At 43.9% G+C, this 432769-nt stretch carries 300 protein-coding genes, 3 tRNA genes, 1 pseudogene and 1 CRISPR repeat array; of the genes and pseudogenes, 151 read left to right on the plus strand and 153 right to left on the minus strand.

The features are described 5' to 3' along the window. Nucleotides 1-141 precede the first annotated feature (141 nt). The 13 genes from F597_RS0102190 to F597_RS21455 all read left to right on the plus strand — a co-directional run bounded on the left by F597_RS0102190 (nt 142) and on the right by F597_RS21455 (nt 16726). Nucleotides 142-822, plus strand: a complete 681-nt coding sequence (locus F597_RS0102190) for a hypothetical protein (RefSeq protein WP_019538069.1) — start codon at nt 142-144, stop codon at nt 820-822. An 82-nt stretch (nt 823-904) separates the two neighbouring features. Then, complete coding sequence (locus F597_RS0102195; RefSeq protein WP_026327031.1) at nt 905-1582, plus strand: hypothetical protein; 678 nt, start codon at nt 905-907, stop codon at nt 1580-1582. 95 nt (nt 1583-1677) lie between these two features. Then, a complete protein-coding gene (locus F597_RS19975; protein WP_019538071.1) occupies nt 1678-2388 on the plus strand; it encodes a glycosyltransferase family 32 protein in 711 nt (236 codons plus the stop codon). 8 nt (nt 2389-2396) lie between these two features. After that, nucleotides 2397-4256: a glycosyltransferase family 2 protein gene (locus tag F597_RS0102205; protein WP_139224238.1), complete on the plus strand. Its 1860-nt coding sequence runs from the start codon at nt 2397-2399 to the stop codon at nt 4254-4256. Continuing rightward, nucleotides 4253-5176 carry a lanthionine synthetase LanC family protein gene (locus F597_RS21445; protein ID WP_019538073.1) on the plus strand — a complete coding sequence of 308 codons (924 nt, stop codon included), beginning with the start codon at nt 4253-4255 and terminating at the stop codon, nt 5174-5176. Before F597_RS0102205 ends, F597_RS21445 begins: the two co-directional genes overlap by 4 nt. Before the next feature lie 84 nt (nt 5177-5260). Continuing rightward, the gene (locus F597_RS0102215) at nt 5261-5992 is read left to right on the plus strand and encodes a glycosyltransferase family 32 protein (RefSeq protein WP_019538074.1); all 732 of its coding nucleotides are present in this window, start codon (nt 5261-5263) and stop codon (nt 5990-5992) included. A gap of 346 nt (nt 5993-6338) precedes the next feature. Further along, nucleotides 6339-7292 (plus strand): glycoside hydrolase family 43 protein, encoded by a 954-nt coding sequence (locus F597_RS0102220; protein ID WP_425413887.1) that lies wholly within the window; start codon nt 6339-6341, stop codon nt 7290-7292. Nucleotides 7293-7436: 144 nt separating this feature from the next. Beyond that, the gene (locus F597_RS0102225) at nt 7437-10529 is read left to right on the plus strand and encodes a SusC/RagA family TonB-linked outer membrane protein (RefSeq protein ID WP_019538076.1); all 3093 of its coding nucleotides are present in this window, start codon (nt 7437-7439) and stop codon (nt 10527-10529) included. Nucleotides 10530-10545: 16 nt separating this feature from the next. Then, entirely contained in the window at nt 10546-12054 is a 1509-nt protein-coding gene (locus tag F597_RS0102230) for a SusD/RagB family nutrient-binding outer membrane lipoprotein (RefSeq protein WP_019538077.1), read from the plus strand. 26 nt (nt 12055-12080) lie between these two features. Beyond that, a complete protein-coding gene (locus F597_RS0102235; RefSeq protein ID WP_019538078.1) occupies nt 12081-13703 on the plus strand; it encodes a glycoside hydrolase family 5 protein in 1623 nt (540 codons plus the stop codon). Between the two features lie 90 nt (nt 13704-13793). Then, on the plus strand, nt 13794-14648 hold the full coding sequence (locus F597_RS21450) for a LytR/AlgR family response regulator transcription factor (RefSeq protein WP_157278913.1): 855 nt from the start codon (nt 13794-13796) through the stop codon (nt 14646-14648). 120 nt (nt 14649-14768) lie between these two features. Next, a complete protein-coding gene (locus tag F597_RS0102245; protein ID WP_081624308.1) occupies nt 14769-15458 on the plus strand; it encodes a BACON domain-containing protein in 690 nt (229 codons plus the stop codon). A 449-nt stretch (nt 15459-15907) separates the two neighbouring features. Continuing rightward, entirely contained in the window at nt 15908-16726 is an 819-nt protein-coding gene (locus F597_RS21455) for an ecotin family protein (protein WP_019538081.1), read from the plus strand. 173 nt (nt 16727-16899) lie between these two features. On the opposite strand, the gene F597_RS0102255 is transcribed toward F597_RS21455, so the two are convergent. The 3 genes from F597_RS0102255 to F597_RS0102265 form a co-directional block, all read right to left on the minus strand. Next, nucleotides 16900-17679, minus strand: coding sequence for a glycoside hydrolase family 16 protein (locus F597_RS0102255; protein ID WP_019538082.1), 780 nt, complete (start codon nt 17677-17679; stop codon nt 16900-16902). 6 nt (nt 17680-17685) lie between these two features. Then, complete coding sequence (locus tag F597_RS0102260) at nt 17686-19461, minus strand: DUF4091 domain-containing protein (protein ID WP_044059985.1); 1776 nt, start codon at nt 19459-19461, stop codon at nt 17686-17688. 91 nt (nt 19462-19552) lie between these two features. Then, nucleotides 19553-21094, minus strand: coding sequence for a family 43 glycosylhydrolase (locus tag F597_RS0102265; RefSeq protein WP_019538084.1), 1542 nt, complete (start codon nt 21092-21094; stop codon nt 19553-19555). Between the two features lie 622 nt (nt 21095-21716). Between F597_RS0102265 and thrA the strand changes: the two genes are divergently transcribed. The 4 genes from thrA to F597_RS22690 all read left to right on the plus strand — a co-directional run bounded on the left by thrA (nt 21717) and on the right by F597_RS22690 (nt 29914). Further along, nucleotides 21717-24161, plus strand: coding sequence for a bifunctional aspartate kinase/homoserine dehydrogenase I (thrA, locus tag F597_RS0102270; protein WP_019538085.1), 2445 nt, complete (start codon nt 21717-21719; stop codon nt 24159-24161). 105 nt (nt 24162-24266) lie between these two features. After that, the gene (locus F597_RS0102275; protein WP_019538086.1) at nt 24267-25490 is read left to right on the plus strand and encodes a cofactor-independent phosphoglycerate mutase; all 1224 of its coding nucleotides are present in this window, start codon (nt 24267-24269) and stop codon (nt 25488-25490) included. Between the two features lie 179 nt (nt 25491-25669). Next, on the plus strand, nt 25670-26971 hold the full coding sequence (gene thrC, locus F597_RS0102280) for a threonine synthase (protein ID WP_019538087.1): 1302 nt from the start codon (nt 25670-25672) through the stop codon (nt 26969-26971). An 84-nt stretch (nt 26972-27055) separates the two neighbouring features. Beyond that, nucleotides 27056-29914, plus strand: a complete 2859-nt coding sequence (locus F597_RS22690) for a putative LPS assembly protein LptD (protein ID WP_019538088.1) — start codon at nt 27056-27058, stop codon at nt 29912-29914. 76 nt (nt 29915-29990) lie between these two features. Here the strand turns inward: F597_RS22690 and F597_RS0102290 are convergent, their stop codons facing one another. Beyond that, nucleotides 29991-31259, minus strand: a complete 1269-nt coding sequence (locus tag F597_RS0102290; RefSeq protein ID WP_019538089.1) for a replication-associated recombination protein A — start codon at nt 31257-31259, stop codon at nt 29991-29993. Between the two features lie 84 nt (nt 31260-31343). On the opposite strand from F597_RS0102290, the gene F597_RS0102295 reads away from it, so the two are divergent. Then, entirely contained in the window at nt 31344-32309 is a 966-nt protein-coding gene (locus F597_RS0102295) for a bile acid:sodium symporter family protein (protein ID WP_019538090.1), read from the plus strand. Nucleotides 32310-32353: 44 nt separating this feature from the next. After that, complete coding sequence (locus F597_RS0102300; protein WP_019538091.1) at nt 32354-33664, plus strand: LpxL/LpxP family acyltransferase; 1311 nt, start codon at nt 32354-32356, stop codon at nt 33662-33664. 58 nt (nt 33665-33722) lie between these two features. Here F597_RS0102300 and alaS read toward each other — a convergent pair whose 3' ends face one another. The 12 genes from alaS to F597_RS0102365 form a co-directional block, all read right to left on the minus strand. Then, the gene (gene alaS / locus F597_RS0102305) at nt 33723-36341 is read right to left on the minus strand and encodes an alanine--tRNA ligase (protein WP_019538092.1); all 2619 of its coding nucleotides are present in this window, start codon (nt 36339-36341) and stop codon (nt 33723-33725) included. 187 nt (nt 36342-36528) lie between these two features. Then, the gene (locus F597_RS0102310; RefSeq protein ID WP_019538093.1) at nt 36529-37029 is read right to left on the minus strand and encodes an aldo/keto reductase; all 501 of its coding nucleotides are present in this window, start codon (nt 37027-37029) and stop codon (nt 36529-36531) included. A 637-nt stretch (nt 37030-37666) separates the two neighbouring features. Continuing rightward, nucleotides 37667-38911: a glycoside hydrolase family 88 protein gene (locus tag F597_RS0102320; RefSeq protein ID WP_019538095.1), complete on the minus strand. Its 1245-nt coding sequence runs from the start codon at nt 38909-38911 to the stop codon at nt 37667-37669. Between the two features lie 22 nt (nt 38912-38933). Continuing rightward, nucleotides 38934-41087 carry a polysaccharide lyase family 8 super-sandwich domain-containing protein gene (locus tag F597_RS0102325; RefSeq protein ID WP_019538096.1) on the minus strand — a complete coding sequence of 718 codons (2154 nt, stop codon included), beginning with the start codon at nt 41085-41087 and terminating at the stop codon, nt 38934-38936. A gap of 20 nt (nt 41088-41107) precedes the next feature. Then, nucleotides 41108-43036 carry a heparinase II/III domain-containing protein gene (locus F597_RS0102330; RefSeq protein ID WP_019538097.1) on the minus strand — a complete coding sequence of 643 codons (1929 nt, stop codon included), beginning with the start codon at nt 43034-43036 and terminating at the stop codon, nt 41108-41110. A 216-nt stretch (nt 43037-43252) separates the two neighbouring features. Further along, the gene (locus F597_RS0102335; RefSeq protein ID WP_169337961.1) at nt 43253-44449 is read right to left on the minus strand and encodes a glycoside hydrolase family 88 protein; all 1197 of its coding nucleotides are present in this window, start codon (nt 44447-44449) and stop codon (nt 43253-43255) included. 59 nt (nt 44450-44508) lie between these two features. Continuing rightward, nucleotides 44509-46401, minus strand: coding sequence for a heparinase II/III domain-containing protein (locus F597_RS0102340; RefSeq protein WP_019538099.1), 1893 nt, complete (start codon nt 46399-46401; stop codon nt 44509-44511). A gap of 87 nt (nt 46402-46488) precedes the next feature. Continuing rightward, nucleotides 46489-47502 carry a DUF5627 domain-containing protein gene (locus F597_RS0102345; protein WP_026327038.1) on the minus strand — a complete coding sequence of 338 codons (1014 nt, stop codon included), beginning with the start codon at nt 47500-47502 and terminating at the stop codon, nt 46489-46491. A gap of 25 nt (nt 47503-47527) precedes the next feature. Beyond that, nucleotides 47528-49276 (minus strand): RagB/SusD family nutrient uptake outer membrane protein, encoded by a 1749-nt coding sequence (locus F597_RS0102350; protein WP_026327039.1) that lies wholly within the window; start codon nt 49274-49276, stop codon nt 47528-47530. A gap of 10 nt (nt 49277-49286) precedes the next feature. Continuing rightward, nucleotides 49287-52142 carry a SusC/RagA family TonB-linked outer membrane protein gene (locus F597_RS19995; protein WP_019538102.1) on the minus strand — a complete coding sequence of 952 codons (2856 nt, stop codon included), beginning with the start codon at nt 52140-52142 and terminating at the stop codon, nt 49287-49289. Nucleotides 52143-52170: 28 nt separating this feature from the next. Next, on the minus strand, nt 52171-53973 hold the full coding sequence (locus F597_RS0102360; RefSeq protein ID WP_019538103.1) for a RagB/SusD family nutrient uptake outer membrane protein: 1803 nt from the start codon (nt 53971-53973) through the stop codon (nt 52171-52173). Between the two features lie 5 nt (nt 53974-53978). Then, nucleotides 53979-57185, minus strand: a complete 3207-nt coding sequence (locus F597_RS0102365) for a SusC/RagA family TonB-linked outer membrane protein (protein ID WP_019538104.1) — start codon at nt 57183-57185, stop codon at nt 53979-53981. A gap of 772 nt (nt 57186-57957) precedes the next feature. Between F597_RS0102365 and F597_RS21460 the strand changes: the two genes are divergently transcribed. Next, nucleotides 57958-58647 carry a helix-turn-helix domain-containing protein gene (locus F597_RS21460; RefSeq protein WP_019538105.1) on the plus strand — a complete coding sequence of 230 codons (690 nt, stop codon included), beginning with the start codon at nt 57958-57960 and terminating at the stop codon, nt 58645-58647. Between the two features lie 130 nt (nt 58648-58777). Here F597_RS21460 and F597_RS0102375 read toward each other — a convergent pair whose 3' ends face one another. From F597_RS0102375 to F597_RS0102405, 7 genes are all read right to left on the minus strand, one after another. Next, nucleotides 58778-59722 carry a sugar phosphate isomerase/epimerase family protein gene (locus F597_RS0102375; RefSeq protein ID WP_019538106.1) on the minus strand — a complete coding sequence of 315 codons (945 nt, stop codon included), beginning with the start codon at nt 59720-59722 and terminating at the stop codon, nt 58778-58780. Nucleotides 59723-59730: 8 nt separating this feature from the next. Beyond that, nucleotides 59731-61053, minus strand: a complete 1323-nt coding sequence (locus F597_RS0102380) for a Gfo/Idh/MocA family protein (protein WP_019538107.1) — start codon at nt 61051-61053, stop codon at nt 59731-59733. 331 nt (nt 61054-61384) lie between these two features. Further along, nucleotides 61385-62428: a DUF4973 domain-containing protein gene (locus tag F597_RS0102385; protein ID WP_019538108.1), complete on the minus strand. Its 1044-nt coding sequence runs from the start codon at nt 62426-62428 to the stop codon at nt 61385-61387. Between the two features lie 49 nt (nt 62429-62477). Then, nucleotides 62478-64505, minus strand: coding sequence for a RagB/SusD family nutrient uptake outer membrane protein (locus F597_RS0102390; RefSeq protein ID WP_019538109.1), 2028 nt, complete (start codon nt 64503-64505; stop codon nt 62478-62480). Between the two features lie 27 nt (nt 64506-64532). Continuing rightward, nucleotides 64533-67655: a SusC/RagA family TonB-linked outer membrane protein gene (locus F597_RS0102395; RefSeq protein ID WP_026327041.1), complete on the minus strand. Its 3123-nt coding sequence runs from the start codon at nt 67653-67655 to the stop codon at nt 64533-64535. A 34-nt stretch (nt 67656-67689) separates the two neighbouring features. Further along, nucleotides 67690-69144, minus strand: a complete 1455-nt coding sequence (locus F597_RS20005) for an IPT/TIG domain-containing protein (RefSeq protein WP_019538111.1) — start codon at nt 69142-69144, stop codon at nt 67690-67692. 221 nt (nt 69145-69365) lie between these two features. Continuing rightward, complete coding sequence (locus F597_RS0102405; RefSeq protein WP_019538112.1) at nt 69366-69551, minus strand: cyclin family protein; 186 nt, start codon at nt 69549-69551, stop codon at nt 69366-69368. Nucleotides 69552-69665: 114 nt separating this feature from the next. On the opposite strand from F597_RS0102405, the gene F597_RS0102410 reads away from it, so the two are divergent. The 4 genes from F597_RS0102410 (at nt 69666) to F597_RS0102425 (ending at nt 73436) form a co-directional block, all read left to right on the plus strand. Beyond that, nucleotides 69666-70403 (plus strand): helix-turn-helix domain-containing protein, encoded by a 738-nt coding sequence (locus F597_RS0102410; RefSeq protein ID WP_019538113.1) that lies wholly within the window; start codon nt 69666-69668, stop codon nt 70401-70403. A gap of 352 nt (nt 70404-70755) precedes the next feature. Further along, complete coding sequence (locus tag F597_RS0102415; RefSeq protein ID WP_157278916.1) at nt 70756-71616, plus strand: class I SAM-dependent methyltransferase; 861 nt, start codon at nt 70756-70758, stop codon at nt 71614-71616. 122 nt (nt 71617-71738) lie between these two features. Then, nucleotides 71739-72131: a MerR family transcriptional regulator gene (locus tag F597_RS0102420; RefSeq protein ID WP_019538115.1), complete on the plus strand. Its 393-nt coding sequence runs from the start codon at nt 71739-71741 to the stop codon at nt 72129-72131. 138 nt (nt 72132-72269) lie between these two features. After that, entirely contained in the window at nt 72270-73436 is a 1167-nt protein-coding gene (locus F597_RS0102425; RefSeq protein ID WP_019538116.1) for an exo-beta-N-acetylmuramidase NamZ family protein, read from the plus strand. Between the two features lie 72 nt (nt 73437-73508). Here the strand turns inward: F597_RS0102425 and F597_RS0102430 are convergent, their stop codons facing one another. Together F597_RS0102430 and F597_RS0102435 are read right to left on the minus strand one after the other, a co-directional pair. Next, nucleotides 73509-73796, minus strand: coding sequence for a GNAT family N-acetyltransferase (locus tag F597_RS0102430; RefSeq protein ID WP_019538117.1), 288 nt, complete (start codon nt 73794-73796; stop codon nt 73509-73511). Continuing rightward, nucleotides 73780-74022: a (4Fe-4S)-binding protein gene (locus tag F597_RS0102435; RefSeq protein ID WP_019538118.1), complete on the minus strand. Its 243-nt coding sequence runs from the start codon at nt 74020-74022 to the stop codon at nt 73780-73782. The genes F597_RS0102430 and F597_RS0102435 overlap by 17 nt, the downstream gene beginning before the upstream one ends. A gap of 403 nt (nt 74023-74425) precedes the next feature. Between F597_RS0102435 and F597_RS0102440 the strand changes: the two genes are divergently transcribed. The 3 genes from F597_RS0102440 to F597_RS0102455 all read left to right on the plus strand — a co-directional run bounded on the left by F597_RS0102440 (nt 74426) and on the right by F597_RS0102455 (nt 79095). Beyond that, nucleotides 74426-77050 carry a valine--tRNA ligase gene (locus F597_RS0102440; protein ID WP_019538119.1) on the plus strand — a complete coding sequence of 875 codons (2625 nt, stop codon included), beginning with the start codon at nt 74426-74428 and terminating at the stop codon, nt 77048-77050. Nucleotides 77051-77133: 83 nt separating this feature from the next. Continuing rightward, nucleotides 77134-78003, plus strand: coding sequence for a fructosamine kinase family protein (locus F597_RS0102445; RefSeq protein WP_019538120.1), 870 nt, complete (start codon nt 77134-77136; stop codon nt 78001-78003). Nucleotides 78004-78444: 441 nt separating this feature from the next. Further along, nucleotides 78445-79095: an ATP-binding cassette domain-containing protein gene (locus tag F597_RS0102455; protein ID WP_019538122.1), complete on the plus strand. Its 651-nt coding sequence runs from the start codon at nt 78445-78447 to the stop codon at nt 79093-79095. On the opposite strand, the gene F597_RS0102460 is transcribed toward F597_RS0102455, so the two are convergent. Beyond that, nucleotides 79078-79986 (minus strand): DMT family transporter, encoded by a 909-nt coding sequence (locus tag F597_RS0102460; protein ID WP_019538123.1) that lies wholly within the window; start codon nt 79984-79986, stop codon nt 79078-79080. The genes F597_RS0102455 and F597_RS0102460 overlap by 18 nt on opposite strands. Nucleotides 79987-80406: 420 nt before the next feature. On the opposite strand from F597_RS0102460, the gene F597_RS0102465 reads away from it, so the two are divergent. Both F597_RS0102465 and F597_RS0102470 read left to right on the plus strand, forming a co-directional pair. Then, a complete protein-coding gene (locus F597_RS0102465; protein WP_019538124.1) occupies nt 80407-80697 on the plus strand; it encodes a type II toxin-antitoxin system TacA family antitoxin in 291 nt (96 codons plus the stop codon). Between the two features lie 2 nt (nt 80698-80699). After that, a complete protein-coding gene (locus tag F597_RS0102470) occupies nt 80700-81191 on the plus strand; it encodes a GNAT family N-acetyltransferase (protein ID WP_019538125.1) in 492 nt (163 codons plus the stop codon). A gap of 76 nt (nt 81192-81267) precedes the next feature. Here F597_RS0102470 and F597_RS23020 read toward each other — a convergent pair. Further along, nucleotides 81268-81607, minus strand: a pseudogene (locus F597_RS23020) (DMT family transporter); the annotation flags it as partial. Between the two features lie 447 nt (nt 81608-82054). Between F597_RS23020 and F597_RS0102480 the strand changes: the two are divergent. Beyond that, nucleotides 82055-82372: a hypothetical protein gene (locus tag F597_RS0102480; RefSeq protein WP_019538127.1), complete on the plus strand. Its 318-nt coding sequence runs from the start codon at nt 82055-82057 to the stop codon at nt 82370-82372. Between the two features lie 415 nt (nt 82373-82787). Further along, nucleotides 82788-83885, plus strand: a complete 1098-nt coding sequence (locus tag F597_RS0102485; RefSeq protein ID WP_245541987.1) for a TlpA family protein disulfide reductase — start codon at nt 82788-82790, stop codon at nt 83883-83885. Nucleotides 83886-83895: 10 nt separating this feature from the next. Here the strand turns inward: F597_RS0102485 and pbpC are convergent, their stop codons facing one another. The 3 genes from pbpC to F597_RS21465 all read right to left on the minus strand — a co-directional run bounded on the left by pbpC (nt 83896) and on the right by F597_RS21465 (nt 92978). Further along, nucleotides 83896-86256: a penicillin-binding protein 1C gene (gene pbpC, locus F597_RS0102490; protein WP_044060013.1), complete on the minus strand. Its 2361-nt coding sequence runs from the start codon at nt 86254-86256 to the stop codon at nt 83896-83898. A 267-nt stretch (nt 86257-86523) separates the two neighbouring features. After that, nucleotides 86524-92097: an alpha-2-macroglobulin family protein gene (locus F597_RS0102495; protein ID WP_019538130.1), complete on the minus strand. Its 5574-nt coding sequence runs from the start codon at nt 92095-92097 to the stop codon at nt 86524-86526. 86 nt (nt 92098-92183) lie between these two features. Beyond that, nucleotides 92184-92978 (minus strand): ComEA family DNA-binding protein, encoded by a 795-nt coding sequence (locus tag F597_RS21465; RefSeq protein ID WP_019538131.1) that lies wholly within the window; start codon nt 92976-92978, stop codon nt 92184-92186. A 225-nt stretch (nt 92979-93203) separates the two neighbouring features. Here F597_RS21465 and F597_RS0102505 point away from each other — a divergent pair, with 225 nt between their 5' ends. Beyond that, nucleotides 93204-94436, plus strand: coding sequence for a nucleoside recognition domain-containing protein (locus F597_RS0102505; RefSeq protein ID WP_019538132.1), 1233 nt, complete (start codon nt 93204-93206; stop codon nt 94434-94436). A 38-nt stretch (nt 94437-94474) separates the two neighbouring features. After that, complete coding sequence (ybeY, locus tag F597_RS0102510) at nt 94475-94903, plus strand: rRNA maturation RNase YbeY (protein WP_019538133.1); 429 nt, start codon at nt 94475-94477, stop codon at nt 94901-94903. 45 nt (nt 94904-94948) lie between these two features. On the opposite strand, the gene F597_RS0102515 is transcribed toward ybeY, so the two are convergent. After that, nucleotides 94949-95716 (minus strand): hypothetical protein, encoded by a 768-nt coding sequence (locus F597_RS0102515; protein WP_019538134.1) that lies wholly within the window; start codon nt 95714-95716, stop codon nt 94949-94951. A gap of 281 nt (nt 95717-95997) precedes the next feature. Between F597_RS0102515 and mnmG the strand changes: the two genes are divergently transcribed. From mnmG to F597_RS0102560, 9 genes are all read left to right on the plus strand, one after another. Next, nucleotides 95998-97872: a tRNA uridine-5-carboxymethylaminomethyl(34) synthesis enzyme MnmG gene (mnmG, locus tag F597_RS0102520; RefSeq protein WP_019538135.1), complete on the plus strand. Its 1875-nt coding sequence runs from the start codon at nt 95998-96000 to the stop codon at nt 97870-97872. Between the two features lie 233 nt (nt 97873-98105). Then, the gene (locus F597_RS0102525; RefSeq protein WP_019538136.1) at nt 98106-98630 is read left to right on the plus strand and encodes an adenine phosphoribosyltransferase; all 525 of its coding nucleotides are present in this window, start codon (nt 98106-98108) and stop codon (nt 98628-98630) included. A gap of 90 nt (nt 98631-98720) precedes the next feature. Further along, nucleotides 98721-100526, plus strand: coding sequence for an excinuclease ABC subunit UvrC (gene uvrC / locus F597_RS0102530; protein ID WP_019538137.1), 1806 nt, complete (start codon nt 98721-98723; stop codon nt 100524-100526). Beyond that, complete coding sequence (gene dtd, locus F597_RS0102535) at nt 100523-100975, plus strand: D-aminoacyl-tRNA deacylase (protein WP_019538138.1); 453 nt, start codon at nt 100523-100525, stop codon at nt 100973-100975. Before uvrC ends, dtd begins: the two co-directional genes overlap by 4 nt. 106 nt (nt 100976-101081) lie before the next feature. After that, nucleotides 101082-101423, plus strand: coding sequence for a nucleotide pyrophosphohydrolase (locus tag F597_RS0102540; protein ID WP_019538139.1), 342 nt, complete (start codon nt 101082-101084; stop codon nt 101421-101423). Between the two features lie 26 nt (nt 101424-101449). Then, nucleotides 101450-102319: a deoxyribose-phosphate aldolase gene (gene deoC / locus F597_RS0102545; RefSeq protein ID WP_019538140.1), complete on the plus strand. Its 870-nt coding sequence runs from the start codon at nt 101450-101452 to the stop codon at nt 102317-102319. A gap of 104 nt (nt 102320-102423) precedes the next feature. Next, nucleotides 102424-105822 (plus strand): glycoside hydrolase family 2 TIM barrel-domain containing protein, encoded by a 3399-nt coding sequence (locus F597_RS0102550; RefSeq protein ID WP_026327044.1) that lies wholly within the window; start codon nt 102424-102426, stop codon nt 105820-105822. Nucleotides 105823-106098: 276 nt separating this feature from the next. Further along, nucleotides 106099-107667, plus strand: coding sequence for a calcineurin-like phosphoesterase C-terminal domain-containing protein (locus F597_RS0102555; protein ID WP_019538142.1), 1569 nt, complete (start codon nt 106099-106101; stop codon nt 107665-107667). Between the two features lie 367 nt (nt 107668-108034). Continuing rightward, nucleotides 108035-108460, plus strand: coding sequence for an Hsp20/alpha crystallin family protein (locus F597_RS0102560; RefSeq protein ID WP_019538143.1), 426 nt, complete (start codon nt 108035-108037; stop codon nt 108458-108460). Between the two features lie 55 nt (nt 108461-108515). Here the strand turns inward: F597_RS0102560 and F597_RS0102565 are convergent, their stop codons facing one another. After that, nucleotides 108516-109490: a polyprenyl synthetase family protein gene (locus tag F597_RS0102565; protein WP_019538144.1), complete on the minus strand. Its 975-nt coding sequence runs from the start codon at nt 109488-109490 to the stop codon at nt 108516-108518. Nucleotides 109491-109695: 205 nt separating this feature from the next. Between F597_RS0102565 and polA the strand changes: the two genes are divergently transcribed. From polA to F597_RS0102600, 7 genes are all read left to right on the plus strand, one after another. Further along, complete coding sequence (gene polA / locus F597_RS0102570; protein WP_019538145.1) at nt 109696-112494, plus strand: DNA polymerase I; 2799 nt, start codon at nt 109696-109698, stop codon at nt 112492-112494. Between the two features lie 43 nt (nt 112495-112537). Next, the gene (locus tag F597_RS0102575; protein WP_019538146.1) at nt 112538-112990 is read left to right on the plus strand and encodes a YqaA family protein; all 453 of its coding nucleotides are present in this window, start codon (nt 112538-112540) and stop codon (nt 112988-112990) included. A 69-nt stretch (nt 112991-113059) separates the two neighbouring features. Beyond that, nucleotides 113060-113839 (plus strand): radical SAM protein, encoded by a 780-nt coding sequence (locus F597_RS0102580; protein WP_019538147.1) that lies wholly within the window; start codon nt 113060-113062, stop codon nt 113837-113839. A 27-nt stretch (nt 113840-113866) separates the two neighbouring features. Beyond that, nucleotides 113867-115312: an ATP-binding cassette domain-containing protein gene (locus F597_RS0102585; RefSeq protein ID WP_019538148.1), complete on the plus strand. Its 1446-nt coding sequence runs from the start codon at nt 113867-113869 to the stop codon at nt 115310-115312. A 69-nt stretch (nt 115313-115381) separates the two neighbouring features. After that, nucleotides 115382-117616, plus strand: coding sequence for a glycosyltransferase family 4 protein (locus F597_RS0102590; RefSeq protein ID WP_019538149.1), 2235 nt, complete (start codon nt 115382-115384; stop codon nt 117614-117616). 11 nt (nt 117617-117627) lie between these two features. Beyond that, a complete protein-coding gene (locus tag F597_RS0102595; protein ID WP_019538150.1) occupies nt 117628-118644 on the plus strand; it encodes a glycosyltransferase family 4 protein in 1017 nt (338 codons plus the stop codon). Nucleotides 118645-118679: 35 nt separating this feature from the next. Further along, complete coding sequence (locus tag F597_RS0102600; protein ID WP_019538151.1) at nt 118680-120134, plus strand: glycoside hydrolase family 130 protein; 1455 nt, start codon at nt 118680-118682, stop codon at nt 120132-120134. Between the two features lies 1 nt (nt 120135). On the opposite strand, the gene F597_RS0102605 is transcribed toward F597_RS0102600, so the two are convergent. From F597_RS0102605 to nadA, 34 genes are all read right to left on the minus strand, one after another. Further along, nucleotides 120136-121434, minus strand: a complete 1299-nt coding sequence (locus F597_RS0102605) for an MFS transporter (RefSeq protein WP_139224076.1) — start codon at nt 121432-121434, stop codon at nt 120136-120138. Between the two features lie 94 nt (nt 121435-121528). Continuing rightward, on the minus strand, nt 121529-122581 hold the full coding sequence (locus F597_RS0102610; RefSeq protein WP_019538153.1) for a sialidase family protein: 1053 nt from the start codon (nt 122579-122581) through the stop codon (nt 121529-121531). 67 nt (nt 122582-122648) lie between these two features. Further along, entirely contained in the window at nt 122649-123746 is a 1098-nt protein-coding gene (locus tag F597_RS0102615; protein WP_019538154.1) for an alkaline phosphatase, read from the minus strand. Between the two features lie 125 nt (nt 123747-123871). Further along, nucleotides 123872-124720 (minus strand): sugar phosphate isomerase/epimerase family protein, encoded by an 849-nt coding sequence (locus F597_RS0102620; protein ID WP_019538155.1) that lies wholly within the window; start codon nt 124718-124720, stop codon nt 123872-123874. 112 nt (nt 124721-124832) lie between these two features. Continuing rightward, complete coding sequence (locus tag F597_RS0102625) at nt 124833-126191, minus strand: Gfo/Idh/MocA family protein (RefSeq protein ID WP_019538156.1); 1359 nt, start codon at nt 126189-126191, stop codon at nt 124833-124835. A 58-nt stretch (nt 126192-126249) separates the two neighbouring features. Continuing rightward, on the minus strand, nt 126250-128607 hold the full coding sequence (locus tag F597_RS0102630) for a hypothetical protein (RefSeq protein ID WP_019538157.1): 2358 nt from the start codon (nt 128605-128607) through the stop codon (nt 126250-126252). A 13-nt stretch (nt 128608-128620) separates the two neighbouring features. Then, nucleotides 128621-131281 (minus strand): glycoside hydrolase family 2 protein, encoded by a 2661-nt coding sequence (locus tag F597_RS0102635; RefSeq protein ID WP_044060017.1) that lies wholly within the window; start codon nt 131279-131281, stop codon nt 128621-128623. A gap of 19 nt (nt 131282-131300) precedes the next feature. Further along, nucleotides 131301-132539: a purple acid phosphatase family protein gene (locus F597_RS20015; protein WP_019538159.1), complete on the minus strand. Its 1239-nt coding sequence runs from the start codon at nt 132537-132539 to the stop codon at nt 131301-131303. A 15-nt stretch (nt 132540-132554) separates the two neighbouring features. Beyond that, on the minus strand, nt 132555-135821 hold the full coding sequence (locus F597_RS21875; protein WP_019538160.1) for a metallophosphoesterase: 3267 nt from the start codon (nt 135819-135821) through the stop codon (nt 132555-132557). Nucleotides 135822-135919: 98 nt separating this feature from the next. Further along, entirely contained in the window at nt 135920-136837 is a 918-nt protein-coding gene (locus F597_RS0102655) for a carbohydrate deacetylase (protein WP_019538161.1), read from the minus strand. Nucleotides 136838-136873: 36 nt separating this feature from the next. Then, nucleotides 136874-138229, minus strand: coding sequence for a PhoPQ-activated pathogenicity-related family protein (locus F597_RS0102660; RefSeq protein WP_019538162.1), 1356 nt, complete (start codon nt 138227-138229; stop codon nt 136874-136876). A 72-nt stretch (nt 138230-138301) separates the two neighbouring features. Next, the gene (locus tag F597_RS0102665; protein ID WP_019538163.1) at nt 138302-140482 is read right to left on the minus strand and encodes a ligand-binding sensor domain-containing protein; all 2181 of its coding nucleotides are present in this window, start codon (nt 140480-140482) and stop codon (nt 138302-138304) included. A 265-nt stretch (nt 140483-140747) separates the two neighbouring features. After that, nucleotides 140748-142415, minus strand: a complete 1668-nt coding sequence (locus F597_RS0102670) for a SusD/RagB family nutrient-binding outer membrane lipoprotein (protein ID WP_019538164.1) — start codon at nt 142413-142415, stop codon at nt 140748-140750. Between the two features lie 13 nt (nt 142416-142428). Further along, entirely contained in the window at nt 142429-145842 is a 3414-nt protein-coding gene (locus F597_RS0102675; protein WP_019538165.1) for a SusC/RagA family TonB-linked outer membrane protein, read from the minus strand. A gap of 44 nt (nt 145843-145886) precedes the next feature. Continuing rightward, nucleotides 145887-146897 (minus strand): PKD domain-containing protein, encoded by a 1011-nt coding sequence (locus F597_RS0102680; RefSeq protein ID WP_019538166.1) that lies wholly within the window; start codon nt 146895-146897, stop codon nt 145887-145889. 164 nt (nt 146898-147061) lie between these two features. Then, nucleotides 147062-147994 (minus strand): dihydrodipicolinate synthase family protein, encoded by a 933-nt coding sequence (locus F597_RS0102685; protein ID WP_019538167.1) that lies wholly within the window; start codon nt 147992-147994, stop codon nt 147062-147064. 153 nt (nt 147995-148147) lie between these two features. After that, complete coding sequence (locus tag F597_RS0102690; protein ID WP_019538168.1) at nt 148148-149164, minus strand: LacI family DNA-binding transcriptional regulator; 1017 nt, start codon at nt 149162-149164, stop codon at nt 148148-148150. A gap of 355 nt (nt 149165-149519) precedes the next feature. After that, a complete protein-coding gene (locus F597_RS0102695; protein ID WP_019538169.1) occupies nt 149520-151148 on the minus strand; it encodes a ribulokinase in 1629 nt (542 codons plus the stop codon). Beyond that, nucleotides 151149-152597 carry an L-fucose:H+ symporter permease gene (gene fucP, locus F597_RS0102700; protein WP_019538170.1) on the minus strand — a complete coding sequence of 483 codons (1449 nt, stop codon included), beginning with the start codon at nt 152595-152597 and terminating at the stop codon, nt 151149-151151. A gap of 75 nt (nt 152598-152672) precedes the next feature. Then, a complete protein-coding gene (locus F597_RS0102705; RefSeq protein ID WP_044060020.1) occupies nt 152673-153926 on the minus strand; it encodes a DUF6786 family protein in 1254 nt (417 codons plus the stop codon). A gap of 100 nt (nt 153927-154026) precedes the next feature. After that, nucleotides 154027-156129 carry a glycoside hydrolase family protein gene (locus F597_RS0102710; RefSeq protein ID WP_245541979.1) on the minus strand — a complete coding sequence of 701 codons (2103 nt, stop codon included), beginning with the start codon at nt 156127-156129 and terminating at the stop codon, nt 154027-154029. Between the two features lie 190 nt (nt 156130-156319). Further along, nucleotides 156320-158266, minus strand: a complete 1947-nt coding sequence (locus tag F597_RS0102715) for a glycoside hydrolase family 172 protein (protein WP_019538173.1) — start codon at nt 158264-158266, stop codon at nt 156320-156322. Nucleotides 158267-158321: 55 nt separating this feature from the next. Then, a complete protein-coding gene (locus tag F597_RS0102720) occupies nt 158322-159488 on the minus strand; it encodes a glycoside hydrolase family 172 protein (protein WP_019538174.1) in 1167 nt (388 codons plus the stop codon). A 64-nt stretch (nt 159489-159552) separates the two neighbouring features. Then, entirely contained in the window at nt 159553-162591 is a 3039-nt protein-coding gene (locus tag F597_RS0102725; protein ID WP_019538175.1) for a GH116 family glycosyl hydrolase, read from the minus strand. 9 nt (nt 162592-162600) lie between these two features. Continuing rightward, entirely contained in the window at nt 162601-163653 is a 1053-nt protein-coding gene (locus tag F597_RS0102730; protein WP_081624325.1) for a hypothetical protein, read from the minus strand. 44 nt (nt 163654-163697) lie between these two features. Continuing rightward, entirely contained in the window at nt 163698-165128 is a 1431-nt protein-coding gene (locus F597_RS0102735) for a glycoside hydrolase family 183 protein (protein ID WP_019538177.1), read from the minus strand. 133 nt (nt 165129-165261) lie between these two features. After that, a complete protein-coding gene (locus F597_RS0102740) occupies nt 165262-165672 on the minus strand; it encodes a DUF4945 domain-containing protein (protein ID WP_245541980.1) in 411 nt (136 codons plus the stop codon). A gap of 23 nt (nt 165673-165695) precedes the next feature. Continuing rightward, nucleotides 165696-167504, minus strand: a complete 1809-nt coding sequence (locus F597_RS0102745; protein ID WP_026327050.1) for a RagB/SusD family nutrient uptake outer membrane protein — start codon at nt 167502-167504, stop codon at nt 165696-165698. Nucleotides 167505-167515: 11 nt separating this feature from the next. Beyond that, nucleotides 167516-170659, minus strand: coding sequence for a SusC/RagA family TonB-linked outer membrane protein (locus tag F597_RS0102750; RefSeq protein ID WP_019538180.1), 3144 nt, complete (start codon nt 170657-170659; stop codon nt 167516-167518). Nucleotides 170660-170680: 21 nt separating this feature from the next. Beyond that, on the minus strand, nt 170681-171880 hold the full coding sequence (locus F597_RS0102755; RefSeq protein WP_019538181.1) for a glycoside hydrolase family 172 protein: 1200 nt from the start codon (nt 171878-171880) through the stop codon (nt 170681-170683). Nucleotides 171881-171985: 105 nt separating this feature from the next. Further along, nucleotides 171986-173761 (minus strand): L-fucose isomerase, encoded by a 1776-nt coding sequence (locus tag F597_RS0102760; RefSeq protein WP_019538182.1) that lies wholly within the window; start codon nt 173759-173761, stop codon nt 171986-171988. 147 nt (nt 173762-173908) lie between these two features. Then, nucleotides 173909-174904, minus strand: a complete 996-nt coding sequence (locus tag F597_RS0102765) for a LacI family DNA-binding transcriptional regulator (RefSeq protein ID WP_019538183.1) — start codon at nt 174902-174904, stop codon at nt 173909-173911. Nucleotides 174905-175144: 240 nt separating this feature from the next. Further along, complete coding sequence (gene ychF / locus F597_RS0102770) at nt 175145-176248, minus strand: redox-regulated ATPase YchF (protein ID WP_019538184.1); 1104 nt, start codon at nt 176246-176248, stop codon at nt 175145-175147. A gap of 143 nt (nt 176249-176391) precedes the next feature. Further along, the gene (gene nadA / locus F597_RS0102775; RefSeq protein WP_019538185.1) at nt 176392-177336 is read right to left on the minus strand and encodes a quinolinate synthase NadA; all 945 of its coding nucleotides are present in this window, start codon (nt 177334-177336) and stop codon (nt 176392-176394) included. A gap of 798 nt (nt 177337-178134) precedes the next feature. Here nadA and F597_RS0102785 point away from each other — a divergent pair. The 6 genes from F597_RS0102785 (at nt 178135) to F597_RS0102810 (ending at nt 188228) form a co-directional block, all read left to right on the plus strand. Next, on the plus strand, nt 178135-179142 hold the full coding sequence (locus F597_RS0102785; protein WP_157278925.1) for a tyrosine-protein phosphatase: 1008 nt from the start codon (nt 178135-178137) through the stop codon (nt 179140-179142). Between the two features lie 199 nt (nt 179143-179341). Then, a complete protein-coding gene (locus F597_RS20030) occupies nt 179342-181072 on the plus strand; it encodes a DEAD/DEAH box helicase (protein ID WP_019538188.1) in 1731 nt (576 codons plus the stop codon). 187 nt (nt 181073-181259) lie between these two features. Continuing rightward, nucleotides 181260-183968 carry a TonB-dependent receptor gene (locus F597_RS0102795; protein ID WP_019538189.1) on the plus strand — a complete coding sequence of 903 codons (2709 nt, stop codon included), beginning with the start codon at nt 181260-181262 and terminating at the stop codon, nt 183966-183968. Between the two features lie 47 nt (nt 183969-184015). Continuing rightward, nucleotides 184016-185176 carry a hypothetical protein gene (locus F597_RS0102800; protein ID WP_026327052.1) on the plus strand — a complete coding sequence of 387 codons (1161 nt, stop codon included), beginning with the start codon at nt 184016-184018 and terminating at the stop codon, nt 185174-185176. A gap of 126 nt (nt 185177-185302) precedes the next feature. After that, nucleotides 185303-185788: a toxin-antitoxin system YwqK family antitoxin gene (locus tag F597_RS0102805; protein WP_019538191.1), complete on the plus strand. Its 486-nt coding sequence runs from the start codon at nt 185303-185305 to the stop codon at nt 185786-185788. Between the two features lie 160 nt (nt 185789-185948). Then, entirely contained in the window at nt 185949-188228 is a 2280-nt protein-coding gene (locus F597_RS0102810) for an inorganic phosphate transporter (protein ID WP_019538192.1), read from the plus strand. A gap of 114 nt (nt 188229-188342) precedes the next feature. On the opposite strand, the gene F597_RS0102815 is transcribed toward F597_RS0102810, so the two are convergent. Further along, complete coding sequence (locus tag F597_RS0102815) at nt 188343-188705, minus strand: carboxypeptidase-like regulatory domain-containing protein (RefSeq protein WP_019538193.1); 363 nt, start codon at nt 188703-188705, stop codon at nt 188343-188345. Nucleotides 188706-188835: 130 nt separating this feature from the next. Continuing rightward, nucleotides 188836-190677: a glutamine--fructose-6-phosphate transaminase (isomerizing) gene (gene glmS, locus F597_RS0102820; protein ID WP_019538194.1), complete on the minus strand. Its 1842-nt coding sequence runs from the start codon at nt 190675-190677 to the stop codon at nt 188836-188838. A 369-nt stretch (nt 190678-191046) separates the two neighbouring features. Between glmS and F597_RS22530 the strand changes: the two genes are divergently transcribed. Both F597_RS22530 and F597_RS0102830 read left to right on the plus strand, forming a co-directional pair. Beyond that, on the plus strand, nt 191047-191217 hold the full coding sequence (locus F597_RS22530; RefSeq protein ID WP_019538195.1) for a hypothetical protein: 171 nt from the start codon (nt 191047-191049) through the stop codon (nt 191215-191217). A gap of 240 nt (nt 191218-191457) precedes the next feature. Further along, a complete protein-coding gene (locus tag F597_RS0102830; protein WP_019538196.1) occupies nt 191458-192792 on the plus strand; it encodes an NADP-specific glutamate dehydrogenase in 1335 nt (444 codons plus the stop codon). 108 nt (nt 192793-192900) lie between these two features. Here the strand turns inward: F597_RS0102830 and F597_RS0102835 are convergent, their stop codons facing one another. Together F597_RS0102835 and F597_RS0102840 are read right to left on the minus strand one after the other, a co-directional pair. After that, the gene (locus tag F597_RS0102835) at nt 192901-194256 is read right to left on the minus strand and encodes a GntT/GntP/DsdX family permease (protein WP_019538197.1); all 1356 of its coding nucleotides are present in this window, start codon (nt 194254-194256) and stop codon (nt 192901-192903) included. A gap of 45 nt (nt 194257-194301) precedes the next feature. After that, nucleotides 194302-195588 carry a Gfo/Idh/MocA family protein gene (locus F597_RS0102840; protein WP_019538198.1) on the minus strand — a complete coding sequence of 429 codons (1287 nt, stop codon included), beginning with the start codon at nt 195586-195588 and terminating at the stop codon, nt 194302-194304. A gap of 251 nt (nt 195589-195839) precedes the next feature. On the opposite strand from F597_RS0102840, the gene F597_RS0102845 reads away from it, so the two are divergent. After that, nucleotides 195840-195913 (plus strand) — tRNA-Arg (locus F597_RS0102845). 225 nt (nt 195914-196138) lie between these two features. Here F597_RS0102845 and F597_RS0102850 read toward each other — a convergent pair. From F597_RS0102850 to F597_RS0102865, 3 genes are all read right to left on the minus strand, one after another. Beyond that, nucleotides 196139-197431, minus strand: coding sequence for a hypothetical protein (locus F597_RS0102850; RefSeq protein WP_139224069.1), 1293 nt, complete (start codon nt 197429-197431; stop codon nt 196139-196141). A gap of 573 nt (nt 197432-198004) precedes the next feature. Next, complete coding sequence (locus F597_RS0102860; protein WP_019538201.1) at nt 198005-198733, minus strand: nitroreductase family protein; 729 nt, start codon at nt 198731-198733, stop codon at nt 198005-198007. A 199-nt stretch (nt 198734-198932) separates the two neighbouring features. Continuing rightward, entirely contained in the window at nt 198933-199253 is a 321-nt protein-coding gene (locus F597_RS0102865) for a MerR family transcriptional regulator (RefSeq protein WP_019538202.1), read from the minus strand. Between the two features lie 150 nt (nt 199254-199403). Here F597_RS0102865 and F597_RS0102870 point away from each other — a divergent pair, with 150 nt between their 5' ends. Continuing rightward, nucleotides 199404-200009 carry a hypothetical protein gene (locus F597_RS0102870; protein ID WP_221406087.1) on the plus strand — a complete coding sequence of 202 codons (606 nt, stop codon included), beginning with the start codon at nt 199404-199406 and terminating at the stop codon, nt 200007-200009. A 161-nt stretch (nt 200010-200170) separates the two neighbouring features. On the opposite strand, the gene F597_RS0102875 is transcribed toward F597_RS0102870, so the two are convergent. The 4 genes from F597_RS0102875 to F597_RS0102890 all read right to left on the minus strand — a co-directional run bounded on the left by F597_RS0102875 (nt 200171) and on the right by F597_RS0102890 (nt 203734). Next, complete coding sequence (locus tag F597_RS0102875; protein ID WP_019538204.1) at nt 200171-200674, minus strand: SRPBCC family protein; 504 nt, start codon at nt 200672-200674, stop codon at nt 200171-200173. Continuing rightward, nucleotides 200671-200997 (minus strand): ArsR/SmtB family transcription factor, encoded by a 327-nt coding sequence (locus F597_RS0102880; RefSeq protein ID WP_019538205.1) that lies wholly within the window; start codon nt 200995-200997, stop codon nt 200671-200673. Before F597_RS0102880 ends, F597_RS0102875 begins: the two co-directional genes overlap by 4 nt. A 157-nt stretch (nt 200998-201154) precedes the next feature. Then, entirely contained in the window at nt 201155-202474 is a 1320-nt protein-coding gene (locus F597_RS0102885) for a serine hydrolase domain-containing protein (RefSeq protein WP_019538206.1), read from the minus strand. Between the two features lie 81 nt (nt 202475-202555). Continuing rightward, nucleotides 202556-203734 carry a ferric reductase-like transmembrane domain-containing protein gene (locus F597_RS0102890; protein WP_019538207.1) on the minus strand — a complete coding sequence of 393 codons (1179 nt, stop codon included), beginning with the start codon at nt 203732-203734 and terminating at the stop codon, nt 202556-202558. 250 nt (nt 203735-203984) lie between these two features. On the opposite strand from F597_RS0102890, the gene F597_RS0102895 reads away from it, so the two are divergent. From F597_RS0102895 to F597_RS0102930, 8 genes are all read left to right on the plus strand, one after another. Further along, nucleotides 203985-205892 carry a carbohydrate-binding domain-containing protein gene (locus F597_RS0102895; protein WP_019538208.1) on the plus strand — a complete coding sequence of 636 codons (1908 nt, stop codon included), beginning with the start codon at nt 203985-203987 and terminating at the stop codon, nt 205890-205892. Between the two features lie 100 nt (nt 205893-205992). After that, nucleotides 205993-207198 carry a sensor histidine kinase gene (locus F597_RS0102900; RefSeq protein WP_019538209.1) on the plus strand — a complete coding sequence of 402 codons (1206 nt, stop codon included), beginning with the start codon at nt 205993-205995 and terminating at the stop codon, nt 207196-207198. Then, entirely contained in the window at nt 207195-207914 is a 720-nt protein-coding gene (locus tag F597_RS0102905) for a LytR/AlgR family response regulator transcription factor (RefSeq protein WP_019538210.1), read from the plus strand. Before F597_RS0102900 ends, F597_RS0102905 begins: the two co-directional genes overlap by 4 nt. Nucleotides 207915-208140: 226 nt before the next feature. Then, nucleotides 208141-208488 carry a hypothetical protein gene (locus F597_RS21470; RefSeq protein ID WP_019538211.1) on the plus strand — a complete coding sequence of 116 codons (348 nt, stop codon included), beginning with the start codon at nt 208141-208143 and terminating at the stop codon, nt 208486-208488. A 157-nt stretch (nt 208489-208645) separates the two neighbouring features. After that, nucleotides 208646-209746, plus strand: a complete 1101-nt coding sequence (locus tag F597_RS0102915; protein ID WP_026327056.1) for an efflux RND transporter periplasmic adaptor subunit — start codon at nt 208646-208648, stop codon at nt 209744-209746. 4 nt (nt 209747-209750) lie between these two features. Beyond that, nucleotides 209751-212834: an efflux RND transporter permease subunit gene (locus tag F597_RS0102920; protein ID WP_026327057.1), complete on the plus strand. Its 3084-nt coding sequence runs from the start codon at nt 209751-209753 to the stop codon at nt 212832-212834. After that, the gene (locus F597_RS0102925; protein WP_019538214.1) at nt 212831-214129 is read left to right on the plus strand and encodes a TolC family protein; all 1299 of its coding nucleotides are present in this window, start codon (nt 212831-212833) and stop codon (nt 214127-214129) included. Before F597_RS0102920 ends, F597_RS0102925 begins: the two co-directional genes overlap by 4 nt. An 86-nt stretch (nt 214130-214215) precedes the next feature. Continuing rightward, nucleotides 214216-215262: a linear amide C-N hydrolase gene (locus tag F597_RS0102930; protein WP_019538215.1), complete on the plus strand. Its 1047-nt coding sequence runs from the start codon at nt 214216-214218 to the stop codon at nt 215260-215262. A 17-nt stretch (nt 215263-215279) separates the two neighbouring features. On the opposite strand, the gene F597_RS0102935 is transcribed toward F597_RS0102930, so the two are convergent. The 4 genes from F597_RS0102935 to F597_RS22275 form a co-directional block, all read right to left on the minus strand. Then, entirely contained in the window at nt 215280-217928 is a 2649-nt protein-coding gene (locus tag F597_RS0102935) for an outer membrane beta-barrel protein (RefSeq protein ID WP_019538216.1), read from the minus strand. A 68-nt stretch (nt 217929-217996) separates the two neighbouring features. After that, entirely contained in the window at nt 217997-219070 is a 1074-nt protein-coding gene (locus tag F597_RS0102940; RefSeq protein ID WP_019538217.1) for a FecR family protein, read from the minus strand. 69 nt (nt 219071-219139) lie between these two features. After that, complete coding sequence (locus F597_RS0102945; protein ID WP_026327059.1) at nt 219140-219742, minus strand: RNA polymerase sigma-70 factor; 603 nt, start codon at nt 219740-219742, stop codon at nt 219140-219142. 25 nt (nt 219743-219767) lie between these two features. Next, nucleotides 219768-219929, minus strand: a complete 162-nt coding sequence (locus F597_RS22275; protein WP_157278928.1) for a hypothetical protein — start codon at nt 219927-219929, stop codon at nt 219768-219770. Nucleotides 219930-220078: 149 nt separating this feature from the next. On the opposite strand from F597_RS22275, the gene F597_RS0102950 reads away from it, so the two are divergent. Beyond that, nucleotides 220079-220555, plus strand: coding sequence for a CYTH domain-containing protein (locus F597_RS0102950; RefSeq protein WP_019538219.1), 477 nt, complete (start codon nt 220079-220081; stop codon nt 220553-220555). Between the two features lies 1 nt (nt 220556). Here F597_RS0102950 and F597_RS0102955 read toward each other — a convergent pair whose 3' ends face one another. Next, entirely contained in the window at nt 220557-221576 is a 1020-nt protein-coding gene (locus F597_RS0102955) for a branched-chain amino acid aminotransferase (protein ID WP_019538220.1), read from the minus strand. Between the two features lie 112 nt (nt 221577-221688). Here F597_RS0102955 and dnaG point away from each other — a divergent pair, with 112 nt between their 5' ends. The 5 genes from dnaG to F597_RS0102985 all read left to right on the plus strand — a co-directional run bounded on the left by dnaG (nt 221689) and on the right by F597_RS0102985 (nt 228656). After that, nucleotides 221689-223716: a DNA primase gene (gene dnaG / locus F597_RS0102960; protein ID WP_019538221.1), complete on the plus strand. Its 2028-nt coding sequence runs from the start codon at nt 221689-221691 to the stop codon at nt 223714-223716. Nucleotides 223717-223882: 166 nt separating this feature from the next. After that, a complete protein-coding gene (locus F597_RS0102965; RefSeq protein WP_019538222.1) occupies nt 223883-224782 on the plus strand; it encodes an ABC transporter ATP-binding protein in 900 nt (299 codons plus the stop codon). Nucleotides 224783-224853: 71 nt separating this feature from the next. Beyond that, nucleotides 224854-226164 carry an ABC transporter permease gene (locus F597_RS0102970; protein WP_019538223.1) on the plus strand — a complete coding sequence of 437 codons (1311 nt, stop codon included), beginning with the start codon at nt 224854-224856 and terminating at the stop codon, nt 226162-226164. 315 nt (nt 226165-226479) lie between these two features. Continuing rightward, nucleotides 226480-227304, plus strand: coding sequence for a diaminopimelate epimerase (gene dapF / locus F597_RS0102980; RefSeq protein WP_026327060.1), 825 nt, complete (start codon nt 226480-226482; stop codon nt 227302-227304). A 143-nt stretch (nt 227305-227447) separates the two neighbouring features. After that, complete coding sequence (locus tag F597_RS0102985) at nt 227448-228656, plus strand: LL-diaminopimelate aminotransferase (RefSeq protein WP_026327061.1); 1209 nt, start codon at nt 227448-227450, stop codon at nt 228654-228656. 33 nt (nt 228657-228689) lie between these two features. Here F597_RS0102985 and F597_RS0102990 read toward each other — a convergent pair whose 3' ends face one another. The 8 genes from F597_RS0102990 to F597_RS0103030 form a co-directional block, all read right to left on the minus strand. Continuing rightward, a complete protein-coding gene (locus tag F597_RS0102990) occupies nt 228690-229796 on the minus strand; it encodes a DUF4185 domain-containing protein (protein WP_081624315.1) in 1107 nt (368 codons plus the stop codon). Nucleotides 229797-229854: 58 nt separating this feature from the next. Further along, a complete protein-coding gene (locus F597_RS0103000; protein ID WP_019538229.1) occupies nt 229855-231357 on the minus strand; it encodes a RagB/SusD family nutrient uptake outer membrane protein in 1503 nt (500 codons plus the stop codon). A gap of 11 nt (nt 231358-231368) precedes the next feature. Then, nucleotides 231369-234461, minus strand: coding sequence for a SusC/RagA family TonB-linked outer membrane protein (locus tag F597_RS0103005; protein ID WP_019538230.1), 3093 nt, complete (start codon nt 234459-234461; stop codon nt 231369-231371). Nucleotides 234462-234495: 34 nt separating this feature from the next. After that, nucleotides 234496-237243, minus strand: coding sequence for a GH92 family glycosyl hydrolase (locus F597_RS0103010; protein WP_019538231.1), 2748 nt, complete (start codon nt 237241-237243; stop codon nt 234496-234498). A 13-nt stretch (nt 237244-237256) separates the two neighbouring features. After that, nucleotides 237257-238114 carry a hypothetical protein gene (locus tag F597_RS0103015; protein ID WP_154671055.1) on the minus strand — a complete coding sequence of 286 codons (858 nt, stop codon included), beginning with the start codon at nt 238112-238114 and terminating at the stop codon, nt 237257-237259. Nucleotides 238115-238222: 108 nt separating this feature from the next. Beyond that, nucleotides 238223-239314 carry an ROK family protein gene (locus F597_RS0103020; RefSeq protein ID WP_019538233.1) on the minus strand — a complete coding sequence of 364 codons (1092 nt, stop codon included), beginning with the start codon at nt 239312-239314 and terminating at the stop codon, nt 238223-238225. 61 nt (nt 239315-239375) lie between these two features. Continuing rightward, complete coding sequence (locus F597_RS0103025) at nt 239376-240536, minus strand: MFS transporter (RefSeq protein WP_044059992.1); 1161 nt, start codon at nt 240534-240536, stop codon at nt 239376-239378. 11 nt (nt 240537-240547) lie between these two features. Further along, entirely contained in the window at nt 240548-242287 is a 1740-nt protein-coding gene (locus F597_RS0103030) for a class I mannose-6-phosphate isomerase (protein WP_044060030.1), read from the minus strand. Between the two features lie 118 nt (nt 242288-242405). Between F597_RS0103030 and F597_RS0103035 the strand changes: the two genes are divergently transcribed. From F597_RS0103035 to F597_RS0103090, 11 genes are all read left to right on the plus strand, one after another. Then, nucleotides 242406-243128, plus strand: a complete 723-nt coding sequence (locus tag F597_RS0103035) for a GntR family transcriptional regulator (protein WP_019538236.1) — start codon at nt 242406-242408, stop codon at nt 243126-243128. Between the two features lie 294 nt (nt 243129-243422). Then, nucleotides 243423-244364, plus strand: coding sequence for an ABC transporter permease (locus F597_RS0103045; RefSeq protein WP_019538238.1), 942 nt, complete (start codon nt 243423-243425; stop codon nt 244362-244364). After that, nucleotides 244361-245311, plus strand: a complete 951-nt coding sequence (locus F597_RS0103050) for an iron chelate uptake ABC transporter family permease subunit (protein WP_019538239.1) — start codon at nt 244361-244363, stop codon at nt 245309-245311. The genes F597_RS0103045 and F597_RS0103050 overlap by 4 nt, the downstream gene beginning before the upstream one ends. Beyond that, nucleotides 245308-246066 (plus strand): iron ABC transporter ATP-binding protein, encoded by a 759-nt coding sequence (locus F597_RS0103055; protein ID WP_019538240.1) that lies wholly within the window; start codon nt 245308-245310, stop codon nt 246064-246066. Before F597_RS0103050 ends, F597_RS0103055 begins: the two co-directional genes overlap by 4 nt. A 150-nt stretch (nt 246067-246216) precedes the next feature. Then, a complete protein-coding gene (locus F597_RS0103060; RefSeq protein ID WP_019538241.1) occupies nt 246217-247146 on the plus strand; it encodes a siderophore ABC transporter substrate-binding protein in 930 nt (309 codons plus the stop codon). A gap of 10 nt (nt 247147-247156) precedes the next feature. Next, nucleotides 247157-247573, plus strand: coding sequence for an EamA family transporter (locus F597_RS0103065; RefSeq protein WP_019538242.1), 417 nt, complete (start codon nt 247157-247159; stop codon nt 247571-247573). A gap of 113 nt (nt 247574-247686) precedes the next feature. Further along, nucleotides 247687-249777 carry an alpha-L-fucosidase gene (locus F597_RS0103070; protein WP_026327064.1) on the plus strand — a complete coding sequence of 697 codons (2091 nt, stop codon included), beginning with the start codon at nt 247687-247689 and terminating at the stop codon, nt 249775-249777. Nucleotides 249778-250056: 279 nt separating this feature from the next. After that, the gene (locus tag F597_RS0103075; protein ID WP_019538245.1) at nt 250057-250413 is read left to right on the plus strand and encodes an arsenate reductase family protein; all 357 of its coding nucleotides are present in this window, start codon (nt 250057-250059) and stop codon (nt 250411-250413) included. Next, nucleotides 250410-251450 carry a tRNA dihydrouridine synthase DusB gene (gene dusB / locus F597_RS20040; protein ID WP_019538246.1) on the plus strand — a complete coding sequence of 347 codons (1041 nt, stop codon included), beginning with the start codon at nt 250410-250412 and terminating at the stop codon, nt 251448-251450. The genes F597_RS0103075 and dusB overlap by 4 nt, the downstream gene beginning before the upstream one ends. Nucleotides 251451-251603: 153 nt before the next feature. Then, nucleotides 251604-252386: a class I SAM-dependent methyltransferase gene (locus F597_RS0103085; protein ID WP_019538247.1), complete on the plus strand. Its 783-nt coding sequence runs from the start codon at nt 251604-251606 to the stop codon at nt 252384-252386. Nucleotides 252387-252544: 158 nt separating this feature from the next. Next, nucleotides 252545-252904, plus strand: a complete 360-nt coding sequence (locus F597_RS0103090; RefSeq protein ID WP_019538248.1) for a hypothetical protein — start codon at nt 252545-252547, stop codon at nt 252902-252904. 65 nt (nt 252905-252969) lie between these two features. Here F597_RS0103090 and F597_RS0103095 read toward each other — a convergent pair whose 3' ends face one another. From F597_RS0103095 to F597_RS0103110, 4 genes are all read right to left on the minus strand, one after another. Next, nucleotides 252970-254721 carry a S41 family peptidase gene (locus F597_RS0103095; RefSeq protein ID WP_019538249.1) on the minus strand — a complete coding sequence of 584 codons (1752 nt, stop codon included), beginning with the start codon at nt 254719-254721 and terminating at the stop codon, nt 252970-252972. A gap of 77 nt (nt 254722-254798) precedes the next feature. Continuing rightward, a complete protein-coding gene (locus F597_RS0103100) occupies nt 254799-255407 on the minus strand; it encodes an L-threonylcarbamoyladenylate synthase (RefSeq protein ID WP_026327065.1) in 609 nt (202 codons plus the stop codon). A 214-nt stretch (nt 255408-255621) separates the two neighbouring features. Continuing rightward, nucleotides 255622-256479 carry an enoyl-ACP reductase FabI gene (locus F597_RS0103105; RefSeq protein WP_019538251.1) on the minus strand — a complete coding sequence of 286 codons (858 nt, stop codon included), beginning with the start codon at nt 256477-256479 and terminating at the stop codon, nt 255622-255624. 382 nt (nt 256480-256861) lie between these two features. Beyond that, the gene (locus tag F597_RS0103110) at nt 256862-257548 is read right to left on the minus strand and encodes an MIP family channel protein (protein WP_019538252.1); all 687 of its coding nucleotides are present in this window, start codon (nt 257546-257548) and stop codon (nt 256862-256864) included. 261 nt (nt 257549-257809) lie between these two features. On the opposite strand from F597_RS0103110, the gene F597_RS0103115 reads away from it, so the two are divergent. From F597_RS0103115 to F597_RS0103130, 4 genes are all read left to right on the plus strand, one after another. Then, on the plus strand, nt 257810-258592 hold the full coding sequence (locus tag F597_RS0103115) for an MBL fold metallo-hydrolase (RefSeq protein WP_245541981.1): 783 nt from the start codon (nt 257810-257812) through the stop codon (nt 258590-258592). 28 nt (nt 258593-258620) lie between these two features. Further along, nucleotides 258621-259001 (plus strand): VOC family protein, encoded by a 381-nt coding sequence (locus tag F597_RS0103120; protein ID WP_019538254.1) that lies wholly within the window; start codon nt 258621-258623, stop codon nt 258999-259001. A 10-nt stretch (nt 259002-259011) separates the two neighbouring features. Next, on the plus strand, nt 259012-260865 hold the full coding sequence (locus F597_RS0103125; RefSeq protein ID WP_019538255.1) for a 4-hydroxy-3-methylbut-2-en-1-yl diphosphate synthase: 1854 nt from the start codon (nt 259012-259014) through the stop codon (nt 260863-260865). A 297-nt stretch (nt 260866-261162) separates the two neighbouring features. After that, nucleotides 261163-261236, plus strand: a tRNA-Ile gene (locus tag F597_RS0103130). Between the two features lie 95 nt (nt 261237-261331). Here the strand turns inward: F597_RS0103130 and F597_RS0103135 are convergent. From F597_RS0103135 to F597_RS0103200, 14 genes are all read right to left on the minus strand, one after another. Continuing rightward, entirely contained in the window at nt 261332-262702 is a 1371-nt protein-coding gene (locus F597_RS0103135) for an alpha-L-fucosidase (protein WP_019538256.1), read from the minus strand. A 187-nt stretch (nt 262703-262889) separates the two neighbouring features. Then, a complete protein-coding gene (locus tag F597_RS0103140; RefSeq protein WP_157278930.1) occupies nt 262890-264356 on the minus strand; it encodes an MFS transporter in 1467 nt (488 codons plus the stop codon). Nucleotides 264357-264420: 64 nt separating this feature from the next. After that, nucleotides 264421-265089, minus strand: coding sequence for a bifunctional 4-hydroxy-2-oxoglutarate aldolase/2-dehydro-3-deoxy-phosphogluconate aldolase (locus F597_RS0103145; protein ID WP_019538258.1), 669 nt, complete (start codon nt 265087-265089; stop codon nt 264421-264423). A 205-nt stretch (nt 265090-265294) separates the two neighbouring features. Beyond that, entirely contained in the window at nt 265295-266332 is a 1038-nt protein-coding gene (locus F597_RS0103150; protein WP_019538259.1) for a sugar kinase, read from the minus strand. A 1-nt stretch (nt 266333) separates the two neighbouring features. After that, entirely contained in the window at nt 266334-267473 is a 1140-nt protein-coding gene (locus F597_RS0103155; RefSeq protein ID WP_044059995.1) for a DUF4861 family protein, read from the minus strand. 188 nt (nt 267474-267661) lie between these two features. Continuing rightward, the gene (locus F597_RS0103160; RefSeq protein ID WP_019538261.1) at nt 267662-268453 is read right to left on the minus strand and encodes a gluconate 5-dehydrogenase; all 792 of its coding nucleotides are present in this window, start codon (nt 268451-268453) and stop codon (nt 267662-267664) included. Between the two features lie 74 nt (nt 268454-268527). Then, nucleotides 268528-269370, minus strand: a complete 843-nt coding sequence (kduI, locus tag F597_RS0103165) for a 5-dehydro-4-deoxy-D-glucuronate isomerase (RefSeq protein WP_026327068.1) — start codon at nt 269368-269370, stop codon at nt 268528-268530. Nucleotides 269371-269574: 204 nt separating this feature from the next. Continuing rightward, a complete protein-coding gene (locus F597_RS21880; protein ID WP_245541982.1) occupies nt 269575-269913 on the minus strand; it encodes a pectinesterase family protein in 339 nt (112 codons plus the stop codon). Next, complete coding sequence (locus F597_RS22795) at nt 269798-271492, minus strand: pectate lyase family protein (RefSeq protein ID WP_019538264.1); 1695 nt, start codon at nt 271490-271492, stop codon at nt 269798-269800. Before F597_RS22795 ends, F597_RS21880 begins: the two co-directional genes overlap by 116 nt. Before the next feature lie 21 nt (nt 271493-271513). Further along, entirely contained in the window at nt 271514-272701 is a 1188-nt protein-coding gene (locus F597_RS0103180; protein ID WP_019538265.1) for a glycoside hydrolase family 88/105 protein, read from the minus strand. A gap of 75 nt (nt 272702-272776) precedes the next feature. Next, the gene (locus F597_RS0103185) at nt 272777-274453 is read right to left on the minus strand and encodes a glycoside hydrolase family 28 protein (protein ID WP_019538266.1); all 1677 of its coding nucleotides are present in this window, start codon (nt 274451-274453) and stop codon (nt 272777-272779) included. A 136-nt stretch (nt 274454-274589) separates the two neighbouring features. After that, nucleotides 274590-276137 carry a DUF4957 domain-containing protein gene (locus tag F597_RS0103190; protein WP_019538267.1) on the minus strand — a complete coding sequence of 516 codons (1548 nt, stop codon included), beginning with the start codon at nt 276135-276137 and terminating at the stop codon, nt 274590-274592. A 14-nt stretch (nt 276138-276151) separates the two neighbouring features. Next, the gene (locus F597_RS0103195) at nt 276152-277915 is read right to left on the minus strand and encodes a RagB/SusD family nutrient uptake outer membrane protein (RefSeq protein ID WP_019538268.1); all 1764 of its coding nucleotides are present in this window, start codon (nt 277913-277915) and stop codon (nt 276152-276154) included. 12 nt (nt 277916-277927) lie between these two features. Beyond that, on the minus strand, nt 277928-281134 hold the full coding sequence (locus F597_RS0103200) for a SusC/RagA family TonB-linked outer membrane protein (RefSeq protein ID WP_019538269.1): 3207 nt from the start codon (nt 281132-281134) through the stop codon (nt 277928-277930). A 443-nt stretch (nt 281135-281577) separates the two neighbouring features. On the opposite strand from F597_RS0103200, the gene F597_RS0103205 reads away from it, so the two are divergent. The 9 genes from F597_RS0103205 (at nt 281578) to F597_RS0103245 (ending at nt 297138) form a co-directional block, all read left to right on the plus strand. Next, nucleotides 281578-286020: a hybrid sensor histidine kinase/response regulator transcription factor gene (locus tag F597_RS0103205; protein WP_019538270.1), complete on the plus strand. Its 4443-nt coding sequence runs from the start codon at nt 281578-281580 to the stop codon at nt 286018-286020. Nucleotides 286021-286241: 221 nt separating this feature from the next. Next, on the plus strand, nt 286242-287648 hold the full coding sequence (uxaC, locus tag F597_RS0103210; protein ID WP_019538271.1) for a glucuronate isomerase: 1407 nt from the start codon (nt 286242-286244) through the stop codon (nt 287646-287648). Nucleotides 287649-287658: 10 nt separating this feature from the next. Further along, a complete protein-coding gene (locus tag F597_RS0103215; RefSeq protein WP_044060034.1) occupies nt 287659-288918 on the plus strand; it encodes a tagaturonate epimerase family protein in 1260 nt (419 codons plus the stop codon). Nucleotides 288919-289097: 179 nt separating this feature from the next. Beyond that, nucleotides 289098-289910, plus strand: coding sequence for an SDR family oxidoreductase (locus F597_RS0103220; protein WP_019538274.1), 813 nt, complete (start codon nt 289098-289100; stop codon nt 289908-289910). A 118-nt stretch (nt 289911-290028) separates the two neighbouring features. Then, nucleotides 290029-291108, plus strand: coding sequence for a sugar kinase (locus F597_RS0103225; protein ID WP_019538275.1), 1080 nt, complete (start codon nt 290029-290031; stop codon nt 291106-291108). Between the two features lie 174 nt (nt 291109-291282). Continuing rightward, nucleotides 291283-292737: a decarboxylating NADP(+)-dependent phosphogluconate dehydrogenase gene (gene gnd, locus F597_RS0103230; protein WP_026327070.1), complete on the plus strand. Its 1455-nt coding sequence runs from the start codon at nt 291283-291285 to the stop codon at nt 292735-292737. Nucleotides 292738-292884: 147 nt separating this feature from the next. Continuing rightward, nucleotides 292885-294168: a nickel-dependent putative hexonate epimerase gene (locus F597_RS0103235; RefSeq protein ID WP_019538277.1), complete on the plus strand. Its 1284-nt coding sequence runs from the start codon at nt 292885-292887 to the stop codon at nt 294166-294168. 26 nt (nt 294169-294194) lie between these two features. Continuing rightward, nucleotides 294195-295616 carry a Gfo/Idh/MocA family oxidoreductase gene (locus tag F597_RS0103240; RefSeq protein ID WP_019538278.1) on the plus strand — a complete coding sequence of 474 codons (1422 nt, stop codon included), beginning with the start codon at nt 294195-294197 and terminating at the stop codon, nt 295614-295616. 163 nt (nt 295617-295779) lie between these two features. Next, the gene (locus F597_RS0103245) at nt 295780-297138 is read left to right on the plus strand and encodes a 3-keto-disaccharide hydrolase (RefSeq protein ID WP_019538279.1); all 1359 of its coding nucleotides are present in this window, start codon (nt 295780-295782) and stop codon (nt 297136-297138) included. A gap of 222 nt (nt 297139-297360) precedes the next feature. Here F597_RS0103245 and F597_RS0103250 read toward each other — a convergent pair whose 3' ends face one another. Beyond that, nucleotides 297361-298809: a tetratricopeptide repeat protein gene (locus F597_RS0103250; RefSeq protein ID WP_019538280.1), complete on the minus strand. Its 1449-nt coding sequence runs from the start codon at nt 298807-298809 to the stop codon at nt 297361-297363. An 816-nt stretch (nt 298810-299625) separates the two neighbouring features. Here F597_RS0103250 and F597_RS0103260 point away from each other — a divergent pair. The 10 genes from F597_RS0103260 (at nt 299626) to F597_RS0103310 (ending at nt 316817) form a co-directional block, all read left to right on the plus strand. Then, nucleotides 299626-300201, plus strand: a complete 576-nt coding sequence (locus F597_RS0103260) for a DUF3575 domain-containing protein (RefSeq protein WP_044059997.1) — start codon at nt 299626-299628, stop codon at nt 300199-300201. Between the two features lie 12 nt (nt 300202-300213). Continuing rightward, a complete protein-coding gene (locus F597_RS20050; protein WP_019538283.1) occupies nt 300214-301536 on the plus strand; it encodes a DUF3868 domain-containing protein in 1323 nt (440 codons plus the stop codon). Next, nucleotides 301533-302429 carry a hypothetical protein gene (locus tag F597_RS0103270; protein ID WP_026327073.1) on the plus strand — a complete coding sequence of 299 codons (897 nt, stop codon included), beginning with the start codon at nt 301533-301535 and terminating at the stop codon, nt 302427-302429. The genes F597_RS20050 and F597_RS0103270 overlap by 4 nt, the downstream gene beginning before the upstream one ends. A gap of 50 nt (nt 302430-302479) precedes the next feature. Next, nucleotides 302480-305683, plus strand: a complete 3204-nt coding sequence (locus F597_RS0103275) for a fimbrillin family protein (protein ID WP_019538285.1) — start codon at nt 302480-302482, stop codon at nt 305681-305683. A gap of 104 nt (nt 305684-305787) precedes the next feature. Next, nucleotides 305788-308964, plus strand: a complete 3177-nt coding sequence (locus F597_RS0103285; protein ID WP_019538287.1) for a fimbrillin family protein — start codon at nt 305788-305790, stop codon at nt 308962-308964. 22 nt (nt 308965-308986) lie between these two features. Beyond that, nucleotides 308987-310096 (plus strand): fimbrillin family protein, encoded by a 1110-nt coding sequence (locus tag F597_RS0103290; protein ID WP_019538288.1) that lies wholly within the window; start codon nt 308987-308989, stop codon nt 310094-310096. 17 nt (nt 310097-310113) lie between these two features. Beyond that, the gene (locus F597_RS0103295) at nt 310114-312288 is read left to right on the plus strand and encodes a fimbrillin family protein (RefSeq protein WP_019538289.1); all 2175 of its coding nucleotides are present in this window, start codon (nt 310114-310116) and stop codon (nt 312286-312288) included. Between the two features lie 18 nt (nt 312289-312306). After that, entirely contained in the window at nt 312307-314304 is a 1998-nt protein-coding gene (locus F597_RS0103300) for a fimbrillin family protein (RefSeq protein ID WP_076931867.1), read from the plus strand. A 13-nt stretch (nt 314305-314317) separates the two neighbouring features. Continuing rightward, nucleotides 314318-315517, plus strand: coding sequence for a fimbrillin family protein (locus F597_RS0103305; protein ID WP_019538291.1), 1200 nt, complete (start codon nt 314318-314320; stop codon nt 315515-315517). 31 nt (nt 315518-315548) lie between these two features. Then, complete coding sequence (locus tag F597_RS0103310) at nt 315549-316817, plus strand: hypothetical protein (RefSeq protein ID WP_019538292.1); 1269 nt, start codon at nt 315549-315551, stop codon at nt 316815-316817. A 222-nt stretch (nt 316818-317039) separates the two neighbouring features. Here the strand turns inward: F597_RS0103310 and F597_RS0103315 are convergent, their stop codons facing one another. Further along, the gene (locus F597_RS0103315) at nt 317040-318020 is read right to left on the minus strand and encodes a hypothetical protein (RefSeq protein ID WP_019538293.1); all 981 of its coding nucleotides are present in this window, start codon (nt 318018-318020) and stop codon (nt 317040-317042) included. A 224-nt stretch (nt 318021-318244) separates the two neighbouring features. After that, the gene (locus F597_RS0103320) at nt 318245-318745 is read right to left on the minus strand and encodes a flavodoxin (RefSeq protein ID WP_019538294.1); all 501 of its coding nucleotides are present in this window, start codon (nt 318743-318745) and stop codon (nt 318245-318247) included. Nucleotides 318746-318886: 141 nt separating this feature from the next. Between F597_RS0103320 and F597_RS0103330 the strand changes: the two genes are divergently transcribed. Then, nucleotides 318887-318958: transfer RNA gene (locus F597_RS0103330), tRNA-Arg, on the plus strand. Between the two features lie 128 nt (nt 318959-319086). On the opposite strand, the gene F597_RS0103335 is transcribed toward F597_RS0103330, so the two are convergent. Then, nucleotides 319087-319527, minus strand: a complete 441-nt coding sequence (locus tag F597_RS0103335; protein ID WP_026327075.1) for a bactofilin family protein — start codon at nt 319525-319527, stop codon at nt 319087-319089. Next, a complete protein-coding gene (locus F597_RS0103340; RefSeq protein ID WP_026327076.1) occupies nt 319520-320359 on the minus strand; it encodes a M23 family metallopeptidase in 840 nt (279 codons plus the stop codon). The genes F597_RS0103335 and F597_RS0103340 overlap by 8 nt, the downstream gene beginning before the upstream one ends. Before the next feature lie 776 nt (nt 320360-321135). On the opposite strand from F597_RS0103340, the gene F597_RS0103350 reads away from it, so the two are divergent. After that, nucleotides 321136-321699 carry a DUF4256 domain-containing protein gene (locus F597_RS0103350; protein WP_221406088.1) on the plus strand — a complete coding sequence of 188 codons (564 nt, stop codon included), beginning with the start codon at nt 321136-321138 and terminating at the stop codon, nt 321697-321699. Nucleotides 321700-321862: 163 nt separating this feature from the next. Continuing rightward, nucleotides 321863-322657 carry a 3-keto-disaccharide hydrolase gene (locus F597_RS0103355; RefSeq protein WP_019538299.1) on the plus strand — a complete coding sequence of 265 codons (795 nt, stop codon included), beginning with the start codon at nt 321863-321865 and terminating at the stop codon, nt 322655-322657. Nucleotides 322658-322801: 144 nt separating this feature from the next. Here the strand turns inward: F597_RS0103355 and pckA are convergent, their stop codons facing one another. After that, nucleotides 322802-324394, minus strand: a complete 1593-nt coding sequence (gene pckA, locus F597_RS0103365; protein ID WP_019538301.1) for a phosphoenolpyruvate carboxykinase (ATP) — start codon at nt 324392-324394, stop codon at nt 322802-322804. 447 nt (nt 324395-324841) lie between these two features. Between pckA and upp the strand changes: the two genes are divergently transcribed. Further along, entirely contained in the window at nt 324842-325501 is a 660-nt protein-coding gene (upp, locus tag F597_RS0103370; protein ID WP_019538302.1) for a uracil phosphoribosyltransferase, read from the plus strand. On the opposite strand, the gene F597_RS0103375 is transcribed toward upp, so the two are convergent. Next, nucleotides 325498-326487: a glycosyltransferase family 2 protein gene (locus tag F597_RS0103375; RefSeq protein WP_019538303.1), complete on the minus strand. Its 990-nt coding sequence runs from the start codon at nt 326485-326487 to the stop codon at nt 325498-325500. The two genes, upp and F597_RS0103375, sit on opposite strands and share 4 nt — an antisense overlap. A gap of 381 nt (nt 326488-326868) precedes the next feature. Here F597_RS0103375 and F597_RS0103380 point away from each other — a divergent pair, with 381 nt between their 5' ends. The 3 genes from F597_RS0103380 to F597_RS23070 are packed head-to-tail and all read left to right on the plus strand — an operon-like array spanning nt 326869 to nt 329691. Continuing rightward, entirely contained in the window at nt 326869-327912 is a 1044-nt protein-coding gene (locus tag F597_RS0103380; protein WP_019538304.1) for a TlpA family protein disulfide reductase, read from the plus strand. Nucleotides 327913-327934: 22 nt separating this feature from the next. After that, nucleotides 327935-329473: a YifB family Mg chelatase-like AAA ATPase gene (locus tag F597_RS0103385; RefSeq protein ID WP_019538305.1), complete on the plus strand. Its 1539-nt coding sequence runs from the start codon at nt 327935-327937 to the stop codon at nt 329471-329473. Beyond that, nucleotides 329461-329691, plus strand: coding sequence for a four helix bundle protein (locus tag F597_RS23070; RefSeq protein ID WP_019538306.1), 231 nt, complete (start codon nt 329461-329463; stop codon nt 329689-329691). The genes F597_RS0103385 and F597_RS23070 overlap by 13 nt, the downstream gene beginning before the upstream one ends. Before the next feature lie 31 nt (nt 329692-329722). Here F597_RS23070 and F597_RS0103395 read toward each other — a convergent pair whose 3' ends face one another. Further along, the gene (locus tag F597_RS0103395; protein WP_019538307.1) at nt 329723-330454 is read right to left on the minus strand and encodes a M15 family metallopeptidase; all 732 of its coding nucleotides are present in this window, start codon (nt 330452-330454) and stop codon (nt 329723-329725) included. Nucleotides 330455-330522: 68 nt separating this feature from the next. Then, nucleotides 330523-332355: a DNA polymerase III subunit gamma/tau gene (locus F597_RS0103400; RefSeq protein WP_019538308.1), complete on the minus strand. Its 1833-nt coding sequence runs from the start codon at nt 332353-332355 to the stop codon at nt 330523-330525. 334 nt (nt 332356-332689) lie between these two features. Between F597_RS0103400 and F597_RS0103405 the strand changes: the two genes are divergently transcribed. Then, nucleotides 332690-333661 (plus strand): DUF5106 domain-containing protein, encoded by a 972-nt coding sequence (locus tag F597_RS0103405; RefSeq protein WP_026327077.1) that lies wholly within the window; start codon nt 332690-332692, stop codon nt 333659-333661. 259 nt (nt 333662-333920) lie between these two features. Beyond that, nucleotides 333921-334412 carry a TlpA family protein disulfide reductase gene (locus tag F597_RS0103410; RefSeq protein ID WP_019538310.1) on the plus strand — a complete coding sequence of 164 codons (492 nt, stop codon included), beginning with the start codon at nt 333921-333923 and terminating at the stop codon, nt 334410-334412. A 143-nt stretch (nt 334413-334555) separates the two neighbouring features. Here F597_RS0103410 and gpmA read toward each other — a convergent pair whose 3' ends face one another. The 3 genes from gpmA to F597_RS0103425 form a co-directional block, all read right to left on the minus strand. Beyond that, nucleotides 334556-335302, minus strand: a complete 747-nt coding sequence (gene gpmA, locus F597_RS0103415; protein WP_019538311.1) for a 2,3-diphosphoglycerate-dependent phosphoglycerate mutase — start codon at nt 335300-335302, stop codon at nt 334556-334558. Nucleotides 335303-335503: 201 nt separating this feature from the next. After that, entirely contained in the window at nt 335504-336886 is a 1383-nt protein-coding gene (locus F597_RS0103420) for an MATE family efflux transporter (protein WP_019538312.1), read from the minus strand. 42 nt (nt 336887-336928) lie between these two features. Continuing rightward, the gene (locus F597_RS0103425) at nt 336929-338215 is read right to left on the minus strand and encodes an L-cysteine desulfidase family protein (protein ID WP_026327078.1); all 1287 of its coding nucleotides are present in this window, start codon (nt 338213-338215) and stop codon (nt 336929-336931) included. A 217-nt stretch (nt 338216-338432) separates the two neighbouring features. On the opposite strand from F597_RS0103425, the gene F597_RS0103435 reads away from it, so the two are divergent. The 10 genes from F597_RS0103435 to F597_RS0103480 all read left to right on the plus strand — a co-directional run bounded on the left by F597_RS0103435 (nt 338433) and on the right by F597_RS0103480 (nt 347754). Continuing rightward, nucleotides 338433-339803: a DUF2851 family protein gene (locus tag F597_RS0103435; RefSeq protein WP_019538315.1), complete on the plus strand. Its 1371-nt coding sequence runs from the start codon at nt 338433-338435 to the stop codon at nt 339801-339803. 71 nt (nt 339804-339874) lie between these two features. Continuing rightward, complete coding sequence (locus tag F597_RS20060; protein WP_019538316.1) at nt 339875-341818, plus strand: Ig-like domain-containing protein; 1944 nt, start codon at nt 339875-339877, stop codon at nt 341816-341818. 55 nt (nt 341819-341873) lie between these two features. Continuing rightward, entirely contained in the window at nt 341874-342680 is an 807-nt protein-coding gene (locus F597_RS0103445) for a DUF3108 domain-containing protein (RefSeq protein WP_019538317.1), read from the plus strand. Between the two features lie 410 nt (nt 342681-343090). Next, a complete protein-coding gene (locus tag F597_RS0103450) occupies nt 343091-343726 on the plus strand; it encodes a redox-sensing transcriptional repressor Rex (protein WP_019538318.1) in 636 nt (211 codons plus the stop codon). 10 nt (nt 343727-343736) lie between these two features. Beyond that, a complete protein-coding gene (locus F597_RS0103455) occupies nt 343737-344351 on the plus strand; it encodes a fumarylacetoacetate hydrolase family protein (RefSeq protein ID WP_019538319.1) in 615 nt (204 codons plus the stop codon). Between the two features lie 29 nt (nt 344352-344380). Further along, on the plus strand, nt 344381-345541 hold the full coding sequence (porV, locus tag F597_RS0103460; protein WP_019538320.1) for a type IX secretion system outer membrane channel protein PorV: 1161 nt from the start codon (nt 344381-344383) through the stop codon (nt 345539-345541). A 4-nt stretch (nt 345542-345545) separates the two neighbouring features. Further along, on the plus strand, nt 345546-346025 hold the full coding sequence (gene ispF, locus F597_RS0103465) for a 2-C-methyl-D-erythritol 2,4-cyclodiphosphate synthase (RefSeq protein WP_019538321.1): 480 nt from the start codon (nt 345546-345548) through the stop codon (nt 346023-346025). Nucleotides 346026-346035: 10 nt separating this feature from the next. Beyond that, nucleotides 346036-346731, plus strand: coding sequence for an O-methyltransferase (locus F597_RS0103470; RefSeq protein WP_019538322.1), 696 nt, complete (start codon nt 346036-346038; stop codon nt 346729-346731). 183 nt (nt 346732-346914) lie between these two features. Then, nucleotides 346915-347475, plus strand: a complete 561-nt coding sequence (locus tag F597_RS0103475; protein WP_019538323.1) for a cob(I)yrinic acid a,c-diamide adenosyltransferase — start codon at nt 346915-346917, stop codon at nt 347473-347475. 57 nt (nt 347476-347532) lie between these two features. Beyond that, nucleotides 347533-347754, plus strand: a complete 222-nt coding sequence (locus F597_RS0103480; protein ID WP_019538324.1) for a DUF2795 domain-containing protein — start codon at nt 347533-347535, stop codon at nt 347752-347754. 146 nt (nt 347755-347900) lie between these two features. Here the strand turns inward: F597_RS0103480 and F597_RS0103485 are convergent, their stop codons facing one another. Together F597_RS0103485 and F597_RS0103490 are read right to left on the minus strand one after the other, a co-directional pair. Continuing rightward, nucleotides 347901-348350 carry a YybH family protein gene (locus F597_RS0103485; protein WP_245541983.1) on the minus strand — a complete coding sequence of 150 codons (450 nt, stop codon included), beginning with the start codon at nt 348348-348350 and terminating at the stop codon, nt 347901-347903. A gap of 79 nt (nt 348351-348429) precedes the next feature. Next, entirely contained in the window at nt 348430-349293 is an 864-nt protein-coding gene (locus F597_RS0103490) for a helix-turn-helix domain-containing protein (RefSeq protein ID WP_019538326.1), read from the minus strand. Between the two features lie 491 nt (nt 349294-349784). Between F597_RS0103490 and F597_RS0103495 the strand changes: the two genes are divergently transcribed. Further along, complete coding sequence (locus F597_RS0103495; protein ID WP_019538327.1) at nt 349785-351512, plus strand: family 43 glycosylhydrolase; 1728 nt, start codon at nt 349785-349787, stop codon at nt 351510-351512. Between the two features lie 39 nt (nt 351513-351551). On the opposite strand, the gene F597_RS0103500 is transcribed toward F597_RS0103495, so the two are convergent. From F597_RS0103500 to F597_RS0103590, 18 genes are all read right to left on the minus strand, one after another. Then, on the minus strand, nt 351552-353255 hold the full coding sequence (locus F597_RS0103500) for a cellulase family glycosylhydrolase (protein ID WP_019538328.1): 1704 nt from the start codon (nt 353253-353255) through the stop codon (nt 351552-351554). A gap of 101 nt (nt 353256-353356) precedes the next feature. After that, entirely contained in the window at nt 353357-355318 is a 1962-nt protein-coding gene (locus F597_RS0103505; protein ID WP_019538329.1) for a hypothetical protein, read from the minus strand. Between the two features lie 208 nt (nt 355319-355526). Continuing rightward, on the minus strand, nt 355527-357200 hold the full coding sequence (locus F597_RS0103510; protein WP_026327081.1) for a RagB/SusD family nutrient uptake outer membrane protein: 1674 nt from the start codon (nt 357198-357200) through the stop codon (nt 355527-355529). Nucleotides 357201-357219: 19 nt separating this feature from the next. Beyond that, entirely contained in the window at nt 357220-360393 is a 3174-nt protein-coding gene (locus F597_RS0103515) for a SusC/RagA family TonB-linked outer membrane protein (RefSeq protein WP_044059998.1), read from the minus strand. A gap of 120 nt (nt 360394-360513) precedes the next feature. Next, complete coding sequence (locus F597_RS0103520) at nt 360514-363033, minus strand: glycoside hydrolase family 2 TIM barrel-domain containing protein (protein WP_019538332.1); 2520 nt, start codon at nt 363031-363033, stop codon at nt 360514-360516. Next, nucleotides 363030-365894: a TIM-barrel domain-containing protein gene (locus F597_RS0103525; RefSeq protein WP_019538333.1), complete on the minus strand. Its 2865-nt coding sequence runs from the start codon at nt 365892-365894 to the stop codon at nt 363030-363032. Before F597_RS0103525 ends, F597_RS0103520 begins: the two co-directional genes overlap by 4 nt. Before the next feature lie 125 nt (nt 365895-366019). Further along, nucleotides 366020-370183, minus strand: coding sequence for a hybrid sensor histidine kinase/response regulator transcription factor (locus tag F597_RS20065; RefSeq protein WP_044059999.1), 4164 nt, complete (start codon nt 370181-370183; stop codon nt 366020-366022). 179 nt (nt 370184-370362) lie between these two features. Beyond that, the gene (trxA, locus tag F597_RS0103535; protein ID WP_019538335.1) at nt 370363-370677 is read right to left on the minus strand and encodes a thioredoxin; all 315 of its coding nucleotides are present in this window, start codon (nt 370675-370677) and stop codon (nt 370363-370365) included. A gap of 25 nt (nt 370678-370702) precedes the next feature. After that, nucleotides 370703-374446 (minus strand): DNA polymerase III subunit alpha, encoded by a 3744-nt coding sequence (gene dnaE / locus F597_RS0103540; protein ID WP_019538336.1) that lies wholly within the window; start codon nt 374444-374446, stop codon nt 370703-370705. An 839-nt stretch (nt 374447-375285) separates the two neighbouring features. After that, nucleotides 375286-375969 carry a hypothetical protein gene (locus F597_RS0103550; RefSeq protein WP_139224108.1) on the minus strand — a complete coding sequence of 228 codons (684 nt, stop codon included), beginning with the start codon at nt 375967-375969 and terminating at the stop codon, nt 375286-375288. A gap of 24 nt (nt 375970-375993) precedes the next feature. Continuing rightward, nucleotides 375994-376626, minus strand: coding sequence for an outer membrane beta-barrel protein (locus tag F597_RS0103555; protein WP_019538339.1), 633 nt, complete (start codon nt 376624-376626; stop codon nt 375994-375996). A 257-nt stretch (nt 376627-376883) separates the two neighbouring features. After that, on the minus strand, nt 376884-379271 hold the full coding sequence (locus F597_RS0103560) for an ABC transporter permease (protein ID WP_019538340.1): 2388 nt from the start codon (nt 379269-379271) through the stop codon (nt 376884-376886). 242 nt (nt 379272-379513) lie between these two features. Further along, the gene (locus F597_RS0103565; RefSeq protein WP_019538341.1) at nt 379514-381838 is read right to left on the minus strand and encodes an ABC transporter permease; all 2325 of its coding nucleotides are present in this window, start codon (nt 381836-381838) and stop codon (nt 379514-379516) included. 93 nt (nt 381839-381931) lie between these two features. Continuing rightward, nucleotides 381932-382606: an ABC transporter ATP-binding protein gene (locus F597_RS0103570; protein ID WP_019538342.1), complete on the minus strand. Its 675-nt coding sequence runs from the start codon at nt 382604-382606 to the stop codon at nt 381932-381934. A 158-nt stretch (nt 382607-382764) separates the two neighbouring features. Next, nucleotides 382765-385143 carry an ABC transporter permease gene (locus tag F597_RS0103575; RefSeq protein WP_019538343.1) on the minus strand — a complete coding sequence of 793 codons (2379 nt, stop codon included), beginning with the start codon at nt 385141-385143 and terminating at the stop codon, nt 382765-382767. Between the two features lie 51 nt (nt 385144-385194). Then, complete coding sequence (locus tag F597_RS0103580) at nt 385195-387543, minus strand: ABC transporter permease (RefSeq protein WP_019538344.1); 2349 nt, start codon at nt 387541-387543, stop codon at nt 385195-385197. A 13-nt stretch (nt 387544-387556) separates the two neighbouring features. Continuing rightward, nucleotides 387557-388810, minus strand: coding sequence for an efflux RND transporter periplasmic adaptor subunit (locus tag F597_RS0103585; RefSeq protein WP_019538345.1), 1254 nt, complete (start codon nt 388808-388810; stop codon nt 387557-387559). Between the two features lie 73 nt (nt 388811-388883). Further along, nucleotides 388884-390227 (minus strand): TolC family protein, encoded by a 1344-nt coding sequence (locus tag F597_RS0103590; RefSeq protein WP_044060037.1) that lies wholly within the window; start codon nt 390225-390227, stop codon nt 388884-388886. A gap of 407 nt (nt 390228-390634) precedes the next feature. Between F597_RS0103590 and F597_RS0103595 the strand changes: the two genes are divergently transcribed. Next, nucleotides 390635-392005, plus strand: a complete 1371-nt coding sequence (locus F597_RS0103595) for a sigma-54-dependent transcriptional regulator (RefSeq protein WP_019538347.1) — start codon at nt 390635-390637, stop codon at nt 392003-392005. A gap of 11 nt (nt 392006-392016) precedes the next feature. Next, nucleotides 392017-393354, plus strand: a complete 1338-nt coding sequence (locus F597_RS0103600; protein ID WP_019538348.1) for a sensor histidine kinase — start codon at nt 392017-392019, stop codon at nt 393352-393354. A gap of 54 nt (nt 393355-393408) precedes the next feature. Here the strand turns inward: F597_RS0103600 and F597_RS0103605 are convergent, their stop codons facing one another. After that, on the minus strand, nt 393409-394944 hold the full coding sequence (locus tag F597_RS0103605) for a peptide MFS transporter (RefSeq protein ID WP_019538349.1): 1536 nt from the start codon (nt 394942-394944) through the stop codon (nt 393409-393411). A 584-nt stretch (nt 394945-395528) separates the two neighbouring features. Here F597_RS0103605 and F597_RS0103610 point away from each other — a divergent pair. From F597_RS0103610 to F597_RS0103630, 4 genes are all read left to right on the plus strand, one after another. After that, nucleotides 395529-396380, plus strand: coding sequence for a prephenate dehydratase (locus tag F597_RS0103610; RefSeq protein ID WP_019538350.1), 852 nt, complete (start codon nt 395529-395531; stop codon nt 396378-396380). Nucleotides 396381-396499: 119 nt separating this feature from the next. Next, complete coding sequence (locus tag F597_RS0103620; protein ID WP_019538351.1) at nt 396500-397672, plus strand: pyridoxal phosphate-dependent aminotransferase; 1173 nt, start codon at nt 396500-396502, stop codon at nt 397670-397672. Nucleotides 397673-397755: 83 nt separating this feature from the next. Continuing rightward, nucleotides 397756-398832, plus strand: a complete 1077-nt coding sequence (locus F597_RS0103625; RefSeq protein ID WP_019538352.1) for a bifunctional 3-deoxy-7-phosphoheptulonate synthase/chorismate mutase type II — start codon at nt 397756-397758, stop codon at nt 398830-398832. 278 nt (nt 398833-399110) lie between these two features. After that, a complete protein-coding gene (locus tag F597_RS0103630; protein ID WP_019538353.1) occupies nt 399111-399884 on the plus strand; it encodes a prephenate dehydrogenase/arogenate dehydrogenase family protein in 774 nt (257 codons plus the stop codon). 74 nt (nt 399885-399958) lie between these two features. On the opposite strand, the gene F597_RS0103635 is transcribed toward F597_RS0103630, so the two are convergent. The 3 genes from F597_RS0103635 to tgt form a co-directional block, all read right to left on the minus strand. After that, nucleotides 399959-400768 carry a peptidylprolyl isomerase gene (locus F597_RS0103635; protein ID WP_019538354.1) on the minus strand — a complete coding sequence of 270 codons (810 nt, stop codon included), beginning with the start codon at nt 400766-400768 and terminating at the stop codon, nt 399959-399961. Nucleotides 400769-400855: 87 nt separating this feature from the next. Beyond that, nucleotides 400856-401959, minus strand: a complete 1104-nt coding sequence (locus F597_RS0103640; RefSeq protein ID WP_019538355.1) for an LptF/LptG family permease — start codon at nt 401957-401959, stop codon at nt 400856-400858. Continuing rightward, on the minus strand, nt 401956-403086 hold the full coding sequence (tgt, locus tag F597_RS0103645; RefSeq protein ID WP_019538356.1) for a tRNA guanosine(34) transglycosylase Tgt: 1131 nt from the start codon (nt 403084-403086) through the stop codon (nt 401956-401958). Before tgt ends, F597_RS0103640 begins: the two co-directional genes overlap by 4 nt. Nucleotides 403087-403366: 280 nt before the next feature. On the opposite strand from tgt, the gene lipA reads away from it, so the two are divergent. The 13 genes from lipA (at nt 403367) to F597_RS0103710 (ending at nt 416462) form a co-directional block, all read left to right on the plus strand. Beyond that, nucleotides 403367-404230: a lipoyl synthase gene (lipA, locus tag F597_RS0103650; protein WP_019538357.1), complete on the plus strand. Its 864-nt coding sequence runs from the start codon at nt 403367-403369 to the stop codon at nt 404228-404230. 90 nt (nt 404231-404320) lie between these two features. Continuing rightward, the gene (gene lipB / locus F597_RS20070; protein WP_019538358.1) at nt 404321-405022 is read left to right on the plus strand and encodes a lipoyl(octanoyl) transferase LipB; all 702 of its coding nucleotides are present in this window, start codon (nt 404321-404323) and stop codon (nt 405020-405022) included. 80 nt (nt 405023-405102) lie between these two features. Next, a complete protein-coding gene (locus tag F597_RS0103660) occupies nt 405103-406098 on the plus strand; it encodes an AAA family ATPase (protein WP_019538359.1) in 996 nt (331 codons plus the stop codon). 24 nt (nt 406099-406122) lie between these two features. Further along, complete coding sequence (locus F597_RS0103665; protein WP_019538360.1) at nt 406123-406992, plus strand: DUF58 domain-containing protein; 870 nt, start codon at nt 406123-406125, stop codon at nt 406990-406992. A gap of 2 nt (nt 406993-406994) precedes the next feature. Further along, complete coding sequence (locus tag F597_RS0103670; RefSeq protein ID WP_019538361.1) at nt 406995-408083, plus strand: hypothetical protein; 1089 nt, start codon at nt 406995-406997, stop codon at nt 408081-408083. 2 nt (nt 408084-408085) lie between these two features. Beyond that, nucleotides 408086-409069, plus strand: a complete 984-nt coding sequence (locus F597_RS0103675) for a vWA domain-containing protein (protein WP_019538362.1) — start codon at nt 408086-408088, stop codon at nt 409067-409069. A 15-nt stretch (nt 409070-409084) separates the two neighbouring features. Further along, nucleotides 409085-410107, plus strand: coding sequence for a VWA domain-containing protein (locus tag F597_RS0103680; protein WP_019538363.1), 1023 nt, complete (start codon nt 409085-409087; stop codon nt 410105-410107). Between the two features lie 137 nt (nt 410108-410244). Then, nucleotides 410245-410976 carry a tetratricopeptide repeat protein gene (locus F597_RS0103685; protein ID WP_019538364.1) on the plus strand — a complete coding sequence of 244 codons (732 nt, stop codon included), beginning with the start codon at nt 410245-410247 and terminating at the stop codon, nt 410974-410976. 134 nt (nt 410977-411110) lie between these two features. Beyond that, nucleotides 411111-412952: a BatD family protein gene (locus F597_RS0103690; RefSeq protein WP_019538365.1), complete on the plus strand. Its 1842-nt coding sequence runs from the start codon at nt 411111-411113 to the stop codon at nt 412950-412952. A 253-nt stretch (nt 412953-413205) separates the two neighbouring features. Then, nucleotides 413206-414027, plus strand: a complete 822-nt coding sequence (locus F597_RS20075; protein ID WP_019538366.1) for an SH3 domain-containing protein — start codon at nt 413206-413208, stop codon at nt 414025-414027. Nucleotides 414028-414135: 108 nt separating this feature from the next. After that, complete coding sequence (locus F597_RS0103700; protein ID WP_019538367.1) at nt 414136-414834, plus strand: phosphatase PAP2 family protein; 699 nt, start codon at nt 414136-414138, stop codon at nt 414832-414834. 136 nt (nt 414835-414970) lie between these two features. After that, on the plus strand, nt 414971-415258 hold the full coding sequence (locus F597_RS0103705) for a hypothetical protein (RefSeq protein WP_019538368.1): 288 nt from the start codon (nt 414971-414973) through the stop codon (nt 415256-415258). A gap of 58 nt (nt 415259-415316) precedes the next feature. Then, nucleotides 415317-416462 (plus strand): universal stress protein, encoded by a 1146-nt coding sequence (locus F597_RS0103710; protein ID WP_019538369.1) that lies wholly within the window; start codon nt 415317-415319, stop codon nt 416460-416462. Nucleotides 416463-416582: 120 nt separating this feature from the next. On the opposite strand, the gene F597_RS0103715 is transcribed toward F597_RS0103710, so the two are convergent. The 9 genes from F597_RS0103715 to ribD all read right to left on the minus strand — a co-directional run bounded on the left by F597_RS0103715 (nt 416583) and on the right by ribD (nt 426724). Continuing rightward, nucleotides 416583-417938: a M64 family metallopeptidase gene (locus F597_RS0103715; RefSeq protein ID WP_026327088.1), complete on the minus strand. Its 1356-nt coding sequence runs from the start codon at nt 417936-417938 to the stop codon at nt 416583-416585. A gap of 140 nt (nt 417939-418078) precedes the next feature. Further along, nucleotides 418079-418360: a hypothetical protein gene (locus F597_RS22280; RefSeq protein WP_139224110.1), complete on the minus strand. Its 282-nt coding sequence runs from the start codon at nt 418358-418360 to the stop codon at nt 418079-418081. A gap of 180 nt (nt 418361-418540) precedes the next feature. Next, nucleotides 418541-419047 carry an OmpH/Skp family outer membrane protein gene (locus tag F597_RS0103725; RefSeq protein WP_019538372.1) on the minus strand — a complete coding sequence of 169 codons (507 nt, stop codon included), beginning with the start codon at nt 419045-419047 and terminating at the stop codon, nt 418541-418543. A gap of 67 nt (nt 419048-419114) precedes the next feature. Beyond that, nucleotides 419115-419630, minus strand: coding sequence for an OmpH/Skp family outer membrane protein (locus F597_RS0103730; RefSeq protein ID WP_019538373.1), 516 nt, complete (start codon nt 419628-419630; stop codon nt 419115-419117). A gap of 312 nt (nt 419631-419942) precedes the next feature. Beyond that, nucleotides 419943-422603 (minus strand): BamA/OMP85 family outer membrane protein, encoded by a 2661-nt coding sequence (locus tag F597_RS0103735; protein WP_019538374.1) that lies wholly within the window; start codon nt 422601-422603, stop codon nt 419943-419945. Between the two features lie 46 nt (nt 422604-422649). After that, the gene (locus tag F597_RS0103740) at nt 422650-423399 is read right to left on the minus strand and encodes an undecaprenyl pyrophosphate synthase (RefSeq protein WP_019538375.1); all 750 of its coding nucleotides are present in this window, start codon (nt 423397-423399) and stop codon (nt 422650-422652) included. A 19-nt stretch (nt 423400-423418) separates the two neighbouring features. Beyond that, a complete protein-coding gene (gene porG / locus F597_RS0103745; RefSeq protein WP_019538376.1) occupies nt 423419-424126 on the minus strand; it encodes a type IX secretion system protein PorG in 708 nt (235 codons plus the stop codon). Between the two features lie 94 nt (nt 424127-424220). Beyond that, a complete protein-coding gene (locus F597_RS0103750) occupies nt 424221-425567 on the minus strand; it encodes a DUF6242 domain-containing protein (RefSeq protein WP_019538377.1) in 1347 nt (448 codons plus the stop codon). Nucleotides 425568-425653: 86 nt separating this feature from the next. Continuing rightward, nucleotides 425654-426724, minus strand: coding sequence for a bifunctional diaminohydroxyphosphoribosylaminopyrimidine deaminase/5-amino-6-(5-phosphoribosylamino)uracil reductase RibD (gene ribD / locus F597_RS0103755; protein WP_019538378.1), 1071 nt, complete (start codon nt 426722-426724; stop codon nt 425654-425656). 25 nt (nt 426725-426749) lie between these two features. On the opposite strand from ribD, the gene prmC reads away from it, so the two are divergent. From prmC to F597_RS0103780, 5 genes are all read left to right on the plus strand, one after another. After that, nucleotides 426750-427601: a peptide chain release factor N(5)-glutamine methyltransferase gene (gene prmC, locus F597_RS0103760; RefSeq protein WP_026327089.1), complete on the plus strand. Its 852-nt coding sequence runs from the start codon at nt 426750-426752 to the stop codon at nt 427599-427601. Further along, complete coding sequence (locus F597_RS0103765; protein ID WP_019538380.1) at nt 427594-428094, plus strand: regulatory protein RecX; 501 nt, start codon at nt 427594-427596, stop codon at nt 428092-428094. The genes prmC and F597_RS0103765 overlap by 8 nt, the downstream gene beginning before the upstream one ends. After that, nucleotides 428081-428776, plus strand: a complete 696-nt coding sequence (locus F597_RS0103770) for a ComF family protein (protein ID WP_019538381.1) — start codon at nt 428081-428083, stop codon at nt 428774-428776. Before F597_RS0103765 ends, F597_RS0103770 begins: the two co-directional genes overlap by 14 nt. Nucleotides 428777-428871: 95 nt before the next feature. Beyond that, nucleotides 428872-429525, plus strand: a complete 654-nt coding sequence (gene pyrE, locus F597_RS0103775) for an orotate phosphoribosyltransferase (protein WP_019538382.1) — start codon at nt 428872-428874, stop codon at nt 429523-429525. Beyond that, the gene (locus F597_RS0103780) at nt 429522-429941 is read left to right on the plus strand and encodes an SRPBCC family protein (protein ID WP_019538383.1); all 420 of its coding nucleotides are present in this window, start codon (nt 429522-429524) and stop codon (nt 429939-429941) included. The genes pyrE and F597_RS0103780 overlap by 4 nt, the downstream gene beginning before the upstream one ends. Before the next feature lie 40 nt (nt 429942-429981). Next, a CRISPR array of direct repeats spans nt 429982-432765; the repeat unit is 30 nt; unit sequence ATTTCAATTCCACTATGGTGCAATTTTGGG. The last annotated feature ends 4 nt before the right edge of the window (nt 432766-432769 follow it).

Consider the following 432769-nt stretch of genomic DNA (forward strand, 5'->3'; position numbering starts at 1 on the left):
CAATAAAGGGAAACTGGTTTCCACGGAAGTTATGGCAAATAATACATGGATAGAAACATTGGTATACCCCAGGGGGGCAAAAGAGGAATAGATTGGCCATAACCCTCTTTTTTTATATCCAATACTTTGAAATAAAAAGCAATGAAAAAATTAACGAAAAAAAATCTGCAACAACTGTGTGAGACAATGGTAATACTCAGTGAGGTTGAACAGCGAAATTATGTAGGGGCCGCGTTTTATTATTCTCCTGATGGTGAATTATTAGGACATTTGGGTAATAGTTATGAAATTAGAGTTGTTGATTCGGGTATTTTTTATTCTTTACAAGACAATAATGATGATGCCTGTTTATTTGGGAACAGTACATCATTGTACTATTCAGGTAGCGGAACACAAGTAAATATTATTAATTATATGGCCAGTGAGTTAGGCTTAAATAATATTTACGTTGGCGCACTTTACGATGGTTCGGGGAATGTCCTATACACATCAGGGGGAAGAACCACTCATAGTGTAACACAATATACATATCCGGATGGTTCTGTGTATTATGATCACCATTATAGCTATATCACCATAAACAACGTTTCCGATGTGTTTAAGGGAGGTAATTTTTATGATATGATGTGTGCTCTTATCCATGAACAGGATCATTACGACAATTATAATCCATACACGCATAATGAGATTGCTTCCGAGTTTTTTGCGTTTGGTTCCACGATTTACAATGAATATTTTGAATATGCTTCGCCTGAATTCAGGGAAAGCATTTACAGCCAGTACCGTTACTATGAAAGCTTGTATTATAATTTGTATTATTAAAAATCCAGACGCTATGTATAAAAGAATATTTTTACTCCTGTGTTTTTTTCTTTCATTTCAATTGTTTGCTCAAACAACTGAAATGAAAGCAGAGGTATTGTACGATGAATTTACACATAACCTTTTAAAAACATTTGATGTTTTGTATATTGCTGATAATCCCGATAAATACTTGATGAACAAGTCGCCTTTATCCCATTTCAATGGATACCGGAGAATTTACAGTGATACGGTAATTATCCATGGTAACTCTTTTAAGTTGTCATTTAATGCAGAGGGAGATGGTAAGAAGAAATATGAGGTCACACGAGTAATTGATCGTAGTGATACTTTTTTGCCATTTGGTTTACCATTTGGTTCCGCGGGGAATAGCGAGAAAGAGTATATGGCGACTTGGTTATTACTAAATACGCAATTATATTTATGTAGGGTACATTTTCCTTTTGAAGGAAAAAGAGATGATAAAATTGTGTATCCCCCGATGGAGAAATTTACCGGTAAACATTTTAACAGAAAAAATATCCCGGATATCGAGATCGGGGAATGGATTTATGGCCTTATGCCGGCCACCTGGTTTACCGACACGCTCTATGTGAAAAAAGCTAACTCTGAAAAAGAGCCTCTGTACCGTGAAGTTTGGCAAAGGAAACATTACCTAAGGATGATATTCAATAAAGGGAAACTGGTTTCCACGGAAGTTGTGGCAAATAAAACATGGATAGAAACATTAACATGGCCCCGTTCAGGAAAAGAAGAGTAGATGTGTGGCCATTTATTATATACCTGAATAGGGGGGGGAGAGAAAATATGAGAGAAGCTGGACATCTGATTAATAATAAGAATTAAAATACACACATGGTAATACCTAAAATAATTCACCAGACCTGGTCTGGGTTAGATGGATCCCTGCCTAAGTATTTGGAGACATTGGGTAAAACCTGGAAATATGACTACCCTGACTGGAAATATGAACTCTGGGATAACGATCGAATGAATAAATTTGTTGTAGATAACTATCCAGAATATTGGTTGAAGTACAACCAATTTAAATATAATATTCAGCGATGGGATATTATTAGATATTTAATCCTAAATAAAATTGGTGGAATGTATGTTGATTTTGACTACGAATCAGTAAAATCTCTGGATGAACTATTATATGATAAAACCTGTTTTTTTTCTCAAGAACCTGTTTCTCATTATAAGAATAGAGAAAATAAAATATTTACCTTTAATAATGCTTTAATGGGCTCTCTTCCCAATCACTTTTTCATGACTCGAACAATAAAAAGAATATTTTCCGATAATAATATTGAAAAACAATGTGAGAACAAAGCACAGACAGTATTTGAGACAACCGGACCTTATATATTGAATCAACTGTATGAAGAATTAACTGACAAAGAAAAAATAGAGATTTATTTAATTCCTCCTGAATTTGTAAGCCCTTTTAATTATCGTCAATCTTATAATTATAGAAAAGGTCTTATAGATTTAGCTTTGGAAGCTAGTTTTAAAGAAGCATATGCAATACATTATTTTTTAGGAACATGGCTTCCCAAATAAATTTAATTATGGATACCACCACAACAGGGATTTCGGTAATAATGCCAACTTATAATCAAGGAACTTTTATAAGAAGGGCTATATTAAGCTTGATTTATCAAACTTATAGGGATTGGGAACTGATTATTATTAATGATGGATGTACGGATAACACCACCTTATATCTTGAAGAGTTTTTAACAAATACTCAAATAAAATATATTGAAAATAAAAAGAATAAAGGCTTGGGATATGCTTTAAATCAAGGACTTGATAATGCTAAATATGAATACATTGCATATTTACCTTCTGATGACTATTATTTGAAAGATCATCTACAAATAATGATAAACAAAATAAAAGAAAATAGCAGTACAATTTTAGTATATAGCGGATTTTCTTTTCAGTCCCCTGATACAATGGTAAATTCATTTTATAAAGATACTGAATACACTCGAAAAGGTTATTGTTTGCAATTGGTGCAGACGGTGCATAAAAAAACAGAAGACAGATGGTTAGAGCGTAGTGAATGGGTGACGGAAGATTTGTTTGCTATGTTTTGGTCTAAATTATCAATGAAAGGAGCTTTTCTGCCAAGTAAAAAAATCTCTTGCTTTTGGACAGATCATCCAAGGCAAAGACATAAAATAATAAGTGAGAGTCATGGGGGAGGACTAAATTACTACAGGAGCTATTATTCTGTTGAGTCTCCTATCAGACTGAGAGTTTCAAGAGAAAAATTTATAGACGAGGAAAGTTTATATAAGGATTATAGATATACACCTAAAGTTAGTTCAGATAATGCACTCAAAATATTGTTAGTAGGAGAATTGGCTTATAACCCTGAAAGGATTTATGCTTTGGAAGAGGCTGGACACAAACTATATGGCTTATGGGTACAAAGGCCCAATTATAGTTTTAATACAGTCGGCCCCATTCCTTTTGGAAATATTGAAAATGTGCCTTTTGAAAATTGGGAAAAAAGAATTCATGAAATTAAGCCAGATATAATATATGCCCTTCTTAATTTCACCGCAGTTCCTTTAGCTTATGAGGTATTAAAGAAAACAAATGGAATCCCTTTTATTTGGCACTTTAAAGAAGGACCTTCTGTATGTTTAAAAAATGGGATATGGGAAGAACTGCTGTATCTATATACATTTGCTGATGGTAAAATATATATAAATGAGACGGCGCAGCAATGGTATGAACAGTTTATACCCATATCTCATCGGGGATTATCTTTTATTCTTGATGGAGATTTGCCGAAAAAAGAATGCTTCAAGGATCTGACCTCTCCTAAACTATCTGATTCAGACGGCAACATTCATACCTTAATTGCAGGAAGGGTTGTCGGGATTCATCCTGATATCTGGAAGACCTTTATAGAAAGAAGAATACATATACATGTTTATAATGAGAATTATTTGTCTGTTAGGCAGGCTTTTTTTACAGAAATGAAGAAACTTGCACCGAATAACTTTCATTTACATCCCCACTGTCCTCCGGACAATTGGATTTTAGAGTTCTCTAAATACGACGCTGCATGGTTACACTGTCTGAGTAGTTCAAATCAAAAGAACATACTACAAGCCTCATGGGATGATCTAAATATTCCGGCAAGAATGAATACATACGCTGCAGCAGGACTTCCTATGATTCTCCGAAATAATTCAGGACACACTATGGGTATTCAGAAAAAAGTTACAGAATTGAATATAGGGGTGTTTTATGAGAATTATGAAGATCTGGCGAATCAGTTATTAGATAAAGAGAAGATGAGAGATTTGCAACAAAATGTATGGAAAAACAGGGAATTATTTTGTTTCGACTATTATGTTCCTCAATTAATCTCTTTTTTCAGAAAGGTTATAAATAACAAAAAATGAAAACAATATTACAAAATATAGCGAATATATTAATGCTAAACGTCCACAATATTGACAGTCCTGGTATTCTTGAGGGGAAAATGGGGATAGTTATCTTTTTTTACCATTATGGAAGATATTCCCAAAATAATATATATTCGGAAATTGCTGATGAGTTATTGGACTCAGTTCTTGATAATGTACATAGACTTCCCGATCTAAGTTTTGATCAAGGGGCTATTGGGATTGCATGGGGAGTCAGGTATTTGATAAGAAATGAATTTATAGAAGGAAATCCTAAAGAGATATTATCAGATGTTGAGGACTTACTCCTCAAGAACTATAGGAATGATCTTCAGTCAAAGATTCCAATATCTGCGGTTGGATTATATATCCAATCGATGATTCAAGATGGATCAAATATTGATGAATATGAAAGATTTATAAACTGGGGGCTGAAGAAATATGAGCTTTATTTTCTCTGCCTATCTAACAATTCTAAATCAATATCATATATAAATTCATCTTTATTATTGTTGTCAACACTTGAAAAACATGCTAAGTATGAGACATGGGCTAAAAAGATTATCTTTAAGATTATATTGTATATTTCAAATATTGAATCATTCAATAATTTAGATGTTTATGACTTAACAATATTATACAAAATACTTGTCTCGTTACGTTCGTCTTCTGAAGAACAGAAAACAATTATCAATACACTAGAAACCTTTTGTTGCATAGAATGCAAAAATATTCCTATAGAACATTTATGGCAAAATATTTTATTTTTTCCTGCCGAGAAAATGTTTCTAAACCTGGATGATATCAATAAGTGTCTTGTTGATAATTATTCGTTTACCCCTGACTTGCAATCATTATCTCTTTATAAAGGATTAGCTGGTATAGGTTTAGCTTTAATGAAAAGTAACCATATATGAAATTTAAATACATTTGTGCTAATTTTTATAATAAAACCTCAATTGGATTTAATAGAAAAAGTTTTCTTACTTACTTTAATATAGATGTTTAATAATAAGCCTCCTAAAATAATTCATCAGATTTGGTCTGAAACTTATCGACCTTTGCCTCTAAAGTTCAAATTACTAAGTAAAACGTGGAAGTATCATTATCCTGATTGGGAATATATATTTTGGGATAATGAAAAAATGGATCACTTTATAAGTGAAAATTTCACACAGTATATGGATATGTATAAGCGATTTCCCTTTGATGTACAAAGATGGGATTCTATAAGATATTTGATATTATACAAAATGGGGGGAATGTATGTTGATTTCGATTATGAGTCTATTCGTCCTATGACTGAATTAATTTATCAAAAATCCTGCTGTTTCGCTCAAGAGCCTCAGATTCACTGCAAAATATTTAAAAAGAATATCATGTTTACGAATGCTCTGATGGTATGTATACCTGAACATCCTTTTATGAAAAAAATAATAGATAGTGTTTTTTCAGAAGAGACGATTAATCATAATGCTTCAATAAAAGAACTTTGTGTACTTAATACTACCGGACCTTGGAAATTAATTGATTTGTATGAATCTTTAAGCAAGAGCGAAAAAAAAGAAATTTATTTAATACCAGACCAATATGTTTCTCCATTTAATGGAGCACAAGCTAATCAGTTCCGTATCGGACAAATCAATGCAGAATTAGAAAAGTGTATTGATGAAGCTTATGCAATTCATTATTTCTTGGGAGAATGGGGAGAAAGGAAGGTTTTGAATCCATGAAGCATTAATGGAGAAGAAAGGACAGTATTACAATTTGATTTCTACGCAGATGCAGGCATAAATTCAATAAAACCTACAGGGAAGTTAGTGACTATTTAGTCCTTAATGAATTTTTAATCTGTAAATAGGGAGAGGATTAGGGCAAATATTTATATTTTTGCTTTTTATTTACTGCTAACAGTCCTTTCCGTCCATAATAGAGATAGGACGTTTCCGGTAAGTCACACAAGTAGCAGGGTAGATTTCCCTGTGAATACTTCACCAGGTAAAATCCTTATATAATAAAAATATAATTTGATTATTGATGATACAAATGAAGAAAATCCTTTTTATGTTGGCGGGAGCCATGTTATTATCCGCATGCGTGAATAACAAAGAGAAAAACGATATAGTACACTATTCCGGAAACCCGATCTTTGAAGGGTGGTATGCCGATCCCGAGGCGATTGTATATGACGACCAGTACTGGATCTTTCCAACCTATTCCGACTTGTATGAGAAACAGGTATTTTTCGACTGTTTCTCCTCTCCCGATCTGGTGAACTGGACAAAACATGAGAATATCCTCGACACGGCAGAGGTAAAATGGGCGAAGATAGCCATGTGGGCACCGGGAGTGATCGAGAAAGACGGGAAATATTATTTCTTCTTCGCAGCCAACGATATTCAGAAAGAGGACGAAACAGGAGGTATCGGCGTAGCGGTAAGCGACAGGCCGGAAGGTCCTTACAAAGACCTGCTCGGCAAACCCCTTATCAATAAGATCGTGAATGGTGCACAACCGATCGACCAGTTCGTTTACAAAGAAAACGACAGTACTTATTATATGTTTTACGGTGGCTGGAGGCATTGCAACGTGGTACTGCTCAATAATGATTTCACCGGGATCAGGCCATTCCCCGACGGAGAACTCTATAAGGAGGTAACTCCTCTGGATTATGTTGAGGGCCCCTTTATGTTCAAGAAAAACGGTAAATATTATTTTATGTGGTCGGAAGGAGGTTGGGGTGGCCCCGATTACAAGGTAGCCTATGCTATAGCCGATCATCCGTTAGGACCTTTTGAACGGATCGGCACCATCCTAGAGCAGGATCCTGAAATAGCTACAGGCGCAGGGCACCACTCTATAATCCATAACCCTAAAAGTGACGACTGGTATATCGTATACCACCGCCGACCAGAGCCGAATATTCATCGCGACCATCGGGTGACCTGTATTGACAAGATGGAGTTTGATGAAAACGGGTATATCAAACCGGTAGAGATGACTTTTGAAGGAGTGGCTGCCAACCCGCTCTGACCTGTTTTACCTGCCGGTTCACCCAAAATCAGGCTAACCCGTACCATTCGTACCCGATTAGTTGTGTTCGTCCCTGAGGCGTTGCATACTGGTCGGGTACGATTTATATTTGCAGATAATCATTATACTAAAAACACCTGCATTATGATTTATCTGCATCGTACATTCATTTTTTTATTTCTGTTGTTCTCTTCACTTTTTGTAGAGGCACAACAGATCACGGTCACGGGATCGGTCACCGATGAGCATGGGGAACCGCTTGTGGGCGTAACCGTACAAATAAAGGGCAGTACATCCGGTACGGTGACCGGCGCTGATGGGGATTTTTCACTGGCAGCTCCTGCCGACGGGGTAATACAATTCTCTTATATAGGATTTACTTCAGTAGAAAAGCCGGTGAGCAGAGAGTTCATGCAGGTGATGCTGAAAGAAGACCTTATCATGATGGATGAGGTGGTGGTCACCGCGCTGGGCATGAGGAAAGAAAAGAAAGCGTTGGCTTACTCCGTCACCGAATTGAAAGAAGATGCCTTCCTGGTAAAAAGCCCTGGTCTGGCGGACGGACTGGCGGGGAAAGTAGCCGGTATCAACGTGGTGAAACCCACTACCGGCGCTATGGGCTCGACCCGTATCGTCATCCGGGGTAATGGTTCATTCGGCAACAACCAACCGCTCTATATTGTAGACGGTATGCCGATCGACAACAGCAACTACGGACAACCCGGACTATGGGGTGGCGTGGACGGAGGCGATGGCATCTCGTCTCTTAACAGTGACGATATAGAAAGCATGACCGTGCTGAAAGGCGGTACGGCTGCGGCTCTTTACGGTTCCCGCGCTGCCAACGGGGCCATTGTCATCACGACTAAAAAGGGAAAGAAAGGGAGAACCTCCGTCGAGTTAACCAGTTCCTATACTTTAGATACTCCCATCGTCAGCTATTCCGACTTTCAGCAGGAATATGGCCATGGGCTGTCGGGTACCGTTCCCACAAGCGTCGAAATGGCGAAACTTAGCGGTCCCAGCAGTTGGGGCGGTCGCCTGGACGGCTCCAGCGTGATTCAGTTCGATGGGGTGGAGCGTCCCTATACCAATGTAGGGAAAAATAATATCCGCAATTTCTACAACAATGCCTGGGCACTGAATAATACCCTCTCCATATCGGGCGGCAGTGAAAATATCCAATACCGCGTTGCTTTCGGCGATCAGCGGTATAACGATCTTTATCCAAATTCAAAACTGGAACGTAACAACGGTTCCATCAACTTATCGGCACAATTAAGCCCCAGGATCACGATGCAGGCACATATGATGTATATGCGCGAACGGGTGCTGAACCGCCAGAATGTGAACGACTACTCAAGTAACGGTAATGTGCTACTCTGGACCCTGCCGCCAAGTATCGACGTACGTACACTTTCGCCGGCAGTGGATGCAAACGGCAACGAACTGCTTTTATCGGATATCTATGTTTATTTCGCCAATCCCTATTTCGTAGCTTACCACCGTCGCCAGCAAGATGCGAAAGACCGTCTCTTCGGCACCTTTTCGTTACAATACGACATCAACGACCAATGGTACCTGCGCGGACGGGCAGGAGGCGATATGATCTATCGTCGCCATGAATCGGTAACACCCAAAGGAACCGGCTACGATAAGGACGGATATATGGGTGCAGGTTCTTCATTCGGAGGCGAGATGAATATCGAAGGATTACTGGGATTCAATAATAATTTTAATGAAGAGTGGTCGTTACATGCTTTTGCGGGGTGGAACAGTATGATCACCTGGAACGAATCGGTAAGCGCCAGCGGAAGCCGATTCATTCAGCCCGATTTTCATGTGCTGGGCAATACACAAACAACCAGCGGAGGACAATGGCGCTCCGAAAACTATATCAATTCATTGTTTGGGCAAGCCGAGTTGTCGTACCGGAATATGCTGTACCTTACCCTTTCCGGAAGGAACGACTGGTTCTCCGCCCTCTCACTGAAAGGTAAAACCACGCCCAACAATATCTTTTACCCCTCGACCGGTTTGGGATTTATTGCCAGTGAGGCTTTCAATTTACCCTCTTTCATCTCGTTCTGGAAACTCAGGGGAGCCTGGTCGCAATCGGGTGGTGCAGTAGGTCCTTATAATCTTGCCCTCACTTATGGCTATGGCGAATCGATCAACGGTTATCCGACCGGACATGTAAACAGTTCAACTATTCCCAATCTCAACCTGAAACCGCTGACCTCGATATCCTATGAAGCGGGAACCGATATCCGCTTCTTTGACAACCGTATCGGACTCGATGCCACCTATTATATCAGGAATACCCGTGACGATATTGTTTCAGCACAGATCTCATCCGGTTCGGGATATAACAATGTGCTTATCAATGCAGGGAAGATAGAGAACAAGGGAGTTGAACTGTTACTGACGGGCACACCGGTCAGAACCAAAACATTCAGTTGGGATGCATCGCTCAATTTCTCGTATAACAAAAGTAAGATCGTGCATATCACCGATAATGTGAACAGCTTTATCGTGGCTACCAGCCGTACCGGAGCAGCAGGAGACGAAGGAAGTCCCGCCTTTATTTACCAGGAGGTGGGTGAACCCTACGGTATTATCAAAGGATATTCATTCCAACGGGATGAAAACGGCGAGATCATTTTCGACCGGAATGGTTATCCCCGCAAAGGAGAAATCAAAAAGTTGGGGGTTGGTGTTCATCCTTACACTGCAGGATTCAACAATTCCTTCACTTATCGGAACTTTCACCTCAACATGTTGATCGACGGTAAATTCGGTGGCAGCATGTTTTCCGGAACCAACGATATGGCCTATTTCCTGGGAACACACAAAGGCACTCTTCCGGGGAGAGAGGAAGGCGTTGTCGGCAAAGGTGTCAAATCGGACGGATCGCCTAATGACAAGAGCGTGCCGGCGATGGAATACTATATGTATCTTGCCAACAATATCTCGGAAGCTTTTGTATATGATGCCTCGTTCGTTAAATTAAGGGAAGTGTCGCTGGGATATTCGTTCCCCGAAACGATAAGCAGCAAACTCGGACTTTCGCAGCTCACCCTGTCGATTGTCGGACGAAATCTGGCTACACTTTACGACAAGATCCCGATGGTCGATCCCGAATCGGGATATTCGAGCGGAAATGCGCAAGGGTTAGAGCAATGGGGACTACCCGCTACCCGCAGTTGGGGATTTAACCTGAATGTGAAATTTTAATTAAGGGAAACAAATTATGAAACTATACAGAACTCTTTTCATTGCATTATCGTCTCTGTTTCTTCTCTCCTGCGACTTCGAAGAGAAGAACATCAATCCCAACAACAGCAGCACGATTGAACCGGGACCATTGCTGACTTACAGTCAATTTTACACCAGTAACGAAGGGCTTGCCAAAAGAACCCAGATCGGTTACTGCATGATGATGGTGCAACAGACCGCTTCGTTGGAGCGAGATGAAATGGCCGGAGATAAATATCTTGAAACGGAGATGCTGGGCGTATTCTTTACCGAGGTTTTCGCATCAAGCATCAAAAACGTCCAGGAACTGATCAACAGGACACAAGACGATGAGTCGTTGGTAAATACGTATGCTGTCGGTTTGATCTGGAAATCATACCTCTTTCACCGTATCACCGATCTGTACGGGGATATTCCCTATTCCGAAGCAGGGAACGGATATGTTACCCAAAATTTTTATCCCGGATATGACCCGCAAAAAGATATCTATACCGGTCTGGTTGCCGAAATTGAGAAAGGAATTTCTTTGCTGGATCATCAGAAACCCGGTATACAGGGCGATATTATTTATCAGGGAGATATCGACAAATGGAAACGGTTTGGCAACTCATTGTTGTTACGACTGGGGATGCGGATGGAAAAGGGTAATCCCGATTTGACCCGTTCAGTAGTCACGAAAGCGGTTCAGAATGGCGTGATGCAGGAAACCGGTGATATATGTATGGTACAACACTCGACAGCAAAACCGGCAACAGAAAACCCGGTAGGATCCGTATTCAAAAGCCATGGATTGGTAAACAGCGGGGCAGTAAAGATCAGCAGAACATTCATGAACCATCTACAGAAGACCAACGATCCCCGTATCAGGGTATATTGTGCGCTGCCTGATGGGAATAACGATCCTGCCGACCAGAAAGGGTTACCCAATGGTTATGACATTTTGAGCATATATGAAGGTGAACCGGGTTATACCTCACTCGCCGACTATTCAACGCTTAATCCGGCAACTCTTCTTCAACTTGACGCCCCGGCGATCCACATGACCTATGCCGAAGTGGAACTGCTGAAAGCGGAAGCGATCCTGAAAGGATGGATAAGCGGGAATGCCGGAGAGAGTTACCAAAAGGCCGTCCGCTCATCAATGGAACAACAGGCCTACTACGGGGCACAGGGAATTATAGAAGAAACGGAGATAGAGGAATACCTCAATCAGGATCTCTTTGGCAAAGCACCTACACTTGAGTCCAGGCTCAATGTATTGGGCAGTGAATTCTGGGTAGCCACTTTCCTGAATGGCTATGAAAGCTATGCCAACTGGCGGCGTACGGGATACCCGGTACTGTTTCCGGTTTCTTTCAGCGGAAGTCCCAACCAGGGCCGTATCCCACGTCGTTTCACCTATCCTACCGAAGAGTACAGCGTGAATCCCCAAAATGTGCAGGAAGCTGTTGAACGACAGGGAGCCGATGCTCTTTCCACACGTATATGGTGGGATAAGGAATAGCTACCGCTGAATACCGGAGAAAAGGTATGTCACACCGGAATAAGGATCAGGGAAAATCAAAAACACGAAATTTCAGACAAACAGATATGTATTCATCATCATTCAAATCCATCGTTATATTTACCATAGTAATAAGCTTTATCGGCTGCAGGCAAAACAGCTCCATTGACGGTTATCTCTCCATCGACAACGGGCGTTTTGTGGACAGCAAGGGACGTACCGTCATATTAAATGGCATCAATTACGTCACCAAACATCCGGAGCAATATTTTAAAAATGACAATGATGATGAGATCTTTCGTCAATTTCGCAACCAGGGGTTCAACTGTGTCCGCTTCGGCATGTCGTGGCGCGGCATAGAGCCGGAACCTGGGAAAATAAACGAAGCCTATCTGAAAGAGATCGACAAAAGGGTCAAACTGGCCGAAGAAAACGGTATATGGCTGATCCTCGATATGCATCAGGATCTCTATGGAGGCAAATACGGAAACGGCGCCCCCGACTGGGCAACCATAGACGATGGACTTCCGCACGACAGAGGTGATGTATGGAGTGATGCCTACCTGGTAAGCCCTGCCATTCACCGGGTATTCGATAACTTCTGGAAAAACACGCCGGCACCGGACGGTATAGGCATTCAGGATCACTATATCTTTGTCTGGAAAACCCTTGCCAAGCGTTATGCCAACTCACCTGCCGTGGCTGGATTCGATATTATGAACGAACCCTTTACAGGGTCGGAAAGCAGTGCCATCCTTGAAAAGTTACTGGGTACCTACGGTGAGATCGTGGCTGAGCAAACCGGGGAACCAGTCAAGTTGAATGATATGCTGGATATGTGGGGAGATGAACAATCGAGGACTGAAGCGCTCAAAACATTCGACAATAAAGCTCATTACCGCAGGATCACGGAAAGTGCTTATGAAGACCTGAAATCATTTGAACAAGGTGCTTTAAGCCAATTCTATCAGCGGGTGCGCGATGCTATCCGCGAGGTAAACAAACAGCATATCATTTTTCTTGAACATTCTTACTTCTCCAATCTGGGAGTGAAAAGCAGCTTCCTGGTGCCGACCGACAAGCAGGGAAATCCCGATCCTCTTATCGCTTATGCTCCGCATGGTTACGATCTTGTCACCGATACCGATGCGGCTGACTCACCCGGTTACCAACGCGTGGAGCACATCTTTGAGCAAATTTTCGAAGCAGGAAAAGAAAAACAGATACCGGTAGTTGTAGGCGAATGGGGGGCCTTCTACATGGGAAGAGACTACCGCCAACCGGCCGAACATCTGATCGGTATCTTCGAACAGGCACAGGCAGGGCAAACCTACTGGGCTTACTGGGACAATATCGATACACAGGATTATTTTCCTACTCTCTCCCGTCACTACCCGATGCGCGTAAACGGGCAATTACTTCATTACAGGAACCACTTCCACGAAAACCTCTTCGAATGTGAATGGCAGGAAGAGGATGAATCTAAAATACCGACCCGTATTTTTATTCCGGATCTGGAAAAAGTGAAAGAGCAAATCAAACTCCACCCCGTTTCAGACATTACCTTCCACCCGTTAGAAGGAAGTCCCGCAGGATATATGGATATCGAGGTAACGGGAGAAACCAGAAAACTGGTTATTGCTTACTGATCCCGTTCCCCTCCATACTTCACTATACTTAATTTCGTTTTTCAAAAAAAATGCTTATTTTTGTGAGAAAAGAAAAACGGAAATGATCACGTGAAAGCACTTCGTCATATAGCAAAACAGGCATGTCAACCTTTTCGATTGCTTGCAACACTCAAACAACGCATGGTGTTCGCAAGCGGCATGTTTGTCTTTAGCCTTCTTTTTCTATTGTTATTTATTCCGTTTAATATAACCGAATGGATCGTCTACACCTCTCCCTTTAAAGTGTTGCAACTACCGGGATTAGGGGTTATTGTCGGCATTCTTATTTATATCTCCCAGCTTCTCCAATATTTCTTATTCCGAAACAAACAACTCAAAGTATATCATATACTTATAGGATTCTTTATCGATACTGTTATGATAAGTATCCCCTTAAGTATATTGTATTCCATACCGGCAAACAGTTTTTGGATCGAATTCAGGCAAACAATGGCTATTGTTGTGCCACTGGCATTATTATGGTACATACTGGGAATCAGCCTGATGACTTTGTGGAATAATTATTACAACAAAGAAATTTCCATATCCCGACAGGAAGACCTAAAACCAACCATACAAGTCGACCGTATCAATATCAAAGATGGAAACGGTCAGTTGCGATTATCGCTGCGTCCCGAAGATCTGATCTATTTTGAATCCGCCGACAATTATGTAATTGTCTTTTTCCGGAAAAATCAACGTATCAGCCGGGAAGTAGTAAGGAATTCGTTGAAGAATATAGAAACCGACCTGAACGCATACAATTGTGTAAGATGTCATCGCTCTTTTATTGTGAACATAGCCAATGTGACAGCAATCAAGAAAAAAGGGCGTTCCTACATCATTGAACTGGATGGTATTGATAGCCCCATTCCTATTTCGAGAGGCTATGTAAAGATCGTCAATGACCTCCTTAACCCCTGACCGTTTACCCATTCGTCTCATTTATCCCCGTATAAGTCTTTATACCCCTGAAAACAGTTTTTATCCATAGCTATCCTTAATTTTGCTCCAAGCGAATATATTATTTAAATTTTAAGATCTATGAAGAAATTACTGTTTTCAATGTCGCTGCTTGTTATCCTGGCAGCTTGTGGTAAGGAAGAGCCGCCTATACCGGCACTTCAGGTATCTCCCGGTCAGATAGAGATGGAATCCGCGGGTGGAGATAAAGATGTAACCGTTACGGCCAATATCAACTGGACGGCATCGTCCGGAGCGAGTGACTGGTGTACCGTGAGTCCGGCATCGGGATCGAATAACGGCAGCTTTAAAGTGACAGTAAAACCGAATACTACACTTAGCGCCCGTGAAACCGAGATTACCGTGAAAGGTGAAAACCTCGAGAAAAAGATCACGGTTACCCAGGATGCTGCCTCAAAAGAAGAATTGCTTTCGGGCTCCACATGGGAGATGACAAGACAGGGAAGCGGCATTTCCGATTATGACGATCTGGTGGGTACGACTATCGAGTTTAAAGCCGATAAAAAAGCGGTTGCCACCCTTCATCTTGATCTTGGAGATCTTGGAACGATAGAGAAAATTGAAGGAACCTGGAGATTGGACGGTGAAACCTTTATTATTGAAGGAGATATTATTCCTGGGCTATCTGCAAAACTCACCTTTGAAATCAAACAGATGACGGAATTGGTGATGGAATGCCAGATGAATACTCCCGATCTGCCGGGGATGCTTCCTACCGACGGAATCCCTGTGGTATTTAAAAAGAAATAACCGGATAATGAATATCCGGATATCAATTTGTCAATAAGAAACGGATGATGACCCGGGGTGTGGATGAATTCCGCACTCCGGTTTTTTGTAATGTAATACCCTAAAATAGATTATCCCGTTCATTAAAAAATTCCAGCCAGGATGCTCCCGGATTGTGACCGTCCTCTCCTTCCGGTTTATCTAAAACTCTGTTAACCTAAGGAATAAACAGATTTTTAAGGCCTTTTAAACCTTTTATGCCTTTATTTGTTCTAATGGCAAACCAAAGCCGATTAAACAATAAAGCATCTCCTCCACGATGAGGTTTTGCTCAATGAGTTCATCGACTTTCAATATCAAATTAAACCAAAATTATAATTATGAAGGTTACTTTTTTAACAAAACAGCTACCTGTTTTATTATTCATTGTACTCTTTTCTGCTGCCTGCGGAAGTAAAAAAACAGGATCTATGAGCAATGTAGCACCAGCACAGACATTAGACGGATATCAGGCACATGCATTGTCCGTCGTCTCCCCGAAACAGGGATCCTTTGACCAGCCGGTAAAGATTGAGATCGTTCCCGGAAAAACAATGGAAGTAGATTGTAATCACCACTCTCTGATGGGTGAATTTACAGAAAAATCATTAAGTGATGGCAATAGTTACTATGTTTTTGAGTCGAACGGACAAGCAACATCTACCTTGATGGCTTGCCCTGATAATACCAAACGTATGGAATTCGTGCAGGGACAGAGTATCTTTATTGACAACATCAATGCTATTCCACCCGTCGTATTTACTTCGGAGGGAATAGAGATAAAACAACGGAATTGGAATTCCTCCACTCCTTATGCAATAGAAAAGGAGTTCAACCATACCGTTGAAACGGAAGCGACCAGCGCACTCAAGGCATATCCCGAATCATTGGAAGGATACGACCGTTATGTGCTGTTCCTGCCTGAAATAAAAAATTCGCAGAAAGAGCGTAAGGTGGAAATTATTCCCGGTGTAACAACAGAGGTCGACTGCAATAAGCACGGATTGACCGGAACTTTCGTTGAAAAAAATGTCGATGGATGGGGTTACAGTTACCTTATCTTTAATTCGGATGGAGGTGTAGTTTCCACACTGATGGCCTGTCCCGATGATACCCGCCGCACAGAACTGGTTACCGGAGCTACTCACCTGATGAACTACAACAGCCGCCTGCCAGTAGTGGTATTCATCCCGAAAAAAGATAATTTCTCCGTACAGTACAGAGTCTGGGAAGCTGGTGAACTGAAATAATCACAATAGATCTGCCACAAAAAATTTCCCCGGGGAGTTGTTCAAAGTGATGAACAATTCTTCGGGGATTTTTTACAATCATAGTCATATTAAAATACTATCGATACCAACTCTACACTCACGGCCTATCCCGACCGGTCTACAAGGTCAAACAAAGCCAAAATGAAAGGATATCACTTCTGATAAAAACGGATCCAGTCTATGTATATATCGACGGGGAGTTGTTCGATATCATATGTTCCAACCCAGCTTCCTCCTACCTGATTACTGATCAGGATATAAAAATCATCCTTAAAAGGAAACTGTTCCTCACCGAGTTCTTCTACCCTGGGATAACATAAAGTCAGCTCATCGTTAATGAAGAATCGCAGACTGTCGGGGTAGAGTTCCACCGCATAGACATTGTAATCATTCCGGCGAACAGGGTGCGTAACAGTGCGCTGAGGCCCCTCATTCCCCGCCAGGGTAAAGGGTGTGTGGATAGTCTGATAGGCAATAGAATCGAAATTCAGGTGTTCTACCACGTCTATCTCACCGCCTTCGGGCCATGGCCTACCCTCCGGCATCATCCAGATGGCCGGCCATGCACCTTGTGCTTCTTCAAACTTAGCACGGAACTCCACTCTCCCGTCCCGGAAAGCTTTCTTTCCTTTTGTCCAGACACCTCCGGTGAGCACTTTTGCCGTATCGTCGGGTAGTATAGTATTCGGGATTCCCCTCAATACAAGGTTACCGTCCTGAAATGCAAAGCAGGAATCGGAATCGGACATAAACTTATTCCAGTCGGAACCTCCTCTCGGAATTTTGGACCACCACAGGTCAGCCTCGGAAAGATCTCCGTAGTCGAAGTTCTCCTCCCAGACTAACCGCCACTCTTTCTTCGCCCCATTACAGGAACAGAGAAAAAAGAGAGCAGAGATCAAAGAGATAAAAAAGAATACTTTCTTCATCATGACTGTTTAATTCAGCATTTTCTTGGCATCGTTCAACTTTTCCTGCCAGTCGGAAGACGGCTCCAGTGTATTAAAATACTCGATAGCCTCTTCCAGGTGATTCAATTTTGCCAGTGATTCAGGCGTATTCTCTTCGGTGTATTTTTTGCGCAACACCCGGATCTTTTCCGCATCCTGAATTCCTTCCACCAGGCGTTCGAAACGGATAGAGCTACGGGCATCGGGATAAACCATATAGGTATCTCCGGCCGGCCATGTCCTGAAACGCGAATCGGTGAGCGGATTTTCAACCCATGAGTTGTAGGCCCAACGCAGGAAACCATCGAAATCGGCAGCTACGGCATGCCATGCAGCATAGACAGATTCTGCCGGAGCGGAGAAGGTAAACATATTGGGAAACTTATCGGAACAGCATACATAATAGGTGGTGATCAGCCCTTTGGCTCTTCGTGCGGCAATCTCTTCTTTGGTTACCTTGTTACCGGCCCCAACACAAATATCCTTTATCCACGGGTAGTCCCTGTAGCTCTTATGATTGTCGGCCAAAGAAACGCCCAGTTCGGGAGCCGCGCTCTCTAAGACCCTCAACGCCGCCTGCATATCTGCCGGTGCACGCTCATCCATGGCTATATTGGTTATCTCCAACCATCCTTTTTCGCGTAAGTGACGGGTAAAATCTTTCAGAAAGACAGTCCACATCTCCACATATTCTTTCGACTGGGCTTTTAACTCTACGGTAACCACTTCCCCTTTCTCCTCATCGTTATAATGGAGTTGATTATTCCAGGTGAGCAAAGAGTAGCAATTGATCATCTTGTCGATACCCAGGCCCATCATATACTCTACCCATTTATCGAAGATGGTATAGTCGAAAGTCCAGCTCCGGTCTTTATTTTTCGTCCAGACGATCATGTCGGCATATGCATCATAACACTGATTATTCCACGGATCCATATTCAGGGTAGCAGTGATCACTTTTTGTCCCGCATCGGCCAGCATCTTCATCAATGGTTTCATTTTCTCGAAATGGGCATCGCTCCACACTTCCAGGTTATGCACCCTTGCCACGGCCGAAGGATGTTGCCACAGGTCAAGATGATAGAGCCACTCCGACGGTTCGGGCAGCACCTGATCCACCACATTCAATGCTATTTCAAAATCCTCCACCTTACTTCCTCCTGCATACAGGTTCAGGTTACTCTTATAGTCTCCGGCAACAGCGTCGGTGGGAATAGCGAAAGTCAGCCAGACCGGCCTGACACTCTTTGCTTCTACATTAAAGCACTCCAGGTTATCCAACATATCAGCAACCAGTGACGACGGAAAATCTTCAGGCTTGCGGTATCCGCAACCGGGGCCGAACTCATCGGTCATCACGTAACGGACAAACCTTGCCTGTGCGACAGATGCCGGCAATTTATTGCCCTGCCCCTCAAAGTCGGTGAATTCCAGTTCTACCTGATCAACATCGGCAGCAGACCATAAAAGAAGTTGAGCCGACAGCTTTTCTCCTTTCCAACCGGTAACAGCTACACTCTTATTGAGGGATACCTGAGGGGTTACCGATTTGGGCAGTTTATCATCGATCGAGATAAATGAGGCCTGTAAACCTCCAGCCACATTCGTCCAGTCGGATAAGGTATCGTTTGTAGGATCCTGCATCTCTTCAAAAGTGAGACACTCTTTTTTAGGTCGTTTGCTTTCGCATGAGATAAGAGTCAAAACAGGGAATCCTATCAGTATGCATAAAGTTAACCTTACAATGGTTGATAAAATGTTCATATATAATAAGATAATAGATATGTTATATATTTTAATATATTAATATATCATCCCTTAATCCGGATTAATAATTAAGGTTGGTTAGACTATTTCACTCTTTTTCGTTCTCCAACACAAAAAAATCAATCACCGCAGGCGCTTCGGTTTCACCTATATGGATCAGTCCGGGGCGGGCGACTCTGTCCCATCGCACCAGAAATGCAACATCGAGAGGGGCATCATTCACCTGTACCCAGGACTTACCATCTTCGCTGTAGGAGAATGTAAGGAAACATCCTCTCTCTACATCGATCTTTAAATGAGGAGTTGCTTTATCAGAGAGAGTCCGGAAAAGAACAGACGGGTCACCATCTCTCACCGATCTCACCTCGATACTATTAGCTGCAATACCAATGGTTACCAGATTCTTATCATCGCCATACATAGTTAACCCTTTAAAACTATCATTGATATTATTGATCTTTGTCTGGTAGCTATAGTACGTTGTTTGCGGGCGCAGACAAAGCACTGTTCCATATTCATTCCCGGCTATCTGACTTCCCGTCAGTAACAGTTCTCCGTCTTTCAGCCTCACATCTATGTCTGCGAAAGGATAGTTCCATGTCCAGTCGACTCTCAGTGCTTTCCCTGAAAAATTATCCTTAAAATCGGACACCTTTTTCTGCACGGAACCTTCAAACGGAACAGGCTGTCTATTCACGGCCTGCTTTCCGGTTTTAAAGCGAACCCAACCGTCATCTGTCATTTTCAACTCATGCAAAACAGGTTGTCTCCCTAAGAAAAATGCATCGCCCGTCTGGTATCCGTGACTCAGATAGAAATACCGCCCATCGGGTGTAGCCACCGCAGTTCCATGTCCAACGGAAATATAATCTCCTTCCCCTCCCGAGAGAATAGGATTCCCCTCGTACTTTTCATAAGGCCCTCTAAAGTGTTTGGAACGGGCAATCCGCACGTCATAATCGCTCGAAGGGCCGCAACAACTCTTCGCCGAATAGAGGATGTAATAGTAATCACCCTGTTTAAAGTGATGTTGTCCTTCCATGCCAATCCCTTCATCATCCTTTAGCAGTGAAAACGGTTCCCCCTCCAGTCGTAATCCGTCAGTAGACAACCGGCTTCCCAGCAACTCTATGGGGCGCTGGTCAAGACCGTACGCCTTCCATGTGAGATATAGTTGTCCATTATCATTGAATACAAATGCATCGATAGCTTCGGTACCCAATTCCACGATAGGTCCATGATCCCTGAACCGGAGAGAAGTACCTTCTGCCGAGGCCACACCGATATAGGTGACATTGTCTGATTTTCGCCGGGCAGAATAATAACAATACATAATCCCATTATGATAATACAGCTCCGGAGCCCAAAACGAATGGGAAGTCCATTCCGGCTTCTCATCAAAAATGTGCCCGGTCTGTTCCCAATTGATCAAATCCGTCGATGTAAATACCGGGTAAAAGGGAGCCCATTCAGATGATGTTGCCACCGCGTAATAGATATCTCCTACCCTGATAATGGAAGGATCGGCCATATCGCCGCGAATAACGGGATTGTCAAAAAAAGAACTTTCCTGAGGAATTGAATGGAATGTTACGAGAAAGAAAAGGACGAAAAGAATTGTTTGTTTCATTATGACTTTTTTTCTACCGGTAGCTGACATATCGGGGTGGATAAGATCATCATGCCGACACATGCAATTACAGCAGGCAAAAATAATCATTATTTCCGTAGCAAAAAATTAAAGACAACAGCTATATTCTGCATTTTTATTGCATTTTATCAATTATTCCACTATCTTTGCAATAAATTCAAATGTTAGCAATGCAGAGATTGTATTCAACATACCTCCACACTACCACTACTATGACCATGACCCCTTAGGGGGTTATGTAAATTCTTCGCACCCGGACTCGTCCGTTATTTGACGAGAAACAACGTTCGACGACCGAAGGGAGTCAAATTATTAAAAACGACCGAAGGGAGTCAAATTATTAAAAACGACCGAAGGGGAGTCAAATAATATTTAACGGCCGAAGGGGAGTCAAATTTTCAAATTCCATACATCCATTAAATAGAATAAAGAGTTATCTGATGAGTTAATTCACTAATGTGTTGATTTGCTGATTAAATTATCACTACTCGTCCCGTCTTCCCCAAAAATCGGGACAAGTTGTCGCGATCAACAAATTAGTCTATTAATTCCAATTCTAAAAAATGTTTCATATAACCTCAGGGTTAAAAATATAATCAATATGAAGGTGATGAAATTCGGGGGAACATCCGTAGGTGATCCCGATAGTTTACAACGAGTCAAGAAGATCATAGAAAGAGAGAGAGAGCCTGTCATTGTGATAGTTTCGGCGCTGGGCGGTGTAACAGACCGCCTGTTACTGTCTGCCGATTTCGCGTTGAACGGCAACCCCGGCTATAAGCCACTGATCGACGAAATAATTCTGCGCCATGAGGAATTGATCGAAAAGATGATCTCTTCTTCTGAAGACAAAGAAGAACTAAAACAAAAGACGGGGCAGTTATTCGAAGAGTTACGCAATATTTTACAAGGGGTATTCCTTATTGGCGATCTGTCACAGAAGACCTCCGACAAGATCGTCAGCTACGGCGAACGCCTCTCCTCACTGATTATCAGCAAGGTAATTGATATGGCACAGCTATACGATGCCACAAATTTCATCAAAACCGATAAACAATTCCGTAATCATATCCCCGATCTGGCACGATCAAATGAATTGATCCGAAAAACATTTTCCGAAATGCCGCCGCCTCGTGTAGCAATCGTGCCCGGATTTATCTCTTCGAGCAACGACAATAATGATATTACGAACCTGGGACGGGGTGGGTCGGACTATACGGCCGCTATCATCGCGGCAGCGATGGATGCTTCGGTGCTGGAGATATGGACGGATGTGGACGGGTTTATGACAGCCGATCCTAAAATTATCAATTCAGCCTATGTCATTGAAGAGTTGTCGTTTACCGAAGCGATAGAGTTATCCAATTTCGGAGCAAAGGTTATCTATCCCCCCACCATTTTCCCTGTTTATCATAAGAATATCCCCATACGAGTCAAAAACACGTTTCATCCGGAAACGGAAGGTACGCTAATTCGAAATATTCAACCTACGCGGAACGGAAAAATCATCAAAGGTATCTCATCGATCAACGATACTGCCCTGATCACTATTCAGGGATTAGGTATGGTAGGCGTGATCGGTGTAAACAAACGCATCTTCTCTGCACTGGCCGATAACGGCATCAGCGTCTTTATCGTTTCACAGGCATCATCGGAGAACAGTTCCTCCATTGGAGTACGATCACAGGATGCACTCCTTTCACAACAAGTGCTCAGAAAAGAATTTGCCCATGAGATAGGAATGGGAAGCATCAACGATATCATAGTGGAATATGATCTGGCGACGATTGCCATTGTCGGGCAAAACATGAAGCATGTACCCGGTATTGCAGGGAAATTTTTCGGCGCTTTGGGACGGAATGGTATCAGTATTGTAGCGCTGGCCCAGGGAGGAGGTGAGACCAATATCTCCTGTGTAATTGCCAAGTCAGACCTGAAGAAGTCGCTCAACGTGATTCACGACTCCTTCTTCCTGTCACCATACCAGGAGTTGAACCTGTTTATCGTCGGTACCGGTACCGTGGGTGGCAACCTGCTGGAACAAATCAAACAGCAGCAAAACACACTCAAGGAGCAAAACAAATTACGGATCAATATAGTAGGTATCGCCAACGGCCGTAGGGCATTGTTCACCAGAGAGGGTATCCCGTTGGACGGATACTTTGATAACCTGATGAAAAACGGCGTACAAAGTTCGCCGGAGCGAATCCGTGATGAGATCATCAAAATGAATATCTTTAACTCCGTATTTGTCGATTGCACGGCAAGTCCGGACATTGCAAAGCTGTATGGCGAGCTGATGGCAAAAAATATTTCGGTGGTCACCGCCAACAAGATTGCAGCCTCGTCCGACTATGAGAGTTATCGGCATCTGAAAGAAACTGCCCGTAAAGCGGGCGTGAAATTCCTGTTCGAAACGAATGTAGGAGCGGGACTTCCTATCATCAACACAATGAACTCCCTGACCAACTCGGGTGATAAGATCGTGAAACTGGAAGCAGTGCTCTCCGGTACATTGAATTTTATCTTCAACACATTGAGTGAAGATATTCCGTTCAGTAAAGCAATACGGATGGCAGTGGAGGCACAGTTCGCCGAGCCTGACCCACGTATAGACCTGAGTGGACTGGATGTAACACGGAAGTTAGTAATTCTCTCCCGCGAGGCAGGTGCCAGTGTAAATCAATCGGATGTAAAGAAAAACCTCTTTGTGCCCCAGAAATATTTTGACGGATCGCTTGAAGAATTTTGGCAGACCATCCCCGAGATGGACACATCATTCGAGGCACGCCGGCAAGAACTGGCGAAAGAAGGAAAAAGGCTCCGGTTCGTAGCATCGTATGATAACGGCAATTGTGAAGTAGGCTTGCGGGAGGTGGAGCAGGGACATCCTTTCTACGACCTGGAAGGCAGCAACAACATCATCATGATCACTACCGAGCGGTACAATGAATACCCCATGGTGATCAAAGGATATGGCGCCGGAGCCGGCGTAACAGCCGCAGGCGTATTTTCAGATATAATTTCAATTGCAAATATTAGATGATGTTCGCTGCGTTCGTAAATTAGAACTCAGATTTTAATTATGAGTTATAAGTTATGAATTATCTCCGAAGGCATTCTCAATTTTCAATTCTCAATTTTCAATTAAATGAAATATATTATAATCCTTGGCGACGGCATGGCCGACGAACCCATTGCCTCATTGGGAAACAAGACAACCATACAGGCTGCCGCCACACCTTACATGGATCTATTGGCACGAAAAGGCAGAAACGGACTGTTACACACTGTCCCTGAAGGGTTTGCCCCGGGTAGTGAGATCGCCAACCTCTCGGTCATGGGATACGATGTCGCTTCCGTATACGAGGGTCGCGGCGTACTGGAAGCAGCCAGCATGGGTGTGGATATCCTGCCGGGAGAGATGGGGATGCGCTGCAACCTGATCTGTCTCGACGGCGACCTGTTGAAAAATCATTCAGCGGGACATATCTCTACTCCCGAAGCAGCCGAACTGATCCGGTTCCTCGACGACAAATTGGGAAACGACGTATTTAGTTTCTACCCTGGCGTTTCCTATCGTCATCTGTTGAAAATGAAAGGCGGGGACAAGCGACTCCGCTGCACTCCTCCCCACGATATTCCGGAACAACCGTTCCGGCCGCACCTGATCCAACCTGATAGCGATGAGGCAAGACCGACCGCCGAAGCTTTGAACAGGTTGATCTTTACTTCCCAGGAGATACTGGCAGATCATCCCATCAACAAAAAAAGGATAGCGGAAGGAAAAGCCCCGGCCAACAGTATCTGGCCCTGGTCGCCCGGATTTCGTCCTAAGATGAGGCCGCTCAATGAGATGTTCCTGATCCAAAGCGGCGCCGTAATCTCGGCAGTAGACCTGATCAGGGGGATCGGTGTCTATGCCGGCCTGGAAGTGATCATGGTGGAAGGAGCTACAGGTCTTTACGACACCAATTACGAAGGGAAAGCAGAGGCAGCTCTTAAAGCACTGAAGGAAAAAGACTTTGTATATCTACATATTGAAGCCAGCGACGAGGCAGGACATGAAGGAGATGCACCGTTGAAAGTGAAAACCATCGAGTATTTGGATGCACGCATAGTAAAGACCATTTATGAAGAGACTTTACAATGGGATGAACCAGTCACTATCGCCATCCTGCCCGACCATCCTACCCCCTGTGACATACGGACGCATACACGAGAACCTATTCCTTTCCTGATCTATCACCGGGATATTGAACCCGATAGCGTACAGGTATACGATGAGTTTGCCGCAAAAGAAGGAAGTTACGGATTGCTCTACGGCGATCAGTTTATGAAAGCCGTCGTCGGTGCTGCGCACGATAAAAGATAGTGTGCTACGCACGGTAGTGGCTTCATCGATATTCGCTTCGAGCGATAAAAGGATGATGGAGAATTGACAATGGATAATTGATAGTTGACAATGAAAATTAGCAATTGATAATTTTTCACTTTTTATTTTAGTTTAAAAAGTCCTGGTTCTAAAAATCTTTATTCTTTACTCTTTATTCTATGAAATATTACAGTACAAATAAAAAAGTACCGGTAGTTTCCCTTCAGGAAGCGGTGGTAAAAGGGTTGGCTCCGGACAGGGGGCTTTATATGCCCGAAAGGATTGCACAGCTTTCTGAAACCTTTTTCGCTGAGATTGGAAATTCCGGGTTGCAGGAAATCTCCAAAATTGTTGCGGAGGCATTTTTCGGGGAGGATATTCCAAAAGATAAGCTGGATGCCATTGTCGACGGCACATTGAATTTTGAGATACCACTCAAAAAAGTGGAAGAGGGGATTTATGTGCTGGAACTGTTTCATGGTCCCACTTTCGCTTTCAAAGATGTGGGTGCCCGCTTTATGGCGCGGATGCTCTCCCATTTCGTTCAGGAACGGCAGGAAGAGGTGAATGTTCTCGTGGCTACTTCGGGAGATACCGGCAGCGCCGTTGCCAATGGTTTTCTGGGTGTGGAAGGGATCAACGTCTTTGTATTGTACCCCTCCGGAAAGGTAAGCAATATGCAGGAAGCCCAGTTCACTACACTGGGACAAAATATTGTCGCACTGGAGGTAGAAGGCACATTCGACGACTGCCAAGCTCTGGTGAAGTCGGCATTTATGGATGAGGAGTTGAACAGCCTGTTAAACCTAACCTCTGCCAATTCAATTAATGTGGCCCGGTTCCTGCCGCAATCATTTTATTACTTCTGGGCCTACGCACAATTAGTACGGCAGACACAGTTCACAAAGACAGTGATCTCCGTTCCGAGTGGAAATCTGGGGAATCTCACCGCAGGACTTTTCGCCAAACGGATGGGATTGCCGGTCGACCGGTTTATCGCCGCCAACAACAGGAATGATGTTTTCCGGGAATATATCCAAACCGGGCAGTATAACCCAAAAGCATCGGTACAGACCATTGCCAATGCTATGGATGTGGGAGCTCCCAGTAATTTCGATCGGATCCTCGACCTCTACGGACATTCGCACGCAGCGATCACTGACGATATTTCAGCATATCGATATAATGACGAAGAGATCAGAGCAACCATCAATAAAGTTAATCGTCAGTCAGGATACCTTCTTGATCCGCACGGAGCATGTGCTTATATGGCACTGAAAGAAGGGAAAAAAGAGGACGAAACGGGGATATTCCTCGCCACTGCACACCCGGCTAAATTTGGTGAGACGGTTGAAGCATGCACCGGAATTCCCGTACAAATACCAGATGCTCTGGCCATGTTTATGCAGCACACAAAACAATCACTTCCTTTACCCAATGACTTCAATATGTTTAAAAAGAAGCTAATCGGCCAGTCTTAAGTTTCTTTTTATTATTTTTGCTGCGAATTAATCCATTAATGTGTAGTTTTGCGTTCAAAACCATACGCTAACTGCTGATTCCGCATGAGGCAACTATTACGATATATATTTTTATATTTTATACTGGCCATCTTTTTGCAAGGTTTCTTTGTCCGCAAAGCAGCTGCAGCAACAGATCCGACAGTATGGAATGCCGCATCGGGATCAATCCTGTCAGAGAAGATAAAACAGATGACTTCTATCAGGAAGGAGATCCTCGCCGATACGATAGGAAGAGGGAATGCCGGACAATCGGCACTCTCTGCCGACTCTGCAGCCATCACCCAACCGCAGGATTCCCTCCCGGCAAATCCCGACACTGTCTCCACAAAACAGGTATTGGAAACTGCAGTATTTTATACCGCCAAAGATTCCATGGTATTTACCGGTACCAATATGGGCTACCTTTATGGGGATGCTGATGTCAAATATGGAAATTTAGCCATCAAAGGTGAGTATATCACTATGGATCTGGACAGTAGTATTATTTCATCTACTTTCGGACTCGATTCGGCAGGAAAAGAGTTTGGCTACCCTGTTTTCTCGGAAGGGGGAATGGAGTATGAGATGAAGAAAGTACGCTACAATTTCGATACCCGCAAAGCATTCATCAACAATGTTGTCACACAGCAGGGAGAGGGGCATATCGTGGCCAATGAGGCGAAGATGAATCCCGACAACTCTTTCTATATGCGGAATGCGAAATATACCACATGTGACCGGCACGACCATCCGCACTTCTACCTTAACCTGTCGAAAGCAAAAGTGCGTCCCGAGAAGGATGTCGTTACCGGACCAGCATGGTTGGTAGTAGCCGATGTACCGCTATTTCCCATCGTACTGCCTTTTGCTTTCTTCCCCTTTACTAAAACCTATTCGTCGGGTATTATCATGCCGAGTTACGGTGATGAGATGACACGGGGATTCTATCTTCAGAACGGCGGATATTATTTTGCATTGAGCGATTATATCGATCTGGCTGTCACGGGAGAGCTCTACACAAAAGGTTCATGGGGTATCGGCGCACGCTCCAACTATCGTAAACGATATAAATTCTCCGGGAATTTCAATGTATACTACCTCAACACCGTCACCGGGGAGAAAGAACTCAAAGATGTAGTACCCGAGGCCTATTCTGTAGCGCAAGACCTCCGCATCAACTGGACTCACTCGCAGGATCCGAAAGCCAACATGTATCGTACCCTCTCGGCAAGTGTGAACTTTTCCACCAGCAGGAATAACCACAGGGATCTCAGCCGCCTCTACCAGCGGGAAGCCTCCCAAAACACCAAAAGTTCGAGTGTAAACATCACGCAACGTTTCCCTGATTCACCATGGAGCCTCTCGGCCACCATGAGCATCAACCAGGTGTCACGCGACTCTACCATTGCCGCCACATTGCCCAATCTCTCCCTCAACATGAGTCGAATCTACCCTTTTAAGAGGAAAAATGCAATAGGCAGTGAACGATGGTACGAAAAAATATCGATGAGCTACTCCGGAGAGTTCCGTAACTCTATCACGACAAAAGAAGACCGATTTCTGAAATCGAATCTTATACACGACTGGACAAACGGTATGCGTCATAACATTCCCGTAAGCGCGACCTTCACCCTGTTCGATTTCATTCAGGTATCACCGTCATTCAATTACACAGAGCGCTGGTATACCGGTGCACATAAGCAAGCCTGGGATCCTGTCGCCGAGAGGCATGTTCCCGTAGATACCATACACGGATTGAAGCGTGTATATAATTACAGTACTTCGATCAGTGCACAGACAAAAGTGTATGGGATGTACACTCCCTGGAAAGTTTTCGGAGACAAGGTTCAGGCAATCCGGCATGTATTTTCTCCCAGCATCAGCCTGAGTTACCAACCGGACTTCGGTGATCCGAGATACAATTTTTATGAAACATACACTTACAGGAACGAGTATGGCGAAGATGTGGAATACACCTATTCGCCCTATTCTAGCATGATGTTCGGAACTGCTCCCCGAGGCGAAAGCGGAAGTATCGGCTTCGATTTCAAGAACAACGTTGAAATGAAAGTCCTGAGCGATAAAGATTCTACCGGAGTACGAAAGATAAGTTTGATCGACGACCTGGGGATTAACTTCAGTTACAACATGATGGCCGATTCCATGAAGTGGAGCAACATCAATACAAATATCCGCCTGAAGTTATCAAAATCATACACCCTCAGCCTGAATGCTACCTGGGATCCCTATCTGTATGAGTTGGATCATAACAACACCCCCCGCAGGGTAGACAAACTCAGGGTACTGAACGGCAAAGGATTCGGTAAACTGATGAATACCGGTACATCTTTCTCCTACTCTCTGAATCAGGATACTTTTAAAAAATGGTTCGGCCGCGACAATGGAAGTTCCGGGGAGAATGAAAACGAACCGGATCCGAATTTACCGGATGACGGTACAATAGGAGCAAACCCATATGAAGAAGCTGAAAGAAGAGGTGCATTCGATCAACCCGACAGCTCTATGGGTGAATTCGACAGCGACGGTTATCTGAAGAATTCAGTGAATTGGAACCTCTCGTTTAATTATTCGTTACGGTACGGATACGGGGACTTTAATACCGATCGTATGGAGTATGAGGGAAGACTCACTCATAATTTCGGTCTGAGCGGTTCTATCCAGCCCACCAAGAACTGGAATTTCACTTTCAATACCGATTACAATTTCGATCAGAAGAAATTCACCAATATCAACTGTACACTCACACGGAATTTGCATTGCTGGAGCATGTCCGCCAGTTTTATCCCTATAGGTCCCTATAAATCCTATAATTTCACCATCCGTGCCAACTCCTCACTACTGCAGGATTTGAAGTGGGACGAACGTAGTTCTCCGTATGACAGGGGCGTGAGTTGGTACTAATAACGTGGAAGGGTGGAAAGGTGGAAAGGTGGAAAGATGATTAGGTACGAAGGTAGCTTTCCCGGCTGTAACCGGATTATTTCTTATCTCCCCAGAGTTTTCTCATAAGTTCATTCATTTTCGATTCGGCGGGATTGGGCTGAGGGTCCCAAAAACGACTATTCTTTAACTCTTTGGGTAAATACTCCTGCTTCACAAAATTATTTTCATAATCGTGTGCGTACTTGTATTCCTTCCCGTAATCAAGTTCCTTCATCAGCGAAGTGGGAGCATTGCGCAAATGTAACGGTACGGGCAGGTTACCGGTCTTCTCCACTTTCGCCATAGCACTGTCAATAGCCAGGTAGGCTGAATTGCTTTTAGGAGATGCAGCCAGATAGATGGTAGTTTCTGCCAATACGATGCGCCCTTCCGGCCAACCGATCTTCTGTAATGTATCGAAACAAGCATTCGCCAGCAACAACGCATTGGGATTTGCCAGGCCGATATCCTCAGCTGCCGAGATAACCAGCCTCCGGGCAATGAACTTAGGATCTTCCCCACCCGCTACCATCCGGGCCAGCCAGTAGATCGCCGCATCAGGATCACTCCCCCTTATCGATTTGATAAAAGCGGAAATGATATCATAATGCATCTCACCGCCTTTATCATAAGCAGCCGGATTCTCCTGCAAACGCTCGGTCACCATCTTGTCAGTAACCACGATTGCTTCATCACTGTCGGAAGCCACCGTCAGATCCAGTATATTGAGTAGTTTCCGGGCATCCCCGCCTGAGAAACGGAACAACGCATCGGTTTCTTTAATTTCTATTTCCTTCTCTTTCAGGATCATATCTTCCGTGAGAGCACGGTTCAGTAATTGTTCCAGTTCCTTTTTCTCTAACGGTTTCAACACATATACCTGACAACGGGAGAGCAATGGACGAATCACCTCGAAAGAAGGATTCTCGGTGGTAGCACCGATCAGTGTAACAATACCCGTCTCTACGGCATTCAACAGGGAATCCTGCTGTGACTTGCTAAAACGGTGGATCTCGTCGATAAAAAGGATGGGTGCCGAGGATTCAAAAAAGCGGTTGTTTCTGGCCTTTTCAATCACTTCACGCACATCCTTCACGCCGGAGTTGATTGCACTCAACTTATAAAAAGGGGCATTCAGCGTGTTGGCGATGATATTTGCAAGCGTGGTCTTACCCACACCGGGAGGACCCCAGAGAATGATAGAAGGTATTCTTCCCGAGTCAATCATCCGACGCAATACCGCTCCCTTACCGATCAGATGCGATTGTCCGATCAGTTCATCAAGGTGTTGCGGCCGGAGCCGTTCGGCAAGAGGTGTACTCATAGAAATTCTGTTTAGATGTTTTACAAAGTTAGTATTTCTTACAGGAAATGCTAACTTTGCAACTTAAAATCAATCGGTCATCCAATGCAATTGACTCCATTACTATCTCTTTTCGGGAATCTTGAACAGCTCGACACAATCCGGCTGAACTTTAACCAGGAAAGTGTCAACCTGATGAATATCGCCATTGCCTTTATTATGTTCGGCGTGGCACTAAGCATCAAGCCCCAACATTTTAAAACACTGATATTCAACCCAAAGCCAGTATTACTGGGTGTAATTGCACAATATATACTTCTTCCGGCACTTACTTTTGTACTGGTGATCCTGCTGCGTCCCAGTACCGCCGTGGCTATGGGGATGATATTGGTAGCAGCCTGCCCCGGCGGCAACGTATCAAATCTGATCTCCTCCATATCGAAATCGAATATCACCCTTTCAGTAAGTCTCACGGCTATCACAACTGTAATGAGCCTCTTTATGACACCGTTCAATTTTGCCTTCTGGGGTGGACTCTATGCGAAGCATTCACCCTTGCTGGTTCCTATCACAATTGATCCGGTAGAGATGTTCCGGACTGTCTTCCTGATCCTGGGTATCCCCGTGATTCTGGGAATGTTCGTGGGGATAAAATTCCCGGTATTCGCAAGAAAAATCGACAGAAGTGTACAGGCCGCTTCTATCATCTTTTTCGTGGGTTTCATCGTGGCAGCCCTGGCAGGAAATTTTGACCTCTTCCTACGCTATATCCATTTGATATTCTTTCTGGTACTTATCCATAACGGATTGGCATTTTTAAGCGGATATTTCTTACCGAAAACATTTAAAGTAAGCGAAATCAACAGCAGAACCATTTCCATAGAGACCGGTATCCAGAACTCGGGACTGGGACTTGCACTGATCTTTAATCCAAGGATATTCCCACCCGAATTACATCTGGGAGGGATGGCCTTTATCGCCGCATGGTGGGGAATATGGCATATCGTTGCCGGGCTCTTGTTGGCTTTTTACTGGAGAAGACGTGTGATTACTCCCGCAGTAATGCCTTAAACCAATCCTGTTTCCCTGATATTATTGATCAAAACATCCAAGATATGATATACCGTTACGATTTTCGTTATGCATTGGCCAAGATACCGGTGAATACCGCCCTGAGATTAAACTTCAGGAAACTGGTATTTGTCGGGATGAAGGAAAATGTATCCAAAAAAAGAGCGATCATCTTCGCTCCTAACCACCGCAATGCACTGATAGACGCACTGATACTGGTCTTCGCCAGCTATCACCGTAAACAGATTGTATTTCTGGCGCGTGCCGATATTTTTAAAAAGAGCTTTATGGCATGGCTGCTGAGAGGAATGCGTATTATGCCGGTCTTCCGCATCCGCGACGGCAAGGATAACCTGGACAAAAATAATGAGATCTTCAACAATGCCGCCCGTATCCTGCGAAAAAATAATCCTATCGCGCTCTTTCCCGAAGCAAAACATAACCCTAAGCAATCGCTTTTACCTATACAAAAAGCTGTCCCCCGCATCGTATTACCCACCGAAGCATCCGTCGACTTTCAACTGCGGAGCCAGATTGTTCCCGTATCTATCTATTACAGGGATATGTTCGGTTTTCTGTCGGACGTTTATGTTACTTTCGGTACACCCATCGAAGTCTCCGGTTACAAGGATATGTATAATGAGAATTCCGTCCTGGCGATCAATCAGTTGAGGCAGGAGCTGGAAAACCGGCTCAAATCGATGGTGGTCAATATATGGAATGATGAGTTTTATAATGAATACTCTCACGCCATTGACTGGAATGGCGACCGGATTGCAAGGGAAAAATTCTCCGGGAGGAAAGACGATTTTCTCCAGGCTGCGCTTTATATAGTGAAAAAACTGGATGAGCTATACGAAAACAATCGCGTGGCGTTCGATCAAAAGACGGCCGGTTTCCGTGAAGCCTGTATCCTATTGAAAAAGCATGGATTTACATCAAAAGACCGGTTAGGGAATCCTTCTTCCGTATGGAACCTTTTCACCCGTTTTACCGCTCTTATCCTCAGTGCTCCTATAGCCTTTTTCGGATTCCTGAACGGCATCTTCCCCATCCTTATCAATAAAAAATTATCAAGCCTGTTCAAAGACAAGCAGTTTATCCCTTCTGCAAGATATGCGTCGGGGCTCTTTTTTGTACCCATATTCGACCTTATCCAGTCTCTTATTGTCGGGGCTGTTACAAAGAACTGGCTCCTGGCACTCGGTTATTTTATCCTGATGCCGTTAACTTTCTATTTCGCCCTTTACTGGCGCAAATGGTTCAAAACAGGACGACGGGATTGTAAAGTACGCCGATTCGCAAAACAGCACCCGAATACATGGAAACGGGTGCTGGAACTTATCCGATTGTAATTTAATTACCAATTACTAATTACCAATCAACACATCAGTAAATCATCACATTATCAAATCAATAATCATTCAATTTCTGGACAATTGAGTCTACAGCCGCAATCAACCCATCGGCGTTCCTGCCGCCAGCGGTAGCGAAATGTGGTTGTCCGCCTCCACCGCCCTGAATATGTTTGGCCGCTTCACGTATCATATTTCCGGCGTGCAACCCTCCGGCCACCAGATCATCCGTCAGCATAACGGTAAGGCTGGGTTTTCCGTCAGTAGAAGTTCCACCCACAAACATCATCTTCTCCGGGAACTGTCCTTTCAGTTGATAAGCGATATCTTTCACTACGTCAACCGGTCCCATCGGCATAATCAGCTTAAAGAGGGTTATACCATGGATATCCTGTTTTTTATCAATAATCCGCTGCTTCAACTGTTCGGTCTTCTCTTTCACATACTCCCGGATCTCTTTTTCCATCTCTTCATTGTCGGCAAGCAACCGGCGGACCCCCTGCATTACATCAGGCACATTATGCAATAGATTCTTTATCTCGACTAATGCATCTTCTTTAGCATAAAGATAATTTTCACACACTTTTGCTGTTACCGCCTCGATACGGCGTACACCGGCCGAAATGGCACTCTCGGTAATGATACGGAATGTGCCGATACGTCCCGTAGATGAGATATGCGTACCACCGCACAATTCAATAGAAGAACCGAAACGGACAGTACGTACGTCATCGCCGTATTTCTCACCGAACAATGCCATTGCTCCCTGGGCTTTTGCCTCTTCTATAGGCACGTGGCGATGCTCTTCAATAGGATAATTACTCCGTATTTTTGCAGTCACCCGTCTTTCCACTTCACGAATCTCTTCGGGTGTCATCTTCCCGAAATGGGAGAAGTCGAACCGCAGCAGTTCAGGGGATACATACGACCCTTTCTGTTCCACATGCATGCCTAACACCTCACGAAGCGCTTCGTGCATCAGGTGGGTAGCAGTATGGTTACATTCGGTAGCCGTCCGCTTTTCTGTATTGATCCGGGCAGTAAAGGTTCCTTCTATATTTGCCGGTAATTTCCACGTAAAATGCACTGCCAGATTATTCTCCCGCTTGGTATCAAAAATATCGATCTTCTCGCCTTCTTCAGGAATCAGCCAGCCGGTATCACCCACCTGTCCCCCCATTTCAGCATAGAAGGGAGAGCGTGAAAGCACAATCTGAAAGAATTCCCTGTTCTTTTGTTTTACAGCACGATAACGCAGTATACGGGTTTCGGTTTCGGTTTCGTCATATCCTGTAAACTCCGGTTCACCATCACGCACTTTAGTCCAATCGCCGGTCTCTACCGCAGCGGCATTACGGGCACGTTGTTTCTGCTTCTCCATTTCAGTACTGAAGCCGGCTACGTCGACCGTCATGCCGTGTTCACGCAGGATCAGTTCCGTTAAATCCAGCGGGAAACCAAAAGTATCATAAAGCTGGAAAGCCACTTCGCCGCTCAACACCCCACCCTCCTGTTCGGGCAGGTTTTTCTCCAGGAGACGGATACCGGTTTCCAGCGTTCGCAGGAACGATTCTTCCTCCTCTTTCATTACCTTCTCAATAAGCATCTGCTGTGCTGCCAGTTCGGGATAAGCATCACCCATCACTTCAATAAGCGTAGGGATAAGTCTGTACATAAACGATTCGTGCATTTCCAGGAAAGTATAACCGTAACGTACCGCACGTCGCAGGATACGGCGGATCACATAACCCGCTTTGGCATTCGAGGGGAGTTGTCCGTCGGTAATGGAGAAAGCGATGGTACGCAGATGGTCGGCAACGACGCGCATTGCTACATCTTTCGCAGTATCTTCGCCATAAAGCGCGTTACTTATCTCTCCTATTTTTCGGATTATAGGCTGAAAAAGGTCGGTATCGTAATTCGACAGTTTACCCTGTACCGCCATACAGAGCCGTTCAAATCCCATTCCGGTATCAATCACTTTAGCGGGAAGCGGCTCCAACGAACCGTCTGCTTTACGGTTATACTGCATAAACACCAGGTTCCATATCTCAATCACCTGGGGGTGACCCTGATTCACGAGCGACAATCCGTCTATTTTAGTCCGTTCTTCTTCTGGACGAATATCGATATGAATTTCGGAACAGGGGCCGCAGGGCCCCGTATCGCCCATCTCCCAGAAATTATCATGTTTATTGCCGTTGATAATCCGTTCTTTGGGCAGATATTCTTCCCAGTAAGCAGCCGCCTCGTCGTCCCGTTCGAGATTTTCTTCAGCAGCCCCTTCAAAAACGGTGACGTACAACCGTTCTTTATCTAATCCAAGCACCTCCGTCAGATATTCCCATGCCCATGCAATGGCCTCTTTCTTGAAATAGTCGCCGAACGACCAGTTGCCCAGCATCTCGAACATGGTATGGTGGTAAGTATCATGTCCCACCTCCTCCAGATCGTTATGTTTTCCGCTCACGCGCAGGCATTTCTGCGAATCGGCTACGCGCGGATATTTCACCGGCGCATTTCCCAGAATAATATCCTTAAACTGATTCATACCTGCATTGGTAAACATCAGTGTAGGGTCATCTTTTATCACCATGGGAGCTGAAGGCACGATCCGGTGCTCTTTCGATTGGAAAAAATCTTTAAACGACTGTCTAATCTCTTTGGAAGTCATCATACGGGTTATATGTTATACATTTACTGTTCAGGGCTAAGAATAACCGGTTCCGGATTACCTGCTTCGGAATTTTCCGTTTTCTCCGATTTTCTCCCTGCCTTTTGCTCTTTATTTAAACAGAACGCAAAATTACATGAAAAACTTCATATCCCCAAGTGAGTAAATGAAAACCACTTCCGAAGTTTCTTCAGTCTCCCACCGGTGCATTCTCCTCGATAAGTTTCCCGGCTTTCAGCTCTCTCCAAAGGTCTGCGGGAATTTTTTCCGCAAAGGATTCCACATTAGCTTTGGCCTGTTCCGGCAGGCTTGCTCCCGGTATAACGGATCCTACAGCAGGATGCAAGGCCGAAAACTGCAAAGCGACAGTACGCAGGTCGACCCCGTAAAAAGGGGAGGTATCATAATACCTCACACCTGCATCCCATGCCGTCTGCAGAGTATGGGTAATCTGTTCGTTCGTGTTCACGTGAAAACCGTTGCCGATTGCTACACCTCCAATCCCGAATTTGGACGGGAACCTGGCGGCGTTCCAGAGTTTCTCCTTCGAATTCGCCATTGAACCCAACGGTACCTGTAAAGGACCATTTTTTCTATTGCCGGTCTCTCTGCCGAATGAAGCCAGCGGAGCGGCAGCAACAGCCGCGGACGCCACTGCTGCTTTGGTGATAAAATTTCTGCGTGTTCCCATAATTTTTTATGTTATCCTGTTTTGTTCAAAACTGTTGAAATTGTGCCCCGGCTGGGGCCGAATGTAACCACGGGAATCAGTTCCTCGCTATAATAATCATTTTGAGCCTTTACCATACCTGTAATAAGTGATATCATTACAATAACCAATAAAAAAGATCTGTTCATAATTCCCATTCTACTTTTAAGTACTGAACACTCAATAATTTTAATTATTTTAAACCTCAAAAGATTGAAAATCAATTATGATACGTGAAATGAATAATATAACCTAATTTCAATCTCGTGTTTACATCTTATTAGAAAACAGTTTTTCGGCGTTAAAGTTTGGCATTCTCAGAATAAGATATTTTTCAGGCCAAGGAAGTATTTGTATTCTTGAAGGATGAAACAAGCATGAGAATCATTCACTAAAGTTAGTCATTGTCTTTCAGGCTATTTTTGTGTGTGGTGTTGGCGAAACAATCCGTATTTCACAAAAGAAAGGGAGAGAAATTAGTCATTCAATGATGAACAGATGCAGGGATATTTTGTCAGAGAGGTTCAAATAAAAAAGAGCCGGAGAAGATGAAAAAGTTATACTTATCTGTTCTCTGGCCTTAGTTTCCTGACATTTAGTAACGCCACCTAATATTTTATCAAAACAAAGACTGTTTGTTTTCGATCTTTGATTTTCTCAACAGCGCTTCAAGGAAATAATAATCGGCATATACGAGAGGCACATCAATTTCCGAATTCAACGACTTCGCTCCTGTACTGTGCAGCAGCAGGAATCCTGCGTCAGAATGTAAAGTGGCTCTGTAGTTATTCGTGAGGTTTTCTATAATTGTATCGGCCCATTTTTTATATTCATCGGCCTTTTCCCCTCCGTAAAGACTTAATTCATATAATGCCGAGGCTGTAACCGTTGCAGCGGAAACATCGCGCGGTTCATTGGGAATTTCAGGAGCATTATAATCCCAATAAGGGATCAAATCTTCAGGAAGATTGGGATGGGAAAAAATGAAATCAGCAATATTTTGTGCATGAGTAAGATAAGTTTCATCTTTTGTCTCACGATAAGTCATGGTATACCCGTATAATGCCCATGCCTCCCCGCGCGACCAGGTGGATTCATCGGCATATCCCTGGTGGGTATTACGATGAAGTACTTCCCCGGTTATAGTGTCATAATCAATTACATGCCATGTACCGTAATCATTCCTGAAATGATTTTCCATTGTAGTATTTGCATGGTTTACCGCGATTGTATAGAAAGTAGAGTCGCCACTCTCTTTAAAGGCCCGGAACAGCAATTCAAGGTTCATCATATTGTCAATGATTACAGGACATTGCCATTTATCACGGTTATGATCCCATGAGCGGATAACCTTTGCTCCGGGTTTATACCTTGAAGCCAATGAACGGGCGGCATCCATGATGATTTCACTGTAATTTGTTTTCTGCGACAGACGAAGGCCGTTACCGAAGCTGTTATATATCATAAATCCGAGGTCGTGAGTGCCTTTATTCAGTTTCTGGCTCTCCAGGGGAGAAGTAAACCGAACGGCAAGCTCTTCCCATTTCGGATCTTTGGTATATTCATACATAAACCAAAGTTCTCCGGGGAAAAAACCACTTGTCCAATCGCGGGCAGGAACCATTACAAGAGAACCGTCCTCTCCCATTGTCCGGGGACTCACCAGTGGCCTGTTAGCTTTCGCCAGCGAATCCCTTGTATCGTTTTTGATGGCTTCATCCGTTAAATCTACGGCATAAAGCAATTGTTGTTCCGCGAAATCGAAGTTTTCTGCGATTATATCCTTCGGCTTTTCAGAGGTGCATGAAATTAATAAAACAAAAACAGTAAGTAAAAATGTTGAAATAAAGAATTTTGTTCTCATATGATTAAAATATTTATTTTCACTAAAGACGAATAACTTTGCTTTCTCCGGCATATATACCGGCAGGAAGTTTTACCGTCAGACGGCTTACTCTTTTCTCCTCATCCCACTCGGATGACATATCCGGCCTATTCTGAACTTTAGCAGATAAAGAAAAAGAGAGCGACTCCAGATATCTATTAGGATCGGATACGGTTATCTTTACCGGTACATCCTTGTCGTATTCTAACATTATTATACAGGGATTTTCAGTGGAGAGTGATAACTTATCCGTGATTTTTAACGTACCGGGTTGGTAAAATACAGCCTGAACAATATTTAATTTCTTATGCCTTACCGCCTGTATCTCGTTGGAATTTTTTATAGTTTCTACCTGAATATTCTTCACTCTTTTATCCAATGAACGGGTTGGCACTCCAGGAATTACGACATACTCATATGTCTCATTCTGAGGATGAGTACCATGATTGATCCATAGCTTGAAAATCTCCCTACTGACTTCTTGCGTTGATATCCCGGCTTGCCTGTTAATCCCCGACCAACTTCCCCTTTGAGGCTGATTACCCAAATCGACTGTTGCTGGTTTCGGAAAAAAATAAGCTATTCCGTTATGATATATCCACTGTACCGAACTTAATCTTCTTTCTCCTTGCTCCGGAATAGTTTTTTTGTCATTCTCATTCACGACCACATCGCCCTTTAGATGAGTCTGATTAAGAGTAGTAACCACCGGATAATTTTCATCTGAACTGATTCCACTCCCTAAACAAACATATTCATCATCAAAGAAAAACCACGATTTCTTTGCTTTTGTTTTATCATGAGGACTTACAAAATCGAAAGCGGAGACATTGTATCTACCATCAGCAGCAGAACCGACAAAAGTTGTCAATCCCCATTTTTGTATATCCTTCTCAGGAATTAACTCCGGTTTTTGTAAAATTGTCGTACCTGGAATTTTTTGCCAATCAAATACGGGGAAAATATCGTAATATTCTGTTCCATCAACATATACATAATTGGCTCCATCCCCCAAATAATGATTCAATAATCCTTCGCCATTATAGGGTACTTCCATATTACAATTTCTCTTTGAATACATTCTTACGGAAGAGAAATAAGCAGGTCTTTGATGACTTGAATACTCGGACAAACAGAAGAATTTAGAGTATATCCCCGTTGATTTTGCATTTTCAGACCGGACTGAGATAATCTCCTGCAATTCTTTGCTTCTATAATCTGTCACTTTTAGCAATTTTTCGGGAGTAGATGTTCCCATAGCACGCAATGCACCGGAACGGCTTATACTTCTGTTTTTAGCTCCCAAATCGGGATATTTACCAAAAGCCATCATTTTACAGATACCATCAAGATAATAATCGACCAGTATCTGTATTTTTTCCTCGGAAAAAGAATAACCGGTATTGGCCACATAATCTGCCCAAACAGCAAAAACATCTGCAAACTGGAGACCGTATGATAATGTATTGTTCACCCTATCATCCCTATGATGAAAGCTGTAGTCATGCTGCATTCCCCTGCCTGTTTCAAATTTAATTTCGTTTTCAATGACTTTCACCACCTCTCCAAATCGCTTTTCATCTTCAAAGAACAGCAAATTCCGCGCATAGATATCCGCAATTTTTATCCTGTCACCGCTTGGGCGTGCTCCATCGGCTTCAAGATGTGCCCTGCCTACTATTGGCCGGGTTTTATGAACCAGATCTTTTGGTAATTCATCCCCCACAAGGAGCAACGTATTGGCTAAATCGTTTGGAGTACCAATTTCGTTGTTCCACCAATTCTCACAAATAAAATCATTTTTAACCCAGAAAGCCAGTGCTGCTTCAATCTTTTCCAATAATTCCTTATTTTTATAAAATGACGATGCAGGATTACGCCATGCCCGGGATAACATAACCAGACGTGAAGTATGTTTCGAATTTTCAAAAGCTGTCCTTGAAAGATCTTCATAATTGATTTCAGACCAGCATCCTTCACTATTCAACCCTCTCATTAACTCCTTTATATGATGATCATTTACACCTGAACCTAAAAGTCCATCGGTAATTCTATCTCTGATCACTCCCATATCAGGATTGGAGGAAATTGATGTCCTTGAAAATAATGTAAAGGACAGGCTTAAAAATATGACGATACAAGATAGTCTGTTCATAGCTTTCTACTGTGGTTAGATCATTTTTTGGCTACTGTTATACTATTTTCTCCTCCGGTATTTGGTGTCTTTAGCGTGAAAACGATCCTTGTAACTCCATTGGGCCAATAACGCTTTAATCCACCATCGGTTACCTCTATAAATTCAATTTCCGGGGCCAGAGCTTTCGAATCATACTTCATCTCCAATATAAAATTCTCGCCCTGAAGTAGTAAGCTCCCGGGGCTATTTTGTGAAATTTTACAGTAAGTAATAAAGTTCAGCGTGGTGGTATTATCAGGGGTCTTATTGAATTGATACACATCTTTTATAACAAACTGCTTTCCTCTATCCAACCGATAACTCCTTTCCCATTTTTTTATTCCTGCCTCTTTGGGGTATGCATCGCTTATATCAGTTGAGAAAATAACCTGTTTGCTGTCAGACTTAAAACCGGTATTTTTTGCTTTATACTCTCTGCCTGCCAACTGGTCAGAACCATTGATCTTTGGTATGTTATGATACTGAGATTGCATGGTCCATATTTCATAACGCCGGCTACTAAAAGTATGTGCAGTATATGTCTCCCGTCCCAGATCAATCAGGCAGGGTTTACCATTGAAATATAAAACACAGGAACCTAAATCATTATGATTATGGCTCTCCGCATTATGGCCACCTTTAGCAGCAAAGAAAAAACCTTCGGAGGTATCGGCTTTATCCCTGCCTCCTCCTACCTGAATATCGGGCAACCAAAAATCACTTATCAGCGCATTTTTAGCTGTTGCTTTACCGATTTCATCAAGATACATCAACTGCATAATTTGCTCATCAATTTTCTCTCCTGGTTTTCTGATTCCCCAATTTTGCTTTTCTGCTAAAAAAGCGCCAAATTGTTGCATCACGGGGTCCTGAATATCTTTTCCATAATTATAAATGATCGCAGGGCGCCCTCCGGTTGTGGCATCCGCATCAGCGAAGTTAATAAAATAGGGATAGTCTATATAAGCTTTATAGATGTAGGTTCCCATATTTTTAATAAGCTGGTTGTCATATACATTGAATTTACCCTTGGTTGCCCTTGCAAGTAAATCCAGGCATTGGTAAAGAGAGGCACCGGCTCTCCCCCAGTAGGATGGTCCTTCGTCGCACCCTCCATCATCAGGATATGAGTTTACAAAAGCATCCAACGAACGGATTACTTTCTCCACATTCTCGATCTTTCTTTGATGATCATCTTCCAGAATAAGAATAGCGGTAAGCATATTATGATTTGTCCATGGATTCCAGTTATTGACCGATCTGGAGTCAAATCCCATCCACCAGAAATCATTGCGTTCATAATACGGGATCACGGCTTTATTCATGATTTCCTGTTTCAACCTTTGTGAAATAAGGGGATGTATTTTATCAAACTCATCTTTGAAAAGAAACCAGGTCCATGAAAGCACATTGGCAATTTCACCTACTCCCAGATCGATGATCGGTTCATTCACATCGGGCAGACCATGTTTTGCTTTTTGGGACGATAAATGGGCCGACCAGCCCCACCAGGTCTGTTCACTATAATACCACACACCATTCACTATCTGGTCGGTAAACCGCCCTTTACCTTCGGCCAGCTCACCCATTACCAGCGATTGTAACGCATTGCTCGGTGCAGCATAGGCTCCCTGCCTTCTGTCTCCTGAACGGATAATCTCCAGATAGTCGGTCGCTCTTACTACAGGCCAGTTGTAATCTAAATATTTCTCTGCCCCTTCAATGTATTGCTTCCTGATCGTATCGGGAAGATTATTCCAGAAGTTCCGGTTTTTATAATCAGGAAACCCTAATTCAGAGAAGTCTTTTACCAGTACTTCCGATAGTCCGGTCATTTGAGATTCTTTCTGAAGAATATCCCTCTTTTCATAGGAAAAAGCATCAATCGAAATAACAATTATCAATGCTAAAAACAGTATTCTTTTCATATGATTAAAATTATTTATTTTCAATAGTGTCATATGACAATTGAGCGAAGCGAAATCGCCGACTTCCTTTAAAAGTATTAGCCGGAGGCAACTCGCTTTTAGTCATGTTCTTGTGTGAGAACATTTGCGTTAAGCTAAATGAGCAAAGACAAACTGGTTTGATCTTTGCCATAGCGAACAAATGACTAATTTTAGTGAATAGTTCTCATGCTCATTTCATTTCTCCAGATCTTTTTTACGTTTTAAAGCTTCCAGAAAATAATAATCGGCATAATTCAACGGGACATCTACCTCTGAATTATGCGGCAAACTTCCTACCGAATGCATCAGAATAAAATTTCCATTTTCACCTAACGAAGCCCTAAAATCGGGACCGGAAAGTGTATTCATAATTCTATCTGCCCATTCTTTATAGTTTCGTTTAGTTGAATACGCGGACAATTCATATAAAGCGGAAGCAAGAATGGATCCTGCTGAAGCATCACGATAGGTATCCGGGATATCCGGCGCATCATAATCCCAATAAGGAACTCCATCCTCAGGATAATTTGGATGATTCGCGATAAACTGAAGCGCGTTCTCAGCCTGTGCCAGATACTTTGGGTCTTTTGTTTTCCTGTAGCATAATACATACCCATAAATACCCCATGACTGGCCTCTGGACCAGGCGCTTTCATCGGCATATCCCTGATGAGTGTTTCTATGCCTTACTGAGCCATCTTTTTTACTGTAATCAATCACATGCCAGGTACTGTAATCCGGCCTGTAATGATTTTTGATGGTGTTGTCGGCATGGGTCACTGCAATATTATAAAATGTGGAATCTCCCGAAAATTCAGTCGCATCAAAGAGCAGCTCCAGATTCATCATATTATCGATAATCACAGGATATTCCCAATCTCTTGACGGACTGGCGTTCCACGATTGGATCAATCCTACAGCAGGGTCATAACGTGTGGATAACGATTTGGCCGCTTGTACAATTACATCTTTGTAATCTTCATTTCCAGCCAGCCTATATCCGTTCCCATAACTACAGCCTATCATAAAACCCACGTCGTGATTACCTGTATAATACTGAATCGTATCCAACATCTCGGTATATTTTATGGCTGTACTCTTCCAGTCTTCATTGCCGGTTAATTCATATATATACCATAAGCTACCCGGAAAAAAACCGGATGTCCATTCCTGTGGTGGTATAAATTTTATTTTCCCATCGATAAACGATTTCGGATTCAGTAATTTTTCCGGATTTTCTATACTTTCTAATAATAATCCGTACTGATCTGCAGCAAAGGCAACATTTTCATCAATAATATCTACTTTATCCGCCTCTTTATGCTGACAGGATTTTACACAAAAAACAGTAAAAACTAAACAAAACAGGAGTGAAGACTTTTTCATTTGCATCAACTTTAATTTTATACAACCAATGAATATTATAATTTCCCAAAAGTTCATATATTATTTTATTCACCTGACAATCTGATTTTTATTCTATCTTTTTTATTTTGGATCATCCACGCTGGGATTCTTAACTCTAATCGTTTCAGTCCCTTCATTTGTCGGTCAAGTTTCAACGGGGCAGGATGAAGAGATACAATCGAAAACAATAATTGGGGATGTGATAAATTTTCAACTTTAAGTCTTTTTCCTTCCTGCACCAAATTTACTCCATAATTTGTATATTCAATATCAGCTTGAGTAATTAATTGCCATGTAATTAATTTTGTAGAATCCAGTAACTCGATATCATCTTCAATGACCAGAGATGTATGCGTATCTTTAGCGAACGTTCTTTCTGCTTTTGCTAACCGGTTTTTAAAGGCAGGCGTTATATCTATTGTCGCTTCCGGATTACTTCCACCCTTGAATTCTTTTATTGTAGCCAATCCATCCACCACATGTAATTGATCATCTACCGTTAATGTGCTATGTCCATAATTATTTTTGGTCAGTAAAGTCCATCGCTCACAATCCTGACAGCTTCCCCAAAGATTAAATCCGGTTTTTTCCAGTTCATGATAATCCTGATTTCCCGGATCAATAACCCAACGGATTCCATTCAACTCGAAAATAAAAGAGCCGCCATCCATGTTTCCATGATTCACTGTCCCCCTGCCACCTTTTCCTCCAAAATAATATTGATGTGGATCATTTTCCCCACCTGTAAATATCACAATGGGATTCGGTCCGTCTCCTTTCCATGCGGTAGGAATTTTCATCTCCGATCTTTCCCTATACTGCGAAATCCAGACCAATGCGGCTCCACCTAACCGGTCTAACCTTCTCATCTGTTCAACCGGCATTAGAAATCTTTCCTCTTCAAAAAAAGCTTTATTTCCGGTTTTTGTCGCGAACCAAGCCAGTATGGCATCCCCATTCACACCTCTCTTGTCACCACAGTCGGCAAAATTATAATACCAGCCCGATGGAGCATTACAAAGGACTCTAAACAGGGCGCTTTCTTTAAACCCGGGATAATTGCCATATCCAAAATCATTTCCAAAAGCGCTTTCCAACATCGCGATCGTCACCACAGAAAAACTTGTTCCATACCCCCAATAAGTTGACCCTTCGGGATACACCCCATCCGGCATATAGGATGCAAGAGAGCGGGGTAATCCGTCAAGCGCCCTATGGATAGTTTTCGCAGCAAGTTCGGGATCCTTCTCTGCAATTGCAATAGAAGCCGCGATCATTCCTCCGTTACAAACCTGATTCCAATTATTATTTCCATATGCCCATCCGGGATTTTTCCCGTCTTCTGGCCAACTGGGTTGAATGCCTTTCTCAATCAAGGCTTTTTCGGCCAACCCGATGGTAGACTTTGGAAGATCACCCGCTGTCCAGTCAAGTCCGATAGCTACCGCCATCGCCATCTCTGCAACATCAAGAAAGTGGGACGGATTCCAGTCCCGGAAGTGACAAACGGCTACCAACTCATCGTTGATTCGCTCCAATATTTTTGGATCTTTATCGATACGGTATATCATTCCCAGCATGTTCATGCGGTAAAGCATTTCACGGGAAACCGACAACAGTCGCCGACCAATTTGAATCCGCTCCAACAAAGGCTCTTCCAGGATCTTTTCTGAATTCAGTTGAATAGCTTTATACATGTTCTGCGTTACCGGGTCTGTTTTTAATTTTTGCCTGAGAATCTGTTCGGCAGACCTGTTCAACACAAGCCGTGGTTGAGATTTACTCAGATTCTTCTTCAGGTATTGTGTTGTCATCGGATTGTTAAGCTTAGGGATATCATCCCGGTCTGAAGCTTGCACCATGCCCCTGGTCGACATGGATGAGAACATTATGATACACGACAATAAACCGATAAAATAAGTATGTTTTGTTTTCATATGACTAAAACTTTGTTCTTGGGTGAGAGCGATTACCATGCTCGTTTCATGTTAATATAAATTACATCCTCTTAAAAATAGAATAGATCAAAGAAGAACAGGTGAGTATACTTCCATTACAACATTCCTGTCCCTTATTACTAATGTTTCCTCTGCCTCATACACATGGGTACCGTCCGATACGGTATATTTTAATACGATACCATCTCTTTCTTTGTTGCCCCAATTGTATTTCTTTGATTGAAATTCCCCTGTCCCGGTAATTGTGTAGGGAGAATTATCAGGGGCAGCAACAGTACAGTTATTTCCATTGAAAGTAAGTATCATATTTAATGTACCTTCCATTATCTCTGACTGAAAAAATGCACTTAAAGAAACCTGATACCTTCCGGTTGTCGTTAATTTTACTGTCGGATTCTTTTCAACGTATTGCTGGCTGTAACTGTTACTTTCTACAACATTTCCCGACAGGTCTTTTATATTATTACTTCCATAATGAAAATATGTTCCGTGAAATTCATTGATATATTTTACCGCAAACATAGTAAAATTTTTCGGAGCAACATTCCATTGTGACACAATACGCGGATCTGCATTCGGATTAGGGGACTGACCGACCAGAATAGTATCCACATCATTAGAACTAATTAACCGTACAGGAACGACATATCTGTTTTTTGTCGCATCAGGATCACTGAAAAAGGCATCTGTCAACTGCACTTCTACTCCTCCATTTATTTTCCCTTTTGGTACGATGATCTGATTAGCGGCCAACTGGTAATAATTCGATGGCAGCGCTTTAATTTGGCTCCCACCGGCAGTAAACAGAATATTATCACATAGACTGTTGTCAACCTGTATATTAAAGATCCTATCCTTTTCATTGCTATAAACACCGCCAATCCCCACGGAAATAAGAAATTTATGAGCATTGTCATTAGAGTTATCATAGATATAATCTCCCAACACCAGCGTCCTTACAGGGAACTGATAGGGAAAGTAACCAGCCGTGTATTCATAATCGGGGTGTTCTATATCAAAGTTCCGACAAGAAGTAAAATATACTATTAAGAGGATCGATAAGAATATTATTTTTTTCATCTTCGTAAGTATTATTGTTTTAGTTTTACCATCCGGCATTTTGGGATATTCCGAATTTAACAACATCATTATTGGGTATAGGGCCATAGTGCATATAATCATTGTTATAGGCCCGTTGCTCGACTGTGAAATAAGAATAGACATTACCTTGAATAGTAACCCCTTTTACCGGTTCTGTCAAATCCTTCTTCCATCTGCGCAAATCCCAAAAACGGAACCCTTCAAAACATAATTCCAATCTTCTTTCATTCTGAATCAAAGCCCGCATTGCCTCTTTGTCCGTTACAGCAGCAAGATAAGCATCCGGTTGCTGGATACCGGCTCTTTGACGAATTGCAGATACTACATCCTTGGCGGAATATCCATGTGTGCCGCTACCAGTGGGACCCCACGCTTCATTCGCAGCTTCCGCATAATTCAAAAACAACTCTGTATACCGGATATGTGTGTTAAAATGTTTTTGATTGGCGGCAGATGCCGGATTGGCATTCACATCTTCCCGTAAAAGCTTTTTCAGATAATATCCGGTCCGTGTAGAGTTCGTGACGGAGTCCACGGCATTCACACCTCCTCCAACAGCTGTCCGGATAGTCGTATTCTTATATCTGCTTCCATCACGGATAATATAGAGATCCAATCTGGGATCCCTGTTTGTATAAGGATCGGAAGCATTGTAACCCGATTCCGGATGAGTGATCGGATAACCATTCACCATGGGAAAAGCATCCACCAGATTTTGAGAAGGATTTACCTGTCCCCTGCCAAACAAAGAGGGAGGAAAGTTATTCTCCTCTTTTACCCTATCTGTATAGATAGGTCTTCTCCATAGAATTTCAGGTATGTCCATTCTGTCGCCACTATTCAAGTCGGCAGCATCAATTTGTTCCTTCAGATAGAAGATATGTCCTTTGGGATCCACACCTCCTACACCATTAATCTCATCCAGTAATTCGGCATGATAATCAGCCGCCTTTGCCCACAGGCTTTGATCATTTGCCGGGTTAAAAGCAGGACTCGCTACTAAAAGGGCGAGGCGGGCTTTTATTGCTTTCGCATGCCTTCCGCTCATCCTCTGCTGGCTATAATTACCAAAAACGGTATTGTATTTATCCATAGGGATTCCGCTAAATCCGGAAGGAAGAGTCGACCTATCGCCATAATCCAGGGGAAGGTATTTCAGCGCCTCATCCAGATCCGCGTAAATATTTTTGACATATTCATCAAACCCTGCCCTGGATTTTGCAAAATCATCCTGGGCAACAGGATAAGTATCCAGGATCTGTAAACCCAACAGTTGTCCTCCCGGATCCAAGCCACCGTGATTCCTCAGCATAAAATATTTAAACAGGCCTCTTAAAGCATACGATTCTCCTGTCAATCTACGAACGTACAGGTCATTCAACTCCTCATCCGTCCATTTCCAGGGGACATCATTTACAACGGTCAGAAACTCATTGATATAGGTGATTGCCCTGTTAGAATTTGTCCAAAGATCCTGAGGATTATACAGGGATGACCATTCACCGGTCGCCATTCTCATATATGAACTGAACTTGTCATTTGTAACAGCATCGTCAGTGGCCACTTCATCAAACCGATAATCGTTGGTGGGAATAAAAGTATATGCCCTTATCAGCAATCCTTCGGCAAAATTCGGATCCTTTAATACTCTGTCAAACGTACTATGATTATCATCCTCCGGTTCCAACATGGTACATGCAGAAAACAGGAAAAGCAACCCTATAAACAGAGAAAATATCTTTTTTAATTTCATAATCATCTAATTAAAATTTTGTTCTTAATCCTATTGAGAATGTGCGGCTATAAGGATTCCCCCCTACGTTGGTCTCCCTGATTTTCTTATTCTTTGCAAACTGGTAGAGATTCGAAGCATCTATAAAAAGATCAAAATCATTCATTTTCATTGCTTTTATAAATGATTCAGGCATTTTATAAGTCAACTGCACTTTCCTGATCTGGAAATAATCATTGTTGTATAACCAGAATGTCGATCTCCGGAAATTATTATTATTGGAAACAGAACTTAACCTTGGGAAGGTCGCTGTACTTGCCGTTTCAGGAGTCCAGCTATTGAGCACTATCTCCGAATATTTATCATTTCCATCCACCCAATAGTAATCCCCCTCCATAAAAGTATCGGCACCTGAACGACCTTCACCCAGCGCGAAAAGAGTCAGGTTTTTATAGGAAATCTTCAAATGCATACCACCGGAAAATGGAGCTTGCCAGCGTCTCAGATAAACTTCATCATTTCCATCGATAACACCATCCCCATTTTGGTCTTTGTATTTTATATCACCCGGGCGAACGGCGCCAAATGATTGCCAGGGGCTATTATCTATATCTGCCTGATCTTTGAATAGACCGAGTGCCTCCAGCCCAAAAGTCGCATCTTTTGGATATCCTTTCCTGTATCTGTATTCATCGGCATATACTTCATCCACGATAAGCCTTTCCGAAGTTACATACAAGGCATTTACACCGAGTTGTAGATTCCAGTCACCAAAGGATTTATTGAAATTAACACCAGCCTCCAAACCGGTATAAGAATCTTTCTCAAAGTTTGAATAAGAAATAAAATCGTTATAAAATCCCGCATATTTACTGGAAGGACGAACGACCAAATCACTATAGATATCATAGAAAAAGTTGGCATTTAATCCAATCATTTTATCGAAAAACAACCCTTCAACACCAATATTTACCTCTTTACGTTTAGCAAATCCTAAATTTAGATTTTCCCCCCAGTTAGACATGACACCGCTTCTACTTCTTGTTCCTTCATACCAGTTATAGCTTCCTGAAGTGCCGTATCTATTATCATAATAAAAAAAATCAGCAATGGGTAAATCTGAATTCAGGATACCACCTGAAAGCCTAAACTTTAATAAATCGATATTGCTTGCCGAGGATAAGAACTCTTCCGAGCTCATGACCCATGCTAAACCAAGAGAAGGTGAAAAAGCACGTCGGTTATTGGGAGCCAATTTTACCGAATTGACATAGGCATTGCTGAAATCAACCATATATCTGTTATCATAGGTATATGCCAGACGCAGTCCTAAATGCGCATGTTTCACTCCCTGAAAGTCCAGAGTCTCTTTAAACTGGCTCCCATAGCCTATAAGAGAACCTGATACATTATGTATATCGTCGAAAGTCCTATCATAATTCAACAATCCGTAAAAACCGATCCTCCTCCTGAAAAGTGCACCTCCCACTGTTTGCGTACCCGGGCGGGCATCCTTTCCATATTGTTTCAGATCGATTATCTTATCTTCATTATCATCCCAAACCGCCTCATAAACAGAATATTGATTATCCACAGTTTGGTTATATACTGTATAATAATCGAAACTTAAATTGGTATGAAAAGAGAGCCCCTCCGTCAACATACCCAAATCGAAATTGATCCTGTTGTTAAATGAGAAGTTCCGGTAGATGTTTTCGCTGACTCCCCCGGCATACCCATTTCCAAAAGGCGTTGTTTGCTGGTTTATATTTCCTCCCAATAAATATTGTCCATTCACGTCATTCTTTCTTCCCAATAGCAATGTATTCTGGGGATCAATAAGATCAATGGGAATCAACGGTGTGTATTCATGCGGCTTCAGGGTGGCGGCATTGCCAAAATAATTGCCCCGTGCTCCTTTGCTCGTTCCAAAAAGAGCAGTAGCATCTATGGATGTGTTGATCCAGTCAATAATCTTTAAATCAACATTTCCTCTCACATTAAAAACGTTATTCCTTGCATTGGCCCCTTCTCCGAAATTCAGCCATGACCCTACAGAATTCATTCCTAAATTCAGGTAATATTTTGCCATCTCGTTCCCGCCTGAAAACTCACTTGCCACATCGACATAAGGTCTGAATGACCTTACATACTCGCTTGAATAATAATCGACATCAGGATACCTGTATTTATTACCGCTCCTGTAATTCTGTATCATCTCGTCGCTATATTGAGGTTCTAATCCATCATTGATCCGCGCCCGGTTATGATACGTCATATAATCTGCAGAATTTAAAAATTCAGGTAACTCTAATGGCGTGGATATACCATAGTTCACAGAGATATTTCTCCTGCTTTCACCTGTTTTTCCCCGTTTGGTCGTAATTAAAACAACACCGTTAATGGCCGCGCTTCCGTACAAAATTGCAGCATTCACATCTTTCAACACGGTTATATTTTCAATTTCCGACATTCTCAATCCACCGATATCCCGCGGTAGTCCATCCACAATAAATAATGCATTTCCTGAGAAAGTTCCACTTCCCGTCAGGTCTGCCACATCGATACTGATCCCTATACCCCGGATATTCGTATTTCCGAGCATCCCCATAGTTCTCCCTGCAAAAACTTCGCTAACCCAAATTGTATTGTCCTCTTCATTAATTGCCGGAGCATTCAAAGCGCTTACCGCCCCGACAATATTACCTGTCGTAATCCTTTTGAATGCTATATTTACCGTATCCTTCTTTTCCTCCCCGTTATCCAGTAATTCGTTTATTCCTGAGGAATCATTATTACCATGCCAGAAAAAGCCACTTGCAATAGTTGGAATATAATTTGAAAGGAAAAAGAGTATTGAAATAATTAAAATATACTTTTTCATCATTTGTGAAATTTTGTATTAATAATCTGAATTACCATCCCGGATTTTGAGGGAATCCTTCATATTGCTTCGTGAATTTAACCTGTATAGGTAACCAGTTGTGTTTTTTCTCCACTGTCCTGGTAACAATAACCCGTTCTTTGAGATTGACCGGTTTTCCGTCAGATCCCCTGTCAAAATCAATAGCGGTCTTATCCAAATATCTCGGGTCTCCATTTCTATTCCACCTTCGCAAATCACAGAAACGGGCTCCTTCAAAAGCAAGTTCTACAGCTCTTTCTCTAACTATTTCCTCAAAGAAAAGATTGTTGCTCGCCGTATATTTTGTATCCAGATCGGGTAATTGTGCCCTATTCCGAACCATATTCAATGCTTTTTCTGCCGTCATGGTATAATTCCCTGATGTTGCTTTGGGATTGCCATTGGGACTAAATAACACCGCTTCGGCATACATCAGATAGATATCCGATAACCTCAGATAAGGAACATATGCCTGTAATCCGTCAGCAATGGCGGTTGTGAAAGTAGGCCCTATCGGAGCATAACGTTTTGCATAATATCCTGTCACACTGGGAGGATTAATCTGAGATCTGTGACGTCCTCCATTGTATAACTGGGCAAACTTATCGTCTGCTAAAGATTGATGTATCTGGTCGCCATCAACAACAATATCTTTATAAAAACGGGGTTCTCTTCCCGTCCATGGATCATCAGGATCAAACCCTGATGCCGGGTCGTCAATCGGCAACCCATTAGCCATACCGTAGTTTTTGATATAATTGTGTGTAGGCACATCGGCATCGGAACCACTGTTCAACCCAAAAGAAGAAGGTACCTTAGCGCCAAGCGCCGACCATCTTACACGCGACCTGTCATAGATAACAGGCATCATAATACATTCCGTGCCACCCGGCCGCTGGTTATTCAGACGCCAAAAACAATCGGTCCATGTGTTCCATGGCTGCAACTTGTAGATTCCTGTTTTATCGGCCAGATCCAACAATTCACCGAAAGCTTGTGCTGCTTGCTGGGATAATGCAGGATCAAAAGAGTTATTCCCTGTCGCCTCCTCATTGATCATCGGACTGGCTGCATACAATAACGCCTTACCCAGATACCCCAAAGCATGGAATTTATTGATCCTGTCCATATTATGCCCCACTGTAGCCTGTCCCGGACCTGACGTATCCCAATGGTTGGGAAGCAAGTCTGCTGCAGCCCTGAAATCCTGTGCCATCAATTTCGCTGTTTCCTGAAAATTGAGTCTCTTAAATTCTTCTGTAATCAAACTTTCGGTCGGATCAAGCACCCTATTGATATAAGGCATACCTCCCCAATAACGGCAAATTTCGAAATAGAACCAACCCCGAAAGAATAAAGCCTGTCCTTTTATATGGTTTTTTTCTTCCGCAGTGCCTTCAAATAGTCCTTCCTGATCAATTCTATCCAGAGCCAGGTTTGCCACTCTTATCCCATACCATGCATATTCCCAGACACGCCTGTCACGGGAATTATCGCTTGTTACGTTTGCATTGACACCAAAGAAATAGGTTTCATTCCCCCAATAGTTTCCGTAATCGAAGTTATACGGTTTATTATTTAAGGTTTCATCTGCAAACAGATACTTGTTCCAGGCTCCTCCCTTATCGGGATCCATGATACATTTGTACATCTGCTCTACAAAACCCTGGAAACTGGTAAAGTTTCCAAATACGTCCTTTTCAGTAATATCCGCTTCAGGCGACTTATTCAGGTAGTCTTCACAAGAGAGCGAAAACAGCAATATCGCCACCATCAATATGCTACCGGTAATATATTTTTCAATTTTCTTCATAATTATTAAAAGCTTAAATCGATCCCTAAATTTATTCTGCGCATAGTAGGATAGGCACCTTCAGTGGCACTACCACCCGAATATGTATTTTCCCTATCGTCCGGTAAACGGGACCAATAGAAGAGGTTGTTCCCATTGACAAATATTCTGAAATTCGATATCCCTGCATTATTGAGCCATTTCATTCCGGTAAGCGTATAGGATATTTCTGCCGTTCTGAGCCTGAAAGAAGAAGCATCATATAAATAATAATCACCGATATTCTGGGCTTGCGTTTTCCAGCGGGGTAGAAAAGAAGTAGCATCCTGGTTGTCCTTGGACCAATAATCCCGCACATGCCCGAATAAGATATCGGTATCTGCAAAATAATTGTTTGCAGCCACCGATCTATTCACATTGTTCACTCCATATAATTGTACAAAGGCGCTGATTCTCTTATAGGAAAATCCCACAGTCAGATTAGCCGTATTCTGGGGGATATTGGAATAACCTATCGGCGGCGTATCTTCACTGTTCTTAATAATACCATCGGCATTAAAATCTATCAGGTTATAATACCCCGGAAGTTTATACAGGTCATTCGTTTCGGTAGGGACACTTGCATATACTTCATCCCAGTTGTTATAAAAGTCTCCACGTAACAAACTCCTGTTCTGCCCTATGGGATAGCCTGCATTCTTAAGATAATCATACTGCAATGGAGCATCATCCCTGAAAATCACGGTATTCTCATTATGGGTAATAGCAAGACTTGCCCAGGCTGTTACATCTTTATTGAATTTTTTATTAAAGCCCAGTTCAATCTCAAACCCGTTAGACTTTACCTGCCCCAAATTGGCGCCCGGAGGAGTAACTCCAAAAAATGGCGGTATATTTCTGCTACCTCCTGCCATCAGGATGTTGGTCCTGTCTTCCGTATAATAATCAAAATTCAATGAGAAAAGGCTCCTCAACATACTGAATTCAAGACCGAAATTCTTTTTCAAGGCTGTTTCCCACTGGATATTCGGATTACCCACAACAGACTCCCTATAAAAATAATAAGGACTCCAACCATCACTTGCCTGATTTAACCTGGCCCGACTGCCATAAGCATATTGGGAAGAATACAACCAGCGTCCTCCACTTACCTGATCATCACCTACTTTTCCCCAGCTATATCTTAATTTAAGATTATCTACCCAATCCAGTTTATGAAAAAAATTTTCATTGGAGATAATCCAGCCCAATGCTACTGAAGGGAAAAAATCGAATCGGTAACCCGGCCCAAACTGCTCGGAACCGTTATATGCGCCGTTTGCTTCGAATAAATACCTGGAATCATAATCATACGTCGTTCTGAATACCCAGTCTTCACGATAGTTTTTGAACATGCTGCCCCGTGCATATTCTTCACGTTTAAAAACACCCATGGCAGTCACATTATGCATATCAAATCTCCTTGCATAATTCAACTGTGCCTGATACATCATCCTTCTGTAAACAGGTAAATATCCGGCCCAGTTGCGATCCAGGATTTCCTCCTGCCGAATGGTCCAGGGTCGGACTATCCAATCATATTCTTCGGAAGAGACAGGAAGTAAAACGGTATATTCGCTCGGATCCTGATCAGGCCCTTTATACCTGTCCGGATAGATCTGCTTAAAAGGAACATTTGTTGACGCTTCATTAGGACGGATGCTATTTGCATTATCATAAATTCCACCCTCAGAGCGGATACTGTTATCATAAAACAAAGAAGCTTTTGCCTTTAATCCCTCCGTTATAAACTTCAGGTCCTGTTCCAGACTCAGGTCAAAATTCAACTGGGTCGTTCTGGTCTGCCTTATACCAATATTATAAACCGCAGCCAACGGGTTTACCGTATTATTCCCGCCTTCCTGATACGCACCCCATCTTCCGTCTTCATGCATCGGGATAAACAGGTTAGGAGCTAGCCGATAAGCGGCAGCCCACATCCATGCATCTGCCCGGCTTGTACTTCCTTCATTATTAAAGTTCGTATTTTTTAAGCTGTAAAAGCCCGAAATATCCAGCCTGAGTTGTGTAGTATTTGTCAGGCTGGCGTCTATATTACTCCTGAAGTTAAACCTGTCGAAATTATAATTCGGGGAGTACCCTTTTCTATTATCATAATCTTCGAACATATCGCCTTCATGCAAATAGGCCAATGAACCAAAAAACTGGATCGCTTTACTGCCCCCTCTAATACCCAATGTTGCCTTGTGCGAAAAACCCAGATCCTTAAACATGGCATCAGCCCAATCTACATTCGGATAAATGACTGCATACTCTGCCAATTGAGGCCTTCTATAACGCTGTACTATTTCATAAGGCACATAAGCACCCCATGAAGGCTCATTCAATACGACTTCTCTTTCGATCATTTCATTCTTTGCCATCATGGCTTCGAATGAATCGAGCTTGTCGGGAAGCTTGGAAACCATCTGCCCCATAGTCGTATAATTAAAGTCCAGTGTCGTCTTTCCAGCCTGCCCTCTTTTTGTGGTGATAAGAATAACGCCATTGGCTCCTTTTACCCCGTATACAGCTGTAGCAGAAGCATCTTTCAATACGGAAATACTTGCAACTTCATTGACATCGACATTATTCATGCTTCTTTCCACACCATCGACCAGTACAAGCGGCTGTCCACCGTTCCATGTATTCTGTCCACGGATGAAAACGTTGGTGGAACTCTCACCCGTAAGGATACCTCCGGGCTCCCCGGAAGAAGTCAGCGACACGATACCGGGTAATTGGCCGGAAAGAGCCTGGGAAATATCAGTGACAGTACCTATTTTTTTCAGGTCTTCCTCATTGGCAATAGAAACAGATCCAACGACCGTTTCTTTTTTCTGAACTCCATATCCAACCACCACAACCTCTTCCAACAACTCGGCATCTTCCTCCAGTACAATACTTATAAAGGTCCTTCCTTTCACAGCAATAGTCTGTACCCGCATACCCACATACGACACCTCTAATATAGCATCGGGAGAGATATTTAAAAGGTTAAAATTACCGTCTATATCAGTAATTGTACCGGTAGTTGCACCTTGTACCCGGACAGTTACGCCGATCAGGGGTTCTCCCCCTATATCAGTAACAGTTCCTTTTACAGCAAAGGTCTGCGCATGGACACCCAGGGAAGATGTCCAAAGCAACATGAACATCATTCCTTTCAATAGATTCAAAATTTTTCTTTTCATTTCATTTTCTCATTTGTTTAGATTAAAAAACTGTTTGGCTTAACACCAAAAATCCCTAGCATTATTTAAATGATTGTTGAGTAAGACTCTAACATACCTCTTCCCGCCGTGTACGAACACATTATTTCAGGCCAGACTTCAAGAGATTAAATGTTATCATATTTCATAATACATGATACTGGAAAATTTCAACATAAATCAAAAACTTGCTCCAAACAAGAGTATCTCCCATGTTGTGCTTGTTCATTGCATACTTCCGGTCAAAGAGACCAGGAAAAACTTCTCACTTAATACCCGTTATATAAAAATGTTTCTCTTTTAATTCATATTAATAAAAAGAAATTTCACACCCGGATGTCTTATTATTCGTAAACATGTTCACAGATGGAAAATCCGGACTCAAAAACACTACTTTTTTATGTCAATCTGCCAAGGTCTCTTTGAATGTGAACAAGGGGAATTGTTTAACCGAAATATGCATCCATAAGTACTGAATAGTAAGTAGTTTTAATTTTTAACTTCAAAAGATTGAAAATCAATTGTGATAAACAAAATGAATAATACAGGAAACCATTTCAATCTTGTACTTGCGAATAATTATTGTAATTCTGTTTACTTCATCCTAAAGTATACCGGTAATTCGTTATATTTGTCGATAACTTTGCATTGGCAAACTTCAAATGAATGTCCGGCCCTGCAAACATAAGCATTTTATTAGCATTATGCTTATAAAATACAATAATTTATAGTTAAATATTATTAAACTGCTTGTATGGTTGATTTTAAGGCATTTTTAAAAGCTAATAATTTCACTCAAACAGAAGCCGCGAAATACTTCAACGTCACACAGCCATTTATATCTCAAATAGTAAATGGCATACGTCCAATTCCCGATGAATTTATAGATAAGTTAAAAGACGACGTTGATATCAAAGGCATTGAGTTCATATTGGATGAAAGACAGCCCGATACGGGTATTTTTTCTAAAGATTTGGGTCATGAAAGAAAGCTTATACCGTTTTACGACGATGTTGCCTCAATAAACGATGTAATAGCAGATATCGAAGTGCCTGACGGACAAATGATAGATTTTGTTGACGCGGGTGATTGGTTTAGGGATGCCACGGCTGCCACCCGCTACTACGGGGAAAGCATGCCTGAATATCCAACAGGGTGTATATTAGCGCTAAAAGAAGTATTAGACCGGGAATTAGTTGTACCCGGTCGCGATTATACCATTGAAACAAGTGAATACCGGGTTACAAAAAGACTTCAGAAAGGTAAATCATCTGAATATATTTCGGCCTATAGTACAAACAAAGAAACGTATCCGGACGGGCGAATGGTACACGAACCTTTTGATATTCCATGGAGGTCCGTACAGCGTATTTATTTGGTGATCGGATATGTCGTTAGGAAAAACGGCGGTACAATAGTGTACCGCAATCAGGGTGAAAAATAAAATTTTCCATCTATGGGGTCATGTATAGTATCAGGAAAGGAGTATACCATGGAACTATTAAAAGTGCACATAATTTTATAGGAAAGACAACTTTAATTACAAAATTGTCTTTCCTATCCAGTATAACATATTACAGATAGCCAATAATTTCATCCATCTGTACTGAGATCTTTTTTAAATGATCCCTGTTTCCGCCGGGCACCTCTGCCGTAAGCCATCCACCTGTATGACCGATCCTGCGCACAGCCTGCATCACTACCGGCCAGTTGTTATCTCCCTTCAGCAGATCGACTTTGAACCCTTCCCACAATCCTTTCGAATTCATCAGTTCACGGCTGAATTCCTTGATATGGAGCTTCATGATGCGTCTGTTCAATGTCTGGATCCAGTGCTCCGGCCAACCGTATCGCAATACATTGCCGATATCGAAATACCATCCCACCAGCGGATGATTGATCTCATCCACATAACGTTTGGCTTCCACCGGGCTGATAAGAAAATTATTCCAGACATTCTCCAGGGCAATCTGCATCCCGGTCTCCTCAGCATAAGGTATCAGTTCACGGATAGAGTTCTGGGAGTTGATATATGCCTGTTCATATGACACCTTTTCGTTAACGACTCCCGGTACCACCAGCACGGTATCACCACCCAGTTCCTTTACTTCGCGCAGCGAAGCGGCTACCGACTGAATGCACTTCTTTCTCACTGCCGGATCGGGATCAGAAAGCGGTGAACTCCAGTGATCCTTATTGACCACCGAGGGGAGTTCGATTCCCGACTTTTCTTTTGCGTTAAGGATTTCTGCTATAGGAAAGTCTACCGGACTATTGAGTTCCACTCCATGAAAGCCCAGATCCCTGGCTAGTTTGAATTTGTCGGTTAACGACAAATCTTCATCGATCATTCCAAACCCTAAACTCTTTTTTAAGGTTACATTCCTTCCTTGCTCTCCGGATCTGCCTTGCGGAACAGAAGCTGAGACTGAAGAAGGGATAACAGCCGAAGAGAGGGGGGTAACTGCCGTGGCTCCTGCAATAACGGCAGCAGATTTGATAAATTCCCGTTTGTTCATATGCGTTATTATTTGAATTCTGTGATACCGGGTATTGCTATCTCTACATCATACTGAGTTTCCCACGACAGGTCTGCCGGAAACAGAACTTCTTCTGAAGAAAGCGCCTGTTCCAACGAAATTGTCTGTCCTGTATAACCCGCCATCCGTCCCGCTAAAGCGACCAGATTGGAACGTGTCATCCATTCTCCGTCGTTTATCGGCTTATTATCACGGATAGATGCGAAAAGTTCATCATGCTCCTGCTGATACATGCTTCTGGTTTGTGATTTTTTATAGGCATTCTCATCTGTAAACTTTGTTTCATCATCATATTTCCAGGGTTTCTTACCGGTTATTTCATGTTTTCCGGTACGGCAATCCACAATACACCGACCTTCATCTCCGGCCAGTTCGACAGCATAAGAGGGGGCGGTATTGTTTTGCTGACGACAGAAGAAATAGGCTTTTACTCCTCCTTCATATTCATAGGTCAAAGCAAAATGATCGAATACATTACCGTATTTGGGATCTATTCGCTTTTGGCGTCCTCCGCTACCTGTTACACGCAAAGGAGTTACATCTCCCATTGCCCATTGAAGCATGTCAACACTATGGATGGCTTGTTCAACAATATGATCTCCGGAAAGCCAATTATAATAAAGCCAGTTACGGAGCTTATACTCCATATCCGACCATCCCTTCTGGCGCTCCTTATACCATAGTTCACCAGTATTGTAAGTAGCTTCCGCAGTTAGTATTCCTCCGATCTGTCCGTTCAGCACTTTACCGAATGTTTCTCTCTTGGGAAGATGATAACGCCAGCAAAATCCGGAAACCAACGACAACTGCTTTTCTTTTGCTTTTTGAGCAGCAGCCATAACCCTTCGCAACCCGGGAGCATCTACGGCAAAAGGTTTCTCACAGAAAACATGTTTCCCGGCGTTTACCGCAGCTTCGAGATGATCGGGACGAAAAGCGGTGGGAGCGGCCAGCAGTACCACATCCACATCAGACTCGATAAGCCTTTGATAGGCATCGAGACCTACAAATTTACTCTTTTCCGTTACCTGTACTTTGCGAGGCTCTTTTTCTTTCAATGTCTTTAAAGAGGCCTCCAAACTATCGGCAAATGCGTCAGCCATTGCAGAGAGCACTACATTATTATCAGCGTTTAGCGCTTCCTGAGCTGCGGCCGACCCCCGGCCGCCACAACCTATTAATCCGACCTTCAACGTATCACTGTTGGATGTCCATGGTGTATTTGTCGCCCATGTCAAATGAGGAATAACCACGGAACCGGCGGTAGCAATTCCTGCCTTTTTAATAAATTCTCTTCTTGAATACTGCATAATGTTTATTTGTTATGTAAATGACCAATAACCGGGATTCTGCTTAAGTTGAGGAGCTTTATTAATATCTGGTCCTGGTATAGGTAACCATATTGTCTGTCATGTCTCCTTCTGGTATCTGCGTATTTTTATCGTCGCCTCTTACATCGAGAGCGATAAAGATAAATTATTATGATTTATTAAACAAGAAAAACAAATCTTTTCGACAGCTATTATATTAAATTTGGTTAAGACAAATAAACAAATTAATGTCTCCAGAATGTCATTCTTCGGATTCACCCGTAATAACACTTTGGAGACACTTGTCATTATTTGAAGAAATACCTATTGCTTACCAGAATACAGCCTGGTCTTCATCCGGGATCAATGTACTTACATTACGCTGCATAAGCATGGTACCCTTACATCTATAAGGAAAATCAATATTCTCACTGGAGGCAGTGTCTTTATATTTGTACTCCATCGTCAACGTAAAAAAACGTTTAATGATATGTGGGCGATCAATATCCAACTCTTCTTTGATCTCATAAGTGGGCTCTCCCACCACTTCAAATTCCAAAGCCGGATTTTCAACGCTTAATATCAGTTTTCCTCTTTTCAGATAAAGAGAGGTACCGTCCTCTGCATGCGTATCCTCTATTTCTGACACTTCATCAGGCTCCAGAAATTCACACTTCACTTTAAAATCGCCCCTGTTTTCAGCCAATTCTTCGGTAATGCCGGCATAAAAGAAAATGGTATTCTCATCCACCACTCTCGCCTCACGGGTACTGGCTGTCATATATTTGGTGGTATTATCCCCAAAGTATACATACATACTCGCAGCATTATAAGTCCCGGAGTAATCGTTAAACGGCATCACCCAGAGTAATGCTTTCTGCCTTCCTTTATACGTATTCAGCGTGTAGGAAGGATCGGGCAAGACGGTCAACGGTAAAACCCATTTATCCACAAGATCCAGTCCTGAAAATTTAAAGTCAATGTCAAAGTGAGCCACATCGGTGCCGGCCGGAATATGGCAGCTTTGTAACGGAAATTCATAAAAATTCTCAGGTAACTGCTTATAATACAAATCGGTCCGTTCCGTATATTTATCAATATTCAAAAAATTCAATGTATCGTTATCCACACCAATACGGACAGTATAATCGTGGTCATTGGTACGTGATCCGCTTACAATCACCGGAAGTTTAAAAGTGACCTTTTCATCATCGGGCTTATATCTCAAATAGATAACCGACACGTCGTCTCTGTTGATCGGCGCCTTCAATGATATCATCCGGGTATATAGTTCACTTTCCCACTCATCATTACAACCGGAAAGAATAAAAAGTGTACCAATCAGTACAGTCAAATAAAAATATAAATGTTTCATACTATAATTCTTTATTGCTGAATTGAAATTTTGCTTTTTTATATCAGGATTAATCAAATGAAGGCCATCCGGGTGCCTGGGTCAGGCGGGCATTCCTTTTCAATTCTTCGTAAGCAACCGGCCAGAAATATTTTTTCATTGACCATGATGTTTGTACACTGGGGACCACTACTTGTTCATAGAAAAATTCCCGGTATTCTTTCGGAACAGTAGTGTTACAGCCGTAAATCATCTGGCTCTCTTCCTCCGGTGCATCTTTCCAGCGGCGAAGGTCGTAGTAACGTTGGTTTTCACCCAAAAATTCAATCTGGCGTTCACGTTTGATCTCTTTTCTCAATTCATCAGGATTATTATATGGATCACCAATACCAATCTCATCGAAATTGGGTAATCCGGCCCGTAAACGTACGGGAAGAACGGCTGCCTTCATAGCCGCCACATCACGCGAGATAGCATGGGTTTCACTTCCATCCCATGACGCAATCTGATAAGTAGTTGTCAACTCGTTCAATGCTTCGGCATACATCAACAGAATATCGGCATAACGGATGGCAGGATCCACTTTAGGATATACGGTCCCGTCCTTGTAACTCTCTTTCGGGTTAACATACTTCATCATGCCAATTCCTGTAGGAATCCAGCGATCATCGGTACTTACAATTTTCCTTCCGTCATTTTCACCATAATAATAGAACGTCTGGAAATCACGATTGTTAGCATCCCTGGCGCTTGTACATGCCCAATGGGCGCCGCTGAAAGCCACTGAAGCATAAAAACGGGGTTCCCGGTTGGCATATTCCAACCATACATCTTTTCTCAGATAAGGATACTCGCCGTCATATTGAGTAAATCCTTGTATACTGGTACTTCTGTCGAACAACTTTCCGTCATTCATTGCATAAGCATCAGCTTGTTTACCGGTGATCCCGTGACAGTTCCATCCTCCCGCTTTGTCGACAGGCATCTGATGGCGCGACATAGAGGTGATTCCATATTCATCATTCAACTGGTTATCTCCACGGGAAAAAATCAATTCCGGATTTTCCGAAACGTAAAGATCCCCATTAAACAAGGCACGATAAGAATCCAACGGGTCAATATCCTTCCATCCTCCTTCTTTCCATGTCTTCTCCGAATATACCGGGTGATAAGGCGGGTCTATAGTCTTGGGATAGGCACCCCAAAGTCCGCCGGTGCTGCGTTTAGGAGCCACATAAATCTCGTATTTTCCTAACTTTATCACATCCAGCGCTGCCGCTGCTGCTTTGGCCCATTTCTCCTCATCATATTCCTGGGAAATAAGTTGCCTTCCCTGATCATCCACAAAAGAGGCCATTTCCGGATTCCCGTTCATTAACGGACTTGCTCCATAAAGGTATGCCTTTGCACGCACTGCTAATGCAGCTCCTTTTGTCGGACGTGAAGCATCACGAGTACTTCGGTTACTCTCTAATAATTCAGCAGCCAACAACATCTGCTCGGAGATATATTCAACGCACTCGTCGTATGTATTCCTTGGATAAGCCAATTCAGAGTATGGCGCCTCATAATCAATCCCCTCATCGGGCAGGATGGGCACAGGACCATATTTCCTCAACAACAACCAATAGAGGTAACCCCGGATGAAATAGGCTTGTCCCTTGAGATCCTTGTACATCTCCTCGGTAATTTCAGGTCCGGGATGGACATGTTGCAGAAAGATAGAAGCCTGACGGATACCTTCATAGGATTGATCCCAGGGGCGGGAAACAAGTGCGCCGGCATTACCACCGTACTGAGGGCCGTACTGACCGAATTTGTAGTTCGAGTATGATATACCGGCACCTCCTTCGGTAAAAATCATGTCATCCGAGTAATTGGTAAGCGTAAACCGTACATGCCCTATTTCAAGATTAAAGGAAAGCAACTGATAGTAGGCATTGGCCAGCCACTGCTCGGTATAATCCCTGCTGTTGAATATGCGCTCCAGATCCTGCCTGTCATTAAAATATCGTTCTACATTCAGATAGTCGGAACAGGACTGGAAAAATGCTCCCAGACTGATTATAATACTCAATAAAATATATTTTTTCTTCATCTCATTAAATTTATTTGTTTTCTGATTTTAAATGTTAACAGTCAATCCAAATGTCACAGTTTTCCCCAACGGATATTTCATCCCGTTGGAACTGCCCATTTCCGGATCCCATAATTTGAATTTGGAGAATGTCAATAAATTTTGACCGATAATATGCAACCGTAATTTTTCCAGGCGTAACCTGGTGGTAAGCGCCTTTGGCAATGAATAACCCATTTCCAGCGTTTTCAGACGGAGGTAGGAACCATCGCGTAACCAATAAGTGGATGGGCGGTAATTGTTGGCGTTTCCGCCATAGCTCAATCGTGGGTATTCGGCATTCGGGTCTTCATTGACGCCCAAAATCCAGCGGTTGGCATTTGCCATCTCTTCCAGTATATTTCCCCATTCCCCGTTGACGAACGGGTATACAGTAAATCCATCGATAAAGAAATGGGATTTTCCTGCACCCTGGAAATGGAGGTTAAAATCAAATCCTTTCCAGGTAGCCGACAAACCCAGGCCATAGATCAGATTGGGCCGTGTTGTAGCTCCAATCGGCACAATATCATCATTATTAATGATTCCATCCCCATTTATATCTTTGTATTTGATATCACCCGGCATTACGTCCCTTTGATCACCGAAATCCTGACGGGGACTGTTCCGTATGTCTTCATAATCCTTGAAAAGACCCAATGCTACCAGACCCTTTGCCTGATCGACACGGAAACCGGTACGGCGCAGGTATGGATAACGGTTTACCATTTCATCTGCCTCGGTAATTTCATTTTTACTGTAGGTAAAGTTTCCCCGTAACTGTAAAGCAACATCTCCTACCCTTTGATCCAATTTAAAGTTACCGTCAAACCCCTTTGTTTTGACACTTCCCACATTTGCCGAAGGGTTCTGTCCCTGTATACCGACCATATCCGACAAGAAATCTCTCCGCATATAGATTCCTTCGCGCTTTTCATCGAAATAGTCCACTGTCAGACCCAATTTATCGCCCCATAGATACAGGTCTAACCCCAAATCGTGTTTCTTGGCAATTTCCCAGGTTACATTATTGGAAGAGACACGCGTATAGGTCAGCCCGTCATATCCGAATGCGCTGTTCAGGTCGCCCCAGTTATAATATACCGCCTGATCTCCCGCGCCTGTACTCCGGTCGTAATTGCCGAAATCGGCCAGATAAGGAAAACGTGAAGAAGAGTTGTCTGTCCCTACTTCCCCGTATGAATAACGGATCTTAAACATGCCCAACCAGTCAAGATTATCCTTTACAAAACTCTCTTCTGCTATGTTCCAGGCGGCTGAATAAGCGGGGAAGAAGCCAAATTGGTGTCCTTTGGCAAAGTTTTCCGAGCCGTTGTAACCAAAATTGAAGTTGAGTAAATAACGATTCATATAACCGTAAGAGAAATTTCCTGCCAATCCCTGATGGCGGCGGGCGATACCTTGCATGATATCACTACCGATGCTGGAGGTATTTACATAATTATCTTGTGTATATTTGAGGACACTGCCAATGTTGTGATTCCCGAAAGTTTTCCCGTAGGAAAGTTCTGCTTCAAGAAATTCCTTTCTATCGCCTGATGCTGAAGAGCCCTGGGACATTAAACGCTCCGGCACCAACCGGTTAAACACAATTTTCCCGTCCGAATTACGTTGGCGTTCGGCTCTCCACATCTCCGGATTTTTTCGGCGTTGTATATAATTGTAATTGTATGTATCGTAGCCGAAACGCCCTGTAAATTTCAACCCCTCGGTGATGAAATCCAGTTTTTGCTCTAAGGTGATATTGGAATTGATGGTATTTTCCCATATCTCGGAATATCCCGTTTGCGTAGCGGCTGTCCATGGATTATATATAGCTTCCCACGATGATGTTATCGTACCTTCTGTCATCATGACAGGCACATACCCGTTCGAATACATCACCGGCATCGTAACAGGATTATAGCCGAATACCGAATACCAGATATCGTCAGTGTTGATCGCACCGGAACGATTCGCTTTTTCCAGCGCTCCGCCGATACCTACCTGGATCAGGGTCGACTCCGTTATATTCATGTCCATATTCAGACGATAGTTATATCGCTGGTAATTGGCATTGGTATCGTATTCTTTCATCGTTTTGTCCACATGATACATTCCTCCTTCATCAAGGAAGCTTCCGGATAGATAATACCGGGCTTTCGATCCTCCCCCTTTCACACTCACGGAAGTGCGGTACGTAGGCGCACCGTCCTTTAATAAAAGATCCATCCAGTCCACATTCGGATAAATATCAGGATCCAGCTGCTCCTCGATCATCATTAACTCCTGATCGGAATAAACAGGCCTTTGATTGCGGGTAGTACGCGCCTCGTTCGCCATGGAAGCATACCTTAAACCATCTACGAATTTAGGTGTCCGGGTACGGGTGGTCCAGGTATATTCCGATTTGGCATTCACTTCCACTTTTCCTTCACTCCCTCTTTTTGTGTTGATCAGTATAACCCCGTTCGCACCACGTGAACCGTAGATTGCTGTGGCTGAGGCATCTTTCAGTACCGAGAAAGATTCGATATCTTCTATATTGAGTTCATCCATACTCCGTTCAAAACCGTCCACCAGGATTAAAGCGCTGGAACTGCCTCCGAATGTGGAAATTCCACGTATCCAGAATTCGGAAGTATTGTCTCCCGGCTGCCCTGAGCGCTGCATGGCCAGAACCCCGGCCACATTCCCGGCTAACGCATTGGTAATGCTGGAAACCGGAGTCCTCAAAGTCCCCACCTCCACGGTGGTGATTGCTCCTGTTACGGTCACCTTCTTCTGCGGCCCCATGCCCGTAATGGTTACTTCATCAAGTATAGTAGATTTTGATTCCTGCATCGTGATATCAAGTATGATATCTTCGTCCTTTATCAAATGTTCCTGGCTTTCGTAGCCAAGGTAAGAGAATACTAAATATTGAAAGGATTCAAGCCTTATTTTGTATTTTCCGTCAATATCGGAAGCCACACCCAATCCCGGCTTATCCTTTACGGTAACGGTTGCACCAATCATCGGAAGACCTTCTGAGTCAACAATGGTACCGGAGACTTCGACAGTCTTTTGTTGAGCAAATACGCCCATTGCATATATAATCAAGCATAAAACGGATAGAATATATTTCTTCATCTTTTTGTGTTTTTATTCCTTTGATTTATTTGATTTATTCTACGGAAATGGTGCGTATACGTTTGTTTTCACGGTCTGCCACATAGAAGATTTCTTCTTCCTCGTCATAACAGATACCGGTAGGTTCCCTGAAACGGGCCGTTTCACGGGCTTCTCCGTCAATCCAACCCCATACCTGACCGTCAATGCCGACACTACCACGTCCGGCAAATGTGCTGACTTCTCCGTCAGGGGTTACTTTCCGTATACAGTTATTATTGTGGTCACACACATAGAAGTCATATACATCCGCCTTGCCTTGCGCCACATACTCTTTATTCTTCACAAATACCCCCTGACGCGGACGATTGAAACGGGCAGAGGTTCCCGGTGCATCAGCATATCCCGATCCTCCGCCTATATCTCCTACATGGAGTACGGATGAAACCAGTTCTTTCGTTGTTTTATCGTAAGCACACCTGTACACGCCGTTGAATCCGGTCATATATACATACAGATCTTCCGGATGCCTGAACATAAACACATGGTCACTGGAATTGGCTTTCACGCTAAACAGCGCTTTTCCATCCCACATCTGGGCGGTTTCATCCCACACCTGTTTGGCCTTATAGACCTCCGAGGATGTCCATGTATTGTAAAAAATCGCACCGTCATTCATCGATACTGCAGAATAAGAGCATTGGGCATAGAGGTAAGGATATACCTTTCTGAAACTTTCGTTGCGAAGAGCATAAAACATATTCGGCATCTGATGCCTGTCGTTCCAGTTTCCTCGCCCGTTGTCATCCACAAGGAAGAGGGTATCCCTCGTAGGCGTGTCGAACAACATCGATTTCACCTGATGGACACCTGCCTGTCCTTTCATAAACACGGTAGAAACCTCTCTTGCAGTCAGGTTGATCTTCCGTAGTGCCGCCAGATTTTCGGCATCAATACAATAAATAATCTTATTCCCTTCTTCATCTATATCGAATTCCAGCCACCAGGGATTTTGAAACTCAGCTTCCTCAAATGATCCGTTGATAATACTGGAAGCGTTGGTTTGCGGATCCACCTTACCGGTCAATGTATTTACCTGCAAAGCTGATTGAAGGGTAAAGAGTTCTTCAAACTGGTGTTCTTTTACAACTTTACCACCTTCATCCATAATCCGCACAATAACATCCCCCCTGTTGGAACGCCTTGGAGCCATCACACATATTTTCGTACCCGAAGAACCAATAACAGGAGCTGATACGCCTCCAATGATTACTTCTATTTTCGAAACATCTGTTCCGAAATTTGATCCTTCAATGAATACTAAAGTACGCACAGGACCCTCTTTCGGGGAAAAATCGGTAAAAGTTACCGGCTTCGAAGGATCAGTAGGTATAACAGGCTTGGCACCCTGATACCCTCCTTCCTGACTACAACTTGTAGCGGCAAGGGCTATCGCAAATAAAATTGCAATAAATCCCGCTGAGAATTTTTTTTTGATTTCTTTTAGCATTTCTGGTTATAATTAGATTATTAAATATTTGAAAATAACACATCTATGTATTAATATTTTTTTAGCAACATATTCCTCGAAGTGGAACCCAAACAAACAGGCAAAACATAAATTTGGGTTAATCAACGTTTAAAACACCGAGAGTCATCAATATAAAAATCGGTTGATTAACAATTAATTAAATGGAATTGGGATTGTATTTAAACAACGCTATATAAAATCTATATATCTGAATTTTTTGTATTATTCACCTCAATGCCTCCTCTCTGGATAGCGAGCCTCCTTATTCGCTCCGATAATTCACTCTGTGTGCGGTCTTTCAATGCATTCCGGACAGTTACCTCGCTAACATTAAGTATTTTAGCAATATCCCTCCGTTCTCCGTGTTTCATTAGTATCTCTCCCATATACTTTTTCTTAAAACTTTTGTATCTTTATCGTCGCTTTCTAAATCGAAAGCTACAAAGATAAATCATTACGATTTATTAAGCAAGGAAAACATATCTTTTTGATTTATTTTTATGTTAAATATTGCGAAAATACGAAAAGAATGGTTCATAAGGCAAATAGAAGGTCTAAAAGAGAGGGGCATTCCATACAATGAAATAGCTAATTCTTTAGGTGTTAAACCTCAATATCTAAACCTGATAAAGAACTCGGAAAGGGGAGCCTCAGAAAAATTGACGCTTAAACTCTGCGAAACATTCAATATAAATCATAATGATTTATTAGATCATATCCGATCCTATAAAAAACAGAATCCGGAAGGATCTTCAGCAAATGAACCGACCACGGAAATATCGCCTCAAAAAAAAATCCCACTGCAAGATAATACTACCGGGGGTAGCAGAGGTATTACCACAAAGTGGTCCCACAACAGGGGAGATGGATGGATTGATACCGGAGAATTGTTTCCGGAAGCCACATCAGCCATCCGTCACTATGGTGACAGCATGTCCGAATATCCATCCGGTTCTATCCTCATACTCAAAACCGTAATCGATTTAGGGCTTATTGTATGGGGACGAAACTATTATGTGGAGACAAAAGAAATTGCAGTTACAAAACGATTGCAGGATGGAGGTAAAGACCATATCATCGGCTACAGTTCGAACCTGAAAACATACCCGGACGGACGGCTTATCCATGAACCCGTGAAAATCCCCAAGAAAGATATTCGCCACATCCACATTGTTCTGGGATGTGTCACCAGGGAGTTTGGCGAAGGTGTGATTCCAACCGTTACTCCGGCTATTTAAAAAAATTTCATTCAATTATCTCACTCACTATGGTATAGACTAACGTAAGCTACGAGTGAAAATGAATGTTGTATCGATAAAAAATTTGTCATTCCCCTTGAATAATCGTACTTTTGAACTATTTCGTCAAGCGAGCGAGTGCAAAATGAATTTATTTATTCCGCCGAGCGTAGAATTGAAAATCGAGGAGCGAAAGCGACTCAATTAATCGTCGAGGAGCGAAAGCGACTCAATTAACCGTCGAGGAGTGAGGAGCAAGCGACTCAAATAGTCTAATGTAATTGAAATAGTTTAATCCCGGTATATGTCAATCATCACCATTACAAGTTGCCCTGTTTGCGGCAGTAACGATTTGAAAAAAACTTTTGACGGTGTCGATTACTTCTCAAGCGGAGAGGTATTTCCCGTCTGTGATTGTGCCCATTGTGGGTTTCGCTTCACGAATAATTTTCCTTCGGAAGATGCTATCGGGATATATTATGACTCACCGGACTATATCTCCCATTCCGATTCAGACAAAGGGCTGATCAACCGGTTATACCACCACTTCCGGAAAAAGATGCTGAGAAAAAAAGTCGGCCTGGTAGCAGCTCATGCGACCAAGTCCCCCATCCGGTTACTGGATTTTGGCTGCGGCACGGGTTATTTCCTACAGGCGGCAAAGGAACGGGGATGGGTTGTTTCGGGTATCGAGAAAGATAAAAAAACCCGGGAAAGCGCAACTCTCCGTTCCGGCCTGTCGGTAAACGACGAGAATTTTTTCTGGGAGATAGAGAGTTCCTCATTCAATGTCGTAACGCTGTGGCATGTACTGGAACATCTGGAAAAGCTAAATGAAACTATCGACAAAATAAAGGAGATCACCACCCCGGAAGGAATTATCGTACTTGCACTCCCTAACTGCCACTCTTACGATGCTGAATTTTACAAAGAGCTGTGGGCTGCCTACGATATTCCACGGCATCTCTGGCATTTCTCCCTCGGCACCGTCGATAAACTACTTACCAAACACCATCTGAAAATAGTAAAGAGGGTACGTATGCCTTTGGATGCCTTTTATATCTCCCTGCTAAGTGAAAAATACAGAGGGAGTAACCGATTAACACGATACGCCAGGGCATTCGGAGTGGGTACAATGGGGTTTATACGCTCCTTATCTAATCCGGAGCAAGCAAGTTCTATCATTTATATTGCGAAAAAAAACGGGAGATAAACAGAAATCAGGTGAATAATAGCGAAAAAACTTGCCCCTCCTGACGGAAAATATTATTTTTGAAATAGATAACATTTACACGGTCAATTATTCCAACCGACCCCATTTACAAAGAGATTATCATGGGAAAAAGAAAGAAACCGATCCAATTCGACGACAAGCGCCTCTTCTATTCTATTCAGGAGGTAGCTGACCATTTTGCGGTCAATGTGTCTCTTTTACGTTTCTGGGAAAAGGAGTTCGAGAATATCAATCCAAAAAAAACGGCCGGAGGCACGCGCCAGTACACCCGGGAAGATATACAACAGGTGGAGATCGTGTATCATCTGGTAAAAGAGAAAGGGATGACGTTGGAAGGCGCCCGTCAGACACTGAAATCCAAAAAAGATGAGGAGGAGAAACGAGTGGAAATTCTTTCCAGGCTTACAGAAATAAAAAAAGAACTGCTATCGCTGGAGAGAGAATTCGACCGGCTCCATGAACAGCAGAAATACGCCAGAACAAAGACAGAATAACAATGAATTTTTGATTTGGGATTTGGAAATTATCTACATCCGACATCCCAATTCCGACATCCCAAATCTATTTTCTAAAATGTGCTTCGCTCGATAAAGGATAGAAAATTCACTTTTAGTTTTTAGATCAAAATAAGTATGAGAAAATATTTTTTACTACCGATTTTACTCTTTTCTGTTCTTATTTTCGCTCAGAACGAACCGCCTGTAAAGGTTGGAGCTGAACGAACCGATGTTTATTTTCCCTTGTTGACAGGAAAACGGGTCGCCGTGATGACCAACCAGACAGGAATAGCCGGAGATGAACATTTAGTGGATATGCTGGTAAGGCATCAGTTCAATGTAGTAGGAATTTTTTCTCCTGAGCATGGCTTTCGCGGTACAGCAGACGCCGGGGAACATGTAGCCAGTTCAATTGACGAGAAAACAGGTATTCCTATCTGGTCACTTTACGGCAGTGGAAGCGGTAAACCCTCACCGGACAAGATGAAACAGTTCGATGTACTGCTGTTCGACCTGCAGGATGTAGGACTTCGTTTCTATACCTATTACGCCAGCATGGCCCGTCTGATGGATACCTGTGCTGAACACGAAAAAAAGATGATCATACTGGACCGACCCAACCCAAACGGATTTTATGTAGATGGTCCGATTCTGGATATGAAACATAAATCGGGTGTAGGCTGGTTGCCTATTCCTGTAGTACATGGCATGACCCTTGGCGAGTTGGCACTGATGATCAATGGGGAAAAATGGCTTCCCGGAGGCCGGGTATGTGATGTGGTAATCGTTACATGCGAAAATTATACCCATCAGACTCGTTATGAACTCCCCATCGCCCCCTCACCCAACCTCCCCAACATACACTCGATATATCTCTACCCTTCCACTTGCCTTTTCGAAGGAACGGTAATGAGTCTGGGGCGCGGTACATCATTCCCTTTTGAGGTATATGGACATCCGCAGTATAAAGGATCTGACTTTTCATTTACTCCCCGGAGTGTACCCGGTGCCAAGAATCCGCCATTGCTCAATAAAAAATGTTACGGTGTGGATCTGCGGAATATTTCTAATGAATTGATCTGGGAAAACAGATTCGATCTCTCTTATGTGATCGACGCCTACAATAACCTGAGTATGGGAGAGAAATTCTTTACCTCTTTCTTCGAAAAACTGGTCGGAGTGGATTATATCCGCAAAGATATCATTGCCGGAAAATCAGCCGGAGAGATCAGGCAAAAATGGGCTTCAGATGTGGATACTTTCAAACAGCAGCGAAAACCCTACCTTCTCTACCCGGAATAATCCGGAATGCTAGATGTAGGAATTGGGATGTGGAATATCGGTGAATTACCGGAAACCGGTAGAAGAAAGGACTTAGCGCGTAAACCTCACATCGTTATAATCTGAGGTTTTGTCGAAAACGGCCCGGGCAAACGGACATAATGGTAAAATCTTTATACCGCGTCCTCTTGCAAATTCCACTGCTTCGGCTACCAGTTGCTTTCCCAAACCCTGTCCTTCATACCGGAGATTTACTTCCGTATGGTCTATGATAAAAACATTGTCGTTCATCCAGACATACGTCATTTCCGCGGCGCGGTGTCCTTCATCCCTGATGAAAAATGCGCCTTTTTCTCCATTGTCTTTATGTTTCAATTCCATTTTCTTCCCCCTTATTATAGAAATAACTTAAAGCTCCCGACGGGCATTTTTCCACCTGTCCGACAATCTGTTCCGTAGATGCCCCGTAAGGATCGATCCAGGGACGCACTTTAGGGTTAAATACTCCGGGGAGCCCTTTCCAACAAAACGTGGCATGCTGACACAGGTCTGGTTTCCAGACAACGGTTACCTCACCATTGGAATATTTTTTGATAATATTTTCCATGTTTCTGCTAAATCAGGTTGTTAATAATCAATGTATTTCTCAAATGCAAATATAGAGAATTTCTTTTTGCTCCAATCAAAATATACAGCCAGATTGTAAATTGGCTTATTGCTCATCGATCAGTCATACAATATGGTATATATTAAGACCGGAGGTATATCTGTAAGAAAGGGAAAACAGACACGACGGCTCCTGGAGAGTTCAACATAAACAAAACCACAAGAACGGTTTGAGTTATTTTTTGTATTTTTGCATGTCATTGCGTCATTTTGACGGCGTGATCCCGGGAAAAACAGGTTCCGGGAACAAAACATCATCACAAAACAGGATAAAACCGCATGAGCGAAACAAGATGATCGCCGGTTACATGCGGTTTTCATGTGACTAATTCAATTATGTTCGTATGGAGATTGCAAGCAAATACAACCCCGCAGAGGTAGAAGAGAAGTGGTACAGATACTGGATGAACAATAAGTTTTTCCACTCCGAGCCGGATGACCGTGAACCATTCACCATAGTCATTCCACCACCTAACGTCACCGGCGTACTGCATATGGGACATATGCTCAACAACACGATCCAGGATGTGCTGGTACGCAGGGCACGGATGCAGGGAAAGAATGCCTGCTGGGTGCCCGGCACAGACCATGCCTCCATCGCTACCGAAGCAAAGGTGGTGAACAGGCTGGCTGCACAGGGTATTAAAAAGAGCGATCTTACCAGGGATGAGTTCCTCAAGCATGCATGGGACTGGACACACGAGCATGGAGGGATCATCCTGGAACAGTTGAAGAAACTGGGCGCTTCATGTGACTGGGACAGGACAGCTTTCACCATGGATGAGACCCGTTCGGAGAGTGTGCTGAAAGTATTTTGCGACCTGCACGACAAAGGGCTGATCTACCGCGGAGTACGGATGGTCAACTGGGATCCTAAAGCTCTTACTGCACTTTCGGACGAAGAGGTGATCCACAGGGAAGTGAACGGTAAACTCTATTATCTACGATATAAAATTGAGGGTGATCCCGACGGAGGATACGCAGTGGTCGCCACTACCCGCCCCGAAACTATCATGGGTGATACAGCCATGTGTATCCATCCCGATGATCCCAAAAACATTCATCTGAAAGGAAAAAAAGTGATTGTTCCTTTAGTCAGCCGGGCTATTCCTGTAATTGAAGATGATTATGTGGATATCGAATTCGGTACCGGTTGCCTGAAAGTGACCCCGGCACACGATGTGAACGATTATATGCTGGGAGAAAAATACAACCTACCCTCTATCGATATATTCAATCAGGACGGCACGCTCAACGAGAACGGTGACCGGTACGTAGGGATGGATCGTTTCGAGGTACGCAAGCTGATCGAAAAAGATCTGGAAGAGGCTGGGTTATTGGAAAAGGTGGAACCTTACACTAACAAAGTGGGCTTTTCGGAACGTACCGATGTCCCCATCGAGCCGAAGCTCTCGATGCAGTGGTTCCTGAAAATGGACGACCTGGCACGTCCCGCTATCAAAGCGGTAGAAGATGGCACTATCCGTTTTTATCCCGAAAAATATAAGAACACCTACCGCCACTGGATGGAAAACATCAAGGACTGGTGTATCAGTCGACAGTTGTGGTGGGGACACCGGATACCGGCTTACTTCCTGCCCCAGGGAGGATACGTGGTGGCTATGAGCCGGGAGGAGGCATTCGAAAAAGCATTGGCAAAAGTGGATTATCCGCTGACTATCGACGATCTGAAGCAGGACGAGGATGTGCTTGATACCTGGTTCTCCTCCTGGTTATGGCCTATCTCGGTATTCGACGGAATCAACCACCCGGATAACAAAGAGATTGCCTACTACTATCCCACGAGTGACCTGGTGACCGCTCCCGAAATCATTTTCTTCTGGGTGGCCCGCATGATCATGGCCGGGTATGAGTACCGTAACGAACCTTGCTTCCGGAATGTATACTTCACGGGGATCGTACGCGACAAACTGGGTCGCAAGATGTCCAAATCACTTGGTAACTCACCCGACCCTATCGAACTGATGGAGAAGTACGGGGCTGACGGCGTACGTATGGGTATGCTGCTCACTTCACCTGCCGGGAACGACCTGCCTTTCGATGAATCGGTCTGCGAACAGGGACGCAATTTCAACAACAAGATATGGAATGCTTTTCGCCTTATTAAAGGATGGGAAGTCGATGAGAACATACCCCGGCCGGAGACGGCAATAATCGCAGAGATCTGGTTCCTGAATAAACTCTCCGAAACTATCACCGAGTTAGACGACCTCTTCTCCAAATACCGTCTCTCCGAAGCCCTCATGCTGCTTTACAAACTTTTCTGGGATGAATTCTCCTCATGGTACCTTGAAATAATCAAACCTCCCTACCAACAGCCTATTGACGCGGAGACATACAAGGTAACCCTTTATTATTTCGATGCGCTGATGCGCCTGCTGCACCCCTTTATGCCGTTTATCACTGAAGAACTGTGGCAGGCTTTGCAGGACAGGGAACCCGGCAACAGCATCATGATCACCCTTCAACCGGAACAAGGTCTGATCGACAACGTGCTGCTGGCCGATTTCGAAACAATGAAAGAGGTCGTTGCCGGAGTACGTACTATCCGTCTGGAGAAGAGTATTCCCATTAAGGATGAACTGGAGTTGCAGGTGACCGGTAAGCATAACCACAGTTACAACAGCGTGATCTCCAAGATGTGCCGTCTCTCCTCGGTCTCATTGGTTTCCGAAAAGCAGCCGGGTGCGCCGGGCTTCCTGGTGGGCACCACAGAATACAGTATCCCTTTGGCCGACAAAATAGATGTGGAGGCCGAATTACGAAAACTGAAAGCGGAGCTCGCCTATACCGAAGGTTTTTTACAGTCGGTATTAAAAAAACTGGGTAACGAACGGTTTGTGCAGAATGCCAAACCGGAGATCGTAGAAGGCGAGCGCAAGAAACAGGCCGATGCAGAAAGTAAAATCGCTCTGCTGAAAGAGAATATTGCGATATTGGAGAAATAAATACAGGACAGCAGTTTGTATATTATATCCAGGATACCGGGCTCTGTCCGGTATTCCCTAAAACTCTCAAACACGGCTGAATAATGAGTGATACCTTAACACATATTCTGCCTTATATTACTTCCCGTCTGGAAGAAAGGGTAGTAAACGTCAAGTCGGTTTCCGGCGGGGATATCTCTTCGGCATACCGCGTGGATACCGCAACGGGACAATACTTCCTGAAAGTGAACAACGCTCCTTTTGCCCTGGAAATGTTCTACTCGGAACAGGAGGGATTACAAGCCATTGAAGAATCCAAAACTATCGCTGTTCCCCGTGTGCATTTTGTCGACTCCATTGACGGGCAAGCCTTTCTCCTGATGGATCTTGTGGAAAGCAAACGCCCGGCTTCCTCCGATTATCAACGCCTGGGTAGTCAATTGGCCGGATTACACCAATGTTCACAAGCAGACTTTGGATTTTCTTCCGATAATTTTATCGGCAGTCTGCCCCAGCAAAATCATCCTCATACCAACTGGGCTGAATTCTATTGGTTCGAGCGTATTCTCCCTCAACTTCAACTGGCACTCAGGAACAGATTGATACAACCACAAATAATACCGGAAGAAGGGAAAGCCATTAGCCTATTTCGGGAGATCTTCGGCAATATAAAGCCTGCATTGCTGCATGGCGACCTCTGGGGTGGCAATTACCTGATCGCAACCGATGGGACCCCTTACCTGATTGACCCTGCTGTCTATTACGGCCACTCTGTGGTCGATATTGCCATGAGTCGCCTCTTCGGCGGTTTCGGATCGGAGTTTTACGATGCCTATCACGAAATCATCCCCCAATCGGTTTATTACGATATCCAAATCGATCTGTATCAACTCTATTACCTGCTGGTACACCTCAACCTCTTCGGCAGTGGGTACTACTCTTCCGTCTCATCCATCCTGAAAAGATATTTTTGAGATAAACGGATAAACCAACGTTAACATTCAGGGAAGCAACATCTGTAAAGCTAAATATCTACTAATCTATATATTTTTTGCAACTTTGTAGGATTATGGTAAAAAAAATATGCATCTTATTCACCTTTTACCGGTATTATATCTGGGTATCTCTTCTTGTCAATCTGATTTGTACTTTTTTCTTATGGAAAAACGGGATTGGCATGTATCCAATGCTATTCTGGTTCAAGATATTTACAATGGGAGTATCATTCTATCTTATAAATGATTACAGGAAGCAGATATACTTTTATTTCCACAATTTTGGCCTTTCTAAAAAAGTACTCTGGATATTCTCTCTCCTGTTTGACCTGCTACTGTTCTTCGCTATGATGATTTTGGCCTATAATCTTCGATAAATAATTTTCGTTCCTATATCCTGATGTAAAACATAATTAAGAGATGAAACATGCATTGGAAATAAGTAGTGTCCGGTTGCTATTTGGAGAAAGACTTATTCTTTCGGACGTTTACCTGAAAATTGAAACCGGAAATATAGTGGGGCTACTCGGACAGAATGGATGTGGAAAATCTTGTCTGATGCGCGGCGTTTACGGGACGCTCACCTGCGAGAAATCCATCAGCATTGACGATATCTATTTTTTCGATATTTACAAACAGCCCCATTTAATGCGCTATCTTCCTCAACACTATTTTATCCCAAAATGGCTCTCCTTAAAACGGATTTTTCACGATTTCCGTGTTGATTATACTGCATTCGCTCAACTCTTTCCCGAATTCCAGGATCGCGAAAAAGCGAAGATAAAAGATCTCTCAGGCGGGATGCACCGTCTGGTGGAATTATATGTCATTTTAAAATCCGATACTCAATTTATATTACTTGATGAACCTTTTACTCATATCAGCCCCGTATATAATGATATAATAGAAAATATCATCCTTTCAGAAGCAGGCAATAAAGGTTTTTTAGTAACGGACCACATGTATCGTCGTATCCGGAAAATTTGCGATCCGGTCTATCTACTCTCAAACGGGAAAACACATTTGGTAAAAGAGGAGGAAGATTTAAGGGAATTAAGGTACGTTCCTTAGTGACATCCTCGATTTCGTTTGCGTTACAATATACACACCCACAAATATCAACAGGGAGGCAATGCCTTTTACCCACCCGAATGTTCCTATCCCGATAACAACGGACACAATTGTCCCAACAACTGGTTGCATGTAATTATACATGCTTACGATTGTTGCATGAAGCGTCTTTTGCCCCACCATAATCAGCACATAGGCGAAGAATGTTCCGAAGAAAACAACATACCCGACTTCCAACCAGACATCGACAGGGAAAGACATAGATATCATTTCCGATAAATCATGAAATGAGAAAGGAATGAAGCATAGAGAAGCATAGGTAAACATCCATTTCATCAACGTAAAAACATGATACCGGGAGATCAATCCTTTAAAAAATGTCAGATAACAGGCAAAACTAATCTGAGCAAACAAGCACAACATATCGCCCCAGATATTGCCGGAAATGCCGATATCATTGTAATTACTTAAAATAAGAATCAACGCACCCACGGCGCCTATAATCACACCAAAAATTTTCATCGGAATCACTGGCTCCTTTAAAAACAGGATCCCCAGTATCAACGTAGCAATCGGTAAGGATGTAGTGATTATCGTCGCATCTATCGGCGAGGTAAGCGATAATCCAAAGATAAACATTCCTTGATTGAAGACAATACCCAGTAATGCGGCAAAAAACAATAACAGAAGATCTCGCTTGGAGACTTTTTCTTTGGGGGCAAAAAATGAAGCAATCCAGAAACAAAGTGCAGCGCCCATCATGCGCATCGAAGTCAATGACAGACTTGTAATACCTGCGTTCATCGCCATTTTGCCGACCGGCGACATAAGCCCCCACATACTTGCGGCTGCAAACAATGCAATATGGGCTTTGACTATTTTACTATTCATATTTCTTTTGAAACAAAATTAATATAAAAAAAGACCTGAAGCGTCTTTTCCCATAGACTGTTTCATTTCGTATCCCTAAACACCTTTGGCGTTACTAATAACACCTGTAAAAGCGTATCAAAAAATTTGTGAGCTACATGAGCACAAAACATTAAAATCACACAGCAACACGCAAGTTTTGTTTATGCCAATGAAGCTGATTTATTAAATGTTATTCTTTTCGGAATAACAGCAAAAGAATGACGTGGTAACAATCCTGATAAAAACGGAAATATCAGAAACTTTCTGTACATTAATCCGCTAAGCTGCCGAACTGTTGTCCGCAATATTCGGCAAAAATAAATACTGAAATATTCCGTACAAAAATCTGTTTGTGCGGATTTTTTACGTACATTTGTGTTGAGTTAAAAATTAGATGTTATGAATACAAAGGCAAAAACGCAAGCACGATTTGATGCGAGACTTTCAAAAGAGCAAAAAGATTTTTTTGAAAGAGCCGCACTTTTGGGTGGGTATAGGAGCTTGACCGATTTTGTTGTTTTAACAGTGCAAGAAAAAGCAAAAGAAATCATAAAAGAAAAAGAACAAATAATCGCTTCTGAAAAAGACAGCGAGATTTTCTTTAATGCGATAACAAAAGTGAATAAACCAAACCAAAATTTGGTGAGTGCATTAGATGATTACAATGCTTTTATATCAAAAGGAAAATAACAATGATAGAACTGTTAGGGAAAAAGCATAATAAATCGGATTTCGACTGCGGAAAAGAACTTTTAAACAGTTATATTCAAAATCAGGCAGGACAGGACGTTAAACGGAAACTTTCTGCCTGTTTTATTTTGACAGATGATACCAACGAAATTCAAGGATATTATACGTTATCAAACAACAGTATTCCATTGAACAGCTTTCCCGAAAATATCCGGAAAAAATTACCAAAATCATACACTTCTATTCCAGCAACGCTTCTCGGAAGATTAGCCATTGACATAAAATATCAAGGAAAAGGCATTGGGAAAATTCTACTCATAGACGCGTTGAAGAGGAGTTATGAAATTTCAAAAGAAATCGGCTCTTTCGCGGTTGTGGTCGATCCGATTGATGAAGATGCCGAAAAGTTTTATGAAAAATATGGTTTTATAAAACTGCCCGATAGCGGGAAAATGTTAATTGCAACTAAAACGCTGAAAGAATTATTTGAATGAACAGATTATTACCGGGTATAAGCAGTCATTGTATTGCGACTGTGCGGATCCTGAATAATTGAAAAGAAATCATTTCTGATAAATCATGAAATGAAAAAGGAATGAAGCATATGGAAGCATACGTAAACATCCACTTCATCAGGGTGAAAACATGATAGCGCGATATCAACCCTTTAAAAATTGTCAGATAGCAGGCAAAACTAATCTGGACGAATAAGCACAAAACATCACCCCAGATATTTCCGGAAATTCCGGAATTATTGTAGTTACTTAAAATAAGAATCAGTGCGCCAATTAGCTCCTATCATAACACCGAGGATCTTCATTGGTATCATCAAAAACAGGACTCCCAATATCAACGTGATGATCGGTAAGGATGTAGTAATTATCGTCGCATCTATCGGTGATGTAAGGGATCTTTTTCCCCTTTTCCCTATTATAGCAAATGCATTCAATTTGTCGACAATTAAGTGGTTATAACTGTTTTACATATTTCCAGTAAATGTGCAGCGTAACTGTGACGTAATCCGATCGTCTTCGTAATAATTCGAAATAGACAACAAATATTATCTCTCAATAATCTGTCTTACATATAAATATCATTTATTTTAATTCTTGTTATAATAAGTATTTTTTTAATACTATTGCGTATATTTGTGCGTTGGAGGCAAGCGGACTACGCCGACAAAGACCTAAGACGACAGAGTGGCGGCAAGATAATAACCTAAAAATCAATGATTATGGCACATTACAATAATTTAAACAGCCTAATGGAGACTAAAAGCCATTTCAAAAGCAGGGTAATTTTTATCATTTTATTATGCATCACATTTTTTGTTAGTTGTCAAAAAGAGAATTACCCAATGGAAGAAATAACGGGTAAATGGCAATTAGTGAAAGGGCGTGATATGACAGGTGGCGTTTATTCTGTAAATGTCGAAAACCAACAAATAGAAGAATATACGAAAGACAATCTGAGAATACTTTATGATTATCTTGAAAATGAAATTGCCAGATGTAATTTTCGGGTAACAAAATCAGTCATCACAATTTATGGAGAGAATATTGATGGAACCCAATGGGATAACAGGTATGAATATTGGTTCTCAAATGACACACTGAAAATTCGTCACAGCGGTGGTTTTGAATTCTATGATGAATTTTTTATTCGCATCAAATAAAACAATGGAAAACACCCTACAAAAGCTACTTATTACGACATGTTCGACAAATTACAGATTGACTCGGCTTGACGAACTTGTATCAACTAACAAAGAGCCTTCCTGCAACAACAGTTTGGCGGCATGCCTGCTGCAGCCGGTCTCCTGACACATCCTACGGATATGTCGGCACGACCGCCAAGTTATACCCCGTTAGGCACAAGCGGTAGACGGCACGCAGGGTTATTCCGGCAGACTTTGAATTGGCTTAATTTGACAGTTTTGTGCTTCGATTAGCAGTACAATAGGGATATAAACTAAATTTTTATTTTTAATGTCCAGAAACAAATTTAATTTGAGGAATGTGGTTACGATGATAATCTGCCTCGCAGGAATGACTTTTTTTTCGGGTTGCGATTCCCCCAAAAACAAATTGGTGAAAATATCGTTTGAAGGCAAAAAATACGATAATTTGTATCTGTCAGCAGACACAGGAGACAGTGAAAGATTGAAAATCGATGGAACTTCAACAGACGGTCATAATTGGACTTTTGTAATTCCTGATTCAATTTCCGAGATTACCAGATATTATGCGATTAGACATAAAAATGATAGTCTCATAAATGAAAATGAAAGCAACGTACATATGATTGATTTTCGGACAATTATAGAAAACGATACTTTAAGAGGTGGTTATTTTAATTTTGACGAAAATAAAAATTCAATTGAGTTAAAAGGTAAATTCGACACTACTGCATTGTTTGAAAACACATTTTATGTAGCAGAATTAGATTCTACTTTTGTAATTCAAACGATTGTAACGGATTATTTCTTGATGGAATTGCCTGAAAATAGATATTTAAGAGAATTTATGCAAACCCCAATGTTTAGTTTTTTCTATGACAGAAAAAATCCCAACAAACCTTACGAGGAATTTTTAGTAGAATATGCAGATAAAATAAAGAAAAATCCTAACTCTCTTTATTACATTTCATTTTTTTCCACTACACCAAATTTCTACAAATCAAAAGAAGATTATAGGAATCTTTTTAATCTTTTTTCGTCGGAAATGCAAAATTCCAGATGGGGAACAATGGCAAAAATGAATTTTGCAACTGTTAAATTAGATGGAATCAATGATATTCTTCTGCCAAATCCTTTGACAAAAGAAACCGAAAAAATTATTTTAGAGCCTACAAAATACACCTTGCTTTGTTTTTCTGCCTCGTGGTGTGGTCCTTGCCACAAAAAAATACCATTGATGAAAGAAATTTATGAAAAGACAAAAGAAAATTTGAATTTGGTTTATCTTACCACAGACGAAAGTACCACCATTGATGATTGGAATACATTAATGGAAAAAGAAAATATTAAATGGCGGAGTTTGTGGCTCACAGACAAGAAACTGAAAAGCGATTGGCAAATTTCTGCAATACCTGATTTTATTTTGGTTTACCCTGACAGAAACGCAAAAAAGATATTGTTAAATGAGGAAAAAGACATTCAAGAGTTATATTCATTGTTGAATAAATGAAAAATCAAAATCAGTCGACCTTGAACCGTATTGATAACGATATACCATTTTCATCGACTACGGTAAGGGTATGTTCACCCGGATCGGGAGAGAGCTCCATTTGGTGAATATTGGATGTTTCTCCCAGATAATCTGTACCGAGATGCCAGAAAACACGCGTGGAGGTATTCCGGTGCGCCAGCTCGAAAACGGCTTTCCCCCGTGAACCATCCAATTGTTTGGTTATCCTGAGTATCGCTCCCGGATAGGGATAGATAAACTGCATCACCGCGTCGGAGATATTTCCGGAAGCACATTCGGGAGAGAAAGGGGGGAGTGAACGGTAACCCGGATGCTGCTGTTTGTAGTACCATTCCCACGACGGCGGCAATTGGAACCATGAAACGGACCGGATACCCCTGTCACCCGCACATTGTTCATATACCCGGTACTGTCCGTCTTCAGACAGGTGGATTCGCCTGTGATAACTGCAGACCGCTCCCTGCAACCCTTTTGCAGGAACAAGCAGGGTGTCGATGGAGTTTTCGGGACAATACATCCCCTTCAACTGGCCGCTCTCACGGCATACAGCCACTTCGGCCAGTTCTCCGTAAGGCGTTTCGAACCACCTGGTAGCAGGTAAAATATTAAACAGGTCGAACATCACCTGCGCCGACGTTCGTGCGCCTGTAAGCCCCGGACGACCTTCTCCACTTGCATTGCCCGTCCATACGGCGACAAGGTATTTGGGTGTAACGCCGACCGCCCAGGCATCCCGGAATCCGTAACTGGTACCTGTTTTCCATGCTACCCTCCGGAGAGATGGTACAAAATCCCAGTTCAACTCTTCCGGCCGATTCACATTGGTCAGCGCCTGTAACGTAAGCCATGCGGCACCGGCATTGAATAAAGGTGACTCATCCTGATTACGTTCTCCGAATTGATAATCATCACGCAACAGCCTGAAATTCTCCCACTCATAGTATGTCCCGTCACGGTTATAATCCGTCACGGTATGTGCCATCCGGGCATAGGCGTTGGCAATATCCCATAACGTACCCTCCGTACCGCCCAAGATCAGGGAGAGGCCATAATGGTCGGCAGGCCGGTTGAGGGTGGTCAGTCCCGATTTCTTCAAGAGATCGTAGAATTTCGGTACGCCGTACTTCCTTAATGAAACCACTGAAGGGACATTCAACGAACGCGCCAGTGCCTCATCCGCATGTACCGCACCGTCGTACCCCAGACTGAAATTCTTAGGTGCAAATCCGTTTATATTGATGGGAACATCGGGAAGCAGTTCTGTGGGCAGCAGTACACCCTCCTGCAACATGGCGCAATAGAGAAACGGTTTCAATATGCTACCCGTACTTCGGGGCGATTGAATAATATCTACCTGGCTGCCATAGGCATTGGTTCTGAATCCCACGTTACCGTTATAAGAAAGTATTTCATTCGTTTCCAGGTCGACAATCAACGCGGCAAGGTTAAAGATACCGTTTTGCGAAAATTCGGTATTCCAACGATCCAGTATCTCCTCAGCACGCATTTGCAGGTGTTTATCGACCGTGGATTGGATATGGTTTCCGGGATTTCGTAAAAAGGCCTGCGTCACCAAATGAGGTGCGATCTGCGGCAGAGGATGCGGGTGATCGGGTAATGGTTCTGACACGGCCAGTTCATAATCTGTCTGGTCAATGGTATTGTCATCGAGCAATTGACGCAAGAGACGGTTTCGCTTCTTCAACAATCCTTCCCGGTCACGACCAAAGTGCATCATCGCGGGTGAATTGGGTAATACGGCCAGCACAGCCGCCTCTCCCCATGACAGCGACTCTGCGCTATGTCCGAAATATCGCCACGACGCAGCATCAATACCCACCACATTTCCACCCATCGGCGCATGCGAAGCATACAACGCCAGAATCTTCTTTTTTGAGTATGATAATTCAAGCCGGGTAGCGAGGATGATCTCGATGAATTTTTCGAAATAGGTCCGTTTATTCCGGCGCATCAGCCGGACGGTCTGCATGGTGATGGTGCTTCCGCCACTCACTACCCTACCCGCTTCCACGTTCTGTATCATCGCCCTGCCAAGCGCTAAAGGGTTTACGCCCGGATGATAACGAAAATGCCTGTCTTCAAACTGGATAAGGCAGATTTCATATTTACCAGGTACACTGTCTGCCGGCGGAAACCGCCATTGGCCGTCGGAAGCAATGCGTGCCCCCAATAATTCGCCGTTCCGGTCCGACACCAGCGTACTGTATGGCGAAGGGAACAAGGTACCAGGCAGGGAAAATAAGTACCAGACCAACAGGAAAGCAAGTACCAACAGGGCAATTTTTTTCCGTAAATGCAACACGTAAAACCACTGTAGTAGTCTACTCATGCATAGGGATATCCACTCTCCTGTTTTCTTTACAACACCTTTTAGCTTCTCACCCATCTCCCCTCACCCATCTTTTTTCGACGGAATGTATGCAACTAAAGCGAAGACCTTTAGATATTTTACGGGGCACCCATAGCTCGCAATGAGCGTTAAAAAGAGTAGTTGTCTGAGCGAAGCGAGTTCTACTCTTTTAGCGCATGCGAGCTAATATGGGTCGCAAAGCATCTTCAGTCGCAAGATTTAGTTGCAATCATACGATTTATTTCATTATTCCACAACCTTTACCCACATTCCCTTGTTTCTGGCTTCCTCCTGCGGTGCATACATTGCCTGGCACGATACCGGCGGCAGATAATAATTACCCCGGTATGCTGCCTGCAAACGCACGCGGAATGTTTTCGTTTGTCCTGCACCAAGGTTGAAATAGGTCAGTACACGGTCGTCCCGAATATCGCGGTAGTTATATCCTCCGTCGGGAGCGGACGCATCCGCTTCGAGCATCCGCTCATTGAAAATCTCCCAACCTGACGCGAATACCTGTGTCAGCGCCAGATCGGTAAAGGCCTGTTCGGCGCTGTTCTGGACGGTTACCACTGCCGTAAATTCCGTTCCCTGCGGGAGTGATTCCACGTTCAGCGGGTTGCCGTTCAGATCGACATACCTTACTGACATCCTAAACCGCCCTTGTGTCAGTTCCTGGTCCGTACCGACCTGTGGAATTGTCCTGGCCGAAAGGCGTGCATAGAGCTTACCTTCTCCCTTATTGGTAAGATTTACCAAAAGACTCTTGTCCGGCTTTATGTCTACCTGATAAATCGCTTTCGGCGTATTCACATTCTCCATATTTTTGCTATTCAATGTCCAGTCGACATCGATATTTCCCGAACCGACTTGCCCGGCAAGTTTCGCCATTGCCACCAGTCCGAATGCGGCGGTTTGGGTAGTGACATAACCGGACGACAATGATTGTGCCACTGACGGTGCCAGTAACATCGCTTTTTCCACATTATCGAGCAACAGGTATGTTTCCAGTATCATCGCCCTGTCCCGCGCCGATGTTCCATAGGTATCGTTATTGAAATTATAGTCTTCCACCTCATCCGGCAGGTTAAAGACAAGCGAATTAGCGACATCCTTTCTTCCTGCCAGGGCATAAGCAGCAGCCAACCGCCAGCGTGCCTGCAGCGACAAACCGGACAGTTCCCGCATTCGGTTCATGGCTCCGAGTTCCGTACTTCCGTTCAGCGCCAGGGTGTAGAGGCGATACGCCTGTTGCAATTCGATCATCGAAACGGAGTAATAAGTCCAGTTAGGATTAGTAGGCAGCCAGTTCTGGGCAAGTCTCCTCTGGAACTGTGTCCATCGGGACAACACGGTTTCCGGCACCTCATACCCTTTGTTTTTCGCCTCAACCAGAAAATGCCCCGCGTAGGTGGTCGCCCATTCCGATGAGTAATTATCTCCATACCAGTACATAAAACCGCCATCGGCCAATTGCCGGGATGAAAGCATCCGGATCACCTCATTCACTTTCGCAGTTATCTGCTTCTTTTCATCTTCTTTCAATACCGTGAATTCCTCAATATAGAGCAACGGGAAAGCCTGCGAAGTGATCTGTTCGGTACATCCGTGCGGGTACTCGAGCAGGTAATTCATATTCTGACTGAAGTTCACACTCGGCAGACGCGAGAGTTCGAGGGTAGCCCAATCATCAGGCTCCACACTCTCGGTCTGAATATCAAGCGTTACCGATTCACCCGGTTCGATGAGCTTTGCCTGTGTGAGTACTATAGGCGGATTCGGATTACGGACTGCGATATCGATGGTCTCCGTGAATGACATACCGTTACCCGTGGCTTTAATTTCCACTTGTTCTGCTCCGTTTTCCTTACCGGATGCAAGTCTGAAGAAAACGATTTTGTCGCCCGGCTTGTCAAACGACAAACTCTTGGTTGTCCCATCGGTTGGTTTGAGCAATCCTTTTGTCTGAATGGTAACCTGTATATTTTTCACGCTATTCCCCATAGCAAAAACATTGACCGGAAGCCATACTTCTTCGTCCGGTCCCAAGATGCGCGGAAGCGTGGAAAGTGTCATCAGGTCATTTTTCACTGCGACGGTTTTCTCGGCGTTGCCATAGGCACCGTCTCCACCGGCCACTACCATCACACGTACCGACCCGATATACTGCGGAAGCCGGATCGTATGCGATTTTATCTCACCACCTTTCAACTCGAACGGTCCGATGAACTTCACAACAGGTTTGAAGCGGTTCACGTTGTCGCGTGATGGGTTCAACGCTTCATCACCGCCAATACTCAGCAACGGCCCCATCATACCGGTGTTTGCTCCCAATACGCGGTCGAACAGGTCCCACGTGCGTACGCCAAGGGCTTCACGGGCATAAAACTCGCTCCACGCATTGGGCGTCTTGAATGCAGTCAGATCGAGTAACCCTTCATCCACAATAGCAAGCGTATAGGTCATCGGTTTTTTTGTTTTTTCCGATACCGAGATGGTGAACTCTTTTTCAGGTTGAAGTGTATCCGGCATCCGGATAACCGGTTCGAGAGTACTGTTCCTGTTCTCCACACCCACATTCACCACACCATACATCCGGATAGGCAGGTCGTTCACGGTCTGCGCGTGCGGTTGCAGCATGGTAGCGAATACATAGAAGTTGGGTGCCATATTCTCAGTAACCTCTATCACATATTTGGTATCTTCCTCACCGGAAGTTTTCACCCATTCCCGATGAAGGATTCCCGATCCGTTTTCGATGCTGATGAGCACGCGGCCTTCCGAACTTTTCGGGATGATAACCGTTGCCTTCTCACCGGTTTCATACGACGGTTTGTCGGTGGAGAATGCCAGCATGGTCAGCCCTTCCGGGTCGCTCTTGGCCGAGCGTCCACGCCACAACGGCCAATCGACATAAAAGACCGTTCCGGTAGCATGCTTGCCCTCTTTATCTTTCACCAGAAGGAGGTAGCGTCCCCAATCGGGATAATTCACCTGAAAATCGATTTTACCCTTTCCGTTGGTGAGTGTTACTTCTCCGTTTGTCACAATGTTGGCGGCAGTATTGTTCACATAAGACCCCAGATCTTCCTGCGTACTGTTCCACCACCAGCTCCAGCTGAGCTTATAAACGGTGTATTCCACATTTCCCGAAACGGACTTGCCGTAAGCATCTACCGCAACCACATCGAACGGGATCGGGCTGTCGGTCTCCAGGAACTCGCCGGGGCGCAAGGCAGGTGCTTTTACCCCTACATAGGTTTTATAAGGCGAATAAAAGACCGTCTGGGCATAAAAACTCATATCCCCCCCGGTTTCGTACACACGTGAAAGAATATTCCCGCGCAACATCCCCGGTGCATTTTCAGCCACAGGCACTTTGGCATTGACTCCCGCCACACCGGAAGCATTGAGTACCCCCTCGAATATTTTCGTCTTACTTGTTTCGAATTTTACTATCGGATTATTGAATGAATAGCCGACATATCCTTTGAACGGGTTATCAGATACATAGAGCGTCAGGTCTACATCTGCTTTCAGGTTCGAAGCAGGTGCGCCGTGCAGCCATTGCGATGTAAGCGTACCCGAGATAACGCCATTTGACGCATCAATAATGGAGTCGGTATCCAAACGCACCCTTAACCGGTTAGGTTTGATGGTTTCTATGCGAAGCGACTTATGGAAGGTAGTACCGCCCACTTTTACCTGTCCCTGCCAGACACCGGTCTCTGCCGCCGGATCTGTAGGCACGGTGAAAGTGTAGAACCCGTTCAGACCGTCGCTCTTCACTTGCCTTTGGTAAAATTGCCCCCGGGGCGTATAGACCTCAAGGGTCACGGGGTGTCCTTCCGGTAGTTTTTTCTCTCTGTCTTCAAGGATAAAAGATACGAAAATGGTATCACCGGGACGCCACACGCCGCGCTCGGTATAAACATATCCTTTCAATCCTTTTTGTATCTCTTTTCCGCTTACATCGAACCGGCTGAGTGATAACGACGCCTGATCCGCCACTTCCAGATAGCCGATATCATCACCTTTGGCTGCCGTTACGACAAACGGACGACCTTTCTTATAGTCGATCTCTACGAATCCATTGTGGTCGGTCTCGCCCGAACCCATGACCTGCATCTGATAGTTGTATATAGTCACTTCGGCTCCGGAGAGAGGATCGGTGGAGAGTATATCAGTTACAACCACACTCATGATATGCCCCTGCCCTGCTTTGGCAATGATACCCACGTTCGACGCCATGACCATTGTTTGGATCCTGCGCTCCTGAAGCATATAATAGGTCGGCTTACAAGGATCATCCCGTTCTTCCCATTTATATCCGCTCCAGTCGATCGGCTCATAATAATAAGGGTATGGTTCATCCCACACCGCTTCATCCTCTTCGGATAGCTGGTCATCGGAAAAACGTTTCATGATCGCTTCATCGGGAGATTGCGGCCTTATCCCTTCGCAGGGATAGAGCGAATAATCGGATCGCATGGAGAGCTGTACCATATAGAGAGCACCGGGATCTTTCTCAATCATTTGGGAAAGATCGATGGTGAAATTGTTCCATTTTGAAAGATCCAATTGTTTATCCCTGTCCAGACGGATGCGTTTCTTCATCACCAACCGTCCGAAACGACGCAACTCACTACCCGACTGGTTGTTGTTCAGTGAAGAGGACTGCAGGTAATAAAGGAGATTGTTACGGTATATTTTCACCACCTGCACATCTACCGCCCAAAGGTTTACAGCGCTGAACGGCAATAATAGCTGTTCTGCATCGGGCAGGATATTTCCACTCTTTTCGAATTTTATCTGCGGTTTATCATCGTCCACTTGCAATTGATAAAGATAACTCTTGTCAAGGGTCAGTCCGGAGTTATTCTGGATACCCTGATGGATTTGCAGGTTCATTTGACCTTTCGGCAGGGTTTCGGGATATATCCTGATCACATTCTTGTCGATACGGTAAGTGAAATTCTTCACACCGGAGGGTATAATCAATCCTTCCAGATCCTGCGTCTGTGAAACCGGATCACTGAAAGTCAGCCGGATATGAGGATCGGAGGCCTGCACCATACGCACATCCGTCACTTCAAGATGTTCCTTTGAAAACGCGGGAATATCGATCGTATGTTCGAGTTTCTTTTTTGAATTAATTGCTTTCCCGTCAATGATCAGTATATATTGTCCGGGTTTATCGTTCCGCTGCAGGCTGTCTATCAAAACGCGAAACGATGAGACGCCGGCAGGCATTACACGGACTTTCGGATGTCGTGTCCCTTTCACATTGAACATTTTGGCTACATCGTCCGCCGAAACGGGATTGGACAGATTCATCGTCACCTCCACCGTGTTCCAGGTCAGATCGGAAACGCTCATCGGTGAAAATGGAAGTATATCGGCAGTAAAACTCTGTTCATTCACACGGATAGAGAAGTTGAATTGCCGGAATTTTTCCTCCACATCCAGCACTTTTCCCAAATGGAAAGTGATGTTGTATTCCTTGCCCGGTTCCAACCCGCCCGCATCGGGCATAAAGCGGATGGTGTTCCCATTCACCCAGAAGGTCTGTCCTTTCAATGAGGGGGAGAATGAAAACAGTTTCTCTTTTACCTCCGCATTCAATTCCACGGCAGGGATTTCCTGCACAAGTTCTATCTGGATAAATGCATCGGAAGAGACGTTTCCATAGGTAAATGCCGAGATATAGCGGGCAAATTCGGGGTCAATCCCCTTGGTGCTTTTTGTGGTACATCCGGCTGACCATAAAAGAATAGCCGTAAATAAAGCAGAAAAAAAAGGGAGAGATGTTCGTTTCATATGATTAAAATTTAAATACAAAAGCCTAAAATCAGGACTTATCTGATTAGTCAGTTTACTGATATACTGATTAACAGAATCATTATTTAAAACTCCAGATAGGGTTCAAGGCGGAGGATATCTTCGGAAATAAACTCATCGAGGATGGAGAGTTCCCGGATGGAAGTAATATCACCTTTTTTGCGACGAAGTCCCATAATTGCCTGAACCTGTTTGTAATTCAGGTAGGGATGACGCAATAATTCCTTGAAGTCCGATTGATTAACCTGGATCCTGCGGAAATTGCCATCAGGTTCAATATAAACAGCTATACGGGAGAAAAGTTCCTGATCAATACCATATACTTCCAATAGTTGCTCAACATATACAAATCCTCCCAGCAAGTCGCGGTACTTCACAATACGGGAGGCATACACACTACCGATACCGGGCACTTTCTTCCATTCGGACGTATCGGCTTTGTTCAGGGATATAGTTTCTCCTTCGGAGAGTTTCTCTATGGACGGATAAGCAGCACGGAAGGATGAGATATCACTGCTTTGAGAGGAATACCCTTCTGTAGCATTCCTCTCACCTTGACGAGAGATACTCTTATTTGCAGAGCCATCCTTGTCTAACGAACGCTCTGCAGCACTTTTCCGCTCCATTGGGGCCCCTCTCTCGTTTGGAACAGTAACGGCGGAAGGTTCCCTTATCTTTGATGTATGCCGAAATTCTTCAAATTCCCGAACCAGCGAATCATTCTGCATCAGAATAACATCCGACGAGTTCCTGTAGCTGAGAAGTGCATTCAAAATAAGGGTTAACACAATAAGAACAAGCAACAGAATTACCGCCGTCTTTGAACTTCTTTGAAAATATAGAAAATCTTTCCAGCGCATGTCTTTTAGATTTTATTCTCCCCGGTCATTTTTCCTTCTTTCCACCGACCCGTAGATCGTCACACTACCCGTACTCATTCATTGGCATATTATTCTCATTGGCACATTAACTTGCCTTAAAGTTAGAAATTATATTGTTTTCTTTTTGATAAATAGTCATAAATTGTATCTTTGGTGAATCTTTGTCCGCTAATATATCCGTCTAATCAAAGATTTCCGCAAGATATGGTATTGAATTACATTTGGATTGCATTTTTTTTGATCGCTTTCGTAGTGGCTTTGGTAAAGCTCATCTTCTTTGGAGATGTAAACGTCTTTACCGAGATCATGAATTCCACCTATGAGTCTGCCAGAACCGGGTTCGAAATTTCTTTGGGATTGACGGGGGTGCTGTCGCTCTGGCTGGGCGTGATGAAGATAGGTGAACGGGGAGGGATGGTAGAACTCTTTTCTAGAGCTGTCGCTCCTCTTTTTTCCCGGCTTTTTCCCGGTATACCCAAGAATCATCCTGCTTCGGGCTCCATCCTGATGAACCTCTCTGCCAATATGCTGGGACTTGACAATGCAGCGACACCGTTCGGGTTGAAAGCGATGCAGGAACTGCAGGAGATTAACCTGAGAAAAGAGGAAGCTTCCAATCCCATGATCATGTTCCTGATCCTGAATGCATCGGGTTTGACATTGATTCCCGTCACTATTATGGTTTATCGTGCACAGTTGGGTGCTGCCAACCCTGCCGATGTATTTATCCCTATTATGATCGCAACCTTTTCCTCTACCGTAATCGGCATGATTGCCGTCTGTCTGAAACAGCGTATCAATATCTTCAACAAGGCGATCATGGGTTTTGTATTGAGCATAGCAGTACTTATCATCGGCACAATAATTCTCTTCCGGTCGATGTCGCAGGAACAGATCAATATTGTCTCCGGACTTGCCGCAAATATCTTTCTCTTCACTATTATCGTACTTTTCATTGTAAAGGCATTACGCCGCCGGATCAATATCTTCGATGCGTTTATCGACGGAGCAAAAGAGGGCTTTAAGACTGCTGTCACCATTATTCCTTTCCTTATCGCCATACTGGTAGGGATTGGGGTCTTCCGTGCTTCAGGAGCGATGGACTTCCTGATGGAAGGGCTGCGGGATCTGGTAGCCCTGACAGGTCTCGATACCCGCTGGGTGGATGGTATGCCCACCGCATTGATGAAACCGCTGAGCGGTAGCGGTGCCAGGGGAATGATGATCGACGCCATGCAGACCTTCGGAGCCGACTCGTTCGCCGGCAGATTATCCTCCGTACTTCAGGGGGCTACCGACACCACCTTCTATATCGTGGCTGTTTATTATGGTGCGGTGAACATCAAAAATTCCCGCTATACCGTTCCCTATGCGCTTTTGGCCGATTTGGCAGGTATTATTGCCGCCATTTTCGTGGCCTACCTCTTTTTCGGATAATAAATACAGGATTCTCCAAGCAAATAAATGTTAATAAAATGGCAATTACTTTCGACGCTGAAAACATAGATTTCCCAAAGATCAAAAAACGGGAGACTGCCAACTGGATAAAAACCGTCGTAAAAAATTACGGAAAACAGACCGGTGATATTTCCTATCTTTTTTGTACCGATGAAAAAATTCTGGAAGTTAACCGGCAATACCTGCAACATGATTTTTATACCGACATCATCACATTTGATTATTCCGAAGGCGAACGTATTTCGGGAGATATCTTTATCAGCATCGATACGGTACTATCCAACTCAATTCAATATGATACCGATTTTGAAGAGGAGTTATACCGTGTCATTATCCATGGCGTGCTCCACTTATGCGGTATCGACGATAAATCGGAAGCCGAAAGCAAACAGATGAAAGAGGCCGAAGAAAGAGCCCTCAGCCTGAGAAAAGAAAGCGGGAATTAATTCTGTAATTCCCGCCATATAAAGAGCCTTGGAAAAAACAAATCGTTAAAAAGAGAAATCAATAGCGGCTGAAAGACCTACTCTGCCGATCCTTCTGGAGAGATCCTCACCATGTGGTCCATTCTTCAAATTGGGATCGCTTATTCTGGAAAAGGGTGCATAAATACCACTGGTCTGGACAGTTATTCCTGCAAAAGGGAGAAGTTGGTAACGGATAGCTCCGGACAAAGTAAAACCTGCAGCAACTCCTTTATATGCACCACCCATTTTTCTATCCTCGGGTAATTGACTTCGATCAACGATCAAATCAGGAGAATCAATAATATAAGTAATTATCTTTTCTATTCCTGTCAATTCATTATAAAACATCACTACTCCGGCATTAGCCATGATCATCCATTTCGTTTCACCCAAAGGCCATCTTCCATAAATGGCGGGACCAAACATATGCGATTCCTCTTTAAAGGCTAATGACTTGTATTCATACACAGGATAATCATAGGAGTGTTCTGTATATTCCAGATAAGATTCTTTATTGTATTTGGATGTATAGAAAGCATACTTTATCCCAACTCCATAATTCTTTGAGAAAAACCAAGCACCATCAAAACCGGGAGAAAATCCCCTTTTGGTTGGAGGAACGATAAGTTCATTCGATAATTCAGTACTTGAAGATCCTAAGTTGAAGTTCATACCAGCATTCAACGACAAATAAAATTTTTGGTATTGCTGTCCACTGTTATCAGATTGTCCATATACAGAAAAGGTAAAAAGTATGCAAAATGCAGCCAAGAAAAGTTGTTTCAGATTCATTATCGCAAGTTTTAGAAATTTTTTATATAAAATATATGTCGATCGCAGAATTAACAATCGAGGAGTAAAGGCGACTCAAAACGACTAATGTAATTGAACAATTGATATTTTGGGTGCAAATATATAAAGATTCCGATAAACAAACGAAGGAACTTGAAGAATCATTCTCTCTGTAAACATCTGAATTAAAAGGGATTTTATACCTCTTTCCGGTAATTAACATTACTATAACAGGTAACTTTTTCTTTTTTAGTATCTTTGCTATCTCAAATCAAAAAAAAATGACTTTCAATTACGACATCATAGTGGTAGGGGCAGGCCATGCCGGATGCGAAGCGGCTGTAGCCGCTGCCAATCTGGGATCCAAGACACTCCTGATCACGATGGACATGAACAAGGTTGCCCAGATGAGTTGCAATCCCGCCGTAGGTGGTATTGCCAAGGGACAGATTGTGCGTGAAATTGATGCATTGGGTGGGCAGACGGGAATTGTGAGCGACAAGACTGCTATCCAGTTCCGCATGTTGAACCGTTCAAAAGGCCCTGCCATGTGGAGCCCCCGTGTACAAAGTGACCGGATGAAATTTATCGAAACATGGCGCACAATTATAGAAAACACACCTAACCTGGATATGTGGCAGGATATGGTGACCGGACTTCTTTGTAAAGACTCTACTATTTCCGGAGTAAAAACCGGCATGGGGGTAGAGTTTTTCAGCAAAGCAGTAATCCTTACAAACGGCACTTTTTTAAATGGACTGATCCATATTGGCAAGGTACAGATCGGTGGAGGACGTGTTTCCGAACCGGCCTCCTACGGGATGACAGAGCAATTGCGTGACCTGGGATTCTCCACTGACCGGATGAAAACAGGGACTCCAGTACGTATTGACGGGAGAACGGTTGATTTTTCCCTGCTGGAAGAACAGAAAGGAGATGAAGATTTTCACAAATTCTCCTATCTTCCGGATGTACAACGGACACTCAAACAAAGAAGCTGCTGGATAGCTTATACCTCTGAGGAGGTACATGAAGCCTTACGTGATGGCTTAAGTGATTCACCACTCTACAACGGACAGATCCAAAGCATAGGGCCTCGCTATTGCCCCAGCATAGAGACCAAAATCGTCACTTTTTCCGAGAAGACGAGCCATCAACTGTTTTTGGAACCTGAAGGAGAAACAACCCATGAGTGTTATCTTAACGGCTTCTCCTCTTCCCTACCCTTGCAGACACAATTGAGCGCCTTGCAACGGATACCGGCCTTCCGGAATGCACATATTTTCCGTCCCGGTTATGCCATAGAATATGATTTCTTCGACCCCCGGCAATTGCATCCGACACTGGAAACAAAGTTGGTAAAAAACCTCTTTTTTGCAGGACAAATCAACGGCACTACGGGTTATGAAGAGGCGGCAGGACAAGGGTTGATAGCAGGCATCAACGCCCATATCAACTGTCATGGAGGAGATCCTTTTGTATTACGCAGAGACGAAGCATACATAGGGGTATTGATCGACGACCTGATCACGAAGGGTGTTGACGAGCCCTATAGGATGTTCACCTCCCGTGCTGAATACCGTATTCTTCTCCGTCAGGACAATGCAGACGAAAGACTCACAAAAAAGAGTTATGAGTTAGGGTTGGCGACTCAAGAGAGACTCCGGCTACTCAACCGAAAAGAAGAAAAAGTTGCACAAATCATCAATTTCGCACACAATTTCTCCATCAAGGCAGATCGTATCAACCCATTCCTCGAACACATCGGAACAGCACCTTTGAAGCACGGCGTGAAGCTACATGACCTGTTAACAAGGCCACACATCGACCTGACGCTAATGGCGCAAGAGGTGGCTCCGCTCAAAGAGCTATTAGAGACTATCGACGAACGGGAAGAGGAGATCATTGAGTCGGCCGACATAGAGATAAAATATAACGGTTATATCAAGCGTGAACGGATGATGGCAGATAAAATAACACGTTTAGAAGATATCCGCATCAAGGACAAATTCAACTACAACGAAATACAATCGCTCTCGACAGAAGCAAGACAAAAACTGACCAGAATTAACCCGGAGACGATCGCCCAGGCGAGCAGAATTCCGGGTGTTTCACCCAATGACATATCCGTTTTGCTTGTCTTATTAGGACGTTAAAACAGAAATGTTTCACGTGGAACATTCAAAAAAGATAAATTATATAACAACGTTTCGTTAAGCTAAATGAGCATAGTATAAACTCGCTTATATTATACCATCGCGGGGACTATTTCGACAAGAGAGCATAAGCAAAACAAATTTTGCTTATGTCGAACGTAGAAATAGCCTGTAAAGAATTGAAAATCGAGGAGCGAAGGCGACTCAAATAGACTAATTTTAATAAATAAAAAATGAGCATCGAAACACTTACTTCCGCTGTCAGGAGCATCCCTGACTTCCCTATTCCGGGGATTGAATTCTACGACATCACGACCCTGTTCCAATCAGCATCTCACTTGAAAGAACTTTCGGATATCCTATATGACAGATATAAGGACAAGGGTATTACCAAAGTGGTGGGGATCGAATCCAGGGGTTTTTTTATGGGGCCGGCTACCGCGATCCGGTTAGGTGTAGGATTTGTGCCTATCCGCAAACCCGGGAAACTCCCCTATAAAGTAATAGAAGAAACTTACACGAAAGAATATGGGGAAGACACCATCCAGATCCACCAGGATGCATTGACGAATGAGGACGTGGTGTTGCTTCACGACGACCTGCTGGCTACCGGAGGAACGATGGTGGCTGCGTATAATCTTGTAAAGAAATTGGGTGTAAAGAAGATTTATATCAACTTTCTTATAGAACTGGAAGAGCTAAAAGGGATTGATCATTTCCCGAAAGATGTCGAAGTAAATTCGGTAATCAAATTTTAAGGGGGAGAGAATATCCCTGATAGTATCGGCAGATAGAATTGCTGGCCGGTCATCAGGGATTTCCACTCCAATTTAGACTAAGGCCCAGCCATGACCGACGAAATTAAAAATACGCTTGCCGTTATCCCTCACCAACCGGGCTGCTATCAGTTCCTTGATGAGAATGACACCGTTATATATGTCGGTAAAGCCAAGGATCTCAAAAAAAGAGTCTCTTCTTACTTTAACAAACACCATGATCATCCGAAAACACGCATTCTTGTAAGAAAGATACGAAAGATAAAATACATTGTCGTCAATTCTGAAGAGGACACCTTCTTACTCGAAAATAACCTGATCAAAAAGTTAAAGCCACGATACAATGTGATGCTTAAGGATGACAAATCCTACCCCTTTATCGTGGTGAAAAATGAATATTTCCCCCGGGTCTATAAAACCCGGAATATAGTGAAAGATGGGTCCAAATATTTCGGCCCCTATACCTCGGTACAATCGGTGAATGCACTGCTGGATATTTTCAGGCGTGTATACAAAATACGTACGTGCCGGCTCAATCTGACTCCTGAAAACATAGCCGCCGGAAAATTCAAGGTATGCCTCGAATATCATATCAAACGATGTGAAGGGCCATGTGAGGCTTTGCAATCACTGGCAGAGTACAATAAAAATATCGAAGAGATCATTGAGATATTGAAGGGGAATGTAGCTATTATCGAAAGACAGATTCATGAAAAGATGCAGACCCTTGCGGGACAACTGCGGTTTGAAGAGGCACACAGGTTAAAGGAAAAATTGCTGCTGATCCAGAATTTCAGAGAGAAATCACAGGTAGTAAGTAACATAAACTATAATCTGGATGTCTTCTCCATTGAAGAGGCTGAAAATTCAGCATACATTAATTACCTACACGTAGTGAATGGCGCTGTGAATCAAGCTTATACGTTCGAATATAAAAAGAAACTCGATGAATCTCCTGAAGAACTGCTTGGAATGGGGATTGTAGAGATGCGGCAACGATTCGGCAGTGACATGAAAGAGGTAATCGTGCCTTTTATTCCCGACCTGAAACTGCCGGACGTAGAGTTCACCATTCCACAAAGGGGAGAAAAACGAAAACTGCTCAACCTGTCAGAAAAGAATGTAAAGCAATATAAGATCGACAAATTGAAAAAAGCAGAGATGCTCAATCCCGAACAACGGGCAACCAGAATCCTGAAGGGAGTACAAAATGATCTCCGGTTAAAAGAAATTCCGTGGCACATCGAGTGCTTCGACAATTCCAATATCCAGGGGACAAATCCGGTGGCAGCCTGTGTTGTTTTCAAAAAAGCAAAACCATCAAAAAAAGATTACCGCCATTACAACGTGAAAACGGTTGTAGGGCCTGATGATTTCGCATCAATGCGCGAGATTATAGAAAGACGCTATTCTCGGCTACTTAACGAAGGCGCTCCCCTGCCTCAACTCATTGTAATTGACGGAGGTAAAGGACAATTGCATGCTGCTGTGGAATCGCTTCAGAAAATCGGACTATACGGAAAAATCGCAATTATAGGTATTGCCAAGCGCCTGGAAGAAATTTATTTCCCTGAAGATCCCATTCCGCTCTATATCGACAAGAGTTCAGAAACGTTAAAACTTATCCAGCAGGCACGGGATGAAGCGCACCGGTTTGGGATCACCTTCCACCGGCAAAAAAGGAGCAAATCTCAAACAACTTCGGAATTGGACCAGGTCAAAGGTATCGGCCCCGAAACAAAAAAGAGATTGTTGATCTATTTCAAAAGTATCAGACGGATTAAAGAGGCAACCAAAGAAGAGCTCATTTCTGTGATCGGAAAAAGTAAAGGCGAGATCATCTGGAAATGGATAACAAGGGAAAATGAGCAATTATGAGATTACTTATTCAACGCGTAAGGGAAGCAGCCGTTCATATCGACGGGCAAAAAATAAGCAGTATTGGCGAAGGGATGCTACTATTGGTAGGAATAGAAGAAGCCGATAATGAAGAGGATATTGGCTTCCTATGTAAAAAGACGGTAAATTTACGTATATTTGACGATGGAAAAGGAGTTATGAACCGGTCGGTGCTTGAAACCGGGGGCGATATATTAGTGGTTTCACAATTTACACTGCATGCCAGCACAAAGAAAGGCAATCGACCTTCTTATCTACGTGCTGCGAAACCGGATATCTCCATCCCTCTTTATGAGCAGTTCTGCTCTACTCTGTCGGAAATGTTATTGAAACCGGTAGCGACCGGGGAGTTCGGGGCCGACATGCAGGTCAGTCTGGTAAATGATGGACCGGTTACGATTTGGATCGATTCAAAAAACAGGGAATAGAAACCGGAAGAAGGAGGAGACCGGGAAACTAGGAAGGCTGGGGAGAAAGTAGGTATAATCACTCCGGACGAATTCCAAAAAGTAACGAGAAACAAAACGAAACAATATGACGATACAGGAAGCCCAACAGCAAGTGGATGAATGGATCAAAACCTATGGTGTCCGCTATTTCAGCGAGCTGACCAATATGGCGATCCTCACTGAGGAGGTCGGTGAATTGGCACGGATCATGGCACGTACGTATGGTGATCAATCTTTCAAAAAATCTGACTTATCGAAAAATATGGCCGATGAAATGGCGGATGTGCTTTGGGTACTCCTTTGCCTGGCCAACCAGACCGGGGTAAACCTGGAAGAGGCATTAATCAAAAACATAAAAAAGAAAACCATGAGAGATGCCGACAGACACCTTAATAACGCAAAATTACAGGATAACAATGATAAATAATTTATTAAATAAAGATAAAAAGACCGATGGAAACAAACAAGTATAGCAAAGCTATCAATACACATCCGTTTATGCTGACGGACGAAGAAGTTACTAAAAAAGTAAACGACCTTCTCGCTGAAAAATATAGTGAAAATAATAATTCCGCAGTCTATAGGAAACTGTATAGTTGTATAGATCTTACATCTCTCAATAGCACCGACTCCAATGAAAGTATCTGGAAATTCGTCGAGAAGGTAAACAGTTTCGACGGCTCTAATCCCGAAATGGATAATGTAGCAGCCATCTGCGTCTATCCCAACTTTGCCCATACGGTGAAAGAGGCATTGACTGCAGATGTGAAAATCGCCTGTGTCGCAGGAGGATTTCCTTCATCCCAGACCTTTAACGAGATCAAGATAGCCGAAACATCGCTCGCTGTAGCAGACGGGGCAGACGAGATAGATGTGGTCATCAACGTAGGAAAATTTTTAGAGGGTGAATATGAAGAGATGTGTGAAGAACTCACCGAAATAAAAGAAGCCTGCCGTCACGCTTCACTGAAAGTAATTCTGGAGACCGGTGCACTACAAAATGTAAAGAATATTCATAATGCAGCCATCCTGGCGCTCTATTCCGGGGCTGACTTCCTGAAGACATCCACCGGAAAAGGATATCCCGGGGCTTCCCCTGAAGCGGCGTACGTAATATGTCAGGCCATCCTCTCCTATCATGCCAAAACAGGGAAGAAAATCGGCCTGAAAATGTCCGGAGGGATTGCTACTACAGAGGATGCCGTGAAATATTATACTATTGTGAAAGAGATACTTGGCGAAGAATGGTGCAACAATACCCTGTTCCGTCTCGGGGCAAGTCGACTGGCCGATGATCTTCTCTCACAAATAGAAGTTAAATGATGTGCTAATGTGCCAATTGAAGCGCAGCGAAAATCCCGGTAAACGGGATGAAAATAATATGGTAATTGGTAATTTTTAATTGGTAATTTTTAACTTATAAATATATGAACATCAAATCTTTTCTCCTGGCAGCTATTGTCTGCTTGTGTAGTCTAAGCACATTGTCAGCGCAGGATCACAGGTCAATTTCACCTCGCCGTACAACCCCCTACTGGCAGGATGTGAACGTAGTACAGGTAAACAAGGAGCATCCGCGTACGCAATTTATGACCTACGAAACCAGATCGGAAGCGCTTAACATCCCTTTCGAGGAAAGTAAATATTATCTTTCTCTTAACGGAACATGGAAATTCTACTTCGTGGATTCCTACAAACAACTGCCCGAACATGTCACCGATTCTACCGTCGTCCTCACCGGATGGAAAGATATCAAGGTACCGGGCAACTGGGAAATGCAAGGTTTCGGTACTGCGATCTATGTGAATCACCCCTACGAATTCGTAGAACGTGATCCGGAAACCCGCTATCCGAAGATGGAGCCGCCTTATCTTCCGGAAGAAAATCCGGTGGGCGTATATCGCCGTGAAATAGATATCCCCGAAGATTGGAACGACCGTGAGATATTTTTGTCCATTGACGGAGCCAAATCGGGAGTTTATGTATATATCAACGGAAAAGAGGTAGGATATAGCGAGGATTCCAAAACAGCTGCCGAATTCAGGATCAATCCTTATGTACATCCCGGCAAAAATTCACTCGTACTGAAAATATTCCGCTGGAGTACGGGCTCCTACCTTGAGGCCCAGGACTTCTGGCGTATCAGCGGTATTGAGCGGGATGTCTTCCTCTGGTCACAACCCAAAACATCGTTACGTGATTTCAGGGTGAAATCGACACTTGATGATAGTTACCGCAATGGTATCTTCGAATTGGAAACGACTGTCAGCAACTACCTGTCCGGCGCTTCCTATGCCGAAGTCTCTTATGAACTGCTCGATCCCGTCGGCAAAGTGGTTGCCTCAGAAACGAAACCGGTGGCAGTCCAAAGCCATGGAGAGAATACCGTCCGCTTCAACGCGCAACTGCTGCCTGATGTGGCTACATGGACTTCTGAGCATCCCCATCTTTACAAACTGCTTATCACCGTGGAGAAAGAAGGGGAAACGTCGGGAGAGGTAGTCCCCTACCCTGTCGGTTTCCGCCGTTTCGAGATCAAACCGGTAAAGACCGGCGATCGAACCGACCGGCTTTTCCTTGTGAACGGGCAACCCATCAAGTTAAAAGGGGTCAACCTGCATGAGACTAACCCCAAAACCGGGCATTATGTGACGGAAGAACTGATGCGAAAAGATATCGAGCTGATGAAACTCCACAATATCAATACCGTCCGTCTCTCCCATTATCCGCAACCACGCCGCTTCTATGAACTGTGCAGCGAATACGGGCTCTATGTATACGATGAAGCCAATATCGAGTCACACGGGCTTTATTACGGTGAACGATCCCTCGCCAAACACCCGGAATGGGAGCAGGCCCATATGGACAGGACCGTAAATATGTTCGAAAGGAACAAAAATCATCCGTCCGTCGCCATCTGGTCGCTTGGCAATGAAGCCGGCAACGGTATCAATTTCTTCCATACCTACAAATTCCTGAAAGACCAGGAGCGTAGCCTGATGGATCGTCCGGTGAACTATGAACGGGCGTTATGGGGCTTTAACTCGGACATGTATGTGCCACAATATCCCAGTGCTGCCTGGCTGGAAGAGATCGGCAAAGCAGGGAGCGACCGGCCGGTGATCCCCTCAGAATATTCACATGCCATGGGTAACTCCAACGGTAATCTTGATATCCAGTGGGAAGCAATCTACAAATACCCGAATCTGCAGGGCGGATACATCTGGGATTGGGTAGATCAGGGTATGGAAGCTTACGACAAAGAAGGAAGGCTCTACTATAAATATGGCGGGGACTATGGTGTAGATATGCCCAGTGACGGAAACTTTCTCTGCAACGGACTGGTAAATCCAGACCGTACCCCCCACCCTGCCCTGGCCGAAGTGAAATATGTCCACCAGAATTTTGCTTTTGAAGCGGTCGATCTGTCAACAGGCGTTTTCCGGATCATTAACCGGCAATATTTCTCCAATACGGATGACTATACTTTCCGCTATACTATCACTGAAAACGGAAAGAACATATCCGAAGGAATGTTGCAAGTCTCCCTGCGACCTCAACAAACAACAGAGGTTTCATTACCTGTCGGTAAGTTACAGCCCAAACCCGGTATGGAATATTTTGTCAACTTTGAAGTGATTCAAAAAGAGGCTGCACCATTAATTCCTGCCGGTTACATCGTAGCCATCGAACAATTCAAACTACCGCTCTCGATACCTAAGCAAGCATATACGGGGAATAGTAACAATCCCCCGCTACAAGTGGATCAATCCGGAAACAGCATCCGTGTAACCTCACCCCGCCTGGAATTTGTATTTGACAAAGCAAGCGGTATGGTTACCTCCTACAAGGTGGAAGGGAATGAGTATTTTGACAAAGGTTTCGGCGTACAGCCCAACTTCTGGCGTGCCCCGAACGATAACGATTACGGAAATGGAAATCCTCACCGCCTGCAGATATGGAAACAATCAAGCAAAAATTTCAATGTCACCGACGTGAAGAGTTATCCTGAAAATAATAAAGTGGTGGTTGAAACCACTTATCTGCTTGCTGCCGGCAATCTTTATACTGTAAAATACAGTATCTATCCTTCCGGGGTTATAAAGGTAGATGTGAAATTCTTCTCTGCCGATATGGAGGAGAGACAGGTTGGTGCTTCCGAAGCGACGCTCACAGCCACTTTCTCACCGGAAGCATCCGCTGCCCGTAAAGCTTCATCCACTCTGAATGTCCCCCGTATAGGCGTGCGATTCCGTATGCCGGTGACGATGAATAACGTATCTTATTTTGGCCGTGGCCCGGGAGAGAATTATATCGACAGGGCTTCCGGATCCAAAGTAGGCCTTTACCAAACCACTGCAGAGGAAAATTATTTCCCTTATGTTCGCCCGCAGGAAAACGGACATCGGACCGATACACGATGGGTAGCCCTCACCAATGGCACCGGCGGATTGATGGTCGTTGCCGACAGTACCATAGGATTCAATGCATTGCGTAACAGCGTAGAGGATTTTGACTCCGAAGAGAACAAGGACAAGCCTTATCAGTGGAACAATTTCAGCAGTGAGGAAATCGCTTCCCGTTCCGATGAAGAGGCAAAGAACAAGCGACCCCGCCAGACGCATATCAATGATATCGTCCCCCAAGACTTCGTGGAGGTATGTATCGATATGAAACAACAAGGCGTTGCGGGATACAATAGTTGGGGAGCCCGCCCCCTTCCCGAATACAGTATTCCTGCCAATCAGGATTACAAATGGGGTTTCACACTGATTCCGGTGAAAAACGAAGCAGGGATCGCAGAGAAATCACCTTTGAAATACTAAAGGGATTTAGTTGCATCAAATCGTTTCAGATCTTATTGCAACGGGCAGAAGGTTGGTTTTCCGGCTTTCTGCCCGTTTTGTTTATGTTTTTCCTTTGTACTCGCTTAACAAAAAAGTTCACTAAAGTTAGACTTTTTCTCGCTATGGCATAGCTCAAACAAGTTTGGCTCTGCTCATTTAGCTTAACGAAAAAGTTCACCAAAGCGAAACAGTTTGACAGGGAGAAAGATTTATCTTTGTAGTTCAATTAACAGCTCAATCATAAAACACACAGCAATGCAAAAAAATTTACTCGTTCTTATTCTGTTATTCAGCAGCATCCTGGCCTATTCCCAACAGACTGCCAAAGGATATGTATATGAAGATACCAATAGAAACGGGAAGAAAGACAGACGTGAAGCCGGCATTCCCAATGTGGCCGTTTCAAACGGAACAGATGTGGTGCTTACTGATAGTAAAGGATTTTATACTCTCCCTGTAAATAACGGCAATACAATCTTCGTGATCAAGCCCGGCGGATACAAAACTCCTGTGGATGAAAATTTTATTCCCCGGTTCTATTACCACCACAAACCGGAGGGTTCACCCGATTCTTTCACCTATAAAGGAATATCGCCAACGGGTAGTCTCCCTAAGTCGATAGATTTTGCGTTTCACAAACAGGATGAGCCGGAGAACTTCACCGCCGTTATTTTCGGTGACCCACAGCCCTACTCCATTCAGGATATGGATTATTTCACGGAAAAAATAGTGAACGATGTGAAGAAGACCGACAAGACGCTTTTCGGGATCAGCTTAGGTGACATCGCAGGCGATAATCTTGATCTGCATCCGGTCTACAAAGAACGGATGCGCCATCTACAACTGCCATGGTACAACGTAATGGGTAATCACGATATGAATTACGACGCTCCTTCCGATGAGTTCTCGGACGAAACGTTCGAAAAGAATTTCGGCAGCGCCAATTACGCCTTCAACTACGGCAAGGCACATTTCATCATCCTTGATAATATCCTCTATCCTGATCCACGTGACGGTAAAGGCTATTGGGGCGGCTACCGCGAAGATCAGCTTATTTTTCTGGAAAACAACCTGAAGCATGTCCCCAAAGACAAACTGGTGGTTTTGTCGCAACACATTCATATGAAAGACAATTCAGGTGGTTCGTACCGGTTGGAAGACCGCCAGCGCCTGTTCGACCTGCTGAAAGATTATGAAAATGTACTGATCATGTCGGCACACACCCATTTACAGGACCAGATCGAATACACCGAAGCAGACGGATGGAAAGGAAAAAAACCTTTGCATGAATATAATGTGGGTACTACTTCGGGCGACTGGTATTCGGGGAAACTGGATGAGAAGGGATTACCCGACGCCACTATGCGTGACGGTACGCCGCAAGGATATGCTTTTCTGAATATCAACGGGAATCAATATGATGTGGATTACAAAGTTGCCGGCAGGGAAAGCGACTATCAAATGAATATCTTTGCTCCGAAAGTAGTCCCACATAAAGGAAGAACCACATCTCAGATCATGGTGAACTTCTTTATGGGCAGTCAAAACGATTTGGTTGAATACAGAATGGATGAAGGGGAATGGCGGAAAATGCACTATGTCTCCGCTCCCGACCTCAACTATCTCACAAAATTACTGGAGTGGGATTTCACCGAAGAACTATTGCCGGGACGACGTCCGTCGAATCCGGTGAACAGCACCCATGTATGGATCGCCCCTGTTCCGACGGATCTGCCGGCAGGCAAGCATACCATCGAAGTACGGGCTACCGACAGATATGGCAAGACTCACTCCGGCAAAAGAACATATTCGATCCTCGAATAATTTTTTCTGCCATACAAAAACCCATCAAAAGAGGTCGTACTACACCTTTGACGCTCTGTGGCAACAAGGTTTGTCAGCTGATAAAGTATACCGAAAAGAGGCTACTCTACCCTGAATGGTCTCTTTTTTACAGCAATATCTCTTTGTGCAAGTACCGGATACTAATCTCAAAAAAACCATTTTCAATTTCAACACCCCTCTAAATGCTGTCATTTTGTCTTTATATTTTACAGTTTTAGACCATTTTTTGACCTTTTACGGCCATTTTGTCATAAATATACTTAAGAACGGGCTAAACTTCTTCCCGGCATGTATTTTGCCCTTTTAATAGTGTAACAAAAGAAAACTAAAAGAAAGGAGTAAAATTATGGCAATTATCAGACGTACAAACAACTGGTTACCGAGTATTTTCAATGACTTTTTCGGTAATGAATGGATGGAAAACAGCAGCAGATCTGTTCCTGCCATCAATATCCAGCAAAATGAAAAAGGATTTACGGTGGAAGTTGCAGCTCCGGGTATGACCAAAGAAGACTGTGTAGTGAGAATAGATGATGACAATAATCTGGTAATCTCTTTTGAGAAGAAGAATGAACAGGAAGAAAAAGATAAAAAGGGAGCTTACCTCAGACGTGAATTTTCTTATACGCAGTTCCAAAGAAGAATGGTACTGCCCCAGAATATAGAAAAGGATAAGATTTCTGCAAAAGTGGAAAACGGAGTTTTGACCGTTGAAATCCCCACTGTGGAAGAAGACAAAGTTTCTACATCCAAGCTGATTGAAATCCAATAAGTAACAGGAAATGAATGGAGAAAGGGAGTGATCCGTAACGGGTTCACTCTCTTTTTTAATGGTCTCGATCATTCAAATAGATCAGAAGAAGACGCAAAAGAGTTTTGATCTGGTCATCGATGGCGAGCTCCGAGATGATCGTTTCGGCCTCATCCAGCAATTCCCGTATCTTTTTGTAGGCATACTCTACTCCACCATACTCTTTGGCAAAATCAAGCACCCGTTCGATATTCTCATCCGAATAATCCCGCGATTGAATGATTTTCAATATCTCGTCCGAAACCGTCTGGGGTGCATTTTGCAGAGCATATATAAGCGGAAGCGTCACTTTTCCCTCCCGGATATCGTTCCCGGTAGGTTTACCCACATCGGTTTTGTAATAATCAAAGATATCATCCCTTATCTGGAAACAGATTCCCAGAATGCCTCCCAGGCGGCTGAATCCTGAGATAGTCTGCGGGGAAGCGCCTCCGGTAATGGCTCCAATAGTAATGCTGGCACGTAATAAAGAGGCTGTCTTCTTTTCGATCACCTGAAAATAGGATACTTCATCAATAAGGATCTCTTCGGCAAGTGCAAACTGTACTAATTCTCCTTCTGCAAGGCTTTTTCCCAACTCCGACATGATCCGTACAATGTTGAGATCTTTTGTTTTTACACTCTCAGCCAAAGCCGACGACAAAAGATAGTCGCCCACAAGCACCGCCCTGGTGTTATCATAAACAGCATTCACCGAACGTCTGCCTCTGCGCATATCGGACTTATCAATCACATCATCATGCACAAGTGTGGCTGTATGCAACAGCTCAACAGTCACAGCACCATGATATGTCTCCGGGATAATTTGCCCGCAGGCTTTTGCAGTCAACAACACCAACATGGGTCTTAACCGTTTGCCATTCGCCTTAAAAACATAATCGATAATTCCTGAAATGCGGGGATTGTCGTTTTTGATTGACTCTCGTAAATAAGTATCAAAAAGTTCCAGTTCTTCCTGCAAAAAATCTCTTATGACCTGACTTTGATCCATCGCATCCTGAATTTTATGTCACAAATTTATAAATTATTCTCCTCCTAGCAACAAATATTCGTAACTTTACATTTCTTAATCAGATTTTGAATGTTTTCGTTAAGTTAAATGAGCAAAATCAAGCAAGCTTTGTTTTGCCGAGCGCAGAATTAAAAATCGAGGAGCGAAGGCGACTCAAAACAACTAAATTTATTTGAATATAATTATGCACAAAAATAAGCTTTTCCTTCTGGACGCCTATGCACTTATTTACCGTTCCTATTATGCCTTTATCAGGAATCCGAGAGTAAACTCAAAAGGTGAGAACACATCTGCCATTTTCGGATTTGTGAATACACTGGAAGAAGTACTTCATAAGGAAAACCCATCACATATCGCGGTCGCTTTCGATCCTGATGGCCCTACTTTCCGTCATCAGGAATTCGAAGCCTATAAGGCGCAACGTGAAGCTACTCCAGAAGATATCAAGCGATCGGTTCCCATCATCAAACAGATCATTGCTGCTTATAATATCCCTATACTGGAAGTACCCGGCTATGAAGCCGATGATGTGATCGGCACCATTGCCAAACGGGCGGATAAAGATCGTTTTGATGTCTACATGATGACGCCTGATAAAGATTACGGCCAGCTTACCGAATCTCATATTTTTATTTACAAACCTAAATACGGTAGCAACGATTTCGATATTCTGGACGATAAGAAAGTGATGGAAAAGTATGACCTTTCCAGTCCTGCCCAGATGATCGACCTGCTGGGGCTGATGGGAGATATCTCCGATAATATCCCCGGATGTCCGGGAGTAGGAGAAAAGACAGCTGTGAAACTGCTCAAAGAGTTCGGTACAATTGAAAACCTACTCGCACAAAGCCATCAACTGAAAGGTGCACTGCAAAAGAAGGTGGAGGATAATCGGGAACAGATCCTTTTCTCAAAATTCCTTGCCACTATCAGGACGGATGTCCCCATTGAGGTAAAAGAGGATAATTTTGCCCGAAAAGATAAGAACAGAGAGGCTATGAAGGCCCTTTTCGAAGTGCTGGAATTCCGTACATTTCTGAATCGTCTGTTCAACCAGACGCCTGCGGCCGTTGTACCCAAAGGTCCCGTACAGGGCAATCTGTTTGAAACGGTCGAAGAGGAAACAGAAACAGAAATAGAAATACTGCCACCGGTCGAATTATCCACCGGCTACACCAATATCCACACAACACCTCATCAATACATGATGATACGGTCGGAAGAAGAAATGGTGGAACTATGCAAAAAGTTAACGGCACAGCCATCGGTCTGCTTCGACACGGAAACTACCGGTATGGATCCGTTATTAAGTGATCTGGTGGGACTCTCCTTCGCATTCAAGGAGGGGGAAGCCTACTATGTACCTATTTCTGCCGACCGCGAAGAGGCCTATCGTCAGACAGCGATATTCAAGCCTTTCTTTGAAAATGAGGCTATCGATAAGATAGGGCAAAACCTCAAATATGATATCCTGTCGCTCCGCAATTATGATATCCATGTGAAAGGGAAACTCTTCGACACCATGATCGCCCACTATCTCCTGAACCCGGAGATCCGGCACGGAATGGATTATATGGCAGAAACCTACCTGAAATACCGGACGATACATATCGAAGAACTGATCGGTCCAAGAGGTAAAAACCAAAAAAGTATGCGTGATGTGGATCCGAAGATCGTAGTCGATTATGCCGCAGAAGATGCCGACATCACACTGAAACTGAAAAATATACTGGAACGGGAGATTCACGATAACAAACTGGAGAAGCTGTTTTACGACATTGAATGTCCTCTTATCTATGTGCTGGCTGATATGGAATGGACCGGGGTAAGGCTCGACCTGAAAGCATTGGAAGAGCTTTCTACCCAATATACCGCCGAACTCCAACGGATTGAAAAAGAGATCACTGATATGGCCGGCATTGAGTTCAATGTCAATTCTCCCAAACAAATCGGTGAGATCCTGTTTGACAGGCTGATGATCGTGGATAAGCCCAAAAAGACCAAGACCGGACAATATAAAACCAGTGAGGAAGAACTGGAGAAGATCCGCTCGAAACATCCGATCATCGAAAAGATACTGGAACAGAGGGGACTTAAAAAACTGCTCGGTACTTATATTGATGCATTCCCGCTGCTTATCAATCCCCGTACGGGTAAGATACACACCTCATTCAACCAGACGGTAGCCGCCACAGGGCGCCTGAGCAGCACCAACCCCAATCTGCAGAATATCCCTATCCGCGATGAACGGGGTAAAGAGATGCGGAAAGTATTTATCCCGGATCAGGGATGCCTGTTCGTTTCATCGGACTACTCACAGATCGAACTGCGCATTATGGCGCACCTGAGCGGCGACAAGAATATGACCGAAGCGTTCAGTAAAGGGCAGGATATCCATGCCGCTACAGCTGCCAGGATTTATAAGATCCCCCTCGAAGAGGTTACCGGGGATATGCGGCGTAAGGCGAAAACTGCCAACTTCGGGATTATCTACGGCATCACACCCTTCGGATTGTCGGAACGGCTTACCATCTCCCGTACTGAGGCCAAAGAGTTGATCGACGGATATTTCGCCACCTTCCCGCAGGTGAAACAATATATGGATGAAAGTATCTCCCACGCACGTGAGAAAGGATTTGTGGAAACGATTTTGGGACGTAAACGGTATCTCGCCGATATCAACTCCCGGAATGCCATCGTACGTGGCTATGCTGAACGAAATGCCATCAACGCCCCTATTCAGGGGAGTGCGGCAGATATCATCAAAATGGCCATGATCCGTATCTTCACCAGGCTACAAAAGGAGAAGCTTCAATCTAAAATGATCCTTCAGGTCCATGACGAATTGAATTTCAATGTATTCCCGGAGGAATTGGAAAAAGTAAAAGCAATTGTGACGGAGGAGATGGAAAATGCCTGTCAATTATCGATCCCGCTGAAGACCGACATAGGGGTAGGGGAAAACTGGCTGGCAGCGCACTAGTCGATGTGATGATGTGGTGATGTGATGATTAGCAGATTATTTTATGCTGGACGGATTAGCAGAATTCGGTTACTGGGGTCTACTGCTGGCTTCTTTCTTGGCAGCCACGATTCTGCCATTGAGCTCGGAAGTGGTTTTCGCAGCGTTGATTGCCGCAGGATATGATATATGGAGTTGTATCGTCTATGCTACCATAGGAAATTCCGCAGGGGGTGCAACCTGCTATTATTTGGGACGACTGGGCAAGACTGAATGGTTGGAAAAATGGTTTAAGATAAAACCGGAGAAGGTCGACCGTATGATTCTCCGGCTGCAAAGGAAAGGGGCGGTCATGGGATTTTTCGGCTTTCTCCCCGCCATAGGCGATTTGATGCTGGTCGCACTGGGGTTTATGCGGGCTAATGCACCTGTAGTGATGATATCAATGACTGCCGGTAAATTTCTGCGGTATCTGGTGATCGCTTTCGGCACCGACCGCATCCTTTCATGGTTTTAATGGAACAGCCGCTCACTTTTAGTTTTTAATTTTTCATTTTTCACTATTCATTTTTCACTATTTATTCACATGTCCACCATACTTTTTCATGAGATTGTTTTTGGGCCTATCCACAGCAGGAGGCTGGGGGTATCGCTTGGAATGAACCTGCTGCCGTATGACGGTAAGCTCTGTTCATTCGACTGTATCTATTGCGAATGCGGGTTCAATAAGGATTTCCGTACAAAGACCAAATTACCCGACCGGGAAAATGTACGGGCGGCGCTCGAGGATAAACTGTTATCGCTCCACCGGGAAGGAATCACACCCGATGTAATCACTTTTGCCGGTAACGGGGAACCGACGATGCATCCTGAATTCTATGGTATCATTGATGATACCATAGAGTTACGGAACCGTTATTTCCCCGATGCCAAAATAAGTGTGCTGACAAACGGTATGCACCTCAACAAGCCCGAGGTATTCGAGGCACTCCAAAAGATAGAGAATCCCATAGTGAAACTCGACTCGGCACTCGATAAGACCGTACGTCTGCTCGACCGTCCCAACGCACCAGGATATTCAGTGGCCAAACAGGTAGAACGCTATAAGCGTTTCAAAGGTGATTTTATCCTGCAGACTATGTTTGTGAGAGGCCGGTTTGAAGGACAGGAAGTCGACAACACTACCGAAGAGGAGATTTCAGCCTGGATAGAGCTCATCAGGGCGCTTAATCCCCGCGAGGTGATGATCTACACCATCGACCGGGAAACGCCCGCCAAAGAGCTTGAAAAGGTGCCTATCGACGATTTGCAGAAAATAGCGGCCAGAGTGGAAGAGTTAGGGATACAAACAAATGTGGCAGGATAATAATCCTGTATTTTATTTTAAACCACTATGACCCATTTTATTGCATTAGAAAATGTCGTTCCAGGGATGCCCGATTCTCCTTTTACCCGCCCGATCGACTGGCTAATTAACAGTGATGAGGTTTGGGGTGTTGTAGGACGGAACGGAAGCGGAAAGTCACTACTTTCAGAACTGATATGCGGAAAGATAGCCGTTCAATCGGGAAAGATCAGGTATTATTTTTCGGATGATCCTGATAAAAATGCCGGTTCTCTGTTGCCTTCTCAACGGATCAGAAAGATCGAGTTCAATGCCGCCTATTCCCTGCTCGATTACCGTAAGTTGTTTTACCAACAACGATTCAATCACTCCGAGAATGAAGAAATACCACTAGTAAGTGAATTATTGCCATTAGACAACATATCACAAGAGAACCGTCTTATTTTCAACACTTTCCATATATCCGATCTAATGGACCGGAAATTTATCCACCTGTCGAGTGGGGAATTACGGAAATTTCTTATTGCCAAAGTATTGCTCGACAATCCCAAGATGTTGATCTTTGATAATCCCTTTATCGGCCTGGATGAAGAGTCGCGTAAGGCACTCAACGATATGTTTATGTTTCTTCTTAACCGCTGTAATATCCGGTTGCTGTTCCTTGCCCCCTCAATGGATGATCTTCCTGCCTGCACAACGCATATTGTGGAGATGAAGCAGTGTACAATCAATTACCGTGGAGAGAAGACCGGTTTTATTCCTGAAAACCAGCCTACAGACATCTCCCTTCCCGGAATCAACTGGGACGATTTCACGCTTGAAAACCGCAGATCCGAAAGCGATGAACTGGTATCGATGACCAAGGTGGATATTGCTTACGGGCAACGGACCATTCAGAAAGATATAAACTGGACTATCCAAAAGGATGAAAAATGGGCATTGCTGGGACCTAACGGTTCCGGTAAATCGACCCTGCTCAGCTATATTTTTGCTGATAATCCGCAGGCATACGCAAAAAATATACGCCTTTTCGGGCGCAAAAGGGGAACGGGAGAAAGCATCTGGGATATCAAAAGGCGTATCGGGTTCAGCTCTTCCGAATTGCATCTCTACTACAGGGAAAATGTGAGTTGCTCCGCAGTAGTCGCCTCCGGTTTTTTCGACAGTATCGGACTGTTCCGGAAATGCAACGCACAACAAGCTCTTCTGGCAGAGAAATTACTGGAAATACTCCATATATCTCATTTGAAAAACAGGCCGTTCCTGAAAGTCTCTTCAGGTGAACAGCGGCTGTTGTTCTTTGCAAGGGCCATTATCAAAAATCCGGAGTTGTTGATCCTCGACGAACCTTTTCACGGATTGGACGATTACAACAAAGAACGGTGTACCTCTATTGTCGGGTCTTTCGCACACCAGCCCGGAAAGTCGCTGATATACGTAACTCACCGGAAAGAAGAGATCCCCGATTGTATAGATCACTGTATGCGGTTATAACCCTTTCAAACAAAGCGCCGTATATAACTGTTCTTTATATGTCCACTCACAATTAAATGTTTAAAGGCAATGAAGACAGTATATATCGGGACGTATCCGCCGCGCAGGTGTGGGATCGGAACCTTTACCCACAACCTGCGGCAGGCTATGTCCGGCAAAAAAGACCTCAAAAGGGGCAGGAACGGGAGCTTTGTTGTCGCAATGAACGATTTTGACCAGGAATACGAATATCCTGAAGAAGTCAAGTTTACTATCCGCCAGGAATATCAACACGATTATATGGCAGCGGCGGAATATATCAACCTCAGCGGTGCCGACTGTTGCATCCTGGAACATGAATTCGGAATTTTCGGCGGCCGTAACGGCGTATATATCCTCTCTCTCCTTCATCGCCTTAAAATGCCTCTTGTCGTAACCCTGCATACCGTATTAAAAACTCCTTCCTATGACCAGAAAGAGATACTGCAACGGATTTGCCGGACGGCTCACCGCGTGGTGGTCATGAGCCGGCAGGCCGTGGGTTTCCTTCAAAATATTTATGATGTGCCGAAAGAAAAGATAGCTTATATAGAGCACGGCGTACCCGACTTCAAATTTTCCCGGCAGGAAGCCAAGAAAGAGTTCAAACTCGAAAAGAATAAAGTACTCCTGACCTTCGGGTTTGTCAGCCGGAACAAAGGCATCGAGACGGTGATAAAGGCTTTGCCCGAAGTCGTTAAAAAACATCCCGAAGTATTGTATATCGTGCTGGGCAAGACGCACCCTCATGTACTCCGTTACATGGGTGAGGAATACCGTAATTACCTTATCCAGCTGGTGGACGAATTACACCTGGAAAATAATGTGGTGTTTATTGATAAATTTGCCGACGAACGGGAATTGTTCAAATATCTCTATGCGGCCGACATTTACATTACGCCTTATCTCAACGAAGCGCAGATTACCAGCGGTACGCTCTCGTATGCCGTGGGCGTAGGGTGCCCTGTGGTTTCCACTCCCTATTGGCATGCGGTGGAATTACTGGCTGACAACAAGGGAGTACTCTTCGATTTCAGTAACCACGGGCAGTTGGCCGGTATCCTGATCGATTTGCTGCACCATCCCAAAAAGCGGCTCCGCCTTAGCAGGAATGCCTATAAATACGGCTGTCAGATCAGTTGGCCCAAAATCGGCGTCAAATATAACAGCCTCGTCAAAAAAGTAACAGCCGAGCAGGTAAAAATCCCCAAAAAAGAATCCATCCCCTTCGACATAAAAATGCTGCCGCCCTTTTCACTGGCGCATGTAAAACGTCTTACCGACGATACGGGGATCATACAGCACACCAAATTCGGTATTCCCAACTTAAAGGAAGGCTATTGTCTTGACGATAACGCCCGGGCACTCATCATGGCCCTGATGGCTTATAAGGAAACCAAAAACCGCGAAGCACTGGAACTATGTCCGGTTTATCTGAGCTATATCCATTATATGCAAAACGATGACGGCACATTTCGTAATTTCTTGAACTTCGATCGGAGTTTTCTCGAGGAAAGAGGCTCTGAAGACGCCTTCGGGCGTGCTATATGGGCTATAGGATACATGATGGATAATGCCCCGGATGATTCTTACTATCAAATCGGAAAATTCATGCTCGACAAGGCCCTTCCCGTATTCGACAGTCTTCGTTCGGTACGCAGCATCGCCAATGTCATCATCGGTGTTTCTTACTATTTAAGAAAAAATATGGGGGATGATGTCATGATCGAACGATTGCGCAAACTCACCACTTTTTTGGCGGAGGAATATCGCCAAAATGCCCACGACGGCTGGAAGTGGTATGAAATACTGTTTGCCTACGACAACGGCATGCTCCCCCTCGCCATGCTACACGCTGCAGATATCCTTAAGGATGAAGAAGTCCGGAGAATTGCCTTCGAGTCGATGCAATTCCTCTCAGATATTACCCTCAGGGAGGGGTATTTGTCGATTATCGGAAACGAAAAATGGTATCGTCGGGAGGGTACCCGCTCTGATTTTGCCCAACAGCCTGTTGATGCCATGTGCATGGTATTAATGTTTCATCAGGCATACAAAATGACCGACAACAGCGACTACCTGAAAAAGCTTTTTGCTTCCTTCAGGTGGTTTCTGGGTGAAAACGATCTCCGTCTCAGCCTCTATAATTATGAAACCGAGGGTTGCTTCGACGGCCTGGAACGAGATGGTATCAGCCGCAATCAGGGGGCTGAGAGTACACTCGCCTACCTGATTGCTTACCTTGTCGTTCTGGAGGCACACGAAGAATATTACAGGAAAGATTAGCACCGGGATCTATGAAAATCGCGATTTTATCGCCCATCGCATGGCGAACGCCACCCCGGGAATACGGCCCATGGGAACAGGTAGCGTCCAACGTGACCGAAGGATTGGTACAGGCCGGCATGGATGTTACCCTTTTCGCCACGGGTGATTCCATGACTACAGCCGCTCTCGAATCTGTCTGCGAAACAGGTTACGCCGAAGACCCTTCAGCCGACGCAAAAGTGTGGGAATGCCTGCATATCAGTCACCTGATGGAACAAGCACACCGGTTCGACATCATACATAACCATTTCGACTTCCTGCCCCTCACCTATTCACGGTTGATGCGTACCCCTATGGTTACCACTATCCATGGGTTTTCTTCACCTGCCATCCTGCCGGTGTACAAAAAATATAACCACAGCAACTACTACGTATCCATCAGCAATGCCGACCGCAGCCCCGAACTGCGCTATACTGCCACGGTATACAATGGCATACACACCGGGGATTTCTCATTCAACGCCTCTCCGGACGATTATCTGCTGTTTTTCGGCAGGATCCACCCGGATAAAGGCACACGCGAAGCCATCAGGATCGCCCGGCAGGTAAAACGCCGCCTCATCATTTCGGGATTAATACAAGATGAAGCCTATTTTGACGAACATGTACGCCCTTTCGTTGACGGCGATCGTGTGATATATACGGGCAATTCCGGACCCGGACAGCGTGACCGGTTGCTCGGCCATGCCTATGCCCTGTTGCATCCCATCTCTTTCGACGAGCCCTTCGGATTGAGCGTTGCTGAAGCCATGATGTGTGGAACGCCGGTCATAGCCTTCAATCGGGGCTCCATGCCCGAGTTGATCCAGGACGGCAAAACAGGCTTCCTCACCGCCGGGGTCGACGAGTCGGCAGAGGCCGTAAAGCATGTCTCAGTCATTGACCGGCGCTATTGCCGCTTCTGGGCCGAAAACCGTTTCAGCGATAAAGAAATGGTAAGGAACTATATCGATATATATGAAAACGTATTACAATCACACAGCTAAGCCGGAACATCCGGCTTGTAAAAAGAATAACTGTTATGCAAGAAATTGTAAAAAGAAAAAAAGCGAGGATAGAAAGGGATCCTTCCCGGGTGATCACCCAGCCTTATATTCCGGGAGATCTTTCCAGGGTGAACAACTTACTTTCCAAGGTATTGGGCCTATCCGATACTACTGCTAAAAAGATATTGCTGCAAATCCGCCATGATTTCTCCGACCGGCACCGGAATCTGGAGGAGTTATTATTGATAAATTTTGACAAGGTAGCCGAATATATTCCTCATACAGCCCACATCTCCCTGGCCAAGAAAATGCTTATAGGTTCTTATTTTACCAAGGAATACTCCATCGAGTCGGCCGCCCTTTTCAATCCTTCCATCGTCCTCCATCCCGATCAAAGCAATGTCCCTGAGGGCGGCGCCCGGTTTGCCATGAGCCTGCGTGCGACAGGCGAAGGACATATCTCATCGATCGTGTTCCGGAGCGGAATCATCTATAGCGATTTTTCGCTTATGTTCGACAGCGTATCGGAATTCGTGGAAACGCCCGCCATGCTTCACGATCCCTTTTACGATAATCATCTTTTCTGCCTGACCCTTCAGGAAATGGGGGCCTGGAACGATACTTCCCAACGTATCCTGAGCCGGTTGCAACCGTTTTTTACTTATCAGGATCTCAAATTCAGTATTCATGAGGTATATCAGGAAGATCCCGGCAAAAGCGACGATAACGCCATCAATGCCATCAACTGGCTGGCCAATTCCAATTACAAGATAAAGTTCAACGATAAGACCCAACTCTCGGAACGGGTGATCTATCCGGTCTCCGAGAATGAAAGCAAAGGTATCGAGGATGCCCGTTTCGTTCAGTTTACAAAGGACGACGGCAAGACTGTCTATTATGCCACTTACACTGCCTATAACGGCCAGCACATCCTGCCGCAACTGATCAAAACAAAAGATTTCATGACTCTCAACATATCCACCCTGAACGGGAATGCCATACAAAACAAAGGCCTGGCGCTGTTTCCCCGTAAGATAAACGGTTTATATGCCATGCTGTCGCGACAGGACGGCGAGAACAACCATATCATGTTCTCCGACAACCTGCACTTCTGGCATACTTCGCAGATTATCCAGGAACCGCTCTATCCCTGGGAATTCATACAAATCGGGAACTGTGGATCCCCTATCGAACTGGAAGAAGGCTGGCTGGTGCTGACACATGGCGTGGGTCCCATGCGTCAATATTGTATCAGCGCCGTCCTGCTCGACCTCAACGATCCTACAAAGATCGTCGCACGACTGCGAGAACCCTTACTGTCTCCCAATGAGGAAGAACGGGTTGGATATGTGCCGAATGTGCTTTACACATGCGGGGCGATGCTCTTCAACGGGCACCTGATCATTCCTTATGCCATGTCGGATATCACTACGCGTATCGCCATGGTGGAATTAAAAAGTCTCCTCAGGAAGATGAAACCCGCCGGTTGACCTATGGCTTGCTACCGACCGGGAAAGGGTCATTATTTTTTGTGATCAGCAATTCATCGGTCATATTGATGGTTCTCGGCCTGAGCACCGTCAATTGCAGGATGATAGCCAGGACAACCGCCCCGATCATTACGACGAAGACGGTATTCATATGACCGGCATCCAGCGCTTTGCCCAACTCGTTGGTGATTACGGCACCTGCCGATATACCCGCGAGGTTCATAAACCCGTAACCGGTAGCTCGGTAGCGCGACGGTACAAACTGGCATAAGATCGGCATATTATTCACATCGAAGATCCCGAAACCCAATCCGAACAAAAGTGCTCCTGTAACGATCATAAATAATCCGCTCCCGTAACCGATCAACACCAACGCCGGAATGGTCAGTCCCAATCCGATCACACCGGTATAGATCCTTCCTTTCAGTCGCTTCGCCACCCAACGGTCGGATATATAACCGCCGACCAATACGCCGATCAATGATGCCATCGCCAACGTCATAGTCGATAACGGCCCCGCCTGTTCCATACCCATATTAAGCGATTCCGAAAACAGGGTCGGCAGCCAGTTTTTAGTCGCCCATCCCGGTAAACTCGGCGCGGAAAAGTAAAAGAGGATTATCCAGAATGCAATATTGGAGAAAAGCATAGTCAACCCTTTCCCCATCGCACTTAACTCCTGTCTGACGGATCTTTTCCGGCTCGTATCGATCACATAGGTCTTCTTTTCACGGAGAAAGGCAATCAATATCAAACTATATACCATTCCGATAAGGCCAAAAGTATGAAAAGTAAACTGCCAGGAGGTTCCGGCAGCCAGGGTCGCCCCAAATCCTCCGAAAGCCTGTCCCAGATAGATCCCCGAAGTGTGGAATCCGATTGCCAGCGACCGCGTTTTCCCCTGGTGATAGTCTGCGATCAGGGACAGCGCGGCAGGAACATAAAAGGCCTCACTGACACCCATGGCGGCCCTCAGAATATATAACTGGTCTATATTCCGGGCATACCCCATGGCAAGGGTTACTCCCGACCAGACAAAGAGGCTGACCACAATCAGCCATTTGCGGTTCAGCCGGTCGGCTATGATACCCGACAACGGGCTCATAAAAGCATATATCCACAGGAAAACCGCCATCAGCCGTCCGAAGTTGGTTGCGGTAACCAGTTCCGCAATATCTATCTCCATAAATGGTTTCATGGTAGCAAGCATCTGGCGGTCGAGGTAATTAAGCAGCGCCACGAACCACAGCATGGCTACAACCAACCATGGGTAGGACTTTTTTGACGTCAAATTTGACATGCTGTTCTTCATACGATGAATTTATCTTTTTCGTTAGACGGAATCCACATGAAACCATTTCCTTGTGCGGGAATTTTTCCCATGCCCTTTCAATTCAGAACTTCACTTGTACGTATTTAATCCTTTCACGATTATAGGTATAGGTCACATGGACATTCCCTTTCTTATCCTGGATAATAGCGGGGTAGCTGAATTCACCGGAGGGCTGGTCTTCCAGATCAATCAGTTTCTCCCATATTTTACCGTCGTATGAGCCTGCTATCGCCAGTTTATTCCTGCCGGAGGTAATCGGATTGTAAATGATTAACTGCAAGCCGCTGGATAGGGTGACGGCATCCGTACCGGAGTTGTTATTGGGTAACTCGGTCGGTGCCAGGGGTGTCCATGTCTTCCCGTTATCATACGACCAGGACTCCACCACACTTTCGTTCTTCGAACGGCAGAGGATCTGCAGGGCTCCGTTTTTGTGAAACAATACGGAAGGCTGGATAGCGTCAAAACCGTTATTGTCGATCTCTATTTTTTCCCAGTCCGTCAGATCCTGGTTAGACATTTCCATATAGACATTCCATTTGCCTACAATTTCTATGCTGGTAGGGTAGAGTATTTTGTCTCCGGGGATGATCACCGGTTTGTTTTTGATCGGTCCGAGGCATCCACGCGGAATAGTCTCCATGGCAGACCAGGTCTTACCCTCGTCGGTCGATATCTTATATTCCCCCCACCAGGTACTGGGACTCGGCCCCACTTTGTAATAAAGGATCAGGTCTCCGTTTTCTCGTTTGAACAAGACCGGATTCCAGCAGGGAAACCGCTGCAATTCATCCTGTATGCCATCGGCTACCATAACAGGCGCACTCCACTGGCCGTTTTTGAATCCGGAGGTATAAATACTCACGTCGGGATGCCTTTCGTAAGTACCTCCGAACCATGCCGCCAGTAAGCCATCATCTGTCTCAACAATGGTTGAGGCATGTGCCGATGGCACCGAAGCCGGTTCCGGGATTATTTCCGAATGAAGAATCACAGGTTTGATGGCGCGTAATCTTTCTCTTTCCGTTTGTCCGGAAAAGGATTCATTTGCGGATAACCGGCCTGCTGATAGTAACAGCAGGCATAACAATACTGTAATTTTACTATTTACCATGCGATAATTTTATTTGTTTACAACAATAACGGACGCCTGGATTATCATATTCCGGGATGAAAATGGTTTATTTTTCCGTTCCAAAACCATATAAATTCAGAATTTTAGTGAGAATATCGGTATTCTGGTATATACCGGCAAATTCAACAGCGCCAGCACCATAAGCAAATACGGGAACCATCACAGAGGTATGTCCTGTTGAGGCATAGGTCGCTTCCACTTCTCCGGTTGACAGATCACCGCCGGTAAGCGCCATACCACCCGTCTCATGGTCTGCCGTAATAATAACCAACGTATTCGGGTCCTGATCTGCGTAATCCAAAGCCACTTTAATCGCCCGGTCAAAGTCCAGCATTTCATTCACAGTGGCGTCTTTTTCATTCGCATGGCAAGCCCAATCGATTTGTGAACCTTCTACCATCAGGCAGAAGCCTTTATCATTGTTTTTCAGTAGATTGATCGCTGCTTGGACGCTTTCGGGAAGAAATTCTCCCCTTTCAGGATAGAGAGCCGGATGTTCGTCTGCCACAAGTCCTGCCAGTTTGCCTGTAGTCACTTTCTTAACGTCATCCATATTGAGCGCAACCTGAAAACCTTTGGCTTCCAGTTTATCCAACAGGTTTTCATTATCAGAACGGGCATCAAAGTATCTTTTTCCGCCTCCGATAAAAACCGTAATGTCGGAGTTCAAAAAATCTACGGCAATTTCTTCTTCCATTTTACGGCTGGGCTGGTGTGCCACGAATGATGCCGGCGTAGCATGAGTAACGGCACAACTTGCCACCACGCCGGTTGAGAGACCGTTTTCTGCGGCATATTCAAGGATCGATTTAACCGGCTTCCCGTCTACATCAACGCCAATGGCTCCGTTCTTTGTTTTGGTTCCGCATGCGATGGCTGTACCACCTGCCCCGGAGTCTGTTATATAATTGTTTGCAGAGTACGTTTTGGAAAATCCTACAAACTGACACTTTTCCAGATGGAGCGATCCCTTATTTGCCGTCAGTCCCGCATATACCTGGCTAACGCCCATTCCATCTCCGATCATTATGATCACGTTCTTTACCTGTGGAGTGGTCTCCTGTCCGGTTTTATCGCCGGCAGATGAGCATTGAACAAAAAATACCGATAATACAATAAGAAGCGATAAATGAATTCTTTTCATAATTTAATTATATTTCGTGAGAATGATTATCCTATTAGTTTTACACATTAATTTTTTTATCAAAGAATCTAAGATATAGAGAAATAAGAATATCTATTAGTTGTTATGCAGTTAATTCCTCTGATTTATAAAGAGCGAAACTGCTCCCGCATATAAAACAAAGCCGGTTGTATTTCCTTATCCAGATCTTTCCATCTGCATTCAATAGAAACGCAACCTTTATACCCGATTTGTTTCAATGCCTTGAAATAGGGCCTGAAATCATCGCCCTTGGTGCCGGGGGAGGTGCGTTCCTCCCTCTCAGCAATATGGCAATGACGGATATACTTACCATATTTCACTATCTCCGATGCAGGTTCATCTTCCCGCATCATATGATATATATCGCACAGTAACTGTACATTGGGATGATCGACCGCTTCCACGATCCGGGCGCCTTCCTCCAGGGAATTGATCAGGTTGGTTTCCGACCTGTTCAGGGGTTCGATAACTACCGTCACTTTATACTTCTGAGCCAATGGAGCGATCTGTTTACAAAAAGAAATAAATTGTTCCGTAGCTTCTTCCTTACTGAAATTTTCTGGTACATTGCGGGCTTTACCGCTTCCGAAAACAATGTAGGGAATATTGGCCATACCCGCCCTGCGTAAAGCAGATTCCGCCCAGACCACTGCTTCATCATGTCTGGCTTCAGGACCGATCAGAGGCAAACTGCCGGGAATAAAACTGGTACAGGAAATAATTCTGGCCTCTAATTTCCTTATTTCATCCAGATGTTCCTGGAATTCGGCATCACTCTTGTCAGGCATCAGGTATGACACGTTCGACTCGACATACGTATACCCTGTCGCTTTGAGCAACGGGTAATTGGATACACTTGTACACACAGCAAATTCCGGCTGGTAAGGATCGGAAAAGGATGCCATTCCAAGCGTAAGGCATACCAGAAGTATATTATAATAAAAAGGCTTCATAAGGCAATATTTATTTTAGAACCAAGACTTTGGATCTGGGAATTGAAATGTGAGATGTGGGAATCGAAAACTTTTCATTTTTCACTCTTCATTCTTAACTTTTAGTTCTATTTTAGTACTTGAATATTTTTCCTCCCGCCATAATCTGTTGTGCTGCCGGATCATATACTGCCCGCATACCTGTCCGGTAGGCGGCGTTTGCCATAGCGCAGGCAATAGTATGGCTATGCCCTGCTTCTACCGGGCAATTGGTGGCTACATTCTTCGCTCTGACACACTCCATCCAGTTACGCATATGGGCCGATGTGAGGGGATCACCTCCCGTGTTGGCTTCCGCCTCCACGGTAACACTCGGCAGAGTGAACTTGTCGAGCCGGTTGGCCTTTAATCCCATGGCAGATGCCTCGCGTTCACTCAATCCGCCCTCGGGAGTAATTTCGTTGGTATCCAGATTCAACATTCCGCCGTTCGAATAGTACAGCTCCTTTGTCCCTCCTGCCGAATTGCTGAAACGGGACGAATAGACCACCTGAAATCCTTTGTCCTGATTGTCCAGCGGCCCGTAATCGAATACCGAAGTCAGCGTATCGGCATTGGTGCGGCCGTCTTTCCACTGGTAAATCCCTCCGTTGGATACCACACTGCGCGGATAGGGGAAGCCGGTGAACCAATGCACTGTATCGATCTGGTGGCACATCCATTGTCCCGGTATGCCCGACGAATAAGGCCAGAACAGGCGGTATTCAAGGTATTTGCGTGGGTCCCATGCCACTTTGGGACGGTTCATCAGATAGCGGTTCCAGTCCACATCGCTCTCCCGGATAGAGGCACATAAGTCCGGCCTTCTCCAACGCCCCGGCTGGTTCACGTTCCAGCACATCTCGGCAATCACGATATCACCGAATTTTCCGGATTGGATATAATCATGGGCAGCATGGTAATTCGCCCCACTACGGCGCTGTGATCCTATCTGCACCACGATGCCGCTTTCCTTGCAGGCTTTTAATGCGGCATTGGCATCATCCATGGTTTCTGCAAACGGTTTTTCGCAATAGGCATCCTTACGCGCTTTTGCCGCTTCCACCAGGTGCAACGCATGCTGGAAATCTGCGGTGCTGATAATGACCGCATCAATGTCGTTCCGGTCATACAGTTCTTCGTTATTACGGCACAAGGCGACATCCCATCCGGTTTTTTCCCTGATATAGGCTCTTCCCTCCTCACGACGGCGGTTCCAGATATCCGACAGTGCCACCAGTTCGAAATTCAACTCCCTGGCATGGTTCATAAAGCCGGGTAAAAGCGAACTCCTGAACCTATCGGAAAAACCGACAACCCCTACGCGGATCTTATCGTTAATCCCGGGGATATGGGCATAACTCCTGGCGCTCATATCAAAACCCTTACTACTAATAGCCATGGCAGCTACGCCGGCCGATACTTTCTTAATAAACTCCCTTCTATTTTCCATGACAAATATAATTATGTTGTTAATCGATTATAGTTTACTGATGTGGTACAATTTTTATTCAATTTATTTTTATAAGCCAGATATCACACACCTTAGAATATTGACGCCAGTTCAGGTGCGACTCTTCCGGTTCATCGAATGAAACCTCCAGTTTACCGTCCTGAAAGAATCTTCTGTCTATGGGGAACTCTTTGAATTCCTCTAACTCCTTATTGTACTGGGTGGGGGATATACGTTCCCCATCCACCCTGAGCAATGCATCGCCATATCCGGCGATACGGATCAGGTAACGTGCTTTCGGGTCAAGATCCTCATATACAAGTTGCGGGGCATTCTGGAATAATTGGGTAGATAACCTTTTACGGCTTTTTCCGCCGTCCCACCAGGCCACATCGGTAGCATCATAGACTGTTGTCTTTACCCGCGGACTCTGGCTGATATTCGATATGTTATCGTAATAACTCCCCTTTCCGGGGTTTTCCCATCCGGCAATCACTTCTAAAGCCGCCAGCTTTTCGGCTTCGGTTTCCATTTGTCCGATCTTTTCAAACCGGTCGGACAACCACCAGCGGTTGTTCAGCGGATAGTCCACAAAATCGAGTACAGAGCCCCGCTCCGGCCCGCTGGCCTGATATTTCTCCACGCTTGTCTGCAAACCTACGGAGTGATATAACGCCTCGCAATAATCTTCAATTTTCTTTCTCAATAAAGGAGCTGTATTTACCCGGTTGGCTTCATTCACTTTCTCCAAAGCCAATTCCATCGCTTTTTCAGAACCGATCTCCGGAGCCTGCTCCAGCAATTTATTGGCTTCCCGTTCCAACCCTTGTTCGTATAACTTCCGCCTTTTGGTATAAGTATCATAATAAGCGCGGAGCAACAGCATCTGCCAGCGCCAGTCGTTTTGTAAACGGGGATAGGCCTCTTCAAGCTGCTGCCAGCGCAGGAAAGTCATCTCAATCCCCCCGTTTGCCTCTATCGGGCCGTCCCAGTTGCGTTCCAATCCCAGTATGGCATCCGTTACGCGATCATCAGGACGGGTGCCAAAGAAGAATCGTACATATTGTTCCGTAATGCCAACGGCATCTTCCTCCTTATTCCATCCTTTCCGGCTCCAGATAAACTTATTTAAATCATCGTGTGCTCCGTCGGAGTAGGTGAGAAAACCATCGGTGAATGGGGCATACCGGTCGTGTAATTCCGCGTAATAGAAAGGCTGCGGGTTGACCGGCTCCCGTCCCAATGTAAGGGCGAACGCCTGATCCCAGCGGAGGGTAGGGTAGAGGCAGCGGACAGTATGGGTAATATCGGCATAATGGCGGTGCATATACTTCCCGGGCAACCGATAGCGTGTGTCGGACAACGGAGGGCTACCCGGCCCGCTTACCACTCCCCGCAACCAGTCCGGACTCTCGGTCTCCAGGAAATGGTAGAAGTAATCGATCTGTTCATCGCTGAAACCCTGCAATGAGATCCAGACACCGGCCTGAGGATGATATTTTTCCAGCTCCCCGGCAATGGCTTTAAGGAAAGGCATCACATACCGCGGATGATTGTCTCCCGGATCACCACCCGGCACAAAGACATGGCTCAGATGCGGACACTCCCTGTAATAATCACTGTGTTTCTTTACTTCCGCCCGAAACAGATTTTCATCTGAGAGATCCACATTGGCCGGGGTCCATACCCAGTAATCCAGTCCATAGTTTTTACACACACTGCTTATATGCCGGTTCATCTCTTCCTTTGACACTTTCATATGGGAGCTCGGAGTATTGTCAAAAGGAATGGTCTCAATACAGTTTGTACCAAAGATAGCCAATTCCCGGATATATTGCTCATATTGTTCCTTCGACCAGGCGTCATAGGAATTCGCCGTATTGCGATAACCCAACTGATGCCCTCGGATGGGATAATCCGGCGCGCTTTGTATGGCACTTGAGGAATCGAACAGTATTTGCTTGTCGGCAAGTAATGATGTACGCAGGAGATGTCCCGCAGCGAACAAAACCCCGCGTTCATCGGCTCCGATAAGCCAGATAACCGCCGGGGAAGCCTCTTCTTGCACAATCACGCTGAATGATTCGGTTTGCAGGGAGAGTTTTGTTTTTTCAGAAAGCATTTCAGGAAGCGCCTTCCCATTCAATATCTCATCCGAAGAGAGTGCCAAGGCGATGACCGGCGAACCGCCCCAGGCGTCGGTAATACCTAAATGAATGCCCGTACGCCTGTGGATCTCTTCCTGCAAGACCTGAATGATTGTCTCCTTCACGGGAGATTTGATGGAAGGCGATACAAGCAATCTGCTACCGGAAAGCTCGATCTCACCAGCATACAGCGTTGAGGATATGCACAGTAAAACAAGACAGATTTTCAGCACTGCATCCCATTTATTCATGATCTCAGGTCTGTACATGGCGACCAATCTGTTATTTTTTTATCCGTTCTACATTTATTCCCTGTATAATTACCGAAGGTTCGGATGTTGCGTCAGCCAGACTACAGCGAGCCGTAATCGTTTTTGTGTCATCATTCACCAAAGATACATAATTATCGCTCCAGTATACCGGAAGTATCGGATTTTCTGTCTGATTGTCCACTAACAGTAACTCAATACTGAATGCAATATTTTTACTCGTATTGCTCAAATCCACTTCCACCACCCATTCATCACCCTCTTTGTACACTTTCTTTGTAGCATTCACCTGCGGTTGAGGCAGATCATTCAATTCGTGAAAATCTGCATATCTCTTCTGGGGAGTATAAAACCAATAATATTGATCCCAATCCATCTGGTCTTCCTGACCCGACAACCAATAAAAATTGTCGGCGACCAGCTTATGCTGACTGTCGTGCAAGGTCAAATTCAGGAAATAAGTCCCTTTTTTATCGGGCAGCTCCGGTAACTCCGTAAAGACAACGGATGAGTTCTCTTGCACGGACAACTTTTTCCCCTGTTCGAATAGTACTTTGGACTGACTATCATATAACGTAGCCCTTACAGTATGATCGGTAATATCATCCAATATATCGTTGGCGACATATATTTTCCGGTCATGATAATTGTAAATGATATTGACCGGCTGACACGCTTTCTTTGTACCGAAGTATGCGCCGGTAGGCATTAAATACCAATCGTAAAGCTGCCAGTAGAATTCCGGCCAGGCTGAATTCAACTGCCATTGCACCACTCCTGTCGCTATCGGGCGGTTCACGACGAATGCTTCAAACATCGGCCGGATAGCTTCATAGTTCGCCCATTGTGCTTTCATCGCCAGTTCTTCCAGATCCCCGGCGGTTCCGTATCTTTTGTTCAACGCATTCAGGTAGACTTTCACACTGTTGAAGTCTTTTCGTCCCGAATGATAATCCCACACCACATTCAGCGGCGGCCAAAGATTCTCTTCCGGGATCATCTTTTTGATACTGCTAATCGGAGGTATTTGCGGACCCGGGCCTGTTTCAGTATTAAAACCGAAAGCGCCCCCCAGTTTTTTGTCTTCGAACCAGTAAATGGGAGGAACATATTCATAAGGCCCGTTCATCTTCATCCCCGTTACTCCGGAAAGCCCGCTGGTAAAATCACCGGCTGAAACCAGTAAAGAACGGCTTTTGTCGTACCTTTCCATTGTTTCCGCATATTTCTTTTCCAACGACGGCTTGGGCATGGCATCACTCCCCACGGCCCATACAAAAACAGAGGGATGGTTCCTTAGCCACAACAGCTGATCCCTGAACATGTCCGATAACAGTTGTTCCTGCTCAGGCGTGATCTTCACTCCGTATTTATCGACTCCTTCATTGATGGGTATATTTTCGTCTTCTTCCGGCACCTCCATCTCCAGGCCGAGGTAATCAGGCCATTCCCACTGGCAGCTCCATCCGACCATCAGCAGGATACCGTTTTCATCACAGAGATCATATATCTCCCGGCTTGTTCCCCAGAAACCTTCAAACCGCAAAGAATTAAGGTTCATCTCCTTTACATAGCGTATTTGTGCCCTGTTACTGCGGGTATTATCGCGAAGAAACAGGTCGTCCACCCAACCTGCGCTCTTTATCAGCACTTCTCTTCCGTTCACTTTGTATCCCCGGACGCCTTGTTCATTCAGGTAAGTGTCAATTGTACGGATACCGAAGCGGATCGCTGCCGTGTCACAGAGCGTATTTCCCTCTTTAAGCGACAGATGCAAGGTGTACATTTCCGGGTCTCCCAATCCGTTAGGCCACCAGAGACGGGGATTTTTTACTGTCAGCTCTTTGAATTTTTCCGGAGCAAGTTCAGCGAGAAGCGTCTTACCCGCTTCCACAGTAAAAGTTTCACTGATCACACTGTTTTCCACCCTGGCTTCCAGGATCAGTTTCTTACTTTCGAAATGGTGATTGGTCAGTTCTGCTGAAACAGACAAGGTTGCTTCATCCAACGTTTCGGTGTTCACTTTTGTTATTACAAAGGGTCGGTCGATAGAAACTTTTCCACTTCGTTTGATTCTTACCGGACGATAAATTCCCATGTTATTATCAGGTGGAACAGGCGCCCAGTCGACAAAACCCATATAGAAATCACCCGGTTGCGGAGGCAATATCTCTATCGCCAGGTTATTCCCCGATTCAGAAGCTATGCCGGTGATGTCGCAGGCGAACTGACGGAAGGCCCCGAAGGCACTGTCTGCAGAAAGTATCAAATGTCCGTTCAGCCATACATTTGTGCTGTAATTGATGCCGTCCAGCAACAGTCTTGTCTGTTCTTTCTCCGGATCAAACCCTGTCAGGTCAAAAGAGGTCTGGTACCACCAGGGTTTTCTGAACTGTTCTTTCGGTATTTCTTCCAGATTCATGCCGAAAAAGGGATCTTTATATACGCCGGCATTGCATAATGCCCCTAATACCGTGGCAGGTAAGGATGTTTGTATCCAGTTATCCGTCGCCGGAGAGACAGATAATGTCGCTCCATCCTGGTTCAATCCCTCAGCAGAATGGATATACCAGTTATCTGTCAGGATAAGTTCTTCAATCGTGCTTTTTTGCGTGCAGGAACACAAAAATAAAGCGCCTGCGAATGTAATGATGATATGACTGAATTTCTTCATACGATTGTATCTCCTTGTATTACATAGTTGCATCGGATATCTCCTCCATCAGAAGATTTTTCCCGCCCTCCTGCTTTTCGAGTGTAAACTTGTCGTATAACCTACCTGTAGCAGTATAGGCTTCATATACCAATTCGCCGGAATCTATGCGGATAATCTGGTATAGCTGTAGCTTCTCGGCCGACCGGTGCATCCATTCCTGCTTGTCGAGTTGGTAAAACTTCGGTCCGCTGACAGAAACAATATATGCCGTCCCTTCGGAATGAGTGCGTGCATAGGTATGGTCGTGTCCCGTTAAGACCAGGTCGACTTTAAATTCGTCGAACAAAGGTTTCCACAAGTCGCGTAATTCCTCATTATCCCGACCTGCTTTTGGAGAAAATATTGGATGGTGAAAGGTAATGATTGTCCATTTCTGTGTATTATGGGAAAGCAGATCCCGTAACCATTGCTCCTGCTCTTCTTGTTTCTCATTCGAATTGAGTGAGATGATCCGCACTCCCTGGTAATCGATATAATAACAACTCTCTTTCACTCCTTCCGGTCCATTTTGCGGAAAAGCGAACTGAGGCTGCCAGAAGCTGCTTAAACCTGGAGAACCGGATTCGGCGTAGCGATCACGAGAATATTCATGATTTCCGGGAGTGGCAATTACCGGAACAGAAGCATTCACCCACCCCGGAGCATTGAACCATTCACCCCATTGTTCATCATTTTCGGCCCTGTTAATCAGATCTCCGGCATGAAGCGTGAATGCCGCATCGGGAGCATGTCGAAAGGCCTGATGAAAGATACGGGACCAATAAGTTTTAATATCTGCCTGCGCATCTCCGAAGTAAATAAAAGAAAAAGGTTCCGGCTTGCGGGAAGCAGTCCTGAAATGAAACCATTCCGTCCATACTTCTCCGTCTCCTACCCGGTATGCATAGGTGGTTCCGGGAAGCAACCCGTTAAAGTTCACACTATGGTAACAGACCTCTCCACCCAATTCACTGCTAAACGGGGTTGTTGCCGCCTCTACCTCTGTAGGTCTGATATCATGTCCATTCTCTTCCGCAACGGCAATTTGTGCCAGCGCACGTTGCACAGACCGGTCGGTTCGCCAGGTAACAGCCTGCGAATCGGAAGGATCTCCGGCCCAGGTCAGTACAACTCTGTCCGGATAAGGAGAAGCTGCAATAAAAGAAAGTACAACAAAGCAAAAGAATACTTTGACAGAGATAGTAAATAATGCTGAATAATATTTCTTGTGGCGCATTTCTTTAATGTTTGATTATTTCTTTAACTGAAACTGATCTGTTATCACACCGTCAATACCTTTGGATATAAAATCGAGGGTATTGTTATCGATACGGATAATCTGGAACAATCCCCCCTTATTGGCATAAACTTCATTGTACTTTTCAGATGCCGGTTCAGGTTTACGGGGCTCAACCGTTACCGAAGAGACATAGAGGGTCCCCTTTCCTGAATCGGTTACTACCTGCTCATTATTAATCGGATAGGAGCGGAAATATTGATGTACATGCCCGGACAGCACCAGATCGACATGATACTTATCGAACAGCGAACACCATGATCTGCGTATTTCCGGATAAGAGCTATCCGTCGCATAAGGAGGAAAATGGGTGACGGCTATTTTCCATTTCTCTTTGGTTTGCCTGAGCTCTTCTTCCAGCCAGCAGGCAATCTTTTCTATATCGCCCGTAGCATCGATCATATAAAAACGTGCATCTCCGTAAGAAAAAGCATAATTCCGTTCGGGAGACAGACCGCATGCTGTATCCTGAGGCAGCATGAACAGTTGTGTGTAGAGGGTAGGGGGCAAGCCGTCCTGACTGTCGTGATTACCCAAAGTGGGGACAAATGCCAATCCGGGAAAGATATCCCTACCGGAATGTAAATATTTATCCCACAGGTCTCTGAACAGCCCGGTGTTTACATGGTCTCCCGAATGTACCAGGAATGCAGCATCCGGCGCTTCTTTCACAGCCTGTTTCAATACCGGCTCCACAATATCATCGTTATGGGTATCGCCCAGATAGATAAAGCTGAAAGGTGATTTTCCCTGTGGAGCTGTACGAAAAGAACAGACCGGACTTTCTTTCCGGTTATCCGCATTATATATCAGATAACTATATTCAGTATCAGGTTGAAGTCCCGTGATATTTACTTCCCAGTGCTTTACATCGGGGTTGTTATGGATATATTTATCGCTAAGCAGCTGTTGTGAAGCCAATGCCTCTGAAAATTCTCCTTTATTGTTATTCTCACTCCAATACCTGAGTGTCATTTTAGCTACAGAAGTATCGGTTCTCCATTGAATCGCCTGTGTGGTAGCCGGGTCATCACACCAGGTCAGTATAATCTGATCTGCATCGGGAGAGGCAGGATAAGCAGTTTCCCGGAAAGAATTCAATACAGCGGCTTCGCGTGCACGGCCGCGAATAGTGGTGAACAGCACATGCCCTTCGAGTTCTTCCGGCAGTTGTTCAATAACCAATTCATCCCAGTCGTTGTAGGTATAAGCCCCTTTCTCCATCCGGATCACTTTCCATCTGTCCGGGGAATGATGCAATATTTTCGGCATCTTATTTCCGGCAACCGGGCCGATCGTAACAAAATAAACCACCCGGTGCAGATCGAATCCGTTGATCCCGAGACTGATCTCACCGACAGGGAACTCCTTTTGCCATACTTCATATTCGTAATTTTCGTTGGATACCGACATACCTGTCTTCCGGAATCCCTTTTCTTCTAACCAGAAAGGAACGATTTCCTGCCCTTTATGGCGCATCACGGATACCAGGGCAGGAGCATCGACCGTGAAACGCCAATGTTCATTGGCAAAGATCTCTTTTTCTTCTTCACTGATCCTCCCCAGCAGTTGCTGATTGTTCACCTCATTCAACTTCTCTGCCGGTACTTCAGAAATGACCCGTTCCAACACTGCATCCCTGATCTGTTCCGTTTTAGAAGAGAGTGGGAGGGTAGCGGGTAACTCCTCCAACAGTTGGTGCAACTCTTTATACAAAAGCGGTGCGGTCTCCGGGCCAAGAGAATTCTGTTCACCGTAATAAGGCTTGTCCCGGTATACATACGGCTTCTTCACATCCCACTGGCTTTTGGGGATTATATAGCCGATCTCATCATTGGCAAGACCGATGCCAAAACGGAACTCTCCCTGCATCAGATCGCGCAGAGGCGGCGTTTCCCGGGAATCGACCGGAAAGTCCCGGCCGGGTAAGGCCACTACCCCTCCATTCAATATCTCAGGATAGAGCTCTCCCGGGAAAGTGATAAAACCGGCCGGCCCGATACTCCATACAGCAGCTTCGGTACGCTTTTTCATCCATCCGGTCATATCTGCATCCATGAGCCCGATAGCGGCAGCAAGGCGGAACAGTTTGTTCTTCAGAGGAAGTTCAAATGTCTTTGCACGTAGATTGATGCCTGCTTCTCTCACTTCAACAGCCTTTTCCTCCATCGTACGGAGTATGATTAATCCAAGGGTATCTCCCTGGGCACGTATCTTATCGAACGACGGCTCTACATACACCGTATCGCGGAACGGATCATGGACCTCCATGCTGGCATGGGTAGTCATTAATCCGCCTACTGCCCCGTTCACATAGAGGGCAACGCCGCCGACTCCCTTTCTGGCGAGGCTGTCTCCGTAATAGACTCCTTTTTCGACCGCTTCCCTCAGGTAGTGGGGAAAATCGGAGGAGATATACAGGTTTTTACTCCACAATGTTTCGGGATGATTGGCCCATTGTATCAGTGTACCAAGCGTCTGTAAGGTCTCGGCATCGGTGACCTGCATCATTCTGAGGCCCGCGTCAAAGACATAAGGTTCACGTGTGTCTTTTAAGGTTACCATCCCCTCCGTCAGGTTTTGCGAGAAGCGGAAATAGGCAGGGCGCAATGCTTCCACAGCCTCCACAACAGATTGAACCACCCTTTTCTTGATATACTCTTTCCACTCCTTGTTGACGCCGCTCTTTAAGGGTGATTCACCCCACAGACCCAGCAGGTCCGGGGCTTCATGGGTGTGGGTGGATGTAATCACCAGATAGGTGATGCCTGCTTCTTCCGGCAGCATTTTCCGGATATCGACTACCATCGGGTGAAACATACCAATCACATCCACTGCCACCACTGCAAGGCGGGTATTGCCGTCATCCAGCACCATTGTACGCGCCCACAGATCGTCATGGACACCTTGGGCAGCGACTCTGTTTCCAAAGCCGGCAATCCAGTAGGTATCGAACTTTCCATTTCCGTTCAGGTCTTCATAGGTATCTCCTTTCTCCGGCTCGTAACGTGCATTGTTATCCACATCGTTCCACGGTTCCATATACTCAGGCGTGATCGTAACCGCAGCAAATCCGGCACGCATGATCCGGGGTTCCCTGCTTTCGATTTTCAGGTCTACACTATATCCCGGATGACGGTCGCGCATATTGCTGTAGCCGTAAATACAGACCAGGATAAGTACAACCAGCAGTGAGATTCCTATGATCTTTATTATTTTCATTTTATAACTAATTCACGTTTCGAAAGTCGTATTATTGCAACTAAATCATCCATATCCAATTCACATGCGAAAGTTGAGTAAACAGGATTATCATCTTTTTACTTTTTTCTCTGCAATTCAAACAAGGGACGGTAACTGATAACGATAATACCTTCCTCTTCAATCAATTGCCTGAACCTGTCACTGGTAAAAAATTCCAATTCCTTTATGCGTTTGGGAGCAGAACCGGTGACTGCCCGTATCTCGTCTCCCTCTGTCGCTGCATGGATGTATATTTCCGTCACTCCGGGCTGTATATTCTTAATATACGCTGTCCAGAACTCCTCCAGATTTTCTGTTTTGTAGTTTTGCAGCTCTTCATGAATAAAATAATCGGGATGAATAATTCCTTTCTCCTTACAAATATCCCTGAAAGGAGGCGCCCCCATATTGTCCAGTGTGGATTGCGACGGCATACGCACAGGCAGGTCAAATTCTTCGGCAAGTTGCAAATATATCAACATATAGTCCGGTGAATACTGATAGGTTCCCATATGGGAATCGATATGAGTCACCGGTACTCCGGCATCCAGCGCCTTGCGGATCTGCGCCCTGCCTTCAATCAATGCTTCTTCGGTATTGGACGCTTTATATACCTCCATTACTCCTTTCCACATATAGCCCTGTTCATCATACAACCCCGGGACTTCATTGCGCGGAGCTACCGTGCCCCACCTATAGTTTTTCCATTCCGATGTCAATGTGAGATGCACGCCAAATCCTTTATCCGGATTCTCTTTCGCATAATTGACGATCTCATTCGACCAGGAACAGGGCATCATGATTGTAGCCGAACTGATAAGCCCATTCTCCATCCCTTCAACGGTAGCGGTATTGGCAGCATGGCACATACCGGCATCGTCATTATTGATAATCAGTAGTTTATCCGTATTTTTATATCCCAAACGTTCGGCCAACGTCTGGGCGGACAGGGTTCCTACAAAAAATAATACACTCAGTATCAGAATTCCTCTCATCTCGTTTGATTTATTAAGTTAATTAAACTTCCACGATTACTCTACAAATACCTTTTTATTATCCGAGACATATGTCCGGGTACTGACTGTGTACTCATCACCATGGGGATCTTTATAAACCAGATCCACATAAAAAGCCTGAAATCCTTTTTTCGGATAATTAATCCTTACGTCGACCGCAGATTTGTTGCTGGGGTTGAGCTGTATATCACTTTTAGTCCATGTGGCCTTACGGAAATCCCGGCTGTCTGAAGCGGATGTCCACAGTCTGGCACCCACCAGATTGTCCGGAGAGGTTTTCACTTTCAGGTCGATATTTCTACGCTTTTCCTCCAGATTCCACTCGCAGACAGGATAATCCGCCTTATATAACATATGCGCGAAAAATGAACTGAGCGCCCCGAAAGCCTGTACTTTATCCCCCAAACCATGGCCTGCATTGGGAACATAATGCAACAGGTTATGCCCGGGGATATCATTGATATAATGTTTCACCGCATCGACGGTCCAATAGGGATCGTTTGTTCCCATAATAATCATCTTGGGTATGGTTAGTTTTTCACGGTAGGAATAAGGATCTATCATTTTTACGACAGCGCTTCCAAATTCGCTATGGATTGCCTGTGGTATCTCCAGATTCACGTAATCCTGGATCTCCTCGCTGTATTCTCCGTAGAGTTGTTTCTGATAATCCAGGGTGGCGGGCATATTCAGCATATCAATCACCATGGGAGCGATGGCTTCCACACGCGGATCCTGCAGTGCCCCGGTAAGCCAGCTGGTCCATCCCCGCTTCGACCCTCCCGAAACAAGGAAACGGTTTACCTGCCGGTCCAACTCTTGTGTGGCAAATTCCTGCACCGCATCCATGGCTTTATAAGCAGTTTTCGTCATCGGAAACAACAATGGCCAGGAGTAATCTTTGTCTTTCCTGAACTCATTGAGCGTATAGGAGATCAATGCATCTTCTTTCAAACCGCCATACAGAGGCTGATTAGGCACTTGCTTTAATACACACACAAGGGCATTATTGCGGTTAGCCAGGGCAGATAAGAACAATAAAAAGCCATCATCCTCCTTCGCAAATCTCGGAATACCCTCGTTTATCGAGCCTCCGTCTACAAATAACAGCGCCCCATCCTGTTTTAAGGACTCCGGAACAAAGATAATAAGTTCATGTTTCCAAAGGATTCCATGCCATTTCTGAGAAATAAACAGCAAGGAATAGACCTTTGTCTCATCCATCTCATATGTATTGCGGACTTCCCATCCCCATGTACGATCATCATTGTGGACATAGGCATTCAGCGCCGTTTCAGGTGTAATAGCTTGTTGTGCACATCCAACAATAACGCAACAATAGACAGTTAAAATAAACAGTAATCTCTTCATACGTTCAATTTTATTTTTTAGTTTTATAATGAATCATACACCATTTAATCTTCACATCAGTAAATCAGCAAATCATCTAATTACATCAAGGTAACGCGCCATCCAGTAGGGCAACAGAAATTCATCGCCGGTAAGTTGCTGGTGTGTTCCCCGACCCCCGTCAATAATGAATTCGTTATTATTATGCCTGTTCATAGGCCGCTCTCTTTTAGGAATAAGTTCGGTAGTTGTCTGCTCCCGGAAATTGGTGTGGATATCTTTCGGCAGAAATTCCAAATCTTTCCGGTGTGAGTTTTTTACCACATAACGGTTACGATCTTTGGGAAAGCCTTGTAAATACCAGAGGGTAGATTCCAAATCGATATCTCCTGATGTCCCATAGGTCAGGAGATTCCAGAGCGCATTGCGTTCTGGTTTTTCAATTTCCCAGTGATCCCGTATCATTGCTGCATATTCCTGCTTTAACGTATCATTGAAAGCATAATGATATAACACCCAATAGGTGAGAAATGCCATTTCATCATCAGAATGATTCCAGTCCTCACCCATGGTTATTCCCTGGTGTTGAAACCCGGAAGTAAACCGGATATTGCCCACAGGGATTTTCATATTATCGAGATATCCGTGTTCTTCCATCATCCTAAACGCTTCTGTCTTATAGATCTCTTTCCCTGTCAGCTTATATGCCAGTTGCAATCCCGTAACGGTCAATGTACTGTTCAGCCTGCGGTCGAACTGCGTGGTAGCAAAAGAGTTCACATATTCGGGATTCCATCTTCCCCAGAGTGTCGGCTTACCATCATAATCTATAAAATAATAATCATTGGTGATGATATGAGTCATGATAGCATCGAAATAATCTGCTACCCGTTTTTTTTCTTCCGGCGTTTGCGCCACATACTGGTCTATTACGGAAGTAACGAACAGATAACCGACGAATTCATCGGTGCTGGTCGTTCCCTTCCACCACCAGTTCTTATCGGGTGCAGGTCTCCAGGGGACTGTGTCTCCGGCAATATATCCCGTACGCTCGAATGTTCTTGCTGAAAATCCCTCTATGGGATGGATGGTCAGCAGCCTTTCATAGGCTTCAAACGACTCCCACACATATTCCCTGGCCTTCTCCTCTTTGGTTACAGCATAACGGAATGCCTGACTTCCCAGATAGAATGAAGTCCACAGGCCGTCATTATCATCATCATCGAGGCGCAGGGTGGTGGGATCGTCCGGATCGACTAACCGGGAAGCGGCTGAAAAACCATAACGGAGATGATACTTGCGCAGGTTGTCCTGCATAAACTCCGCTTTTTCAGCCAGTGTTTCCTGTACAAACTGCACCTTATTCAAACCGGTCGGGGTCAAAAAGTAAAGGTTCCCGTCGTTATCCGCAGCCATATCTATGACCTTGTCCTGATCGAGCCAGCGTTCAGAGGCATAATAGTCGAACCGTTCCGGTTGCCTTACAAAAGCGCCCTGATCTGTTGCGAACCAATACTTACCATCCACGGTCAACATATGGTTAATAACGGGAACAGGAAGCCTATTATTGTGAGGTTCAGCGATTTTTCCATCCCGGTCAATCACATAATAGCCATCCGTTGTTCCCACTGCTATGCTATCTCCCTTGAATGCCATTGCTGTCAGATTGCTGCCGGCATGGATTTTAATCCATTTGTCATCTTTGAGTAAATAGATACCCGTAGATGATAAATACCAGAACTGATGATCCGATACATACAATCTGATCAATTCTTCAGGGGGAACGTCCAGATCTCTGACTTTTGTATTCCGGTTATACAATACACCTCCATGCTCTCCTGTCAGCAATACGTCGTCATTGGCATTTACCGCAATATGTCTGTATCTGTTTTCAGGCAGCAGGCCGCATATTGTTCCGGCATGTTTATTGGTAAGGAATCGGTCGGAATACAGATAGTAGAGATAATCCGTTCCTTCCTGAATACAAATATCCACAGGATATTTATCGGACAGGGAAGCATACCGGAGATCCTTTGAAATGATCTCTCCCGGGAAATCGCGGAACAGGCCGGCATCGGTCAGTATGAAAATACTGTTATCCCCGTCCGCGACTACTTTCGTGAAGCGGACATCTTTCCATTTCGGAGATAATGTATACCTGACCGATACCGGAGCGGTGTAAGGTTCGTCCTTCACCGGCAGATCGGCCGTTCCCGCAAAAACAGGTTTTATAAACAAAAGGCACAAGAAGATGCCTATCTGGCTTAAATTCATATAATTACAAGTTTGAAAACTAAAACTAAGAAGTAAAAGTGAAAATGAAGAATGAAGAGTGAGGGATTGGGAACGAAAAGTTTTCAATTCCCAAATCCCATATCTCGATTGAAAATCGACATAGTCAAATCCTACATCCTAAGTCTCACATCTTACCTCTAAAATCATAAATCCTACATCTTAAATCCAAAGTGTTGGCTCTTGATTCTTTGTTCTAAAAATCTAGTGTCTTTATTCCTTATTCTTTACTCTTTATTCTTTTTAATCACCACGGTTTTCCTGTTCCCTGAAGAAGCCACATCTTCGACCAGGCGCTGTTCTTGGATTGGTCTGTACCCTGATATGGGGTTGCTTCCAGCCTTTCGATAGCCGCTTCGGCATTCGCCCTGTTCTTTTCAATCTCATCAGTGGTGTGATAATACCAGCGGATGGGCAATACGGTACGTAGTGCGGCCGGACCTGTCTCCAATGCCGGCAAGCCGGTCCTGCGCCAGTCGAACCAGGCTTCATGTGCCGTAGTCCAATGGGCAATCCACTTTTGTTGGATAATACTTTCCAGCCCGTCATAAGGTGCATTCTCAATATAATCTTCAAATTCACCTTCCACTCCCCAGGCTCGGAACGACTCCCTCACACCGTCGGTATAATATCCGGCCGGATCGCCGGCGATCCATCCCCTGAATGCTGCTTCTGCGAGGAGCAGATTGGTTTCTGCGGCAGAGATCAATCTCATTAGCACAAGGGGATCGGTTGTCTTTGTATAACGGTTGTTCAGATGGGAGGCGTACGGATTCACTGTTCCCTGGGAAGCATTGTCGTTATTCATATTAAAGATCTGTACCAACGGATGGGAAATGGTTACTCCCGCATATTCGGGATCAAAATCCACCTTCATTCCATTTTCTTCAAATTTAGTCACTACATCCTGCGATACTTCCCGAATTTTATGTTCATCATCAATTTCCACAATACGGTCTATGCCTGTTCCCGAAACCAAAACCAGTGGGATCTGAATCCTATCGGCCCATACTTCCAGACGGGGGTCATCGTATTCCCTCATTACATCCACCAATGTTTTCCCCATTTTCACCCTCATATAGGCTCCGGCCGGATCTACATCGTAAACGGTATTTAACGGGTTGGAAACACTGTTCGACGTTCCGGGGAAGCTGATGTTCGCATCGTCACCCGCGACCGTGATCAACGGGTATCTGGCAGGATCTCCGGCAATTCTCTTGATTCCCTCTTCCGCAAAGGCGGGTTCTTTAGCCTGTAGCCTCATATAGTACCGTAAGGCCAGTGAATTCGCAAATTTTTGCCATTTGGATACATCACCGTTATAAACCACATCTTGTTTGGCTACAATATTGCGATATTCATTCGCACTTTTCGACAAGAGCGTATTGGCAGTATCCAGATCGGCAAGGATACCATGGTAAATCTCCTGTTGCGGATCAAAAGCCGGCATAAAATGGTCTGATCCCTGTTCGGCCTTCAACGCGTCTTTATAAGGTGCGTCGCCCCATATATCGGTAATCAGGCCGAAAACATATGCCCTCATGATCCGGGCGACTCCCTCGTGAAACTCGTAATTATGCTCAACAGCCTTTTTGAAATACTCATCGTTGTTCATCAAAATGCTGTAATATCCGTTCCAGCTATGCGAAAGGGTATTCCAATCGTAATTATTATAACCGCCAAACCAGCCGGTTTGCTGTGTATGCTGCATAATTCCTGAAAAGGTACCGAAACCGATATTGTAAACGGTTTGTCCTACATTCGTCTGAACCGTAGGCAACAGGAAGTTTACATCCGCAATTGCCGGATCAACACCGTTCGGATTGATATTCAGTTCATCCAGATCCTTGCATGAAACCACAAATCCGAGTACCAGCGTTACAATTATGATAAAACTGTTTTTTAACTTATGCATGACCTTATTTCGATTAAAAAGTAAAACTTAATTTAAACCCGACCGGAACAACCCAGGGCTCGGCGTTAAAACGTTCGACACCTTGTTTAAAACCTCCGTTACTACCCGATTGATAAGCTCTTTCCGGATCTATTCCCATCCCGGCGCTTTTCGCCCAAAGCATGATGTTCCTGCTGTATACTGAAACGTTCAGGTCTCTCATCCTCAGTTTTTGTGCGGCCTTATCGGGAACCCTGTAGTTCAGTGAGATCTCCCTTAATTTTATATAGTCCGCATCGAACAGGTTCGCTTCCCCGATATCCCACGGATAGCTCATTACATACGGCCTGAATTCAGTACCTTCATTGCCAAGATTTTCCTTGATAAGAATAAAATTACCCTCATCGTCATACCGGCCGTATACACCCGGAGCAAAAGTCCCGTCGTATGCTCCTATACCGGTATAGAAATCGTTATAATATCCTCCGAAATCAGGAGTAGGGCCACCGACAGGTCTTGGATTATCGGTATAAATCAATTTATCGGCATTGGCTACCACCCAGTCACGAAGCGCCTGACTCGGGCCACCACCCAGTCCTTCGGGCGGCGTAACCAACTGGTTGAGCCATGTGTTTGAAACAACACCTTCAGTGAGGTACCGCCAGGTTTGCGACACATACTGTCCTCCTGATCTCCAGTCGAACGTCATACTCAACGTAAAATTCTTATAGGTAATTGAGGTTTGAAGCCCCATGATAAAATTGGGGTTATAGTTACCCACCTTAGAGTATTCGTCCTCTGACTGCCATTCGGCATCTTCATCGTTTTCCGGTAGTAAGGGATATCCGAAATAGGGGGAGTTTTCATCGGTTACTCTCAGTATTTTCCGGGTGTAAAGATTTCCTATCAACCCGTCCCTGCCCAGGGATTCATCTTTTGCATAAGCAATATTTCTTACCCTTGCCTCATCCCAGAACTGGACAAAATCGGTTCCCTCAGACAGTTCCAGTAACCAGGTCTTATTTTTAGTGAAATTCACATTCAAATCCCAGGTCCAGTCTTTGGTTTCAATGGGTGTAAAGCCAAGCATCAATTCCACGCCCTTGCTTTGCAGTAAGCCGGCATTGATCTTTATACTGTTGAATCCGGCCGATCCGGCCAACGGTACGCTCAGGATCTGATTGCGATTGTCTGCCTGGTACCAGGTTCCCTCGAACCGTAACCTGTTATTGAACATTTTTATATCCATCCCCACTTCATAGGATTTCGACTCTTCGGGAAGCAGGATGGGATTTAAAAGATCCCCGGGTTTTCCGAGACGGATCGCATCACCCCATTGTCCCGCATCATAATAGGTCGCATAAAGGCTGTAAGGCGAAGTATCATTCCCTACCTGGGCAATACCTCCTCTTATTTTGAAAAGATTTACGTTTCTTCCCATATCGATCATATTATTCAGCAGAAGGCTCAATGAGGCGGAGGGATAGAAATAGGATCTGTTCTCCGCAGGAAGTGTGCTGGCCCAGTCGTTTCTCGCCGTCAGGTCGAGATACACCATGTCTCTCCATCCCAGGTTAGCCATTGCGTAAAGGCTGTTGATCGCTCTTTCGTAACGGGCATTGGAATAATTCAGTGAAGTGTTTTCAATATTCTGGATCGTATACAAATAGGGGATAATCAATCCCGATCCCGGTTTCGATGAATTACTCACATTCGCCCAGCGGGAATAGAGAAGGTTACCTCCGGCAGAGGCAGTAAGAGAGAAGTCATCCCAATGGTTTTTATAGGTAGCCAGCACATCGGCATTGGTTTCAGTGCTTTCGCTGGTAACGATACCGTATGCTCCGTTATTGGGTTCCTGAGAATATCCCGGATCTATCTTCGTTTCCCTTGTTTCGTCCGATCTGTTCAGCGCATATCTTCCCATAATGCTCAATTGCGGGGTTATCTCCCAGGTAGCGGAAACATTCCCTATAAGCCTGTTCCTTTTGAAACTGTTATTGATGCCATACGCAAGAAAGTACGGATTTTCCCAGCCTTCACCTATGGTGAGTACCTGTCCTCCGCCAAGATCATAATCTTTCATCTTACGGATATCCACATTGGGGGGTGTCCATGCAGCCCATTGCAAAGGATTGGCGCCCCTTTCCTGGGTAGCCGGCCTGTTATCGGCCCAATTCTGTGTATAGTTGATATCGGTACTTACAGTAAGTCCTTCCACTACCTCCGATGCGGCGGCAAGTGTCAGGTTATTTCTGTTGAGATCCGAATTAGGTACCAAACCTTTATTAGTCATATTGGATACGCCGAGCCTGTAGTTCACCTTGTCGTTGCTGCTTGAAATAGCTACGCTGTTGGTAGTGGTAACTGCACTGCCGTTAATAAAGTTCTTATAGTTGTCAGGATAGGAAACCAATTCTGTGGGTATTGGAACTCCATTGGCATCGAGTGGTGCAAACGGTTGAACCTGCCAGTAACCTTTATTCAGTTCGGGCCCAGCTCCGGCCTGTTCCGAGGGACTGAAAGGAGGTATGATTCCACTGGGAAAAGTAGCATCGGTATAGCTCCTGGCACCAAATCCAAAACGGTTTTGCACGTCCAGGTATTTTGACGGAATATCGAAAACGGTGTTTGAAACTATTTCCACTTTCATTCCGCCTTTCCGGTCCGACTTTTTTGTAGTGATAAGCACCACCCCGTTACCGGCACGCGTTCCATAGAGCGCTGCGGCACTGGGTCCTTTAAGGATGGAAACACTTTCAATACTTTCCGGATCGATGTCCGAAATCGCATTCCCGTAGTCGACCAGATTGCCGTTACCAAAACCGCCTACATTATTTACGGAGCTGGTCATCGGCACACCGTCGATCACGAACAAAGGCTGGTTATCGGTACTCATGGAAGTCGCTCCCCTAATGATCATACTGACTGTAGATCCTGCACCGCCGGTTGAGTTGATAGTTACCCCCGTCACTTTACCTGCCATTGAAGTAAGTACGTTCTCGTGAACCACTTTGGCAAGTTCTTCAGATCCGAGTTTCCCTACCGAATAACCGAGTGATTTCTCTTCACGGCCGATACCAAGAGCTGTAACCACTACTTCACTCAGCGTTTCAGTACTCTCTTCCATGACAATGCTGATATTCGCACGTCCTGCAACAGCTATTTCCTGTGTTATGTATCCTATATAGGAAAAAACCAGGGTTGCATTCGACGGCACATTTATTATATAATTTCCTTCCACATCGGAAACAGTGCCTTCCGCTGTTCCCTTTACAACGATACTGACCCCTATAAGCGGCATCCCATCGGAGGCTGATGTAACCGTACCGGTAACACTGATAGTATTTTGTCTTGTATCGGTTGTCTCTGCTAAACCGGTTCCTATAGATAACAGGAGGAAAGCAAGAGACAGCATCACTTTACACCGGTTCTGAAATTTATTCATTGGCAATTTTTTTGCTTCCATTTTCACATTGGTTTAAATCGGTTTTAATTAACTGCTTCGAATGTAAGTATTGCAGCAGAAGTACTTAAAGCAATCAAAGGATTTTGACTGACTATCGCATCAGGGGACAATGTCAGGAACATCACCAACCGCATGGAGCTGCTCGTTATCTCCTGCACAATCACTTTCCTGTGAAAATCCCGTATGCCGATAAATGCATCCGAATCGGGAAAATCGAGTGTCATCACACCCGGATAGGTTACAACCGGAATACCGGGAGGCTGTGTACCTGTCGCAAAATCAGGAATGGTAGGTATGATGAAATTTTCATTCTCATTCAATACAAATGTGGCGTTCTCGTCGGATGTGTAAGTTGTCAACGCAAAAACATCCTGACCAAACACCGCTTCTCCACCCGTCTTGGTGATCTGAGCACCTCCCATCTGCTGCAATCTCATCGCATAGACGATACCCCCGAAAGAGGAGCCGTCTGTTGTGTTTTGCCTGTAACGACCATCATAATAAAAAGTGAACTCATCATTATATGCTTCAGGCAGTCCGACATATACACTAAAAGCTCCCGAGGGCAACGATGGAATATCTTCATCGAGCAATGAGAAATTCGCGTCGGAGTTCACCAGCTTGTCATTGACAGTATGCGACATGGTAAGTTTCCATGTTTTACCATCGTACCCTTCGGCTGTGTGGTTTCCGGTCAGCAAGGCATAAGGGGTGAGCGAAACAGCTAAATTCACCTCTGTGGTTACCGAATTACCGGCATTGTCTTTTGCTGTTAATGTGGCAATATAATAACCCCCTTCTTCATATACATGTACAGGATCTTTTTCCGTACTGACATTTCCGTCTCCAAAATCCCATTCCCAGTTTACTGCACTATGGGTAAGCGCCGTAAAAGCAACCTGTTTTCCGGCTATACTGTGAAAAATCACTGCAGAAAGCGGAAATTCCGTTTGTGATCCGTCATCTGAGCATGCCGGAAAAAGGAGAACCAGCAGGTACAAAAAAACGGAAAGATAATAGACAACTCTTCTCATACAATTGTTGCGTTTTTGGATTAATAACATGGATAATATTCACTATAATTTTGTTAAATAAATGAATTGAAATGATGACATAAAAATATATTAATAATGTTACGATATGATTAAATTCAGGAGGCACTATGTTAAGTAAAAGTTACTTGTATAAACAGCCGTAACTAATTGCCTACACCCAGCACTTTTTTGATTTCCCCCATCTCTTTTTCTATTTCATTTCTGCGTTCTTTGTTAAAATGGGTAAAAGGCATTGCCGGAAAATCACCGCAAATTCCTGCGACGGACAATGCGCATTTGAGACCTATCAGGTAACTGGAACCGTACTTGCCTTTACTGTAAATGCCGGTAGATATCTGCATCACTTTTTGCTGCAGGCTTCTCACTTTTTCAATATTGTGTGATTTGGCCGCATTATACAGTTCAACATACAACTCCGGGAATAAATTGGCTCCTCCGTTGACCCCCCCGTGGGCGCCCATCAGTACCATTTCGGCAGTCATTTCTTCCGGACCGACAAAAATCATGAATTCAGGTCTTTCTCTCATGATGTACATCACGGTCTGTAGATAAGTACCGTTGGCGGAACTGTCTTTAAAACCAATCACCTTTTCATTTTGAGCAATTTGCTTAATCGTTTTAGGATCAAATGCTACTTTTGTATGAACAGGCATATTGTACAAAAACAAAGGAAGGGGCAACAGGGAAATCAGATTCTCGAAATACCCGATCAACTCCGACTGGGCGGTAGCAAAATAATAAGGAGGCGTTGCAACAACCGCGTATGCGCCGGCTTCATACGCCTTTTGAGCCAGAGCAACGCTGTCGCTAAGAGACGTATCGGAGATGCCGACCAAAAGAGGTAGCCGATTTCCCAGAATCCGGCTTGTTTCTTTTATCATTTCTTCGCGCTGACTCATACTTAAACTTTGGGCTTCTCCGGTAGTACCCAGGATGAAAATACCATGTACCCCACCTCTTATCACGTGTTCGACCAAATTATTCAGTCCTTCTATGTCGATCCGGTTATTTCCGGACAATGGTGTTACAAGAGGGACAATGATCCCTTCAAGTGGTTTTAGTTGCCTGTATTGCATATGATTAAAACTATTTATTTAGTTTATTCCTCTTTATTTACCCTGCCCAAGAGACTCTCTTCTTTGTTTTCTCTTTTTATTCAATCTCGCTAAATCGTTTTAGCTTTGAGATATATAATAACTGCCCATCATAATTATTCCAATTTGTATTTTCTACGGGTGCCTTTGAGATGACTGCTGGATCACCAACTCCGGTTCCAAAAATAGTTTTGATTTATAATTATTTTTCTTAATGCGTTTAATCAATATATCGATTGATCCTTTTGCAATTTGCTCGATCGGTTGCCTGATATAGGTTATGGGTGAATAAAAGAGATTAAATGCATCATTTCCATTAAAACCCACTACGGCAACATCCTCCGGTATTTTCACATTCATTTCATTCAAGCAGTACAATCCATTGGTGGCAAGCATATTGGTTAAAAACATAACGGCATCCACATGCTCCCTGTGGATCAATTCTTCCAATGCTACTCTGATATCCGGTTTCGGATTCAGAATATTTACCTTCCTGACATGCACATAAGCACTTAGTCCCGCATTTTTCATCGTGTCCTCATATCCCGAAATACGATCTAAAATATGATGCATTTCCGTATTATAAGCGATCAACGCGATATTTTTATATCCTTGTCCGAGCAGATGCTCCGTGGCTAGTTCCGTTGCCCTGTAATTATCCAAACAGGATGAACTCAAATCTATATCCGGAAAATATCTGTCCAGCAACACTGTAGGGAAATGGCTGTCATAAAGTCTTTGGATAAGCTTCATCGAACCATCGCATGGCACCAGTATCAATCCTTCTACTCCTTTGTTGAGCAGCACATCCACCAATCTTTCTGTATTTTTCAGATTTTCATCCGTACTACTGATTAACACGGTGTAATTCAATTCGCTGGCCCTATCTTCTACAATTCTTGCGATTGCCGAATAAAAGGGATTGGAAATATCGGTAACGATCAAACCTACCAATTGAGTTTTTCCGGACCGTAAATTTTTTGCGACAAGATTTGGCGCATAATGCATCTCCTTCGCAGTCTCAACAACCCGCCTGGCGACTTCCTCCCCGATCCTGTACTGTTCAGCCTTGCCATTCAATACCATTGAAACAAGGGCGGGCGAGACACCTACCATTTTCGCAATATCTTTTATCGATATCTTTTTTTCCATTTGCAGGTGAAAGAATAAGAATGAAATACAAAAATAGTTTCATTAAATCGTTTTAGCAAAATAAATTTATATGTTTTACAACATATTTTTACGTCTGGTACAAATTATGTTTGCTTCAACACAGTACAAACCCTGGATTGTTACAAGATATTCTGATTTATATTTGGTTTTGATACATAATTTATTCATTTCAGGGGTGTATTTATTACAAAAAAAGATATATTTTACACTGTAATTTTGTGATACATAGATGTTTTATAGAAAATCAAGAAAACAATTGAAAATTAAAACCAGGACCACCTGCCCAAACTGGACAGACAATCCTGGTTTTTTTATTTGGATAGCAATTACCCGCTTAATTTATCTTTCCTCCAAGATGACAATATTTTCCATACAACACGTTATATGTCTTCCGGTTTTCTCCCCTGGGAATATATACCGTTTTATAACCCTGAGCAAAAGCTTCCTGGGCTTTTTCAATGGTTGGGAACAGGCCTGACGCAATCCCGGCGCACATCGCCGCGCCCAATGCTCCTGCCTGTTGTGTAGCCGCCACTTTAATAGGTACGCCCATGATATCGGAGAGTGTCTGCATCACATAGGGTGATTTCAATGAAATACCTCCCACTCCAATCACCTCATTCACCTGTACACCCTCGTTCTCAAGATGCTCCATAATAGCACGGGAGCCGAAAGCTGTGGCTTCCACCAGGCTTTTGAAGATCTGCGCAGGGGTAGTAGCCAAAGTGATACCGGCAATGCCTCCCTTCAATGTGAGGTCGGCAAAGGGGGTACGTCGTCCGTTCAACCAGTCGGTCGCCACCGGATCCGACTCAGTTACCGGCAGTTTTTCCGCCTCTTCGGTCAGCTTCGACAATATCTGCGCTGTTATTTCTCTCTTTTGCTCTTCCGGGAGCAGGTTCAACGACCAGGAAAGTATCTCCTTCCACCAGGCATATACATCGCCAAAAGCAGATTGTCCTGCCTCGAGACCTATCAGGCCGGGAATAACCGACCCGTCTACCTGACCGCTGATCCCGGGGATCAGTTTATCTGCGATATCCTCTTTCGGGGTAACCACAATATCGCAGGTAGAGGTACCGACAATTTTCACCATCGTGTGCGCTGTGATCCCCGCACCAATAGCTCCGGCATGCGCATCCAGGATGCCAACCGCAACATCTATCCCCTCAGGCAATCCGAGCCGCTCTGCCCATTCTTCGGTCAGTTTGCCGGCGGAGACATCGCTTGTGTAAGTTTTGTTCTCCAGACGGGCGGCAAATCCCCCGAACAGGGGGTCAAGTGCGGAAAGGAACTCTTGCGACGGATAACCGCCCCATGCTGACGCCCACATCCCTTTGTGTCCCGCAGCACAACGGCTACGCTTCACCTGTTCAGGCCGCAGATTTCCCGTCAATAATGCCGGCATCCAGTCGCAATGCTCAATAATGGAACAGGCTTTCTCCCTTATTTTTTTATTTGCACGAAGTACGTGCAGCGCTTTTGCCCAGAACCACTCTGAAGAGTAGATCCCTCCGGAGCGGGACGTAAAATCGGTCTCCCATTTACGGGCCAGGGCATTGATTTCATCTGCCTCCCGGATAGAAGTATGATCTTTCCAGAGAATAAACATTGCATCGGGATCGTCGGCATATTCAGGCAGCAATGCCAACGGTGTGCCGTCACGGTCCGTCAGGCAGGGTGTGCTCCCCGTCGTGTCAATTCCAAGAGCAACAATATTTTTCGCTTCATCAGGAGATAATTGTGCCAGTAAATCGTGAATCACCTCCACAAGCGAATCAATATAATCCTGCGGATGCTGCCGGTACCGGTTGGCAGAAGGATCACAATATAATCCTTTTTTCCAGCGGACATAACCGGAGATCGCAGTCGCCAGTTCTTTTCCGGATACGGCGTCTAAAGCTACCGCACGACATGAATCGGTACCATAATCAATTCCTATGACTAACTTTTCCATATCCATCTATTTTCCGTTACCCAGCTTCTTGCTGCGTGCAATCGTAAAACTATAATAAGTAATAATAATAAATGCGACGGCAGGTACCCAGTAGGCGAATTTAATACTTCCCGCCTGATCGGAGAGGATACCCTGCATCTGTGTCAGTAGTGCCGCACCGGCAATCGCCATCACCATGCCAGAACCGGCAATCTTGGTATCATCTCCCAGTCCTCTCATGCCAAGCCCGTAAATGGTGGGGAACATAGCGGACATACAACCCGAGATACCCATCAAGGCATATACTCCCACAAATCCTTCTCCGTAAATCGTCAAAAGTGAACATATCACCGCCAGAATACCCAATCCCGACAATATGTTCACCGGCCGGGTATATTTCATCAGCCAGGTGCAGATAAAGCGTCCAAGCACAAAGAGAATAAGCGACATGATATAGTAAGTGGCGCCCGCCTGCTCGGCTGTACGTGGTAAGAGTGCATCCAGTCCGATCGCTTCACAAAGTGCATAAAAACCACCTGCCACCGGCTCTACACCGCGCAACGCCCCGATAATTGCTTCCTGCGAAGGATTTGCACCCAGACCGGCGATCACTGCATCCAAATCGAGTTGCTGCATGGCGTAACGGATGATGAACGACCAGACTGCGATCTGCGCACCCACATAGAAAAACTGTGCCAATACTCCCCAGACGTAATTCTTATTCTTTTTTAGCCGGCTCCATGTCGCTTTCAGGTCCAAACTCTTATCGTCATCCTGTGCTTTCGGCATTTTGGTGAATATGATCAGCAGTAACAGTACCAGCATCACTGCCCCCAGGATCAGATAGGCCATGGTGACGGCATTCAGTTCACCCCGTTGAATGGCAACCAGTTCTGAGCCGCTCAGGACAGCCCTTTCGCCGGCCGTCATGGTATTCAACTGAGATAAGACAAATATCTGGCTGGCCAGCACACCGGTCAATGCACCAAACGGATTGAACGACTGAGAGAAGTTCAACCGGCGGGTAGCTGTCCTCGGATCCCCGAGTGAATAAACATACGCATTGGCTGACGTTTCAAGTACAGATAAACCGGCAAACAGCACGAAGATGCCGAAAAGATAGGTAGCAAAACTCAACGGCGAACTGATATCATTTACCAGCATAGCCGGATAAAAGAGCATCGATCCCGTTATACAAAGCGAGAGTCCTAACAATACTCCTGATTTGAAAGTGCGTCTCTTGATAAAAATTGCTCCGGGAAGTGCGAAACAACCGTAACCGAGAAGATAGCAAACTACCTGGATCCATGCTGTTTGCGTATCGGTCAGGCTCATGATGCGCTTGAACGCTGCCAGCATGGTGTCGGTCATATTGTTGGGTACCGCCCAGATAAAGAAGAGCGAAGTAAGAAGAATAAAAGGGAGCAGGATCCCGGGAGGGATCAATCGGTGCTTTTCTACATTATTTGTGTTCATATTTTTATTACTAAGAAGTCTGATGTTATGAAATTAAGAAGTCAAGAAGTTAAGAAGATAGGAAACCAATCCGATTTAAAATATTGTCCTAACCTTTTCAAGGTTTACCCCTAATAATTTCTCAGCTATAGGAGAAAGGCTTGCCTCATCTCCTGTGAAATGGAATACGTTGTGTTTGTGCGACAGCGACTCTCCCGGTTTCAGGAATGCAGCGGGCGAGCAACTTTCCAGCTCCAGGAAGGGGCCCATAATGCTTCCGTCTTCCAACGGACCGTCGTTATAAGCATTCAACGCATCTCCTACAAGCGGATTCCTGTCAGGATTCCATTCCTGATTCAAATAGGTTGCATCCGGTTCAGTATCAAATGTCACGATAGTCAATCGCTTTGCAAGCGGATCATAATTTCCCGCGATCGACCTGGTGCGTTTGGCATTCATTCCCAGTTTGCCTCTTGATTTTCCATCGGTTTTAAAATAGAGGATACCATTATCGTCAACCAGGCGGTCCGCAGGAATTTCACCGAAATAATCGGATGTCACCACCTTACCCAGCTCCTTCCCGTCACCGGTATTATAAGGGATCACAGTTACGGCAGCTTCGGACGGATTGAACATATCGAGCATCCATATACAGACCGTACCGGTCTCCGGGGTCCATTCGAAATCATTGCCATTGACAATTTTGTTGGTTGTTTCATAGGCCACCCCATTCACTCCTTCAGGGATTTCAACCTGCAATTTACCCGTTATTTCACTGGGGGAAAGCAATACAACTTTCCGTTCTATCGCAATATTCAGGAGACTCCCCAAGTAGTTCTTCTGTTCCATCTCCTTGACAAAAACAGCCTCTTTGGGAGTCACACGGCTTACCTCCCACTCTTCGATATCGATGGCTTTGGGAGTATGCCAGTTATCATATACCTGCTCTTTCCCCGGCTCAAAAAATATGGAATACTTCCCCCCTTCCGGGCCGAGCCAGAAACGATCTTCTCCGCCGAAGCCGTTCATATGTTCATCTACTATACCCGCATCGAAGAAGTTGTAATTTACAAATCCGTGACTATTACCTTCCGGTCCATTAGCCGTAGAAGTAAATACTTTTCCCTGATACTTCGCCGACAGGATTATTTGTGCCTTTTCATCTTCCGACTTCAGTACGATCAATCCCTCATCTTTTTCGGACAGATAGTTAAGATCATATCCGAAAGTCCCCTTTTCATATTCCTTTTCCATATTTCCTGATGTTTTCCCGTTGCCTGTACAGGAGAGTAAAATTGCACCCCCGATTATGGCAGGCAGTACACTGCGATAGATTTGTTTTAGTTGCATAAGATAAAAATTAGACACAAGAGCCAAGAATCAGGAACCAAGACATTTTATTGACAATATCGGTTACTTCGTAATTGGCCGCGTCGATTATTTAATAATTTCACTTGATTTTTCCGAATTTATCGAGAATACGGTTATAGGCTTCCGCAGCAGCACCGTTTCCCCAATCGTATATTGTAAATTCTCCCATTCCTTCACCTTCGGGGCTGGTACGCCCTCCATGGCCGTAATTTTCCATCATAAAGCCGTAATCTTCCTCTCCGAAGAAGGGATACACTTTCTCCCATTGTGCTTTGGTGACAGGATTCAGGGGACTATACATCATTACAAACGATGCTTTCAGCGCAGCCCACCCTCTCTCATTGTACTCATCACTGTCCAAAAGTTTCCCGTATTGCAGGATCAACTCGGAGAAAAGGCTCTGGCGGGAGTCGTTCCATTCGGCATCGGCATTCAATACCCCGAAACCGCCAAGCACATTCACATACATGTAGGGCGGCTGCCACGAAGCCTGTGTCATCAGCAATTCATCGAGGGTACGCCGCCCCTGTTCCAGATATCGCCGGTCGCCGGTCATCCGGTAACATTCGAACAGTGCTTCGGCCGTCCAGAACATGGAGAAATTATTCTGTTTGTACATATTATTTCTGACGACTTTTTTCCCGACAAGGTGATCTGCTCCATACCGCGAACAGGACCAGTAGGTCTCGAAATCCTCCCATCTTCCCGAGGGAATGATGTCCCGGATTACCGCATCGATGGCTTTGAGACCTGCCTCTTTGTATTCCTGTTTTCCGGTCAGCTCATAGAGTTTCAAAAGAAAGGTCGCCGACATAGAGGTCTCAGGCGATCCATTCAGGTGAGTCATCGGTTGCAGCGTGCGCAGGTCGAGCCATCCCGGGAAAAAACCATTCTCCGACTGGATACCGAGCAATGATCCGGCGTATTGTTCCGCGTAACGAAGTAATCGTTCATCCTTTTCCAGTTCATCATACCAACGAAGCATGAGCAACGCGGTCCAGCTCATATCGAGAATATGGAATGGTGATTCGGCAGCATTCCAGGTATAAGGATTCCGGTTTGAATTTCCCCAGTAGCAGGCATCCCATCCCTTACTACGGTTATATTTTCTCCCCTCGATCTCCACTTCATGCATCTCTGTGCCGATCAAGCCGTAAAAGAAACCTTCAACCTGTGGAAAAGAGAGAGCCAACTCTTTGGTAAGCAGCGCCTTTTCCATCAAGGCTGTGTTGCCGGTCCTTCTGGCATACCGGTACAATCCGCCGGCAGAACGCAGGGAACTAAACCAGGCCTGATTCCATACCGAACGGAATTCCCGTTCATTGACTTCTCCTGGATAATTGGGGCTCTGCGTGACATTCACGATAAAAACCGGTGAACCGACCTTCTTACCGTCCAGTTCGAACTCCTGCCATACGTTATCCGCCCAACTGTTGAAAGCCCAGTTATAGGTGTGCTCCACATATCGTTCCAAATCGGCATCTACCGGATTCCCGGCCTGATAAAGATCATGCCCCCAACGATTCCAGAGGAAATCGAGTGGCCTCCTGAAAGGGTTTTTTAGTGACGCTTCGTCACTATGCACCATCAGGAAAAATCCGATCTCCACTTCTCCTGCCGGATACTCAGCACCCGGTTCACGGACAAACAGGACATGATCGTCGACCCTGCTGTTACTCATCCCCAATACCAGGCGATTATTTTCAGCATCGAGATCGAGATACCATCTTACCGGAGTTCCCTTTTTCATAATATCAAGATCGGGGATCAGGGTAATCACCTGCCGGTCATCGGCGACGATCAGTGCCGGAGAACGGAATACATGCTGGTCGATAATATGGCTGCCGGTAGGTGTAAGGTGGGGCGCCCAATGGAAAGACGGGGTAAACCCGGGAGTGACAATCACCTGCCAGTCATCCTGGTGAACAGTCTGGCCGGGAGAGAAGTTGAACTGTATGTGGAGGCAATTCTCGTCCACCACCTCGATCCGGCTGGTCCCCTTTTCACTCCCCAACAGGTCATATTGGATTTTTCGAACAGCTTTCTCCAATGAACGGGGCAGCTTCAGCTCCATCGGCAAAGATTGGCTCCCTACCCTGGCATCCTGTGCCTGCACCACGGAAGAGAAAATCATAACCGTACCCAACACTGTATAAATAAGCCTCTTTATCATATTTTTCATATGACTAAAATATTTATTTTCAATGGTGTCATATGGAACTCGCTTTTAGTCATGATCTTGTGTGATAATGATTATCATGCTCGTTTCAAATCATCAAAATCACCACTACTTCCCAAAAAATCGGGAAAAGTTATCCCGACTTGCCGGGATCATCAAAATCACCACATCATCAAATCAGTGAATCATCAAATCAATTTATTCTTTCGAGTATGATCTGATTCAGTTCGAACTGATCGGCTTTCCCGTTATTTCTCACATGAAAAGTGACGGAATTTGTCTGGGGCGTGAGTTGTATATCCCCCACATGAACATTCTCCCGGAAAGTTTCTTTCCCGGCTTTAGTCGATATCCAGTCCGAAAGGCGGTTCTGACGTTGCCATACCTGGAAATCAGCGCCGGTCGGCTTTTCGTGGTAGTTAACCAATACCCTGTATTTCCCTTCAGGTACATCCGTAAGCATCACCCTGACCATACCCTGTCCAAAGGAGGTAAGCATCAACCCTCTGTCTAAAATAGCCTGTATTCCCCTGTCGAGGGTAATCTCCATCAGCTGCGGGAAATAGATATGCTTTTCAGGAAAGTAGACCTCCCTTAAATCCGCGGTCGGTTCCATCCGTTCTTTCAACGGTTGTGCCGCGTAAAAGAATGCAACAGACGTATAATCTACGGGAAAATTATTGCCTACCTCTCCATGTTCCATACCGTGATAGATTTCTTTCCCGAAAGACATCTTATCCGAAAAGAAAAAACGGTAGCCTCCGGTACGTCCCATCGGCAGGGAATAATCAAGCGAACCGTGTATCGGCATGCTGATTCCCCTGTCCCACCGGTCGAGCAGCGCATACCACCCTCCGTTATAATAATCTTCCGAACCGGTACCATGCAGACGCATTTTTCCATCCACATATGTGGTATCATCTCCCTCGAAGAAAAGAGTCATACCCGGTCGCAAACCCTGTGCCTGATGGATGGTCCCCACATAATGACCTTTTCCTTTGGTTTCCATAAAAGTATAGAACTGACCCGATTCAGGTTTTTCTCTTCTCCAAACGGTATAGAGTTTCCCTTCCTCATTGAGATTTCGTCCGTTGTCGTTATAATACACTTTCACATTCACCGGTACAGCGTTTTGCTGTACTCCTTCCCTTTTCTCATAGATGAGTTTCATGGAAGCCGATCTATCGAAAGGCATGGGCAGGTAACAGTAGTTGGAAGTTTGCTGCCGTCCCATCACGATACTTCGCATAGCCGGTTTTCCGTAGGCATAACCGAAAAAATCAGCCAGGGGGGCATAGATGGCTTCTACCTGTTCATCATCCCACTTTGCGGAAAGGATGATATCTTTATAAATCCCTTCAAATGCAGTTCCACCGTCAATCTCAAAACCGACAATACGGCCCGGGGTTGTTTTCTCAAAGAAAGCTACCTCTTCTCCCGGTTCAATAGTAAATGTTTTTTCTTCGGTACGGACATTGGACGATAAACCGGTTGCATAGCGGTTTACTGTAGGTGATATATCAGCCCATACGTCACTCACCTCTGCCAACAATTCTTTGTCGGAAGCGGAGAAATTCCCGGTCCAGCTTTCCACATTCATTCCGGGTAGCATCCGGTATTGAATTTGATGGAACATGATCCGCTCTCCCTGGAACACGATCTTTAATGATTTTGCGAATGGAATAGGGATATAGCTGTAATACCCTCCTATTTCGTTACCACAAACCGGTTTTACGAAAGGATAGACCTTTCCCGAAAAAAGATCCATAAAACGAATCTTCAGGCGTGGGACCCGTTCTCCATCGAAGTAAAACAACAATGTGTCTTCTGTAGGTGTAGGAGTCCATATACGGTTGACCACACCCGCCCCTTCGAATTCGGCCAGCACCAATCCCTCCTTCTCCTTACGAATGAAAGAATAGTTACCACTAAATCCGTCGTCGTTTCCTCCTGTCCGGTCGTAACTCGACTCCTGTTCTATCAATTGATTATGCCGATATGCAGGCAACCGATCCACTCTTTTCAGAAGCTCCACCTCATCGTTCCACCGGTAAGTTTGGTTTTGCCCGTTCATCTGAAAGAGAGATAATAAAAACGTAAAAATGAGTAATAATGTCTTCAATCCTATTCTCTTCATCATTCTTTCATTATATTTTAGTTATTCCTGTATCGATTCTATCATTCAGAGCATAGGGTTAATTCACTTCCAATTCCTGCCAGGAAGGAAACTTGGGAAACGGAGCATGAGGCTCTTTCTGATACCAGAAAGTAGTAGACGAGATATCCGATTTCTGTGGCAGATAACGGTGTCCATGCCGCCAACCCAGATCCTGAATGGTGATTCTCAGGTCTTTCTTAAACCGTATAGGATCCATCACATGCCAGCGATACATTCCGAATCGTTGGCCCGACCTGTAGGTAATATCGGGAGGCAATACCTGTACCAATCCGGCATAAGGTGTTGTAAAAGTAACGTATTTCCCATGCCGGTCGAAATTATACGATCCGCAGAAATAATCCTCAGTTCCGGTTCCTATGATGGTAGGGAATTGCTTGTCTCCATCCATGAAGAATTTGATTTCTCCTTCGCCCCACCAGCCATTGTTATTCACCTGCCAGGCCATATAGACACCTACATAGTGCCCTTCTCCCTTTATTCCGTCGATAATGGTATAATCGGAGGTTTCATTCACTTTTGTGCGGCGGAATTGTGCATGGAAATAAGCAGCATCGTCGGGCACATCGGTCAGCGTATAATCGATCTGATAATAGAGGTTCATCGGCTGTTCATCATTGATATTAGTCATGGTGATCCTGCATTTTTTGCGGAACGGCATTACCCAATAACAATTGAATGCACTACCCGGATTGACGGTTACAGGCAGGGAATTCAGATGGGCATATTCATTCCACCCCATGCCGAAGAAATCACCCACAGGTGACTCTACTGACGGTTCCGTTTCATCATCCCAGTAGATACGTATAATGGAAAAACGCCAGTTGCCTGTCGGCGTCATCCAGATATGCTGAATAGCACCCGGCCCTTCAATTTCGGCCATGGTGAACGTTTCACCCGGATTGATCGTCACAAACGGATTCACTTTCCAGCCCTGTCCCAGATCACGTGCAGGATTTGTAGCATTCGCCGTATTGCGGGGCGCGTTGGGATCCGGGATAGCCATTCCCCCTTTCCCTTTCTCGCCGGTAAAATTTTCCGGACTGATAGAACGTGTTTCCGCGTTGGATAGCCGATATAGGTTACCCATATTCATATCCAGACCATTGAAATCACGATTTTGGGAAAAAACGGTTGTCGTGAATGCAATACAAAAAAGAAAAAAGAAAGTTGTTTTTAAACGCATAATAAACAAATTAAAAATTTATTGATATTCTTAGAAACTGTTTTGAATTTTCCGAATTTATTATTTATGGATTAATTTCTTTCCCAAAGATATTATATTTTTTAACATCCATCGAACCAAATAACACTTCCAGCCGGGGTTTTCCATTTTTTAATGAGAGTGTGCCAAAGCCTGTACCGGTACTGATAAAACCGGTAAAATCACCTATTTTTGAATCAATATACAGTATTTTATCTACTGTATCGTATCTGATTCCCGTCAGCGCTTGTATCATGGCATAACTTGCCATTGCCCTGGCATACCAATGACCGCATTCATATTCATTAAAAGGATTTCTTACAGAACCGTCGTACCTGTCACGGCAGACGCGCACTATTTCCAGACCTTTTTCTATCTCTCCTTTCAGCATCAGATGGCTTGCCACCTGGTATTCAATCCCGGTCCAAACTTCGTTACTATAAACAAACGGTAGAGATAATGCTCCTCCTTTCGGCCATGAGCAGAGTAATAATCCTCCGTCTTCACCACAAGCATACGTCGGTCGTTGCGGATTGTAATGATCGAGTAACGTTGTTTTCAGATTGTATTTATGGACTGCCTTCAGGTGACTGGTAACCATTTCATTATCTATTATTTCCGGAAGTCCGCAGACGGAGGCCATCCACATTCCCAAGATCCCATCCGAAAGGCAACCGGTACCATATTGATATTTAGGCCCCTCTTTTTGTAACAAAGCAATGGCCTCTTCAGAATACGCACCACCGAAAGATTGTACATTTACCGGATTGGGGGCCTCCAAGCCTTCCCACTGAATTTTCTGAATAAAATATTCACCATCAAAGAGGTCGTTTTCAATATACTTTTTGCCCGCAGTCAATAAAGAGTGATACTCATTATATGGTTTCCTGAGCGCTTTGCTCATTTCAATAAAAGCCGTGAGTGCACCCAGATAAAAACTGGTGCACATTCCATCAGGTCCCCAAAATTCAATATCATAAGTATTATGATGCGGCTCCTCGAGACATCCTTTCCCCTTCGGATCCCACGTACGGATACAATAATCAAGGCTCTTCTTTACATATGGATACAACGATTTCATCCATTCCGTATCTCCACTTATCCTCCAATCCCGGTAGACTTTCATGATTCCTCCCAATTGACCGTCTGCCGCCGCATGAAAATTATGTTCAGTAGGGGTAATGGGGATATTGGTCCTGAAATTCTGATGCCCTTCTTCATTCTGGCTCACCTTAAATTCCGTCTCACGCAATGTCCGTTCCAAAGCAGGAAAAAGATGAGGAATAGCCTGCGCATAATTCCATACATGCGTACAACTTCCGTGACAACATCCCGAATCGTCGTTACACCCTTCCCATGCCCAAAGCCTCCCGTCAGACACACGCAAAACGGTGGGTGATTTTAGTATAGTTAAATTGGCAGCCACTGCTTCCAGCACTTCAGGGGGGAGGGTGGAGTCGTAAAAAGATTTACTGAATAATTCGGAGTATTTTTTCAACGTTGTACAGTTCTCGTTCCAATATCCGATTACACTGTCCAGATTCTCAAATCGGGTTGCATACCAGGGACGATAATAAGAATTCCCGGGAGTTACAACACCCACTTCCTCGGATTCTATAATTTCCCATCCTTCTGAATAATCACCTTCAAAATCAGCCAGCACAATTGCTCCGGAGGAAGGGGAGGAGAGTATCTCATCATGACGGTCGGTTAAAACAAACTGGTCGGCGAGAATATGTCCCCATGGGAATGTATCAAGATCAATGATTTTCAACCGGGCAATTTTTCCCGCATATTTTTTCAAATCCCAGATTACTTCTGTTAATTGTTCTGTATTGTTTCCCACCGCGGTCTCCACGATCCGGTCATTTATCCACAGGTTGACAGATGTTTTTCCCTTTTGATTCCCACCTCCCACTAAAAATTTGAGGTATCTTTTGCTGATGGTAAACTCAGGAGAGAGCAAAGTTCCCACTTGTCCATCCCCATTCGGATCAAAAGAGTTCAACAAGCCCTGCCCTATATAACCCGACACTTTTTGCTGACCCTTTACCGGTTGCTTTGTTGTTTTACCGGTAAATGCCGGTCCGGTAACAATTCTTTGTCCTATAGAAAGATCCGATTTAGGAAGATACCAACAGAAATTGACTTTCACTGTTTTTTCTTCACCCGGTTTCAAATTTACCGGCAGATAGACAGAAGCTCCCGGAGAAACTCCTTCAATGGGAGCATTACCAATAATCTTTGCACCCCTGATGTTATCCCAAAGGATCGTCTGCGAATCAAACCATCCACCCCTGAACCAGCAATGATCGGTCACAGCATTATTATCGTCCAGATAAACAGCAAATCCTCCAATTCCATTGTTGCCGTCTGTACCGGCTTTGGTCATTCTGAAGCCATTTTTCTGTCCGGATATATACCCTCCCTCATCAATAAAATTACGGGCATTGTACGAGAAGACGGCTTCAATCACCTCATTGGATCTGTTTTTAAAGGAATATTCCAGTACACCTACCGGAAGGCTTGAATTATCCTCATCAGTAGGAATAAAGGGACTCCAGCCGGTAATTTTTACATCCAGTGGAATATCTTTATCTTCTAAATCTATTATTCCAAAAGGGAATCTGGCTCTGAACAAACCTTTCTCAAACCTCGGTAACCCGTAATTCCGGTTACCCAAACCATTTCCACTTCCGCGAGGGCCAAACAGTTTCCAGGTAGGAACAGTTGATTCCAGCACTTTCGCTCCGTTTTTTATCCCTTTAATACTGATAGCTGCAAAAGCATAGGGCGTATTGTAGATCTCCGGGCGATGGTTAACCGATAGGTGAGAAATCGCTCCGGTTCCCTCCAGGCAGAACATACCGGCACCTATGCCTCCAATCGGAAAAGCCACTTTACTTAAGTACTCATTCCTGTATTCTCCGTTATAGCTTCTCTCGGTTCTTTCAAGCTGAAAATTCAATTTTTCAGGGTTATTTGATCTCAATAAACTTTCAGCCGATGCAAAGCCGGGAATATTTGACGCGGCAATAGTGCCCAAGCCAATTTTTTTTAGGAATGTCCTGCGATTATTATTCATTTTACCTCTCTAATTTTGTATTTTCCCGATAAACTGTTGCGGTGACAACGGAGTAATCCCAAAGATAAACTTTTCTCCGTTCTTAAACGGTGAATTCAATTCTAAATTTTCGATGGATATACCTCCCGGTATGGGTGCCTCACTTGCCCAATAAGTAAAGCGGCCGGTAATTACTCCCTTTAACTCTTTATGGGGATTCTCTTTTATCCAATACTGGGTTGCATGTTTACCCCTGTATTGCCAATGCAGTTTCGTGTCGTGCGTAAATACAGTCTGGCTGTAATCTTCCTCATCGGGCGCGGCAATAAAATAGACGTTACCCTTTTTATCCCGCATCATCTTCTCTTGTGAAAAATATTCACGTGAAGTAAAATGAATATCCTTATAATCGGGCCATATTTGAAATGAGGATATTTGTTTGTCTTTGAAGAAAAGCGTCCTCAGACGGGCTTTGTTTCCCATTGTTGCACTCGTTATGAAATAATCCAGATCCACAGAACCATCATATTTATAAGTGGTTATCTCAAATTCGTAAGGACGGGATTCAAAAAACCGAAGACGGGCATATACTTTAGCACCGTTATCAAAAGGTTCGGAAAAGACATACAATGTCAGCGTCTCCTCCCCGTCTATCTTTTCCACTACCCCTCTTGCCGGGTATTGCTCATTTAAGGGTAAAACAGCCGTAGCATCGTCAGAGCTCCAAAAACGTTTTCCCCATTCATCCTTATCCAGACTACTCTTTTCAAGTTCCGAATACCCACGTTCTTCTGCTCCTCTCGGAATCGGCTCAAAAGCAATGAAATTCATCACCTCAGGAAATCCATAATTCAGATACGGAGTGTATATCCTGATCAATCCTCTGGGGCCTGGTAACGGAACCAATCCCACAATTATACCATTGGCATGGCCCCATACCGGCATAGCCGGTTTTCCCTGTACCGGTTGTATCCATGCGCCAACCGTATCGGGAGGTGCCAATTGCTTCCAATTCGAAAAACTCTGCTGAGCATCCGAAAGGGTGATTATCAGTAAAAATAAAGAAACTAGTAACTGTCGCATATCTCTGTTTTCTAAATAATCTAAATAATCGTTTGTACTATTCTTCAATCCTGAAAACTACCCATATCTGCTATTTCGGCTTTCATCAAAAAAACATTGTACGGCATCCACATCGACATCAGGAAATAGAGATTGTCGCCGTTTACAGACAGGGGATGAAAATAAGATCCGTATAATTGCGCATAATCCTTTCCCGCTGCCAGTTCATACGGTTCACTCCAGGGGCCGGTAATCTGCTCCGCTGTACGCATGGTGATATTATACCTGTCGCCATTGAAATAAGCAACGAACCACTTGTTAAATGTCTCACTATAGATGAACGACAACTCACCCACCTTATCATCTATAATGACGGTTGCCAGGTTTTCATCTCCTTTGATCCATTGCCCGGAAGATCCGTTCCAATATTCATACTGATCCCGGTTCTCAATATCAGCTTCACGAAACCGGGCAAGAGCGGCTTTGCTGTCGCGCCCGGTTTGTGTGCCGATCATATATACATATCCATCTTTCTTAAAATATCCACCTTGTCCAAAGGGACTATTGGAGGAGAAGGTAACTCCTTCACACTTCTCCCATGTCAGTCCGTTATCGGTCGACTTGTACATTCCCGAATAATTAGTGATCCAGCCGGTCCAGTTCCTCATATTGAAGTAATGGACATAATCAGCCCCATTGGTGCGAATGGCTGCTGTGGGAATAGAAGTCCAGTCTCCATTACCCGAACCGTCCTTCCCGCCATAAACAATTTCACGGGCATCTCCCCTGGCATCGGTCGCCATACTGCTGAAGGTCAACCCGTCATCCAGGTTTTTATCTTCTGAAAAAGCCAGCACGTTACTTCTCCAACTACCTCCGTTGGGGCCGGGATTAGTGGGGTTCGGTTTGAAATCCCGACCGAAAGTATCCCCAAAGAATATCCCATATTTACCCGGTTCCATTTCCCAGACAATGCCCAGATCAGTCCCACCCACATTCCAGTTTAATGTATTGTTGGGACTGGGGAATGTCTCTCCGGATACCGGGGCACCGGTCACACGTGCTATCCGGCTCACATTACGGATAAAAAAGCCCCACCGGTTATCTACATTCAGTGAAATTTCTTTAGAGATATTTCCATCCAGATAAACAGCTTTCAGGATCAGTCTGAAAAAATCAGGATCAGAAGTTCTCACTTGGTATGTAAAAAGATAAGAGGAAGAGAGTTCGCTCCGGCTGATCTTTTCCGAATAACTTTCTCCTCCACTCTTATTAATGACCAGATAATCAATATTGTCAAGATTTTTAAACTGGAGAAGTGTGGAAACAGTTTTTGTCTCCTTGTCGGGTATGAGATCGGTTTCGGCCAATGAGATCTCATCAACCGGAATATAAGGCTCATCACTGCCTTCTTCTTTGCTACAGGACGATATAATTATCGTAATGATAGCAAAGGCTATAAGTATCCAATAATTTCTATTTTTTTCCGGGCTCATACACTTTTTTCGGCTAAATGCTATTTAATCAATTCTCTGTGAACAAAGATAAAAGGGTGTACCGCTAAGCGGTGTGACTAAAAACATGTACCTCGCTTTCGGTACACCCTCACTACTTATGGTATCACAGTTGTCATTCAATTTTAATTATTACACCTTCAGAAAAGACCCTGTCGGTAAATCCTTCTTCTTTTGCTTCGGGAGTCAGAAAACCCAGCAATTTGACAATAAACCGGTACTCTTTATTCGGATCTATTGTAATCTGTGCAGAGTTGACCTCATCGAATACGGAGATTCTCTGTCTGTAAATATCATCCTCCACCACCTGAATACTTGCTTCCAGCGGTCGATTGAAGTCCTGAGGGATATTGCCGGGTATCTGCCATGACAGTCTAACCACATTTCCTTCCAGCGTATAAGACAGATTCTCTACTTTAGGTAAGGAATAATTAAAATCTTTCCTGTCGATAATATCTCTGTCGTAGCACCCTGTAAACAGTACTAAGATCAGTGCTACAATAATCAGTTTTCCTATTTTTCTCATAACCATAGATTTTATTTCCGGCATCAATATCCGGGGTTTTGTGTATAGTTACCTTTGGCCCATTTCATCTGATTTTGCGGAATCGGGAAAAACTCGTCCCGTCCGGAAGTGAAGCGGGCATTTGCCATCCATGAGAATCGTGTCTTTTCCACGGTAAAATAGTTATTCATGACCTCTTCCAGGACACCCCAACGTTGCAGATCGAAGAAACGGCGTCCTTCACCGGCCATTTCCAGGCGGTTTTCCCATTGCATTGCTTTCCAGGCAAAATCCTTATCCCATACACAGTTCTCACCTGGTTTATAGACCTCCACATGATAGTTCATTACCGGTGTACCATCGGCCTTGATCAACCAACCAGTGCTATTGGCAGCCCGTTCACGCACTTTATTGACAGGAATTAATGCCTCATTCCATCTGTCCAGTTGAATCAATACTTCTGCTTTCCAGAGCAGGACTTCATCGTAACGGATCATCCGCTTGTTCATCGAATTGAATTGCCATCCGTCATACAAGAGACAATCACAACCGGGATGGGGTAATTCTTTCACAGATTTCAACCAACCATATTCAGCTCCGTTCCTTATTCCCCTGCTTTCAAAAATCAGATCAGGATCGTATTTCCACGGCTGTCCGGGCACACCGGCCGTATGGCTGAAACGGGGATCCCAATTGTACTTATTAAAATAGTCCGGATTTCCCGCTTCAACAAGTGCTATATTATCACTTCCATCCGTATTCTTGATATAATTTCCATAGCTGTCATTATTGTAGTCATCAAACAGCGGCAATCCGTCAGGACCTGTCTTAAAGGCATTCCCCATATTATAACTGATATGATGGAATCCGCAACATTGGAATCCTGCCCAGTTCCAGGGGTGATTCAATCCTTCCCCACGATTGATTTTTCCTCCGGTAGAGCTGCCATCATCAATAGAATATTGAATTTCCCAGATCGACTCTTTGGTATTATTATCGGAAGTATGAATAAAGTTTTCCCCGAAATCCTGACAAAGGTCTACTTTACCGCCTTCCTGGTCGGTCAGCTTGTTCAGGTAAACCAACGCCTCCGAGAGCCGGTCTTTATTGATATTAACCACCTGATGCCTGTCGTTCTGCTCATATGCCATGAACATCAGGGTTCTGGCCACCATTGCTGTGGCTGCATTTTTATCTACCCTTCCTTTCTCCGGTTGCACATCGGGCAACGCCTCTTCGGCATCTTTAAAATCACTCAATATCCGTTCCCAGAGATACTGGTCGTTCGGAAAACTGGAATCTCTGTTGGGAATCGCTTCAAACTCAGCCGAACTACCCACTACATTTTCATCGATATAAGGTATATATTTGAAAAACTGTTTCAACCTGAAATGAACAAAAGCCCTGATAAATTTCATCTCCCCTATTCTCACACTCTTTAAAGGATAATCCTCCTCGGAGATGTTATTCAGTTTCTGTATTGCGGTGTTGCTACGCTGGATAATCTGATAGGAAACATACCACGGATAATCAATCGGCCAACCATTGGCAGTCAGATTCACAAAGGTTTCCATAAAACCCCATCCGTCACCGCCGTCCCAGACGCCACCACCACCCTTATATGAGTCGTCAGACCGCATAGAGCCGGACCACCAGGGCGAAAAAGGAGAATCCCAGGATGGTATATCGGTAATCCTTGCATAAGCTGCTGTCACAAAACCTTCCATATCTTCCGGAGAATTCAGTAATCCCTCATCCAGTACCTGTTTAGGATTCACTTCCAAAAGATCGGAGCAGTTATTTGCCGTAACAAGGAAGGTGACGAGCAAAAAGATATATTTTAATCGTTTCATAATCTATAAATTTAGAATGTTACATTAACTCCAAAAGCCATGGTGAATGGTGTCAGATAACCGTACCCCGGCATTTCAGGATCAAAACTGGTATATCTGTCTTTTCCCCATCCTTTTTTCAGCGTAAGTACATTACGTGCAGAAGCATAAATCCGAAGGTGTTGCATCATCATCGCATTCGTAAGCTGTTTCGGGAAGGTGTAACCCAGTTCTATATTTCTCAACTTCAGATAGGAGCCGTCTTCAACAAAATAGGAGGAAAACCGCTGCTCGCTATTTGGATTTGAATTGGACATAGCCGGAATATCGGAATCGGGATTATCGAAATACCATGCATCCAGTATTCTTTTTTCATGATTCTTTCCAGCGGGAACGGAGATATTCCAAAGATCACTTTCCTGTTTCCAGATATTATTTACCTTATTACCGTATACACCCTGGAAAAAGATGTTCATATCAAAATTCTTATAACCGAGGTCAAAGGTGATTCCCCCGAAAAAGTCAGGATCGGTAATTCCTATAAAAGTACGGTCATACAATTCATCAACGACCCCATTCCCATCCAGGTCCTTATAACGGATCCTTCCGATGGCCTTTCCTGTCTGCTCGGCATGGTTATCCACCTCTTCCTGGGTTTTGAAGATGCCATCGGCCACCATTCCATAAAGGATATTAGGCGTTCTGCCTAAGACAAAATCATGCATACCGTCACCCGGATACCTGTTGACCACATTTTCGGGAAGTTCTACCAGTTTTGTCCTGTAAGAACCGATATTGGCCGTTATGGCATATTGAAACTCAGCGGTTGGATCGTTTCTGTAAGTAATCTCGAATTCAACACCCTGATTATTCATATTGGCTCCATTGATCCAGGGTTCACCTCCTTCACCCATAGCGGCAATATAAGGAACCTGTACCAACACATCGTTTGTCTTTTTAAAATAATAGCTTAACGAACCGAACAGGCGTTGATTCAGAAAACCAAAATCGACTGCAATATCAGTCTGTTTTGTCGTCTCCCACTTTAGATTGGGATTTCCAAGCCAGGTTCTCCGGTAACCAGACCAAAGCGGTCCGCTTTCATTACCTTCTATCGGATAGGATGTACCAAAATAATCGGTTGTAAAAGGTGTGGAAGTATATCCACGCGGCAATCCCTGCACATTTCCGTTGGCTCCCCAGCTTGCACGAAGCTTCAGATCAGATACAGCTTCCACGTCAGCCATAAAGGGTTCGTTGTTGATTCTCCATCCGGCCGAAACTGCAGGAAAAATTCCATAGCGGTTGTTCGCACCAAAGAGTGATGACCCATCTCGTCGTAGTGTAAATGAAAGGAGATACTTTGAGTCAAGGGCATAATTTACTTTTCCAAAGAGTGATAAATAGACATATTCATCTGCCGAACTCCCCAATGAATATTTTGTACCGGTAGTCACACCGATATGGGCAAAATCCCTGTCTTCAAGGTATATCCCCTCCCTTCTGGCCGAAAATCCTTCCTGTACGAATCGGGTAAATTCGGTACCCGCCACCGCATCCAATGAATGTCTTCCGGTATTCAGCGTATAGGAAAGGGTATTGGTCCATACATAACTCAATGGATGCGACTGGTAGCTTCCTACATAATTTTCCCCGTCGCTGTTCCTTCCGCCGGTCTCAGACCAGATGCCGTCGACCGCCCTGTTATAGGCATTACCGTAATCTACCCCGAACTGGGTACGGGCTGATATTCCTTTCCAGATATCAAGGTCAAGGAAAATATTACCGATTATTTTCACGTAATTATTGATATTGTCTTTATTCATTGTCAATAGACGTACCGGATTGGTAAAATCATCAAAGCCGGGAGCTCCCGCCCAGTTACCGTTGATGTCGTAAACCGGCCCGGCAGGAGGATTGATCATTGCCCAACGGGTTTCGTTCGAATTCCTGTATTGCAGATAGGTCAACGCGATATTCTCACCGATTTTCAACCGGTTATTCAATAAGGCGTATTCCGTATTGGCACGCACCGAGTATTGTCTGAAAAAGGTATGAATTTGCGTACCTTCATTGTTATAATAACCCAATGAAAACAGGCTCTTTGACCGATCTGTTCCTTGAGAAACGGTCACCTGATGGTTTGTCATCATCGCGGTACGGAAGATTTCGTCCATCCAGTCGGTATCCGAGCCTCTGACAGTCTGTTCCGGATTGAGCCATTCCGCCGGTTTCACCCCGTCGAGCACTGCCAATTCGTTGTCATTTCTGTGCCAGGTAAAATCATAGGTAGTGGGTAATGACATAGATACGCCATACACTTTCTCGTCATATGCCTGCGCTCTGAAAGCAGCTATTCCGTACTCTTCAGCATTCATCAACCGGGGTTTGTTCACAACGGAACTGAATGAAACACTTCCGTTGTATTCAACGGATATTGCACCTTCTTTCCCTTTTTTGGTTTGAATCAAAATTACGCCCCCTGATGCGCGTGCACCGTATATACTGGCTGAAGCAGCGTCTTTCAATATCTGAATCGATTCTATATCTCCGGAATTAATATCCCTAAGGTTGAGATTCTCCGTGGGCATCCCATCCAATACGATCAACGGTTTTACTCCACCTGAAAGGGAAGAGAGCCCTCTAATCTGAATATTCACATCTTCAGCAGGATTTCCCCCGTTTGTTGTAATATGGACCCCGGAAAGTTTTCCCTGCAACGCTTTCATCGCATTGGCCGAAGGATTCTTGATGATATCACTGCTCGTCGCCATGGAAACAGATCCGGTAAGATCGGCTTTCCTTTGTGTCATATAGCCTGTATAAACCAATTCTTCCAGCATGGTAGCATCATCTTCCATCACCACATCAATTACCGTCGCTCCTCTCACGGATTGTTCCACTGTCCTCTTTCCGATAAAGGAAAAAACCAGTACCGCATCCTCTGAAGGCACGTTTAGCTGGTATCTACCATCCATATCGGTGATAGTACCAACAGTTGTACCTTTCACATATACACTTGTTCCCGGCAAGGGGTCATTGGTATTTTGTTCTGTAACAACTCCTCTGATGGTTTTAGCCTGTTGTATCTGGTTGGGTGTCTGGGCTGCAAAGGTATAGAGAGTGAATCCCAGAAACAGACAAACCAAAGCGAGTTTGCTTATAAAATTTTTCATATGACTAAATTTATTGATTGATCACTCATTTCCCCACAACTGTGGGTCATTTCCTTTCGCTTTCCGCCAGGCATCTCTCCAGCGGTGCATATCCATATGGTTGATAAAAGGCTTGGGTTTACGTGCTTCCTTAGATGGCGCCGGAGGCAATTTTACCGCACTGTCCTGATACCAGTAAGCCACAGTGGCCAGATCAAGGGTGAGATTGTTGTTGTGTCCTGTTTCAATGGTTCCTTTCACTTCTGTTTCAAAGAAAATGGGGTCATTGATAAAAAAACGGTACACATGGGTTCTTCCCAGCCAGCCTATATCGTTATTCACCCTGGGATAACCGAAATGGGGATGTGAGAACGGCTCTTTGGGACACCAGGAGGTATTGAAGAAATCTTCCGTACCGGTGCCGATCAAAGAAGGGGTCTTCTCCCCGTCGATAAACCACATATCATCTCCCTCGCCGTACCACATGGGGGTAGGAGAGTGTACGTAATAATTGATCCCTACAAAATGCCCTTTCCCTTTGGTTTCGATAAAAACATAGTTCCGGTCTAACTGGGTATTGGGCTTCCATTCGCCTGTCAGTGCCCATTCAGTTTCTCCTTCAGGCAGGGCTTTGGATAGGCTATGATTATACCAGGCGTGAAAACGGCCCATTCCTTCGGAAAGTTCCGCCATCTCCAGATAGTCTACATAAAAATAGAAAGCATTGATCGTCTTATCGGTCTGATTCTCAATCTCTATTCTCGCTCCTTTCTCAAAGGGCATCGCAAAATAACTGCTCAGTCCTGTTCCGTTCTCAGGTCCTGCCGACAAGGGAAGCGAAGCGTAATTATACCGCTCGTCCCATCCCTGTCCAAAGAAAGGCCCGATAGGTGATTCCACCGAGGGATAATCGTTCCCGTCCCAATACATCCTGATAATGATATCGTTCCTGCTTAATTCACCGGGTGGAGGAGCAATGGTAATCCAGATATGGTTGATTACACCTGTCCCTTTTATCTCCGCAATAGTTCGTTTTTCACCGGGCTTGAACGGTTCCAGATGGTCCCGGTTTCCTCCTGTGGGATCGGTACTGGATATCCTCCTGTTTTTCATGCCCGACTTCAATTTTGCCAGTTCAAACATCTCCCCCATCGACTCTGTTTGGGAAAAGAGGGGTAATGAAAGCATAATTCCCAAAATAAGGGTGCTTAATTTCAGCATTTTAAAGTTAATTTTCTTCATTCTATCTATTTATTTACAATTTAAGAATACGATTGATATAAGATTATTACATAAAGGATTACAGACTCTATAAAATCTTTATTCTTTACTCCTTACTCTTTATTCTTATCTATACACCGGTCCGTAAGCTGCACAGGCACGGTAATCCGCCCCTTCGTTATCAGAACCGAATGCGGACCATGCATCCGGACGGAAGATCTTTTCATCATCCACATTGTGCATATTCACCGGAATAGAAAGCGCCGAAGCCAGTGTGATCAGGTCGGCACCGATATGTCCATAACTGATAGCACCATGATTTGCACCCCAATAGTTCATCACCGAATAGATATCTGTAAAGCGGCCTTTACCGGTGATGCGCGGTACGAAGAAGGTAGACGGCCATGTCTTGTCGGTTCGTTTGTTGATGATGTCGAAAACTTCTTCAGGAAAGGTGGCTGTCCATCCTTCAGCAATCTGTAATACAGGCCCCAATCCCTTGATCAGGTTCAGGCGGCACATGGTCACCGGCATACCTGCCCTGGTCAGAAATTGTGAAGAATATCCTCCTCCACGCATATACTCAAGCGATGCAGGATACCAGGTAGTGGCATTGAGCATCTTTTCCACCTCTTCCTCACTGATCTCCCAGAAAGGTTTCATCACAGGATTGCCGTTTTCGTCCGACTGCTGACCGGTACCGTCAAGGGTACATGAACCGGAATTGATGAGGTGGATCGCACCATCTTTCAATATTCCTTCAGGTTTCCATCCGCTTACCCGTTCTATCGCTTCGGGACTCCAATAGGTACGTACATCGGCAAAGATCTGGGAAGTATTGGTAAGTAGTTGGTTGAATAACATACTGATACCGTTAAGGTGATCATCCTCAGTAGCAAAAGTGAATGGTTTCCGGATCCCGTTCCAGTCGAATGAAGAATTGAGGATCGCTTCCGAAAAATCACCATCGGGCAGAAAATCGGTCCACTGCCGTTGCCCCTGAAAACCTCCCGCTATGGCATTGTGCCCAAGGGCTTCTTCACCATATCCCATAGTGTCCAGTACCGGATTTCCAATCATCAGGTCACGCATAATCAGTGTCATCTTCACCACGAACTCCCAGTCTTTATCTTTCTGTTCCCGGCTGTGCTTCAGATGTTCAGGATTAAAATCCTCTCCCTCACGAGTCATACAGTGCTCTTTTGTCCACTGCATCGCTTTGGCGAATTCATCATGATTATAGATACCCAGTTGAATGCGGCGAAGTATTTCACTGGCATCCACAAATTCGGTACGCATCCCGAGGTACTCCTGCAAGAAATCGGGATTGGTCATAGAGCCACCGATCCCCATCGAGACGGAACCGATGGAGAGGTATGATTTCCCCCGCATGATAGCCACGGCAAGTCCCGCCTTCGCAAAGCGAAGCAGTTTCTCCTGTACATCGGTCGGAATCGACGGGTCGTTCATATCCTGTACTTCCCTTCCGTAAATACCGAATGCAGGCAGTCCCTTTTGATTATGAACCGCCAGCGCAGCCGAAAGATAAACCGCGCCGGGGCGCTCCGTACCGTTGAATCCCCAAATCGCTTTCGGGATATTAGGATTCATGTCAATGGTCTCAGATCCGTAACACCAGCAGGGGGTAACAGACAGGGAAAGCCCTACGTTCTCCTTTTCAAATTTTTCAGCACATAAGGCTGCTTCTTTCACCCCTCCGATACAACTGTCGGCAATCACACATTCTACCGGAGAACCGTCGGGATACCGAAGATTTTCACGGTATAACTTTTCTACACTTTTCGCCAGATTCATAGTGGTATCTTCGAGAGATTCCCTGATGCCTCCGCGTCGTCCGTCAATCACAGGACGAATTCCGATCTTAGGATAATTTTGTTGCATACAATTTAGTTTACTTTTTTATACTATATATAAAGGATAGAATTAAACGTTTAACTACTACCCTCACACTTATCACAATTATTTAATCCTATACAAAAGCAATTTATCAGAGATTAATTAAACGTTTAACTGACTGTAGAAAAAATTTCAGGTAATCAATTCTGCTTCCAAAAAGAGTTTTTGGTTTTTTACATCCTTTTTCTCTATCTGATCAATCAGCAGTTCCAATGCACTTTTAGCCATTTCTTCGATAGGTTGTTTAATGAAGGGTACCCTAAAGGGGAACAAATTAATAGCATCAGTTTCATCAAAACACATTACCTGAATATCTTTTTGAATAAGCATTCCTCGTTTGAACAACGATTTCACACCCGCCATGGAGATAGTATTGGTAGCAAAGAAAATGGCATCTACTTTTTTTTCACATTTCAATAATTGTGAAATAGCCTTATCCATATCTTCATTCAAATATTGATAACTTACCTCCTTCACATGATCCGGAGTAAAAAGTCCTGCATCTTTCATTGCCTCTATGAATCCCCGTTTTCGTTCGTTGGTATGAAACTGATCCTGTCTGTAAGTAATGAATGCCGGATTTTTAAATCCCTGGTCAATCAACTGCTTTGTGGAACGATAACATATTTCATAATTGTTGATCAGTACAGAAGGAACGTTTAAATCCGGAAATCCCCTGTCTACCAAAACCAACGGTTTCTTACCTTTCAAAACCGATTCTATCAAAACCTCACTTCCTTCTGCAGGAGTGATGATTAAACCATCCACCTGTCGGGAATTAAGAAAAGTGATTATCTTTCCCATCTCCTCCAATTTTTCATTGGTATTACCAATAATCACTGTGTATCCTTCTTTCTCAGCGTAATTCTGAATATGGAGAGCCAACGTGCCAAAAAATACATTCGAAATATCAGCGACTATTAATCCGATTGACTTGGAATGGCCCATTTTCAAACCTTTGGCCAGGCTATTAGGTATATAATGCAACTCAGCCGCTTTATCTATGATTTTTTTTGACATTTCCTCACTTACCCTGCCATTCTTGTTCTTTCCGTTCAGAACAAGTGACACGGTTGCAGCAGATACTCCTAACTCTTTTGCTATTACCTTTAAGGAAACTTTTTCCACTCTCTATAGACATTTATAACGTAACTTAACGCAAAAGTATAAGGTTAATCGATTAATTAAAAATTATTTCTTATGTTTTATAACATATTTATGCTATACAATGATTATTTATATCAATTCTAAATAAAAATATCGTTAGATATAGGATAAGAAGTAGATCGGGGAAGTATTTTAAAAGAGATATTCAATAAACTTAAAGATATAGGTATCAACGATATAAAATTAGTTTTATGGACGACGTCAAACATTAAACCTGAAATGCATAATATCCCCGTCCTGCACAATATATTCCTTTCCTTCCACACTCATTTTCCCTGCTTCCTTCACGGCATTTTCGGAACCGTAAGTAATAAAATCCTCATATTTGATCACTTCTGCCCGGATAAATCCCTTTTCAAAATCGGTATGGATCACTCCGGCACACTGCGGTGCTTTCCATCCTTTCTGGAAAGTCCATGCACGTACTTCCTGCACACCTGCTGTCAGGAATGTTTGCAGATCCAACAGGTTATATGCGGCTTTGATCAGCCGGCTTACACCTGATTCCTCCAATCCTATTTCATTCAGGAACATTTCACGCTCTTCATAGGTATCGAACTCAGCTATTTCAGACTCAATTTTTGCCGCAACGACCAATATCCGGGCATTTTCATTTTTCACCGCTTCCCGCACCGCTTCTACATACTGATTACCGGCTACCGCACTCGCTTCATCCACATTACAGACGTATAATACCGGTTTTGCGGTTAACAGGAAAAGTTCGCGGGCAATTTTATTTTCATCTTTTGTGTCGAAAGAAACGGTACGGGCCGATTCCCCCTGCAACAATGCTCCCCTGATCTTTGAATAGACTTCGAAAGCAAGTCTGGCATCTTTATCTCCTCCTGTCTTAGCCTGTTTTTCCACTTTAGTGATACGGGCTTCAATAGTTTCCAGATCTTTCAATTGCAACTCGGCATCGATGATCTCTTTATCCCTGACAGGATCCACCCTGCCATCGACATGAGTCACATTTTCATCGTCAAAGCAACGCAATACATGCAATATGGCATCTGTCTCACGGATATTGGCCAGAAATTTATTTCCCAGACCTTCTCCCTTACTCGCACCTTTTACCAATCCTGCAATATCTACGATCTCCACAGTAGTAGGTACAATCTTCTGGGGATGGATCAATTCCGCCAGTTTATTTAGCCGTTCATCCGGAACAGTAATAACCCCTACATTGGGTTCTATAGTACAAAACGGGAAATTTGCCGCCTGCGCTTTCGCATTCGACAAACAATTGAAAAGGGTGGATTTCCCCACATTGGGAAGTCCTACAATACCACATTGCAGAGCCATTCTATTAAGACTTTAAGACCGCTTCGCTATAAGAACCAAGAACCAGGATTGGAGACAAAGCTGAAATTTATACTTTTATTTAGTGGGTGCAAAAGTACATAAAATTGAAGTATTTCCAAACTCCTAAATGATAAAGCTATTTCTTATAAACCATACCATGCCGATATTTCCAACATCCGTTCGATAGGTTTCACTGCTTTTATCCTTACCTCTTCATCTACTATAATTTCCGGTTTTTCATTTTTCAGGCAGAGATACAGTTTTTCCAATGTGTTCATCTTCATATAGAAACACTCGTTACAGGCACAGGTTGAATCTTCGGGAGGAGCCGGAATAAATTCCTTATCCGGATTTTCTTTCTGCATCTGGTGTAAAATTCCCGCTTCGGTAGCCACGATAAATTGTTTATTCTCGGAATTGGTAGCAAATTTTAAAATAGCTGAAGTAGATCCCACATGATCCGCTATTTCCAAAAGATATTTAGGACATTCGGGATGGGCCAGTAACAAAGCATTGGGATATTCCTTTTTCAATTCCAGGATTCTTTCAAGGGAAAATTGTGCATGTACATGACATACTCCATCCCATAAAAGCATATTCCTGCCGGTCAGTTTATTGATATAATCACCCAGGTTCTTATCCGGACCAAAGATTATCTTTTCATCTTCCGGAAGCGATTCTACAATCTGTTTGGCATTGGTGGAAGTCACCACGATATCTGTAAGTGCCTTTACGGTTGCCGTTGTATTTACATAAGAGATGACCGTATGATCCGGATGAGCATTTACGAATTCTTCAAACGGCCCGGCCGGACAACTCTCAGCGAGCGAACAGCCGGCATTCAGATCGGGGATAAAAACACGTTTTTCCGGACTTAGTATTTTAGCCGTCTCGCCCATAAAGTGTACGCCACACAACACAATAATATCAGCTGAAGTTTTTGAGGCCCATTGTGCCAATGCAAGACTGTCTCCTACAAAATCAGCGATATCCTGTATCTCCGGTTCCTGATAGTAGTGTGCCAAAATAATGGCATTCTTCTCCTTCTTCAGCAACTCTATATTCTGTACAAGTTCTTCTTTTGTCATATGACTATTTATTTTCTCCTATTCCGGCATACAAACCTTTCAATGCTTTTCAACCGGATTTATATTTATATATATACTTTTAAATTTAAAAAAATATATGATATTGATAATTGGCTGTTGAAACTGTTGATGATTTTTATATAGAAAAGCAGGAAATGATGTTATTAAACTTTGAATCTATATTATCATAACTTATCAACAAAAAAATATTTAATTTATGTCTGTAAATGTGATAATTACAAATGTTATCATAAACTGTTTACAAAGGGCAAAGTTAATAATTTATTTCTTTTTTGTTTCATTTTTCCTGTTGAAAAGTGGCTGAAATCTTTCCAATAAAAAAAGTATCTTTTTTAGGCAAAGTCGAAATTTTTTACAAAGGATCGGTTTTTTCTCTTTTGCAAATCATTTTATCAATTTCTATTTACATTCATTCCACAAGTTATCAACAGCCTGTTGGATTTGATGATTTGTTGATTGAACGATGTGATGATTATTTTATTCCCTACTTTAGATAAGTCACTATAAAAATCAGGATTCAAATATCTAAAAATTAAGTATTAAAAAGAAAAACGAATAATTATATATTGTTAATCTGTTCCGGTTGTTTTTATTTTGGAATAAAGTTTTTTGTATATTTGTATAATATAGGATGCGCCTCGGACAAGCTTAAGCAAGCTTAGCTTGTCTCCCGGCTTTCACTATATTTGTTTGTTTATAGTATTTATAGAAGAAGAGGTGAAAAGACTGTATTCTATATCATATCTGTTTTTACTTTTAATTTCAGGGTATTCCTGTATGTCAACAGTAAAAATTACTTCTGTCGTTGAAAAAGACAGGGAAGGGGATTTTTTATTGAAATGGGAGGTAAGTCCTGACCAGGAGGGAGATATAGATATCTATTCTTCCCTTACCGATAGTTCTCTTACCAGTTTTACACCCCTTGCCTCTAAGAAAATTACCGATCAGGTACTAAGAGTAAGTCCCACCGGTTCGGGATTGAGGGAATATTTTATACTTCGTACTTCCGGTGTCTATTCGGGTGTGGTTGCGAATAGAATCATAGAAATGAATAATATTAAAAATTTCAGGGATATAGGTGGATATTTCACTACGGATAACCGTCAGATAAAATGGGGAGAAATATACAGATCGGCTAATTTAAGCGATGCCACTCTATATGATCAGGAGAGAATACGCAGGTTGAATATTAAAACAGTCATTGATTTCAGATCCGAGAGGACAGCAAAAAAGTATCCGTTGCTTCTTCATCCTTCCATCCGGAAAATAGCGTTACCTCTTAGCCCGATGGATGCTGAAAAACTGGATGAACAAACAAAAGATGCTCATTTTGACAGAAGTGATGCGATCCGTTATGTACAGGAATCGTATGTGGATATCGTTGAAAATCACAAGGAACAATTTGGTGAGATGTTCGATGTACTGACTAACGACAGTAATTATCCTGTTCTTCTGACAGAATCCCTGGGCAAGGATGGTGTGGGATTGGCTTCATATTTTATACTCTACGCTTTAGGTGTTCCACACAGTACATTAGAGGAGGATTATATGCTCTCAAATATTGAAATCGATCCGGCAAAAGCAAAAATAGATGCGCGGAATCTCCCTGAACCCATGCAGGAAGCAGTAACGGCCATGCTTTCTGTCAACAGGGCATATCTGAATTATGTTATCGACTATATTAATCAGAAATATGGTTCGATGGATAATTACCTTGAAAAAGAACTCCGCGTAACTTCGGGAAAGAAAAATTTATTGTGCAAATACCTGCTTTACCAGTTCTGATATTTATTTTATTTTCATACCTTTGCATCCGATTTTAAAGACAGGATAATTTTAACCGGCTTTTCGGAGTATGGGGTTATTATCGTCACTAAAAATCATATATAAATCATAGGTTGTCATTGAATTCTCTCTCTTCTTTAATGTTGTTATGGGGTAAAGAGAAGCATCAATACCCATCACATTAAAACTATTTATAAAAATGAGTACATTTGAAGAATTGGGAGTTATTCCGGAAATCCGGCAGGCTATTACGGAATTGGGATTTGAAAATCCTATGCCGGTACAGGCGGAAGTGATCCCACAATTACTTTCCCATAAGAGAGACATTATTGCCCTGGCACAGACCGGTACGGGCAAGACGGCTGCATTCGGCATTCCCGTCATTCAGAAAACAGATCTTTCACTGTTATCACCGCAAACGGTAATCCTTTGTCCTACCAGAGAGCTATGCCTGCAAATAGCAGGAGACCTTACCGATTTTTCCACCTATGTGGAAGATCTGAAAATACTTCCTGTATATGGAGGATCGAGTATCGAAAGCCAGATACGGACATTAAAAAGAGGGGTTCACATTATCGTGGCAACCCCCGGCCGGCTTATCGACCTGATTAACCGAAAAACGGTTTCGTTGAAACATGTACATACTATTGTACTGGATGAAGCCGATGAGATGTTGAACATGGGTTTTTCGGAAAGTATTGATGAGATCCTTTCGAGTGTGCCTGAAAGTCGTTCTATGTTGCTCTTCTCGGCTACAATGCCGAAGGAGATCGAGAAGATCACCCGTAAATATATGAGTGATCCGGTTGAGATCACCATCGGCAGAAAAAATGAAGGCGCCCAAAACGTGAGGCATCTCTATTATATGGTGCATGCCAAAGATAAATATCTGGCATTGAAAAGGATTGTGGATTATTATCCCAATATATACGGAATTGTTTTTTGCCGCACCAGAAAAGAGACCCAGGAGATTGCCGACAAACTTCTGCAGGACGGATATGATGCCGATTCTTTACATGGCGACCTGTCGCAGGTACAGCGCGACTATGTGATGACTAAGTACAGGAACCATAATCTTCAGATACTGGTTGCTACTGATGTAGCTGCACGGGGATTAGATGTGGATGATGTAACCCATATCATTAACTTCGGGTTACCCGACGATTATGAAGTATATACTCACCGTAGCGGCAGAACCGGTCGTGCCGGAAAGACGGGAACCTCTATTTCCATTATCCATATAAAAGAAAAAGGAAAGATCGCACAGATCGAAAAACTGATCAATAAACAATTTGAAAAACGGACTATCCCCAAAGGTGATCTTATCTGTGAAAAGCAATTGTTCAATTTTGTGGACAAGATTGAGAAAGTAAAGGTCAACGAAGAGGAGATCGACCGGTTGTTACCCTCTATTTTCCGTAAATTGGAGTGGCTTGAAAAAGAGGATATCATCAAACGGGTGGTATCGCTTGAATTCAATCGTCTGATTGAATATTACCGTCAGGCGGAGGAGATCTATGAACCGGAAGAGAGATCATCGAAGGGCAGGAGAGAGGATACACGTTCGGAGAGAGGAGGCAGACGCCAGCACAACGGAGTAGTCCAACCTGAAAAAGGGTATGCCCGTCTGTTTATCAATATAGGGAAAATGGATGGAGTGAATCCTGCTACACTGATGGGTTTTATCAATGAACATGTAAAAGGTAAAGTGCCGGTAGGCAGGATTGACCTGATGAAGAATTTCTCCTTTTTCGAAATACCGGAAGAGCTTGCCCCGAAAGTGGTAAAAGCCTTCAAGGGGATGTATATCGAAGACAGGAAACTGGTTGTTGAAGTCTCTCGGGATGAAAACAGACCGCAAAAGGAGAAGAAGCAATTCTTTGAATCTTTCGAAGGGAAGAAAAAGAAAAAACATAAGGGGAAAAGATAACAGGTGCGTTATGAAACAACAGCGTCACAATTGAGTATTAATGTGTATAAACGGGGTTTTTACCCCGTTTTTTTATTATCCCACAGTATTATAATTAAAAACTTAATAACATTGTAACCGAACCGTAATCGATCTGTAACATTTATAAAAGACCTTTGTGCCAAAAATCTAACGTAAAGAATAATTTGTGAGATATAAATTTGATTTGTCAATATTATCCGTTCTCTTGTTTTTTCTTGTCTTTCCGGTGTATTCATATTCCCAGACAGGCACCATCAAAGGAAAAATAGTGGACGCCCAAACCAATGAACCGCTCATAGGTGCATCGGTACTGATAGAAGGAACCACCAGCGGAGCTGCCGCCGACTTAGACGGCAATTATATCATACAGAATGTAGGTACAGGTACTTATACGCTCATTGCATCGTATGTTGCCTATCAAAGTGAGATAAAGACCGGTATTGTTGTCAAAAGTAACAACGAAACAACAGTCGATTTTTTATTGAGTACCGATGATATCAGCCTACAGGAAGTGGAGGTTGTAGCACGGGCAAACCGTGAGAGTGAGAACATCCTGTTGATGGAACAGCGACAGGCACTTTTAGCCACGCAGGCTGTCGGTGCACGCGAACTGTCGAGAAAGGGAATTGGTGATGCGCAGGCAGCCGTTGCACAGGTATCCGGAATTTCCAAACAGGAAGGGGTAAAGAATGTATTTGTCCGCGGATTGGGAGACCGCTATAATGTTACCATGCTCAATGGGTTTCCTATTCCTTCGGAAGATCCGGAGTACAAAAATATAGCACTCGAGTTTTTCGGGACCGATGTCATTCAAAATATAAGTGTAAATAAAGTATTCAGCGGAAGTCACTACTCCGATGTGGGCGGTGCCGGTATTAATATTATTCCGAAGGAGTTGGCCGGTGAATATGCTTTAGCGCTTGACCTGTCCGGTGGTTTGAACACAACGGCGATAGGCGCTGATTTTTTACGTCAGGACGGTTCTGGCTATTTTGGTTTTGCCAATACCGATCAACCTTCTGATGGTCAACATAATTTTTCAAACAGCCTCAATCCGGAAGTGATTTCTATGCCGTTGAACCATAGTTATGGTCTTTCCGGTGGTAAATCGTTCCGGTTGGGGGAAAACAACAATCCTTTGTCGTTTTTCATTGTAGGCTCCCATAGCACAGAATATTCCTATACGGAAGAAATTGTCCGTAATACAACAAACGACGGGACCATTTATCAGGATCAGACAGGAGATAAATATTCACAGACAACGAGTCAGCTCGTACTGGGTAACGCCATACTCGGCCTTAACCGTAAACACAATCTACAATATAATTTTATGCTGGTTCACACCAATGACCAATATGTGGGTGAATACAGTGGATACAATTCAGAGCGTCATCAAGGCGCCACAGGGTACATAGGTTTTGTAAGAAGACAACAGACCAATGATAATATGTTGATTGTAAATCAATTGTTATCTGACTGGAAATTGACTGGTTCGATGAAGCTTGAAGCGGGTATTTCTTACAACTCCATAAAAGGTTTGGAGCCTGACCGGAGAGAGACTTATTTTTCTTTTAAGGATGATAATGTGTATGACCTGACCAGAAGTAACAGAAATAAGCGCTTCTTTTCCGATCTGAAAAGTAATGATGTAAATGCAAGAGCTGCCCTCATTCTCAAACTAAACAACCGTTTCGGAACGGATAATTCGGAGCTGAAGATAGGGTATAATGGACGCCTTGTAGATGATAAATTCAATGCGATCGAGTATAATTATAGCCCAATGGGCATGCCTACTTTCTCTATTGAGAATTTGGATGTGGATAAACTGTTTGAGGAAAATCTGGCTAACGGACTATTAAGAATGGATATCGGTGAGCCGAATTCATACGTTGTTACGAAACAGATCCATTCCGGTTTTGCAGAAGTATCTTATCAGTTGGCAAAAGCGTTGACGGGAAATATTGGTTTTAGGATGGATAGGGTGGATATGGAGGTAGATCACGATGTGCAACATACGGAGCCCGGTCAAGTACCTCTTAAGAAAAATTATTTCCTGCCAAGCCTCAATCTGAAATATGATCTGAATGACAAAAACAGTCTTCGTCTGGGAATAAGTAAGACATATACCCTACCACAATCGAAAGAGATCTCTCCCTACCAGTATGTGAACATATCGTTTTCCAGTCAGGGTAATCCCAACCTGAGACCTTCAGACAACTATAATGTGGACCTGAAATGGGATTATTATATAAGCCCGGGGGAACTGTTATCTGTGACGGGTTTCTATAAGTATATTGTCGATCCTATCGGACGTGTAGATCAGGGAAATTCTGCAGGATTGCTTACGTATGACAATATCAGTGATCATGCCCTGGTGGGAGGTGTGGAATTTGAATTGCGAAAGAATATCTTTAATCGCTTCAGTATGCAATTGGAGCGGATGGACAGGCTCTCTGCCGGGTTGAATGCTTCTTATATTTACACTGATCTCGAATTGAATATTCTCAACACTGATCCCAGAAAAAGCGGATTGGAAGGTGCTTCACCTTTCCTCGTGAATTTCGATCTGTCGTACAACTACACAAAAAAGGAGAAGAGTTTCGTGGGTTCTTTCATTTTCAATTATTTCAGCGATCGAATTCACACCATTGGTGCAAGAGGGTATAAAGACATTATCGAAGGGAGTGTTCCTACACTCGACTTTGCTTCATCCTACAGTTTCAATAAATATTTTTCTTTAAAGCTGAAAGCGGCGAATCTTTTGAATGCCACTTACAGGTTATCGAGGGAAAGTGATGCCCCGAATGAAAAAGTGGTCCTCAATGAATTTAAGAAAGGACTGAATATCAGCTTAGGAGTAAGCTATCAATTTTAATGACAACCTATTTTATTACATTATTTATTCACTAAATGATTGACAAGATGAAAAAGATTTTTTTTAGTTTTTTGATGTTTGCTGCAATGTTGACACCGGTTGTGTTGACTTCCTGCGGTGATGATGACAATGACAATGGAACCGATCCTACGGATGATAATAAATTGTCCGGATCAATTCAGGATACAAGAACCCTCGATGCCTCCGTGGAATATCTATTGACCGGTCCGCTAATCGTAGAAGATGGCGCTACATTAAATATTCCTGCCGGAACCACCATTAAAGCCCAGAAAGGATTCGGAAGCTATATTCTGGTACTACAGGGAGGTAAGATCAATGTAAACGGTACTGCCGAAGCGCCTGTAACAATGACCGCCAACATAGAGAATGCGGAACAGGGACACTGGGGTGGATTGATTATCAACGGGAGAGCTCCTCTCTCTGGAGGCGAGACCGGTAAGACGGAAATCAATAACGCCTATACGTACGGTGGAACCAACGCTGCAGATAATTCAGGGTCTATCTCTTATTTGATACTTGCCTATACCGGAGCCCGTTCAAGTGCCGATGTGGAACACAATGGACTTACACTGAACGGTGTCGGTAACGGTACCAAAATTGAAAATATTTACATTCCCGATGGTGCCGACGACGGTATCGAATTTTTTGGTGGTTCCGTCAATGTAAAGAATCTGTTGGTAGTGAATTCTGATGACGATATGTTTGACATGACACAAGGTTATAACGGAACATTGGAGAATGCGTATGGGATCTGGGAGCCCGGATTTGTCAGTTCTGAAGAAGACCCCCGTGGTGTGGAAGCGGATGGAAATCTCGATGGAAACAGTCCCAATCAAACCGGTCAGTCTGACTTTACGATCAGGAACATGACCATTGACCTGCGTCTTCAACCCAGTACTACTGAAGGATATTTTATGCATGCTGTCTTGAAGATTCGTCGTGGAGCCAAAGCAACGATAGAAAATGCTTTGGTAAAAGGTCAGGGGCAAGCAAGAGACCTTGTAGATATGACCGATGGAAAAGGAGTTGGTAACCCTGCTTCCGTGATCAGTATTACAAACGCATTAAGCACTCCGTTAATGAATACCGTAGATGATGGTATTAAAGGTGTTGCTAATATAACAACTGACAATAATAACACCGGTTGTCCTACCGATATCTTTGCCTGGACGGGATATCAGTTTTAAAAAGTGTTATGCTATTAAGAGATAAAAAATACCTTGGTGCAAATCAAGGTGTTTTTTACTATATATATTACTGAGAAATAATGACTCTTGTTATTGTGTGGATATAATATTACAAAAGAAAAACGAATGAGAAATAAAATATGGTTATTGATGGCCGGTTTCTTTATAGTGCTGGGTCTGCCTGCACAGAGACCGCAGGACACACCGCAGTTATACCAATCGGGGGGAGTTTATTATCGGGACAGGGCGCAAATGGAACTCTATTCAGGAGATTACCGGGAGTATTACGAGAATAATACGATCAAGCTGGAAATGCAGATAAAGAACGGTCTGCCGGAAGGTCCTTATATTGTCTATTTCGAAAACCGGAAGCCCAAAGAGGTACGTTCCTATAAAAATGGGAAACTACATGGTCTGTGGAGGAATTATGACTTATCGGGGCAGCTGATCTCCGAAGCTGAATACAGGAACGGGCAAAAGCATGGGACATGGCGGATATGGGATGAATTGGGAACACAACGGTATGAAATGAACTACTACGACGGTAAAAAGATCGGGATCTGGAAAATGTGGAATGATAAAGGTGAGTTAATAGATGAGAAAAGATATTGATACTATTTTTTGGCATCAAAAAGATAAGATTTACATAATGAAAATAAATTGGAAATACAGTTTCGAATTATCGCTGTAATCTTAACAATATTGTAACAGGATCGTAACCAATTTGTAACATTTATAAGAGACCTTTGTGCCCAAAATAATTCGGCACTAAATGGACCCTATTTATTTAATCATTGTAATTATTCTTCTAGGCCTGGCAGCACTCGACCTCATCGTAGGTGTGGCAAACGATGCGGTCAACTTTCTCAATTCGAGTATCGGATCAAAAGTAGCACCCCTTTGGGTGATCCTCACGGTCGCCTCTATAGGAGTGATGATCGGGACGATGTTCTCCAGCGGGATGATGGAGATCGCCCGAAGTGGGGTATTTTATCCGGAGAAATTCACATTCCCGGCTATTATGATCCTGTTCCTGGCAGTGATGCTTACGGATGTTATTCTGCTTGACCTGTTCAATACGTTTGGATTACCTACTTCTACTACTGTTTCTCTGGTATTCGAACTACTTGGCGCAGCGGTGGCGGTTGCCCTGTTCTCCGTCTGGACTTCAGGATCGGGCGAACACATTGGCGAATTCCTTAACAGCGGGAAAGCCTTGGCTATTATTGGTGGTATATTTATTTCTATCGCTATTGCATTTGTAGCAGGTAGTGCCATTATGTATGTCTCCCGGTTAATATTTTCTTTCAATTATGCCAAGCCGTTTAAATATCTGGGCGCCATCTGGGGAGGTATTGCGCTTACAGCGATTACCTACTTTGCCATTTTTAAGGGATTAAAAGGAAGTGTGCTGGTAAGCCAGGGTATGCTCGATTATCTGGAACATAATATGGGAACTGCCCTTCTGTATACTTTTATCGGATGGACGGTGTTCATGGCGATACTCCAACATCTTTTCCGCGTAAAGATACTGAAAGTGATTGTGCTGACCGGAACCGCTGCATTGGCAATGGCATTTGCCGGGAACGACCTGGTGAATTTTATCGGTGTATCCATGGCTGGCTACGATTCATTCCAGATAGCGCGGGAAGTGACTGCTTCAGGAGGTGATATCAATCAACTCCATATGGGCCGGTTGTCAGAGCCGGTCGTCGCCAATATCTGGTGGTTGCTGGCTGCCGGAGTGATCATGGTGCTGGCGCTCTGGTTTTCCAAAAAATCCCGGTCTGTCACCGAAACGGAAGTAAATCTTGCCCGGAAAGGAGACGGAGTGGAGCGATTCTCCTCATCACCCCTTTCACGCCACATGGTAAGGAGCAGCCTCAATTTTAGTAAATCGATCAGTAAGATAATGCCTGCATCGGCAAAAAGTTTCATTAATAAACGATTCGAACCGGTAGAACTGGAAGACAAAGCCTCTTTCGATTTGATACGGGCATCCGTCAATCTTACTATTGCGGCTTTATTGATCTCGCTCGGGACATCGTTGAAATTACCCTTGTCTACCACCTATGTTACTTTTATGGTGGCAATGGGGAGCTCCCTGGCCGACCGGGCCTGGGGACGGGAGAGCGCCGTGTACCGGATTAACGGCGTTCTTACGGTGGTAGCAGGTTGGCTACTGACAGCATTGGTGGCTTTCACTGCCTCCATGATCGTGGGGTTGTTCCTGATGTGGGGTGGTAAGATCGCCCTCGCTGTCATGGTGTTCCTGGTTGTCTTTATCCTGTTTAAATCGGGTAGATTGCACTCCAAACTGAAATCCAAAGAACAGCAGCAACAACAAATCCTTTCCAGTGAACAACAACTGGTCGCATCCTGTAATAATGACGTGTATCTGATGCTGGAAAAAACGCTCTCGATCTATAAACGTGTAGTAGAAGGATTGAAAGATGAGGATAGAAAGCTTGTAAAGAAAGCGATGGGTGAAGCCTATGAGTTGTATGAAAGATTCAAGGATAAACGGGATTATGAGGTGGTACCCACGTTGGAAAGCATACAACTCAATGCACTGGATCTTGAACAGGAATATGTGCAGTTGGTAGACTACTCCTATGAGATTACCAAATCATTGAAAGCAGTAACAGAGAATACATTCCAGTATATCGACAACAATCACACCGCATTCTCAAAAGAACAGATCGAAGACCTGAAGGTCATTTATAAAATTCTTTCTGAAGCGTTTACAGAGTACGAGAAAATGGAAAAATCAGGAGATTACAACCAGTTTAGTCAGATAGTGAATATGCGGGAAACCATCCTGGATTTGAATCCCAAATTGACCAAACGTCAGATTAAACGGGTGAAAGCAGGAGAGTCGACTACCCGGAGCAGCATCCTTTTCCTGAATCTGGTCAATGAATCGAAAATCATCACGCTACAATCGAGTAATCTGATGAAGTCGCACCGTAACTTCAAGGCACAATACGCCAAGTCGGTATCAGAGCGAAATACCGGCTCACTACTTGCGAAAGTTTCTCTCGATATCTAAAGAGTATTAAGTAACAGTTGGGTAATACTATGTATTTATTATCCGATTTAGACATTGAGAGGCGGAATCGTTTCAGATCCCGCCTCTCTCTTTCAGTTTTTTTATTTATACTACCTATTTTTGCAATAAACTAACGTTAAGGTTTTGATTTTTTGTAAGGTCGATTTCAGTTGTATAGGGTTCGTAAGAAATCAATTCAACCGTTAGTTCATATTTGCCGGGATTTACATCTGAGATGCTAAATTGCCCCTCAAGGTCGGAATAATATTTCTTTCCGTCCACAATAATAGTCGCACCGGCAAGTGTCTCTTTGTTCTTATCGTCTACAACTGAGCCGGTCAGTTGTAACGCTTTCACATTCTCCACACGGTCTACCGATGTGGACTCTTTACTTTTCTTTTCGCTGTTATTGTCAGTGAAAGCAAAAGCAGACACCGAAATCAATAGAGAGCAACCGAATATTAATACAGATCTCATAATGGATGTTTTTTTGTCAACTTAATCTATAAAACCACACAAAAATAGGGAGATAACACCATATAGGGCGTTACGTTTTGATTAAGTTATAGTTAAGTTTTTGTTACAACCAAAACAATCCGGTATTTGCTTATTCAACCGTCACTGACTTTGCCAGGTTTCGAGGTTGATCCACATCGCATCCTTTTACTACCGCAATATGGTATGCCAGTAATTGAAGGGGAATAACAGCAAGCAAAGGGGCTAAGCAGGGCATGGTGGCGGGTACTTCTATGCTATGGGATGAGAGACCTTTTATTATATTGTCTCCCTCGGTGACTATCGAAATGATCCTTCCTTTACGGGCTTTTATTTCCTGAATATTACTCAGCACTTTTCCGTAAGTTTCGGATTGAGTGGCAATGGCTATAACCGGCATTTCATTGCTGATAAGCGCTATAGGGCCATGTTTCATTTCGGCGGCAGGATAACCCTCGGCATGTATATAGGAGATCTCTTTCAGTTTCAGAGCTCCCTCCAATGCTATCGGAAAATTGTACCCTCTACCCAGGTAAATACAGTTGCTCGCATAGGTAAACGTCTTCGCCAGTTCGGCAATCTGATCATTCTTCTTCAAGACTTCACTTACCTTGTCCGGTATCAGGCTTAATTCCCGGATCAGTTTCAGGTACTCATCGTGTGAAATTGTTCCGTTCTCCTTTCCGATGAGGATAGCCAGCATGGTGAGGACGGTCACCTGTGCCGTGAAGGCTTTTGTAGAGGCCACACCGATTTCAGGGCCTACATGGGTATAACACCCTGAGTGTGTATTTCTCGGAATAGATGAGCCTACTACGTTACAAATGCCGAAGATAAATGCTCCGTGCTGTTTGGCAAGTTCTACCGCTGCCAATGTATCGGCAGTTTCCCCCGATTGGGAGATGGCGATCACAATATCATTTTTGTGGATTACCGGCTTCCGGTAACGGAATTCGGATGAATACTCCACTTCGACCGGGATCCGGGCATACTCTTCAATTGCGTACATGCCGATCTGTGCAGCATGCCAGGAAGTACCGCAGGCAGTAATAATAATTCGTTTGGCATTCAGAAATTTCTCTCTGTTGTCGATAAAACCGGCCAAAGTGATATTATCCTTGTCGACATTCACCCTGCCCCGCATACAATCACTCAGGGAGTGAGGTTGCTCAAATATCTCTTTCAACATGAAATGGGGGTATCCTCCCTTCTCGAGTTGGCTGAGGGTCAGTTCGAGTTGCTGGATCTGCGGAGTTTTATCGATATTGCCTATTGTCTTTATCTTAAGTGGTTCGTTCCGTTTTATGGTGACAATCTCTTCCTCACCTATATAGGTGACCTTGTTAGTGTATTCAATGATGGGTGTTGCATCGGAACCGATAAAATATTCATCTTCTCCTATGCCTATCACCAAAGGACTACCCTTTCTGGCTGCCACAATCAGATCCGGATGGTGTTTGTCGAGAACGGCAATGGCATAGGCTCCGACAACCTGACTCAATGCCAGCTGTACCGCGGTGGGTAGATCGGTGGCATTTGTTTTCTTCATATATTCTATCAACTGCACCAATACCTCCGTATCGGTTTCGCTCTGGAATGTGTATCCCTCTTTCATCAACCCTTCTTTCAGAACCGTGTAGTTTTCAATGATCCCGTTATGAATGATGGCGATCTCTTCCGATTGTGAATAATGAGGGTGCGCATTATTATGATTCGGCTCTCCATGGGTTGCCCAGCGGGTATGCGCGATTCCGATCGTTCCTGCGATATCTTTTTGTTGTGCGAATTGCTCCAATTCATCTACTTTTCCTTTTGCCTTGTACACTTTGAGGTGTACATTATCTATCAAAGCGACTCCGGCACTATCATATCCACGATATTCGAGCCTGTGGAGCCCTTTCATTAAAATGGGGTAAGCTTGTCTATTACCGATATATCCGACTATTCCGCACATATATGATTAATTTTAAATGGATTGATGATATAAGAAGATAAATTGTCTACCGGATCGGGCAGACAACAAGGGGAATGTAATACTAAAAACCGACTGAATTTAACTGTCATGTTCGGGTGATTTTTAATAACGATGTGCAAAAATGCATTATCTTTTTGAAATATCAAAGAAAAAAGATGATATATTATTTAATATTATATGTTAATGATATGTTTTTACTTATAAAAATATCATTTTGATTTCAGATAAGTCGGTATTTAATCAAAATGTTTGTAGAAACTGGAAATACATATATCTTTTAATTTTACGGTATAATGCTTTGCCTGAGAGGTATGAGATATTATCTTTGTGATACCTATTTTGAAAAGTATGGCAAGAAAGAAACTCTCTCAAACACAGATTGCATTTATCATTATCCTTTGGATTGTACTGGTTGTCTATATCCTTTTATATGCAACAATAACCCCGTTCACTGTTATCTCCATTCTGATGTCGGGGGTAATTGTTTTTATTCCTGTTTACAGAAATCTAAAAAAATAGCTGTTTTACTAACAGATTTAATAAAAAAACATGAAATATTTTTGTTTTAGAAATTTATTTCTACCTTTGCATTTCAAAGTGCTTATTTAATAACAGTATTTAGTTGTGAGGTTTTTTCAGGAAACCGGATTCTAATTGATTAGAACCGGGATCGTGATTATTGTGAGGCTTGCCCGGTTTATCTCAATGTACCGGAGGGCTTTCCGTAGGACCTTAGTGTAAAAAAATTAATATTGACGTATGAAATCTTCAGAAGTTTTAGGTCTTCTAAAAAGGCGTTTTCCTAACGAGCCGGAATATCACCAGGCCGTGGAAGAAGTAGTGGAATCCATTGAGGATGTGTACAACGAGCATCCCGAGTTTGAAAAAGCAAACCTGATCGAGCGGTTGGTTATCCCCGATAAGATCCATTCTTTCCGTGTTACATGGGTCGATGATAAGGGCAATGTACAGACCAACATGGGTTACCGGGTACAGCATAACAATGCCATTGGGCCGTATAAAGGGGGAATTCGCTTTCACGCTTCGGTGTCGCCTTCTATTTTGAAATTCCTTGCTTTTGAACAGACATTCAAGAATGCACTTACTACATTGCCGATGGGTGGTGCCAAAGGTGGTTCCGACTTTTCACCACGCGGCAAGTCCGACGGGGAAGTGATGCGTTTCTGCCAGGCCTTTGTGGAGGGCCTATGGCGCGTGATCGGTCCCAATACTGATGTACCTGCCGGCGATATCGGCGTAGGTGGCCGTGAAGTGGGTTATATGTTTGGTAAGTACAAGAAGTTGGCCGAAGAATTCACCGGCACATTCACTGGGAAGGGGCGTGAATTTGGCGGATCGCTCATTCGTCCTGAAGCTACCGGCTACGGGAATGTCTATTTCCTGCTGGAAATGCTGAAAACCCAGAATATCGATATCAAAGGAAAAAAATGTTTGGTTTCCGGATCGGGGAACGTGGCCCAATATACCTGCGAGAAACTGTTGGAGTTAGGAGCTATTCCCGTCACCTTGTCCGATTCCGACGGTTATATCTATGATCCGGATGGCATCACGAAAGAGAAACTGGAATTTGTGATGGAACTGAAGAATCTCTATCGGGGACGCATCCGCGAATATGCAGAAGAATATGGATGTAAATATGTTCCCGGAGCACGTCCGTGGGGAGAAAAAGGAGATATCGCACTACCTTCGGCCACTCAGAACGAGATTGACCAGGCGGATGCTGAAGCGCTTGTAGAGAACGGTGTGATCGCTGTTTCCGAAGGAGCCAATATGCCAAGCACTCCTGAAGCTATCGCGGTTTTCCAGTCGAATAAAATATTGTATGCCCCCGGTAAGGCAGCAAATGCCGGTGGAGTGTCGGTGTCGGGATTGGAAATGACACAAAACTCAGAACGCTATAGTTGGTCGGCAGAACAAGTCGATGAAAAACTGAAATGGATCATGGCCAATATCCACGAAAATTGCATGAAATACGGTAAAGAAAGCGACGGTTACATTAACTACGTAAAAGGCGCCAATATCGCCGGTTTTATGAAAGTAGCCAAAGCGATGATGGGCCAGGGCATCTTGTAATATTTATACTTAATATAGAAAAAGCGGCTTTGGTCGCTTTTTTTGTGCTTTCAATTTATCTTCGCTCCACTTTCCGGGTCACAATCCAAACAAAAGGTGAGGGTTTCTCTAAAAGAATAAACCGGCTGTCAGCGTAAATATCAATCCGCAAAAAGCGATGATACTTTCCATTACAGTCCAGCTCTGCAGTGTTTGCTTTTCATTCATACCCAGGTATTTCCCTACCAGCCAGAATCCGCTATCGTTGACATGTGACAGCAAGGTGGCGCCTGAGGCAATGGCGATTACCACCAGTGCGCGTTGAGGATCGTTCAATCCGAATTCACTGATAATAGGAGCGATTATACTTGCTGCAGTGATCATTGCTACGGTAGCTGAACCCTGTGTTACCCGTACTACGGCTGCAATAAGCCATGCCAGCAGGATGGGTGGCAAAGGCGAGTTGGACATCGATTCTGCCATAACCTGTCCGATACCGCTATCTACCAATACTTGTTTCAATACACCACCAGCACCGGTAATCAGGATGATAATTCCCGCAGGCCCCAATGCTTTTGTACTTAAGTCGAGAATTTTCTGCTTGTCCATCCCTCTTTTTATGCACAAGAAATAGGTAGCAATAAGGGTGGCAATGATCAGTGCAGAAAAAGGATGTCCGATAAATTCCAGTACGTCGGTGAAGACCGATTTTCTCACAATTTCTTTCGAAACCGCTACAGTAGTAAATGTATTGAGGAGTATAAGTAGGAGTGGGATAGAGATGATAATCGCAATTAACCGGAATGAGGGATACGACTTTGTATCGAACTCCCTGGGAGTATCATCATCACTATAAGGAGGCATCAGGTGTATCTTTTTGGAGATATATTTTCCGAAGACAGGTCCTGCAATAATGGCTGTGGGAATTCCCAGAATAAATCCCATCAGAATAACCCATCCTAATTGGGCGTTGATAATATCAGCCACTGCTACCGGTCCGGGGGTAGGCGGAATGAAACTATGGGTAACCGCCAGACCAGCCAGCAAAGGTATGGCGTAATAGAGCAGCGAACGTTTGGTGTCGCGCGATAGGGCATACACAATAGGGACCAGAATGATAAACCCCACGTCGAAAAAGACAGGAATAGCGACAATAAAACCGGTCGTAACCATTGCCCATGGGGCTCTCTCTTTTCCAAACTTTCTTACCAAATAATCTGCCAGAGACTCAGCTCCTCCCGAACTTTCGAGCATCTGCCCGAAGATTGCTCCCAATCCGACTACTGTTGCTACAAAGCCAAGTGTCCCTGCCATCCCTTCCTGAATGGATTGGGTAATGTCGTTCAGCGGCATCCCTGAAACAATCCCTACATAAATGGAGGTGATCAGCAATGCAATAAATGCACTGATCTTGAGTTTCAAGACCATGAACAGAAGAATGGCTACTGCCGATAGGATGGTAAAGATTAAAAAGAGTGTCGACATGCTTGTCTGGTAGATTAAATAGATATCTGTAAAAAAGTTTGTTTATCAGTATGTCGGCCTTATATATCCTTGACGGTATGGACGTGCTGATAATTTTCTGGCACTGTCATTCCCCGAAATTGTATTTCCGGTAGCATCCCATTTCACTTCACTGGCCGTTTCATATGAGATCATCGCTAACTGTACTGCAGCAGTCGATTGGAAGGCATCCTCAACTTTACAGCTTACCAGATTTTTATCTTTCGTCCTTACTGCATGGATAAATTCGGCAAGATGCTTTTCCTGCATATCGGGTGTATCGATATCCATTACCTGCTGTTCCCGGTCTCTTCCCGCAGGTGTCAGTATCAGTTTATTGTCAGCAGCAAACAGAGTTGCTTTCTCTCCATAGAAAAATACGCCATTGTTGAATTGAGGATTCAGGTCTCCGGTACCCCAAAGCCTGTGTTGCCAGACAACCGGGCAATCTTTGAAATGCATGGTTGCCAAAAGGGTATCGGGTGTAGTTATTCTTCCTTTCAGCACATCGAGGCTCCCGGTAGCATGGATCGATTCAGGCATTTTGAAATCCATAATGGTACGGATAATATCTATATGATGGATACCCCAGTCCACCAGGTGACCATTGCCGTATTCTTTCTCCAGTCTCCAATTTCCGTGCCCGATGGATGGACTGTAGGGGAGTTTTGGGGCAGGACCGCACCATGCGTCCCAGTCCAGTGAAGAGGGTGGATCCTGCACAGTGGTATCTGCATTGCCCGGGTTGTAATGTATTTGTGCACCTATCTGTCGCACTCTGCCTATCTCTCCGGTTTGGATGAGTTCTCTGGCTTTTTGGAATGCTTTACTCTGACGACGTTGGAAACCGATCTGCACAATATTACCGGCCTTCCGTGCCGCTTCTATCATGGCTTTCCCTTCATCCACATCGTAAGCCAGCGGTTTTTCACAGTAGATAGGTAGTCCTTTCTTGCAGGTATCTATGAATTGCAGGGCATGCCAATGAGGAGGTGTTCCTATTAATATTGCATCCAACTCCGGCAGATTTAGCAACTCATGATAATCCTTAAACTCTTTTGGTTTTACTCCCTGTAATGTTTCCAGTTCGGTTGCACTATTTTTCAGATTGGCAGTATCCACGTCACAGATGGCAGCTATCTCCACTCCGCCTCCCTGCAATGCCGCTTTAGCGATCACCATACCGTACCATCCGCTTCCGATAAGTCCGATCTTTAAATTAGAGGTATCCTGTGCAAACAACGGTGAATGAAATCCTGTTGCTACTGCGGCTGTTGTCAGTGATGATTTTTTGATAAAGGTTCTTCTGTCCATATTGCTGAATTAAGAATCGGGTTAAGGAATATAATATCCTGAATAATGGATAGTTGTATTGTTAAAATCGTGCACTTTTTTTATTAACGTATGCTCCGGCAGAATGTTCAGTAATTAAAACAATTCTGTATACCCCTATTTTCTGCCAACAATAAGCCGAGGCAGCCGAATCCTACAAAGATATATAAATTAGCGAATCATAAATTTTTTTTATTCTGAGAATTGCGTTATTTTTGCAGCCTCAAAAGGATGGTCCGGTAGCTCAGCTGGATAGAGCAACAGCCTTCTAAGCTGTGGGTCGTGGGTTCGAATCCCGCCCGGATCACTTTAAAAATAAGGTACTTATCGATAATTTTCGGTGAGTACCTTTTTGTTTTTGGTCATACACAGTTCCCTGAATCAGGCTATCAGATTGCAGCAGAATTGTGTTTCGATCAATATCCGACAGAATCCGAGAATGGATATTTTGATGTAGAGATGTGTGTGCAAATTAGATAATTATTGAGAGTGTCCCACGAAACAGTGTCTCGCATCATGGGATATCACTCAACTAATCCAATGTTGTTATAACCGAAATCATTCCGGAATTGCTCTGTAAGATCGTAAATTCATTATCCAGATCTATTTTCGCAACCACATTTATTCTGTCTGACACCCGATGAGCTGCAAATAACACGCCACTCTCGGTAACTTCCATTATAGATATATTGACATAACCATTCAATGGTGACATATCTAAGTTGAAAACAGGTGTAGTGGCCCCATTTTCAATATTTATATGTGTCAGCGAGAAGGTTTCTTTATCGAAATTATATAATTTGTCATCAATTACAATGTTGGCCTCAACAGCGCAGAGTATTTCCCGGTATGAATCCATACTGGAGATATCAACCAATATGGCTGTACCTTCAAAAAAATAACTATACATAACTTTTCCTCCGACATAGAATACATTATACGAGGATGGTAAGTTGTCGCCAACAAATTTCAATTTTAACTCCTTAACCCTTTCGAACTGCCCATCTCTTAGTTTCATCAAAAAATATTTTCTGTCAGGGAAATGGATATATCCATCGAGTTCCTCGTCATATTCAGCCATATATTCGTATAGTGCCATTATATCCTCAGTACCGCTCCATACTAAATTACAAGCAGCGACAGCAACATCACTATACTTCTCTCTTATAATTGCAGGAATTGGTTCACCAATACTTCCGTCAGCACTCACGTATCTCATCCATTCACCGCCGGCACGGCCGTACAAGGCGTTTCCTTCCTTATCAATGCAAAAGCCCCACACTGACTCGCTCTCTACAGAAATTGGAGTAAAATTAATATGATTATTGGCAGTTATGGATATACGATGCAGAATGTTAGGGCATTCACCACTGCTCAGACATTTTGAAGACGAATAATAGAGATTGTCATACTTATCGAAGCATACGTTCAGAAAATCCCAATCTTGAAGAACAGGGATATATCTGAATCGTCGTTTATTCGTATTTGCATTGAAAATCATATCATTGTGTCCATCGACGATAGGGATATATTCTTGAGGAATCTCAAATGCCTTTCCATCCTTTTTTCGGACGAGATATCCCTCATAAGCATATAAATCATGAGGATCTTTAAATATTGCCATCAGATAATCTCGGGCATCATAAAGATAATGAGGTATTTTGTCTTGAATCGTCTTGCCTTTGTTATCGTAATACTCTACTTCATAAACCTGATCATTTTTGTCAGATGTTGATCTCAACGATGACGCGTTCTTAACACCATAAAGTTTTGAACTGGAATTTTGAGAAGAGATGTATAATAATTTTGCATCTTCGATATTCATACGAGTCAGTTTTCCGGCTTCTCCCTCGTTTTCAATATCATCCTTACAAGATATTGTTATCATGGATAAACTAAGTATCCAAACGAAATAGTAAAACGGTAAAGTCGTCCTCTCCATGTTGCTTATGTTATAAAATGGTTATTACGTAAATGATATAGATGTACTCGATCTGTGTGAATTGAGTATTGATTATTATGTTACTAGAACTATAAATCATGCAAATATAAATAATTAATATAAAGATTCAATAATCCTTCCCAATTACTTCTATCAATTTAGCAGAATCATCAATAAAGAACTAAATATATCTTTATCAATCCTGACAATTTTTATCTTATCGCAAGTTTGTGTTTTATCGAGAAATTGCATTTCTCCTGATGAGACCGCAAAGAAAATCTTTACCCACACAGAATTGGAAGGTATCTGCCAGATGATCCGGTTCGTGGATAGTATCGTATTGGTAAAGACAGGACATACGGAAATCAATGAAAGTTATCGTGCCTGTTTTGACAGATTGAACGCCGATATTATAATGTAAAGGGACTTACCCCCAAAAAAAGATGAAGGTCTATCCTAAACCCTGACATATACTTCCTCAAATGGAACTCTGTATCGCTCTCCCCAAATTCCGTCGTTGCCTTTCCTGATGCCACATGAAACCACCATATTGACCTCAGCACCATGAGGTAATTTTAATACTCTTTTCAAAACTTTACTATCGAATCCTTCTAACGGACAAGTATCATAACCTTCATTTGCCATAGCAATCATAAAAGTCTGGGCTGCCAATGCACAGGATTTGTGCACCACTACACGTATATCATTTTCCGACACTTCCCGGGTTATGGTTCGGAAGATTCCGATACCCTTTGTCAAAAGTACCCTGAACATCCCAAGTAAGCCGAAAAAACGTGCATAGAGAAGGGATACTATTTTTCCATAATACAATTCCCTGTCTTTGATACGTTTTGTCTGACGTTCTTTGGGGCTGTTTCGCCGGATATTCCCTCTTTCAAAGTCCAAAACAGACTTTGCTCTCTTGCGGTATAAATCCTGACGTGTAACGAAAACTACAATTTGCGAAGCTGTGGAAGTAGCGGTCTGGTCGAGGCAGGCTTTTGAAATTTTGGATAATAATTGCGGATCTGTGATGTGGTGAAATTCCCATAATTGCATATTAGAACTATTGGGAGCCAGCGTTGCCAATTCCAGACAATGTTTTACCTTGTCGGTATCGATGGGCTTTTCCTTGTCATAAATCCGTACAGAACGGCGAAAACGGAGTACTTCTTCTAAATTCATCTTGACTCAATATTATTGTTGTCCCGCAAATGCGGTTGTTATTAACAATACAAATATCCTGAATAAAAACAAAATGGAAGTATCTGAATCAACGTATTTTGTAACACAATCTCTGTTTATGTGCCTGGATTATTATTGGTATTTCATTCATTGCGCGTATTATGGGTTCAGTGCTCAACAAAGTGAAAAATTTATTCCATCAGCTCTTTTTCTGCAACTTATTTAAAGTCTCCTCAATCATCTCCATTCGTTTTTTGACCTTTTCAGCTGCCGCATCAAGTGTGTATCCCTCATCTATCATTTCCTTAATGAGTAGCATCTTTTTTATGTTCTCATAATTATAACGTCTGTTTTTGCCTTCTACTTCTGTAAGGCTTTTGATGATCCCTTTGTCCTCCCAATAGCGAATTTGACGGGTTGGAATATTGGTTATTTGTGAGACTTCACCGATACCTACAACCAATTTATCTAAAAAATCAAAGTCAAACGAGAGTTCTTTATTTGCTTCTGATTTCCTCATTTTGTAAATTATCTGCGATTAATGTTGCAAATGTAGAAAAATAGTTTTTACTTTGCAATTGTAAGTTAATTACAATAATTGTAGATAATAGTCAATCACAGTATGAAAAAAGTAATTTTAATTTTTAGTAGTTTATTAATTATGACAAATATGATGACAATAAGAGCAGACAATCTGGATATCATCAAGAATGAACGGATTTCTATAAGTGAAATGCAACCCTATCTGGATATATTCAGTAAAACCATTAAAATCCCGACAGGCTATCAATTCCATTCGGTCAGTAAAGTTAAGGCTGATAATGTTGCGGCTTATCTATTCCGGTTTGAAAAGGATGTAAACAAGGGTTTGATGGGTGAACACTATTCCTTTATAGTTTCCGAAAATGAGAGACAGATCTTAGGTTTTACGAACATGGATGTCAGGTATTCCAACTTGAATATGCTTTCTAAATCCGAGACAGAGAAGATAGCAAGGGACTTTCTTTTAAAGTTGGACGGAACTCTCGCAAATGATCTAAAAAATTTATGGATAGAAAGGCACGATGAGGAAATCCTTGTGGATGGGGAAAAAACCATTTTGGCAGGTATGAAGTATAAGTGCTATCGTTCTTCCAGGAACGACTACACTTGGGTAATCGTTGGGTTTGACGGTTCCATCATTACCTTTGAACGCAATATAAGATGGAATACAATTGAGCATAAACGCTTTACAGAGAAGTGGTTGCATGATAGCTGGGTTTTGGAGAACACTTGACCGCAGAAGAATTTATTAATGAGTAAGGATTTTTTAAAATGACATAGCGGTTTGTGGTTCTTGTAGCCACACCGCTATGCCTGGTAAACAGTTCCGCGAACGTCGGCCTGGCCGACGTCAAACCCATTGTAGACCGTTGTTTTATTTTGTCTGTTTGGTGTTTATTTTTTTAAAGTTGATAATAATTCGTCCAACTGCTCTAATCCCATTGTCATACCCTCTTTAAAGCCCATTTCTATGATTTTTTCAAGATCGGCAAGTGTATCGAAAGTAAGTATCATATCGACCTGCACTTTGTTTTCTTTCGGAATAAAGTTGTTCTCCCATAAATTTTGAGGGAATGCAGGATCCATTGTTCCGTTTTCATCACAAAATCCGTCTTTTGCAGTAAATGATTTTTCTTTCTCGATAGTAATGTACGAAGCCTTACTCCAATGCTTTTCCCCTTCGGGGCCTACCATTGCATAATGCCAAAATCCACCTTCCCGGAAATCCATTGTTTTGGTTTCTGCTCTCCAGGGTTTCGGTCCCCACCACCGGTCAAGCAATTCGGCTGTGGTCCATGCTTTCCAAACCAATTCGAGATCGGCATCAAATTCACGTTTTATGTGAATGTTTTTGTTTTCCTTATTCACGGAAAAATCGAATAAAAGATTGTTGTTCATTTTTGCTGGTTTTTAAATGTTACTAATAAATTGTCAAGTTGGTCGAAACGGGTTTCCCAAATTTTACGGAACTGCTCCAACCATTTATCTATTTCTTTCATTTTTTCTATTTCAAGTTGATAATAGATTTCTCTGCCCTTCTGCTCCGGTTTTACCAGTTCGCACTCTGCCAAAATCCGTAGATGTTTGGATACCGCTTGTCGGGTTATGTCGAAGTGTTCGGCAATGGCATTGGGTGTCATTGCCTGTAAAGCAATTAGGGTGATGATTGCCCGTCTTGTCGGGTCTGCAATCGCTTGAAAAATATCTCGTCTGATCTCCATTATGCAATTATTTGGTTGCAAATATAAGTGCAACTTTTTGGTTTCGCAAATTTTTCTGTGATTTTTTTAAGAAGTCGAAGATAAATGTTGGAATTGTCTGTCTGGCAGATCGTCCTAAAATGACCGCTGGTTTTTTTGTGTTTGTAGGATGTGCTTTTTATTCTCTTGTAAATATAAACTGCCCTCCACCTTGTTTCAGTAACATTGTTTTATCTGTCGGATTAAATTCTAAAACCAGATTTGCCTGGTCAAATCTGAACTTATCTTTTTCTGTTGCTTCAAGTGGAAAGGAAGGCTGCCCCGTACCTTGTGCGATAAGTGTTTTATTCTCTTTGGTTATCGTTACTTTTAACGGAATCTGTGCTGACGAATAAACACCCAAATACTTGTCCAAATCTTCAGCACTCACCTCATAAGTGGAAAATTCAGGAATATCATAAGGTTTGTCGCAAACAGCACTTAAAACCGCAATGGATATGTTATTATTATTATAGTTCGTTCCGTTTGAGGTCAGAGCATAGGAAATATTTCCATCCGGAAAATGTGAAAATACCGAGCTGAATCCATCTATACCTCCTGTATGACCGTAGCCGATCTTGTCGTAAAAAGGAATTTGAAACAATCCCATTCCGTATTGGTCTTTAAACGTTGTCATTATTTCAAGACTTTCTTTGTGTAAGAGTTTTCCTTCGAATAATGCATTGCTGAATTTTACCAGGTCGCTTGGTGTGGAGACAATGCCTCCTGCACCCAGGGGAATGGAAATATCCGTTTCGGGTTCAGTATTCCATGTTTCCAGATATCTGTATGATTTACTCTCTTTTTTAGAAGTATCTATCTTTCCTCCCAAATAAGTGTTTTCCAGCCCTAAAGGTTGGGTAATATATTCTTTCAATAATTCGGCATACGATTTTTTGAAACACTTTTCAAGAATGTAGGTCAAAAGTACATAGTTCGAGTTGCTGTATTGTGATTGGGTATCCGGTGCAAAATCGCTACCTGATTTAGCAATAATTCCTACCATTTCTTTTTCTGTCCTCGGTTGGGTGTTCCAGGTCAGATACTCTTTGTCATTGGTAAAATTATGTATTCCACTTCGATGGTTGAGTAAATGCTGTATGGTTATTTTCTCAGCATTTTTGATAGTTGGAAAATACTTGTCAATTGTTTGATTTAATCCCAGTTTCTTATCTTCCACAGCTTTCAAGACCAAAACTGCTGTAAAAGTTTTTGATATTGAACCAATTCTGTATTTTGTATTTTCGTCTGCCTTGATATTATTCTCAAAATCCAAAAATCCTATGGATTTTGCATAAATGATTTTTCCATTCCGGGAAACGGCCACACTTCCCATAAATTTATTGTTTGCTTCAAGAGCATTAAAGTAGTTATCCAATTTGGTTTCGTCAAAGTTCTGAGCAAGGCCAACCTGGTATAAAATACCGATAAGCAGTGTCGTAAAGAATATCCTTTTCATTCAGGTTATTGTTATTGGGTTCCTATAAATCTCAGTAAAGATAACAGTTTTATAGTTTGTTCACCCAATAAACTGAAAAACTTATTTTGTCCTTCTTCTTGCAGCATCTTTTTTTGCTTTTCTAAGCCTTAAATAAAGATATAAACCAAAAATTAGAATAAGTGAAGCAATATGGATGTACCGTTTTACCTCGCGACTGACATTGATATCGGTAAATCCGATGCTTCGTGCATGTCCGTCTCTTCCCGAACTGACAATTTTGCCCTGGTCGCGTCCGGATTCCCTTGAATTCGAGATGCTGTCATTCATCTGTTTAGCATGTTTGGCATAGCTTTTATTTGCGTGATTTTCAATGGTGCGATTTCCATTCTCTTGGTTTCTGACCGTGAGACTTCCACCCGACTGATTACCGGTTTCGTGATGATTATCCCGCCTTTCCACGGTTAGTGACTTCCCTTGCCCGGTATGTTGGGGCGTGATAATAGTGGCAGTTTTATTGTCCGTCCTTCTGTTTGTTTCTGTATTTGCCGATACTTCAACCGCTTGTGCTGGTCTTGAACCTCCACGTGGATTGAGCATTCCGCCCACCTGTATTCCCATTGCATGAATAAACAGGAGAGCATAGAAAGGGTATGACCATTTTTGGAGTCTTTTCCACTTTACATTTCCCATACGTTTGTGTATCGAGTCGAAAGAGGTTACCCAAAGCGGTATGAACAAAACGAGCAATACAATGCCAAGTACAAAACTGAAATTACTTATTCCGGCACCCAACTCGTTGGTAACATTCGTATTTGCCATGTATTCCGCATTATTTGTGAAATACCTGAGCGAATTGGGGAAAGTGCCGGTCACGCGAATAAGGGCATGAGTGAGTACAGGAAAGCCTGATATGATAGAAAGCTCCTTACGGATCTTTAGAAGTTTTTTTACCCATAGAATTCCGGGATTTAGCGCTCCTGCATACATGACAATGATCAGTATGGGAAATGCGAATGTGCCAAAATGGATATAATCTCTTAAAATACCTCCCAGAAACGGGATCTGGCTAAAACTAAACATCTCAATTCCGAATAACCGGCATACAAAGGGAATGGCTACCATAGCGAAAGGTATTGCCAGGACGATGTAGTATATTGTTGCATGCTTTTTTATTGATTTTGACAATAATACAGCTAACAAGGTAAATATAGCAAGGGAGGTGAGCAAGGGTGCAGTTGAATTCAAAAACTGAATAAAATCAATGAAAAATTTAATCATACAAATATTTTTATTTTTTCTTTTTATTTGAATGTGCAAAGTTCAGTTAATTTGATTAAGTGGGCAATCCCTATAATCAAGGATTTAAATCAGCTTTAATACCAAAAAATAATGATTAAATTTTAGGGTACGCTGAATATACATCCCTTCCATTCGTTGACAAAAAAGCGCCGTTAGTTGATTACTTTACCGGAAGAGAAGTGTTGTTGCTACATTTGCGATGAAAACTCATGATAAATAACAACGCATTATGAAGAAGAATTTATTGATTATATGCCTGAGCCTTGCCGTAGTGATGATGTACGCTTGTAGTAAGGATGACTTTACAGAATCTGAACCGGAGGAAACAGAACAGGCTGACCCGGATCCTGAAATACCTGAAGATTCGGGTGATACGGATGACGATGATCTCAATCCCAACTCCCAAAGCATTAGTTATGAAAATGCTGTTTTGATTGCATTTTCTTCAAATGACGCTTCAGTTACCAACCCGTTTGAGAATAACGGAGTGACTGTAGAAAATGACAATGGACATATTGTCATCACTTCGACGGTTTCCGGATCAGAATTGAACTATGTACTTTCAGGGATAATTGCTGACGGATCTGTGAAGATCTATGGTGAAGAAAAGTTCGGACTTGTATTGAATGGTGTCGGGATAACTAATCCGAATGGCGCCGCGATAAACATTCAAAACAAGAAGAAAGGCACGGTTACCCTTGTGGACAAAACCAACAATCGTCTTATCGACGGATCAACATACACCTACACTGACGGGGAGGATATGAAAGCGACTTTCTTCAGCGAAGGTAACGTCGAGATTGGCGGGAACGGCACTCTCGAAATACGCGGCAAGAACAAACATGGGCTTTGTACGGACGGCGCACTGACAATCACAGGAGGAACTATCAATATTAAGGAAGCTGCAAGTGACGGGATCCATACGAACGACGAGATAACTATTTCGGGCGGTACCCTTACGATACGCTCTGTTGGCGACGGAATAGAGAGTGAGAGTAAAAAGGTGCCGATTTCAATTACCGGAGGGGACATAAACATTATTACCACCGGAGAGAAAGGCCATGCCATAAAGACGAAATACAATGTAGAAATCGAATCGACCGGGAAGATCGAGATAACCACGTATGGTGCAGCATCAAAAGGGATCAAACCCACGGGAGACATCACAATCCGCAAAGGAGATATTACTGTGAACAGTGCCGGTGATGCTATCTGGGATACAGATGAACAGGATACTTCTTCAGCCGCAGGTATCAAGTGCGATGGCAATTTCCTTATGGAAGACGGAACACTTACCCTGTTAAGTGCAGGAAAAGGCGGTAAAGGAATCAATGCCGACGGCACGCTTATCATCAATGGTGGAACTGTAACGGTTACCACAACCGGCGACCAGTACGTTTACAACAGCAGCTACGATACAGCAGCCAAGGCGATAAAAAGTGACGGGAACCTGACAATTAACGGAGGTAATATCAAGATACGCACATCCAAAACCGAGGCCGAAGGATTGGAAAGCAAATCCACACTGACCATCACCGGTGGAGAAATAGATATTGTAGCTTATGATGATGCGATCAATGCAACCACACATATACAGATAGACGGAGGAAATATATACTGTAACAGCACAACCAACGATGCTATCGACTCGAACGGCACGCTCACGGTAACCGGCGGTGTCATCGTTGCGGCCGGAGCTTCCCAACCAGAGGGAGGGTTTGATTGCGATAACAGCCGCTTTACGATTACCGGAGGTACGCTTATCGGTATCGGTGGCGCTACCAGCAGTCCTACGGCAGCTTATTGCACCCAACGTTCACTGGTTTTCAATTCTTCCACATCCAATATCCAGTACATAAGGATAGAAAGCACTTCGGGCGGACAGGAGGTTTTAACATTCAAGCTGCCGAAAACCTATTCTTCACGAATGACGATGCTTTTCAGCAGTCCGTCCCTTGCGGCGAATACAGGATACACGATTTACACCGGAGGCAGCATATCGGGCGGCACTGATTTTCATGGCTTCTATACCGGGGCAACCTATGCCAAAGGTACATCTGCCGGAACTTTCACGACCGGTTCAGCTACGGGTTCGGTTAGTACCGTAGGTACATCCCAGGGAGGTGGAGGACGATAGGATGATTTGTTAATATAGTTGATGAGTAAACAGATAATACCGCTGTTATGTTATCTTTGCATAACAGCGGTATCTATTTTAAACCGGGGCAGGGTAACAAGTGATCAAGAAGAAACAATATATACTCGAAAACCTGATATATGCCTTTATATGGCTTGTCTTGTTTATCATACCTTTGGCCGGTTACAGCTTTGAGGGGAGTATTCATTGGAACGATGTGAGAAGATATTGGATAGCGTTACTACCTTTTGCCTTACTCTTTTTACTTAACAATTACCTGTTGATCCCTGTGTTCCTTTTCCGGAAAAAACATCTGTTGTATATCGGGTTACTTCTCATATCAATCCTTTTTCTTTTTATTGCCAGGCCACTTATAACAGACAGTCTGAATCCCAACCCACACCCGAAGAAAGAACAGGTATTCAGGAAAAAGAATGGAGATTATTCCCGCGAGGAAAAAAGACCCGATCACGGTGAAAAAATATCTCCATATGAAGAGAAAACATCTCCTCACGAGGAGAGAATAAAACCATCACCCTTTAAGGGTCCGCCACCCGGAGATCAGAAAAAAGGTCCGCCGTTGATGCAATTTCCCAAGAAATGGGGACCATATCTGAACGGATTATTAATGGCAATGTTGGTCACGGGATTTAACATAGCAGTGCGCCTTCTTTTCAAGTCCATGAACGATGCCAAACAACTCGATGAACTGGAAAGACGGAATCTGCGTAATGAACTGAACTATCTGAAAGCTCAGATAAATCCCCATTTTTTCATGAATACGCTCAATAATATTCATGCGCTGATAGACATTGACGGCAAAAAAGCAAAGCGGACGGTAGTTGAATTGTCTAAACTGATGCGATATGTGTTGTATGAGGCAGAAAAACCTTTTATCACGCTGGAAAAAGAAATAGAGTTTATAGAAAATTATATAGCGCTTATGCGGATACGATATACAGACGATGTGGAGATAATTTCTGTATATCCGCAGGATATGCTTCATGCTCAGATACCGCCTTTGCTTCTAATTACATTGATAGAAAATGCTTTCAAGCATGGAATTAATATAAGCGGCAAATCATGTATCCATTCACGGATGACGATTGAAAATGAACATCTTTTTTATTCCGTTGCAAATACTTTACCCACCGATCCTCTGGATTCTGCATCTGTAAAGGGGATGGGATTAGATAACCTGAGAAAGCGTCTGGAGCTGCTTTTCGGAAAGGACAACTATAGTCTGGAAATATATAGCGGCAACGGAGTGTTTATAGCGAATCTCAATATACCTGTCAAAACATGAAGGTTAGATGCATAGCGATAGACGACGAACCTCTGGCACTCCAGCAACTGTCAAGATATATACTTGATACTGATTTTCTTGAACTGGCAGGATCATTCCGTAACGCGCTGGTCGCACAGAAATGGCTTTCAGGGAATAAAGCCGATGCGATATTTGTGGATATAGAGATGCCTGGGCTCAACGGGTTGGAATTTGTCCGGAGCATGAATCAAAAACCATTGGTTGTGTTCACTACTGCCCATTCCGAATATGCATTGGATGGATTTAAAGTGGATGCGACTGATTATCTTCTTAAACCGATCGATTACCTGGACTTTTTACGTTCAGCAGAGAGAGTGTATCGGCAATATCTGTTAATGCAGGGGATAAAAGAGGGAAAGGGCGGTAAGCATATAATCTTTGTCCGGTCGGAATATAAGACAATGGCCATAGACATCGAAGACATAATTTTTATCGAAAGCCGAAGTGAATATGTACGTATATTCCTGGAAGATAAAAAACCGATCATGACACTCGGCAGCCTAAAATCGTATCAGGAGACATTACCGTCAGACTTATTTCTTCGTGTGCATCGATCTTTTATTGTGAATATTTCTTCGATAAAATGTATTGAAAGAAAGCACATAATACTCACCAATGAAATGAATATACCTGTAGGCAAACTATACGAAAAAGACCTGAGAAAATATATCAACGAGAATATTCATAGGAAATAAACCGTATTATTCAGGAAGTACAAGTAACACGTTTTTGTTTTAGCATACCAAAGAGAACCTGACTCTGTGTTTGATAATTTATTACATTCGTTTCATATGATTAAAACTTTTATTTTCAAAGGTATCATATGGAACTCGCTTTTAATCATGTTTTTGTGTGATAATTATTATCAAGCTCGTTTCATATTCATAAAAAACCTTACGTTTGCAAATCAAAAATTTTAGAATGCTTTGGAAAAGTAAACGGTTAATCGCCTCTATTCTATTTGTGGTTTTCACATTTTACTATGTGGATATCTGTTTCTTTTCCCATAGCCATATCATCAACGGTACTACTGTTGTCCATTCGCACCTTCACAATAAAGCCCATACCCAGACGGGGACGCACACTGACAGTGAGTTAAAACTGATCTCATCGTTGTCTGCTTTTGAAACACTTGCCGCAGATTTGTCCGCAGTGATTCCGGGAGTCCTGATATTATTGCAGGTATTTATCCTGCCATTCCTTAAGGAAAAGATTTATTCCAAACCTGCAGCTTGTATCTCTTTGCGGGATCCCCCAACCTTATTCTAAATCAAATTTATTTTTACCATTTAGCGCTGACTTTCTATTGGTATTAGTGGGCAGTTTCTCTGTTTTCCATCCGAAGGATGCAGTGCATCTACAATTAGCCAACTCCATCGTTGATAAACGGAGGGATTCCATCATTTTATTAAAATCATTATACCATATGAATAAATTATTTATGCTGGCGGGCCTGTTGATTTTACTGGCTTCCTGCAAACAAAACAATACGGCACAAGAAAGTGCTGAAGTTCAATATAGAGGCGATACCATCATCGTAAAAGAAAATTCACCCATTTTGGGACAGATAGTGATCGGGAAAGTGCAGTCACGGGATTTTTCGGCCGGATTCAGAACGGTCGGAACCATTCGTCCTGTGTCAGGTAAATATGCTGAGATCGCTCCTCCGTTCTCCGGACGTATTACAAAAACATTTGTGGAACTTGGGAAAAAGGTGAGTGCCGGTTCACCGGTTTTCGAACTGAGTTCATCCGAGTTCTTTGAAGCTGCGAAAGCTTACTTTGCCGCACAGTCGGCCAATGAACTGGCCCAAACCAGCTACAATCGCCAAAAGGAGTTGGAAGCTAACGGTGTAGCTTCGAAAAAAGAGTTGGAGCAGGCCCGGAACGAAGCAAATATTGCTGCCAGGGAATGGGAGCAGGCAAAGGCGACCATGCAGATTTTTAATATCGATGTCAATTCACTTCAAATGGGACAGGCCTTGAAGGTGGTATCGCCCATCGCCGGCGAAGTGGTGAAATATGATATCACCATCGGGAGTTATGTAAGAGAAGATACGGAGCCGCTGGCTGTGATAGCCGACTTGACGACGGTGTGGGTTACTGCACTGGTGAAGGAAAGAAATTTCGGAACGATCAAAAAAGGCGAACAGGTAGAGGTATTTACCGACACACATCCCGATAAAGCCATCCCGGGGACTATTTACCATGTGGGCGAGATGTTGGATGTGGAAACCCGTTCACTGGACGTGATCATTGCCTGTGATAATACGGACAGGCAACTGAAACCGGGCATGTTCTGCAAGGTGCACTTCCTGAACTCTCCGACAAAAGCCATTGTCTTACCTGCTACCGCCATCATGCAGGAACAGGAGAATGATTATGTCCTGATCGAGGCGTCGAAAGGCAAATACCTTCGCCGTAAGGTACAAACCGAAACGGTCAGTATGGAAGAAGTGCTTATCCTGAGCGGGATTGACGAGGGTGAAAATGTAGTTGTAAAGGGTGGAATTTTTCTAAATATGTAAATCGATGGAAAAATTAATGAATACCCTGATTCAGCGCCGCTGGTTGATGCTGACGATATTTATTATCTTGTCGGCTATCGGTATTTACGCCTGGCGGCAGCTTGCCATAGATGCCTATCCCGATATTGCCGACGTGTCGGTCGGCGTTGCCACACAAGTGCCGGGACTTGCCGTTACGGAGATAGAACAGCAGATCACCATTCCCCTCGAGCGGGAACTCAACGGTATCCCCCGCCTGAAGATCATGCGGAGCAAGAACTTCTTTGGCCTTTCTAAGATCACGCTTGTCTTTGAAGACGGGACAGATGATTACTGGGCGCGACAAAGGGTACTGGAGCGGATTAACGATATTGATCTGCCTTTCGATGCACAGCCGGGGCTCGACCCTCTGACCTCACCTACCGGAGAAATATACCGGTATGTCGTAAAAGGGAACAAAAGCCTGCGGGAACTGACCGAACTCAACCATTGGGTTATCATTCCCCGCCTGAGGCAGATACACGGGATTGCTGATGTTTCCAATTTCGGTGGTATCACTACGCAATTCCAGATAGAGATAGACCCTAATATGCTGACGAAATACAATCTTTCGCTCAGCGAAGTGACCGAGTCGATAGAACGTAACAACTCAAATGCCGGAGGAAGTACCTTCAGCCGTGGGGATTTGAGCTACGTCGTGCGCGGGGTAGGGCTTGTGCAGGACCTGCAGGATATGGGCAATATCGTCGTGAAAACCGTTTCCGGAGCCCCTGTCTATTTAAAAGACCTGGGTGAACTGAAATACGGGAACCTCGAACGCAAAGGTATCATGGGATATGTCGATCAGGAGATAGACTACGAAGACGGGGTGCAGGGAATGGTGCAACTACTGCGGTACCAGAACCCTTCGTGGGTACTGGAAGAGATACAGCGTGCGGTGGATGACCTCAACGACAACATCCTGCCCAAAGATGTGAAGATCCATATCTTTTATGACCGTACCGAGCTCGTGGATGCTACCTTGCACACTATTTCACATACCCTTTCATTCGGTATATTACTGGTTATAGGGGTGTTGATCATCTTCCTCGGAAGCCCTAAAGGGGCATTACTTGCTACCATCACCATTCCTGTCTCGCTGCTGATCGCTTTTATCCTGATGTGGCTGACCGATATTCCGGCCAATCTGCTCTCTCTGGGAGCTATTGACTTTGGTATTATAGTAGACGGTACCATTGTCATGATGGAGACTATTCTCAAGAAGCGGGAAGATAATCCCAATATACATCTGGAGGAATCGAGCATCGCAAAACGGGCTGCCGAAGTGGCAAAGCCGATACTGTTCGCTACGCTGATCATCATTGTGGCCTATCTGCCGCTGTTCGCATTCGACCGTGTGGAACGGAAACTTTTCACACCCATGGCATTCACGTTGTGTTTTGCCCTGTTAGGTGCACTTGCATCTGCGATGATCCTGATCCCGGGACTGGCGTTTGCGGTCTACAGAAAACCGCAGATGGTATACCATAACCGCTGGCTCGAACGGCTGACAGAGACATACAAAAGACAGACAACAAAGATCATCGCTGCCCCGAAAAAACTGATCGTACCCATTGCCGGTGTATTGATCGCCGTCACCGGGCTTTCTGTCTATGTGGGGAAAGACTTTATGCCCGCCCTTGACGAAGGAAGTATCTGGATACAGGTGCAACTGCCTCCCGGTATGTCGCTCGAGAAATCCTCCGAAATGGCTACCGTGCTCAGGAATAAACTCAAACATTTTGATGAGGTTACCTATGTGATGACACAGACGGGGCGGGACGATGAAGGGGTTTGCCCGTTCTCCTTTTCGCATATTGAAGTGATGATCGGGCTGAAACCCTATAAAACATGGAAAGGTGGGCGTCAGAAATCGGATCTGATCGATGATATGGCTGAGGTGATTGCCACGATGCCGGGCTATAGCGTAGGTTTTTCACAGCCGATTATCGACATGGTGATGGATCAGATTGCAGGTGCGCATAGCGACCTGGCGATCAAGATCTATGGTGAAGACCTGACCGAAAGCCGTCGTATTGCCGAGCATGTAAAGACTGTTATCGAGGGGGTAGATGGCGTGGCTGATGTGGGCATTATGGAAGAACCTTTCCTGCCGCAATTACAGATCGTCGCCGACCGTGATAAGATTGCCCAATACGGATTAAATGTCTCCGATGTGGCTGAATTGATAGAAGTGGCTATCGGAGGAAAAGCTATTTCACAGGTATTTATCGATAGCCGGGTATATGATGTGATCTGTCGTTATAATGAAGAGTCGCGCGACACGCCGGAAAAGATCGGGGCGTTGATGCTTACGTCTGCATCCGGTGCAAGGGTACCGCTCTCCACCGTGGCAGAGGTAAAGACGACCACAGGTCCCAGTATGATCTCCCGTGAGATGAATCAGCGCTTTACGACTGTACGTATGAACCTGCGGGGTAGGGATTTGACCTCCTTCGTCAAGGAGGCGCAATCGACAATCGAAAAAGAGGTGCAATACGACCATTCCCAGTTTCAGTTCCACTGGGCGGGACAGTTGGAAAACCAGCACCGGGCGTTCGGACGCCTTGCCGTCATCATGCCTATCACTTTGGCGGTGATGTTCCTCCTGCTGTTCTTTGCTTTTGGGAAATTCCGCCAGGCAGGACTACTTATCGGGATGCTGCCGCTTGCGGTTTTCGGGGGGATGCTTGCGCTGGTAGTCCGCGGGATGAGCTTTAATGTATCGTCGGCTGTCGGATTTATCGCTTTGTTCGGGGTCTTTATCCAGAACGGCGTTATCATGATCTCACATATCAATATAATGCGGAAAAGAGGGGTCGAACTGAAAGAAGCCGTCATTTCAGGTTCATCACACAGGCTACGGCCGGTACTGATGACCGCAACTGTGGCAGTGCTGGGACTATTACCTGCCTCGTTATCGACCGGTATCGGTTCTGATGTGCAGCGTCCGCTGGCGACCGTAATTGTGTACGGGCTGCTGTTCGGTACGATCCTTACCCTCTATATATTGCCGGCGCTCTATTACATCATGGAAAAAGGAAAATCAACTCAAACGATTGCCCAATGACAAACAAAATAAATTTTTTGAGACCTCTCCTGTTGGGCGTGCTGTGCCTGATGGCTGTCGCAGCACTCGCACAGGAAACATACGCACAGGAAAAACGGATTTTGACATTCAGTGAATACCTGGAGAATGTCAAAAATTCCAATGTCAGTTATCTGGCTGAGAAGTACAATGTGGATATTGCCGATGCGGCGGTAAAAGCATCGAAAGTCTTTCCCGACCCGGAGTTGTCGGTCAGCTATGCAAATAATCAGAACTGGGATTTGCAAATGGGATATGGTGTCGATGCTGAATTGAGTTACACACTCGAACTGGGCGGTAAACGGAAAGCCCGTATGCGGTTGGCACAAAGCGAAAAAGAGATGACCGAAGCGCTGCTGGAAGATTATTTCCGCAACTTACGGGCAGATGCGACCATCGCATACCTCGAAGTGCTGAAACAAAAGGCGCTGCTGGAGATACAGAGATCGTCCTATCACCAGATGACACGCCTTGCACAAGCGGACAGCATACGTTTCCGGCTGGGTGATATCACTGAAGTCGATGCGCTCCAGTCGAAACTCGAAGCCTCCACGATGCTGAACCATCTGTATGAGAGCGAAGGTGAATTGCACGATGCTCTGATCCAATTAGCGCTATTGCAAGGAAGCCCAAGTATGGAATTGCCCGACTCTATTGGAGGCGATCTTGCTTATTACCAACGCTATTTCGATCTATCGACACTGGTCACGGAAGCACAAAATAACCGTGCCGATTTGCAGGCTGCCCTGAAAAGCAATGAAGTCTCACAAAACAACCTGCGACTGGCCAGAGCAAACCGGGCTATCGATCTTGGCATCAGTATAGGGGGCACTTATTCTTCGATAGTACGGAATGAGATAGCACCGGCACCTGCGTTTAAGGGTATCATGGCCGGGGTCAGTATCCCCTTGAAATTCTCCAATACAAACAAGGGTGAATTGAGTGCTGCCCGGTTTGCCGCAGAGCAGCAGGTAAAGCAGTATGAAGCTGTTCAGCAGCAGATCAGCGCGGAGGTAGTACAGGCTTACCATCAGTATATGACCGCCTGCAAGCAGGTAGAGCAATTTAACACAGGACTGTTACAAGAGGCGGAGACGATCTTTCAGAAAAAAAGATACAGTTATGAACGCGGTGAAACCAGTATCCTTGAAGTACTGAATGCGCAACGTACGCATAATGAGGTGCAGGTAAGCTATAACGAAACCCTTTTTGCATGCGCTGCCGCCCTGGTTGAGTTGGAGCGCGCCTGCGGGATATGGGATATTGAAATGGATTAGTTTTTTTGATGAACAAAATCAAATTCAGAATGTTTACAGTGTTAAAGAATCTAATTGCATATTAACTTAAATAAAGATGTATTATTATGAAGATCATTAGTTTGGTTGTTTTTCTGACTTTGGTAAGTTCAATACTTGATCCGTCCGCTTACGCCTGCACACGGGTTGTATATAAAGGGCCGGAGAATACTGTGATAACGGCCCGCTCAATGGACTGGAAGACTGAGATAGACGCTAATTTATGGGTATTCCCCAAAGGAATGCAACGCAACGGAGAGGTAGGACCACTTTCTGTAAAATGGACATCGAAGTATGGGAGCATTATTACGAGTGCATGGGATATTGCCACGGCTGACGGCATGAACGAAAAAGGATTGGTAACCAATGTATTATGGCTTGTTGAGTCGGAATATCCCAAATTCGATCCTAACGGTACAAAACAAGGGGTGGCGATCTCTCTATGGGCTCAGTATGTGTTGGATAATTTTGCCACGGTAGAGGAAGCTGTTAACCGGTTGAAAGATGAACCGTTCGTCCTGGTGAGTGATTACATACCCGGCACTGATAAATTTACGACCTTGCATTTATCAATATCCGATGCGCATGGCGACAACGCAATTTTTGAATATATCAACGGAAAGTTGGTAATTCATCATGATCCTTCTTATGTGGTTATGACCAACTCTCCTGTTTTTGATCAACAACTGGCATTGAATGAATACTGGAAAGGAATACCCGGGACGATGATGCTTCCGGGGACTAACCGGGCTGCCGACCGTTTTGTCCGTGCCTCTTATTACATTCATGCTATTCCTCAGACCAATGATATCCGCACTTCTGTAGCCAGTGTCTTTAGCGTCATTCGAAACTGCTCTGTTCCGTTTGGTATTTCTTCCGAAACAGAACCGAACATTTCATCTACCCGTTGGCGGTCTGTATCGGATCAGAAGAATTTAGTCTATTTCTTCGAGACTGCACTTACTCCCAATACATTTTGGGTAAACCTGAAAGATTTCGATCTGAGCGAAAAGGGTAAAGTGATGAAACTGAATCTGGATAATTTTGAGACATACAGCGGAGAGGCAAACAGTTCTTTTAAACCCGCACCCGCATTTAAATTTATGGGTATCTGAAAAAATAAAGACGAAAGCTAAAGTCCCCCGAACCGGGAGGTATCTACCTCCTTGCGTTCGGGTTCCTTGTACCCGCCGAAACGGTAAACGAAAGAGAAGGAAACTAACCGGGTGTCCTGAAATACTTTCAGGTTGCTTTTTTGCCCTTTGTAATCGATGGATGCCGCGGGGAGCCTTGTATTAAAAATGTCATCGGCTTTCAGGATCAATCTGGCACGGTCCTTTTGGAACGTCCATGTCAATGCTCCTGAGAGATTGCCCGAAGCGCCCAGGTCGTAAATGCCCTGTATGGCGCCCGGAGTGGAGACGTACCCCGAAATATTCATCTTCAGGTCGGGTTTCGAAGCAAGGGAAATATCGTGGTTCATCTGGAATATCCCGACAACGGCCCGCCTGTCGAACGGAATATCAAAAAATTCATCGTCTTTCTCGCGCCAGTACATTCCGTTGGCAATAAACCTCGATGAAATGCGCTTGCCTATGTTGAACGGGATTACACCCATTAAGCCGATATTTCGGCGATAGGTATAGTTCTGTTCCACAAACTCCTGCCGTAGTTCGTGGGGCGACTGATAGGGTAATTGCGCAAAATAGCCGGGAATGTAGTTCATATAGGGACGGATAACATATTTCTGCCGGAAGATATAAGTTAATCCCACGCTGTAATTTCTCTGCGGACGCAAATAGGGATTTCCGTACGTTACCCCATAGGCGCTGAAATAAAATATATTCGGGCTCATGTTCCAGTAAGAGGGATATTGCTTATCGGAAGAAACGGAGAACTGGAAAATATGCAATTGTGCAGGGCGGTAACTTATGTTTACAGTGGGAAACCACGCTACATCGTTCCAAAGCTCTTTTTGGGTCCCTTTGGATATCTCTTTGGCATTATAATACTCTGCTGCGATAGATGCCTGGGCTGATAATTTGTCGGTGAATGTTTTGGAAAAGCCGGCAAAGATATTCCAGATATGCTCTTGCTGCCGGGTATCGAAGGTAGCTTCGTCATATTCAACACCGTCTTTCAATGCGTCGGATCGATTTTTGACGCGTACTCCCGAATAATGCAGCCCATAATCTATACCCCAACTGTTTTTTAGTGAATGCGACCGGTTGGCATAAAACATAATACGGTCGATTTTCTGCCGTGATTGGTAGATAAGTTCTTCAGTCGGTGAGGAAGGGTTCCTTAATCTGTTTTGCAGGAAATGGTCTGATTTATCACTAAAGGAGGTATAGTCTGCACCGGCGTTCAACTCGAAATGAGCGGTATAATCAGCTTTTATATTGTGGGTGGAAGAAGGGCCATCAGCCCCGATCTTCGTATCGGTTATTATCCCCGAAATATCGGTAGACGCAATACGGTCAGACTTTCCATTATCAAAAATACCGGTGTAGGCAATATCCACTTTGTCCTTATTTTCCAATGTGTGTTGCAGAGCCAGGCGGGTGTTATGATTTCTGCCGTTTGACCTTCCCTCACTTCGTTGTAAAATATCGTACACAGTGCCCTGTAAGGTATGTGCTGCCGTCAGGTCTTCTGAATTGAATCTTTTACCGTTCCTGTAAGAATAGGATGCATCTACCGAAGTATGTTTTCCTAAGTAGAGCAGATTAACCCGTGCGTTACCGTCGGCATAGTACCGTTGTCTGTATTCGGTTGCCGCTTCACCTTGCCATATATCCTGTTCCGTGTTATCGTCCGAAGCTTGTTTCAGTACCACGTTAATAACCGCACCACGTACATTGTATTGCGGCGGCGCGCTGTACATCACCTCGATGTTTTCCACGCGCGATACCGGTATGCCACGTAACGTTTCCATTAGTTGTTCATAGGGCATGGAGCTTTTTTGTCCGTTCAGAAGAATAGTCATTCCGCTTGTGCCGATGAGAGACAGGAGTCCATCCTGCTCCATCACTCCTGGAATTTCCTTAATCGCCTCATAGGCATTTGTTACCGGGTTGTTCATCAGTAGTGCAGGGATATGATAAATAATTTTCTCCCGATCGACTTTCATCACGGGATGATCGGCCTCCACCACCAGTTCCTGTAACAGGGTGATATCTTTTTCCAGTATACAATTGCAGATGACCGGTTCACGGCTGTCTGCCGGAATGGATAGATCGGTGTAGGCCGTTTTGTAACCCATAAAAGAGATCCGCAGCCGGTAATCGCCCGGTTTCACTCCGGACAGCTTATAATACCCGTCGTAATCGGTTACGATGCCATACCCGAATTGGGTTGTATCGTTTGAAAGATACAGCACAACATTCGCATATGGTACCGGTTCATCATTTTCATCGGTAACTGTGCCGAATATCTCCTGTTCATCCTGTACATATTCTGATTTTGTGATGATGATCAATTCGTCTGATGGCATCACAAAAGTCAATCCTGTATTTTGTAACAGAGTATCGAGTATCTCTTTTACCGGCTTGCTTTTGGCGTGGATGGAAACACGCAGGTCGTCGGGTACAATTTCATCGTTATATAGGATGCGGTAACCGCTTTTCTGTTGCACTTCAGCGAACACGTCCTTCACGGACGCGTTCGTTGCTGAAATACTGACGGGAACGGTTTGTGATTGCAAACCGGCAGTCAGAAAAAAAAGTAGAGTAATTAAAAGTAGAATTGTTCTCAAATATTGTGTGTTGGTATGTTGCATGCGTGTACTGTTTTAGGTTTTCTTACAGGTTTTATAGCGATGATATTTTTTATTTAGCCGATAATGACTCAGTGGATAATAACCTCTTTACCGTCTATTTCGTAGGTGAACGGGTAGGATTGTTTCAGGGCGTCGAGCATCTGTTGTAGTGTTTCACTCTTGATACTGCCTGTGAAACGCTGTTCTGCCAATGCGGCATTCTTTATTTTTATGGTTACCCGATAACGTTTTTCCATTAGTTTTGCTAAATCGGAAAACCGCTGTTTCTGGAAAACCAGTGAGCCTTTCAGCCATTGTGTTTCGGGAATGATCGTATCGTTTTCCTGTACCAAATCACGGATAACATAATTACTGTCACCCGCGACGATATGACCGTCACGCACCACGATTTTTTGGTTGGGTTGTAACAATATCTCTTTGGTATTTTTTTTCCGGTTGTCTTTCACCGCTACCAATCCGCGTATCAGCGCCACTTCAATGTCCGGCGAGGCGGCATCCACATTAAAGGCGGTTCCTTTTACCGTCACATCTATGTCGCGTACGGTTACGGTGAGGGGTACTCCGGGGCGATGTGTCACATCGAAGAACGCTTTACCAGTGAGGTGTATTTTACGATCCTTCTCGCCGAATCGCTCATTATAGGTGATCCGGGAGTGTTTGTTAAGCCATACCTGCGTACCGTCATCAAGGACGGCGTACAGGTTCTCATCGCCCGACTCCATCATCTGGCTATAGAGCTCCTCCCCGGGTAAAGGATAATAGTAAGCCAGCCAGCTTAATCCGATCAGGATAGCTATCGCTGCGGCAATCCGGGCCCATACGGGGATTATATGTTTACTTGACTGTAACGGCTTTTGCGGATGCCAAACAATGGCAGACGGCATTATACGTTTACGTGGCTCCGATATATGGTAACCGGTTTCAGGCATTCCGGCGATCTTATCCCATACTTCATCCAGTCTGGCATCAATATCTACATCGGACAGAGCTTCTCTATCCTGCATGAATCCATAGATTTCATCATAGATTTCCTTCAGTTGGCGGTTTTCTGTCAACGTTTTCCGTAGATCCACCCGCTCTTTTTCCGATATATTGCCGCCTATCTCTTTGGATAATAAAGCGACAAATGTTTCTTTTGTCATTGCTGTAAAGTTTGTCGTTTATAATAGGACACAGCAACGACAAAAAATACGTAGCGGAAAGAAAAAAATTTACCACAGCACCGCCATCATCTTTTTTATTTGCTTTTTGCGGGGAGAATAGCCCAGGTAGAGTGTGATTTCCTCTTCGAGTTTTTTCACGGCTTTATAGAGATGAGTTTCGACGGTGCGTTGTGAAAGTTGAAGGATTTCGGCTGTCTGTCGGGCAGAGAGACCGTTTTCCTTTATCATTTTGAAAACCTGTTTTTGCTGGTCGGGCAGGCTTTCGATAAGAGCATGCAGCCTTGCCGACAGTTCCTTGTGTTCCATTCTTGAAAGAGGATTACTGTCGGCCGATGATTGTTCCGTCACCGGTTGTTCGTCGAGTGGCACGACCTTACTTGAATCCCTTAGGGCGTTCAGGCAACGGTTTTTCACACTTTTAAAAAGATAGATTTCGGGAGTATCAATGTCGCCAATGCGTTCGCGGTTCATCCAAAGCCAGACGAACAGGTCGGAGACCACCTCACCTGCTTTTCCCGTTTCACCCAGGAAACTTTTCGCAAAAAACAAGAGCGACTCGTATTTCAATCGGAATAAACAATTGAACGCCTCTTTATCATCTTCCTTTATGCGGGTGAATAGTTGTTGTATGTCGGGTTCGATACGTTGCATGCAACGGGTTTTAAATAAAGACACCTCAAAAGGCGTCACTACGTACACGGAGAATGAAAAAATGTGATAAAGGCACAAATGTGGAATTTTTCCACGAATAGTTCAATCGTTTTGCCAATGTCATCACCCATGGAGAATAATTCCCTACTTTTGTTCCGGATTCATTGAAAAATAGAATTACGCGCATTGATTTTTTAATCCAACCAAAATCTTAACTATGTTTTTATTTTTTCGTAGTGATTACGGGATCTTAAAAGCATAGTTATTTTTTTTGCATTCTCATACACTCAACACTTTCACATTTTCTTTGTTATAACTATCATATATTTAACGCATATGGGATACGAAATTGAACGCAAGTTTCTTGTCAGGGGTGATTATAAATCACAGTCATCCAAAAGTTTTTCTATCAAACAGGGTTATCTTTCCCTTTCCGGAATAAGTGTGATCCGTGTACGGATCAAGGGTGAAAAAGCATTTATCACTATCAAGAGCGCTTTGGCGGAGGGCAAAATCAAACGCCATGAATGGGAATATGAGATTCCTATGGAGGATGCCGGAGAAATGCTTGCGTTATGTGAAAATCCGGTAATCGAAAAGACCAGGTACTTAATTGATTACGGTGGACATCTGTTCGAAGTAGATGAATTCTACGGCGATAACGATGGGTTGGTTATTGCTGAAATCGAACTGGAAGATGAAGAAGAATCGTTTGATCGCCCCGACTGGCTGGGAGATGAGGTAACCGGAAATGTGCGGTATTACAACTCGTTCCTGTCCATGCATCCATATAAGGAATGGAGTGGTGAATAAATCACTCCACCACTGTTACCCATCCGTACTTATCAGGCTCGTCGCCATATTGAATGGCACGTAGTTTATGGTATAGTTTTTCACAGATCGGCCCTGCTTTGCCGTCTTTGGAAAAATGGTAACTTCTGTTTTCACTCAAATCGTCAATCCGTAAAATGGGACTGATCACAGCAGCCGTACCGCAGGCACCCGCTTCCTCGAAGGTAGCAAGTTCCTCTTCCAAAACCGGGCGGCGCTCTACTTCCATTCCTATCTCTTCAGCCAGTTGCATCAGGCTCTTATTGGTGATGGAAGGCAGAATGGATTCCGATTTCGGGGTGATATAGGTATTGTCCCTGATCCCAAAGAAATTGGCCGGGCCACACTCATCGATATATTTCTTTTCCCTTGCATCGAGATAAAGCACGGCGGAATAACCCATTTCGTGTGCTTTCTCACCCGAACGCAGGCTGGCGGCATAATTTCCACCCACCTTGTAAGTCCCTGTGCCGAGAGGAGCAGCCCGGTCGTATTCACGCATGATTACCATAGGAGTAGGTTTGAAACCTTCTTTAAAGTAAGGACCTACCGGTGTGACAAAGATCAGGAAAGTATATTCTTTGGCCGGTTTTACTCCCACCTGGGCACTGGTACCAATCAGCAGCGGACGGATATACAATGATGCTCCACTCTCGTAAGGCGGTACAAAACGTGCATTTTTCTTCACGGCTAACAGTACCATCTCTTCAAAGCGTTCAACCGGCAGTTCCGCCATCATGATGCCGCGGCAGGAGGATTGCAAACGCAGTGCATTCTCTCTCATCCGGAAAATGCGGATTTTACCGTCTTTCCCGCGGAAAGCCTTTAGCCCTTCAAAGGCTTCCTGTCCATAATGCAGACAGGTAGCTGCCATATGAAGGTTGATATATTCCGATGTTTCCAGTTCGGGATCGCTCCATTTGCCGTCGCGGTAATAACAGCGGACGTTGTAGTCGGTTTTCATGTAGCCGAATGATAAATTCGACCAGTCGATTGCATCCATCTTTGTAATATTTAATAGTATTTGAGTTAGACTAAATACTCTACAAATATAGGGCTTTATTTTTGTAATTAGCATTCTTTTACAGGAAAAATTAGTATTTTCGTACTGCCAAATGATCGACCAGATAACTATAGGACGTATTCAGGATGCGGCACAAATTGTAGATGTCGTATCCGATTTTGTCACGCTCCGCCGCCGGGGAGTGAACTATGTGGGTTTGTGCCCGTTCCATGACGACCGTACTCCCTCATTCTATGTCTCTCCCACCAAAAATATCTGCAAATGCTTTGCCTGTGGTGAAGGGGGATCGCCTATCCACTTCGTGATGAAGCATGAGCAGCTTTCCTATTACGAAGCACTGAAGTATCTTGCCCGCAAGTACAATATTGAGGTGGTGGAAAAGGAGTTTACCGATGAGGAGAAACAGGCCCAGAGCGATCGGGACAGTATGTTTATCCTCAATGAGTATGCCCGTGATTATTTTGTAAAGATACTGCATACCCATCCCGAAGGGAAGGCCGTCGGACTTTCCTATTTCCGCGAAAGAGGATTCCGCGACGATATCGTGAAAAAGTTCCAGCTTGGTTACAGCCTGGAGCAACGCGATGCCTTCTCGGTCGAGGCACAGAAAGCCGGATACAAACGCGATTACTTGCTGAAAACAGGATTATCTACCGGTAACGACAATCAACCGCTTTTCGACCGTTTCCGTGGAAGGGTGATTTTTCCTGTCCATACACTTTCGGGGAAGGTAGTCGCTTTTGGTGGTCGTATCCTCAAGAAGGTAGAGAATACGGGGAAGTATGTGAACTCCCCCGAAAGTGAGATCTATTCCAAAAGCAAGGAACTCTATGGCATTTATTTCGCCAAGAATGCCATAGTAAAACAGGACAAGTGTTTTCTGGTGGAAGGATATACTGATGTGATCTCTATGCATCAGGCGGGAATTGAAAATGTGGTGGCCTCTTCCGGGACGGCGCTTACTTACGGGCAGATCCGTATGATACACCGTTTCTCCGAGAACATTACTGTCCTCTATGATGGCGATGCGGCGGGGATTAAAGCAGCGCTGAGAGGGATCGACCTGCTGCTGGAAGACGGTATGAATGTGAAAGTAGTACTTCTTCCCGAAGGAGAGGATCCTGATTCGTTTGCAAGAAAGCGAAATGCGGAAGGTTTTCATCAATATATCACGCAGAATGAGGTCGATTTTATCCGGTTTAAAACACAACTGCTGCTGAAAGAGGTGGGAGATGATCCTGTCAAGCGATCAGGATTGATATCGAGTGTGGTGGAGAGTATCGCGTTAATACCTAATACCATTACCCGTTCTGTTTATATCCAGGAATGCTCCCAACTGTTGAATATGCAGGAGCGGGTACTGATCTCGGAGATCAATAAGATACGTCGTCGCAATTACGAAAGGAAAAAAGAACAAAAAGAGAAAGAGCCCGTTTTGCTGCCGGAGCGTGAACCGGAAGATATGCCAATACCCGGAGAAGAGACGAAAAGCAAGGTTTCTTTAAAAAGTCCTTACGAAAAATATGAAAAGGAGATACTACGTTATATAGTCCGCTATGGTAACAGACCTATTTACCGGAAGTTTGAAAAACAGAAACGGAAACAGGGCAGAGAGGTCATTGAGGAGGATGTGTTGGTAGAAGAGGGGCCGGGAGTAACGGAATTTGTAAAGTTCGACCTGGAGCGCGATAACATCACATTTACTACTGGCTTGTACAAACGGATTTTTGAAGAGGCTGTGGCGTATATGGAGGATACGGATTTCGATTCCGGCCGTCATTTTCTCTCGCATGTCGATCCGGTTATCAGCAAACTGGCATCGGAGTTGATGAGTGACCGCTATCATCTGAGTAAGATCCATGCGAAGATACTGGGAGAAGAACTCGATGACAAAGATTCCCGATTGTTGGAGGAAAACCTGCTGAATTCCTATGTACCCCGCGCGACGACAGAACTGAAAAATGCCTATGTCCTGCAGCAGATCAAGGAGATAAAAGAGGAGATGCGAAAAAGTAATACGGATGATTCTCTTTCTCTTATTGTCCGGCTCCAGCAGTTACAGGAGATAAAGAAAATTCTCTCGAAAGAGTTGGGAGAAAGGATTATATTGAAATATTAATGATAGGCTCCGCTGATAGTGGCTTCGTCGATATAGCTTCGCTGATAGTGCACTTCGCTGATAGTGCACTTCGCGCGATAGTAACTTTACTGATAGTTGCACTTTGTGCGATAGTTCGTTTCACGCGATAATTGGTAATTAGTAATTGGTAATTAAATTAAAATAGATGTATTTAGAAACCAGTAATGTCGTAAAACAGTATGCCAATCATCTGGCGTTGGATAAAGTGAGTATTCAGGTACCCCATGGTACTGTCTTTGGGTTGTTAGGGCCAAACGGAGCAGGAAAGACTACGCTGATCCGCATCATTACCCGTATTACTGCTCCTGACAGTGGTGAAGTGATGATCGACGGCCGTCCCTCAAAAGCCGAAGATGTGTACAGGATCGGTTATCTGCCCGAAGAACGGGGTTTGTACAAAAAGATGAAGGTAGGGGAGCAGGCGATGTATCTGGCGCAACTGAGGGGATTATCTAAAAAAGATGCACATCGTGAATTGATGATATGGTTTAAACGGTTCGACATTATGGATTGGTATAACCGGAAGGTTGAGGAGCTATCGAAGGGGATGCAGCAGAAAGTGCAGTTTATCTCCACCGTAATCCACAATCCTGATCTGTTGATTTTCGACGAACCTTTCAGTGGTTTCGATCCTGTGAATGCGGATATAGTAAAGAGGGAAATGTTGCGACTCAGGGATGAGGGAAAGACCATCATCCTCTCTACGCACAATATGGAATCGGTAGAGGAGTTGTGTGATAATATCGCGCTTATCCACAAGTCGCAGGTGGTGTTGCAGGGAAAAGTGTTTGGTATCCGCAAGGAACATCGTCCCGATATCTTCCGGTTCCGGCTGATGGGCAATGAATTCGATCTGGAACACCCTTCTTTTACTCTGTTGTCGAAACAGCCTTACCATGAATTTATCGATCTGCGTATCCAAAAAGAGGGTGATATCAGCAGCAATGAACTGGTGAGATTAATTCTCGACAGGTATGAGGTAGTGAGTTACGATGAAGAACTGCCTACCATGAACGATGTATTCATCAGAACCGTCACAAGATAAAAATACAATTAATCGTTTTCGATGAGTTAAATCTCCACAGGGAATTAAAATCAATTGAATATCCATTGCACATGAACAGATTAGGTTTAGTAATCCAAAGAGAATATATTACCAGGGTAAGAAAAAAATCATTTATTATCCTTACGCTCCTTATGCCGTTATTGATGGTGGCTTTGTCATTAGTCCCCCTATGGCTTTCCACCCTTAATGACGGGAGTGTGAAGAATGTAGCCGTAATAGACAATACGGGTATCTATGCACCACTATTGAAATCAACTGACGCTTATCAGTTTCAGGTGATAGGTGGATCGGAGCAACAGGAGCCGGAATCGAGATTGGGAAAGGAGCTGTTTGCTATTTTACAGATTACCGAAGACCTGAACAAAAATCCACGGGCGGTTTCGCTCACATCCCAGAAACAGGCTCCACAGGAGCTCCAGTCGATGATTGTGAGGACGTTGAACGAAAAAGTCACACAACAAAAGTTGGATGATCTTTCATCGTCGGGTAATGTGGACAGGGAAGCTATTACACAGGTACGTTCCATTGTGGAAGAAGGATCAAAGGTTTCTTTACGGACATTGCGCCTCGACAGCGGCGGAAGTGTGTCGGAATCGTCTACCGAACTGGCTACCATCATCGGGATGCTGTTCACCATCCTTATCTATATGTTTATACTGATGTATGGGAACATGGTGATGCAGGCGGTACTGGAAGAGAAGAAAAGCCGGATTGTAGAGGTGATGGTCTCTTCCGTAAAACCAGTCAACCTGCTGGTAGGTAAAGTGGTAGGAATCGGATTGGTAGGGATTACTCAATTGATTATCTGGGGGATATTGATGGGACTCTTCTTCAGCGGACTCTCCTTTTTTATTGCCTCTCCCGGACAGATGGACACTGCTATGCCGGCCGAAATGAGTAGCTTCGATATGGAAGGAATCATGAATACGGTTATGTCGGTCAACTGGCTGGAGATCGGTTTCTATTTTATCCTGTTTTTCATTGGAGGATATATTCTGTACGCTTCTATCTTTGCCATGTTCGCATCAGCTGTCGATAGTGAAGAGGACACAAGCCAGTTTATGACTCCTGTAACGCTTATTATCGTGTTTGCCTTCCTTGCCGGATTCTATAGTGTGAATAATCCCGACGGGCCCCTGGCTTTCTGGGCATCACTGATTCCATTCAGTTCACCCATTGTGATGATGGTGCGTATTCCGTTCGGAATTCCGTTGTGGGAAAAGTTGTTATCGATCGTGCTGCTCTATGGGACATTTATCCTTATCTCTATCCTCGCCGCCAAAATTTACCGGGTAGGTATTTTGATGTACGGTAAGAAGCCATCTATCAAAGAGATGGTGAAATGGGTGAAATATAAATAAAACTTTTGATTGTTTTTTACATGAAAATAAAACAAAAAGTTGTATTTTTGTCAAATAATTAGCAATTTTCTATTTGAATGGGTTGTTTTATACGAAATCGTTTAAATATTTATTGAGGAGGATATAGTATTTTGTTTCAGTCGCGATAATGTAGTCCAGATGATAAAGCAGATCACATTTATTGCATATAATCTTAAAACACTTGCCTGATTCTATGGAATCACGCAGGTGTTTTTTGGGATAATAGGGCATCATTATTTCGGGATCCGGTGCCAAACCCTATTTTGATAGAGAATGCAACAAAGTTTCAATCGTATGAAGTTTGAAAAAATGCAAGCCGCAGGTAATGACTACATTTATGTCAACCTGTTCGAAGAACAAGTGGATGATCCTGAAGTATTATCCCGCCGGATAAGTGATCGTCATTTTGGTGTCGGGAGTGATGGGCTTGTCCTTATCGGACCTGATGAAGAGGGTGATTTTTCGATGAAGATGTATAATGCCGACGGTAGTGAAGGTGCGATGTGCGGCAACGCGGCACGCTGCGTGGGCAAATATCTTTATGAAAGAGGACTGACTACAAAAAAGGAGATTGCATTGAACACCAAATCGGGGATAAAATATCTTTTGTTGACGGTGAATCCACAGAACAATAAGGTAGAAAGTGTCCGGGTAAATATGGGAAAAGCGATTTTCTCCGATTCGAATTTGGTTACAATTCCTGAGATGGTGAATTATCCCCTGTCGGTGAATGGTAAAGAGTGTCCCATCACCTTTGTCTCAATGGGCAATCCGCATGTAGTCATCTTTATGGACGGTATTGATAAGCTGGATATTGAGAAAATTGGATCACTGATCGAACATCAACCTTTGTTCCCGCAACGGACCAATGTGGAATTTATTGAAGTGATTGACCGAAGCCATTTGAAGATGCGGGTATGGGAGAGAGGAAGCGGCGAGACGCTTGCCTGTGGAACCGGAGCATGTGCTTCGTTGGTCGCCGGGGTGATCACAGGCCGGTGCGATACCAAAGCCTCTGTTCAACTCAAAGGAGGACTACTTGAAATTGAATGGGATAGGGATGACAATCAGGTCTATCTTACCGGTGATGCCCATTTTGTATTCAAAGGCGAAATTTAATGTGCCAATCCCGATAAATCGGGACAAGTAGTGAATAATGTGCCAATTATAAGTGAAAAAAAAGTGGAAAGATGTCTAGGTGGTTAGGTTTAACCAATCTTTTTCAATCTTCTTCAATCTCACTCAATCAACAAATCGAATATATGTTTGAAATCAACGAGAACTATCTGCAACTAAATGAAAGTTACCTGTTCAGCACCATAGCTAAAAGAATAGAGAAATTCAGTGCTTCACATCCCGAAGCCGATATTATCCGGTTGGGGATCGGAGACGTGACACTGCCTCTGCCTCCATCTGTTCTCCAAGCCATGCATAATGCAGTGGATGAAATGGGTGTAAAGGAGACTTTTCGCGGCTATGGACCGGAACAGGGATATGCTTTTTTGCGGGAGAAGATCTCGGAGGTCGATTTCAGGCAGAGAGGGATTGATATCTCACCCGGTGAAATTTTTGTGGGTGACGGCTCTAAAAGCGATACGGGTAACATTGGTGATATCCTGGGAGAGGGTAATGTTGTGGCTATCACCAATCCTGTCTATCCTGTCTATCTTGACACCAATATCATGCGCTTGGGTAAGTCCTCAAAGATTGTGTTGCTACCTTGTGGAGAGGAGAATGGTTTTCTGCCCGAAATGCCTTCGCAGCACCCGGATGTGATCTATCTCTGTTATCCCAACAATCCTACGGGTACGGTGATGACCAGGGAACAACTCAAACAATGGGTGGATTATGCGTTGGAAAACAGGAGTCTTATTCTGTTTGATGCGGCCTATGAGGCTTTTATCCGGGACAGGGAAATACCTCGTAGCATCTATGAAATTGAGGGAGCAAAGGAATGTGCCATCGAATTCCGTTCTTTCTCCAAAAATGCCGGATTCACCGGTTTGCGATGCAGTTATACCGTAGTCCCGAAAGTGCTGACGGCAAAAACCTCCGAAGGGAATGATGTCTCGGTGCACGGATTGTGGAATCGCCGCCAATCTACTAAATTCAACGGTACGCCATATGTTGTCCAAAAGGCAGCCGAAGCCGTTTATTCACCGGAGGGTCAACAAGAAGTACGCGAAATGGTCTCTTACTATATGCGTAATGCGGAGATGATCAGGGAGGGACTGACAGAAAAGGAATGGACTTTCTTTGGCGGTGAAAATTCCCCCTATATCTGGCTGAAATGCCCCGGCGGCATGGATTCATGGACATTTTTCGACCGCCTGCTCCAGGAGTGCCATATTGTAGGCACACCCGGCGTAGGATTCGGCCCCGAAGGCGAAGGCTATTTCCGGTTGACCGCCTTCAACAGCCATGAGAGGACTGCCGAGGCGGTACGAAGGATCAAACAATGGGAATATTGAAAATCTTTCCAAACTTAAAGTATTAAACAATACTTATTTCAGTATGGTGTTCATTGATACCCAAAAGAAACGCGGTTTATAAATAGATACATCACTATATAAATCGGGTATATTCTTTGCATTGACACAGTAACTTACTAATAAATTCTCATTCGAATCATATTGGGGATGAGCCATTGCATTATATGTAAATAATGTTGAATCTTCCCCCTCGGGTATAGTATAAATATGCTTTTTATTTGACCACGGTCCTTCAGGTGTATCGGCAGTAAAAGTATAAATTTCGGGCTTAAACCTGTCTTGTGTTAACAGGATGAATTTGTTATTGTGCCTGAAGACACTGAATTGTTCCGAAACAGGGATGTCAATACCCTGTAACGATTTGCTCTCTTTCACGTCGGTTACCCAGTTGTTACCGTCAAAATATTCCCAATCTTGTAACTTATCATTTACCAAGCGGGCCCGGGCCACATGTAAGCCTGCGGTGAAGTCTGCTTGGGGATTTGAACCATACACATAGTAAAGGCCATCGTGTTCGGTGATCCCAAACCCGAAGTGCGTGTCTGTCTGTTCTACAGTCAATAATTCCTGTTTGTCAATTACGGATAAATCCGAAAGACTTAACCGGTAATACAGGGTTGAATGCCAGTAAAAATCCCAGGTTCCCGTCCCTGTCTGAACAATAGTGGACATAAATACATGTACGATATTGTTCTTTACAAAACCGTGCATAGGCCAAAGGATGGCCGGATATCCATTTACTTTTTCTGTTTTTAACAATGATTCCGGACTCATGGGGGTACCTCCGGTTATAGTCTGTACTGACTCTCCATCCAGTAGTTGCCATACATTCCCCATAATAAATGGGGATGATTCTGCCCTTTGGTTATCGATGACTTCACCTAAAAATGAATCACCCCATAACCAGAAACTTCTGGTATTATCTATTTGTATGGATATGGCTCCATCACCACCTGTAAGATTATTTTTTCCGGCAGGAAATAAAAATTCCACCATTTGGGTGTCAATAACTATTTCTCCATCATCAAGAGGGGAATCAGATATGTTTTCCTGCCTGTCGGATTGTTGACAGGAAAAAACAAATAGTAAACCGGATAATATAAATAATTGAAATCTCATTTTTGTAATGATTTATGTAACTCGAACAGAAATCCTGTTCCTGTTCGAGTCCTGTTAATTAATACCCTTCATTTTGGGTTAATCTTCCATTAGAAATAATTCTATCGTTATTAGGAATCGGAAATAGAAAGTTGGCTTCCCTTGGAACAACTCCCGGTTTCGCTGTGCCTACCAGCTCTTTTATTTCGTCCAATGTACACATACGCACGAGGTCATGCCAACGATGTCCTTCCATCGCAAATTCCATACGCCTTTCTTCTAAGACAGCTTTTTTAAAGTCTGCGTAATTATCGGCTGGAGTATCACCTAATCCTGCACGCTGACGAACTGCGTTTAATGCATCTTTAGCGGCCTGAGTCGGGTTTTGATTGATTTCATTCAATGCTTCCGCTTTTATCAGGTACATTTCAGCGGTACGCAGATAGGGGAGGGTGGCATTGGATTCATTTCCTTTGGGCTCGGCTATCCTGTCCCAATATTTGCAAAAATAGGGAGCGTCGAATGTTTCCGTGGAGCCGTCAGTATAAGTGAATGATTTGAACAACGTCACGTCACGTCGTTTATCCTCAGGATCAAAAGTACTATATAGATTCTCCGTTGCAGCAACCCATCCCCGGGCATTGTTAGGCCCTCCTTTTTCAGTATCCATCTGAGGCAATAAACGAACCAGAAATTGATTTCCTTTCCACCCCTGACTCAATGAGGCATTGAAATTTACTTCCCATATCCGCTCTCCTTTGAATCGGTTTTCTAATTTAAACAGATCTTCATAAGAGCCCATTGGAAAAGCAGGAATCACCGCATCGGCCTTTTCTACAGCGTTCTGGAGATAAGTGTTATTCTTCTCTTTCTGTCCCAGCGTCAAATATACTCTTGCCAATAAAGCAGAAGCTGATAATGCATATGGACGTCCATAGCCCAAACGATCTTCATACTTCAGGTTCTTTTCGGCAAAATCCAGATCCTCCAGTATTACAGGATAGATTTGGGCTACGGGTGTTCTTGGGATCTGACTCTCCGAAACACTTTCGGTTGGAACTGTATGTAAAGGGACATCTCCGAAGAAACGGGTCAATTCGAAATAGCACAATGCACGGAAGAATTTAGCCTCGGCGATCAACTGATTTTTCTTGATTTCATCCGTAAAGTGAATGGCAGGAACTTTTGCAATTACCGTATTACAGACATTGATGGTTGTATAAAAATCACGCCATAAACAGGCAACCCTGATACTATATGCATCTACTTGAAATTTATCAATAGATTGATAGTCAGGGGATGACTGTTTGGATACTGCATTGTCGGACATTAACTCAGGGAGTTCCCAGAAGTCATTGTAAAATAATCCCCCAAAATGATCGCTCCACAAATTAAATGCATCCGCGTCAGAGATCAGGTAACTGTAAATTGCATCCGTAGCGGCAACGGCGTCGGATTCGGTTTTATAAAAATTCTTATCGACTTGGCTTCCTTTCGCTTCTTCATCAAGGAAATCGGAACAAGCAGAAAATATTCCTGTTGATAAAATCCAGATTGACAAGTATAAATATGTTTTTTTCATCGTGGTAGTCTTTAGAAATTCATTTTAAGTCCTAACATATATAATTTGGGTACAGGGTAAGAGCCGTAGTCAGCGCCCATACTCAGGTTGTTCTGTCCGAAGCGGCTTACTTCAGGATCATATCCCGAATATTTTGTAAATGTATGTGCGTTTTTTGCACTTATATACACTTGTAATGCATTACAGTTGAACTTTCTTGTCAGATTTACCGGAAAATCATAAGACAATGTAACATCTTTTATTCTCAGGTAGGAACCGTCTTCCACCTGATGATCAGAAAATACATTTGACATGGGCGAAGCATTTGCCCTCGGATAATCATTGGTGGGGTTATCAGTTGTCCATCGTTTCAATGCAGCAACTGAATTATTCTTTTGGCCATCAAAACTTTCGAGTGAAAATAAATTGAAATTGGCAATCGAATTTCCTCGTACACCTTGTAAATAGAGGTTCAAATTGACAGCACCTTTGTTTTCTCCCAGTTTCAATGAGAAAGTGTTGTTCCATCCGTATGTGAAATCGGGATTGGCATTTCCTAATTCAAAAAGGTCATCCTCATTCAGCACGTCGCTGGTTCCTTCCCTATTCACATACTTTCTGTCACCATATGAGATGGTTCTTCCGGGGAAATGGACAATTTGGGAGAGATCTTCATCCAATTGTGCGATTCCGTCTGTTTTGTAGCCATATATGGTTCCGATGGCTTTGCCTTCCATAATTCTTGTCCAATAGTTGATCCCCATTATACTTATGCCGGAAATTCCATTTTCATTACCCGGCAAATTGGTCACCTTATTCCGGTTAAGTCCGAATGTTAAGTTCGACTCCCATCTGAACTTGCTATTATCTACCGGTATCGCATTGAATGTAAAATCAAATCCTTTATTTTCAAGATTACCTACATTTTGCATAGCCACATCATATCCGATATGTGATTCAGTAGGCACAGTTAGTAGCAAATCTTTTGTTTTTTTGATATAATAGTCAGCGGATAGGGAATATCGGCCATTATAAACACCAATATCGAAGCCAACATTCAATTGGGCCGTTGTTTCCCATTTCAGGTCCTGATTACCGAGAGTGTAAGGTGCCTGCCCTTTTATGATTTGGGATGTACCGATATAGGCTTCCGTTCCTTGCAATAATCCCATGGAACTGTAGGGAGAGATGCCTTCATTTCCTACTAAACCGTAACTTACGCGTAATTTCAGGTTGTCGATAGTGGTTTGCTCTTTCATAAAAGCTTCTTCGGAAATACGCCATGCAAACGCAGTAGAAGGGAAAAATCCATATTTATTATTTGTACCGAACTTGGAAGAACCATCTACCCGACCGGTCAACGTCAGCAAATAACGACTGTCATACCCGTAATTTACACGAGCCAGATAAGACAACATTTGCCATGAGCTATACCCTGTATTTGCCAATTGAATTTTGGTCCCCTCCTGAATAGAATGATAACCCAATCGTCCATCTTCAATCCCCGATCTGGATACTATAAGCGGTGTACCTTCATATTGTTGGGCAGTAACACCGGCTACGGCATTTACTGAATGTTTTTCGGCAAATCTGTTATTATAACTCAGTGTATTTTCCCAAACCCAGGTATAACCATCTGCTTGTCCCACAGAGGCAATACCCTCACTGGCCTCTCCCCGTTTAATATGAACAGGTGCAAAACTCAGGTCTTTTACGTTATAATAATCAATACCAATACTTGTTCTGAAGTTTAACCCTTTGACAATAAACAAATCGGCAAACATATTACCTGTCATTCGAAGTGTTTTGTTCAGTTGTTCATACGTATTGGCATCTTCGACCGGATTTCCAACAGCCGGATTCGATATATTGTTTTCATATACATATGTGCCATCCGGATTACGTACTGGTAATCCCGGGTTCATTTCCAAAGCCCATGATGTTATACTGGATGCAATAGCGCTTTCATAATTGGTCACCACACCGTTGGACTGACTGTAAGTGACATTCATTGTATTCCCGATTTTGATTCGCTCGCTCAATTCCTGGTCTAAATTAAAACGAAGGCTCCCTTTTTTATAGTCTGATCCGAGAATGATGCCGTCTTGAGAGAAAAAATTGGTCGACAGGAAATAGGCCGATTTGTCGCTTCCGCCTGAGAAAGCCAATTCATAATTCTGGATAGGGGCTAAGCGGAAAATTTCATTCTGCCAGTCCGTACTTCTTTTTCTCAGGTTGTTTAAGTCGGCAAATACCAGTTTTCGATCGATATTGGCATTGTCTGTAGCTTCATTCCCCAAAATTGCCAACTGTTCGGCATTTAGCATATCCATCTTTTTGGCGATACTCTGTATTCCGTAATATGCGTTTGCCGATGTCCGTACTTTACCTTTACTCCCTCGTTTTGTAGTTACCAAAATCACACCATTCGCTCCACGCGCTCCATAAATTGCTGTAGCAGAAGCATCTTTCAATACCTCGATCGATTCCACATCGTTTGGATTCATCAGTGCCATGGGATTCAAAGGAGGGGTGTTCATGGCTCCCGAACTCGCACCTCCATTAATTACAGGTATTCCGTCAATTACATACAACGGTTCATTTGTCCCCATTACGGAACTTGTACCACGGATACGAATGGAGGTGCCTGCACCCGGTTGGCCGGAGGTGTTGGTCACTACTACACCCGCAGCACGACCTTGAAGTCCCTGGTCAATAGATGTGATCGAAGTTTTTACTAAATCGTCCGATTTTACGGAAGCAATGGCGGCCGTCAGGTCGCTTTTTTTCATTTGTCCGTAACCGACAACAACCATTTCATTCAAATAGATGGATTCCTCGTTTATTGTTATTGAAAGGGTTTCATTATTTGTCAATGGTATTTCAACCGTTTCATAGCCGATATACGAAAAAACGAGGTAATCACCCGGCAATGCATGGATAGTAAATTTTCCGTCGATATCGGTTACTGTACCGTTAGTGGTGTTTTTTACCAGCACACTCACACCGATAAGCGGTGTGCCGTCATCTTCCGTTACAATACCTGAATAATCTTTGTGCTGTGCATATAGGTTACTCCATAGACAAAGATATAATAATAAACAACATAATTTTAAGGGTCTCATGTGCATCATTTTTAGATATATACTAAGTAAAAAATTATTTTTCTGTTCCCCAGCTCTTGTTTGGTGCTGAGTCCAACCAGATTTCCAAACATCCTCCGGCACCAAAATCTTTGTGATCGATCCAATATCGGTTGTAATCTTTCCCGTTCAGTTGAACTTTCTGAATGAAACAGTTCTTTTTTGAATTGTTGTATGTCCTGATCTTAAACTCGTCTCCTTTATAGTATGTAGGATTCAGTTGAATTGTAATTTCATCAAATACGGGACTTGTAATCTCATAGGAAGGATTTTGTGCGCTGGTTCCTTGTACGCTAAACAGTCCCAATGCCATCAAAGCGCTTACGCCTCCCATTTGCCCCTGATCTTCGTCATGGCCACCATATCCCCGGTCGGGCGTAATTGCCCCGTAAGCCTGTGCCCCGACTTTTCTTACCCAATATTGGGAAAGCCATGGATGACCCGCCAAATTGAATACATGTGCATTTGAACATCCGGGCTGATTGGCATAGCTCACATATCCACTGCCGTATCCGAATATGAAATCATCTTTTTCTGACTGTTCAAAGGCATAATTCAATTTTTCGCATAACACATCATTTCCTCCCATCAACCGGGCCAATCCGGAAATATCGTGCGATACTCCCCAGGTAGCTTGCCATGCATTAGCCTCAACCCAGCCTCTATTATTTAATGGATCTAATGTTACCCACTCTCCCTTTTCATCTTTTGGAAAGAGTAATTTCTGTTCGGAGTTGAATAATTTTTTCCAGCCCTGGGAGCGTTTCAGATAATAGGCGGCATCTTTCTTTTTGCCCATCTTGGCAGCCATCCGAGATAGAGCCCAATCCTGAAATGCTGCTTCGATGGTAATTCCGGCATTACCGGGATAATATCCGTTTTTGATGTAAAAGTCAATTTCCTTTACCGGACCGATCATACCTCCCGGCTTATGGTTTCTCACCATTGCTTCGTATGCCTTCTCAGGTGTTGTCTTCGTCAGCATGTTCTTTTGATAGGCGCTTGTGATTAAATTGGTTGCCGGACAGCTTGTCATGATATAGGAATATCCGCCGGCATTGGGGCCACGGGGCAGTAATCCGCCGTTCTCGGCATACTGGACAAGACAGGCGGCAAAATCATCCAACACTTCCGGCCAGGCCAGTCCCCAAAGTATATTCAGGTTCCATTGCGTTAACCAGAATGCGTCGGAATTGTACATATGGAAACGAACCGTACCGTCAGGTTTTTTGGGTAATGTACGCACAATTAATCTGGCATTGACGGTGGCATTTCCTACCCGTTCTCCTTGCGTATAATCGGGATAATCGCCCGATACATCATCCAGTTTATGTCTTCCCAGCAATACATGCCACAGATCGGTATAGAATTTAATCTGTTGTTCGTGTGTTCCACCTTTTACATCGATTCGTCCGAGCCAATCATTCCATTCTTGTCGCGAATCTTCCCTGACAGCTTCGAAATCCCAGCCAAACTGATCGCTTTCCATGTTTTTGCGGGCATTCTCTATGCTTGTGTAAGAAATGGCAAATTTGACCTGAATTTCATCGCCGGCCTTTACATCATATATAGCACTGACACCGCAGGTGGGGGCATCGTAGTAACTCTCATTTGCATTCCGGGCTGTTTTTTCGTTTACCCCTTGATGTGAAGTAATATTTTTCAGGACTTCCTTATCATCCCACGCATCTAATTGCTGAAACGGTTTGTCAAATTCCATTACAAAGAATATTCTCACATTATCAGGGCCACCCCAGAACCGTCCGGTCGTATTGACCGAACCTTCAATTTGGGTATTGGTCACTTTGGTAACGCGGCAATCATTCATTGTGGTGGTTCCCAGATATCCGCCTAAATTGAGCAGTAAATTCGAAGTATTGTCTTTTGTATAACGAAGCTTGTAGTAGCTTACTCTGTCGGTTGTGGTTTGTTCCACCCAGATACCATAATCCTGTAAAAATACCCGATGATATCCGGGCTGTACAATTTCACCGTCATGTGAAAATGTAGATTTCCAGTGTTGCTCACCCAATACAGGATTGATATTACCGGTGGTCGGCATCAGGCTGATTCCCGATAACATCCAGCAGTGCACCTGGGGAAATCCGAGTATTTCAAGCGAATTGTAATTATATCCGCCCCCATACTGATTCTTATTACGGGTCATTGGAGCAGCGCTGATCATACCGAACGGACGGCTTCCTGTCACAAAAAAGAAATAACGTCCGCGGGCTGACTCCACATATGGATCCACTTTTGAAACATAATCGATGTAATCTTCAGGAGCCGGATACACTTCAATTTCAGACAACCCGATATTCAATCCGTCTCCATCAGTTGTTTCGAATTTTACCCATGTTATTTTTTTGGTCGGAAAGTCTACCGCTTTTGCCCTCCCGTCGTTAGGGATTTGATTGACGAAAATAGTGGTCCCATCGCTAAAGTGCAATGTCCCGCCCGCGATATGACTTTCTTGTATCGGCCGGTCATATAATATGATCCGGTGGATGTTTTGCGGTTTTTCCCATTCTAATTTAATCCACGGATAATCAATAGCACCCCATGAAGTTTGTCCGCTTGCCGAAACCCATTCTCCCCGGTTTTCGATACCTATCAGTCCATCCACCGCTTTTTGTGCCGAAAATTCGGCACTCTTTTCAGAAGAGGCTGTTATTTTGGCTAAGGGTGCGATATTGTCGGGCCCTGCAAACAGGCAAAAGCTGTACCCGACAAACATAAATATGATAAATATGTATTTGTACATAAGATCTGATTGTTTAGTAATTACCTGGAGTGCAAGATGCCCAACTGTAATTTGCAGGATCTTCGCCTCTGTAAGGAGTGAAGTTGGGCGATTTAGGAATTGCAACAAACTTTTCTACAACCGGAGTTTCCTCAGTATAAGGATCACCGAGCCACGATAAATCCATAAAGGTTTGTATCCATAGATTGGTATCATCCAGCCTTAAGACCTCATATTTATCAATCGTCGGTGTGGTGGATAAGAACCCGAATTTTATCAAATAAATAGAATCTGCTTTTAAGTCTGTCCCGATATACTTCCACGCACAGTACTGGTTTAAGACATCAAATCCTGCTCCTGCCGGATCACCCCAGTCATATTCCCAGCTCAGATCACTATTTAATCGGTATACATTGTCTAACATGGCTTCTTCTGTGGTGTTCTCTCCGTTTGTTGTTTGTTCGGTCAATTTCCAGTCAAATTTTGACAACCGTCCAAAATCGGTCAATGTCACTGAAATAGCCAGATCTGAAGCATCAATCAATTTATCTTCCACCGAATATCCGCTAAATGTGTAGATCAATGTCCCCTCTTCATCACCTACTTCAATTTCCTGTTCGAATTCATAAGAGTCGGAGATACTGTTTACGGGAACATTTATCTCATATCCGGGAACTTGTTCCCCATTTACCCATTTTGTGATTACCAATTTCTTTATATCGGAGCTTCCATATGTTACGGTAGCCCTGATCATATCGCCGGTATATCCTGAAAAAAGTAATTTATCGAGAATTACTTTAGCGTCACGATGAATACTTTCATTTTTCTCGCAAGAAAAGAACATAAGCAACATACATGAAATACATCCAATAATTTTACATACGTTTTTCATTGTTTTTGTTTTTTGAATTTATGTTTCTATGCGTTTTTTATAATGCTGTTTTAAATTATTGATTCAATCTTTCCTGCTGCTCATTTACATGCAGGAATATCAAATACTTCAGGATAGCTGGTTCAGTGCAAAATTATATGCCCCGATGGCAATGGCTTTGCTTGTTCCCAGCATGCTTGTCCATACACCGATCTTTTTTACCGAATGATATGTTGCGGTTTTGTTACTCTCGGGAATGGTTACGATTTCAGATTCATTATTCAGGAAGAGCGCTTTTTCGTTTTCATCTTCCAGATTATAGGCTTTCATTTGCAACCGGGGAAAAATATCCCCTTTGACAGTTTTTCTGACCCCGTTCATTTCTTTGATCATTGCGGGGAGTATATATTTATGCGCGTTCGCGATCCCTCCGCCAATGACAACTAATCCATCCACAATATTCAGCGATTCGGAAATGGTGAAGCCGGCAATTTCTCCGAGTCTTTCAAAACTTTTTATGGCGGCTTCCCTGTTGCCTGTTTTTGTTCCCTCGGCAATCTCAAATATTTCTTTAGGAGAAATATCTGATTCATCTCCCGACAATTCACGGTATTCCCGTTTCACAGCGCGGATACTTACACCCTCTTCGGCGAGAAGATGGTGATCGTATTTATTCGCCGATATCCAGACATCACCTCCGCAACCATTGTCTCCCGTTAAAAGCCTGTTATCTATTACCACACCGCCACCAAAGCCTGTACCAAGCGTCACGGCGAGCAGGTTACGGTATCGCTTGGGATTTCCGGCAGCTTCTAACTGTTTGTTGATCTCGGGTAATGCACCTGCAAGGGCTTCGCCATAGGCGAAGAGGTTACCGTCGTTATTGATAAAGACTGGCAATCCGAATTTTTCTTTCAAGTAGGGACCCAATGCGACACCTCCCCTGAAAGCCGGAAAATTGGGTAAATCTCCGATAATGCCGTTTTCGTAATCAGCTGGACCCGGAAATGCAAAACTAATAGCTATAGGATCACTCTTTAAGTGCTTTATTACTTCTTTGAATCCCGTAACAATAGAATTCAAACATTTATGTAAATCGTCTGGATATGCCGGAAAATCTACCGGATCGACGACCTCTTTATTATCTTTTATGGCCGAAAACACAAAATTGGTTCCTCCCGCGTCGAGTGTTAATACGGCTCCTTTCTCTCTATTGTACATTTTCTTTGAAAGTATTTGTAGAATATAAGATGCGCCTCGGGCAAGCTTAAGCAAGCTTAGCTTACCTCTCGGCTTTCATTATATTTGTGAGTAATAGATTTATAATCAAACAAAAAAGTAATACGGATAAGGCAGCCGATAATCCGAAGTTGTCATTTATCAACCCCTGGAGAGGTAAAATAACGGCTCCACCCGAAACACCCATGATCATAAGTGCCGAGATCTCGTTGGAACGTTGCTGATCTTTTTGCAACGCAAATGAGAAAACGATTGAAAAAACATTGGCACAAGTAAATCCTATAATGAATATAAGAATCAGTGAAAACCAAATATCTTGGACGAACATCAAAGCAATAAAAGCAACAATAGCCATAATGAGCGATAACCTTAAAAAACGAAGAGGTGGAAATTTTAAAAGGAGTAGGGTGCCGATGAAAGCGCCCGTAGTTTTTGCTGCAAAATATACACTGCTGCCCAGTCCTGCACGGCTTAGTTCCAACCCCATCCGCTTCATTAGTAATTCGGGAGCCGAAGTGTTTATTCCCACATCGAGGCCGACAATAAATAGAATGATTAGAAAACAGTACAAAATATATTTATCCTTCAAAAGAGTCAATACACTTTTAAAGCTACTCTGTCTGTTTTCGAATCCCTGTTCTTCTGTTTTTGAGAATAGCAACAGTAAAACTGAAAATAAAGAGGTAATGGAAAAGATAACGAAAGTCATTTTCCAATCGGAGAAATAGTTGGCAGCTACTCCTGCAATAATCGGTCCCGACAGGGAAGAGATGGCTTTGATAAACTGGCCGGCAGTCAGCACACTTGCTGTTTTCTCTTTTGTAAACATCGCAGCCACCAATGGGTTAAGTGAAACCTGCAGAATGGTATTACTGATACCAAGTAATGCAAAGGCTGTCAAAACTGTAGGGAAAGTGTAACTGATAAACGGTATGATCATTGCCACGGTAGTGATGGCAAGCGAGAGCAACACCGTTTTTTTCTTGCCGATCCGTCCCATCAGTATCCCGGCCGGAATGGAAAAAACTGCAAACCATACGAATACCATCATAGGAATGGTATTGGCAAGCGTGCTTGATAAATCAAAATCGACCTTGACATAATTGGTGGCAATACCCACTATATCCACAAATCCCATGATAAAGAAGCCAAAGAATACGGCTATTTTAGGAACCCACCCTGATTTTGCATTATCATCGTTCATCTTGTTATTATTTAAAATCTCACTTTTGCTTTGATAGTTACGCATTTCTGACCTGCCGACTTACCATGGGGCCTGATGGTATACTCTCCTACAGAAGCCGGAACGATAAATGTCTCGGCATAATGCACAATAAAAGGTTCAAAATTGTTATCCGGACTTTCCACGATGATCTCATCACCTTCTACCAGATTCAATACATTGACCGAATTGTTGGTCAAATGTCGCACTGATCCTGTAAAGGTGTGTCTCCTCGTTTCTATAAACTCGGTTGGATGCAAACCGGTTTTTTCTTCTACCCATCCGTCACCCCGTGCTATCTCTTTAAACTGATTTACCAATTGGGATGTGACGTAGTCGGCATCCCTGTCCCATTGAACGACCTGTTTTCCTCTTTCTATATTGATGGGTCTTGGTTTTCCATCCAATCCCAGTCTATCCCAATCCCATAGTTTGAAAGTAAATAGGTTAGGAGTAGCGCTGATCTCAAGTACTAACGAGTTTTTACCTGAACAGTGGATCGTTCCGGCGGGAATCAAAAAATGATCATGCTTTTTTGCAGGAATACTGTGGATGTACTTTTTATCATCGAAACTTAAATTGGAATCACTATTCGTATTCTCCAGATCATTAATCAGGGCCTTTCTGTCAATTCCTGTTTTCACTCCCAGATAAACCACCGCATCTTCTTTTGCGTCGATCATATAATAACTTTCGTCCTGCGTGTAGGGCAATCCGAAGTTATCTCTCGCAAACTGGGTAGTAGGATGTACCTGAAGGCTTAGGTTTCCTCCATCCATTGTATCAAGGAGATCAAAACGGATGGGAAAATCCTGACCGAACCTCGCTTCAACCGGTTCACCTAATATCTCCTTGCTTTTCAAATATACCAGGTTGACCGATGGCATTTCAAAAGTCTCTCCACCAATCTCTAATAGTAAACTGTTTTCTTCTGGAACGCAATCGAAACACCAACCAAAATTAGTTACTGATTTGTCCAACCCGCAGACCTCTTTCATCCATTGTCCACCCCATGGTGCCGGATCAAAGAACGGAACTACCCTGAATGGTTTATGTGCCGTTTTTTCAATACCTGCCAAAAATGTTTGTTTGTCGATAAGTTTTGGCTCTTTTCCGGTGGTATCCAGCCAATAGTCTGTTTGCTGATATAATATTTTTTTGTGCTTGTCCAATACCCGCCAATCATTAAAATAACCCCGTTTGTATTGAAGAGAGAAAGCCTCATTTTTGTTATCAACCCCTAAACCCCTGACTTCGTTTTTTCGCATCCTCTGTTGTATTTCCCAACGGGGCATATCGGCATAAACCAGCATATCCGCTTTTACGATGCATGAACTTCCATAACCGAATAGGATGACATTCCCATTTTTTTGTGCGGATTTTATTTCCTGACGGACAGTGGATATTTTCTCTTCATCCAAATAATCATAGATGGATAAATTGCTCAGATAGCCGAACAGAACATCTTCTTTCATAAAGTTTTCTGTTATCCGGAGAATTTCATCTTCGGCTTTGAAAAGTCTGGCAGTATCCACAAATAATGTGTGTGGGATATTTTTAAAATAAGAAATGAGTTGTTCGTAGTAAACGCCGGTATAGCACTCGATCGCGATGATATGGGCACCGGTCTCCGGAGTGAGTTGGTTTAGAATATTTTTCCAGCCTTTAATGAGAGTTCCATTTTCAATGGAGGTGGCAGGATATTTATCATACTTAGACTTGTTTTTTTGCATATGGTTGAACATGTTTTATATTTGTTTGAACATATAAATGCGGCAAATGTATAAAAGAAAATAAATAATACCAAATTATTTTGAATATTTTTTTATTTTTCATTTCTTTGCCGGAAAAATGGGTTATAACAAACTACCTCTGCACAAACAAGCTGAGCTCTATCTCAGGAGATTGATAGAGCAGGATGAATTCAGGGATGGTAAACTGCTTCCTAACGAGGTTGAATTGTCTGAACAATTGGAAATGTCCAGAAATACTTTGCGACAAGCCATCAATACGCTTGTCAGTGAAGGGCTCCTTATTCGTAAAAGAGGTGTAGGTACAAGGGTTGCGGAGAAAAATATTTACAGTGAAGCGACTAATTGGTTAAGTTTTTCGCAGGAGATGAAAGTTTTAGGTGTAGAAATTGAAAACTTTGAACTCCATATAAGCAAGCAGATACCCGGTGAGGAAGCAAGATCCTTTTTCTCAATTCCGGAAAACATTAAAGTGTTGCGCATAGAGAGGCTGAGGGGAAAAGTCAATTTTCCGTTTGTCTATTTTGTCTCTGAATTCAATCCTGAAATCCCTTTAAACGGAACGGAAAATTTTAACAGGCCGCTTTATGAGATCCTAAGAAATGATTATAACATTATAGTAAAAACGTCAAAGGAAGAAATAAGTGCAGCACCTGCCAATAATTTTATTGCGTCAAAATTAGAGATCGAGACCGGTGATCCCATATTAATCCGGAAAAGGGCAGTAAGTGATGCAAACGGACTGCCTATAGAGTATAATATCGGTTGGTATCGTGCAGATTCATTCACCTACAAAATAGAATCCGTCCGCAACAGTATATAGCATATAATTTATTGATTATAATTTGAGGATTTTAATATCGAAATATTATTACGAAAATCACTGTAGACAGCTTTTCGATCGACCTTAAATTTCTTCTTATCCTATATAATGGGTAGTAAAAGGGAGGTAAAAGATGAAATAATACTCATTTATTGCTATTGTAAGGAATAACGGCTGCTTGTACCTTTGTACCTTAATGAAGTCGGAAATCGGCTATTTATCGTTTTTCTATGGCAATCAAGTTGTGGAATGTGGGCGTGTGCGATTTTATGCCGATAATATAAAGGAGGTTATTTGAGAACACTTATTCTTACGCTTGTTTTACTTGTGTGTGCGGTGGTATCCCTCTTCGTGGGGGTGGCAGATATCTCTGTTGCCGATATATTTCATTGGAATGCGGAGAAGTTAGCACTGATCTCTATCAGTCGTATCCCCCGCACGGCTGCACTGATACTCGCCGGAGTAGGAATGAGCATATCCGGTTTGATCATGCAGCAGATGACACAGAATAAGTTTGTGGCTCCTACTACAGCCGGTACGCTCGAAGCAGCTAAAATGGGGTTGCTTATCTTTCTCATCTTTATTCCCACGGCAGGGTCGGCCATAAAAATGATATTGGCTTTCCTCTTTACGTTTGTTGCCAGCCTGATCTTTCTGGCTATCGTGCGGAAGATACGCTACCGCAACGTAGTGTTTGTCCCGTTGGTGGGATTAATGTTCGGAGGGATCATTGGTTCGATATCCACCTTTTTCGCTGTAAGACTGAACATCGTACAGGATACCAATGCCTGGATGATGGGTGATTTTTCGGGTATCCTGCAAGGGCGCTATGAACTGATTTATCTCAGCCTGCCTGCCATCATCATCACTTACCTCTACGCCAACAAGTTCACTGTCGTGGGGATGGGAGAGGATTTTTCCCGGAACCTGGGATTGAACTATACGGCGATCATGAATATCGGTCTTTTCTGCGTGTCGCTCACCGTAAGTGCCGTAGTGATTACTGCTGGTGCAATTCCTTTTCTGGGGCTGATTGTTCCCAATGTAGTGAGTCTTCTCTTTGGAGATAACCTGAAGAAAACATTGCCTCTGGTTGCCTTGTCGGGAGCTATTTTCCTTCTGTTATGCGATATTGCCGGCCGGGTGGTGATATATCCCTACGAAGTACCTATCGGGGTGACGGTAAGTATTATCGGGGCAATCATTTTTCTCATACTGATAATAAGGAAGAGATGAAGGGGATAAAAAAGAATTTTCTGATCACGATCCTGTTGTTGTTGGCAGCGGCTGCCCTCTTCCTTTTCTATGATATGGGGAGTAATTGGGAGTTTTCCCTGCGTCTACGAGGTGTAAAAGTACTGGCTATCCTGGTTGTCTCCTGCTGTGTGGCTTACTCCTCCGTCGCTTTCCAGACGCTTACCAACAACCGGATACTCACCCCTTCCATCATGGGATTTGAATCGGTCTACCTGTTGATCCAGACCGTGATCGTGTTTATCTATGGTGATTTGACATTCCAGGTACTCAGTAATTTAGATAATTTCTTCCTGTCGGTATTGGGGATGATTGGATTTGCCTTTTTACTATATATATTAATATACAGGAAGGGAAAAGACAATCTCTATTTATTACTGCTTGTCGGGATTATACTGGGTACCCTGTTCAATAGTCTTAGTTCGTTTATGCAGTTGCTGATTGACCCGAGCGATTATTTTATCGTACAGGGTAAGATGTTTGCTACTTTCAACAAGATCAACCGTGATCTGTTATGGCCCTCGGCGGGAGTATTAGTCGTGCTTCTGGTTGTCGGTTTTCGGACGACCAAATATCTGGATGTGTTGGCGTTGGGCAGGGATCAGGCAATTAACCTGGGACTGAATTATAACCGTACGGTACAACTCTTCCTGATAATTATTGCTATACTGGTGTCAGTTTCCACTGCTCTGGTCGGCCCTATCACTTTCCTGGGCCTGCTGGTGACCAATCTCACCTATGAGTTATTTAAGACACACCGGCATAGTGTAATTATTGCTGCCTGTTGTCTGGTTACTGCCGTCACCTTGTTGGGTGGGCAATTTGTAATGGAGCGGCTCTTTCATCTCTCTATCCCGGTAAGTGCTATTATCAATCTTGTGGGGGGATTGTATTTTATGTTTTTATTGTTACGAGTAAGAAAACTATGATTGAAGTAAAAAATATATCAAAACAATATGGCAGGAAGATTGTGTTGGATGGTGTCGACTTGCAGTTTCCCATAGGAAAGATTACCTCTTTAATCGGGAGTAACGGTGCAGGAAAAAGTACCCTGCTATCCATTGTAAGTCGTTTGCTGGCGCAAGACGGCGGTGTGGTGACGGTAGATGGAAAGAATGTGTCTGATTATAAGAATAAGGTATTGGCACAACGACTTTCTATTCTGAAACAATCCAACCATATACGGCTGAAGCTGACCGTGCGGGAGTTAGTATCGTTCGGCCGGTTTCCCTATTCGCAGGATAAGCTGACCGATGAAGACAATGAAAAAGTAGACAGGGCGATCCGTTTTTTGGATCTGAAAGATATTGAAAATGCCTATATCGATGAATTGAGTGGTGGACAAAAACAGAGGGCTTATATGGCGATGGTGGTGGCACAGGATACGGAGTATGTGTTGCTCGACGAACCGTTGAACAACCTGGATATGAGACATTCGGTACAAACAATGAAGACTTTGCGCAGGCTGGCAGATGAATGGAATAAAACCATTATTATCGTGTTGCATGATATCAATTTTGCATCTCATTATTCCGATTATATTGTTGCCCTGAAAGATGGTAAAGTGAAATATTGTGATACTACTGACAACATTATCAATGAAAAAGTGTTGGAAGATGTGTTCGACATCGCGATCAATGTATCGGAGTTTAATCAGAAAAAAGTCTGTAATTATTTTATGTAAAATTCAAGAACCAAGAGCCAGGAACCAAGAGTCAAGACTTGGGATTTCGGATGTAGGAAATTATTCTTCACTTCTTGAACTTCTAACTTCTTAGTTCTAATTTCTCAATCATCAAATTATCAAATTAATCAATCAACAAATCAAAGAGGTATGAAAACAAAAATATTCCTTTTCGCATTGGGTGTAATCATCGCCCTGTCCGGTTGTACCGGTAATCAACAACAAAGAGAGACAAAAGGAGAGACTGTTACAGTAACTCATACTTTAGGTACGGTAGAAGTCCCAGTGAATCCGCAGCGGGTTGTAGCGCTTGATTTTTCCGCGCTGGAGAATCTCGATTATCTGGGTGTGAAACCTGTGGCCATTCCCAAATCAGGAGTACCGAGGCACTTGAGCAAATATAAAGACGACCCTTCCATAGTAGATGTAGGAACCGTAGTGGAAGTCAATCTGGAGAAAATCAATGAACTGCAGCCTGACCTGATCATTATCGGAGGGAGGTTAGCCGACTTTTATAACGACCTCTCCGCCATCGCTCCGGTAATCTATCCTACTGTAATGGGAACCACCGATTTTCTTGGTGCATTTAAATCCAATCTGGACGACCTGGGGCGGATTTTCGACAAACAGGATGAGATAGACCGGGCATATGCAGAAATCGAAATGAAGGTTGGGGAAGTGAAAGCAAAAGTGGAAGCTTCGGATGACAGGGCGCTTATCCTGCTACATAACAGAGGTCGGTTCAGCGCTTATGGCAGCGGCTCACGTTTCGGTATCATCCATGATGTATTGGGTTTTCAGGAAGCAGAAAAAGGGTTGGGAACCCATGTTCACGGAAACCCCGTATCGAGCGAATTTATCCAGAAGGCCAATCCCGATATTATCTTTATCGTTGATCGGAGTATGGTGGTTGGCAATGCCGTCATGGACAAAGAAGAGGTGGAAAATAAGCTTGTGAGGCAGACCAATGCCGCTCAAAACGGAAAGATCTTCTATCTGAATCCCGAGGTATGGTATCTTGCCGGAGGCGGAATCGCATCTGTGAATATGATGATAGACGAGGTATCAAAAGCACTCTAAAATAAAAGACATGTGGTGGGTGTATGCTCTCCTTTCAGCCTTATTCGCTGCGCTTACGGCAATCTTTGCCAAGGTAGGCGTGGCGAATATCAATTCCAATCTCGCGACCGGGATCCGGACTATTGTTATCCTGATCATGATCTGGCTAATCGTTTTCAGTCGGGGTGAAACGAAGGGGATCCATATCCTATCATGGCAGAATATTGTTTTTCTTGTTATATCGGGAGTAGCTACCGGCCTCTCGTGGATATTCTATTTCAAAGCGTTACAACTAGGTAATGTTACTCAGGTAGCCATGTTAGATAGACTTAGTATCGTTCTGACAATCTTGCTGGCTGCTATCTTTCTGGGAGAAACTATTACCTTACGTACGTCCATCGCTGCGGTGTTGATCATATCCGGAACGTTATTGTTGGTAATAAAGTGAACGCTATAACATACTCTTCACCCCATTATAATGGGTGGAAGGTTGCATTTTAATCATTACCTTTGTACTAAACTGTCTTGATGCTCAATTCCGAAATTTAAGTTGATTATTGAATGAAACTGAAAATTGGCCTGATTCTTTGTTGCTGTGCTGTCTTGCTTTCTGCACAGGAAAAACCATCGCAGGAGTGGCTCGACCGTAAGTTCTCCATGTTTATTCATTTTGGGTTATATTCCGTGTATGGAGGTGTATATGAAGGCGAGCCCGTCACGCGGGGTTATAGTGAACAGATCCAATCGTTCGCAGGGATTTTCAGTGACTGGTATGGGAATACAGCCAACGGGTTTGATCCTGTCAATTGGAATCCCGACAGTATTGTGTCGCTTGCAAAAGAGGCAGGAATGGGATCAATCGTCTTCACATCCAAACATCACGACGGGTTTTGCATGTATCATTCTGCTCATACCGATTACAATATTGTGGATGCTACTCCTTACGGTAGGGATTTGATGAAAGAACTGGCCGAAGCCTGTGAACGGGGTGGGATTGCGTTTGGTGTCTATTTCTCGTTGATCGACTGGCACTTCCCTCAGGCTTATCCTATCTCAAGTCATAATGCTGACCCGCTGACGCCGGAGCATTATGCGTTCAACCTGAAGCAGGTAGAGGAGATTATGACGAATTACGGGCCTCTCTCCGAAATCTGGTTCGATATGGGTTCCCTTACGCCTGAGCAAAGTAAGGGATTGTATGAACTGGTCAACCGGTTGCAGCCGCAATGTATGATCAGTGGCCGTCTGGGGAATGATTATGTGGATTTTTCGGTGATGGGCGACAATGAATATCCCGATTATCAAATCGGTGTACCCTGGCAGACAGCTGCTTCCATATTCGATGAAACTTGGGGTTATCGTTCCTGGCAGGAAAGGGGTGAGGTGCAGCCGAAAGTAAGAGAAAAAATAGAAAGCCTTATCAAAGTGGTCAGCAGGGGAGGAAATTTCCTGCTCAATATCGGACCGAAGGGGGATGGGTCTGTGGTAGAGTTCGAACGTGAGGTCTTACTTGAAATTGGTAAATGGGCGATATTCAATAGTGAAGCTATCTATGGAACTCATCACAACCCGTTCCATCAACCGGTCGTCTGGGGTGATATCACTACGAAAGAAGGGAATTTGTTTGCCTTTGTGGAAAGAATGCCGGCGTCCGGCAAGATCGAACTATCCGGTTTCAATGGTAAGGTAAGCGGAGTGAACCTGTTGTCATCGGGAGATCTGCTGCCTTACTCACAAGAAAAAGAGCAGTTGGAGATCGATCTTTCTGCTGTTTCAGCCGGAAAAGCCATTCCCGTATTGAAGATTACGTTTGAGGATGGCTATAGTGTTATTCCCCCATTAGTAGTCACTAACGGGATATTAACTCCCCGAAATGCTGTTTGCCTCTTTGGTCATTCCAGCCTTAACTATTATGCCGGCTACAAGAGTATAATAGGTTATGATTGGATGCTCCGTTCGCGCAAATCATCCGTCTCGCCGCAAATTACTTTTACAGACAATGAGAAAGGAAGGAAAATTGAGTTGGAGATTGATGGCCGGAAACAATCGGTCACTTTGGAAGCAGATACATCCGAAACGGCCAGACTTTCCCGGAGCAGTGTGAAATGGGGTAATTTGTACAGAAAACCGGGTAGAGGTGTATTCGGTAATGTGGAAGAAGAGGGTATACCGTGGGTGGATGTAAATGCCGCCGGCTCACGTTGGGTGGCAGTCGATGATTTTCTTTACGGTGAGAGCCATACCGAGCATATCCTTCCGCGTGCAAGTGTGATCTTCCTGCAGGAATTGGAGTCGACACGCGAACAAACTGCAGCCGTGAAGATCGAAAGCGGCAATGCTGTTTATATCCTGCTGAATGGTGAATACATCACAGCTCATTTTTCTCCCGAGAGGATAAAGCAACAGGAAGAGATCGTGCTTTTACCACTGAAGAAAGGACGAAATCAACTTATAATTAAATATTATAACGGATTTGGGAAAGAATTTACTTATGGTATCACTCCGCTGAATGAGTGGATGGTATATACACGGAAACTTTCACCTGTCACATTGGGAAGAGGTGATAATCACCGGATTTCTATCCGCTCTGCCAATTCGTCTTCGAATGTTTCGCCGTTGCGTTTAAACAATATTAATCTGATCCTCCGCTAGATAGTTTTGGAATATCTGATTCTCCGAATTTTATAATTTGGTTCTCATTAATTATCTTTGTACATAGATAGATTCAAAATTCAAGATTCAAGATTTCATATTTGGGATTTTCGATATGGGATATAGGATTTGTGGTATGTTATCCACCGGTAATTAGTAATTATTAATTGGTAATTAATTACTTTCCCTCTTCCCAAACTTCTAAATTCTGAATTCTAAATTCCCAGTTCTGACTGCTTAAAATAAGTCTTGATTCCTGGTTATAAATAAAATAATAGAATGAAACCTCTTTTTTTACAATATCCCAAATGCGGCACTTGCCGTAAAGCTGCCAAATGGCTGGAAGAAAACAATGTGGATGTGACCTCAAGGCACATTGTAGAAGAGAATCCTACCCGCGAAGAACTTTCGCTGTGGATTGACAGAAGCGGTCTGCCTATCAGCCGTTTCTTCAATACATCGGGATTGGTTTACAAGGAGCAGAATTTGAAGGAAAAGGTAAAAACAGCCTCTCGTGATGAGTTACTCGGGATTCTGGCTTCCAATGGTATGGTAGTAAAACGTCCCATTATCGTGGCTGACGACTTTGTGCTGGTCGGCTTTAACGAAATAGAGTGGAAAGAAAAGTTAGGATGAAGATTGCTAATATAGAACTTCCGGATAATCCCGTTTTTCTCGCTCCTATGGAGGATGTAAGCGATATCGGGTTTCGGCTGCTGTGCAGGCAGTTTGGAGCCGATATGGTCTATACCGAGTTTATATCGAGTGATGCCCTTATCCGCGATATAAAGAAAACTAAGGAAAAAATCCTCTTTAGTGAAAAGGAGCGTCCTCTCGGGATACAGATTTATGGTAGTGATCCTGTAGCGATGGTGGAGGCCGCCAAAATCTGTGAAGATTCCGATCCTGATCTTATCGACATTAACTTTGGTTGTCCCGTAAAGAAGATAGCCGGTAAGGGAGCCGGTTCGGGGATGATGCGTACGCCTGATGTGATGCTTGATATCACCGCGAAGGTCGTCAAGGCGGTAAAGAAACCGGTATCGGTCAAAACCCGCTTAGGTTGGGATGACAATTCCAAAATTATTGTACAGTTAGCGGAACAGTTACAGGACTGTGGTATCGTGGCCCTGACCATTCATGGGCGCACCCGCTCGCAGATGTATAAGGGCGATGCCGACTGGACATTGATCCGCGAAGTGAAAAATAATCCACGTATGCATATTCCTATTATTGGGAATGGAGATGTGACTTCGGTAGAACAATGCCGGCAGCGGTTTGACGAGACAGGCGTGGATGCCGTGATGATTGGTCGCGGAAGCATTGGCGCATCCTGGATATTCAGGGAGTTAAAATATTATCTGCAGACCGGTGAACATCTTCCCAAAGAACCGTTCCATTGGTATCTGGATATCCTGAAGAAACAGGTGCTTGAAAGTGTGGAACGGATCGACGAAACACGGGGAATCCTCCATATGCGCCGACATCTGGCTGCTACGCCCCTTTTTAAAGGTATTCCCGATTTTAAAGCGACACGTATCGCTATGCTCCGTGCCAATACCCTCGCGGAATTATTTTCTATCCTGGATGAGATCCCGGAAAAATTTCAGGTGGATTTAAACAAACAGGATATACAGGAAGAGGCTATATTTGAAAAACCGGTTTTTTTGTGAAATTGCAGATCTATCATTGGGATTATACAAAAAATACCTTAGAAGTGCCAAGAAGAGTGTCAAATATTCCTATTTATAGGTATTGACTTTTTTGTTTGCAGCCCCTACTTTTGTAAATGGATATGATAATCAACCATTTAATATGTAGGTGTAATGGCTAAAACAGAGAAAAAATTAAACATAAAGCAGGGACACTGGATTCTTGCAAAGCTGGGGAAAAGAGTACTCCGTCCCGGAGGAATTGAACTGACCGATGAGATGATTGAGAGTTTGAATATCTCTCAGGAAGACGATGTTGTGGAATTTGCACCCGGATTAGGTTTAACTGCTCAGAAAACCTGCTCTTTCTCTCCGAAATCATATACGGCCGTAGAGATCAATGAAGAGGCAGCGGATATTGTCCGCAAAAGAGTGGAGTATGATAAGATGCGTCTTATAGTTGCAAATGCTATGGAGTCGACACTTCCTGACTCGAGTGCCGATAAGGTATATTGTGAAGCTATGCTCACTATGCAAAGCAACAGAAATAAGAGTGCTATCATTTCGGAAGCAGCAAGAATATTGCGCCGCGGCGGTTACTACGCCATACATGAAATATGCCTGATTCCCGACAATATCTCCGATACCCTAAAAAAAGAGATCTATCGTGCGCTGGCAGATACAATCCAGGTGAATGCACGTCCGGTCACTATTCCTGAATGGGAAGAATTGTTTGCAGAGGCTGGTCTGGAGGTGGTGAGCTATAGCATGAATAACATGCATTTGCTGGAACTTAAACGGATTATAAATGATGAGGGAGTGCCCAGAACAATAAAGATATTTTTTAATGTCCTAACACATCCTGCCATGCGTAAAAGGGTACTGGGTATGCGTCGTATATTCCGTAAATATGACAATAGCCTGAGGGCTGTAATCTTCCTGGCAAGAAAGGTGTAGTTAACGAAAACGTTCATATAGTTTAAACAGTTTCCTGTTTTAATTGTCTTAACAAGAAAGCGTATAGCTATGGAACGAATCGTGTTACAATAATAAGAAGTAAAATATTGAACAGACAAGCTTCATACAGCTTTCGTATTAAAATAAATCATGTCCCTATGAAAAGGAATTTAGTTTTGATCGTATTATTGGCAACGATTGGGGGAGGATATGCTCAACAGCCTTCTATTATTGAAAAGGTATTGATAAACAGTGTGGAAGAAAAAGTTTCCTCCATGCAGAAACTGATCGGATTTGATGATGTGCAGGCGCAACAACTCCGTCAAATGGAATTAAATTTTCTGCAGGAAATTAACAAAGCCGAAAATTGCTTTCTGTGTAACAAGCAAAGACGCATTGAAAAACTGAAACAAAAACGCGATGCGGAATTACAGAAAATCCTCGAGCGCGATCAATATATCAAATATGATGCAATCGAGAACGAAAGGATAAAGAAATACCCGTTATGGGCAAAATGATACAACAAAAAGAAAGAGGCCTGCAAAGCCTCTTTTCTATATTATTATATTTCTTCGTGTAATTTTCAGTTTCGTAATTGCTGAAGTTTTTGAAAATCTTCCGCTGTTAATTTTATATTATCCATGATTACAGGTTTACCTTCTTCGAGAGAATTAATAATCTCTTTACTAATTGTTGGAGTACTTCGCGTTGTTCGGGGTTGTACCGGCAGATAGCTTACATCTCCCGAAATCAAATACAAGGCTTGTCCCAATAGAACATCTTTGGTATCACCAAGGGGAGTCCAGTAATCAATGTAACCAAATCCTTCTTCTAATTTATGATCGGGAATTAAATATCCGGGATTGCTGAAATTTTTACTGTCCTTATTGGCATACATGGCTACGATGGGTTGCATAGCCCAGTTTTTCAGTTTGTTTTTTTCGGAGGATGAAAGCTTAGTTTCATCATATACTGGTATCCCGAATTCATCGTCGTATCCGTGAATAGTCCACGATGCTGTATATTTTCCGCCCGTATTACCTCCGATATGGACAACATTAATATACGGTTCTAAACAGAATGTGACAAGCTCTGAAGCGGAATAAGAACCGCCTGTAGCGATGATATAAACTGTGTTTAGATCTAGGTTTGCATTCAATGGGTTTTGATCTTTGGAGTTATCATAAACGCCTAAATATTCTTTTCTGTCATATTTATACTTATCTGCAGGCGCTGCTTCATTATACCATTTATCAAATGAGGTATTCAACAGATTGTTGTAATTCATTACTACAAAAGGAGATTTGTTTTCTACAGTAGTTTTTGGAGCTATCAAAGAAGCCAGATAAATAGCCGATGAAACAGCTCCCCCCGTATTATAGCGCAAATCTAATACCAAATCGGTAACGCCGGACTGTTTAAATTTATTGAAAACCTCATATAGACGATAATTATAGCTATCGTAGAAATCAGTATAAAAAAGATAACCGATTTTTTTATTGCCGATGGTGTAAATGTTGTCGTAAAGAACCGGATCTTTGTTGCTGTCATCAGGGGTGATGGTTACCTCTTTATCGGGAATGATCTGGTTTCCTGAAATTTTATAAGTGGAAAATGTGACGGTATTATTGCCATAGAGCAGACCGATTGATTGATCACTGATATAGACATTACCGCCCCTTTGCACAGTCGTAATAGGTTGCCCGTTCAGTTCTCCTATCCAATCGAGACGTTGTAAGCCTGCTCTCGCGGCTGGTGTATTGGGGTGTACGTATTTAATGATTGCAAACACATCATTACCGATCATGGTGAAACTCAAATCATATCCAAACGATAACGATTTGCCTTCAAATCCGGCTAAAAGGCCGTTCACATCATCTGTGATCCACGACCACCCTTTTTGGGTATCTGTGGAATGTAATATCTTATAGAAATAATTTTCCGGATCAACATCGGTAAGTTTTGGCTGTTTGTTTATTACGTCATCTGCCCAGAAATAGTAAGTGGACATCCCGTCATATACAAACTGAGAAACAGTATTTACCTCTTTTGAAATGGTTGCATCTCCGGAAATTGCTGCATCAGCCGCATATAGATAAGTTTTATCATCTAATGCATAACCTGCCGTCGGAGGATCTACCGTATTATCTATTACAGCCGGGTAGCTTTTTTCGCCCCCTTCACTATATTTTACTATGAACGAACGGGTTGCCGCGTCATAAGTAGCCGAAACAACATCTCCCAGAGCTCTGTCAGAAGTCTCTTTGGGATCGCAGGATGAGACCACAATTATCAATGTGGCGATAAGTGGAAAAATGAGAAATAATCGTTTCATAATTGTGGCTATTGTGCAATTATATTAAAATGTTAGACTACGAAAATAGAAAAGAGTTGGGTGCTCTTTGCCATTTTTTAGAAATTTAACGTTCCTTTGCCTTGTCGGATAATCTCCGGTTCGTCGGAAGTGCAGTCCACTACAGTAGAGGGTTCAATATCCCCAAAGCCGCCGTCGATCACGATATCAGCGATCTCTCCCCATTTTTCGTGGATCAATTCGGGGTCGGTAGTATATTCTATTTCATCATTTTCGTCTTTTACCGATGTGCTCAGTACCGGGTTGCCAAGTTGCGCTACGATCTCCCGGATGATATTATTGTCGGGCACACGGATCCCAACGGTCTTCTTGTTTTTGTAAATTTTGGGTAATGATGAGGTTGTAGGCAGGATGAATGTGAACGGACCGGGCAGATTTCGTTTCATCAGTTTGAAGACGGGAGTAGTTACCTTGGCATATTCACTGATTACACTCAAATCGTTACAGATGATCGATAGATTACTCTTCTGCGGATTGATTCCTTTCAATTCGCATATCTTCTCCACCGCACGCACATTCAGCGCATCACACCCCATACCGTAGAGGGTATCGGTAGGGTAAATCACGATGCCTCCGTCACGAAGTACCGAGATCACTTTTTCAATTTCCCGCGGATTGGGATTTTCGTTATATAATTTCACTATCATAACGTGCAAATATAGTGAAAGGTGAGTGCAGAGTGGCAAATTTATTTGCCGACTATGCCGAGCCGCATCCTATATTTTGCAAATATAGTGAAAGCCGAGAGAAAAGCCAAACTTGTTTGAATTTTTCCGAGGCGTATCCTATATTCTAAAAATGTATAAAAAAATAGCTTCAACCATAATGATCGAAGCTAATTTGTGTATAATTACCGGAATATTATCCGTAGTTCACATTCTCATCTTCGTTACGATTCTCATCCAGTCCGTTGCTGTATTGCTTCATTGCACGGAGGCTCATACCCATGCTTGAGAAACCTCCGTCGTTGTAGAGATTCTGCATGGTGACCTTGCGTGTAAGGTCGGAGAACATCACCACACAATAATCGGCACAATCGTCGGCATCGGCATTTCCCAGAGGAGCCATCCGTTCGGAGAAATCCATCAGGTCGGTCATCCCTTTTACACCGCTTCCGGCAGTGGTCATTGTGGGCGATTGCGAAATGGTATTCACTCGTACCTCTTTGTCACGACCATAGATGTATCCGAAACTACGGGTGATGGATTCAAGCAGCGCCTTGGCATCGGCCATGTCGTTATAACCATAAAAAACACGTTGTGCGGCTACGTAAGTGAGCGCGAGCATTGATCCACCCCGTTCGATGGCATCTAACTTACGGGCTACATGCAGCATCTTGTGAAAAGAGATAGCTGAGATATCGAGCGTTTTTGCCAGCATATCATAGTCGAGATCGTCATACGTCCTCTTTTTACGGACATTGGGCGACATGCCGATAGAATGGAGCACAAAATCGATTTTTCCACCCAATATTTCCATCGATTTGGAAAAGACCATCTCCAGGTCTTCTACATTGGTGGCATCTGCCGGAAGGATCTCAGCATTGAGTTTTTCTCCCAACTTGGCCGTATCTCCCATGCGGACTGCTACCGGAGTATTCGATAACGTGATGATAGCACCTTCTTCAACAGCTCTTTCGGCTACCTTCCAGGCGATAGACTGATCGTTCAATGCGCCGAAAATAATGCCTCTTTTTCCTTTTAATAAATTGTGACTCATAATTTTTTCAATTTTGATCTTCCTGATAAAAAATCTTTTTACCGGGACGTTTTCGTTAAGCTAATGGAGCAAAGAACAAACTTTGTTTGAACTATACCATAGCGGAAAAGCAACTAATGTAATTAATTTTTACTGTGATTAGTTTTCGAAAAACTGCGCAAATTTACAAAAAATGTGCAATAAGTAAACGTTCTATAAAGAAATAAGTTCTCGATACCAGCTTTATTTTCTGGGAAAAATAGAATGGAAAATGAAAGAATAGTACAGGGTAAAGCTCAATTCCGGATAAAAAGAAGATTATTTGCGGAAAAGAATCAATAAAGCGAGGGAAAATCATCCTAATATGATTTTCCCTCGCCTTTTAATTATTCGGATGCGCGAATTATGCCACTTTTACTGCATCATTCTCCACCGTGATTCCTTTCCAGACAATGGCGGCAATTGCCGCGCCGAGTAACGGAGCCACAATGAATAACCAGAGTTGACTCAATGCCGCACCTCCTTCAAAAATTGCCGGTCCTATACTACGGGCAGGATTTACTGAAGTTCCCGTGATAGGGATACAGACAATGTGTACCAACACCAATGCCAAACCTATGGCCAGGCCGGCAAATTTATTCAGACCATTCCTGGCCGTCACTCCCAGTACAACCAGTACAAAAATGAAAGTGAACGCCGTCTCGGCTACAAAGGCTACAGTCATCTGCCCTTCAGCAAAGCCATTCGCACCTGTCAGAGTGGTAGTGGAACCGGAATCTTTTGCAAGAAACCAGAGGATGGAAGAACCTAAAATAGCGCCAATTACCTGAAAGATCATATACATACCGGCATCTTTACTACTCATCCTGCCTGAGAGGAATACCCCCAGTGTAATAGCCGGATTGATATGACATCCCGAAATACTACCGATGGCATAAGCCATTGCCACTACCGAAAGGCCGAATGCAAACGCAACACCTAACGTACCTACAGAATCAAAAGGCTGGCCTGCACCTGCAAACACGGCTGCACCGCAGCCCATCAATACCAGTACCATCGTACCGATCATTTCTGCCAAATACTTCTTCATGATTTTTTGATATTTTAGTAAAACATACACTACTCTGCAAAGGAAGAAAATAATTTGTAATAATGTGCGAATCAGCAAGAAAATTGGGGATTGACTCCACACTTTTTCTTTTTCTATTGAGAGGTGTTACTTCTATTTCGGATATTGAGAAAATTAAATCCGAGAGAATTGAATAACTGATTATCCACAGACAGAAGACAATTCCCACTGCATTTTCTACTTCATCGAATATCCGGATTCACTGTTTTTACCAAATTTTATGTGAAACCCATTGAACATTTAGCCGGTCAGTTGTTATTAATGGTAAGAATTTCGGCTATGACAATCACCTATATATATCACAGTTGCTATCTGATTGAATTTAAAGAGTTTTCAATACTCTTCGATTATTATAAAGATGCACCCCGTAAAGATGGAACGGAATGGGTGAATGATTACCTTCTCAATAAGGAGGAGGAACTTTATGTACTGTGTTCGCATTCACATTACGATCATTTTAATCCGGAAATTCTTTCCTGGAAAAAACGGAAAAATAATATCCGCTATATTTTCTCCCGGGAATTGCTGGAGAGTGGAAGAACGGCTACAGGGGATGCTCTCTATCTCGAAAAAGAAGAGGTTTATCGCGATCAGCACCTTACAATAAAGGCGTTTGGATCAACTGATGCCGGTGGATCTTTTTTGGTTGAATACAATAACCGGCAATTTTTTCATGCCGGAGATCTGAATAACTGGCATTGGAGTGAAGAGGTTGGCACGGAAGAGGCACTTTCCTATGAAAATTATTTTTTATGTGAACTGGAATTATTGGCGGAGCAGACTAATCGTCTTTATTTGGCGATGTTTCCCGTTGATCTGCGCCTGGGAAGAGATTTTATGCGGGGTGCGGAACAATTTGTATCACGCATAAAAACCGATCTCTTCCTGCCTATGCATTTTGGAGAGAATTATGAGAAAGCAAATAGCTTCGGAGAGATTGCCGCCCTCTATGATTGCCAATATCTACCCTTATCGCATAAGGGACAATCGTTTACGTTTGAATAAAGGTTTTTAGAATCAAAAAAACAAGAATATGGAAATAAAAGCAAGATTCGACCACTATAATATCAATGTGTTCGATCTACAAAAAAGTATAGAATTTTATGACAAGGCATTGGGCCTGAAAGAAGTTCGCAGAAAAGAAGCATCAGACGGATCCTATATACTGCTCTATCTGGGAGACGGGGTGACGGGTTTTACACTTGAACTCACATGGCTTCGCGATTGGGACAGACCGTACAATATGGGGGACAATGAACAGCACCTGTGCCTCCGTGTGGAAGGGGACTACGACGAGACGAGGGCCTTCCATAAGGAAATGGGTTGTGTATGTTACGAAAATGATAAAATGGGACTTTATTTTATCATTGATCCCGACGGATATTGGATAGAAGTATTACCTTTGAAGAAGTAAATAGTAAAATATGGATTTTTTCAATTACAAACGCCGCTCTACCATCGATGTACATGTAGGAAATATCATTATGGGCGGAAATTATCCGGTTGTCGTGCAGACGATGACCAATACTAATACGCTCGATACCGAGGGTAGTGTTGCCCAATGTGAGCGCATCATTGCTGCCGGTGCCGACCTAATTCGTCTGACGACACAGGGTGTACGAGAGGCCAATAACTTACGAGAAATACACCAACAATTAAGAGATAAGGGATATACCACCCCCCTGTCGGCTGATATTCATTTTAATCCCCGTGCGGCAGAGGTGGCAGCCACTGTCGCAGAGAAAGTGCGTATCAATCCAGGTAATTTTGTGGATAAACAAAAGACTTTTGCCGAGTTGATATATACCGATGAGGAATATGCACAGGAACTGGAGAAAATACGTTCCAAAGTAGTCCCTTTTCTTCGTATCTGCAAGGAACATGGCACTGCTGTACGTATCGGTGTGAACCACGGTTCACTGTCGGACCGTATTATGAGTCGCTACGGCGATACCCCCGAAGGGATGGTAGAATCCTGTATGGAGTACTTGCGAATCGCTATAGATGAAGATTTTACCGATATAGTGATATCGATGAAAGCTTCCAATACATTACTGATGACCAAAGCGGTACGTTTATTGGTAGCCACTATGGACAGGGAGAATATCCATTTTCCGCTACACCTGGGAGTGACCGAAGCCGGCGACGGTGAGGACGGACGGATGAAGTCGGCCGTAGGTATCGGCGCTTTGTTGAGCGACGGGTTAGGGGATACTATCCGCGTTTCATTGAGTGAAGATCCTGAAGTGGAAGTACCTGTAGCCAGAAAATTAGTGGATTATGTAAACCTGAGAAAAGGGCATACACCCATAGAGGGCAGAATTTATCCCGGCTTTTCCCCCTACTCTACAGACCGGCGTGAAACGGATCCGGTCTGGAATATCGGTGGGGAACATTTGCCTGTGGTAATTTCTGACAGGAGTAAAATTGATGATATGTCGGTCAACCCACATTTCATCCCCGATTATATTTATGTAGGAAACCGTATGCCGGTTAATTTCCCGAAAGGAATGAAGTCTATTGTCGATTATCCCTATTGGGAAGAGAAAATAGATAATTTTCCGCTCTTTACGATCGGCTCTCTCGATAAAATAAGGGGCTGCAATGCAGAAGTAAAGTTCCTGCGACTCTCTTATCTCGAATTCTCGGACGAAGTGATCGCTTTCCTGAAAGAGACGCCCAAAATAGCGGTGATCCTTACTACTGCTCATCAGAACGGAGTAGGTGAGCAGAGGGCATTCTTCCACGCGTTGTTGAACGCCGATTGCCATGTGCCGGTAATCCTTCAGCGGAGTTATGTCGAAGATGAAGCTGAAGATATTCAGATCAAAGGCGGTGTGGATTTCGGTACTGTTCTCCTCGATGGGTTTGGTAATGGAATTATGGCGAGTAACCAGGGACAGATAGCTATTACTGATCTCGACGCTTATGCATTTGGTATTTTGCAGGCAGCACGTGTGCGGACAAGCAAGACCGAATTTATCTCCTGTCCCAGTTGCGGAAGGACGTTATTCGACCTGCAGACTACAGTCGCCCTGGTAAAGCAACACTTCTCCCATCTCAAGCATCTGAAAATAGGGGTGATGGGTTGTATTGTGAATGGTCCCGGTGAGATGGCCGATGCAGATTACGGGTATGTAGGTGCAGAACATGGAAAGATTTCACTCTATCGGAAGAAACAACTGGTAGAGAAAAATATTCCTCAGGCCGAGGCTGTAGAACGTTTGATCCAACTGATCAAAGATCACGGCGACTGGATTGAACCGGAAAAGAATTGATTATAGTGACTATTTCGCAACTAAAGCGTTCGTCTGACAATGTTTTGTGACCCATTTTAACTCTCACTCGCTAAAAGAGTAGAACTCGCTTCACTCAGACAGCTACTCTTTTTACGCTCCTTTCGAGTTATGGGCGCCCCACAAACATTTGTAGGTCTCGCTTTAGTTGCAATCGTATTGCATGCTAACCAATAACGACTAAAAAAGATAAAATGATTATTGTGATTTCTTTTGGAAAATTCCGAAAAAAGCAGTAATATTGCACCCGCTTTCGGTGAAACTAAAAGCTGAAAGAGAGGTCCCATAGCTCAGTTGGTTAGAGCACCTGACTCATAATCAGGGAGTCCTTGGTTCAAGCCCAAGTGGGACCACTTTCTTCTTCAGAAAAGAGTTACTTTTAAAGGTAGCTCTTTTTCATTATTCTCGGGTTATAATTCTCAGGGTTAGAAAAATACAGTTTTTTGATTTAGTCTTTAAAATCTGAAATTTTGTATACCCACGCATGTTGCGACGGATATTCATTGATAGCCAAAAGGGGTGGTGTAATGGTTAACCGGCCGTTTTGGAATGATGAATGAATTACATCCGGATACCCCAATAATTCTACTTTTCCTGGTTGCTTCATTCCCTGAATAGTGATTGGCTCCTGCTGCCATTCTTTGAGGATGACGTACAGGTTACCCTCTCTTTGGGTGAAAGCGATCTGTTCGTTCTCGGATTTATTGGCGTTTCGCCACGGACGGGAAGAATAAATGGCCTCACCATTTATCTTCAGCCATTTCCCTATATCGAGTAAGCGCTCTTGCATTACTACCGGTATCATTCCGGTGGCATCCGGGCCTACATTCAACAGGAAATTACCTCCGTTGGAAACTTTATCGATCAGAATATCGATCAGTTCCTTCGATGAGAGGTAGTGTACCGATGTCTCAAACCGGTTGTAGCCATATGATGTGCCTATGCCGCGACTCTCTTCCCACGGATGATCGGCATTGTCGCCTATACCTTTCTCATTGTGTACCAGATCATACTCCGTCGTATAATAATCGCCGTGTTTACTACGTGTTTCCTTGCCCCACCGATCATTTGCCACTACCGAATTTCTTACCGGAGATTCGTTATACAGCCAGGCTAAAAATTCTTCGCTTTTCAATGTTTTACTGTCGTAATCCCATTCTCCGTCGGCAAAAATAATTTCAGGTTTATAGGTGTTTACCAACTCTTTCATTTGCGGGATCATATGTGTGTCTACCCACTTTTTGATGGTGGGTTGGGAATATAACGGGTGTGCCCATTCGAGCAAGGAGTAGTATAGTCCGAAACGTAATCCCGCATCACGCACTGCGGATGACAACGTGTCGATAATGTCGAGGTGAGGTCCCATCACAACGCTGTTCCAATGGGGTGTTTGGGTACTCGGCCACAGACAGAATCCGTCGTGGTGTTTCGATGTCAGCACTACGTATCTTGCTCCGGCTTCCTTAAAAAGTTCTGCCCATTCCGTAGGATTGAAATACTCTGCCCTGAACATTGGGGCAAAATCGGCATATTTAAAATTCTCGCCGTAATGTTTGGTGTGAAAATCAGTAAACAGTTTGTTTCCTGCCAACAAGCGGTTGTAGTAGTGTTCGGCATATTTTTCGTAAATACCTTTCACCTCGTTGACAGGTGCATATGCCGGAACCGAATACAATCCCCAATGGATGAAAATTCCGAATTTGGCATCCGACCACCACAAAGGTATTTCGCGCTTGTCGAGCGATTGCCAGTCTGCCTTGAACTGTGCCTGTGCGGAAGAGAACGCAAAGACAAGAAGAATGATAATCAATTTTTTCATCGTATCTATTTAAATAAAAATATCAGTTATTCCCCAAAGTTAGTGAATAACTATACATTATCCTACAACTCTTTTTGTTCTTTGTCAAAAAAGTGATAAAAACGAGAAGAGGATATCCCAATTGTAAGACATCCTCTTCATTCATGATTATTACTAGTTTATAATTGCTGCTAGATTCCCGATACGATTACATATCAGTAATCAGTTCATATCTAGGAACGAGTGATTTCATAATGGTCCATCCGATCAGGTAGGCAAAGGCACAGACACAGAAAACAATGAAATATCCCGACTCTATGCCTTCGAATCCCATAAATTTCATGTTGGTGTTGGCCGTATGGTCGAACAGGATACCTGAACTCTGATTGATGATAAGCGAGCCTATTCCGCCTGCCATCCCCCCGATACCGGTGATGGTGCCGACGGCATGTTTGGGAAACATATCGCTTACGGTCGTAAAGATATTGGCCGACCACGATTGGTGTGCCGCTGCTGCAATACCGATAATGATCACGGGGATCCAGACCGATATTCCGCCTAACGGTTGTGCCAGCAGGATCAGGACGGGGAAAAAGGCAAAAAGGAGCATAGCTCTCATTCGTCCCTGATAGGGATCCAGTTTTTTCTTGTTCATAAAGTAGGCAGGGAAATAACCGGCTGCAAAAACGGAAATCATGGAGATAGCATATACCAGGAACACGTGCGGTGCGCTTTGTGTGGAATTCAGCCCGTATACTGAACTCAGGTAAGCCGGGATCCAGAATAACAGGAACCACCATACACCGTCGGTAAGGAATTTACCCACAGCAAACGACCAGGTTTGTTTGTGGCGGAAAGCTTGTTTGAAAGATACTTTCTTCCCCGCATTCTCATCTGTCAGAACTCTCTCTGTTGTCGGATCCGTAATATCATCCTGATTGATATAAGCCAGTTCGGCCGGATTCACCTTTTTATGTTTTTCCGGTTTGTCATATACAAATACCCAGAATCCCATCCATACAAAACCGATCGCACCGATTACGATAAATGCCATCTCCCAGCCCCACGCTTTTGCAATGAAGGGGATAGTCAGTGGGGCGAGTAATGCGCCGATCTGGGCACCTGAATTGAAGATACCGGTGGCATAACCCCTGTCCTTTTTCGGGAAATACTCAGCTGTCGCCTTGATGGCGGCAGGAAAGTTACCGGCTTCACCGATCGCCAGGATCAAACGGGCAAAAACGAACAGCGTTACACTTACGGTTACCACCATGGATACGTTGCCTACGGTGGCAATGGCTTCACGTGCACCCAGGAAACTCAATGTCCATTCGCCGGCCGTAATTCCTGCGGTAAGAAGTCCGCAGAAAGCGTGGAGCACAGCTCCGAATGACCATACACCGATGGCCCAAAGGAATCCCTTTTTGGTATCCATCCAGTCGACAAACTTACCTGCAAACAGCATGGAAACAGCGTAGAAAAGTGAGAACAAGCCGGTAATGGTACCGTAATCACTGTTTGTCCAGTGAAATTCCGGTGCAATGAAGTCTGCCCATGTGAGCGATAATACCTGCCGGTCAAGATAATTAACAGTTGTCGCCAGAAACAGCATAAGAACAACTGTCCAGCGGTGATTGGACATTTTTGTTTTTCCTTCTTCTTGTAGTTTACTCATGATTTATGATGATTATTTATTTAAAAATGATTTCTCCTGGTGATATATATTGTAAGTCTTTGTTTTACTGATATCTCTTGACAATTGACAGGCTTTGTCTGCATAATTCGGTTATTTTGTGCCACTCCCCGTTTTTCATTACCTCTTTTGGGAAAAGGTTGGAGCCCATCCCTACGCAGGTTACCCCTGCCCGGAACCATGCTGACAGATTTTCTTCGGTAGGTTCTACCCCGCCTGTGACCATGATCCTCGACCAGGGCATGGGGCCTTTGATGTTTTTCACGAATGAAGGGCCGCCCACGTTACCTCCGGGAAATACCTTTACGATCTCTGCACCCAACTCCTGTGCCAGACCGATCTCGGAAACCGTGGCGCAACCGGGTGAATAGGCTATCTGCCGGCGGTTACAAACTTTGAATACTTCCGGGTTCAGCAATGGGCCTACCACAAAGTTTGCCCCGGACTGGATATAGAGGACGGCGGTAGGGGCATCCACTATGGAACCGATACCCAATATCATCTCCGGACACTCCTTGTCTGCCCACTTGACCAGTTCAGCAAACACCTCATGGGCAAAATCACCCCTGTTAGTAAATTCGAATGCCCTGATACCTCCTTCGTAGCACGCTTTCAGTACCTTTTTCGCTACTTCGGTATCGGAATGGTAAAATACAGGTACAATGCCCGTATCTACTATGGTTTGATAGACTTGCAGTCTTGTAAATTTAGCCATTTCTATATTTATTAGAGTAAAGAATAAAGAACAAGGAATAAGGACTTTTAGAGACAAGATTTGGCTTATGCCGATTGTTAATTGACTATGTCGATTTTCAATTCAATTCAATTCGGATTCAAAATTCAAGATTCAAGATTTCTCCATTTCTTGAACTTCTTCACTTCTGATTTCTTATTAATCTTCACATCAGTAAATCATCACATCATCTAACTACTCTTCCCGATCCGTCGCCTTTCATCAATGTTTCCACTTCCGGTACAGTAACCAGGTTAAAATCGCCATAGATGGTATGTTTCAGACAGGAGGCAGCTACGGCGAAGTCGAGCGCTTTCTGGTCATCATCCTTATAGGTAAGTAATCCGTAGATCAATCCTCCCATGAAGGAGTCTCCTCCGCCCACTCTGTCTACGATATGGGTAATATCGTATCTTCTGGATTGATAGAGCTTATCGGAATAGAGGCATCCTCCCCATGTATTGTGATTAGCATTGATGGAACCGCGCAGTGTAATGATTACCTTCTTCGCGCGCGGGAATTGTTGCATAAGTTGTTTGCAGACCGACTCGAATTCCGCTGCATCTACTTCTCCTGCGGTCTGTTCCACCTGGAATCCTTCCGGCTTGATACCGAACACTTTTTCGGCATCTTCCTCATTGCCAAGGATGATATCACATCCCTTTACCAGTTCGGGCATGATCTCCGACGCCTTTTTGCCGTATTTCCAGAGATTCTTCCGGTAGTTGAGGTCACATGAAACGGTCACTCCCAGTTCATTCGCTGTTTGTATAGCTTCAAGGCAGGCGTCGGCAGCTCCCTGCGAAAGTGCGGGGGTGATACCTGTCCAATGGAACCATGATGCATCTTTGAGTATCTCTTTCCAGTTGAACATCCCCTTTTCTACTTCTGCGATAGAGGAATGGGCCCTGTCGTACACAACTTTCGAGGGACGGGCCACGGCACCGGTTTCAAGGAAATAGACCCCCACACGTTCACCGCCGCGCAGTATATGCTTCGTACCGACATTCATTTTTCTGAGATCGGAGATACACCATCCGGCTATATCGTTCTCGGGCAGGCGAGTGACAAATTCCACGGGAACACCATAGTTTGCCAGTGAAACGGCTACATTGGCTTCACCTCCGCCAAAGGTGGCCGTAAGATGGTCCGACTGGATAAATCTTTTATAATCCGGTGTGGCAAGACGCAACATGATCTCGCCGAAAGTTACTACTTTCTGCATCTTATTTTATCTGAATAGTTAAAGGATGATCTATTTTTTCTTTCTCTTTTTTTACAAACTGCGTCCAGTCTTCAAAACTGTCGAATCCGGCTTTGCTCCATCCTCCTCCCGCATAATAGGTATAGGATGAGCCGGGCAGATAGTTGTTCAGGCCCAGGTAATGTCCGTTCGCCACTTTGATATCGCTGAATCCGCCGGGATGGATAGCTGCGGTATAAATAGTACCGTTGACATTATCGGTTGGGGTTTCATAGGCGATAATACCGGAATTGTCACCATAAGTGATTTCCGGCTTGTCTTTTTCCATTACGATACCGGTGGCTACGGTCAGTTCATCGGCATCCACTTCGAAAATATTGGTCACCTTGTTGAAAAGGGTATAGGCATCCAGAGAGATGATACGCGTTTCCGTTACTGTTTTGCCACCGGCTTTATAAGGATCGTAAGTGAGTTTGAAGGTAATGCGAAGCGGGCCGTTATCGAGGATTTCCGTCGTAACAAAATTATCTCCTAAACATAATGTATCGTTATCAACGGGAGCAGTCATTCCCAGGCCGAGGGTTCTTCCTACCTTGTAAAAATCCAATCCCTCGCCATGATCTTCATGATAAGAAGCCACACCTGCCAGGTCGTCTTTATACCACTTGTCGATAATCAGCGATTCGGTTTTCTTGGCCCAGAAGTCCATCCCGTTACTGATCTCACCGGTTGCTTTCAAAGCCGGGCCATAGACCCGGAAGGCACTCCGGTTATTTTCCCAGGTGAAATCGTCTTTCCGTTCAGGTACCAGACGCCCGTACACAAGAGGTGTAAATGCTTCGGGTTCACCTGTTACAATCTGAAAAGAGGCTGTTTGTCCGGCTTGCAGGGAGACCGGGAAGATGAATGTCTCTCTGTTTCCCGTTCCATTGGTTACAAGTTGATAGGGAAGTTGCTGTCCGTTGCCATCGGTTATGATGATCGTCTCACCTGTGGAAAGCGATAATTTTTGTTGTACCGTCTCCCAGGCTATCTCTACCATCTCATTTTCTCTATCTATTGATCCCGGGTTATTCACTTCCACTGTCAACACTTGCTTTGAAGGGCTACACGCAATAAAGATTGCTGTTGCCAGAAGTAACGTGAGAAATCTTATTTGCATACCTGTTTTAATTAATTGTGCTAATATGAATAATATGCCAATATTAAAGTTAATAGTAAAAAGTGAAAAATTGGGGATATCGGATTTGGGATTTGGGAACTTCCAGACTTTTCACTCTCTCCAGTCTCCCGGTCTCTCCAGTCTTTTCACCTTTCCACCTTTTTACCTTTCCACTTTTTTCACCTAAACTATGGTTGCTTCCCGATATACGCCAGAATACCTCCGTCCACATACAGGATATGTCCGTTAACGAAGTTTGAAGCGTCTGAAGCAAGGAAGACAGCAGGTCCTGCCAGGTCTTCAGGGGTTCCCCACCGGGCTGCCGGTGTCTTGGCAATAATAAATGAATCGAACGGATGGCGTGATCCGTCGGGTTGTCTTTCCCTTAGCGGAGCGGTCTGCGGTGTAGCGATGTATCCCGGACCGATACCGTTGCACTGGATATTATGTTCCCCGTACTCGGAACAGATATTTTTCGTCAACATCTTTAATCCGCCTTTAGCTGCTGCGTAGGCAGAAACAGTTTCACGTCCCAGTTCACTCATCATGGAGCAGACATTGATAATCTTTCCATGCCCTTTTCTGATCATGTGAGGAATTACGGCCTTAGAAACAATAAACGGTCCGTTCAGGTCGATATCGATTACCTGGCGGAATTCGGCGGCGCTCATCTCGTGCATCGGTATGCGCTTGATGATACCGGCATTGTTCACCAGGATATCTATCACACCTATTTCTTGCGTTACCCGGGCAATGAATTCATTTACCGCCCTCTCGTCTGTAACATCACATACATAACCATGTGCTTCTATCCCCTTTTCCCGGTAAGCCGCAAGGCCTTTGTCCACCAATTCCTGGTTGATATCGTTGAATACGATTTTGGCGCCGGCATCTGCAAAAGCGGATGCCATGGCAAACCCTATACCGTAGGACGCTCCTGTGACAAGAGCAATTTTCCCTTCTAATGAAAAATTAACCATATTATTTTTTCTTATTTATAGTACGGAAGTTCTTTTACTTCACATCTGTATCCCTGTAATTCAGGGTTGTTGTTTTACCGTAAGTCAACTATTTTTGAAAAGTCCTGATCCCCGTAATCGAGATTCTCGCCTGCCATACCCCAGATGAAAGTATAGTTGGTGGTGGCTGCACCGGAATGGATCGACCATTCGGGAGAGAGCACCGCCTGGTCATTATGCATCCAGATATGACGTGTCTCGTCGGGTTCACCCATAAAATGGCACACTGCCTGGTCTTCGGGCACTTCAAAATAGAAGTAGACCTCCATCCGGCGGGAGTGGATATGTGCCGGCATGGTATTCCATACGCTTCCCGGAGCCAGTTCGGTCATTCCCATCTGTAACTGGCAGGTGGGAAGTACCTGGTTGACGATCATTTTGTTGATGTTTCTGTGATTTGAGGACTCTAAAGACCCCATCTCAGCTACCACGGCATCGGCTTTGGTTACTTTTTTATCGGGATAGTTACGATGGGCTGTCGCCGAGTTAAAGTAGAATTTCGCCGGTTTGGCCGCGTCGTCGCTCTCAAAATAGACTTCACGTTCTCCTGAACCGAGGTAAAGCGCCTCTTTGTAGTCAAGCTCAAACACGGTCCCACCTACTTTTACTTTTCCTTTACCACCCACATTAAATATACCCAGCTCGCGACGGCATAGAAACATTGGTTGCTTCAACGGATCTATTGCTTCCAGGTGTAACGGTTCGTTTACCGGCATCGCTCCCCCCACGATCATACGGTCGTACATCGAATAAACCATATTCACTTCATCCGGAGCAAATATTTTTTCTATGAGAAAATCTCTTCGCAAACGCTGCGTGTCATAAGATTTCGCATCTTCCGGATGCGCTGCATAACGTAATTGATAATTTGTCTTCATATATTTATTTTTCTGATTATTTCCCATTTAATTTCTGCAACTCTCTATGCTATGGAGACTGTGTACCCGCACAAAATTACGATATGTTTTGACGTATTCAAAATAAAATATTAATTTTTTAGAATTTATTGTATTTCTGTTTTAGAGATATATAGCATAGCAAGTCCATGCGTAAAATATTGTAATTATTTATTTTCTTATATTTTAAAGATTAAATTCAGCAACAATCTTCTTGTAGAATTCTCCCATCACCACCTCCGGGGTAATCTCTTGGGCTTCTCCGGGAGATAGTATTTTCATCCAGTTTACCCGTTGAGCGGTATCACTTCCTACTCCTGAATTATTATATTCGGCATATCTGGCTGTTTTTTCGTTTTCCGGATTACGCCAATTATCCCAGCCGTGCGGATGAATTTCTTTGGGTAGTTCACAGTGTATAAAGAGCGTCATGGCGTATGGTCTCCAGGGGCGGCCCAGGTAGACAGAAGTCACATGGTCGTCGGCTGTGATGTGGCAGTTGTTGAGAATATACCCGAACTCCACATCCTTGGGTGTACTTGCCGCGGTAATATATGAGTTTTTCAAAATAGGTACCCTCTTTCACAAAGATAGTGGTTGCATAATCAGGGTCGAATGCTCTTACGGCATCAATCGCTGCCTGTATGGTGGTAAAATCATCTTTTCCGCTTTTGTCTACCACTAACTTTTTCACCTTTTTCTCAAAAAAATCCCGGCCCATCAGATGATCCACGAGGCTGTTGAGATAAACTTCGAGATAAGTGTATCCGTTGCTATCCAGTTCTTCCGCTTTTTTTCCCGGATAATTCTCTTCCAGCCAACCGTCGGGAATACCGTCGGAATCCGAATCAACATAATTATTATAGGTTTTATATTCAGGCCAGCCTCCTACATCATTCTGGCTGTCAATCAATCCATTGGAGCTTCCTCCGGACCCTTCGAAAGAGTAGGACCGGTTCTTTACATTATCCACATATCGAAGATCATGTATATCCCTTACCAGAGCGTATCCCCCATATTTCAACACTTTCTCGTATGCCTCTTCCGCGTTGTCCGTGGTGACGGGTAAGAATGAAAATTCCTCATCGGCAATAATATCTTCCAAGGTAACGCCCGGAGCAAATTTAGTAAACGAGCTACCCATTTCGATCCCCAGCCTGTTATCCCGGGTTACTTCCGGATTTTCGTCCAGATAATTTCCTGTGATATAGAAGTGCCCATAAGTTCCTTTCGGTTGTTTGTTTTCTCCATTATCCGCATCGGGATTTATAAGCCGTTTCTTTGAGCCGCTACTTGAAGCTGGGCCATATTTGTAATAATTGTTGATGATATTATAACTACCACCTTCAGCTGCATAAATGTTGTTTGATCCCCAGTTATAGATCACATTATTTCTGAAATCCACCCTTTCCTCTCCGGGCTGGTTGGAATAGCGGCTGCCGCAGAAACGCGGATTGCGACTGTCGTTGTGTGCCAGGAGATTGTGGTGGAAAGAAGCATTCTGTCCTCCCCATATACCACCGTAGCCATGTTTCCCTTTTCCGTGAACGGACTTTCTCAGACTTTCGGTGATGAAACACCACTGCATGGTGAAATTTGTATTATCGTAAAAAGAAGACAGCTCGTCTATAGCCCAGCTCATACTGCAGTGGTCGATGATAATATTCTTATTTCGATACCCTGAAAGGGCATCTACAGCCCGTTTCGTTTCATCACCCAGGCGAAAGCGGAGAAAGCGTATGATCACATTATCGGCGCTGATCACGGTTTCATAGTCGCTGATACAGATACCGTCGCCGGGAGCGGACTGGCCGGCAATGGTGAGATCGCCGTTATTGATCTTCAAAGGGCTTTTCAGGCGGATATGTCCCGATATCTTGAAGAGAATGGTCCGAGGGCCTTTCTGTTTCACTGCCCACCGCAATGTGCCGGGTTGTTCCGAATCTTCCAGGGAAGTGACATACAGTACCTTACCTCCTCTTCCTCCGGTAGTATATTTGCCGGCCCCTTCCGCACCGGGGAAGGCAGGGATTTGTGCTGCTACCCCGGCTGGAATGAGCAGAAGCATCACGGTTAGTTTGATGACGGATGATTGTAAACTCATTGTTGGATAGTTTGGTCGTTTTTATCTCTCCAGCAGTATGCTGGTCATTATAAACGGGCCTACCGCTTTGGGATCGTCGTCTCTTACCGGCTCTGAAATATAGTATTCGAAACTGCCGTCTCGGTATATCTTTTCTCCCCCTAACCCGGCTACGGAGCATACGTTTGTGACAGAAATGGTACCGTCGCTGTTCTCACGGATAAATTGCTTCAGGAACTGATTGTAGGCTGTCGCTCCCTTTTCGGCAAATTCTACCGGTAAATAGCCTTTCTGAGCGCCTTTCACCCATGTATAGATAAACATGATCGAACCTGAAGACTCCAGATAATTTCCCTCCCTGTCGGGCAGGTTTGTCACCTGGTACCACATACCGGTTTCGGAATCACGATATTGATCAATCGTAGTAGATATGTTATTCAATAAATCAATGATATGGCTCCTTTTCGGATGATCTTCCGGAATAAAATCGAGCACGTCTACCAGCGCCATCATGTACCACCCAATGCTTCTTGACCAAAAGTTGGGCGATTTCCCCGTCACGGGATCGGCCCAGCGCTGTTCGCGGCTCTCATCCCAGCCATGATACAATAGACCGGTCTCTTCATCAATCAGATCCTCCCACGCGGTGGTGAGTTGCAATACTACCTCATCGAACAGAGCCGGTTCATCGAAAGTCTTCCCATACTCGGCAAGAAAGGGACCAGCCATATACAATCCGTCCAACCATACCTGATGCGGATAGATCTGTTTATGCCAGTAGCCTCCGTTAGAAATGCGCGGATGTGTTTCCATCTGGCTTCTGAGTAATTGTAATGCTTTCAGGTATTTGGGATTCCCTGTTTTTTTAAATATAGGGAATAGCATTTTACCCGGATTGATATGATCAATATTGTACCGCTCTAATTGGTACGTTTTGATGGTTCCATCCTCATTGACCATAGTATCGGCATAATTCTCCGCATAATTGAAGTATTTCTCGTCGCCGGTTTTTTCCGATACTTCGATAATAGCCTGTAGCTCCAGGCCGTGTGTATAATTCCATTTGATCTTATCCGAAAAGTCCACCATCCAGCTTTCCGGATATCTTTTCATTTCCGAATCGGCCATTCTCATGTAATAGGGATCGAGAGGCGTTTCTTTCCCGCTGCTGCAATTCAGGAAAATGGCGATAAGCACTAAAAGCAGTACTGATATTTTCTTACTACTCATACGCTATTTGATTAAATCGATAAAATTAATGATTTCTTGCTTGCCAACTTACAGAATGAATAATATAATGTCTGATTATCTTAAGAAAATTTCATCTTTGTCCACTTCAGGAGCCATCTCAACCAGATTTTCCGGTAAACCCGGGAGATAGACCCCGAAATTCCGGCTTCCGGTTATACTGGCCGCCTTTTCCGGTTCATTGATCTCAAACGAGAGATTGTCACTCCGGAAATTCTTCACATTGTTCAGCTTATATGCAGGTCCCTCTTCCGGGATCACCGTTACATCCCTGAAAAAGATCTCTTTTGATTCCGAAAGTTCGGCACCATAGCGTGCAGTGATAAATGCATTTTCAAGGTTGATGTTTTCGATGTTCATTTCGGGCAGGCCGTTAAAGAGCATTGCTCTGCGGGCATTCCTCGATACAAGATTCTTTACGTAGATATTTCTGAAAACAGGAGTTTCTTCGGTGACCGGGAACGCCTCTCCATCGGAAGGAGTTGTATCTCCGTCGGCTAACGATTCCGATGCCGATTTGCCACCGTAGTACAGGTCGAACAAGAACGATTCAGTCACTATATTATACATATAAATGTTTGAAATATGGATATTCTCTACTATCCCACCGCGTCCGCGCGTACTTTTGAACCTGAGACCCACATCCGTCCCGAGGAAATGGCAGTTTGTCACGGAGATATTTTTTACGCCTCCCGACATTTCACTGCCTACGATAAACCCTCCATGCCCGTGGAATACTTTACAATTATCCACGATCAGATTCTCCGTGGGGCGGGCCCGGCGACGGCCATCCTCATCCTTACCCGATTTAATGCAGATAGCGTCATCACCCACATCGAATATGCTGTTCACTACAATCGAGTTGACACATGACTCCAGATCGAGTCCATCGCCATTTTGCGAATAGCTGGGGTTTTTCACATATATACCATCAATAATCACATTCTCGCACATCAGCGGATGAATGTTCCAGGCCGGAGAATTCTCAAACAGCACACCCTGCAGATACACATTCTTACATTCAATAAAACTGACCATCACCGGACGAAGGAAATCCTTTACTTCGAGCCACTCCTCCTCAGTCATATTGTGGCGCGGTACATTCATATCGCTCATCAGGTGCCCTTTCAGGGATCCTTCGGTCGGAAACCAGTAATCCCCGTTATGTACAACGCCGCCTGAGGCAACTACCTCATTCCATTTCCGTTCGGTTACCTTGTCCTTTTTCAGCGGACGCCATGCTTCACCATAACCGTTGATGGAACCTTCACCTGTGATAGCGATATTCTCTAAATTTCTCCCTGCAATGGGAGACTGGCAACGGCGCGTATCTAATCCTTCGAATATGGTTTCCACCAGGGGATAAAGTTCAAAATCAGGTGAAAAAAGGATCAAAGCACCTTTTTCCAAATGCATGTTGATATTGGAGCGGAAGACAATGGGGCCGGTAAACCAGACTCCTTTGGGAACGATCAGTGTGCCGCCGCCGTGCTGTGAAAGCGCTTCCATGGCTTTTTCAAAGGCTTCGGTATTCAACGCTATTCCGTTGGGATTGCCTCCGAAATCGGCTACATTTACCTGATTCCCGGGAAAGACCGGAGGATGTATATAGGGCATCCCGAAGGGAAGATCGTCATAAAGGTATGCGTATTTGTAGGATGATCTCTCTGCCGGTTTATGGGCACACGAGTTTGCTACAAGCAAGAGCAACGCTAATTGCAATATTCTTTTCATCAAGTTAATATTATTCAAGTCATTCATTCTATTATATGTATGCAGCTAAATCATTCATCTGACAATGTTTCGCGACCCATTAAAAAGCCTCCGATTTAGCTGCATACTACATATAATTCACATCAATCGGTTTTTATTAATTTAACCAGCGGGGATCACCCATCCCTTTTGCATTCACATCTATGGTGTTTACTTTGAAATTGCCTTCACCGGGATTTTCAAATTCCGGATCCAATTGTAATCCGGATTCATCGAAAAATCTGGAAGAACTGCTTCCGCCGGGTAAAAATCCGGGCGCCTGGAAATAGTTGTTATTGCTGAACGCAGGGACAGCGGTTGCAGTCTGATTAGAGAATATTCCTTCAGTTGAAGCGACAATATTATTGGTAAACGTTGTCTGATGACCTGTATAACGGATATAAAGCAATCTGCGGCTTGAGCCGTTGCACACATTATAAATCGTATTACGGTCGATAATAATTTTAGACTCTACTCCCGGAAAATTCTCAGAAGCGTTGTCGTAACGAACCATATCGCGTGCAAGCGCACTGTTATAGATAGTGCTGTTGGAGATTGTGAGAACCTTTATCGCTCCGGTTCTACTGTCGAACAGGTCTCCCCCGTTACATTCCACATGATGGATCAACGTATTGTTGATGGTGATGGATTCTACTAACGCTGCTACATTCAAGTAATAAACCCCTTTTACATGATTGCGTATTTCGCAATTTTCAATAGTTATGTCGCCATAAAATGCTCCTGCTGTTTCGAATACAATAGCCTGGTTACCATCAGTTAATCCTGCTCCATCCAATACAATACTTTGCAACAGGACTGCAGAATTGTCTACCATGGAAATATAACCTTTCAATATGGGTTTATCATAGGGATAAACAGCTTTGATCTCAACATTTTTGCTTATTGTAATTTTGCTCATATCTCCATAAGTTCCGGGGAAGAGGGCGAAAGCATCGCCGTCTTTGGCTGCGGCAAGTATGGTAATAAGATCGTCCTCAGGGTATACCGGTGTTGCGTTTCCTATGTCTACCAACGTTGTAAAGGAGACGGTAGCACGCACTTTTTCTCCATTCATTATTTTTGCCGTATAATTGGTTTCTCCGGTTAACCCTTCAATAATAGCAATTCCTTCTGCCACTTCGGCAGGAGTAACTGTATGGGTAATGTTACCGGGGGTGAGGAGAATTTCGGTAACCTGTTGTCCGGCCGGCCAACGGAATATTACACTTGTAGAAGCAATGTCGCCATCCTGAAAAGGGAGAAGGAGATGTTCGGCCGCTGTCCTGAAAAATACCCCTGTCCATTTCGAGTCGGCGGTCTTGCTACTCACCGCCTTAACCCTTGCCGAATAGCGGGTTTCACCGTCTAAATTCTCTATTATATTTTCAGTAGTAGTAACACCTTCCATTGTAAGTACCGGTGAGCCTGTGAATGTGAGGCTATCGTTTGCAAAAAGTTCAATTGTATAACTCTCTGTCGAGGTATTGTTGACCCATTTAAGTCGTACATTGGTTCTGTTCAGGATGGTTGCTTCGAGTTTGGTCGGTGAGAAAACCCTGTCGTAATCGATCTTCGTAATTTCCGTCAGGTCATCGGAGCAACTTGTCGGGATGGCTATTGTAAGTATAAACAGGACAATAGCCGATGTATATTTTAAAATCTTCATATCATTTCCTGTTATTAGTTAGACAACATTCCGTTACTTATGTCAATAAAAGTCTTCCAGATAGGCCAGAACTGGTTTTGATCCGGATCTTTCTGGTAAAGGGCGTCGATTAATTCGTCAGGGAGTTTGTCGGGAGCAATCCAAACGGTGCTGCTCTCGTATTCCAGGCTTGCCCCTATCTCATCGGTATCACCGTGATTCAATCCGTAGATCATCAATGTCTCGCCATCCGGTGCTGTTTGATAGTAGAGCTTTTCCGGTAGATCGGCGTATGGGCCTTCGCGGTTTGCCAGTTGCCGCATCTTATCTTTTGCTTCATCTAATTTTACTTTCAGTAAGTTCCAACGGATCAGGTCGGCTTTGCGGAGAGACTCGCCGGCAAATTCAAATGCCCTTTGTTCCACTATGGCATTGAAGAATGCCTCTTTGCCGGCCGTTGCCCGGGTCATATAAGCGGTGACTTTTGCAGGAGGCAGGGCACGGTCGAGGATTGGCTTCAGATAAGGCGCTGCTGCTGCAGGTCCTTCGAGTTCGTTGATTGCTTCTGCCGCCATCAGGTAGACATCGGCTAAGCGCATATACTGCCAGTTGATACCATCGTCGTTAGTAGATATGACGCGTCGTGACATCCATTCGTAACGCAATTTGCCGAAGCACCAGGATTTGAGTGTGCTCAACTGCTGTACAGCCGGATTATTATTCCAGTTATAAGGGATGCATGTGATATCGCGACGAATGTCGTCTACATCGTAATCGTAAAACAGGGTGGGAATCGGGCCGTTTACACCCCCTTGTGCCTGTCCTGTATATTGGTTTACGACCCTGTGTCTGATGCCGAATGTATAAAGCACGCGTCCACGGCCTGCGGAGAAAGGAATTTCCCATAGGGATTCATTTCCTGCCTGTACATTATCCTGACAGAGTAACCGGAAATTCTGCTCGAATTCGTCCAATCTGTTTGTCCCGCTGTTGATCACTTCCAGTGTCTTCTCCTTTACCAATTTATACATGTTATCGACACTCAGTTCCGGGTCAGTGCTTCTGCGGACGCCATCAGAGCGTTGGCTGTATCCAGAAGCGTAAAGCGCGATACGCGCCATCAATCCTTTTACAAATGCTTTGTTCACTCGTTCGGTAGAGCTTGTAATATTTGACCCGTTAGGCCATGCTACCAGTTCTTCGGCTTCCGCCAGATCGGCAAGCAGCTGTTTATAAATAATATCCCTGTCTGTTCTTGGCAGATAGACTGTTTCGGTAGAGATAGGTTCCAGACGTAACGGTACATCGCCCCATCCCTTTATCAGATCCAGATAGATAACCGCTCTTAAGGTAAGTGCTTCACCGAGGAGTTGAGCCATATCGGGATCATTTTCTACATTACCGAAATCGCGAAGCCCTTCAATAGCCAGATTAGCCCGCTCTATACCTTCATAGAATTTTGCCCAGGCATTGTTTTCCGTATTCATCTGGGTATTAGTTGGCCTTGCTGCATAGCCGGTCAGTTCATACTTGCCGTCATCAGCAAGTTGCCCGGAGATATTGTTTATCCATTCTATATCGGAGTTAATCCCATAGAATGGAATATACCTACCCCGGTAAGAGTTTGTTTCGGCAAACGATTGATGAATGCCCATCACTAATCCTTCGGCAAGGGCATAAGTAGAGGTTACTACCTGGCTTTCCGCAGCTGATTTTGCAGGCGCGTCCAGGTCGCAGGATGTAAATAACAACCCTGCAGATGCCAGTACCACGTTGAGTATATAAATTATTTTTTTCATATTGATTTATAATTAAAAACTTACATTCACTCCGAATACAAATTGACGGCTCTTGGGGTATGCTGAATAATCTACACCGGGAGTGAGGTTAGTTCTCCGCATGGTAGAGTTTTCGGGATCATACCCTGAATAGTTGGTCCATAAGAAAAGGTTATAACCTGTTACGTAAAAACGGAGATTTTCCATTTTGACTTTATGCAACCATGTTTTAGGCAGCGAATAACCCAGGGTAAGCATATTCAAACGCAGGAAACTTCCGTCTTCCACTGCCCAGTCGCTTAAGATCATTCGTGCCGTATAGGGCGACCACATGGTGGTATTGGCATTCATTTCTGCCAGCTCCTGCGGATCATTGCTGATTGTTCCGTCGGGACGGAGATTTGTCCACCGTGAACCTTCCTTCATAATATCGATCATATTCCGGAACTGATATTTACTTGTCTGGGTAAATTCAATTTTATTGGCATTGTACACATCGTTGCCGTAACTCCAGTTAAAGTTGGCCGACAGGTCGAAATTATAGAATGATGTATTAATTGTAAAACCTCCGGTGTGGAGAGGGTTGGCATCGCCGATCACCTCGGTATCGGTAACACTGATCACTTCGTCGTCGTTGAGATTCTTTAATTTCATCGCTCCCGGTCGGATAGTGCCTACCACGGGACCTGAATCGGCAACGCCTTCTTTGAGGATCCATTTATTGGTTGCACTGTCATACCGTTCAAAGTCATCCACCTCGTATCGTCCGTCTGAACGATAGCCGATTATCTGGCCGACAGCTCCTCCTTTGGCAATCCAGTAGTCATACCCTATCTCAGTCGAGGCCCAGGCGGTTGCCCATCCAAAATCATTCATATCACCTAAACTGATGATCTTCGTTTTGTTGAATCCTATATTTCCGCTAAAGCTGAGTGTAAAGTTTTTCTTGTTTACGGCATACCAGTTCAAAGTGACTTCAACACCGCTGTTCTGGTTCTCTCCCATATTCCGGTATTGGTTGTCGTAACCGGTTCCCTGAACCGGAAATAAGATTAGCAGGTCTTTAGTGGAATTACGATATGTTTCTATCGTACTGCTTAATTTTCCTCCCAGGATCGTAAAATCCAGACCCATATTCCGGGTAACGGTAGTTTCCCATTTCAGATTTGGATTTGCCATGGTCTTGGAGGGTGCCCAATAGCTTGAAAATCCATTGATCCAGGCGGTGGCGTTTGGTTCGAACATCTGCCTTAATTGACCGGTTGGGATATTGTTATTACCCGCTGTTCCATAGCTGAAACGCAGTTTCAGGTCGTCTAGCCACGATTGGCTGTTTTCCATAAACGGTTCGGACGATATACGCCATGCCGCGGCAGCCGACGGGAAATATCCCCAGCGGTTTGCCTTGCTGAAACGTGATGATGCGTCGGCACGGAATGTACCGCTTAACAGGTATTTACCCTGATAATCGTAATTTGCACGGCCGAAAAATGAGAGCAACTTATCATCTTCGTTATAAAAATTATCTACTTCAAAGGGAGTCCCTTCCGCGGAGAGTTTCCATGCATCCCGGGCACTGAATGATTCGGGAAAGCCATGTACAACATCGGTCAGTGTTTTCTGCTCCGTTACCATATATTCATGACCAGCCAAAAGAGTTATATTGTGGTTTTCCGGTAAAATATTTTTGAAATCCCAATTAATTGTATTGGTATTTCTTATTGATCTCCTATGGCGATTTTGCAACTGGATAGCCGGTTTTCCCTGATTCTCCGGTAGCGGTACATTTTTAATATAATAGGTGGTTAATCCCCAAAAGCGCTGGTCGCTCTGCCTGTTGTCATCCATCCCGACTTCCGATTTTAACGTGAGATTGCGAAGAGGCTTGTAAGTCGCGCTACCTCCTAAATTCAGGATTTGCCTTGTACGCTCACGGTCGTTATCATCGATAGATTCCAAGGGATGGTATAGATTCCCCAATTCATCGTCGTCACTCCCCACCGATGCATCCAGGTTTTTAAGAGGTATGGGGGTGTATATGACTGAATATTTTAATCTTCTATCCGAGTCATAGGGACTTTGCGTGTCAATAGCCCCGCCTCCGTATATTTCAGTATTGGAATATCGGGCGCTGAAATCAAGTGATACTTTATTACTTACTTTATTATTCAGTTTTAGACTTAGATTATCACGATTAAAATTAGATTTATGCATGATGGCTTTATCATCGATATGGGAGTAGTTGAACGAATAGCGCATCTTTTCGCTACCTCCTGTAATGCTTATACTATGGTTAAAAGTCTTTCCGGTTCTCCCAAAGGTAAGATCCTGCCAGTCGTTTGCAGGGATGTTCCTATACAAATCAATATCCTGGAAATTGCCAAAAAAGTCGATATACTTATTCAACTCGTTTGAACTCTGTAACGATGCCAATTCATACTGCCAGAGTGCATAATCATAAGGTGAAAGTACATCAAGGGTTTTCGAAATATTTTTTATACTATAATAAGCATTGTAGCTTACGCTTACTTTTCCTGCTTTTCCCGATTTGGTGGTCACGATCACAACGCCGTTTGCACCGCGTGAACCATAAATTGCTGTGGAAGAAGCATCTTTCAAGACATCGATAGATTCAATATCCGAACTGGGGATATCTGAAATGGATTCTACCGGAAATCCGTCCACAATAAAAAGCGGCTCGTTGCTCTGCGTGATAGAACCACCTCCACGTACGCGTATCTTCATTTCCGCATCAGGTGAACCTTCTGTGGTGGTGATCTGCACCCCGGCCATTTTTCCGGTCAATGCTTCTGTAACGCTCGCAACCGGAACTGCGGAGATGGTTTCCGCACTTACAGATGATACTGACCCGGTGAGGTCTCGTTTTCTGACCGTCCCGTAACCGATCACTACGACTTCATCCAAATTAGCTATATCTTCTTCTATGGTAATATTGACTACACTCCCGGTAATGGGAACTTCGGTGTCTTTCATTCCGATATAGGTAACTTGTAATGTGGTTGCAGAAGACGGTACTGATAGCGAATAATTCCCGTTGATATCGGTTGCCGTTCCTGTACTCGTTCCTTTAGCCATCACACTCGCTCCAATGATTGGCTCGCCGTAAGTGTCCTGTACCACTCCTCTGATCGTTCTCTCCTGAGCCGAAATAGCCAAAGAACAAAACAGAAGAAGCAGTAATCCGATGGATACTTTTAATTTCATTCTTGATTCATTCATACTTGTCATGTTTATTTAAGTTAAGTAAATTTTACTACAGAGAGTTCTGGTATTTATTTCATCTCTCCTCTTTCATCGTCTAAAAGTTTGTTAACATTCGGGTTTACACAGTAACAGTTATATTCACATCACAATATTACTCTCTTTTTTTTCTGACAGAGGTGATAAATTGGTTTTTAAGGGGTGACAAATTGTTATAAGGTGAAAAACAGATCCAACAAACCGTAAATAATCGTATATTTGTAAATAGAGGATGCGCCTTGGCACTCCTTAGCAAGCTTAGAATTTTTCTCGGATTTCACTATATTTGTGATGGATAAATAGTCCGGCAATTTATCGTTTTAACCCATAGTAACATGGTGTTATTTCAGTTTCATACAGATTGAAAATAACTTGTTATTGTTAATCCATATGACCTTAGTGCCAAAAATGAAAATTATCGAATGAAAAGAGAGTTGAAGATATTATTTCTTTCTTTATGGATGCTCCTTCCCGGCGCAAAGCATATTATGATGTCCCAGCCCGAAGCCTATTTTGTACATTACGGTTCGGAGAATGGCCTGCCGCAGCATACTATCACAGATATTCTGCAGGACAGTAAGGGATTTATGTGGTTCAGCACATGGGACGGATTGAGTAAGTTCGACGGGTATACTTTCACTACTTATCGCCTGCCGACGGGCAATGTCGTTGAGTCGCAGAGTAGCAGGATCGATCATCTTTATGAGGATAAATACAATAATATCTGGATCCTTTCTTATGACAATCAGGTATACCGATTCGATGTGCAGACCCGGAAGTTCCTGGATATTAAATCGATTGAAGAATACAGGAAGCGTACATTCACTGCCTCCCGGATCATTCCCATGAAAAGCGGCAGGGTGTGGCTTCTATCCGAAAAGGATGGCTGCATCTCCATTGTCGATTCTCTTTTCAATGCAGAGGTATACGATAGCGAAAATCAGAATCTGACCGACAATTGGGTTCATACGGTTTTCGAAGATAAGGAAGGGGATTCATGGATCCTGACCAACAGCGGATTGACATTGATACCATCTGACGAAGATGTGGCTGTTTCTTATTTTCATCCGGCATCCAATATCGGCAGTCGTCAAGCGAGACCGTTTTTCAGTGTGATGGAGTTCAACGGTGAGTTATGGTTCGGGTCGAACAAGGGAATTATCTGGAGATATGACCGGAAAAGAGAGCACTTTTATCAGCTTTCTACCGGATTGACCTCCGATATTATTTCCATTCAGGAGATTTCTTCCGAGAAAATAGTCATCGTTTCCAGCCTTAGCGGTTTTGTCATATATAATACCCACGACGGTAGTATGGAGGCGTATAATGAGTTGACTCTGCCCGCGATGCCATCAGGAAGGATTTTTACCTGTTATATCGATCAGTCTAAGAATATCTGGATCGATACGGACAGCCTGGGCGTTTCCAAATTTAATCCCTATACCCGTAGATATACTCATTTTACACCTTATATAGAAAGTACGGAAAGAAATGTATTTCCTCCCAATTTTTTTATTTTCGAAGATAAGGAAGAGCGCCTTTGGGTACATCCGAGAGGAGGAGGTTTTTCTATATACGACAGAATGGAGGATAAGCTTATTCCTTTTTATAATGAGCCCTTCTCTCCAAAATGGATGTTTTCCAATATGATGCATTCTGCCTATTCCGACAAGCAGGGTAACTTGTGGATGTGTACCCGGTCGCACGGATTGGAAAAGGTGATCTTTTATGATGATTCCCAGTTCAAATCAATATTACTCAATAATAATGTGAATTCGACGGTCAGTAACGATGTGCGTCCTATTTTCGAGGATTCTTACAATAATATCTGGGCGGCGACAAAAGATGGTAAAATCCACATATATGACGTCGAATTGAATGAGATGGGTATCCTGAATAACCGGGGAGAAATCGGCAAAGGTTTGCCTTTAAACGGGATCGCTTACTGCATCACCGAAGACTCGGAGCAGAACATCTGGATTGGTACCAAAGGGGAAGGAGCATACAAGCTGGTTAGAAAAGATTATCGTAATGCTTTTGAGATATTCCACTTCAAGAATGATCCTTCCGATAGTTATTCTTTGAGTAACAACAGCGTATATTCTATTTTTGAAGACAATAGGGGGAATATCTGGATCGGCACTTTTGGAGGAGGTATTAACCTGATCCCTTACGGAAGTAATGGTCTAAAAGTAATCAACCATCGGAATGAACTCTCTGGTTATCCGTCCGATCTGGGCGATCAGGTGCGCATTATCCACAGTGACCGACATGGAAATATTTGTGTGGGAACGACCCTCGGATTCATCATGTTTGATACAGTTTTTGAGAAGCCAGACGAAATAGACTTCAGGATATATGTAAGGAATAATCAGCATTCCGGTTCTATTGGAGCCAATGATGTGATAGATATATGTACGACAGAGTCGGGTGAGACCTTTATCGGTACTTTCGGAGGAGGCATCAGTAAAATTAATGAGACCGATAACAAGGGTTTTCCGCTTTCTTTTGAAACATACGGATCAGCACATGGATTACCATCCAATATTATCCTTTCCCTACAGGAAGATAATAATGGCAATATCTGGATCGGGAGTGAAGGAGGACTGACAAAATTCAATCGTAAGGAACAAACATTTGAAAACTTCAGTGAGATCAAACGATTGATGAAACGGAACAATTTCTCTGAAAATTCGAGGTATCGTTTATGTGACGGTAGAATGCTTTTCGGCTATTCACACGGGATGGTTATTTTTAATCCCGAGAATGTGAGAAATAACACCTTTAGTCCCTATCTTGCACTTGTGCAATTCAAACTGTTCAACCGGAACTTACCCATATCCCCTGAAGGGCCGCTCAAAAAAGATATCAATATACAGGATAGGATAGTGCTAAAATATAATCAGAATTTTATCGGGATAGAATTTGCCGCCCTTGATTATATCGATCCGGAAAATATACTCTATATGTATAAGATGGAAGGATTCGACAAGGAGTGGATCTATGCCGGCAATCAACGGACAGCTAACTATACCAATCTTTCGAGAGGAAAATACTTATTCCGTGTTAAATCGACCAATAGTGACGGGGTATGGGCCAGCAACGAACGGGTTCTTACGATAGAGGTTTTGCCTCCATTCTGGGCTACCGGGTGGGCCTATCTTATCTATTTTTTAGTGGCCATCCTGGTTTTGTATATCACATTTAGAATACTCTATACATTTTACAAGATGCGGAATAAGATCGTGTTGGAGAAACAGGAGTCGGAGATTAAAACACGCTTTTTTACCAATATTTCGCATGAAATTCGTACCCCATTGACAATGATCGTTTCTCCTATTGAAAATCTGTTACAAAGTAAAACCACGCCGCAGCCGGTAAAAGATCAGCTTGCTCTTGTGTCGAAAAATACGAATAGATTGCTGAAGATGGTGAACCAGATCCTCGACTTTCAAAAAATGGCACAATCTCCGCTTACGGTAAGTAGAGTCGAAATAGCTTCTTTTGTGGAAAATATATATAATAATTATATTGGAAATTCAGAGATAAATAATATCGATTATAATTTTGAAAACAGGGTCGGTATTCAGACGGTATGGATTGATACCGAGGCGGTTGAAAAAATTATTGTCAATCTGCTTTCCAATGCTTTCAAATACACTCCCTCCGGAAGATCCATCCATGTGTCCGTGTATAATCAAAACGAGGAAGTAGCCCTACGGGTAAAAGATACCGGAGTGGGTATTTCAAAAGATAAACAGGAGCGTCTGTTCAGAAGGTTTGAATCGTTTAATGAACATAAGAGCAACCCGAGTACCGGAATCGGATTATCTATCGTGAAAGAAATGGCCGATAAGCACCGTGCCAGGGTAATAGTGGAGAGTGACGAGCAGAAAGGAAGCGCTTTTACCATTTTGTTTAAGACAGGGATCTCCCATTTTGGAACCGATGTGATCATTGATGAAAGTTCAGTGCCCGCCTTATCGGAGGAAACAAAAGGAACGGAGGTCGTAGCAGAAGAGTCCGCTCATGCCTGTATATACGAAGAGATCAACGATAATCCTTCTGTATTGATTGTGGAAGATGACGAGGATCTAAGGCAATTTATCCGGTCGGTCCTTGAAAATGAATATGAGGTACATGAAGCCTCGGATGGAAAAGAGGGTTTTGAAAAAGCATTGGAACTGATCCCCGACTTCATTGTGAGCGATATTATGATGCCGGAAATCGATGGAATAGAGTTTCTCGAAAATATCCGGAAAAATATCCTGACGAGCCATATCCTCTTTTTACTGCTTACGGCAAAAACAACTTTGGACAGCAAGTTAGAAGGATTTGAACATGGTGCCGATGAATACATTACCAAACCCTTTAGTGTGGCATATTTTAAAATAAGAGTAAAAAACCTGTTACAACGAAGAAGTGAATTGCAGACTTATTATAGAAATAGGAGTAATGTAGCGCTACAAATCCCGATGAAACAGGAGAATGGTGCAAATAATACCCATGTGAATGATAAGGATCTGAAATTTATCAGATCTGTCAACTCTTTTATTGAGAAACATTTGGGTGATAATGATTTTGTAATAGAAGATATGGCGATTGAAACAGGTATGAGCCGCACCTTGTTTTTCAGGAAATTGAAAGGACTCACAGGATTGGCCCCTGTAGAATATGTGCGTGATTTCCTGATGCAGCATGCGGCGGAACTGCTTCGGAACGGAGATTATACAGTAAAGGAGATAGCCTACAAGGTAGGAATGAATGACGCTAAATATTTTACCAGATGTTTTAAAAGGAAATATAACATCACGCCAAGCAATTATAAAAAGAGATACACAGAACATTCATCGATGCAAATGTAAAATATAAATTAAATCATTTTGTATCTGGCATTATCAAATAAAAATATATAACTTTGAGGACTTGTACGGATTGTGTACGACAACAGTGAGTCCTATGGCGGAAAATATCCATTTTTAATATAGTATATCATATGAAACGAGCATAATAACCGCTCTCACTCAAGAACGTGATAATATGCGAGTTCCATACGACCATAGTATAAAAAATTAAATATCATCGTATGAAAAGTTTTATTCATGAAGATTTTTTGCTTCAGACAGATGCAGCGAAAGAGTTGTATCATGAACATGCAAAAATGCAACCTATTATTGACTACCATTGTCATCTGAACCCTGAGTATATCGCCAAGGATTATGCTTTCGATAATCTGAGTCAGATATGGCTCGAAGGCGATCACTACAAGTGGCGTGCCATGCGTACTAACGGTGTGGAAGAGAAGTACTGCACAGGTAAAGATGTCTCCGATTGGGAAAAATTTGAGAAATGGGCCGAAACGGTACCCTACACTATGCGGAACCCATTGTATCACTGGACTCATCTGGAATTAAAAACTGCTTTTGGTGTTGATAAGCTTCTGAATCCCGAAACGGCAAAGGAGATATTCGACAAATGTACCGGGCAACTGCGTACACCGGAATTCTCTGCCCGGGGATTGATGAAAAAATTTAAAGTGGAGGTGGTTTGCACTACCGATGATCCTGCCGATAGCCTGGAACATCATCTTGCGCTGAAAGAGGAGAAATTCAATATTAAAGTTTTACCGACCTGGCGTCCCGATAAAGCCATGGCTGTGGAGAATCCGCAAGAGTATCGTGCATACCTGGAAAAACTATCTGAGGTGTCGGGAGTGACCATCAACCGGTTCAACGACCTGATCGAAGCGCTTCGTAAACGACACGACTTCTTTGCCGCTGCAGGCTGTAAACTTTCCGACCATGGTATCGAGGAATTTTATGCCGAACCCTATACACAAACCGAAATTGAGCAGATATTCAATAAAGTGTATGGTGGACAAGAACTGGGAAGAGAGGAGATCCTGAAATTCAAATCGGCCATGCTCTATGAGGGTGGCGTGATGGATTGGGAAAAAGGATGGACGCAACAATTCCATTACGGGGCTATTCGCAACAACAATACCCGGTTGTTTAACCAAATTGGCCCGGATACCGGTTTCGATTCTATCGGTGATTTTACCATAGCAAAAGCGATGAGCCGTTTCTTTGACCAGCTGGACAAAGACAACCGATTGGCCAAAACCATAATTTATAACCTGAACCCCAGGGATAACGACCTTATTGCTACTATGATCGGTAACTTTCAGGACGGATCGGTCGCCGGAAAAATGCAATTCGGTTCCGGATGGTGGTTCCTCGATCAAAAAACAGGGATGGAAGCACAGATGAATTCTCTCTCTAACCTGGGACTGTTGAGCCGCTTTGTAGGAATGCTGACCGATTCGCGCAGCTTCCTCTCTTATCCGCGTCATGAGTACTTCCGGCGGATATTATGTAATCTTATTGGGAATGATGTCGAGCAGGGACTGCTTCCTGTTTCGGAAATGAAATTCCTTGGGGAGATGGTGGAGAATATATCCTATAACAATGCAAAGCAGTTTTTTAATTTTTAATATCAGAATCATGAAATTAGGAAAATATAGTATAGGAGTAGGAGATAGGTTCACTCATCAGGGAAAAGCGCAGTTGAGGGCTATCATGAAAGCGAATGAAAAGGGAGGTCTGGATATCAGTCCGGTATGGAATAAATCCAACAGGGAGCATATCTATGTCGGTACACAACCGGCAGATACCCGCAGAGAGGCCGACGAGGCTGTCAATGCCCTGGACTTCAAAGGACTCTATTTTGTGGATGCCGATCATATCAATCTCAGTACGGTAGCCAAATATGTAGAGGTATCCGATTTCTTTACGTTGGATGTGGCTGCATTTATCGGTAACGAGAGCAGCCAGGGAGATGTAGATACTTTTGTGGCTTCCTGCCGGAAATATATGGGACAGTTACATATCCCCGGTATGGAGGAGCCTTTGAATGTAACTGAAGAGTTGTTGCGCGATATCGCCGCCAAATTCCTTGCTGCCGCACAGCACGCTTCGGAGATCTACGCCTATCTGAAAAAGGAGAAGGGTGAAGGCAACTTCATCACGGAAGTTTCCATGGATGAGGTGGAGTCGCCGCAGACACCTGTTGAGTTGCTTTTTATTTTGAAGATGCTCGCCGACAAAGGTGTGCCTGCCCAGACAATTGCGCCCAAATTTACCGGACGGTTTAATAAAGGAGTCGATTATGTGGGCGATCTGAATCAGTTTGCCAAGGAGTTCGAAGAGGATGTGCTTGTGATCGATTTTGCAGTGAAAGAGTTCGGTTTGCCGGAAGAGCTGAAACTGAGCGTTCACTCGGGAAGCGATAAATTTTCCATCTATCCGATCATGGCTGGTATCATCGCTAAGCATGATAAAGGATTGCATCTGAAAACCGCTGGTACGACCTGGTTGGAAGAGGTGATAGGTTTAGCTTTGGCAGGAGGAGAAGGTCTGGTATTGGCAAAAAATATCTATGAGAATTCATATAACAGGCAGGAAGAGTTGTGTGGCCCTTATGCCGATGTGATTGATATCGACGGTTCGAGACTACCTTCCGTAGAAGAAGTCAATAGCTGGACGGGAGAGAAGTTTGCCAATACGCTCCGGCATATACAGGGACATCCTGATTACAATTCCAATTTCCGCCAGCTCATTCACGTAGCCTATAAAGTGGCTGCGGAAATGGGAAGCAAATATACCGATTTGCTCGTCAAATATGCCGATGTGATCGGCACATGTGTGGAAGAGAATATTTATGACAGGCACCTGAAAAGACTGTTTAATATCGGTAAGGAGTGAGATTGAAAACGACTGATTTTAATGAACTATTTTGTTAAGCCAAATGAGCAGAACCAAGCTTGCTTGAGTTATGCCATGGCGAAAAATAGTCTAACTTTAGTGAAGAAGATTTTACGGGAAATAAGATTAAAAAATAAAATGGGAGGCCTATTTTTGCCGGGTCATTAAATCAATAAATTATGTACAAATTATTTGATATTAAAGGAGAAGTGATCGTCATCACGGGAGGAACCGGAGTATTGGGTTCTTCAATGGTAGAGTATCTGGCCGCACACGGTGCAAAAGTGGCGGTGTTGGCGCGAAACAAGGAGAAAGGTGATGAACTGGTGCAAAAAGTGAAAGCGGCCGGAGGGGATGCAATGTTCCTTCAAACCGATGTAACCGATGAGTTTGTCCTGAAGCAAAATGCGGAAGAGATCGCTGCCAGATACGGCAGGATAGATGTGCTGATCAATGGCGCCGGTGGAAATATGCCGGGTGCTACTATCGGTCCCGATAATACCATCTTTGACCTGAAAGCAGATGATTTCCGGAAGGTGGTCGATCTGAACCTGATGGGAACGGTTGTCCCCACACTGGTTTTTGCCGAATATATGGTCAGGGAGAAAAAGGGGAATATCGTGAATATCTCTTCTGCATCGGCTTTACGTCCGCTGACACGTGTCGCAGGATATGGAGCAGCAAAAGCAGCAGTGACCAATTTTACCAAATATATGGCAGGCGAGATGGCTATTAAATTCGGAGAGGATTTTCGTGTGAATGCGTTGTGTCCCGGCTTTTTCATTACGGAACAAAACAGGGCGTTGCTCACCAATCCCGACGGGTCTTATTCTGCACGGGGTAATACTATTATAGCACACACCCCTTTCCGCCGATTCGGAAATCCTGAAGACCTGTTAGGTACGCTCCACTATCTGGTAAGTGACGCTTCGAAATTTGTAACGGGAACGGTGGCTATCGTCGACGGAGGCTTCGATGCGTTCAGTATTTGATTGGATTTGGAATTTCATAATTTCAAGATTCCAGAATTCAATGCTTCATTGTCAATCGTCAATTATCCATTGTCAATTGAGTAAATCATCAAATTAATAAATCATCACATCAACCCAAATGTCTATAACATTAAAAAAAGAATTCAAATATTCATTGATAGTACCTACCAGTATGGGAGTACGTATTACGCCGGTAGATGCACAGCCGGTGCAGAGTACCAATATGTTTCGCATGCAGGCGACCAGTGCCGAGACCAATGTGGCAAGCATCTCTTCCTACCTTGGACTTCCAGTGAAGGTCCTCACCACCTTCGTGAAAAATAGTCCGATCGCTGCTTTCATTAAAGCCGATCTCAGAGCACGGAATATGGAATATGAGGGGCCTGAGGTGCCCCAGGGCGATCCCTGGGGATATCGTCATCAGTTTAATATTGCCGACAGTGGTTTCGGATTGCGTGGGCCGCGGGTACAGAACGACCGGGCAGGTGAAGTGGGAAAAACACTGAATGTAAAAGATTTTGATCTGGAACGAATCTTCGGCCGGGAGGGGGTACAAATTGTACATCTTTCCGGTCTTATTGCGGCGCTTTCTCCCGATACAAGCAACTTCTGCCTCGAGATTGCACGTTATGCCAAAAAGCATGGTACGGTCATTTCTTTCGACCTGAATCACCGGGCTACTTTCTGGAAGGGCCGGGAGAAAGAACTGAAAGAGGCTTTTACAGAGATTGTTTCCCTTTCCGATATTGTTATCGGTAATGAAGAGGATTTTCAATTGTGTCTCGGTATTGAAGGACCGAAAGCAGGGGGTAAGAATATTGAAGGCACACTGGATGCTTTCAAAGGGATGATCCTGAATGCGAAGAAAGCGTTTCCTCATGTTTCGGTCTTTGCCAATACGTTGCGTGAGGTAATCAGCGCCAATGAACATCTCTGGGGCGCTATTGTTTATGAAAACGGGAACTGGCACGAAGCACCGTTGCGTAGGATCAACGTGATGGATCGTATCGGTGGTGGTGACGGTTTCGTAGGTGGATTGCTTTATAGTATCCTGAAAGGGATGGAACCCGAAAAGTGGGTGCAGTTTGCCTGGGCGAGCGGTGCACTGGCGACTACCTTCCTGACAGATTATGCCCAGCCGGCCGATGAGGAGGTGATATGGAGCATCTGGAAAGGCAATGCGAGAGTGGTTAGATAATGGACAATTGAAAATGGAAAATGGAAAATGGAGAATGGACAGTTGACAATGTTTGTCCTGATTTTGAATTGAAACAACGTTCGGCGGAGCCAAAATCGACGTAGTCAATTAACAATCGCCGTAAGTACAAATCTTGAATCTTGAATTTTGAATATGGAATATAATAATATAGAAATGAATAAAAAAGCAGATATCGGATTGATCGGATTGGCCGTGATGGGTGAAAATCTGGTCTTAAATATGGAAAGTAAGGGCTATACGGTAGCCGTGTTCAACCGTACGGTTGACAAAGTAGACGCGTTTGTCAACGGACGGGGAAAAGGGAAAAATTTTATCGGTGCACACTCCCTGCAGGAGTTGGTAGCATCCTTAGAACGTCCCCGCAAAGTGATGATGCTGGTAAAAGCGGGTAAGCCTGTGGACGATTTTATCGAACAACTCATCCCGCTGCTTGAACCAGGTGATATTATTATCGACGGCGGGAACAGCCATTTTCCTGACACCATCCGCAGAACGAAATATGTAGAGAGCAAAGGATTTCTCTATATCGGTACTGGCGTTTCCGGCGGTGAAGAGGGAGCCCTCAAAGGACCTTCCATGATGCCGGGCGGATCGCCGGAAGCGTGGCCTCATGTGAAAGAGATCTTCCAGGCGGTCGCTGCCAAAGTCGATGGGGGTGTTCCCTGCTGCGACTGGGTGGGCGAGAACGGCGCCGGCCACTTCGTGAAGATGGTCCACAACGGCATCGAGTACGGCGATATGCAGATTATCAACGAAGCATATCACCTGATGAAAGAACTGCTCGGCATGGATGCTTTTGAGCAGCATGAAGTATTCAAAAGGTGGAACAGCGGCGTGCTGGATTCCTACCTGATCGAGATCACCACAGATATCATGGCGTATAAGGATGAGGATGGAAGTCCATTGGTAGAAAAAATCCTTGATACCGCAGGCCAGAAAGGTACCGGTAAATGGACTGCTGTGACAGCGCTCGATCTGGGTATTCCGCTTACACTGATCGGCGAGTCGGTCTTTTCGCGTTGTCTCTCGGCTCAAAAAGATCTGAGGGTAAAAGCTTCGGAAGTCATCTCCGGAAAAAAATCCGGTTTCAAAGGTGATAAACAGCAATTCATCAATGACCTGGAGAAAGCGCTTTATGGCGCCAAAATTATCTCCTATGCACAGGGTTACGACCTGATGATGGACGCAGCCAAAGAATATGACTGGAACCTTAATTACGGAGGTATCGCCCTGATGTGGCGCGGTGGTTGCATTATCCGCTCCCGTTTCCTGGGAGATATCAAAAAGGCGTTCGATAACAATCCTTCGTTGGAAAACCTGTTGCTCGATGGTTTCTTCAAAGAAGCAGTGCTATCGGCAGAGGAAAGCTGGCGCAGAGTTTGTGCCACGGCTTTGCAGAACGGAATTCCCGTGCCGGCACTTACTTCGGCGTTGTGTTATTTCGACGGGTTCCGCAACTCACGTCTCCCGGCAAACCTTTTGCAGGCACAGCGTGATTACTTCGGTGCACACCAGTATGAACGGATAGACAGACCTCGCGGTGAGTTCTTCCATACCGACTGGACAGGACGCGGGGGAAATACGGCCTCTACCACGTATGATGTTTGATAATTGATAATTGACAATGGAGAATGGACAGTTGAGAATTGAGAATTAATATCCCAAATATTAAATCCGACTTCCCAAATCCTACATCCCCAATTTTTCACTATTAATTATTCACTTTTCTAATTATTCACTTTTCACTTAAAAAGGATGATCTATTACGAAAATGGTTCTCCGACGACTGCTCTTTCTCATGATGATCTGAGGAGAGGATTGTATGAAGCACTGGAGAAATTAGGCGAACGGCAGAAAGTTCTTGCCGTTCCGCCCGATTATACCCGCCTGCCCAGTCGTGCCGGTGAACTTACCGAGATCGCATGGGGATATTATGATGAGAAACTTACCGACATCCTCCCTGCTTTAGGTACCCATACCCCCATGACCGAAGGACAGATCGATCATATGTTCGGGAAGACCCCTAAAGGACTTTTTCGAGACCATGACTGGCGGAATGATGTAATCACGTTGGGTGAGGTGCCGGCGGAATACATACGTGATATCTCGGAAGGGAAAGTCGATTTCTCCTGGCCGGCACAAGTAAACAGGTTGCTGGTAGAAGGCGGTTTCGACCTTATCCTATCTATCGGACAGGTAGTACCCCACGAAGTGGTGGGGATGGCCAACTACAACAAGAATATCCTGGTCGGGACCGGCGGGAGTGAAGGGATCAACAAGAGTCATTATATAGGGGCAGTATATGGTATGGAGCGGATGATGGGTAAATCAGATACTCCGGTAAGGCGTGTATTTAACTATGCGACTGAAAAGTATTTGAAAGAACTGCCAATCGTGTATGTCCTGACTGTAGTAGGGGTAAATTCCGAAGGAGTGCAGCAGACCTACGGTCTGTTTGTGGGGGACGACTTAGAGGTATTCGACCGTGCAGCCCGGCTCTCTTTGCAGGTCAACTTCGTGATGGTGGAAAAACCATTGAAGAAGGTGATTGTATGGCTCGATCCTACCGAATTTAAAAGCACATGGTTAGGGAATAAATCGATCTACCGCACACGGATGGCTATTGCCGACCGAGGTGAACTGATCGTACTGGCTCCGGCATTGAAAGAATTCGGAGAAGACAAAGCTATTGATTTGCTGATCCGTAAATATGGCTATTTCGGAACGGATTATACTTTGAAAGCGGTATCCGAAAACCAGGAACTCAGGAATAATCTGGGTGCAGCAGCACATCTTATTCACGGATCTTCTGAAGGGCGTTTTTCTGTCACCTACTGTCCCGGTAAAGAGGCCTGGAATCTTACGCGGGAAGAGATAGAGAGCGTCGGTTTCCATTGGGGCGATATCGATGAGATTATGCAGAAGTATGATCCCTTGCGCCTCAAAGAGGGCTTTAATATGCTCGACGACGGAGAGGAGGTCTACTATATTTCAAGTCCCGCACTCGGTTTGTGGGCACATAAAGACCGGTTTGCATAATTCTATAAACTCCATATATACATATCATGACAACGAGAAGAGAATTTATCAGAAATGCGGCTCTGGCATCAGCAGGGCTTGCTATGGGCGGCATATCGACTAAAATGAATGCCGCAAGTTACAGCAGGGTTGTAGGTGCCAATAAGAAGGTGAACCTGGCCCATATCGGTATCGGAAACAGGGGATGGGAAATCATTAATGATTTCGACAAGACAGGATTGGCCAACGTGGTCGCCCTTTGCGACGTGGATTTGGGTGCCGAACATACAAAGAAGGCGCTCGACAAGTTCCCGAAAGCAAAACGTTTCAAGGATTTCCGGGAAATGTTCGACAAGATGGGCAATGAGATTGAGGCGGTAGCTATTGCCACACCCGATTTCGCACATTTTCCCGCAGTGATGATGTCGATGGCCGAAGGCAAACATGTTTACGTGGAAAAACCCTTGACACGTACTTTTCATGAATCGGAACTGCTCCTGAAAGCGGCAAAGAAGTATCCGAATGTAGTCACTCAGATGGGTAACCAGGGCCATTCGGAGGCCAACTATTTCCAGTTTAAAGCCTGGAAAGAGGCAGGTATTATCAAAGATGTGACGGCTGTCACGGCGCATATGAACAACCCGCGTCGCTGGCACGGATGGGATCCCAATATCAAAAAATTTCCTGCTGCCGAACCTATCCCCGAAACGCTGGATTGGGACATATGGTTGATGGCACAGCGATACCATGACTACAACAAAGATTTCCATTACGGGCAGTGGCGCTGCTGGTATGATTTTGGGATGGGAGCCCTGGGAGATTGGGGAGCACATATTATCGACACGGTGCACGAATTCCTCGATCTGGGTCTACCGGAAGAAGTCACTCCATTGAAACTGAAAGATCATAACGATTATTTCTTCCCGATGTCGAGCACCATAGAATTCAAATTTCCGGCACGGGGCAACATGCCGCCGCTGGTTATCACCTGGTATGATGGTCTGGACAATATCCCGTCTGTACCCGAAGGATACGGCGTATCGGAACTCGATCCCAATATCCCCTCCGTGGGCGGCGGACAGATACAGCCGGCCAAATTGAATCCGGGTAAAGAGATCTATAGTAAGGAACTTACCTTCAAAGGTGGATCGCATGGCAGCACGCTAAGCATCATTCCGGAAGAGAAGGCGAAGGCTATGGAGAAAGACCTCCCCGAAGTGCCGAAGAGCCCTTCCGACCATTTCGCCAATTTCTTACTGGCTTGCCAGGGCAAGGAGAAAACACGTTCCCCGTTTGAAATATCTGCCCCATTAAGTCAGGTGTTTTGCCTGGGTGTAGCAGCACAGAAATTGAACCGGAAAATCGTGTTCGACCGTGAAACCAGGCGGGTGACCAACGATGCCTTTGCAGATGCTTACCTCACCGGAGAGCCACCCAGAAAAGGATGGGAAGATTTTTATAAGATTTAAATTTTAGAGCCAGGAGTCAAGACAGGAAATTGAAGATTTGGGATATGGGATGTGGGAATTGTCCAACTTTTCATTCTCCCGGTCTCCCAATCTTTTCACCTTCCCACTTCTCCACTTCTTGGGCTTCTCCACTTCTAATTTCTAACTTCAACAAACAAAAGTAATGATAAAAAAAATAGTAATATCAATTTTGGCAGTGATAGTAACTGTTTCGGCATGGGCACAGGAGCCGAAATGGGAAAACCTGTTCAATGGGCGTAACCTGCGCGGATGGGAAAAACTGAACGGTACTGCAGAATACAAAATACAGGACAATTCCATTATCGGTATTTCCAAAATGAATACCCCCAACACTTTTCTTGCCACCAAAAAGGTGTATAACGATTTTATCCTGGAATTTGAGTTCAAGGTCGACGACGGTCTGAATTCCGGTGTCCAGTTTCGCAGTAACAGCCTGAAAGAGTACCAGAACGGTCGTGTCCATGGTTACCAGTTCGAAATCGATCCTTCCCCCAGGGCATGGACGGGAGGTATCTATGATGAAGCGCGTCGCGGATGGCTCTACCCAATGAACTACAATCCGGAAGGGCAGAAAGCATTCAAAAACGGAGAGTGGAACAAAGCCCGTATCGAGGCTATTGGCAGCTCTATCCGTACATGGGTGAACGGCGTTCCCTGCACCGACCTGCTGGATAATACCACACTATCGGGTTTTATTGCCCTGCAGGTGCATTCTATCGGTAATGCCGACCTGGAAGGAAAGACTGTCGCCTGGCGCAATATCAGGATACTTACACAAGATCTGGAGCGGTTTAGAACCCCTGAAAATGATAAAGTGAAGCAGATCAATACAATCGCCAATACTATCTCTGAACGCGAAGCGGCGGAGGGATGGAAGCTGCTGTGGGACGGCAAGACCACCGAAGGATGGCGAGGTGCGAAATTGGATCATTTTCCCGAAAAAGGATGGTCTATCGATAACGGTGTGCTGAAAGTGCATAAAAGCGGCGGGGGCGAATCTACCAACGGAGGCGATATCGTTACCACCCGCCCCTACAAGAACTTTATGCTGAAAGTAGATTTCAGGATTACTGAAGGTGCTAATAGCGGGATTAAATATTTTGTGGATACCAACCTGAATAAAGGGGAAGGATCGGCCATCGGTTGTGAATTCCAGATACTGGACGACAGGCGGCACCCCGACGCGAAGCTGGGTGTTGAGGGGAACCGGACATTGGGTTCACTCTACGACCTGATACCTGCCCCGAAAGATAAACCTTTTCGCAACGGATTCTTCAACACCGCTATGGTGGTTGTCAAGGGGAGTCATGTGGAACACTGGTTGAACGGCGTGAAAATTATTGAATACGAGCGGAACAACCAGATGTGGGAAGCCTTGGTGAACTTCAGCAAATACAAGGACTGGCCCAATTTCGGCAATGCCGAAGAGGGATTGCTCCTCCTGCAGGATCATGGCGACGAGGTGTGGTTCCAGAATATCAAGATTAAAGAACTGGAATAAAAGAACGGTTTATACCTTTTTTATTATCCCAAATGCGTAAGATGCTGGAAAAGGAGTACATGCTCTTCTTCGGAAGAAAAGGTTCTCCTTTTTTCAATTCTCGTAAGTTACATGTATGTAGCTAAAGTTTCCGATTGACAATATTTTATGACCTATAATAGTTCAGAAGAACACCAATTCTACTGCTGTGATATTTTGCAAAGGGGAGGAAGATCTATTGATCTAGGAAAGAGATATCATATATTGATATAAATCGACATCGGCAGGAATACCCAATTTCTTTCTTAACCGGCTCTTCCGGGTTTGCACCGAACGGTGTGTAATGAAGGCGTATTGGGCAATCTCTTTCGAGGAGAAATTTAAATAAACCATCGCGCAGAGCCACAGCTCAGACTCAATTAATTGAGGATGTGCCTTGAGCAAGTTATTGATGAATTCGGGATATATCATTCTAAACCGTGCAAGAAAGGAGGGATCATTTTCTCTGGCCAATTCTATCACCTCATCAAAGGCATCGTTCAGTTTGTCTTGCAATACGGATACTTCTCGCTCTGTTGCTTCCAGTATTGCTTTTTTCCTTTTTCTCCATTGTTGCCAGAATAGATAGATACCCAACAACGTGGCGATTATGGAATAAACGATGATGGAGAGTGTCTTGTTGAATCTCATCTGCGCATATTTACGTTCCTCTTCTAAAAGGAGTTGCATGGCTTTCTCCGTGGCTCCTTCTCTTGAGGTGGAGAGCTCATCTGAGATTTCTTGGTACATGTTTTGATAAAAGCGCGCGGAGTCTTCCATTCCATTTTTGGAATAGATAGTCGTTATTTTTTGATATAATCCTGGTAATTCATTTCTGAGATTTGTCCTTTTTGCACATTCCAATCCTTTTTTGACGCAATTGAGGGCAGCGTCGGGTTCTCCCTTCATTAAATGGAGGTCACTCCAATGTGCGCAGAGCCATGAGGAGTAAGGATAATCATATTTGGTAATGAGTGAGTTTGCCTGATTGTACCATACGGTTGCAGAGTCGAACACCTCTTTATCCCTATAATAATTACCAATAAGGGTGTAAAGGTTGATTTTGTTTCTGAATGTAAGGTTTTCGTCCGTTTTGTCGAGTAGCTCCTTATTCTTTCTATAAAAATAAAAGGTTGAGTCAGGCTTATTTCTCACTGCTGTATATGCTATGCCGAGATTTTCATAAGCCAAGCTCACATAGCGGTCACGTTCTTTTTTTTCTTTAATCCGTATTGCGTATTCGTAAGCCTTTTGGAATTCACGAAATGAAGCTTCCTTTAATCCCAAATAGAAAAATACTTGTCCCTTGATCCTGCAGATCTCTGATTTTATGATATCATTTTTCGATGTGTATTTTTCTTTTTGAGAGAGTTGTAGGTATTCCAGCGATTTTTCATAATCTCCCATATAAATAAGGACCTGTCCGATATAAAAAGAAGACATTGCCTTTCCTCTTGAGTAATTGATTTCCCTGCTTAATGTTAAAGCTTTGGTTGCAGATTCAATTACCCCTATTGGATTCACGTTAGAGACTTCAGCTGATGCAACCGTTAATAAGCTATCTACTTTTTTGACTTTTTCCGGTACAATATCCTGACCATATATGCTGGATCCAATTATCAATAATACAAATGCAAAGAAGATTAATTTCATAATTGTTTTTTTAGTTTCTTCAAACTCCTTTTTGTTTTTAATAAATGTGTAATATCTATTATATATTATATATGATAGTGATAGGGGTTTTTTACGATTCAGCGATTATCAAGAAACAGGAATCTGTTATTTTTTATGGAATTTCCTTTATAAAATAAAAGATTTTCACCCTTCCGGAAAAAAACTATTGCGAAATTAAATATTTTTTTCAACAATTCTGGCAATATGATATTTAAGACATGAATAAATTTGTATACTGTGGATTTTTTCCACAGTATATTTTTTGCAGGTTGTCTTTTAATATTCATATATACAGATAATTAAATTATATGTTGTATCTATGTAGTATCTTCTTTTTATTTTTCGATATGTCTTTTTTTTGATATTAGTGGCTAAAATATGACTTTTGTGGTGCTTTAAAAATCGATATTGATTTATTAGAATTGTGTAAAAGATAAGATGTTGTTTTATAATATCTTGGGGTCTTTTTTTTGTCAGCAAATTATTATGAAAGAAGATAGTCTTATTAGAAATAAGAGATAGCGCTTATTTTTTTCTTAGTTAATGCTTACCTAATAATTGATAATGACCACTGCGATGCCACCATTGTCATATGATGATAAAGATTGGCATCAAATATAAATTTTGAAGCCAAACCATAACTCGTTTAAGCACAGTCATAAGGTCGTTAGCAATTAAGATATCATTAGGAGTATCGATGTTAAAGCATTTTTAAATAGGTTAGTTAAATAAGTAAATAGGTAATAGAAAGATATACACGGCTTTGTTATTTAAAACTATTTGGAAACAAAAGAGATGGATAAATCAAAACAATTAATTATCGCTATTGTGATGTTGTTCAGTTTTAACGGCATATCGGCACAAAAAGCCGCCATTAAGACAAATATAATGGCAGATGCCACCACCACGATGAGTTTGGCGGCGGAGATAGGGACAGCTCCCAAAAATACGCTGGAGCTTTATATGCACTGGAACCCATGGGAGTTGAGTGACGGCAAATTGATCAAACATTTGTATTTGCAACCCGAGTACCGATTTTGGTTCTGTGAGAAATTCTCCGGTTCATTCTTAGGGGTTCATCTGCATGGAGGGCTCTTTAATCTGGCGGGAATTAAGCTTCCTTTCGGAATGTATCCCGGCCTCAAGACACACCGATATGAGGGTGAGTTTATTGGAGGTGGTGTTTCTTATGGTTATCAATGGGTGCTGTCAAAACATTGGAACCTTGAGGCAACTCTTGGAGCAGGATATGCTTACATTAATTACGACAGGTATCAGTGCGGCGACTGTGGAAAGCGTCTCGACAAGGACAAGGATAAACACTATTTCGGTCCTACTAAAGCGGCACTAAGTATTGTTTATGTATTCTAAAATAAAGATCAAATGAGAAATATATTCATAATCACGCTCTTTTTCTTGAGTTTCGTCACATTACGGGGACAGTCGTCTTCCGACAATCCGGTACGGGTGGAAAACCTCTCCGTACAGTTGTCTGACGATCGTATCTTGTCTGTCGACATGGATATCATCTTGCCGGAAAATTTCAAGGTTTCATCTAACAGGATGGTTACATTCACTCCTATTATAAAAGGAAATGATAATCAGAATGTATTGCCGTCGGTTCATGTGTATGGCAGGAAACGTCAGATTATATCTGAACGGAATAATCTTTTACCTGATGATTCAGAACAGTTATTCCGAAGAGCAAGCGGTGAAGAACAGGTTATCGCATATACTGCATCTCTTCCTTCCGAGGATTGGATGGATAAGGCGGAATTGGTGTTAGAACAAGACTTTTGCGGATGCGGGAATCAATCGGAAGAGATCGATTTCCTTGCACTTACCCATATCGACGTGCCTCAGCCGGTGGTGCTGCCCAACATTCTTTACCGCGCCCCCGAACCGGAACCGGTGAAGCGTCGCATACTCAAAGGTCAGGCGTATATCGATTTTCCCATCAACCAAATCGTGATTTATCCCGATTATATGCGCAACTCAATTGAGTTGGCTAAAATCGACAGTACCTTGAAGGGCTTCGCCCCAAGCGATGTCCAAAGTATCAAGCTACATGGTTTTGCATCGCCCGAAGGAGTTTATAAACATAATGTGTATTTGGCTGACGGACGTACCAAGGCGTTGAAGGAGTATATCATCAAGAAATTCAACCTTCCCGAAAAGATCATTCAAACCAATTCCACTCCCGAAAATTGGGAAGGATTTATCCGTTTGGCTGAAAATTCTCAATTACCACAGAAGGCGCGTATCCTTGAGATTGCCAAGAGTGACGTGGAGCCCGATGTGAAGGAAACCGAATTAAAACGGATGCATGAAGCTTTCCGGCATATGATGCGTAACTGGTTTCCGGTATTACGTCATACCAACTACGAGATTGAATATATCGTTCGCGATTACGCGGCCCAAGAAGCCCGTGATATTGTGAAAAAAGATCCATCCCAATTGAGTTTGAGGGAGATGTTCGATGCCGCATTGCTGAGCGGGAAAGGGTCGGATGAGTATTACCGGTTGATAGAAACCGCCGTAAAGACCTATCCCGACAATCCCGATGCAAACCTCAACGCCGCGGCGGCGGCATTGGAACGGGGCGATTTGGAGTCTGCCGAAAAATATATGGAGAAAGCGGATCTCTCTACACCCGAAGGAAAAAATAACATGGAATATATCAAAATATTGAAAGAAAAGCAATGATGAAGAATATCTGTAAAATAGCAAGCGTCTCCCTGCTTTTACTTTTGGCATCTTGCATTAAGTCCGATTACGACACGGAAAACTGTCCGGGATTATACACCATCACTCCTATCGTACCGGTGGAATTGCAACAGAAAAAGAATGAGTTTCTGCCCAATACGAATACCTCTGTGATGTATCCCGGTGGAGAATGGCGCAAGACCGAAGTAGGGCCGGATAATATCCTGGAACTGACCAAAGGACAATACAGAGCCTTTTCCCTGAAAGGAGAGAACGAGCAGGTAGGATTACACTTCGGAACGGTGGTATCTGTTAGTTCCACCGATGGAGCTGCCGGCGATCCGGGTGACTTTGTAGGAGGCTATATCGATTTTAATGTCGATGGTGGATTAGAGGATTGGGGTATCATCAATTACGATGTTCCTACTTATATCCAAACTCGCATACTTACGCTAAAGGTGAAGATTGAAGGGCAAAATGCCGATTTGGTGGAATCTGTGACAGCCACTGTAGACGGTATCACCCTCTCCCGTGAACTGCACAACGCCTTTATTGAAAACGGGGAACGGGATCGTTATCCGGCATTGAGCACAGGTTATGCGGCTTATGCATTGGATGAAGTGGATAAGGACGGCTTTTATACCGATTCGTACCGCCTGTTGGGATTGGATGGTAATGCGGACCAGAATCTGGTGTTGACCATTCACTATAAGGATGGTTTCAAGAGAGATTTCAACTATGAGATCGCTGACGATCTTGCTGGTTTTCATACCAAAGAAGTGACTACCCCTTGGATTATTCGTATTGTGCTTCGTACCGGAGCCGATTTCACTGCCGATATAGAGGATTGGCAAGCGGGGCCCGAAGAATGGATAGATGTGAAACCGGTCTAAGAATTGTGGCAATTCAATGGTCAGATAGAAAATAAAAACATATAAAACATATGAAGACATCTTTTTTTAAACTTATCTTTTTGAGTGCGATCGCAGCCCTTTTTGCTGTGGCTTGCACGAATGATGTGATACCGCCAAACGCTGAGAATGGCGTGGAAGCCCGTATCTCCGCCGAGGCGGGGGGACTGTTGAAGTCCGGAGCCGACAATTTGAAGAGCAGTACCCGGGCAACAAATGATGTGTGGGATGAGGGTGATGTGATTGGCGTGACGATGGTCAACCCGCAGTCGCTTGAAGTGATCGCTCCTTACCGTAACTTTGGATATACAACTTCCGGCGACGATAAGTTCTCCCCCAACAATGCTTCGCAGATCATTTATTTTCCCACCAGCGACGAAGAGGTGGCTTTCAAAGCCTACTATCCGTATAAAAAGGATCTCCCGTCGAACTTGGTGATCCCGGTATCTACCAAAGACCAAACCAACCTGCCGGATATCGACCTGATGACGGCGGAGCACCTTTCGGGCACCTCCACCAAAGACCCTAACGTGAAATTGCATTTCTATCACCGTTTGGCAAAGGTGGTGGTGAACCTCTCCACCGATAACGAGAGCATCTCCATCCTCGAGGGAGTAGACGTGACGATGAAGGGCTTGAAGACTGAAGCGAGCTACGATCTTTTGAGTGAAAGCCTTATTGTGGATAATAACCTTCCTGGTGCGGATATCTCTTTCCCGGTCTCCAATGCGAAGGCAGAAGGGATCATCCTTCCCCGTCCCGCGGGCGAGGGGGTGGAATTTGTGATCACCACGACTGACGGGGGAAAATATACCGCGGCATTAAGCAGTGATTTCGAATTCAAAGAGGGATATGTGCATACTTTCCACCTTCGCTTGAAATCGCCTGCTGAGATAAGCGCCACCATTGAGCCTTGGATTGAAGGGCCCACCCGCCATTTCGATGTGATCCGCGTGGTTACGGGACTGGGCATTACCAAAGGATTCGAGACGGGACATTCTCTCGATCTGTTCCTGAAAGAAGGAACCGATGGTAAGTTCGGACTCCTTGAGAACTTCACATACGAAGGAAATAACAAATGGACCCCCGGATCTCCCATTTATTGGGAAAGTATTACCGGTAGTCCCACTCTGTTTAAAGGAGCCACGATCCTTGAAAAAGCGCTCAACGACTCGCAGATGGACGATATCCTTATCTCCAAGGAGGTGGAGGTGAGTCCTTATACAGGTGTGAACCTCGAATTGGAGCATGTGGGCTCTAAAGTAACTGTAGTATTGGAATCTTCCGACGGTACTTTCACTAAAGCCGATTTGGACGCTGCTACGGTGATTCTGCCCAATTACCTGAATTCGGGTTCTTATAACGATAAAGGGGAATTCGTGCCGGGTACTACCCGCGGGGATATCATCCCCGAAGAAGGCGTGGCCATCTTCCCTCCGCAAACCATTGCCAACGGAGAGAATATCCTTACCGTCTCTATCAACGGTCGCCTTTATGAGGTGAAAGCCGACGGAACCGATAATTTTGCATACAAAAAAGGATATGCTTACACGCTGGTACTTGATGCAAGTAAGGCCAAAGTGGAAATGAGCACAATCATCAAACCTTGGATTGAAGAAACCATAGAGTTTAAAGAGGTGCGCATAGGCGAGGCTAGCCTTGATAATAACAGTGGTGACTTAGTGGATGGCGATCAACTCTATCTCTTCTCCGGCAATGAGGCCGACCGTATCACCCTTCCCGGTAATTTTGTTTACAACGAAGCCGCTGATACCTGGACATATAACGGTCCATCGGCACCGCTTTACTGGGAAGACATCCCGGCTGACGGTAATCTCTATGCCTCCATCACCCGGCCGGCTGTAGATGCCGCCGAGGGTAATAACCAATCGCCCGACTATATCGTGGCTACTCCTATCGTCAATAAGGGAGGAACCGACAATACCGCGTTGAACTTCCAATTGGCACATCAGGTGGCGAAAGTGAATGTGATACTCCGTTCCAATACTTATCTCGAAGATAAGCTGCTAGGTGCCAATATCACCTTACCCAATTACGCCATTGGCGGTAAGTTGGACAAAGGGGTATATGTGCCGGGCTCAAACAAAGGAACCATCGCACTGGCTAAACCCACCAAAACAAGCGATGCTACCGAAGTTACCTACAATAGCGCTTCTTACCTGCAACCACAAACCATTGCCATAGGTAAAGACCTGGTGACTATTGAAATTGACGGACGCACCTATACGGTGAAACCCGAAGATGTGAAGTTGCAAGGGGGAGCCACCGCGGCCGACATCCTTTATGAGGCGGGCAAGGTGACCAACCTCATCATCACCATCGAGAAGACAGGATTGAGTGTAAGCGTGGATGTGACCGGATGGACTGAATTGCCTGCCCTTGAGTTCGAAGGCCTCTTCTTCTCCGTATCCAACAAAACTTCCGCAGGTTTTGAAAATGAGGATCAAATTAAATTTTATAAACTGAATGCTCACGGTGATGCCGTGGATGCTATCAGCAATATATATAAGTATGTCGGCGGCCCCGATAACGGCACTCTTAGCCCGGTAGGAACTCCCTGGTACAGGGATGATTTCAAAACCGGCGACTTGATAGCCGCCGTATATCCCGCAACTGCTTCCGCGCTTGCAGCCGGAGAGAATACGTTCAACTGGACGGTAAAGAGTTCTGGAACCACGAATGCTCATGCCGACGATATTATGGTAGCGGCTCCCGTAGCAGACAGGAATTTAGGTGAAATACAAGCCGAGGGCGATGTGGCTTTTGAGTTCAAACACGTGTTGAGTAAAGTCTCTATCAACCTGATCGCAGGGGAAGGATTCACTTCCGATGAGATAATGCTTGCCGAGGTTGAGATGAACAACTTCCAATTGTCGGGTATTGTGGATGTAATCAACGGCACAGCCACTCCTGACGGTGCTGCTACTGCCGCATTCACCCCGTCGAAGTTAGACAAGGTCTATTCCGTGACAGGCAAGACCGTCGTGTCGAGCTACGAAGCCTTCGTGATGCCACAAAACATTACTGGCAATAGTGTGATGGTTACGGTGAAACTGAATGATGCCGAGTTCCAGGTGAAGTTGCCCGCTGATAAGCTCTTTGCCGCCGGCGCACACAATATGCTGAACCTGACTTTAAACAAGACAGGAGTGGAACTCACAGCGTCCATCGTGGATTGGAATAAAGAACCCGATATCGATGTTGAATTACATTAAACTCTCGAAACACAGCACGTATGATGCCGGATATACCCTGGATCATACCGTTGTGGGAGAGTCCAATTTAGCAAAACCGAGCAAACAATAAATATTGATCAGATATGAGACATAAATCATTTTTAAATATATGTAAATCACTGTTGGGAGGAGCCTTGTTGACCCTGTTGGCCACTGGTTGCAATAGCGAAGACTTCACTCCTTCTACCAACGATGTGAAAGATGCCGTGGTGCTCACGGGGGGCACCACAATCTCTGTAGATGCCCAATCTACCACCCGTGCCGCCAATGACACATGGGCAGCCGACGACCTGATTGGCGTCACGATGTTAAGCACGTCAACCCCCACGACACCTATCTATACCAATAACCAGTATAAAGCTGTCGCCGCCGGATCGGGTGATGTAGCTTTCAATCCCGAAACGGAAGGACAAAAGATGTATTATCCCATCAATGGTAGCGAAGTGACCTTCAAAGCCTATTATCCCTATACAGGACTCACTGATTATCCCAATTATCCGGTGAACGTGTCGGGACAAGGCGATATTGCCGCTTTGGATTTGATGACAGCCGTCCATGAGAACAAGGATGGCTCTACAGCCAATAGCAAGGATAATAAAGAAGCCCATTTGGTGTTCCATCACCGCCTGACCCTTGTGACGGTCAATCTGCTCACAGAAGCCGGAAGCCCTATTGATTTAGGTGGCAGTCAGTTGGCAATTAAAGGGATGAAGACCACAGGTAGTTATAACCTGTTGACCGATGTGTTGACACCCGATGCCGCAAGTGTGAATGCCATCAACATCCCATTGTCGAACAACACAGGACAAGCCATCCTCTTGCCCCGGGAAGCCGGCGAGGGTGTTACATTTGAAGTAACTACCGACAATGGTGGAGTTTATACCGCAAAAATGGATGCCGGCCTCGAATTGAAAGGCGGAACCAAATACACCTTCAACCTCACCCTCAAGACCACGCCGGCGTTGATCACCGCCAGCATTGAAGACTGGACGGACGGGCCTGTTAGGAATTACGATGTCGTTCATGTTGTGACCGCCCAAGGTGAGAGCGAAGGATTCAAGGAAGACGACGTGCTGAGGCTGTATGCCAAAGATAACGGAGATGCTGACTATAGTTATACTAAGGGTGGTTCATTTATCTTCAAAGGATCCAAATGGACCATCGAGAATCCCGTTTATTGGGAAAACTTCACCGGACCGGTCGATTTCAGAGCCACTTCGGTGTATGCCGAGAAGCTGAATACCACCCAGATGGACGATTACCTGGTGGGTGAAACCACGGGTGTGGATTTATATAAAGGAGTACATCTCGAGATGAAGCATGCCGGAACAAAAGTCACGGTGAAACTCTCATCTTCTGACGGCATTTACACGGCTGCGGACCTGCAAGGAGCTACCGTGACTTTGCCCGATTATCTCAATACCGGGTCTTTGAATGAAACTACTGGAGCATATACCGTTGGTACCGGCAAGGGAGACATTACCCCCGAAGCGCCGGGAGCTACCGAGCGGGTAGCCATTTTCCCCGCACAGACTATCGCCGCGAACGACGTGTTGGTAAAAGTGGAAATCAACGGTCACGTGTATGAAGTGAAAGACGCCTCAGCGTTTACGTATGAAGCGGGACAGCACCATGAAATACGGTTGAATATTCAAAAGTCGGGGGTGATGCTCACCACCAAATTGGTTGATTGGGTAGATGGCGACGATCATGAAGCGGAAGTACGGATTGGTATCCCTACTTTAGGAACCAATGAAAATATCCCTGATGGCAGTCAATTGAGACTTTTTACCGAAGAGACCGTAGGAGCTGAACGGGTTGAAGTACCTGGTTATTTCACCTACAATGCGACGAGCGATAGTTGGAGTTATTCAGTTGCCTCCAATCCTTTGTTCTGGGAGGTTCTGCCCAGTACGGGAAATATATACGCTTCAATTGAAAACGCCGCGATAAATGGTACAGAGGGTTATAACCAATCGAAAGACTATATCGTCGCCACGCCGATAGAGAATAAAGGTGGAAAAGGCAATACGGCCGTCCATTTTGAAATGAGTCATGCCGTATCACAGGTGAACGTAACTTTGCGCACTTCCGACACCTATACCGCGGACCAGCTTAAAACAGCTGAAATTACTTTGCCCGGTTATACGATCGGAGGAAGTTTGAACAAGGGTGTATATGTGCAGGGCGCCAATACCGGTGATATTCGTCTCGATAACCCCAACAACAATGAAATTTCCACACGTTCCTATTTGCAGGCACAGACCATCCCGGCGGGAGAAATCGTGGCCCGTGTGAAGATAGGCACTCGGGTTTATGATGTGACATATAATCACGATGTGGAATACAATGCCGGTGAGATCACCCATCTGTTCATCACCATAAAGGGATCGGAAGTACTGGTAAGTGTGAAGGTGACCGACTGGATCGACCAGACACCTGTGGAGCTTACCTACTCATTCAATGAGAGCCCCACAAGTGTGGAAGGATTTGAAGTTGGAGACAAGATTACTTTCCACCGTTTGGATAATAATGGAGATGTAATCGAATCGAAAGTATATGTAGTGCAGGAAGTTGAAGGAAAGAAAAAGTTGGTGGCGGAAGACGGAACCCCATGGTACAGGGACGACTTTGCAACCGGCGACAAGATCGTGGCGGTTTATCCCGATGGAACGCGTACCGGGATTGCATCCGGAGAAAAGACCTTCGATGTGGATTTGAACGGCAAGACCGATCCTTCCGACCGCACCAATGATATTCTGGTCGCGTCCGATGGAGAGATCGAAGACAAGGATGCCAATGTGGATCTCACTTTCGATCACATATTGAGTAAGGTGACCGTGAATATTATCCCTGGCGAAGGATTTGCTCCCAATGAGATAAGCGGTGGAAGTCCGGTGGTAGAGCTTGTGGAATTCATGCAGAAGGGGACAGTGGATATATCCAACGGTACTGTTTCAAATCTATCCGATAACCAGACATTTGAACCTACTCAATTGACTACACCTAATAGCGGTGCCGAATTGAGTTACCAGGCGTTGATCTTGCCTCAAACGAAGGGCTCTACCGGGAATAAAGTCATGTTAGTGAAAATCACGCTTGGAGGTGTTGTCTATGAAGCCCAATACGAAGGAGTCTTCACTTTTGAACCAGGTAAAAACCATGTGTTGGATATCACCCTTGCCAAGACGGCATTGAAACTCTCTGCGACAATCGCGGAATGGGAGCTCGGTACCAAAGGTGATATCACAATTGATTAAGTAATTTCTAAAGATGTTAGAGATGAAAAGGAAATATTATACATATATGGCGGCACTTTGTTCGCTGCTCATTTTTGCGAGTTGCGACAAAGAAGCCATCGATATCCCCGGCACGGAGACGGAGAAGGTGCCAATCACCCTCTCCGCGTCTTCCCTTCCGGTATCGGTAGATGTGCAGACAAGGGCGGAGACGATCGATGGAAGAACCATTGGGGTGGTCGCCGCAAATACGGATGAAACAACCCCTCTTACATCCGTCGATTGGTTCGATTACTATCTCGATCATGTAAAGGCAAGCGGTACAAATACAACATTGAACGGAGAGAAAGAGGTCGCTTTTTCTCCTGCCCAATATTGGCCGTTCAATCCCGCCGAATACCTGGCTTTCGTGGCTTACAGTCCGTACCATGGGACTAACGGTGATAGCAGGGTAGAACGAGTGAGCGGGACCAACACATTAAAGGTCACAGCCAATGGAAATTCTTTTCCCGATTTTCTTTATACCGAGCCGGTTGGCCCGTATAACAAAGAAACAGCAAAGGCGGCAACAGATAAAGCCATCGGCTTAGGGGAATTTCAACACGCCATGGCAAAGCTCGATATACAGGTGAAATTGGTGGATAAAGATGGGGTAGAAATTCCGGCAGCGAATTTCCCTAATCCGAACCGATTGAGGATTGCGGAGCTGAGAGTATCGACGGAGGTGAAAAACGGGGAGTTCGATTTACTTCAGACAACATCTCCCAAAGCATGGACGAACCTGGATGCGACAGGTCCTAAAGAGATAGTGCGTACTCACATCAGTTCGTTAATAACACTGACGGCGACACTTCCCACTTATACAAACTGTTTCTTGCTGCCGGGTACGGAGGAAAAGAGTTATGTGTCGATCAAGATTCAGGAACTACACCCAACTACCAACACTGTTGTCAATGAAGTCTTGAGAGAGGCTAAAATCACAGAGTTTGAGGTCTCCAGTGGGGTAGGCGCCAAACTCGAAATGGGTAAAACCACGTTGCTGACCATTAAGGTGAAATATGTGCCTATTCCGGATCCCGATACAGATGTCATTCTTGAAGGACAGTTGGTGGAATGGGATTATAAAGGTGAAAGTACCGTTACGATTGAATGATATAAAGGATAAAGAATATGTTGAAACAATTCTATAAATATATGACGGCACTCCTCATTGGTGGAACCATCGTTGGTTGTACTTCCGACCTTCCGGTGGAAAACCCGCCTGTGGAAGGAGATGTGCCGGTACAACTGAATGGAATGCTGAGGTCGTTGGGTGATGCTGATGACCCAGGTGATGGGGAGTTGATCACTACAGGGTATCCATTGGAAGCCTATTCCGGGGTGAAGTTTTACCTGTCCGCAAGGACAGTCGACGCGCCGGTATCAAACTACTTGCTAAACCAGGAAATCTTTATTGGTGCGAAAAATACAACAGACCAAGGCCGGAATAAGCTGGATGGTACTGTCTATTATCCTCTCGGTAAGAAAGCGATTAATTTGTTTTCTTATACAGGATCGACGATAAGTGAAAATGGAAATATCACCCTGACTTCCGGTACAGGTATCAATAATGACTATCTGTTGGGCGTAGGGACCGAAGCCGATGGGACTACACTGAAATCCGGCAAGTCGGATGATCCGGTCGAGTACATCACCTACAAGCACCTGATGACCCGGGTGGATGTGAGGATAGAGGTGGCAGGTGATGTGGAAGAAACGAAACCGCAGAGCGTGACAATGAATTTCTACCGTTCCGGAAATACGGCACCTATTGCTAATAAAGGCACTTACAACATATTTACCGGTGGAAATAGTGAGGGTTATGCAACAAATAGTCCAAATGGGGACTATAGTTTTTCAAATATCACGACAACCCCTACCACTCACTATCTGGTGCCAAACGGCATGAACTTGACCACATATCCAGGGCAGATATTTTCCTATCTGAAAATTGATGACTATGTGGCCACAACAGAAGACTTGGTGGCATTGAAATTCTCAAAAGCTAAATTAGGGAGTACGGGAGTCGAAACCGATTTTATTCTTAAACCGGGTCTTGCTTATGACTTGGTGTTTAAAATCAATCGGTTGAAGATTACTTCGATAGAAGTGACCGTGAAACCTTGGGATGTTAAACCGGGTGATACCGAATGGGGTTACGAACCGAAAATTATCTCACTCTCCACTGATGACTATGATAGTGGTGATATCTCCAAGATGTTACTGAAGTACGAACATACGGATGGAAAGGTATATCAATATATCGGTAAGGCAGAGTTGGATGGATCTGGTTACAATGTAGATTTTGTTTCATTACCCCCAAACCTCTCAACGTTAGGGGGCAAACTCACGGCCGATTTATATACTAAAGACGGACTATTGGCAAAAGATGTCACGATCACTCCTTCCGGTGATACAGAGCTTGCGGTGGACAATCTGGGCAGATATGGAATGAAGAAAAGGGGTGATATATTGGAAATTTCCACTCCCTTGCAATTTGCACTGATGCTCAACGATGCCGCTAAACCTGACGGTGCGAAATATGAAGTGATGAGAGACCTTGATATGAATGGTGTTTCAGTGGAGATCGTTCCTCAGGCATTTCCCGAAAATTCAGTGTTGGACGGTAAAGGATTCGATATTTTAAACCTGTACATCACTGGTAACGGCCTTTTCACCGAAAATAAGGGAATCTTGAAACATTTCCGTATCGCGTCGGGAGAGATAACAGGAAACGGCTCCGGAGCTATCGGGGCGATCTGTCAATCCAACTCCGGTACGATAGAGGCGGTAGCCAACCAGGCCAACGTGCAGGCTGCCTCAGGACAAATGGTTGCCGGTGGTATTGCGGGGACAAATGAGGCTGGCGGTACAATCATCGCTTCGGTGAATAGCGGAAACGTATTCGGTGATTCTTCTGGAGCCGTAGGAGGTATTGTCGGTGAAAATAAGAATTCCAGTGGAGGCGCTGTTACCGCCTGTCTCAATACGGGAATGCTCGATAAGAGTGCCAATGTCTTGGGTGGAATCATCGGCACTTCGGTAGCCGGTACTTCCCAGCCTGTTGTCGTCACCGGATTTTGGTTGACCGGTACAGCCAGAAAAGACCAGGCTGTCAGTGCGGAATTGGCCGTAGGCAATAACCCTGAATATGCAGTAGATGGAGAAAGTGCCGATTTGGCTTCTTCGGTAATTCGTAGTAACAATACGATTGATAAATTAAATAGCGCATTGGGTTCTTCTGCTTGGAAGTACGAACTGGATGAGAATAGGTTCTCTTGGCCAATAGCAGTACCGAATCCTTAATTTAATAACGAAAGAGATATGAAGACTATGAAATATATCACGTATGTGTGTGTGGCCCTTTTGTCGGTGATCCTGTATGGCTGTTCGGATGAGGTGGTAAACAATTCCGAACCTGCTGCCGAGGGGACCTTGCTAAACCTATACGTGGGAGATATCGTAACGCCCGGAACCCGTCTTGCCGAATTAGGGGGAGCCGGAAGTATCAGCGAGGGAACGCATCCCACAAATGGTGACGACAAAAAGAATATCGGATTGTATATCTATTATGAAGATGATTATAAAGCTGATATTCTTACGAAACCCTATGTGCGTAACTTGGAGTGTGAAGTGAAGGACGGTAAAATCGTGCCGGTAGATGGGAGTGATATTTATATTTACGACCGGATGACTATTGTGGCTTTTTATCCTTATAATAGTGCGGCTGACGATTATACATTCACTTCGAAAGATGATGAGAAAAGATATCCCATCACCGAGAACGATTATTCTTACCAGTATTATATCCCATACCGGGCACAAACTAATGTGAATCCTACCAATGCTTATCTTGTAAGATTGCATTTGGTGCCTCAGCAAACAGTGAAAATACAGGTGGTATTGGTGTCTGACGATCCGGACCTATTTCCTGATGCTACGACAAAGACAGATGGAGTAGTGAAGATAGTGCCGTCTATAGATCCACAGGATGCCGGCAGCGGTGAGGATAAGAGGGAGAATTGGGTGGATATCATTGAGCAACCCTACGGCTCTGCGCCGAGTCCCACCTCCAGTGGAATGCATGTGCAACGATTTACCTCCTATATATGGAAAAATAATGAGCAAAAGGGAACCGATAATCCCCATCATGGCGACAATCCTAACCACTACGACAATACCTTCAAAAAAGGGGATGTATTGCTTCAAAGTGATAAGTTGACTTTGTTTTTCCCTGAGGACTTGGAGATACGGGAGGGTAACGTATATCGTTACGGATACAATTTAACAACCGGTGAGATGTTTATTCCCACTTCCGATAACCTGATATATGATGCATCCACTTTGGCCGGTGGGAGTGGGGGATACCAAGTGTGTGATATAGATTTGACAGATAAAGGCGACTGGACCCCGGTAAATTTTTCCGGTACCTACGATGGTGGAGGCCATGCGGTAAAAAATATGAAAATAACCCAAGTGCCGGTTGACGGGAATGTTGGCTTGTTTGGAAGTGTTACCGGCAGCAGCGTCATCAAGAACCTGCATTTGGAGAGTCCGGAGATTGAGGTAGAGAATACTGATCCCAATCAGACTCTTAACATAGGGGGACTGGTAGGGCAGCTGAACAGGGCTTTGACTCCAGAAGAGGAGGCAGCCCGAATACAAGCTATTGAAAATAATTTAAGAGAAAGTCTTCCCCCCGGGCTCCCCGAGTCGGTGATCCAAGCTCTATTGTCCGAACTCTTGAAAGAAGACACCGGACAAGGAACCAGTAGCGTGCAGGGCTGTAAGGTTTCACAACCCACGATTAAAGTCACGGGAGAGAACGTGATTGTGGGTGGCCTCGCAGGAATTGTTGGTGATGACCAGAGTTATAAGGGAGAGATAAAAGATTCTTATGTGTCTGAGGGCAGTATTGAGGTGAATAAAGATGTGGACCCCAACACTTACGAGAAGGTATGGGTTGGAGCCTTTGCCGGCCTGGTCAATGGAGGTTCCATATCGCGTAGTTACACAACCTCTTCGGCTGAAGGGTATATGCAACCAACTCCACCCGACACTGATCCCGTGGAGGTGGCACAAGGATTCACCAATGTAGTAGATCCTGTACCGGCAGGAACAGGTGTTACCGATAGCTTTACGAAAACCTTGAAAGGTAATACGGTGGATGGGGTAAAAGAATTCGGCCCTTCCGAATGGCCTTCCTGGGGTACCAGTGACGAGTGGCCGAAAGCAAATAGCACTTTGGATAACTATTGGGGAAATATGGGAAGTACTCCTTCCAACTATCCTACTTTAGTGTGGGAGTCTCGTTTACAATAATAAGAATTTGATTATGAAGATAAAATCATTGATATATTCGCTGTTGATCTTTGGAGGGGTGGTCTCTTTGGGTTCGTGCCAAAACGATGTCAACGATCCTCTTCCTGTGGGGGAAGGACAACAATTAACATTGCTTCCTTCCGTGGCAGATAGGAACAAAGTGGAAGTTCGCGCCGCAGGAAATATACCGTTTTTCGAGAACGGGAACGATATCACTGTCCAGGTCAAGACAAGCAGGACGGGAAGCGATTTTGTTTCGTACCCCTATACTTATAACAACGGTACTTTTGCCGAAAAGGCTCAAGGTCAGGGTTTCTTTTTTCCTGCAGACCAGACTTTTATTTCTGAGTTGAAAGCCTTTTGGCCGTCGTTTGAGAACAGGGGCGCGGTTATTACCGATCAACGCGACTTGGATCAGTTCAAACTTGCCAACCGCCTTACTGCCCATGTCACCGAGGCCAATATCATGCCTACGGCAGATCCCGTTCCATTGGTTTTCCAACATGAACAAAGTAAGATCACTTTCCGACTTGCAGGGCAAAATGCCAGTGGATTAATCATCAAATCACTCCTTTTTGAGCTTGAAAATGTTGATCTTGATGATGGACAAGGAGAGCGGCAAGTCGGTTTTTGGGCGTACTGTGAAGGGACGGGAACCCTCAATGCCGAAGTGATTGTGCCGGCCGGAGTTGTCTTTGGCCCAGGCATAAATGACGGAAAGAGAATGGAAATTGGATTGGTGAAAGTGGGTGCTGAAGGAACTACCGATAATGACTACGAAGGGATTATGTATATCCCTAATAGCACGCATATTGAGTTACAAAAAAATCACGATTACTTGGTCACCCTTACTCCCGAAGGTTATGATTTGATGGCAACTATCTCTATAGCCGGATTCCCTCAACCCGATGGGGATCACGTGGGTGTGCCCTTCCAGCTTCCGGTATTGAATGAAGAAACAGAGCGCTATGAGATAAGTACTATCGCACAATTGGTAACCGTATCATGGTTGCTGACCGGAGACCTGAATGGGGAGTTGCAATCGGATTGGAGTACTCGTACATTCGACATCGTGAATGATATAGAAGTATCCGACAGGATAAAGGCAGAGGGAGATCGTTATCTGAATATTTCTACGTTGAACAATTACAAGAATCAATTTTCCAATGCTGATAAGGTCACTTATTCTGATGGGACGAATGTGTTTAACTGATAACGGGATAATCTTATAAACAGGAATAAAAATGAAACATAAAACTTTATATATATACGCAGTTGTCCTTATATTGGGCTTCAATGTGGCGGGATGCGACAAGAATGACAATATTGAAGTCAACAGCGATATGGTGGAGATCGATGGTGTCGCATTGCAATTGGGGGGTGTAGACCTTTCATCAGGAACCGCAGCTACTACCAGGGCAACAGTAGCTGGCATTGATTATGCCGTGAATACGAATGAAGACCCTACTAGTAGTTTTTTTTTCCTTGGCAGTAATAATATTCGGGAAGACTGGAAGTTGGACTTTTCCCTGTATAATGGAAACGCATCCGGAAGTGTTGATGGAACACCATATGACGCTGCTTCCTTTACCGCAGGTGTGTATGATGACACGAACAATACTTGGAAACCATCTCCAGACAAGCAGCTCCTTTTCCCCAACTATTTCAAGCCGCATGTGGAGGCGTGGTTGTATCCAAGCACAAAAGATGCCGCAGTTGCAACTGATCAATCTACAGAAGAGCAACTGATAGCTCAGGATATATTGCACAGGGCGAAATCGGTGCTTCCGGGAAATGCCACAGAATCGTTTGGCAAGAAACTATCTGTCCAATTGAGCCATCAACGGGCGATGCTTAATTTCAAATTCCAAGACATTGTACGCGAGGATATCAATGAGGTAACGGTTAAGGTAAAGGTAGGAGGAACGGATTATACGCCATATAGTGTAAGAGCCGCGGGCGTACTGGAATATATGCTGATACTTCCCGAAGCTACACCTGCTGCAACAGAGATCATTGTGGAGTATGTGACCGTTGGTAATGATCTTCTACTGCCGATCGAATATAAGCATAAGGTGAACTTGGGTATAACCGGAGCACTCGGAAGCAATAATTGCTATTGCTTCACCTTATCTCCAAAAGAGATGACAATATCTCCCGTGTCTGTCATTAATTGGGTCACCGGTGAGCCGGTTTTGGGAGAGTATGTGGCGGTCACGGCTTATCCAACGTTTAAAGGTCCGAAAAATGAGACTTATTATTTCTATTACGATAATCAGTTGACGGAAGACGGCTCTTTGAATGGCACGCCCAAATTGCAGGAAATCAACTTCAATAATGATGGTGAATGTACTATCAAACCCGACGGACGCATTATTACCCATATTTTTAAAGGGTCAGATCCCACTATGGAGGATTGGAATCTATACAAGTTGGACAATCCCATAATATTGGGCAATACAGAAAAAATCTATATCGATTTGGAGACAATAATTAATACCCTTTATCCTTAGAGATCTAATCAAAGAATATAAGTGGTTTATTCCGCTCGTTTAGAAGGCAGGTCAAGCAAGAGAGGCTGCTTCAAGTATTTTGGGACAGCTTCTCTTCCTTATTATCCCGGTTTTAGAATAAATGAGCAGAGGAGCCTGCCAAAACCAATTCATCAATAGAACAATACCAATGGTAGGAATATATGATATAAATGTGTTTTTTGCCTTCTTCTAGCAGGGAAATCAGGCCCGGAATTCAATCAAGTGAATTTTTGGATATTCACCTTTGATGTCATTGTCTAAATATTCGGAAAGTTGCAGGACATCGTCGAAGTAGCCTGTTCTCTCATTCCTGTGATCCGGACGGCAAGGTTTTGAAGGAAGTTCCGCCGGATGCAACTTCGAATAACGGGCAGACTTGGATGCCAGGAATTTCCTCACATTTTCAATATACTCCAATGGAATCTCCGCATGGAACTTCTTCCGCAAGCCATTTTGATCGGTATTGCCGCTTTCCATGGTAGTGTATCTCAAGGCGCTTTCCCCGGGACGTTTATTCTTTTCTTCCTCAATAGGGAGTTTCAGGGTATGCATCAGATTGATAATGTCGCTTGTCAGCAACTGGGACTTGAATTCGAGTACTTCCAGATCCCGTATTTTGGTTTTCTCATCTATATTTTGTTGTTTCAGATGTTCTAATGAAACGTCTACTTCAATATTGAAATTCCTGAACTTCAGTTCTAGTTCATGCAGGATATCATAAAAATCAGGAGTATTGTCGAAACGGTCGAAACGCAGGTCTTCCGGTAGGAGTTTTAACTTTAACAGGTGCTCTTCTGACGGATAATACCTGTCAAATCCTTCTTCCTGAAGCTTCCAGTGTGTTGCACATATACATACCTTATTCCGGTACATGTGGCGTATCAGGTCGGACAGGATTTTAGACTGAAATGTACGCTTGATCTGTTGCTGTTTTGATTCCCTGCGAATGGCCTGCCAGGTAAGCACTGTTCCCAGGGCGGCAAAGGCCGCTAGCAAAAGGTTGGTGATCTCGTCTGCATCCGTTTGCCCCAAACGAGTAGGATTTGTGTTGACTGACGTTTTCTCGGATGCCTGCGCAATTTTGTCCAGTGTTAAGCTCGGTTCGATTTCAACGCCATAACAACTTACCGACAAGACCACTATCAAGGCTGTCAGTAAAATAAATCGTTTTGATACTGCCATTATGATTATTTGTTTTTCACTTCAATTGCATGAATTGTTGTTCAGGACTACCTTGCCCGTCAACTTTCTGACTGTCGTGTTATTACGCACCACAACCGTTTCCTTAAGAAGGCCGTTCCTCAATCGTCACACAAATATATGCAATTTAATCTCTCAACCAGCTCCTTTCACTGAAAATTTATTCAAGGTTATCCAATAATCAATCACGATGGAACATCCACCCACTACACGAATTCTTCTTTCAAAGTTTCGACCCATTTAGCGAGGCGTTCTTCGGTCATATCATACTCGTTATCCTCATCAATGGGAAGTCCTACCCACAAACCGTCGATTACGGCGGTAGACTCGTCGTAGGTATACCCTTCATCCGGAACCCGGCCAACAATTTCGGCTTTATCGCTTAATTCGTCGTAGACCACTTTCATCGATTCTGCAAAACTGGTCGAGTAAGAAGCGCTGTCGCCTAGTGCGAAGATGGCTACCTTTTTTCCGGTGAAATCCATTCCGGCAAAACTAGGGAGAAATCCGTCCCAGTCGTCCTGCAGATCTCCTATCCCCGTAGTGGAAGTCCCTACCACAAAATAAGGATAATCTTTTATTTCATCGATGGAAACATACTCCACATTATATAAGTCGGCATTTCCGTCGAACAGGTCCTGCACCTGCCTTGCCACAGATTCTGCGTTCCCGCCCGATGAACCGTATAGAATCGCTATTTTATTCATAATTTTTGTGATATTCAATTTTGATCTATTGAATAACAACTTAAAAAGGAAATTGTTTGTCGGCGTGAGATGCAAATATTTTTTCTCGTTCCTCTTTCTTTTGTAGATAACGGGAAAAATATTATTTTTGCATTTCTATTCGGCTCTGTAGTTCAATGGATAGAATAGCGGTTTCCTAAACCGTAGATCCGGGTTCGATTCCCGGCGGAGCTACTTAAAAGCCTGTCTTTTTTAAGGGCAGGCTTTTTCGATAGGGCTCTTACAGCAAAAAACGTACATTTGCGATACAAAGTTCTACAATAGTTCTATAAAAATTGGGGAACGTTCAAAGTTCCGGTTTATCACTTTGTTCTTCCCGCTTCCTGTTGTTCTGTCGCTCCTTTTACTTTGCTCTGTTTGCCGTCGTTGTACACTTCGCGTTGCCCGATTTTCAGGGTTCCATCGTACTTGCTACCCATTTCTACTTCCAAAAAATCCGAAACGATATCGCCTTGAACCGATCCGGTAGTTTTTAAAATAAGTTCTTTACTTTTTACAGAGCCTTTGATATGTCCGAAGATAATGATATTATCGCTTTCCAAAAAGCCTTCCACATCTGCTTTTTCCCCCAGGATGATACCTTGTTTCGACGATATGTTTCCTTCCACTTTGCCGTCGATCCGGACAATGCCGTCTCCGTGAATATCCCCTTTGAAACTCATATCGTTACCTACTACGGTGGTGATAGGCAGGGAATCCAACTTTGAAACCCCGACATCCTTTTTTCTTTCTTCTTTAGCCATAAATTTCTTCCTCATCATCAATACTTATGTATTTTTTAGGGTTGATTCTCTTCCTGTTATAAATAATTTCATAATGTAAATGTGAGCCCGTACTTCTTCCGGAACTGCCCATCAATCCGATAAATTGTCCGCTCTGCACATAATCACCTTTCTTCACATGGATCTGCCAGAGGTGTGCGTACAGTGTTTGGAGATTTTTATCGTGTTCAATGATCACGCATCTTCCGTATCCGCCTTTATATCCGGCAAAAGTAACTATCCCGCAACCCGTGGCTTTAATGCTGTCCCCCACCTGGCCTTTAAAATCTATGCCGCCATGAAACTCCGTGTTTCTTCCTGTGAACGGGTTACGGCGATACCCATATTCTGAGGTTATTTTTCCGTCAAATGGTTTGCCTATCGGTACCGAATTTAATGTTTCCTCCAACCCCAGTACCTGCTTTTGATAAAAATCGGCAAATTCATTGATATTTGTGATGTCAAATTCAGCGCTTATTCCCCCCATATTGTCCATTTTCAACTTTTCCAACCCCCTGTCCTGGAGGAATGAGTTGATGCGATACATCCCTGAATCAATGGACGCAAAAGCGGTGAGGGCTTTGTGTAGATCGATCCGGCTCCGGATATAATTGGCCCTGTCCAGCCTTTCCTGATAAACCCGACTGGTGTTCTGATAGATCAGAAAACCGGAAACCAGGATAAAGGAGATGATAAGCAATGAGAGAAATGCCGCGTATTTCCGCCAGTGGACAATGATGTGGGTGGGTACCTGACGGACTTTGCTTGTCTTCTCCCTGGAATTAACAATTAGAACTGAGGTCTTATGTTTCATTGCTAAACTTTACCAGTTTTAAGTAAATTACGGCAAAACAATCCGGTAAAAATATTTATCTATATTTAAACGTGTTGATTATAAGCGGATTGTGTTCAGCCTTAATACCGTGATTATTTTATTGCACAGTATTAAGTTTATTAAAAAAATTACCTGACAGTCAAACAAAAGTAGCAATAAATATTTGAATAAGATTTTATTTACGATTTTTTAATCGATGTTTTCTATTGATTTTTAAGTTAAACCGTACGATTATTTCGTAAAATTTTTCGCTCCAACAGGACGCAGAAGAATTGTCATACCTTAGCCTGTTTAGAAAGAAAAAAACTAAATATGCTAATAAACAGATATTTATCGTGTATGGTAAGGCGACATATAAAAAAAATCGATAAATGATATTTTGGATAGAGATTTACTTTAACAATGTTGTCAAAATGAAAAATAACTTAACTTTCGCATATGAATTTGAAATAGGTGTAACTAAAGAGGAAACCTTGTGAAACTTGAAAAAATAATAAAATAAAACCGATAAAACGATTAAGAATGGAGCATTAAAACATAATCACCGGCTGAATTGTTTAAATCTGAATGATAGAGTCTCTCAGTTACAGAAAGATATCGGTGAGACCTTCAAAAAGACGAATAAAACTATTTCGTTAAGTAAGCGTAAAGTGAATTTATTTACTTTGCCGAACGTAGAATTAACAATCGAGGAGCGAAGGCGACTCAAAATGTAATATAATTGAACAATCAATATAAACTTTATGGGGAATAAGATGCAAGATAAGAATGTGTTACCGGAAGAACAGGCGAACGCGTTGCTGGCTACCTTGCGGATCCGGTTTGAGAAGAATATGAATCGGCACGAAGGCCTTGACTTTCGCAAGATACAAAGCCGGTTTGAAGAGTATCCGGAAAAGTTGTGGTCACTCAACGAGATGGAGGAGACCGGCGGAGAACCCGATGTGATAGGATATGACAAACAGCTTGACAAGTACATCTTTTGTGATTGTTCGCCTGAAAGTCCTAAAGGCCGAAGGAGTGTATGCTATGATCCCGAGGCGCTGGCATCAAGAAAAGAGCATAAACCCCGGCACAGTGCCATCGGGATGGCTTCCGAGATGGGAATAGCGTTGCTGACGGAGGAGCAGTATCATGCCTTGCAGCGGTTAGGTGAGTTCGATACCAAAACCTCAAGCTGGATCGTGGCGCCTCAGGATGTCAGGAAGTTGGGCGGTGGATTATTTGGGGACCGACGGTATGGACGGGTCTTTATCTATCATAATGGTGCCGAGTCTTATTATGCAGCCAGAGGATTTCGCGGTATTTTAGAGGTGTAAAGTTAAAAAATGATTATCTTTGCTCCTTATTATTCAATGACATTAAACATTTTTTACGCTCGGTAAAACAACTGACGACAAACCGAAGCCAAAAACAAATTTGTTTGAATTTTGGTGAGGTGCGAAGGGAAAAAGAAAATGTTTATTTAAACCGCTCACAATCATGAAGTATAGCAAATTATTCATTTTTTTTAGTGTTATTTCAATTGCATTTCTGGTTTCCTGTAACGGGAAAAGGACGGGCGAAGCTGAATGGGTACAGCTCTTTAACGGTAAAGATATGACCGGATGGACTCTGAAAATTACCGGATATGAAATGGGAGATAATTTTGGAAATACATTCCGGGTAGAAGATGGGATAATTAAAGTGCGCTACGAGGCGTATGATTCATTTGATAACCGCTTCGGACATCTGTTCTACAAAGATCAATTCTCACACTACAGACTCCGTGTGGAATACCGTATTGTAGGTGACCAATGCCCCGGTGCGCCCGGCTGGGCATATAAGAACAGCGGGATTATGATTCATGGACAGACACCTGAATCGATGGACAAAGATCAGGATTTTCCCACTTCCATCGAGGTGCAGTTACTTGGCAGCGATTCCCTGGTGGAGCGTACCAACATGAATGTGTGTACTCCCGGAACCAATATCGTGATGGATGGAAAGTTGACCCTGGATCATTGCATCAACTCATCTACCGATTATTTTTATGGTGAAGAGTGGTTTACCGCAGAAGTAGAGGTGAGGGGCAATGAAGTGATAAGGCATATCATCAATGGCGATACCGTGCTTCAATACTCGCAACCACAATTGGATGAACGGGATGCAACCTATGCCAAATTGGTTGAGCTGAATGGTGGTAACAAAATGCTGAGCGGTGGCACTATCTCCCTGCAGAGCGAAGGACATCCTATCGATTTTCGTAAAGTAGAGATTATGTTGCTGGAGGAATAAATATATACAGCCCTTCCATGGCCTCAACGGTGATGGATTACTGTAAAAATAAAAACCCGCCTCATATCTGCGAAGCGGGTTTTTTATGGATAATGCTCAACGAATTCGTTGTGAAAACTAACCGTTAAGCAAATTTCTAACTTATTAGTCTAATTGCGGTCCTGAAGGGATCAATGCTATGGCAGCATCGTTGTCGCAATATTGCTTGAAGTTTTCGATATACATGGCGGCCAGTTTCTTGGCTTTGGCTTCCCACTCACTCTTGTCGGCGTAAGTATTACGCGGGTCGAGGATGTCAGAAACACCTTCCAGTTTTGCAGGAGCCGTCAGGTTCATGATCGGGATGTGTACCTTTTCTGCATTTTCGATTGAACCGTCGATGATAGCATCGATGATGGCACGAGTATCTTTCAGAGAAATACGTTTTCCTGTCCCGTTCCAACCGGTATTTACCAGATATGCTTTGGCGTTGTGCTGATTCATCTTTTCAACCAACGTTTTTGCATACATAGTGGGATGCAGCGTGAGGAACGCTTCTCCGAAAGCAGGAGAGAATGAAGGCTGCGGCTCGGTGATACCACGCTCGGTACCTGCCAGTTTGGAAGTAAATCCGCAGAGGAAGTGGTATTGTGCCTGGTTGTCGTCGAGGATAGATACCGGAGGCAATACGCCGAACGCGTCAGCCGACAGATAGATGATTTTGTTAGCGTGACCGGCACGTGACGGAAGAACGATCTTGCTGATGTGGTAGATAGGATACGAAACGCGGGTGTTCTCAGTAGTAGAACCGTCAGTGAAATCGATATTACCTTCATCATCTACAGTTACGTTTTCCAGGAGTGCATCGCGACGGATAGCACGCCAGATGTCCGGTTCGTTTTGCTCGCTCAGGTTGATCACTTTTGCATAACAACCACCTTCGTAGTTGAATACTCCATGTTCATCCCATCCGTGCTCGTCGTCACCAATCAGGTAACGTTTCGGGTCGGCAGATAAAGTAGTTTTTCCTGTTCCGGAGAGACCGAAGAAAATAGCTACGTCACCATCTTCGCCTACGTTGGCAGAGCAGTGCATCGAAGCAATCCCTTTCAACGGCAGATAGTAGTTCATCAGGGCGAACATACCTTTTTTCATTTCACCGCCGTACCAGGTACCACCGATCACCTGCATTCTCTGGGTGAGATCAAATAATGTAAAGTTTTCAGAGTTCAAACCTTGCTCCTGCCATTTGTCATTGGTTACTTTTGAACCGTTGAGGCATACGAAATCGGGCTCACCGTAGTTGGCCAGTTCGTAGTGCGAGGGACGGATAAACATATTGGTTACGAAGTGGGCCTGCCAGGCAACTTCCATCACGAAACGTACTTTCATACGTGTGTCGGCGTTGGTGCCGCAGAAAGTGTCCACTACATACAGTTTTTTTGCTTTGGAAAGCTGATTGGCTACCAACCCTTTGCAGTAGTCGAATGCATCCCGGGTACAAGGACGGTTGATAGTACCATCCCACCACAAGGTATCTCTTGTGATGTCATCTTCCACGATGAATTTATCTTTAGGAGAACGGCCGGTGAATTTACCGGTGTAAACGGCAGTAGCACCGCTCTTTGTTAATTTAGCTCTTTCGAAACCTTCATTCGCGGGATTCATCTCATCCTGGTAAAGCGTCTCGTAGGAAGGATTATGAACGATTTCAAAATCGCCCGTAATGCCATACTTGCTTAAATCTAAATTTGCCATTTTGATAAAATTTGGGTTTAATATTATGAATGAATAAAACTTGCATGTAGACCAACGTTTTCGTTAAGCAATATGGGCAGAAGCCAAACTTGTTTGGATTATGCCGTTGTGAGAAAACGACTAACTTTAGTGAACCTAAAAACAGGCATACAAAAATATACAAATTCTTTCAAATAGGAAAATAATTAAAGAAATTTTTCTTTAATTGGCTGTTTTTTTATCCGCACATCTTTTTTTAAACAAAAAATCATATCAAAAGTTTAGCTGAGTACAGAAAATCATTACCTTTGTTTTCCGGAAATAATTACTTCGTCCAGTCGGTTGCGGAACTATTTCGTTAAGTCAACTGAGCAGAGGATAAGCAAGCTTATACTATGCCTTGGCGAGAACTGGGAATATTTGTTCTACACCGTGATAAGCTGGAAGAGATAAAATTGATTTATAAAAATGGAAGTAAACAACTTTTCGGACAGCAATTCTTTACTTAATTCTTTTATCCGTGAAATAAGGGATATCACCATTCAGAACGACCGGCTCCGGTTTCGCCGAAACATAGAACGTATCGGTGAGATTATGGCTTACGAAATCAGTAAAGGTTTTCATTACAAGAAGATTGAAGTAAGCACGCCGCTTGATGTGGCTGAGGTGAGTGTTCCGGAAGAGGATATTGTAATCGCTACTATTCTCAGGGCCGGACTTCCGTTCCATCATGGTATGTTAAATTATTTCGACGGAGCGGAAAATGCATTCGTCTCTGCATACAGAAAATACAAAGAGACCGGTCATCAGTCGTTCGACATTCATATCGAATATATCGCATCGCCCTCGATAGAAGGGAAGACCTTGATCCTGGCCGATCCGATGCTGGCGACAGGAAGTAGTATGGAGTTGACCTACAGGGCACTGCTTACCAAAGGTACGCCGGCAAATATCCACATAGCCACGATCATTGCCAGCAGACAGGCGATAGACTATTGCAAAGCCAATTTTCCTGAAGAAAAAACAACTATCTGGGCTGCCGCCATTGATCCCGGCCTGAATGAATCGTCCTATATCGTGCCGGGTATCGGGGATGCGGGTGATCTTGCTTACGGGGAGAAGATTTAATCATAAAATTTTTTTTCGAACGCTTTGAATTCACCTTTTTTCAAAATCAACCGTTTCCATACGGCAGATAAAAACCCTGTACCATATCCTGTCAATTGGATCCAGGCTGCTGCTATACTGTAAAGCGCTACGCCGACTGATCCGTTTTTTATGAGGGAGTCGATAAAGACAAGTAGCGAGTAAGACAGAGGAATAAGAAGAAACAGAGGGTGAATGACAGAGAGGACAAGGATTAATGCCATACCGGCGACAAAAAATGCGGGTAACAAATGTACTATCTTCAGTGATCCGGGGTGAGCAAGATGCAGGTTGATGCGTGCAATGCCTGAGTTGTATACCTGCTTGAAAAATTGTCCGAAGGTACTTCTTCGTTTGTGGTAGATAAAAGCATCGGAGATAAGTGCTGTCCTGAAACCGTTCTTCAGTAATCGCAGGCTAAGATCGATATCCTCTCCAAATCGCATAGAACCATATCCTCCTATCGTATCAAATGCTTTTTTGGAAACTCCAAAATTGAAACTCCGGGGATTGAATTTCTCCATAGACCTTTTACTGCCGCGAATTCCGCCGGTAGTAAAGAAAGAGGTCATGGAGTAGTTGATTGCTTTTTGTATTGTGGTGAATGTAGGTAGTGCTGCATCGGGTCCTCCATAAGCATCAGCGTACTGCTCACGGAGGGACTGGGAAACAGTCTCTATGTAACGAGGCGGTATGATGCAATCCGAGTCGAAGAAGATAAGATAATCGTATTTTGCCTGAGCTGCACCCACATTTCTGGTAAGACCCGGCCCGGAATTGGGTTTCTCGAAGTAAGTAAGATCGAGTTTATCGCGATATTTTGTCACTACGGTATCGCTTTTTCGGGTAGACCCATCCTCAACGATTACTACTTCAAATCGTTTGTCTGTTTGTTCACAGAGGCTTGCAAGAAGTTCGTCCACTTCATCAGGACGATTATAGAGAGGTATAATAATTGAAAAAAACATAATATCTACCCGTTTATTCAGCGCAAAGCTAATTATTTTATTTTATTTTCCCATTACAGGCCATCTATCTCTTCTTACTCTCTGATTTTTTACAGTCTCAATCTGATCCCTCTTGTTTTATCCTTTTTCTTCTCAATCCCGGCATTCTCGTTTAAAAACAAAAAACAGTTAAATAAATGTGAAAAATAATTGAATATTTAAAAAAATAGAATATCTTTGTCCTTCCGAATAAATATTGTTTTTTTGATAGGTTGCGAAAAAATTGCAGAATATCAGTAAAGATGGTTAATGAGAAGTTGTTGATATATGGTAAGGTTTTGTAAAATAGCTGTTTACTTACTTATTTTATATTCCGTCGTATCATGTAAAAATGGGGAGGGGATGCTGATCAGGGGGGAGATTTCGAATTTGGAGAATCCCTATATCCTGGTTACCTTTCTTTCTGCCGATACTCTTGCCATCGATACTATCAATGTGGATGTGAAAGGAAAATTCAATTACAAAAATCAGCTCGATACACTTACCTCCTTTTCGCTCTATCTGAATAATTACGAGAGCGCTGCCGTGGTTTTTGCTGATAAGGGGCAGACCCTGAAAGTGAAAGGAGATGCGTTATTGCCGGATCTCATTGAAGTGAACGGAAATGAGATTAATAACGATCTCACGCTGTTCAAGACGGAAAACCGTGAACTGCTTGCACAACGCGGTCAGTTGTTGCTTAACCTGAGTATGGAATCCCAGTCGGACACTATCGGCAATAAGTCAATCACCCGTCATGATGAGATTGCTAAATTGCAATTACTCAATCACGAACTGATATCACAAGCTGAAGAATTTATAAAAAAGAATCCCACGAGATTCTCCAGTCTTATCCTTATCAATAATTTTTTTATAAACAGTGATAATCCCCAGGCTTTGGAACGTGTACTGGCGTATTTACAGGGAAATGTGACCGATACTCAGTTTGCAGCCCGGTTGAGATCCTATTCTGAAAAGATCAACCGTTCGGCTGAAGGTGCGCATATGCCCTATTTTATGCTTAAAGATAAAGAGGGAGGAAATATTTATTCTCATGAGTTTAACGGAAAATATCTGCTGCTCTCTTTCGTTTCTACAGCGGGAATCGAGTCACGCGAAACTATCGATCTGCTGAAAGAAGCTTACCAGGAAGTCAATAGAGACAGCGTGGAGTTCCTGACTGTGTATATTGATTCGGATATCTATCCGGTGGAATATGTGGAGAATGATTCTATTCCCTGGAGAGTGGTTCCCGAGAAAAGAAGTTGGGGATCGGATATCGTAGATGCGTACAATGTGCAATATATACCCTTTAATATTCTGATCGCCCCTGACGGCAATATCAAAGTACGCAATATTCCTGCGCAGGGAGTAGCGAATGCAATCAGAAATTCTTCCGAAGATTAAGTGCAAAAAAAGACTTGGTAACATGCTGGTCAAATTGTTTGGAGCGGCTGTACAAGGTATCGATGCAACGCTCATTACCATTGAAGTTAACTGTTCAAGAGGGATTAGGTTTATGCTGGTAGGCCTGCCCGATACTTCCGTGAAGGAAAGCCATGAACGCATCGTATCAGCCATTGAAGTGAACGGGCTGAAATTCCCACGTCAACAGATCGTTATCAATATGTCGCCTGCCGATATCCGGAAGGAAGGTTCGGCTTACGACCTGCCGCTCGCTGTCGGTATCCTCGCCGCCTCCGGCTCCGTTTCTTCCGGCAGGCTTGGTGATTACCTGATGATGGGTGAATTGTCGCTCGACGGAACAATTCTTCCTTTAAAGGGAGCACTCTCTATCGCGTTAATGGCGAGGGAGAACGGATTCAAAGGGTTTATCCTGCCTGTGGCAAATGCGAAAGAAGCCGCCGTGGTAGAGGGATTGGAGGTTTATGGAATAAACAATATCCGTGAGGTGGTCGCTTTTTTTAACGGTGAACAGAAGTTGCAACCTACAACGGTCGATCTGCAACAAGAGTTTTTGGAAGGGCGCTCTTCTTTCGAATTCGATTTTTCCGATGTAAAGGGACAGGAGAATGTGAAACGGGCGTTAGAGGTAGCTGCTGCCGGAAGCCATAACGTTATTATGGTAGGTCCGCCGGGATCCGGCAAGTCGATGATGGCAAAACGAATGCCCTCTATCCTGCCTCCTTTTTCGTTGGAAGAGGCGTTAGAGACGACAAAGATACACAGTGTGGCAGGAAAGACCGATCTGGACAGTTCGCTCACGACCAACCGTCCCTTTCGTTCACCTCACCATACTATCAGCGATGTGGCGATGGTGGGGGGAGGTTCATATCCCCAACCCGGTGAAATAAGCCTGGCACATAATGGTGTACTTTTTCTCGACGAGTTGCCGGAGTTCAGTAGAAATGTGCTTGAAGTGATGCGACAGCCGTTGGAAGATCGTAAGATCACTATATCACGTGCCAAATTCACGGTAGATTATCCAGCCGGATTTATGCTGGTAGCGGCAATGAATCCCTGCCCCTGCGGCTACCATAATCATCCCGACAAAGAGTGTGTATGCCCTCCCGGAGCTGTACAAAAATATCTCAACAGAGTCTCCGGACCACTTCTCGACCGGATTGATATCCAGATAGAGATAGTACCGGTTCCGTTCGAAAAGATCTCCGATACTACACCGGCGGAACGGAGTGCAGATATCTGCAATAGGGTTGTGAAAGCAAGAGAGATTCAGTTACACCGCTTCAGAAACAGGAAAGGTGTCTTTTGTAATGCGCAGATGAACGGAAGGATGTTGCGTGAATATGCTTCACCCGACCAAAAAGGAATGAAATTGCTACAGGCAGCGATGGAAAGACTCAATCTTTCTGCCCGTGCCTACGACCGTATACTGAAAGTATCCCGAACTATTGCTGATCTCGACGGGAGTCAACAGGTGCAACCGTCACACCTGGCAGAGGCGATCAACTACCGGAATCTCGACAGGGAGAATTGGGCATTGTAAGGTGGGAAGGTGGGAAGGCTGAAGGTGCCTCCAGAAATTCTACAAAAGAATTTATTCAGTTTATTTACATATCCAACGGATCATTGTCAGAAATTGAAATGCAATTAGAGTTAGCAGTAAGATTGGGATTTATACAGGAGCAGAAAATTCCGGTTGAGAGTATAAAGCATATCAGATCAATGCTTTTAGGGCTTATCAGATCCCTGAAAGATAAATAATAACCCAAATCCTTTCCACTCTTCCACCTTTTCACCTTTTCTCAAAATGATGATCGTCGTAGAATTTTGTAAAGGAGTGTCCCCATCGGAAACCGAGTCTACGGAACTCTTCCACTACCGGATGACCGGGATAGAGGGTGCCGTTTACCGTGGTGTCCAATACCGCTCCTTCGGGTTTGTTGGGACGATTTTCTGTTTTCCAGCGTAAAGGATTGAACCGTGGATTGATATCAATGGCCATCCCCGTCGCATGTTTGGAATAAGTAATGTCGCGGTAGCAGAAGCTATAACTGTTATTATCGTCCATTGACAGGCTGTCGTTCCAACCGTATTTTACAATAGGGATTGCCTTTTCAATGACGAAACCCTTGTCAAACATAAACCTGAAAATCTTCTTGATATCATTTGCTATTGTTTTGTTGGAAAGGATCTGCCCGCGATGGATCTTTCCGTCGGTGGAGAGATACACTACCCCGAAAAGTGTTAATTGATCGATAATGCTTTGAGGTGCTTTGGTGCCGGCAATTGCTTCTTCAAAACTATAATCGGCATCGATGATGGTATCATTCCCTACCGATGTCGTCTCAGCGACTTCCGGAGTATCGTGAAACCAGTAGTTTACAGTTGTGTCGGCAATTTCGATTGGTTGTCCGGACTCTGCCGTTGTATCTCCGTTCCCTGTTAGCGGTCGTTTGTCTCTTTTGTATTCAGTGCATGAATAAAAAAAGCAGAGGATGGAAAAAAGGAAAAGAATGATTTTCATCGAGAACGATCTTTATGGCGTTTCCTGTTTGACTCTTTCCTGAAGAGGCGACCGGATGAAACGGACTATTAACTCAGTTCCAGTCCGAACTCATCGGAAAGTTTTTGGAGCGAAGGGTTTTGTTGTACCATCTCGTCGAATATCTCACGGGAAGTCAGGGGTTTTTTAATGACATTCACCTCTGAGATCCTGATGGTCATAGTAATATCGCCATTTTTTAATTTTTCCCTTAGGAAAGAGAGAAGTGTGATACTGTGATCGGTGAGGTATTGCTTGTTAAGCTCCGTATTTACTTCCACTTCGAACAGCGTGTCGCTTAGCATCCTGGGATGATAGAGCGTCATGGTATTCTTGAGAAGTTTCTCTTCATTCAGGTTATTTGCATATTCCTTCCAGGCGTTTATCAGCTCATTCTCAGTGAAGAGATTGTTTCCATTGTGCTGTTGCATGTCCGTACCGGAGGAGGAAGTCTCTTCTTCTTTCTTATTTGAGATAGAGGAAAGTGATACGCCCATCCCCGCAAGGGAAACCGTTCTCTTTTTCAGTGTTGCAGCTGCTTCAGCAGGCTTACGTATACTGCTTGCTGCCGGTTTCTGCACATCGGGTTCAGTTCCGGAAACATCTTTTTTTCTGGAGTCATCCTCTTTTTCGGAGTCTGTCTTTCTTTGAGTGATGTCTTCTCTTTCAGAGACTTTTTCCCTTTCGGGAGCCCTCTCTTGTCGGATATCTGTTTGTGTCGGTTTTTCTTTCGAGGCTATCGGTTCAATGGCTCTTTTTTTTTCCGTTTTTACGGCGGAAGCACCATCCGGAGTAGATAGTTGGCATAGCCGTATGAGTGCCAGTTCTAACAGAAGTCGTTTGTTCTTGCTAAGCCGATAGCTCAGGTCGCATTCATTCGATATTTCAATGGCCTGATACAGAAATTGGTTGCTGCACCTTTGGGCCATCGCGATATATCGCTCACGGATGGAGGCCCCTACCTGGAAGAGCTGTGCGGTCAAAGGATCCCTGCATACCAGCAGGTCACGGAAATGATTGGAAATACCGCTGATAATGTATTGTCCTTCAAAGCCCCTGTTGAGGATATCGTTCAATATCAGCAGGCAGTCCACCACGTTACCGTCAAGGATAGCGTCGGACAACCTGAAATAATATTCATAGTCGAGTACATTCAGGTTTTCAATCACAGCCTGATAAGTGATGTTTCCTCCGGTATAGCTCACTGTCTGGTCGAAGATGGAGAGCGCGTCACGCATCCCTCCGTCTGCTTTTTGAGCGATGATATTCAATGCTTCCGGTTCGGTCTTTACTCCTTCCTGATCGGCCACATATTGCAGATGTGCGACCGTATCGGCAATGGTGATACGGTTGAAATCATATACTTGGCAACGCGACAGGATAGTAGGGATAATCTTCTGTTTCTCTGTAGTGGCAAGAATAAAGATGGCATGTGCCGGCGGCTCTTCCAGCGTTTTCAGGAAAGAGTTAAAAGCCGCCTGGGAAAGCATGTGCACCTCGTCGATGATGTATACCTTATATCTCCCTATCTGTGGTGGGACACGCACCTGGTCGATCAGGCTGCGGATATCATCTACACCATTATTGGAGGCGGCATCCAATTCGTGGATGTTATAGGAGCGCTGTTCGTTGAATGCCACACACGATTCGCATTGGTTACATGCCTCATGGTCCGCAGCGGGATTGAGGCAATTGATGGTTTTCGCGAAAATGCGGGCACAGGTGGTTTTCCCCACACCCCGCGGCCCGCTGAACAGGTATGCGTGTGCCAGCTTATTACCGGCAATCGCATTTTTCAGCGTGGTGGTAAGGGCTTCCTGTCCCACTACTGACTTGAATGTAGAGGGTCTGTATTTTCGTGCGGAAACAACAAATGTATCCATAGCTCTATTGGACAATTATTCTTTAAATAATATAGTGAAAGCCGGGAGAAAAGCCAAACTTGTTTGAATTATTCCGTTAAGAGGGTGCAAAACGAGTTTACTCGTTTGCCGAACACAGGAATAATCTAACTCGTTGGACTTATCCGAGGCGTATCCATTCTACAAATATACGAAAAATATTCTGAACTTGTCTGCCGGTCATTTCTCATCTTCTTTTATAAGAAAATGGTATTTTTACCCGTATGTGTGGTTTTAAAAAGAAAATCATGTAATTTTGAGGTGTAATCAAACTACTTCTGGAAGAAATAGTCTGTTATAGTTGAACATATAGAAAATGAAACATATTCTTTCAATCATAATTTTGGCGGGGACGATGCTGATAGTTGGCTTTTCCTGTCTCTCGAGTAAAAAAGCGCGGACGGAAGCTCCTGACGAAAAAAACCCACAGGTACAAACCATCGTGCCTGATACGTTTATACTGCCGCGGATACCTGAAATTATGAAAGATCCCGAGGAGAGAGCTAAATATTTAGTAATGCACTACTGGGACAGGTTTGATTTTGCCGATCGTAATCTTATCCAGCGGCCGGAAATTACGGAGCAGGCTTTTGTAGACTATATCAATATCCTTGGTTATGTGCCCAAAGAAAATGTAGATGTTTCAGTTGTATATACGTTACAGAAGGCAGAGATCGATACAATGATGTATGTGCATTTTACGGAATTATTCGAAAAATATCTCTACGATCCAAATTCCCCTTTTCGTAACGAGGAGTATTATTTGCCCGTATTGCAGGAAGTGGTAAGCTCACCGTTGCTGACGGAAGAGAGACGGTCACGCTATGGATTCCAACAGGAAATGTCCAGACAGAACCGTGTTGGGGAGAGTGCCAATGATTTTACATATACGGTCTCTGCGGGACAATCATTCCGGTTGTATGATCTGAAGAGCGAATACACGCTGCTGATGTTTACCAATCCCGGCTGTTCCACTTGTGCTGCAGTAACGGAACGCCTCAGGGAGTCGAAAGAATTGAAGGATGCGTTGGCTCTGAACAGCCCGACACGTACCATGCTCACCATTCTCGCCCTTTCTCCCGATAGTGATCCGGAAGAGTGGAAGGCACCTCTTTCTGAGATACCTGCCCAATGGGTATATGCATATGATAAAAGCGGAGAAATTACGAAAAAGAGATTGTACGATATTAAAGCGTTTCCCACCCTTTATCTGTTGAATAAGGATAAAAAAGTGATCCTGAAAGATACATCCATAGAGGCGATTGAGTCATTTTTCTCTGTTCGTTAGGTTATGCATAAGCTGTCGTCTTCCTAAAGCTTTCTGTTGATTGTGTAATTAATTTATAATCAGATTTTTATTTTTAATTAGACATTAATATTAACATTTAGAAGTATTTTTTTTGGCAAAATAGTTTCCCGATAGGAAAAAGTGACGTACTTTTGCCGGCTTAAGAATGAGACTTTTAGCGAAAAGTCGTATAGTTAATGGATTTAGTCTACTGCGTGAAGCAATGGCTTTATCTGAGTATTAACCTAACTAAATTTTTATGAAGTACTTGAGCTTTTGCCTTGTATCGGTGGTTGCATTCGTATTATCATCCGGTTCGGTAAAAACAGAGTTGCCTTCCACAGGTTATCATCCAGGAGAGATGATCCCTGATATTGTTTTAACGGATTCGGAAGGTAATTACCGTAACCTGCACGATTATAAAGGCAAAAAAGTGGTGGTCAATTTTTGGGCCACTTACCATGCCCAATCCAGAGCGAACAATGTTCAACTCTATAACTATCTGCAAAATAGCAATAGTGATGTTGAATTTGTTTCAGTTGCTTTCGATGAAAACAGGAATGTTGTGGAAAGAACATTGATTGTGGATAGGCTGGAGAGTATATCTCAATTCTATGAGATAAGTGGGACCGGTTCAGAGACCTATAAAGATTTCAAACTGAACGGGGAGTTCCGTAACTACTTAATAGATGAGAACGGAGTAATCATCGCGATGAATGTCACTCCCGAAGATTTGAAAACAATCCTTTAAGTTTTGATAATGAATTAAAAACGGGCATCGAAATATAATTCGGTACCCGTTTTTTTAATTTTCGGCAATTAATTTTGTATCCGCAACTTTTCTGTTTCCGGTTTGTTCCGGCTTACAACTTTTTCCGGCTTAATTCCGTTTATTTACTTGGCTTTTCCCTGGTTAGCCACGGCATCCATCAGTTTTTTGATCTCTTCCGGATCACCTAAGAAATAATCCTTTTGCAGATTCATTTCATCGTCGAATTCGAAAACATAGGGAACAGCTGTCGGTAAATTCAGGCTTACGATATCTTCGTCGGAGATATTTTTCAGGTGCTTGATAATACCGCGGAGGCTGTTTCCGTGAGCAGCTACGATCACCTGGTCGAGCTTTTTCATTTCCGGTACGATAGTATTGTTCCAGTAGGGAAGGATGCGTTCTACGGTGTCTTTCAACGCTTCGGTGAGAGGAAGATCTTTTTCGTCAACTCCTTTGTAGCGAGGATCCTGGAATGGTGAACGTTTGTCTTCCTTGTCAAGTGGTGTGGGGGGAACGTCATAACTACGACGCCAGATAAGTACCTGGTCATCACCATATTTCTCTGCTGTCTCCGCCTTGTTCAGTCCTTGCAACATGCCGTAATGCTTTTCATTCAGCCGCCAGGTCTTTTCTACCGGGATCCAGTCCAGGTCCATCTCATCGAGTACCACATTCAAAGTCTTTACTGCCCTTTTCAGATAGGAAGTATATGCTTTTTCGAATTGGAAACCCTCCTCTTTCAGCAGTTTACCAGCTTTGTGCGCTTCTGCGATACCCTTTTCGGAGAGATCCACATCAGTCCATCCTGTAAAGCGGTTCTCTTTATTCCATACGCTTTCGCCGTGGCGAATTAAGACTACTTTCTTCATACAACTATTTTATTTATAATTACTAATTACTAATGAGTTTATGGGGCGAAAATCCGAGATTTTGAATTGCAACAATGTTCGGAGGAGCCAAAATAGACATGCTCAAATCTTGAATTTGAAATCTGAAATCTTGAATCTAATTTATTCTCTGCAAAACTACATAAAATTGGCCTAATTGCAGGCGATCGGGATGTAAATTTATCAAAAAGGCATACTCTGCAACCTCTGTTTATCTTCCTCTTCCATTCTGTTCAGCAGGCGAAGCTGGATAATCAACAGATAGATCGATAAGATAGCCGACAGCGTATCGGCTACCGGCATGGCGATCCAGATACCGTCCAAACCCCATAGACGGGGAAAGACAATGATGAAGGGAACCAGGAATATTAACTGGCGGCTCAGGCTCTGTATGATCGATTTGGCGGCATAGCCCAAACTCTGAAAAAAGCTGGAGGCTACTATCTGTATACCCACGAGCGGGAAGGCGGCAATAGTGATCCGGATCCCTTTTTCGGTGATCGAGAGCAGTTCCGGGTCGGTGGTAAAAGCCGAGGCAAACAGGCGCGGGAAGAACTGCCCGACAATGAATGTAAAGGTGGTGATTACCGTAGCCACTTTCAGTGAATAGTAAAGGGTTTCCTTTACCCTGGTAAAATTACGGGCACCGTAGTTGTATCCAATGATAGGTTGCGTACCCTGGTTAAGTCCCATGATGATCATCACGAAAGTCATGATTACGGTATTGATGATGCCGTATGCACCGACTGCCAGGTCGCCCCCGTGGCGCAAGAGGGAGGTATTCAACAACACCGCTACACCGGAGGCTGCTACCTGCATACTGAACGGTGAGATCCCTATAGAGAGAATGGCGGCGACGATTTTCTTGTCGAGGCGTACGTTCTTCCACCGGAGACGGATCAGGCTGCTTTCCCTGGTAAAATGATCCATGACGAAGAGCATGCCGATAAACATGGAGATCACCGTAGCCCACGCTACCCCTTTTATTCCAAGGTTGAACAGATAGAGGAAGAGTGGTGTAAGGATAATATTAAAGACAGCACCTATAAGCATGGTGATCATTGCTTTTTTGGGATAACCGGAAGAGCGCATCATCGCGTTAAAGTTGTAACAGAGGCTCACGAACACATTACCCAGCAGGACGATTTGCAGATAGTCGCGCGCATAAGGGAGAGTGAGGTCGCTGGCACCGAACGCCCTTAGAATAGGATCGAGGTAGATCAGGATAAGGGTGATGAAGACGGCGTTGAGTATTACCGTGATCAATAGTGAATTGCCGAGTATCTTCTCCGCTGTTAACCTGTCCTGTTTTCCTAAACTAATGGAAATACGGGCAGCCCCGCCTGCTCCTACCAGCATTCCCAGCGAAGCGGTGAGATTCATCACAGGGAATGTGATGGCAAGACCGGAAATGGCCAATGCGCCCACTCCCTGCCCGATAAAAATACGCCCAATTACGTTGTACATCGCTGTGACCAATGTTCCTACAATGCCGGGGAGGGCGTAATCCCATACTAATTTACTGATTTTCTTCGTCTGAAAATCCTGTTCTCTTTTTGATTGCAAAATTTCTTTCTTGTAATAACCCGGACGATCTATTACTTCGTCCTATTTCTTTGTCATAATATCCAGCACCAACTGATCGGTCTCCTGCATGCCACTGTTACCAATGCGTGCCAGATTCTCTATAGTCCGGTCGATATCTTCATCGACGATCCCTTCCTGAGAAGTTACCACCTCATTCTCCATAGCCATCACTGCCGACAAGGCTGCGGTTGATACTCCGCTGGCAATCTTCAGTGCACAGCCGGGTTTAGCCCCGTCGCAGATCATGCCTGTGATATTCGCGATCATATTTTTGGCCGCATATACGATCTGATCATAAGTGCCCCCCATCAAATAAGTTATTCCACAGCTTGAGCCGGTAGAGGCCACCACGCACCCGCAAAGGGCCGAAAGCCGGCCTAATTGCTGTTTGATATAGATGATCAGCAGGCTACTCAGCGTTAACGCGCGGATCAGTTGCTCCTCACTGCACGATTCGCTTTCGGCATAGGTAAGGATAGGCATGGTAGCTGCTATCCCCTGATTACCGCTGCCGGAATTGCTCATTACCGGTATCAATCCTCCGTCCATTCTCATATCGCAGGCTCCTGCCGTAGAAATCACCATGCGGGTATGCAGGTTATCTCCGAAGACATGAAGTCCGTTCCTGTTCTTCAGGCTACCCGCTACATTATGTCCGTAGCTGTGAAGCATTGCTTCGCCTGATGCTTTCCTGTTCATACGGGCAGCTTCCAGTATGAAGGAGAGCTCTTCGACAGGTGAATCTACGGCATATTCGTAAACGGTACGGAAGTTAAGCGGTACATCATTTTCTGTTTTATCCTCTTTGCTTGCGATAATCGGGTCGTCAAGCAGCACTTCTCCGTTTTTCTCTATATAAGTAAAATGGTTATGGTTGCCGGAAATGACGGAAACCGCCGATTCCCCGCCCCCGCTACACCGGATCCTGATATAAAGCTTATCGGTAATACCGGTCTGCTGGCAGATCTCTATCCTTCCTTCCTCAATAAAACGCGTCCCTTGTTCTACTTCTTCGGGAGTCACAAGTTTTAGTAACTCAAGCCCTTCTTCCGGTTTACCGGTCAATGCTCCCAACGCAATGGCGATGGGAAGGCCGGTCATGCCAGTCCCCGGAATCCCTACGCCCAATGCATTTTTCAGTACGTTGGCACTCAGGAAAGCCTCAACCTTTTCGACTTTTCTTCCAAGGACGCTGCACGCTTTGGCGGTACAAAGAGCCACAGCAACCGGTTCAGTGCATCCGATGGAGGGAATTATTTCCTGCTGCATAAGTAGATGAATACGGGTTCTTTTGTCGGTTGATAACATAACAAAGTACAGGGAATGAGCAATGCGGGAACAAAATTAATCAAAATTCCCCACATTCCCAATGATTAAGGTGGAAAGGTGGGAAGGTGGGGAGGTGGAAAGGTGGAAAGGTGTGGGAAGGGAAAAAGTAAAAAGGTGTAAAGTAGGTGAATTTGTCGGAAGTCGGTTTGGATTTTTAGATAATTGATTGTATATTTGAGGTTTAAATCTGACTGCTATGCCTTACAAAGAAGAACTGCTGCACTATATATGGAAGTTCGGGCTTTATCCTTCTGACTCGCTTAAGACGACGGATGGGCAGAGGGTAGAGGTGATTGACCCGGGAATGCATAATCTGCATGCCGGGCCTGATTTCTTTAATGCCAAGATAAGGATCGGCGACAAGCTATGGGCCGGAGATGTAGAGATACATCGTTCTTCGGATGAATGGGAACGGCATGGCCATCATACCGATAAAGCATACAACTCGGTGATCCTGCATCTTTCGGAACATGTGAACATGGCTATAAAGAGCGAGAAGGGACAACAGATACCACAGTGCGAGTTGTTAGTTCCCGACGAAGTGCGTAAAAATGCTGATTATCTGATCTATAGCCATAGCTCTCTTCCCTGCAAGGATCATTTTTCTTCCCTTCCGGAGATGTTTATACGTTCTTTCCTTGGTCGGTTAGCCATTGAGCGGCTGGAAAGAAAAACCAATGATATCTTTACTCATCTCGATCGTTTTCACCAATCCTGGGATGAAGTGTTCTATGTGTTGCTCACACGTAATTTCGGATTTGGACTGAATAGCGATGCATTTGAGAGACTTGCCCTTTCACTGCCATTTAAATGTATCCGGCGGCACGGTGACAGCCTGTTTCAGGTGGAAGCATTACTCTTCGGACAGGCAGGGCTGTTGGAAGAGTCTATAGACTGGGAAGCTAGGGAGACTGGAAGACTGGGGAGAACCCGTAAAACGGAAGTAACGCCGGAGATGCAAAAAAAGAGGGAATCGGGAGATAGGAAGGATGATTACTTCCTGCAGCTACATAACGAGTACCGTTTCCTGAAAAACAAATATTCACTGACGCCTCTGGAGAGTTACTTATTCAAACGAATGAGAGTCCGTCCCCGTTCATTCCCTGAAATGCGTATCGCACAACTGGCAGCATTACTGCAATCGTCCGGTAGACTCTTCTCTTTGGTGCTTGAGCAAGAGGAAGTTGATGACTGGATGTTACTATTCATGGCATCTCCTTCCAACTATTGGCGCCGGCATTACTCTTTCGGAAAACAATCACCCGAGTCAGTCGGACAGTTGGGCAGTGCGTCCCGGCAGGTATTGCTAATCAATACTGTGGCGCCAATACTATTTGCCTATGGTAAAAAAACTGCGACTGAGAGCTATTGCGAAAGAGCTATTCACCTGCTGGAGTCACTGAAACCCGAGAGAAACGTTATCGTATCCGAATTTAATGAAGCGGGAATAATTCCACAGAACGCATTTGATACACAGGCGCTCATCCAGTTGAGAAGAGCTTATTGTGATCCACGGAAATGCCTTTTCTGCCGGATAGGACATAGGCTGCTGAGTTGTAAAAAATGAAAAAATTGTATGAGACTGCATAAAACATTGTACATTTGTGTCGAAAATAGCATTATACACACAAAGAAATAATGTTACATAAAATATCCACATTCTTCTCCTGGCTTTTTCTTCTGACTGTATTGGCTGTCTTGAGTCACTCCTGTGCCAATATGGCTGCACCCACCGGAGGGGCCTATGATATAGATCCGCCGGTAGTAAGAAGAGCTACGCCCGCTTTTAATTCGGTTAACGTTTCCCCCTCGAGGATCGAGATCGAATTTGATGAGAATATCAAAATTGAGAAACCCAATGAGAAGGTAATTGTAACCCCTCCCCAGAAGAATATGCCGGTAATCCGTTCGGCAGGTAGAAGAGCTATTGTAGAATTGAATGACACGTTACTCCCCAATACGACCTATACGATCGACTTTACCGATGCTATCGTGGATAATAACGAGGGTAATCCGTTGGAGAATTTTGTCTATTCCTTTTCTACCGGCGACCGGATCGATACATTGTCTATTGCCGGAAAAGTGCTTAATGCGCAGGATCTGGAACCTGTTACGGGGATATATGTAGGTATCCACTCCAATCACCACGATACGGCGTTTACCCGTATTCCGTTCGAGCGGATCTCCAGAACAGATTCCCGTGGCAATTTCACGGTGAGGGGGATGGCGCCCGGAAAATACAGGGTGTTTGCACTGAATGACCTGAATAGGGATTATAAATACGATAATCCGCAGGAAAATATTGCCTTTCTGGATTCTATCGTTATACCCTCTACCGTGCCGGCGGTACGACAAGATACTATTTTTCAGGATAGTCTTACTATCGATACAATACATACTGTCTCTTATACCCGCTTTTTGCCGGACGACCTAGTGTTGCGTTCTTTCCTGTCCGATTTCCAGCGACAATATCTGCAGAAGCATGAGCGTCCCGAAGCACATAAGCTCAATCTCTTTTTCGCTGCGCCGACCGACAAGCCGACTTTCTTTTTGATCAATCCGGAAGTAAGGAGTAATGATTGGTATGTAGCCGAGCGGAGTGCTAAAAATGATACCCTTATGCTTTGGATTACCGATTCATTGATCTATCAACAGGATTCACTGCGTATGCAGATTAATTATCTCCGAACAGATTCGCTCAACAAAAATTATATTGCGACGGATACACTCAATTTCAATATGAGGCGCACGGGCCGGGACCGTGGTAATACGGAAAAGAAAGAAGAGGAAGAAGAACCGATCAGATTCCTGGGTGTTAATACTAATGTCCAATCGACATTTGAGTTATACAACCCTATCAGGATAGAATTTGAACAGCCTGTTACAGCATTCGATTCTACCTATGTGCAATTGCTGGCCGAGGTGGATTCTTTATTCGAAGCGGTTCCTTTCCGTCTGGAATCCGACTCGCTGAACCCACGCAAGTTTACCTTGCGTCCCCATTGGGAACCTGGAGGAAAATACAAGATACTCATCGACTCGGCGGTGATCACCAGTCATTATGGACTTTGGAACAATAAGTACGAGCAATCCTTCACTGTAAAGCCTTTGGATCAGTATGGAAACCTGGAGATATCCATCACCGGACTTCCTGAAGAGAAACCGGCTTTCGTGGAGTTACTCGATAAATCGGATAAACCTTTTCGGAAAAGTTACGTCAAAGCGAACAGGGCAAGATTTCAGGATCTGCCTCCCGGTGAGATCTATGCACGCATTGTAATAGATGAAAATGAGGATGGTGTATGGACTACCGGAAATTATGAGGAGGGGCGACAACCGGAAGAGGTGTTCTATTATCCCGGTAAATTTGTAATAAGGGCTTTTTCAGATCATTCGGAGGATTGGAATGTTCATGCAAGGCCTGTTATCAGCCAGAAACCATTGGAGATAACCATAAATAAACCGGAAGAGAAAAAGCGGCGTAATCCGAATCTGGAGAGAGAGCAACAACAGCGGCAAAATCAGCAGGGTTCTCCCTTCTCCGGAGGAGGCAGTGCAGGAACTCCTTCTAACATGAGATAGCAACCGGGAGGTATGCGGTAGTTACTGCAGTTCTAAATCCCGTAAAATTAAAATTATGATCAATCAAAAAGTTACATCGATCCTTGTTTCACTGTTTTTATTTTTAGGTGTAATGCGGGTAGATGCACAATGTAAACTGACCAACACTGCTTTTGCGAGCGGCGAGGATATACGGTATGATCTCTATTTGAATTTAGGTTTTTTCAATGCGCGTGCCGGGAGAGGATCGCTCACGGTGACCGAAGCGAATTACCGCGGCGAAAATGCTTATAAGATGGTGATGTTGTTCAATACCTCCGGGCTGGCAGGTAATCTGTACACTGTAAACGATACGCTCACCTCTTTTATTGATAAGGATCTTCGTCCTTTGTTATTTACCAAAGAGGCATTTGAGGGAAAAGACTATTCTGTGGAGAGGCAGTCCTATACCTACGAGGGAGGTAAAGTGAAAATACGTGCTTTCCGTACCTGGAATGGGGAAGAACAATTTGATGAGGTGGTAACTACCGATCATTGTACGTATGATTACCTCTCTGTATTGCCATACATCCGGAATCTCGATTATACCGGCATGAAGCCTGGTGACAGCCATCATATTCGTTTCATTGCCGGAAGAAAACCTGTGAATATGTATGTCAACTACCAGGGTGTTTCATCGGTAAAAGCAGGAAATGGAAAAAAATATGAAGTGATTAACCTCACAATGACTATTCTCGACGATGCTTTCACCAATCAGAAAGAAGCTTTAAAGGCTTCGCTTACCAATGATAAAAACCGTATCCCGGTAATTATAGACACTTCTCTAAGAATCGGTTCAATCAGAGCTGTCTTGCGGGATGTCTCGGGAACCAGGCATCCGTAATATTCGGTAGTTATTCAATTGATATTCAATGCCTATTCGATAATAATACGAACGAATTGAAGCGAAAATCCCGCAAGATGGAAAATAACAGCGTAGTGGAACAACGGGCGGGAGGCGAACGAATAACGATAGAGCCGAATAACACGTGTAAAGATAGTAAATAAAAGAGAATAAATAAATAGGGATTAAAATTCTGAAATTTCTCCAAAAAGAACGTATCTTTGTAAACTGCTAAAGATTACGAACTATTTCGTTAAGCAATACGAACAGAAGACAAGCTTGCCTGGAATGTTTTCGATAAGCGAGCACATAGGCAAAACTTGTTTTGACTATGTCGAGTGTAGAAAAAAACTAAGTTTACTTGAATATGTCGTTGCAAGAAATAGTCTAATTTTAATGAAAATAAAGGTATGTCAGATCTGATATATTCCGCAAAAATACCCGAACCGGCGCTCAGGAGACTCCCCTGGTATTTGTCGTACGTGAAACTCCTTAAAAGCCAGGGAGAGACCATTGTTTCCTCTACACGGATTGCGAAAAAGATAGATGTCTCCGCTTCCCAGATAGCCAAAGATCTTTCCTACGTCGATATAAGCGGTAAGACGAGGGTGGGATACGATATAGATGACCTGATCAATGTGCTGGAGTCGTTCCTTGGATTTACAAACACTCATACGGCAGTGGTCTTTGGAGTGGGGAGTCTGGGAGCTGCCTTGTTATCGGACTCCGGTCTCGAACAATTCGGGTTGAAGATTATTGCCGGCTATGATGTGAACCCGGATGTTATTAATCACACAATACATGATATTCCAGTGTTTCATTCCAATGAATTTATAGCACGGAACAAAGAGATGAAGGCGGAGATAGGGATTCTCACCGTACCACCAGGTGCAGCCCAGGAAGTGTCGGATTACATGATCCGGGGTGGGGTGAAGGCTATCTGGAATTTTACACCTTTCCGGATACGTGTACCGGAAGGAACAGTCCTGCAAAATACCTCACTTTACGCCCACCTTGCCGTGATGTTTAACCGGTTGAACGGATAATTTTTAGGGAATGAAGATTTTTGCTGTCGGATTGAATTACGCATCTCACAATAAAGAGATGGAACGTACGTTTCAGAGTAAGGACCCGGTCATTTTTATGAAGCCGGACACCGCTTTACTGAAAGGGGATAAGCCGTTTTTCCTTCCTGATTTCTCCGATGAGGTACATTACGAAACGGAGTTGGTGGTGAAGATAAGCCGCCTGGGGAAAAATATAGGTGAGCGTTTTGCTCACCGCTATTACGATGAAATTACGGTAGGTATAGATTTCACCGCACGCGATCTGCAAAGAAAGCAGAAAGAGTTGGGCTTACCGTGGGAGATCGCAAAAGGTTTTGATAATTCTGCGGCTATCGGAAAGTTTATCTCCAGAAATGAGGTCTCTGATATTCAGAATATGGATTTCCGGCTCGATATCAATCATCAGACGGTGCAGCGAGGCAATACGAAGGAGATGATCTATTCTGTTGATAAAATTATTGCCTATATCAGTCGATTCTTTACATTGAAGATTGGCGATCTTATCTTTACCGGGACCCCGGCAGGTATTGGTCCGGTGGCAATCAACGATCATCTGCAGGGCTATCTCGAAGACCGGAAACTGTTGGATTTCCGGGTTAAATGATATTCACGCAACCACCATATCGATACAACATGAACAAAGCAATTCTTACTATATTTTGCAGCATACTCTGTGCGACGATCAATTATTCTGCTATCGCCCAGGAGTATAATCCGATTCCGGTTGCCTTACCTTCCTTGCAGATTGCACCTGACGCCAGAGGTGGAGGGATGGGAGATATAGGAGCGGCTACTATGCCCGATGTCTATTCCCACCACTGGAATGCGGCCAAGTATCCGTTTGTTTCGGGTGATGCGGGAATTGCGTTCTCTTATACACCGTGGCTCAGCAAACTGGTAAGTGATATTCACCTGCTTTATACGTCGGGTTACTGGAAGTTCGGAAACGACAACCTGAATGCCATCAGCGCCTCATTACGCTATTTCTCCCTGGGAGATATAGAGGTCGGCAGCCTGAATGATGAATTCTGGCAGACTGTATCACCTCATGAGTTCGCACTTGATGTGGGTTATTCAAGAAAACTCACCGAAACATTCTCCGGAGCAGTCACCCTGCGGTATATCCGTGCCGATTATTCCACCGGTGACGATGAAACGACACCTGGCAACGCATTTTCGGCCGATATCGCCGGTTATAATGAATCCTATTTCTATATGGGACGCTCAGAAGCGCTTCTCGGATTAGGATTTAATATCTCCAATATCGGAACAAAAATCTCTTACGATGGAGGAAACAGTTCCATGTTTCTTCCCGCGAATTTACGTATGGGCGCCTCTTTAGGATATCCTCTGGATCCGAAAAATACCGTTTCCGTCAGTTTCGATGTCAATAAGTTGCTGGTACCTACTCCGCAACTGCCGTCGGAGAACGAGACCGAAGAAGAGGCACAGCACCGGATTGATAAATATCAGAATATATCTTCCATCGGAGGGATTTTCAAGTCGTTGGGCGATGCTCCCGGTGGATTCAAAGAGGAGATGCAGGAGGTTATGTGGTCGCTCGGAGCGGAATACAGGTACGATAATCGATTTTCCGTCAGGGCTGGCTATTACCACGAGAGCGAGTACAAGGGCAATCGTCGTTATTTTGCTTTTGGAGCCGGTTTCAGAAGTGATATTTTTCAGATAGATGCCGCTTACCTGGTGTCGACCGCCCAGTCAAATCCGTTGGATCAGACGTTGCGTCTTTCCCTCGGCTTCGATATGGAAGGAATTAGAAATTTAATGCGATAAAATTATGCAGATACGGGTTGGTTTTGGTTATGATATGCATCGCCTTCAGGAAGGAAGAGACCTCTGGATGGGAGGTGTAAAGCTGGATTATGAAAAAGGTTTATTGGGACATTCCGATGCCGATGTACTTATCCATGCTATTTGTGATGCGTTATTGGGTGCTGCCAACCTGCGTGATATCGGCTATCATTTTCCTGACAATTCTCTGGAATACCACAATGTAGACAGCAAATTGCTTCTGAGAGATACGATGAACTTATTAAGAGATAAAGGGTATAGCCTCGGCAATATCGATGCTACCGTCTGTGCGGAGCAACCAAAGCTCAACCCCCATATTCCTGCTATGCAACGAAAACTGGCAGAAGTGATGGAGGTAAGTGAGGAACTTATCTCTATCAAAGCTACTACATCCGAGAAAATGGGGTTTGTGGGCCGGGAAGAAGGTATTACAGCCTACGCGGTAGTACTTATACAGAAATCGTAACGTTGAAAATATGCCGGGCTTTAATAAGCTTGCGAGACTTGTAGACTTTTGTGAAAAGAAATTTTATGGCCGTTTCCGGTGGTTCTTGCGCAAAAAACAATCGAAAGGTTATGGGATACATTCGCCGTTTGCCTTTGATCTGATCACCAGTGTAATCTATTCTCCCTATAGTTTTTATCCCTTTTCGGATTTTCGTGAAATACTGTCACAAAATGACATCAATCCGGACTCTATTACCCCATTCAATCATCTCTCTTTCCGGTTAGTACATTATCTTCAAGCCAGAGATATATTAGAGATCAATTCGGGGATCGGAATAAATACCCTGTTCCTTATGGCACCTTCGTCGCATATCCATTGCACGTGTGTGGAGGAAGGTGGAGAGAAAGTTAATGTGGCAGAATATCTTCAGAAACAAACAGGACGAAAAAGTGAGATCATCTCTTCATTATCTGCCTGCGAAGGTAAACGTTGTGATGCAATCTTTATTAACCAAGACGGAAGCTATATTCCCGATATACACACATTGACAGAATTGAGCCATTCCGGTACTTTCTGGGTACTTCATCCCATAAAAAAAGGAAGGGCTAAACAATTTTGGGATGAAATCGTTCATGATGTGAGAGCCCGGATAACATTCGACCTGAAAGATACGGGGATTGTTTTTCTGAGGCCCGATTTTAGTAAGGAACACTATCTGGTGTGATAAGGTGGAAGGGTGAAAAGGTGGAAAGGCAGGGAGAGTGGGAGACTAGGGATGAGAATTGACAATGGACAATTGACAATTGACAATTGACAATGGACAATTGACAATGGAAAGTTGACAATATCCAACATCTCAAATTCCAAATCCGACATCTTAAATTTTGAATCTGGAATTTTAAACAGTATGAAAAAAAGTATGGTATATACGAAAACCGGCGACAAGGGAACTACCTCGTTGGTGAGAGGAATGCGGGTGAGTAAAACGCATATCCGCCTTGATGCGTACGGTACGGTGGATGAATTGAACAGTTATATCGGCTGGCTGAGTTGCGAAATAAAAGAAAGCGCCCATCGCGATTTTCTCCGTTACATTCAACATAAACTATTTACCGTAGGTTCCTACCTGGCAACAGAGACAGAAAGTAAAGAGCCAAAACCTGCCAGTATCATCTCCGAAAAAGATATATCCCGCGTTGAGGAGCAGATCGATATTATCGATGGGACCCTGCCGCGGCTGAACCGCTTTGTGCTGCCCGGAGGCAATGAAGCGGCCGCACGGGCCCATATTTGTCGTACCGTTGCACGCCGGGCAGAGAGGTATGTATACCGTGTAGCTGAAAAATTTCCGGTTGCGGATGAAGTCCTGATTTTCCTGAATCGGCTTTCAGACTACTTTTTCGTATTTGCCAGGTATGAAAGTAATAAAACCTCGGAAGAAATATTTTGGGAACAAGGCGATATATAAAAACTTTTTATACATTTGCGAAAAAATTGCACTAACAACAAATTAAATAGATTATCAATGTATTGGACACTTGAACTGGCATCGAAACTAGAAGATGCTCCCTGGCCCGCTACAAAAGATGAGTTAATTGATTATGCCCAGCGTTCGGGCGCTCCGCTGGAGGTGATTGAAAATCTGCAGGAGATTGAAGAGGATGGCGAAATATTCGAATCTATAGAGGATATTTGGCCTGACTATCCGAGTAAAGAGGACTTCTTCTTCAACGAAGATGAATATTAAGACTATACAGAGTGAAAGGGACATCTAAAAAATACATCCCGACAGGTTTATGTCGGGATGTATTTTTTTGTTCCTTGTTTATTTCACTATTCGCACTTAAACGGGGATCCATATTTCATCACACTAAGGGTTTGTATATTACATCCTTATTTGGTATCCGGCTGGATATTGGACCAATGTGTGTGCACGATTTTCCATTGTCCGTCGCATTCAAGCCGATACACTTCGGTACAATTCCACTTAGATACATCGTTCCCTATATATGAAAACAGGTTGAACGTCAGCACTGCCATTTCATTTACGGCGGTTACGTTCGGATTCACCATCTCGTACCTGTCCACAGAGATATTCCCCTTTGCCGGTTCATAATAGCTTCTCAGGTTTTCAAGCCCGTCCATCCGCTGTTCAAGGGATGGGTCAAAATAGGTAACATCATCGGCCGAAAGGTCGAGGTAGCCACTCGGATCACCCTGATTCCATTTTTCCAGAGCTGCTTTTTCCAACGCAATAATGGTTGCGGACAGCTCTTCCGTGTTCGTTTGCGCATAAATTGTTCCTGCCATAAATACCGATAAAATTAAAATTATTTTTCTCATAATGCAATTATTTTATTCTGCAAAGGTAGATACTTTGATTCTGTATCCGGAGAAACAATTACGGAAGAAATGATACTTTTCAGGGATTTCTCTGTTTTCTGAAATTCAGAGGCGTCACCCCAACATGTTCTCTGAATACCCGTACGAAGTAGGTCGTGTTTTCGTAATTCAGACAACCGGCTATTTCATCGATGCTCATATCGGTATATTGCACCATTCGTTTGGCTTCCAGCAGATTTCTGCCGAGGATGTATCTCTTCGCGCTTACTCCGAAATAATCCTTTACGAGACTGTTCAGGTGCCCGCCTGTGATAGCCAATTGCTGTGCATAATGTTCTACGGTCCTATACCGGCGGTATTCTATGTCCACCAACCGGATAAATTCTTTGATATACCGGTTCATCGGTTTCTTTTCCGCCGAAGGATATACCGAAATAAATTTCCTGTTCAGGAAGATCAATATCTGGTAAAGCAATGCCCTAAGGATATGTTTGTCATTCTGCTTAAAGGATGCGATTTCATTTTTCACGTCCTGAAACAGGAGAACCAGTTTATGATAATCGTCAGGCGTCAATCGCAGAACAGGCGGATTTTCATGCGTATGGAAGAAGGAAAGACGTTGTACGAACTGTGTATCATTAAAGAATGCACACAGGAACTCATCTTCGAAAATCAGAGCATAACCTTTGGGTGGATTATCGGTGTTCCATTTGCGAATCTGCCCCGGAGAGGAGAAAAAGATGGTCCCTTGTTCAAGAGGCTGCTCACAATAGTGGTCAACAGAAAAAGTCCCCCCTCCGTCGGTAATAACGGTAATATCATAATAAGACAACCGTTGAACGGGCGATACTCTTATATATTTTTCCAGGTCTTCCAACCGGATAAGATCAATCAATAATTCCTGGCCGTATTTTGTCCTGAAAAAATCGTATTGTGCAATCATCCCATACGTTGTTATCCGGTTTCCAAATTATTCCTGTTCAATATCATTTTGTATCGTAAAGTAACAGCTTAAGTTACTTACTATAAGAACTACGACAATATACAATCATACTGCAAAGTTAGAAATTTTATACAAAGTAGGAATGTACGTACTTCTTTCATTGCTGCTTCATAAACTTCTTTTTTATTCATCGCCAATTCATTCATACGATCCAAATAAGGATTAAATCGGGAATTTTTAAGTACTACAGTAAAGATATTATCTTTGCGTATCTCAGAAGCCTTACTCTTTATGGCAAGTGCTTGAAATTCCGAATATTTTCATCTATATTTGTTAAGATTTTACTTGTAAAACAGGAACAATCTTATTATTGATTGAATATGTCTTTTTGAACTGAGTGTTATTGTTGTCTTCTATCAAATATCAGGAGACCATTAGTTTTATAACTATTAAACCGTTATCTGAAAATTAATAATTAAAAATAGATACAGATGAGGAACTTATCTTTTATTCTTGGCCTTTCTCTAATGATGAGTAACTGTCAGGTTACAACTGAATCTGTCGAAAATAAGGAGAAGACATTTTGTAATCCTATAGATATCAACTATCGTTTTAGTGTAGAGGATCCTTCCAGAAGAGAAGCGGCCGATCCTACCGTGATGTGGTTCAGGGACAGGTATTTTTTATTTGCTTCAAAATCGGGCGGATACTGGCATTCCAAAGATTTACTTTCCTGGACATTTGTTGAGACAAACGGTATCCCAACCGAAGAATATGCGCCAACGACCATTGTATTGAATGATACGATTTATTTTCTGGCTTCATCCAATGATCAGAGCACTATTTACAAAAGTGGTGACCCGTTAAGCGGAGAATGGGACATTGCTGTCGAAAAACTGGGGATTCCTGTTTGGGATCCGGCTTTCTTTTTAGATGATGATAACCGCTTATATCTTTATTGGGGATGTTCTGATTCTAATCCTTTGTATGGCGTTGAAGTTGATCACAACAATAATTTTTCGTTCATTGGCGGGCCGAAAGAATTGGTGCATGCAAATCCCGGGGAGCATGGATGGGAAGTTCCCGGTGATTATAACCGATTAACCGATAGGAATCCCTGGATAGAAGGAGCGTGGGTAACAAAGAGAAACGGAAAGTATTACCTTCAGTATGCCGGTCCGGGAACCGAATTCAAGAGCTATGCCGATGGAATGTATGTTTCGGATAATCCTCTCGGTCCGTTTACTGTGCAGAGTCACAACCCGTTTGTCTATAAACCGGAAGGTTTTGCATCGGGTGCGGGGCATGGAAGTTTGTTTGCCGATCAATATGGGAATGTCTGGCATACAGGTACCATTACCATTTCCCAAAAACATATGTTTGAACGCCGCCTTGGATTCTATCCGGCTTTTTATGATGCCGACGGAACATTGTATTCCATAACCAAGTATGCCGATTACCCGTTGATTATGCCGACACGGAGGGTAAACGGGTTCGATGATATCTTTCCCGGATGGATGCTCCTTTCCTACCGCAAAACGGTGGAGGTGTCCTCTTCAGTGGATTCTTTATCGGCCGATAACATCGCAGATGAAGATATCCGTACCTATTGGGCTGCCCAGACCGGAAATACGGGTGAATATGCCATGATTGACCTGGGTGATAATTACGATGTTTATGCCCTGCAAGTGAACTTTGCAGAGCATGGCACCCGGATTCTCGGGAGACAGGCAGACCTCAGATACAGATATACCATTGAAGAATCTGTGGATGGAATCAATTGGAAGGTGTTGATCGATCAGTCGGAAAATGATAACGATAATACGCATCCCTATTTCCAATTAGAGAAAAAAACATCTTGCCGTTATCTGAAAATAACCAATATTGAGGTGCCGGACGGTAGCTTTGCTATAAGCGGTTTCCGGGTTTTTGGCAAGGGACAGGACGAAAAACCCGGACAGGTCGAACAATTGACGGCCAAAAGGAATGCTGATGACCGGCGAAGTGTAACCCTGTCCTGGGCTAAAGCCGATAGCGCTACCGGTTATACTGTTAGTTTTGGCAGCCACCCGGACAAGCTTTATCACAGCTATATGGTGTATGCCGATACAACGGTTACCATAAACATACTTGATATAAATCAGAAATATTACTTTACCATTGAATCGTTTAACGAGAATGGAATAACTCAAAACGAAAAAGTGGTGGTTGCGGAATGATCCGTCACCACCACTTATAATAGCTATCATTGCATTCTATTAGAAAGGATATTTTCCCTCTTTTGCTCCTTTCAAGATACCGTCCATCGCATAACTGTCTTTTATTTCACCCGTGTTGCGATTTACTACTCCACCGGTTTCCCAATAGAAAGGAACCATTCCGTGCTTCTTGGCCTCGCGTGTCACGGTTTCGTCGTAGAGATTGCGGGACTTGTTGTGTGCTCCCTGATGTTCTCCCAATCCGGTACGCATCGTGATAGCACCATACTCACCCAGAATGACAGGGATACCTTTATCCACAAACTTCGTCTTCATTTTGGCAAACAATAACTTCATTTCTGCTTCGTCACCGGAAGTGGCATTACGATCCGATCCGATTACAGAGTGAGCTCCCCAGAAGTAAGCCATCCTACCCCAGCTCTCATCCTGCGTCAGACCGCAGAATGTCCACGGATTGTAGTAATGCACTTCGAGCATCAACCGGTTAGGTACAACATCCGTCGGCATATCGCCAAACAGATTATTGGTCATGTCGATATCGGTATTAGGGCCTTGTACAATCAGGTTGCGTACAGCATTGTTTCCGCCTGTGGCTCGCACCGCATCGATGAACGTCTGCAGGTATGATTTCAATACGACCATCTTCTGGGCGTTATCCACGTTCGGTTCGTTGGTGCCGGCAAAGAGCAGATGTTCGTCATAATGCTTGAGCTTATTGGCGATCTGCGTCCATAAAGCGTGTTGTTTCTTATTGTTTTCCTCCTGCTTGTCGGGCGTACAGTTGTTTTCCAACCATCCTCCGTCCCAATGGATATTAACGATGGCATACATGCCGTTGGCAACACAATAGCCCACTGCCTCGTTTACGCGATCCAGCCAGCTATCCTTAATTTTATAGGTTTCTATATTTTCAATATACTGATCCCATGCACACGGAATACGTATAGCGTTAAAGCCGAGTTCTTTTATTTTCTTTATATAGTCTTCGGTTACTTTGGGATTACCCCAGGCCGTCTCGCCACCAATGGCTTCGAGTGTATTTCCTATATTCCAGCCCGCATACATTTTAGCCGCCAATACCAGGGCGTCGCTCTCCATTCCTGCGTTCGGGATATTGCCTGCAAGCTGGTTTACGGTTACGGTTTCCGTAAGGTCTCCCAAAGAGAAGGTGATACTTCCCGTGCGAGGATCGCCATAATTGGCTGCCACATTGAAAGTCAGGGTTCGTTCCGTCATCGCGGCACGACTGCTTATTTCAGTAATCCAGCTATCGTTGCAGGTAATGATAACCGCGCCATTTGTCGTCAACCTGACTTCAATCTGAGTGCCCTCTCCGGTTACATCATTAAATGTAGTTGGCGTTACCATCAATCCATCGGCTGCGGTTTGAGCTACTTTTATGGTTTGGGTAATATTACCCCCTTTTACCGTTATCGTAGTGGAGCGGTCATCGGTATCCGGATTGGCATCTACCGTAACAGTGTATTTATAAACGGCACCCGAAGCAGATGAAGCCGGTGCCACCCGGCACCAGCTTTCGTCGTTACTTTTTACCTCCAATGCTACATTTGATTTTACAGACAGTGTCTCGGTTCCTCCTGTTTTGGAGAAAGTCATCTCCGATTTGGCCGGTATGATTTCCGGCGCTACTGGCTCATCATTGCCGGAACAGGCTGTCGCGTAAAAGAAAATCGCCAGGAGCAAAGAAACTCCCATAAAATATTGCCTAATAAGATCCATCATTCTATTTTTACAGAAATGTTAGTGATTCAAGTTTCGTAAGTCGTATGATTGCAACTAAAGCATTCGTCTGACGATATTTTGTGACCCATTAGTTACCCTCTTTATTCAGCTAACACGTAATGGAAGATCAAAACTTCATCATTTTCATCTCCTGCGGCAATAGAAGAGGTATAGCGTCCTAACCAGAAGCCCTGGGTATCTATATTCGATAAATTAGATCCTCCATGAGAAACAAAAAACCAGTCGGAAGAGTTTCCCGTGGGAGATTTATCATTCACAGTTCCCAGCCATGAGGCTGCTGTCCCCGCATAGTCTACTAAGGGTATACTTATATTCAATATATTCTCGGCAGCATTGATTGTCACATCACCTGTCGCAGAATAATCAACTCCCTCTTTTAATTGATTCAATGTTACTTTCAGCTTATCACCCTCTAAGCCGAACTTAAGAGTGGCACTCTCAGCAACTGCTCTCACATTGGCATCCCATACCCAACCGTTGGACGTATAATCATCTCCGAAAGTGGAAGAACTTGTCCATCCTCCTGAGAAACCGGGTGCGCCACCTACCCAGTCGACAAACCAGTGAACATCGGGTTTGAAGGTCTTTCCTGCAAAGGCATTTTTCCATGCTTTTAAGGGATCGGTAGGCGTACTGCCGCCAGCAGATGGGATCAGGTGATAGGCCATATATTCCGGTTTTTCCGGATCGCGGGCTCCCAGCCATATCCCCGAAACGCTTCCAGAGGCATCTTTTTCGATACTCATGATACGCAATTGACGGTTGGCATCGAGATGGAAAGATGCCCAACTGATAATCGAAAAATCAGGAACAGTCTCATCAAAAGTATAGATCCCTTTATCGTTCAATGAATAGCCCATTGTCAGTTCCGTTCCGTCAGGCAGCTTGAAAGTTGCCTCCATATCCTCGGAGTTGAGTGCCAGGCTGAAATCTCCATAAACGGTAGGATCAGGGGTTCCCAACCAATCCGGATAATCTTCGGGTTTATTCCATCCGTTCATTCTTGCTCCGTCCAAACCACACCAATCCAGCGGATTGGCTTCCGATAATTTCCATACAATGGTTTTCTGAACGGTCTGTGACACATCATCCATCCAGTTATCGGGAAGCGATGGTTCGGGTTCTTCCTGCTCACCCGGAGTCCAGTTGTCATAATATTCCTTACTAATGAAATTATAAACCAGCAAACAGGCTCCCTCTCCCGACAGTTCGGGATCGCGTAATACAGCCAATTGCAATGTATTTTCGGTAAGCGACATGATCTTGATGTCTCCCCAATCTATTACTACCCCGTCACGGTTGATATCGTGCAAGGGCGAGGCATCTGTCATCCTTAAAGTATGGTCATCCACATCGAGCATATAGGTGCCCCTTTCTATTCCTCTCGACGGGATCGTTTTATGTTCTACCACCACATTTGCACCGTCTCTCAAATCGAAAGTCATTGAGCCAAAGTCGGCTGCATCCATCAACCAGCTATTGCCCGGCCAGTCGGGGTTCCAGTTCCATGAGTCACTCCCTTCAGGCAGTGTAACGCCATTGGTCACTGTTTCCCAGCTATCATCGGTTCCATAAAAATACAATGGTCCAATGAAGTAACGGCTCACTCCATCTGCATCGAGATCGAGATACCATGTTTTAGCATTGCCTACACCGCCTGAAAGCAATGTCCATAATTCATCGCTTACAAACTCAGCATAGAAGTCATCAATCGTAAAAGTAACAGGATTTCCATATACTATCCCTCCCCGTGTTTCTACTCCGAATTTTACTTCGTATGTGCCGGGGAACGCTATTTTTAATGTTATTTTCTGCTTTTGGCTGCGTCCCTGAGGGTGATTCCACAGGGGGGTATATCTGCTATCCATCAGACTGGAAAGATAGACGATATTGGGGTTTGATGCATCATGTTCTATTTTGAATGCAATTCCTTCCACCAGATCGTCCGGTGTTACATCCTTTACACCCAAATCATATTGTTCGGGCGTACAAGCGGAAAAAAGTATAATTACGCTTGCTATAAATATGTATATAGATTTCATACGATTATTTTATTTTTTATATTTCGGTGTATGGAACTCGCGATAATCATGAACTTGGGTGAAATCATTTTCATGCTCGTTTCATACGATTAAAATTATTTATTTTCAATGGTGTCGTATGGAACTCGCATTTAGTCATGAACTCGGGTGAGAACAGTTATCATGCTCGTTTCATATTCATTCCTGTATTAATTGTTAATGATGGCGATTACCATCCCGGGTTTTGAACCAGCATACCGTTTGCCAGCGTTATTTGATTATACGGGATCTGACTAAGACCTTTCGTCGCACGGATCCGGTCAGCCCTGATAGAGACTACATCCTGGGAACCCCCACTATACACGGGGATCTCAGCCGCAAGTTTATTGGCTGCGTAGTCTATTCCCTGGCGGAGCAAATCCCAATAATTGATACTTTCGAACGCAAATTCCAGACGGCGCTCCTGTATAATATTCTCTTTGGTTACAGGAAGTGCCGCGTAATTAGAAGAAAGCACGCCGTCGGAAGTATAAGCACGCTTACGAACAGCGTCAAAGTAAGCCTGTGCGTTCGGGCTTCCCAGCTCGGCCGCCATCAGTAATACATCGGCATACCGAATAATTACATAATCCTGATGGTTGGAAATCTGGAAATCGCCCGATCCATCTGCTTTCGATGCGGAAGTCCCGTCGGCAAAGCAGAGCGGTGCATATTTTTTCACGGCATAGCCGGTATATTCACGTTGGTCTTTGTAGCTGGCTTCATAATCAGCAAGCCCGGTAATACCTTCGCCGACCACGTCGATGATGGAAGCACTACGGCGAGTATCACCGGTTTGGAATTCGCTTACGAATGCCGGATTCACAGTCAACCCTCCCCAGCCTTTTCCGTAAGGGGGCGCATTCAGACTTCGCATACCGACCATTACCTGCCAACGGTTGCCGTCGTTATTCCCATTGTAATCTTGCGAACTGGTAAATTTCATGGCAAGAATGGTTTCGCTGTTACCATCACCGGCATACGTTCCGAGCAGGGTTTCCATATCACCGATTTCAGCCACACCGGCCGATGCGGCAGGCCATAAGTTCTTGAATTCGCCTACGAGGTTGTATTCATTGGAAGAAATGATCTCTTCCAGTGCAGCCAGGGCTTCCGCTTTTGTGGCGCCTGCTGGCTCGGTACCGTAGTATCCTGTATAATAAAGATATGCGCGTGCAAAAAGCGCTGCAGCAGCATATTTAGTAATATGGCCGTCGTTGCTCAAAGCATTTGCCTTGGGATAAGCATCTGCGGGGATGTTTTGCATGGCATACTTCAGATCTTCAAAGATAAGTGTAAACACATCCGAAGGATCAGCTTGCGGACGGTTCTCATTCACCGGTTCGTCAAACAGGGGGATATTTTCCCAAAGGCGAACCATGTCAAAATAAAGCAGGGCCCGGATGGTGCGGCATTCACCCATATAGGTGCCACGTTTACTGTCTGTCTCATTCCAGCTAATTTGTTCTTCGCGGGATATCAATTCATTACAGCGATAAACCGCGGCATAATAGTTCCTCCAATCATTTTCGTAGATATTCAGGTCGGCGGGCGATTGAGAGATGTCGAAACGGTCAATGGCCTGATAGTTACGTCCGTCGGCATTGCCGGTTCCACCGAAGCATTCATAGCCCATAGTTTCAGCACCCAGATAGAAACCCACCTGTATAGCCGAGGAGGTCTGACGCCATCCGTCGTAACAACCGATCAAAGCGCGCCAGGCATCTTTCTCGTTTTTATAGGATGTACCGGTAGTAGATTCCGTTTTGGACTCTACGTCCAGGAAGCTTTCGGTACAGGAGGCTATTCCCAGCATCAGGGAGAGTATGACTGCTACTACTATATTGTATTTCATCTTGTTCATTTTATTATCCATTAGTTAATTAGAATTTAAGACTTACACCGAAAAGGATTGTTCTTGGACGAGGATAGTATCCTACATCAATACCTGTTACCCAACCGTCGACACCATAGCCGATTTCCGGGTCCATACCTTCGTACTTTGTAAATGTAAAGGCATTTTGCACCTGGGTATAAATACGCGCCTGGCTGATGAACTTCTGTTTGATAAATCTGGAAAAGTCATAACCAAGGGTGATATTACTGATACGTAAATAGTCTGCGTCGTGCACAAAGAGGTCGGAGAACTGCCAGTTGATATTCTGTTCTGTTACGCGGGGAATTTTATTGCTTGTGCCTTCACCTGTCCAACGGTTAAGAATTGCCGTTGTATAGTTGGCATACTTATTTGTGTGTGACCGGTAAGACTGTACAATCTGTTGACCTACAGCACCACTGGTGAAAACAGAAAAGTCAAAACCTTTGTACTCGAAACTGAGATTGAAACCGAATGTGAAGTCGGGCATTCCTTTACCCAGATTTACCTTGTCGTTATCGTCGATTACACCGTCATGATTCACGTCGGTATATTTCACATCACCGGGTTTTACATCATTCTGGAGTACACCGTTACCGGCAGCGATCCAATCTGTGATTTCCTGTTCGTTCTGGAACAGGCCATTTGTTTTGTATCCCCAGAAATACCCAATGGGTTTACCATTTTCCGCACGATAAAATTCGGGAGTATTATCATATAACTGGTTGGTTTGTCCGTGAATGATACCGTCTTCGGTAGGGATCTCTCCTACTGTGTTTTTATTATAGGCACCATTCAGCCCAATATTATAACTGAAGTCTTTGTTTATACGATCGTTCCAGGTCAATGCCAGTTCAATCCCGCTATTCTTTACACTACCACCGTTGATATAAGGAGCTCCCGCGCCTACTGTCGCCAGGATAGGTGCCTGAACCAGCCAGTCTTTGGTATTTTTCGTATAGAGATCGAGATTTACTCCAAGGCGGGTGTTGAGCAAGTAGGCATCCAACCCGATATTAGCTTGTTCGGAGGTTTCCCACGTTACATTTTCATTGGCTAAGCGATTGGGATATGCACCCCAATTGGTGGCCAGTTCTTTCGCAGCATTCTCATCGTTATATCCGCCTGTCCCGAACAGATAGTGGGTATTGCTGTTTTTCATCGGAGCCAGATACTGGTAGTTGGCTATGTTTTGGTTACCCACTTGTCCCCAACTGACCCGTAGCTTGAGGAAATTGAGCCACGATGGGGCGTTCTCCATAAACGGTTCATTGGTAAGTGTCCAACCGGCAGAGATAGAAGGGAAGTATCCGAAACGGTTACCTCTGGCAAACCGGGAAGAACCGTCGGCACGTAACGTAGCATTCACCATATAGGTCTCTTTCCAGTTCCAACCCAAACGACCGAAATAAGAAACACTGCGCGATTCATCATGAGGGTTGCCTGACGCACTTAACCCATCCGTACTGGAAGAAGCCGTTCCATTATCGATATAGGCATATTTCCATGTGTCGAAACCTTCTTTCAATATGCCATTTCCCGCTCCCAGGTAAGTGCCTTCATAACGATAGGCTTCCATACCCAGCAATGTATTGAAAGCATGGTTATTCATTGTCCAATCGTAAGTCGCCGTATTTGTCCAGGTCATGCCGAGTCCACGGTTCATATTCTGTGAAACACTGGTACGGGTATCGTTATAGCTATAAATACTGAAATGATAGAGAGGGGTAAAGCTGCGGTATTCACTTGCATTGTAGACAGCACCAAATACAGTACGCAATTTCAACCGCTTTATCGGTTCAATTTCGGCATACAGGTTACCGTTAAATGTACCTGACTTGTCTTCGTTGTTCGTATTGGTCATCATAAGACCATACGGGTTACCGTCTCCGTTATACCAGTCGCTGTTGCTTGTGTCATTGTATGGTGAATCATACATATTATTGTCACTATAAACCGGGGTCAGCGGTGATACACCAAAAGCGCCTCTTAACGTATTGTTATACTGGTTACCTACGTTGATACCATTATTTATCCTGTATATGAAACTCACCTGTTCGCCGACTTTCACGAAGCCGTTAAACAGTTTATGTTCGGAGTTGACCCGGAAATTATAGCGTTCATAGTTGGAGACATCGGCACCACCAACTATCCCTTCCTGATTCAAGTAACCCAATGAGATGGCGTATGTGGAAGTGACCGATCCTCCGGTAATGCCTAATGAATAACTTTCAGTTTTTGCATTCTTTTTAAACATCGTATCCACCCAGTCGATATCATAGAGATTGCCGCCTGGATCATAAATAGATTGGAAACTATTCCAATCATAAGCCGCATTACCACTGTTCAATGCCTGTTCGTCCATGATAGTCATATACTGGGTCGCATTCAACATATCTGCTTTACGGGCTACATTTTGCACTCCATAATAGGCATCGAAGTTGACTTGCGCTTTCCCTTCCCTCCCGCTTTTTGTGGTGATGAGGATTACACCATTGGCAGCCTGTGCACCATAAATAGCGGCAGATGCTGCATCTTTCAAAACGTCGATGCTCTCGATGTCGGCAGGATTCAGGGTTGATATATCTCCACCAATTCCGTCGATCAGGTAGAGAGGGCTGTGGTTTCCGACTGTACCCAAACCGCGGATTACCACCTTCATATTCGAACCGGGTTGTCCGGAGGTAGAGGTGATATTTACCCCGGGAGTTTTTCCCTGCAGGGCCTGCAAGGGACTGATAGTATTCATTTTATTCAGTTCGTCGCCTTTTACCTGAATGGTTGCCCCGGTAGATAATTTCTTTGCCTGTACGCCATAACCGATTACAATTAATTCGTCGAGGACTTCAGTATCTTCTGCCAGGCTTACATTGATTACATTTTCACGTACGACCACTTCCTGGGAAATAAATCCGATGTAAGAAAAGACAAGTGTTTGCCCTGTATTTACGTTGATCGAATAGTTCCCATCGATATCGGTTACCGTACCGTTATTTGTCCCCTTCACAAAAATGCTTACCCCGATCAACGGCTCCCCGTCGGTTACCGAGACCACCGTACCTGTAATGGTATTATTTTGCAAAGGTTCCGCATGCAGCGTCACCGGTTTTAGTAAGATCAGTGACACACCGATTAAAAAACAGTATAAATAACGATTATTTATACTTCGTTTGCAATTCATGTTTATCATACTTTAATAATTAATTAGTTTAATAGTAAGCGTATTAGTCGTCATTTCCTTTGACTTGACAACTCAATAAAAAATAATACGTATTAGATTACGAATAGCCGGTCTCCGACATTATTTCGTCACCTTTATTTCAATGGCATCTTTCATTAATCCATCCGACTCTGCCGCCAGATGAATAACTCCTTCTCTCTTTTCACTTTTCACAACAACCAGGCATTTTCCATAAAATGCTTTCCGTTCCGATGCTTTGAACCGTTCCATACTTGTCGGGTTCCCATTGTCCACACCGACGACCTTTCCGTTACCCGACAGGTTGAAACGGATCAGGTTCTCTGCATTAGGGCAGACAGCGCCCTCTTCGTCCAAAACTTCCACTGTAATAAAACTAAGATCTTGCCCGTCTGCCCTGATCACACGCCTGTCCGGCGTTAAACGGATCTGCGACGGTTCTCCGGCTGTTTTTATTTCTTTTGATAATACTTCTTCTCCGTTTTTACAGGAAATCACTTTTATTGTACCGGGCTCATAGGCCAATCGCCAAAAGACATGGTGCTTGTCGCCTTCTTTTCTTTTGATGCCCCGGGAGACGCCGTTCAAAAATAACTCCACTTCATCGGCCTTGTTGTAATAGGCCCAGACATCCACAATCTCTCCCGATTGCCAGTTCCAGTGCGGGAAAACATGCAATACCTCTTTATCGGTCCACTCCGACTGATACATGTAATAGACATCTTTCGGGAAACCGGCCAGATCTACAATGCCAAAATAGGAACTTCGTGCGGGAAACCAGAAGGGGGTCGGTTCGCCGAGATAATCAAATCCTGTCCAGATATACATTCCACTGATGAAATCGCTGTTTTTCACGTCATTCCATGCCTGCTCGTGCGTGCAGCCCCAGGGGACGTGGCAATTATCGTAGGAAGAACAGGCGTACGACGGATCGGTAAACGGGATATCCCAACGCACAGGCCAGATATACATGGAGTCACTCGGCATCCGGTAATAACCGCGGGTCATCAGTCCCGAAGTGGTTTCCGCTGCAATAAATGGCTTGCCGGGGAAGTTCTCCGGTACGTTCTTATAGTCATAACCATGATAATTGAATCCGATCAGGTCGAGTGCTCCTGATCTGAAAAGGTGATTGGCCGGATTGGTTTCATTATTTCCGGCTGTCACGGGTCGGGTCGGATCCAAACTTTTTACGATATCAGCCAGTTTTTTTGTCAACAGCGCATTCACACTCATCTTCTCCCCGTCCACCCCGGCAAGCGCCGTCTCGTCACGTTTGAGATTCAACAATAGGTTTGCCTGCTGAATATCGAGTGTATCGGCTTCGGCATGGGTCCATTGCTCAAGCACTTCGTTGCCGATACTCCACATAAATACCGAAGGATGGTTGCGGTCGCGGAGAATATGGTCTGTGAGGTCTCTTTCGTGCCATTCGTTAAAATAGCGCGAGTAATCGTAGGTGGTTTTTTGTTTACGCCACATGTCGAACGTCTCGTTCATCACGATAAATCCCATCTGGTCGCATAACCGTAGTAGTTCCGGTGCAGGAGGATTATGCGCAGTACGAATACCGTTCACACCCATCTCCCTGAGTATCTTGAGCTGCCGTTCAATGGCCCTTGTGTTGACGGCCGCACCGAGGCAACCCAGATCGTGATGCAGGCAGACTCCTTTTATCTTCGTCGATTCACCGTTAAGGAAGAAGCCTTTTTGCGCATCGAACGTGAAATAGCGGATTCCGAGCGGGGTCACATATTCATCGGTCTGTTTGTCGTCCACGAAAATACGGGTGACTACCTCATACAAACAGGGATTTTCAATTGTCCACAATACCGGCTCCCGCACGGAGAGATTCTGTTTGATCTCTTTGGAAGAGCCGGCAGCCAGTGTGCCGGAGACCGAAGCCGAAGCGACCTGTTTGCCCGAACCGTCTACAATAGATGTCTCAGTTTTTAGATTCACTTCTTGTGGCATTTCGTTTTTGACGGTTGTTTTTATATTCACAACGGCATTACCTTCTGTAATCTCCGGCGTCGTTACATATACTCCCCACAGATCAACATACACCGGATCGACGCTGGTCAGCCATACATTCCTGTAAATACCGCATCCCGAATACCACCGGGAATTGGGTTGCTCACTGTTGTCCACCCGTACCGATATGACATTTTCCGTATCAAATTTCAAATGGGGAGTAAGGTCATACCGGAACGATATGTAGCCGAACGGCCGGTGTCCGAGATGGATGCCGTTGATCCACACATCGGAATTCATATAGACGCCGTCGAAATCAATGAATACCTTTTTCCCTTCATAGGATTTATCAAGTGAGAACGATTTCCGGTACCAACCGATCCCGCCGGGCAGGGCTCCACCACCGCTTCCCGAGGGATGATCCTCGTTGAAATCACCCTCAATCGCCCAATCGTGGGGCAGCTCCAGTTCCCTCCAACCGTTATCATCAAATGCCGCACTGCCTGCTTCAGGAATATCTCCCAGGTAAAAATGCCACCCATCGTTGAAATTCTCGGTTTTGCGAGGGTTCCGGGTGCTCTCCCGACAGGCATTGAATCCGGTAACAACAACGCCGAGCAATAGTATTATGGCAATAGTGTTTTTCATTTTCCTAAAGGTATCTTTTGTGCCGCACCTGTATAAACGACTTCAATTCCTTTTATATCGGGGTTTACGCCCTGCGGTACATTTTTATCGACATAGACTACATTGAACCTGCGTTCCTGCAACATCCCTTCGAACGATCCTTCCCTGTCACCTATTACAAGGGTCTTGGTCGCATCGTCATAGTTAAATCGGATAGTAGCATACGCTCCTTTTTCATAATTGTAATTCACGCCTTCGTCTTCATAGAGAGAGAAGGTTCCGTTTTTACCTGCAAAAACATATAATGTGATATTTTCAGCCTTTTTCTCATCGGAATACTGAATTTCAGGGCCGAACGGGATAATAGCCCCTTCTCTCACGAACAGCGGCATACGGCTATACGGGGCATCTACCCGTTGTTTTTGTCCCCCTTCAATGAATTTTCCGGTATAGAAATCGTACCAACCGGTGGTGACAGGGAAGTAAACTTCACGGTCGGTTGCCTTATATTCATACACGGGGCAAACCATCAACATATCCCCGAACATATACTGGTCGCCGATATCATTCACTTTCGTATCTTTGCCGTGATTCATGACCAATGCGCGCATGATGGTGTAATCGTTGAAATAAGTCATTCCGGCCAATGAATAGATGTAGGGCATCAAACGATATCGGAGTTTATTGTAATAGACCATGGATTGATAGGCCGGATGGTCCTCAGGAGCGATATTGAACACCTCTCTGTAGGGGAACTGTCCATGGGAACGGAACAACGGCACAAACGCCCCGAATTGCGCCCACCTTGTGTTTAATTCGCGCCATTCTTTCAAATCCTCATTTTCAATTCCTGTAGCATCGAAGTAATGCTGTGCCTGCTCATATCTTTTTTCCACACAAAATCCACCGATGTCCATTGTCCAGTATGGTATGCCGGATAAAGCAAAATTGAGCCCGGCCGAGATCTGCGCTTTCATGTCTTCCCAGCGGGTACCGATATCCCCGCTCCAGACCGCGGTTGAATAGCGCTGGATACCGGTAAAACCGGAGCGTGTCAATAAAAATACACGGTCATCCGGGTTTACACTCCGTTGTCCGTCATAAATGGCTTCGGCGTTTACCAGCGAATAGGCGTTGAAGTATTTTGTGGAAGAACCAAGTGCAGTGGGGCCGCACAGCTTCTTCCGGTAATCCATGTCGGTATTATCCTGGATATTTGGTTCGGAAGCATCCATCCACCAGGCATCGATACCCAATGAATATAAGTTTTCTTCGAGCTGTTTCCAGAATAGTTTGCGTGCACCTTCGGCATATGCGTCATAGAATGAGCCGATATACCCTTGTCCGATCCAATCACGGATACTGTCTTTTACTGCCTGTTGATACATCCACCCGTTTTTGTCGAATTCTTTATAATGGTCGGTATTCATATAAAATTTGGGCCATACCGAGATCATGATCCGTGCGTTCATCTCATGTATTTTATCAACCATCCCTTTTGGATCAGGGAATCGTTCCTTATCGAACTTGTGGCTTCCCCATTCCGCTTCCGGCCAATAGCTCCAATCCTGTACGATATTATCAATGGGGATTTCTCGTTTTCTGAATTCAGCAAGGGTTTCCAGCAGTTCATCCTGGGTTTTGTAACGTTCCCGGCTTTGCCAGAACCCCATCGCCCATTTGGGCATGATCTGCGATTTTCCGGTCAGGGTCCTGTAGCCGCTGATGACGTCATCCATACTGTTCCCCGCCACAAAATAGTAATCGATGCCGTTTCCCATCTCGCTCCAAAGCGAGAGTTTATTCTGCTCTTCATCGGGAACCGGACTCAACACTTTTAAGGCAATATAGGATACCCCGCCATCGGGTTCCCATTCTATCCGTATAGGCACTCTCTCACCTTCCCGGAAGTTATATTCGAATTTATAGCTGTTCGGATTCCATGCGGTGCGCCAACGCTCTTCCACCACCGGTTCATTGTTTATATATACCTTGGTGTAACCGGCATAATGGAGGAAAAACCGGTATAATCCGCTTTCGGGAGCTTCTATTTCTCCGCTCCAGACAATGTTGGAGTGATTCAGGTCAAAATTCTCGGGGAAATTTTTCAGTAAAGGCAAAAACTGGTAATCGAGCCTGTTTTCTTTACGTACAATTGTCTTTGAAGGATCGTTTTTTTTCGAGTATACCGCTGTGAGTCCTCCTTCCGACCCGTCAGCTCCATAAAGTCTGAACCGGTCCAGGTCTGCATAATCACGCACGTCGCCGAATTTACTCAGGGAATAATTATCCCATACTATTCCATAATTTTTATTGGAGATGACAAAAGGCACAGACACTTTGGTGTTATATTGGAACAGCGATTCGTTTTTTCCTTTATAATTAAAGTCGTCGGACTGATGCTGTCCCAGGCCGTAAAAAGCTTCGTCATCAGGTGATTCAAACAACTGATGCACAGTGTATCCTTTTGTTTTCTCTACTTCTATAGGTGTAAATGTTTTTCCTCCACCGCTGTTTTCCCGAAGAATGTATTCTCCTTTTTTATTCAGAAATGCTATTTCACCGGTAGACTTGTGGATAGTTACATCCAAGGAATCGGTGGAAAGGATGATAATATCCTCTTTCTCCTCCACGCTGAACTTATCCGACATGTTTAATCCGGATTGGATAATCAGACTTCTCTCGTTAGGGAAATTTTTTTCAGGAGTTGCCGATACATGAATAATCTTGTCATTGACCACATTTAACCGGATTGTTTTCACGCCGGAACTGTTTTCCTGATTAATACGGATAATGACTCCGTTTTGTGTCTTTTCCAAACCGGCTGATGTGCAGGAGAGAAAAAAGAGGATACTGAATACTATACAAAAAATGCGCTCCATGTATTATAATTATTTTTTGTAAAATTAATCATGATTTACATGCCGGCATTTTCTCTATGTTAGCGGTTGCTCTTGCATTTGATAACACAGGGGAGTGTTTTGTTTCCGTAAGGGATGTTAAATGTTTACAAAGATGTTTCGGGTTTATTATTGGGGGATAAAGATGCGTTATTTTGGTATTGGGAGGGTAAAATATCAAACTCTTCTTTGAAGTATTTACTGAAACTTTTGGGATTGTTAAAACCCACCTGATAGGCTATTTCGGAGATATTTAGCTGGCTTTCCCTTAATAATTGGGCCGCCCGTTTAAGACGGATAATGCGGATAAACTCAATGGGGCTTTTTCCGGTGATGGACATCATCTTCTTGTAAAGATGTACTCTGCTTATCCCCAGATCTTTACTTAATCTCTCAACCGAAAACTCACTGTCGTCAATATTATCCTCTACCAATTTTATGGCATTCTTAATTAATTTTTCATCCAACGGAGTGATGGTTATTTCAGCGGGTTCAATTTCTATTTGATTTTTAAATCTGTTCTGACGATAGGATCTTAACTCCAGTATTTTATTAATCCTCAGCAATAAAATATCAAAATTAAACGGTTTTGTAATATAATCGTCGGCACCTGTCTCAAGTCCCCGAAGTTCCTGTTCCTGGGCTGTATGTGCCGTGAGTAAAATGAGGGGAATATGGGATGTGCGTACGTCGTTTTTTACTTTTTCACACAGTTCGTATCCATCCATTTCGGGCATCATCACATCGCTGATAATGATGTCGGGAGAAGATTCAAGAATTTTTTCCCATGCTTCTTTTCCGTTGGATGCCTCCAGTAATGAAAATTCTTTTTTCAACGTATCTTTCATAAAATAGCGGAAATCATCGTTATCGTCCACTAAAAGGATTCGCGTTTCATTCCTTCCCGGGGCTTCGTCGTTTTCCCCGTTACTTACCACATCTCCCGGGTTCTCTATCTGTTCCTCTTTAGTTACTTCGGATTGTGAAACAATATATTTCAGCCTGTCAACCGGGAATTGAAGAATAAACATACTTCCTTTGGGTGCGTTGTCGTATACATGAATGGTTCCTTTACAAATAGAAACAAATTCTTTTACGATGTGTAATCCGATACCGCTTCCGGGAAAATCTTCGTTTTTTGTTTTTCCCTGATAAAAACGTTCAAAAATCCACTTTTTCTCGTCGTCTTTTATCCCAATGCCAGTGTCTATTATTCTTATCTCTATTTGTTCAGGATCGGTCTCTTCGTTTTTAGGTAAAAGTTTTACCAACACATCCACAGTTCCGTTTTTTTCGGTAAATTTTATTGCATTGGAGAGAAGATTCATCATTATCTTCCTCATTTTGTCTTCATCGAATACCATTCTCAATTCATCTACCGATGAGAAAAAGGTCAACCGGATATTCTTCTTTTCCGCATATTCGGTGAAATAGGTGAAAGAATTTTTCAAAAACGAGATAATGTCTCCATAGGATAAATTCAGGGAATGTTCATTCACATCACTTTTTCTGAAATCCAGTAACTGGTTCACCATATTCAACAGCCGTATGGCATTTTTGTGTATCAAAGAAAGCTGGTGTTTTTGATGGTCATCGGCAACGGACTTCATCATATTTTCCAACGGAGATATGATCAATGTCAGAGGTGTGCGCAATTCGTGACTGACATTGGTAAAGAAACGAAGTTTCATTTCATCCATTTCATGTTTCCGTTGTGCTTCCAGTTCTATTTGCTTCATTTTAAACTTCTGTTGTTCGTTTCTTATGATCATATACCGGGCCAGTAACAGGATAGAGATCAGAAGAAAAGCATAGAAGATATAGGCGCCGGCAGACAACCAGAATGGAGGTTTTATACGGATTTGCAGCGCTGTGGATTCTTCACTCCAAAAGCCGTCACTGTTTGCGGCCTTTACCCTAAGAGTGTATTTTCCCGGAGCGAGATTGGTGTAAGTAACACTGTGGACGCCATGGTCGGTTAATAACCAATCCGTATTAAATCCTTCCAACATATAGGCATAGGTTGTTTTTTCAGGGAGCACATAATTCATGGCGGAGAATTCGACCGAAAAAACATTTTGCCCGTATTTGAAGGTGACTTCTTTTACCCGATTCAGCTCCGATGACAGGATCTTATTCCCGTTGTATTCAATTCCGACCTCAACGTCTTCATTGAACAGTCTCAGTCCGGTAAAAAGGACTTTGGGTTGTGAAGTATTATAGCGGATATTTTCCGGATTAAATATATTGAATCCGTTGGTCCCTCCAAGCAGAATTTCTCCATCGGAAGATTTGAATACTGAACGTAAATTAAATTCGTGGCTTTGCAGGCCATCCACTTCACTGTAATTCACAAAAGAAAGATGATATTCATTGGTTTTTGAATCGGTATGGATAATGATATTGGATACGCCGTTAGAAGTAGTGATCCACATATTATGCTGGTTATCTTCAATAATTCCTGAAATCACATTATCGGTAAGCCCGTCGCTTTTGTACAATTGGGTGATTTTATCCTGTTTGGGATCCCAGATATTCAACCCTTCCCGGGTTCCCACCCAAATAAGTCCGCGGCTGTCTTCATACACCTGATTCACGTTCAGATTGGTAAAGGACTGATCCCCTTTGCGGTTGCCCATTAAGATCTCTGAATGTCCGGTTTGTATATCGAAGATTGTAATTCCGATGGCTGTTCCGAGAATTAATTTATCATTTGTACCCAAAAAAAGCGAGGATATATATTCCGAAGATAGTTGTTGTTGTGTACTATTATTGAATGTGGTGAATTGCCTGTTATCCGGATTGAGTTTTTGCAGTCCGCTTCCCAATGTCCCGATCCAGATCATTCCGGATCTGTCCTCAACAATTGACCAGACATTATCGTTGGCAAGACTGTTCGGGTCGTTTGGATCATGGCGATAGTGAATAAACTCTTTTCCGTCGAAGCAATCCATCCCCGACAGGTAGGTGCCGATCCATAACTTTCCGTTTTTGGCAGCACACAGGCTGACGATCACGTTATCGGTCAAAGAAGAGTTCCCGGATGAATAATGGTTATAAATAGGATACGATTCGTCCCTGGTATCTAAACGGACCAATCCGCTTCCGTTTGTGCCGACCCAGATAATTCCTTTGTCATCTTTAATAATGGAATTTACATCGGGTTTGAAGTTATCTACCTTTTTGAAATAATTGAGATGTTCAATGCCGAATTTGTAAATACTTTCGCTGTAGTAAGATATTCCGTTTTTATAGGTGCCGATCCAGATGATACCTGTATTGTCGGGATAAATACAATTAATGCTGTTGTGCGCAATGCTTCGTTTGTCGTAAGGCAGGTTCCGCAAATTTGTCAACGTGTTGGTTTTTTTATCGATAATATCTATTCCCCCATGGTCGGTTGCCATCCAGATCAGCCCGTTGGGATCCTGGATAATATCCTGGATCATGTCACTTGACAATAAAAATGGAAAGTCACTGTGTTTTGATCCCAGATGCTTCCATTCTTTTTGCCGGGAATGGTATAACCAGGTTCCAAGCGGTATATCGGAATAGATCCATACGTTGTTGTCTGCGTCGACAAAGGCCTGATAATTATGGGCATTGCCTTTCTGTTGTTGTTGAATGTAGTTGTCGGTATAAGTGATCCGTAAACTGCTTTTGTCCATATATTGAATAAGGCCGGATTGAAAAACAAACAGATAACTCTCTTCCGCTTCTTTTATATCGGTAATAATCCCGCTGCTTAATTGTCCCGTTTGCCCGTTTTGAGGGAAGAATACCGATTTGCCTGTATCCGGCTGGTACTTGTAAAATCCGAATGAATTTGCATAACACCACATATTTTTATCTTTATCGATAAAGATAAGATCGACCGGGTTTGTTATGCCCATTTCATTTAACAGAATCTGACTCCTTTCGAATTTTTCTTTGTCGGGATTGAACACTACGTATCCATCAGCCGTATGGATCCAAAGCTGTCCGCTTATATCTTCCTGTACATTGCTGACCCAATTATCCGGTAATGAATAATTGTCACTCGGATTGTGAAAAAACACTTTAAATTTATATCCGTCATACCTGTTTAAGCCCGATGCGGTGGAGAACCACATAAAACCCTTACTGTCTTTGAAAATATGATTAATTTGATTGTGGGAAAGTCCGTCACGAACCTCCAGTTGTTTAAAGAGAAATGAAGATTGTCCCAAAAGAGATGGGTAACACCAGAGAAAAATGGGAAAAAGTAAAATAAGACGGAATAATCTCTTCATTGGTTCAATCTTTATACCGAACAGTTTTCCTCAACTCACAGATTGTTTATCTCACAAACATAATAAAAATTATTTGTTCTTTATACAATTATTTAAAATTTTGATACAGACTCTGTTATTAACAAAAAAATCCCGACAATTTATGCCGGGATATTTTGTTAATAATATAAATAGGTTATTTATACTAACTTATCGATTTTCTCAGTAAAAAGTGTTTTGGGGCCTGCACCTACCAGTTTGTCTACCACTTTACCGTTTTTAATGAAAAGCACGGTAGGGATATTGCGGATTCCGTATTTGCCGGTAGTTTCGTCATTCTCATCCACATTGAGTTTGCCTACTACCACTTTATCCTTGTACTCTTCTCCGATCTCTTCGATGATGGGTCCGATCATTTTGCAGGGGCCACACCATTCAGCCCAGAAATCTATGACCACCAGCTTGTCTGTATCCAATACTGAGTCAAGGGTTGCATCTGTAATTTGAAGCGCCATAATTTGTCTTTTTTGTTATTATTTATTAGTTGATTTTAAAGTCGATAGATAAGTTATTCTTTAAGTAATCGATGAACCTTTTATTTACTTGAATTTTGGCTGGCCGTGAAAACAGCTGAATTCTCATGTGCGGTTCTTCACCAATAATTTGGAAATATAACAATGAATTTCCGGAATTGTTTTTTACAAGTGCCGATAATTCAGCTACGGAGGTGTCATCTATTTCTGAAAGAGGAATTTGCAGAGTGATCTTTGACACCAGCTTGTCTTTCACTTCGGATAACAGGGAAATGGAGGATATTTTTACTTCCATCTCTCCCTCCCGGTAACGTCTGGGCTGTACTTTTCCCTCAATATAGATAGAGAGTCCGATACGTGCGTATCTGCCGAAGTTCACACTGTCTTCGCTGAAAAGTGCGATCTCATACTTACCGGCGTAATCTTCCAGTTTGAAGATAGTGTAAGGAGAACCTCTTTTGGTTTGTCCCTCACGTACAGCTGTGACAATGCCTCCAAAGGTGATATCTTTCCCATTGAGAGAATCAAGATCTTGTAATTGCTGCGTATCTGCATTGCAGACATATTTGAGAATAAACTCATATTCATCTAACGGGTGTGCCGATAAATAGATACCAATCAGTTCCCGTTCTTTGTTCAGCCTTTCCAGATCCGACCAGCGGGCGGCCTGGGGAATTTCGGGACGGGCTATCTGGAAAGAGGTATCGTCACCGAACAACGAATTCATTGCTTCTATCTTGTCTTGCTGATACTTATTACCGTAACGGATGAGTGTCTCTAAAAATTCTTCGCCTTTACTGTTCTGGGCAGCAAACTGCTCCCTCTGTATACCGGGAAAGGAGTCGAAAGCTCCTGCCAGTGCCAAAGCCTCAATATTCTTTTTGTTGCAGGAAGAAAGGTTTACACGTTCCACAAAATCGAAAATATCTTTATAACGGCCGTTTTGTATACGCTCTGCGATGATATCGTTTACCGCATTTTGTCCCACGCTCTTGATGGCCGCCAGTCCGAAGCGGACATCACCTGCGTCATTCACGGAAAATTTCAGCATCGACTCATTCACGTCCGGAGGAAGCACGTTGATACCCATCGCCATGCACTCATCCATGAATTTGGTGATTTCAGTGATGTTGTTCAGGTTATTGGAGAGTACCGCCGCCATGTATTCCGACGGGTAGTTGGCCTTGAGCCACGCTGTCTGGTAAGCTACCCAAGAATAACAGGTCGCGTGCGATTTATTGAAAGCGTAAGAGGCAAACTTTTCCCAGTCGTTCCATATCTTATTGAGCACTTTTGCGTCATATCCGTTCTTTGTACCGCCTGCGATGAATTTTTCCTTTAGCGCCGTCATCTTGTCGATCAGTTTTTTTCCCATCGCCTTACGCAACTCATCCGATTGTCCACGTGTGAAATTGGCGAGCAAACGGGACAGAAGCATCACCTGCTCCTGATAGACGGTGATCCCATAGGTCTCATCCAGGTATTTCTCCATGATGGGAATGTCGTATGCGATCTCCTCCCTGCCGTGCTTACGGGCCACAAAAGAAGGGATATAGTCCATGGGCCCCGGACGGTAGAGGGCATTCATCGCTATCAGGTCTTCAAACTTACTTGGTTGCAACTCTTTGAGGTATTTCTGCATACCTGCCGATTCAAACTGGAAGGTCCCGGTGGTCTGTCCGTTACAATAGAGCCTGTAAGTAGCCTCATCGTTCATGTCGATGGCGTCGATGTTTATCTTTATTCCCCGGTTTTGTTCGATGATGGATAGCGCATCTTTGATAATGGAAAGCGTTTTGAGCCCGAGGAAATCCATCTTGATCAACCCTGTCTCCTCGATCACTGACCCTTCATATTGTGTGACCAGCAGCTTCTCTTTGGTCTCTTTATCTTCTGCCGTGCTGATGGGAACTACATCTGAAATATCGGTCTGGCCGATAATTACGCCGCAGGCATGGACTCCTGTGCTTCGTACGTTCCCTTCGAGCATTGCGGCATACTTCAACGTGCTTTTCACCAGCGGGTCGTTGCTCTGGGCAGCCTCCTGCAACTCGGGCACATTCTCTATCGCTGCTTTCAGATTGATTTTTTTGACGTTGGGTATCCTGTCGGGCACGAGCTTGGCGAGCCTGTTCGATTCGGACAGAGGCAGCTTGTGTACACGTGCCACATCGCGGATCGACGATTTTGTAGCCATCGTGCCATAGGTGATGATATGCGCTACCTTCTCACTGCCGTATTTTTCCGTCACCCAGCGTAATACCTTTCCGCGACCCTCATCATCGAAATCGATATCGATATCGGGCATCGAGATACGGTCGGGGTTCAGGAAACGCTCGAACAGCAGATCATATTTCAATGGGTCGATATCGGTGATCCTCAGGCAATATGCTACAGCAGAACCTGCAGCCGATCCACGCCCCGGGCCGACAGCCACATCCATTTCCCGGGCCGCATTGATAAAGTCCTGTACAATCAAAAAGTAGCCGGGAAAACCCATAGTCTTGATGGTCTCCAATTCGAATTCGAGTCGCTCCTCAACTTCCGGAGAGAGCGTATCTCCATATCTTTTTTGAGCACCTTTTTTAGTGAGATATGCAAGATAGTCGGCTTCCAACTTGATACGGATAACTTTGTCATAGCCTCCCAGGCGATGGAAATTGGCTGTGCCGAATTCTTCGACCAGTTCCTTTTCTGAATATTTTTGCTTATAAATCTCTTCGGTACCGAAAGCAGGATCGATAGGATAGAAGGGCATCAGGGCTGCATGATCTACCGAATACCATTCGACTTTGTCGGCGACTTCCAGTGTGTTGATCAACGCCTCGGGAATATCGGCAAAGATACGGTTCATTTCAGCAGTAGTTTTCAGCCACTCCTGCTTGGTATATCGCATCCGGTTGGGGTCATCGAAATCCTTTCCGGTGCTCAGGCAGATCAACCGGTCGTGCGCGTCGGCGTCCTCTTCGTTCACGAAATGAACGTCATTGCTCGCGATTATCTTCACATCATATTTTCTGGCGATACGGATCAGCTCCTGATTTACTCTTTCCTGTTTGGGGTAGGTGGTCTGGTCGGCATCAACCCTGTCGGTCTTATGTCGTTGGAGTTCGATATAGTAATCTTCACCGAAAATGCCTTTGAACCACTGTACCGCCTCTTCGGCTTCCTGTATCTGTCCGCTGTCGATTTTCCGGGAGATTTCACCGCCAAGGCAGGCTGAGGAGACGATCAGTCCTTCGTGGTATTGTTCGAGTAGTTCCTTATCGATACGTGGGCGATAGTAAAAGCCTTCGGTCCAGCTCTTGGAGACCATCTTGATAAGGTTTTTATACCCTTGCAGGTTCTTGGCAAGCACGACCAGGTGCCACCCGCTGCCGTCGATCTTCTCCGACTGCAGATGACGGTTACGGCGTGCCACGTAGCATTCGCACCCTACTATCGGTTTAAACAGTTTACTTTCCGTCTCGGTGAGTTTTTGACGGAGTTGCCCGATCTTCTCTCCACTTTCCCCTTTCTTCTCCAGATCGCTTATCTCGCTCTTTATTTTTTTTATTTCTGCGTTTACCGGAGCATTTTTCCTGGCGGCATAATTGAGGAATTCCTTGATGCCGTACATGGCACCGTGGTCGGTCAGCGCCAGCGCTTTCATACCGTCTCCTACGGCTTTGTCGATCAGGCGTTGTATGCTTGCCTGCCCGTCGAGCAGTGAATACTGCGAGTGAACATGTAGATGTACAAACGGATGCATATAATTTGGTCGTATTTTTTAGACTATTTCGTTAAGCTAAATGAGCAAAGTCAAACTTGTTTGAACTTTGCCATGGCGAGAAATAGTCTAACTTTAGTGAATTCTGAGTAGGGCAAATATAGTGAAAGCCGAAAGGTAAGCCAAACTTGTTTGAGCCTACCTGAGGCGCATCCTATATTCTACAAAAATACGGAAATTCGACCAACATTCTCGGAGTTATTGTCAGAAGTTATCAACGGGTGATGGTATCTATCTTATTAAATTACCAATTACTAATTACTAATTACCAATTACCAAAAGACTAAAAATAAAAAGTGAAAAACTAAAAGTGAAAAATTATCGAAGATTATGCGTACTGCTCATTGCATGAATTCAACTGTTATAATAGGAATTATATCTCTTTTTGCCACGAAATCAACCCCCTTGTCTCTAAGGGAGCCTGCATATACGTCGTATCCTGCACGTCGGAGTTCCGGATAAACCAGGTTTTCCGGCTTATATCCATGCCGTAGCCAAATCCGGAATAGAGCCAATTTTTGAACGACAGATCATTGATATAATCTATTTTTTTGTCTCATCTTTGGGCAAAATAAAAAGTTCGGGCAAAGCTCCACTCTCCATGTAGTTTTTTTCAAAAAACTTCTATCAATTTGTAAAATAAACTCTTGTCAATTTGTCAATATAAGCATGATAACTTTCATTAATGCCTGTCTGTCCTGTCTTTTCCGATACGAGTTTATCCGTGAAGTGGATCTTATCCGTCCGATACCTTCTGATTCTGTCAGGGTTGGTAAAACAGGATATTTCATTCTATGGTCGCGTTTTTTATCGGCAAAATTTCACATAATCCTTATCGTAATCCTACCATAGTTATTATTTTGTGAAAGAAATTTTGAGAGAGATTGCCCATCGAGGATAACACTTCGGTGAGCGGTGTACATATCGTACCAACCATACCCGAGACCGATAAAAAGCCTGAACCCTTTATCTCCTCTTTTGAAATGGTGAAATAACCCCGCCTCCACAAATACACCGGGTGAAAATTTGGAGAATTGGAACTTCCCGATAATCTCCGGTTGCCGGTTCAAATCACTTCCTGTCCGCTTTTCTATCGAAATATAATCAAACGGAATTGGTTCAAATAAGAAAGAGCCATTTCCGTATATTCCGGTATTCCCGATAAGTGAGCGCATATAAAAAGTAGATAAGACTATGTTCAGGTGTTTTGCACTTTTATTATGTAAATAATAACTACTGGTTTGTTCTACGTTCGACCACTGGGGTATATCCAGTGAAGCTGCGGCAAACATAACTCCTCCAGAAACACCAAAACCGGGATTAAATAACCAGTTACGATTAACAGAAAAATGGGCTGCTACATTTTCTGAATTGGCATACAAACCTCCATCTAAACTAAGTGATGCTTGTTCCTGGGCAAGTGAGAAATTGGACTTCAATAGGAAACAACCAACCATTAAGATTATATGGCAAACATGAAATATTTTACCTCTTGATTGTTTCATATTTTTAGCAATATGTGAATAAACTCAATGCAGATAATAGACAACACCCAAACGGAAGCCACTTTCGTCTGTACGCTGATGATAATTTTCCATAGAAAAAGGGATCAGGTTATGCATTTTATAGTAGAGATTGACAAACAAGCCTACCGGTATATTTTTCAGGTTATATTTTGCACCGACACCGATAGTCGCACCAATGCCGGTCTGGCTATCCAGATGATTCTCTTTTCCGGTATCTATCCCAAGTAACAATCCTCCGTTCAAAAAGAAATATTTCAAAAATGCCCAACGCACCGTTACCGGTATATCGACTACAGCATTCGTTACATTGTAGGGCTCCGGCGCATCCGGTCCAAGCGATGCATTACTGAATTGATACGTATATTTACTATAGGAGATACCGGTTTCTATATCCAAACGTTTTGTGAGAGGGCGTATATAGGTAATTCCCAAAGAATAATACCCCTTGCCGACATATCCACCCGCCCCATCAAGGCTTTCAAAATAGAAGGCATCATTGTCCCCTAAACCGGAATAGGTGATGCCAATGGCACCTTTTGAGTCGGAAAAAGTTGATTGTGCATGTAGATTGCCCTGCCAAAAAAGTGGAACGGAAAAAAGTAATCCAATCAGGAAGCATTGTGCTGATCGTTTCATACCAGTACTTTTTAGTTATTAGAAATCAATTCTGTCCCGGTAAAGATTTTCATCGTTGCCTCATACAGTGTAATATTGTTGCTGGTGGAATTACAACCTTGTAATATGACCACACATTGTAGATTATACTATTAAGATGTACAAGATGGAAAAACGTTGCTTCATTTTTTTATTAATTTTTTTTATTTGTATATATATTCAATTACCGATTGAACGAGAATCCCTTCCTATTTCATCTGCTTTTCTACTAACGATTATCATTCACTTTTCACCACCTCTGCAGGATTTTGGGTGGAAGCCCGCCAGCTTTGCCACGATACCGAAGCGACTGATATCAGCAACACGGCAATGCCTGCCAGAGCGAATATCCACCAGTCGAGTGTGGTTTTATGGGCGAAGTCGGTCAGCCATTGCTGCATGACCCACCAGGCGAGGGGTGAAGCGATGACAAAGGCGAAGAGGATGCGGTAGATAAAATTCATATTCAGCATCCGGATGATCTGTCCGGGCTGTGCTCCGTTTACTTTGCGGATGGCGATCTCTTTCCGCCGCCGTTTGACGATAAACGCCATAAAGATGATCAATCCCAGGTTGGCAATGATTAGGCATAACAATGAAAACAGGTTGACAAGCCTTCCGGCGTTGAACTCATTCCGGTAGACTTTTCCATAGACGTCCTGTAAAAAACTGTAATTGGCAGGGTAATCAGGGTTGACCGTGTTCCATACTTCGTTGAATATCTTCACGCCCTCTTCCTGTTTGCCCGGCCCGAATTTCAGCATAAAACAATGCCGGAACATCTGCCGCTGCATGATCAGCATTGGGATGGATTCTTCGTAGATATTGATATAGGTAAAGTCATCGGTCACGCCGCAGATTGTTCCTTTATTTACATAGTCGAGAGAACCATGAGTGATTTGTATATTTTTCCCGATCGCTTCTTCCGGAGAGTTGAATCCCAGCACGCTGAGCGCTTTACGGTTGAGCATATATTGTTCCGTTAAATCAATTGGGATTTCTTTGCCTGCAAGATAATTCATCAAAATGTCGGATTCTTCCTTGTAAGTCATTTTATAGGGATCAAATACCTTCCCTGCAATGAATTTGATATCAAAAAACGAAAAAAAGTCTTCTCCAACCAGGAGAATGGGTAAGAACTGGGATTCGCTTTTACCCTCCACAGTGAGGTTTATACCATCCCGAATAGCAGTGCCGGGCAACTGAAATGCGGTAGTAGCCTCTTCTATCTCCGGATGTTTCAGCAGCTCCGTTTTCAATAGTTCATAGCGCTCTTTTACGTCATCGGGTTGCTCCTCCATTACAAGAATATTCTCTGTTTTACCGCCAACTTGCGTTGTTTTTATCAGGTCGAGTTGTCTTGATATACCGAATGAGATGATCACGATAAATATCACAATCGCGTATTGCATTACAAGCATATACCGGATATTGGCGAATGAGAAACGGGTAGGGCTGAGGCTGTCCCGCGTACTGATAAACATGGTAGAGGAAATACTTGCCAGTGCGGGTATAAAGGAAACAAAAAGGGTAATCCCCCAAAAACAGAGGGTCAACCATATTGTCCCATGGGAGAATAAGTTGACTGTTGCAAAATGAAGGGTGGGAGCCAGATAGTAAGCAGCTATTCCTCCGAACAGGATGGAAAGCAGGCCGACCAGAAAGGCCGGTATAGCTTCATTATAGAGGATGGTGGAAGCATCGGCACCATTTAGCCTCAATAGCTGGTAATACCTTTTATTGTAGGAAAACAGGAGGCTATGATTCAGCCATAAATTGAATAATACCACCACTAACAACAAGATATTGGCTCCTGTAATCAGATAGATGTAATAGATATTTCCGTTATGCTCCATTTCCCGTTGTGCACGGCTATGGAGATGGATATCTGTCAGCGGCATCAGGTGAGCTGTCACTTTCTCCGTTAAATTTTCAAATGCATCATAATGGGCTTCAACCTGTTTTTTCACCTGGGGGATGCCATCCTTATCATTCAGTAAAAGATAGACATAGGTCCATTCGGGTACATCGTGCCGTCGGTGAAAGAGCAGGTCGGTATGGAAGTGGGAGTTTTCGGGGAAATCATCAAAAACGCCGCTCACAAAATAAGTCTTTGAATCCATTCGCCGCCCTTCCAGGGAGAGTTCTTTCCCCAAAGGGCTCTCGTTACCGAATAGTTCCTGTGCCAGGGAATGGCTGACGAGGATACTCTCCGGTGATTTCAGTACGGTCGACGGATCACCCGCAGCAAGCGAGTAGCTGAATACCTCGAAGAAATTGGGGGAGACTGCATAGAAGTCGTTCATGATGCGCCGTTCTCCCGCATAGGTCAATACAGCTGTGTTGACTTTGGAGATGGATACAAATTGCTCGATCTCTGCAATTTTTTCCAGTTCCGATTCCACATTTTGCAGATAGAGGCGTCCGTCCAGAGGTTCATCGTCATATTGTATCGATAACCGCACCATATGGTCGGCATTCTCATTGAAACGGTCGTAGCTCAACTCCTTCCGGATGTATTGATACGACAAGAGCAGACAGGCGAAGATCACCGACAAACCCAACAAATTGACAATACGCAGGGAGCTGCTTTTCACAAGACGACGAAAAATAACGGTTATATTCATTTTATATATTTCAGATTTGGGATGTAGGATGTAGGATGTAGGATTTGGGATGTTGGAATTATATCAGGCTGATAAATTGGTAATTAGTGATTGGTAATTATTGATTAAAATCACCCTTTTACTCTCCCGGTCTCCCCATCTCCCCATCTCCCCATTCTCCCATTCTCCCATTCTCCCATTCTCCCACCTTCCTACATTATTCTTATTGGCATATTAGCATATTGAACTATTGGCACATTAAATTACTCTCCTTTCAACGAATCCACCGGGTTGGCCCGTGCCGCTTTCCAGGTCATATAACTTACCGAAATCAAAGTGAGAAGAAGTACTGCCAATCCGGCGACAGCAAATACCCACCATGAAAGTCCGATTTTGTAGGGAAAGTTCTCGAACCATTTTGTCATGGCGTAGTACGCGGCAGGGCAGGCGACCACAAACGCGATAGCGACTCTTTTCAGCGAGTCTTTGTTAAGCAGGAACAGCACCTCTTTTTCCGTAGCGCCATTAATCTTCCGCAGGGCGATCTCTTTCTCCTTCTGACGGATCAGGTAGAGCGACATGGCAAACACGCCCATCACCATAATGACAATGGTGAGTATCGTAAAGGCGCTCATAATGGATGATGTTTTCCGGACGCTTTCGTAATTCTGTTGAATCCCGTCATCCACAAACCGGGCTTCGAACAGTTCTCCTCTGGTGTATTGGGTATATTCTTTTTCAATGCGTTTTGCCGTACCGTAATAATCGGTTCCCGGCATCATTTTCACAATAATATTCCATGGTTCTTCATTGCTTCTTCGCCAACGCATGCGTAACATGTTGTACTCCCGCTCCAAGGTGCGTATCTTGAAATCGTTGAAAATACCCGCGATCTGCGCTTTATCCTCTCCGCCCCAAACGCGGAATGTTTGTGTTGCCGGATCCGCATGTACCGCTTTGTATGCCTTATCGCTCAACCACCAGGTCTCTTTCGTAGACGGAATACCGGTCGGTTCAATTGTGATGCCGTATATTTGAAAGAATGCCGAATCCACATAAAATTCCTGAAAACTGAACTGCTCACCGTCTTGCTCATAAGAATTGTTATTGCCGCCACCGAGGGGCGTCCCACATGAAAAGGAGACCAGGTCCACGCCCGGAATTCCCAGAAGTTTTGCTTTAAACCCGTCTATCTGCGTTGTATCTAACCCGGTGTTGTCTATTTCCAGAATCCCCTCGCGGTTGTATCCTATATCGTAATTGATCAGGAAATCGGACTGCCGCTGGATAAAAATGGCGCATATAAGTAATGCAATTGCCACTGTATATTGGAATATGATCAATACTTTGGAATAGGACGATTTCACTTTCCGGGAGAAAGTCCCTTTCACCACTTCCAGCGGGTTGAAGTTGGAGATGATGAGTGCCGGGATAATCCCTGCGACGAACGAAATGATCAATACGAAGAGGATAGATGTTCCGATCATGGCGGGTGTAAACTGATGCGCCAGATCAAGCGTTGTGTCCAGTACGTTGTTAAAGAACGGTTCGGCAAGAAATGCCAGCAGTAGCCCGGCAAGGAAAGTAACGGCGGTTATCAGCAGCGACTCGGTAAGGAGTTGGGAAACCAGTCTGGATTTGCTGCTTCCCAGCAGCTTTTTGATGGCCGACTCTTTACCGCGGAATCCTGCCTGCGCTACCGTGAGGTTGATATAATTCAACAGGGCGATCACCAATATCAGGATAGCGATTGCCATATAGACCGTAATGGCGGTTCTGCTGTTGTGTTTTAAAACCCCATAACCTGAATAGGTAAGCGTAAAATAGGCATCCTTCAGGGGAATGATATTTACCGATTTCCCAAATCCTCTTTTGTAAAACCAAAAATTCTCCTTGAACAAATCGAGCAACGCGGGTGATTTCGATGTAAAATCCGCACCTTTTTTTTCGAGAAAAAAGGCGGTAAAGCCGAAGTTGTTATTTGTTTCGAGTATATAATCGCCCCAGTATTGGGTGATGGAATTGTAGTTAACGAGTATTTCCGCATCGGGAATAATGGTGTTTTCCGGCATATTTCCCATTATTCCCGTGATGGTATGTTCGTTGTTATCGATAAAGAGGCTTTTGCCGACGGGATCCTCATCCCCAAAATATTGGGAGGCAAAGCTGCGGGTAACGACCACGCTTTTACGTGCTTCCAACACCCGTGCCGGGTCGCCTTCGAGGACTTTAAAGGAAAAGACATGGAAGAATGTAGAGTCGGCAAATAAAGCCTTTACTTTTACCTTGTCGAGTCCCTTTTTTCCGAGCGCCACTTCGCGGGAAAGTACCCGGGCAAACGATTCCACTTCGGGACAATTGTCCTTCACAAACTGCGGTACGGGATTTCCCAGCATCGACTCGGTGCCGTTCGCAATCAGGAAAATACGGTCTTTATTTTCCTGGAAATCGTCCACCGAGAGTTGCTGCCTGACATATAGTCCCAGAATAATGACGAACATCAGCGAGATGGAAAACCCGACGACAGAAACAAACGTGTAGAGCTTGTTGCGCGAAAGGAATTTCAGATAGGTCTTTAAGTTGAGCATATTAATTGATAATTGATAATGGACAATTGACAATGGATAAAGACTTTCACTCGTGCAAGGAAGTTCTTGCTGAATGCCGACGGCCGATTACTATTACATCTGTACCTCGGTGACGATCTGTCCGTCGAACAGGTTGACGATGCGGTGCGCGAACGAGGCATCGTGTTGCGAGTGGGTTACCATCACGATGGTGGTTCCTTCCCTGTTCAATTCGGTAAGCAGGTCCATCACATCCTTCCCGTTCTTGGAATCCAGGTTCCCGGTCGGCTCGTCGGCAAGGATCAGTTTGGGGTTGGCGATCACGGCACGGGCAATGGCTACGCGCTGCTGCTGTCCACCCGAAAGTTGATTCGGAAAATGTCCCGCACGGTGGCTGATGTTCATGCGGCGAAGCACTTCTTCTACCCGTCTCTTGCGTTCCGACGGCTTTACTTTGAGGTAGGTGAGCGGCAGTTCCACGTTTTCATATACTGTCATTTCCTCGATCAGGTTGAAGCTCTGGAACACGAAGCCGATTTTTCCCTTGCGCGTCTGCGTGCGTTCTTTTTCCTTCAGGTGGCCGACCTCTTTGCTATCGAGGTAATATTCACCCGACGTAGGGTTGTCCAGTAGCCCGAGGATATTCAGCAGGGTCGATTTACCACACCCCGACGGCCCCATAACTGCCACAAATTCGCCCTCTTTCACCTCCATTGAAATGTTATTCAACGCGATGGTTTCCACTTCTTCCGTACGGAATACTTTTTTTAATTCATTAATCTTAATCATAATTGTAAATTTATTTATTTTAGTTGAAAATTAGTATGTTTGAATTCTGAAGTTGAAAAGTGAAGAAGTGGGAAAATGATAGGGCGATGCGGTAAAAGGTAGAGTAGAAAAACCTAAATCCCGAATCAAAATCCCACTTTCTTGTACTACTATTCCATTCATTCCTTCTTCAGAGAATCCACAGGGTTCTGATGGGCCGCTTTCATGCAGTTGATCACGACGGCCACCTCAATTATTATCAGCAACAGCAATCCGCAAATCAGGTATTCCCCAAATGCAAATCCCCACTTTTCACTGAAATTGTCCATCCATCCGGCACTCACAAAATGAGAGACAATACAACCCACACCTACTGCCGGAAGAGCAATATAGAGAATGTTTGTTGCGAACAGTTTCAAAATATCGAAAAGTGTGGCTCCGTTTATTTTCCGTATAGCTATTTCAGCAGTACGGTACGACATTTCGTTATTGACATATCCTATCAGGCCGATCAGCGAAATCAGTAAAGTAATCAGTGCGCCTATCAGGATGGTATTCCTGAACAGCCGATCCTTATCGTAACTCCTTACAACACTATCGGCATAGGGAACAAATGATATATCCCTTTCAGGGAGTAGTTGTCTGATGGTTTCGTTGATCGCGGCCATTCCCTCAGTATCCATCTTTTTGAGTTTGACCAACAAGAAATCCTGAAAATAATGAAGAATATCCCGACGATGAGCCGAGAAGTGCAATACTGCCGGCCGGGTATCCTGATTCCCGAAAGAGCTGATACGGATATTGGGTATTACGCCCACAATATGCGACAAGCCCCGGTTATTCCGTTCCGTGATGCTCACCTCTTTTCCGATCACATCCTCCCAGCCAACCATTGTTTTCATCCTGTCCCTGAAAACTTCAGTGACCACGGCACTTCGTACGTCGTCGCTTTCACTAAAATTTTTCCCGGCGAGGAGCGGAATATTCATCAGAGGCAGAAAATTCTCATCGGCATAATACATGTCGGCGATATTGAACAGTTCCTGCTCGTTTCCCTCTACGAATACATTGTTTCCCGACATGTAATAAAGCGGCAATGTGGTGGCGAACGAGATCATTTCCACTTCGGGGAGATTTTCCAATTCGATACCCAATGTTTGTTTGCGGGTGCTATCCACGCCGGAGAGGGTGATGTAAGCCACATTGCTGTAGTCATAACCGGGATGGTCGTTCACCATAAAATGGTACTGCTTGCTCACCACGCCTGTCAGTGTGAGCAAAAATGCCGCCGCTCCGAACTGCACAAAAAGGAGCATCAGTTTCCAGTGCTGTTTCAATCGCTTGTTGTTGCGGAAAACAGTAGCTAATGGGATACGTTGTAGCGTTGCGGCAGGCATCACTACCGAGACAATAAATAGGACGACAAGAGTGACCGACAACAAAAAGAGTGCTTTCGTTGAGAATAGGGAGAGGAGGGAAGCCCCCAGAATTTCTTCCACTGTATTCCTGAACGAAAAAAGCAGCAACCCGGCCAACAGCAACGCCAGTAGGAAATGAAGCAACGTCTCGGTGGCAATAAGCTTGGTGATATGCCATCTCGTTGCTCCATAGCATTTATTCACTGCGACTTCCTTGCTGCGTTGCACCAAGGCGGTAATGACAATCAGCAGGTAGTTCAATACCGTAGTCAGTAGGAGGGAAAAGGCGATAATACTCAACACTAAAGTGCTGTTTTTTACTGTTTTTGAGCCGCTGTGCAAGGTAGTTAAAGGAGCCAAAGTGTACGAAAGTTCTACCCCTGAACTACGCATCTCTTCCAGCGGTTGATTCTTCTCCTGCATTTGCCGTATAGCCGGCGCCAGGCTCTCCGGGGTGATGCCCGGAGCCAGTTTCACGAATCCCTGATAACGGTCGTTCCCTGTCCAGTTGTTACTCCCGTCCCACATGAACTGGGAGATGGATGCCATAGAAATGATCACGTCGTACCGATTATGACTGTTCTCGGGGATGTCCTCAAAAACCCCTCCGATGGTAATCTCTTTACCGGGATAGGATTCCGGGATAATTACCTTTCCCTCCACATCTCTTCCCATTTTTTTTGCCAATGAGTGAGAGATGAGGGCATACATGGAGCGGGAGAGGGTTTCTTTGGCATTTCCTGCAACCATGGGGCGAGGAAAAATGTCGAAGAAGTATTCATCCGCCATGATGATGTTACCTTTCACCCGATTCTTCTCTTGTGTATAAAACACACCGTCGTACTCCAGCCCGGTAAAACGGGTGGCGCTTTCCACTCCCGGCACTTCCGCTTTCATTCCCGGAGCAATGGCGCCGCTCACATTCCCATAGTCTTTGGGTTCGTCATTGCGTATTACCCGGCTTTCAATGCGATAAATACGGTCGTTCTCGGGATAGAAATCGTCATAATTGCGCTCGAAACTCACTTTGGAGAGGAGCACCAACCCAACAGCCAGCCCCATACCCAATGAAAGAATCTTGATCAGGTTGTTTTGTTTCTTGCGAAACAGGTTACGATATGCTAATTTCAGGTTGTTCATATTATTTTGTCTCTTAAAATCATCAGCTCATTATCAAATCATCCCATCAATTTATTCCGTTTTCAATGAATCCACCGGATTGGCGGTTGCTGCACGCCAACTTTGCCAGCTTGCGGTAATAAGCGTAATCAATAAAACCGCCAGGCCTGCCAATGCAAATACCCACCAATAGATTGGTGTGCGGTAAGCAAAATTTTCAAGCCATTTAATCACCGCAAAACAGGCTATAGGAATAGCGATGATAAGGCAGACAAAAAGTGTGATGATGTATGTCTTGTTCAGTAATACAAGTATTTCCCTGACGGATGAACCCAATACCTTCCGGATACTGGTCTCTTTCCGGCGATATTCACTTTCGAAGATTACCAGGCCGAATACGCCCACCATAGAGATAATAATGGCAATCAGGCTGAACAATGTGATCAATGAACTGAGTTTCCGCTCTTTTTCATACAATCGATTCAACACCACGTCGTAAAAACGCACATGGAACGGATAATCAGGATCGATGGAGCCCAGAGTCTCCTTCACATGCTGCAAAGCGGTACCGAAATTACTTCCGGCTTTCACCCTGACATAGGCATAATTGGCTGATGTACCCCAGTTTTGCTTTCCCCGGACATAAAAAGCCATCGGGGCCATTTCGGTACGGAAAGAAGCGAATTTTATGTCGGGAATAAACCCCACTATCTCCGCGCCGTCTATCTGGTTGTTCAATTCCAGGTCATATTCCCTGCGGGCTTTCTCGTTGAATACATATACGCCATTTTCTGTATCCTTGTCGTTTTCCCTGAACCCCCTGCCTTCGACGACATCAATTCCCATCACCTCGAGAAAGTCCGCATCAACCGGAAGACATTGGTATTGAATGTTCCTGCCGCGGTATTCACGTCCCCAGCCCATGTATTGCTCCGAACTCGACAGTAAAAACTGGGCGCAGGTAACACCGTCTATGCCCGAAAAGGAATTTAACTTGTCCGTAAAAACCTCACGGCTTTGGTTGATATTACTGTTTATATCGGTTACAATGAGCGCGTCTTTGTCGTAACCTAAAGGAGAATTCTGCATGAACTGGTTTTGGAGGTACATGAAACCTGCAACCATCATCAATACCAGCGAAATGACAAACTGAAAGCCAATCAGCATATTTCTCAGTTTCCTGCCCTTGGGTGATAAGCCGAAACTACCTTTAAGTACCACTGCCGGTTGGAAAGAGGTGATATAATAAGCCGGATAAAGCCCCGACAAAATGCCGGTAAGTATGGACAACACCGCCGTTAAACCGATCAGGGCGGGGTATGATTGTAATGTAATGTCCATATCGACCATATCGGCAACAGGAGACCGGGAAACCAGAAAAACAAGCGCCAGTGACAACAAATAAGCCAATACGCTGATCAGGATAGCCTCTGCCAGCAATGATAACCGCAATCCGGTCTCGGTGGCGCCCAATACCTTTTGCGTATTGATGCTTTTAATACGCATGGGAGTCTGCGCTACACTGAAATTAGTGAAGTTGACTGCCGCGATAATCACAATCACAAAAGCAATGGCAAAGAGTACCGCGATGGTTTGCCGGCTTGATTTTGGAGAATTGTCGTACAACACGTCGGTCGTATAATGCAAATCGGGTAATTGTGTGAATTGAAGCGAAGCTTTGCTGAAATCAATGTTAATATCTTTCGGAAGGCTTTGTCTGAAATTAGCATTGAGCAGCGTGCTATCTGCAACGCCATGCGCATCAAGGCGGATATATACATTATAATTCCAGTTACCCCAATTATTTATATTCTCATTCTCAGGCATGGCAATGTATATGCAATTCTGTAAGGAAGAATTACGGGGGAAATCCCTGTACACACCGCCTATCGTGTAATCATTATTGCCGGATCGTTTCAATTGCTTGTCTAAAGCCGTTTCGTTGCCGAAAAGTTTCCGTGCCATACTTTCGGGTATCAGCACTTTATCCGGCTCATGCAAGACATCCTTTTTCCCTTCTAATATATCGAAATGAAAGACGTTTGTAAAAGAAGGGGAGATCAATGTACTCTTTTCCTTGTAGTATGAAACTACTCCGGCTTTATCAATACCGAAAAACAACTGTCCCCCAAAGAAAGGGTTGCTTATTGCTCCGGCTTCGATATGCGGTGAAGATTTGAACAAAAGTTCGGCCAACGGACGGGATACGACGGCTTGTTTCGTTCCACCTTCATGGACGATATCCACACGGTAGATATGGTCGTAGTCTTTTATTCCTTTATCAAAATTGTAGTCGTAGCTGACCTGCATCATAATCACGATAAAGGAGGCAAAGGCAACCGATAAACCCAGAATATTCAAGACACTTGCCGTTTTAAAACGGCGGAATGCATGTGTCAGACTTTTTACAATTTGTTTCATAATTATATATGTCTTACTTCAAAATCAATTCTTCGGCGGTGCCGAATGTTTCGTAGCTGGAAGTGATCACTTTTTCGCCCGCCTCGAGACCGCTTGTCACTTCGTAATAATTGGGATTTTGCCGTCCGATGGTGATCCTGCGTTTTACTGCTTTGTTCCCGTCCGGGGTAACAACGAATATCCATTGTCCGCCGGTAGTCTGATAGAACGGCCCGCGGGGTATCAGGACTGCTTCCACCGGCTGTCCCAATTGCAGGCTGATATAATAGGTCTGTCCGGCGCGGATGTTGTCGGGACGTTCGCCCTCAAACGTAAATTCGGTACGGAACTGCCTGTCGCGCACTTCAGGGAATACTTTCCGGACACGTAGTGCGAAGTTTTTGTCCTGCCGTTCAAACGTGGCATCCAATCCGGTTCTCACCCGGTCGATATAATGTTCATCGATCATGGCTTCCACTTTATAATCTGACAGTACGCTGATCTGGCCGATACGTCCGCCGGTCGGGATGTTCTGTCCGATCTCCACATCCAGTAACCCCAACTGCCCGTCCACCGGTGCTTTGACATTCAGGTTCTCGCTCCGTTGGCGAATCAGCATCAGGTTCTGGCGCATATTGTGCAGGCTCTCTTCCATCTGGTCGATCTGTACGCTACGGTAAATGGAGTCCTGCTTCTGCCGTTCCACGACCAACTGTCGCCCGTCCACGGCAAATTCATAGTCCTCTTTTGCCTGTAGATAGTCTTCTTTGGAAGCCAATTCCTCTTCGTACAGTTTTTTGTATTGTGCATATTTGCGCTGTTTGCGGGTAACATCGAGATCGAGTTGCAGTTTCTCCTTTCTCAGTGTCAGCCGGTCCTGTTCCATCGCTACCTGTGTATTGCGAAGGAAGTTCTGCTTTTCGGCCAGTTGCGCTTCGCTGTCGAGTATGTTCAGGCTCAGCATCGGATTGCTCAGGCGGGCGATCACATCGCCCTTTTTTACATCGGCGCCCTCTTCCACCAATTTGGCTTCCACCATACCACCCTCTATAGCACTTAATTGTATGGTACTGATGGGCTGCACCTGTCCGCTGACACGTATGTAATCGTTAAATTCACCCCTGGTCGCGGATTGAATGGAGATGCGGTTGGCTTCCACATTCAGTTTTGATGCATGATTACCGAAGATAAGCCATAGAATGGCTACCATAAACACTATCCCTCCAATGATGAATGGGATGTGTTTTTTCTTCAATCCTTTTTTCTTTTCAATTAAGATATCCGTCATATCGTTCAATTAATTTTATAATTCATTATTAAGAGATGCAAGACTTTTCGTAAGCTATCCCACATCCGACATCTCAAATCCCATATCCCAATCCGATAAAAGATTCCCCCTTGTAATAGCGTACCAGGCGCGCTTTCAAACGGTATTGCAATTCGGCGTTCAGCTCTTCCGCTTTTGCCTGTACTACGCGGTTGGTGCTGGTATGCAGTTCGAGTGGGCTGATCAATCCTTCTTCATATTTCCTTTGGTTGGCTTCGTGCGCAGCTTCCATCGCTTCCCGCTGTTTCACTGCCTGTTGGTAAGCATCCGCCTGCCCGTTCATATCAGCAACAGCCTGTTCGATCTCGCTGTAGAGTGCTCGAAGTGTTTCCTGAAACTCGCTTTCGGCAATGATTACCTGCGCTTTACTTCGTTTATAGGAAGTTGATTTTGAGAAACCGGTGAACAAGGGGACGGACAACGTAAATCCGACATAAGTTCCCCGTCTGTTTTTGAGTTGCTCGGAAAAAGATTCAAGATTATCTCCATCGAGGTATCTTGCATATCCCGACGATAAACCGGCTTCCATCGATATGACCGGGGAAAAGCCGGCGATGGCGGCACGCCGATTCATTTCCTGTACTTTCAGTGCTGATTCTGCAGACAGTGCTCTGGGATTAATCGCTTTGGCCGTTTCATAGATTGCCGGAACTGTTTCGCCTGACTTGACGATCAATTCATCGGTCTGTTGATCTGTGATATCCAGTTCATCTTCTACCGGAAAATTCATCCTTTCCTTGAGTAGGATAATACCGATGGTAAGCAGGTTTTTTTGTCGCGTAAGGTTGTAAATATCTGCCGCTTCCTTTGCCGCCATTTCCGCTACGTCGGGTTTGGCTTTCATACCCAGCTCTTCCATTCGTTTCGCTTGTTTCATATTATTGGTGCTCTCTTCTGCCTGTTCCTGTGCCAGTTGTACCATTCGTTTGTAGTACAATACATTGAAAAAGGCTTCCATGGTATCATAAGCCACCATCTCGCGTTCTTGCTCCAACTGCTGCTTTCCTGCGAGCTTATTCGCTTTCTGCATTTTTATCCTGTAGATATTCGAAAAACCATCGAAGATCGTTAAGTTGGAATAGACGGAATAGGTATTACTAAAGGTATTAATATCTGTATAGGTGTTTGTTTCGGGATCTATCCCACGGCCGAAATTGAAATATGCATTCGTGCCGGCGTTCAACGAAGGGAGTAATCTACCGATAGCAAGCATGTAGTCCTGCTGGTAAATGGTGTTCTGCGCTTTCTGCTTGTTGACTTTAGGACTGTTTTCTACTGCGTATTGTATACAATCATCCAATGACCATTGTTTTTCCTGCGCCTGTAATGCGGTAGAAACAACAAATAATAACAGTAATATAGATAAAAATCGATTCATTTTTTCAATATATTTTGTGAAGAGATATACCAACATCATGCCAAAATATTTAACTGTTTGTTTATTAGAGTGTTAATATTTAAGAGCTATTATTGTATTTGTAAAATTATTTTACAGTGGTGTTGATAATTTGACAATATTTTGGTTACATTTGTATTCGGAATATTCTGGATTTAAGATTCAAAATTCAAGATTTGAGATTAAACATAGAGAAAAGTGAAAAATTCGGGATATTGGAATTGGGATCTTGGAAATAGAGTGTGTAATTTCTGTTATATTGATTCATTGGTAATTAGTCATTGATAATTGGTAATTAAACTTGTGGACTTCTCCATTTCTTCCCTTCTTGACTTCCGACTTCTTATTTCCAAGTTCTTGTTCTAACTTCTAACTTCAAAAAAAACAAAATGAAGCAAGGCCGAATTCTTGTCGTTGACGATAATAAAAATGTGCTCAGTGCACTTAAAATTCTGTTGAATACCCATTTCGAAGAGGTGATCCTCCTCTCTTCGCCCACCACGTTACTGATAAATTTGAGGGAGAAGAACCCCGATGTGGTGTTACTCGACATGAATTATTCTGCGGGGATCAACACCGGTAACGAGGGACTGTACTGGCTTGCAGAAATAAAGAAAGTAAATCCAGATTTGCCGGTGGTGCTTTTTACTGCTTATGCAGATATCGACCTGGCAGTGACTGCACTGAAAGAAGGGGCTTCCGATTTCGTGGTAAAGCCCTGGGACAATGCCAAACTGTTAGCTACATTACAGTCGGCACTGGAATTACGGCTATCGCGAAAGGAAGTGACCAGACTGAAAGAGAAGCAGCATGTGCTTAACTCCCAACTGAACCGGGAAAGTGATGTCTATTGGGAAGAATCTCAAGCGATGCGGGAACTGTTACGGGTAATGGAGAAAGTAGCAAAGACGGATGCCAATGTCTTAATTACCGGCGAAAACGGAACCGGTAAAGAAGTGATTGCCCGCAAAATCCATCAACTCTCGCCACGGTCTAACGAGTCGCTTGTGACAGTAGATATGGGAGCGGTCACTGAAACACTGTTCGAGAGCGAGCTCTTCGGCCATGTAAAAGGCTCCTTCACAGATGCCCATAGCGACCGGGCAGGAAAGATTGAAGCGGCAGATAAAGGGACGCTCTTTCTTGATGAGATAGGGAACCTCAGTTATCCGCTTCAGGCAAAACTACTAAATGCCTTGCAGTCGCGACAGATTATCCGGGTAGGAAGTAATAAGCCGGTTGCGGTGGACATACGGTTGATTTGCGCCACGAACCATAACCTTTTCCAGGATGTACAGAACGGTCTTTTCAGAGAAGACCTGCTTTATCGCATCAACACTATTCAGATTGAAGTGCCGCCCTTACGTAACAGGAAAGAAGATATTCCCGGGCTGGCGTCGTTCTTCCTCCATCGCTTTGCTGTGAAATACAATAAAACAGGAATAACACTACACAAAGAAGCCATTGCGAAGATGCAGGAATATGCCTGGCCGGGCAATGTACGTGAACTGGAGCATACGATAGAGAAAGCACTTATTTTGTCTGACAACCGGGTGATCGATTCGTCCGACCTGTTCCTCCGGCCACCGGATAGCAGTGAGAAGAATAAAGACCTCGAAAATGTTACCCTGGAAGAAATGGAACGGGTGCTCATCGAACGGGCCATGCGTAATTACGGAAATAATATTTCAGCTATTGCCAAAGAATTAGGCGTTTCCCGACCTACGCTTTACAGCAAGATCAAGAAATACGGGCTTTAACCGCTACAGTCATGTTTAAATCCATCGAATACAAGCTTTACCTCTACATGATCCTGCTGATTGCAGCCGTCGTGATAAGCACTTATTTTGCCATACAAACAAAATATGTCTATATGGTGTTGTCCATACTTCTGGCCTTTTTCCTGCTCCATAATATGCGCCGGAGTTACAATCAGTTCAACAAGAATATTATTTTCCTGCTCAACGCACTGGATAATGGGGATTACTCTTTCAATTTCGCTGAAACCAAGCTTTCGAGGAGGGAGAAAGAGTTGAATCAGATGATGAATCGCATTAAGGAGATCCTGTCAAGAGCCCGTAAAGAGGTGATTGAGAATGAAAAATTCCTGAGTGTTATTATGGAGAGTGTATCTACCGGTATTGTTATTCTGAATGAAGAGAGTGTAGTGGTACAGATAAACCGCACTGTTAACCGGTTATTGGGTCTCCCGGTTTTTACCCATGTCAATCAGCTGGCAAATATTGACAGGTCGTTTCCTGATCTGTTCCGCAATCTGGAGGCATCCGACACGAAAACCATTAAAATAGCCAATGAACGGGAGGAGATGCAGCTGAGTCTGAGGGCTTCCGAGATCATGCTGCAAGGAAGAAGGCTGAAGATCATTACGCTGAACAATATCGGGAGTGAACTCGATTATAAGGAAATGGATTCGTGGATACGGTTGATCCGTGTGATGACGCATGAGATTATGAACTCCATTGCGCCTGTTACGTCGCTGACCGATACGTTGCTATCTGCTTTCCGAAAGGACGAACCTTATGAAGAGGATTCTCTGATGCAGAATACCATAGAGGCGCTGCAGACAATCAATTCGACGGCCAAAGGCTTAATAAGTTTTGTCAATTCCTATCGCCGGTTTACGGGAATTCCTAAGCCTCAACTAAACCCGGTTTCGTTGCAGTCAGTCATCGAGCGGGCAATAGTGCTGGAAGCAGTTATGTTTGAAGAAAAAAGAATACCGGTGACCTTGAATCTGCCTATCGAACCTACTGTCAGACCGTTGGATGAATCGCAGATCATGCAGGTGTTACTCAATCTGTTGAAGAATGCTGTCGAAGCTATTTCAGGGGAAGGGAGACAGATCAGGATCGAATTGACGGAAGAAAAGGAGAAAACATATCTGGATGTATGCAATAACGGACAGCCCATCGCTGAAGATGTGCTACCTAATATTTTTGTTCCGTTTTTCACGACCAAGCATTCCGGTACCGGAATCGGATTGAGTGTGTCGCGATATATTATGCGCCTGCACGGGGGAACATTGACCCATTTCACTAAAGATGGATGGACGGTATTCCGGATGGCGTTTTATCATTCCGGAAAATAAAACAGGAGGAAAACAGTGTTGCCTTCCTCCTATCCGATCAATATAGTATAATGATTATTTTGCGATCCTTTCTAACCATTTGATCATCGCCAGCATGGTGAACATAGAGATGATACATGCTGTTACAAATACCAACCATGTGCCTGTCATCGAAATGCTTGTATAGAAGATAGCGCCGATAAATAACAGTGCGTTCCCAATTGCCGTAGCGCCTAACCATGCTCCCTGCATAATTCCCTGGTATTTAGGTGGAGCCACTTTTGACACGAAAGAAATCCCCAATGGGCTGATGAACAACTCGGCTACGGTAAGGATAAAATAGGTGCCAATCAACAGCCAGGGAGTTACACGTGCCGAATCGGCAAGCCCACCCATAGCATCAACTTCCGATTTGAGGGGAAGTCCTACCGATCCTATCGCCATTACTACATAGGCTAATGCGGCAATTCCCATCCCAATTGCTATTTTGCGCGGAGTGGAAGGCTCTTTTCCTTTAGCCCTGAGCCATCCGAAGAATCCCACTATAATAGGGGTAAGGAATACCACAAAGAAAGGATTGATAGACTGGAATATTTCAGCTCCCTGTAACGTGGCAAATCCCAGATTGACTCTTATCTGGCTCAGGTCTGTATAGTCTTTAGCAAAATAGGTGAGGGTCAATCCGTTTTGGTGAAATGAGAACCAAAAGAAAATAACAACGGCAAATACGGCAAACAGGGCATAGAGGCGCTGTTTTATCTCTTTGATATCCATCTCTACCACAGCGGCATTCCCGCTGTGGTCAATTCGTTTATCAGCCGGATCCGGGAATCCGTTCTTATTGAAAACATAAATTATCAATGAAATGATCATGGCCACGATAGCCACTGCGAAAGCATAGTGGAATCCGGTGGTAAACACGTTCAAATACCCACTACTGAAAGCGGCAAGGTCTGTACCGGAAAATCCTACTTCCGATGCCAGGGTTTGCAACCGGGTCGTCCCCTCGGGAGTAATGGTATTCCCCAGGTATTGGTGCGCAAGCGCGGGAAGGTCGGCATTGTACAAATAGCCGTTCTTTTCTACCCACCAGTTTCTTACACCGACTGCGAGGAGAGGTGCGAATATGGCACCCACGTTAATGAACATGTAGAACAACTGGAAACCTGAGTCACGCATTTTACTGTACTGCGGATTATCATACATCTGTCCTACCAGCGCTTGCAGGTTCCCTTTGAACATCCCGTTACCAAACGCGATGATAAAAAGCCCGAAACAGCTTAAAGCCAGTAAAATAACAAATTTATCCGGTGGTACGGGCGTGGCAGTCGGAATAGCAATAATAACATATCCCAATGCCATCAGGAGCAGTCCGATCAAGATGACCCCTTTGTAATTCCGGGTCTTGTCGGCAATAAGGCCTCCTACCAGTGCCAACAGATAGATGGAGGCATAAAAGATAGAGTAGATAACTCCTGCACTCTTCTCGTCAAGGCCGAACTTCGTCATTAAAAAAAGCACGAGAATAGCCATCATGGTATAAAAACCAAAACGCTCTCCCATGTTCGCCAGTGAGGCGGCGAGCAACCCTTTAGGATGATTTTTGAACATTGATTAATTTATTTATGGTTGTGAAACGAGCATGATAATAATTAGCATGCCAATTAATAATTATAGCAAGTTCCATATGACTTTAGTGTTAAAGAAATAAACATTGCCGTATGGAATATTAGTCTTTTTGGTTTTTGATGTGCAAAAATAATGAAAGCCGAGTGAAAACCAAGCTTGCTTGAGCTTTTCCGAGGCACATCTTATTTTCCGCAAATATAAAAATATTTTTGTTATAACTGTCGCTATTTTATATAAAAACTGATAGGTTTCTAATTGTTTTATAACAGGTTTGTAGTACAATTTTTAATTATTCGATACATTTTTTCTTCATTTTGTTTGTTGAAAAGAAAAAAGTAGTACTTTTGCATTCATTATTGATCTGATATTTTTATCATATCGATCTTAAAGAAATATACAATGATTGGTTCTGTTTTTGCATTTGGTTTCTGGTTTTACTTTTACTTTAGTAGGTAAAGGCAGGATTTTATATGCAGAATGAGAATAATTTAAAAAGTCATATCAGAATAAATAAAGTCCTGTCGATTACACGATGGGACTTTTTTTACATCTAAAAAACAGATCAGATGAAACGAGTAGCCATTCAGGGAGGGGAGGGTTCATTCCACGAGATTACGGCCCGCGAATATTTCAAAGGTGAAGAACTGGAAATTGTTCCATGCAGCACTTTTCGTGATATTTTTGTTGAAACAAGAAAAGATCCCGATTTGATAGGTGTGATGGCAATAGAGAATACCATTGCCGGAAGCTTGTTGCAAAACCACGACCTGTTGAAAATGAGTGATGTGCGGATCGCAGGTGAACATAAACTGCGTATATCACATTCATTGGTGGCACTTCCTGGCAGGCCTATAGGAGAGATCAAAGAAGTGATGTCACACCCTATTGCTTTGATGCAATGTGAAGCATTTCTCGATACTTTACCGGATGTGAAGATTGTAGAACACGAAGATACGGCTCTGGCTGCACGGGATATCCGTGACCAGCAAATGATATCGACAGCCGCTATTTGCAGCGCATTGGCGGCTGAAAAGTATGGCCTGGAAGTACTTGCATCCGGAATCGAAACAAATAAAAGGAACTTTACCCGGTTTCTTATTCTGGCGCAGGGTGAGATGTTACAGGAGGTGCAAAAGGATAACCATATTAATAAGTCGTCGCTGGTTTTTGTACTGCCTCATAATGAAGGAAGCCTCTCCCAGGTACTCTCGGTATTGTCGTTCTATAATATCAATCTTACACGTATCCAGTCGCTGCCCATTATCGGAAGAGAATGGGAATACCAGTTCTATATTGATCTTACCTTCACCGATTATAATCGCTACCGGCAATCGATAGATGCTATCATGCCGCTGATCAGTAGGTTAAAAGTTCTGGGAGAATATAGGGAAGAGAAACATGGGTTTAGTGAAGAGTGAAGAATGAAAAAGGGAAAGAGGAACGTGAAGAGTGGAAAGGGGAAGACTGGGGAGAAAACGTTGACGTGACGATAAATTAATTGGTAATTTGTAATTGATAATTAGTAATTTATAGAGATATGATAGAACCAGCCGAACATATTAAATCGATTTCGGAATATTATTTTTCGGTGAAGTTGGCAGAAGTGGCCCGCATGAATGCCGAAGGGAAAGATGTGATTAGCCTGGGAGTAGGAGCTCCCGACCGTATGCCGTCGGAAGAGACCATCCGGACCCTTTGTGAAGCCGCACAACGTCCTGATACACATGCTTATCAGCCTTATACGGGTATTCCGGAACTCAGGAGAGCATTTGCCCAATGGTATGAAAGGATTTATCAGGTGGAGTTGGCAGAGGATGAAGTGCTACCGTTGATTGGTTCGAAAGAGGGGGTACTGCATATTTCGATGGCTTTTCTCAATTTTGGTGATAGTGTTCTGGTGCCTGACCCCGGATACCCCACCTACAGTTCGGTATCGAATTTATTGAGAGCAAACGTAATACCCTACGATCTGCTGGAGGACAATAACTGGGAACCCGATTTCGAGGCGTTGGAGAAGATGGATCTGTCAAATGTGAAGCTGATGTGGGTCAATTATCCCAATATGCCTACCGGTGCCAACGCATCAGTAGAGTTATTCGAAAAATTAGTGGATTTCGGTAAAAGACATAATATCATTATCTGTCATGATAATCCTTACAGTTTTATCCTGAACGACAATCCGATGAGTATTTTGTCAGTACCAGGGGCTAAGGAGATATGTATTGAACTGAACTCATTGAGTAAATCGCATAATATGTCGGGCTGGCGTATGGGAATGTTGGCGTCCAATCCGCAATTTGTAAAATGGGTGCTCAGGGCAAAAAGCAACATCGACAGCGGACAGTTCAAGCCGATGCAGTTGGCGACCATTGCCGCGTTGTCGAACCCGGACGAGTGGCATGCCGAAATGAATAAGATCTATGCGGAACGACGCGTGTGGGCGGAGAAGATCATGGATATGTTGCAATGCAGTTACGACAAACGCCAGGTAGGGCTTTTCGTATGGGGTAAACTTCCCGGTGATGCACCTGATAGCAAAACATTTGTCGATGATGTACTCTACAATGCGCGGGTATTTATTACGCCGGGAGCCATCTTTGGAAACAACGGAGACCGGTTTATCCGGATCTCGCTTGGCTCGTCGGTAGAAAAACTGGAGGAAGCATATGAAAGAGTGGGAAGGTGGGAAAGTGGAAAAGTGGAAAAGTGAAAAAATTATTCTCAGACTTCTCCACATTTTGGACCTCTTCATGTCTAATTTCTTAATTCAAAAATAATCAAACAACAATTAATATGGAATTTGAATCAATCTTATTACCGGGTATTGATGACAAGAGACCGCTGGTGATTGCCGGCCCTTGCAGTGCGGAAACGGAAGAACAGGTGATCAGTACTGCCCGGCAACTGGCAGATGCCGGAGTGAAAATATTCAGGGCAGGCGTGTGGAAGCCCCGGACCAAACCAGGTGGTTTTGAAGGAATAGGTAGCCCTGCGCTCAAATGGATGATGGAAGCCGAAAAAGAGACCGGTATGTATATGGCTACTGAGGTGGCTACTGAAAAACATGTCTATGAGGCCCTGAAATATGGGATCGATATGCTGTGGATCGGTGCTCGGACAGCGGCAAATCCTTTTGCAGTACAGGAGATTGCCGATACACTCAAAGGAGTAGATATCCCGATACTGATAAAAAACCCTGTCAATCCCGATCTGGAGTTGTGGATCGGCGCTTTGGAACGGTTATACAATGCGGGAATAAAGAAATTGGGAGTGATCCACCGCGGATTCAGCACACCCGACAAAACCATCTATCGTAACCTGCCGCAATGGCATATTCCTATTGAGCTGAAACGGCGTTTTCCTACATTGCCCATTATCTGTGATCCAAGTCACATCGGGGGAGACCGCAACCTGATCTCGAAATTGAGTCAACAGGCGATGGATCTCAATTATTCGGGACTGATCATAGAATCACACTGTTCGCCTGATGAGGCTTGGAGCGATAAGGCGCAACAGATTACGCCCGCTACCCTTAAAGATATTCTCGATAACCTTATTATACGCGATACGGTGCAGACTACGGAAGACCTTTCCGACTTGCGCGAGCAGATCGATGAACTGGACAATGAGCTGTTGCAACTGCTGGCTAAACGGATGCGTGTGTCCAGAGAGATCGGACAGTATAAACTGGAACATGATATGCCTATCCTGCAAACGCACCGGTATGACCAGATCCTGACAGATCGGGCCGGACAGGGTGAAAGGATGGAGATGTCGGGTGATTTCATCAAACAAGTGCTGGAGGCTATTCATTCGGAATCGGTGCGTCAGCAGATGGTGATCATGGAGAGAGTAAAAAAGGTTCAATGATTCATTAATATGCCAATGTGAATAATATGCCAATAAGAGTAATGTAGGGAGATGGGTGACTGGGAGATGAGGAGACTGGGGTGACGGAGAGAGGAGAATTGACAATGGACAATTGACAATTGACAATGGAAAGTTGACCATATCCTCAATTCCAACATCACAAATCTCAAATCCCAAATTGGAAATCGTATGAAACGAGCATGATAATTGTTCTCACACAAGAGCATGATTAAAAGCGAGTTCCATATGACACCATTGAAAATAAATATTTTAGTCATATGAAAATATTAATTCTTGGAGCCGGCAAGATGGGATCGTTCTTTGCCGATGTGCTTAGTTTCGATCATGACGTGGCTGTATTGGATCCTGATCCCCGGAAGTTGCGTTTTATCTATAACACGCAGCGGATGACCGATGCAGAGGAAGTCAAAGATTTTGCCCCGGAACTGGTGATCAATGCTGCTACGCTTAAATATACCATTCCGGCATTTCATAACGTATTGCCTTATCTGCCGGAGACATGCATCCTGAGCGATATTGCTTCGGTGAAAACCGGGTTGGAGGAGTTCTATAGGGAGCGTACCCGCCCTTATGTTTCCACCCATCCCATGTTCGGTCCTACTTTTGCCAGTCTTAACGATCTGAGTAGAGAGAGCGCTATCATTATTTCGGAGTCGTCGCATATGGGAAAGGTGTTTTTCAGGGATTTGTACCACCGACTCAAGCTCAATGTGTTTGAATATTCGTTTCGGGAACATGACGAGACTATTGCCTACTCACTCTCTATACCCTTTGCGTCGACATTGGTGTTTGCCTCCGTGATGAAGCATCAGGATGCACCGGGCACGACCTTTAAGAAGCATATGAATATCGCGCAGGGATTACTCTCAGAAGATGATTACCTCCTGACGGAAATCCTCTTTAATCCACATACATCGGAGCAATTGGAGAATATCAGGATGAAGCTGCGTGAGTTGCTCGATATTATCGGAGAGAAAGACTCCGAAAAAATGAAGGCTTTTTTGACCGGCGTAAGGAAAAATATTGAGTGATTGCAGCTTGTTGAAGGACTATGAGGAGATATTCTCACTACTGGTAAGAGTACGTTGATTAATCCCGGGCAGACTTACTCTATATATATCCTTATAATCTTGGCATCAGTTTCGGGACGGCTGTTACTGTCGACAGGCAGGGCAGCGATCTTATCGATGATCTCAAGTCCTTCGGTCACCTCCCCGAAAACGGTATATTCTCCATCAAGGCGGTCTATGCCGCCGAGAGTGGTGTATGCCTCTTTCAACTCTTCAGGGAGAAAGAATTTCCCCGGAGCTATTGCATAGAGAGAATCCACCACGTTTAAAAGTGAGTCTAACAGCCCATTGAATCCCCTTGCATCATTAGCTTCTTTCAGTTTGTCCAGCTCCTCTTTGTGTGGCAAATAATGGGTGCGGATAATTTCGTTCTTGATAGGCACATTTACAGCCATCTCCATTGAGTCGAGCCGTCCCTGTGTATAGACTCTTCCTTGTACGATGTAGAATTGTGAAGCATCCGATTTTTTCTGTGGGTTATCATTATCTCCTCTTCTTGGAGCTGCGAGGGCCCCTTTTTTATGGAATCTGTTTTTGCGGAATTCAGGCATCAATTCCATATCGGTACGTCCGCCGCCAATCTGTGCGCCTGCAGGAGCATTACGTGAATCCTGCGCTCCTCCCTGTATTACGAAATCCTTTACTACCCTGTGAAAGAGGGTGCCATCGAAATAACCTTCCTTTATCAGTTTCAGATAATGATTGCTATGTACGGGCGTATCATCATACAATATCGCTTTCATTGTACCCCAATTGGTCTCAATGACAATAGTCGGATAATTTGTCTGTGCGTTGGCTTGCCATGCCGTTGCTATTAAAATAAAAATAAGTATGTTACGTATCATATCATTTAGATTAGCTGGTTTATTGATTTACTGATTAGCTGATTATTATTGGCAATCAGTACATCGTCAAATTATCATATCAACACATCAATTCGGCGCTCTCTTATACAGATAGAGTGCGATGCCGGCAAAGATAATGTTTGGAATCCAGGCGGCAATAAACGGGCTCATTCCCCCTTTCACGGCAAAAGTGGAACTTACGGTCATGAAAAGGATGTAGGCCATACTGAGTGCCAGCCCGATACCAATGTTGAGACCCATCCCGCCTTTTACTTTCCTCGCTGAGATTGCCGCACCGATGATGGTAAGAATAAACGCCGAGAATACGGAGGCTATCCGTGAGTGGTACTCTATCTGGAATGCCTGTATATTTCCCAATCCCCGTTCCTTTTGACTTCGGATGTAGCGGCGTAGTTGGGGTGAAGTCATCATCTGCTGGTCTGTCTTGGCAATGATAAAATCGTTAGGGACAATCTGCAAGGTGGTGTCTATAGATGTACCCTTGGTGATGATCTCCTTCAATCCTTCGAAGCGTCTGATCTGGTAATTGTTGATAGTCCAGTGATAAGCAGAGTCGTATCGGATCGATTGTGCGGTGAGCCTCGATGTTAACTGGAGGCTGTCGAAATGATCCATGGAGAAGTTATATCCTGTATTGCTGGTCATGTCAAAATTCCCGAAGTAAACAATGGTTTGTGGCCCTACTCTGAACTGAATATCACGGTCGCCCGTTACCTTGTTCCGGGGATTCACGTAAGTCAGTTCGAATTCAATACGGGTAGCATTAGCCGGAGGTATCAGGTAACTCCCGAAGATAAAGGAAAAGATGGCAATCACTAAAGCTGATACCATATAGGGCTTCATCATCCTTTTAAAACCGATACCGTTCGACAGGATGGCGATGATTTCAGAATTGCTCGCCATCTTGGAGGTAAAAAAGATGACGGCAAGAAAAACAAACAGGGGGCTGAACAGGTTGGCGTAATAGGGGACGAAGTTAACATAGTAATCGAAGATAATTCCTTGTAACGTAGCGTTGTTGGTCATGAATTTATCGATCTTCTCATTGATGTCGAACACCACTGCGATAGAGAGGATCAGCGCAATCATAAAAACATAAGTGCCCAGGAACTTTTTAATGATGTACCTGTCCAGGCGTTTTAACCTCAGAAAATCATTCTTTTTTTTCATAATCGTCTGGTCACGTTTTCCAGCATCATCGGCTTCCACTCCGAGAAGTCACCGGCAATGATATGTTTTCTTGCCTCCTGTACCAGCCATATATAAAAAGCCAGATTGTGGATGGATGCGATCTGCAATCCCAATATCTCGTTGACATTGATAAGATGTCGCAGATAGGCTTTACTGTATAAGGTGTCGACGAATGACGCGCCATCCTCCTCAATGGGAGAGAAATCGTCCTTCCACCGCTCGTTGCGCATGTTCATTATGCCTTGTTTGGTAAAGATCTGCCCGTTGCGTCCATTACGTGTGGGCATGATACAGTCGAACATATCTACACCACGTTCAATAGCCTCGAGGATATTTTCCGGCTTGCCCACTCCCATCAGGTAACGCGGCTTGTCCTTCGGCAGAATTTCGTTGACCAGCTCCACCATCTCGTACATCTTTTCGGTAGGTTCGCCAACGGCCAGTCCCCCAATTGCGTTCCCGTCCGCTTCTTTGGCCACTACATTTTCAGCAGCACGGCGGCGGAGATCGGGATAAACACATCCCTGCACGATAGGAAAAAGGGTTTGACGGTGTCCGTAGGGACATTCTGTCTCACGGAAACGGGCCAGACAGCGGTCGAGCCACCGTTCCGTAAGGGCGAGGGATTTTTTCGCGTAATCGTAATCGGCATCTCCCGGGGTACATTCATCGAACGCCATCATGATATCGGCACCGATGATTCGTTGGATATCAATCACCTTTTCCGGTGTAAAAAAATGTCTCGAGCCATCTATATGTGATTGGAACTCCGCACCTTCTTCAGTGAGCTTCCGGTTTTTTGTCAGTGAGAAAACCTGAAATCCGCCACTGTCGGTCAGCATCGGCTTGTTCCAACTGTTGAAGCGGTGTAGACCTCCTGCTTGTTGCAGGGTGTCAAGCCCTGGTCTCAGGTAGAGATGATAGGTATTGCCCAGAATGATCTGTGCTCCGATATCCTGTTTCAACTCGCTGATATGTACTGCTTTTACGCTCCCTATGGTGCCTACCGGCATAAACACCGGTGTTTCCACCTCTCCATGGTCGGTAGAAATGATGCCTGCCCGGGCATTCGATTTGGGATCAGTATGTAATAGTCGGAAATCCAATATGATCTGCTCTAACTGCGTTTTGACGGCAAAGATAAATCTTTTGCCGTTACAAACAGTAGGGTCGCTGTTTAAAAATAGTTAGGAGTTCGTTTAGGAGGAAGGTGGGAGAGTGGAAAGGGATAAAAAAACATATGAAACGTCGATAATTGGGTAATACCCGAATAAAATCGTATTTTTGTTCTCTGTATAACATTTTAAAAAACACTTTTCGTTATGCAGTAGGTAGAATGCATTTTTTTTATCTGTCTGATGTGATGAAAGAAATAAGTTAAAGCATATGGATAACAAACCCGAATTAATGGTAAGAAAGCCCGATTGGCTCAAAATATCGCTTCCCCAAGGGAAGCAGTACCTGGATGTAAGAGAAATTATTGCGAGGAAAGGACTGCATACAATCTGTGTAAGCGGGAAATGTCCTAATTTATCGGAATGTTGGGGCAGGGGAACAGCTTCTTTTATGATATTAGGTGATGTCTGTACCCGTGCTTGCAGGTTCTGTTCCGTGAAAACGGGAAGTCCGCAAGGGATCGTGGATTGGAACGAACCGGATCGTCTGGCCGAGAGTATTGAGAAGATGAACCTGAAGCACTGTGTGATTACCAGTGTGGACAGGGATGATCTGCCCGATCTTGGTGCCGGATTCTGGGCGACTACGATTAAGCGTGTCAAAGAGAGAAATCCTGAGGTGACCATTGAGACCCTCATTCCCGATTTTAATGGTATAGAAGAGCTTATCTATAAAGTGATAGAAGTAGGCCCCGAGATTATATCACACAATATGGAAACCGTAAGGCGATTGACTCCCAAGGTGCGCAGCCGAGCCAAATATGATGTAAGCCTCAAAACTATTGAGACTGTTGCAAAGAGTGGGAAGGCAAAACCCAAGTCGGGTATCATGGTTGGCCTTGGAGAAACTGAAGAGGAAATATTGGAAACGATGGACGATCTGATCAGTGTGGGATGTCAGGTGCTCACTATCGGTCAGTATCTCCAACCTACCAGGAAACATCTGACGGTGAAAGAATTTGTGACACCGGAACAGTTCCGGAAATACAAAATCATAGGCCTGGAGAAAGGATTTAAGTTCGTGGAAAGTGGACCATTAGTGCGTTCTTCCTACCATGCGGAGAGGCATGTTTGATGATAATTGACAATGGATAATTGACAATTGACAATTGAAAGTTGGCGATATCCGACATCCCAAATAGTCTGGAATCTGAAATTTTGAATAATGATTAAAAAAGTGATTTTTGAAAACCTCGGACGTATCCGTTATAAGGAAGCATGGGATTACCAGGAAAAGCTGTTCGAATCAGTAGTCCGGGAGAAATCGGAAAAGAAGGAGGAGAAAGAACAGTACCTCCTTTTTTGCGAACATGAGCATGTGTATACCCTCGGTAAGCATGGAGACAAACAAAACCTGCTTATCGCCAACCACGTTTGTAAAAGCAAGAATATCGATCTGCATACTATCGACCGGGGAGGGGATATCACCTATCACGGGCCGGGGCAGTTAGTTGTATATCCGATCATTGACCTGGAATCGTTCGGGATGGGAATAAAAAGTTATATATCCACACTTGAGGATGCAGTGATAGATACACTGGAGTCTTACGGCATTAAAGGAGAGAAAGATGATAAGGCAATGGGGGTATGGATTGATGTGGCCGACCCGCCCAAAGCGAGGAAGATCTGTGCCATTGGTGTGCGGGCAAGCCGTTTCGTGACGATGCATGGTCTGGCCCTCAACGCCAATGCCGACCTTTCCTATTTTAATTATATCAATCCCTGCGGGTTCAGGGATCGTGGTGTGACCTCTATACAAAAGGAACTGGGGCATGAAGTCGACTTTGAAGAGGTCTCCGATCGGATGAAGGAAGCTTTTGTCAATCGCTTCGGAATGGAGTTATCCTACAGACTTAAACATTTTTAACCCCTAAACTGTAAGAAACCTCTTTAACATTTCTAATTTTGTATGTCGAAAAAAAATCCACACTTCAATAATAAAAAAATATGAGCCAAGTTGTCGATATTAAGGAGCTAAACGAGAGAATAGAGCAAAAGAGCAGCTTCGTCCAGACACTCGTTACCGGAATGAATCAGGTGATCGTGGGACAGAAACACTTAGTGGAGTCGCTGCTGATCGGATTATTATCAGACGGGCATATTCTGTTGGAAGGGGTGCCCGGGTTGGCAAAAACACTGGCTATCAAAACGCTGGCTCAACTGATCGATGCGAATTACAGCCGTATTCAGTTTACTCCTGACTTGTTGCCTGCCGACGTGATCGGAACCATGATCTACAGCCAACGCAATGAGGAGTTCCAGGTGAAGCACGGCCCCATCTTTGCGAATTTCGTGCTGGCCGATGAAATAAACCGTGCCCCCGCCAAAGTGCAGAGTGCGCTGCTTGAAGCCATGCAGGAGCGTCATGTTACCATTGGTGAACAGACCTATCCATTGCCTAATCCTTTCCTGGTGATGGCCACGCAGAATCCTATCGAACAGGAGGGGACCTATCCGCTGCCGGAAGCACAGGTAGACCGTTTTATGCTGAAGGTGGTCATTTCTTACCCTTCGAAAGAGGAGGAGAAGCAGATCATCCGGCAGAATATTTTCGAGCCGGTTGCCATCGATAAAGCAGTTATCTCTACTGAAGCCATCTTAGAGGCGCGGAAAGTGGTGAGGGAAGTGTATATCGATGAAAAGATCAGTAAGTATATTGTAGATATTGTATTTGCCTCTCGTTTCCCCGACCAGTTCGGCATGGCAAACCTGAAAGAGATGATCGGGTTTGGGGCATCACCCCGTGCTTCCATCAACCTGGCATTGGCAGCTCGTGCTTTCGCATTTATCAAACGCCGCGGCTATGTGATCCCTGAAGATATCCGTGCCGTGTGCCATGATGTGCTTCGCCATCGTATCGGTCTCACCTATGAGGCGGAAGCCAATAATATGACCTCCGAGGAGATTGTCAGTGAAATTCTGAACAGGGTAGAGGTGCCGTAAGAGGAGACAAAAGGCAGGAGATAAATGGAGACAACCGAACTACTTAAAAAAGTACGACATATAGAGATCAAGGCACGGGGCCTTTCGCGGAATATCTTCGCGGGAGAGTATCACTCTGCGTTCAAGGGACGTGGTATGGCTTTCTCTGAGGTTCGGGAGTACCAGTATGGGGACGATATGCGTGATATCGACTGGAATGTAACGGCACGTTACAACCGACCCTATATCAAGATATTCGAGGAAGAACGTGAACTTACCGTGATGTTGCTGATCGATGTGTCGGAGAGTCTGGGGTTTGGTTCCCAGTCGCTGCTGAAGCGGGATATGGTGGCTGAAATCGCAGCTACACTGGCATTCTCGGCTATCCAGAATAATGATAAGATCGGTGTGATTTTCTTTACCGACAAAGTAGAAAAGTTCATTCCCCCCAAAAAGGGAAGAAAACATATCCTTTACATTATTCGTGAAATACTGGGCTTTAGGCCGGAAAGCAACGGTACAGACCTGAACGTGACGCTCCGGTATATGACCAACGCTATCAAGAAGCGGTGTACCGCCTTCCTGATATCTGATTTTATTGATGCCGGCGATTATAAACAAGCGCTTCGGATCGCTGCCAAAAAGCATGATGTGGCGGCTATCCAGGTGTATGACAAACTGAGTACGGAACTTTATCCGGTCGGCCTGATGAAAGTAAGGGATCCGGAAACGGGAGAGGAACGATGGATCAACACCTCCTCCAAAAAAGTAAGAGATCGCTATCGCTCATGGTGGAACGACTTGCAGATGGCGATGAATAACGCTTTCCGCCAGAGTGGCGTAGACAGCGTGTCGGTCTCTACCGAAAGCGATTATGTGAAATTGTTACTGCAACTATTTAAACAGAGAAAGTAACTTTGAGACGGAAAAAACTACATATCATCTTAATCCATAGGGCAGCCACGGTTGCTCTATGCCTTATATTCGTCGCTCCCCTCGCTGCACAGAAGGCTTCGGTGCAGGCGACGGTGCAACCTACTGAAATTATGATCGGCGAACAGGCACTGATCAATCTGAAAGTGATTACCCCGAAAGATAAGGTCATCCATTTTCCGGTGTATGAAAAGGAGATAGTCCCCGGTATTGAAGTAATTGCCATGCTACCGCCCGATACGCTTATCGAGAACAATGTGATGACACTTAACTTTAAGTATGTGATCACATCGTTCGATTCAACTTTATATCATGTGCCCCATATTCCGATTTTCGACGGAACGGATACTATTTACTCCAACTCATTCGGATTGAAGGTTACTTCTCCGGAACTCACCGATTCCACATTGGCTTATCTTGAAAAGATCAACAAGGGTGAGACCGATTCTATCGATTTCGAGCAATTGCAACTTAACGATATAAAATCGGTACGGAAAGCTCCTTTCGTATGGACGGATTATCTGTGGATACTATGGATTGTATTGGGTGTGATACTGATACTTGGTCTGATTGGTTTTATTATCTACCTTGTACTGAAGAAAAAGAAGAAAGGTTATTTCTTTAAACCACCGGAAGTGCTGCCGGCACATGTGCGTGCGCTCAATGAACTGGATAAACTCAAAGCCGAGAAAATATGGCAACAGGGTAGAGAGAAAGATTTTTACAGCAGGTTGACCGATGTTCTCCGTATCTATATCTATGAACGCGAGGGAATCAATGCAATGGAGATGACCTCGGGAGAGATACTGAATGAGATCCGGAAAGCGACGGATGTAGAATCGGTATATGAGAACCTAAAGCAGATATTATCGACTTCCGACCTTGTGAAATTTGCAAAATACAAACCCTATCCTGATGAAAACGATTTGAGTTTAGTAAATGCTTATTTCTTTGTGAACCAGACCAGGGAACCTGATCCTGTTGTAAAAGAAGAGGAGCCTGAAATGGAACGGGAGACGAGAAGAATGGGAGATGGGAAGAACCAGGAGAATAGTAATAAAAAAAGTAAGTAAGAATGGAATTTCTGCATCCTGAATATCTATATCTGTTGCTGCTGATTATCCCGCTGATCGTGTGGTATGTGCTGCGCCTGTCGAAGACACAGGCTTCATTCAAATTGGCTTCAACAAGCGCTTTTGGTGGAATGAAATCGGATCTCAGGGTCTATATGCGGCATCTTCCGTTTGCATTGCGGATGATCTCCATTGCACTGATCATCGTGGTGATAGCCCGTCCCCAATCGGTTAACAGTTGGGAAGAAACCGAGACACAAGGTATAGATATTGTGATGGCGCTCGATGTGTCGGGTTCCATGCTTGCGCAGGATTTGCAGCCCGATCGCTTGCAGGCAGCAAAGAAGGTAGCAGCTGAATTTATTACCGACCGTCCCAATGACAATATAGGATTAGTGATCTTTGCCGGCGAAAGTTTTACGCAATGCCCGCTTACTACCGATCATAAAGTATTATTGAACCTGCTCAACGAGATAGAGTTCGGAATGATAGAGGATGGTACGGCTATCGGACTAGGATTGGCTACTTCGGTGAACAGGCTGAAAGATAGCGGATCGGAGTCGCGCGTGGTGATCCTGCTTACCGATGGAACCAATAACAGTGGCCAGATCGCTCCGCTTACTGCTGCCGACCTGGCGCGTTCCTATGGTATTCGCGTTTATACAGTGGGTGTGGGAACCAAAGGGATGGCTCCCACACCTGTGAATACGCCATACGGAATCAGGATGCAGAATATGCAGGTGGACATCGACGAGAAGACACTGACTGAAATTGCCGCGATGACCGGGGGGCAATATTTCCGTGCGCAGGATACCGAAGGGCTCCGTCAGGTATATGATGAGATCGACGAGATGGAGAAGTACCTGATCAGTGTGCAGAATGTGACGCGCCGTAAGGAATTATTCCTCCCTTTCGCACTGGCTGCCTTGGGATTGATACTGTTGGAGTTGTTATTACGAAGGACGTGGTTGAGGAGCGTACCTTAATAAAATGCGATAGATATGTTTAGATTCGGAAATCCGGAATATTTATGGTTGTTCTTCGCCCTGCCCCTGTTGCTGGCGATATACATCTATCTGAACATCAGGAAGCGTAAGGATGTCCAAAAGCTGGGTAATCTTTCCACGCTTAAGATGATGATGCCTGAACTATCACTGAAACGTTCCTACCTGAAATTCTGGCTTATCTTCGCAACATTGTGTGTCGGCATCTTTATGATTGCCCGCCCGCAATTCGGTACAAAGGTGGAGACGGTTGAGAAAGAAGGGATTGAACTGGTGATTGCCATTGACGTATCCAATTCGATGCTGGCTGAAGATGTGTCGCCCAACAGACTGGCACGTGCCAAGCAGATACTGTCGAGATTGATTGACCTGCGCAGGAATGATAAGGTGGCACTGATCGTATTTGCAGGAGAGGCGTATGTACAAATGCCGCTGACGTCCGACACCCAGTCGGCAAAGATTTTCCTCAACACCATCGACCCGAGTCTTGTCCCGGTACAGGGTACAGCGATAGGACAGGCGATCAGCCTGGGGATGAGTTGTTTCTCGGGTGATCAGGAGATGAGTAAGGCCATGGTGATTATTACCGATGGTGAAGATCACGGCGGCAGTGCTGTGGAGATCGCTGCGGAAGCGGCCAAGGCAGGTGTGATGATCAATCTGGTGGGGATTGGTTCTCCCGACGGTTCGCCGATACCTGCTACTGAGTATGGGAGCAACTTTATGACCGATTCCGAAGGAAATGTAGTGGTTTCCCGCCTCAATGAGGAAATGGCGATGGAGATGGCGCAGAGCGGAGGAGGGTTTTATGTTCGTGCAGATAACTCGAACAGCGCTGTTCGCGCACTGGAAACACAGCTTGATGAGCTGGAAACAGGTAAAACTACCAGCCTCACCTATTCGGAGTATGATGAGAAATTTTCGGTACTCGCATGGATACTGTTAGTGATCCTGTTGCTGGAAATACTTGTATATGACAAGAAAAATCCACTGTTCAGGAATGTGAGGGTGTTTGAATAAAGTGGAACGGTGGAAAAGTGGAAAGGTTTGGGTAGTAATTTGAAGACCGAGAGACAGGGGCGAAAACGTTGACGTGATGATAAATTAATTAATTGGTAATTAGCAATTAGTAATTTTTAGTTTACAAAAAAAATCAAATGAAAGTATTCATTATAAGATATATCCTGTTTTTTCTGGTGGGGATGATGCTGCCTGTAGCTGTCTCCGCACAAAAAGATGTCCGGAAGAACATCCGCAAAGGGAATAAGGAGTACCGGCAGGAAAAATTCTCCGATGCGGTCAAATTCTACGAAAATGCGGTAGAAGAAAATGCTGCATCCAAAGAAGCGAATTTTAACCTGGGGAATGCTCTTTACCGGCAGAAAGAGTGGGATCAGGCTATTGAGAAGTACAATCATTATATCTCATTAGAACAGGAAAAACCGGAGGAAGCCTCTGCTGCATGGCACAATATAGGGAATGCGATGCTACAAAAGAAAGAGTTGCAAGGTTCGATGGAGGCCTATAAAATGGCATTACGGTTGAATCCACAGGATGATGAAGCCCGGTATAACCTGGCGGTAGTACAGAAGATGATTCAGGACGAGGAGGATCAGGGCGGCGGGGACCAGGATCAGCAGGAAGATCAGCAGGAGCAACAACAAGAACAGCAACAGCAGGAACAACAGCCGCAGCAGAATGAACAGGATAGGGAACAACGCGCAGAACAACCCGACCAGCCTGAGCAGATGTCACGTGACAATGCCCGACAATTGCTCCAGGCAATAGAACAGGATGAAAGAGAGACCCAGGAGAAGGTACAACAGATAAGGGCTAAGGAAAGAGAGGAACAAGCTGAAAATAACAGAAGGAACAATAAGAATTGGTGATTCTTTTAGAGCCAAGAATCAAGAACCAGGACTATTGTAAATGGAAAGTGAAAAATTTATTCTTGGACTTCTTAACTTCTGACTTCTCATTTCTCAATTCCAAGTTCTCATTTCTAAGGAATAAAATAACTCGTATGAGACACAGATATATACATATTCTTCTTTTCGCTGTGTTGCTTACCGGTGGCGGCAAGGCATTTGGACAGGTAACATTCAAGGCTTCTGCACCGGCGGCGGTGGTTGAGGGGGAACAGTTCAGGCTGAGTTTCATCTTGACGAATAATGTGGGGAAGGATCTTCGTATACCCGATCTTCCCGATTTCGATATTCTATTTGGCCCCACCACAACCACCAGCTCCAGCCAGCAGATAATAAACGGAAAAACCTCTTCCGAAAGTTCCGTTACCTATACTTATATCCTGATGGCGAAAAAAACGGGGAAATTTACCATTCCTCCTGCCTTTATCAAGGTGGACGGGAGTAATTACGAATCCAATTCCCTGCAAATAGAAGTGCTTCCTCCTGACGAGTCATCATCGCAGGGAGCTGCTCCGGGCAGCAACAGGAGTGGAGATCGTTCTTCCGGTGCAGGGACGGCCACTGTTTCAGCTAATGACGCCTTTATCAGGGCCATTGTTTCTAAGAACGATCCCTATGAGCAGGAGGGGTTTACCGTTACATTCCGACTTTATACCACATTGAACGTAGTCAATTTCGGAAAGATACAGTTCCCCGAATTCGAGGGTTTTATGGTGGAAGAGGTCGAGCTTCCGTCGAACCAGCAATTACAGTTGGAGAGATACAACGGAAGGAATTATTTCACGGCGGATCTTCGTAAGACATTGCTGTTCCCTCAACGGTCGGGACAGATATCCATTCCCCGCGGGAGCCTGGAGATGGTCTTTTCAGTCCCGTCGGGGAGGAGAGTCTCCACCTTCTTCGGTACCCAGGAGGTGATGGTGGATGTGAAAAAAGAGTTGGTTACAAATCCTTTATCGATCAACGTAAAACCTCTTCCTGCAAACCGGCCTTCCAGTTACGCCAATGCGGTAGGTGCCTTCACATTGAAATCCGGCATCAATTCCACGGAAGTAAAGGCCAATGAAGCGATCACCGTGACATTGGAGATATCGGGTACAGGAAATATGAAACTGATCCGGAATCCCGGAATAGAGTTTCCAAACAATTTCGAAGTATATGATCCTACGGTCACGAACTCATTGAATGTAACTACTAACGGGTTGACCGGGATCAGAAAGATAGAATATATGGCTATCCCGCGTTATGAAGGATCCTATACTATACCGGCCGTAGAATTTACCTATTTTGATCCAACGAAGAACAGGTATGAAACACTGTCCATGCCTGAGCAGAAGCTGCAGATAGCGAAAGGGGATCCGGGCAGCAGTGCGGTAAGCACCTTTGTAAACCGTCAGGATGTGAGGGTAGAGCAGGATATACGTTTCCTGAAGACAGGTGAACCGGCTTATCTTTCTGCAACCACCTTTTTGGTAGGCTCGTTGAACTACTGGTTATGGTACTTGATTCCGCTACTTATATTGATTGTGTTATATATAATTAACCGGAAGCAGGCGCGGGAAAATGCCAATGTAGCGTTGATGCGTACCCGGAAAGCGAATAAGACGGCTATCAAGAGATTAAAAACAGCGAACAAATATCTCAAAGAGCAGGATAAGGAGCACTTCTATAATGAAGTACTCCGTGCTATCTGGGGATATTTCAGCGATAAGCTTTCCATACCGTTGGCACGCCTTTCAAGAAACAATATCGAAGAAGAACTGTCGCGAAAAGGTATCAGTGAACAGTTGGCAGGCAGGTTTATTGAAATCCTGAATACCTGCGAATTTGCACGATATGCCCCTGCCGAAAGTAATGCTGAGATGGATCGGATTTATAACGACACGATGAAGGCGATCGAAGAGATGGAAAACAGACTACGGAAAGTGAAAAGGTGATTAGGTGGAACGGTGGTTAGGGAATATCCCAAATCTGAAATCCAATATCCCAAATTCTAGAAATATGATACGAAATATATTCAATTTCATTAGGCGTTTTGAGTCGCAAGCTCCTCGATTTTCAATTCTGCGTTTGGCAAAACAAATCAATTTTACTTTGTCTTCTTCCTTCGCACCTCACCAAAATACAAACAAGTTTGTATCGTTGGTTTCGGTTTGGCGTCAGTTGTTCTGCCCTTACTTAACGAAAACGTTGATTTTTATACTGATCCTTTGTTGTGGTGCGGAGATGGCAATAGGGCAGGAGATAGTTGGTGATACTCTCCCACAGACAGCCAATACAGCAGCAGTAACCCCATCTGCAGCGGTATCGGACGATGCACAGGAGGCTGCCGCCCAAGCGTACCGTGGCCAGGACTATAAGGAAAGTATAACGCTTTATGAAGAACTTATTGCACAGGGGATGGCTGAAGACAGGGTGTCAGCACAACTCTATTATAACCTTGGGAACGCTTATTTCCGCGATAATCAACTGGGAAAAGCGATCCTCTGTTACGAGAGGGCATTGCTTCTTGATCCGGGTGATGGTGATATCCGGCATAACCTCCGGTTTGCGCAGAACCGCACCGTAGATCGTATCGACACGGCTGCCGATCTCTTTCTTGCAAACTGGTTCAGAGGTGTCAGGAATGTGTTTAGTTCCAATCAATGGGCTGTCACAGGTATTATATTTTTTATCCTGTTTCTGGTTTGTGTAGCCGTTTATCTTTTTATTCGCCTGCTTTGGGCAAGGAAAACCGCCTTTTATGCCGGTATCGTGCTGTTCCTATTGATGATTACAGCAAATATTTTTGCTTTCAGTCAGAAGAGCGAGCGTACCCGTAGGGATTCCGCTATTGTGATGGTAGGGGCGGCCACAGTCAATACTTCGCCTGATACCAGTAGTAATCAACTTTTTGAATTGCATGAAGGAACGAAGGTGAAGATCAGAAACAGGGATGGCAACTGGTTTGAAATTCAGATTCCCGATGGCAGCGTAGGTTGGATACAGCAACAGGATGTGGAAGTTATTTAAAGGTGGAAAGGTGGAAAGGTGGAAAGGTGCCTGAGTGCCTTAGTGGATTTTTTAATGTGCCAATCCAACTTCTTACTTCTAAATTCTAATTTCTTAGTTCTAAATAATATGAAAGAATTTGTGGAGGGTTTACTCCCTTTGGAGCGCGATCTCTTTTTTACCATGAATGGCAGCGACTCGCTGTTTTTGGATAGTGTGATGTGGACAATCAGCGGTCGGTTTATCTGGATCCCGGTGTTCCTTTTTATCCTTTTTCTCTTTTTTTACCGTGTGCGCCGGAAGGAGGCAATTCTTGTCACCCTTTTTTTTATTCTTCTGTTTGTGGCAACAGATCAGATATCATCCTCGTTTTTTAAACCCTTTTTTGAGCGTTTTCGTCCTACCCATCATCCCGATTTCAGGGATATGGTAGATATTATGAATGGCTATAGAGGCGGTAGATACGGCTTTATTTCAGGACATGCTACCAACAGTTTCGGGCTGGCCGTGTTTCTCTCATTGGTATTCCGGAACCGCTTAGTGACGCTCAGTACATTGCTATGGGCCATGATCAACAGTTATACCCGGATCTACCTGGGAGTGCATTTTATTTCGGATATCCTGGCTGGAATGATTGTGGGTACACTTGTGGCATTTCTCTTATATGGTATTTATGCAGCGTTGAGAAAAGCCATTGTTCATCCTCCGTCATCCCGAAGACAGAGCGCTTATGGTAAGAAAGAGGGAACGATACTGGCCGCTTTTATCATTTTATATCTGGTCATAATTACTATTTTTAGCCCTTTTTTAGCAACTTTACCCCATTGAAGATGTTATAAGAATAGAGACTAAACATTTTCGTAAAGATTTTGATACAAAAAATTTGGTTTCTCTGTTTTTTTGTGTATGTTTATGGCATAAATAGATTACCAAAATGTATTATTAATATAAAAAATAAAAAGCCATGGCAAGAACAATCACTTTTAACGAGTTAAGAGAGCTGAAAGACAAACTCCCTGACGGTAGTATCCACCGGATAGCCGAGGAATTGGATATGAAACCCGAAACCGTGAGGAATTATTTTGGTGGATACAATTACAAGGAAGGCAGAAGTGTGGGAATACATATTGAACCAGGCCCCAATGGCGGCATTGTGGTGCTTGATGATACTACGATCTTCGATAAGGCACTGAGTATTCTCGGCCTTAAGGATTATCCTGAGCCCAATCCGGTGCAAAACGAAGTGGAGTAATAACAAACACTGGCATTGGAGAAAACTGTTCCTTCAATGCCCCAAAAATGATAATAGTATGGGAAAGGATAAAAAAAACAGCAGTTCATACGACGAAAAGCTGGTTACCGTTGCCATCCATACGTATGAGAAAGCGCATATATTAAAATCGATCCTTGAATCAGAGGGAATTCCGGCGGTCATACACGGTATAAAGTTGATTGATCCGGTAGTACCTGGAAATGTCCGTGTACGGATCAATGAGAGTGATCTTCCCAGAGCCCTACAAATCATTGAAGAGGTGGATTTTACCTCAAATATGGAGGAGAAAGATCAGAATAAAACAAAGAAAGAGATTCTCATTCCGGTCGATTTTTCCGATTATTCCCTGGTTGCATGTGAATTCGGATTTCGTTTGGCACGTGATCTGGATTGTAAAGTAAAATTACTCCATGCTTTCTTTACTCCTTTTTATCCTGCATCTGTTCCTTTTGGAGATACTTTTACCTTGCAGACGACAGATAAAGATCTGTTTCAGGATGTGAGAAACAGGACGGAAAGAGAGATGCAGAGTCTGGTAGAGAAGGTTGAGAACAGAATTGCTTCCGGATCAATACCGGAGGTGTCTTACAAGACCGCTCTGGTGGAAGGTTTGCCTGAAGAGGAGATTATCACCTATTCTAAAAAGATGCGTCCGACTGCTATCGTAATGGGTACAAGAGGAAAAAATGCCAAGGAATTGGATCTTATTGGAAGTGTAACCGCTGAAGTGATGGAAGGATGTAAGACGCCTGTTTTCGCTATTCCGGAAGGAGCTAAGATAAGGAGTCTTTCGGAAATGAAGACTATTGTTTTTCTTACCAACTTCCAGGAGCGTGAGTTTAAGGCGTTCGATATCATGATGAAGTTCCTGAGGCCTTATCCGGTAAAAGTCTATCTGGCGCATATTGCCAAGAAGGAAGACGTGTGGAACGAAATCAAGCTGTCAGGCGTACAGAAACGTTTTTCTGACCTCTATCCGCACCTGCAGATCGAGTATAGATTGATCGACCAGAACGAGGGATTGGAAGTGGCACTTGATAAATTTGCAGATGCACACAATGTTGATATGATATCCTTGTCGAGTTCGCGGCGTAATATTTTTGCAAGGATATTCAATCCCGGAATCGCAAGGCGGATGATATTCCATTCCGATACACCATTATTGGTGATAAAGGGGATGTAGGCCCCTTTGCTAAATAGATAAAAATTAGGACCGGAGAACGGATAAAGCAAGACTCTTTTCCATTTTTCGGTTCTTTTTTATATTTCCCTATCATTCCCCGGTTTTTATGAATATGATTTATCATCGTTTCAAAATAGGTGGGGCAAGGGGTGCTTTGGATGTTAAGCTCCGAGCCCGGGGCGATGATACTGATACAGGTTCGTATTTATCATAAGCATAGAAAGTATCATAATCGAATCCTACTCCATTAATTGACATTATGCGCCTGACAATGGCTTCACGTGAGGGAGCATTAAAATAAGGCGAGTTGTCGTTCATGCAACTGTTCTCTTCCGGCCGCCACACGCCCTTCCCGTATAAAGCACCTCCTTCGTAGAGTCCGACCATATCATAACCGGTTTTCCCGAAATAGTGTTTCCAGTGTACCTCATCGCGGTTGTCGGTTGTGGACAGGTTTGCCCCGAAATTCCAGGCGTCACCCTGCCTGAATTGGTCGAGTGTCTGGATTTCATTAACAGGAAAACTCTGGTTCGTATAATAAATATATTCGTCCATCAACCGCCCGAAACCATGCCCGGAACCCTCGTGATATACTATTTCTTCATAAGTATCTCCCATCGGGCATAACGCGATGGATCTGCCATCCAGATACATTATTGTTGTTCCCGCATATACTTCCAGATTGATGATTACAACAATTGTAGTTTTCGTTAGTTCGCTTTCCGTCATGCCCGCTACTTTGAGGGCATATTCAAACACAGTGTCTTCATCGCAATCTATCCCCGTACTTGTCCCTCCTTCCAGAATGCTGCTGAATACAGTGTTTTTGGTTTGCCTTTTCGGACCCTGTGGACCGGAGAAATCGCGTTGTACGGTGGCTCCCCTCTCTTCGGAATAAGCAACCACTTTATACACGCTGAAATATTCCCTATAGGAAGGGAATGGTTCCACGCTAAAAAAAGCTTCTATCGCTCTTTCCGCCGCTTCATCAAAAGCTCCTCCCGGGTAATAATCATCTTTAATAAAACCATCACCTACAATTACGAGGTTTACCGCCCTGCTTGCTTTTGTGGCGGAAAAAGTCTGGTGAGAAATCACATCCCCGTCGGAATAGAGGAGTGACCCTTGTGAAATAGTGATAGCTCCTGATAAAGAACCGGCCGATACCGAGATAATTGTACTGCGATCTTGGTCGGAATAATTTTCACTTACTTCAATAGTGACAGAGCCTTTCCCGTTGCCTTCCAATTTGTCTGTCGTCACCCATGAGTCTGTGACTGTAATATTCCAACTGACATTTGAAGAAATTGTGAAGGTAAATTTTCCTCCTTCTCCCTGAAAATGAAACTCATTGGCAGATAAAGACAGAAAACTATCCTCACCTTTGTCGCAAGAAAAAAAGATAAGGCTGAATGCCAGAAGCATAGCAATTTTCCATCCCTTTAAAGGGAGTAATCGTAACTCAATCGTCGACATAAATTATTGATATTATGTTATACCTTTCAAAGAAAAATAAAATAACCAGATATCGGAAATAAAATCTACGGATGGCTTATTTTTCCCGACAGAAACATAATATATTCCGGGTTTGAATCCAAAATTTATCATAAAAGGATTTATATCGGGATAAGTGTTAGAATTGAAATTGGTGTTGTACAAGTATCTATCATTGACAGAATCTCTTTCATCGGTGAATTACATACATTCATCGATGAAACTTTAGTACTAACTTCGATAAAACTCAACGTATCTTCCGTTTCCAGGAGTTGTGACATATGTAAATAGGTATGGTCTATATCTACCGGTTCACTCAGGAACTGTACATTATCTGCCTGATAAGTTTGCCCTTCTAAATTTATTGAGGTAATTCCATATTCATCATACGAGCTATAGCCCATAATTTTAAATATACCAGGATTCATTGTATTCATGGGCATAAGCGACTATCGCAAGGGGGGGAGTTGTCGTACAAGAAGAATAGCTGAGCATCCATTATTGGTGATAAAGGGGATGTAAACCAAAGAGGGTTCTTCGTGCGCGAAGAACCCTCTTTGGAATTTATCTTATATCCTTTTATATCAGAGACCCAGTTTTGTTTTTACCTGTGGTGTAATATCTACGGCCGAAGGGGTAAAATAAACGATGGGTGATTGCATAGAGGAGATGTCATAGACAAACGCATAGTTGTTTTCATCTCCTACAGCTTTAATAGCATCAAAAATCTTTCTATTTATAGGTTCAAGCAGTTTCTGTTGCAATTGACTCAACTCCTGCTGCCCATTCTGCATATAAGTCTGGTATCTCTCCTCCAACTGGATTATTTGTTTTTGCTGGTCTTGTTTTCCTGCATCAGATACAGCCGGGCTCTTCTCAAACTCTTCCAGTTTCTTTGAGTATTCATCTTGCAACGCCTGGATATTTTTTCTAATCTCATCCTGCTTGGTAGAAAGTTGAGTCTCAATGCCGGAGAGTTCGGGCATGGCTGCAAAAATCTCCTGCACATTTACTGTGGCGATTTTCACTTCTTGGGCCATGGCTGCCAATGGAGCCAAAGCAATACACAAAATCAATAATTTCTTTAACATGATTACTATTTCTATTTTTTAGTTGGTAATTCGATAAAAAATCGGCTACAAAGTTAATCTATTTATTTTAATAACCTAATCTTGAGAGCACCTGATCACTGATATCAATGCTGGGAGAAGCAAAAATGATCGAAGTAGCGGAAGCCCTGTCTACCACGATAGTATAGCCCGATTCGGTGGAAACCGCTTTAACAGCTTCATAGATATCATCCTGTATGGGCTTGATAAGTTCTTCCTGCTTTTTGAATAACTCACCCTGAGGCCCGAAATATTTATTTCTGAGTTCCTGGATAGCATTCTCTTTTGCCACAATTTCGTTTTCCCGTTTGGTTTTTTCATTTCCTGCCAGGAACGCTAAATCAGCCTGATACTTTTTATACATTGCATCAACAGTTTCTACCTCTTTGTCTACTTCACTCTGCCACTGATTTGAGAATGACTCGAGTTGTTTATTGGCGCTTTCATAGGCGGGAATCCTTTTCAGTATGTACTCCATATCTATCAGGGCATACCTCTGCTGAGCATAGGTGCTCCCAACTGCTAACGCCATGAATATCCCTATTAAAAAAAGTATTTTCTTCATATAATTTTATTTTTTGCTATATACGTTATACAAATCGGTTGTTATTTGCTTCACGTTATTCGTTTGCTTCGCTCTCATTGTTCAGCTACGCTGTTGTTTCCCGCTTTGCAGGATTTTATTATCAAATAATTATTGAATCACAACTGAATCACAATTGAATATGAACAACTACCGAATATAAAGACGCTCTGATAGGTGAAACGTTTACAGGTATCTTGATAAATTATGTTAAACCCTGTCGTGTCAGTTTGAATTTCTCCCGGAACGACAAGCTTCTCAGTAATTTTACTCCTCAGTTTTTCAGATAGTTGATTAGAATTCCTGTCCGATAATAAAGTGGAATTGACTACCACCTCTCTCTCTTGTCCCACGCCCGTATACTGTGTCGAACCCATATGCCCAGTCGATTCCCATCAATCCGATCATTGGTAGGAAGATACGTGCTCCCACACCCGCAGAGCGTTTCAGATCGAAAGGATTGATGTCTTTTACTTGCCACCATGCATTTCCCGCTTCGAGGAATGCTACTCCATAGATAGTGGAGTTGGGTTCCAGAATAAACGGATAGCGTAATTCCAGTCCAAGACGTGTATAGGCACGGGCCTGCTGTGCAATCGAGTTATTTTCATATCCACGCAACGCTATATTTTCGGTAGCGAAGGTCGTGGTATAACCCGTCATTCCGTCACCTCCCACATCGAATGTTTCAAAAGGAGTCTGTTTATTTTTGTTGTAGTGCCCCAATACTCCGAACTCAACCCTGGTAGCCATTACCGGTGTTCTTTTGACGGTCAACGGAGTCAGCGGTGTGAAAGTGCGTACTTTCAATTTCCATTTGTGATATTCGTTCCATCTGTATTTTGCCGGGTTGGTGTCAGCCATATCGGCATAGTTGTTGCCATCCCACAACGAGAAAGGAGGGGTAGCACTGACGCTTAAAGTGAATTGAGAGCCGACACGTGTGTAGATAGGGCTGTCGGTAGAGGTGCGCGAGAGTGTCAAGCCGAGTGTAACGCTGTTGCTATTCCCTGTCTGGAAAGGAAAATAGTTATACCTCCAGTTTTTCAAACTGTACAGTTGGTAGCCTAACTCTGCCATAAATTGAAAATAATCGTCGGGCCATTCGAGCCTTTTTCCGTATCCCAGGGAAGCTCCCACCATATTGAATACCTGATTCGGGTCGTAGCTGTATTCCATTGCATCCTGGTAATATCCACTACCATAGCCACCATAACCTCCGTAACCGTAGTAGGGGTATCCATACATATAGGGATTGTTGTAGAGGTTCTGGCTGTAATAGCGTTCGCTCATTCCTGTCATCCTTGAATAATAGACATTGAATGAAAGATGATTGGGCCTTTTCCCACCAAACCAGGGTTCAATAAACTGAAACTGGTAGGATTGATAATAACGTCCGTTGGTCTGTGCACTCAACACCAGTGTCTGTCCCTCTCCCTGAGGAATGATACCTCTGTGCATAGAGGGGTTCAACAGATTTTGCAGCGAGAAGTTATTCAGACGTAAGCTGAGTTTTCCTACCAGTCCTGTTACACCCCATCCGGCTGAAAATTCGATCTGGTCGTTCCCCTTTGAAGTTAAGGGATAAGTAATATCCACGGTGCCGTCCTCAGGATTAGGATTGATCCCCCCTGAGATGTCGGCCGAGAGGGCTTCGGGATCGAAGTGTCCTGTCTGTGCGATCTCACGTACAGAACGAAGGAGGTCTTCTTTACTGAATACGGCACCCGGTTTTGTCCTCAACTCACGACGGATGATATCTTCATAGAGGCGGTCGTTCCCCTGGATGATCACCCGCTTGATCGTTGCTTTGGGGCCTTCTATCACGCGGAGTTCGAGGTCTACCGAATCGTTTTCGATATTGATCTCTACCGGGTCTATATTGGAGAACAAATAACCGTTATTCTGGTAGAGGTTGACTGCTGCATCTTCATCGGAGATCAGCCTTTCCTGTAGTTTCTTCTGGTTATAGACATCTCCTGGAGACATATTGAGCAGTTGTTCCAGTTGAGAAGAGGGATAATGAGTATTTCCCACCCAATTGATGGAGCGGATATGGTACAGCGGCCCTTCTTCCAGTACGATATCTATGTTTACCGTTTTTTCGTCATGTTTGTAAACCGAGTCACTGATGATCTCTGCATCACGGTATCCCTCTTCGTGATATTTCCCGATGAGATTGTTCTTGTCTTCCTTATAGAGGTCTTCCACAAACTTTTTGGAACGGAAGAGGTTGATCAGTTTTCCCTTCTCGTTGGTTTTCTTCATTGCCCATTTCAATTTGCGGTCTGAAAGCGCTTCGTTCCCCGTAATATTGATTCTGCTTACCTTCAGCTTCTCCTTTTTATCGACCTCAATTTCCAATATTACCTGGTTTTTTTGTGCGGGATCAGGACGTTGCATAATTCTCACTTCCGCATCACCAAACCCTTTTTCCGAGAAGAAGCTTTTAATGATCATCTCCGCACGGGATATCTGCGGTGGAGTGATCTGGTTTCCTTTGACAACACCTAATTTTTTCTCAATATCTTCCTGTTCACTCTTCCTCATACCGATATAGCGGATATCACTTACCCGCGGTCGGTCGGTCAGGCGTATCTCCAGCCAGACACTGTCACCCTCTATCCTGGTCTGTAATATTTTTATATCTGAAAAGAGCCCATGCCGCCAGAATTTTTTGACGACATTGGATAGTTCATCACCGGGGATTTGTATCTGCTGTCCTTTGGACAACCCGGAAAAACCTACGAGGGTAAACTTCTGGTCTTCATACATGGTACCTTCCACACCTGTAACGTCGATATCGGCTATGTAGTATTTTTTTTGGGTAGCCGTATAGTTTACGGTGGGTGGACCCGGAGTAGACGAGGGAATGGTGTCATTGGTTTGTGCCATTGACACAAACTGCGACAGCATGATAAATAACAGAAGTAAATAAGATATTCTCTTCAACATTGTGATATTTTTCTTTTCTCTGACTCTCTTGTTCAGTGGAGAACTGTTATTGTTCACTCTCTATTTGTTCACTGGTTTTGCCGTATCTTCTTTCCCGTCTCTGGTATTCGATAATTGCTTCGTATAAAGCATCTTCCCCAAAATCGGGCCAGAAAGTGCCGGTAAAATAAAATTCTGCATAGGCACATTGCCACAACAAAAAATTGCTTATCCGTTGTTCGCCTCCGGTTCTTATCAGCAGGTCGGGATCAGGGATATCGCGGGTAGTAAGATAACTGTTGAATGTTTCTTCATCAATATCCCCTTCCTGTAAAACTCCTTTTACTACGTCTGCGGCTATCTTTTTAGCAGCCGTAGTAAGTTCCCATTTAGATGAGTAACTTAAAGCAAGCACTAAAGTAAGTCCTGTTCCTCCTGCCGTTTCTCTGATACATTCTTCCAGTGCAGTACGGGCATATTCAGGAAGACGCTCCATATCTCCGATAGAGCGGATCCTGACTCCATTCTTTTTCAGATCGGCGGTTTCTCTGGAGACGGCATACACCATCAAATCCATCAATCCCTTCACCTCTTCGGTAGGACGCCTCCAGTTTTCTGTGGAGAAGGCATAGAGCGTAAGATACTGTACCGACGCTTTCGATGCAGCCTCCACTACTCTTCTTATTGCACTCACTCCTTCTCTATGTCCTTCGCCTCGCTCCAATCCTCTGGTTTTTGCCCATCGACCGTTGCCATCCATTATTATGGCAATGTGGGCAGGAAGGCGGTTTTTGTCTATCTTGTCAATCAATGACATCTTCTTTATGTCTGAATTGTTAATTCCCGTGACAGGGATCTTCACGCATGCTGAATTCCCATGTCAGAAAAATTATTGTGAATGAATACCAGTCCCTGTTCTTAAGGAAGCTGCTTTTAATGCCGTAAGGACTGTCCAGATTCCATCCGGTGGTTTTTTCAGTAACATCAAAATCGTCACCAAACAGTTTTCGCATTGAAAACTCAATGCCGATATTCATTCTGTTTTTTAATTTATACTTAAATCCCATTCCGAAAGGGATATTTGCACCAGTAAAAGTTTTATCCCCTGTTGCATAAGTGACGCCTACCCCTGTAAACAGGTAAGGAGTATAGGGTTTTGTCCCGAGATATGCATACTTATCGCTATACGGAAAAAAATTAAACTCTACCTGTGTGCCCAGCTCAGCCAGCGTACGTTGAAAAGAGGCCTGCTGTGCAAACGGAAAAATGTTGTCCGAGTTGTCACTTTTCCCTGAGACATTAGCTACAAATATATCGCTCTTGATACTCCAGAGAAAATTGATGTTGTACCGGAACAAAAGTCCCCCGCTTATTCCGGGATGGAGGTAGAATTTGGTCCTATTGGCATCGCCCATATAAAATGAAGTGCCCGCAGCGCCTCCTATCTCGTACTTGTATTCCTGAGCGCAGATATTTGTGATAGGTACCATCAAAAAGAGACCCGTTATAAAAAGTGAGACAACGACAGATCTTTCAATTTTCATACTGTTGAGTATTATTGTCTCAACTCTAACGCAAATTTAGCGCATAAATTGTTCAGGACAAGGCTTGTTTTACCCGTAAAAGTGGCTTTTCCTGTCAATTCTGGGCAAACTTATTGAGCCTGCCTTTCCAGATATCCACAAGGGGGGTATTGGATGAAGATATTCCGCCGAATATCCATATATTGTTGTTCGCATCGGTAACGACAGAAGTATAAGTCCTTCCTGTAAAGTCGGCTGGTAAAGACTGGTTTTCTCCTGCTGTAATCCAATCTACACCATAATTCTCTGAATACATCAATAGATTTTTTCCGGTTGATGTTGCAATCAGGTAGGGCTTGTCGTCATAGAAAAAGAGGCTGCTTCCTTTCAATACACCTTCTGCCGGCCTTTTTGACGTGATATATTTAATAACCCCTCCGTCTTCCTGTAACAGCCAGATATCGTTATTGGAGGTGTCACCGGTTGTCGTTCCGCCAGACAGGAAGATAAATTTGCTGGCATAAGAGGTATTGCTTTCTACTTTTATCGATGAAAAATCCGTTACCGGTATATTGGCTGGTGTATCGTTCATCAGAACTATATCCGAGAGATTGTTGTTTGCCCGGGCAAACTTGATTTTTTCGTCGTGACTTACCGCCAGCAAAATATTACCGGGAGTTGTGGAGGGTAATTCGCCGTAAAGCGCTTTCACCTCATACTCTGTTTGTATCGAACTCCAGTCGGCGCCGTTGGTTGATCGATAAACAGAACCTGTAGCCGCGTCGAGGGCATAGATGATGTCTCCGGACGTGATAAGCGATGAAAGACGAAGAGTGTGGGGTATGCCGGACAGGTTGACCGTTCCCCACTGTGGGGTCTCGGAAATGGGGGTTGACACTGCTTTAATCTCTTCTCCCGACCGGTAATAGGTGTAAAACCGGTTTTGGTACACGATTGTCTTTTGGATTTCTATCGGAGGAGTGAGATAATTTTCCCCGATTTTCTCCCAGGTGAGAATGTATGGATCTTCCTGATATATATTTAGCTGAAAATCATAACTTTTTGTAGTGATACCATCGGGAGCTGTGGTTCTGATATTACGTAATCTGGGTATAGCAATGGAATCGGACATATTCCATGTGTATGTACTGTCCGGCTCGAGGGTGACTTCTATTTTCGCGAACGCTAAGCTGGTTGATCCGGTGATCCTTAGCATTGCACTGTCCACGTGAAACCCGTAAGGCATTGACTCCCTGTTGAATATTTTCCCATTTACCTGATCGATAGTAAAAGCAACTCCGGGTAAGAGTTCGGTAGTATCGGTTGTGGAGGAGAGGGAGATAGCATATATTTGCGGATCAGTAGGATATTCCATATTGTTGTCGGATGAATTTAAGCAGGAGGAAAGCAACAATAGGTTCACGATAAGTGCCGATGTCCCAAGGAAATATTTAGATATCATTTGTTTCAAAAATATTGTACACCACAGTTATTTAGGATATGCAAAAGTAGAAAGATTTTTCTCTTTAACCATATTAAAATGAATATTTAATGAAAATTTCGAGTTATTTTACTCTTTAAATGAAATTGTACTGAGCCCGGGTAATTTCTGAAAGCGGCGACATCTCCCTGTATGATCGGTGCTTTCACCCCAGAATGGAGAGCTTTTTCGGCTATTTCAACATATGCTTCATCCCACATATTTTTTTCGATGAAAGAAGCCAGTAATTGAGCACCTCCCTCTATCAACAGGGAGTATATTTTTTCCTCGTACAACCGGTCTGATATCTGTTTGCAGATGTCTCCCGAGAAGTCTATTTCTATATATTTTATATAGCTGTTTTTTGCTGTGTGGGGAGGAGCAGATGCTGTGAAAACGATGGTAGGAGCTGTTCCGTCAAAAAGGGATGCATCGGCGGGGATTTTATTTTGCCTGTCGATAACCACTCTCGTGGGGTCATTGCCGAACCATTTTCTTGCCGTTAATTGTGGATTGTCCAGGAGAGCAGTGTTTGTACCTACCATGATCCCTTGTACCTGTGTGCGAAATTTATGTACGATAGTGTGTGTCATCGTATTGGATATAATAACCGGAGTATTTCCGTCGCCCGGTGTGCGAAGGTAATCTATGAAGCCGTCGCTGCTTTGTGCCCATTTTAAAATGATATAAGGTCTGTTGTAGAGCTGATTTACGAAGAAAATTCTGTTCAGTTCACGGGCCTCTTTTTCCAGCATTCCTACTACTACTTCAATACCGCTCTCCCTCATCATTGCAATACCTTTTCCTGAGACTTTCGGATTGGGATCACCCGTAGCCACCACCACTCGCGGTATCTTCCTGGTAATGATCAACTCAGCACAGGGAGGCGTTTTGCCATGATGTGCACAGGGTTCGAGTGATACATAAAGGGTCGATTCGGATAGTAACGAACTGTCTCTTACGGAAGCAATGGCATTCACCTCCGCATGTGCTTCGCCATATTGCCGGTGAAACCCTTCCCCGATTATTCGGCCGTTATGTACCACTACGGCGCCTACCAGAGGGTTTGGCTTTGTAGAGCCTTCACCCTTGCGGGCAAGCTGAAGGCATCTTTCCATAAACAGCGGATTTAATTCCATTTTTTTGTTATCTTTACACATCGTTATGCAACACTCAGTTCAACATATCCTACAGGAATTGGAGGGTCTCTATTCCAAATCTGAGATATCCGTTCTTACGCAACTTATCCTTGAAGAAGTATGCGGAAACTCTTTCAGAGGCATAACGACAGACAAAATTAAACATTTATCCGGTTCGGAACGCTGGAAAGCGGAAGATATTGTCCGTAGACTGAAAAGAGGGGAGCCAATACAGTATATATTGGAGAAGACAGAGTTTTACGGAATGCCTTTTGTCGTTAGCCCCGATGTGCTTATCCCTCGCCCTGAAACTGAGGAGCTTGTGGAATGGATCCTTGCCGGAAACCGACCGGCAGGTTGCTCTGTATTGGATATCGGAACCGGTAGCGGATGTATTGCGGTGACGCTGGCGAAGAAAATGTATGGTGCTGATGTATATGCGTGGGATATATCGAAAGGTGCATTGAAGGTCGCATCAGAAAATGCATTCCTGAACTGCGTAAACGTGCGGTTTTCGTTGCGGGATATTTTTCAGCCGGTTGATACTGCTCCTTTCTTTGACGTGATAGTGAGTAATCCCCCTTATGTGACCGAGTCGGAAAAGACGACTATGGAGGCAACCGTTCTCGGTTTTGAACCGCATGGAGCGCTTTTTGTTCCTGATACCCATGCTTTGATTTTTTATGAGCGGATTGCCGAGGTAGCACTTGCCTTATTACAGAGTGAAGGGGAGTTGTACTTCGAGATCAACCGGGAGAAAGGCTTGGAAGTATGCAATATACTCCGGAGCAAAGGTTTTGGGTCGATAGAATTAAGAAAAGATATTTCAGGAAATGATAGGATGGTGCGTGCTGTAAAACCGGAAGGTCATGGATAAGAAAGGAAGGATCATTACCGAAGAAGCGGCTTATGCAAGGATGGCGCGGGTCTGCTCACAAAAGGAGTGCGCTCCTTTCGATATAGCCCGGAAGCTGAGGAGGATGGAGTTGCCGGAGTTGCTGGTAGATAAGATCATCGACCGGCTGAAGAAAGAGAAGTACCTTGATGAGAGACGGTTTATCCGCAGCTATATACATGATAAACTCTATTTCAATAAGTGGGGAAAAAGAAAGATTATACTCTTTCTGAAGCAGAAACAGTTGCCTCAGGGGTTGATTGAAGAGGTGTTTTCGGAACTTCCCGGTGAATCGTTCGGTGAATCGTTAAAGCCGATACTCGAGAAAAAATGGAAGAGTGTGAAAGGGAAGTCAGACTACGAAAAACGGGGTAAATTGATCCGGTATGCGTTGGGTAAGGGCTTTTCTTTGGAGGAAGTGATGGCTTGTATGGAAAAAATGAAGATAGGAGAAGTCTTTGATGAAACGGAATGAGTGGTTACATCAACTGATACACCTTTTCTATCCGAATGTATGTGTTGTTTGTGGTAGCGAATTGTTACCCGGAGAAGAAGGAGCCTGTCTGCAATGCCTGTATAAGTTGCCGAAGACTCATAACTTCAGGGAACCCGACAACGATGCTGAAAAACTGATGGCGGGGCGAATACCTTTCGAACGGATTGCCTCTTATTGTGTCTATACCAAGGGAGGAACCCTGTCACCTTTAATCCATCATTTGAAATACCGTCACAAGGAGAGTATAGGTCTGTTATTGGGCAGGATGTTTGGTAAAGACCTGATGGGTAGTGAATTTCTTAATTCGGTCGACTTGATCGTGCCCGTGCCGCTCCATCCTAAAAGAGAGAAAATGAGGGGATACAATCAGGCTGAGATAATTGCCAGGGGTCTTTCAGAAGCCATAGGCCTGCCTGTCTCCAAAGGTAATCTGATTCGCGTGGTTTACAATCCTACACAGACCAAACGTACCAAAACGCAGCGCTGGGAGAATGTGAAAGATATTTTCAAAGTAGCTGATCCGCTGCTGTTCGAGCAGAAACACCTGTTACTGGTAGATGATGTGATCACTACAGGATCTACACTGGAAGCCTGTGGAATGGCTTTGCAGGCGTGTAAGGATGTGAAAATCAGTATTGCTACTCTCGGGGAGGTTTTTTAATCCTATTTTTTTCAGAAATTGCACCTGAATAATTTTGAAAAAGCGTACTTTTGTGATTAATCTGCAAAAAAGGTGACAAAAAATAAATTAATCGTATGAACACGCTACAGAAATTAACAGCCGAAAAGCTTCTTAGAATTAAAGCCATTAAACTACAGCCATCTAACCCGTTTACATGGGCCTCAGGTTGGAAATCACCCATATATTGTGACAACCGGAAACTGATGTCTTATCCGGCTATACGTAATTTTGTGAAAGTAGAATTTGCCCGTCTTGTTCTCGAGAAATATCCGCAGGCTGACGCTGTTGCAGGGGTTGCCACGGGCGCTATTGCCCCCGGTGTGCTGGTAGCCGACCTGCTCGGATTACCTTTTGTGTATGTCCGCTCTGCACCGAAAGACCACGGACTTGAAAATATGATCGAGGGTGACCTGCGTCCGAAACAGAAGGTGATCGTGATCGAAGACCTGGTTTCTACCGGAGGTAGCAGCCTGAAAGCAGTGGAAGCCATCCGTAATAACGGTTCGGATGTACTTGGCATGCTGGCGGTGTTTACCTACGGATTTCCATATGCCGAGAAACGGATGCATGATGCACGGGTGGAACTGACCACGCTTTGCAATTACGATGCGATACTGGATGAGGCACTGGCAACCGATTATATCGACGAGTCGGAGTTGCAGACATTACAGGACTGGCGCAAAGACCCTGAAAACTGGGGACAACCCGCAAAAAAGACTAAGAAATGACCGAATTTACCAGTGAGGTAAGAACCATTCCGCACAATGATGCTGATGTGTTCCGTGTGCTTTCCGATTTCCGGAAACTCGAGTTGGTAAAGGATAAGATCCCCGAAGATAAACTCAAAGATTTCTCGTTTGACCAGGACAGTGTCTCCTTCCGGGTGGATCCGGTAGGGAAGGTGACTTTCCATGTGTTGGAGCGTGAACCCAACAAACTGGTGAAGTTCAAGTCGGACAGGCTGCCTTTTGATCTTTTCCTGTGGATACAACTGGTTTCCAAAGCAGAAAAAGATACCCGCTTGCGAATGACGGTAAAGGCTGACCTGAACCCTTTTATAAGGGGGATGGTCGAGAAACCGATGAAGGAAGCGGTAGATAAAATATCCGATATGCTGGCGCAGTTGCCCTACGACCAGATATGACCTTGTTTGTTGTATAGGGAATCGGATCGTCAGTATTTCCATTTCAATTCCACTATGGTGCAATTTTGGGTAATAAGGTCATTCATCGTTTGATCACCTGCAGATATTTCAATTCCACTATGGTGCAATTTTGGGGCAGTATAAAGATTCTTAGCGAGTGTCGGTATTATATTATTTCAATTCCACTATGGTGCAATTTTGGGAATATTTGCGAGGTGAAGATTATACCTTCGACAAAATTTCAATTCCACTATGGTGCAATTTTGGGACGGCATTAATCAACCCTAAACAGGTTGTTGCGCTATTTCAATTCCACTATGGTGCAATTTTGGGTCTTGCTTGTTTTAAGCCCGTTTAAGAGATTGTATATTTCAATTCCACTATGGTGCAATTTTGGGGAAGACTTGCAGAGCAAACTCGTTAAGCTTCAATTATTTCAATTCCACTATGGTGCAATTTTGGGTATGCAATGGCTTTGTGTATGTTGATGACGTTAAGACATTTCAATTCCACTATGGTGCAATTTTGGGAGCGAGAATGAAAAAGCAATCAACGAATTTTTCAATTTCAATTCCACTATGGTGCAATTTTGGGTCGGCTTATGGTGTTGGCGATGGTGGAGGTGGGGGATTTCAATTCCACTATGGTGCAATTTTGGGGGAACTTTATTCTTATCAACAAAGAACTCGTCAGCATAATTTCAATTCCACTATGGTGCAATTTTGGGGTTTGTATTTCATTTACATGTTACTGTTTGCTATATATTTCAATTCCACTATGGTGCAATTTTGGGCTCAATTATCAGGTCTCTCTCCTCGATTGACTTCCTTATTTCAATTCCACTATGGTGCAATTTTGGGATTCATTTTTTGGATAACAGACCCGTCATTAAGTTATTTCAATTCCACTATGGTGCAATTTTGGGGTTTATAAACGAGGTTCTGCATTATGACGAGAGAGATTTCAATTCCACTATGGTGCAATTTTGGGACCAATGAGGACCATAATACCATCCCAATAAAAAATTTCAATTCCACTATGGTGCAATTTTGGGTATGCCTAAAGTTGAAATAAGTAAGTCCATTTCTTCTTATTTCAATTCCACTATGGTGCAATTTTGGGCGCATCAGGTGACAAGCCTATCTGGGTGTATTGCAAATTTCAATTCCACTATGGTGCAATTTTGGGAACCAATGAGGACCATAATACCATCCCAATAAAAAATTTCAATTCCACTATGGTGCAATTTTGGGAAGCAAAAATCACTTGATTCAATAAACAACATGCTATTTCAATTCCACTATGGTGCAATTTTGGGCCTTACCTGAACAAGCAGGAGGATGCACTTAATAAGATTTCAATTCCACTATGGTGCAATTTTGGGACAATTGCGAGAAGTTTCGGTCAACCCATCCGAATTATTTCAATTCCACTATGGTGCAATTTTGGGAAAATTATTTTTACACTCAAAAACACCGAAAAACCGATTTCAATTCCACTATGGTGCAATTTTGGGATCGCAATCTGTGAAGTCGTCAAAGTCCAGCGTTATTTCAATTCCACTATGGTGCAATTTTGGGTACAGTAGAGTTAGACGACTTCTATCTTGATGAAGAAGATTTCAATTCCACTATGGTGCAATTTTGGGTATATCGGCATATTTTTTATATCCTATCTTTAATATTTCAATTCCACTATGGTGCAATTTTGGGAAACATCAAAGAGAAATTGCACCTGCAAAAAATAAATTTCAATTCCACTATGGTGCAATTTTGGGCTTTCACGTCATCATGATCACTCAAATCAATTATTATTTCAATTCCACTATGGTGCAATTTTGGGATAGATATCAATCTTGTTATCATGAAGTATTTTCATTTCAATTCCACTATGGTGCAATTTTGGGAATGGTACATCGTAAATAAGTTGAGCCTTGAAAATATTTCAATTCCACTATGGTGCAATTTTGGGTCATCCTGATTATGTGAAAGATGTGAACGATATGCATTTCAATTCCACTATGGTGCAATTTTGGGAAGATGGGTATTTTTTTATTTATCAGACTATCAAATTTCAATTCCACTATGGTGCAATTTTGGGCTGGGATGCCCTCGATCTAAAAATAGGTGATGAGATTTCAATTCCACTATGGTGCAATTTTGGGTTTTGCGAGTTTTTAATAAAGTCTTATGCTTTCAACATTTCAATTCCACTATGGTGCAATTTTGGGAAACATCCTTGCTTTCTGTCTCACAACGTGTTGCAACAAATTTCAATTCCACTATGGTGCAATTTTGGGGTATGGGATGTTTCCTCGATGAAGACTTTTGATGGATTTCAATTCCACTATGGTGCAATTTTGGGACATCTGACATACATGCCATGCAATTCCAGTTCCATTTCAATTCCACTATGGTGCAATTTTGGGGTGGCCGACCCGAGCGAAAAACAGTACCTGCAAAACTTGATTTCAATTCCACTATGGTGCAATTTTGGGTAAATCTGCATTCCCGACTCCATATTTTTCGGATATTTCAATTCCACTATGGTGCAATTTTGGGCCGGAAGTCATACAAAGATTTGTCTATTTGAAACGCTATTTCAATTCCACTATGGTGCAATTTTGGGCATTGTTTTGAAAGATAGTGTTTTGACATATAAATTATTTCAATTCCACTATGGTGCAATTTTGGGTATGTACAATTCGCAAAACCAAAAGGTTCTTTCAAATTTCAATTCCACTATGGTGCAATTTTGGGCTCACCTCGATGATCCAACTTGGTAAGTATAAAAAATTTCAATTCCACTATGGTGCAATTTTGGGAGGC

The sequence above is a fragment of the Proteiniphilum acetatigenes DSM 18083 genome (assembly GCF_000380985.1).
GTDB lineage: Bacteria > Bacteroidota > Bacteroidia > Bacteroidales > Dysgonomonadaceae > Proteiniphilum > Proteiniphilum acetatigenes.

Coding starts and splice junctions, on each gene's coding strand:
- F597_RS0102190 (WP_019538069.1), top strand. CDS start 142: ATGAAAAAATTAACGAAAAAAAATCTGCAACAACTGTGTGAGACAATG.
- F597_RS0102195 (WP_026327031.1), top strand. CDS start 905: ATGAAAGCAGAGGTATTGTACGATGAATTTACACATAACCTTTTAAAA.
- F597_RS19975 (WP_019538071.1), top strand. CDS start 1,678: ATGGTAATACCTAAAATAATTCACCAGACCTGGTCTGGGTTAGATGGA.
- F597_RS0102205 (WP_139224238.1), top strand. CDS start 2,397: ATGGATACCACCACAACAGGGATTTCGGTAATAATGCCAACTTATAAT.
- F597_RS21445 (WP_019538073.1), top strand. CDS start 4,253: ATGAAAACAATATTACAAAATATAGCGAATATATTAATGCTAAACGTC.
- F597_RS0102215 (WP_019538074.1), top strand. CDS start 5,261: ATGTTTAATAATAAGCCTCCTAAAATAATTCATCAGATTTGGTCTGAA.
- F597_RS0102220 (WP_425413887.1), top strand. CDS start 6,339: ATGTTATTATCCGCATGCGTGAATAACAAAGAGAAAAACGATATAGTA.
- F597_RS0102225 (WP_019538076.1), top strand. CDS start 7,437: ATGATTTATCTGCATCGTACATTCATTTTTTTATTTCTGTTGTTCTCT.
- F597_RS0102230 (WP_019538077.1), top strand. CDS start 10,546: ATGAAACTATACAGAACTCTTTTCATTGCATTATCGTCTCTGTTTCTT.
- F597_RS0102235 (WP_019538078.1), top strand. CDS start 12,081: ATGTCACACCGGAATAAGGATCAGGGAAAATCAAAAACACGAAATTTC.
- F597_RS0102245 (WP_081624308.1), top strand. CDS start 14,769: ATGAAGAAATTACTGTTTTCAATGTCGCTGCTTGTTATCCTGGCAGCT.
- F597_RS21455 (WP_019538081.1), top strand. CDS start 15,908: ATGAGCAATGTAGCACCAGCACAGACATTAGACGGATATCAGGCACAT.
- F597_RS0102255 (WP_019538082.1), bottom strand. CDS start 17,679: ATGATGAAGAAAGTATTCTTTTTTATCTCTTTGATCTCTGCTCTCTTT.
- F597_RS0102260 (WP_044059985.1), bottom strand. CDS start 19,461: ATGAACATTTTATCAACCATTGTAAGGTTAACTTTATGCATACTGATA.
- F597_RS0102265 (WP_019538084.1), bottom strand. CDS start 21,094: ATGAAACAAACAATTCTTTTCGTCCTTTTCTTTCTCGTAACATTCCAT.
- thrA (WP_019538085.1), top strand. CDS start 21,717: ATGAAGGTGATGAAATTCGGGGGAACATCCGTAGGTGATCCCGATAGT.
- F597_RS0102275 (WP_019538086.1), top strand. CDS start 24,267: ATGAAATATATTATAATCCTTGGCGACGGCATGGCCGACGAACCCATT.
- thrC (WP_019538087.1), top strand. CDS start 25,670: ATGAAATATTACAGTACAAATAAAAAAGTACCGGTAGTTTCCCTTCAG.
- F597_RS22690 (WP_019538088.1), top strand. CDS start 27,056: ATGAGGCAACTATTACGATATATATTTTTATATTTTATACTGGCCATC.
- F597_RS0102290 (WP_019538089.1), bottom strand. CDS start 31,259: ATGAGTACACCTCTTGCCGAACGGCTCCGGCCGCAACACCTTGATGAA.
- F597_RS0102295 (WP_019538090.1), top strand. CDS start 31,344: ATGCAATTGACTCCATTACTATCTCTTTTCGGGAATCTTGAACAGCTC.
- F597_RS0102300 (WP_019538091.1), top strand. CDS start 32,354: ATGATATACCGTTACGATTTTCGTTATGCATTGGCCAAGATACCGGTG.
- alaS (WP_019538092.1), bottom strand. CDS start 36,341: ATGATGACTTCCAAAGAGATTAGACAGTCGTTTAAAGATTTTTTCCAA.
- F597_RS0102310 (WP_019538093.1), bottom strand. CDS start 37,029: ATGGGAACACGCAGAAATTTTATCACCAAAGCAGCAGTGGCGTCCGCG.
- F597_RS0102320 (WP_019538095.1), bottom strand. CDS start 38,911: ATGAGAACAAAATTCTTTATTTCAACATTTTTACTTACTGTTTTTGTT.
- F597_RS0102325 (WP_019538096.1), bottom strand. CDS start 41,087: ATGAACAGACTATCTTGTATCGTCATATTTTTAAGCCTGTCCTTTACA.
- F597_RS0102330 (WP_019538097.1), bottom strand. CDS start 43,036: ATGAAAAGAATACTGTTTTTAGCATTGATAATTGTTATTTCGATTGAT.
- F597_RS0102335 (WP_169337961.1), bottom strand. CDS start 44,449: ATGCAAATGAAAAAGTCTTCACTCCTGTTTTGTTTAGTTTTTACTGTT.
- F597_RS0102340 (WP_019538099.1), bottom strand. CDS start 46,401: ATGAAAACAAAACATACTTATTTTATCGGTTTATTGTCGTGTATCATA.
- F597_RS0102345 (WP_026327038.1), bottom strand. CDS start 47,502: ATGAAAAAAATAATATTCTTATCGATCCTCTTAATAGTATATTTTACT.
- F597_RS0102350 (WP_026327039.1), bottom strand. CDS start 49,276: ATGAAATTAAAAAAGATATTTTCTCTGTTTATAGGGTTGCTTTTCCTG.
- F597_RS19995 (WP_019538102.1), bottom strand. CDS start 52,142: ATGATGAAAAAGTATATTTTAATTATTTCAATACTCTTTTTCCTTTCA.
- F597_RS0102360 (WP_019538103.1), bottom strand. CDS start 53,973: ATGAAGAAAATTGAAAAATATATTACCGGTAGCATATTGATGGTGGCG.
- F597_RS0102365 (WP_019538104.1), bottom strand. CDS start 57,185: ATGAAAAGAAAAATTTTGAATCTATTGAAAGGAATGATGTTCATGTTG.
- F597_RS21460 (WP_019538105.1), top strand. CDS start 57,958: ATGGTTGATTTTAAGGCATTTTTAAAAGCTAATAATTTCACTCAAACA.
- F597_RS0102375 (WP_019538106.1), bottom strand. CDS start 59,722: ATGAACAAACGGGAATTTATCAAATCTGCTGCCGTTATTGCAGGAGCC.
- F597_RS0102380 (WP_019538107.1), bottom strand. CDS start 61,053: ATGCAGTATTCAAGAAGAGAATTTATTAAAAAGGCAGGAATTGCTACC.
- F597_RS0102385 (WP_019538108.1), bottom strand. CDS start 62,428: ATGAAACATTTATATTTTTATTTGACTGTACTGATTGGTACACTTTTT.
- F597_RS0102390 (WP_019538109.1), bottom strand. CDS start 64,505: ATGAAGAAAAAATATATTTTATTGAGTATTATAATCAGTCTGGGAGCA.
- F597_RS0102395 (WP_026327041.1), bottom strand. CDS start 67,655: ATGAAGAAATATATTCTATCCGTTTTATGCTTGATTATATATGCAATG.
- F597_RS20005 (WP_019538111.1), bottom strand. CDS start 69,144: ATGCTAAAAGAAATCAAAAAAAAATTCTCAGCGGGATTTATTGCAATT.
- F597_RS0102405 (WP_019538112.1), bottom strand. CDS start 69,551: ATGGGAGAGATACTAATGAAACACGGAGAACGGAGGGATATTGCTAAA.
- F597_RS0102410 (WP_019538113.1), top strand. CDS start 69,666: ATGTTAAATATTGCGAAAATACGAAAAGAATGGTTCATAAGGCAAATA.
- F597_RS0102420 (WP_019538115.1), top strand. CDS start 71,739: ATGGGAAAAAGAAAGAAACCGATCCAATTCGACGACAAGCGCCTCTTC.
- F597_RS0102425 (WP_019538116.1), top strand. CDS start 72,270: ATGAGAAAATATTTTTTACTACCGATTTTACTCTTTTCTGTTCTTATT.
- F597_RS0102430 (WP_019538117.1), bottom strand. CDS start 73,796: ATGGAATTGAAACATAAAGACAATGGAGAAAAAGGCGCATTTTTCATC.
- F597_RS0102435 (WP_019538118.1), bottom strand. CDS start 74,022: ATGGAAAATATTATCAAAAAATATTCCAATGGTGAGGTAACCGTTGTC.
- F597_RS0102440 (WP_019538119.1), top strand. CDS start 74,426: ATGGAGATTGCAAGCAAATACAACCCCGCAGAGGTAGAAGAGAAGTGG.
- F597_RS0102445 (WP_019538120.1), top strand. CDS start 77,134: ATGAGTGATACCTTAACACATATTCTGCCTTATATTACTTCCCGTCTG.
- F597_RS0102455 (WP_019538122.1), top strand. CDS start 78,445: ATGAAACATGCATTGGAAATAAGTAGTGTCCGGTTGCTATTTGGAGAA.
- F597_RS0102460 (WP_019538123.1), bottom strand. CDS start 79,986: ATGAATAGTAAAATAGTCAAAGCCCATATTGCATTGTTTGCAGCCGCA.
- F597_RS0102465 (WP_019538124.1), top strand. CDS start 80,407: ATGAATACAAAGGCAAAAACGCAAGCACGATTTGATGCGAGACTTTCA.
- F597_RS0102470 (WP_019538125.1), top strand. CDS start 80,700: ATGATAGAACTGTTAGGGAAAAAGCATAATAAATCGGATTTCGACTGC.
- F597_RS0102480 (WP_019538127.1), top strand. CDS start 82,055: ATGGAAGAAATAACGGGTAAATGGCAATTAGTGAAAGGGCGTGATATG.
- pbpC (WP_044060013.1), bottom strand. CDS start 86,256: ATGAGTAGACTACTACAGTGGTTTTACGTGTTGCATTTACGGAAAAAA.
- F597_RS0102495 (WP_019538130.1), bottom strand. CDS start 92,097: ATGAAACGAACATCTCTCCCTTTTTTTTCTGCTTTATTTACGGCTATT.
- F597_RS21465 (WP_019538131.1), bottom strand. CDS start 92,978: ATGCGCTGGAAAGATTTTCTATATTTTCAAAGAAGTTCAAAGACGGCG.
- F597_RS0102505 (WP_019538132.1), top strand. CDS start 93,204: ATGGTATTGAATTACATTTGGATTGCATTTTTTTTGATCGCTTTCGTA.
- ybeY (WP_019538133.1), top strand. CDS start 94,475: ATGGCAATTACTTTCGACGCTGAAAACATAGATTTCCCAAAGATCAAA.
- F597_RS0102515 (WP_019538134.1), bottom strand. CDS start 95,716: ATGAATCTGAAACAACTTTTCTTGGCTGCATTTTGCATACTTTTTACC.
- mnmG (WP_019538135.1), top strand. CDS start 95,998: ATGACTTTCAATTACGACATCATAGTGGTAGGGGCAGGCCATGCCGGA.
- F597_RS0102525 (WP_019538136.1), top strand. CDS start 98,106: ATGAGCATCGAAACACTTACTTCCGCTGTCAGGAGCATCCCTGACTTC.
- uvrC (WP_019538137.1), top strand. CDS start 98,721: ATGACCGACGAAATTAAAAATACGCTTGCCGTTATCCCTCACCAACCG.
- dtd (WP_019538138.1), top strand. CDS start 100,523: ATGAGATTACTTATTCAACGCGTAAGGGAAGCAGCCGTTCATATCGAC.
- F597_RS0102540 (WP_019538139.1), top strand. CDS start 101,082: ATGACGATACAGGAAGCCCAACAGCAAGTGGATGAATGGATCAAAACC.
- deoC (WP_019538140.1), top strand. CDS start 101,450: ATGGAAACAAACAAGTATAGCAAAGCTATCAATACACATCCGTTTATG.
- F597_RS0102550 (WP_026327044.1), top strand. CDS start 102,424: ATGAACATCAAATCTTTTCTCCTGGCAGCTATTGTCTGCTTGTGTAGT.
- F597_RS0102555 (WP_019538142.1), top strand. CDS start 106,099: ATGCAAAAAAATTTACTCGTTCTTATTCTGTTATTCAGCAGCATCCTG.
- F597_RS0102560 (WP_019538143.1), top strand. CDS start 108,035: ATGGCAATTATCAGACGTACAAACAACTGGTTACCGAGTATTTTCAAT.
- F597_RS0102565 (WP_019538144.1), bottom strand. CDS start 109,490: ATGGATCAAAGTCAGGTCATAAGAGATTTTTTGCAGGAAGAACTGGAA.
- polA (WP_019538145.1), top strand. CDS start 109,696: ATGCACAAAAATAAGCTTTTCCTTCTGGACGCCTATGCACTTATTTAC.
- F597_RS0102575 (WP_019538146.1), top strand. CDS start 112,538: ATGCTGGACGGATTAGCAGAATTCGGTTACTGGGGTCTACTGCTGGCT.
- F597_RS0102580 (WP_019538147.1), top strand. CDS start 113,060: ATGTCCACCATACTTTTTCATGAGATTGTTTTTGGGCCTATCCACAGC.
- F597_RS0102585 (WP_019538148.1), top strand. CDS start 113,867: ATGACCCATTTTATTGCATTAGAAAATGTCGTTCCAGGGATGCCCGAT.
- F597_RS0102590 (WP_019538149.1), top strand. CDS start 115,382: ATGAAGACAGTATATATCGGGACGTATCCGCCGCGCAGGTGTGGGATC.
- F597_RS0102595 (WP_019538150.1), top strand. CDS start 117,628: ATGAAAATCGCGATTTTATCGCCCATCGCATGGCGAACGCCACCCCGG.
- F597_RS0102600 (WP_019538151.1), top strand. CDS start 118,680: ATGCAAGAAATTGTAAAAAGAAAAAAAGCGAGGATAGAAAGGGATCCT.
- F597_RS0102605 (WP_139224076.1), bottom strand. CDS start 121,434: ATGTCAAATTTGACGTCAAAAAAGTCCTACCCATGGTTGGTTGTAGCC.
- F597_RS0102610 (WP_019538153.1), bottom strand. CDS start 122,581: ATGGTAAATAGTAAAATTACAGTATTGTTATGCCTGCTGTTACTATCA.
- F597_RS0102615 (WP_019538154.1), bottom strand. CDS start 123,746: ATGAAAAGAATTCATTTATCGCTTCTTATTGTATTATCGGTATTTTTT.
- F597_RS0102620 (WP_019538155.1), bottom strand. CDS start 124,720: ATGAAGCCTTTTTATTATAATATACTTCTGGTATGCCTTACGCTTGGA.
- F597_RS0102625 (WP_019538156.1), bottom strand. CDS start 126,191: ATGGAAAATAGAAGGGAGTTTATTAAGAAAGTATCGGCCGGCGTAGCT.
- F597_RS0102630 (WP_019538157.1), bottom strand. CDS start 128,607: ATGTACAGACCTGAGATCATGAATAAATGGGATGCAGTGCTGAAAATC.
- F597_RS0102635 (WP_044060017.1), bottom strand. CDS start 131,281: ATGAAGAAATTCAGTCATATCATCATTACATTCGCAGGCGCTTTATTT.
- F597_RS20015 (WP_019538159.1), bottom strand. CDS start 132,539: ATGCGCCACAAGAAATATTATTCAGCATTATTTACTATCTCTGTCAAA.
- F597_RS21875 (WP_019538160.1), bottom strand. CDS start 135,821: ATGAAAATAATAAAGATCATAGGAATCTCACTGCTGGTTGTACTTATC.
- F597_RS0102655 (WP_019538161.1), bottom strand. CDS start 136,837: ATGAGAGGAATTCTGATACTGAGTGTATTATTTTTTGTAGGAACCCTG.
- F597_RS0102660 (WP_019538162.1), bottom strand. CDS start 138,229: ATGAAGAGATTACTGTTTATTTTAACTGTCTATTGTTGCGTTATTGTT.
- F597_RS0102665 (WP_019538163.1), bottom strand. CDS start 140,482: ATGAATTTAAGCCAGATAGGCATCTTCTTGTGCCTTTTGTTTATAAAA.
- F597_RS0102670 (WP_019538164.1), bottom strand. CDS start 142,415: ATGCATAAGTTAAAAAACAGTTTTATCATAATTGTAACGCTGGTACTC.
- F597_RS0102675 (WP_019538165.1), bottom strand. CDS start 145,842: ATGAATAAATTTCAGAACCGGTGTAAAGTGATGCTGTCTCTTGCTTTC.
- F597_RS0102680 (WP_019538166.1), bottom strand. CDS start 146,897: ATGAGAAGAGTTGTCTATTATCTTTCCGTTTTTTTGTACCTGCTGGTT.
- F597_RS0102685 (WP_019538167.1), bottom strand. CDS start 147,994: ATGCAATACAGGCAACTAAAACCACTTGAAGGGATCATTGTCCCTCTT.
- F597_RS0102690 (WP_019538168.1), bottom strand. CDS start 149,164: ATGGAAAAAAAGATATCGATAAAAGATATTGCGAAAATGGTAGGTGTC.
- F597_RS0102695 (WP_019538169.1), bottom strand. CDS start 151,148: ATGGATATGGAAAAGTTAGTCATAGGAATTGATTATGGTACCGATTCA.
- fucP (WP_019538170.1), bottom strand. CDS start 152,597: ATGAACACAAATAATGTAGAAAAGCACCGATTGATCCCTCCCGGGATC.
- F597_RS0102705 (WP_044060020.1), bottom strand. CDS start 153,926: ATGCAACTAAAACAAATCTATCGCAGTGTACTGCCTGCCATAATCGGG.
- F597_RS0102710 (WP_245541979.1), bottom strand. CDS start 156,129: ATGAAAAATATGATAAAGAGGCTTATTTATACAGTGTTGGGTACGGTT.
- F597_RS0102715 (WP_019538173.1), bottom strand. CDS start 158,266: ATGATGAAGAGAATAGGATTGAAGACATTATTACTCATTTTTACGTTT.
- F597_RS0102720 (WP_019538174.1), bottom strand. CDS start 159,488: ATGCGTTTAAAAACAACTTTCTTTTTTCTTTTTTGTATTGCATTCACG.
- F597_RS0102725 (WP_019538175.1), bottom strand. CDS start 162,591: ATGAATAATAATCGCAGGACATTCCTAAAAAAAATTGGCTTGGGCACT.
- F597_RS0102730 (WP_081624325.1), bottom strand. CDS start 163,653: ATGCGACAGTTACTAGTTTCTTTATTTTTACTGATAATCACCCTTTCG.
- F597_RS0102735 (WP_019538177.1), bottom strand. CDS start 165,128: ATGAGCCCGGAAAAAAATAGAAATTATTGGATACTTATAGCCTTTGCT.
- F597_RS0102740 (WP_245541980.1), bottom strand. CDS start 165,672: ATGAGAAAAATAGGAAAACTGATTATTGTAGCACTGATCTTAGTACTG.
- F597_RS0102745 (WP_026327050.1), bottom strand. CDS start 167,504: ATGAAACGATTAAAATATATCTTTTTGCTCGTCACCTTCCTTGTTACG.
- F597_RS0102750 (WP_019538180.1), bottom strand. CDS start 170,659: ATGAAAAATTTTATAAGCAAACTCGCTTTGGTTTGTCTGTTTCTGGGA.
- F597_RS0102755 (WP_019538181.1), bottom strand. CDS start 171,880: ATGAAGAAAATTAACTTTAAAATGCTGAAATTAAGCACCCTTATTTTG.
- F597_RS0102760 (WP_019538182.1), bottom strand. CDS start 173,761: ATGCAACAAAATTATCCTAAGATCGGAATTCGTCCTGTGATTGACGGA.
- ychF (WP_019538184.1), bottom strand. CDS start 176,248: ATGGCTCTGCAATGTGGTATTGTAGGACTTCCCAATGTGGGGAAATCC.
- nadA (WP_019538185.1), bottom strand. CDS start 177,336: ATGACAAAAGAAGAACTTGTACAGAATATAGAGTTGCTGAAGAAGGAG.
- F597_RS0102785 (WP_157278925.1), top strand. CDS start 178,135: ATGTCAACAGTAAAAATTACTTCTGTCGTTGAAAAAGACAGGGAAGGG.
- F597_RS20030 (WP_019538188.1), top strand. CDS start 179,342: ATGAGTACATTTGAAGAATTGGGAGTTATTCCGGAAATCCGGCAGGCT.
- F597_RS0102800 (WP_026327052.1), top strand. CDS start 184,016: ATGAAAAAGATTTTTTTTAGTTTTTTGATGTTTGCTGCAATGTTGACA.
- F597_RS0102805 (WP_019538191.1), top strand. CDS start 185,303: ATGAGAAATAAAATATGGTTATTGATGGCCGGTTTCTTTATAGTGCTG.
- F597_RS0102810 (WP_019538192.1), top strand. CDS start 185,949: ATGGACCCTATTTATTTAATCATTGTAATTATTCTTCTAGGCCTGGCA.
- F597_RS0102815 (WP_019538193.1), bottom strand. CDS start 188,705: ATGAGATCTGTATTAATATTCGGTTGCTCTCTATTGATTTCGGTGTCT.
- glmS (WP_019538194.1), bottom strand. CDS start 190,677: ATGTGCGGAATAGTCGGATATATCGGTAATAGACAAGCTTACCCCATT.
- F597_RS22530 (WP_019538195.1), top strand. CDS start 191,047: ATGGCAAGAAAGAAACTCTCTCAAACACAGATTGCATTTATCATTATC.
- F597_RS0102830 (WP_019538196.1), top strand. CDS start 191,458: ATGAAATCTTCAGAAGTTTTAGGTCTTCTAAAAAGGCGTTTTCCTAAC.
- F597_RS0102835 (WP_019538197.1), bottom strand. CDS start 194,256: ATGTCGACACTCTTTTTAATCTTTACCATCCTATCGGCAGTAGCCATT.
- F597_RS0102840 (WP_019538198.1), bottom strand. CDS start 195,588: ATGGACAGAAGAACCTTTATCAAAAAATCATCACTGACAACAGCCGCA.
- F597_RS0102850 (WP_139224069.1), bottom strand. CDS start 197,431: ATGAATATCGAAGATGCAAAATTATTATACATCTCTTCTCAAAATTCC.
- F597_RS0102860 (WP_019538201.1), bottom strand. CDS start 198,733: ATGAATTTAGAAGAAGTACTCCGTTTTCGCCGTTCTGTACGGATTTAT.
- F597_RS0102865 (WP_019538202.1), bottom strand. CDS start 199,253: ATGAGGAAATCAGAAGCAAATAAAGAACTCTCGTTTGACTTTGATTTT.
- F597_RS0102870 (WP_221406087.1), top strand. CDS start 199,404: ATGATGACAATAAGAGCAGACAATCTGGATATCATCAAGAATGAACGG.
- F597_RS0102875 (WP_019538204.1), bottom strand. CDS start 200,674: ATGAACAACAATCTTTTATTCGATTTTTCCGTGAATAAGGAAAACAAA.
- F597_RS0102880 (WP_019538205.1), bottom strand. CDS start 200,997: ATGGAGATCAGACGAGATATTTTTCAAGCGATTGCAGACCCGACAAGA.
- F597_RS0102885 (WP_019538206.1), bottom strand. CDS start 202,474: ATGAAAAGGATATTCTTTACGACACTGCTTATCGGTATTTTATACCAG.
- F597_RS0102890 (WP_019538207.1), bottom strand. CDS start 203,734: ATGATTAAATTTTTCATTGATTTTATTCAGTTTTTGAATTCAACTGCA.
- F597_RS0102895 (WP_019538208.1), top strand. CDS start 203,985: ATGAAGAAGAATTTATTGATTATATGCCTGAGCCTTGCCGTAGTGATG.
- F597_RS0102905 (WP_019538210.1), top strand. CDS start 207,195: ATGAAGGTTAGATGCATAGCGATAGACGACGAACCTCTGGCACTCCAG.
- F597_RS21470 (WP_019538211.1), top strand. CDS start 208,141: ATGCTTTGGAAAAGTAAACGGTTAATCGCCTCTATTCTATTTGTGGTT.
- F597_RS0102915 (WP_026327056.1), top strand. CDS start 208,646: ATGAATAAATTATTTATGCTGGCGGGCCTGTTGATTTTACTGGCTTCC.
- F597_RS0102920 (WP_026327057.1), top strand. CDS start 209,751: ATGGAAAAATTAATGAATACCCTGATTCAGCGCCGCTGGTTGATGCTG.
- F597_RS0102925 (WP_019538214.1), top strand. CDS start 212,831: ATGACAAACAAAATAAATTTTTTGAGACCTCTCCTGTTGGGCGTGCTG.
- F597_RS0102930 (WP_019538215.1), top strand. CDS start 214,216: ATGAAGATCATTAGTTTGGTTGTTTTTCTGACTTTGGTAAGTTCAATA.
- F597_RS0102935 (WP_019538216.1), bottom strand. CDS start 217,928: ATGCAACATACCAACACACAATATTTGAGAACAATTCTACTTTTAATT.
- F597_RS0102940 (WP_019538217.1), bottom strand. CDS start 219,070: ATGACAAAAGAAACATTTGTCGCTTTATTATCCAAAGAGATAGGCGGC.
- F597_RS0102945 (WP_026327059.1), bottom strand. CDS start 219,742: ATGCAACGTATCGAACCCGACATACAACAACTATTCACCCGCATAAAG.
- F597_RS22275 (WP_157278928.1), bottom strand. CDS start 219,929: ATGCGCGTAATTCTATTTTTCAATGAATCCGGAACAAAAGTAGGGAAT.
- F597_RS0102950 (WP_019538219.1), top strand. CDS start 220,079: ATGGGATACGAAATTGAACGCAAGTTTCTTGTCAGGGGTGATTATAAA.
- F597_RS0102955 (WP_019538220.1), bottom strand. CDS start 221,576: ATGGATGCAATCGACTGGTCGAATTTATCATTCGGCTACATGAAAACC.
- dnaG (WP_019538221.1), top strand. CDS start 221,689: ATGATCGACCAGATAACTATAGGACGTATTCAGGATGCGGCACAAATT.
- F597_RS0102965 (WP_019538222.1), top strand. CDS start 223,883: ATGTATTTAGAAACCAGTAATGTCGTAAAACAGTATGCCAATCATCTG.
- F597_RS0102970 (WP_019538223.1), top strand. CDS start 224,854: ATGAACAGATTAGGTTTAGTAATCCAAAGAGAATATATTACCAGGGTA.
- dapF (WP_026327060.1), top strand. CDS start 226,480: ATGAAGTTTGAAAAAATGCAAGCCGCAGGTAATGACTACATTTATGTC.
- F597_RS0102985 (WP_026327061.1), top strand. CDS start 227,448: ATGTTTGAAATCAACGAGAACTATCTGCAACTAAATGAAAGTTACCTG.
- F597_RS0102990 (WP_081624315.1), bottom strand. CDS start 229,796: ATGAGATTTCAATTATTTATATTATCCGGTTTACTATTTGTTTTTTCC.
- F597_RS0103000 (WP_019538229.1), bottom strand. CDS start 231,357: ATGAAAAAAACATATTTATACTTGTCAATCTGGATTTTATCAACAGGA.
- F597_RS0103005 (WP_019538230.1), bottom strand. CDS start 234,461: ATGAGACCCTTAAAATTATGTTGTTTATTATTATATCTTTGTCTATGG.
- F597_RS0103010 (WP_019538231.1), bottom strand. CDS start 237,243: ATGTACAAATACATATTTATCATATTTATGTTTGTCGGGTACAGCTTT.
- F597_RS0103015 (WP_154671055.1), bottom strand. CDS start 238,114: ATGAAAAACGTATGTAAAATTATTGGATGTATTTCATGTATGTTGCTT.
- F597_RS0103020 (WP_019538233.1), bottom strand. CDS start 239,314: ATGTACAATAGAGAGAAAGGAGCCGTATTAACACTCGACGCGGGAGGA.
- F597_RS0103025 (WP_044059992.1), bottom strand. CDS start 240,536: ATGAACGATGATAATGCAAAATCAGGGTGGGTTCCTAAAATAGCCGTA.
- F597_RS0103030 (WP_044060030.1), bottom strand. CDS start 242,287: ATGCAAAAAAACAAGTCTAAGTATGATAAATATCCTGCCACCTCCATT.
- F597_RS0103035 (WP_019538236.1), top strand. CDS start 242,406: ATGGGTTATAACAAACTACCTCTGCACAAACAAGCTGAGCTCTATCTC.
- F597_RS0103050 (WP_019538239.1), top strand. CDS start 244,361: ATGAAGGGGATAAAAAAGAATTTTCTGATCACGATCCTGTTGTTGTTG.
- F597_RS0103055 (WP_019538240.1), top strand. CDS start 245,308: ATGATTGAAGTAAAAAATATATCAAAACAATATGGCAGGAAGATTGTG.
- F597_RS0103060 (WP_019538241.1), top strand. CDS start 246,217: ATGAAAACAAAAATATTCCTTTTCGCATTGGGTGTAATCATCGCCCTG.
- F597_RS0103065 (WP_019538242.1), top strand. CDS start 247,157: ATGTGGTGGGTGTATGCTCTCCTTTCAGCCTTATTCGCTGCGCTTACG.
- F597_RS0103070 (WP_026327064.1), top strand. CDS start 247,687: ATGAAACTGAAAATTGGCCTGATTCTTTGTTGCTGTGCTGTCTTGCTT.
- F597_RS0103075 (WP_019538245.1), top strand. CDS start 250,057: ATGAAACCTCTTTTTTTACAATATCCCAAATGCGGCACTTGCCGTAAA.
- dusB (WP_019538246.1), top strand. CDS start 250,410: ATGAAGATTGCTAATATAGAACTTCCGGATAATCCCGTTTTTCTCGCT.
- F597_RS0103085 (WP_019538247.1), top strand. CDS start 251,604: ATGGCTAAAACAGAGAAAAAATTAAACATAAAGCAGGGACACTGGATT.
- F597_RS0103090 (WP_019538248.1), top strand. CDS start 252,545: ATGAAAAGGAATTTAGTTTTGATCGTATTATTGGCAACGATTGGGGGA.
- F597_RS0103095 (WP_019538249.1), bottom strand. CDS start 254,721: ATGAAACGATTATTTCTCATTTTTCCACTTATCGCCACATTGATAATT.
- F597_RS0103100 (WP_026327065.1), bottom strand. CDS start 255,407: ATGATAGTGAAATTATATAACGAAAATCCCAATCCGCGGGAAATTGAA.
- F597_RS0103105 (WP_019538251.1), bottom strand. CDS start 256,479: ATGAGTCACAATTTATTAAAAGGAAAAAGAGGCATTATTTTCGGCGCA.
- F597_RS0103110 (WP_019538252.1), bottom strand. CDS start 257,548: ATGAAGAAGTATTTGGCAGAAATGATCGGTACGATGGTACTGGTATTG.
- F597_RS0103120 (WP_019538254.1), top strand. CDS start 258,621: ATGGAAATAAAAGCAAGATTCGACCACTATAATATCAATGTGTTCGAT.
- F597_RS0103125 (WP_019538255.1), top strand. CDS start 259,012: ATGGATTTTTTCAATTACAAACGCCGCTCTACCATCGATGTACATGTA.
- F597_RS0103135 (WP_019538256.1), bottom strand. CDS start 262,702: ATGAAAAAATTGATTATCATTCTTCTTGTCTTTGCGTTCTCTTCCGCA.
- F597_RS0103140 (WP_157278930.1), bottom strand. CDS start 264,356: ATGAGTAAACTACAAGAAGAAGGAAAAACAAAAATGTCCAATCACCGC.
- F597_RS0103145 (WP_019538258.1), bottom strand. CDS start 265,089: ATGGCTAAATTTACAAGACTGCAAGTCTATCAAACCATAGTAGATACG.
- F597_RS0103150 (WP_019538259.1), bottom strand. CDS start 266,332: ATGCAGAAAGTAGTAACTTTCGGCGAGATCATGTTGCGTCTTGCCACA.
- F597_RS0103155 (WP_044059995.1), bottom strand. CDS start 267,473: ATGCAAATAAGATTTCTCACGTTACTTCTGGCAACAGCAATCTTTATT.
- F597_RS0103160 (WP_019538261.1), bottom strand. CDS start 268,453: ATGGTTAATTTTTCATTAGAAGGGAAAATTGCTCTTGTCACAGGAGCG.
- kduI (WP_026327068.1), bottom strand. CDS start 269,370: ATGAAGACAAATTATCAATTACGTTATGCAGCGCATCCGGAAGATGCG.
- F597_RS22795 (WP_019538264.1), bottom strand. CDS start 271,492: ATGAGTTTACAATCATCCGTCATCAAACTAACCGTGATGCTTCTGCTC.
- F597_RS0103180 (WP_019538265.1), bottom strand. CDS start 272,701: ATGAGTAGTAAGAAAATATCAGTACTGCTTTTAGTGCTTATCGCCATT.
- F597_RS0103185 (WP_019538266.1), bottom strand. CDS start 274,453: ATGAAAAGAATATTGCAATTAGCGTTGCTCTTGCTTGTAGCAAACTCG.
- F597_RS0103190 (WP_019538267.1), bottom strand. CDS start 276,137: ATGAAGATTTTAAAATATACATCGGCTATTGTCCTGTTTATACTTACA.
- F597_RS0103195 (WP_019538268.1), bottom strand. CDS start 277,915: ATGAAAAAAATAATTTATATACTCAACGTGGTACTGGCATCTGCAGGG.
- F597_RS0103200 (WP_019538269.1), bottom strand. CDS start 281,134: ATGAATGAATCAAGAATGAAATTAAAAGTATCCATCGGATTACTGCTT.
- F597_RS0103205 (WP_019538270.1), top strand. CDS start 281,578: ATGAAAAGAGAGTTGAAGATATTATTTCTTTCTTTATGGATGCTCCTT.
- uxaC (WP_019538271.1), top strand. CDS start 286,242: ATGAAAAGTTTTATTCATGAAGATTTTTTGCTTCAGACAGATGCAGCG.
- F597_RS0103215 (WP_044060034.1), top strand. CDS start 287,659: ATGAAATTAGGAAAATATAGTATAGGAGTAGGAGATAGGTTCACTCAT.
- F597_RS0103220 (WP_019538274.1), top strand. CDS start 289,098: ATGTACAAATTATTTGATATTAAAGGAGAAGTGATCGTCATCACGGGA.
- F597_RS0103225 (WP_019538275.1), top strand. CDS start 290,029: ATGTCTATAACATTAAAAAAAGAATTCAAATATTCATTGATAGTACCT.
- gnd (WP_026327070.1), top strand. CDS start 291,283: ATGAATAAAAAAGCAGATATCGGATTGATCGGATTGGCCGTGATGGGT.
- F597_RS0103235 (WP_019538277.1), top strand. CDS start 292,885: ATGATCTATTACGAAAATGGTTCTCCGACGACTGCTCTTTCTCATGAT.
- F597_RS0103240 (WP_019538278.1), top strand. CDS start 294,195: ATGACAACGAGAAGAGAATTTATCAGAAATGCGGCTCTGGCATCAGCA.
- F597_RS0103245 (WP_019538279.1), top strand. CDS start 295,780: ATGATAAAAAAAATAGTAATATCAATTTTGGCAGTGATAGTAACTGTT.
- F597_RS0103250 (WP_019538280.1), bottom strand. CDS start 298,809: ATGAAATTAATCTTCTTTGCATTTGTATTATTGATAATTGGATCCAGC.
- F597_RS0103260 (WP_044059997.1), top strand. CDS start 299,626: ATGGATAAATCAAAACAATTAATTATCGCTATTGTGATGTTGTTCAGT.
- F597_RS20050 (WP_019538283.1), top strand. CDS start 300,214: ATGAGAAATATATTCATAATCACGCTCTTTTTCTTGAGTTTCGTCACA.
- F597_RS0103270 (WP_026327073.1), top strand. CDS start 301,533: ATGATGAAGAATATCTGTAAAATAGCAAGCGTCTCCCTGCTTTTACTT.
- F597_RS0103275 (WP_019538285.1), top strand. CDS start 302,480: ATGAAGACATCTTTTTTTAAACTTATCTTTTTGAGTGCGATCGCAGCC.
- F597_RS0103285 (WP_019538287.1), top strand. CDS start 305,788: ATGAGACATAAATCATTTTTAAATATATGTAAATCACTGTTGGGAGGA.
- F597_RS0103290 (WP_019538288.1), top strand. CDS start 308,987: ATGAAAAGGAAATATTATACATATATGGCGGCACTTTGTTCGCTGCTC.
- F597_RS0103295 (WP_019538289.1), top strand. CDS start 310,114: ATGTTGAAACAATTCTATAAATATATGACGGCACTCCTCATTGGTGGA.
- F597_RS0103300 (WP_076931867.1), top strand. CDS start 312,307: ATGAAGACTATGAAATATATCACGTATGTGTGTGTGGCCCTTTTGTCG.
- F597_RS0103305 (WP_019538291.1), top strand. CDS start 314,318: ATGAAGATAAAATCATTGATATATTCGCTGTTGATCTTTGGAGGGGTG.
- F597_RS0103310 (WP_019538292.1), top strand. CDS start 315,549: ATGAAACATAAAACTTTATATATATACGCAGTTGTCCTTATATTGGGC.
- F597_RS0103315 (WP_019538293.1), bottom strand. CDS start 318,020: ATGGCAGTATCAAAACGATTTATTTTACTGACAGCCTTGATAGTGGTC.
- F597_RS0103320 (WP_019538294.1), bottom strand. CDS start 318,745: ATGAATAAAATAGCGATTCTATACGGTTCATCGGGCGGGAACGCAGAA.
- F597_RS0103335 (WP_026327075.1), bottom strand. CDS start 319,527: ATGGCTAAAGAAGAAAGAAAAAAGGATGTCGGGGTTTCAAAGTTGGAT.
- F597_RS0103340 (WP_026327076.1), bottom strand. CDS start 320,359: ATGAAACATAAGACCTCAGTTCTAATTGTTAATTCCAGGGAGAAGACA.
- F597_RS0103350 (WP_221406088.1), top strand. CDS start 321,136: ATGCAAGATAAGAATGTGTTACCGGAAGAACAGGCGAACGCGTTGCTG.
- F597_RS0103355 (WP_019538299.1), top strand. CDS start 321,863: ATGAAGTATAGCAAATTATTCATTTTTTTTAGTGTTATTTCAATTGCA.
- pckA (WP_019538301.1), bottom strand. CDS start 324,394: ATGGCAAATTTAGATTTAAGCAAGTATGGCATTACGGGCGATTTTGAA.
- upp (WP_019538302.1), top strand. CDS start 324,842: ATGGAAGTAAACAACTTTTCGGACAGCAATTCTTTACTTAATTCTTTT.
- F597_RS0103375 (WP_019538303.1), bottom strand. CDS start 326,487: ATGTTTTTTTCAATTATTATACCTCTCTATAATCGTCCTGATGAAGTG.
- F597_RS0103380 (WP_019538304.1), top strand. CDS start 326,869: ATGCTGATCAGGGGGGAGATTTCGAATTTGGAGAATCCCTATATCCTG.
- F597_RS0103385 (WP_019538305.1), top strand. CDS start 327,935: ATGCTGGTCAAATTGTTTGGAGCGGCTGTACAAGGTATCGATGCAACG.
- F597_RS0103395 (WP_019538307.1), bottom strand. CDS start 330,454: ATGAAAATCATTCTTTTCCTTTTTTCCATCCTCTGCTTTTTTTATTCA.
- F597_RS0103400 (WP_019538308.1), bottom strand. CDS start 332,355: ATGGATACATTTGTTGTTTCCGCACGAAAATACAGACCCTCTACATTC.
- F597_RS0103405 (WP_026327077.1), top strand. CDS start 332,690: ATGAAACATATTCTTTCAATCATAATTTTGGCGGGGACGATGCTGATA.
- F597_RS0103410 (WP_019538310.1), top strand. CDS start 333,921: ATGAAGTACTTGAGCTTTTGCCTTGTATCGGTGGTTGCATTCGTATTA.
- gpmA (WP_019538311.1), bottom strand. CDS start 335,302: ATGAAGAAAGTAGTCTTAATTCGCCACGGCGAAAGCGTATGGAATAAA.
- F597_RS0103425 (WP_026327078.1), bottom strand. CDS start 338,215: ATGTTATCAACCGACAAAAGAACCCGTATTCATCTACTTATGCAGCAG.
- F597_RS0103435 (WP_019538315.1), top strand. CDS start 338,433: ATGCCTTACAAAGAAGAACTGCTGCACTATATATGGAAGTTCGGGCTT.
- F597_RS20060 (WP_019538316.1), top strand. CDS start 339,875: ATGTTACATAAAATATCCACATTCTTCTCCTGGCTTTTTCTTCTGACT.
- F597_RS0103445 (WP_019538317.1), top strand. CDS start 341,874: ATGATCAATCAAAAAGTTACATCGATCCTTGTTTCACTGTTTTTATTT.
- F597_RS0103450 (WP_019538318.1), top strand. CDS start 343,091: ATGTCAGATCTGATATATTCCGCAAAAATACCCGAACCGGCGCTCAGG.
- F597_RS0103455 (WP_019538319.1), top strand. CDS start 343,737: ATGAAGATTTTTGCTGTCGGATTGAATTACGCATCTCACAATAAAGAG.
- porV (WP_019538320.1), top strand. CDS start 344,381: ATGAACAAAGCAATTCTTACTATATTTTGCAGCATACTCTGTGCGACG.
- ispF (WP_019538321.1), top strand. CDS start 345,546: ATGCAGATACGGGTTGGTTTTGGTTATGATATGCATCGCCTTCAGGAA.
- F597_RS0103470 (WP_019538322.1), top strand. CDS start 346,036: ATGCCGGGCTTTAATAAGCTTGCGAGACTTGTAGACTTTTGTGAAAAG.
- F597_RS0103475 (WP_019538323.1), top strand. CDS start 346,915: ATGAAAAAAAGTATGGTATATACGAAAACCGGCGACAAGGGAACTACC.
- F597_RS0103480 (WP_019538324.1), top strand. CDS start 347,533: ATGTATTGGACACTTGAACTGGCATCGAAACTAGAAGATGCTCCCTGG.
- F597_RS0103485 (WP_245541983.1), bottom strand. CDS start 348,350: ATGAGAAAAATAATTTTAATTTTATCGGTATTTATGGCAGGAACAATT.
- F597_RS0103490 (WP_019538326.1), bottom strand. CDS start 349,293: ATGATTGCACAATACGATTTTTTCAGGACAAAATACGGCCAGGAATTA.
- F597_RS0103495 (WP_019538327.1), top strand. CDS start 349,785: ATGAGGAACTTATCTTTTATTCTTGGCCTTTCTCTAATGATGAGTAAC.
- F597_RS0103500 (WP_019538328.1), bottom strand. CDS start 353,255: ATGATGGATCTTATTAGGCAATATTTTATGGGAGTTTCTTTGCTCCTG.
- F597_RS0103505 (WP_019538329.1), bottom strand. CDS start 355,318: ATGAAATCTATATACATATTTATAGCAAGCGTAATTATACTTTTTTCC.
- F597_RS0103510 (WP_026327081.1), bottom strand. CDS start 357,200: ATGAACAAGATGAAATACAATATAGTAGTAGCAGTCATACTCTCCCTG.
- F597_RS0103515 (WP_044059998.1), bottom strand. CDS start 360,393: ATGAATTGCAAACGAAGTATAAATAATCGTTATTTATACTGTTTTTTA.
- F597_RS0103520 (WP_019538332.1), bottom strand. CDS start 363,033: ATGAAAAACACTATTGCCATAATACTATTGCTCGGCGTTGTTGTTACC.
- F597_RS0103525 (WP_019538333.1), bottom strand. CDS start 365,894: ATGGAGCGCATTTTTTGTATAGTATTCAGTATCCTCTTTTTTCTCTCC.
- F597_RS20065 (WP_044059999.1), bottom strand. CDS start 370,183: ATGAAGAGATTATTCCGTCTTATTTTACTTTTTCCCATTTTTCTCTGG.
- trxA (WP_019538335.1), bottom strand. CDS start 370,677: ATGGCGCTTCAAATTACAGATGCAACCCTTGACTCAGTATTGGATACA.
- dnaE (WP_019538336.1), bottom strand. CDS start 374,446: ATGCATCCGTTTGTACATCTACATGTTCACTCGCAGTATTCACTGCTC.
- F597_RS0103550 (WP_139224108.1), bottom strand. CDS start 375,969: ATGAAACAATCAAGAGGTAAAATATTTCATGTTTGCCATATAATCTTA.
- F597_RS0103555 (WP_019538339.1), bottom strand. CDS start 376,626: ATGAAACGATCAGCACAATGCTTCCTGATTGGATTACTTTTTTCCGTT.
- F597_RS0103560 (WP_019538340.1), bottom strand. CDS start 379,271: ATGAATATAACCGTTATTTTTCGTCGTCTTGTGAAAAGCAGCTCCCTG.
- F597_RS0103565 (WP_019538341.1), bottom strand. CDS start 381,838: ATGCTCAACTTAAAGACCTATCTGAAATTCCTTTCGCGCAACAAGCTC.
- F597_RS0103570 (WP_019538342.1), bottom strand. CDS start 382,606: ATGATTAAGATTAATGAATTAAAAAAAGTATTCCGTACGGAAGAAGTG.
- F597_RS0103575 (WP_019538343.1), bottom strand. CDS start 385,143: ATGAACAACCTGAAATTAGCATATCGTAACCTGTTTCGCAAGAAACAA.
- F597_RS0103580 (WP_019538344.1), bottom strand. CDS start 387,543: ATGAAACAAATTGTAAAAAGTCTGACACATGCATTCCGCCGTTTTAAA.
- F597_RS0103585 (WP_019538345.1), bottom strand. CDS start 388,810: ATGACGGATATCTTAATTGAAAAGAAAAAAGGATTGAAGAAAAAACAC.
- F597_RS0103590 (WP_044060037.1), bottom strand. CDS start 390,227: ATGAATCGATTTTTATCTATATTACTGTTATTATTTGTTGTTTCTACC.
- F597_RS0103595 (WP_019538347.1), top strand. CDS start 390,635: ATGAAGCAAGGCCGAATTCTTGTCGTTGACGATAATAAAAATGTGCTC.
- F597_RS0103600 (WP_019538348.1), top strand. CDS start 392,017: ATGTTTAAATCCATCGAATACAAGCTTTACCTCTACATGATCCTGCTG.
- F597_RS0103605 (WP_019538349.1), bottom strand. CDS start 394,944: ATGTTCAAAAATCATCCTAAAGGGTTGCTCGCCGCCTCACTGGCGAAC.
- F597_RS0103610 (WP_019538350.1), top strand. CDS start 395,529: ATGAAACGAGTAGCCATTCAGGGAGGGGAGGGTTCATTCCACGAGATT.
- F597_RS0103620 (WP_019538351.1), top strand. CDS start 396,500: ATGATAGAACCAGCCGAACATATTAAATCGATTTCGGAATATTATTTT.
- F597_RS0103625 (WP_019538352.1), top strand. CDS start 397,756: ATGGAATTTGAATCAATCTTATTACCGGGTATTGATGACAAGAGACCG.
- F597_RS0103630 (WP_019538353.1), top strand. CDS start 399,111: ATGAAAATATTAATTCTTGGAGCCGGCAAGATGGGATCGTTCTTTGCC.
- F597_RS0103635 (WP_019538354.1), bottom strand. CDS start 400,768: ATGATACGTAACATACTTATTTTTATTTTAATAGCAACGGCATGGCAA.
- F597_RS0103640 (WP_019538355.1), bottom strand. CDS start 401,959: ATGAAAAAAAAGAATGATTTTCTGAGGTTAAAACGCCTGGACAGGTAC.
- lipA (WP_019538357.1), top strand. CDS start 403,367: ATGGATAACAAACCCGAATTAATGGTAAGAAAGCCCGATTGGCTCAAA.
- lipB (WP_019538358.1), top strand. CDS start 404,321: ATGATTAAAAAAGTGATTTTTGAAAACCTCGGACGTATCCGTTATAAG.
- F597_RS0103660 (WP_019538359.1), top strand. CDS start 405,103: ATGAGCCAAGTTGTCGATATTAAGGAGCTAAACGAGAGAATAGAGCAA.
- F597_RS0103665 (WP_019538360.1), top strand. CDS start 406,123: ATGGAGACAACCGAACTACTTAAAAAAGTACGACATATAGAGATCAAG.
- F597_RS0103675 (WP_019538362.1), top strand. CDS start 408,086: ATGGAATTTCTGCATCCTGAATATCTATATCTGTTGCTGCTGATTATC.
- F597_RS0103680 (WP_019538363.1), top strand. CDS start 409,085: ATGTTTAGATTCGGAAATCCGGAATATTTATGGTTGTTCTTCGCCCTG.
- F597_RS0103685 (WP_019538364.1), top strand. CDS start 410,245: ATGAAAGTATTCATTATAAGATATATCCTGTTTTTTCTGGTGGGGATG.
- F597_RS0103690 (WP_019538365.1), top strand. CDS start 411,111: ATGAGACACAGATATATACATATTCTTCTTTTCGCTGTGTTGCTTACC.
- F597_RS0103700 (WP_019538367.1), top strand. CDS start 414,136: ATGAAAGAATTTGTGGAGGGTTTACTCCCTTTGGAGCGCGATCTCTTT.
- F597_RS0103705 (WP_019538368.1), top strand. CDS start 414,971: ATGGCAAGAACAATCACTTTTAACGAGTTAAGAGAGCTGAAAGACAAA.
- F597_RS0103710 (WP_019538369.1), top strand. CDS start 415,317: ATGGGAAAGGATAAAAAAAACAGCAGTTCATACGACGAAAAGCTGGTT.
- F597_RS0103715 (WP_026327088.1), bottom strand. CDS start 417,938: ATGTCGACGATTGAGTTACGATTACTCCCTTTAAAGGGATGGAAAATT.
- F597_RS22280 (WP_139224110.1), bottom strand. CDS start 418,360: ATGGGCTATAGCTCGTATGATGAATATGGAATTACCTCAATAAATTTA.
- F597_RS0103725 (WP_019538372.1), bottom strand. CDS start 419,047: ATGTTAAAGAAATTATTGATTTTGTGTATTGCTTTGGCTCCATTGGCA.
- F597_RS0103730 (WP_019538373.1), bottom strand. CDS start 419,630: ATGAAGAAAATACTTTTTTTAATAGGGATATTCATGGCGTTAGCAGTT.
- F597_RS0103735 (WP_019538374.1), bottom strand. CDS start 422,603: ATGTTGAAGAGAATATCTTATTTACTTCTGTTATTTATCATGCTGTCG.
- F597_RS0103740 (WP_019538375.1), bottom strand. CDS start 423,399: ATGTCATTGATTGACAAGATAGACAAAAACCGCCTTCCTGCCCACATT.
- porG (WP_019538376.1), bottom strand. CDS start 424,126: ATGAAAATTGAAAGATCTGTCGTTGTCTCACTTTTTATAACGGGTCTC.
- F597_RS0103750 (WP_019538377.1), bottom strand. CDS start 425,567: ATGATATCTAAATATTTCCTTGGGACATCGGCACTTATCGTGAACCTA.
- ribD (WP_019538378.1), bottom strand. CDS start 426,724: ATGGAATTAAATCCGCTGTTTATGGAAAGATGCCTTCAGCTTGCCCGC.
- prmC (WP_026327089.1), top strand. CDS start 426,750: ATGCAACACTCAGTTCAACATATCCTACAGGAATTGGAGGGTCTCTAT.
- F597_RS0103765 (WP_019538380.1), top strand. CDS start 427,594: ATGGATAAGAAAGGAAGGATCATTACCGAAGAAGCGGCTTATGCAAGG.
- F597_RS0103770 (WP_019538381.1), top strand. CDS start 428,081: ATGAAACGGAATGAGTGGTTACATCAACTGATACACCTTTTCTATCCG.
- pyrE (WP_019538382.1), top strand. CDS start 428,872: ATGAACACGCTACAGAAATTAACAGCCGAAAAGCTTCTTAGAATTAAA.
- F597_RS0103780 (WP_019538383.1), top strand. CDS start 429,522: ATGACCGAATTTACCAGTGAGGTAAGAACCATTCCGCACAATGATGCT.